General features: G+C 70.8%; 421 protein-coding genes, 4 tRNA genes, 5 pseudogenes and 1 riboswitch (2 of these 431 cut by a window edge). Of the genes and pseudogenes, 263 read left to right on the top strand and 167 right to left on the bottom strand.

Annotated elements, in window-relative coordinates; genetic code table 11:
• A protein-coding gene (locus OG959_RS15235) for a FadD3 family acyl-CoA ligase (RefSeq protein WP_326658720.1) crosses the window boundary here: on the top strand, positions 1–193 show its end. The gene continues 1,367 nt to the left of window position 1, outside the view; the window shows 193 of its 1,560 coding nt (coding positions 1,368–1,560); the start codon falls outside the window, past its left edge; it ends in the stop codon at positions 191–193.
• 5 nt (positions 194–198) lie between these two features.
• Here OG959_RS15235 and OG959_RS15230 read toward each other — a convergent pair whose 3' ends face one another.
• Positions 199–465, bottom strand: a complete 267-nt coding sequence (locus OG959_RS15230; RefSeq protein WP_326658719.1) for a hypothetical protein — start codon at positions 463–465, stop codon at positions 199–201.
• On the opposite strand from OG959_RS15230, the gene OG959_RS15225 reads away from it, so the two are divergent.
• On the top strand, positions 460–627 hold the full coding sequence (locus OG959_RS15225; protein WP_326666857.1) for a hypothetical protein: 168 nt from the start codon (positions 460–462) through the stop codon (positions 625–627). The two genes, OG959_RS15230 and OG959_RS15225, sit on opposite strands and share 6 nt — an antisense overlap.
• Before the next feature lie 144 nt (positions 628–771).
• Here OG959_RS15225 and OG959_RS15220 read toward each other — a convergent pair whose 3' ends face one another.
• Positions 772–945 (bottom strand): hypothetical protein, encoded by a 174-nt coding sequence (locus OG959_RS15220; RefSeq protein WP_326658717.1) that lies wholly within the window; start codon positions 943–945, stop codon positions 772–774.
• A 204-nt stretch (positions 946–1,149) separates the two neighbouring features.
• Positions 1,150–4,116, bottom strand: coding sequence for an AfsR/SARP family transcriptional regulator (locus OG959_RS15215; RefSeq protein WP_326658715.1), 2,967 nt, complete (start codon positions 4,114–4,116; stop codon positions 1,150–1,152).
• A gap of 263 nt (positions 4,117–4,379) precedes the next feature.
• Between OG959_RS15215 and OG959_RS15210 the strand changes: the two genes are divergently transcribed.
• The gene (locus tag OG959_RS15210) at positions 4,380–5,612 is read left to right on the top strand and encodes an amidohydrolase family protein (RefSeq protein WP_326658713.1); all 1,233 of its coding nucleotides are present in this window, start codon (positions 4,380–4,382) and stop codon (positions 5,610–5,612) included.
• A gap of 58 nt (positions 5,613–5,670) precedes the next feature.
• Here the strand turns inward: OG959_RS15210 and OG959_RS15205 are convergent, their stop codons facing one another.
• Positions 5,671–6,498: a MerR family transcriptional regulator gene (locus tag OG959_RS15205; RefSeq protein ID WP_326658711.1), complete on the bottom strand. Its 828-nt coding sequence runs from the start codon at positions 6,496–6,498 to the stop codon at positions 5,671–5,673.
• 228 nt (positions 6,499–6,726) lie between these two features.
• Complete coding sequence (locus OG959_RS15200; RefSeq protein ID WP_003967102.1) at positions 6,727–6,930, bottom strand: cold-shock protein; 204 nt, start codon at positions 6,928–6,930, stop codon at positions 6,727–6,729.
• Between the two features lie 376 nt (positions 6,931–7,306).
• On the opposite strand from OG959_RS15200, the gene OG959_RS15195 reads away from it, so the two are divergent.
• From OG959_RS15195 to OG959_RS15180, 4 genes are all read left to right on the top strand, one after another.
• Entirely contained in the window at positions 7,307–8,185 is an 879-nt protein-coding gene (locus tag OG959_RS15195; RefSeq protein WP_326658709.1) for a menaquinone biosynthetic enzyme MqnA/MqnD family protein, read from the top strand.
• A gap of 288 nt (positions 8,186–8,473) precedes the next feature.
• Positions 8,474–10,279, top strand: a complete 1,806-nt coding sequence (locus OG959_RS15190) for a serine/threonine-protein kinase (RefSeq protein ID WP_326658707.1) — start codon at positions 8,474–8,476, stop codon at positions 10,277–10,279.
• Positions 10,280–10,351: 72 nt separating this feature from the next.
• The gene (gene mqnC / locus OG959_RS15185; RefSeq protein WP_148020145.1) at positions 10,352–11,551 is read left to right on the top strand and encodes a cyclic dehypoxanthinyl futalosine synthase; all 1,200 of its coding nucleotides are present in this window, start codon (positions 10,352–10,354) and stop codon (positions 11,549–11,551) included.
• A gap of 7 nt (positions 11,552–11,558) precedes the next feature.
• Complete coding sequence (locus OG959_RS15180) at positions 11,559–12,203, top strand: imidazolonepropionase-like domain-containing protein (protein WP_326658704.1); 645 nt, start codon at positions 11,559–11,561, stop codon at positions 12,201–12,203.
• Between the two features lie 40 nt (positions 12,204–12,243).
• Here OG959_RS15180 and OG959_RS15175 read toward each other — a convergent pair whose 3' ends face one another.
• The 7 genes from OG959_RS15175 to OG959_RS15150 form a co-directional block, all read right to left on the bottom strand.
• Entirely contained in the window at positions 12,244–12,939 is a 696-nt protein-coding gene (locus OG959_RS15175; protein WP_326658702.1) for a DUF3152 domain-containing protein, read from the bottom strand.
• 115 nt (positions 12,940–13,054) lie between these two features.
• Entirely contained in the window at positions 13,055–13,942 is an 888-nt protein-coding gene (locus OG959_RS15170; RefSeq protein WP_326658700.1) for a DUF3152 domain-containing protein, read from the bottom strand.
• Positions 13,932–14,843 (bottom strand): hypothetical protein, encoded by a 912-nt coding sequence (locus OG959_RS15165; RefSeq protein ID WP_326658698.1) that lies wholly within the window; start codon positions 14,841–14,843, stop codon positions 13,932–13,934. Before OG959_RS15165 ends, OG959_RS15170 begins: the two co-directional genes overlap by 11 nt.
• A gap of 16 nt (positions 14,844–14,859) precedes the next feature.
• Positions 14,860–15,369 (bottom strand): SigE family RNA polymerase sigma factor, encoded by a 510-nt coding sequence (locus tag OG959_RS15160; RefSeq protein ID WP_326658696.1) that lies wholly within the window; start codon positions 15,367–15,369, stop codon positions 14,860–14,862.
• A gap of 125 nt (positions 15,370–15,494) precedes the next feature.
• Complete coding sequence (locus OG959_RS38685; RefSeq protein WP_442805742.1) at positions 15,495–15,809, bottom strand: helix-turn-helix domain-containing protein; 315 nt, start codon at positions 15,807–15,809, stop codon at positions 15,495–15,497.
• 206 nt (positions 15,810–16,015) lie between these two features.
• On the bottom strand, positions 16,016–16,987 hold the full coding sequence (locus OG959_RS15155; RefSeq protein WP_326658694.1) for a hypothetical protein: 972 nt from the start codon (positions 16,985–16,987) through the stop codon (positions 16,016–16,018).
• 112 nt (positions 16,988–17,099) lie between these two features.
• Positions 17,100–17,525: a peptidase inhibitor family I36 protein gene (locus OG959_RS15150; protein WP_326658692.1), complete on the bottom strand. Its 426-nt coding sequence runs from the start codon at positions 17,523–17,525 to the stop codon at positions 17,100–17,102.
• Between the two features lie 266 nt (positions 17,526–17,791).
• Between OG959_RS15150 and OG959_RS15145 the strand changes: the two genes are divergently transcribed.
• The 7 genes and pseudogenes from OG959_RS15145 (at position 17,792) to OG959_RS38680 (ending at position 27,309) form a co-directional block, all read left to right on the top strand.
• Complete coding sequence (locus OG959_RS15145; RefSeq protein ID WP_326658691.1) at positions 17,792–18,307, top strand: hypothetical protein; 516 nt, start codon at positions 17,792–17,794, stop codon at positions 18,305–18,307.
• Between the two features lie 23 nt (positions 18,308–18,330).
• The gene (locus tag OG959_RS15140) at positions 18,331–19,740 is read left to right on the top strand and encodes a peptidoglycan-binding domain-containing protein (protein ID WP_326658689.1); all 1,410 of its coding nucleotides are present in this window, start codon (positions 18,331–18,333) and stop codon (positions 19,738–19,740) included.
• Complete coding sequence (locus OG959_RS15135; protein ID WP_326658688.1) at positions 19,737–20,429, top strand: ABC transporter ATP-binding protein; 693 nt, start codon at positions 19,737–19,739, stop codon at positions 20,427–20,429. Before OG959_RS15140 ends, OG959_RS15135 begins: the two co-directional genes overlap by 4 nt.
• Complete coding sequence (locus OG959_RS15130; protein WP_442805572.1) at positions 20,426–21,685, top strand: ABC transporter permease; 1,260 nt, start codon at positions 20,426–20,428, stop codon at positions 21,683–21,685. The genes OG959_RS15135 and OG959_RS15130 overlap by 4 nt, the downstream gene beginning before the upstream one ends.
• Before the next feature lie 70 nt (positions 21,686–21,755).
• A complete protein-coding gene (locus tag OG959_RS15125) occupies positions 21,756–22,448 on the top strand; it encodes a demethylmenaquinone methyltransferase (RefSeq protein WP_326658686.1) in 693 nt (230 codons plus the stop codon).
• A 200-nt stretch (positions 22,449–22,648) separates the two neighbouring features.
• On the top strand, positions 22,649–24,445 hold the full coding sequence (locus OG959_RS15120) for a zinc-ribbon domain-containing protein (RefSeq protein WP_442805571.1): 1,797 nt from the start codon (positions 22,649–22,651) through the stop codon (positions 24,443–24,445).
• A 155-nt stretch (positions 24,446–24,600) separates the two neighbouring features.
• A pseudogene (locus tag OG959_RS38680) lies at positions 24,601–27,309 on the top strand (Tn3 family transposase).
• Positions 27,310–27,393: 84 nt separating this feature from the next.
• On the opposite strand, the gene OG959_RS15100 reads toward OG959_RS38680, so the two are convergent.
• Entirely contained in the window at positions 27,394–27,948 is a 555-nt protein-coding gene (locus OG959_RS15100) for a TetR/AcrR family transcriptional regulator (protein ID WP_326658682.1), read from the bottom strand.
• Between the two features lie 236 nt (positions 27,949–28,184).
• On the opposite strand from OG959_RS15100, the gene OG959_RS15095 reads away from it, so the two are divergent.
• The gene (locus tag OG959_RS15095) at positions 28,185–29,366 is read left to right on the top strand and encodes a 4-hydroxybenzoate 3-monooxygenase (RefSeq protein WP_326658680.1); all 1,182 of its coding nucleotides are present in this window, start codon (positions 28,185–28,187) and stop codon (positions 29,364–29,366) included.
• Positions 29,367–29,527: 161 nt separating this feature from the next.
• On the opposite strand, the pseudogene OG959_RS15090 reads toward OG959_RS15095, so the two are convergent.
• A pseudogene (locus OG959_RS15090) lies at positions 29,528–30,506 on the bottom strand (tyrosine-type recombinase/integrase).
• A 212-nt stretch (positions 30,507–30,718) separates the two neighbouring features.
• Positions 30,719–31,243, bottom strand: a complete 525-nt coding sequence (locus OG959_RS15085; RefSeq protein ID WP_326658678.1) for a GNAT family N-acetyltransferase — start codon at positions 31,241–31,243, stop codon at positions 30,719–30,721.
• Between the two features lie 97 nt (positions 31,244–31,340).
• On the opposite strand from OG959_RS15085, the gene OG959_RS15080 reads away from it, so the two are divergent.
• A complete protein-coding gene (locus OG959_RS15080) occupies positions 31,341–32,624 on the top strand; it encodes a geranylgeranyl reductase family protein (RefSeq protein WP_326658676.1) in 1,284 nt (427 codons plus the stop codon).
• Between the two features lie 444 nt (positions 32,625–33,068).
• On the opposite strand, the gene OG959_RS15070 is transcribed toward OG959_RS15080, so the two are convergent.
• Complete coding sequence (locus OG959_RS15070; RefSeq protein ID WP_219570607.1) at positions 33,069–33,914, bottom strand: C40 family peptidase; 846 nt, start codon at positions 33,912–33,914, stop codon at positions 33,069–33,071.
• Positions 33,915–34,709: 795 nt separating this feature from the next.
• Between OG959_RS15070 and OG959_RS15065 the strand changes: the two genes are divergently transcribed.
• The 15 genes from OG959_RS15065 (at position 34,710) to recQ (ending at position 52,933) form a co-directional block, all read left to right on the top strand.
• Entirely contained in the window at positions 34,710–35,069 is a 360-nt protein-coding gene (locus tag OG959_RS15065; RefSeq protein WP_136328529.1) for an NADH-quinone oxidoreductase subunit A, read from the top strand.
• Between the two features lie 17 nt (positions 35,070–35,086).
• A complete protein-coding gene (locus tag OG959_RS15060) occupies positions 35,087–35,641 on the top strand; it encodes a NuoB/complex I 20 kDa subunit family protein (RefSeq protein ID WP_030926341.1) in 555 nt (184 codons plus the stop codon).
• Positions 35,638–36,351 (top strand): NADH-quinone oxidoreductase subunit C, encoded by a 714-nt coding sequence (locus tag OG959_RS15055; protein ID WP_326658670.1) that lies wholly within the window; start codon positions 35,638–35,640, stop codon positions 36,349–36,351. The genes OG959_RS15060 and OG959_RS15055 overlap by 4 nt, the downstream gene beginning before the upstream one ends.
• Positions 36,351–37,673, top strand: coding sequence for an NADH-quinone oxidoreductase subunit D (locus OG959_RS15050; RefSeq protein WP_326658668.1), 1,323 nt, complete (start codon positions 36,351–36,353; stop codon positions 37,671–37,673). The genes OG959_RS15055 and OG959_RS15050 overlap by 1 nt, the downstream gene beginning before the upstream one ends.
• 29 nt (positions 37,674–37,702) lie before the next feature.
• Positions 37,703–38,518: an NADH-quinone oxidoreductase subunit NuoE gene (gene nuoE, locus OG959_RS15045; RefSeq protein WP_326666389.1), complete on the top strand. Its 816-nt coding sequence runs from the start codon at positions 37,703–37,705 to the stop codon at positions 38,516–38,518.
• Positions 38,515–39,882 (top strand): NADH-quinone oxidoreductase subunit NuoF, encoded by a 1,368-nt coding sequence (gene nuoF, locus OG959_RS15040; RefSeq protein ID WP_326658666.1) that lies wholly within the window; start codon positions 38,515–38,517, stop codon positions 39,880–39,882. Before nuoE ends, nuoF begins: the two co-directional genes overlap by 4 nt.
• The gene (locus OG959_RS15035) at positions 39,879–42,386 is read left to right on the top strand and encodes an NADH-quinone oxidoreductase subunit G (RefSeq protein WP_326658663.1); all 2,508 of its coding nucleotides are present in this window, start codon (positions 39,879–39,881) and stop codon (positions 42,384–42,386) included. The genes nuoF and OG959_RS15035 overlap by 4 nt, the downstream gene beginning before the upstream one ends.
• Positions 42,383–43,786, top strand: coding sequence for an NADH-quinone oxidoreductase subunit NuoH (gene nuoH / locus OG959_RS15030; RefSeq protein WP_326658662.1), 1,404 nt, complete (start codon positions 42,383–42,385; stop codon positions 43,784–43,786). The genes OG959_RS15035 and nuoH overlap by 4 nt, the downstream gene beginning before the upstream one ends.
• The gene (gene nuoI, locus OG959_RS15025; RefSeq protein ID WP_326658660.1) at positions 43,779–44,489 is read left to right on the top strand and encodes an NADH-quinone oxidoreductase subunit NuoI; all 711 of its coding nucleotides are present in this window, start codon (positions 43,779–43,781) and stop codon (positions 44,487–44,489) included. Before nuoH ends, nuoI begins: the two co-directional genes overlap by 8 nt.
• On the top strand, positions 44,486–45,316 hold the full coding sequence (locus OG959_RS15020; protein ID WP_326658658.1) for an NADH-quinone oxidoreductase subunit J: 831 nt from the start codon (positions 44,486–44,488) through the stop codon (positions 45,314–45,316). The genes nuoI and OG959_RS15020 overlap by 4 nt, the downstream gene beginning before the upstream one ends.
• Positions 45,313–45,612: an NADH-quinone oxidoreductase subunit NuoK gene (gene nuoK, locus OG959_RS15015; RefSeq protein ID WP_018101339.1), complete on the top strand. Its 300-nt coding sequence runs from the start codon at positions 45,313–45,315 to the stop codon at positions 45,610–45,612. Before OG959_RS15020 ends, nuoK (OG959_RS15015) begins: the two co-directional genes overlap by 4 nt.
• A 13-nt stretch (positions 45,613–45,625) precedes the next feature.
• Entirely contained in the window at positions 45,626–47,521 is a 1,896-nt protein-coding gene (nuoL, locus tag OG959_RS15010; RefSeq protein WP_326658655.1) for an NADH-quinone oxidoreductase subunit L, read from the top strand.
• A gap of 4 nt (positions 47,522–47,525) precedes the next feature.
• Entirely contained in the window at positions 47,526–49,097 is a 1,572-nt protein-coding gene (locus OG959_RS15005) for an NADH-quinone oxidoreductase subunit M (protein ID WP_326658654.1), read from the top strand.
• Positions 49,094–50,758, top strand: coding sequence for an NADH-quinone oxidoreductase subunit NuoN (gene nuoN / locus OG959_RS15000; protein WP_326658653.1), 1,665 nt, complete (start codon positions 49,094–49,096; stop codon positions 50,756–50,758). The genes OG959_RS15005 and nuoN overlap by 4 nt, the downstream gene beginning before the upstream one ends.
• A gap of 141 nt (positions 50,759–50,899) precedes the next feature.
• A complete protein-coding gene (gene recQ, locus OG959_RS14995) occupies positions 50,900–52,933 on the top strand; it encodes a DNA helicase RecQ (protein WP_442805741.1) in 2,034 nt (677 codons plus the stop codon).
• A 21-nt stretch (positions 52,934–52,954) separates the two neighbouring features.
• Here the strand turns inward: recQ and OG959_RS14990 are convergent.
• From OG959_RS14990 to OG959_RS14965, 6 genes and pseudogenes are all read right to left on the bottom strand, one after another.
• A pseudogene (locus OG959_RS14990) lies at positions 52,955–53,562 on the bottom strand (Uma2 family endonuclease).
• A gap of 46 nt (positions 53,563–53,608) precedes the next feature.
• A pseudogene (locus tag OG959_RS14985) lies at positions 53,609–54,656 on the bottom strand (RNA-guided endonuclease InsQ/TnpB family protein).
• A gap of 528 nt (positions 54,657–55,184) precedes the next feature.
• Positions 55,185–55,856 carry a GOLPH3/VPS74 family protein gene (locus OG959_RS14980; RefSeq protein WP_326658650.1) on the bottom strand — a complete coding sequence of 224 codons (672 nt, stop codon included), beginning with the start codon at positions 55,854–55,856 and terminating at the stop codon, positions 55,185–55,187.
• Positions 55,853–57,082 carry a fumarylacetoacetase gene (fahA, locus tag OG959_RS14975; protein WP_326658647.1) on the bottom strand — a complete coding sequence of 410 codons (1,230 nt, stop codon included), beginning with the start codon at positions 57,080–57,082 and terminating at the stop codon, positions 55,853–55,855. The genes OG959_RS14980 and fahA overlap by 4 nt, the downstream gene beginning before the upstream one ends.
• A 154-nt stretch (positions 57,083–57,236) precedes the next feature.
• Positions 57,237–59,231: a CocE/NonD family hydrolase gene (locus tag OG959_RS14970; protein WP_326658645.1), complete on the bottom strand. Its 1,995-nt coding sequence runs from the start codon at positions 59,229–59,231 to the stop codon at positions 57,237–57,239.
• 11 nt (positions 59,232–59,242) lie between these two features.
• Entirely contained in the window at positions 59,243–60,742 is a 1,500-nt protein-coding gene (locus OG959_RS14965; RefSeq protein WP_326658644.1) for a peptide MFS transporter, read from the bottom strand.
• A gap of 156 nt (positions 60,743–60,898) precedes the next feature.
• On the opposite strand from OG959_RS14965, the gene OG959_RS14960 reads away from it, so the two are divergent.
• The 6 genes from OG959_RS14960 to OG959_RS14935 all read left to right on the top strand — a co-directional run bounded on the left by OG959_RS14960 (position 60,899) and on the right by OG959_RS14935 (position 66,617).
• Positions 60,899–61,909 (top strand): polyprenyl synthetase family protein, encoded by a 1,011-nt coding sequence (locus tag OG959_RS14960; RefSeq protein ID WP_326658642.1) that lies wholly within the window; start codon positions 60,899–60,901, stop codon positions 61,907–61,909.
• A gap of 217 nt (positions 61,910–62,126) precedes the next feature.
• Positions 62,127–63,365, top strand: a complete 1,239-nt coding sequence (locus OG959_RS14955; RefSeq protein WP_326658640.1) for a LolA family protein — start codon at positions 62,127–62,129, stop codon at positions 63,363–63,365.
• A gap of 93 nt (positions 63,366–63,458) precedes the next feature.
• A complete protein-coding gene (locus tag OG959_RS14950; protein ID WP_326658638.1) occupies positions 63,459–64,412 on the top strand; it encodes an ABC transporter ATP-binding protein in 954 nt (317 codons plus the stop codon).
• The gene (locus OG959_RS14945; RefSeq protein ID WP_326658636.1) at positions 64,399–65,289 is read left to right on the top strand and encodes an ABC transporter permease; all 891 of its coding nucleotides are present in this window, start codon (positions 64,399–64,401) and stop codon (positions 65,287–65,289) included. Before OG959_RS14950 ends, OG959_RS14945 begins: the two co-directional genes overlap by 14 nt.
• 202 nt (positions 65,290–65,491) lie before the next feature.
• Entirely contained in the window at positions 65,492–66,082 is a 591-nt protein-coding gene (locus OG959_RS14940) for a TetR/AcrR family transcriptional regulator (protein WP_326658634.1), read from the top strand.
• Positions 66,083–66,209: 127 nt separating this feature from the next.
• Positions 66,210–66,617 (top strand): hypothetical protein, encoded by a 408-nt coding sequence (locus tag OG959_RS14935; protein ID WP_326658632.1) that lies wholly within the window; start codon positions 66,210–66,212, stop codon positions 66,615–66,617.
• A 614-nt stretch (positions 66,618–67,231) separates the two neighbouring features.
• On the opposite strand, the gene OG959_RS14930 is transcribed toward OG959_RS14935, so the two are convergent.
• A complete protein-coding gene (locus tag OG959_RS14930; protein ID WP_326658630.1) occupies positions 67,232–68,041 on the bottom strand; it encodes an HAD family hydrolase in 810 nt (269 codons plus the stop codon).
• 151 nt (positions 68,042–68,192) lie between these two features.
• Between OG959_RS14930 and OG959_RS14925 the strand changes: the two genes are divergently transcribed.
• Complete coding sequence (locus tag OG959_RS14925) at positions 68,193–68,966, top strand: hypothetical protein (RefSeq protein WP_326658629.1); 774 nt, start codon at positions 68,193–68,195, stop codon at positions 68,964–68,966.
• A gap of 37 nt (positions 68,967–69,003) precedes the next feature.
• Here the strand turns inward: OG959_RS14925 and OG959_RS14920 are convergent, their stop codons facing one another.
• A complete protein-coding gene (locus OG959_RS14920) occupies positions 69,004–69,783 on the bottom strand; it encodes an NAD(P)H-dependent oxidoreductase (protein WP_326658628.1) in 780 nt (259 codons plus the stop codon).
• Positions 69,784–69,921: 138 nt separating this feature from the next.
• Here OG959_RS14920 and OG959_RS14915 point away from each other — a divergent pair, with 138 nt between their 5' ends.
• The gene (locus tag OG959_RS14915; protein ID WP_326658627.1) at positions 69,922–70,806 is read left to right on the top strand and encodes a helix-turn-helix transcriptional regulator; all 885 of its coding nucleotides are present in this window, start codon (positions 69,922–69,924) and stop codon (positions 70,804–70,806) included.
• Positions 70,807–70,822: 16 nt separating this feature from the next.
• On the opposite strand, the gene OG959_RS14910 is transcribed toward OG959_RS14915, so the two are convergent.
• The 6 genes from OG959_RS14910 to OG959_RS14885 form a co-directional block, all read right to left on the bottom strand.
• Positions 70,823–71,281 carry a VOC family protein gene (locus OG959_RS14910; protein WP_326658626.1) on the bottom strand — a complete coding sequence of 153 codons (459 nt, stop codon included), beginning with the start codon at positions 71,279–71,281 and terminating at the stop codon, positions 70,823–70,825.
• Positions 71,262–71,948: a class F sortase gene (locus OG959_RS14905; protein ID WP_326658625.1), complete on the bottom strand. Its 687-nt coding sequence runs from the start codon at positions 71,946–71,948 to the stop codon at positions 71,262–71,264. Before OG959_RS14905 ends, OG959_RS14910 begins: the two co-directional genes overlap by 20 nt.
• A complete protein-coding gene (locus OG959_RS14900) occupies positions 71,945–73,444 on the bottom strand; it encodes a hypothetical protein (RefSeq protein WP_326658624.1) in 1,500 nt (499 codons plus the stop codon). Before OG959_RS14900 ends, OG959_RS14905 begins: the two co-directional genes overlap by 4 nt.
• A 56-nt stretch (positions 73,445–73,500) precedes the next feature.
• Positions 73,501–75,051 carry an FAD-dependent monooxygenase gene (locus tag OG959_RS14895; protein WP_326658623.1) on the bottom strand — a complete coding sequence of 517 codons (1,551 nt, stop codon included), beginning with the start codon at positions 75,049–75,051 and terminating at the stop codon, positions 73,501–73,503.
• A 62-nt stretch (positions 75,052–75,113) separates the two neighbouring features.
• Positions 75,114–76,145 carry an EamA family transporter RarD gene (rarD, locus tag OG959_RS14890; protein WP_326658622.1) on the bottom strand — a complete coding sequence of 344 codons (1,032 nt, stop codon included), beginning with the start codon at positions 76,143–76,145 and terminating at the stop codon, positions 75,114–75,116.
• A 140-nt stretch (positions 76,146–76,285) separates the two neighbouring features.
• Positions 76,286–77,146 carry an SDR family oxidoreductase gene (locus tag OG959_RS14885; protein WP_326658621.1) on the bottom strand — a complete coding sequence of 287 codons (861 nt, stop codon included), beginning with the start codon at positions 77,144–77,146 and terminating at the stop codon, positions 76,286–76,288.
• A gap of 110 nt (positions 77,147–77,256) precedes the next feature.
• Here OG959_RS14885 and OG959_RS14880 point away from each other — a divergent pair, with 110 nt between their 5' ends.
• A complete protein-coding gene (locus tag OG959_RS14880; RefSeq protein ID WP_326658620.1) occupies positions 77,257–77,655 on the top strand; it encodes a winged helix-turn-helix transcriptional regulator in 399 nt (132 codons plus the stop codon).
• Between the two features lie 265 nt (positions 77,656–77,920).
• Here OG959_RS14880 and OG959_RS14875 read toward each other — a convergent pair whose 3' ends face one another.
• The 6 genes from OG959_RS14875 to OG959_RS14850 all read right to left on the bottom strand — a co-directional run bounded on the left by OG959_RS14875 (position 77,921) and on the right by OG959_RS14850 (position 86,010).
• Positions 77,921–78,877: an IS481 family transposase gene (locus OG959_RS14875; RefSeq protein WP_326658619.1), complete on the bottom strand. Its 957-nt coding sequence runs from the start codon at positions 78,875–78,877 to the stop codon at positions 77,921–77,923.
• A gap of 103 nt (positions 78,878–78,980) precedes the next feature.
• Positions 78,981–80,039 carry a 2-oxoacid:ferredoxin oxidoreductase subunit beta gene (locus OG959_RS14870; protein WP_326658618.1) on the bottom strand — a complete coding sequence of 353 codons (1,059 nt, stop codon included), beginning with the start codon at positions 80,037–80,039 and terminating at the stop codon, positions 78,981–78,983.
• Positions 80,032–81,987 carry a 2-oxoacid:acceptor oxidoreductase subunit alpha gene (locus tag OG959_RS14865; RefSeq protein WP_326658617.1) on the bottom strand — a complete coding sequence of 652 codons (1,956 nt, stop codon included), beginning with the start codon at positions 81,985–81,987 and terminating at the stop codon, positions 80,032–80,034. The genes OG959_RS14870 and OG959_RS14865 overlap by 8 nt, the downstream gene beginning before the upstream one ends.
• Positions 81,988–82,335: 348 nt before the next feature.
• Positions 82,336–82,995, bottom strand: coding sequence for a response regulator transcription factor (locus tag OG959_RS14860; protein ID WP_148022109.1), 660 nt, complete (start codon positions 82,993–82,995; stop codon positions 82,336–82,338).
• Between the two features lie 260 nt (positions 82,996–83,255).
• A complete protein-coding gene (locus OG959_RS14855; protein ID WP_326658616.1) occupies positions 83,256–84,611 on the bottom strand; it encodes a sensor histidine kinase in 1,356 nt (451 codons plus the stop codon).
• 196 nt (positions 84,612–84,807) lie between these two features.
• Complete coding sequence (locus OG959_RS14850) at positions 84,808–86,010, bottom strand: sensor histidine kinase (protein ID WP_326658615.1); 1,203 nt, start codon at positions 86,008–86,010, stop codon at positions 84,808–84,810.
• Between the two features lie 217 nt (positions 86,011–86,227).
• On the opposite strand from OG959_RS14850, the gene OG959_RS14845 reads away from it, so the two are divergent.
• From OG959_RS14845 to OG959_RS14780, 14 genes are all read left to right on the top strand, one after another.
• Positions 86,228–86,647 carry an NADH-quinone oxidoreductase subunit A gene (locus tag OG959_RS14845; RefSeq protein WP_442805740.1) on the top strand — a complete coding sequence of 140 codons (420 nt, stop codon included), beginning with the start codon at positions 86,228–86,230 and terminating at the stop codon, positions 86,645–86,647.
• Positions 86,638–87,375, top strand: coding sequence for an NADH-quinone oxidoreductase subunit B (locus OG959_RS14840; RefSeq protein WP_326658614.1), 738 nt, complete (start codon positions 86,638–86,640; stop codon positions 87,373–87,375). The genes OG959_RS14845 and OG959_RS14840 overlap by 10 nt, the downstream gene beginning before the upstream one ends.
• Positions 87,372–88,445 (top strand): NADH-quinone oxidoreductase subunit C, encoded by a 1,074-nt coding sequence (locus tag OG959_RS14835; protein ID WP_326658613.1) that lies wholly within the window; start codon positions 87,372–87,374, stop codon positions 88,443–88,445. The genes OG959_RS14840 and OG959_RS14835 overlap by 4 nt, the downstream gene beginning before the upstream one ends.
• Complete coding sequence (locus OG959_RS14830) at positions 88,442–89,410, top strand: complex I subunit 1/NuoH family protein (protein ID WP_148020193.1); 969 nt, start codon at positions 88,442–88,444, stop codon at positions 89,408–89,410. Before OG959_RS14835 ends, OG959_RS14830 begins: the two co-directional genes overlap by 4 nt.
• Positions 89,410–90,060 (top strand): NuoI/complex I 23 kDa subunit family protein, encoded by a 651-nt coding sequence (locus tag OG959_RS14825; RefSeq protein WP_326658612.1) that lies wholly within the window; start codon positions 89,410–89,412, stop codon positions 90,058–90,060. Before OG959_RS14830 ends, OG959_RS14825 begins: the two co-directional genes overlap by 1 nt.
• Positions 90,060–90,722: an NADH-quinone oxidoreductase subunit J family protein gene (locus OG959_RS14820; RefSeq protein ID WP_326658611.1), complete on the top strand. Its 663-nt coding sequence runs from the start codon at positions 90,060–90,062 to the stop codon at positions 90,720–90,722. The genes OG959_RS14825 and OG959_RS14820 overlap by 1 nt, the downstream gene beginning before the upstream one ends.
• Positions 90,722–91,141, top strand: coding sequence for an NADH-quinone oxidoreductase subunit NuoK (gene nuoK / locus OG959_RS14815; RefSeq protein WP_219567782.1), 420 nt, complete (start codon positions 90,722–90,724; stop codon positions 91,139–91,141). Before OG959_RS14820 ends, nuoK (OG959_RS14815) begins: the two co-directional genes overlap by 1 nt.
• On the top strand, positions 91,138–93,138 hold the full coding sequence (locus OG959_RS14810) for an NADH-quinone oxidoreductase subunit 5 family protein (RefSeq protein ID WP_326658610.1): 2,001 nt from the start codon (positions 91,138–91,140) through the stop codon (positions 93,136–93,138). The genes nuoK (OG959_RS14815) and OG959_RS14810 overlap by 4 nt, the downstream gene beginning before the upstream one ends.
• Positions 93,139–93,165: 27 nt before the next feature.
• Positions 93,166–94,740: a complex I subunit 4 family protein gene (locus tag OG959_RS14805; protein ID WP_326666385.1), complete on the top strand. Its 1,575-nt coding sequence runs from the start codon at positions 93,166–93,168 to the stop codon at positions 94,738–94,740.
• A 71-nt stretch (positions 94,741–94,811) separates the two neighbouring features.
• Complete coding sequence (locus OG959_RS14800; protein ID WP_326666384.1) at positions 94,812–96,332, top strand: NADH-quinone oxidoreductase subunit N; 1,521 nt, start codon at positions 94,812–94,814, stop codon at positions 96,330–96,332.
• Positions 96,333–96,496: 164 nt separating this feature from the next.
• Entirely contained in the window at positions 96,497–96,961 is a 465-nt protein-coding gene (gene mscL, locus OG959_RS14795) for a large conductance mechanosensitive channel protein MscL (RefSeq protein ID WP_326658609.1), read from the top strand.
• A 195-nt stretch (positions 96,962–97,156) separates the two neighbouring features.
• On the top strand, positions 97,157–98,020 hold the full coding sequence (gene htpX / locus OG959_RS14790; RefSeq protein WP_219567780.1) for a zinc metalloprotease HtpX: 864 nt from the start codon (positions 97,157–97,159) through the stop codon (positions 98,018–98,020).
• Positions 98,017–98,409, top strand: coding sequence for a YccF domain-containing protein (locus OG959_RS14785; protein WP_326658608.1), 393 nt, complete (start codon positions 98,017–98,019; stop codon positions 98,407–98,409). Before htpX ends, OG959_RS14785 begins: the two co-directional genes overlap by 4 nt.
• A 132-nt stretch (positions 98,410–98,541) precedes the next feature.
• Positions 98,542–98,817 (top strand): GlsB/YeaQ/YmgE family stress response membrane protein, encoded by a 276-nt coding sequence (locus tag OG959_RS14780; RefSeq protein WP_148020198.1) that lies wholly within the window; start codon positions 98,542–98,544, stop codon positions 98,815–98,817.
• On the opposite strand, the gene OG959_RS14775 is transcribed toward OG959_RS14780, so the two are convergent.
• The 3 genes from OG959_RS14775 to OG959_RS14765 form a co-directional block, all read right to left on the bottom strand.
• A complete protein-coding gene (locus tag OG959_RS14775; RefSeq protein ID WP_326658607.1) occupies positions 98,778–99,494 on the bottom strand; it encodes an alpha-ketoglutarate-dependent dioxygenase AlkB family protein in 717 nt (238 codons plus the stop codon). The two genes, OG959_RS14780 and OG959_RS14775, sit on opposite strands and share 40 nt — an antisense overlap.
• The gene (locus tag OG959_RS14770; RefSeq protein ID WP_326658606.1) at positions 99,494–100,012 is read right to left on the bottom strand and encodes a methylated-DNA--[protein]-cysteine S-methyltransferase; all 519 of its coding nucleotides are present in this window, start codon (positions 100,010–100,012) and stop codon (positions 99,494–99,496) included. Before OG959_RS14770 ends, OG959_RS14775 begins: the two co-directional genes overlap by 1 nt.
• A 149-nt stretch (positions 100,013–100,161) precedes the next feature.
• Positions 100,162–100,650: a YajQ family cyclic di-GMP-binding protein gene (locus OG959_RS14765; RefSeq protein ID WP_148020201.1), complete on the bottom strand. Its 489-nt coding sequence runs from the start codon at positions 100,648–100,650 to the stop codon at positions 100,162–100,164.
• 215 nt (positions 100,651–100,865) lie between these two features.
• On the opposite strand from OG959_RS14765, the gene OG959_RS14760 reads away from it, so the two are divergent.
• A tRNA-Tyr gene (locus OG959_RS14760) sits at positions 100,866–100,947 on the top strand.
• Positions 100,948–101,131: 184 nt separating this feature from the next.
• Here OG959_RS14760 and OG959_RS14750 read toward each other — a convergent pair.
• Together OG959_RS14750 and OG959_RS14745 are read right to left on the bottom strand one after the other, a co-directional pair.
• The gene (locus tag OG959_RS14750; RefSeq protein WP_326658605.1) at positions 101,132–101,788 is read right to left on the bottom strand and encodes an SDR family oxidoreductase; all 657 of its coding nucleotides are present in this window, start codon (positions 101,786–101,788) and stop codon (positions 101,132–101,134) included.
• Positions 101,789–101,822: 34 nt separating this feature from the next.
• Positions 101,823–103,100 (bottom strand): amidohydrolase family protein, encoded by a 1,278-nt coding sequence (locus OG959_RS14745; protein ID WP_326658604.1) that lies wholly within the window; start codon positions 103,098–103,100, stop codon positions 101,823–101,825.
• A gap of 278 nt (positions 103,101–103,378) precedes the next feature.
• On the opposite strand from OG959_RS14745, the gene OG959_RS14740 reads away from it, so the two are divergent.
• From OG959_RS14740 to OG959_RS14715, 6 genes are all read left to right on the top strand, one after another.
• Positions 103,379–103,451: transfer RNA gene (locus OG959_RS14740), tRNA-Thr, on the top strand.
• Positions 103,452–103,497: 46 nt separating this feature from the next.
• A tRNA-Met gene (locus OG959_RS14735) sits at positions 103,498–103,570 on the top strand.
• A 90-nt stretch (positions 103,571–103,660) separates the two neighbouring features.
• Positions 103,661–103,825 (top strand): 50S ribosomal protein L33, encoded by a 165-nt coding sequence (gene rpmG / locus OG959_RS14730; protein ID WP_003956487.1) that lies wholly within the window; start codon positions 103,661–103,663, stop codon positions 103,823–103,825.
• 127 nt (positions 103,826–103,952) lie between these two features.
• Positions 103,953–104,405, top strand: a complete 453-nt coding sequence (locus tag OG959_RS14725; protein ID WP_219567772.1) for a MaoC family dehydratase N-terminal domain-containing protein — start codon at positions 103,953–103,955, stop codon at positions 104,403–104,405.
• Positions 104,405–104,833, top strand: coding sequence for a MaoC family dehydratase (locus OG959_RS14720; protein WP_326658603.1), 429 nt, complete (start codon positions 104,405–104,407; stop codon positions 104,831–104,833). Before OG959_RS14725 ends, OG959_RS14720 begins: the two co-directional genes overlap by 1 nt.
• A 156-nt stretch (positions 104,834–104,989) precedes the next feature.
• On the top strand, positions 104,990–106,045 hold the full coding sequence (locus tag OG959_RS14715) for a UDP-N-acetylmuramate dehydrogenase (RefSeq protein WP_326658602.1): 1,056 nt from the start codon (positions 104,990–104,992) through the stop codon (positions 106,043–106,045).
• 172 nt (positions 106,046–106,217) lie between these two features.
• Here OG959_RS14715 and OG959_RS14710 read toward each other — a convergent pair whose 3' ends face one another.
• A complete protein-coding gene (locus tag OG959_RS14710; protein WP_326658601.1) occupies positions 106,218–106,853 on the bottom strand; it encodes an NAD(P)-dependent oxidoreductase in 636 nt (211 codons plus the stop codon).
• A gap of 87 nt (positions 106,854–106,940) precedes the next feature.
• Between OG959_RS14710 and OG959_RS14705 the strand changes: the two genes are divergently transcribed.
• Positions 106,941–107,546: a TetR/AcrR family transcriptional regulator gene (locus tag OG959_RS14705; protein WP_326658600.1), complete on the top strand. Its 606-nt coding sequence runs from the start codon at positions 106,941–106,943 to the stop codon at positions 107,544–107,546.
• 12 nt (positions 107,547–107,558) lie between these two features.
• Here OG959_RS14705 and OG959_RS14700 read toward each other — a convergent pair whose 3' ends face one another.
• Positions 107,559–108,581: an adenosine deaminase gene (locus tag OG959_RS14700; RefSeq protein ID WP_326658599.1), complete on the bottom strand. Its 1,023-nt coding sequence runs from the start codon at positions 108,579–108,581 to the stop codon at positions 107,559–107,561.
• Positions 108,582–108,831: 250 nt separating this feature from the next.
• Positions 108,832–110,058 (bottom strand): pyridoxal phosphate-dependent aminotransferase, encoded by a 1,227-nt coding sequence (locus OG959_RS14695; RefSeq protein ID WP_326658598.1) that lies wholly within the window; start codon positions 110,056–110,058, stop codon positions 108,832–108,834.
• A gap of 235 nt (positions 110,059–110,293) precedes the next feature.
• On the opposite strand from OG959_RS14695, the gene OG959_RS14690 reads away from it, so the two are divergent.
• The 12 genes from OG959_RS14690 to OG959_RS14635 all read left to right on the top strand — a co-directional run bounded on the left by OG959_RS14690 (position 110,294) and on the right by OG959_RS14635 (position 127,179).
• A tRNA-Trp gene (locus tag OG959_RS14690) sits at positions 110,294–110,366 on the top strand.
• A gap of 106 nt (positions 110,367–110,472) precedes the next feature.
• Positions 110,473–110,760: a preprotein translocase subunit SecE gene (gene secE / locus OG959_RS14685; RefSeq protein ID WP_073732696.1), complete on the top strand. Its 288-nt coding sequence runs from the start codon at positions 110,473–110,475 to the stop codon at positions 110,758–110,760.
• Between the two features lie 75 nt (positions 110,761–110,835).
• Positions 110,836–111,747 (top strand): transcription termination/antitermination protein NusG, encoded by a 912-nt coding sequence (gene nusG, locus OG959_RS14680; protein ID WP_326658597.1) that lies wholly within the window; start codon positions 110,836–110,838, stop codon positions 111,745–111,747.
• A gap of 177 nt (positions 111,748–111,924) precedes the next feature.
• Positions 111,925–112,359 carry a 50S ribosomal protein L11 gene (rplK, locus tag OG959_RS14675; protein WP_073740413.1) on the top strand — a complete coding sequence of 145 codons (435 nt, stop codon included), beginning with the start codon at positions 111,925–111,927 and terminating at the stop codon, positions 112,357–112,359.
• Between the two features lie 78 nt (positions 112,360–112,437).
• Complete coding sequence (rplA, locus tag OG959_RS14670; protein WP_123461041.1) at positions 112,438–113,160, top strand: 50S ribosomal protein L1; 723 nt, start codon at positions 112,438–112,440, stop codon at positions 113,158–113,160.
• Positions 113,161–113,319: 159 nt separating this feature from the next.
• Positions 113,320–114,237 carry an LppX_LprAFG lipoprotein gene (locus tag OG959_RS14665; protein WP_326658596.1) on the top strand — a complete coding sequence of 306 codons (918 nt, stop codon included), beginning with the start codon at positions 113,320–113,322 and terminating at the stop codon, positions 114,235–114,237.
• A gap of 274 nt (positions 114,238–114,511) precedes the next feature.
• Positions 114,512–115,069, top strand: coding sequence for a 50S ribosomal protein L10 (rplJ, locus tag OG959_RS14660; protein ID WP_326658595.1), 558 nt, complete (start codon positions 114,512–114,514; stop codon positions 115,067–115,069).
• Between the two features lie 83 nt (positions 115,070–115,152).
• Positions 115,153–115,530 (top strand): 50S ribosomal protein L7/L12, encoded by a 378-nt coding sequence (gene rplL, locus OG959_RS14655; protein ID WP_326658594.1) that lies wholly within the window; start codon positions 115,153–115,155, stop codon positions 115,528–115,530.
• A 596-nt stretch (positions 115,531–116,126) separates the two neighbouring features.
• Positions 116,127–119,612 carry a DNA-directed RNA polymerase subunit beta gene (gene rpoB, locus OG959_RS14650; RefSeq protein WP_219567760.1) on the top strand — a complete coding sequence of 1,162 codons (3,486 nt, stop codon included), beginning with the start codon at positions 116,127–116,129 and terminating at the stop codon, positions 119,610–119,612.
• A gap of 129 nt (positions 119,613–119,741) precedes the next feature.
• A complete protein-coding gene (locus OG959_RS14645; protein ID WP_148020217.1) occupies positions 119,742–123,641 on the top strand; it encodes a DNA-directed RNA polymerase subunit beta' in 3,900 nt (1,299 codons plus the stop codon).
• 111 nt (positions 123,642–123,752) lie between these two features.
• The gene (locus OG959_RS14640; RefSeq protein WP_326658593.1) at positions 123,753–126,683 is read left to right on the top strand and encodes a protein kinase domain-containing protein; all 2,931 of its coding nucleotides are present in this window, start codon (positions 123,753–123,755) and stop codon (positions 126,681–126,683) included.
• A 46-nt stretch (positions 126,684–126,729) separates the two neighbouring features.
• The gene (locus OG959_RS14635) at positions 126,730–127,179 is read left to right on the top strand and encodes an FHA domain-containing protein (RefSeq protein WP_326658592.1); all 450 of its coding nucleotides are present in this window, start codon (positions 126,730–126,732) and stop codon (positions 127,177–127,179) included.
• Here the strand turns inward: OG959_RS14635 and OG959_RS14630 are convergent.
• Entirely contained in the window at positions 127,111–128,592 is a 1,482-nt protein-coding gene (locus OG959_RS14630; RefSeq protein WP_326658591.1) for a serine/threonine-protein kinase, read from the bottom strand. The genes OG959_RS14635 and OG959_RS14630 overlap by 69 nt on opposite strands.
• Complete coding sequence (locus tag OG959_RS14625; RefSeq protein ID WP_326658590.1) at positions 128,589–129,773, bottom strand: hypothetical protein; 1,185 nt, start codon at positions 129,771–129,773, stop codon at positions 128,589–128,591. The genes OG959_RS14630 and OG959_RS14625 overlap by 4 nt, the downstream gene beginning before the upstream one ends.
• A gap of 357 nt (positions 129,774–130,130) precedes the next feature.
• Between OG959_RS14625 and rpsL the strand changes: the two genes are divergently transcribed.
• The 4 genes from rpsL (at position 130,131) to tuf (ending at position 134,496) form a co-directional block, all read left to right on the top strand.
• Complete coding sequence (rpsL, locus tag OG959_RS14620) at positions 130,131–130,502, top strand: 30S ribosomal protein S12 (RefSeq protein ID WP_003948652.1); 372 nt, start codon at positions 130,131–130,133, stop codon at positions 130,500–130,502.
• A gap of 2 nt (positions 130,503–130,504) precedes the next feature.
• A complete protein-coding gene (gene rpsG, locus OG959_RS14615; RefSeq protein WP_014047773.1) occupies positions 130,505–130,975 on the top strand; it encodes a 30S ribosomal protein S7 in 471 nt (156 codons plus the stop codon).
• Positions 130,976–131,013: 38 nt separating this feature from the next.
• Positions 131,014–133,143, top strand: coding sequence for an elongation factor G (gene fusA, locus OG959_RS14610; protein WP_326658589.1), 2,130 nt, complete (start codon positions 131,014–131,016; stop codon positions 133,141–133,143).
• Between the two features lie 159 nt (positions 133,144–133,302).
• On the top strand, positions 133,303–134,496 hold the full coding sequence (tuf, locus tag OG959_RS14605; RefSeq protein WP_148020219.1) for an elongation factor Tu: 1,194 nt from the start codon (positions 133,303–133,305) through the stop codon (positions 134,494–134,496).
• Positions 134,497–134,590: 94 nt separating this feature from the next.
• Here the strand turns inward: tuf and OG959_RS14600 are convergent, their stop codons facing one another.
• Positions 134,591–135,055 carry a GNAT family N-acetyltransferase gene (locus OG959_RS14600; protein ID WP_326658588.1) on the bottom strand — a complete coding sequence of 155 codons (465 nt, stop codon included), beginning with the start codon at positions 135,053–135,055 and terminating at the stop codon, positions 134,591–134,593.
• A gap of 82 nt (positions 135,056–135,137) precedes the next feature.
• Here OG959_RS14600 and OG959_RS14595 point away from each other — a divergent pair, with 82 nt between their 5' ends.
• Positions 135,138–135,605, top strand: a complete 468-nt coding sequence (locus OG959_RS14595; protein WP_326658587.1) for a hemerythrin domain-containing protein — start codon at positions 135,138–135,140, stop codon at positions 135,603–135,605.
• A 5-nt stretch (positions 135,606–135,610) separates the two neighbouring features.
• Here OG959_RS14595 and OG959_RS14590 read toward each other — a convergent pair whose 3' ends face one another.
• From OG959_RS14590 to OG959_RS14575, 4 genes are all read right to left on the bottom strand, one after another.
• Positions 135,611–137,221, bottom strand: coding sequence for a HEAT repeat domain-containing protein (locus OG959_RS14590; protein WP_326658586.1), 1,611 nt, complete (start codon positions 137,219–137,221; stop codon positions 135,611–135,613).
• Positions 137,222–137,253: 32 nt separating this feature from the next.
• Positions 137,254–137,697 (bottom strand): TY-Chap domain-containing protein, encoded by a 444-nt coding sequence (locus OG959_RS14585; protein ID WP_326658585.1) that lies wholly within the window; start codon positions 137,695–137,697, stop codon positions 137,254–137,256.
• A complete protein-coding gene (locus OG959_RS14580; RefSeq protein WP_442805570.1) occupies positions 137,694–138,197 on the bottom strand; it encodes a DUF6301 family protein in 504 nt (167 codons plus the stop codon). The genes OG959_RS14585 and OG959_RS14580 overlap by 4 nt, the downstream gene beginning before the upstream one ends.
• A gap of 122 nt (positions 138,198–138,319) precedes the next feature.
• Positions 138,320–138,697 (bottom strand): nuclear transport factor 2 family protein, encoded by a 378-nt coding sequence (locus OG959_RS14575; protein WP_326658583.1) that lies wholly within the window; start codon positions 138,695–138,697, stop codon positions 138,320–138,322.
• Between the two features lie 96 nt (positions 138,698–138,793).
• On the opposite strand from OG959_RS14575, the gene OG959_RS14570 reads away from it, so the two are divergent.
• Entirely contained in the window at positions 138,794–140,089 is a 1,296-nt protein-coding gene (locus OG959_RS14570; protein WP_326658582.1) for a GNAT family N-acetyltransferase, read from the top strand.
• Positions 140,090–140,101: 12 nt separating this feature from the next.
• On the opposite strand, the gene OG959_RS14565 is transcribed toward OG959_RS14570, so the two are convergent.
• The 4 genes from OG959_RS14565 to OG959_RS14550 all read right to left on the bottom strand — a co-directional run bounded on the left by OG959_RS14565 (position 140,102) and on the right by OG959_RS14550 (position 143,056).
• Positions 140,102–140,335: a hypothetical protein gene (locus OG959_RS14565; protein WP_326658581.1), complete on the bottom strand. Its 234-nt coding sequence runs from the start codon at positions 140,333–140,335 to the stop codon at positions 140,102–140,104.
• Positions 140,336–140,440: 105 nt separating this feature from the next.
• Complete coding sequence (locus OG959_RS14560; RefSeq protein WP_326658580.1) at positions 140,441–141,364, bottom strand: hypothetical protein; 924 nt, start codon at positions 141,362–141,364, stop codon at positions 140,441–140,443.
• 14 nt (positions 141,365–141,378) lie between these two features.
• Positions 141,379–142,332 carry a helix-turn-helix domain-containing protein gene (locus OG959_RS14555; RefSeq protein ID WP_326658579.1) on the bottom strand — a complete coding sequence of 318 codons (954 nt, stop codon included), beginning with the start codon at positions 142,330–142,332 and terminating at the stop codon, positions 141,379–141,381.
• A 298-nt stretch (positions 142,333–142,630) separates the two neighbouring features.
• Positions 142,631–143,056, bottom strand: coding sequence for an ATP-binding protein (locus tag OG959_RS14550; protein WP_326658578.1), 426 nt, complete (start codon positions 143,054–143,056; stop codon positions 142,631–142,633).
• Between the two features lie 163 nt (positions 143,057–143,219).
• On the opposite strand from OG959_RS14550, the gene OG959_RS14545 reads away from it, so the two are divergent.
• Positions 143,220–144,098: a helix-turn-helix domain-containing protein gene (locus OG959_RS14545; protein WP_326658577.1), complete on the top strand. Its 879-nt coding sequence runs from the start codon at positions 143,220–143,222 to the stop codon at positions 144,096–144,098.
• A complete protein-coding gene (locus tag OG959_RS14540) occupies positions 144,095–144,304 on the top strand; it encodes a DUF397 domain-containing protein (RefSeq protein ID WP_326658576.1) in 210 nt (69 codons plus the stop codon). The genes OG959_RS14545 and OG959_RS14540 overlap by 4 nt, the downstream gene beginning before the upstream one ends.
• Before the next feature lie 16 nt (positions 144,305–144,320).
• On the opposite strand, the gene OG959_RS14535 is transcribed toward OG959_RS14540, so the two are convergent.
• The 3 genes from OG959_RS14535 to OG959_RS14525 form a co-directional block, all read right to left on the bottom strand.
• Positions 144,321–145,247 carry an ornithine cyclodeaminase family protein gene (locus OG959_RS14535; RefSeq protein ID WP_326658575.1) on the bottom strand — a complete coding sequence of 309 codons (927 nt, stop codon included), beginning with the start codon at positions 145,245–145,247 and terminating at the stop codon, positions 144,321–144,323.
• 112 nt (positions 145,248–145,359) lie between these two features.
• Positions 145,360–147,594 (bottom strand): poly(A) polymerase, encoded by a 2,235-nt coding sequence (locus tag OG959_RS14530; protein ID WP_326658574.1) that lies wholly within the window; start codon positions 147,592–147,594, stop codon positions 145,360–145,362.
• Positions 147,594–149,327: an RNA ligase family protein gene (locus OG959_RS14525; protein WP_326658573.1), complete on the bottom strand. Its 1,734-nt coding sequence runs from the start codon at positions 149,325–149,327 to the stop codon at positions 147,594–147,596. The genes OG959_RS14530 and OG959_RS14525 overlap by 1 nt, the downstream gene beginning before the upstream one ends.
• 506 nt (positions 149,328–149,833) lie before the next feature.
• Between OG959_RS14525 and rpsJ the strand changes: the two genes are divergently transcribed.
• The 31 genes from rpsJ to truA all read left to right on the top strand — a co-directional run bounded on the left by rpsJ (position 149,834) and on the right by truA (position 167,405).
• Positions 149,834–150,142 carry a 30S ribosomal protein S10 gene (gene rpsJ, locus OG959_RS14520; RefSeq protein WP_003948644.1) on the top strand — a complete coding sequence of 103 codons (309 nt, stop codon included), beginning with the start codon at positions 149,834–149,836 and terminating at the stop codon, positions 150,140–150,142.
• Between the two features lie 14 nt (positions 150,143–150,156).
• Positions 150,157–150,801: a 50S ribosomal protein L3 gene (gene rplC, locus OG959_RS14515; protein ID WP_136328436.1), complete on the top strand. Its 645-nt coding sequence runs from the start codon at positions 150,157–150,159 to the stop codon at positions 150,799–150,801.
• 4 nt (positions 150,802–150,805) lie between these two features.
• Positions 150,806–151,456: a 50S ribosomal protein L4 gene (gene rplD / locus OG959_RS14510; RefSeq protein WP_326658572.1), complete on the top strand. Its 651-nt coding sequence runs from the start codon at positions 150,806–150,808 to the stop codon at positions 151,454–151,456.
• Positions 151,456–151,779: a 50S ribosomal protein L23 gene (gene rplW, locus OG959_RS14505; RefSeq protein ID WP_014154589.1), complete on the top strand. Its 324-nt coding sequence runs from the start codon at positions 151,456–151,458 to the stop codon at positions 151,777–151,779. The genes rplD and rplW overlap by 1 nt, the downstream gene beginning before the upstream one ends.
• A 39-nt stretch (positions 151,780–151,818) precedes the next feature.
• Entirely contained in the window at positions 151,819–152,655 is an 837-nt protein-coding gene (rplB, locus tag OG959_RS14500; protein WP_024494973.1) for a 50S ribosomal protein L2, read from the top strand.
• A 12-nt stretch (positions 152,656–152,667) separates the two neighbouring features.
• Complete coding sequence (rpsS, locus tag OG959_RS14495) at positions 152,668–152,949, top strand: 30S ribosomal protein S19 (protein WP_023539342.1); 282 nt, start codon at positions 152,668–152,670, stop codon at positions 152,947–152,949.
• A 42-nt stretch (positions 152,950–152,991) separates the two neighbouring features.
• Entirely contained in the window at positions 152,992–153,339 is a 348-nt protein-coding gene (gene rplV / locus OG959_RS14490) for a 50S ribosomal protein L22 (protein WP_026290933.1), read from the top strand.
• On the top strand, positions 153,339–154,175 hold the full coding sequence (rpsC, locus tag OG959_RS14485; RefSeq protein WP_148020233.1) for a 30S ribosomal protein S3: 837 nt from the start codon (positions 153,339–153,341) through the stop codon (positions 154,173–154,175). Before rplV ends, rpsC begins: the two co-directional genes overlap by 1 nt.
• A 5-nt stretch (positions 154,176–154,180) precedes the next feature.
• The gene (gene rplP / locus OG959_RS14480) at positions 154,181–154,600 is read left to right on the top strand and encodes a 50S ribosomal protein L16 (protein WP_003966953.1); all 420 of its coding nucleotides are present in this window, start codon (positions 154,181–154,183) and stop codon (positions 154,598–154,600) included.
• Positions 154,600–154,824 (top strand): 50S ribosomal protein L29, encoded by a 225-nt coding sequence (gene rpmC, locus OG959_RS14475; RefSeq protein ID WP_024494976.1) that lies wholly within the window; start codon positions 154,600–154,602, stop codon positions 154,822–154,824. Before rplP ends, rpmC begins: the two co-directional genes overlap by 1 nt.
• Complete coding sequence (gene rpsQ, locus OG959_RS14470; protein ID WP_073786784.1) at positions 154,824–155,108, top strand: 30S ribosomal protein S17; 285 nt, start codon at positions 154,824–154,826, stop codon at positions 155,106–155,108. The genes rpmC and rpsQ overlap by 1 nt, the downstream gene beginning before the upstream one ends.
• Before the next feature lie 107 nt (positions 155,109–155,215).
• A complete protein-coding gene (rplN, locus tag OG959_RS14465) occupies positions 155,216–155,584 on the top strand; it encodes a 50S ribosomal protein L14 (RefSeq protein WP_003966950.1) in 369 nt (122 codons plus the stop codon).
• Between the two features lie 2 nt (positions 155,585–155,586).
• Positions 155,587–155,910: a 50S ribosomal protein L24 gene (gene rplX / locus OG959_RS14460; protein ID WP_018550616.1), complete on the top strand. Its 324-nt coding sequence runs from the start codon at positions 155,587–155,589 to the stop codon at positions 155,908–155,910.
• Positions 155,910–156,467 (top strand): 50S ribosomal protein L5, encoded by a 558-nt coding sequence (rplE, locus tag OG959_RS14455; protein WP_018550615.1) that lies wholly within the window; start codon positions 155,910–155,912, stop codon positions 156,465–156,467. The genes rplX and rplE overlap by 1 nt, the downstream gene beginning before the upstream one ends.
• A 2-nt stretch (positions 156,468–156,469) precedes the next feature.
• Positions 156,470–156,655, top strand: a complete 186-nt coding sequence (locus tag OG959_RS14450; protein ID WP_003948630.1) for a type Z 30S ribosomal protein S14 — start codon at positions 156,470–156,472, stop codon at positions 156,653–156,655.
• 224 nt (positions 156,656–156,879) lie between these two features.
• On the top strand, positions 156,880–157,278 hold the full coding sequence (rpsH, locus tag OG959_RS14445) for a 30S ribosomal protein S8 (RefSeq protein WP_018519291.1): 399 nt from the start codon (positions 156,880–156,882) through the stop codon (positions 157,276–157,278).
• A gap of 21 nt (positions 157,279–157,299) precedes the next feature.
• On the top strand, positions 157,300–157,839 hold the full coding sequence (gene rplF / locus OG959_RS14440; protein WP_148020235.1) for a 50S ribosomal protein L6: 540 nt from the start codon (positions 157,300–157,302) through the stop codon (positions 157,837–157,839).
• Between the two features lie 2 nt (positions 157,840–157,841).
• Entirely contained in the window at positions 157,842–158,225 is a 384-nt protein-coding gene (gene rplR, locus OG959_RS14435; RefSeq protein WP_018550612.1) for a 50S ribosomal protein L18, read from the top strand.
• Between the two features lie 47 nt (positions 158,226–158,272).
• Positions 158,273–158,878, top strand: coding sequence for a 30S ribosomal protein S5 (rpsE, locus tag OG959_RS14430; protein ID WP_018101216.1), 606 nt, complete (start codon positions 158,273–158,275; stop codon positions 158,876–158,878).
• On the top strand, positions 158,878–159,060 hold the full coding sequence (gene rpmD, locus OG959_RS14425; protein WP_018550611.1) for a 50S ribosomal protein L30: 183 nt from the start codon (positions 158,878–158,880) through the stop codon (positions 159,058–159,060). Before rpsE ends, rpmD begins: the two co-directional genes overlap by 1 nt.
• 1 nt (position 159,061) lies before the next feature.
• A complete protein-coding gene (gene rplO / locus OG959_RS14420) occupies positions 159,062–159,517 on the top strand; it encodes a 50S ribosomal protein L15 (protein WP_018550610.1) in 456 nt (151 codons plus the stop codon).
• Between the two features lie 223 nt (positions 159,518–159,740).
• Positions 159,741–161,060 carry a preprotein translocase subunit SecY gene (gene secY / locus OG959_RS14415; protein ID WP_148020236.1) on the top strand — a complete coding sequence of 440 codons (1,320 nt, stop codon included), beginning with the start codon at positions 159,741–159,743 and terminating at the stop codon, positions 161,058–161,060.
• The gene (locus tag OG959_RS14410) at positions 161,060–161,716 is read left to right on the top strand and encodes an adenylate kinase (RefSeq protein ID WP_326658571.1); all 657 of its coding nucleotides are present in this window, start codon (positions 161,060–161,062) and stop codon (positions 161,714–161,716) included. The genes secY and OG959_RS14410 overlap by 1 nt, the downstream gene beginning before the upstream one ends.
• Positions 161,717–161,835: 119 nt before the next feature.
• Positions 161,836–162,672, top strand: a complete 837-nt coding sequence (gene map / locus OG959_RS14405; protein ID WP_326658570.1) for a type I methionyl aminopeptidase — start codon at positions 161,836–161,838, stop codon at positions 162,670–162,672.
• A gap of 407 nt (positions 162,673–163,079) precedes the next feature.
• Positions 163,080–163,301, top strand: coding sequence for a translation initiation factor IF-1 (infA, locus tag OG959_RS14400; RefSeq protein WP_003956442.1), 222 nt, complete (start codon positions 163,080–163,082; stop codon positions 163,299–163,301).
• A gap of 60 nt (positions 163,302–163,361) precedes the next feature.
• Complete coding sequence (gene rpmJ, locus OG959_RS14395; protein WP_003956441.1) at positions 163,362–163,475, top strand: 50S ribosomal protein L36; 114 nt, start codon at positions 163,362–163,364, stop codon at positions 163,473–163,475.
• Between the two features lie 192 nt (positions 163,476–163,667).
• On the top strand, positions 163,668–164,048 hold the full coding sequence (gene rpsM, locus OG959_RS14390) for a 30S ribosomal protein S13 (protein ID WP_014047799.1): 381 nt from the start codon (positions 163,668–163,670) through the stop codon (positions 164,046–164,048).
• A gap of 105 nt (positions 164,049–164,153) precedes the next feature.
• Positions 164,154–164,558, top strand: coding sequence for a 30S ribosomal protein S11 (gene rpsK / locus OG959_RS14385; RefSeq protein ID WP_003956432.1), 405 nt, complete (start codon positions 164,154–164,156; stop codon positions 164,556–164,558).
• Positions 164,559–164,697: 139 nt separating this feature from the next.
• On the top strand, positions 164,698–165,720 hold the full coding sequence (locus OG959_RS14380; RefSeq protein ID WP_003966937.1) for a DNA-directed RNA polymerase subunit alpha: 1,023 nt from the start codon (positions 164,698–164,700) through the stop codon (positions 165,718–165,720).
• Positions 165,721–165,973: 253 nt separating this feature from the next.
• A complete protein-coding gene (rplQ, locus tag OG959_RS14375) occupies positions 165,974–166,459 on the top strand; it encodes a 50S ribosomal protein L17 (RefSeq protein ID WP_326658569.1) in 486 nt (161 codons plus the stop codon).
• Positions 166,460–166,550: 91 nt separating this feature from the next.
• Positions 166,551–167,405, top strand: coding sequence for a tRNA pseudouridine(38-40) synthase TruA (gene truA / locus OG959_RS14370; RefSeq protein ID WP_326658568.1), 855 nt, complete (start codon positions 166,551–166,553; stop codon positions 167,403–167,405).
• A gap of 7 nt (positions 167,406–167,412) precedes the next feature.
• Here the strand turns inward: truA and OG959_RS14365 are convergent, their stop codons facing one another.
• Together OG959_RS14365 and OG959_RS14360 are read right to left on the bottom strand one after the other, a co-directional pair.
• Entirely contained in the window at positions 167,413–169,284 is a 1,872-nt protein-coding gene (locus OG959_RS14365; RefSeq protein ID WP_326658567.1) for a hypothetical protein, read from the bottom strand.
• Between the two features lie 50 nt (positions 169,285–169,334).
• On the bottom strand, positions 169,335–170,186 hold the full coding sequence (locus OG959_RS14360) for a hypothetical protein (RefSeq protein ID WP_326658566.1): 852 nt from the start codon (positions 170,184–170,186) through the stop codon (positions 169,335–169,337).
• A gap of 67 nt (positions 170,187–170,253) precedes the next feature.
• Between OG959_RS14360 and OG959_RS14355 the strand changes: the two genes are divergently transcribed.
• The 4 genes from OG959_RS14355 (at position 170,254) to glmM (ending at position 174,793) form a co-directional block, all read left to right on the top strand.
• Positions 170,254–171,873, top strand: a complete 1,620-nt coding sequence (locus OG959_RS14355; RefSeq protein WP_326658565.1) for an ABC-F family ATP-binding cassette domain-containing protein — start codon at positions 170,254–170,256, stop codon at positions 171,871–171,873.
• 360 nt (positions 171,874–172,233) lie between these two features.
• Positions 172,234–172,677: a 50S ribosomal protein L13 gene (gene rplM / locus OG959_RS14350; RefSeq protein WP_136328420.1), complete on the top strand. Its 444-nt coding sequence runs from the start codon at positions 172,234–172,236 to the stop codon at positions 172,675–172,677.
• 45 nt (positions 172,678–172,722) lie between these two features.
• Positions 172,723–173,259, top strand: coding sequence for a 30S ribosomal protein S9 (gene rpsI / locus OG959_RS14345; protein WP_399067939.1), 537 nt, complete (start codon positions 172,723–172,725; stop codon positions 173,257–173,259).
• Between the two features lie 175 nt (positions 173,260–173,434).
• Entirely contained in the window at positions 173,435–174,793 is a 1,359-nt protein-coding gene (gene glmM / locus OG959_RS14340; protein ID WP_326658564.1) for a phosphoglucosamine mutase, read from the top strand.
• Positions 174,794–174,823: 30 nt separating this feature from the next.
• Here the strand turns inward: glmM and OG959_RS14335 are convergent, their stop codons facing one another.
• The 4 genes from OG959_RS14335 to OG959_RS14320 all read right to left on the bottom strand — a co-directional run bounded on the left by OG959_RS14335 (position 174,824) and on the right by OG959_RS14320 (position 180,028).
• Positions 174,824–176,389, bottom strand: a complete 1,566-nt coding sequence (locus tag OG959_RS14335) for a PH domain-containing protein (protein WP_326658563.1) — start codon at positions 176,387–176,389, stop codon at positions 174,824–174,826.
• A gap of 101 nt (positions 176,390–176,490) precedes the next feature.
• Positions 176,491–177,456, bottom strand: coding sequence for a DUF389 domain-containing protein (locus OG959_RS14330; protein ID WP_326658562.1), 966 nt, complete (start codon positions 177,454–177,456; stop codon positions 176,491–176,493).
• A gap of 18 nt (positions 177,457–177,474) precedes the next feature.
• Positions 177,475–178,470: a type I pantothenate kinase gene (gene coaA, locus OG959_RS14325; RefSeq protein ID WP_326658561.1), complete on the bottom strand. Its 996-nt coding sequence runs from the start codon at positions 178,468–178,470 to the stop codon at positions 177,475–177,477.
• 94 nt (positions 178,471–178,564) lie between these two features.
• Entirely contained in the window at positions 178,565–180,028 is a 1,464-nt protein-coding gene (locus tag OG959_RS14320) for an MFS transporter (protein WP_326658560.1), read from the bottom strand.
• Between the two features lie 179 nt (positions 180,029–180,207).
• Here OG959_RS14320 and OG959_RS14315 point away from each other — a divergent pair, with 179 nt between their 5' ends.
• Together OG959_RS14315 and OG959_RS14310 are read left to right on the top strand one after the other, a co-directional pair.
• Positions 180,208–180,861: a TetR/AcrR family transcriptional regulator gene (locus OG959_RS14315; RefSeq protein WP_326666380.1), complete on the top strand. Its 654-nt coding sequence runs from the start codon at positions 180,208–180,210 to the stop codon at positions 180,859–180,861.
• Between the two features lie 142 nt (positions 180,862–181,003).
• A complete protein-coding gene (locus OG959_RS14310; protein ID WP_326658559.1) occupies positions 181,004–181,822 on the top strand; it encodes a hypothetical protein in 819 nt (272 codons plus the stop codon).
• 75 nt (positions 181,823–181,897) lie between these two features.
• Here OG959_RS14310 and argG read toward each other — a convergent pair whose 3' ends face one another.
• Positions 181,898–183,343, bottom strand: a complete 1,446-nt coding sequence (argG, locus tag OG959_RS14305) for an argininosuccinate synthase (RefSeq protein ID WP_326658558.1) — start codon at positions 183,341–183,343, stop codon at positions 181,898–181,900.
• Between the two features lie 491 nt (positions 183,344–183,834).
• Here argG and OG959_RS14300 point away from each other — a divergent pair, with 491 nt between their 5' ends.
• Positions 183,835–185,718, top strand: coding sequence for an ATP-binding cassette domain-containing protein (locus tag OG959_RS14300; RefSeq protein WP_442805739.1), 1,884 nt, complete (start codon positions 183,835–183,837; stop codon positions 185,716–185,718).
• A 98-nt stretch (positions 185,719–185,816) separates the two neighbouring features.
• Here the strand turns inward: OG959_RS14300 and OG959_RS14295 are convergent, their stop codons facing one another.
• On the bottom strand, positions 185,817–186,803 hold the full coding sequence (locus OG959_RS14295; protein ID WP_326658556.1) for an Lrp/AsnC family transcriptional regulator: 987 nt from the start codon (positions 186,801–186,803) through the stop codon (positions 185,817–185,819).
• 134 nt (positions 186,804–186,937) lie between these two features.
• On the opposite strand from OG959_RS14295, the gene OG959_RS14290 reads away from it, so the two are divergent.
• The 9 genes from OG959_RS14290 (at position 186,938) to OG959_RS14250 (ending at position 196,185) form a co-directional block, all read left to right on the top strand.
• On the top strand, positions 186,938–188,422 hold the full coding sequence (locus OG959_RS14290; protein WP_326658555.1) for an MFS transporter: 1,485 nt from the start codon (positions 186,938–186,940) through the stop codon (positions 188,420–188,422).
• 91 nt (positions 188,423–188,513) lie between these two features.
• Complete coding sequence (gene glmS, locus OG959_RS14285) at positions 188,514–190,361, top strand: glutamine--fructose-6-phosphate transaminase (isomerizing) (RefSeq protein WP_326658554.1); 1,848 nt, start codon at positions 188,514–188,516, stop codon at positions 190,359–190,361.
• A 28-nt stretch (positions 190,362–190,389) separates the two neighbouring features.
• Positions 190,390–190,758 (top strand): holo-ACP synthase, encoded by a 369-nt coding sequence (locus OG959_RS14280; protein WP_326658553.1) that lies wholly within the window; start codon positions 190,390–190,392, stop codon positions 190,756–190,758.
• Between the two features lie 38 nt (positions 190,759–190,796).
• On the top strand, positions 190,797–192,263 hold the full coding sequence (locus OG959_RS14275) for an NAD(P)H-hydrate dehydratase (protein WP_326658552.1): 1,467 nt from the start codon (positions 190,797–190,799) through the stop codon (positions 192,261–192,263).
• A gap of 32 nt (positions 192,264–192,295) precedes the next feature.
• Positions 192,296–192,682, top strand: coding sequence for a DUF488 domain-containing protein (locus OG959_RS14270; protein WP_326658551.1), 387 nt, complete (start codon positions 192,296–192,298; stop codon positions 192,680–192,682).
• Between the two features lie 82 nt (positions 192,683–192,764).
• Entirely contained in the window at positions 192,765–193,934 is a 1,170-nt protein-coding gene (alr, locus tag OG959_RS14265; protein WP_326658550.1) for an alanine racemase, read from the top strand.
• A 131-nt stretch (positions 193,935–194,065) separates the two neighbouring features.
• On the top strand, positions 194,066–195,274 hold the full coding sequence (locus OG959_RS14260) for an alpha/beta fold hydrolase (RefSeq protein ID WP_326658549.1): 1,209 nt from the start codon (positions 194,066–194,068) through the stop codon (positions 195,272–195,274).
• A 40-nt stretch (positions 195,275–195,314) separates the two neighbouring features.
• Entirely contained in the window at positions 195,315–195,875 is a 561-nt protein-coding gene (gene tsaE / locus OG959_RS14255) for a tRNA (adenosine(37)-N6)-threonylcarbamoyltransferase complex ATPase subunit type 1 TsaE (protein ID WP_326658548.1), read from the top strand.
• Positions 195,876–196,014: 139 nt separating this feature from the next.
• Entirely contained in the window at positions 196,015–196,185 is a 171-nt protein-coding gene (locus OG959_RS14250; RefSeq protein ID WP_326658547.1) for a hypothetical protein, read from the top strand.
• Positions 196,186–196,210: 25 nt separating this feature from the next.
• Here OG959_RS14250 and OG959_RS14245 read toward each other — a convergent pair whose 3' ends face one another.
• Complete coding sequence (locus OG959_RS14245) at positions 196,211–196,771, bottom strand: hypothetical protein (RefSeq protein ID WP_442805569.1); 561 nt, start codon at positions 196,769–196,771, stop codon at positions 196,211–196,213.
• Positions 196,772–196,947: 176 nt separating this feature from the next.
• Here OG959_RS14245 and tsaB point away from each other — a divergent pair, with 176 nt between their 5' ends.
• Genes tsaB through OG959_RS14225 form a run of 4 tightly spaced genes read left to right on the top strand, consistent with a single transcriptional unit; the run spans position 196,948 to position 199,485 of the window.
• On the top strand, positions 196,948–197,595 hold the full coding sequence (gene tsaB / locus OG959_RS14240; RefSeq protein WP_326666375.1) for a tRNA (adenosine(37)-N6)-threonylcarbamoyltransferase complex dimerization subunit type 1 TsaB: 648 nt from the start codon (positions 196,948–196,950) through the stop codon (positions 197,593–197,595).
• Positions 197,592–198,095 carry a ribosomal protein S18-alanine N-acetyltransferase gene (rimI, locus tag OG959_RS14235; protein ID WP_326658546.1) on the top strand — a complete coding sequence of 168 codons (504 nt, stop codon included), beginning with the start codon at positions 197,592–197,594 and terminating at the stop codon, positions 198,093–198,095. Before tsaB ends, rimI begins: the two co-directional genes overlap by 4 nt.
• A complete protein-coding gene (tsaD, locus tag OG959_RS14230; RefSeq protein ID WP_326658545.1) occupies positions 198,095–199,204 on the top strand; it encodes a tRNA (adenosine(37)-N6)-threonylcarbamoyltransferase complex transferase subunit TsaD in 1,110 nt (369 codons plus the stop codon). The genes rimI and tsaD overlap by 1 nt, the downstream gene beginning before the upstream one ends.
• Complete coding sequence (locus OG959_RS14225; RefSeq protein WP_219572922.1) at positions 199,201–199,485, top strand: hypothetical protein; 285 nt, start codon at positions 199,201–199,203, stop codon at positions 199,483–199,485. Before tsaD ends, OG959_RS14225 begins: the two co-directional genes overlap by 4 nt.
• On the opposite strand, the gene OG959_RS14220 is transcribed toward OG959_RS14225, so the two are convergent.
• Entirely contained in the window at positions 199,430–199,594 is a 165-nt protein-coding gene (locus OG959_RS14220) for a hypothetical protein (RefSeq protein WP_326658544.1), read from the bottom strand. The two genes, OG959_RS14225 and OG959_RS14220, sit on opposite strands and share 56 nt — an antisense overlap.
• Before the next feature lie 199 nt (positions 199,595–199,793).
• On the opposite strand from OG959_RS14220, the gene OG959_RS14215 reads away from it, so the two are divergent.
• The 4 genes from OG959_RS14215 to OG959_RS14200 all read left to right on the top strand — a co-directional run bounded on the left by OG959_RS14215 (position 199,794) and on the right by OG959_RS14200 (position 202,711).
• The gene (locus tag OG959_RS14215) at positions 199,794–200,156 is read left to right on the top strand and encodes a YciI family protein (protein WP_326658543.1); all 363 of its coding nucleotides are present in this window, start codon (positions 199,794–199,796) and stop codon (positions 200,154–200,156) included.
• Positions 200,157–200,208: 52 nt separating this feature from the next.
• The gene (locus tag OG959_RS14210) at positions 200,209–201,459 is read left to right on the top strand and encodes an RNA polymerase sigma factor (protein WP_326658542.1); all 1,251 of its coding nucleotides are present in this window, start codon (positions 200,209–200,211) and stop codon (positions 201,457–201,459) included.
• A gap of 63 nt (positions 201,460–201,522) precedes the next feature.
• Positions 201,523–201,993 (top strand): VOC family protein, encoded by a 471-nt coding sequence (locus OG959_RS14205; protein ID WP_326658541.1) that lies wholly within the window; start codon positions 201,523–201,525, stop codon positions 201,991–201,993.
• A 52-nt stretch (positions 201,994–202,045) separates the two neighbouring features.
• Complete coding sequence (locus OG959_RS14200) at positions 202,046–202,711, top strand: hypothetical protein (protein WP_326658540.1); 666 nt, start codon at positions 202,046–202,048, stop codon at positions 202,709–202,711.
• Between the two features lie 17 nt (positions 202,712–202,728).
• On the opposite strand, the gene OG959_RS14195 is transcribed toward OG959_RS14200, so the two are convergent.
• Positions 202,729–203,979, bottom strand: a complete 1,251-nt coding sequence (locus OG959_RS14195) for a class I SAM-dependent methyltransferase (protein WP_326658539.1) — start codon at positions 203,977–203,979, stop codon at positions 202,729–202,731.
• A 129-nt stretch (positions 203,980–204,108) separates the two neighbouring features.
• Between OG959_RS14195 and OG959_RS14190 the strand changes: the two genes are divergently transcribed.
• The 4 genes from OG959_RS14190 (at position 204,109) to groL (ending at position 207,780) form a co-directional block, all read left to right on the top strand.
• On the top strand, positions 204,109–205,095 hold the full coding sequence (locus tag OG959_RS14190; RefSeq protein ID WP_326658538.1) for a polysaccharide deacetylase family protein: 987 nt from the start codon (positions 204,109–204,111) through the stop codon (positions 205,093–205,095).
• The gene (locus tag OG959_RS14185; RefSeq protein WP_326658537.1) at positions 205,092–205,406 is read left to right on the top strand and encodes a hypothetical protein; all 315 of its coding nucleotides are present in this window, start codon (positions 205,092–205,094) and stop codon (positions 205,404–205,406) included. The genes OG959_RS14190 and OG959_RS14185 overlap by 4 nt, the downstream gene beginning before the upstream one ends.
• Positions 205,407–205,747: 341 nt before the next feature.
• The gene (groES, locus tag OG959_RS14180; RefSeq protein WP_024490209.1) at positions 205,748–206,056 is read left to right on the top strand and encodes a co-chaperone GroES; all 309 of its coding nucleotides are present in this window, start codon (positions 205,748–205,750) and stop codon (positions 206,054–206,056) included.
• A 101-nt stretch (positions 206,057–206,157) separates the two neighbouring features.
• Complete coding sequence (groL, locus tag OG959_RS14175; RefSeq protein WP_148020263.1) at positions 206,158–207,780, top strand: chaperonin GroEL; 1,623 nt, start codon at positions 206,158–206,160, stop codon at positions 207,778–207,780.
• Positions 207,781–208,175: 395 nt separating this feature from the next.
• Here the strand turns inward: groL and OG959_RS14170 are convergent, their stop codons facing one another.
• From OG959_RS14170 to OG959_RS14150, 5 genes are all read right to left on the bottom strand, one after another.
• Entirely contained in the window at positions 208,176–209,204 is a 1,029-nt protein-coding gene (locus OG959_RS14170) for a hydroxyacid dehydrogenase (protein ID WP_326658536.1), read from the bottom strand.
• 35 nt (positions 209,205–209,239) lie between these two features.
• The gene (locus OG959_RS14165) at positions 209,240–210,094 is read right to left on the bottom strand and encodes a carbohydrate ABC transporter permease (RefSeq protein WP_326658535.1); all 855 of its coding nucleotides are present in this window, start codon (positions 210,092–210,094) and stop codon (positions 209,240–209,242) included.
• Positions 210,091–210,984 (bottom strand): carbohydrate ABC transporter permease, encoded by an 894-nt coding sequence (locus tag OG959_RS14160; protein WP_148020266.1) that lies wholly within the window; start codon positions 210,982–210,984, stop codon positions 210,091–210,093. The genes OG959_RS14165 and OG959_RS14160 overlap by 4 nt, the downstream gene beginning before the upstream one ends.
• The gene (locus tag OG959_RS14155; protein ID WP_326658534.1) at positions 210,984–212,312 is read right to left on the bottom strand and encodes an ABC transporter substrate-binding protein; all 1,329 of its coding nucleotides are present in this window, start codon (positions 212,310–212,312) and stop codon (positions 210,984–210,986) included. The genes OG959_RS14160 and OG959_RS14155 overlap by 1 nt, the downstream gene beginning before the upstream one ends.
• A 202-nt stretch (positions 212,313–212,514) precedes the next feature.
• Positions 212,515–213,600 (bottom strand): substrate-binding domain-containing protein, encoded by a 1,086-nt coding sequence (locus OG959_RS14150; protein WP_326658533.1) that lies wholly within the window; start codon positions 213,598–213,600, stop codon positions 212,515–212,517.
• 208 nt (positions 213,601–213,808) lie between these two features.
• On the opposite strand from OG959_RS14150, the gene OG959_RS14145 reads away from it, so the two are divergent.
• Entirely contained in the window at positions 213,809–215,338 is a 1,530-nt protein-coding gene (locus tag OG959_RS14145) for a right-handed parallel beta-helix repeat-containing protein (RefSeq protein WP_326658532.1), read from the top strand.
• Positions 215,339–215,346: 8 nt separating this feature from the next.
• Here the strand turns inward: OG959_RS14145 and OG959_RS14140 are convergent, their stop codons facing one another.
• Positions 215,347–216,120 (bottom strand): SDR family NAD(P)-dependent oxidoreductase, encoded by a 774-nt coding sequence (locus OG959_RS14140; RefSeq protein ID WP_326658531.1) that lies wholly within the window; start codon positions 216,118–216,120, stop codon positions 215,347–215,349.
• A 57-nt stretch (positions 216,121–216,177) separates the two neighbouring features.
• A complete protein-coding gene (locus OG959_RS14135; protein ID WP_326658530.1) occupies positions 216,178–216,852 on the bottom strand; it encodes an MOSC domain-containing protein in 675 nt (224 codons plus the stop codon).
• A gap of 81 nt (positions 216,853–216,933) precedes the next feature.
• Here OG959_RS14135 and OG959_RS14130 point away from each other — a divergent pair, with 81 nt between their 5' ends.
• The gene (locus OG959_RS14130) at positions 216,934–217,824 is read left to right on the top strand and encodes a LysR family transcriptional regulator (RefSeq protein ID WP_326658529.1); all 891 of its coding nucleotides are present in this window, start codon (positions 216,934–216,936) and stop codon (positions 217,822–217,824) included.
• An 84-nt stretch (positions 217,825–217,908) separates the two neighbouring features.
• Here the strand turns inward: OG959_RS14130 and OG959_RS14125 are convergent, their stop codons facing one another.
• Complete coding sequence (locus OG959_RS14125) at positions 217,909–218,235, bottom strand: WhiB family transcriptional regulator (protein WP_018550557.1); 327 nt, start codon at positions 218,233–218,235, stop codon at positions 217,909–217,911.
• Between the two features lie 411 nt (positions 218,236–218,646).
• On the opposite strand from OG959_RS14125, the gene OG959_RS14120 reads away from it, so the two are divergent.
• The 4 genes from OG959_RS14120 to OG959_RS14105 all read left to right on the top strand — a co-directional run bounded on the left by OG959_RS14120 (position 218,647) and on the right by OG959_RS14105 (position 223,174).
• The gene (locus OG959_RS14120; protein ID WP_003948568.1) at positions 218,647–219,258 is read left to right on the top strand and encodes a response regulator transcription factor; all 612 of its coding nucleotides are present in this window, start codon (positions 218,647–218,649) and stop codon (positions 219,256–219,258) included.
• Between the two features lie 322 nt (positions 219,259–219,580).
• The gene (locus OG959_RS14115; protein WP_148020273.1) at positions 219,581–220,156 is read left to right on the top strand and encodes a sigma-70 family RNA polymerase sigma factor; all 576 of its coding nucleotides are present in this window, start codon (positions 219,581–219,583) and stop codon (positions 220,154–220,156) included.
• Positions 220,157–220,283: 127 nt separating this feature from the next.
• Positions 220,284–221,786: an IMP dehydrogenase gene (gene guaB / locus OG959_RS14110; RefSeq protein ID WP_326658528.1), complete on the top strand. Its 1,503-nt coding sequence runs from the start codon at positions 220,284–220,286 to the stop codon at positions 221,784–221,786.
• 263 nt (positions 221,787–222,049) lie between these two features.
• Positions 222,050–223,174 carry a GuaB3 family IMP dehydrogenase-related protein gene (locus OG959_RS14105; protein ID WP_007453079.1) on the top strand — a complete coding sequence of 375 codons (1,125 nt, stop codon included), beginning with the start codon at positions 222,050–222,052 and terminating at the stop codon, positions 223,172–223,174.
• 78 nt (positions 223,175–223,252) lie between these two features.
• On the opposite strand, the gene OG959_RS14100 is transcribed toward OG959_RS14105, so the two are convergent.
• Together OG959_RS14100 and OG959_RS14095 are read right to left on the bottom strand one after the other, a co-directional pair.
• Positions 223,253–223,822 carry a hypothetical protein gene (locus OG959_RS14100; protein ID WP_326658527.1) on the bottom strand — a complete coding sequence of 190 codons (570 nt, stop codon included), beginning with the start codon at positions 223,820–223,822 and terminating at the stop codon, positions 223,253–223,255.
• 106 nt (positions 223,823–223,928) lie between these two features.
• Positions 223,929–225,191, bottom strand: coding sequence for a nucleotide sugar dehydrogenase (locus tag OG959_RS14095; protein ID WP_326658526.1), 1,263 nt, complete (start codon positions 225,189–225,191; stop codon positions 223,929–223,931).
• Between the two features lie 242 nt (positions 225,192–225,433).
• Here OG959_RS14095 and OG959_RS14090 point away from each other — a divergent pair, with 242 nt between their 5' ends.
• The 7 genes from OG959_RS14090 to OG959_RS14060 all read left to right on the top strand — a co-directional run bounded on the left by OG959_RS14090 (position 225,434) and on the right by OG959_RS14060 (position 239,993).
• Positions 225,434–227,140, top strand: a complete 1,707-nt coding sequence (locus tag OG959_RS14090; protein ID WP_326658525.1) for a glycerol-3-phosphate dehydrogenase/oxidase — start codon at positions 225,434–225,436, stop codon at positions 227,138–227,140.
• Between the two features lie 438 nt (positions 227,141–227,578).
• Positions 227,579–229,540, top strand: a complete 1,962-nt coding sequence (locus OG959_RS14085) for a serine/threonine-protein kinase (protein WP_326658524.1) — start codon at positions 227,579–227,581, stop codon at positions 229,538–229,540.
• Between the two features lie 179 nt (positions 229,541–229,719).
• Positions 229,720–232,479: a protein kinase gene (locus OG959_RS14080; RefSeq protein ID WP_326658523.1), complete on the top strand. Its 2,760-nt coding sequence runs from the start codon at positions 229,720–229,722 to the stop codon at positions 232,477–232,479.
• Positions 232,480–232,610: 131 nt separating this feature from the next.
• On the top strand, positions 232,611–234,278 hold the full coding sequence (locus tag OG959_RS14075) for a serine/threonine-protein kinase (RefSeq protein ID WP_326658522.1): 1,668 nt from the start codon (positions 232,611–232,613) through the stop codon (positions 234,276–234,278).
• A gap of 186 nt (positions 234,279–234,464) precedes the next feature.
• On the top strand, positions 234,465–236,093 hold the full coding sequence (locus OG959_RS14070) for a succinic semialdehyde dehydrogenase (protein ID WP_326658521.1): 1,629 nt from the start codon (positions 234,465–234,467) through the stop codon (positions 236,091–236,093).
• 47 nt (positions 236,094–236,140) lie between these two features.
• Positions 236,141–238,000, top strand: coding sequence for a GMC family oxidoreductase (locus OG959_RS14065; RefSeq protein WP_326658520.1), 1,860 nt, complete (start codon positions 236,141–236,143; stop codon positions 237,998–238,000).
• Positions 238,001–238,298: 298 nt separating this feature from the next.
• Positions 238,299–239,993 carry a peptidase gene (locus OG959_RS14060; RefSeq protein WP_326658519.1) on the top strand — a complete coding sequence of 565 codons (1,695 nt, stop codon included), beginning with the start codon at positions 238,299–238,301 and terminating at the stop codon, positions 239,991–239,993.
• 384 nt (positions 239,994–240,377) lie between these two features.
• Here OG959_RS14060 and OG959_RS14055 read toward each other — a convergent pair whose 3' ends face one another.
• A complete protein-coding gene (locus OG959_RS14055; RefSeq protein ID WP_326658518.1) occupies positions 240,378–240,683 on the bottom strand; it encodes a chorismate mutase in 306 nt (101 codons plus the stop codon).
• 332 nt (positions 240,684–241,015) lie between these two features.
• On the opposite strand from OG959_RS14055, the gene guaA reads away from it, so the two are divergent.
• The 4 genes from guaA (at position 241,016) to OG959_RS14035 (ending at position 245,597) form a co-directional block, all read left to right on the top strand.
• Positions 241,016–242,602, top strand: coding sequence for a glutamine-hydrolyzing GMP synthase (guaA, locus tag OG959_RS14050; protein ID WP_326658517.1), 1,587 nt, complete (start codon positions 241,016–241,018; stop codon positions 242,600–242,602).
• A gap of 170 nt (positions 242,603–242,772) precedes the next feature.
• Positions 242,773–243,543: a class II aldolase/adducin family protein gene (locus tag OG959_RS14045; RefSeq protein WP_326658516.1), complete on the top strand. Its 771-nt coding sequence runs from the start codon at positions 242,773–242,775 to the stop codon at positions 243,541–243,543.
• Between the two features lie 126 nt (positions 243,544–243,669).
• Positions 243,670–244,935, top strand: coding sequence for a hypothetical protein (locus OG959_RS14040; protein ID WP_326658515.1), 1,266 nt, complete (start codon positions 243,670–243,672; stop codon positions 244,933–244,935).
• A gap of 152 nt (positions 244,936–245,087) precedes the next feature.
• Positions 245,088–245,597 (top strand): DoxX family protein, encoded by a 510-nt coding sequence (locus OG959_RS14035; protein ID WP_326658514.1) that lies wholly within the window; start codon positions 245,088–245,090, stop codon positions 245,595–245,597.
• Positions 245,598–245,753: 156 nt separating this feature from the next.
• Here OG959_RS14035 and OG959_RS14030 read toward each other — a convergent pair whose 3' ends face one another.
• On the bottom strand, positions 245,754–247,070 hold the full coding sequence (locus OG959_RS14030) for a PspC domain-containing protein (protein WP_326658513.1): 1,317 nt from the start codon (positions 247,068–247,070) through the stop codon (positions 245,754–245,756).
• 174 nt (positions 247,071–247,244) lie between these two features.
• Between OG959_RS14030 and OG959_RS14025 the strand changes: the two genes are divergently transcribed.
• On the top strand, positions 247,245–248,543 hold the full coding sequence (locus tag OG959_RS14025) for a PspC domain-containing protein (protein ID WP_326658512.1): 1,299 nt from the start codon (positions 247,245–247,247) through the stop codon (positions 248,541–248,543).
• The gene (locus tag OG959_RS14020) at positions 248,527–249,231 is read left to right on the top strand and encodes a LuxR C-terminal-related transcriptional regulator (protein WP_136327611.1); all 705 of its coding nucleotides are present in this window, start codon (positions 248,527–248,529) and stop codon (positions 249,229–249,231) included. The genes OG959_RS14025 and OG959_RS14020 overlap by 17 nt, the downstream gene beginning before the upstream one ends.
• A gap of 1 nt (position 249,232) precedes the next feature.
• Here OG959_RS14020 and OG959_RS14015 read toward each other — a convergent pair whose 3' ends face one another.
• Both OG959_RS14015 and OG959_RS14010 read right to left on the bottom strand, forming a co-directional pair.
• Complete coding sequence (locus tag OG959_RS14015; RefSeq protein ID WP_326658511.1) at positions 249,233–250,006, bottom strand: GNAT family N-acetyltransferase; 774 nt, start codon at positions 250,004–250,006, stop codon at positions 249,233–249,235.
• A gap of 42 nt (positions 250,007–250,048) precedes the next feature.
• Entirely contained in the window at positions 250,049–251,095 is a 1,047-nt protein-coding gene (locus tag OG959_RS14010; RefSeq protein WP_326658510.1) for a C40 family peptidase, read from the bottom strand.
• Positions 251,096–251,450: 355 nt separating this feature from the next.
• Between OG959_RS14010 and OG959_RS14005 the strand changes: the two genes are divergently transcribed.
• On the top strand, positions 251,451–251,804 hold the full coding sequence (locus OG959_RS14005) for a hypothetical protein (RefSeq protein ID WP_219573938.1): 354 nt from the start codon (positions 251,451–251,453) through the stop codon (positions 251,802–251,804).
• A 104-nt stretch (positions 251,805–251,908) separates the two neighbouring features.
• On the opposite strand, the gene OG959_RS14000 is transcribed toward OG959_RS14005, so the two are convergent.
• The 3 genes from OG959_RS14000 to OG959_RS13990 all read right to left on the bottom strand — a co-directional run bounded on the left by OG959_RS14000 (position 251,909) and on the right by OG959_RS13990 (position 254,451).
• A complete protein-coding gene (locus tag OG959_RS14000; RefSeq protein ID WP_326658509.1) occupies positions 251,909–252,811 on the bottom strand; it encodes a hypothetical protein in 903 nt (300 codons plus the stop codon).
• A gap of 96 nt (positions 252,812–252,907) precedes the next feature.
• A complete protein-coding gene (locus tag OG959_RS13995) occupies positions 252,908–253,189 on the bottom strand; it encodes a hypothetical protein (RefSeq protein WP_326658508.1) in 282 nt (93 codons plus the stop codon).
• Between the two features lie 83 nt (positions 253,190–253,272).
• Complete coding sequence (locus tag OG959_RS13990; RefSeq protein WP_326658507.1) at positions 253,273–254,451, bottom strand: C40 family peptidase; 1,179 nt, start codon at positions 254,449–254,451, stop codon at positions 253,273–253,275.
• A riboswitch (cyclic di-AMP (ydaO/yuaA leader) is annotated at positions 254,450–254,616 on the bottom strand. It overlaps the preceding gene by 2 nt.
• A gap of 259 nt (positions 254,617–254,875) precedes the next feature.
• Here OG959_RS13990 and pcrA point away from each other — a divergent pair.
• Positions 254,876–257,314: a DNA helicase PcrA gene (pcrA, locus tag OG959_RS13985; protein WP_326658506.1), complete on the top strand. Its 2,439-nt coding sequence runs from the start codon at positions 254,876–254,878 to the stop codon at positions 257,312–257,314.
• 107 nt (positions 257,315–257,421) lie between these two features.
• Here the strand turns inward: pcrA and OG959_RS13980 are convergent, their stop codons facing one another.
• The gene (locus OG959_RS13980) at positions 257,422–259,047 is read right to left on the bottom strand and encodes a M23 family metallopeptidase (protein ID WP_326658505.1); all 1,626 of its coding nucleotides are present in this window, start codon (positions 259,045–259,047) and stop codon (positions 257,422–257,424) included.
• Positions 259,048–259,319: 272 nt separating this feature from the next.
• Positions 259,320–260,201, bottom strand: coding sequence for an esterase/lipase family protein (locus OG959_RS13975; RefSeq protein WP_326666374.1), 882 nt, complete (start codon positions 260,199–260,201; stop codon positions 259,320–259,322).
• A gap of 516 nt (positions 260,202–260,717) precedes the next feature.
• Here OG959_RS13975 and OG959_RS13970 point away from each other — a divergent pair.
• Positions 260,718–261,131: a cobalamin B12-binding domain-containing protein gene (locus OG959_RS13970; RefSeq protein ID WP_148020298.1), complete on the top strand. Its 414-nt coding sequence runs from the start codon at positions 260,718–260,720 to the stop codon at positions 261,129–261,131.
• 130 nt (positions 261,132–261,261) lie between these two features.
• Here OG959_RS13970 and OG959_RS13965 read toward each other — a convergent pair whose 3' ends face one another.
• The gene (locus OG959_RS13965) at positions 261,262–262,980 is read right to left on the bottom strand and encodes a DUF5691 domain-containing protein (protein WP_442805568.1); all 1,719 of its coding nucleotides are present in this window, start codon (positions 262,978–262,980) and stop codon (positions 261,262–261,264) included.
• A gap of 16 nt (positions 262,981–262,996) precedes the next feature.
• The gene (locus OG959_RS13960; RefSeq protein WP_326658504.1) at positions 262,997–264,460 is read right to left on the bottom strand and encodes an SWIM zinc finger family protein; all 1,464 of its coding nucleotides are present in this window, start codon (positions 264,458–264,460) and stop codon (positions 262,997–262,999) included.
• Between the two features lie 117 nt (positions 264,461–264,577).
• Here OG959_RS13960 and OG959_RS13955 point away from each other — a divergent pair, with 117 nt between their 5' ends.
• The 7 genes from OG959_RS13955 to sucD all read left to right on the top strand — a co-directional run bounded on the left by OG959_RS13955 (position 264,578) and on the right by sucD (position 274,062).
• Positions 264,578–265,690, top strand: coding sequence for an ATP-binding protein (locus OG959_RS13955; RefSeq protein ID WP_326658503.1), 1,113 nt, complete (start codon positions 264,578–264,580; stop codon positions 265,688–265,690).
• Positions 265,687–268,092, top strand: coding sequence for a DUF5682 family protein (locus OG959_RS13950; RefSeq protein ID WP_326658502.1), 2,406 nt, complete (start codon positions 265,687–265,689; stop codon positions 268,090–268,092). The genes OG959_RS13955 and OG959_RS13950 overlap by 4 nt, the downstream gene beginning before the upstream one ends.
• A 77-nt stretch (positions 268,093–268,169) precedes the next feature.
• On the top strand, positions 268,170–269,378 hold the full coding sequence (locus tag OG959_RS13945; protein ID WP_326666372.1) for a vWA domain-containing protein: 1,209 nt from the start codon (positions 268,170–268,172) through the stop codon (positions 269,376–269,378).
• 103 nt (positions 269,379–269,481) lie between these two features.
• The gene (locus OG959_RS13940; RefSeq protein ID WP_326658501.1) at positions 269,482–270,357 is read left to right on the top strand and encodes a hypothetical protein; all 876 of its coding nucleotides are present in this window, start codon (positions 269,482–269,484) and stop codon (positions 270,355–270,357) included.
• Positions 270,358–270,465: 108 nt separating this feature from the next.
• Entirely contained in the window at positions 270,466–271,632 is a 1,167-nt protein-coding gene (locus tag OG959_RS13935) for a hypothetical protein (protein WP_326658500.1), read from the top strand.
• A 342-nt stretch (positions 271,633–271,974) separates the two neighbouring features.
• Positions 271,975–273,156: an ADP-forming succinate--CoA ligase subunit beta gene (sucC, locus tag OG959_RS13930; protein ID WP_148020303.1), complete on the top strand. Its 1,182-nt coding sequence runs from the start codon at positions 271,975–271,977 to the stop codon at positions 273,154–273,156.
• 21 nt (positions 273,157–273,177) lie between these two features.
• A complete protein-coding gene (gene sucD / locus OG959_RS13925; RefSeq protein WP_148020304.1) occupies positions 273,178–274,062 on the top strand; it encodes a succinate--CoA ligase subunit alpha in 885 nt (294 codons plus the stop codon).
• Between the two features lie 123 nt (positions 274,063–274,185).
• Here sucD and OG959_RS13920 read toward each other — a convergent pair whose 3' ends face one another.
• Entirely contained in the window at positions 274,186–275,619 is a 1,434-nt protein-coding gene (locus OG959_RS13920; RefSeq protein ID WP_326658499.1) for a helix-turn-helix domain-containing protein, read from the bottom strand.
• 125 nt (positions 275,620–275,744) lie between these two features.
• Here OG959_RS13920 and OG959_RS13915 point away from each other — a divergent pair, with 125 nt between their 5' ends.
• Positions 275,745–277,397, top strand: coding sequence for a cell division protein PerM (locus OG959_RS13915; protein WP_326666370.1), 1,653 nt, complete (start codon positions 275,745–275,747; stop codon positions 277,395–277,397).
• On the opposite strand, the gene OG959_RS13910 is transcribed toward OG959_RS13915, so the two are convergent.
• Positions 277,387–278,343, bottom strand: coding sequence for a hypothetical protein (locus OG959_RS13910; protein WP_326658498.1), 957 nt, complete (start codon positions 278,341–278,343; stop codon positions 277,387–277,389). The two genes, OG959_RS13915 and OG959_RS13910, sit on opposite strands and share 11 nt — an antisense overlap.
• Before the next feature lie 365 nt (positions 278,344–278,708).
• Here OG959_RS13910 and purN point away from each other — a divergent pair, with 365 nt between their 5' ends.
• Both purN and purH read left to right on the top strand, forming a co-directional pair.
• Positions 278,709–279,365: a phosphoribosylglycinamide formyltransferase gene (purN, locus tag OG959_RS13905; RefSeq protein WP_326658497.1), complete on the top strand. Its 657-nt coding sequence runs from the start codon at positions 278,709–278,711 to the stop codon at positions 279,363–279,365.
• The gene (gene purH / locus OG959_RS13900) at positions 279,352–280,905 is read left to right on the top strand and encodes a bifunctional phosphoribosylaminoimidazolecarboxamide formyltransferase/IMP cyclohydrolase (RefSeq protein WP_326658496.1); all 1,554 of its coding nucleotides are present in this window, start codon (positions 279,352–279,354) and stop codon (positions 280,903–280,905) included. Before purN ends, purH begins: the two co-directional genes overlap by 14 nt.
• A gap of 73 nt (positions 280,906–280,978) precedes the next feature.
• Here purH and OG959_RS13895 read toward each other — a convergent pair whose 3' ends face one another.
• The gene (locus OG959_RS13895) at positions 280,979–281,590 is read right to left on the bottom strand and encodes an RDD family protein (RefSeq protein ID WP_326658495.1); all 612 of its coding nucleotides are present in this window, start codon (positions 281,588–281,590) and stop codon (positions 280,979–280,981) included.
• Between the two features lie 229 nt (positions 281,591–281,819).
• Between OG959_RS13895 and OG959_RS13890 the strand changes: the two genes are divergently transcribed.
• The 4 genes from OG959_RS13890 to OG959_RS13875 all read left to right on the top strand — a co-directional run bounded on the left by OG959_RS13890 (position 281,820) and on the right by OG959_RS13875 (position 286,057).
• A complete protein-coding gene (locus tag OG959_RS13890) occupies positions 281,820–282,689 on the top strand; it encodes a bifunctional methylenetetrahydrofolate dehydrogenase/methenyltetrahydrofolate cyclohydrolase (RefSeq protein ID WP_219574522.1) in 870 nt (289 codons plus the stop codon).
• Between the two features lie 20 nt (positions 282,690–282,709).
• On the top strand, positions 282,710–283,357 hold the full coding sequence (locus tag OG959_RS13885) for a DUF3017 domain-containing protein (protein ID WP_326658494.1): 648 nt from the start codon (positions 282,710–282,712) through the stop codon (positions 283,355–283,357).
• Positions 283,358–283,802: 445 nt separating this feature from the next.
• Positions 283,803–284,876: a helix-turn-helix domain-containing protein gene (locus OG959_RS13880; RefSeq protein WP_326658493.1), complete on the top strand. Its 1,074-nt coding sequence runs from the start codon at positions 283,803–283,805 to the stop codon at positions 284,874–284,876.
• 191 nt (positions 284,877–285,067) lie between these two features.
• Complete coding sequence (locus OG959_RS13875) at positions 285,068–286,057, top strand: malate dehydrogenase (RefSeq protein WP_219574035.1); 990 nt, start codon at positions 285,068–285,070, stop codon at positions 286,055–286,057.
• Positions 286,058–286,152: 95 nt separating this feature from the next.
• On the opposite strand, the gene OG959_RS13870 is transcribed toward OG959_RS13875, so the two are convergent.
• Together OG959_RS13870 and OG959_RS13865 are read right to left on the bottom strand one after the other, a co-directional pair.
• Positions 286,153–286,881, bottom strand: coding sequence for an isocitrate lyase/PEP mutase family protein (locus OG959_RS13870; protein ID WP_326658492.1), 729 nt, complete (start codon positions 286,879–286,881; stop codon positions 286,153–286,155).
• 43 nt (positions 286,882–286,924) lie between these two features.
• The gene (locus tag OG959_RS13865; protein WP_326658491.1) at positions 286,925–287,431 is read right to left on the bottom strand and encodes a carboxymuconolactone decarboxylase family protein; all 507 of its coding nucleotides are present in this window, start codon (positions 287,429–287,431) and stop codon (positions 286,925–286,927) included.
• Between the two features lie 47 nt (positions 287,432–287,478).
• Here OG959_RS13865 and pdxR point away from each other — a divergent pair, with 47 nt between their 5' ends.
• The gene (pdxR, locus tag OG959_RS13860) at positions 287,479–288,882 is read left to right on the top strand and encodes a MocR-like pyridoxine biosynthesis transcription factor PdxR (RefSeq protein ID WP_326658490.1); all 1,404 of its coding nucleotides are present in this window, start codon (positions 287,479–287,481) and stop codon (positions 288,880–288,882) included.
• A gap of 6 nt (positions 288,883–288,888) precedes the next feature.
• On the opposite strand, the gene OG959_RS13855 is transcribed toward pdxR, so the two are convergent.
• The gene (locus OG959_RS13855; RefSeq protein WP_326666368.1) at positions 288,889–289,746 is read right to left on the bottom strand and encodes a hypothetical protein; all 858 of its coding nucleotides are present in this window, start codon (positions 289,744–289,746) and stop codon (positions 288,889–288,891) included.
• Between the two features lie 53 nt (positions 289,747–289,799).
• Positions 289,800–291,005, bottom strand: coding sequence for an ornithine--oxo-acid transaminase (rocD, locus tag OG959_RS13850; protein ID WP_326658489.1), 1,206 nt, complete (start codon positions 291,003–291,005; stop codon positions 289,800–289,802).
• 215 nt (positions 291,006–291,220) lie between these two features.
• Here rocD and trpS point away from each other — a divergent pair, with 215 nt between their 5' ends.
• Positions 291,221–292,234, top strand: a complete 1,014-nt coding sequence (trpS, locus tag OG959_RS13845; RefSeq protein WP_326658488.1) for a tryptophan--tRNA ligase — start codon at positions 291,221–291,223, stop codon at positions 292,232–292,234.
• Between the two features lie 106 nt (positions 292,235–292,340).
• On the top strand, positions 292,341–292,931 hold the full coding sequence (locus OG959_RS13840) for a 2'-5' RNA ligase family protein (protein WP_326658487.1): 591 nt from the start codon (positions 292,341–292,343) through the stop codon (positions 292,929–292,931).
• Between the two features lie 60 nt (positions 292,932–292,991).
• Here OG959_RS13840 and OG959_RS13835 read toward each other — a convergent pair whose 3' ends face one another.
• Both OG959_RS13835 and OG959_RS13830 read right to left on the bottom strand, forming a co-directional pair.
• A complete protein-coding gene (locus OG959_RS13835) occupies positions 292,992–293,792 on the bottom strand; it encodes a decaprenylphospho-beta-D-erythro-pentofuranosid-2-ulose 2-reductase (RefSeq protein WP_326658486.1) in 801 nt (266 codons plus the stop codon).
• 184 nt (positions 293,793–293,976) lie between these two features.
• Positions 293,977–295,338, bottom strand: a complete 1,362-nt coding sequence (locus OG959_RS13830; protein ID WP_326658485.1) for an FAD-binding oxidoreductase — start codon at positions 295,336–295,338, stop codon at positions 293,977–293,979.
• A gap of 297 nt (positions 295,339–295,635) precedes the next feature.
• Here OG959_RS13830 and OG959_RS13825 point away from each other — a divergent pair, with 297 nt between their 5' ends.
• Both OG959_RS13825 and OG959_RS13820 read left to right on the top strand, forming a co-directional pair.
• Positions 295,636–297,255 (top strand): transposase, encoded by a 1,620-nt coding sequence (locus OG959_RS13825; protein ID WP_326658484.1) that lies wholly within the window; start codon positions 295,636–295,638, stop codon positions 297,253–297,255.
• A gap of 18 nt (positions 297,256–297,273) precedes the next feature.
• Positions 297,274–298,266: a YihY/virulence factor BrkB family protein gene (locus tag OG959_RS13820; RefSeq protein ID WP_326658483.1), complete on the top strand. Its 993-nt coding sequence runs from the start codon at positions 297,274–297,276 to the stop codon at positions 298,264–298,266.
• On the opposite strand, the gene OG959_RS13815 is transcribed toward OG959_RS13820, so the two are convergent.
• Positions 298,214–299,470, bottom strand: coding sequence for a D-alanyl-D-alanine carboxypeptidase family protein (locus OG959_RS13815; RefSeq protein ID WP_326658482.1), 1,257 nt, complete (start codon positions 299,468–299,470; stop codon positions 298,214–298,216). The genes OG959_RS13820 and OG959_RS13815 overlap by 53 nt on opposite strands.
• 121 nt (positions 299,471–299,591) lie before the next feature.
• On the opposite strand from OG959_RS13815, the gene OG959_RS13810 reads away from it, so the two are divergent.
• The 3 genes from OG959_RS13810 (at position 299,592) to OG959_RS13800 (ending at position 302,962) form a co-directional block, all read left to right on the top strand.
• Entirely contained in the window at positions 299,592–299,837 is a 246-nt protein-coding gene (locus OG959_RS13810; protein ID WP_148020323.1) for an SCO4848 family membrane protein, read from the top strand.
• Between the two features lie 65 nt (positions 299,838–299,902).
• The gene (locus OG959_RS13805) at positions 299,903–301,189 is read left to right on the top strand and encodes a metallophosphoesterase (RefSeq protein WP_326658481.1); all 1,287 of its coding nucleotides are present in this window, start codon (positions 299,903–299,905) and stop codon (positions 301,187–301,189) included.
• A gap of 219 nt (positions 301,190–301,408) precedes the next feature.
• A complete protein-coding gene (locus OG959_RS13800) occupies positions 301,409–302,962 on the top strand; it encodes an ABC transporter substrate-binding protein (protein ID WP_326666367.1) in 1,554 nt (517 codons plus the stop codon).
• Between the two features lie 85 nt (positions 302,963–303,047).
• Here OG959_RS13800 and OG959_RS13795 read toward each other — a convergent pair whose 3' ends face one another.
• From OG959_RS13795 to OG959_RS13780, 4 genes are all read right to left on the bottom strand, one after another.
• Complete coding sequence (locus OG959_RS13795; protein WP_326658480.1) at positions 303,048–303,764, bottom strand: TetR/AcrR family transcriptional regulator; 717 nt, start codon at positions 303,762–303,764, stop codon at positions 303,048–303,050.
• 23 nt (positions 303,765–303,787) lie between these two features.
• Positions 303,788–304,237, bottom strand: a complete 450-nt coding sequence (locus OG959_RS13790; RefSeq protein WP_326658479.1) for a thiol-disulfide oxidoreductase DCC family protein — start codon at positions 304,235–304,237, stop codon at positions 303,788–303,790.
• Positions 304,238–304,246: 9 nt separating this feature from the next.
• Positions 304,247–304,672: a hypothetical protein gene (locus OG959_RS13785; RefSeq protein WP_326658478.1), complete on the bottom strand. Its 426-nt coding sequence runs from the start codon at positions 304,670–304,672 to the stop codon at positions 304,247–304,249.
• A gap of 67 nt (positions 304,673–304,739) precedes the next feature.
• Positions 304,740–305,975, bottom strand: coding sequence for an MFS transporter (locus tag OG959_RS13780; protein WP_326658477.1), 1,236 nt, complete (start codon positions 305,973–305,975; stop codon positions 304,740–304,742).
• A gap of 87 nt (positions 305,976–306,062) precedes the next feature.
• On the opposite strand from OG959_RS13780, the gene OG959_RS13775 reads away from it, so the two are divergent.
• Positions 306,063–306,572: a MarR family winged helix-turn-helix transcriptional regulator gene (locus OG959_RS13775; RefSeq protein WP_326658476.1), complete on the top strand. Its 510-nt coding sequence runs from the start codon at positions 306,063–306,065 to the stop codon at positions 306,570–306,572.
• 77 nt (positions 306,573–306,649) lie between these two features.
• Here OG959_RS13775 and OG959_RS13770 read toward each other — a convergent pair whose 3' ends face one another.
• The 5 genes from OG959_RS13770 to OG959_RS13750 all read right to left on the bottom strand — a co-directional run bounded on the left by OG959_RS13770 (position 306,650) and on the right by OG959_RS13750 (position 310,822).
• On the bottom strand, positions 306,650–307,426 hold the full coding sequence (locus tag OG959_RS13770; protein WP_326658475.1) for a succinate dehydrogenase iron-sulfur subunit: 777 nt from the start codon (positions 307,424–307,426) through the stop codon (positions 306,650–306,652).
• Positions 307,426–309,180, bottom strand: coding sequence for a succinate dehydrogenase flavoprotein subunit (sdhA, locus tag OG959_RS13765; RefSeq protein ID WP_326658474.1), 1,755 nt, complete (start codon positions 309,178–309,180; stop codon positions 307,426–307,428). Before sdhA ends, OG959_RS13770 begins: the two co-directional genes overlap by 1 nt.
• 30 nt (positions 309,181–309,210) lie before the next feature.
• Complete coding sequence (locus OG959_RS13760; protein WP_326658473.1) at positions 309,211–309,684, bottom strand: succinate dehydrogenase hydrophobic membrane anchor subunit; 474 nt, start codon at positions 309,682–309,684, stop codon at positions 309,211–309,213.
• A 5-nt stretch (positions 309,685–309,689) separates the two neighbouring features.
• The gene (sdhC, locus tag OG959_RS13755) at positions 309,690–310,070 is read right to left on the bottom strand and encodes a succinate dehydrogenase, cytochrome b556 subunit (RefSeq protein WP_026249405.1); all 381 of its coding nucleotides are present in this window, start codon (positions 310,068–310,070) and stop codon (positions 309,690–309,692) included.
• 242 nt (positions 310,071–310,312) lie between these two features.
• Positions 310,313–310,822 carry a 2-oxo-4-hydroxy-4-carboxy-5-ureidoimidazoline decarboxylase gene (locus OG959_RS13750; protein ID WP_326658472.1) on the bottom strand — a complete coding sequence of 170 codons (510 nt, stop codon included), beginning with the start codon at positions 310,820–310,822 and terminating at the stop codon, positions 310,313–310,315.
• A 345-nt stretch (positions 310,823–311,167) separates the two neighbouring features.
• On the opposite strand from OG959_RS13750, the gene OG959_RS13745 reads away from it, so the two are divergent.
• From OG959_RS13745 to OG959_RS13730, 4 genes are all read left to right on the top strand, one after another.
• On the top strand, positions 311,168–312,769 hold the full coding sequence (locus tag OG959_RS13745; protein WP_326658471.1) for a family 20 glycosylhydrolase: 1,602 nt from the start codon (positions 311,168–311,170) through the stop codon (positions 312,767–312,769).
• A gap of 309 nt (positions 312,770–313,078) precedes the next feature.
• Positions 313,079–313,651, top strand: coding sequence for a hypothetical protein (locus OG959_RS13740; RefSeq protein WP_326658470.1), 573 nt, complete (start codon positions 313,079–313,081; stop codon positions 313,649–313,651).
• Positions 313,652–313,954: 303 nt separating this feature from the next.
• Positions 313,955–314,788 carry an RNA polymerase sigma factor gene (locus OG959_RS13735; protein WP_326666365.1) on the top strand — a complete coding sequence of 278 codons (834 nt, stop codon included), beginning with the start codon at positions 313,955–313,957 and terminating at the stop codon, positions 314,786–314,788.
• Positions 314,788–315,927: a hypothetical protein gene (locus OG959_RS13730; RefSeq protein WP_326658469.1), complete on the top strand. Its 1,140-nt coding sequence runs from the start codon at positions 314,788–314,790 to the stop codon at positions 315,925–315,927. The genes OG959_RS13735 and OG959_RS13730 overlap by 1 nt, the downstream gene beginning before the upstream one ends.
• 195 nt (positions 315,928–316,122) lie before the next feature.
• Here OG959_RS13730 and OG959_RS13725 read toward each other — a convergent pair whose 3' ends face one another.
• Positions 316,123–317,058 carry a L,D-transpeptidase family protein gene (locus OG959_RS13725; RefSeq protein ID WP_326658468.1) on the bottom strand — a complete coding sequence of 312 codons (936 nt, stop codon included), beginning with the start codon at positions 317,056–317,058 and terminating at the stop codon, positions 316,123–316,125.
• 227 nt (positions 317,059–317,285) lie between these two features.
• On the opposite strand from OG959_RS13725, the gene OG959_RS13720 reads away from it, so the two are divergent.
• The 4 genes from OG959_RS13720 to leuE all read left to right on the top strand — a co-directional run bounded on the left by OG959_RS13720 (position 317,286) and on the right by leuE (position 321,729).
• Positions 317,286–318,866 (top strand): acyl-CoA mutase large subunit family protein, encoded by a 1,581-nt coding sequence (locus OG959_RS13720; RefSeq protein ID WP_326658467.1) that lies wholly within the window; start codon positions 317,286–317,288, stop codon positions 318,864–318,866.
• Positions 318,867–319,105: 239 nt separating this feature from the next.
• On the top strand, positions 319,106–320,269 hold the full coding sequence (locus OG959_RS13715; protein WP_326658466.1) for a hypothetical protein: 1,164 nt from the start codon (positions 319,106–319,108) through the stop codon (positions 320,267–320,269).
• A gap of 94 nt (positions 320,270–320,363) precedes the next feature.
• Positions 320,364–320,990 carry a class F sortase gene (locus OG959_RS13710; protein ID WP_326658465.1) on the top strand — a complete coding sequence of 209 codons (627 nt, stop codon included), beginning with the start codon at positions 320,364–320,366 and terminating at the stop codon, positions 320,988–320,990.
• Between the two features lie 70 nt (positions 320,991–321,060).
• Positions 321,061–321,729: a leucine efflux protein LeuE gene (gene leuE / locus OG959_RS13705; RefSeq protein ID WP_326658464.1), complete on the top strand. Its 669-nt coding sequence runs from the start codon at positions 321,061–321,063 to the stop codon at positions 321,727–321,729.
• Between the two features lie 3 nt (positions 321,730–321,732).
• Here the strand turns inward: leuE and OG959_RS13700 are convergent, their stop codons facing one another.
• A complete protein-coding gene (locus OG959_RS13700) occupies positions 321,733–323,166 on the bottom strand; it encodes an FAD-dependent monooxygenase (RefSeq protein WP_326658463.1) in 1,434 nt (477 codons plus the stop codon).
• A gap of 57 nt (positions 323,167–323,223) precedes the next feature.
• Between OG959_RS13700 and OG959_RS13695 the strand changes: the two genes are divergently transcribed.
• Positions 323,224–323,874 carry a TetR/AcrR family transcriptional regulator C-terminal domain-containing protein gene (locus OG959_RS13695; RefSeq protein ID WP_326658462.1) on the top strand — a complete coding sequence of 217 codons (651 nt, stop codon included), beginning with the start codon at positions 323,224–323,226 and terminating at the stop codon, positions 323,872–323,874.
• Positions 323,875–323,928: 54 nt separating this feature from the next.
• Here the strand turns inward: OG959_RS13695 and OG959_RS13690 are convergent, their stop codons facing one another.
• The 4 genes from OG959_RS13690 to OG959_RS13675 form a co-directional block, all read right to left on the bottom strand.
• A complete protein-coding gene (locus OG959_RS13690) occupies positions 323,929–324,855 on the bottom strand; it encodes a class I SAM-dependent methyltransferase (RefSeq protein ID WP_326658461.1) in 927 nt (308 codons plus the stop codon).
• 70 nt (positions 324,856–324,925) lie between these two features.
• Entirely contained in the window at positions 324,926–327,433 is a 2,508-nt protein-coding gene (locus OG959_RS13685) for a YfhO family protein (RefSeq protein WP_326658460.1), read from the bottom strand.
• Positions 327,434–327,552: 119 nt separating this feature from the next.
• Positions 327,553–328,938, bottom strand: a complete 1,386-nt coding sequence (locus tag OG959_RS13680) for a polysialyltransferase family glycosyltransferase (RefSeq protein WP_326658459.1) — start codon at positions 328,936–328,938, stop codon at positions 327,553–327,555.
• Entirely contained in the window at positions 328,938–329,915 is a 978-nt protein-coding gene (locus OG959_RS13675) for a glycosyltransferase family 2 protein (RefSeq protein ID WP_326658458.1), read from the bottom strand. Before OG959_RS13675 ends, OG959_RS13680 begins: the two co-directional genes overlap by 1 nt.
• A gap of 209 nt (positions 329,916–330,124) precedes the next feature.
• On the opposite strand from OG959_RS13675, the gene OG959_RS13670 reads away from it, so the two are divergent.
• Genes OG959_RS13670 through OG959_RS13655 form a run of 4 tightly spaced genes read left to right on the top strand, consistent with a single transcriptional unit; the run spans position 330,125 to position 334,771 of the window.
• The gene (locus OG959_RS13670; protein ID WP_326658457.1) at positions 330,125–331,474 is read left to right on the top strand and encodes a DUF6716 putative glycosyltransferase; all 1,350 of its coding nucleotides are present in this window, start codon (positions 330,125–330,127) and stop codon (positions 331,472–331,474) included.
• Positions 331,475–331,506: 32 nt separating this feature from the next.
• Positions 331,507–332,754 (top strand): acylneuraminate cytidylyltransferase, encoded by a 1,248-nt coding sequence (locus OG959_RS13665; RefSeq protein ID WP_326658456.1) that lies wholly within the window; start codon positions 331,507–331,509, stop codon positions 332,752–332,754.
• An 11-nt stretch (positions 332,755–332,765) separates the two neighbouring features.
• Positions 332,766–333,701: an N-acetylneuraminate synthase family protein gene (locus tag OG959_RS13660; protein ID WP_326658455.1), complete on the top strand. Its 936-nt coding sequence runs from the start codon at positions 332,766–332,768 to the stop codon at positions 333,699–333,701.
• An 11-nt stretch (positions 333,702–333,712) separates the two neighbouring features.
• Complete coding sequence (locus OG959_RS13655; protein WP_326658454.1) at positions 333,713–334,771, top strand: hypothetical protein; 1,059 nt, start codon at positions 333,713–333,715, stop codon at positions 334,769–334,771.
• Positions 334,772–334,795: 24 nt separating this feature from the next.
• Here OG959_RS13655 and OG959_RS13650 read toward each other — a convergent pair whose 3' ends face one another.
• Together OG959_RS13650 and OG959_RS13645 are read right to left on the bottom strand one after the other, a co-directional pair.
• Positions 334,796–335,170, bottom strand: a complete 375-nt coding sequence (locus tag OG959_RS13650; protein ID WP_326658453.1) for a type II toxin-antitoxin system VapC family toxin — start codon at positions 335,168–335,170, stop codon at positions 334,796–334,798.
• Complete coding sequence (locus tag OG959_RS13645; RefSeq protein WP_326658452.1) at positions 335,170–335,412, bottom strand: type II toxin-antitoxin system Phd/YefM family antitoxin; 243 nt, start codon at positions 335,410–335,412, stop codon at positions 335,170–335,172. Before OG959_RS13645 ends, OG959_RS13650 begins: the two co-directional genes overlap by 1 nt.
• Before the next feature lie 235 nt (positions 335,413–335,647).
• Between OG959_RS13645 and OG959_RS13640 the strand changes: the two genes are divergently transcribed.
• From OG959_RS13640 to OG959_RS13575, 13 genes are all read left to right on the top strand, one after another.
• A complete protein-coding gene (locus OG959_RS13640; protein WP_326658451.1) occupies positions 335,648–336,259 on the top strand; it encodes a hypothetical protein in 612 nt (203 codons plus the stop codon).
• A 128-nt stretch (positions 336,260–336,387) separates the two neighbouring features.
• On the top strand, positions 336,388–337,626 hold the full coding sequence (locus OG959_RS13635; protein WP_326658449.1) for an amidohydrolase: 1,239 nt from the start codon (positions 336,388–336,390) through the stop codon (positions 337,624–337,626).
• Positions 337,627–337,764: 138 nt separating this feature from the next.
• On the top strand, positions 337,765–338,817 hold the full coding sequence (locus OG959_RS13630; protein WP_326658448.1) for a BMP family lipoprotein: 1,053 nt from the start codon (positions 337,765–337,767) through the stop codon (positions 338,815–338,817).
• A gap of 362 nt (positions 338,818–339,179) precedes the next feature.
• A complete protein-coding gene (locus OG959_RS13625; RefSeq protein ID WP_326658447.1) occupies positions 339,180–340,712 on the top strand; it encodes an ABC transporter ATP-binding protein in 1,533 nt (510 codons plus the stop codon).
• The gene (locus OG959_RS13620; protein ID WP_326658446.1) at positions 340,712–341,830 is read left to right on the top strand and encodes an ABC transporter permease; all 1,119 of its coding nucleotides are present in this window, start codon (positions 340,712–340,714) and stop codon (positions 341,828–341,830) included. Before OG959_RS13625 ends, OG959_RS13620 begins: the two co-directional genes overlap by 1 nt.
• A complete protein-coding gene (locus tag OG959_RS13615; protein WP_219568749.1) occupies positions 341,827–343,089 on the top strand; it encodes an ABC transporter permease in 1,263 nt (420 codons plus the stop codon). Before OG959_RS13620 ends, OG959_RS13615 begins: the two co-directional genes overlap by 4 nt.
• An 11-nt stretch (positions 343,090–343,100) precedes the next feature.
• Positions 343,101–343,490 carry a cytidine deaminase gene (locus OG959_RS13610; RefSeq protein ID WP_219568781.1) on the top strand — a complete coding sequence of 130 codons (390 nt, stop codon included), beginning with the start codon at positions 343,101–343,103 and terminating at the stop codon, positions 343,488–343,490.
• 117 nt (positions 343,491–343,607) lie between these two features.
• A complete protein-coding gene (locus OG959_RS13605) occupies positions 343,608–344,885 on the top strand; it encodes a thymidine phosphorylase (RefSeq protein ID WP_326666362.1) in 1,278 nt (425 codons plus the stop codon).
• 373 nt (positions 344,886–345,258) lie between these two features.
• Positions 345,259–346,785: an FG-GAP repeat protein gene (locus OG959_RS13600; RefSeq protein WP_326658445.1), complete on the top strand. Its 1,527-nt coding sequence runs from the start codon at positions 345,259–345,261 to the stop codon at positions 346,783–346,785.
• Between the two features lie 113 nt (positions 346,786–346,898).
• Positions 346,899–350,477, top strand: coding sequence for a LamG domain-containing protein (locus tag OG959_RS13595; protein WP_326658444.1), 3,579 nt, complete (start codon positions 346,899–346,901; stop codon positions 350,475–350,477).
• A gap of 92 nt (positions 350,478–350,569) precedes the next feature.
• Entirely contained in the window at positions 350,570–357,415 is a 6,846-nt protein-coding gene (locus OG959_RS13590; RefSeq protein ID WP_442805567.1) for a polymorphic toxin-type HINT domain-containing protein, read from the top strand.
• Positions 357,412–357,840, top strand: coding sequence for a hypothetical protein (locus OG959_RS13585; RefSeq protein WP_326658442.1), 429 nt, complete (start codon positions 357,412–357,414; stop codon positions 357,838–357,840). The genes OG959_RS13590 and OG959_RS13585 overlap by 4 nt, the downstream gene beginning before the upstream one ends.
• 217 nt (positions 357,841–358,057) lie before the next feature.
• Complete coding sequence (locus OG959_RS13575; RefSeq protein ID WP_326658441.1) at positions 358,058–358,366, top strand: STAS domain-containing protein; 309 nt, start codon at positions 358,058–358,060, stop codon at positions 358,364–358,366.
• A gap of 93 nt (positions 358,367–358,459) precedes the next feature.
• Here OG959_RS13575 and OG959_RS13570 read toward each other — a convergent pair whose 3' ends face one another.
• From OG959_RS13570 to OG959_RS13555, 4 genes are all read right to left on the bottom strand, one after another.
• A complete protein-coding gene (locus tag OG959_RS13570; protein WP_326658440.1) occupies positions 358,460–358,918 on the bottom strand; it encodes a hypothetical protein in 459 nt (152 codons plus the stop codon).
• Positions 358,915–359,913: a sigma-70 family RNA polymerase sigma factor gene (locus OG959_RS13565; RefSeq protein WP_326658439.1), complete on the bottom strand. Its 999-nt coding sequence runs from the start codon at positions 359,911–359,913 to the stop codon at positions 358,915–358,917. Before OG959_RS13565 ends, OG959_RS13570 begins: the two co-directional genes overlap by 4 nt.
• A gap of 99 nt (positions 359,914–360,012) precedes the next feature.
• Positions 360,013–360,729: a L,D-transpeptidase family protein gene (locus OG959_RS13560; protein WP_326658438.1), complete on the bottom strand. Its 717-nt coding sequence runs from the start codon at positions 360,727–360,729 to the stop codon at positions 360,013–360,015.
• Between the two features lie 94 nt (positions 360,730–360,823).
• Positions 360,824–362,143 (bottom strand): MFS transporter, encoded by a 1,320-nt coding sequence (locus tag OG959_RS13555; RefSeq protein ID WP_326658437.1) that lies wholly within the window; start codon positions 362,141–362,143, stop codon positions 360,824–360,826.
• Between the two features lie 62 nt (positions 362,144–362,205).
• Here OG959_RS13555 and OG959_RS13550 point away from each other — a divergent pair, with 62 nt between their 5' ends.
• Together OG959_RS13550 and OG959_RS13545 are read left to right on the top strand one after the other, a co-directional pair.
• Positions 362,206–363,159 (top strand): LysR family transcriptional regulator, encoded by a 954-nt coding sequence (locus tag OG959_RS13550; RefSeq protein WP_326658436.1) that lies wholly within the window; start codon positions 362,206–362,208, stop codon positions 363,157–363,159.
• A 144-nt stretch (positions 363,160–363,303) separates the two neighbouring features.
• A complete protein-coding gene (locus tag OG959_RS13545; protein ID WP_326658435.1) occupies positions 363,304–365,013 on the top strand; it encodes a phosphodiester glycosidase family protein in 1,710 nt (569 codons plus the stop codon).
• Positions 365,014–365,184: 171 nt separating this feature from the next.
• Here the strand turns inward: OG959_RS13545 and OG959_RS13540 are convergent, their stop codons facing one another.
• Together OG959_RS13540 and OG959_RS13535 are read right to left on the bottom strand one after the other, a co-directional pair.
• Positions 365,185–365,373, bottom strand: coding sequence for a DUF397 domain-containing protein (locus OG959_RS13540; protein ID WP_326658434.1), 189 nt, complete (start codon positions 365,371–365,373; stop codon positions 365,185–365,187).
• Positions 365,370–366,218, bottom strand: a complete 849-nt coding sequence (locus OG959_RS13535) for a helix-turn-helix domain-containing protein (protein ID WP_326658433.1) — start codon at positions 366,216–366,218, stop codon at positions 365,370–365,372. Before OG959_RS13535 ends, OG959_RS13540 begins: the two co-directional genes overlap by 4 nt.
• 144 nt (positions 366,219–366,362) lie before the next feature.
• Between OG959_RS13535 and OG959_RS13530 the strand changes: the two genes are divergently transcribed.
• Positions 366,363–366,809, top strand: coding sequence for an ATP-binding protein (locus OG959_RS13530; protein WP_326658432.1), 447 nt, complete (start codon positions 366,363–366,365; stop codon positions 366,807–366,809).
• A gap of 24 nt (positions 366,810–366,833) precedes the next feature.
• On the opposite strand, the gene OG959_RS13525 is transcribed toward OG959_RS13530, so the two are convergent.
• Complete coding sequence (locus OG959_RS13525) at positions 366,834–367,154, bottom strand: hypothetical protein (RefSeq protein ID WP_326658431.1); 321 nt, start codon at positions 367,152–367,154, stop codon at positions 366,834–366,836.
• A gap of 69 nt (positions 367,155–367,223) precedes the next feature.
• On the opposite strand from OG959_RS13525, the gene OG959_RS13520 reads away from it, so the two are divergent.
• Positions 367,224–368,120, top strand: coding sequence for a LysR family transcriptional regulator (locus OG959_RS13520; protein ID WP_326658430.1), 897 nt, complete (start codon positions 367,224–367,226; stop codon positions 368,118–368,120).
• Positions 368,121–368,182: 62 nt separating this feature from the next.
• Here OG959_RS13520 and OG959_RS13515 read toward each other — a convergent pair whose 3' ends face one another.
• Positions 368,183–368,590, bottom strand: coding sequence for a hypothetical protein (locus OG959_RS13515; protein ID WP_326658429.1), 408 nt, complete (start codon positions 368,588–368,590; stop codon positions 368,183–368,185).
• A gap of 277 nt (positions 368,591–368,867) precedes the next feature.
• On the opposite strand from OG959_RS13515, the gene OG959_RS13510 reads away from it, so the two are divergent.
• The 3 genes from OG959_RS13510 (at position 368,868) to OG959_RS13500 (ending at position 371,311) form a co-directional block, all read left to right on the top strand.
• Complete coding sequence (locus OG959_RS13510) at positions 368,868–369,326, top strand: hypothetical protein (RefSeq protein WP_326658428.1); 459 nt, start codon at positions 368,868–368,870, stop codon at positions 369,324–369,326.
• A gap of 353 nt (positions 369,327–369,679) precedes the next feature.
• Positions 369,680–370,570: a GNAT family N-acetyltransferase gene (locus OG959_RS13505; RefSeq protein WP_326658427.1), complete on the top strand. Its 891-nt coding sequence runs from the start codon at positions 369,680–369,682 to the stop codon at positions 370,568–370,570.
• A gap of 90 nt (positions 370,571–370,660) precedes the next feature.
• On the top strand, positions 370,661–371,311 hold the full coding sequence (locus OG959_RS13500; protein WP_326658426.1) for an MOSC domain-containing protein: 651 nt from the start codon (positions 370,661–370,663) through the stop codon (positions 371,309–371,311).
• A 210-nt stretch (positions 371,312–371,521) separates the two neighbouring features.
• Here OG959_RS13500 and OG959_RS13495 read toward each other — a convergent pair whose 3' ends face one another.
• Positions 371,522–372,199 (bottom strand): alpha/beta hydrolase, encoded by a 678-nt coding sequence (locus tag OG959_RS13495; protein ID WP_326666361.1) that lies wholly within the window; start codon positions 372,197–372,199, stop codon positions 371,522–371,524.
• A 197-nt stretch (positions 372,200–372,396) separates the two neighbouring features.
• On the opposite strand from OG959_RS13495, the gene OG959_RS13490 reads away from it, so the two are divergent.
• Positions 372,397–373,551 carry an adenosine deaminase gene (locus OG959_RS13490; RefSeq protein WP_326658424.1) on the top strand — a complete coding sequence of 385 codons (1,155 nt, stop codon included), beginning with the start codon at positions 372,397–372,399 and terminating at the stop codon, positions 373,549–373,551.
• A gap of 134 nt (positions 373,552–373,685) precedes the next feature.
• Positions 373,686–374,000 carry a hypothetical protein gene (locus OG959_RS13485; RefSeq protein ID WP_326658423.1) on the top strand — a complete coding sequence of 105 codons (315 nt, stop codon included), beginning with the start codon at positions 373,686–373,688 and terminating at the stop codon, positions 373,998–374,000.
• Positions 374,001–374,071: 71 nt separating this feature from the next.
• Here the strand turns inward: OG959_RS13485 and OG959_RS13480 are convergent, their stop codons facing one another.
• From OG959_RS13480 to afsQ1, 5 genes are all read right to left on the bottom strand, one after another.
• Complete coding sequence (locus OG959_RS13480; RefSeq protein ID WP_326658422.1) at positions 374,072–374,278, bottom strand: PspC domain-containing protein; 207 nt, start codon at positions 374,276–374,278, stop codon at positions 374,072–374,074.
• A gap of 101 nt (positions 374,279–374,379) precedes the next feature.
• Positions 374,380–374,949: a VanZ family protein gene (locus OG959_RS13475; RefSeq protein WP_326658421.1), complete on the bottom strand. Its 570-nt coding sequence runs from the start codon at positions 374,947–374,949 to the stop codon at positions 374,380–374,382.
• 103 nt (positions 374,950–375,052) lie between these two features.
• The gene (locus OG959_RS13470; protein ID WP_326658420.1) at positions 375,053–375,697 is read right to left on the bottom strand and encodes a hypothetical protein; all 645 of its coding nucleotides are present in this window, start codon (positions 375,695–375,697) and stop codon (positions 375,053–375,055) included.
• Positions 375,694–377,232, bottom strand: a complete 1,539-nt coding sequence (locus OG959_RS13465; protein WP_326658419.1) for a HAMP domain-containing sensor histidine kinase — start codon at positions 377,230–377,232, stop codon at positions 375,694–375,696. Before OG959_RS13465 ends, OG959_RS13470 begins: the two co-directional genes overlap by 4 nt.
• Positions 377,229–377,906: a two-component system response regulator AfsQ1 gene (afsQ1, locus tag OG959_RS13460; protein WP_185095372.1), complete on the bottom strand. Its 678-nt coding sequence runs from the start codon at positions 377,904–377,906 to the stop codon at positions 377,229–377,231. The genes OG959_RS13465 and afsQ1 overlap by 4 nt, the downstream gene beginning before the upstream one ends.
• 192 nt (positions 377,907–378,098) lie before the next feature.
• Here afsQ1 and OG959_RS13455 point away from each other — a divergent pair, with 192 nt between their 5' ends.
• Positions 378,099–378,860, top strand: a complete 762-nt coding sequence (locus tag OG959_RS13455) for a SigE family RNA polymerase sigma factor (RefSeq protein WP_326658418.1) — start codon at positions 378,099–378,101, stop codon at positions 378,858–378,860.
• A 253-nt stretch (positions 378,861–379,113) separates the two neighbouring features.
• Here the strand turns inward: OG959_RS13455 and OG959_RS13450 are convergent, their stop codons facing one another.
• Positions 379,114–379,770 (bottom strand): uridine kinase family protein, encoded by a 657-nt coding sequence (locus OG959_RS13450; RefSeq protein WP_326658417.1) that lies wholly within the window; start codon positions 379,768–379,770, stop codon positions 379,114–379,116.
• 141 nt (positions 379,771–379,911) lie between these two features.
• Here OG959_RS13450 and OG959_RS13445 point away from each other — a divergent pair, with 141 nt between their 5' ends.
• Positions 379,912–380,328: a hypothetical protein gene (locus tag OG959_RS13445; protein ID WP_219574105.1), complete on the top strand. Its 417-nt coding sequence runs from the start codon at positions 379,912–379,914 to the stop codon at positions 380,326–380,328.
• A 57-nt stretch (positions 380,329–380,385) separates the two neighbouring features.
• Here the strand turns inward: OG959_RS13445 and OG959_RS13440 are convergent, their stop codons facing one another.
• Genes OG959_RS13440 through deoC form a run of 3 tightly spaced genes read right to left on the bottom strand, consistent with a single transcriptional unit; the run spans position 380,386 to position 383,682 of the window.
• A complete protein-coding gene (locus OG959_RS13440; RefSeq protein ID WP_326658416.1) occupies positions 380,386–381,300 on the bottom strand; it encodes an aldehyde dehydrogenase family protein in 915 nt (304 codons plus the stop codon).
• The gene (locus OG959_RS13435) at positions 381,293–382,729 is read right to left on the bottom strand and encodes an aldehyde dehydrogenase family protein (protein WP_326658415.1); all 1,437 of its coding nucleotides are present in this window, start codon (positions 382,727–382,729) and stop codon (positions 381,293–381,295) included. The genes OG959_RS13440 and OG959_RS13435 overlap by 8 nt, the downstream gene beginning before the upstream one ends.
• 5 nt (positions 382,730–382,734) lie before the next feature.
• Complete coding sequence (gene deoC, locus OG959_RS13430) at positions 382,735–383,682, bottom strand: deoxyribose-phosphate aldolase (protein ID WP_306072311.1); 948 nt, start codon at positions 383,680–383,682, stop codon at positions 382,735–382,737.
• A gap of 180 nt (positions 383,683–383,862) precedes the next feature.
• Between deoC and OG959_RS13425 the strand changes: the two genes are divergently transcribed.
• The 11 genes from OG959_RS13425 to OG959_RS13375 all read left to right on the top strand — a co-directional run bounded on the left by OG959_RS13425 (position 383,863) and on the right by OG959_RS13375 (position 396,972).
• Positions 383,863–384,501, top strand: a complete 639-nt coding sequence (locus OG959_RS13425; protein ID WP_326658414.1) for a PH domain-containing protein — start codon at positions 383,863–383,865, stop codon at positions 384,499–384,501.
• Positions 384,502–384,748: 247 nt separating this feature from the next.
• Positions 384,749–385,120, top strand: a complete 372-nt coding sequence (locus OG959_RS13420) for a hypothetical protein (RefSeq protein ID WP_326658412.1) — start codon at positions 384,749–384,751, stop codon at positions 385,118–385,120.
• Positions 385,121–385,181: 61 nt separating this feature from the next.
• Positions 385,182–386,183 (top strand): phosphate ABC transporter permease subunit PstC, encoded by a 1,002-nt coding sequence (pstC, locus tag OG959_RS13415; RefSeq protein WP_326658411.1) that lies wholly within the window; start codon positions 385,182–385,184, stop codon positions 386,181–386,183.
• 13 nt (positions 386,184–386,196) lie between these two features.
• On the top strand, positions 386,197–387,417 hold the full coding sequence (pstA, locus tag OG959_RS13410; protein ID WP_326658410.1) for a phosphate ABC transporter permease PstA: 1,221 nt from the start codon (positions 386,197–386,199) through the stop codon (positions 387,415–387,417).
• Positions 387,418–387,420: 3 nt separating this feature from the next.
• The gene (gene pstS, locus OG959_RS13405) at positions 387,421–389,118 is read left to right on the top strand and encodes a phosphate ABC transporter substrate-binding protein PstS (protein WP_326658409.1); all 1,698 of its coding nucleotides are present in this window, start codon (positions 387,421–387,423) and stop codon (positions 389,116–389,118) included.
• The gene (locus tag OG959_RS13400) at positions 389,115–391,541 is read left to right on the top strand and encodes a hypothetical protein (protein ID WP_326658408.1); all 2,427 of its coding nucleotides are present in this window, start codon (positions 389,115–389,117) and stop codon (positions 391,539–391,541) included. Before pstS ends, OG959_RS13400 begins: the two co-directional genes overlap by 4 nt.
• Before the next feature lie 398 nt (positions 391,542–391,939).
• Positions 391,940–392,908, top strand: a complete 969-nt coding sequence (locus OG959_RS13395) for a substrate-binding domain-containing protein (RefSeq protein WP_326658407.1) — start codon at positions 391,940–391,942, stop codon at positions 392,906–392,908.
• Between the two features lie 98 nt (positions 392,909–393,006).
• A complete protein-coding gene (locus tag OG959_RS13390; protein WP_326658406.1) occupies positions 393,007–394,398 on the top strand; it encodes an Ig-like domain-containing protein in 1,392 nt (463 codons plus the stop codon).
• 77 nt (positions 394,399–394,475) lie between these two features.
• Positions 394,476–395,429: a sortase gene (locus tag OG959_RS13385; RefSeq protein WP_326658405.1), complete on the top strand. Its 954-nt coding sequence runs from the start codon at positions 394,476–394,478 to the stop codon at positions 395,427–395,429.
• A 23-nt stretch (positions 395,430–395,452) separates the two neighbouring features.
• Positions 395,453–396,280 (top strand): phosphate ABC transporter ATP-binding protein, encoded by an 828-nt coding sequence (locus OG959_RS13380; protein WP_326658404.1) that lies wholly within the window; start codon positions 395,453–395,455, stop codon positions 396,278–396,280.
• Positions 396,277–396,972, top strand: coding sequence for a hypothetical protein (locus OG959_RS13375; RefSeq protein ID WP_326658403.1), 696 nt, complete (start codon positions 396,277–396,279; stop codon positions 396,970–396,972). The genes OG959_RS13380 and OG959_RS13375 overlap by 4 nt, the downstream gene beginning before the upstream one ends.
• Positions 396,973–396,994: 22 nt before the next feature.
• On the opposite strand, the gene OG959_RS13370 is transcribed toward OG959_RS13375, so the two are convergent.
• From OG959_RS13370 to OG959_RS13360, 3 genes are all read right to left on the bottom strand, one after another.
• Entirely contained in the window at positions 396,995–398,638 is a 1,644-nt protein-coding gene (locus OG959_RS13370; protein ID WP_326658402.1) for a phospho-sugar mutase, read from the bottom strand.
• A gap of 303 nt (positions 398,639–398,941) precedes the next feature.
• Positions 398,942–399,766 carry a purine-nucleoside phosphorylase gene (locus tag OG959_RS13365; RefSeq protein WP_326658401.1) on the bottom strand — a complete coding sequence of 275 codons (825 nt, stop codon included), beginning with the start codon at positions 399,764–399,766 and terminating at the stop codon, positions 398,942–398,944.
• A 135-nt stretch (positions 399,767–399,901) separates the two neighbouring features.
• Positions 399,902–400,339, bottom strand: coding sequence for a gamma-glutamylcyclotransferase (locus tag OG959_RS13360; RefSeq protein WP_136327705.1), 438 nt, complete (start codon positions 400,337–400,339; stop codon positions 399,902–399,904).
• A gap of 284 nt (positions 400,340–400,623) precedes the next feature.
• On the opposite strand from OG959_RS13360, the gene OG959_RS13355 reads away from it, so the two are divergent.
• Positions 400,624–402,063 carry an NAD(P)H-quinone dehydrogenase gene (locus tag OG959_RS13355; RefSeq protein WP_326658400.1) on the top strand — a complete coding sequence of 480 codons (1,440 nt, stop codon included), beginning with the start codon at positions 400,624–400,626 and terminating at the stop codon, positions 402,061–402,063.
• 208 nt (positions 402,064–402,271) lie between these two features.
• Positions 402,272–403,222 (top strand): DeoR/GlpR family DNA-binding transcription regulator, encoded by a 951-nt coding sequence (locus OG959_RS13350; protein WP_326658399.1) that lies wholly within the window; start codon positions 402,272–402,274, stop codon positions 403,220–403,222.
• Positions 403,223–403,422: 200 nt separating this feature from the next.
• Here OG959_RS13350 and OG959_RS13345 read toward each other — a convergent pair whose 3' ends face one another.
• Both OG959_RS13345 and OG959_RS13340 read right to left on the bottom strand, forming a co-directional pair.
• Positions 403,423–404,052 carry a TetR/AcrR family transcriptional regulator gene (locus OG959_RS13345; protein ID WP_326658398.1) on the bottom strand — a complete coding sequence of 210 codons (630 nt, stop codon included), beginning with the start codon at positions 404,050–404,052 and terminating at the stop codon, positions 403,423–403,425.
• A 172-nt stretch (positions 404,053–404,224) separates the two neighbouring features.
• A complete protein-coding gene (locus tag OG959_RS13340; RefSeq protein ID WP_326658397.1) occupies positions 404,225–405,979 on the bottom strand; it encodes an acetyl/propionyl/methylcrotonyl-CoA carboxylase subunit alpha in 1,755 nt (584 codons plus the stop codon).
• Positions 405,980–406,371: 392 nt separating this feature from the next.
• On the opposite strand from OG959_RS13340, the gene OG959_RS13335 reads away from it, so the two are divergent.
• Positions 406,372–406,830, top strand: coding sequence for a hypothetical protein (locus OG959_RS13335; protein ID WP_326658396.1), 459 nt, complete (start codon positions 406,372–406,374; stop codon positions 406,828–406,830).
• A gap of 10 nt (positions 406,831–406,840) precedes the next feature.
• Here the strand turns inward: OG959_RS13335 and OG959_RS13330 are convergent, their stop codons facing one another.
• From OG959_RS13330 to OG959_RS13315, 4 genes are all read right to left on the bottom strand, one after another.
• On the bottom strand, positions 406,841–407,458 hold the full coding sequence (locus OG959_RS13330) for a Maf family protein (RefSeq protein ID WP_326658395.1): 618 nt from the start codon (positions 407,456–407,458) through the stop codon (positions 406,841–406,843).
• Between the two features lie 33 nt (positions 407,459–407,491).
• Positions 407,492–407,620 carry a morphogenic membrane protein MmpB gene (mmpB, locus tag OG959_RS13325; RefSeq protein ID WP_326658394.1) on the bottom strand — a complete coding sequence of 43 codons (129 nt, stop codon included), beginning with the start codon at positions 407,618–407,620 and terminating at the stop codon, positions 407,492–407,494.
• A gap of 72 nt (positions 407,621–407,692) precedes the next feature.
• The gene (locus tag OG959_RS13320) at positions 407,693–407,899 is read right to left on the bottom strand and encodes an acyl-CoA carboxylase epsilon subunit (RefSeq protein WP_326658393.1); all 207 of its coding nucleotides are present in this window, start codon (positions 407,897–407,899) and stop codon (positions 407,693–407,695) included.
• 14 nt (positions 407,900–407,913) lie between these two features.
• Positions 407,914–409,497, bottom strand: a complete 1,584-nt coding sequence (locus OG959_RS13315) for an acyl-CoA carboxylase subunit beta (RefSeq protein WP_326658392.1) — start codon at positions 409,495–409,497, stop codon at positions 407,914–407,916.
• A gap of 157 nt (positions 409,498–409,654) precedes the next feature.
• Between OG959_RS13315 and OG959_RS13310 the strand changes: the two genes are divergently transcribed.
• From OG959_RS13310 to hutH, 5 genes are all read left to right on the top strand, one after another.
• On the top strand, positions 409,655–410,557 hold the full coding sequence (locus OG959_RS13310) for a biotin--[acetyl-CoA-carboxylase] ligase (RefSeq protein WP_326658390.1): 903 nt from the start codon (positions 409,655–409,657) through the stop codon (positions 410,555–410,557).
• Positions 410,558–410,696: 139 nt separating this feature from the next.
• Entirely contained in the window at positions 410,697–411,866 is a 1,170-nt protein-coding gene (locus OG959_RS13305; RefSeq protein WP_326658389.1) for an adenylate/guanylate cyclase domain-containing protein, read from the top strand.
• A 76-nt stretch (positions 411,867–411,942) separates the two neighbouring features.
• Positions 411,943–412,755 carry an enoyl-CoA hydratase/isomerase family protein gene (locus OG959_RS13300; RefSeq protein ID WP_326658388.1) on the top strand — a complete coding sequence of 271 codons (813 nt, stop codon included), beginning with the start codon at positions 411,943–411,945 and terminating at the stop codon, positions 412,753–412,755.
• A gap of 97 nt (positions 412,756–412,852) precedes the next feature.
• On the top strand, positions 412,853–414,082 hold the full coding sequence (locus tag OG959_RS13295) for a GGDEF domain-containing protein (RefSeq protein WP_326658386.1): 1,230 nt from the start codon (positions 412,853–412,855) through the stop codon (positions 414,080–414,082).
• Between the two features lie 35 nt (positions 414,083–414,117).
• Complete coding sequence (hutH, locus tag OG959_RS13290; protein ID WP_326658385.1) at positions 414,118–415,668, top strand: histidine ammonia-lyase; 1,551 nt, start codon at positions 414,118–414,120, stop codon at positions 415,666–415,668.
• 63 nt (positions 415,669–415,731) lie between these two features.
• On the opposite strand, the gene OG959_RS13285 is transcribed toward hutH, so the two are convergent.
• Positions 415,732–416,019, bottom strand: a complete 288-nt coding sequence (locus tag OG959_RS13285) for an LPXTG cell wall anchor domain-containing protein (protein WP_326658384.1) — start codon at positions 416,017–416,019, stop codon at positions 415,732–415,734.
• A 183-nt stretch (positions 416,020–416,202) separates the two neighbouring features.
• Between OG959_RS13285 and OG959_RS13280 the strand changes: the two genes are divergently transcribed.
• The 4 genes from OG959_RS13280 to OG959_RS13265 all read left to right on the top strand — a co-directional run bounded on the left by OG959_RS13280 (position 416,203) and on the right by OG959_RS13265 (position 420,595).
• Positions 416,203–416,619 carry a hypothetical protein gene (locus OG959_RS13280; protein WP_326658383.1) on the top strand — a complete coding sequence of 139 codons (417 nt, stop codon included), beginning with the start codon at positions 416,203–416,205 and terminating at the stop codon, positions 416,617–416,619.
• Positions 416,620–416,918: 299 nt separating this feature from the next.
• Entirely contained in the window at positions 416,919–418,175 is a 1,257-nt protein-coding gene (locus tag OG959_RS13275; protein WP_326658382.1) for a L,D-transpeptidase, read from the top strand.
• Between the two features lie 157 nt (positions 418,176–418,332).
• Complete coding sequence (locus OG959_RS13270; protein ID WP_326658381.1) at positions 418,333–419,790, top strand: ABC transporter permease; 1,458 nt, start codon at positions 418,333–418,335, stop codon at positions 419,788–419,790.
• 121 nt (positions 419,791–419,911) lie between these two features.
• Positions 419,912–420,595, top strand: coding sequence for an ABC transporter ATP-binding protein (locus tag OG959_RS13265; protein WP_326658379.1), 684 nt, complete (start codon positions 419,912–419,914; stop codon positions 420,593–420,595).
• A 94-nt stretch (positions 420,596–420,689) separates the two neighbouring features.
• On the opposite strand, the gene OG959_RS13260 is transcribed toward OG959_RS13265, so the two are convergent.
• A complete protein-coding gene (locus OG959_RS13260; RefSeq protein ID WP_326666360.1) occupies positions 420,690–421,151 on the bottom strand; it encodes an RDD family protein in 462 nt (153 codons plus the stop codon).
• A gap of 308 nt (positions 421,152–421,459) precedes the next feature.
• Here OG959_RS13260 and OG959_RS13255 point away from each other — a divergent pair, with 308 nt between their 5' ends.
• Positions 421,460–421,687, top strand: a complete 228-nt coding sequence (locus tag OG959_RS13255; protein ID WP_326658378.1) for a hypothetical protein — start codon at positions 421,460–421,462, stop codon at positions 421,685–421,687.
• Positions 421,688–422,061: 374 nt separating this feature from the next.
• Positions 422,062–423,435 carry an NADP-specific glutamate dehydrogenase gene (gdhA, locus tag OG959_RS13250; protein ID WP_326658377.1) on the top strand — a complete coding sequence of 458 codons (1,374 nt, stop codon included), beginning with the start codon at positions 422,062–422,064 and terminating at the stop codon, positions 423,433–423,435.
• A gap of 231 nt (positions 423,436–423,666) precedes the next feature.
• Here gdhA and OG959_RS13245 read toward each other — a convergent pair whose 3' ends face one another.
• The 4 genes from OG959_RS13245 to OG959_RS13230 form a co-directional block, all read right to left on the bottom strand.
• On the bottom strand, positions 423,667–424,068 hold the full coding sequence (locus OG959_RS13245; protein ID WP_326658376.1) for a YrdB family protein: 402 nt from the start codon (positions 424,066–424,068) through the stop codon (positions 423,667–423,669).
• Between the two features lie 47 nt (positions 424,069–424,115).
• Positions 424,116–424,781 carry a peptide-methionine (S)-S-oxide reductase MsrA gene (gene msrA, locus OG959_RS13240; RefSeq protein WP_326658375.1) on the bottom strand — a complete coding sequence of 222 codons (666 nt, stop codon included), beginning with the start codon at positions 424,779–424,781 and terminating at the stop codon, positions 424,116–424,118.
• Between the two features lie 74 nt (positions 424,782–424,855).
• Positions 424,856–424,978, bottom strand: coding sequence for a hypothetical protein (locus tag OG959_RS13235; protein ID WP_261991681.1), 123 nt, complete (start codon positions 424,976–424,978; stop codon positions 424,856–424,858).
• Between the two features lie 71 nt (positions 424,979–425,049).
• Positions 425,050–426,153: a hypothetical protein gene (locus OG959_RS13230; RefSeq protein WP_326658374.1), complete on the bottom strand. Its 1,104-nt coding sequence runs from the start codon at positions 426,151–426,153 to the stop codon at positions 425,050–425,052.
• Positions 426,154–426,221: 68 nt separating this feature from the next.
• Here OG959_RS13230 and OG959_RS13225 point away from each other — a divergent pair, with 68 nt between their 5' ends.
• On the top strand, positions 426,222–427,367 hold the full coding sequence (locus tag OG959_RS13225; protein ID WP_326658373.1) for a cystathionine gamma-synthase: 1,146 nt from the start codon (positions 426,222–426,224) through the stop codon (positions 427,365–427,367).
• Positions 427,368–427,455: 88 nt separating this feature from the next.
• On the opposite strand, the gene OG959_RS13220 is transcribed toward OG959_RS13225, so the two are convergent.
• The 7 genes and pseudogenes from OG959_RS13220 to OG959_RS13190 form a co-directional block, all read right to left on the bottom strand.
• A complete protein-coding gene (locus tag OG959_RS13220) occupies positions 427,456–427,647 on the bottom strand; it encodes a DUF1059 domain-containing protein (protein WP_326658372.1) in 192 nt (63 codons plus the stop codon).
• A gap of 69 nt (positions 427,648–427,716) precedes the next feature.
• A complete protein-coding gene (locus OG959_RS13215; RefSeq protein ID WP_326658371.1) occupies positions 427,717–428,862 on the bottom strand; it encodes an RNA polymerase sigma factor in 1,146 nt (381 codons plus the stop codon).
• 50 nt (positions 428,863–428,912) lie between these two features.
• Positions 428,913–429,332: a YciI family protein gene (locus OG959_RS13210; RefSeq protein WP_326658370.1), complete on the bottom strand. Its 420-nt coding sequence runs from the start codon at positions 429,330–429,332 to the stop codon at positions 428,913–428,915.
• 174 nt (positions 429,333–429,506) lie between these two features.
• On the bottom strand, positions 429,507–429,719 hold the full coding sequence (locus OG959_RS13205; RefSeq protein WP_326666358.1) for a hypothetical protein: 213 nt from the start codon (positions 429,717–429,719) through the stop codon (positions 429,507–429,509).
• Between the two features lie 35 nt (positions 429,720–429,754).
• Positions 429,755–429,922, bottom strand: a complete 168-nt coding sequence (locus OG959_RS13200; protein ID WP_442805738.1) for a hypothetical protein — start codon at positions 429,920–429,922, stop codon at positions 429,755–429,757.
• 42 nt (positions 429,923–429,964) lie between these two features.
• A pseudogene (locus tag OG959_RS13195) lies at positions 429,965–430,918 on the bottom strand (IS481 family transposase); the annotation flags it as partial.
• Positions 430,919–431,021: 103 nt separating this feature from the next.
• A complete protein-coding gene (locus tag OG959_RS13190) occupies positions 431,022–431,552 on the bottom strand; it encodes a MarR family winged helix-turn-helix transcriptional regulator (protein WP_148020409.1) in 531 nt (176 codons plus the stop codon).
• 156 nt (positions 431,553–431,708) lie between these two features.
• Here OG959_RS13190 and ilvA point away from each other — a divergent pair, with 156 nt between their 5' ends.
• The 3 genes from ilvA to OG959_RS13175 all read left to right on the top strand — a co-directional run bounded on the left by ilvA (position 431,709) and on the right by OG959_RS13175 (position 434,943).
• Positions 431,709–432,938, top strand: coding sequence for a threonine ammonia-lyase (ilvA, locus tag OG959_RS13185; protein ID WP_326658369.1), 1,230 nt, complete (start codon positions 431,709–431,711; stop codon positions 432,936–432,938).
• Between the two features lie 152 nt (positions 432,939–433,090).
• Positions 433,091–434,095 carry an ATP-binding cassette domain-containing protein gene (locus tag OG959_RS13180; RefSeq protein WP_326658368.1) on the top strand — a complete coding sequence of 335 codons (1,005 nt, stop codon included), beginning with the start codon at positions 433,091–433,093 and terminating at the stop codon, positions 434,093–434,095.
• Positions 434,092–434,943 (top strand): ABC transporter permease, encoded by an 852-nt coding sequence (locus OG959_RS13175; RefSeq protein ID WP_326658367.1) that lies wholly within the window; start codon positions 434,092–434,094, stop codon positions 434,941–434,943. The genes OG959_RS13180 and OG959_RS13175 overlap by 4 nt, the downstream gene beginning before the upstream one ends.
• 65 nt (positions 434,944–435,008) lie before the next feature.
• On the opposite strand, the gene greA is transcribed toward OG959_RS13175, so the two are convergent.
• Together greA and OG959_RS13165 are read right to left on the bottom strand one after the other, a co-directional pair.
• Positions 435,009–435,506 (bottom strand): transcription elongation factor GreA, encoded by a 498-nt coding sequence (greA, locus tag OG959_RS13170; RefSeq protein WP_326658366.1) that lies wholly within the window; start codon positions 435,504–435,506, stop codon positions 435,009–435,011.
• Between the two features lie 189 nt (positions 435,507–435,695).
• On the bottom strand, positions 435,696–436,106 hold the full coding sequence (locus tag OG959_RS13165) for a DUF4307 domain-containing protein (protein ID WP_326658365.1): 411 nt from the start codon (positions 436,104–436,106) through the stop codon (positions 435,696–435,698).
• Positions 436,107–436,203: 97 nt separating this feature from the next.
• Here OG959_RS13165 and mca point away from each other — a divergent pair, with 97 nt between their 5' ends.
• Positions 436,204–437,085, top strand: coding sequence for a mycothiol conjugate amidase Mca (gene mca, locus OG959_RS13160; RefSeq protein ID WP_326658364.1), 882 nt, complete (start codon positions 436,204–436,206; stop codon positions 437,083–437,085).
• A 1-nt stretch (position 437,086) separates the two neighbouring features.
• Positions 437,087–437,329 carry a hypothetical protein gene (locus OG959_RS13155; RefSeq protein ID WP_306071466.1) on the top strand — a complete coding sequence of 81 codons (243 nt, stop codon included), beginning with the start codon at positions 437,087–437,089 and terminating at the stop codon, positions 437,327–437,329.
• A 189-nt stretch (positions 437,330–437,518) separates the two neighbouring features.
• Here OG959_RS13155 and OG959_RS13150 read toward each other — a convergent pair whose 3' ends face one another.
• Positions 437,519–440,746 (bottom strand): tetratricopeptide repeat protein, encoded by a 3,228-nt coding sequence (locus tag OG959_RS13150; RefSeq protein WP_326658363.1) that lies wholly within the window; start codon positions 440,744–440,746, stop codon positions 437,519–437,521.
• Between the two features lie 248 nt (positions 440,747–440,994).
• On the opposite strand from OG959_RS13150, the gene OG959_RS13145 reads away from it, so the two are divergent.
• The gene (locus OG959_RS13145) at positions 440,995–443,016 is read left to right on the top strand and encodes a thioredoxin domain-containing protein (protein WP_326658362.1); all 2,022 of its coding nucleotides are present in this window, start codon (positions 440,995–440,997) and stop codon (positions 443,014–443,016) included.
• Between the two features lie 3 nt (positions 443,017–443,019).
• Here the strand turns inward: OG959_RS13145 and OG959_RS13140 are convergent, their stop codons facing one another.
• From OG959_RS13140 to trhA, 3 genes are all read right to left on the bottom strand, one after another.
• Entirely contained in the window at positions 443,020–443,652 is a 633-nt protein-coding gene (locus OG959_RS13140; protein WP_326658361.1) for a TetR/AcrR family transcriptional regulator, read from the bottom strand.
• An 11-nt stretch (positions 443,653–443,663) separates the two neighbouring features.
• Positions 443,664–445,181 carry a DHA2 family efflux MFS transporter permease subunit gene (locus OG959_RS13135; RefSeq protein WP_326658360.1) on the bottom strand — a complete coding sequence of 506 codons (1,518 nt, stop codon included), beginning with the start codon at positions 445,179–445,181 and terminating at the stop codon, positions 443,664–443,666.
• A 147-nt stretch (positions 445,182–445,328) separates the two neighbouring features.
• The gene (trhA, locus tag OG959_RS13130; protein WP_326658359.1) at positions 445,329–446,030 is read right to left on the bottom strand and encodes a PAQR family membrane homeostasis protein TrhA; all 702 of its coding nucleotides are present in this window, start codon (positions 446,028–446,030) and stop codon (positions 445,329–445,331) included.
• A 209-nt stretch (positions 446,031–446,239) separates the two neighbouring features.
• Between trhA and OG959_RS13125 the strand changes: the two genes are divergently transcribed.
• Together OG959_RS13125 and OG959_RS13120 are read left to right on the top strand one after the other, a co-directional pair.
• Positions 446,240–448,066, top strand: coding sequence for a phosphoenolpyruvate carboxykinase (GTP) (locus OG959_RS13125; RefSeq protein WP_326658358.1), 1,827 nt, complete (start codon positions 446,240–446,242; stop codon positions 448,064–448,066).
• A 263-nt stretch (positions 448,067–448,329) separates the two neighbouring features.
• On the top strand, positions 448,330–450,426 hold the full coding sequence (locus tag OG959_RS13120) for a DUF7927 domain-containing protein (protein ID WP_326658357.1): 2,097 nt from the start codon (positions 448,330–448,332) through the stop codon (positions 450,424–450,426).
• Positions 450,427–450,530: 104 nt separating this feature from the next.
• Here OG959_RS13120 and OG959_RS13115 read toward each other — a convergent pair whose 3' ends face one another.
• From OG959_RS13115 to OG959_RS13100, 4 genes are all read right to left on the bottom strand, one after another.
• Positions 450,531–450,950 (bottom strand): SCO4983 family protein, encoded by a 420-nt coding sequence (locus tag OG959_RS13115; protein WP_326658356.1) that lies wholly within the window; start codon positions 450,948–450,950, stop codon positions 450,531–450,533.
• 84 nt (positions 450,951–451,034) lie between these two features.
• Positions 451,035–452,246, bottom strand: a complete 1,212-nt coding sequence (locus OG959_RS13110) for a pyridoxal phosphate-dependent aminotransferase (RefSeq protein WP_326658355.1) — start codon at positions 452,244–452,246, stop codon at positions 451,035–451,037.
• Between the two features lie 235 nt (positions 452,247–452,481).
• Positions 452,482–453,315: an arylamine N-acetyltransferase family protein gene (locus OG959_RS13105; RefSeq protein ID WP_326658354.1), complete on the bottom strand. Its 834-nt coding sequence runs from the start codon at positions 453,313–453,315 to the stop codon at positions 452,482–452,484.
• A gap of 89 nt (positions 453,316–453,404) precedes the next feature.
• Positions 453,405–453,617 carry a DUF4287 domain-containing protein gene (locus OG959_RS13100; protein WP_326658353.1) on the bottom strand — a complete coding sequence of 71 codons (213 nt, stop codon included), beginning with the start codon at positions 453,615–453,617 and terminating at the stop codon, positions 453,405–453,407.
• Between the two features lie 84 nt (positions 453,618–453,701).
• Between OG959_RS13100 and OG959_RS13095 the strand changes: the two genes are divergently transcribed.
• From OG959_RS13095 to OG959_RS13070, 6 genes are all read left to right on the top strand, one after another.
• Positions 453,702–454,382 (top strand): class I SAM-dependent methyltransferase, encoded by a 681-nt coding sequence (locus OG959_RS13095; RefSeq protein WP_326658352.1) that lies wholly within the window; start codon positions 453,702–453,704, stop codon positions 454,380–454,382.
• Entirely contained in the window at positions 454,382–455,293 is a 912-nt protein-coding gene (locus OG959_RS13090) for a DUF3626 domain-containing protein (RefSeq protein ID WP_326658351.1), read from the top strand. Before OG959_RS13095 ends, OG959_RS13090 begins: the two co-directional genes overlap by 1 nt.
• A gap of 30 nt (positions 455,294–455,323) precedes the next feature.
• Positions 455,324–456,193, top strand: coding sequence for an AraC family transcriptional regulator (locus OG959_RS13085; RefSeq protein WP_326658350.1), 870 nt, complete (start codon positions 455,324–455,326; stop codon positions 456,191–456,193).
• A gap of 193 nt (positions 456,194–456,386) precedes the next feature.
• The gene (locus tag OG959_RS13080; RefSeq protein WP_326658348.1) at positions 456,387–457,223 is read left to right on the top strand and encodes a CPBP family intramembrane glutamic endopeptidase; all 837 of its coding nucleotides are present in this window, start codon (positions 456,387–456,389) and stop codon (positions 457,221–457,223) included.
• The gene (locus OG959_RS13075) at positions 457,220–458,374 is read left to right on the top strand and encodes a sensor histidine kinase (protein ID WP_326658347.1); all 1,155 of its coding nucleotides are present in this window, start codon (positions 457,220–457,222) and stop codon (positions 458,372–458,374) included. The genes OG959_RS13080 and OG959_RS13075 overlap by 4 nt, the downstream gene beginning before the upstream one ends.
• Positions 458,371–458,807 carry the 5' portion of a response regulator transcription factor gene (locus OG959_RS13070; RefSeq protein WP_326658346.1) on the top strand. Its footprint extends 223 nt past the window's final position, so the window shows 437 of its 660 coding nt (coding positions 1–437); its start codon is at positions 458,371–458,373; its stop codon lies off the right edge, out of view. The genes OG959_RS13075 and OG959_RS13070 overlap by 4 nt, the downstream gene beginning before the upstream one ends.

The following is a 458,807-nucleotide window of genomic DNA, read 5'->3' as shown; positions in this document are numbered from 1 at the left end:
CCCCCGCCTGGGCGAGGTCGGCAAGGCGTACGCGGTGCGCCGGCCGGGCGCGACGGTGACGGCGGACGACCTGATCGCGTGGTCGCGGCGGGAGATGGCGAACTACAAGGTGCCGAGGACGGTGGAGTTCGTCAGCGAGCTCCCGCGCAATGCGAGCGGCAAGGTGGTGAAGGGGGAGCTGCGGGGACGCTGACGCGCTCAGCCCGCCCCGGGGCACGCGACGGGCAGACCCAGTTCCCGTGCGGACTCGACCAGCCGCTTGTCGTACACGACGAACGAGAGGAGCGCCTTGCCGAGCCCCTGCGCGGCGGCCAGGTGCAGGGCGTCCAGGGAGCGGAGCCGGTTGCCGGGCGACAGCTGTCCCGCGCGGTCGAAGAGGAGCGACGGCATCCGGACGAGCGCGCTCTCGTCGAGCCATGCCTCGGCTTCGGCGGCGACATCGGGCCCGGCGTGCGCGGCGTGCAAGGAATGCTGGACCTCTGTCCGCGTGAGAGCCACAAGTACGCCATCGACGCGGCGCTCGCGGTCATCGCGGGGCGGCAGCGGGGGCGGGTGGTGGTGTTCACCTCGGACGAGGACGACATGGGGAAGCTGTGTGGGGCGGGGGTTCAGGTCCGAGGGCTGTAGGGGACGACAGAGGGGGCGATGGCGGTACCCCTCTGGCGGGAAGCAGTCGAACGTTGACGCGATCGCGTCGACCGGCCCCGGACATGCAGCGGCCGCGACGGCTCCCCCTCCGCGCCGCCGCGGCCGTTCCCCGTGCAGGTTGGACTAGTTGGGCTTCGGCGCCGAGGCGTGGGCGTCGAGGGTGGTGATCTCCTCGCCCGACGCATGCGCGTCCGTCGGCTTGAGGGGCTCGCTGGAGGCGTGCGCGTCCTGCGTGGTGATCTCCTCGTCCGAGGCGTGGGCGTCGGTTGGCTTGATGATGCCGCTGTTGTCAGCCATGAAGGTCAGCTCCTGAAAAGCGTGGACGTGGTGGATGGTGTGCCCGTCCGGCGGTTCCCCCGTGGATCGCCGGACGGGCATTCCAGGGCCGTTCACCTTAGTGGTGAGGCCACACGCCGATCCGTCTGCCCCCCGACGCGACGGATCGATGAGGTAGAGAGTGGCGCGGGGCGATAAACGAATGATGAACGAGGCGCGAGGGCCTCAGAGCACTGAGGTTGGCTGGAGAAGGGCGCGTACGTCGTTTGCCTCGGTTGAACCAAGTTCTTCGAAGACCGTGAGCGCCTCACGCCAGCAGGCCTGCGCGCGATCGGTCTGGCCGAGTGACGTGAGGCTGAGACCCAGCACAGTGAGAATGTTCGCCCGCCGCCACTCCCCACCGATTCCGTGCAGAACAGCGAGGGCCTGCTCCGCCTGTGCGGCGGCCTGAGCATGCTGGTGGTCTGCCAAGTCCACTTCTGACAGCCGGAACAGAGTCATGCCGTGCCAGAACCGCTGCCGACTCTCACGGAACACGGTTAGTGCCTCGGTGAGTACCTGCCGCGCCTCGGATGTCTGCCCCGCGCCGGTGAACGCCAGTCCGAGCGCGTACTTCCCATTGGCCAGCCGGAGCGCTTGCTCCCTGCCGTCCGACTCGTAGAGCGCGATGCCCTGCTGTGCCAGGCTCACCGCGCTCATCTTCCTGTCGGTGGCCAGGTGGACCCTGGACATGTTGCACAGCGCCGACGCTTCGCCCGACTTGTTGTTGTCCGCTCGGAAGGCGCCCAGAGCCTGGGAGAAGTGAGCCTCGGCCTCGGTGTGCCGGTTCTCGTAGAGGGCGATGATGCCGAGTTGGTTGGGTGCCTGACTCGATGAGACCGGATCCCCGGCGGCCAGGCCCAGTTCCAGGGCGCGTCGAGCGTCGCTCTCTGCATCGGCGAACCGGCCGGAGATGCTGTGGACATGAGTCAGCATGGTGCGAGCACGTGCCTCAGCCTGCACATTACCGGCGGTCCGAGCCGCTTCGGAGACCGCTGTCGCAGCCTGGGTGAACTGATGCGAGTTCGCGCCCGACTCACCTAGGTCCACGGCGGCCATGAGGAGATCGGCTGCCTTGCGGAGCGTCCCCTTCGCAGCGGACTGCCGGGCGCACGCAAGCAGCCCGCTGGACTCGCTGAACAGCCAGTCCAGTGCTTCCGTCGGCGCGGTGAAGGACAGGCCGGGGTGGCCGGTGGGCTCGAAGTGATCGAGGACCCGCTCCCCCGGCCGCTCCAACGCATACACCCCCGCCGCAGTAGCCAGATAGAAGTCCAGCAGCCGCGACAACGCCGACTCCCGCTCCTGCGGAGCCTCCTCGTCCCGCTCCGCGCACGAACGCGCGTAGAGGCGCACCAGGTCGTGGTACCGGTAGCGGCCCGGGGCCGCCGACTCCAGAAGGCTCGTGTCGACCAGGGCCTCCAGGAGGTCCTCCGCCGCGTGCACCTCCAGGTTGAGCAGGGCCGCCGCCGCGGCCAGGGAGATGTCCGGGCCGTCCGCGAGGCCCAGGAGGCGGAAGGCGCGGGCCTGGGCGGGTTCCAGCTGGCCGTAGCCGAGTTCGAAGGTGGCCTTCACCGCGAGGTCGCCCGCCTGGAGCTCGTCCAGCCGGCGGCGTTCGTCCGCGAGTTTCGCGGCGAGGACGGAGACCGTCCAGGTGCGGCGGGCCGCCAGGCGGGAGGCCGCGATGCGGATGGCGAGGGGGAGGAATCCGCAGGCGGCCACCACGTCCAGGGCTGCCTCGCGCTCGGAGTTGATGCGCTCCTCGCCGACGATCCGGGTGAAGAGCTGGAGCGCCTCCTCGGGCGACATCACGTCGAGGTCGACGAGGTGCGCGCCCGCCAGGTCGACCATACGGACCCGGCTGGTGACCAGCGCCGCGCAGCCCGCCGTGCCGGGGAGCAGGGGGCGGATCTGGGCCGCGTCGTGGGCGTTGTCCAGGAGGACCAGGATGCGGCGGCCGTCGAGCGTGGAGCGGTAGAGCGCGGCGCGTTCGTCCAGGGAGTCGGGGATCGCGGAGTCCGCCGTGCCGAGGGCGCGCAGGAACGAGCCGAGCACCGTCTCGGGCTCGGCGGCGCGGGCGCCCGCGCCCTGGAGGTCGACGTAGAGCTGGCCGTCCGGGAAGTGCCGACGGGCCTGGTGGGCGACGTGCACGGCGAGGGTCGTCTTGCCGACGCCGCCGATGCCGGCGAGAGCGGAGACGGCCATGACCGAGGCCTCGGCGGTGGCGAGGCGGTCGCCCAGTTCCCGGACGAAGGAGGAGCGGCCGGTGAAGTCCGGGACCGTGGCCGGCAGCTGCGCCGGGCGGACCGGTGCGGCGGCCGGGGTGGGTTCGTCGGCCGGGCGGGCCAGGTCCTCGTCCGCCTGGAGGATGCGCTGCTGGAGCGTGGCGAGTTCGGGGCGTGGGTCGACGCCCAGTTCCTCGGCGAGCAGCCGACGGGTGTCGGCGTAGACGGCAAGGGCCTCCGCCTGACGGCCGCTGCGGTACAGGGCCACCATCAGGAGTTCGCGCAGCCGTTCGCGCAGCGGATGCGCGGCGGTGAGCGCGGTCAGTTCGGAGACCGCCTCCGCGTGGCAGCCGACCTCCAGGTCCAGGTCGAGGCGGGTCTCGGTGAGCTGGAGCCGCCACTCCTCCAGCCGGGAGCGCTGGTACTCCGCGTACGGGCCGGGCACGGAGGCCAGCGCCTCGCCGTCCCAGAGACCGAGCGCCTCGTTCAGCAGGGTCCGGGCCCGGCAGCGGTCGCCCGACGCCCGGGCCTTCTCCGCGTCGGCCGCCCGGTCCTGGGCCACGGTCAGGTCGAGCGCCTCGGGCCCGATCCGCATCGCGTACCCGCCGGAATCGCTCGCCAGGGTCAGCGGCCCCAGGGTCTTGCGGAGGCGCGAGGCGTAGGTGCGTACCGCGGCCAGGGCCTGGGAGGGAGGGTCCTCGCCCCAGATGGCGTCGATGAGTTCGGCGGCCGTCGCGGTGCGGCCACCCCTGAGCAGCAGAGCCGTCAGCAGGGCGCGCTGCTGGGGTGAGCCGGAGGGCAGTGTCTCCTCGCCCCGCCGGGCCCTCACCGGGCCGAGCAGGGAAAAGTGCAGCCCGGCCTCCTCCACCGCCGACCGTTCCGGGGCACGTTGCTCCGGAACGCGTACCCGTGGCCCGTCGTCACGGCCCATTGCTGTCTCCTTGTCCTGCTCTGTGCGCTGCCCGGCACCTGGCATATATCCGGATTCACCTGGACCATCCGGATTGCTCCATACCGTTGGTATCGCCGTCAACAGTCTGCCTTGTGAACGGGGTGCGCGTCAGCAGTGGGTGACTCTCTGCACAAGCCCTCGACAACGATTGTGGAACGGGGCCCCGTCGCAGGGCCCCGTCCGGAGTTTCGGGCGGGCCCTAACAGCTGACGGTTCGTCAGATCAGCGCTACCTTGGTACGCATGGAGACCTTCCCGAAGATCATCTCGGTGGACGACCACACGGTGGAGCCCGCTCATGTCTGGCGGGACCGGCTCCCGTCCAAGTACGCGGACTCGGGGCCACGCATCGTCCGGGCGCCGCTCAAGGAAATGACCTTCATGGGCGGCAAGTTCGCGCCCGTGATGGGTGCGAAAGGGGACGACGGGCCGATCGGCGACTGGTGGGTGTACGAGGACCTGCACCGCCCGCTCACCCGGCTGGACACCGCCGTCGGCTACGACCGGGACGAGATCAAGCTCGAAGTCATCACGTACGAGCAGATGCGCCCCGGTTCGTTCTCGGTGCCCGAGCGGCTCGCCGACATGGACGTCAACCACGTCCAGTCCGCCCTCTGCTTCCCGACCTTCCCCCGCTTCTGCGGCCAGACCTTCACCGAGGCGAAGGACCGCGAACTCGGACTGCTCGGGGTGCGCGCGTACAACGACTGGATGGTCGAGGAGTGGTGCGGGCCCGACGCGCACGGCCGGCTCATCCCGCTCACCCTCGTCCCGCTCTGGGACGCCGGGCTGGCCGCCGACGAGGTCCGGCGCAACGCCGCGCGCGGGGTGCGTGCCGTGGCGTTCTCCGAGATACCGCCGCATCTCGGACTGCCGTCCATCCACACGGACGACTGGGACCCGTTCCTCCGGGCCTGCGACGAGACGGGGACGGTGATCGCCATGCACATCGGCTCGTCCTCGAAGATGCCGTCCACCTCCGCCGACGCCCCGCCGGCCGTCGGCTCCACCATCACCTTCGCCAACTGCTGCTTCTCGATGGTCGACTGGCTGATGAGCGGCAAGTTCGAGCGCTTCCCGAACCTGCGGATCATGTACGCGGAGGGCCAGATCGGCTGGATCCCCTACATCCTGGAACGCGCCGACGTCGTCTGGGAGGAGAACCGTGCCTGGGGCGGAGTGGCCGACAAGGTCCACCGGCCGCCGTCGGAGCTGTTCACCGAGCATGTCTACGGCTGCTTCTTCGACGACGCGTTCGGGCTGAAGAACCTGGACGCGATCGGGGTGGGGAACGTCCTGTACGAGACGGACTACCCGCACTCCGACTCGACGTGGCCCAAGTCCCGCGAGGTCGGTGAGGCGCAGATGGGGCACCTGGACGCCGACGTCGTGGACCGCATCGTGCGCCGCAACGCGATCGACCTGCTCGGGCTGACCGACGACGGGTTGTGGGCGGGGCCCGGCACCGGGGCGTGAGGCGGGGGAGGGGTGGGGCGGACCGGCGCGCGGGCCGCCCCACCCCTCGTCGCGGGCCTCAGGCCCGGGTCACCGGCTCCTGGAGCTCCGTCACCCACTTCTCCCGGTCCTCGGGGCACTCCAGACTGATCTCCCGCGCGTACCCCGTCGAGCGGTAGCCGCTCGCGTCGATCCCCCGGGCCAGGGCCTGCGCCGCCGGCAGGATGCCGTCCATCGAGCCCCGGTGGACGATGGTCGCCGCCTCGAACGGCGGCAGCTCGACCACCGCCACCCCGGTGTCACCCAGCGGCCCGACCGGGGCCGAGACCGTCACCCCGGCATGGACGACGATCGCGCCGCCGCCCTCCGCGGCGTCCGCGTAACGAGCGATACCCGGGCCCGTGGGGCGTACCCCGGCCTCGTCCAGCAGCGGGAACAGCCGCTCGTACAGCGGGCTGATCACCGGCGTGATGTCCTCCGGTCCGTACCCCGCGGCCACGGCGGTCAGCTCCGCGACGCGTACCGCCGGCACGTTCTTGATCACGACATCATCCACGGACATGTGTCCCTCGCTCTCGATCGACCGGAGCCTCGCCTCGACCTGCGCCAGCCGGGCCGCCGCCGCGGCCATCGCCGCCTCCAGTTCCACGCGTCGCAGCCGCAGCATTCCGCGCAGCTCCTCCGGGCCCACCTCCTCGTCGAGGACGGCCCGCACCTGCTGGAGCGTGAAGCCGAGATCCTTGAGGGCGATGATCCGGTTGAGCCGGGCGAGCTGGGCGGCGCCGTAGTAGCGGTAGCCGGTGGCGGGGTCGGTACGGTCGGGGTGCAGCAGCCCGACGGCGTCGTAGTGACGCAGCATCCGGGCCGACACCCGCCCGTACCTGGCGAAGTCTCCGATGGTGAACATGATGTCTCCCAGTGCAAGGCCTCACACGGCGTCAAGGTCAAGCATCGCAGTGGCCCGGCACCGGAGTGATCCAGGTCACGGGACCTCCCTGTCCGCCGCGGACAGGACCTGATGTGGAGCATTCCTTGAGAGCCCGGATACAGGCAGGAGCCCCGCTCCCCCGCCGAGGCGGGGGAGCGGGGCTCCTTGGGTACTGCATTACCGGCCGCGATCGGCCGACCCGGGCAACTAGGCCGGGGTGACGTTCTCAGCCTGCGGACCCTTGGGTCCCTGAGTGACGTCGAAGTTCACGACCTGGTTCTCCTCGAGGGAGCGGAACCCGGACGCGTTGATCGCGGAGTAGTGGACGAAGACATCCGGGCCGCCGCCGTCCTGGGCGATGAAGCCGAAGCCCTTTTCAGCGTTGAACCACTTGACGGTTCCGGTAGCCATAAGCCCTCCTTGGGCCAAAGGGTTGCCCTGCTCCAGAACCTGCAAAGAAGTCTGAAAACTACAAAAGCCTGCGGGTTACATGCTCCGCAGGCTCTGTACTGCAAGGGAAACCAAACTGCAACTTGGCGATGAGCCTAGCACGCAGCATGTGGGGAACGGTAGAGGGAAAGATCACTTCAATCGGATGTTTGGCAGCCGTGCGGATGAGCGCTCGGGAGGCTCCTTCCGGGTGCCTCCCGGCCCCTTCCCGAGAGGCCTTCCGAGACCCTTCTACGGCCCTTCGGCGACCATTCCCGGAGCGCCGGACGAGGGGCCCGGCGCGACGCCGCGCGCCCCCGGTGAGGCCGTCCGCCGGTCGCGGGTCTAGCCTCGCGATGTGGACAATTCAACCGTCTCAACCGTCGCAGGCGACGACCGTCGCAGCAGGCCGCGCGTCGGCCACATCCAGTTCCTCAACTGCCTTCCCCTCTACTGGGGGCTCGCACGGACCGGAACCCTGCTCGATCTGGAGCTCTCGAAGGACACCCCGGAGAAGCTCAGCGAGCAGCTGATCAGAGGCGACCTGGACATCGGTCCCGTCACCCTCGTGGAGTTCCTCCGCAACGCCGACGACCTGGTCGCCTTCCCCGATATCGCGGTCGGGTGCGACGGGCCCGTGATGTCGTGCGTGATCGTGTCGCAGCGTCCTCTGGAGGACCTCGACCGGGCCCGTGTCGCGCTCGGCTCGACCTCCCGCACCTCCGTGCGGCTGGCGCAGTTGCTGCTTGCCGAGCGGTTCGGCGTCACGCCCGACTACTACACCTGCCCGCCCGACCTCGGCCTGATGATGCAGGAGGCGGACGCCGCCGTCCTCATCGGTGACGCCGCGCTGCGCGCCAATCTGCACGACGCCCCCCGGCTCGGGCTCCAGGTCCACGACCTGGGCGCGATGTGGAAGGAATGGACGGGGCTGCCGTTCGTCTTCGCCGTCTGGGCCGCGCGCAAGGACTACCTGGCGGCCGAACCCCTTGCGGTGAAGAAGGTGCACGAGGCGTTCCTGGCCTCGCGGGACGTGTCCCTGGAGGAGGTCACCAAGGTCGCGGAGCAGGCCGCGCGCTGGGAGGCCTTCGACGCGGAGCTCCTGGAGCGCTACTTCACGACCCTCGACTTCCGCTTCGGCCCGGCCCAGCTGGCCGGCGTCACGGAGTTCGCCCGCCGGACCGGCCCGACCACGGGCTTCCCCGCGGATGTGAACGTGGAACTGCTCGGCGGCTGACGGCTGCTTGACGGCTGCCGGATGTGCGGCCCGTGCGGATGTGCGGATACCGATATCGATTCGGGTGAATTCGCAGTGAATGGCCGATTGGCGGGAGGGCTCGGGAGTACGCCTCCGATCCCTCCCGTAATCGAACCGGGGAACGGCACATTCACGCCTTTTGTTGTGGTGAATGGCGCCGTTCGTTCCCTTGGGGACGAAATCGGCGGATGGTTTCCCCTGTGACCCGATGACCTTCGCCCCTAGGCTTCGGTCGGAGGTCCGGCCGGTCCACAAGGGAGTCCTCATATGCAGCCGCTCGAAGCCGGCGAACCGCTGAGCATCGGTGCCTACCGGCTGCTCGGCCGACTCGGGGCCGGCGGAATGGGCCGGGTGTACCTGGGGCGCAGCGCGGGCGGCCGGACCGTCGCGGTCAAGGTCGTACACCCGCACTTCGCGCTCGACGAACAGTTCCGTGCCCGGTTCCGGCTGGAGGTGGACGCGGCGCGGCGGATCGGCGGGCAGTGGACCGCACCCGTCCTGGACGCGGACCCGGACGCCCCCGTGCCGTGGGTGGCCCACGGCTACGTGGCCGGGCCGCCGCTCTCGGAAGCCGTCACCGAGCACGGGCCGCTGCCCGAGCAGGCGGTACGCACCCTGGGCGCCGGGCTCGCCGAGGCGCTGGCCGCCGTCCACGGACAGGGCCTGATCCACCGGGACGTGAAACCGTCCAACGTGCTGCTCGCCCTCGACGGCCCCCGGCTGATCGACTTCGGCATCGCCCGGGCCATCGACGCCACCGCCTCGCTCACCTCCACCGGCGTCTCGGTCGGCTCGCCCGGCTACATGGCGCCGGAGCAGATCCGCGGTCTGGACGTCTCGGGCGCGGCCGACGTGTTCTCGCTGGGCGCGGTGCTGGCGTACGCGGCCACCGGGTCCGCTCCCTTCCTGGGTGACTCCTCCGCCGTACTCCTCTACAAGGTGGTGCACGAGGAGCCCGAACTCGGTGAGATGGAGGGCGGGCTGCGTGACGTCATCGCCTCCTGCCTGGAGAAGGACCCGGCCGGGCGGCCCACCCCGGCGGAGCTCGCCCGGCAGCTGGTGCCCGGCGGTGCGGCGGCCGCGGTGGCGGCGGGCTGGCTGCCCGGTCCGCTGGTGCGCGAGGTCAGCCGGTCGGCGGTCGCGCTGCTCGACCTGGAACCGCAGGAGGGGTCGGTGCAGTCGGGGCCGGTGCCGTTCACCCAGGCGTCGTTCGGGTTCAACGGGGGCGCCGCCCCCGGTGTGTTCGGCCCGCCGGTCGAACCGCACGCCACGCCCGGCCCGTACCCCGCAGCAGGCCCGTACGCCACGCCCGGCCCGTACCCCGCAGCAGGCCCGTACGCCACGCCCGGCCCGACCCCGCCGCCGTATCCGCCCTCCGCCGGGACGGGCGGGGTGCCCGGGCAGCGCACCTCCGATCCCCGGTTCAGCGTCGGCATGAGCACCGAGTCCGGTCCGGGGGAGCGCGGCGGGCGGAGGCTGAGCTGCACCGTCGCCCTCGCGGTGGCCGGCGCGCTCGCCGCGGTGACCGTGGGCAGCGCCTTCCTCTTCGACCTGGTGCCGGGCGGCAGCGGCTCCGACACGGCCGAGCACGGGGGCACCGACACCGGCACGGCCCCCGCCGCCACCCCCTCCGACAAGGAACCCACACCGACACCCAGACCCACGACCTCCGCCACCGGCGGCGCCGGGCAGGTCACCGAAGTCCCCAAGGGCTTCATCGGCACCTGGAAGGGACCGGTCACCGAGAAGACGAGCGGCCAGCCGCACGGCACGCTCACCGCGGTGTTCAAGGAGGGGAGGAAGGGCGTCGACGTCGTCACGATGAACACGACGGTCTCCACCCTCGGCATCGAGGTCAGCTGCAACAGCATCGCCTCCCTCACCTCCGGCAGCGACAAGGAACTGACGCTGCGGGAACGTGCCGATCCGGACCGGCCCAGCACTGCGGGCCTGTGCACGAGCACGGTCTCCGACGTCCACTTCACCCTCACGGCCGACGGAACCCTGCGATACCGGTCGGACGAGCGGGGCGCCGGACTTCCGTACGGCACGCTGACCCGGTCCGGCCAATGACCCGGAGCAGGGCTGGCGTACGCTGAACCGGTCCGTAGATCCGTTGAAAAACCGCCGAAAGGTGACAGCCCGGTGACCGAGAAGGCCGACCTCCAGCCCATCCTCGACCGAGCCGCCGAAGGCGGCCGGATCACTCCGGCGGAGGCCCTCGACCTCTACCGGTCGGCGCCCCTGCACGCCCTGGGCGCGGCCGCGGACGCCGTGCGCAGGCGCCGCTACGCGGGTACGGAGCACATCGCGACGTACATCATCGAGCGCAACATCAACTACACGAACGTGTGCGTCACGGCGTGCAAGTTCTGCGCCTTCTACGCCGCGCCGAAGGACACCGCCAAGGGCTGGTCCCGCGACCTCGACGACATCCTGCGCCGCTGCGCGGAGACGGTCGAGCTCGGCGGCACGCAGATCATGTTCCAGGGCGGACACCACCCGGACTACGGCGTGGAGTACTACGAGGAGCACTTCTCCGCGATCAAGAAGGCGTTCCCGCAGCTGGTCATCCACTCGCTGGGCGCCTCCGAGATCGAGCACATGGCCCGGATCTCCAAGGTCTCCGCCGAGGAGGCCATCAGCCGCATCCACGCCGCCGGGCTCGACTCGTTCGCCGGCGCCGGCGCCGAGCTGCTCCCGGCCCGGCCGCGCACCGCGATCGCCCCGCTCAAGGAGTCCGGCGAGCGCTGGCTGGAGATCATGGAGATCGCCCACGGCCTCGGTGTCGAGTCGACCTCCACCATGCTGATGGGCACCGGCGAGACGAACGCCGAGCGCATCGAGCACCTGAGCATGATTCGCGACGTACAGGACCGGACCGGGGGCTTCCGCGCCTTCATCCCGTACACGTACCAGCCGGAGAACAACAAGCTGAAGGGTCAGACGCAGGCCACGCTCTTCGAGTACCTGCGGATGATCGCCATCGCCCGGATCTTCCTGGACAACGTCGCCCACATCCAGGGCTCCTGGCTCACCACCGGCAAGGAGGTCGGCCAGCTGTCGCTGCACTACGGCGCGGACGACCTCGGCTCGATCATGCTGGAGGAGAACGTCGTCTCCTCCGCCGGTGCCAAGCACCGCTCCAACCGCCTGGAGATCATCGACCTGATCCGTAAGGCGGACCGGGTTCCGGCCCAGCGCGCCACCACGTACGAGCACCTCGTCGTCCATGACGACCCGGCGAACGACCCGGTCGACGAGCGCGTCGTCTCGCACATCTCGTCCACCGCGATCGAGGGCGGCACGGCCCACCCGGAGCTCAAGCTCCTCAACGCCAACTAGAGCCGTCTTGCTGACCATTCACGCCGCCGCCCTGCTCCTGCCGGGCGGCGGCCGTGCACCCGTGCCCGGCGGGGCGGTCGCCGTGCGGGACACGGTCGTCGCGGACTTCGGACCGTACGGGGAACTGGCCGCCGCCCACCCCGCCGCCCGGGTCCGGCGCTGGCCGGGCGTCCTGACCCCGGGGCTCCTGCAACGGGACGCGGCCCGGCTTCTCCAGGAGTCGTACTTCCCCGATCCGCGCGAGGCGGACACCCTGGGCACGGCGCCGCTGACCGGCGAGGCACTCGACGCGCTCGGGCCGGACGACACCTGGCGGGCCGGCAGCGTGCGGCGCGGGCTGCACCGGATGCTCCGGCACGGCACGACCGCGGCGACGGCCGCCCCCACCTCACCGCCCGCCCTGATCACGGCCATGCGCCGGTCCGGGCTGCTGGTCACCGGCGCTCCGGAGCGTCCCGGCGCCGCGCCGCGGCTCGACCCGCTGGCCGGGGCCGGGGCGGTGGCCGACGCGACGGCTGCGCCGCTCGCTGTCGGGGGACGGGCCGATCTCGCGGCCTTCGACGTGGCGGACGAGACCGCACTGCTGGCGGCGGGCGCGGCGAGCTGCGTGGCGACGGTGGCGGCGGGACGACTGGTGTACCGGGGCCGATAGGAACGGGGGCCGGCAGGAGAACCGGGCCCTGCCCCCGGTGTCACGGGACCGAAGGGCCGCCGAGGTACTTCCCGTCGGCCGCGTACGGCCAGGCGTTGGCGACACAGCCCTTGAGGCCGTCGATCTGCTGCATCATCGCGGGGGCGGGGCGGCCCTTGCCCGGGCACGTCTCGTGGCCGTGGCCGAGCCAGTGGCCGACCTCATGGTTGATGATCAGGGCACGGTAGTCGGCGAGCGGACCGTCGAACTCGGGCGAACCCGCCTCCCAGCGCTTGAGGTTCACCATCACGTCGGTCCCGACCCGGCAGTTGACCTCGCCGTGCGTGTCGAGGCCGCCCTTCCCGCAGATTCGGTCGGTGGTCGCGGGGGTGGCGATCCGGATGACCAGTCCGGCCGGGCCCTCGGCGACCTGCCGGAAGGAGTGCTCGCCGTGGTGCGACCAGCCGCGCGGCGCGGCCAGGATGCGGGCGACCTCGGCGGCGGCCCGGTCCGCGTCGAGTCCGGAGCCCTTCTCCACCTCGACCCGGTATGCGTCTCCCGTGCCGGTCTCCGTGACACCTTCGCGGGCGACCGTGAAGGTGGCGGCCGCGGAGGAGGCGCTCGGATCGTGGCCACCGCTCCACCGGATGCCGACGACGGCCGCCGCCACCAGTACCACCGGCACGGCGGCCTTGGCGAACAGCCGGTTCCGGCCGCGTTCCCGCTGCCCTCCCCGGCGCACATCCCCTGCGGACATCCGCGCCCCTCCCCAGTCCTCTGCGGTTTTCCTTCCCCGCTATAAGGACCGGCGCCGGGACCAATTGGTTCAGTCCACAACCATATTGATCGCCGGACACGGGTCCGGCGGACCGTCACGGAACGGAGGGGCCGCCGAGGTACTGCCCTGCGGCGTCGTAGGGCCAGGCGTTGGCGACACAGCCCTTGAGGCCGTAGATCTGCTGCATCATCGCGGGGGCGGGGCGGCCCTTGCCGGGACAGGTCTCGTGGCCGTGGCCGAGCCAGTGGCCGACCTCGTGGTTGATGATCAGGGCGCGGTACTCGTCGAGCGGACCGTGGAACTCGGGCGAACCGGTCTGCCAGCGCTTCAGGTTGACCATCACCTTCTCGCCCACCCGGCAGTTGACCTCGCCATGGGTGTTGAGGCCGTCCGCCCCGCAGATGCGGTCGGTCGTCGCGGGGGTGGCGATACGGACCACCATCCCGGCGGGCCCCTCCGCCACCTGGTGGAACGAGCGTGCCCCGCCGTGCGCCCAGCCGCGCGGCGCGGCCAGCACGTCGGCGATGAGGGCGGCCGCCGTGTCCGGGTCGACGCCGGAACCGTCCTCGACCTCGACCCGGTAGGCGTTCCCGCCGCCCGAGGAGGTCCCCGCGCGGGCGACCGTGAACGTACCGGGTCCGGACGCGGGGATACGGGGAGGCATGGCGGTGACGGAGGGGGAGGGGGAGGGGGACACGGTGGCCGGCTTCGGCTTTCCCTTCGGTTTCGCGGCGGGTGAGGGGGACGTGCGGGCGGGCGCCGGGCCCGGGCGTGCGTCCGAGGGCTCCGGAGCGGCCGCCGCGGCCGACGGGTCGTCCCCGCCCGCCCACCGGGGAGCGGCGATCACGACGACGCCGATCAGCGCCGCCGGGACGAGTACCGCGGCCAGTGCCCGTATCCGGCCGCGCCGCTCCTTCTGCCGGGAGCGCCGCCGCCCCCGGCCACGCGACGACGCCTGGTGACGTCCTCTGTCAGCCGCCACGAACGGTGTGCTCCTTGTCTTCCATGGGATGACTGTCCGCGTACTTCACGAGCTCCAGGAACCTGGAGTCGGAGACAGCGGTGACCAGTTGTTCCGCGTTGACCGGCGCCGACACCATGGTGGAGTCGTCCCCGCCGACCGAGAGCCTGACGGTGCTGTCGCCGTAGCCGAAGCGGAGGTCGACGCTGGTGATGGAATACGACTCCTTCGTGTCTCCTACCGCCGTGACGGAGCGGAAGGCGATGCCGCCGGGCAGCATCGCGGACCGGCACCGGAGACCCTTCGACGGAATGTCACGGCACGGCGGATCGGCGGGGGTGGCTTCTCCCGGCGCGGCCTTGGGGCGTACGGAGAAGATGACGGGGAACGTATTGCCGTCCCGCCCGGCCTGGTACCGGTTGACGGCCAGATCGACCGGCCGGACCGTGCCGAGGCGCCCGGGGAGCAGCTCGTCGAGCAGCGCCGCGGCCTGCTGCTGGAACTGCTCCTGCCGGGCCCGTTCGGCCGGGGGCAGGTCGGCCATGCCCGTCTCGCCGGGGGTCGGCTCGATGTGCACGGGCGTGCGGACGGGCTGGGGGGTCTCGGTCGCGGCCGGGGACGGCGGCGGGCTGACGGTCGTGCTCTGCGAGGCCGCGGACCAGGTCCCCGTCGGCTGCGTACCCCCTTCCGGGCTCCACATCGACACCACCGCGCCGAACACGCCCAGGGCCAGCACACCGGTCACCCCCGCCCCGACGGTCGCACGGGCGCGGTTGCGGCGCCTGCGGCCCTGGACCAGGGCGACGGGCACCAGATCGGGCAGAGCCGGCGCGCCGTCGGCGGCCTGCTCCATGGCCGCCCTGATCAGCAGGTCATCGGCCTCGGGGTCCGGGCCCCGGCCGGGGGAGCGGTCAGTAAACATGTCCACGACGGTCTCCTCAGCTTCGGGTGGTGTAGAGACGTGCGTCGCCCAGACGGGTGCGCAGGGTGGCGAGTGAGCGCGAGCACTGGCTCTTCACGGTGGACGGGCTGCAGCGCAGCAGCTCGGCGACCGTCTCCACGCTCAGGTCCTCCCAGTACCGCAGGACGACCATGGCCCGGGCCCGGGGCGGCAGTTCGGCGAGCGCGGCCAGCAGCGTGACCGTCAGCTCGGGGCCGACCGCGGGCGCGGGCGCGGCGATCGGCGTGTGGGCACGGAAGTCCCGCAGCCGGCGCCGGCGCTCGGCGATGTAGGTACGGGTCAGCACCGTGCGGGCGTAGGCGTCCGGATGGTCGGCCGCGCTCGCCCGGCCCCAGTGCTGGAACAGCTTCGCCAGCGTCGTCTGGGTCAGATCACGGGCGGCGTCGGCGTCCCCGCACAGCAGATACGCGGTGCGGTACAGCCGGCGCTGACCTACGCGGGCGAACTCCTCGAAGCCAGTGGCGTCCGGGCTGCGTCCGGCTGTCATCCGGCCTCCTCTGCGGTCTGTCGGTGGTCACTACGTCTCTTACTGAGTGCCGACGGGCCGGAAAGGTTGAAGCCGGATCGGGATCGGTGCCCGAACGCGGGGCAGGCGTGGCGGGGCAGGTGTGCTCAGGGGCCGGCCTGTCTGCCCGCCAGCTCCTGCGGAACAAGTTCGGGCACGGTGGATTCGGCGCCGGCCGGCCAGGATGTGAACAGGAGCATGCAGGAATCACAGAGAGACAGAAGGCCTCTGTGGTGCAGAGCGGACAAGAGGCAGAGCTGAAGTCTCGACATTCCGCCGAGCTTCGAACGGATATTGGCGATATGAAACTTCGCGGTCCGTGCGGTGACGTGCAGACAGGCCGCGACTTCCTCGTTCGAGGGAGCACGGTGCAGCGTCGCGAAAAGCTGCTCCTCCGTAGGCGTGAGCCGCCGGAGAGACATTGCGGCGAGCTGATCCTCGGACGGGTCTTCGTACGGCCCGTCAAGGATCGGGGCAGCACAGGCAAGGCAATGAACCGTCATGATTCCCCCCCCAGGGTGCTGGTTCAAGAGCGGCAGGAATCTAGCACGAGGGGGCGGATATTCCGGGAGAGGGCCGCGATGCGGACGGATCAGGACGTGCGTCGGCGGCAAATGGTGCAGATTGTTCAGGGTGCCGAAATGAGGGAAGCGGCGAGTTTCAGCCGATCCGTCAGTTGCTTCTTTGCCAGGTCGAGCGTCTCGGCATTCTTGTCGATCAGCCGATTCTGGTAGGCGGACTGGACGGCGAAGTAGATGCCGACGAGATTGACCTCCTTCTTGCACCCGACATCGGCCTTGGCCGCTGTGATGGCGGCGGGGGACGCGAGGGCGTCGTCGGCGATTCCGAGCTCCGTCGTGGCGTTCATGGGGTCCGTCGCGGTGTGGCCGCTGCGCGCCATGCAGTCGGACCAGTGCTTGTTGACGGCCTTCGTACGGGAATCCTCGCGCGCCCGGGACTCCGCCTGGGCCTTGAGGTTGAACACGTACATGGCGTCCACGGCGTTCGGCTCGGGGGCGTACAGCTTGAGGAAGGCCTCACGACCGCAGCCGCCGACGGGCACCGCCTTGCCGTTGATCCGCTCTTTGCCACCGCCGTCCTTCACGGCCTCCGCCTGGCTCTTCGGCATGTCGGGCGGCTTCAGATCCGGTGCGCCGTTCAGCGCGAGTTCCTCTGAAGGGGTGAGGTTCTGCGGAGTGCGCCGGGACGGCTGTGCGTCTTCGGGAGCGCTGTAGCCGTACCGGGCGACCTCGTTCTCGTCCACCACTCCGAAGATCAGGGCGTTCGCCTCCCTCGTAGCGGTGGCGGCGGGTCTCGGCGGGAGACTGTAACGGAAGCCGAAGCGCTCCATGCACCGGGAGATGAGGACGCCCTGGCCCTCCTGGAGCGCGTTGGCTTCCTCCCGGGTGACGTCATAGGTGTCCAGGGGGAGTTCCAGGCCCACGGTGCCGGACATCGGAGGGGTGGCCGAGATCTCGGGTTCCGATGTCTCGTCGCCCTGCCCCGTGTCGGCGGAGGAGGAGCAGGCGGCAAGGAGGACGGCGACGCAGACCGCACCGAGCGAACGGTGGAGGTGGCGGCGGCCGGAGAGCGGGTGCATGCGGATCCTTCGGGGACGGCCTGGTCGTACGATGTGGCAGCCGCTGTTCTGCCCGGCGCTTACGGGCAGAACAGCGGTGCTGGTGTGCGGGTGGGGCAAGCCGCCCCGACGGTCAGAAGGGGTAGGACGACGAGATCTCGTTCTTGTACGTCGCGGAGGCGTTGCCGTAGTAGTTGAGGGGCACGTAACCGTGGATCCCCTTTCGGCCGGCGTCGGTGTACACGTCCCAGGCCGTCACATCGCGATTCCAGTACGAGGCGGTGTTGTCGTTGGTGATCTGCCCCTGGCCGGGGCAGGTCTGGGAGCTCGTCGACGAGATGAAGCGGTTGTCGGCGAAGTTGCCGTCCTCGTTGAGGAGGTCGAAGACGCAGCCGGCGTAGTTGGAGTTGTAGTAGAGACCGAACTCTCCGCTCTCCACGTTTCCGTTCTTGTGGGTCGCGGCCGACGCGGTGCCGGCCGTCGTGAGCGTCAGCCCGGTGACCGCGGTCGCGGCCAGGGCGATGCCAGTCAGGCGCCGTATAGCAGTTGAACGGGGCATCAGGTGCTCCTTCGGGTGCTGGACCGGTGGAATTTTGGCCCGTTGGGGCGTGAGCGCCATCCATCCAATGCGTCGTGCATGGATCTGGCTACTGGCCTCGAGGACAGTTGTCGGCCCTGCGGCAGCTCTGTAGCGTCGTGCTCCCGGGCCCGTCGCGTTCTCTCGAAAGCGCCTGCCGACAGCGAGAGTTGGGCTCTGGCGGGCAGGTAGTACGCCCGACGCCGCGACCGCCTTCCCCTCTGCTGCCCCCCTTCAGGGAGTTCCGTATGCACCGAGTCCCCGCTGTCGCCGGAGCCGCCGCGTCGCTGGTACTGCTCTCGCTGGTGACCGCCGGTTGCTCGGGCTCGGCGAGGTCAGGGGAGGTGAAGTCCAGGACCACGTCGTCACCGGAGACCACCCAGGGGGCGGACGAGGCCGCGTACTACACGTGCCTGAAGGGCGAGGGGATCCCGTTGGAAACGACGGACGGGGGTGCGTTGCGGGTCGAGAAGGGCAAGGGCAACGACGCGGCCATCCTGACGGCGGAGAAGAAGTGCGTGGGTCTTCTTCCCAGCCCGTCGATGGTGCCCGCGTCGAAGGAGGACATGGCGCGGGCCAGAGAGCTGAGCGCGTGCCTGCGGGAGCACGGTGTGAAGGACTACCCGGACCCCGCCCCGAACGGCGACTTCCCGCTCAGCAACGAGCTGTCCTACCAGATGAAGACGAACCCCGACTATCGCGAGGCGCGTCAGATCTGTGATCCCAGGCAGCCCGGGGGCGAAGACCTTTCGGCCGGCGGGTGATGGCCGGGCGGGAGAGTTCCTCGATGAGTGACGACAACAGCGGCACCGACAAGGAGGCCGACGGCGGGTTCGGCCGCCGACGGCGATGGGTCGTCGCCGTCGCCGTGGCGGCCCTGCTCCTCGGCGCCGCGGGCGTCGGCGCGTCGATGGTCATCAAGTCACCCGCGCAGGCGGCTGCGGAGGCCGGCGCACCGGCGGAGGACGTACTGACCGCGGCGGTGGAGCACCGCGTCCTGGTGTCGTCGGTGATCACCCGGGGCCAGGTACGGGCCGGGCAGACGGTGAACGTCTCACCCCAGGTGTCCGCCGGTGAAGAGGGTGCGACCGGGGCGGTCATCACGAAGCTGGCGGTCGGGGCCCACGACGTCCTGCGCAGCGGCCGGCTGCTGATGGAGGTGTCCGGCAGGCCCGTGTTCGTGCTGCGGGGAGGGCTGCCCGTCTACCGGGACCTGCGCCCCGGCAGCGAGGGGGAGGACGTCGAGCAGCTCCAGAAGGCACTCCGGGAACTGGGGCACCCCACCACGTCTGACGCGGACGGCACGTTCGGCGCGGGGACCAAGGCGGCGCTCGGCTCCTTCTACGCGTCGATCGGCTACGACCCGCTGCCGGCCCAGGACGACGACGGCGAGGGGCTCAAGGCCGCCGCGGCCGCGGTGCGTTCGGCAGAGCGGGCGCTGGAGGACGCCAAGGACTCCCGGTCGGCGGCGAAGGACGACGGCGACGTGCCCGGTGATCCGCGCAAGGCCGTGGAACGCGCCACGGAGGACCTGGACGAGGCACGGGCCGTCCACGCCGAGGTTCTGGCGAAGTCGGGCCCGATGCTTCCCGCGGGCGAGGCGGTGTTCCTGAAGAGCTTTCCGGCCCGGGTGAACGCGGTGCAGGGCCTCGTCGGCGGCAAGGTGTCGGGAACGGCCATGACGCTCTCCTCGGGCCGGTTGGTCGTGCAGGCGCACGTCCCCGAGTACCAGAAGGGGCTGCTGCGCGCCGGGCAGGACGTGGAGATCTACTCGGAGGTGTCCGGGGTGTCGGCCGGGGCGAAGGTCTCCCGCGTCGCGGACACGCAGACCGCCCCGGCCGAGGAGAGCGGCGTCGCGGCGGGGGCGGAGGGCGGCGGCGCCCCGGCCACCGGCCCGTCCGGCTACCTGGTGCAGATCACGCCGGACAAGGCGCTCGACGCCCGGCTGAACGGCCAGGACGTCAGGCTCACCATCGAGGCCGCCTCCACCGGCGGCAAGGCCCTCGTGGTTCCGGTCACCGCGATCACGGCGGGTGCGGACGGCCGGACAGTGGTGACCGTACGGGCCGGGTCCGGTGCGCAGAAGCGCGTCGAGATACGTCCGGGGACCTCCGGCGACGGCTTCGTGGCCGTCGCGCCCGTGGTGACGAACGCCCTGCGCGCGGGCGACCGGGTCGTCACCGGGGTACGGAAGTGACCGCGCCCGTCATCGAGTTCCGGCAGGCCGCCCTGACCTACCCGGGACCACCGCCGGTCGCCGCCCTCCGGCCCTGCGACCTGGTGATCCGCCGCGGCGAGTTCGTGACCGTCGTCGGACCGTCCGGATCGGGCAAGTCGACGTTCCTCAACATCGCCGGACTGCTGGACGCGCCCACCTCGGGGACGTACCTCCTCGACGGACTGGACACCGGCGCGCTGAAGGACGGCGACCGCACTGCGCTGCGCGGACGCAGGATCGGCTTCGTCTTCCAGTCCTTCCATCTGCTGCCGCACCGCAGCGCCCTGGAGAACGTCACGCTGGCCATGATCTACAGCGGCGTGCCCCGCAAGGAGCGCCGGCAGCGGGCGCACGCGGCGCTGGTACGGGTCGGACTCGGGCACCGGGTCGCGGCCCTGCCCACCACGCTGTCCGGCGGGGAGCGCCAGCGGGTGGCGATCGCAAGGGCGCTGGTGGCCCGGCCCTCCCTGCTGCTGTGCGACGAGCCGACCGGCAACCTCGACACCGCCAACGCGCAGTCCGTGCTGGCGCTGCTCGCGGAACTGCACGCGGACGGCATGACGGTGCTGGTGATCACGCACGACCCGGAAGTGGCGGGGCGCGGCGCTCGTACGGTCACGATCCGCGACGGGGTCCTGGGCGAGCGCGAAGGGGCGGCGGCCGGATGATCCGCGGCGTGCCCCGTCTGCGCAGCCGGCGGACCGGCCCGGTGGTGCGGCCCTCGGTGTTCTCCTTCGGCGACCTGCTGGGCGAATCACTCGCCGGCATGCTGCAGCGCCCCGCCCGCTCCGCGCTGACGGCTCTCGGCACGGTCCTGGGCGTCGGCACGTTCGTGGCCATCCTGGGGCTGACCGCCACCGCCTCCTCGCAGATCGACGCCCGCTTCGACTCCCTCAGCGCCACGGAGGTGTCGGTCGAGGACACGGCCTCGGAGCAGAACGAGTTCGCCGGGCCCGCCTTCCCGCCCGACGCCGATGCACGGGTGGAGCAGCTGAACGGGGTCCGCAGCGCCGGGGTCTACTGGCCGGTCCGCCTGGCCGACACCGTCACCGTGCGCTCCGCCCCGGTGGGCGGGGCCGTCGGCGGCGGGAGGACGGAGGTGGTCGCCGCGTCCCCCGGCGTACTGGAGGCGGCCGAACCCACGCTCTCCCAGGGGCGGATCTACGACGACCTCATGTCCCGTGACGGGGCGTTCGTCGCGGTCATCGGATCAGGCGTCGCGGCCCGGCTCGGCATCACCACGCTGGAGACCCGGCCCGCCGTCTTCGTCGGGGACCAGCCGTTCACCGTCACCGGGATCATCGAGAACACCGAACGCAAGGCCGACCTGCTGCTGTCGGTGGTCGTCCCGCGCACCACAGCGGAGAAGGTCTGGGGCCCGCCCGAGGGCAGCAGCGCGGCCATGCTGATCTCCACCGACCTGGGCGCCGCCCAACAGGTCGCCCGGCTGGCACCGACCGCGCTGCGGCCCGACCACCCCGAATACCTCAAGGCCGTCCCCCCGCCGGATCCCCGGGTACTGCGCTCCGGGGTCAGCGGGGACCTGAGCCAGCTGTTCCTGCTCCTGGCGGGGATCTGTCTGGTCATCGGGGCCGTCGGGATCGCCAACACCACCCTGGTGTCGGTCCTGGAACGCACCGGAGAGATCGGCCTGCGGCGCGCGCTCGGCGCCCGGGCCAGGCACATCACCCTGCAGTTCCTCGCCGAGTCCGGGGTCCTCGGGGCCCTCGGCGGTCTGATCGGGACCTCGCTGGGCGTGGTCACGGTGGTCGGCGTGGCCCTGGCCCGTGACTGGACCCCGGTCGTGCACCCGGCGACCGCGGCGGCGGCCCCCGCGATCGGCCTCCTCACCGGGGTCCTGGCCGGGCTGTATCCGGCGTGGCGGGCGTCCCGTGTCGAGCCCGCCGAGGCACTGCGCCGCTGATCGGCGGCGCAGAGCTCCCCGGCAGCGGACCCGCCCCGCCGCAGCACGGCCGGGCTGCTTGAATGGGTGGGTGACCCGAGCCTCCCTGGACAAGCAGCCGCACGAAGTCGCCTCGATGTTCGACGACGTGGCGGCGAACTACGACCTCACCAATGACGTGCTCTCGCTCGGCCAGGCCCGGCTGTGGCGCAAGGAGGTCGCCGCCGCGGTGCACGCCCGGCCCGCGGAGAAGGTCCTCGACCTGGCCGCCGGGACGGCGACGTCCTCGCTGCCGTTCGCCGCGACCGGCGCGTACGTCGTGCCGTGCGACTTCTCCATCGGCATGCTGCGCGAGGGCAAGAAGCGAAACTCCTGGCTGCCGTTCACCGCGGGCGACGCCACGAAGCTGCCGTTCCGCGACGAGACGTTCGACGCGGTGACCATCTCCTTCGGGCTGCGCAACGTCCAGGACACGGACGCGGCGCTCCGCGAGCTGTACCGGGTGACCAAGCCGGGCGGCCGGGTGGTCATCTGTGAGTTCTCCCAGCCGGTTTGGGCGCCGTTCCGGACCGTCTACACCGAGTACCTGATGCGGGCGCTGCCCCCGGTCGCGCGTGCGGTGTCGTCCAACCCCGACGCGTACGTCTACCTCGCCGAGTCGATCCGCGCCTGGCCCGACCAGGCCGGGCTGGCGTCCAGGCTCCAGCAGGCCGGCTGGTCGAAGGTCGCCTGGCGCAACCTCAGCGGTGGCATCGTCGCGCTGCACCGGGGCGTTCGCGCCTGACGGCGTCCGGGGGCGCCCGGCGGGGGCCGCCGGGCGAAATCCGGTGCCGGGGATTCGAGTTGACGGGAACGCGGTTGACGGGAACGCGGTTGACGGGAACCGGGTGACGTGGAAGATGTGTCCGTTGATACGGCACGCGTCTTTCCCGTTCCCCTGCGTCACCGTTCCGGCCGTCCCCGTCTCCCCGTTGCGGAGTCCTCATGCCGTCGTACTGTCCCTTCTGCGGATCCCCGGCGCCGGACGAGGCGCGCTTCTGCATGAAGTGCGGACGTGAGCGCCCACCGGTGCCCGCGTCGCCTCCGCAGGCCCCCGCGGCACTTCCGGCGGCGCCGGTCCTGCCCCCGCCGCCCGGTGCGCCGCCCACCGTCGCCGTCCCCTTCGCTCCGGCGGCGGGACCGCCGCCCCCGCCCGGGTACGCCCCGATGCCGGCGGTCCCGGCGGGTCCTTCACCGCTCGGCGCCTTCTTCGGACGGGTGTTCCGGGGTGACTGGGCGGGCTCGGTGAAGGCCGCCGCCTGGCCCACCGGACTGATCGTGGCCCTCGCGGTGGCGCTCTCCATTCCCACGTACGGCCAGGGCGACGACGTCGTCGTCGGCTGGAGCGACCGGCTGCGGATCGCGCTCGCGATGCTGCTCCAGGCGTTCGGCGGCGGCTTCGAGCTGAGTGCCACCGGGCCCGGCCGGCTGAACGGCTCCGACTACGACACCGGTTACGGCTCCGACTACGGCTCCGACTACGGATCCGGCGGATCGGACTTCGGGTCGGACTTCGGCGGCCTGGACCCGGGCACCCAGGGCAGCTACACGCTCGCCATCGTCCCGCTCACCGTCACCGTGCTGTGGATCGGCGCCCTGCTCCTGGGCGCCCGATCGGCCCGCAGACAGGGCGGCGGCCTCGAAGCGGCCGTGCGGATCAGCCTCGTGGCCACCGCCGCCGTCCTGGTCCTCGGGCTCTTCGCGCAGCCCGTGATCGAGGACGTCTCGGTCTCGTCGTCCCCGGTCCTCGCCGCGCTCGGCGCGCTCGTGATGGCGCTGCTCGTCACCGGCGGCGTACTGCAACGCGACGCGGCGGCCCAGTGGCTGGCGCAGCGCCCCGGGACACTGACCCTGGTCCGGGCCGCCGGCACGGCGGTCCGGGCGCTCGGCATCGTGCTGCTGCTGTGCTCGCTGACCGGCATCGTCCTGTACGCCACCGCGGACGACGTCGACGGCGAGGCCCTGCTGGTCGCCCTGCCGTTGCTGCCCAACATCGGACTGCACGTGCTCGGCGTGAGCTGGGGCGCCCACTTCGAGTACGACCTGCGGGGGCAGACGGACCTTTTCGGCTCGGGCACGGAGCACGGCGGCTTCGGACTGTCCGGCCTGGGGGACGCGGTCGGCGGCTGGGCGGTGGCCGGGGCGCTGGCCACCGGCGTCGTCTGCGCGCTCACGATCGGGCTGCTCGCCGCGCGCCGATCGGCGGGCAGGGGCGAACAGGCCGCCGCAGGAGGACTGTTCCTGCTCCTGGTCCTGGTGCTGGCCGCGCTGGGCGGAGTGTCGGCGCAGCTCTCCGGCAGGGTCGACGACGTGGACGGCCGGGGCGCCGTGGAGTTCGCCCTGAGTCTGTCGGAGGTGCTGCTGTTCGGCCTGTTGTGGGTGGGCGGCGCGGTGTTCGTCGCTCCGTACCTGCTGCGGCTGACGGGGCTCGCGGGGGCGGCACCCGGGGCGTACCCGGCGGTGCCGGGGCCGCACGGCGCCTATGCCCCGTACGCCCCGCGGCCCGCGACCGCACCCGCCCCCGAACCGTCCGGCCGAGGGCGGACCGTCGCCCTCTGGTGCGCGACGCTCGCCGCCGCGCTGCTCGTCGGCGGCGGGGCGACCGCCGGTGTCCTGGCCCTGATGGACCGGGACAGCGGCGGCGACGACAAGCCCGCCCCGGTCCGCAGCTCCGAGCCCGCCACGGAACAGTCCGACGCCGGCACGTCCACCGACCAGGTCGACGCCCCCGCTGCCCCCTGACTCCCCACGTCAACGGCCGGCCGTTCACGGGGGCTGAGGAACATCCGTGTCAGATCGTGCGCTAAGGGATCGCTGGGTTGTTTCGTGCTTTGACCTGGGGTGATTGAGCGTCGGAGCCTTCGTGGGTCGTTGTTGTCGATCTTCGGAGAGCTGTTGTGGCGGTCGAGTTCCTGACGGATGAGCAGGCGGCCCGGTATGGGTCGTTCCGCGAGGCGCCTTCGCGGGCGGAGCTGGAGCGGTACTTCTTCCTGGACGACGCGGACCGGGAGGCGGTGCAGGCCAAGCGGCGGTCGCACAACCGGCTCGGGTACGCGGTTCAGCTGACGAGTGTGCGTTTTCTGGGCCGGTTCATGCCGGACCCGCGGCAGGTGCCGGCGGAGGTGGCCCAGTATCTGGCCGGGCAGTTGGAGATCGCGGACGCCTCGTGCCTGAAGCTGTACGGCGAGCGGGACGGCACGGCCCGTACGCACGCCGGGGAGATCCAGGAAGCCGGGGGCTGGCGGGACTTCGCCGAGGTCCGCGAGGAGCTGGCGCCCTGGACGTGTCGGGGATACCGCCGCGGCGCCTGGCGGAGCTGTCCCGGTACGGGGTGGACGGCAGGCGTCGCTGCTGCGCCGGCACTCCGACGCCCGGCGGCTGGCGACGTTGCTGGCCACCGCGGTCTACCTCACGTCGCGGGCGGTGGACGACGCACTGGACCTGCTGGAGGTGCTGATCGCGACGAAGCTGCTGGCCCGGGCGGAGCGGGAGAGCGCGAAGGAGAAGCTGAAGACACTGCCGCGGGTCGAGCGGGCGTCGGTGAAGCTGGCGACCGCCTTCGAGGTCGTGTTCGACACCACGAGCGAGCAGGTCGACACCGACACCGGGGAGATCGCCCCGCCGAAGGGGGCGAGCCTGGACGCGATGTGGGCGGCCATCGAGCAGGTGGTGCCCCGCGACGAGCTGGCGGCGGCGATCGCCGCGTTGTTCGAACTGACCCCGCCGCTGGACTCCGACGCCGACGAAGCATGGCGGGCCATGCTGATCAACCGGTTCGGTACCGTCCGTCCGTTCCTGATGCTGCTGGTCAGCGTGGTGGACTTCGACGCCACCCCGGAGGGTGAGGCCGTGCTGAGCGCGCTGTTGTCGCTGCCGGGGCTGATGGGCCGCAAGAAGGTCGGCCCGGCTGAGATCGACACCGGTCTGCTCACGGCTCCTGGCGGCGTCTGGTCCTGGCCGCGCCCCACCTGGAGCCGGGGACGGTGGACTGGAGGGCGTACACGTTCTGCGTGCTGGAGCACCTGCACCGGATGCTGCGCAGCAAGCAGGTCTTCGCCCGCAACTCCTCCAAGTGGGGCGACCCGCGGGCGAAGCTGCTGGCCGGCGAGGCATGGAAGCAGGCAAGGCCGACCGTGCTGGCCTCGCTTAACCTGCCCGGTGAGGCGGGCGGGCACCTGGCGGCGCGGGCCGCGCTGCTGGAGGGCACCTACCGGGAGGTCGCCGCCCGGGTCCCGGACAACGCGCAGATCGTCTTCGACGGCGACGGCCGTCTGCACTTCGCCGCCCTGGAGCCGGAGCCCGAACCGGCGTCCCTGCTGGACCTGCGGGCCGCGGTAAACGCGATGCTGCCGAGAGTAGACCTGCCCGAGGTGCTGCTGGAGGTGTTCTCCTGGACCGGCGCCGACCAGGCGTTCACCTCGGTCACCGGCGGCGAGGCCCGGTTGAAGGACCTGAGCGTCACGATCGCCGCGCTGCTGGTCGCCCACGGCTGCAACGTCGGCTACACCCCGGTGATGGGCGGCGCGGACGCGCTGAAGTACGGCAGGTTGTCCCACGTCGACCAGACGTACCTGCGGCTGGCAACGTACCGGGCCGCGAACGCGACCCTCATCGAGCACCAGGCGTCCATCGGCCTGGCGCAGGCGTGGGGCGGGGGCCTGGTCGCTTCGGTTGACGGGATGCGGTTCGTCGTTCCCGTGCCCAGCGTGTACGCGCGGCCGAACCCCAAGTACTTCGGGCGCCGGGGCGGCGCGACCTGGCTCAACATGATCAACGACCAGGCGGCCGGGCTCGGTGGGAAGGTCGTGGCTGGCACCCCGCGCGACTCCCTGTACGTGCTGGACGTTCTCTACGACCGCGACGGCGGCAAGCGCCCGGAGATGATCGTCACCGACACCGCTAGCTACAGCGACATCGTGTTCGGCCTTCTCACCCTGGCCGGGTTCGCCTACGCTCCGCAGCTCGCGGACCTGCCGGACCAGAAGATGTGGCGCATCGACCGCACGGCCGACTACGGCGCCTTCCAGGACGCCGCCCGCGGCCGGGGCGACCTCGCCCGCATCGAGCGGCACTGGGAGGACATCCTGCGGATCATCGGCTCCGTCCACACCGGAGCCGTCCGCGCCTACGACGTCATCCGCATGCTGTCCCGCGACGGTCGCCCCACCCCGCTCGGCGACGCGATCGCGCACTACGGGCGGATCGCGAAAACCCTGCACATCCTGCGCCTGGCCGACGAGCCCGGATACCGCCGCCAGATCAAGGTGCAGGCCAACCTCCAGGAAGGCCGCCACGCGCTCGCCCGGAAGATCTTCCACGGCCGGGCAGGGCAGCTCTACCAGCGCTATCAGGACGGCATGGAGGACCAGATCGGCGCGCTGGGCCTCGTCCTCAACGCACTCGTACTGTTCAACACCCGCTATATGGACGCTGCCGTAGCCCAGCTCCGGAGTGACGGTTTCGAGGTCCGGGACGAGGATCTCGCCCGGCTCTCCCCGTTCGTGCGACATCACATCAACGTGCTCGGCCGGTATTCCTTGCAGCTCCCCGATCTGCCCGGTGGCCTGCGGCCCCTGCGCGACAAGACCGCCGTGGACGAGCTGTGACGGGGCAGCGGTGGGGCCGGCGCCGGACGGTGCATCCCTGTGGGGCCGGGCGCGCGGGCCAGGCTGGACGGAAGGGGTCAGGTGTCAGCGCGGTACGCCGAGGCCGTCGAGGACGATGCCCACGGCCCGGTCGAGTGCCTCGCCTTCGCTGAGGTCCGTGGCGTATGCGAGGGCGCGCAGGAGGAGGGAGACGTCGTCGCCGGTGACGTCGGGGCGCGCGGCGCCGGCGGCCTGGGCGCGGTGGAGTGCGCCTTCGAGGGCCGCGCGGAAGGCGTCGGCGGCCTCGGTGACCGGCCGGGACAGGCCCTGGCCGTCGTCGTCGTGCGGGGGCAACAGGTCCAGCAGGGTCATCTTCACCGGCCCGGCCGCCGCGAGGGACCTCATCAGGGAGGCGAAGGCTTTTCCGGCGTCCTGGCTTTCGGCGAGCGCCAGCGCCTGGGCGGTCAGCTTCTCCAGGTAGCGGCACGCGGTGGCCTCGATGAGGTCCTGCTTGGTGGCGAAATTCCGGAAGACGGTGGCGATGCTGACCCCGGCCCGCTGCGCGACCTCATCGGTGGAGGCGGCGGCCCCCTTCTCGGCGAACACATGCTCGGCGGCCAGCAGGACCTTCTCCCTGTTGGCGGCTCCGTCGCGGCGCATAACCGACCCCTTTTGCAAACGTAGTGGACACTACGTATGATGCGTAGTGGAGACTTCGCTTAAGGGTAGGGGGTTTCGCCCCGCTGTGCCAAACGCGCGGGACGCCCCATGTCCGACGAGCGCCCTGAACAGAACGGGCCGATGAGCGCACAGCCCTCCCAACCGCAGGCCCTCAGGGCGCCGGCATGGCAACGGCCCTCCCCACGGGCCAGCAGAAAACACAAGGAGAACCAACCATGTCCGTAACGGACGAGAACACCACTGTCGTGATCGTGGGCTCGGGTGTCGCCGGGCTCGCCCTCGGCAACTTCCTCCTGCGCAGCGGGATCGACTGCGTGGTACTGGAGCGGCACAGCCGCGAATACGTCGAGCAGCGCCAGCGCGCGGGGGTCATCGACCCCAGGGCCGCGCGCATGTTCCGCGAGTGGGGCCTGGAGGACCGGGTCCTCGACGGCGCCCCCTTCGCGCCGGTGCTGAACTTCCGCGTCGACGGCGAGACGCGGCCCTTCCGGTACGTGACCGACGACCACGTCGACGGACGCTTCTGCCCCCAGCAGGTCCTCGTGCGCAACCTCATCGACGTCTTCGTCAGCGACGGCGGCGACCTCCGCTTCGAAGCCGAGGACGTCGAACTGGAGGACCTCACCGGCCCCCGGCCCCAGGTGCGCTACCGCGACAGCACGGGCGTGACGCGGACCATCACCTGCGACTTCATCGCCGGCTGCGACGGAGACCACGGCGTCAGCCGGGCGAGCATCCCCGACAACGTACTCACCCGCCAGTCCCACGAGTACGGGTACGCCTGGCTGACCGTACTGGCCGACGCCCCCGCCAACCACCAGTCCATGATGGCGATCCACGACCGGGGATTCGCCGGCCAGTTCGCCCGCGGCCCCCAGGCCAGCCGCTTCTACCTCCAGTGCCCGCTGGACACCGCCGTCGAGGAGTGGACGGACGACCGGATCTGGGAAGAGATCGAGGCACGCTTCGGCGAACCGGTCACCGCGAAGGGACCCATCACCAGCAAGACGCTGGTGCCGCTGCGCAGCGTGGTCTACGACCCGATGAGCTACGGCCGCCTGTACCTGCTCGGTGACGCCGCGCACATCGTGCCGCCCATGAGCGCCAAGGGCATGAACCTGGCGCTGCACGACGCCGACGTGTTCGCCAAGGCCGTCCTGAAGCAGGTCAAGGAGCAGGACGCGGGCCCGCTGGAGGCGTACTCCGCCACCTGCCTGAAGCACGTGTGGAACTACCAGGCGTACGCCGCATGGTTCACCGACCTCATGCACGACGCGGGAGACGTCTCCTACCACGGCGAGTTCCGGCGCAGCCTCGCACGCGCCGAGTTCGAACGCCTCTACGACTCCGAGACCGCCAACCGGCTCTTCGGCGAGTTCCTCACCGGCTTGAACTGAGCCTCCACCTCCTGGCCGAGTAAGCAGAGTTTGCAGGTCTGAGCAGCCGGGCCTTCAGCCTCTGCCACCAGCACCTGCGGGGGCCGGAACGGGGTTCCCCGTTCCGGCCCCCGCAGGTGCTGGTCATGAACACCGTGCCGTGACGGTTCGGTGGCGCAGCTTCATCCGCTGCTGCCTCCCGGGGCGAGCAGACTGGTCAGTTCCGCGATTGCCTCTGCAGAGGGCTTGAAGTATCGGCGCACGTTCTCCGGCTTCTTGTGCCTCGACTTCGCCATCAGCATCAGCAGCGACGCCCCCTGCTCCCCCAGATGGGTCAGAGCGGAATGGCGGTACTCGTGCAAGTCCCAGCCGGTACCGGGCCCCCGCACAGCCGTGTGCTCATCCAGCAGTGCACGGGCCTGGCCGTAGGAGAGGCGGGCCAGACCGGTGTCCGGGCATGCGTCACGCGGGTTGACGACCTTCCCCGGACCGGGGCGGCGGTGGGTGACGAACACCGGGCCCCGGGACCGGCCGCGCAGCAGGCGGGGCAGAAGCCGGGCTGTACCAGCGTCCCAGTAAACGGTCTCCAGCACGAAGTCCTCACGCGACTGGCCCCGGCGTCGGGCCTTGCTCCGGGCGTCCTTGGCCTTGACCGAACAGCGGCGGCCACCGAGGTCCAGGTCCTCGATGTTCACGCCGAGGACCTCCTCCGTGCGGGCGGCGGTCTCATACAGCATCCGCCACAGCGTCTTCTCCCGCAGGTGGACCTCGCGCCGTCCGATGAGCCGGTCCACGGCCATCTTCGAGCGGGCCGGGGTCTCGGAGTCCGGCACTGCCAGCCGCTTCGTCCAGGCCGGGACCGTCGGGCCGTCGTATCCGTACTCCGCGCACCAGCCCAGCCAGGAGAGCACCGCCGCCCGGCGGACGTTCCAGGTGTTGACCGCCGCGGCGCCCCACAGCAGTTCCAGGGCCTCGCCGATCTCGTCGTCCGCGACCGACCTCAGCGGGCGAGCCTCCCCGATCTGCTCGGCTGTCTTGCCGACGCCGACGCCGACTCCATACTGCGGACGGTATTCGGGTTGCGGAGCGAGCCGAGGAAGGCGTCAGCCGTGCCCGGACGGTCAACGCCTTCCCTGCCGGCAGTTGTACGACAGTGGGCACCGCTTCCCCCTTGCCACGGATAACAGGGCCGCTTCATGTACAGCCCGGCGGACGTCACCGCAGGTAACGAACCAATCTCCCACAGATAATAGGGCGTTATCCGTGGAACGACTTCAGACCGGCCCCACAGCCGATGCTCCGTCAGCCGCCCACCAGGGTCAACGAACGCTTAGCGCACGATCTGACACAGATGTTCCTCAGCCCCCTTCACGTCACCGTCGCAGCTCCAGCCGGAAGCACACCGCCTCCTGGCCCGCCCGTGGCGTCGTGAAGCTCTCCGCCTGCTCCATGCCCAGGCGCCGGGCCACCGCGACCGACCGCTCGTTGAGCGCGTCGATCGTCGCCACCACCCGCTCCACCCCGGCCGCGCGCAGCCGCTCCAGCGTGATGCGCGCGGCCGCGGTCGCGTAGCCGCGGCCCCAGGCCGGACGGGCCAGCCGCCAGCCGATCTCGATCTCGCCCACGGGGCCGTACGCGCTGTGCGGCCACGGCTGCGCGCCCGTGAAGCCCAGTACCCCGCCGTTCCCGTCGAGCACGGTCCACAGGCAGAAGCCCAGCTCCGCGTCATGTCTGCGCTGGCGGGCCGTCCACTCCTCGTACATGGACAGTTCGGAAGGACGGCCGCCGAAGAACTCCATGACGTCCGGGTCGTCGAAGACGCGGTGCCAGGCCACCGCGTCCTCGTCGGTCGGGACACGCAGCTGTACGACGGGGAGCGCGGGAGGTGCGAGCGACATCGGGGAGCCCTTCGGAGGGTTGATCTACAGGCCCCCATAGACTGCACGGGACATGTGCCGCGCGGCACGCGATTTCGAGTCTTCGGGAGATCCGACCGTGACCGAGCCCCTGTCCGAACACAGCGCGGACGTGATCGTCGTCGGGGCAGGCCCAGCCGGCTCCACCACCGCGTACTACCTCGCCAAGGCCGGACTCGACGTCCTCCTCCTGGAGAAGACCGCCTTCCCGCGCGAGAAGGTCTGCGGCGACGGCCTCACGCCGCGCGCCACCAAGCAGCTCGTCTCCATGGGCATCGACATCTCCGAAGAGGCCGGCTGGCTGCGCAACAAGGGCCTGCGCATCATCGGCGGCGGTGTCCGGCTCCAGCTGGACTGGCCGGATCTCGCCTCGTACCCGGACTACGGACTGGTCCGCAAGCGCGACGACTTCGACGAGCAGCTGGCCCGCCAGGCACAGAAGGCCGGCGCGCGGCTGTACGAGCGCTGCAACGTCGGCGCCCCCGTCAAGGACGAGCGCACCGGCCGGATCATCGGCGTGGAGGCGAAGCTCGGCGAGGAGAAGACCCCGGTCACCTTCCACGCCCCCCTCGTCGTCGCAGCCGACGGCAACTCGACCCGGCTCTCCGTCGCGATGGGTCTGCACCGCCGCGAGGACCGTCCGATGGGGGTCGCGGTCCGTACGTACTTCACCTCTCCGCGCCACGACGACGACTACCTGGAGTCCTGGCTGGAGCTCTGGGACCGGCGCGGGGCCGAGGACCGGCTGCTGCCCGGCTACGGGTGGATCTTCGGCATGGGCGACGGCACCTCCAACGTCGGCCTCGGCATCCTCAACTCCTCCGCCGCTTTCAAGGAGCTGGACTGGCGCGAGGTCCTCAAGGCGTGGTGCGCCTCCATGCCCGAGGACTGGGGCTACACCCCCGAGAACATGACGATGCCGATCCGGGGCGCCGCCCTCCCGATGGCGTTCAACCGTCAGCCGCACTACACCAAGGGCCTGCTGCTCGTCGGTGACGCGGGCGGCATGGTCAACCCGTTCAACGGCGAAGGCATCGCGTACGCCATGGAGTCGGGGCAGATCGCCGCGGACGTCATCGTCCAGGCCCACGCCCGCGCCACCCCGGCCCAGCGCGAACTGGCCCTGAGCAACTACCCGAAGGTGCTCAAGGAGACCTACGGCGGCTACTACACGATGGGCCGCGCCTTCGTGAAGCTGATCGGCAACCCGAAGGTCATGAAGGTCGCCACCCAGCGCGGCCTCACCCACCCGCTGCTGATGAAGTTCACCCTGAAGATGCTCGCCAACCTCACCGACCCGACGGGCGGCGACGCGATGGACCGCATCATCAACGGCCTGACGAAGGTCGCGCCCCGGGCCTAGACCTCAGGGCACCGCCTCGTCCGTACGAAGTGGACCGGGGCCGCGAGCACCACGAGAAGCGCTGTCGCGGCTCCGGGCCACATCACCGCGTGGAGCGAGGCGTGGTCGACGACGTGGCCGCCCGCCGCCAGTGCGCCTGCGGCGATCGTCGCCTGGAACGACGCGGTGAACAGGACCGAGGCCGCCTCGGGGGCGCGGGGGACGCGGCGTCGGTGCGGGGGGCGGTCGTGGTGGACATGGCGGGCCGTCCGGTGTTCGGTGACGCGGGAGCTGTTCGCTCCAGTTCACAAGCTCCCGCGTACGGAGTCCGGCAGGTTACCGACCTCATCCGTGGCCGCTGGGGGTGAGGCCGGAGGCCTGCCGGGAACGCCGAAGGGCCGCGGCTCCCGAGCGGGGGAGCCGCGGCCCTTCGATGTGCGCCGAGGCGCTTGTGAATCCGTGAACTCAGAGGACGCGGACCGCGCCCGACGGCGGGTCGTAGTCCAGGGACTTCTGCACCACACCGGTGGAGGAGTTCTGCGCGCCGACGAACTGGCCGCCGCCCACGTAGATGCCGACGTGGTACGCGCTGCCCGCGCCGCCCCAGTACAGGATGTCGCCCGGCTGGAGGTTGCTCAGCGAGACCTGGGTGCCCGCGGTCGACTGGCTCTGCGAGACGCGCGGGAGGTCGACGCCCACCGTGCGGAACGCGGCCTGGACGAGGCCGGAGCAGTCCCAGGAGTTGGGGCCGGTGCCGCCGGACACGTACGCGTCGCCGATCTGCGCCTGCGCGAACGCGACGACGGAGGCGGCGGTGCCCGTGGCGGTGGAGGAGTACGACGTCGTGGCGGTCGACGAGGAGCCGGACGAGGACGAGCCGGAGGACGTGCTCAGCGTCGTGCGCTCGGCGGAGCGGGAGGCGCGCTCGGCGGCCTCTGCCTTGGCCTCGGCTTCGGCCTTCGCCTTGGCTTCGGCCTTCTTCTTGGCCTCGGCCTTGCGGACCGCCTCGGCCTTGGCCTTCTTGGCGTCCTTGGCGGCGGTGGTGGCCGCTGCCTCCTCGTGGGCCTGCGTCTCCAGGTCCAGGGCGACCTGCTGCGTGGCCTCGGCGGACGCCGCGACGGTGGTGGAGACCCCGGCCGTGATGGTCGGCATCTCGATCGTCTGGGTCACCGGCTCGGCCTGGGCCGGACCGGCAGCGCCTGCGACCGCGATGGTGCTGAGGACGCCACCGGCAACTCCGGCCCGCAGCGCCGTCTTCGAGGCGTTTCGGCGGGGCTTCCGGTGGCTGGGTATGAGAGCGGTGTGGGACATGGGTACTAGCGCTATCAGGGCCTCAGGGGTCCCATCAAGAAACGTGTGTTGCGACACAGTTACGTCCGGAATCTGTGAATCCGCTTTCTGAGGGCCCTTATTGACGCCGTAACGGGCAAATCGGGCAGGCGCGATCACCGCTGTGATCACGGGTTTTCAGTAATACGCCCGAATTGCCCGTCACTTACCATCCGTTCACACCGTTGGCCAAGCCCGCTTCTCCGGCGCCCTCGTGCGAGTGACGCAGGTCACAGCATGGTCTCCGCGTGACGGGCATACGAGGGGCTCGCGCGAGGCGTGCCTCACCGGCGGACATCCGGGGTGGGGAACCGGCCGCGCGCCGCGAGCGATTAGCCCGATAGGGGATGGATGCCGGGATCCGTCCACTTCGTTCCCTCGGGCCCCCCGCGCGGGTGACGCGGCCCTGAACCCAGAGTGGGGCAGATCCCTTTATCACCCGATCGCGTCCATCGCCAATTTGGCACCCGGCGCTGTCCCTTGATAGAGCGGCACCCCTTTGACCAGCGGTAACAGCAGGAGATGTCACGTCTCGTGATCACTCGGCCGCTTCGTGTATGAAGATCACCGCTCATCCGACTTCATGATCGTTCGTCAGGTGGTGGAGATCACAAAGGCGTTGTCGTACCCCGTGTCGCAGATCACAGGACGGCAGGCATAGGATGCGGGGCAGTCGGGCTTGTGAACTGCCTCACATGTGCACGATCTTGGTGAGGTGGCGAGCCAGGTCGCCCGATGCGGTCCAACGGTCAAGGACGACTGGAAGGAGCGAGGAGCGTGAATGCCTACGCGCCCATCCTCGTGCTCGGCGCCCTCGGGGCAGGCTTTGCGATCTTCTCCGTGGTCAGTGCCACGCTTATCGGTCCCAAGCGGTACAACCGGGCGAAGCTCGAAGCGTACGAGTGCGGTATTGAACCCACCCCGACTCCAGCCGGAGGCGGCCGTTTTCCCATCAAGTACTACCTGACGGCGATGCTCTTCATCGTCTTCGACATCGAGATCGTCTTCCTCTATCCCTGGGCGGTCACCTTCGACGCCCTCGGGATCTTCGGGCTCGTCGAGATGCTGATCTTCGTGCTCACCGTCTTCGTCGCCTATGCGTATGTATGGCGTCGCGGCGGCCTGGAATGGGACTGAGGGGCTGAGGGGCACACATGGGACTCGAAGAGAAGCTGCCCAGCGGCTTCGTGCTGACCACCGTCGAGCAGGCCGCCGGCTGGGTACGGAAGTCCTCCGTATTCCCGGCCACCTTCGGCCTCGCCTGCTGCGCCATCGAGATGATGACGACCGGGGCCGGGCGCTACGACCTGGCCCGGTTCGGCATGGAGGTCTTCCGCGGATCGCCGCGGCAGGCGGACCTGATGATCGTGGCGGGACGGGTCAGTCAGAAGATGGCGCCCGTCCTGCGGCAGGTCTACGACCAGATGCCGAACCCCAAGTGGGTCATCTCCATGGGCGTTTGCGCGTCATCGGGCGGAATGTTCAACAATTACGCCATTGTTCAAGGTGTTGATCATATTGTCCCGGTTGATATCTATTTGCCGGGCTGCCCGCCGCGGCCCGAGATGCTGATGGACGCGATCCTCAAGCTCCACCAGAAGATCCAGGGCTCCAAGCTCGGGGTCAACGCCGAGGAGGCCGCCCGCGAGGCGGAGGACGCGGCCCTCAAGGCACTGCCCCTGATCGAGATGAAGGGGCTGCTGCGATGAGCGACCAGGAGTCCGGCGCGAGCGGCGTACCCGCCCCGCGCGACGAGCACGGCGAGGTCATCGGCGTACGCAAGGGCATGTTCGGCGCCGACAACGGCGGCGACACCTCGGGCTACGGCGGCCTCGTCCGTACCGTCGCCCTGCCGGGCGCCACCTCGCGCCCGTACGGCGGCTGGTTCGACGAGGTGGCCGACGAGCTCGAAGGGGCCCTGGAGGAACAGGGTCTGCTTCCCGAGAACGCCATCGAGAAGACGGTCGTCGACCGCGACGAGCTCACCTTCCACATCGCCCGCGAGCACCTGCCGACCGTCGCCAGGACCCTGCGCGACGACCCGGCACTGCGCTTCGAGCTCTGTACGGGGGTGAGCGGCGTCCACTTCCCCGGAGACAAGGGACGTGAGCTGCACGCGGTCTACCACCTGCGCTCGATCACCCACGGCCGGCTCATCCGGCTGGAGGTCTCCGCACCGGACGACGACCGGCACGTCCCGTCCCTCGTCGCGGTCTACCCGACCAACGACTGGCACGAGCGCGAGACCTACGACTTCTTCGGGCTCGTCTTCGACGGGCACCCCGCCCTCACCCGGATCATGATGCCGGACGACTGGCAGGGCTTCCCGCAGCGCAAGGACTACCCGCTCGGCGGCATCGCCATCGAGTACAAGGGCGCCCAGATCCCGGCTCCGGACCAGCGGAGGTCGTACTCCTGATGACCACTCCCCACGCGACTCCCCGCGCCACGACCGAGGGGACTGTATATACAGTCACCGGCGGCGACTGGGACGAGGTCGTCGAATCGGCCGTCAAGTCCGACGACGAGCGCATCATCGTCAACATGGGTCCCCAGCACCCGTCCACGCACGGCGTGCTCCGGCTGATCCTGGAGATCGACGGCGAGACCGTCACCGAGGCCCGCTGCGGCATCGGCTACCTCCACACCGGCATCGAGAAGAACCTCGAATTCCGGAACTGGACGCAGGGCACCACCTTCGTCACGCGCATGGACTACCTGACGCCGTTCTTCAACGAGACGGCGTACTGCCTGGGGGTCGAGAAGCTCCTCGGCATCGAGGACCAGATCCCCGACCGGGCCACCGTCCTGCGCGTGCTCCTGATGGAGCTCAACCGGATCTCCTCGCACCTGGTGTGCATCGCCACCGGCGGCATGGAGCTCGGCGCCACGACGATCATGATCTACGGCTTCCGCGATCGTGAACTCGTTCTCGATCTCTTCGAGCTGATCACCGGCCTGCGGATGAACCACGCGTTCGTCCGCCCCGGCGGCCTCGCCCAGGACCTGCCCCCGGGTGCGGTCGACCAACTGCGCGAGTTCGTGAAGACCATGAAGAGGAACCTGCCGGAGTACGACAAGCTCGCCACCGGCAACCCCATCTTCAAGGCCCGCATGCAGGACGTCGGCTACCTCGACCTCACCGGCTGCATGGCGCTCGGCGCCACCGGCCCGGTCCTGCGCTCCGCCGGACTCCCGCACGACCTGCGCAAGACCGATCCCTACTGCGGGTACGAGAACTACGAGTTCGACGTCCCCACGGCGGACAGCTGCGACTCCTACGGACGCTTCCTCATCCGGCTGGAGGAGATGCGCCAGTCGCTGCGCATCGTCGAGCAGTGCATCGACCGGCTCGTGCCGGGACCGGTCATGGTCGCCGACAAGAAGATCGCCTGGCCCGCGCAGCTCGCGCTCGGACCGGACGGACTCGGCAACTCGCTCGACCACATCAAGAAGATCATGGGCACCTCCATGGAGGCCCTGATCCACCACTTCAAGCTGGTGACCGAGGGCTTCCGGGTCCCGGCCGGGCAGGCGTACACCGCGGTCGAGTCGCCCAAGGGCGAACTCGGCGTGCACGTCGTCTCGGACGGCGGCACCCGCCCCTACCGGGTCCACTTCCGCGACCCGTCGTTCACCAACCTCCAGGCCATGGCAGCGATGTGCGAGGGCGGCCAGGTCGCCGACGTCATCGTCGCCGTCGCATCCATCGACCCCGTGATGGGAGGCGTCGACCGGTGACCGAAGCACGTAGCGAAGTCAGTCTGGGGATGCCGCAGCTCCCCGCCCCCGCCTACCCGGCCGAGGTGCGCGCCAGGCTCGAAGCGGATGCGAAGGAGGTGATCGCCCGCTACCCCGGCAGCCGCTCCGCGCTGCTGCCGCTGCTGCACCTCGTGCAGTCGGAGGAGGGGTACGTCTCGCGTACGGGCATGGCGTTCTGCGCCGAACTGCTCGACCTCACCACCGCCGAGGTCACCGCGGTCGCCACCTTCTACACGATGTACCGGCGCAAGGCCGGCGGCGACTACCAGGTCGGCGTCTGCACCAACACGCTCTGCGCGGTGATGGGCGGCGACGCGATCTTCGACCGGCTCAAGGACCACCTCGGCGTCGGCAACGACGAGACGACCGAGGACGGCAAGGTCACCCTCGAACACATCGAGTGCAACGCGGCCTGCGACTTCGCGCCCGTCGTGATGGTCAACTGGGAGTTCTTCGACAACCAGACGCCCGAGAGCGCGACGCGGCTCGTCGACGACCTGATCGCCGGCCGCACCGTCGAGCCGACCCGAGGCGCCCCGCTGTGCTCGTACAAGGAGACGGCCCGGATCCTGGCCGGCTTCCCCGACGAGCGCCCCGGCGCCGTCGCTGCGTCCGGCGGCGCCGGTCCCGCCTCGCTCATCGGCCTGAAGCTGGCCAAGGGCGAGGCCGCGCCGCAGCCCCGCGTGGTGGGACCGCGAGGCGAGGCCCCGCGCGACGAACCGCAGAAGGGCGCCGAACACCTCAGCTCCCATGACGCACCACAGCAGACCTCGGCCTCCGACCCGGACCACCCGGCCGGTCCCGCCGCCGAGGAGGGGGAGTGATGACGTTGGCCGCCGAAATCGACAAGAACGGGACCAGTCCCGAGAAGCTTCTCGCGCCTGTCCTGTCCGCCTTCTGGGACCAGCCGGAATCCTGGACCCTGGACACCTACCGCCGCCACGAGGGGTACGAAGGGCTGCGCAAGGCCCTCACCATGTCCCCTGACGACCTCATCGCGTACGTCAAGGACTCCGGTCTGCGCGGCCGCGGCGGCGCCGGCTTCCCCACCGGGATGAAGTGGCAGTTCATCCCGCAGGGCGACGGCAAGCCGCACTACCTGGTGGTCAACGCCGACGAGTCGGAGCCCGGGACTTGCAAGGACATCCCGCTCCTCTTCGCCAACCCGCACAGCCTGATCGAAGGCATCGTGATCGCCTGCTACGCGATCCGCTCCTCGCACGCCTTCATCTATCTGCGCGGCGAAGTCGTCCCCGTACTGCGGCGCTTGCACGAGGCCGTACGCGAGGCGTACGAGGCGGGCTATCTCGGTACGAACATCATGGGCTCCGGACTCGATCTGGAACTCACCGTGCACGCGGGTGCCGGTGCGTACATCTGCGGTGAGGAGACCGCGCTGCTCGACTCGCTCGAAGGACGCCGCGGCCAGCCCCGGCTGCGCCCGCCCTTCCCCGCGGTCGCCGGTCTGTACGCCTGCCCCACTGTGGTGAACAACGTCGAGTCCATCGCCTCGGTTCCCGCGATCCTGAACAAGGGCAAGGACTGGTTCAAGTCCATGGGCAGCGAGAAGTCCCCGGGCTTCACGCTGTACTCGCTCAGCGGACACGTCTCGGGACCCGGCCAGTACGAGGCACCGCTCGGCATCACGCTGCGCCAGCTCCTCGACATGAGCGGCGGAATGCGCCCCGGCCACCGGCTGAAGTTCTGGACCCCGGGCGGCTCCTCCACCCCCATGTTCACCGAGGAGCACCTCGACGTGCCCCTCGACTACGAGGGCGTCGGCGCCGCCGGATCCATGCTCGGCACCAAGGCACTCCAGTGCTTCGACGAGACCACCTGCGTCGTGCGGGCCGTCACCCGCTGGACCGAGTTCTACGCCCACGAGTCCTGCGGCAAGTGCACGCCATGCCGTGAGGGCACGTACTGGCTGGTCCAGTTGCTCCGCGACATCGAGGCCGGCAAGGGACAGATGTCCGACCTCGACAAGCTGAACGACATCGCCGACAACATCAACGGCAAGTCGTTCTGCGCCCTCGGTGACGGTGCCGCCTCGCCGATCTTCTCGTCGCTGAAGTACTTCCGCGACGAGTACGAGCAGCACATCACCGGCAAGGGCTGCCCCTTCGATCCCGCCAGGTCGACCGTCTGGGCCGACGACAAGAACGCATCCCAGGGGGTGAACGCATGACAGTCACCACGAGTGCGCCCTCCGGGGGCGGCGAGGCGGCGCTCCCGCCCGAGGACCTGGTCACGCTGACCATCGACGGCATCGAGATCAGCGTGCCGAAGGGCACCCTGGTCATCCGGGCCGCCGAACTCCTCGGCATCGAGATCCCGCGCTTCTGCGACCACCCGCTCCTCGACCCGGCCGGCGCCTGCCGCCAGTGCATCGTCGAGGTCGAGGGCCAGCGCAAGCCGATGGCGTCCTGCACCATCACCTGCACCGACGGCATGGTCGTCAAGTCGCAGATCACCTCGCCGGTCGCCGACAAGGCGCAGCGCGGCGTGATGGAGCTGCTGCTCATCAACCACCCGCTGGACTGTCCGGTCTGCGACAAGGGCGGCGAGTGCCCGCTGCAGAACCAGGCGATGTCGCACGGCGACGCGACCTCCCGCTTCGACGGGAAGAAGCGGACGTACGAGAAGCCCGTCCCGATCTCCACCCAGGTGCTGCTGGACCGTGAGCGGTGCGTGCTCTGCGCGCGCTGCACCCGGTTCTCCAACCAGGTGGCGGGCGACCCGATGATCGAGCTGATCGAGCGCGGCGCGCTCCAGCAGGTCGGCACCGGCGAGGGCGACCCGTTCGAGTCGTACTTCTCCGGCAACACCATCCAGATCTGCCCGGTCGGGGCGCTGACCTCGGCGGCGTACCGGTTCCGCTCCCGCCCCTTCGACCTGGTGTCGACGCCCTCGGTGTGCGAGCACTGCGCGGGCGGCTGCGCCACCCGCACCGACCACCGGCGCGGCAAGGTCATGCGGCGCCTGGCCTCCAACGACCCCGAGGTCAACGAGGAATGGCTCTGCGACAAGGGCCGCTTCGGCTTCCGCTACGCCCAGCAGCGCGACCGGCTCACCACCCCGCTGGTCCGTAACGAGGCGGGCGAGCTGGAGCCGGCGAGCTGGCCCGAGGCGCTGGCCGCCGCGGCCGCCGGTCTCTCCGCCGCACGCGGCAGGACCGGTGTCCTCACGGGTGGCCGGCTGACCGTCGAGGACGCGTACGCGTACAGCAAGTTCGCCCGGGTCGCCCTGGACACCAACGACATCGACTTCCGGGCCCGGGTGCACAGCGACGAGGAGGCCGACTTCCTGGCCGCCCGTGTCGCGGGACGCGGCCGTGACCTGGACGGCAACGGAGTCACGTACACCTCGCTGGAAAAGGCCCCGACCGTGCTGCTGGTCGGGTTCGAGTCCGAGGAGGAGGCGCCCGGCGTCTTCCTGCGGCTGCGCAAGGCGAACCGCAAGCACGGACAGCGCACCTTCTCCGTCGCCTCGCACGCCACGCGCGGCCTCACGAAGGCGGGCGGCACGCTGCTGCCCGCCGCACCCGGCACCGAGACCGAGTGGCTGGACGCCATCGCGGGCGGGGTCGGACTGGACGGCGACGGTGCCGTCGCCGCCGAGGCGCTGCGCGGCGCGGGCGCCCTGATCGTGGTCGGTGAGCGGCTGGCCGGAGTGCCCGGCGGGCTGACCGCCGCGGTACGGGCGGCGACCGCGACCGGAGCCACCCTGGTGTGGATCCCGCGCCGGGCCGGCGAGCGCGGTGCGGTGGAGGCGGGCGCGCTCCCGTCGCTGCTGCCCGGCGGCCGCCCGGCCACCGACCCGCGGGCCCGGGAGGAGGTGGCGTCCGTCTGGGGCGTCGCCGAACTCCCGTCCCGCTTCGGCCGCGACACCGGCCAGATCGTCGAGGCTGCGGCCTCCGGTGAACTGGGCGCGCTGCTCGTCGCCGGTGTCGAGGCCGACGACCTTCCCGATCCGGCACGGGCCCTGGAGGCCCTGGACCAGGTGGGCTTCCTGGTCTCCCTGGAGCTCCGGCCCAGCGAGGTCACCGACCGCGCCGACGTGGTGTTCCCGGTGGCCGCCGTCGCGGAGAAGTCCGGCACCTTCCTCAACTGGGAGGGCAGGGCGCGGATGTTCGAGGCCGCGCTGAAGCCCGAGCAGATGACGCGGAACCTCGCGCCGGGCGACGCCCGGGTGCTGCACATGCTGGCCGACGCGCTGGACGTCCACTTCGCGCTGCCGGACCTGAAGTCCGTACGCCGCGAGCTGGACCGGCTGGGCGGCTGGACCGGTACGCACGCGGACGACCCGCGCGTCTCCGCCCAGCCGCTGCCCCGGCCGGCCGACGGCGAGGCCATCCTCGCGGGCCACCGGATGCTGCTCGACCTGGGCCGGCTCCAGGTGGGCGACGAGGCGCTGGCCGGGACGCGGCACGCCGCGGTCGCCCGGCTCTCCGCCGCCACCGCCGCCGAGACCGGCGTCAAGGACGGCGACCTGCTGGCCGTCTCCGGCCCGGCGGGCAGCGTACAACTGCCGCTCCAGGTAACCGAGATGCCGGACCGGGTGGTCTGGGTGCCACTGAACTCCGTCGGGCGCGGTGTCCCGGGCGACACCGGTGTCCAGCCCGGCGGCCCGGTCCGGATCGGTCCGGCCGCACCCGGCATTTCCGACGTCACACCGGAGGTGGGGGCGTGAGTGCCTTCGCTCAACTGGCCACGGCCCCGCACGGCGCCGTGCTCGCCGCCGAGGACCTGTCGATGTTCGGCACCGACCCGTGGTGGCTCGTCGTCATCAAGGCGGTCTTCTGCTTCGCGTTCCTGATGGTGACGGTGCTCTTCTCCATCGTGTGGGAGCGCAAGGTCGTCGCCTGGATGCAGCTGCGCATCGGCCCCAACCGGCACGGTCCCTGGGGCATGCTCCAGTCGCTCGCCGACGGCATCAAGCTGATGCTGAAGGAAGACGTCATCGTCAAGCGGGCGGACAAGGTCGTCTACGTCCTCGCCCCGATCATCGCGGCGATCCCGGCGTTCATGGCGATCGCGGTCATCCCGTTCGGACCGTCCGGCAACGAGGTCTCGATCTTCGGGCACCGTACGGCGATGCAGCTCACCGACCTGCCGATCGCGATGCTCTACATCCTCGCGGTCGCCTCGGTCGGGATCTACGGCATCGTGCTGGCGGGCTGGTCCTCCGGATCGACGTACCCGCTGCTCGGCGGGCTCCGCTCCTGCGCGCAGATGATCTCGTACGAGATCGCGATGGGCGCCGCGTTCGCCTCGGTCTTCCTCTACTCCGGGTCGATGTCGACCTCGAAGATCGTGGAGGCGCAGGAGGACCGCTGGTTCATCATCCTGCTGCCGGTCTCCTTCATCATCTACATCATCACGATGGTCGGTGAGACCAACCGCGCCCCGTTCGACATGCCGGAGTCCGAGGGCGACCTGGTCGGCGGCTTCAACACCGAGTACTCGTCGATCAAGTTCGCGATGTTCATGCTCGCCGAGTACGTCAACATGGTCACCGTCTCCGCGGTCTCCGTGACCCTGTTCCTGGGCGGCTGGCGGGCCCCGTGGCCGATCAGCACCTTCTGGGAGGGCGCGAACCACGGCTGGTGGCCGATGCTCTGGTTCGTCCTCAAGGTCCAGCTGCTGCTGTTCTTCTTCATCTGGCTGCGCGGCACGCTGCCCCGGGTCCGTTACGACCAGCTGATGAAGCTGGGCTGGAAGGTCCTGATCCCGGTCTCCGTCGTCTGGCTGATGATGGTCGCGACCGTACGGGCGCTGCGCAACGAGGGCTACGACTTCTCGAGGATCCTGCTCTACGTGGCCGGGGCCGTGATCGCGGTCCTGCTGATCTCCTTCGTCGTCGACATCTTCCGCGACAGGAAGGGCCGGGAAGCCGAGGCCCACGCGGAACCGGAGCCGGCGTTCGACCCGATGGCGGGCGGATTCCCGGTGCCGCCGCTGCCCGGACAGACCCTGCCGCCCGTGCCCCGGCGCAGGCCGCGCCGCGAGCGGGAGCTCGTTGTCAGTGGCGGCATGGATACTCAGAGTGACGGAAATCCGAGTGACGGAAAGGAGGCCGGCGGTGTCTGAACTGTCTGAGTCGCCAGGGTCCAAGAGGCCGGCGAAGTCCACGCAGGCTTCCGGTTCCTCGGAGTCCCCGGGATCTTCGCGGTCCTCGGATTCTTCGGAGGACAAGTTCCAGAATCCGGTGGCCGGCTTCGGCGTGACCTTCAAGGCCATGTTCAAGAAGCGGCTGACCGAGCAGTATCCGGAGACGCCGAAGGTCACGGCGCCGCGCTTCCACGGCCGGCACCAGCTCAACCGTCACCCGGACGGGCTGGAGAAGTGCGTCGGCTGCGAGCTGTGCGCCTGGGCCTGCCCGGCGGACGCGATCTACGTCGAGGGCGCGGACAACACCGAAGAGGAGCGCTACTCCCCGGGGGAGCGCTACGGCCGCGTCTACCAGATCAACTACGCGCGCTGCATTCTCTGCGGACTGTGCATCGAGGCCTGCCCGACCCGGGCGCTGACGATGACCAATGAGTTCGAGCTCGCCAACACCACCCGCGAGAGCCTCATCTACACCAAGGACGAGCTGCTCGCGGGCCTGGAGGAAGGCATGGTCGACAGCCCGCACGCGATCTTCCCCGGCACGGACGAACAGGACTACTACCGGGGCCTGGTGACCGAGGCCGCCCCCGGTACGGAGCGTCAGCTCGCCGTCTCCAAGGGCGAGAAGCCGGACGACGGGGACAACGAGAGCAACGGCGCCACGCAGGAGGTGGACGCATGACCGGCCTGGCCGCAGCGGCCTCCCAGACCTCGACCGGTGAGGCCTTCCAGTTCTGGGTGCTCGGCACGGTCGCCGTGATCGGCGCCCTGGCCACCGTGCTCATGAGGCGGGCGGTGCACAGCGCGCTGAGCCTCGCCGGAACCATGATCATCCTGGCGGTCTTCTACCTCGCCAACGGTGCCTACTTCCTGGGCATCGTCCAGGTCGTCGTCTACACCGGCGCGATCATGATGCTGTTCCTCTTCGTGGTCATGCTCGTCGGAGTCACGGCGGCGGACTCGCTGAAGGAGACCCTCAAGGGCCAGCGCTGGCTGGCCGCGGGATGCGGGCTCGGCTTCGGTGTCCTCCTGGTCGCCGGAATCGGCAACGCCTCGCTGAACAGCTTCAACGGGCTCGGCGCCGCCAACGCCGCGCACGGCGGAAACGTGGAGGGGCTCGCCAGCCTCATCTTCACCAAGTACGTCTTCGCCTTCGAGATCACCGGCGCCCTGCTGATCACCGCCACGGTCGGCGCGATGGTGCTCACGCACCGCGAGCGCACCGAACGGGCCAAGAACCAGCGGGAGATGTCCGAGGACCGCGTGCGCAGCAACCACCTGCCGCCGCTGCCCGCACCCGGCGTCTACGCCCGGCACAACGCCGTGGACATCGCCGGACTCCTCCCGGACGGCACACCGTCCGAACTCACCGTCATGCAGACGCTGCGCAAGCGCGGCCAGATGCGCGACGTGTCCCACGAGTCGCTGGCCGGCCTCAAGGCACTGGAGCAGCGCTCCGGTGAGCGGCTCGGCCGGGACACCGCAGAAGAAGAGGAGGTCGCCAAGTGAATCCGGTCAACTACCTCTATCTCGCCGCTCTGCTGTTCACCATCGGCGCGGCCGGGGTGCTGATCAGGCGGAACGCGATCGTGGTGTTCATGTGCGTGGAGCTGATGCTCAACGCCTGCAACCTCGCGTTCGTCACCTTCTCCCGGATGCACGGCAATCTCGACGGCCAGATCATCGCCTTCTTCACGATGGTCGTCGCCGCCGCGGAGGTCGTGGTCGGGCTCGCGATCATCGTGTCGCTGTTCCGTTCCCGCCACTCGGCCTCGGTCGACGACGCCAGCCTGATGAAGCTGTAAGGGGCGCTTGACCGTGGAGAATCTCATTGCGCTGCTCGTCGCGGCGCCCCTGCTCGGAGCGGTGGTGCTGCTCTGCGGCGGCCGACGCCTCGACCGCGTGGGCCACTGGCTGGGCACCGCCCTCGCCGGCGCCTCCTTCGCCGTCGCCGTGGTGCTCTTCACCGACATGCTCGGGAAGGGCGCCGAGGACCGCGCGCTGCACCAGAAGCTGTTCAGCTGGATTCCGGTCGAGGGCTTCCAGGCCGATGTGGCCTTCCAGCTCGACCAACTGTCGATGACCTTCGTCCTGCTGATCACCGGTGTGGGCACGCTGATCCACATCTACTCGATCGGCTACATGGAGCACGACGAGCGCCGGCGCCGCTTCTTCGGCTATCTGAACCTGTTCCTCGCGGCGATGCTGATCCTGGTCATCGCCGACAACTACCTGCTGCTGTACGTCGGGTGGGAGGGCGTCGGTCTGGCGTCGTACCTGCTCATCGGCTTCTGGCAGCACAAGCCCAGCGCGGCCACCGCCGCGAAGAAGGCGTTCCTGGTCAACCGGGTCGGCGACATGGGCCTGTCGATCGCGATCATGCTGATGTTCACCACCTTCGGCACCTTCGCCTTCGGCCCCGTCCTCGAAGCGACCGGGGAGACGAGCGAGGGCAAGCTGACGGCGATCGGCCTGATGCTGCTCCTCGCCGCCTGCGGCAAGTCCGCCCAGGTGCCGCTGCAGTCCTGGCTCGGTGACGCGATGGAGGGCCCGACCCCGGTCTCGGCCCTGATCCACGCGGCCACCATGGTCACCGCCGGTGTCTACCTCATCGTCCGCTCCGGCGCGATCTTCAACGGCGCCCCGGACGCCCAGCTGGTCGTCGTGGTCGTCGGAGCGGTCACGCTGCTCTTCGGTGCGATCGTCGGTTGCGCGAAGGACGACATCAAGAAGGCCCTCGCCGGGTCGACGATGTCGCAGATCGGCTACATGATCCTGGCCGCCGGGCTCGGCCCGATCGGCTACGTCTTCGCGATCATGCACCTGGTCACGCACGGCTTCTTCAAGGCCGGGCTCTTCCTCGGCGCCGGTTCGGTCATGCACGGCATGAACGACGAGGTGGACATGCGGAGGTACGGCGGCCTGCGGAAGTACATGCCGGTCACCTTCGTCACCTTCGGCCTCGGCTACCTCGCGATCATCGGCTTCCCCGGTCTGTCCGGCTTCTTCTCCAAGGACAAGATCATCGAGGCGGCCTTCGCCAAGGGCGGCACCGAGGGCTGGATCCTCGGCGCGGTCACGCTGCTGGGTGCCGCGATCACCGCGTTCTACATGACGCGCGTGATGCTGATGACGTTCTTCGGCGAGAAGCGCTGGCAGCCCGACACGGAGGGCCACGACCCGCATCCGCACGAGTCCCCGAAGTCCATGACCATCCCCATGATCGTCCTGGCGTTCGGCTCGGTCTTCGCCGGAGGGTTCTTCTCCATCGGTGACCGCTTCCTGCACTGGCTGGAGCCCGTCACCGGCCACAGCCACGGGGACGCTCCGGTCAGCGCGACCACCGTCACGGCCGCCACCATGGTGGTGCTCGTCATCGGGGTCGCCATCGCCTGGGCGATGTACGGACGCAAGGCCGTGCCCGCGGTCGCCCCGCGCGGCTCGCTGCTCACCCGGGCGGCCCGCCGCGATCTCCTCCAGGACGACTTCAACCACGTGGTCCTGGTCCGCGGCGGCGAGCACCTCACCCGCTCCCTGGTCTACGTCGACCACTCCCTGGTCGACGGCGTCGTCAACGGCACGGCCGCCTCCATGGGCGGGCTCTCCGGCCGGCTGCGCAAACTGCAGAACGGCTACGCCCGCACCTATGCGGTCTCGATGTTCGGCGGTACGGCGGTCGTCATCGCCGCGACCCTGCTGATGAGGGCGGTCTGATCACATGTCCTTTCCCCTCCTGACAGCGACGGCGGCGCTCCCGGCGATCGGCGCGGTCGCCACCGCCGCCGTCCCGGCAGCCCGGCGCACCGCCGCCAAATGGCTGGCGCTCGCCTTCTCGCTGGGCACCCTCGTGCTGGCGGGCATCGCGCTCGCCCGCTTCGAGCCCGGCGGCAGCCGCTACCAGCTCACCGAATCGCACGCCTGGATCAAGGACTTCGGCGTGCGGTACGAGCTGGGGGTGGACGGCATCGGGCTGGCGCTCATGGCGCTCACCGCCCTGCTGATCCCGTTCGTCATCCTGGCCGGCTGGCACGACGCCGACCCCCTGGAGACGAACTCCTCCCGCTGGCGCCCCACCCAGGGATTCTTCGCCCTGATCCTGATGGTGGAAGCGATGGTGGTCCTCTCCTTCGTGGCCACCGACGTCTTCCTCTTCTACATCCTGTTCGAAGCCATGCTCATCCCGATGTACTTCCTCATCGGCGGCTTCGGGGACCGGGCCCACTCCGGGAGCGACGAGAACGCGGCGGCCCAACGTTCGTACGCCGCCGTCAAGTTCCTCCTCTACAACCTGGTCGGCGGTCTCATCATGCTGGCCGCGGTGATCGGGCTCTACGTGGTCACGGGGACGTTCTCGCTCTCCGAGATCGCCGCGGCCCGGTCCGACGGCTCGCTCTCCATGGCGACGAGCACCGAACGCTGGCTCTTCCTCGGGTTCTTCTTCGCCTTCGCGGTGAAGGCCCCGCTGTGGCCGCTGCACACCTGGCTGCCCAACGCCATGGGTGAGGCGACCACCCCGGTCGCCGTGCTGATCACCGCGGTCGTCGACAAGGTCGGCACCTTCGCGATGCTGCGCTTCTGCCTCCAGCTCTTCCCGGAGGCCAGCAAGTGGGCCACCCCGGTGGTCCTGGTACTGGCGCTGATCAGCATCGTCTACGGGGCGCTGCTCGCCGTCGGTCAGCGCGACATCAAGCGGCTCATCGCCTACGCGTCGATCTCGCACTTCGGCTTCATCATCCTGGGCATCTTCGCGATGACCAGCCAGGGCCAGTCGGGCGCGACGCTCTACATGGTCAACCACGGCATCTCGACCGCCGCGCTGATGCTGGTGGCGGGCTTCCTGATCACCCGGCGCGGCTCGCGGCTCATCGCCGACTACGGCGGAGTGCAGAAGGTGGCGCCGGTCCTGGCCGGCACCTTCCTGATCGGCGGTCTGGCCACGCTGTCGCTGCCGGGGCTCGCCCCGTTCGTCAGCGAGTTCCTCGTCCTGGTCGGCGCGTTCGCCGCGTATCCGGCGGTCGGCATCATCGCCACCACCGGGATCGTGCTCGCCGCGATCTACGTCCTCGTCCTCTACCAGCGGACGATGACGGGACCGGTCAAGGCCGAGGTCCAGGGCATGGCGGACCTCAAGGTCCGTGAGCTGGTGGTGGTCGTCCCGCTGATCGCTCTGCTGATCTTCCTGGGCGTCTACCCGAAGCCGCTGACGGAGATCGTCAACCCGGCGGTGCAGCACACCATGTCGGACGTACAGAAGAAGGACCCCCAGCCCGAGGTGGAGGCCGCCAAGTGAGCGCAACAGCTGTCCACAGCCTGTGGACAATGGCGGGCGGGGTGACATCGGCCGCCCCGGACGAGAAGTTCAAGGCCCCCGTCATCGAGTACACCCAGCTGACGCCGGTCCTGATCGTCATCGGAGTCGCCGTCCTGGGCGTGCTCGTCGAGGCCTTCGTGCCGCGCCGGGCCCGCTACTACACGCAAGTGTTCCTGACCGTCGCCGCCCTGGTCGCCGCGTTCGCCGCGGTGATCGGCCTGGCCGCCGCCGGATACGGCACGACCAAGGCACACATCGCGGCGATGGGCGCCATCGCCGTCGACGGACCCGCCCTGTTCCTCCAGGGCACCATCCTGCTGACGTCGCTGGTCGCCGTCTTCACCTTCGCCGAGCGGCGCCTCGATCCCGAGTCGCACGGCAGCCGCGTCGACTCGTTCGCCGCACAGGCCGCGTCGGTCCCCGGCAGCGACAGCGAGAAGGCCGCGGTCAAGGCCGGGTTCACCACCACCGAGGTCTTCCCGCTGCTCCTCTTCGCGGTGGCGGGCATGCTGGTCTTCCCGGCGGCCAACGACCTGCTGACGCTCTTCGTGGCCCTGGAAGTCTTCTCGCTCCCGCTCTACCTCCTGTGCGCCGTCGCCCGCCGCAAGCGGCTGATGTCGCAGGAGGCCGCGGTGAAGTACTTCCTGCTCGGCGCCTTCTCCTCGGCGTTCCTGCTCTTCGGGATCGCCCTGCTCTACGGATACGCGGGCTCCGTCTCGTACGCGCAGATCGCCACCGTCGTCGACGGGTCCATCCAGCAGATCGACCCGGCGCTCGCCGACACCATGGGCAACGACGTGCTGCTGCTGATCGGCGGCGCGATGCTCCTGACCGGTCTGCTCTTCAAGGTCGGCGCCGTCCCGTTCCACATGTGGACCCCGGACGTCTACCAGGGCGCCCCGACCCCGGTCACCGGCTTCATGGCCGCTGCCACGAAGGTCGCCGCGTTCGGTGCGCTGCTGCGCCTGCTGTACGTGGTGCTGCCGGGCCTCACCTGGGACCTGCGCCCGGTCATGTGGGGCATCGCGATCGTCACGATGGTGGGGGGCGCGGTCGTCGCCATCACCCAGACCGACATCAAGCGCCTGCTGGCCTACTCCTCGATCGCGCACGCCGGATTCATCCTCGCCGGTGTCATCGCGGCCACCCCGCAGGGCATCTCCTCGGTGCTCTTCTACCTGGCCACGTACTCCTTCGTGACGGTCGGTGCCTTCGCCGTCGTCACCCTGGTGCGCGACGCGGGCGGCGAGGCGACGCACCTGTCGAAGTGGGCCGGGCTCGGCCGGCGCTCCCCGCTGGTCGCCGCGGTCTTCGCGGTGTTCCTGCTGGCGTTCGCCGGTATCCCGCTCACCTCGGGCTTCTCCGGAAAGTTCGCGGTGTTCAAGGCCGCGGCCGAGGGTGGTGCGAGCGGACTCGTCGTCGTCGGTGTGATCTCCTCGGCGATCGCCGCGTTCTTCTACATCCGCGTCATCGTGCTGATGTTCTTCAGCGAGCCGAAGGCGGACGGCCCCACGGTCGCCGTCCCGTCCCCGCTGACGATGACGACGATCGCGGTCGGCGTCGCGGTCACCCTGGTGCTGGGCCTGGCCCCGCAGTACTTCCTGGACCTGGCGAGCCAGGCGGGAGTGTTCGTGAGGTAGCCGGACGGCACCACTGCTGGACCAGCGCCGGACGGGCTTGGAAGTCAAGCCCGTCCGGCGCTGTCGTAGGCGGCGCCTATCGTGGCAGGGGAGAGCACAGGGACAGAACGGGATAGCCGTCGGGGGAACAGAGCAATGAGCATGACGGGCGGGACAGGCGTGACGGACATGACCACGGACGTGAGCACGGACGTGACCGAGAGCGATGCGCGGCAGACGCTCCACCGGGTCTTCGGGTACGAGACGTTCCGCGGCGAGCAGGAAGCCGTCGTCGACCACGTGGTGGCCGGTGGGGACGCCGTCGTGCTCATGCCGACCGGCGGCGGCAAGTCCCTCTGCTACCAGATCCCGTCCCTGGTCAGACGGGGTACGGGGATCGTCATCTCGCCGCTGATCGCCCTGATGCAGGACCAGGTCGACGCGCTGCGGGCACTCGGTGTGCGGGCCGGGTTCATCAACTCCACGCAGGACTTCGACGAGCGCCGCTCGATGGAGGCCCAGTTCATCGCCGGTGAGCTCGACCTGCTGTATCTCGCCCCCGAGCGGCTCCGCCTGGACTCCACCCTCGGCCTGCTCTCCCGCGGCGAGATCTCCGTCTTCGCGATCGACGAGGCGCACTGCGTCGCCCAGTGGGGCCACGACTTCCGGCCCGACTACCTGGCCCTGTCCGTGCTGGGCGAGCGCTGGCCCGACGTCCCGCGCATCGCCCTGACGGCCACGGCGACGGGCGCCACGCACCGCGAGATCACCCAGCGCCTGGGCATGCCCGACGCCAAGCACTTCGTGGCCAGCTTCGACCGGCCCAACATCCAGTACCGCATCGTGGGGAAGTCGGACCCGAAGAAGCAGCTGCTCTCCTTCCTGAAGGAGGAGCACGCGGGCGACGCGGGCATCGTCTACTGCCTCTCGCGCAACTCGACCGAGAAGACCGCCGAGTACCTCTGCCGCAACGGCATCGAAGCCGTTCCGTACCACGCGGGCCTGGACGCCGGGACCCGTGCGACCCACCAGTCCCGCTTCCTGCGCGAGGAGGGCCTCGTCGTCGTCGCGACGATCGCCTTCGGGATGGGCATCGACAAGCCGGACGTCCGCTTCGTCGCCCACCTCGACCTGCCGAAGTCCGTCGAGGGGTACTACCAGGAGACCGGCCGGGCCGGCCGTGACGGAGCCCCGTCGACGGCGTGGATGGCGTACGGACTCCAGGACGTCGTCCAGCAGCGCAAGCTCATCCAGGGCGGGGAGGGCGACGAGGCCTTCCGCCGCCGGGCCGCCGCGCACCTGGACTCCATGCTGGCGCTCTGCGAGACCGTCCAGTGCCGCCGGGCCCAGCTGCTCACCTACTTCGGCCAGGACCCCACCGCGTCCTCCTGCGGCAACTGCGACACCTGCCTGAACCCGCCCGAGACCTGGGACGGCACGGTGGTCTCCCAGAAGCTGCTGTCCACGGTGGTCCGGCTGAAGCGGGAACGCGGACAGAAGTTCGGGGCCGGCCAGATCATCGACATCCTGCTGGGCCGCAAGACGGCGAAGGTCATCCAGTTCGACCACGACCAGCTCTCGGTGTTCGGCATCGGCGAGGAACTGGCCGAGGCGGAATGGCGCGGCGTGGTCCGCCAGCTGCTGGCCCAGGGCCTGATCGCCGTCGAGGGCGAGTACGGCACGCTCGTGCTCACGGAGGAGAGCGGCACGGTGCTCGGCCGGGAGCGCGAGGTGCTGCTGCGCAAGGAGGCCCCGAAGCCCGCCTCCCGCTCCTCCTCGTCGAAGGGAGAGCGGAAGGCGAAGTCCTCGGCGGCCGCGGCCGAGCTCCCGGCGGAGGCCCTCCCGGTCTTCGAGGCCCTGCGTGCCTGGCGCGGCGCCCAGGCCAAGGAGCTGGGCCTCCCGGCGTACGTGATCTTCCACGACGCCACGCTGCGCGAGATCGCGACCCTGCGTCCGTCGTCGCTCGGCGAACTGGGCGGGATCAGCGGCCTGGGCGAGAAGAAGCTGGCGACGTACGGAGAGGGGGTGCTGGAGGTCCTGGCCGGTCTCCCGGGCGATGCGGGGGCACCCGCGACCCCTGCGGAGGCGGCACCCGCAGTTGCGAGCCCGGCTCCGGCTCGGGCGGCGGCCCGGGTGGCCGACCCTGCCCCCGACCTGGAGTTCGGCTGGGACGAGGAGCCGCCGGAGTACGAGTGAGGCGGGCCGGGCGGGACGGATCTACTGCGGGTCCGCCCCCCGGCGCCGCGGCATGATCGCGGTGAGGTCCAGATCGACCGGGAAGGGTACGGACACCTTCATGCGGTCGTGGAAGATCCCGGTGGAGGTGTAGGCGCCGGTCGCGGGCTCCAGCTCGAAGACGTACACGACCGTGCGCCCGTCCTGGTCCTCCACCCGCCAGTAGTGCGGGATCTTCGCCCGTGCGTACTTCACGGGTTTGGTCTCCCGGTCGCGGGTGACGGAATCGTCCGACACGACCTCGATCGCCAGCAACACGTGCTCCGCAGGGAATCGCGTCTGCTGGAGACTCTCGACCGCGTCCGCGAGGACGACGACCACATCGGGCTCGGGCCGGTTCGACCGGTCGATATCAATCGTGAAACGGGCCACGGACTCCAGACCGGGCGGCGCCGAGGACAACAGTTGTCCACTGAAGAGGCTGACGGCCCGGGAATGGAAAGCGGTCTGAGGGCACGCGAACACCAGACTGCTGTCGATCAGCTCCGTGTGCGGAGGCAGATTCGGCAGCGTGTCTAGGTCATCGGCGGTCCAGCCGCCCTCGGGCGGAACGCCCACTGCGGCTCGGATGCCTCGTGTTCCACGCTCATCAGTGCTCCCGTGACTCCTCCGCGCCCTGAGGGGCGCGGCTTCTCGCTATGCCGTGTTGGCGTGGCGACGGGCCAGCCCGGCCCGTAGGACGTTGAGTGCTCCGACCTCGTCGGCGTGGGCCTGGTGGCCGCAGTCGACGCAGTGGAACTTCTCCTGTGTGGGCCGGTTCACCTTGGCGGTGTGCCCGCATTTTTTCGGGGTTGGGCTTCGGAGCGGGGGCTTTGCTCATGTTGCGGATCTTGAGGTCTTCGTGCGCGATGAAGTCGTGCTCACGGACCAGGGTGAGTGCGGTCTTGTGTGCGTGGTCGAGCCGCCGTCTGCGCACTTTGCCGTGCAGGGCTGCGACCTTCTCAACCGCCCGCTGGTGGTTACGGGTGCGGTCTTTGGCCCTGCAGCGTGGGAACCGGGACAGGGCCCGCTGCGCGGTCTCAAGTTTGCAGGCGGCTTTGCGGGCGTGGCGGGGGTTGGGGATGTGGGTGCCGTTGGAGTCGGTGAGGAACGAGGCGATCCCGAGGTCGATGCCGATGCTGGAGCCGGTCGGGGGCAGTGGTTCGGGCAGGGGCTGGTCCGTGGTGATCACGACGAACCATTTACGGCCTTCGCGTTTCACGCTGACGGTCTTGACCGTGCCGAGCACCGGGCGGTGCTGGTTGACTCTGACGTGTCCGACGCCCTGGAAGCGGACCCGGGTGCCCGGGGCGTGCGGGGTGGAGTTCCAGCGGCAGCCGTCGCCGTCCCGGGGATAGTCCACCGTGTCGAACCAGTTCACCCCGCGAAAGCGGGGGTAGCCGGGCTTGTCCCCGGCCTTGACCCGGCGGAAGAACGCGCCGAACGCCCTATCGAGTTGCCGCAGCGTGGCCTGCTGGGAGCTGAACGACCAGCGGCCCTGACGCTCGGGGTCGAAGGCCCGGATGTCCTTGAGCTGCCCCGACTGCATCCCGTACTTGATACTCGTCTTCGAGGGGTGGCCGTAGGCGTCACGGCGTTCCTGCAACGCACCGTTGTAGAGCGAGCAGTGATCGCGCAGCATTTCACCGAGCGCGATCGCCTGACCCACGGTGGGCCGCAACAGAAACTTGTACGCACGGATCAACCAGCCCACCCCCTCCAACCAGCTCCTGGGAACCAACGTACCGTCGGCGAACATCAACACGACCGGAAACAACGCCGTCTCACTCGCAGGAGTGACCACGTCAGCCAGTACTTCGAGGCGGAGCTGCGCGAGTGCAATGGCGAGGACGACCACACCCCGCCTAAGGTGCACTACCCATCAGTGGGTCCAGCTGTCGTCTTCTTCCGGCGCCTGTGCCACGAGTTCCCGGACTCACCAACCGAGTGATGTTGCAGGGCCGGTTCTGGCCCGTCATATTTTGCAGTGACCTGTGGCAGAAGCCTCGTTGCGGAAGGTCAAGCAGAACGAAGATCAGTGAAATCGACTGCTCTGACCCTTGTGTCAGAGCAGCCACAAGATCGCGTTCCTGCGCGGCCTGAAGTCAGGATTCAAAGGGAAGAGAGGGATTCGGCCGGAGTCTGGCGGGTTCGTCCAGTGCATCCGCGAGGAACTGGCTCAGGCCTGACGAAACGTGTCAACGCGTCAAGCGCCAATGCTGTCGCCCCGGCGTCACGCCCCGCCCGCCCCATCGTGAACCGGTCGGCCGGCCCCGGACCGCTCCGACGCGTCCCGGCGGACGTTGCGGTACACCGCGTAGGCGGGCCACCGCTCGTGGATCAGTGACCGCATCGCCGAACGGGACGCCAGTCCGGCGCCGGGCACATGCCGGTCGAGGCCGGCCGCCGCCACGAGCGAGGCCAGCGCACGGCTGCGGTGGTCCGGCAGCCCGGCTTGCCCGGCCGCCGCGAACCGCTCCCGGACATGCACCGCGTAGCTCTGCGGCCCCGCCGGGTGGCGGTGGTAGGGCACCAGGCCGAGGAAGCGCCGGGTCTCCCGGACCAGCACACCGCGCTGCACCGCGGCCTCCAGATACATGCCCCCGGCCGGCTGTCCGGCGCGCCGGACCCAGCCCTGGGCCGGGACGCCCGAGCGGCCCTTGCCCGGAGCGGGCAGGCTGCGCATCAGCGCGGCCAGGAGCGGGTCCGGCGGCTCCAGCGGGTTGACCACCTGGATCTCGCCGCGCTGTCCGGTGACCCGCCCCTGCAGCTCCAGCTCCGCCAGGGCCGCCCCGGCCAGCGCGTATTCGAGGATCCGATTGCGGCAGTACGGTGTGCCGCGCAGGGGGTCCAACGCGAGCAGCAGCAGTTCCTCGGGCAGCGTGGGTCCGGGGGGCCGGTTCATGCCGTGGGCACGATGCGTCCGGTGACCTCGCCCAGGCCGACGCGGGTGCCGTCCGGGCCCGGGGCCCAGGCCGTCAGCGTCACCGTGTCGCCGTCCTCCAGGAACGTCCGCTTGCCCTCCGGGAGTTCCAGCGGGTCGCGGCCGTTCCAGGTGAGTTCGAGCAGCGAGCCGCGCTGGGCCGGCTCGGCGCCGCTGATGGTGCCGGAGCCGTACAGGTCACCGCTGCGCAGCGAGGCGCCGTTGACCGTCATCTGCGCCAACTGCTGGGCCGCCGTCCAGTACATGGTGGAGAACGGCGGCTCCGAGACGACCTGGCCGTTGATCGCGACGGAGAGCCGCAGGTCGAAGCCGCCGGGCTCCTCCTCGTCCGCGTCGTCGAGGTAGGGCAGCAGCGGGAGGTCACGGGTGGGCGGGGCGATGCGGGCGGCGTCCAGGGCCTCCAGCGGTGTCACCCAGGCGGCCACGGAGGTGGCGAAGGACTTGCCGAGGAACGGGCCCAGCGGGACGTACTCCCAGGCCTGGATGTCCCGCGCCGACCAGTCGTTGAGCAGCGACAGGCCGAAGACGTGGTCGCGGAAGTCGGCCAGCGGCACCGGCCGTCCCTGCTCCGATCCGACGCCGACGACGAATCCGACCTCGGCCTCGATGTCCAGCTTGACGGACGGGCCGAAGACGGGAGCCGGGTCGGCGGGGGCCTTGCGCTGTCCCGACGGGCGCACCACGTCCGTACCGGAGACCACGACCGTGCCCGCCCTGCCGTGGTAACCGATCGGCAGGTGCTTCCAGTTCGGGGTGAGCGCGTCGCCGTCCGGGCGGAAGATCCGGCCGACGTTGGTGGCGTGGTGCTCGCTGGCGTAGAAGTCCACGTAGTCCGCGACCCGGTAGGGCAGATGGAGCGTCACGGAGTCGACGGGGTGCAGCAGCGGCTCGATGTCCGCGCGGTGGGCCGGCACCGTCACCCAGGCGGTCAGGGCCCGGCGCACATCGCTCCAGGCGGTGCGGCCGGCCGCGAACAGGGCCATCAGGTCGGGCTGGGCCAGCAGTTGCGCGTAGGGCGAACCCAGCGCGTGCGCGGCCGCCCCGGCGTCCAGCACGTGGCCGCCGATGCGGACGCCGACCCGCCGCTCGCCGGGCCGGTCGGTGGTGGAGAAGACACCGTACGGAAGGTGGTGCGGACCGAAGGGATCGCCCTCGGCCACGTCGAGCGGGCTGCTCTGCTCGGGCATCTGTTGCTGCCTCGCTTTCCAGGTCGCTGTGGGGGACACGTTACGTGGGGGACATCCCCCAGCGGCAGTGCCTCAATCATCCCCAATGCCCGGAAAGTGGCGCCGTATCCTCGTATTCCCGTATCGCGCGAACACGAGGACACGGCGGCGGGGTTCACCCGGCCGTGCGCGGAATCCGCTTCTCCCAGGTCCGGTGGAAGACGACCTCGCCGCCCTCCTTGCAGACCACCTCGTTGGAGGTGATGAAGTCGCCCGCGTCGGCGGAGATCTCGGAGCGCGTCTCGACCAGCACGTCCCAGGACATCTCCGGCCGGTGCAGCCGGATCGTCCAGTCGGAGCGGGTACGCGCGGAGAGCGGATCGTTCTCCTGGATCGTGTACGTCTCCACCGCGTCCTCGGTGAACTCCAGACCGTCCGGGTAGACGCGCGTGCCGCCGTACCGGGGGTCGACCTCCATCCGCCACTCGCCCTTGGCGACGTCACGGACCACCAGCCGCTCGGGGCGCTGTTCGTCGAGTGTGACGGGGTAGACGACGCCGAGCGGCTCGGACTGCTCGGGTTCCTCGAAGCGGATCGACGGGTCCTCGGTGTGCCGGCGCACCGGGAGCTCGACGAAGCTGCCGTCGGCGTCCAGGGTGAAGCCCCTGGAGCCGGCCTGCGGCCAGATCCAGGGCCAGTACGACGAGGAGACCGCGAGCCTGATCCGGTGGCCGGGCGGGAAGGTGTGCCCGATGCCGTTCAGGTCGAAGGTGACGTCCTCGGTCTCGCCGACGGGCCAGTCCTCGGCGCGGTCCCTGCCGTCGCGGGCGGCGAGGTTGAGGACTCCGCGGGTGACGAGGGTGGAGGAGCCGTCGGGTGCGACGTCGCAGAGCCGGGCGACGGCCTGGCCGCGCGGGACGTCCATCCGGATCCGCAGCTTCACCCGGGGGCGGCCGAGGATCTCGATCGGGGCGGCCTCCACGGGGAACTCGAAGCAGACCGACTTGGCGTCCTCGTCACGCTGGTCGGGCGGCAGGTCGGCGTCGTTGCCGAACGGGAAGAACCGCCCGGCGTCCAGCCCGGTCTGCTGCGGCGAGTCGACGATCTGCGGCCCGCCCTGGAGGGCGTACGCGACCGGCGCCACGTTCTCCGAGGGCCAACTGGTGTCCCCGACCCAGCGGCCGGGCAGCGTCTCGTAGACCGTGGCCGGCCGGTGCGACTCGCTGATCCAGGACCGCAGCAGCGGCTCGGACATGACGCCGGTGTCCTTGTCCTTCAGGTGCTGGTCCCACCAGCGCAGCGTCTCCTGGAGGAAGCCGATGCCGGGCCCGGGCGGCAGTCCGCGGTCGGGGTACTGGTGCGACCAGGGCCCGATCAGCCCGCGGACCTTCGCCGGGTCCAGGTGCTCGACGAGCCGGAGCACGGTGTCGCGGTACGGGTCGTGCCAGCCGCCGACCGCGAGGACGTTCGCCTCGATGGCGGAGTAGTCCTCGCAGACGCTGCCGTGCTTCCAGTAGTCGTCGCGCGTCTGATGGGACAGCCAGGTGTGGATGAAGGGGTCCACGGCTTCGAGCCGGTCCAGCCACATCTGCCGCCAGTCGTCGCCGACGTCCGCCGGGTCCGGCGGCCGGCAGACGAAGGCCAGCATGGTCGCCGCCCAGGCGTGCATGTCCACGGCGAGGACGGAGCCGCCCATGTAGTGGACGTCGTTGTCGTAGCGGTCGTCTGCCGAGCACACCGTGACGATGGCCTTGAGCGGCTCGGGGGCGAGCGCGGCGATCTGGAGCGAGTTGAAGCCGCCCCACGAGATGCCGAACATGCCGACCCGGCCCGAACACCACTCCTGCTGCGCCAGCCAGTGGATGACGGCGACCCCGTCCGCGAGCTCCGTCGCGTCGTACTCGTCGCCCGGCATGCCCTCGCTGTTGCCGTGCCCGCGGACGTCGACCCGGACCGAGGCGTAGCCGTGGCCCGCGTACCAGGGGTGGCGCTGCCAGTCCCGCGGCGCGGTCCAGTCGCTCAGCCGGTACGGCAGGTACTCCAGCAGCGCGGGCACGGGTTCGTCGGTCACCGGCCGCCAGATCCGGGCGTACAGCTGGGTGCCGTCCGGCAGCGGGACGTAGATGTCCTCGCGGGTCGTCTCGTACGGGAAGGAGGTCTGGATGTGCATGGGGGGCTACCTCAGTGGACGGGGTGCATGGTGCGCTTGAGCCAGGGTGCGGCGGCGATGACGGCCACACCGGCGGCCACCGCGATAGCGCCATTGACACCGAAGTAGGCGGGGTTGGAGACCTCGCCGTACAGCTTCACGATCTGTGCCTGGATGCCGTTGGCGAGAGCCAGGGAGAGGAACCAGAGCGCCATCGTCTGGCTGGCGAACGCCTTCGGGGCGAGCTTCGTGGTCGCGGACATGCCGGAGGTCTCCAGCAGGATGTCGCCGAGCCCGAGCAGCAGGTACGAGCCGACGATCCACCAGGCGGCCATCTTGTACGTGTCCGAGGAGTGCCCGGAGGTGGGCAGGACCATCAGCAGGAACGAGAGCCCGCCGAGGATCACCCCGATCGCGATCTTGTTGGACGCGTGCGGCTGGCGCGGTCCCATCTTCGCCCAGACGGCCGCGACCACCGGAGCGAGTGCCACCTCGAAGGCGCCCAGTGCGGAGGCGTACCAGCTGGCCGGGAAGTGGAAGCCGAAGATCTCCGTGCGGGCGTTGGTCGACGCGAGCAGCATCATCGTCGAGTACGCCTGGAAGAGGATGAAGTTGAACACGACGGAGGCCAGGAACAGCACCACGTACGGGCGCAGCCTGCCGCGCTCCTCCGCGGTGACCCGGGGGCTCCTGAACATCACCGCGAAGTACACGACCGGTGCGATCACGGAGACGAGGGTGAGCAGGTCGACGAAGCGGTCCATCGTCAGCCAGCCCGCCAGGGCCAGTGCGGTCGCGACGGCGGCGACCACGACGACACCGATGACGATGAGCCGGACGGCCCGGCGCATGGGTCCGGGGGCCAGCGCGAATTCGGCGGTGTTCTTACGCCCGGCCAGGTGACGGCGGCCCAGCACGTACTGGATCAGGCCGAGCGTCATACCGAACGCGGCGGCCGAGAACCCCCAGTGCCAGCTCGCGTGGTCACCCAGCCAGCCGGTGATCAGCGGGCCGAGGAACGCGCCGATGTTGATGCCCATGTAGTAGAGGGCGAAGCCGGCGTCGCGGCGCTCGTCGTCGGTGCGGTAGAGCTTGCCGACCATGGTGGCGACATTGGGCTTGAGCAGGCCCGTTCCGGCACTGATCAGGCCCAGGCCGACCCAGGTCATGACATCGGTGGGCACCGCCATGGCGTAGTGCCCGCAGGCGATGAGGATGCCGCCGTACAGGACGGCGCGGTACGAGCCGAGGATCCGGTCCGCCAGCCAGCCGCCTGCCACGGAGACCAGGTAGACGAGGGTGCCGTAGGCGGCGGAGACGGAGGCGGCGGTGCCGGCCTCCATCCCCATGCCGCCGTTGCTGACGGCGTCGGCGAAGTAGAGGACCAGGATCGCCTGCATGCCGAGGAACGAGAACCGCTCCCAGACCTCCAGGCCCGACAGGGTCATCAGGCCCCGTGGCTGGCCGAAAAAGGCGTGGTCGTCGCCCGGCGGGGGCTGGGCGGCTTCGGTGTCTGCGGCGGTGTGGGACAAAGGGACAACTCCTGATCGTATGAGCTGATCCCGAACATACCGGCGGTGGCGGGAAGGCGCCCACGGTGATCCAAACAGGACCGGATACGCTGACTTGAGTGATGACAGCGACACATCGACATTCCGTGTGATCGTCAGCAGACAGGAGATCCCCTCGTGACCGTCGTCGGGCCGTTCGGACTGAGCGTGCGGGACCAGGCTCTTGAGGCCGGTGTCCAGGCCGGTTTGGCTGCTGTCGAGTCGGGGCTGCTCGATGCCACCAAGAGCGAGGTGCCCTTCATCACGGAGGCCGCGCAGCACCTGGTGCGCGCGGGCGGCAAGCGGTTCCGGCCCCTGCTGGCGATGCTCGCCGCCCAGTTCGGTGACGCCGACGCCCCGGGCGTGGTGCCCGCCGCCGTGGTCGTCGAGCTGACCCACCTCGCGACGCTGTACCACGACGACGTGATGGACGAGGCCGACGTACGCCGCGGAGTCGACAGCGCCAATTCCCGCTGGGGCAACTCGGTGGCCGTGCTGACCGGCGACTTTCTCTTCGCGCGCGCGTCGCACATCCTGGCCGACCTCGGCCCCGAGGCCGTCCGCATCCAGGCCGAGGCGTTCGAGCGCCTGGTCACCGGCCAGATCCTGGAGACCGCCGGCCCGCGCGACGGGCGCGACCCCGTCGATCACTACCTCGACGTGATGCGCGGCAAGACCGGCTCGCTGATCGCCGTGGCCTGCCGCTTCGGCGCGATGATGTCCGGCGCCGACGAGTCGACGACCGACATCCTCACCCAGTACGGCGAGCGCCTCGGCGTCGCCTTCCAGCTCGCCGACGACGTCCTCGACATCGCGTCCGACTCCCACGAGTCCGGCAAGACCCCCGGCACGGACCTCCTCGAAGGAATTCCGACCCTGCCGGTACTCCACCTGAGGGCGCAGGCCGCGGCCGACGGCAAGCCGGACGACCTGGAGCTCGTCGAACTGCTGAACGGCGACCTGAACGAGCCCGGCAGGCTCGACGAGGCGCTGCGCCGGCTGCGCGCCCACCCGGCGCTCGACCAGGCACGACGCGACACGGTCCGGTACGCGCAGGAGGCGCGGGCCACCCTGACGCCGTTGCCCTCGTGCTACGCCAAGGACGCGCTGGAAGAGATGTGCGACGCCGTGGTGCACCGCGCGGGCTGAGCATCTGCCGCCGGAACCCCTACGGGGCGGCGGAGGAACCGCCCCTCGGTGTCATCCCGAAGAGGTAGGCGGAGTTGCTCCCGCGGGCTGACGCCTGAAGCCGCCCGATTTGGTCAGATGGAGAACAACCACTCCTGACCGGAACGGGCGAGAATGGCGGCACGGAGTGGACGAGTGCATCCGGACGGAAGCCGCCGACCACGGAGGTAGGGCACACATGGCACCGAACGACAGCGCAGACACCAACGGCTCGGCAGCGCAGGGCAGCACGGGCGCCGGCGCGGGCCGCCGGAAGGCGGTGCGCTATATCGTCCCCGTAGCGGTGGCGGGGGTGGCGGCCGCGACGATCGGGCTGGTCCCGGCGCTCGCGAGCTCGGGAGACCCCGATCTGCCGAAGATCACCGCGCAGGAACTCATCGAGAAGATCGCCGCCTCGGACACGCAGCAGCTCTCCGGCACGGTGAAGATCAGCACCGACCTCGGGATCCCGTCGATGGGCGGCCTGGCCGGCTCCTTCGCCCCCGACGGCGCGGGCGACCAGGGCTCGGCGAGCGCCGACCCGCAGCAGAAGCTCACGGAACTGGCCTCGGGCACCCACACCCTCCGGGTGGCCGCCGACGGCCCCGACAGGCAGCGCCTGTCCATCCTGGACGACGCGTCCGAGTACAGCCTGATCCACAACGGCGACCAGGTCTGGGCGTACGACAGCAAGTCCAACGCGGTCTACCACGCAGAGAACGCCGCGAACGCACACGACAAGGCCGGCCGGGGCAAGGAGCAGACCGCCCCCGACGGCGTACCCACCACCCCGAAGGCCCTGGCCGAGCAGGCACTGAAGGCCGCCGACGGCACGACGTCCGTCACGGTCGACGGCACCGCGCAGGTCGCCGGGCGCGACGCTTACCGGCTCGTCATCAAGCCCGAGCAGAGCGGCTCCACGATCGGCTCGATCACCGTCGCGGTGGACGCGGAGAACGGCGTACCGCTCAAGTTCACCCTGCGGCCCAGCAGCGGCGGCAAGGCGGCGGTCGACGCCGGGTTCACCACGGTCGACTTCGGCAAGCCCGACGCGTCCTCGTTCTCCTTCACCCCGCCCAAGGGCGCCGAGGTGACCGAGGCGGACGAGGCGGAGGGCCACGGGAAGGCCGAGGCCGAGAAGGCGAAGGGCGACCTGAGCGCCTTCGAGGGCATGAACGTGATCGGCAAGGGCTGGAACACCGTCGCCGAGATCAAGACCCCCGGCGGGGCGGCCCTCCCGTCGGCGGAATCGGGCGAGGTACCGGCCGGGGCACAGCAGTTCCTCGACGCCCTCGGCGACAAGGTCACCGGGAAGTTCGGCTCGGGCACGGTCTTCAAGACCCGCCTGGTCAACGCCCTGATGACGGACGACGGCCGTGTCTACGTCGGCGCGGTCACCAAGGACGCGCTGGTGAACGCGGCGAACCAGGCCGGCTGACAGCACGTCGTACGCCGTTTCGCACCGGCGCCGCCCCGTCCCGCCGTAGCCTCCGTACGGTGGGACGGGGCGGACGCGACCTGGGGAGCACACATGACTGAGGCCGGCACCGTGCCCGTGATCGAGACCCGGGGTCTCACCAAGCGCTACCGGGGCGGCCAGCTCGCCGTCGACGGGCTCGACCTCGCCGTCCCGGGCGGCAGCGTCTTCGGCTTCCTCGGGCCCAACGGCTCCGGGAAGACCACCACGATCCGGATGCTGATGGGCCTGATCGATCCGACGTCCGGCACCGCGAGCGTCCTGGGGCGCCCCATGCCGGACGCGGCCCGCACCGTACTGCCCCAGGTCGGGGCGCTGATCGAGGGCCCCGCGCTGTACGGGTACCTGAGCGGCCGGGACAACCTCGTGCGCTTCGACTGCGCCGACCCCACCGCCGATCCGCGCACCCGCGGCGCCCGCGTCGGCGAGGCCCTGGAGCGGGTCGGGCTGGCCGCCGCGGCCGGCAAGAAGGCCCGGGCCTACTCGCTCGGCATGAAGCAGCGGCTCGGCCTCGCCGCCGCTCTGCTCCGGCCCCGCCGGCTGCTCGTCCTGGACGAGCCGACCAACGGCCTGGACCCGCAGGGCATGCGGGAGATCCGCGCCCTGATCCGGGAACTGGCCGCCGAGGGCACCACGGTGTTCCTCTCCTCCCACCTCCTCGACGAGATCGAGCAGGTCTGCACGCATGCCGCGGTCATGGCCCGGGGCCGGCTGATCACCCAGGGACCCGTCGCCGACCTCGCCGCGGGCTCCCTCGGCCGGCTCGCCGTCACCACACCGGACCCGTCCGACGCCGCCCGCGTCCTGAAGGAGCACGGCATCACCGGCATCACCCTCGACGGAGACCGGGTCCGGGCCGACGCCCCGGCCGGCACCGTCGAACTCGCGGACCTGAACGCGGCCCTGGTCCACGCCGGCATCCGGGTCCGTTCCTTCGGTGTCGAACGGGCCTCGCTGGAGGACGCGTTCGTCGCACTCACCGGAGAGGGGTTCGATGTCGCAGGCTGAACTCGCACCGGCCGGGACCACCACGGACCGCCGCAACCCGCTGTGGACGCTCGGCATCCTGCGCTCCGAACTGACCACCACGCTGCGCCGCTGGCGCACCCTCGCCCTGCTCGGTGTGCTGGCCGCCGTCCCCGTACTGATCGGGATCGCGGTCCGCATCGAGACGGCCGACGGTTCACCGGCCGGTCCCGGCGGGGGCGGCGCGGGCCCCGCGTTCCTCTCCCAGGTCACCAACAACGGCCTCTTCCTGGTCTTCGCCTCCCTCGCCGCGGTCCTCCCGGTCTTCCTCCCGATGGCGGTGGGCGTCATCGCGGGCGACTCGGTAGCGGGCGAGGCCGGCGCGGGGACGCTGCGCTACCTCCTGGTCGCACCGGCCGGCCGTACCCGGCTGCTGCTCGCCAAGTACGCCTCCACCCTGGTCTTCTGCCTGATCGCGACCCTCGTCGTCGCCGCCTCCGCGCTGGCCGTGGGAGCGCTGCTCTTCCCCGTGGACGACCTCAATACGATCTCCGGGACCCGGATCAGCTTCGGCGAGGGGATGCTCCGGGCTTGCCTCGTCGCGGTGGCGGTCGCGGCGTCACTGATCGGCTTCGCGGCCCTCGGGCTCTTCGTGTCGACCCTCACCAACAGCGGGATCGCGGCCATGGCGGCGACGGTCGGGGTGCTGATCACCGTGCAGATCCTGGACGCGATCCCGCAGCTGAGCGGGATCGCCCCCTACCTCTTCCCGCACTACTGGCTGTCCTTCTCGGACCTGCTGCGCGAGCCGTTCTACTGGGACGAGGTGCTGAAGAACCTGGAGCTGCAGGCGCTGTACGCGGCGGTGTTCGGCTCGGCGGCCTGGGCCCGGTTCACCGCGAAGGACATCACCGCCTGAGGGAACCGGCCCGGCTCCGGCACCCGTACCGTCGGCCGGCGAGCCGTCCCCCGATCGGCTCGTCGCGGCACGAACGGCACGAACGGTGCGAAAGGTAAGGAACGAGCCGACACGGTACGTTCCGTTTCCCGCTAGGGCATTGTTCGACTTCTGGCGACGGACTGTCAACAAGGATTGGCTCGATCGGACCTATGCTCACCGAATGATCACATCGCCGAGTTCGCTGCGCCGGAGCGAGAGCTCACGCAGGGCGACGCTGGAGGCCGCCCTCGACCTCTGCACGGAGAAGGGGTACGGCCGCGTCACGGTCGAGGCCATCGCGGCCCGGGCGGGCGTCAGCAAGAAGACGATCTACCGCTGGTGGCCGTCGAAGAGCGCGGTGCTGCTGGAGGCGTTCACGGAGGCCCTGGTCACCGCCACCCCGTTCGCCGACACCGGCGACATCGCCACGGACCTGCGCACCCATGTGACGGGCGCGGTGAGATTCCTCGCCGAACCGCCCTTCGGTCCCGCGTACGCCGGCATACTCTCCGAGCTTCACCATGACGACGCCTTGGCCGAAACGGTCCGCACCCAACTGATCGACCCCCGCTTCGAAGCGGCGGTCGACCGCCTGCGCGGCGCCCAGCAGCAGGGCCAGATCCCGCCGGGCGCCGATCTGCGCCTGGCGGTGGAGATGCTCTACGGCCCGGTCTACTACCGCCACGTCCTGCGCAAGCCGATGCAGGACGCGGAGACGGTGGCATCCCTGGTCGGGCACGTGCTGCGGTCGCTGGGGGCGGGGAACAGCTGACGGGCGACGCCCTCGGTGCGGTCGCTTCGCTTCCTGTGCTTGAGCACAGCCATGCCTGGAACACCCTTGTGTGCAAACGATGTTTGCTCTAGCTTTTGCATGCGCGTTTGCAAATTTCACCTGGGGGGTGCTGCAGCTGCTGCTGCTCACCTGGCCGGTGCGCACGGTGCGCCGGCTGACGGTGTTCCTGGCCTTCGGGGTGGGGGTGTACGGCTGTGGCGTGGCGTCGATGCTGGTGGAGCTGGTGACCGCACGGCAGTTGGCTGCCTCACGGCACGAGTCCGTCAGCGCCGTGCTGGACACCGTGTCGTGGGCGACGGCCCCGGTCGCGGAGGAGCTGATCAAGATCACCCCGTTGCTGCTGGCGGGGTGGGCGCTGCGTGGCCGTGTGCAGTGGGGGCTTGCTGACTTCGCGGTGCTGGGCGGAGCTCTGGGGCGGGCTTCAGCCTGCTGGAAGAGCTGCTGGTGTATGCCGGGTCGGGAGCGAAGGCGGTGCCCCGGGAATCCGGCGGCTGGCAGATTCCAGCGAGTCTGATGTCCCAAATTTATGTCCCGGGCCCGGGCGACGTGCTGGGGTACTGGTTCCCGGCGCCGACCGGAGTGGCAGAGACCGGCGGCCTGGTGGTGCGGATGCCGTACGACATGCACGTCTTCGCCAGCGTGCTGGCGGGTGCCGGGGTGGGGCTGCTGCTGTGCGGGGCGAGCCGGCTGGTGCGGGCCTGCGCCGTGCTCCCGGTCGCCGGCGCGGTGGCCGTTCACTGGGTGCACAACTACGCGGCCGTCTTCCCGGACAACGAGACGGCAGGGGAGTGGCGGGAACGTCTCACCGGATCGTGGGGCCTGTGGATCATCCTGGGGTGCCTGGCGCTCGCCTGGGGGTGGAGCGTCCGAGCCGTCCGGCTCGATGGGGAGCAGCAGGGCCGCGGCAGCGCGCAGGTGCTGTTCGCCCTCGCTCTGCTGAAGCCCCCGGCGACCTGGCTCATCGCGCTGGGGTACGCACGGCAGCGTCGCGCCCTGCTGTATGCGGGTGTCCGAACTGCTGAGCAAGTTGAACGGCTCCGGCCGCCCTCGGTGATCCGAACAGGTGCCTACCCGTCAGGTTCGTGCCAGACCGGAGGGCTTCCTGCCGGGGTGGACCGACCGTGGCCGTCAGTGGCCGAAGACGCGCTCCAGGACCACCGCGACTCCGTCCTCCTCGTGCGACAGCGTCACCTCGTCCGCCGCCGCCCGCAGGAGCGGATGGGCGTTCGCCATCGCGACGCCGTACCCGCAACTGCGGAACATCGGCAGGTCGTTGGGCATGTCGCCGAAGGCGATCGCGGTCCTCGGGTCCAGGCCCAGGTGCTCGGCGGCCGCCGCGATGCCGGCGCCCTTGTCGATCCCGTACGGCTGGAGCTCGACCGTCCCCGGACCGGACAGTGTGACAGTGGCCAGATCGCCGACGGCCGCATGGGCGGCGGCCGCCAGTGTGTCGTCGTCCAGGTCCGGGTGCCGGATCAGCACCTTGATGACCGGGGCAGCCCACAACTCGTCCCGGTGGAGGGCCCGGTGGGCCGGCAGTGCGGGGTGCGGCATCAGGTAGCCGGGTTCGATCAGGGTCCGGCCGTCGGCCCCGTCCTGATCCACCGCGGCGAAGACCTGCCCCACCTGCGCCTCTATCTTGCCGAGCGCGGCATCGGCCAACTCCCGGTCCAGGGTGACCGTGTGGACGATGCGGGCCGCCCCGGCGTCGTACAGCTGTGTGCCCTGACCGCAGACCGCGAGGCCCGTGTAGTCCAGAGCCGCGAGGAGTTCCCGTACCCCCGGCACCGGCCGACCGGTGACCACGAGGTGCCGGGCGCCGGCCGCTGCGGCGAGGTCGAGTGCGGCGCGGGAGCGAGGGCTCACGGTGTCGTCGCGGCGCAGCAGGGTGCCGTCCAGGTCCGTGGCGACGAGGGCATGTGCGGGCGGGAGGGGCATGGGGCAAGCCTAGGGAGATCCGATTCCCGCTGTGCGGCGCTGACCTGCGGCGATGGTCCATGGTGGGGACGCCGTCCGCAGGGTGTGGGTGCGTACCGGGAGGAAACGTACCGGCAGGCGGGGCAATCCGGGCGAGGCCTAGAGTGCGGCCATGCCTCCGTCCGACGTTCCAAGGAAGCTCACCCTCAAGGAAGAGATCTCGTTGCTGAGGGAGCGGCGGCGCTCGCGTCGGCGTCGGTTCTCCACGGCCGCCGGAGCCGGTCTCGCCGTGATCGCCGGAGGCTTATGGCCTCTTCTGGGTACCGGGCCGCAGCCGGGTGACCATGCGCCCCTGCCCGTATGCGCAGCCGACAGCGCCACCCTGCGCGCCGACGTGGACGCGGACGGGCACCTGGACGAGATCCGTGACCAGAACCGCAATGCGTCCGGTTCGGTGGTCTTCCGGAGAGACGAACACCCCACCACGGTCGGTGTGGGCGATGCCCGCGGGTTCTGGAAGAAGCTGCGAGGTGCGCTGAAGGAGGACATGGTGACACGGGGAGCCTTCGGCGACTTCGACGGCGACGGGTACCTCGATCTCGCCCTCTTCTACAGTCAGCGCGACGAGGGCGACAGCCCGCGCGACAGCATGCTGGTGCACGAGGTGCGCTACGGGCCTCTCGCCCGAGACCTGGGCAGTGACCGGACCGGCACCATCCGTACAGGCAGCCCGGCGTTCGTGTCCGGGGTGTGGGTCACGGACACCGACCGCGACGGCCGCTCCGAGCTCCAGGTCCTCCAGTCGGGCGGGGACGGCATGATCGCGCGCCATACCGGCCGGCAGGACGACGGTGGGATCTCTGTGGGGGGTGAGGAGTTCCACGGGCCGGATCGGCCCGGGACGGAGCTCGGGCGGCTCGCTTTCCCCGCCTGCGCGGCTTCCTGACGCATGACCCCGCAGGGTGGGCGGGGCGCGATGGCGGTCAGCCGCGTACGTGGAGGCCGAAGCCCGTGCGGCCCGCCGGCTCCAGGCCGTCCTTCAGGTGCAGGGACGGGATCTCGTAGTCGCCGAAGTTCTGGCGCCGGAACGCGATCGGTTCGGTCGACTCCAGGGTGAGCAGGCGCTGTTCCCAGGCCTTGGCGGCGTCCGGGAAGTCCGCGCCGGTCATCCGGTCGGTGCCGTAGAGCACGAACGGGGGCAGCACCTCGATGCCCGGGTAGTAGAGGATGCCGTGCTGGATCGGGAACAGCAGGTCGTCGATGGGGCCGTTGATGCCGCGGGCGGTGTAGTGGGACTCCTGGCCGCCGACCGTCACCGACAGCAGGGCCCTGCGGCCGGCGAGCGTGCCCTCGCCGAAGCGCTCCCCGTACTTGGTGTCGTTGTGCTCGCCGACGCCGTACGCGAAGTGGAAGGTGAACACCCTGTCCACCCAGCCCTTGAGGATCGCGGGCATCGAGTACCACCACAGCGGGAACTGGAAGATGATCGTGTCGGCCCACAGCAGCTTCTCCTGCTCGGCGCGGACGTCCGGGGTGAGCGTGCCGGCGTCGAAGGCCCGGCCCGAGTCCCGGGCGACCCGCAGGGGGCTGGAGGCGTCGGGGCCGTAGTCCGAGGCGTCCACGACCGGCTTCCAGTTCATCGCGTACAGATCACTCACCCGCACCTCGTGCCCGGCGGCTTCCAAGGTGGACACCGCGAGGTCCTTCAGCGAGCTGTTGAGCGACTTCGGCTCCGGGTGGGCATGGACGATCAGCGTCTTCATGGGAACTCCTTCGGATGGGTGTCCTTCGATTGAAGACGCCCGGACGCCCTTCGTTCAGGGGCGCCTCTTCCGTCGGACCGGACTTCCTGGGACTGGCAGGGCCACCCTCGCGGGCCGTGGCGCGGCGATACTGGAGGCATGGACGATCTCGATCTCGCGGGCTTCCTGCGGACCCGGCGCTCCCGGGTCGACCCGGCGGACGTCGGCATCCCGACCGATAGCCGCCGCCGGGTCGAGGGGCTGCGCCGGGAAGAGGTCGCCCACCTGTCCGGAGTCAGCGTCGACTACTACGTACGCCTGGAGCAGGGCCGGGCCACCCAGCCCTCCGAGCAGGTCCTCGACGCGCTCGCCCGCGTCCTCGGCCTCGACGAGACCGAACGCGAGCACCTCCATCGCCTCGCCCGGCAGCGGCGGCGGCGAGCGAAGGCGCCGGGCGGGCGGGTGCGGCCGGAGGTGCTGCGGGTACTGCACCTGGTCGTCGACGCACCCGCGCTGATCATGGACCACCGCCTGGACGTCCTCGCCGGGAACCGTCTCGCGGGGCTGCTGTACGGCCGGCCGATGCCGGGGCTGAACACCGCCCGGCATCTCTTCCTGGAGGAGACCGAGCGAGGCCTCTACGCGGACTGGGAGACCTGCACGCTCGACGCGGTCGGGCACCTGCGCCTGGCCGCCGGCAGATATCCCGAGGACCCCCGTCTGGCCTCGCTCATCGGCGAGCTGGCGATGGGCAGCGAGCGCTTCCGCCGTCTCTGGGCCCGCGCGGACGTGCGCGCCCGGACCCACGGCCGCAAGGCGTACCGGCATCCGCTGGTCGGACTGCTGGAACTGCACCAGGAGAACTTCGCGCTGCCGGACGACTCCGGCATGGAGCTGCTGGTGCTGTCGGCGGCCCCCGGCAGCCCCGCCGAGGACGGGCTGCGCCTGCTCGCGAGGCTCGGCGCGGATGGCGCCGATGGCTCGGGCAGCTCGGACGGCGGTGGCGCGCGGGCCTCGGTGGACGCGCGTCAGGTCCGCGAATAGGACCGGGAGGCCCTGGTTACTGCACGCAGAACTCGTTGCCCTCCGGGTCGCTCAGCACCGTCCACGTCCCGCCCTGCTCCGCCACCTTGCGGAGCACCTTCGCGCCCAGCTTCTCCAGCCGGGCCACTTCCGCGTCCCGGCGCTCGGGGCCGGCGTGCAGGTCGAGGTGGAGGCGGTTCTTCACCGTCTTGGGCTCCGGTACGCGCTGGAACAGCAGCCGCCGCCCGAGCCCCGTCCCGCTCTCCGGCTCGAAGGGGTCGTCCGGGTGCCGCACCGCCGCCAGGTCGAGCCAGGCCCGTCGTCCGTGTGCGGTCGTCGTGATCGCCTCCGGTACGGCTCCGAGGCCCAGGAGGCGTTCGACCAGGGGGCTGTTGTCCTCGATCTCGTAGCCGAGGGCCGCGGACCAGAAGCCGGCCTGGGCGTGCGGGTCCGCGGCGTCGACGACGACTTTCCACTCAAGAGTCATGCGGGTCATTGTTGCCCGGAAGGGCTGATTCCGGTGGGTGAATCGCCACCAGGCGGGCGAAGGCGACCACGTTCGACCGGTAGCCGCCCGCGGCCGGGTCGTAGGTGCCGCCGCAGGTGAGCAGGCGGAGTTGGGCGTCCTTCGCCGGGCCGTAGACGCGGGCGCTGGGGAAGTCGCTCTTCTCGAACTCCTCGATCGCGTAGACGCGGAACGCCGCGACCGTCCCGTCCGCCCGGCGCACGTCGACCGTCGCGCCGGGGCGCAGCGTGTCGAGCCCGGCGAAGGCGGCCGGGCCGGTCGGGGTGTCGACGTGGGCGACCACGATCGCGGTGCCGGGGGAGCCGGGGGTCACCCCGTCCCGGTACCAGCCGGCGAGATTGCGCTCCGCCGGGTCGGGCACGCCGAGCTTGCCCCGGCTGTCCAGGGTCAGGTCCACCAAGGGCGCGCTGACGTGGAGGGCGGGGATGCCGACGCGGAGAGGGCGGGGGGCGGACGGGGGCGCCGTCGTCGTGGACGCGGCGCCCGACCGGGGGGCGGCAGGGGCGCCGGGTTCCGTCAGGGGCGAACCCAGGAGCAGGACGAGTGCCGCCGCGGCGGCCGGGACCAGCCCGGCCGCCGCGATCAGGCGCGGGAACGGCCGCCGTGAGGGCCGTTCCCGCGGGGTGCGCGCGCTCAACCGCGCCGGCGCCGGACGGTGCGGAGTCCGCCGAGGGCGGCGCCCGCCGCTGCCAGCAGTCCGGCCGCGCCGGCCGCCAGGGCCGTACCGGAGAGGCCGGTGGAGCCGCTGCCGGTCAGGGCGGTGGAGCCGTCACCCGCGTCGACCGGGCCGTTGGGCATGGGGCCGTTCCCGTGGCCTCCGCCGTTGCCACCGCTCCCGTTGCCACCGTTCCCGTTTCCGTTCCCGTGGCCGCCGCCCCAGTGGCCGTCGCCGTGGCCGCCGGACGGCTTCGGCTTGGGGTGGTGGGTGCGGGTGGGGCTGGGCGACGGGCTGGGCTCCACGTCCTGGGCGGTGATCAGAGTGCGGTCCGTGGCGCTGACGCCGGTGCGCTGCGGGCCGTCGACTCCGGCGATGGTGACGGTCAGTTCGGTCGTCACGTCGAGCGGGCCCGTGGGCGCGCCCTCGGCGGCGGCGAGCGTGAAGGCGGCGCCCGCCTTCCCGCCGGGCTCCAGCGTGCCGCCCGCCCGGAGGTTGGTCCGCAGTGCGCCGGTGAGCGTCCCGTCCGTCCCCTGGGTCAGGGGGACTTCGGAGCCCTCGGACATGACGGTGAGCTGGTCCGCCCGGAGGCCGGCCGGTCCCTTGAGGGTGAGACGGGTGCCGATGCCCGGGTACTGCGGGCCGTCCTCCGGGTCGGTGTAGGAGGCGTCGGCCGGGCGGGGACCGTCCCCCGCCTCGATCTCCTCGGGCACGGTGAGCGCGGCCGTCGCCCTGCCGGTGACGGCGAAGTCCCAGGCGGTGCCGTCGGCGGTGATGTTGTCGACGTAGGTGTTGAGTGTGCCGTTCGGGTCGCCGAGCCGGCCGATGTTGGCGATCACTCCGTACGCTCCCTCGCACTCCGCGATGAAGTGCGACAGCGGGGCGCCCCCGCCCGCCGGGATGCCCGCCACGGCACGCGAGGTCCGCATCACCGAGTCGGCGGTGAAGCGGAACTTCTGCCAGGTGTCCGGCTTCAGTGCCTCGCCCTGGGCATCGGTATTGCTGCCCGGCTCGAACGACAGGGTGGTGAATCCGCCGCAGGAGGCCGGGAGCTGGAGGTTGGCGCCGATGTTGGTGGCGCTGGAGCCCTCGGTCGCCGTGTATGCCCAGTACGAGATGCCCGCGTCCAGCAGCGGCTGCATCGGCTCGGGGGTCCACGTCGAGTTGAAGTAGTGGGCGGCCTGGGCCTGTTCGCCCGCGCCGATGGCCAGGCGCAGGCTGCCGTTCAGATGGACCGGGTCGGGCTTCGGGGAGACTTCCTGGATGCCGGGTTCCCGGTCGGGCGTCGTTTCCTGGAGCCGGAACCAGGGGCCCGCCGGGCCGAGGCCCGACGGGTTGACGGTCTGCACCGTGTCCTCCGCGCCCGCGGTGGGGGCGATCCCGCAGGCGAGGAGTGTGAGGGCGGACAGGGCGGCGGTGGTGGTCGCGGTGCGCAGGAGCGTGCGTGACGTCCCGGAGGTGCGCAGGGGTCGGGTCATAAGTGTGAGGAAAATATAAACTGTGCGTCAGGGATGTATTACCCACCGTGACGCGCTCAGGCTCGCTCCAATGCCGCAGCGTTGAGGTACTCCCCGACCGCCCGCAGCTCTCCGGCCGGGACGATCAGTCCGACGTGGTTGTCCGGGCGGATCAGGACCAGGATGTCCTCGCCCGGCGCGATGCCGTATGCCGAGCGGGCATGGCCGCCGTCATCGGCCAGTCCGCCCGCGCCGTCCGCGTCCACTCCGTACGCCCGCAGCGCGTCCTCGTACGCCACCGACGCCTCCCGCAGCTCGGGTGCCGTGCCCGCGCCGAAGCCGAGCAGGGTGAAGTGCGGTCCGGTGAAGGCCTCGAACAGCCGGAGGGGGTTTCCGGTCGCCAGGTCGCGGCAGGGCGCGTCCGGGGCGCGGTCGCCCGCGCGCAGCCGAGACGTGGCGCCGAGGCGGGCCAGTGAGCTCCAGGGGTAGGCGGACCCCGGGCCGTGGGGCAGCGCGGTGTTCGCCGAGTCGAGCCCGCCGCCCGGCTTCTTGATCGCTTCCAGCGTGGCCCGCAGCCGCTCCGCGCTGAGATCCAGGACGTCGGCCGCGACGGGCAGCCGCTCCTCCTCGTACGTGTCGAGCAGGGCCGGGTCCGCCTGGCCGGAGGCGACCCGGGCAAGCTTCCAGCCGAGGTTGTACGCGTCCTGGATGCCGGTGTTCATGCCCAGCCCGCCCGCGATCGAGTGCACGTGCGCGGCGTCGCCGGCCAGGAGCACCCGGCCCGCCCGGTAGCGGTCCGCCATGCGCTCGTTGACCCGGTAGGTGGAGAGCAGCGTGGCCTGTGACAGCAGGGTGCCCGGCAGCCCCGTGTGCTTGGCGAACAGCCGCTGGAAGCTGTCCAGTGACGGGGGTACGGGAGTGCCGGAGGCGTCGGTCTCCGGACTGGCCTGGAACCACCAGCCCGACCGGGTGCCGGGGATCGGGCAGAGCATCACGGCGCCGTCCTCGTCGAACCACTGGTGCCAGACTCCGCGGTCCGGCCCCTCGGCCTCGACATCGCCGCAGACCATCATCTGCGTCTCGTCCGTCTTCCCCTCGAAGGAGATGCCGAGCAGTTTGCGCACCGCGCTGTGGCCGCCGTCGCAGCCGACGACGTACCGGGCCTCGATCTCGCGGCCGTCGGCCAGGGTGGCCGTCGCGGAGGTGTCGCCCTGGGCCAGTCCCACCAGTTCGGCGCCGAGCCCGACCCGTACGCCGTACGTCGCGAGCCGGTCCCGCAGGACCTCCTCCAGCCGCCACTGGGCGACCGTCCGGGGCAGGGCGTACGGGGAGTCCGGTGTCGGGCGCACGTCCGCGAAGGGCGCGGCGTCGGAGATCGCCACCCCGCCCCGGTACTTGCGCATCGGCAGTGGCGCGGCCCCGGCGGCCAGGACCTCCTCGACGACGCCGAGGTCCTCCAGGACCTCCAGCGAGCGCGAGTTGGGGCCCTTGGCACGGGAGCTGCGCGGGAACTGTGCGGCCTTGTCGATGATCGTCACGTCGACGGCCCGCCGGGCGAGATCGATGGCCAGGGTCAGTCCGGTCGGCCCGGAGCCGACGATCAGGACGGTGGTCGTGGAGGTGGGCATGCGTACTCCTCGGGTGCGTGTCCGTTGACATCAAGGGAAACGCAACCGAGTTAAAAAAGCAACTAGGTAATGGGTTGGGGGGAGGTAGAAGCCTCGGGTGCCTCCGGTGCCTCTGGTTCTGCCGGTGTCTCCCGTGTCTCCGGGGAATCCGGTGCCGCCGTGGCGGCCTGCTTGGCCGCGGCCAGCCGTGCGGCCTGCGCCTGTGCCCGCGTACGCCGGGACGTCCGCAGCGCATCCCAGGTCAGCAGGGTGAGAGCCAGCCAGACCAGACCGAAGCCCGCCCACCGCTCCGGGGGCATCGCCTCGTGGAAGTACAGGATTCCGAGGACGAACTGGAAGACCGGTGCCAGGTACTGCAGCAGGCCCAGCGTGGACAGCGGTACGCGAATCGCGGCCGCCCCGAACAGGATCAGCGGAACGGCGGTCACGAGACCGGTGGCGGCGAGCAGCGCCGTGTGGCCGGCGCCCTCGGAGGCGAAGGTCGACTCGCCCTGCGTGCCCAGCCACACCAGATAGCCGAGCGCGGGCACGAACAGCACCGCGGTCTCGGCGGTGAGCGACTCCAGGCCGCCCATGTTGACCTTCTTCTTCACCAGGCCGTACGTCGCGAACGAGAAGGCCAGGACCAGTGAGATCCACGGCGGCTGCCCGTAGCCGATCGCCAGCACGAGCACCGCCGCGACGCCCGTGCCGACCGCCACCCACTGCGCGGGGCGCAGCCGTTCGCCGAGGAGCAGGACGCCCATGGCGATGGTCACCAGTGGATTGATGAAGTAGCCGAGGGAGGCCTCGACGACGTGCCCGTTGTTGACGGACCAGATGTACAGGCCCCAGTTGACGGTGATCACGGCCGCGGCGACGGTGATCAGCCCCAGCTTCCTCGGCTGCCGGAGCAGTTCGCCGATCCAGGCCCAGCGGCGCAGGGCGAGCAGGGCGATGCCGACGACGCCGAGGGACCAGACCATGCGGTGGGCGAGGATCTCGACCGCGCCGGACGGCTTCAGCAGCGGCCAGAAGAGCGGGACGATCCCCCATAGCCCGTAGGCCGCCACACCGGACAGGAGCCCGGCCCGCTGTTCGTTCTTTCCCTTCACGGGCCCCTCCTGGCAGGTGTCCGTCGACGGCTTCGTCAACCTGACGAAGGTAGCGCCGACGCGGCCCGGTGTCATTGCCGTATCGCCAGACGGTCATGACACCGGGCACAGGCCCCGTGGTGTGCGGTGGGGCCGCGTGCCTACTGGGCCGCGACCGCAGCGGTGACGGTCTCCGCGAGCGGCGTCGTCGGGCGGCCGATCAGCCGGGCCAGGTCGCCACTGGTGCCGGCCAGCAGCCCGCGCCGGATGCCCTCGTCCACGTCGGTGAGGATCGCCGCGAAGACCTCGGGCACACCGGCGCCGACCAGGATCTCCTGGTGGACGGCGGCCGGGACGTTCTTGTAGACGATCTCCTGGCCGGAGGCCTTGGCGATCTCGGCGGCGTACTCCGCGAGCGACCAGGCGACGTCCCCGCTCAGCTCGTAGGCCTTTCCGAGGTGGTCCTCACCGGTCAGGACGGCCGCGGCCGCGGCCGCGTAGTCGGCGCGGGTGGCGGAGGCGATCCTGCCTTCGCCCGCGTTGGCCACGACGGCGCCGTGGGCCAGGACCGGGGCCAGGTTCGCGGTGTAGTTCTCCGTGTACCAGCCGTTGCGCAGGAACGTGTACGGCAGGCCGGAGTCGAGGATCAGCTGCTCGGTCACCTTGTGCTCGTCGGCCAGCCGGATGTCCGCGTCCGGGCCGCCGAGGACGCCGGTGTACGCGAGCTGCGCCACGCCCGCCGCCTTCGCCGCCTCGATGACCGCGGTGTGCTGGGCGACGCGGCTGCCGACCTCGCTGCCGGAGATGAGCAGCACCCGGTCCCCGGCCCGGAAGGCGCCGGCCAGCGTCTCGGGGCGGTTGTAGTCGGCGATCCGGAGCTCCACGCCGCGGGCGGCGAGGCCGGCGGCCTTCTCCTTGTCGCGGACGACGGCGGCGATGCCGCTCGCGGGGACGGTGGTCAGCAACTGCTCGACGACGAGTCGGCCGAGCTCTCCGGTGGCTCCGGTGACGACGATGCTCATGGGGGGTTTCTCCTCTTCAGGTGCTCATGTTCCTGTTCGTGTGTTCTGGTACTCACCTTAGGGAGTGCACTAACCAAACGAAAGTACCCACTTTGAAGTAAGGTACTGGCATGAGCGTAAGCAACCTGGAGCGCCGGCCCGATGTGCGGGAGCCGATGTGCCCCTCCCGGCTGGTCCTCGAACACGTCACCAGTCGCTGGGGCGTCCTGGTCCTCGCCGCCCTGCTGGAGCGCTCGTACCGCTTCAGCGAGCTGCGCCGCGAGGTCGGCGGTGTCAGCGAGAAGATGCTGGCGCAGACCCTCCAGACCCTGGAGCGCGACGGCTTCGTCGACCGGGACGCCAAGCCGGTGATCCCGCCGCGGGTGGACTACGCCCTCACGGACCTGGGCCGGGAGGCCGCCGAGCAGGTGTGGGCCCTGGCGCGCTGGTCGGAACGGAGTCTGGACGCGGTGGACGCGGCGCGCACGGCGTACGACGCGCGCAAGAAGGCGCGCGAACCGGCGGCGTAGGAGCGTGAGAAGGCGGGGACGCGAAAGACGAAGCGCCTGCTTCCCCCCCCTGTGACCACGGGAGGAGCAGGCGCTTCGGGGTCGCCCCGCGGGGCAGTACGTCTAGAGCCTCTCGTTTGGATCGTGCCGGGGCTCGCGGGCCCCGGCACGCACATCTGCCGCGTTGTCGTCGGTCGCCAATGCTCCGCAGTGGCTTCCTCCTCCGCCTTGCAGCTGCACGAACCGGACCCCGCTCCCTGATCCGGCCTGATCCAAACGAAAGGCCCTAGCTGTATTGACCCGCAGCGTTGTTGACACGGCTGATGGGCGGGTGTCCGTCGATTGCGGTGTGGCAGCGGTGGTGGTTGTAGGTGTGGAGGAAGTCTGCCAGGGCCTCGGTCCGTTCGGTGTTCGAGGTGTAGGGCCGGATGTAGGCCCATTCGTCGAGCAGTGTGCGGTTGAAGCGTTCGACCTTGCCGTTGGTCTGGGGCCGGTAGGGGCGGGTGAGCTTGCCGGTCGCGCCGAGGTCGGCCAGGGCTGTCTTCCAGGCCAGGCCCTTGCGGTAGGCCCATGCGTTGTCGGTCAGGACCCGTTCGATGCGGGTGATGCCGTGGGCGTGGAAGAAGGCGGCCGCACGGGTCAGGAAGCCCGCGCAGGTCGCGACCCTCTCATCGGGGTGGATCTCGCTGTAGGCGAGGCGGGAGTGGTCGTCGACGGCGGAGTGGACGTAGTCGAATCCCATCTGGCTGCGGGTGGCCCGGCCGGCCTGGCGGCCCAATGTCCTGTGGCCGCCGCCGTCGGGGATCCGGCCGAGTTTCTTCACGTCGACGTGGATCAGCTCGCCGGGCCGTTCACGTTCGTAGCGGCGGATCACGGTGCCGGTCGGCCGGTCGATCCACGCGAGCCGGTTCAGCCCGTGGCGGGTCAGGATCCGGTGCACCGTTGAGGCGGGCAGGCCCAGGACCGGGCCGATCCTTGCCGGTCCCAGTTTGCGGGACCGCCGCAGGTCGCAGACCTTTGCCTCGGTGCCGGCCGGGGTCCGGTGCGGCGTCGTACGCGGCCGGCTGGAGCGGTCGTGCAGGCCGGCCTCGCCTTCGGCCCGCCACCGCCGCATCCACTTGTGGGCGGTGGCCCGGGATATGCCCATCTCGGCTGCGACGTGGGCGACCGGGCGGCCCGACCGGACCCGTTCGACCAACAGGCGCCTACCGAAAACTGTCAGCCGAGCATTACGGTGGGACACGAAGACCTCCGTGCGGTGAGTTCCTAGACAGCTCCCACCACACCGGAGGTCTTCGTCATGTTCAAGACCTGCCGAGTGTCAACAACGCTCGTGATCAATACACCTAGCCCGCGACCGTCCAGTTGTCGTTGCCCGCGAGCAGGGCGCCGAGATCACCCTTGCCCTGCTGTTCGACGGCCGTGTCGAGCTGGTCGGCCATGAGGGTGTCGTAGACCGGCCGTTCGACGTCGCGCAGCACTCCGATCGGGGTGTGGTGCAGGGTGTCCGGATCGGCCAACCGCGACAGCGCGAACGCCGTGGTCGGGCTGGGAGCGTGCGCGTCGTGGACGAGGATCTGCGAACGGTTCTCCTCGGTGACGGCGACCACGTGCAGGTCACCCGTCAGAGAGTCCCGTACGACGCCCTTGGAGTCGTCCGTGCCGAAGAGGATCGGCCGGCCGTGCTCCAGCCGGATCACCGCCTCCTGGGCCTGGTCCTTGTCCTTCATGACCTCGAACGCGCCATCGTTGAAGATGTTGCAGTTCTGGTAGATCTCCACCAGCGCCGTACCGGGGTGGTCGGCCGCCGCGCGCAGCACGCTCGTGAGGTGCTTGCGGTCGGAGTCGACGGTACGGGCGACGAACGAGGCCTCCGCGCCGATGGCCAGGGACACCGGGTTGAAGGGGGCGTCGAGCGAACCCATCGGCGTCGACTTGGTGATCTTGCCGACCTCGGAGGTGGGGGAGTACTGGCCCTTGGTGAGCCCGTAGATCCGGTTGTTGAACAGCAGGATCTTCAGGTTCACATTGCGGCGCAGGGCGTGGATGAGGTGGTTGCCGCCGATGGACAGCGCGTCGCCGTCGCCCGTGACCACCCAGACGCTCAGGTCCCGCCGGGAGGAGGCGAGTCCGGTGGCGATCGCCGGGGCGCGGCCGTGGATCGAGTGCATCCCGTACGTGTTCATGTAGTACGGGAAACGGGAGGAACAGCCGATGCCGGAGACGAAGACGATGTTCTCCTTCGCCAGCCCGAGCTCGGGCATGAAGCCCTGCACGGCGGCGAGGACCGCGTAGTCACCGCAGCCGGGGCACCAGCGCACTTCCTGGTCGGACTTGAAGTCCTTCATGGACTGCTTGGCCTCGGCCTTCGGCACCAGCTGGAGCAGTTCGTTGGTCTCAGGCATCGATGGCCTCCTGAAGGGCCGTCGCAAGCTGCTCGGCCTTGAACGGCATGCCGTTGACCTGGTTGTAACTGTGCGCGTCCACCAGGTACTTGGCCCGGATGAGCATGGCCAGCTGCCCGAGGTTCATCTCGGGGACGACCACCTTGTCGTAACGCTTCAGCACCTCGCCGAGATTCCGCGGGAACGGATTGAGGTGGCGCAGATGGGCCTGCGCGATCGGCTGTCCGGCGGCGCGCAGCCGGCGGACGGCGGCGGTGATGGGGCCGTAGGTCGATCCCCAGCCGAGCACCAGCGTCTTGGCCTCCGCCGGGTCGTCGACCTCCAGGTCCGGGACCTCGATGCCGTCCACCTTGGCCTGGCGGGTGCGGACCATGAAGTCGTGGTTGGCGGGGTCGTACGAGATGTTCCCGGTGCCGTCCTGCTTCTCGATGCCGCCGATGCGGTGTTCGAGGCCGGGCGTGCCCGGGACGGCCCAGGGGCGGGCCAGGGTCTGCGGGTCGCGCTTGTAGGGCCAGAACACCTCGGTGCCGTCGGCCAGCTCGTGGTTCGGGCCCTGGGTGAACTGGACGCGCAGGTCGGGGAGTTCGTCGACCTCCGGGATGCGCCACGGCTCGGAGCCGTTGGCCAGGTAGCCGTCGGAGAGCAGGAAGACCGGGGTGCGGTAGGTCAGGGCGATCCGGGCGGCATCGAGTGCCGCGTCGAAGCAGTCCGCCGGGGTCTTCGGGGCCACGATCGGCACCGGGGCCTCGCCGTTGCGCCCGTACATCGCCTGGAGGAGGTCGGCCTGCTCCGTCTTGGTGGGCAGGCCGGTGGACGGGCCGCCGCGCTGGATGTCGATGATGAGCAGGGGGAGTTCGAGGGACACGGCCAGGCCGATCGTCTCGGACTTGAGAGCCACGCCCGGGCCGGAGGTGGTCGTGACCGCGAGGCTGCCGCCGAAGGCCGCGCCGAGCGCGGCGCCGATGCCGGCGATCTCGTCCTCGGCCTGGAAGGTGCGTACGCCGAAGTTCTTGTGCCGGGACAGTTCGTGCAGGATGTCCGAGGCCGGGGTGATCGGGTACGAGCCCAGGTACAGCGGCAGGTCCGCCTGCCGGCCCGCGGCGATCAGACCGTAGGACAGTGCGAGGTTCCCCGAGATGTTGCGGTACGTGCCGGTGGGGAAGGCGTGGGACGCGGGGGCCACCTCGTAGCTGACCGCGAAGTCCTCCGTGGTCTCCCCGAAGTTCCACCCGGCCCGGAACGCCGCCACGTTCGCCTCGGCGATCTGCGGCTTCTTGGCGAACTTGGCCCGCAGGAACTTCTCCGTGTTCTCGGTGGGCCGGTGGTACATCCACGACAGCAGGCCCAGCGCGAACATGTTCTTGGAGCGCTCGGCCTCCTTGCGGGAGAGCCCGAACTCCTTCAGCGCCTCGATGGTGAGCGTGGTCAGCGGCACCGGATGGACGTGGTACGCCTCCAGCGAGCCGTCCTCCAGCGGACTGGTCTCGTAACCCACCTTCGCCATCGGCCGCTTGGTGAACTCGTCGGTGTTGACGATGATGTCAGCACCACGCGGAACATCGGTGATGTTGGCCTTGAGTGCGGCCGGGTTCATCGCGACCAGTACGTTCGGGGCGTCGCCCGGGGTGAGGATGTCGTGGTCGGCGAAGTGGAGCTGGAACGAGGACACACCCGGCAGGGTTCCTGCGGGGGCACGGATCTCGGCGGGGAAGTTCGGCAGCGTGGAGAGGTCGTTCCCGAAGGAAGCGGTCTCCGAGGTGAACCGGTCACCCGTGAGCTGCATGCCGTCTCCGGAGTCACCCGCGAAGCGGATGATCACCCGGTCCAGGCGGCGGATCTCTTTCCCGCCGGCGCCTGCTGTTGCGGACTGGGGGGCGCGCTGTCCCCCTACGAGTGCCTCATTGGCCTCATCGGCCTGTTCGGCTGGGCTACTGACCTGGCTGGTCACTTACTGGACCTCCCTCGGCGCGGCGGCTCGGAACCATCCGGCCCGCCGGCGGTCCCCAGCCCCACCCTACGTCTGTAAGGGTCGCCTTCCTTTGGCCGATCACATGGTGGACGGCGTTTTGAGACGCTTTTCGGTGCTGTTCCGTCATGATTCATCAGCCGCGCGGTTCCTCGTCGGACCTTTGGTGGAGTCAGCGTGGAGCGAGTCGCAGGTTGCCTGGTCGGAGCGGTGCGAGGAGTGCCTCCAAAGATATCTGACAGGATGTCAGATATCGCGGTGCGGCATCAGGAGTTCAGGAGTTCGGGCAGGGTTCGGGAGTTCGGACAGGGGTCAGGAGTTCAGCCGGGGTCAGGAGTTCAGATAGGTCAGCACGGCCAGGACGCGCCGGTGGTCACCGTCGCTGGGGGACAGCCCCAGCTTCAGGAAGATGTTGCTGACGTGCTTCTCCACCGCGCCGTCGCTCACCACGAGCTGCCTGGCCACCGCCGAGTTCGTCCGCCCCTCCGCCATCAGACCGAGCACCTCGCGCTCACGCGGCGTCAGCCCGGCCAGCACGTCCTGCTTACGGCTCCGGCCCAGCAGCTGCGCCACCACCTCCGGGTCCAGCGCCGTGCCGCCCTGAGCCACCCGGACCACCGCGTCGACGAACTCGCGGACCTCGGCGACCCGGTCCTTCAGCAGATAGCCCACACCCCGGCTGGACCCGGCCAGCAACTCGGTGGCGTACTGCTCCTCGACGTACTGCGACAGGACCAGCACACCGATCCCCGGATACTCCTTGCGCAGCCGCACCGCGGCCCGCACGCCCTCGTCGGTGTGCGTCGGCGGCATCCGCACGTCGGCGACCACCACATCGGGCAGCGCGTCCTGCCCGGCGAGGTCGCCCACCGTCTTGATCAGCGCCTCCGCGTCACCGACGCCCGCCACGACGTCATGCCCGAGATCGGTCAGCAGCCGGGTGAGTCCTTCCCGGAGCAGTACCGAATCCTCGGCGATGACTACACGCACCCTGTCCTCCACCACGACGCTGAATCCCCCACTGTTCGGTTGTCCGCTTGTTCACAGGCCCGCTGGTCCGCTGTCCTGCCCGTACGCCGTCCAGCATCCCAGTACCGGCAGTGACGCCGCGAGCCTTCGCGGAGTTGCGTCGTGGCGGGCCGGGATCGGGGCCGGGCGAGGGCCGGTCCCGGGCGGTGGGAAACGGCCGGTCGCCGGGCGGCCCGTGTACGGGTCCGCCCGGCGACCGGGTACGGCAGGGAGCCGGCGGCTCAGCCGCGCCAGGGCAGTTCGGCCGTGACCTTCGTCGGGCCGCCCGCCGGGGACTCGACGACGAGGATCCCGTCCACCGCGTCCAGCCGCTCGGTCAGACCGGCCAGGCCGCTGCCCGACGTCAGGTCGGCGCCGCCGCGCCCGTTGTCGGTGACCTGGAGCATCAGGCGGTCGGCCGACCGCCACACGTCGACGGAGGCGCGGGTGGCGCGGGCGTGCTTGCTGACGTTCTGCAGCAGCTCGGACACGGTGAAGTAGGCGATGCCTTCTATGGCCTGCGCGGGCCGGGACGCCAGGTCGACCTCGACGGTCACGGGGACGGTGCAGCGGGAGGCGATGGCGGAGAGCGCGGCGTCGAGGCCGCGGTCGGTGAGGACGGCGGGGTGGATGCCGCGGGCCAGGTCGCGGAGTTCCTGGAGGGCGACCTTCACCTCGCCGTGGGCCTCGTCGACCATCTTGGCGGCGGCCTCCGGGTCGTCCGTCAGCTTCTCCTTCGCCAGTCCCAGGTCCATGGCGAGGGCGACGAGGCGGGCCTGGGCCCCGTCGTGGAGGTCGCGTTCGATGCGGCGGAGGTCGGCGGCGGCCGTGTCCACGACCACACCGCGGTCCGACTCCAGCTCCGTGACCCGCGTCGCCAGCCGCGACGGGCCCAGCAGTCCGGACACCATCAGCCGGTCCACCGCGGCCAGACCGCGGATGACCCACGCCGTGCCCATGACGACCACCAGCCCGACGGCACTGGTCAGCGCGAGTTCGAACGGCGAGTCGAGGTAGACGTTGTGCGTGCCGTCGCCGTACAGCTGCACCCCGTCGATGCCCGCGTAGGCGGGGAAGACCCAGGCGTACACCGGGTACGTCAGGGCAGCCCAGCCCCACGTCCACAGACTCAGCGAGACGCAGAAGGCGAACACCGCCCACGGGAAGTGCAGCAGCGTGTAGAGCAGGTGCCGCCAGGAAACCCCGCTCTTCAGGACCGCCCCGACCCAGGACATCGGACCGCCGGTCCGGCCCCGCACCGGGGCGGGCTCGGCCACGTCCAGCTTGAGCAGGGCGCGGGCGCGGGCCCGCTCCAGCGTGCCGAGGCCGCGGCACGCGGCCAGGCCGACGGCCAGGAGCGGGATTCCCAGGAACGTGATGAGCAGCCCGGCGCTCAGGGAGGTCATGGTGACCGCGAAGCAGAACAGCACGGTGCTGATCGGGAAGCTCAGCATGAGATAGACGAACTCACGCCAGGTCCTGGCCTCGACCGGGGCCCGCAGAGCAGCCGGCAGGAAGTGCTTCACCGCGAGGCGGCTCTCCGTACCGCCACCCGACCGCTGGGGGTCCCGTGTGTCCGGTCCGTATGCCGTGGCCATGGGGTTCCGTCCGTTTCTTCTGTGTCCGCTGGGTGTACTGCTCTTGCGTCTGGCGGGGGGCTGCGACTGCGTGCCGTGTGTGTCTACTGAGAAGAGTGCTGGCCCGTACGCCTGCGCACCATGAGGGCGGTCTCCCTCTTCGACCGGGGGTTTTCCCCACCCCGGCCCGCGGGCTGTCGCCCGTCCCCGGCAGGGGTCAGGCGGTACGGGTCCCGGCCGCGCTCTTCTCGCTCTCGCGATCGCGCCAGGGCAGTTCGGCGGTGACGGTCGTCGGTCCGCCGGCCGGGGAGTCGAGGACGAACAGCCCGTCGACCGCGTCCAGCCGCTCGGCGAGTCCCGACATCCCCGTACCGCCGTCCATCGAGGCTCCGCCCCGTCCGTCGTCGGTGACCTGGATCAGCAGCCGGTCCGCCGTACGCCACACGTCGACGGACGCCGCACGCGCCCCGCTGTGCTTGCTGACGTTCTGCAGCAGCTCGGACACGGTGAAGTAGGCGATGCCCTCGATGGCCTGGGCCGGGCGTCCCGGCAGATCCACCCCCACCGTGACGGGGACGGTGCAGCGGGAGGCGATGGCGGAGAGCGCGGCGTCGAGGCCGCGGTCGGTGAGAACGGCGGGGTGGATGCCGCGGGCCAGGTCGCGGAGTTCCTGGAGGGCGACCTTCACCTCGCCGTGGGCCTCGTCGACCATCTTGGCGGCGGCCTCGGGATCGTCCGTCAGCTTCTCCTTCGCCAGCCCGAGCCCCATGGCGAGGGCGACGAGGCGGGCCTGGGCCCCGTCGTGGAGGTCGCGTTCGATGCGGCGGAGGTCGGCGGCGGCCGTGTCCACGACCACACCGCGGTCCGACTCCAGCTCGGCGATCCGGCGTTCCAGCTCGTCGGAGGGGGAGAGCAGCCCGCGCACCATCCCGCGGTCGGCGTTGGTCAGGAACCGAGCGATATAGGGGAGTACCGGCCACAGGACGAAGAGACCCACGAGCGTCACCGCGAAGGTGACCACGCCCCACGGCAGCCGTATGAACGAGTACAGCACCGAGCGCCAGCCGACCGGATCCTTCAGGCTCGACCACAGCCAGGCGAAGAACCCCTCCTCCCGGCGGACCCGGGCCATCGGGCTCGGCTCCTCGATCCGTACACCGAGCAGCCCCCGCGCCCGGCCCCGCTCGGCCCGCCCCAGCAGCCGGGCGCCCTGGAGCCCCAGCGCCAGCAACGGCAGACCGATCACCGTGACCGCCAGCCCCACACCGATGGAGACCATCAGCACGGTGTAGACGAATCCGGCGATCGCCATCGGGAGATTGGCGAGGAGATGCGCGATCTCCTTCCACGTCCACCGGTCGAAGGCGAAGCGGACGGGAGGCGGCCCGTCGTGGTCGGGCACCTGGGGGCTCATGGTCATACGACCAGCCTGCCGGGCCCGGCCCCCGGACGCCATGGGGCTCGTGGGTGGGGGCGAAGTAGGGATATCCCTACCAGTTGCCCGACGCAACTGCTTACCGTTCCTTTACAGGGCCTAGACTCCCGTGCGTACAGATCGGCGAACAGGTTCTGAGGGGGCGGACGTGACGGACGTGGCGGAACTGCCGGACGTGACGGGCCTGCCGGACGTGACGGACGTGACAGCTCTGCCGGACGTGACGAGTCCGTCGGGATCGGCCGTTCTCGCGTCGGACTACTTCCACAGCTACTCGGTGATCGGACTGCTCGCGGTGATCGGCGTGCTGTTCGTCGCCGTCGCCTTCGGAGCCGGCCGGCTGCTGCGTCCCGTGGTGCCGACGCCGGAGAAGCTCCTCACGTACGAATGCGGCGTGGACCCCGTGGGGGAGGGCTGGGCGCACACCCAGGTCCGCTACTACGTCTACGCCTTCCTGTACGTGATCTTCGCCGTCGACTCGATCTTCCTGTTCCCCTGGGCAACCGTCTTCGCCGCGCCCGGATACGGCGCGACGACGCTGGTGGAAATGTTCATCTTCCTCGGTTTCCTGGCCGTGGGACTGCTCTACGCATGGAAGAAGGGCGTCCTCGAATGGACGTGACGAGCCCGTCGTCCTCCGAGTCGGGTGCCGAACTCGCCCCCGCACCCACGTTCCTCCCGGAACCGAAGCGCCTGGGGGTGCTCTCCCGGCTGGCGCCCGAGCCGATGAAGGTGGTTCTCAACTGGGGCCGCCGCTACAGCCTCTGGGTCTTCAACTTCGGACTCGCCTGCTGTGCCATCGAGTTCATCGCCGCCTCCATGGCCCGCCACGACTTCATCCGGCTCGGCGTGATCCCCTTCGCCCCGGGGCCCCGCCAGGCCGACCTCATGATCGTCTCGGGCACGGTGACGGACAAGATGGCGCCCGCGGTGAAGCGGCTGTACGAGCAGATGCCCGAGCCCAAGTACGTCATCTCCTTCGGCGCCTGTTCCAACTGCGGCGGCCCGTACTGGGACTCGTACTCCGTGACGAAGGGCGTCGACCAGATCATTCCGGTCGACGTCTACGTACCCGGCTGCCCGCCCCGGCCGGAGGCCCTGCTCCAGGGCATTCTCAAGCTCCAGGAGAAGATCGCGCGCGAGTCGCTCGGTGAGCGCTACGCGACCGGCGCCGGCAGCCGCCCCTCGACCGCCGCGCTCCGCAGCGGCCTGGTGGCCGCACCGCCGACACCGGGCACGCCGAACTCGGCGGATGCGTCTGCTCCATCCGACCCGTCCGTCCCATCCGCCTCGTCGGACCCGTCGGACCCGTCGGACCCGTCGGACCCGTCGGAGGAGGAGGGGAAGTGACCGCCGCCGAAAGCTACGGCCGGCTCCCGGACGCCGTCACCGAGATCTTCGGCGAGGACGCCACGGCGGAGCAGGCGTACGAACTGCTGACCGTCGACGTGCCGCCCGCGTCCTGGACCGCCGCCCTCGAAACGGCGCGCGACCGGCTCGGCTGCACCTACTTCGACTGGCTGAGCGCGGTGGACGAACCGGGCACCGGCTTCCGGGTCTGCGCCCATGTCGCCGCGCTGCCGGACGCGGGCGGCGGCGTCCGCCGGCTGCTGGTCCGTACGACGGTTCCGCACGAGGCGGCCGTGCTGCCCACCGCGATCGGCGTGTACGCCGGCGCCGACTGGCACGAGCGCGAGACCCACGAGATGTTCGGGATCGGCTTCGACGGCCACCCGCACCTGGTCCCCCTGCTGCTGCCCGAGGGCTTCGAGGGCCACCCCCTGCGCAAGGACTTCGTCCTGGCGGCCCGGGTCGCGAAGGCGTGGCCGGGAGCCAAGGAGCCGGGCGAGTCGGAGCACGGCGGCCCGAAGCGCCGCACGATGCTGCCGCCCGGCGTTCCCGACCCGAACGAGTGGGGCCCCCTGAAGGGCCAGCTCCCACCGGCCCCCGCCCGCTCGGCCCGCGCCACAGGCGACCGCCCGCCCCGCCGCACCCGCAGCGCGAGCGACGCCACACCTGCCGCCCCGGCCACGGATCCGGCGCCCCCGCGCCGTAACCGCAGCGCATCCCAGGGCTCGGCCGGCCAGCAGCCACCGACGCCCCCCGGGACAGCACCCCAGGACGCGGCGTCGGCCCCGGCCGCACCCCCGGCCGCACCCCCGGCCGCACCCCCGGCCGCACCCCCGGCCGCACCTCCGGCTGCGACCCCGGCCGCACCGTGGCACGACGCCCGCCCGGCGTTCGACGAGCCGTCGGGCGGATCCGGTGACGCCCGCGGGTCCGGCGAGCCGGGTGACGCCCGCGGGTCCGGCGAACCCGGTGATTCCCAACCGGCCCCCGAACCCCCCACCGAGCAGCCCCTCAAGGCCCCCGAGGACCAAGGGCCCCCCAACACCCCCGCCGGAGGCGACCCCGAGTGAACGACGTACTGGACGTCGCCCTCCGCCTGGTCATCGTCTTCGCCGTGTTCATGGTCGTCCCCCTCGTCGTGGGTCAGGCCGAGCACAAGGTGATGGCCCACATGCAGGGCCGCCTCGGCCCCATGTACGCAGGCGGCTTCCACGGCTGGGCCCAGCTCGTCGCGGACGGCGTGAAGTTCGCGCAGAAGGAAGACATCGTCCCGGCCGAGGCCGACCGCAGGGTCTTCCAGCTCGCGCCGGCCGTCGCGCTGCTTCCGTACCTCCTCGTCCTCGTCGCGATCCCGATCGGCCCCGGTGAGGGCGCGGTCGGCCAGGTCGTCGACGCGGGCATCTTCTTCGTGCTCGCCGTGATGGGCGTCGGCGTGCTCGGCTCCCTCATGGCGGGCTGGGCGTCCGCCAACAAGTTCTCCCTGCTCGGCGGCCTCCGTACCGCCGCGCAACTGCTCGCGTACGAGCTGCCGATGCTGCTCGCCGCCGCCTCCGTGGCGATGGCGGCCGGTACCGTCTCGCTCCCCGGCATCCTCGATGCCTTCGAGTGGTGGTGGCTGCCCTGGCAGATCGTCGGTGCCCTGGTCTTCTTCGTGGCCGGACTCGCCGAACTCCAGCGCCCCCCGTTCGACATGCCCGTCGCCGACTCCGAGATCATCTTCGGCGCGTACACCGAGTACACCGGCCTCCGCTTCGCGCTCTTCCTGCTCGCCGAGTACGCGGGCATCGTCGTGCTGTGCGGGCTCACCACCGTCCTCTTCCTCGGCGGCTGGCACGGCCCGCTGGGCGCCGACGGACTCGGCTGGGTCTGGACGCTGCTGAAGGTCGGGATCCTCGCCTTCGTCGTCATCTGGCTGCGCGTGAGCTATCCGCGGCTGCGCGAGGACCAGCTCCAGAAGCTCGCCTGGACCACACTCATCCCGCTCGCCCTCGCGCAGATCGCGCTCACCGGCATCGTGAAGGTGGCGATCAACTAGTGCCTCCGATCCCCGGCTCAGGTCTGGCCAAGGGCCTCGCCGTCACCCTGCGGACGATGACGAAGAAGACCGTCACCGCGCAGTACCCGGACGTGCAGCCCGACCTCCCGCCCCGCTCCCGCGGCGTCATCGCGCTGTTCGAGGAGAACTGCACCGTCTGCATGCTCTGCGCGCGCGAGTGCCCGGACTGGTGCATCTACATCGACTCCCACAAGGAGACCGTGCCCGCGGCGGTCCCCGGCGGCCGCGAGCGCAGCCGCAACGTGCTGGACCGCTTCGCGATCGACTTCTCGCTCTGCATGTACTGCGGTATCTGCATCGAGGTGTGCCCGTTCGACGCGCTGTTCTGGTCACCGGAGTTCGAGTACGCGGAGACGGACATCCTCGAACTCACCCATGAGCGCGACAAGCTGCGCGACTGGATGTGGACGGTTCCCGAGCCGCCGGCCCTCGATCCGGCCGCCGAGGAACCGAAGGAGATCGCCGCCGCCCGCAAGACGGCGGACAAACTCCGCACGCAGCGCGAACAGGAAGCGGCGGCAGAGCAGGAAGCGGCAGAGCGGGCGGCGGCAGCCCGGAAGGCAGCAGGACAGGAAGCGGAAGGACCGGAAGCGCCAGACGGCGAAGGCACCCAGGAGGGACAGGAGTGATGATCGCCACCGGAGTCGCCTCCACCCTCGACCCCGCCCTCGCCGCAGCCGCGAGCCACCCCGGCTTCCTCTCCCCGACCGGGGTCGAGATCGCCTTCGTCCTCGTCGGCCTCGCCACCCTCGGCGCAGCCCTCGTCACCGTCACGACCAGACAGCTGGTGCACGCCGCCCTCTGGCTGATCGTGGCGCTCGGCGGTCTCGCGGTCGAGTACCTCCTGCTCACCGCGGAGTTCATCGCCTGGGTGCAGGTACTGATCTACGTCGGATCCGTGGTCGTCCTCCTTCTCTTCGGCCTGATGCTCACCAGGGCCCCCATCGGACGCTCCCCGGACGCCGATTCGGAGAACCGATGGGCCGCCCTCGCGGTGGCCGTCGCCGCGGCCGGCACCCTCGTCTGGGTCGTCGTCGACGCCTTCCGCACCACCTGGATCGAACTGGACGGACCGGCCCAGGGCTCCACCGAGGCGACCGGCTCCTTCCTCTTCCGGCACTGGGTGCTGCCCTTCGAAGCGCTCTCCGTCCTCCTGCTCGCCGCCCTCGTCGGCGCGATCGTCCTGTCCCGCAAGGGCCGGGAGACCGCACCCGGAGCAAACGCACCCGGAGCAAACGCACCCGGAGCCACCGCGCCCCGGGCGAACGCACCCCGAGAGGACAAGCGCTGATGCACCTCGCCTATCCCGCCGTGCTCGCCGCCCTCCTCTTCTGCACCGGGCTGTACGGAGTCCTCGCCCGGCGCAACGCGATCCTCGTCCTGATGTCCGTCGAGCTGATGCTCAACGCCGTCAACCTCAACCTCGTCGCCTTCGACGTCTGGCTCCGCGACGCCCTGCACTCCGGCCAGGCCCTCACCCTGTTCACCATCGCCATCGCGGCGGCGGAGATCGGCATCGGCCTGGCGATCGTCCTCGCCGTCTACCGCAACCGGGCCAGTTCGGACATCGACCGCCTCCGCGACACCGCCGAGACCGACGAAGCCGAAGAACTCCCGGACGACCCGGACGACGAGAGCGACGCCGAAGCCCCCGAAGACCAGGCCACTGCTCCGGCAGGGAAGGCAAAGAAGGCTGAGGCCACCGCGTGACCACCACGACCCTCGCCGTGCTCGTCCCCCTTCTCCCGTTCCTGGGCGCGGCGGCCGGCCTCCTCCTCGGCCGCAGCGCACCGGGCTTCGTCCGGCCGCTCGCCGTCCTGCCCTCCCTCGCCTCCCTCGTCATCGCGGCCGTCGTCGCCGCACGCCAGGGCGGCGGGCCGGCCATCGACGCCGCGACCCAGCTCACCCCCACCGGCTCGGTCCCGATCGACCTCGCGCTGCACCTCGACGGCTTCGCCGTTCTCGTCGCCGTCCTGGTCGGCCTCGTCGCGAGCTGCGTGCAGATCTACTCGACCGCCTACCTGCGCGACGACCCCCGCTATCCCTCGTACGCGGCCCTGGTCTCCCTCTTCACCTCCGCGATGCTGCTCGTCGTCTACTCCGGCGACCTGATGGTGCTCCTGGTCGGCTGGGAGATCATGGGCATCTGCTCGTACTTCCTGGTCGGCCACTACTGGGAGACGCCCGAGGCCCGTGCCGCCTCCCTCAAGGCCTTCCTGGTCACCAAACTCGGCGACGTCCCCTTCCTCATCGGTCTGTTCGCCCTCGCCGCCGACACCGGCACGTTCCGCATCACCGGCATCCTCGGCTCCGTCGCCCACGGCGGTCTCGACCACCCCACGCTGATCGCCCTGCTCCTCCTCGCCGGTGTGGCGGGCAAGTCCGCGCAGTTCCCGCTGCACACCTGGCTGCCCGACGCGATGGCCGGCCCCACGCCCGTCTCCGCGCTCATCCACGCGGCGACGATGGTCGCCGCCGGCATCTACTTCGTGGCCCGGCTCCTCCCCGTCTTCGCCGAATCCGGCGCAGCCCTCGTCGTCCTCGCGGTCATGGCCGCCGTCACGATGATCGGCTCCGGACTCGCCGCCCTCGCGCAGGACGACATCAAGCGCGTCCTCGCGTACTCGACCATCGGACAGCTCGGATACATGTCCGGGGCCCTGGCCGTCGGGGACCGCGGCGCCGCCGTCTTCCACCTCATCTCGCACGGTGCGTTCAAAGCGGTCCTCTTCCTCGCCGCGGGCGTCGTCATCCACGCCGCCGGCACCAACTCGCTGGCCGCCATGTCCCGTATGGGAGGCCTGACCAAGCGCGTCCCCGACGCCTACTGGACGATGACGGTCGCCCTCCTCGCGCTGGCCGCCATCCCGCCGTTCGCCGGCTTCTTCTCCAAGGAAGCCGTCCTCGTCGCCGCCGAGCACACCGCCCTCGGCGACCGGCACGTCGCCCCGGCCGCAGCGGGCTGGACCGTCCTCGTCGCCGGCCTCCTGGCCGCCGTGCTCACCGCCGCGTACGCCACCCGCCTCTGGCTCCTCGCCTTCCGCGGCCGCGGTGCCGAAGCCCCCGACCACGGCAGGCAGCCCGTCGCCATGACCTCGGTCCTGTGGGTACTGGCCGTCCCCACCATGGCCTTCGGACTCACCGTGGGCGTGATCACCGACTGGTTCGACGGCCACAGCCTCACCCCGTCGCTGACGACCGCCGTGCTGTCGACCGGCGTCGGACTCGTCGGCGGACTCGTCACCTACGGAGCCTGGCGCCACACCACGGCCCTCGCCGCCCGCACCCCCATGGGTTCGGTCGTCGCCCACCCGGACGCGGAACCGGCCCTCGTGGAGATCGAGGCCCTGGAGAGCCACACCGCCGCCTACGGCACCGCCGGTGACGCCCCCGACCCGGCCGACCCCGGCCGCCTGCTGCTCGGCCCCCTCCACCGCCACGCCGCCACCGGCTTCCACCTGGACGCCCTGTACGCGGCCCTGTTCGTCCGCCCCGTCCAGGCCGCGGCGAGCCTCGTCCGCTTCCTGGACCGCGAGGTCGTCGAGACCTACGTACGCGGCTCCGCCACCGGCGCACGCTGGCTCGGCACCGCTGTCCGCCGCGCGCAGACCGGCAACGTGCAGACCTACCTCAGCGCACTGCTCGCCGGTTCGCTGGTCCTGGCGGTCGCCGCCGTCGTCTTCGCCAACGTCAACGCCGGGTCGTGAGCCGTGATCGATATCAGCGCATCCGTGATGCAGTTCCTTCTGGCGTTCATCGTCGTCGCCCCGCTCCTCGGAGCCGTGGCGGCTCTGCTCCCGGCACCGCCCGGGCTGAAGGGCAGGAACCCGGACCAGGCCGTGCTCCGCCACGGTGTGACCGTCACCGGCGTGATCCTCGTCGCCGCCATCGTCCTGGCCCTGGGCTTCGACCACGACCACCCGTCGAAGATGCAGGCCACCACCGACATCAGCTGGATCCCGGCGCTCGACGTCCGCATCCATCTCGGCATCGACGGCATCTCGCTCCCCCTCCTCGTACTGACCGCGCTGCTGACCTTCCTCTGCGCGCTCTACAGCTACTTCAAAATGCAGCATGAGCGGCTGACGCCGCAGGCGGACGCCCCCTCCCCGAAGGCCTTCGTCGCACTGATCCTCGTCCTGGAGTCCGGCACCCTCGCGACCTTCGCCGTCCTCGATCTGCTGCTGTTCTTCCTGGCGTTCGAGATGGTGCTCATCCCGATGTACTTCCTCATCGCCCGCTGGGGCGGTGCGCGGAAGCAGGCAGCCGCCTGGAAGTTCATCCTCTACACACTGCTCGGCTCGGTCGTCATGCTGCTGGGCCTGCTCCTCATCGGACTGAAGAGCGGCACGTTCGACATGGTGGCACTCGCCACTGACAACGGCCGCGGCCTCACCTCGTCCGTGCAGGTCATCGCCGTTCTCGCGATCGGTGTCGGGCTCGCGGTGAAGACCCCGATGTGGCCGCTGCACAGCTGGCTCCCCGACGCCCACACCGCCGCCCCGACGGTCGGCTCGGTCCTCCTCGCCGGCGTCATGCTGAAGATGGGCACGTACGGATTCGTCCGCATCCTGCTCCCGATCGCCCCCGACGGCATGCACACCTTCGCGCCCTACCTAGCGGCCTTCGCGGTCGTGGGCATCATCTACGGGTCGCTCGCCTGCCTGGCGCTCGCCCGGCCCGGTGCCAAGGGCGACCTGAAGCGGCTGATCGCGTACTCCTCCGTCGGCCACATGGGCTTCGTCCTCCTCGGCATCGCGAGCATGACCCCCACCGGCGTCAACGGCGCACTCTTCGCCAACATCGCCCACGGCCTCATCACCGGCCTGCTGTTCTTCCTGGTCGGCGCGGTCAAGGACCGGTACGGCACCGCCGACCTCGACACCCTCGCCGGAGCAACCGGCGCCGCGCTCTACGGCCGCGCACCCCGCCTGGGCGGCCTCCTCGCGTTCGCCGCGGTCGCCTCCCTCGGCCTGCCCGGCCTCGCCGGCTTCTGGGGCGAGATGCTCGCGCTGTTCGGTGCCTTCGACCCCGCCGAGGGCCTGAACCGCGCCGCGTTCCTGACCTTCATGTCCATCGCCGCGTTCGGCACCCTGCTCACCGCCGCGTACCTGCTCATCGTGGTCCGCCGCGTCTGCATGGGCGCCAAGCGCGAGGAACCGCACCCGATCGCCGACGTCCAGAGCTACGAGTTCGCCGCCTGGACACCCCTCGCGGCCCTCACCGTCCTCGCCGGCCTGTGGCCCGCCGTCCTCCTCGGCCTGACCGACCCGGCCGTGCAGAAGCTCCTCGCAGGAGGCAAGTCGTGATCGTGGCAGCCGAAAGCGCCCCCGGCGCACTGCACCTCGTCCGGTCAGCGGCCGGGAGCAGCAGCACGGGCCTGGTCCGGTCAGCGGCCGAGAGCACCACGAGCCTCGTCCAGTCCGTCGACTGGCTCGCGATCGCGCCCCCGGTCGTCGTCGCGGCCGTCGCCCTCGCCGTCCTGGTCGCCGACCTCTTCGTCCCCGCGGCCCACAAGCCGCTCCTCGGCTACGGGGCCGTAGCCGGTCTCGTGGCCGCGCTCGCCCTCCTCGTTCCGCTGCACGACGGCGACCGCTCCACCTTCTGCCTCACCACCGGCACCCGCGCCTGCAGCTACACCGCCGACCACTTCACCCTGGTCATCCAGGGTCTCGTCCTCGGCGGCGCCCTGCTCACCGCGCTGCTCTCCATCGGCGACACCCGCAAGCTGCCGGCCGGCGAGTTCTGGTTCCTGCTGCTGTCCTCCGCCGCGGGCGCCGCCCTCCTGCCCGCCGCCCGCGACCTCGCCACCCTCGTCGTCGCCCTGGAAGTCGCCTCGCTGCCCGCCTTCGCCCTCGTCGGCATCAAGCGCGGCGACCGGCGCTCCTCCGAGGCGGCGCTGAAGTTCTTCCTCTCCTCCGTCGTCGCGACCGCCGTGATGCTCCTCGGCGTCAGCTTCGTGTACGCGGCGACCGGTACCCTCCACCTCACGGAGATCGCCGCCCGCCTCGACGACGTCCCCGGTCAGCTCTCCACCCTGGCCCAGGCGGGAGTCGCTCTCACTCTCGTCGGCTTCGCCTTCAAGACGGCCGCCGCGCCCTTCCACTTCTGGGTCCCCGACACCTACGTCGGCGCCCCCCTGCCGATCGCCGCCTACCTCTCGGTCGTCGGCAAGGCGGTCGGCTTCTCCGGCCTCATCCTCGTCACCGTGGTCGCCTTCCCGTCGTACGCGGACGTCTGGGGCCCCGCCCTCGCCGTCCTCGCCGCACTCACCATGACCGTCGGCAACGTCGCCGCGCTGCGCCAGAGCGCCACCCGCGCCCGCAGCGCCGTACGCCTGCTCGCCTGGTCGTCCGTCGCCCAGGCCGGCTACCTCCTGGTCCCGATCGCCGCCGCCGCGTATGCCGGAGACCGGCAGATCGGCTCCACCGTCGCGTACGCCCTGATGTACGCCGTCGTGAACCTCGGCGCCTTCGCGGTGGCCGCCCTGGTCGCCCGTACCCACCCCGGCAATCGCATCGCCGACTACCGGGGGCTGTACGCCACGCGCCCGCTCGCCGCACTCGCGATGGGCTTCTTCCTGCTCTGCCTGGCCGGACTGCCGCCGGGCATCATCGGACTCTTCGCCAAGGTCACGGTCTTCTCCTCGGCCGTCGACGCCGGACTCGGCTGGCTCGCCGTCGTCATGGCGGTGAACGTCGTGATCGCGCTCTACTACTACCTTCAGTGGACCGCTGCCCTGTTCCGCGGCCCCGCCGAGGACGCCACGGAGCAGCCCGTCACCCGCCGCCGCACCCCGGTACCGCTCACCGTCGCGATCGTCCTCACCGCCGTCGCCGGTATCGCCCTGTCCGGAGCTCCGCAGACCGTCCTCGGATTCGCCGGCATCAACCTGTTCTGACGACCTCTGCGGCGGCCTCGTCCGGCGGCCTCGTCCGGTGGTCCCTCCGACGGTCCCCTTCGGCGACCTCAAGATCGGTTTGCCCCCGGCAGCCCGCACAGGGCAGGGTCATGCCCGCGCATGGCGCATACAGCCGTCACATCACGACAGAGGAGCCGGAAGCAGTGCTGAACGGGTTCAAGGACTTCATCCTTCGCGGCAATGTCATCTCCATGGCGATCGGCCTCGCCGTCGGAGCGGCGTTCACCGCGGTCGTCACCGGGTTCAGCAACGCGTTCATCGTGCCGCTGATCGGCATCATCACCCGCGGAACGGGCGACTTCAGCAAGGCGCACTTCAAGTTCGACGGCGTGACGTTCCCCTACGGCCTCTTCGTCAGCGCCGCGATCGCCTTCCTCATCACCGCCGCGGTCCTCTACTTCTGCGTCGTCGTGCCCATGTCCAAGGTCCAGGACCGCTTCACCGCCAAGAAGGACCAGGAGCAGGTCGACATCAAGGCCGCCCTGCGCGACTGCCCCCGCTGCTTCACGGCGATCCCTGCCGTCGCCTCCCGCTGCGCCCACTGCACCAGCGAGGTCGAGCCCGACCCCGAGGCCCTGGCGCTCGCGAAACTGCCCGTCCAGCGCTGAGCCCGCGGCACCCCTCCACCCGTACGGCCTACGGCCCGCTCCGGCGCGAACGCCCGGAGCGGGCCGGGCCCCGCGGCCGTGAGCACAAGGGAACTAGCTTTCCCCGCCTGGCGTTGACCAGTACGGGAGGCTCCACTGGGGAGTGGAGCACCACCAAGCAAGGGTTCCCCTGCTGCACCATTTGGAGGGCGTACCGTGCACCGCCGGCACAACGGGCTGAGAACCGCCGTACTCCTCGGGGGCCTGTCCGCACTCATCATCGTCATCGGCAGCTTCTTCGGACGCACGGGCCTGATCGTCGCGCTCCTCGTAGCCGTCGGCACCAACGCCTACGCGTACTGGAACAGCGACAAGCTGGCCCTGCGCGCCATGCGTGCCCGCCCGGTGAGCGAGTTCGAGGCGCCCCAGCTCTACCGCATGGTCCGTGAGCTCTCCACCGCGGCCCGCCAGCCCATGCCGCGGCTCTACATCTCCCCGACCCAGGCCCCCAACGCTTTCGCGACCGGCCGCAACCCGCGCAACGCCGCGGTCTGCTGCACCGAGGGCATCCTCCAGATCCTGGACGAACGGGAGCTGCGCGGCGTCCTCGGTCACGAGCTCAGCCATGTCTACAACCGCGACATCCTGATCTCGTCCGTCGCCGGGGCGCTCGCCTCCGTCGTCATGTTCCTGGTCAACTTCGCCTGGCTGATCCCGATCGGCCGCTCCAACGACGACGACGGCCCCGGCATCCTCGGTATGCTCCTGATCATGATCCTGGGCCCGCTCGCCGCGTCCGTGATCCAACTGGCCGTCAGCCGCTCCCGGGAGTACGAGGCGGACGCCTCGGGCGCCCAGCTGACCGGCGACCCGCTGGCCCTGGCCAGTGCCCTGCGGAAGCTGGACGCCGGCACCAAACAGCTTCCACTGCCCCCCGAGCCCCGGATCGAGACCGCGAGCCACATGATGATCGCGAACCCGTTCCGCCCCGGGCAGGGCATGTCCAAGATGTTCTCGACCCACCCGCCGATGGCGGAGCGCATCGCCCGACTCGAGCAGATGGCAGGTCATCGTCCGTGAAGACAATTCTGAACGTCATTTGGCTGGTCCTGTGCGGCTTCTGGATGTTCCTCGGATACATCCTCGCGGGACTCCTGCTGTGCATCACGATCATCGGCATCCCGTTCGGCCTGGCGGCCTTCCGCATCGGCCTCTACGCCCTGTGGCCCTTCGGCCACCGCGTCGTCGACCGCCGGGACGCGGGCGCGCCCTCCTGCGTCGGCAACGTGCTCTGGCTGGTCCTCGCCGGCTGGTGGCTGGCGCTCGGCCACATCACCACGGGCATCGCCCTGTGCCTCACGATCATCGGCATCCCTCTGGGCATCGCGAACTTCAAGCTGATCCCGGTCTCGCTGTTCCCCTTCGGCAAGGAGATCGTCAGCACCGACGACCAGTTCGCCGGCTGGTAGTCCCCCCGCACGCCGAGCGGAGCACAGGCGGTTCACAGCAGTCCGCAGCAGTTCACAGCCGTTGTCCGCAACCGGCCGACCTGTCACGAACGTCTTGGATTCCAGGACCGAGTGACGGGTAGGTTGACGCGCATGACCATCATTGGCTGGATCATTCTCGGACTTGTCGCGGGCGTCATCGCCAAGATCCTGCTGCCGGGTCGCGACCCCGGCGGCCTCGTGGGGACCACCCTCATCGGGATCGTCGGCGCCTTCCTGGGCGGCTGGATAGCGACGCGCTTCCTGGACCGCACGATCGACAACGAGGACTTCTTCGACCCGGCGACCTGGGTCTCGGCCATAGGCGGTTCGCTCGTCCTGCTGATCGGCTACCGGCTGCTGTTCGGGAACTCCCGCGAACGCCGCTGACGCGCTTCGTCGGGCCCCGGGGCTCCGAGGCCCGTCTCGCGCAGCGTCAGATTGAGCCGGCCACCGCTCATCCCGGTTTCCGGACCCGCCGTGCCCGGACGGATCCTCGGAACTCCGTGGAACGCGTGACGGGACGGCCCGCCGAAGACGAACAGGTCCCCGGAAGCCAACTCCACGTCCGTGTAGGGCCGCCCACGGTCCTCCGTGTTGCCGAAGCGGAAGACGCAGGTGTCGCCGATGCTGAGCGAGACGACGGGGGCACCGGACCGTTCCTCCTTGTCCTGGTGCATGCCCATCCGCGCGGCGTCGTCATAGAAGTTGATCAGCGCGGCGTCGGGCGCGTACGTCCGTACCGGACTCTCCGTCCCGTACGCCTCTGCCACCGCCGCCCGCCCCAGCTCTGCCAGCCACTGCGGGAACGGGGCGACCGGCGCGCCGTTCACGTCGTCCGCCGTGCGGGTGTACCGGTACGGCTGCCAGTGCCACCCCAGGCACACGGTCCGCACGGACATCACCCCACCACCCGGCAGCGCCGTGTGCCGCAGCGGAACGGGCCCGCGCGCCCATGTGCGGCACGCCGCCACCAACTCCCGCTGCTGCTCGGCCGACAGCCACTCCGGTACGTGTACGGCGCCCGGCGCGACCACGGCCCGCGGCCGCGGGAAGAGCCCCGTCATCAGCTCACCGCCAGGGCGCCCTCGAGCCCCAGGAGCTGCTCCTTGCGCTCCAGGCCGCCCGCGTAGCCGCGCAGCGCCCCGTCCGCGCCGATGACCCGGTGGCACGGCCGCACCACCAGCAGCGGATTGCGCCCGATCGCCGTCCCCACGGCCCGGACCCCCGCCCCGGCGGAACCGACCCGCTCGGCGATCTGCCCGTACGACACCGTCTCCCCGTACGGAACGGCGTCCAGCGCGGCCCAGACCCGTCGCTGGAAGTCGGTGCCCCGCCCGTCCGCGTACCGGACGTCGAAGCGGGTCCGCCGCCCCTCGAAGTACTCCCGCAACTGGGTGGCGATTTCTCCGAACGCCGCGGGATCGTGCCGCCAGCCGTCCTGGACGACCGCCGCGCCCTTCTGCCCGGGCAACGAGAGCGAGACGAGCGCGACCCCCGCCGCGGTCCCGGCAGGGCCCGCGGCCTCCTCGCCGACCAGCAGCAGCTCGCCCAGCGGGCTGTCGACCGTCGCGTACATGGTCATGACTCGTCCCTCTCCTCGTCCGTCGGCCGCCGGATCGCCGGCCGGCACGGACCAGTCTGCGTCGCCCGGACCACCGCGACCGGCGGTATTCGGACATGCAGTCCGGGTGCGGAGCAGTGCGTTCCGCCCCGCTCCCGGACCGCCGCGTCCTACCGGTAGTTCGCGAACTGGACGTCGAACTCGAAGTCCTGGCCCTTCAGCAGCGCCTGCACGGCCTGCAGGTCGTCCCGGCTCTTCGAGCTGACCCGCAGCTCGTCGCCCTGGACCTGGGCCTTGACGCCCTTGGGGCCCTCGTCGCGAATGATCTTCGCGACCTTCTTGGCGTTCTCCTGGGAGATGCCTTCCTCGATCGTGCAGAACAGCTTGTACTCCTTGCCGGACAGCTGCGGCTCGCCCGCGTCCAGCGACTTCAGGGAGATGCCGCGCTTGATCAGCTTGGACTGGAAGATGTCGAGGATCGCCTTGACGCGCTCCTCGCCGTTCGCCTCCATCAGGATCTTCTCGCCGGACCAGGAGATCGACGCCCCGGTGCCCTTGAAGTCGTAGCGCTGGGAGATCTCCTTGGCGGCCTGGTTGAGGGCGTTGTCGACCTCCTGCCGCTCGACCTTCGAGACGATGTCGAAACTGGAGTCGGCCATGACGTGTGGCTCCTTGTATCGGGGTGCTGGAAAGGAAGTGCTTACAGGGGCGGTCGCGGCGCCCTCGGGCACCACGCCGCCCACAAAGCCTAGCCACCCGCGCCCGTCCCGGCCGCTGATCAATCCAGTGGCGTAGCACCCCCGGGCATCAGGTATCGTTTACGTCGTTGCCACAGAGCGCCGCCGCAAGGCGGGGCCCCACGGCAGCATCCCTTGGCGGTGTGCCCGAGTGGCCAAAGGGAGCAGACTGTAAATCTGCCGGCTCAGCCTACCCAGGTTCGAACCCTGGCGCCGCCACATAGCAAGGCCCCCGTCCTTCGGACGGGGGCCTTCTCTGTTGGGCGCCGTCTATGACGGCACGTTCGCCGGCGAGCTGCGCGAGGGCGACGGGGTCACCGCCGCCCTGTTGGAGCGGCACGGCATCGCCGTCCGCCCCGCGACCGGCGACTGACCGGGCCCACGACCTCCTTGCGCCCTGGGGTCAGTTCCCCGCGATGTCCTTCACGGCGACCGACACCGGGACGTTGCCCGAGATCAGTTCCAGCGTCAGCCCCGCCGCCGCCGGGGTGTCCAGCAGCTCCGCGAGCGCCGCCGCCACATCGTCGCGCGGCACCGGGCCGCGCCCGGTCGACGCGGCGAGCAGGACCTGTCCGGTGCCCGCGTCGTTGGTCAGCATCCCGGGGCGCAGGATCGTCCAGTCGAGGGCCGTCTGCGCGCGCACGTACGCGTCCGCCGCCCCCTTGGCCCGCAGGTAGACGTCGAACACCTCGTCGCCCGGATGGTCCGGGTCGGCGCCCATGGACGACACCACGACGTAACGCCGCACCCCGGCCCGCTGCGCCGCGTCCGCGAAGAGGACCGCGGCTCCCCGGTCCACCGTGTCCTTGCGGTCCGTGCCGCTGTTCGGGCCCGCTCCGGCCGCGAAGACCGCCGCGTCGGCGCCGCGCAGTACCTCGGCGGCTTCCTCCACGGTGGCCGACTCGAGGTCCAGGACCACGGGTTCGGCTCCTGCGGCCCGGAGGTCGTCGCTCTGCTGCGGGTTGCGGATGATGCCCGCCGCCTCGTCCCCGCGCGCAGCGAGCAGCCGCTCCAGCCGCAGCGCGATCTGACCATGTCCACCTGCGATGACAATGCGCATGAAGTCGACGGTACGCCGCGGAGCGCCGCCGCGCTCAAGGCCCGCCGCCCGTCCCGGAATCCGGCCGCGCCTGGCGTGGCAGTCCGAACGAGCCGCCCGTCTCGGAGTCGCAGTACTCGCGCACCGCGCTGGTCCGGGCGACCACCCGGCCGCGGTGCACCACCACGCGGCTGTACGCCAGCGAGAGCACCCCGGCCAGTTGCTCCCCGCGCACGGCGAGGAGCTCCGCGGGGAAGCCCGCCTCGACCCGGACCTCGGGCAGCCCCATGGCGCGCCGGGCCTCCGTGGAGACGGCCTCGTAGGCGTGCTCGGGCCGCAGTCCGCTCTGCGACGCCAGCAGGAAGGCGGCCTCCAGCGGGTCGCCGCGCCCCACCGGGTTGGCGAGGTCGCGCAACGCCCCGCTGCCCGCCGCGACCCGCACACCGGCCGCGCGCAGCAGCCGTACGGGAGCGGTGCCCCGCCGCTCGGCTCCGCAGCAGCCGCCCTGGGGAAGGCAGATGACCGTCACACCGGCTGCGGCGAGCTGGTCGGCGGCGCGGGCGGCAGCCTCCTCATGGAGCCGGGAGAGGCCGGCGCACGGGCCGATGGAGACCCCTTGCCGCATTCCGCCCGCCATCGCCGCGAACCGGGCCAGCCGGGCCGGATCGTCACTGTCCGTGTGCAGGTCGACGGGGCAGCCGTGCTCGGCCGCGACCTCCAGGACGGCCTCCGTGTACCCGGCCGGGTCGGGGTCCAGGTCGGGGCAGCCGCCGACCGCGCCGGCCCCCATCTTCAGAGCGTCGCGCAGCATCGCCAGGTTGCCGGCGCCCGCGACGCCGGTGAGCAGCCGGGGCACGGCGACGGCGGTCAGATCGGCGAGCCCGCGCAGCGAGCGACGGGCCTGCAGGACGGCTTCGAGGGCGCCCAGGCCCTGTATGTCGCCGATCCGCACGTGCGAGCGCAGGGCGGTCGCACCGTGGCCGAGTTGCAGCAACGCGGCCTCGGTGGCGCGCCGCTGGACGTCGTCGGGGTGCTGCGAGGCCGGTCCTGGGGTGCCGGATCCGGCGCCGTCCGCCGTGAGCGCGGTGTCGCTGTGGGCGTGGGGTTCGGCGGGGGCGGGGAGCAGCAGGTGGCCGCCGAGGTCCAGGCGGGCGCCGGGCGCGACGAGGCTCCCGGCGGTGCCGACGGCCTCGATGCGGCCGCCGCCGAGCCGTACGTCCACGATGCGGCCGTCGGTGAGACGGGCGCCGCAGAGCGTCAGCGCGGAGCTCGCCGGGCTGCCGGTGGCGTCGGTCGTGTGGTCGTCCGGCTGCCGCGGCTGACTGTCGGACATCGCGGCTCCTGGAAGGGGGTCAGGATCACTCAGAGTGAGACGAGCCTAGGGGTGTGCCCGGCCCGGTTCGAGGAGGAGCGAAATAGTCGTACCGGCGCGGTTCCGTGGTGCGTGGGGGGCCGGGGCCCACGTGAGGGGCCAGGGGTGGAGGAGTGGCTGATCAAGGGCCCGGAGCGGGGCCGGCCGGGGCCGTGGAGCGGTGCTGATCAAGGGCTCGGGATGGGGCTTCGAAACGGATTTGGGCGAAGGCGGCCGACCGTGTAATGTCTTCATCGCTCGCCCCAATAGCTCAGTCGGTAGAGCGTCTCCATGGTAAGGAGAAGGTCTGCGGTTCGATTCCGCATTGGGGCTCTGGTGATCGGGAAACCCCGCTTCGGCGGGGGGACTCAGTCATCAAAGCGGTGTAGCTCAGTCGGTAGAGCAAGCGGCTCATAATCGCTGTGTCACCGGTTCAAGTCCGGTCACCGCTACTAACAGTAGCCGATTGTGGGGTCGGTCCTCCGATCGGCTACTCTTTTTTTTGCGTTCATCCGTCCATCGTCCGTCCAAGGAGCACTCACGTGGCTGCCACCGACGTCCGCCCGAAGATCACGCTGGCCTGCGTGGAGTGCAAGGAGCGGAACTACATCACCAAGAAGAACCGGCGTAACAACCCGGACCGTCTTGAGATGAAGAAGCATTGCCCGCGCTGCAACTCGCACACTGCGCACCGCGAAACGCGCTGAATCAGGCTCGTACACGAGGCCGTCCCCATTGGGGGCGGCCTCGTGTCGTTTGTACTGGGCTGTACCTGTAGGCGTGGCTGTAGCTGTGCTGCGGCCCCTTCATCTTTCATCAGGAGGTTGCGAGCTCATGGCGCTCGACCAGTCCTTCGTGGGGCGGACCTATCCGCCCACCCCGGCGTACGAGGTCGGCCGGGAGAAGATCCGAGAGTTCGCCGAGGCGGTGGGCGACGCCAATCCGGCGTACGTCGACCCCGAAGCGGCCAGGGCGCTCGGTCACAGCGATGTCATCGCGCCGCCGACGTTCGTGTTCTCGATCACCTTCAAGGCCGCCGGTCAGGTCGTCCAGGACCCGCTGCTGGGCCTGGACTACAGCCGGGTCGTGCACGGTGACCAGAAGTTCGTCTATGCGCGTCCGGTGCGGGCGGGGGACCGGCTGACGGTCACCTCGACGATCGAGGCGATCAAGTCCCTCGCGGGAAACGACATCGTGGACATCCGTGGCGAGGTCCACGACGAGTCCGGTGAGCATGTCGTGACGGCGTGGACGAAGCTGGTGGCGCGCGCCGCCGAGGAGGCGTGATGACGGCGAAGGTGAGTTACGACTCGGTCGAGGTCGGTACGGAGCTGCCGCCGCGGTCCTTCCCGGTCACCCGCGCGACGCTCGTGCAGTACGCGGGCGCCTCGGGCGACTTCAACCCGATCCACTGGAACGAGAAGTTCGCGCGCGAGGTCGGGCTGGAGGACGTGATCGCCCACGGCATGTTCACCATGGCCGAGGCGATCCGCGTGGTCACGGACTGGGCCGGTGACCCGGGTGCGGTCGTCGAGTACGGGGTGCGGTTCACCCGGCAGGTCGTCGTCCCCAACGACGACAAGGGCGCGCTGATCGAGGTCAGCGCCAAGGTGGGCGCGCTGCTGGACGACAAGCGGGTGCGGGTCGACCTGACGGCGACGAGCGGCGACAAGAAGGTGCTGGGCATGTCCCGCGCCGTGGTGCAGCTCGGCTGACACCGTCGTGACGTGCTGACGTAAGGGGCGCGGCCTATGGGGCCGTGCCCCTTACGCATGGAGTCGTCACCGCCGGACCTGCCCGTTGCGCGGGGGAGCGCGGCCCAGGGGGCCGAGGTGCCCGGTCCCCGGAACGCGGACCGTAGTCTTGTCCCCGTGCAGGAACTCCACGACGCGCCCCTCGCCCCCCTGACCACCTTCCGGCTCGGCGGCCCCGCCACCCGGCTCCTCACCGCGACGACCGACGCCGAAGTGGTCGAGGCCGTGGGCGAGGCCGACGACAGCGGCACCCCGCTCCTGGTCATCGGCGGCGGCAGCAACCTGGTCATCGGTGACAAGGGCTTCGAAGGCACCGCCCTGCGCATCGCGACCAAGGGCTTCGTGCTGGACGGGCCCACGCTCGAACTGGCCGCCGGAGAGGTCTGGACGGACGCCGTCGCCCGCAGCGTGGAGGCGGGACTGGCGGGCCTCGAGTGCCTGGCCGGCATCCCCGGTTCGGCGGGGGCCACCCCGATCCAGAACGTCGGGGCGTACGGGCAGGAGGTGTCGTCCACCATCACGGAGGTCGTCGCCTACGACCGGCGCACCCGGGAAACGGTCACGATCCCGAACTCCGAGTGCGCCTTCGCGTACCGGCACAGCCGCTTCAAGGCCGAACCCGACCGGTTCGTGGTGCTGCGTGTCCGCTTCGGGCTGGAAGAGGCGGGCGGCCTGTCCGCACCCCTCAAGTACCCCGAGACGGCACGTGCCATGGGTGTGGCGGAGGGGGAGCGCGTCCCCGCCGCAGCCGCCCGTGAAACCGTGCTCCGGCTCCGTGCCGGCAAGGGCATGGTGCTCGACCCCGAGGACCACGACACCTGGTCGGCCGGGTCCTTCTTCACCAACCCGATCCTGGACCCGGAGCAGTTCGAGGCCTTCCTCGCCCGGGCGGCGCAGCACCTCGGACCGGATGTCACGCCCCCCGCCTTCCCCGCGGGCGAGGGACGCACCAAGACCTCGGCGGCCTGGCTCATCGACCGGGCCGGATTCACCAAGGGATACGGCTCCGGCCCGGCCCGCATCTCCACCAAGCACACCCTGGCCCTCACGAACCGCGGCGCGGCGAGCACCGAGGACCTGCTGGCCCTGGCGCGCGAGGTCGTCGCCGGGGTCCACGACGTCTTCGGCGTCACGCTCGTCAACGAACCGGTGACCGTCGGCGTGAGCCTGTAGGGCCTCTCGTTTGGATCATGCCGGGCTCGCGGGGTCCGGCACGCGCATCTGCGGCGTTGTCGTCGGTCGCCCATGCTCCGCAGTGACTCCCTCCTCCGCCTTGCAGCTGCACGCACCGGACCCCGCTCCCTGATCCGACCCGACGCAAACGAAAGACCCTTGGCGCTGGGCGTCAGTACGCCACGCCCACCCCCTGCTTCACCGACGCCGGGTCGTCGGTCAGCGCCAGCATCGCGTGCGCCACGTCGGCCCGGGAGATGGACCGGCCGCTGCGCGGGTTGCTGCCGATGACGGTCCGGTAATGGCCCGTCAGCGGCCCGTTGGTGAGCTTCGGGGGACGCACCGACGTCCAGTCCGTGGCGGAGGCCGCCAGCGCGGCCTCCATGGCGGTGAGGTCCGCGTAGACCTCCTTCAGGATCGCGCCGATCGCCGCGAGCATCATGCGGTCGAGCAGCGGGTCGTCCGCGGGCTTCGGGGCGACGGGGGCCGCGCTCACCACGAGCAGCCGCCGGGTTCCCTCCGCCTCCATGGCCGTCAGCACGCTGCGGGTCAGCCGTTCCGCGATCCCGTCGGCCTTCCGGCCCCGGGCGCCGAGGCCGGAGAGCACCGCGTCGCGACCCGCGACCGCCTCGCGCAGCGCCTCCGGGTCGTCGATCCGGGCCGCGGTGCGGACCGTGGGGCCGGAGAGCGGCACCGGCAGCCGCGCGGGATCGCGGACCACCGCCGTCACCTCGTGCCCCGCCGCCACCGCCTGGCGGACGATCTCCTGCCCGATGCCGCCTGTCGCGCCGAACACTGTGAGCTTCATGGCACACCCTCCCAAGGTGGGTAAGTATTCACTCACCCCTAGGGTGAGTGGATACTCACTCACTCGTCAAGCTTCGTTGGAGAGCACATGGAGCAGAAGCCGGCCCGCGCCCGCATCATCGACGCCGCCCACCGGCTGATGCTCACCATCGGCCTGGCCCGGGCCACCACCAAGGAGATCGCCCGGGCCGCCGGCTGCTCCGAGGCGGCGCTCTACAAGCACTTCCCGAGCAAGGAGGAGCTGTTCGTGGTGGTGCTGAAGGAGCGTCTGCCCAAGGTCGACGGGGTTCTGAAGCGGCTCATCGCCGACCCGGGAGAGGGGGAACGGACCGTGGAGCGGAATCTCGCCGAGATCGCCCGCGAGGCCGCCCTCTTCTACGAGCAGAGCTTCCCGATCGCCGCGTCCCTGTACGCCGAGCCGAGGCTCAAGGCGCGCCACAACGCGGCCATGCGCGAGCTGGGAACCGGCCCCCACATCCCCATCCGCGGGCTCGACGCGTATCTGCGCGCCGAACAGGCGGCGGGCCGGGTCCGCGCCGACGCCGACACGTACACGGCCGCCTCCCTGCTGATGGGGGCCTGCGCCCAGCGGGCCTTCGCCTACGACGCGACGGAGACCGGTGAGCCGCCGCAGCCGCTCGACGCCTTCGCCGCCTCGGTCGCCCGGATGGTCCTGAGCGGGCTCACGGGGTAGGGCACGGGGGCGTCAGCCCGCCGGCTTGGCCAGCCATGCGTCGACGCCCGCCAGAAGCTCCGTACGGACCGCTTCGGGCGCCGCCGAACCCCGTACCGACTGGCGCGCCAGCTCGGCCAGCTCCTCGTCCGTGAACGCGTGATGGCGTCGTACGAGGTCGTACTGTGCGGCCAGACGGGACCCGAAGAGCAGCGGGTCGTCCGCACCGAGCGCCATCGGCACCCCCGCCTCGAACAGAGTGCGCAGGGGTACGTCGGACGGCTTCTCGTAGACGCCGAGCGCCACGTTCGACGCCGGGCACACCTCGCAGGTCACCCCGCGCTCCGCCAGCCTGCGCAGCAGTCGCGGATCCTCGGCGGCCCGGACTCCGTGCCCGACCCGTGCCGCGTCGAGGTCGTCCAGGCAGTCGCGGACGCTGGAGGGGCCCGACAGCTCACCGCCGTGCGGGGCCGCCAGCAGGCCGCCCTCCCTGGCGATGGCGAAGGCCCGGTCGAAGTCACGGGCCATGCCGCGCCGCTCGTCGTTGGAGAGCCCGAACCCGACGACGCCCCGGTCCGCGTACCGCACCGCGAGCCGCGCCAGCGTCCTGGCGTCCAGCGGGTGCTTCATCCGGTTCGCCGCGATCACCACCCGGATCGGCAGCCCGGTATCGCGCGAGGCGCTGTCGACCGCGTCCAGGATGATCTCGATCGCGGGGATGAGCCCGCCGAGCAGGGGGGCGTACGAGGTGGGGTCGACCTGGATCTCCAGCCAGCCGGAGCCGTCCGCCACGTCCTCCTGGGCGGCCTCGCGCACCAGCCGCTGGATGTCGTCGGGGGTCCGCAGGCAGGACCGGGCGATGTCGTAGAGCCGCTGGAAACGGAACCAGCCGCGCTCGTCCGTCGCCCGCAGGCTCGGGGGCTCGCCGCCGGTCAGCGCCTCGGGCAGCCGCACGCCGTACTTGTCGGCGAGTTCGAGCAGCGTCGTGGGCCGCATCGACCCGGTGAAATGCAGGTGCAGGTGGGCCTTGGGCAACAGCCGTACGTCACGCTCCATGACCGAACCACCTTCTGTAGCTGTCTTACGCTCCGCTCTGTGCCGAAAGGCGTTGGGCAGGGCTTGTCCGTCATGCGGCCGATGATCGGCCAATTTGAGAAGCCCCCTGGCAACAGGGGGAGGAGTCACTCAAGGATCTTGCCGCAACAGGATCGGTCCAGGCAGCCGGATTCATCGAACGGGCGCTTGCCTGAACGCATAAGCGGGTCCCCGGCTTGGCCGGGGACCCGCTTATGCGCAGTACGGAGCGTCAGGCCTTGGCCTCGCCCAGCAGCTTCTGGAGCCGGGAGACGCCCTCGACCAGGTCGTCGTCACCCAGCGCGTAGGAAAGACGCAGGTAGCCCGGGGTGCCGAAGGCCTCGCCCGGAACGACCGCGACCTCGGCCTCGTCCAGGATCAGCGCCGCCAGCTCGACCGACGTGGCCGGACGCTTGCCGCGGATCTCCTTGCCGAGCAGCTCCTTCACCGACGGGTACGCGTAGAACGCGCCCTCGGGCTCGGGGCACAGGACGCCGTCGATCTCGTTGAGCATCCGCACGATGGTCTGCCGTCGTCGGTCGAAGGCGGTGCGCATCTCGGCGACCGCGTCCAGGTTCCCGGAGACGGCTGCCAGCGCGGCGATCTGGGCGACGTTGGAGACGTTGGAGGTGGCGTGCGACTGCAGGTTCGTCGCCGCCTTCACCACGTCCTTGGGGCCGACGATCCAGCCCACGCGCCAGCCGGTCATCGCGTACGTCTTGGCGACACCGTTGACCACGATGCACTTGTCACGCAGCTCGGGCACGATCGCCGGCAGCGAGGTGAACTTCGCGTCGCCGTAGACGAGGTGCTCGTAGATCTCGTCGGTCAGCACCCACAGACCGTGCTCGACGGCCCACTTGCCGATCGCCTCGGCCTCCGCCTCGCTGTAGACCGCACCGGTCGGGTTCGACGGGGAGACGAACAGGACGACCTTCGTACGCTCCGTGCGCGCGGCCTCCAGCTGCTCCACCGAGACCCGGTACCCGGTGGTCTCGTCGGCGACGACATCCACCGGTACGCCGCCGGCGAGGCGGATCGACTCGGGGTAGGTGGTCCAGTACGGCGCCGGGACGATGACCTCGTCGCCCGGGTCGAGGATCGCGGCGAAGGCCTCGTAGATGGCCTGCTTGCCGCCGTTGGTCACCAGGATCTGGGAGGCGTCGACCTGGTAGCCGGAGTCGCGCAGCGTCTTCTCGGCGATGGCGGCCTTGAGCTCGGGGAGCCCGCCCGCCGGGGTGTAGCGGTGGTACTTCGGGTTGCGGCAGGCCTCGACCGCGGCGTCGACGATGTAGCCGGGGGTCGGGAAGTCGGGCTCGCCCGCGCCGAAGCCGATCACCGGACGGCCGGCGGCCTTGAGGGCCTTGGCCTTGGCGTCGACGGCGAGGGTGGCGGACTCGGAGATGGCACCGATGCGGGCGGAGACCCGGCGCTCGGAGGGAGAAGTAGCAGCGCTCATGCCCCCATGCTCGCAGACCGTATTCCCCGTCGGCACAGGGGTTTCAGGGACCGGACAGCAGCCGGACACCATGTGGACGGACGACCGGACAGCATCGGACAGGAACGGTCGGGAGCTATCTGTTCGACGCCGGGCCGCTGAGCACGTACACTCACCTGTCGTTGGCCTTCACCAGCCGCACCGTTCCTGCACTCGGAGCATCCGGGGACATGCGGTAGGTTGGTGGAAACCACAAAGGGTCGTAGCTCAATTGGTAGAGCACTGGTCTCCAAAACCAGCGGTTGGGGGTTCAAGTCCCTCCGGCCCTGCTACACACTCCTTCGCCAGGATGTGTGCGCATGTACGTACTTCAATGCACTGCCGTGCGGCTTCACCGGGCGCGGCACGGCCATGACCCGGAATCAGGTGAGAAGCGTGACGGACGCCGTGGGCTCCATCGACATGCCTGATGCCGAGGATGAAGTCCCCGAGTCGAAGAAGAAGACCCGGAAGGGCGGCAAGCGCGGCAAGAAGGGCCCTCTGGGCCGTCTCGCGCTCTTCTACCGCCAGATCGTCGCCGAGCTCCGCAAGGTTGTCTGGCCGACTCGCAACCAGCTGACGACATACACCTCCGTGGTGATTGTGTTCGTAGTCGTCATGATTGGTCTTGTTACCGTGATTGACTTCGGTTTCCAGCGGGTCATCAAGTACGTCTTCGGCTGATCCCGCGGAGGGCGCCTCATGGGGGCGCCCCTTTCGCATGTTCCACCCATTTGTATCCAGGAAGAAGCAGCCACCGTGTCTGACCCGAACCTGAACGACGCCGTCGAGCCGACGGCGGGCGCCTTCGAGTCCGCCGAGGACGAGCTCGACATCGTCGAGGCGGCGGACGCTGAGGAGCCGGACCAGGCTGAAGCTGCCGACGCCGCCGCGGGTGAGCCCGCGGAGCAGGCCGCCGTGCACGTCGAGGACGCCGCCGAAGCCGACGACGAGGCCCCTGCGGCCGAAGCCGGTGACGACGAGGACGAGAGCCCCGAGGTCGAGGAAGCCGCCGACGAGGCCGACGAGGAAGAGGCCGAGCCGGCCGAGCCCGTCGACGCCGTCACCGCCCTGCGCGAGGAGCTCCGCACCCTTCCGGGCGAGTGGTACGTCATTCACACGTACGCCGGTTACGAGAAGCGTGTGAAGGCCAACCTGGAGCAGCGCGCCGTCTCGCTGAACGTGGAGGAGTTCGTCTATCAGGCCGAGGTGCCTGAGGAGGAAATCGTCCAGATCAAGAACGGCGAGCGCAAGAACGTCCGGCAGAACAAGCTCCCGGGCTACGTCCTGGTGCGCATGGACCTGACGAACGAGTCCTGGGGCGTCGTCCGTAACACGCCCGGCGTGACCGGCTTCGTGGGCAACGCCTACGACCCGTACCCGCTGACCCTGGACGAGATCGTCAAGATGCTCGCCCCGGAGGCCGAGGAGAAGGCAGCCCGCGAGGCAGCCGAGGCCGAGGGCAAGCCGGCTCCGTCCCGCAAGGTCGAGGTCCAGGTGCTGGACTTCGAGGTGGGCGACTCGGTCACCGTCACCGACGGCCCCTTCGCGACTCTGCAGGCGACGATCAACGAGATCAACGCCGACTCCAAGAAGGTCAAGGGTCTCGTGGAGATCTTCGGCCGGGAGACTCCGGTCGAGCTCAGCTTCGACCAGATCCAGAAGAACTAGCGGTTATTCGCCAGCTTCTGGACACATGCCTACCGAGCAGGTCAGACCGGCTGTCACAGCAGGTCTGACCTGCTCGGTTTTTGGTCGCGCAGCTATACCCGTTATCGTTGTGCGGTATGCCTGCATCCGGATGACCGGATGACGGCGAAAACTCTCACTAGGACCCGGAGAGAGCACATGCCTCCCAAGAAGAAGAAGATCACGGGGCTTATCAAGCTCCAGATCAACGCCGGTGCGGCCAACCCGGCCCCGCCGGTCGGCCCCGCACTGGGCCAGCACGGCGTCAACATCATGGAGTTCTGCAAGGCCTACAACGCCGCGACCGAGTCGCAGCGTGGCATGGTCGTGCCGGTGGAGATCACGGTCTACGACGACCGTTCCTTCACCTTCATCACCAAGACTCCGCCGGCCGCCAAGCTGATCCTCAAGGCCGCGGGTGTGGACAAGGGCTCCGGCGAGCCGCACAAGACCAAGGTCGCCAAGCTGACGGCCGCCCAGGTCCGCGAGATCGCCACGACGAAGCTTCCCGACCTGAACGCCAATGACCTCGACGCCGCGTCGAAGATCATTGCCGGCACCGCCCGTTCCATGGGCATCACGGTCGAAGGCTGATTCAGCCCCACCCCCCAGTGGTAGGACCAAGCGCCGGTCCGCACCACGACTCCACATTCTGAAACCACAGGAGTAGAAGTGAAGCGCAGCAAGAACCTCCGCGCTGCGGACGCCAAGATCGACCGGGCGCGTAACTACGCCCCGCTCGAGGCCGTCCGTATCGCCAAGGACACCGCCTCCACGAAGTTCGACAGCACCGTCGAGGTCGCGTTTGCCCTGGGTGTTGACCCGCGCAAGGCCGACCAGATGGTCCGTGGCACCGTGAACCTCCCGCACGGCACCGGCAAGACCGCCCGGGTCCTGGTCTTCGCGACCGGTGACCGTGCTGCGGCCGCGGAAGCCGCGGGCGCCGACATCGTCGGCGCCGACGAGCTCATCGACGAGGTGGCGAAGGGCCGTCTGGACTTCGACGCCGTCGTCGCGACCCCGGACCTCATGGGCAAGGTCGGCCGCCTCGGCCGCGTGCTCGGTCCGCGTGGTCTGATGCCGAACCCGAAGACCGGCACCGTCACCCCCGACGTCGTGAAGGCTGTCAACGACATCAAGGGCGGCAAGATCGAGTTCCGCGTCGACAAGCACTCGAACCTGCACTTCATCATCGGCAAGACCTCGTTCGACGAGACCAAGCTGGTGGAGAACTACGCAGCGGCGCTGGACGAGATCCTCCGTCTGAAGCCGTCCGCCGCCAAGGGCCGCTACATCAAGAAGGCCACGCTGGCCACCACGATGGGCCCCGGCATCCCGCTGGACTCCAACCGCACCCGTAACCTCCTCGTCGAGGAGGACCCGGCCTCCGTCTGAGCCACCGCGCTCGTACGACCGCCGTGTCACGTGTGACATTGACGGGCCCCGCAACCTTTCGAGGTGCGGGGCCCGTCCTCGTATGTACGTACCAGTGGCTGTCGGTGCCGTGCGTTAGCGTGCGGGGGACCGAGAGCCGAACGAGGGGTGGAAGCGGACATGAGGACCAGTACCGTACGGCGCGTTGGCCTGGCCGTGGCTGTGGCGGCGGCGCTGACGTCGGTCGGGGCCTGTGGCGGATCGGACGGCGGCTCCACGAGCAAGGGCAAGGACGCGAGCAGCGGCAGCGGGGTGGTGAAGACCGACGCGATCGCCGCGCTGCTCGACGTGCAGAAGAAGACCGGCGCCGCCAGCTCGGCGAAGGTCGAGGGCACCATGACCGTGGGCAGTGCCATGTCCATGAAGCAGTCCGGAGCGCTCGACTGGAGCGACGGTGTCAGCGGCAGCATGGAGATCACGTACACCGGCGGCGCCATGGCCGACACCCTGAAGAAGTCCGGCGGCAACGGCACGATGCAGGCCCGCTACTTCAAGGACGGCTACGCGGCGGACATGGGCGCGGCGATGGCCCGGCAGACCGGTGGCAAGCGCTGGATCAGCTACTCCTACGAGGACCTCGCCGAGCTCGGGGGCGCCTCCGGGGCGGCGATGCAGGACCAGATGCAGAACACCACTCCCGACCAGGGAGTGAAGTCGCTGCTGGCCTCCGGTGATGTGAAGGAGGTCGGCAAGGAGCAGGTCCGGGGTGTCGCCACCACGCACTACTCCGGCACGGTCGACGTCGCCGAGCTGACCGCCAAGACGTCGAAGCTGGACGCCGACCAGCTGACCGCCCTCAAGAAGCAGCTCAACGACGCCGGGATCACCACGGAGACGGTCGACATCTGGGTCGACGAGAACGACCTGCTGGTGAAGAAGAGCGAGCGCGGGCAGATGAAGACCGGCGAGCTCAACACGACCATGTTCTACAGCGACTACGGGACCAAGGTCTCCGTCGAGCGGCCCCCGGCCGGCGAGACCATCGGGTTCAAGGAACTGCTCCAGCAGCAGCAGGGCGCGACCGCGGGAGCGTCCTAAACCTTCCGGACCACCCGAACCGGGACGGATTTGCCCGGCGCGACCCCTGTCGCGTACTCTTCTGCAGAAGCCAAAGACCGCTGGTCGTTGCTGAAGCCCGCAAGGGTGACGGCAACCGAAGGATCCGTTGAATGCGGACGACCTGCGCAGGTGACTGTGGAAAAGCTCCCGTACTTTGTTCGGTCGAGCTTCGCCCTGGCGCCTGCGCCGGGGCGTTTCGTCTTTTCCGGGCCCTTTTGAGCGGTCCTCATCACCCGGAAGGAGGCCGACGCTCATGGCAAGGCCCGACAAGGCTGCAGCGGTAGCCGAGCTCGCGGACCAGTTCCGCAGCTCGAACGCCGCCGTGCTGACCGAGTACCGGGGTCTCACCGTGGCACAGCTCAAGCAGCTGCGCCGTTCGCTCGGTGAGAACGCCCAGTACGCCGTGGTGAAGAACACGCTGACCAAGATTGCGGCCAACGAGGCCGGGATCGACACGCTGGACGACCTGTTCGCAGGTCCGACGGCGGTTGCCTTCGTCACCGGTGACCCGGTGGAGTCGGCGAAGGGTCTTCGTGACTTCGCCAAGGACAACCCCAACCTCATCATCAAGGGCGGTGTCCTTGACGGTAAGGCGCTGTCCGCCGATGAGATCAAGAAGCTCGCGGACCTCGAGTCCCGCGAGGTTCTGCTCGCCAAGCTGGCCGGCGCCATGAAGGGCAAGCAGACGCAGACTGCGCAGCTCTTCCAGGCTCTGCCGTCGAAGTTCGTCCGCACCGCGGAAGCTCTTCGTGCCAAGCGGGAAGAGCAGGGCGGTGCCGGTACTCCGGCTCCCGCCGAGGCTGCCGAGTAATTTCGCTCAGCGGTCCAGCGGGCTCCACGTACGCCCGCCGACATATACATCCGGCACCTGCCGAATAGTGGAAGGACGCCATCATGGCGAAGCTCAGCCAGGAAGACCTGCTCGCTCAGTTCGAGGAGCTCACCCTCATCGAGCTCTCCGAGTTCGTTAAGGCCTTCGAGGAGAAGTTCGACGTCACCGCCGCCGCGGCCGTCGCCGCCGCTCCGGTCGCTGCCGCCCCGGCCGAGGCCGCTGCCGAGCAGGACGAGTTCGACGTCATCCTCACCGCCGCCGGTGACAAGAAGATCCAGGTCATCAAGGTCGTGCGTGAGCTGACCTCCCTCGGCCTGAAGGAGGCCAAGGACCTCGTCGACGGCGCCCCGAAGCCCGTCGTCGAGAAGGTCGCCAAGGAGGCCGCCGAGAAGGCTGCCGAGTCCCTCAAGGCCGCCGGCGCCTCCGTCGAGGTCAAGTGACCCAGCGAGTCTTCTGACTCCTTAGGACCCCCGTGCCGTGAGGCGTGGGCGTCACTTCGCGAAAGGCGATCACCCGTATGGGTGGTCGCCTTTCGGCGTACCCGCGGTGGGTGCCTTGCTCTTCGCGCGGTGACGAGTATGGTGATCTTCGCCGTGCGCCTCTCGTGGGGAGCACGGGTGGCGCCGAGAGGCGGCGGGACGCGGGTCTCGGGGCCCGTACCGGCTGGGGGGCCTTGACGAACCGCACGAGGCGCGCAATTCTCAAGGCGCGTCGTCACATCGATCCGAATCCGAGGCATGGATCGATGGCGAAGAGGGCAGTAAAGAAGAGCGCACCCCGCGCAGGGCTAGACATAGGTGTTGAGAACAGCTGTTGAGAGCAACGTGGGTCTCTGAGAACCCCGACTGGACATCAGTGTGCCGCTTGGCTACACTGACCCTTTGCGCTGCCTGTTAGCTGCCTCCTGCCCGTCACCAGGGGCATACCCATCTTGTGCACCGTGGACCGTTCGTCCCTCACCTGGGATATCTGTCCACCTGTCCAGTTTGGGACCGGTACGCGCGTAGTGAGTCCGAGCCCTCGGAAGGACCCCCTCTTGGCCGCCTCGCGCAACGCCTCGACCGCGAATACGAACAACGGTGCCAGCACCGCCCCGCTGCGCATCTCCTTTGCAAAGATCAAGGAGCCCCTCGAGGTTCCGAACCTCCTCGCGCTGCAGACCGAGAGCTTTGACTGGCTCCTCGGTAACGCCGCCTGGAAGGCTCGCGTCGAGGCTGCTCTGGACAGTGGACAAGACGTCCCCACCAAGTCCGGCCTGGAGGAGATCTTCGAGGAGATCTCACCGATCGAGGACTTCTCCGGGTCGATGTCGCTTACGTTCCGCGACCACCGCTTCGAGCCCCCCAAGAACTCGATCGACGAGTGCAAGGAGCGCGACTTCACGTTCGCCGCCCCGCTCTTCGTCACGGCCGAGTTCACCAACAACGAGACCGGCGAGATCAAGTCCCAGACGGTCTTCATGGGCGATTTCCCGCTCATGACCAACAAGGGCACCTTCGTCATCAACGGCACCGAGCGTGTCGTTGTGTCGCAGCTGGTCCGCTCGCCGGGTGTCTACTTCGACTCCTCGATCGACAAGACGTCCGACAAGGACATCTTCTCCGCCAAGATCATCCCTTCCCGGGGTGCCTGGCTGGAGATGGAGATCGACAAGCGCGACATGGTCGGTGTCCGCATCGACCGCAAGCGCAAGCAGTCCGTCACCGTTCTCCTGAAGGCTCTCGGCTGGACCACCGAGCAGATCCTCGAGGAGTTCGGCGAGTACGAGTCCATGCGCGCCACCCTGGAGAAGGACCACACCCAGGGCCAGGACGACGCGCTGCTCGACATCTACCGCAAGTTGCGTCCGGGCGAGCCGCCGACGCGCGAGGCCGCTCAGACGCTGCTCGAGAACCTCTACTTCAACCCGAAGCGCTACGACCTCGCGAAGGTCGGCCGCTACAAGGTGAACAAGAAGCTCGGCGCGGATGAGCCGCTCGACGCCGGTGTCCTCACCAGCGACGACATCATCGCGACCATCAAGTACCTGGTGAAGCTGCACGCCGGGGAGACCGAGACGACCGGCGAGTCCGGCCGGGAGATCGTCGTCGAGACCGACGACATCGACCACTTCGGCAACCGTCGTCTGCGTAACGTCGGCGAGCTCATCCAGAACCAGGTCCGTACGGGTCTGGCCCGGATGGAGCGCGTCGTGCGTGAGCGCATGACGACTCAGGACGTCGAGGCCATCACGCCGCAGACCCTGATCAACATCCGGCCGGTCGTCGCCTCCATCAAGGAGTTCTTCGGCACCAGCCAGCTGTCGCAGTTCATGGACCAGAACAACCCGCTGTCGGGTCTCACCCACAAGCGCCGCCTGTCGGCTCTTGGCCCGGGTGGTCTGTCCCGTGAGCGGGCCGGCTTCGAGGTCCGTGACGTGCACCCGTCCCACTACGGACGCATGTGCCCGATCGAGACCCCTGAAGGCCCGAACATCGGTCTGATCGGTTCGCTCGCCTCGTACGGCCGCGTCAACGCGTTCGGCTTCATCGAGACGCCGTACCGCAAGGTCGTCGACGGCCAGGTCACCGACGAGGTCGACTACGTCACGGCCGACGAGGAAGACCGTTACGTCATCGCCCAGGCGAACGCGACGCTCTCCGACGAGCTGCGCTTCACCGAGCCCCGCGTCCTGGTCCGCCGTCGTGGCGGAGAGGTCGACTACGTGCCTGGCACCGAAGTCGACTACATGGACGTCTCGCCGCGCCAGATGGTGTCCGTCGCCACCGCGATGATCCCGTTCCTGGAGCACGACGACGCCAACCGTGCCCTCATGGGCGCGAACATGATGCGGCAGGCGGTGCCGCTGATCAAGTCGGAGGCCCCGCTCGTCGGCACCGGCATGGAGTACCGCTGCGCCACCGACGCCGGTGACGTACTGAAGGCCGAGAAGGACGGTGTGGTCCAGGAGGTCTCCGCGGACTACATCACCGTGACCAACGACGACGGCACGTACACCACGTACCGGATCGCGAAGTTCATGCGCTCCAACCAGGGCACCTCGGTCAACCAGAAGGTCGTCGTCTCCGAAGGCGACCGGGTGGTCGCCGAGCAGGTGCTCGCCGACGGTCCGGCCACCGAGAACGGTGAGATGGCCCTCGGTAAGAACCTGCTCGTGGCGTTCATGCCGTGGGAGGGTCACAACTACGAGGACGCGATCATCCTGTCGCAGCGCCTCGTGCAGGACGACGTCCTCTCCTCGATTCACATCGAGGAGCACGAGGTCGACGCCCGTGACACCAAGCTCGGTCCGGAGGAGATCACCCGGGACATCCCGAACGTCTCCGAAGAGGTCCTCGCGGACCTCGACGAGCGCGGCATCATCCGTATCGGTGCCGAGGTCACGGCCGGTGACATCCTCGTCGGCAAGGTCACGCCCAAGGGCGAGACCGAACTGACCCCCGAGGAGCGCCTGCTCCGCGCGATCTTCGGTGAGAAGGCGCGCGAGGTGCGCGACACCTCGCTGAAGGTGCCGCACGGCGAGATCGGCAAGATCATCGGCGTCCGCGTCTTCGACCGCGAAGAGGGCGACGAGCTGCCGCCGGGCGTGAACCAGCTGGTCCGCGTCTACGTGGCGCAGAAGCGCAAGATCACCGATGGTGACAAGCTCGCCGGCCGTCACGGCAACAAGGGCGTCATCTCGAAGATCCTCCCGATCGAGGACATGCCGTTCCTGGAGGACGGCACCCCGGTCGACATCATCCTCAACCCGCTGGGTGTCCCGTCCCGAATGAACCCGGGACAGGTCCTGGAGATCCACCTCGGCTGGCTCGCCAGCCGCGGCTGGGACGTCTCCGGCCTCGGTGACGAGTGGGCCAAGCGCCTGCAGCTCATCGGCGCCGACCAGGTAGCCCCCGGCACCAACGTCGCCACGCCCGTCTTCGACGGTGCGCGCGAGGACGAGATCACCGGCCTCTTCCAGGCCACGATCCCGAACCGCGACGGCGACCGGCTGGTCCAGCCCTCGGGCAAGGCCAACCTGTTCGACGGCCGCTCCGGCGAGCCGTTCCCGGAGCCGGTCTCGGTCGGCTACATGTACATCCTCAAGCTCCACCACCTCGTCGACGACAAGCTGCACGCTCGTTCGACGGGTCCGTACTCCATGATCACCCAGCAGCCGCTGGGTGGTAAGGCTCAGTTCGGTGGACAGCGCTTCGGTGAAATGGAGGTGTGGGCCCTTGAAGCTTATGGCGCCGCTTACGCCCTCCAGGAGCTGCTGACGATCAAGTCCGACGACGTGACCGGCCGCGTGAAGGTCTACGAGGCCATCGTCAAGGGCGAGAACATCCCCGAGCCCGGCATTCCCGAGTCCTTCAAGGTGCTCATCAAGGAAATGCAGTCGCTCTGCCTCAACGTGGAGGTGCTGTCCTCGGACGGCATGTCCATCGAGATGCGCGACACGGACGAGGACGTCTTCCGCGCGGCGGAGGAGCTCGGTATCGACCTGTCCCGGCGCGAGCCGAGCAGCGTCGAAGAGGTCTGACGGGTTGGCCGGCCGGATCCCCGTGATCCGGCCGGCTCTCCCCGGACCCGTTCAGACCATTGCTGAAGTGCCCCGATTTCTCGCGTGAAGCGAGGGGGCTCGAACCCCCGAAAGAGGGATTGACGACAAGTGCTCGACGTCAACTTCTTCGACGAGCTGCGGATCGGCCTTGCCACCGCGGACGACATCCGGACCTGGTCCCACGGCGAAGTGAAGAAGCCGGAGACCATCAACTACCGCACGCTCAAGCCCGAAAAGGACGGACTCTTCTGCGAGAAGATCTTCGGTCCGACCCGGGACTGGGAGTGCTACTGCGGCAAGTACAAGCGTGTCCGCTTCAAGGGCATCATCTGTGAGCGCTGTGGCGTCGAGGTCACTCGCGCCAAGGTGCGCCGTGAGCGCATGGGCCACATCGAGCTTGCCGCTCCCGTCACCCACATCTGGTACTTCAAGGGCGTCCCGTCGCGCCTGGGCTACCTGCTGGACCTCGCGCCGAAGGACCTCGAGAAGGTCATCTACTTCGCCGCGTACATGATCACGTTCGTCGACGAGGAGCGCCGCACCCGCGACCTCCCGTCGCTGGAGGCTCACGTCTCCGTCGAGCGCCAGCAGGTCGAGAACCGTCGCGACTCGGACCTCGAGAACCGCGCCAAGAAGCTCGAGACCGACCTCGGCGAGCTCGAGGCCGAGGGCGCCAAGGCCGACGTGCGCCGCAAGGTGCGCGAAGGTGCCGAGCGTGAGATGAAGCAGCTGCGCGACCGTGCGCAGCGCGAGATCGACCGTCTCGACGAGGTGTGGAGCCGCTTCAAGAACCTCAAGGTCCAGGACCTCGAGGGCGACGAGCTGCTCTACCGCGAGCTGCGTGACCGCTTCGGCACGTACTTCGACGGCTGCATGGGTGCCGCTGCTCTGCAGAAGCGCCTGGAGTCGTTCGACCTCGACGAGGAGGCCGAGCGCCTCCGCGAGATCATCCGTACCGGCAAGGGCCAGAAGAAGACCCGTGCGCTCAAGCGCCTCAAGGTCGTCTCCGCGTTCCTGCAGACCAGCAACAAGCCCAAGGGCATGGTGCTCGACTGCGTGCCGGTCATCCCGCCGGACCTGCGTCCGATGGTGCAGCTGGACGGTGGCCGCTTCGCGACCTCCGACCTGAACGACCTGTACCGCCGCGTGATCAACCGCAACAACCGCCTCAAGCGTCTCCTTGACCTCGGTGCCCCCGAGATCATCGTGAACAACGAGAAGCGGATGCTGCAGGAGGCCGTCGACGCGCTGTTCGACAACGGCCGCCGCGGTCGCCCGGTCACCGGTCCCGGTAACCGCCCGCTCAAGTCCCTCAGCGACATGCTGAAGGGCAAGCAGGGCCGATTCCGTCAGAACCTTCTCGGTAAGCGTGTGGACTACTCCGCGCGTTCCGTGATCGTCGTCGGCCCGCAGCTGAAGCTGCACCAGTGCGGTCTGCCCAAGGCCATGGCGCTGGAGCTCTTCAAGCCGTTCGTGATGAAGCGCCTGGTGGACCTGAACCACGCGCAGAACATCAAGTCGGCCAAGCGCATGGTCGAGCGCGGCCGCACGGTCGTGTACGACGTCCTGGAAGAGGTCATCGCCGAGCACCCGGTTCTCCTGAACCGTGCGCCGACGCTGCACCGTCTCGGCATCCAGGCCTTCGAGCCGCAGCTGGTCGAGGGCAAGGCCATCCAGATCCACCCGCTCGTCTGCACCGCGTTCAACGCGGACTTCGACGGTGACCAGATGGCCGTGCACCTGCCGCTCTCCGCGGAGGCGCAGGCCGAGGCCCGCATCCTGATGCTGTCCTCGAACAACATCCTGAAGCCGGCCGACGGTCGTCCCGTCACCATGCCTACGCAGGACATGGTGCTGGGTCTGTTCTTCCTGACCACCGACGGTGAGCTCCGTGACACCAAGGGCGAGGGCCGCGCGTTCGGCTCCACGGCCGAGGCGATCATGGCGTTCGACGCCGGCGAGCTGGCGCTCCAGTCGTCCGTCGACATCCGCTTCCCGGTGGGCACCATCCCGCCGCGTGGCTGGGTGCCGCCGGTCGCCGAGGAGGGCGAGCCCGAGTACCAGCCGGGTGACACCTTCCGGCTGCGCACCAGCCTGGGCCGCGCGCTCTTCAACGAGCTGCTGCCCGAGGACTACCCGTTCGTCGACTACTCGGTCGGCAAGAAGCAGCTCTCCGAGATCGTCAACGACCTCGCCGAGCGCTACCCCAAGGTCATCGTGGCGGCGACGCTCGACAACCTGAAGGCGGCGGGCTTCCACTGGGCGACCCGTTCCGGGGTCACCGTCTCCGTTGCCGACATCGTCGTGCCCGAGGCCAAGAAGGCCATCGTCAAGGGCTACGAGGACCAGGACGAGAAGGTCCAGAAGCAGTACGAGCGCGGTCTGATCACCAAGGACGAGCGCACGCAGGAGCTCATCGCGATCTGGACCAAGGCGACCAACGAGGTTGCCGAGGCGATGAACGCGAACTTCCCCAAGACGAACCCCATCTTCATGATGGTTGACTCGGGTGCCCGAGGAAACATGATGCAGATGCGTCAGATCGCCGGTATGCGTGGTCTGGTGTCCAACGCCAAGAACGAGACGATTCCTCGTCCCATCAAGGCGTCCTTCCGTGAGGGCCTCACCGTTCTGGAGTACTTCATCTCCACGCACGGTGCCCGTAAGGGTCTGGCGGACACCGCCCTGCGTACCGCCGACTCGGGTTACCTGACCCGTCGTCTGGTGGACGTCTCGCAGGACGTGATCATTCGCGAGGAGGACTGCGGCACCGACCGTGGCCTCAAGCTGAAGATCGCGGTCAAGGGTGCCGACGGCGTCCTCCGCAAGACGGACGACGTCGAGACCTCGGTGTACGCCCGCATGCTCGCCGAGGACGTCGTCGTCGACGGCAAGGTCATCGCGCCTGCCAACGTCGACCTCGGTGACGTCCTGATCGACGCCCTGGTGGGCGCCGGCGTCGAGGAGGTCAAGACCCGCTCGGTCCTGACCTGTGAGTCCGCGGTCGGCACCTGTGCCTTCTGCTACGGACGCTCGCTCGCCACCGGCAAGCTGGTCGACATCGGTGAGGCGGTCGGCATCATCGCCGCCCAGTCCATCGGTGAGCCCGGTACCCAGCTGACGATGCGTACCTTCCACACCGGCGGTGTGGCCGGTGACGACATCACCCAGGGTCTGCCCCGAGTCGTCGAGCTCTTCGAAGCCCGTACGCCGAAGGGTGTCGCCCCGATCTCGGAGTCCGCAGGCCGGGTCCGGATCGAGGAGACGGAGAAGACCAAGAAGCTCGTGGTCACGCCGGACGACGGCAGCGAGGAGATTCCTTTCCCGATCTCCAAGCGCGCCCGTCTGCTGGTGGGCGAGGGCGACCACGTCGAGGTGGGCCAGAAGCTCACCGTGGGTGCCACCAACCCGCACGACGTGCTGCGGATCCTCGGTCAGCGTGCGGTCCAGGTCCACCTGGTCGGCGAAGTCCAGAAGGTCTACAACTCGCAGGGTGTGTCGATCCACGACAAGCACATCGAGATCATCATCCGGCAGATGCTCCGCCGCGTGACGATCATCGAGTCCGGCGACGCGGAACTGCTGCCGGGCGAGCTCGTCGAGCGCTCGAAGTTCGAGACCGAGAACCGTCGTGTGGTCCAGGAGAGCGGTCACCCCGCCTCCGGCCGACCGCAGCTGATGGGTATCACCAAGGCCTCGCTGGCGACGGAGTCGTGGCTGTCCGCGGCTTCCTTCCAGGAGACGACCAGGGTCCTGACGGACGCGGCGATCAACGCCAAGTCCGACTCCCTGATCGGCCTCAAGGAGAACGTCATCATCGGTAAGCTCATCCCGGCCGGTACGGGTCTGTCCCGCTACCGCAACATCCGGGTCGAGCCGACCGAGGAGGCCAAGGCCGCGATGTACTCGGCCGTCGGCTACGACGACATCGACTACTCGCCGTTCGGCACGGGCTCCGGCCAGGCCGTTCCGCTGGAGGACTACGACTACGGTCCGTACAACCAGTAAGGGCGTAAGTCACTGATCGGGCGGTTACCCCTTGTGGGTAGCCGCCCGTTCGGCGTTTGATGGGGTCCAGGGGATCCGAGGGGGCAGCGGTATGCGGCGGGGTGAGGGCTGATGCTGCTGCCGTCGCCGCTGGATGCGAGCTATCAGTGCGTACGACCGCTTCATGCGGTGAGTGGGCAGGCCGATCTGTTCGAGGTGCGTGACCGGGCGCAGCGGCCGCGCGTGGTGAAGATCTACCGCTTCGGGACGCGCGCCGATCGGCAGGTGTGGGACCGCCTGAAATACCTCGACCACCCGGCGCTGATGCGGATTCTGGACAAGGGCACCCTCGCCGACGGGCGCGACTACGAGGTGATGCCGTACATGGCCGGCGGCACCGGTGAGGACCGGCCGGCGATGGCGGCCGATGACCTGTCGGGCCTGTTACGACGGCTTTCCAGCGGCATCAATCAGCTCCATCTCTCCGAGATCGTCCACCGCGACATCAAGCCCGCTAACCTCCTCTTCACCGACCGCGCCGGTACGGATGCGGTGCTGGCCGACTACGGCATCAGCAGGGTTCTGGACGGGGGGCACCACACCCGGTGGATGACGCACGGCTTCGCCCCGCCGGAGGCCTACGAGGGAGGGCCGGCGACTCCGGCGTACGACTGGTGGTCGCTCGGCATGACCGTACTGCGGATGGCCACCGGTGCCGGCCCCTACGACGGACTGACCGACGCGCAGATCATCGACCGGGTCAGGATGCAGGACGTGCCGCTGGGGTCGCTGGAGCGGCGGCTGGTGCCGCTGTGTCAGGGGCTGCTGAACCGGGATCCGTTGCTCCGCTGGGGGCGGGACCGGGTGGTGGACTGGCTGGACGGGACGTCGGTGCGGGGGACCCCGACGCCGACCAGGCGCGAGGAGCCCGTGCGAGCGGCAGGCCCGGCGCCACAGGCAGCGGCGCCCCGGAACGCAACGCAGGCCGTACCGGTCGAGGCCCCGAGGGCCGGGGCGGTGCCGGAACTCGTCGTCGGCGAGCACACGTTCCGTTCCCGGGAGGCAGTGGCTGCGTGGATCCGCAGGGCCCCGGGCACGGCGACGGGCGAGCTGTTCGCGGACGGCGGCGGGCTTTCCGCTCAGGGGCGGCGGCTGACCGATTGGCTGAAGACGCTCGAGGTACGGGACGACCGGGACGCCGCCGCGCGGGAGAGGCTGACCGAAAGGGTGCTGCCGGGGAGCGGCGCCCTGTCGGTCAAGGTCGTCTGTCTGCTGCGGTGGCTGGATCCGGACGGCCTGCCGGTGGTGGCGGGCGGGCTGATGGACGTGGCTCGGCTGGTGCGGCTTTGCGAGGACGCGGCGACGAAGCCGGGCGGGGCGGCATTCGCCGTGGTGCGGGAGTGGTACGACACCCGGTTGTTTACCGAGATCGCCGCCTTCACCCCGCTGAGAGGGCTTGAGGGGGTCCGGCGGGCCTGGGGGGAGAGACTCGGAGTGTGGACCTCCGAGGGCGGTGCGTGCGGGGCGCCCGAGGAGTTGTTCCCGGCGAAGGAACGTGCCGCGCTGCCGTTGTTGCTGCTGTCCGTACTGCCGTACCCGGAGGCGGAGACGGCACTGGCGGTGCGGGCGCTCACGGTATCCGCACCGGCGGAGGCGTCGATGCCGTGGTACGACGCGATGCTGTCGGGGATGGGCGGGGACGGGACACCGGGGGGCTTGGTCGTACGGGCGCTGGGCGGGCGGCTCGCCCTGGCGGAGCAGACGCGCAGGGAACGCGCCCGGCTGGCTCAGAAGGAGCAGGAGCGGGCTCGGCAAGCGCGTGAGCAGCAGGAGCAGGAGCGCGAGCGGCAGGAAAAGGCTCGTAAGAAGCGTGAGCAGCACGAACGGGCACTCCAGGCGCAGCGAGTGACGGCTCAGGCGCGCGAGGTGGAAGAGGCGCTCCGGACGCAGGCCAGGAGCGAGGAGATCGCCAGGGCCAGAGCCCAGGAATCGTCCCGGGCGCAGGCGGCGGAGAAGGCGTGTGCCGCCGGACGGAAGGTCTTCCTGTTCGCCGGGACCTCCCACCGCACCACCACAGCACTGGCCGACACTGTACGGAAGAACTGGAAGGAGGCGACCAGGCAACTTCTCCCCGGCCGACCGGGCGCGACCCCGCCGAAGCTGTGGCTTCCCCTCTGCGAGTGGGCGAGGCAACTGACGAACCTGACGGTTGCTCAGCGCGAGACCCTGCACTTCTTCTTCGGGTCCCGGCTGCCGGATGCTTCGTCCCCGGAGGTGAAACTGCTGCGACTGCTGCACTGGCTCGATCCGAGCGGGCCTCCCGTGGTGAAGGGGCGGCTCATCGAACTGCCCGGGTTGATCGCGGCCTGTGCGGCGGTGGTGCGTGGAGGAACCAAGCCCGGCAGCGGACACAGACAGGCTGTCAACCAGGTCATGGCCGAGGGCGTGCTGACCGCACTGAGCGTCTTCTATTCGTTCCGGGGCTTGGCCGGGGCCGAGGGGCGCCTGCAGCGCCTGGAGGGCGTACGGGCACTGGCCAGGGGCGAGCTGGCGAGGATCGCACCCTCGGCGACGGGGGTCCCTCAGTTCCGCGCGGCGGCGCTGCTGGCTGCCATCGACGACGAGCGGGCACGAACGGCCCTGAAGAGTGCGGCATGGCGCATCGCTCCGCGTCAGGGGAGCCCGGGCGAGTCGTTCGAGCGACTGGTGGAGCGGCTGGGGCCTGACGGGCTCGTGATCCGCGCGGCCTATGCCGACAAGGTGCCGGGGACGCCGGTGCGGAGGATTGCGGGAAATGGGCCGAAGCCGCAGCCCAAGAAGGCCGCCGCGAAGAAGGCCACGACGAAGAAGGCCACCACGGAGAAGAGCACACCGGCCAAGAAGGCCGCTACGAAGAAGAGCACACAGGCGAAGAAGACCAAGAACAAGACCGGCGGCCAGCCCCGGGCCCAGGCGCAGCATCCGCAGGTGCCGCCGAGGCCCCGGCACGCCCCGCAGTCGTCCACCGGGTCTGCGTTTCTGCGCAAGCTGGCACGGTGGCGGGACTTTCTGAGCGACACGTAGGGGACGAGCGGTGGGAGTAAGGGCATTGCGTTGTCTGTGTGGCGAAGTGGCCGTGGCCAGTGAGCAGTTGGTGTGCCGCAGTTGCTTTGTGCCGTACGGCCTGGTGGGTGTTCGGGAGCGTGGGCCCGGCCCCGGGGCCACGCGCCGGGAGGCCGGCATCGCTGCGGCGTCTCCACAGGGGATCCGGCTGGAGTTCGACGGGGGGACGGTCGAGGTCGTGGCGGGGGAGCAGGTCGTGCTCGGCCGGGGAGCGGGTGATGATCCTCGCCTGGAGTTCCTGTCCGACGAGACGCGGTTCGACCACCTTTCCTGGACGCACGCCACGGTGCGGGTGGACCCCGAGGGCGCCGCCTGGGTGCGCGACGAGAACTCCATGAACCACACCTACCTGGGGGAGCGCGCACTCGCCCCGGGGCAGTGGCAGCCGCTACGTGTCGGAGACCCTCTGCGCCTCGCCTCCGACGTGCGGGTCCGGGTCCGGGGCCTGCGCGCGTAGCGCCGGCGGCGTCAGGACGGTCTGCCCCACGGCCACCGCGAGCGGGTGCTCCACCCCCAGCCGCAGCGGAACCTGCTCCCGCAGCCGGGCCAGCCGCCGGGCGGCTGCGGCGGTCCGTCCCCGCGCGTGCAGGGCACGTGCCCGGCCGAGTTGGGCGGCGTACATGGCCGGGTGGCAGTGTTCGCCCAGCGCGTCCAGTGGAGCGGTCACCGTCTTGAACCCCTCGTCGGCCTCATCGGGACGCCCGGCGCGGAGCAGGGCCTCGGCGGCCTCCAGCCTGCGCCACAGGGTCTCCGGGGTGAGCTGCTCGGGTGGGTGAGGTGGCTGTGCGTGCTGACTCGTTTCCGCGTTCTGACCGGTCTCGTCGGCGATGCCGGTCCGGGCGGCCAGCGCTTCCGCCTCCCCGTATGAGCCGGGCGTGCCCTCTGCGGGGCGTGCGCCGTCCTGGCCGTCCGGGCCGAGCATGCCGCCCGGCCGTTCCCCGACGGCCTGCGCGTGGCCCGGCGTCCGCTCGGCCGGTCCGGTGGGGCTGTACGGGAGATGTCGTCCCGCCGCCGCGTTCAGCCGGTCCAGCTCGGTCGTCAGCCGCAGTTGCACGGACTTGGCGCTCGGCCGGTCGAGCGGGGACTTCGCCAGCATCCGGCCGAGCAGGGCGGCCAGAGCCTGAGGGGCCTCCCGGCAGTAGTCGGTAACCGGCCGCGGACGTGTCTCGCGTGCGCGGGCGAGCGCTTCCTCCGGGTGCGGCGAGTGGAAAGGGGAGCCGCCCGCCAGCAACGCGTACAACGTCACTCCCAGCGAGAAGACATCCGATGGCCGGCCCACCTCCTGGCCCGCGGTCGCTTGCTCGGGCGAGGCGAATCCGGGTGTGCAATGACTTTCCCGGTAGGGGGCGGTCAGTGGCGAGGCATTGGGCATCCACCCGTTGACCAGGCCGAAGTCGCAGATCAGTGCGGTGCCGTTGTGGGCAACCAGCACATTCGCCGGCTTGATGTCCCGGTGGGCGATCATCCGTTCGTGCGCTCCCGCGAGGCCGTCCGCTATCTGCGCGCCCAGCTCCAGGACCCGGCGCAGCGGGAGGCGTCCTGTCCGGGCGTGCAGGGTGGCCAGGCTCTCGCCCTCGACCAGTTCGAGGACCGCATAGGGGATGCCCCGGTGTTCTCCACCGTCGTACACGGCGACAATGTGCGGATGGCGGAGTGCGGCCAGCGTGCGCATCTCCCGGGCGAAGCGCGCGAGAGCCTCGGCCCCCTGGGCCGCGGAGACCTTCACCGCCACTTCGCGGTGCAGCCTGGTGTCGTACGCGGCGAAGACCGCACCCTGCGCGCCGGTTCCGAGGCGCTGCCGCAACTCGTACCGACTGTCCAGCGACTCGCCCACGTCCAGAGAGGGCCGGGAACCCCGGTCGAGGGTCAACGCCGGCCCCCCTTCCCCCGTCGCCGGCGTTTCGCATCGCGGGAGGGTGGCCGGATCAGAGTCGGCGCCACGTCCTGCGGGCCCGGCAGCGGAGCCGGTCCCGGCTGCTCGGCAGGCTCGACGAAGGGGAACTTCCGGCCGCTGATTTGCACTTCCACCCCTGTGTGCAGCCGCACGCTATGGCCCCGCCGCAGGGCCCACTCCTGATGGTTGCGCAGTTCCACCGGGTCGCCGCCGGGGCGTTGGACGACGCTGCCGTGCATGCTGGTGTCCCGGACCCGTACCGCGCCGTCGCGTACGTCCACCGTGAGGTGGCGACGGCTGACCTGTCTGCGGCCGACGTCGTCGAGCCACGGCCAGAGGTCGATCCCGTCCTCCTCTCCGGTGGCCCGCCCGACCGTGCGCGGGGTGCCGGCGATCACTGTGAAGCGGCTTCTGACGGTCCCGCCGACGATCGCCTTCAGCTGGGCGCGCTCCGGCGCTGGCCCGATGTCCGTCATGGCCGTCAGGTGCTCGGGGCAGCGGATCGCTCCGTTGCGGTATCTGGGGTACGGCTGTGCCGCCCCTGCCTTCCCACCGAACAGCCGGCACTTTGGCTCGGAGCACCGCCAGCGCCGGCTGAGCGCTTCCCTGCGTACTCCACCGCCCCTGCGGTCGTACATCCCCGCGCGCTTCAGTTCGGACTCCTCCAGCTTGCGGGAGACCTGCCACCGTGCGGGTACCGGCATGATCCGGGGGACCACGTCCACCCCGGTGCCGTCGGCATCCGGCACGGGCAGCAGGAAGGTGTCCGTGTTGCCGGCGACCCAGGGGAAGTCGTCGTGGAAGTCGTAGAAGTTGTCGCCGGAGACGACGGGCATGTCCAGGGCGTGGGCGAGCTCCAGGATGCGTCCGTCCGGCGAGGGAAGGACTTCGAGCAGGCCTTGTGCGGCCCAGGCACCGAGACTCTCGCGTTCCGCTCGTGACAGCCCCTTGTCGTACAAGAGTGACTCGTCGGCCATCGCGTAGATCTGCACGGACGGGTCACGGGCGAGTCCGGCCAAGGCTTCGCAGAGGAGGGCCAGCCGGGAGAGGTCGGCAGGTCTGCCGTCGGTGAGGCTGTCCTCGCGTACGACATTCGCCACATCTATGATGAAGTCGGCACCGGATGCGTCCAGCGAAAGATATTCCCCCGTATCCATGTCGGCACTGTAGGTGGCGCGCCGGAGTTTGCCCATGCGGAGCGGGCCGGTCCGGGGCGGTGCGATTCCGGGATTCCGGGCCGTCCGCCGCCCCGCGCGCGGGGGGCGGCGGGTCCGGTGCAGGGGCATTTGTTTTGACCCAGCTCGATGAGGTAGGTACGCTCAGACCTTGTGCCTGGGGTGTGCCTGGGCTCGTGTGCGTGTCCTCAACCGCACGGCGAGTCCGTCTTTGGCCACCGCGATCTGTGCTTCCACTGCTCCAGGGGAGTGGCCCGCAGCATCCGACACACCCGACCGCGTGGGTCGGGGAGTGTTCCAGGTTAGTTTCACCGACGGCACACAGAAACCGGAGAAGTAGTGCCTACGATTCAGCAGCTGGTCCGGAAGGGCCGGCAGGACAAGGTCGAGAAGAACAAGACGCCCGCGCTCGAGGGTTCGCCCCAGCGCCGCGGCGTCTGCACGCGTGTGTTCACGACCACCCCGAAGAAGCCGAACTCCGCGCTCCGGAAGGTCGCACGTGTGCGTCTGACCTCCGGCATCGAGGTCACGGCCTACATCCCGGGTGAGGGACACAACCTGCAGGAGCACTCCATCGTGCTCGTGCGTGGTGGCCGTGTGAAGGACCTGCCGGGTGTTCGTTACAAGATCATCCGCGGCTCCCTTGACACCCAGGGTGTCAAGAACCGCAAGCAGGCCCGCAGCCGCTACGGCGCCAAGAAGGAGAAGTAAGAATGCCTCGTAAGGGCCCCGCCCCGAAGCGCCCGGTCATCATTGACCCGGTCTATGGTTCTCCTCTTGTCACCTCGCTGATCAACAAGATCCTGCTCAACGGCAAGCGCTCCACCGCCGAGCGGATCGTGTACGGCGCCATGGAAGGCCTCCGCGAGAAGACCGGCGCTGACCCGGTCATCACGCTGAAGCGCGCGCTTGAGAACGTCAAGCCCTCGCTCGAGGTCAAGTCCCGCCGTGTCGGTGGCGCCACCTACCAGGTGCCGATCGAGGTCAAGCCCGGTCGCGCCGCCACTCTCGCGCTGCGCTGGGTCGTCGGTTACTCCCGCGCCCGTCGCGAGAAGACGATGACCGAGCGGCTCATGAACGAGCTGCTCGACGCCTCCAACGGTCTTGGCGCTGCCGTCAAGAAGCGCGAGGACACCCACAAGATGGCCGAGTCGAACAAGGCCTTCGCGCACTACCGCTGGTAGTCGCTTACCCCATCGAGACCGAGAGAAGATTGAGCCTTATGGCCACCACTTCGCTTGACCTGGCCAAGGTCCGCAACATTGGGATCATGGCCCACATCGACGCGGGCAAGACGACCACCACTGAGCGGATCCTGTTCTACACCGGCGTCTCGTACAAGATCGGTGAAGTCCACGACGGCGCTGCCACGATGGACTGGATGGAGCAGGAGCAGGAGCGCGGCATCACGATCACGTCCGCCGCGACGACCTGTCACTGGCCGCTCAATGATGTTGACCACACCATCAACATCATCGACACCCCGGGTCACGTCGACTTCACCGTCGAGGTGGAGCGTTCGCTCCGCGTCCTCGACGGTGCCGTCACCGTGTTCGACGGTGTGGCCGGCGTCGAGCCGCAGTCCGAGACCGTGTGGCGTCAGGCGGACCGCTACGGCGTGCCGCGTATCTGCTTCGTCAACAAGCTCGACCGCACCGGTGCCGAGTTCCACCGCTGTGTCGACATGATCGTCGACCGCCTGGGCGCCGTCCCGCTCGTCATGCAGCTCCCCATCGGCGCAGAGGCCGACTTCAAGGGCGTCGTCGACCTCGTGTCGATGAAGGCCTTCGTGTGGCCCGAAGAGGCCGCCAAGGGCGAGATGTACGACACGATCGAGATCCCGGACACCCACAAGGAAGCCGCCGAGGAATGGCGCGGCAAGCTCCTTGAGGCCGTCTCGGAGAACGACGACGCCATGATGGAGCTGTACCTGGAGGGCGAGGAGCCCACCGAGGAGCAGCTGCACGAGGCGATCCGTCGGATCACCCTCGCGTCGAAGGGCAGTGCCGACTCGGTCACCGTCACCCCGGTGTTCTGTGGCACCGCGTTCAAGAACAAGGGCGTTCAGCCCCTGCTCGACGCGGTCGTCCGCTACCTGCCTTCCCCCCTGGACGTCGAGGCCATCGAAGGCCACGACGTCAAGGACCCGGAGAAGGTCATCCAGCGGAAGCCCTCGGACGACGAGCCGTTCTCCGGCCTGGCGTTCAAGATCGCGAGCGACCCGCACCTCGGCAAGCTCACCTTCGTCCGGATCTACTCCGGTCGCCTCGAGGCCGGCACCGCGGTGCTGAACTCGGTCAAGGGCAAGAAGGAGCGCATCGGCAAGATCTACCGCATGCACGCGAACAAGCGTGAGGAGATCGCGTCGGTGGGCGCCGGTGACATCATCGCCGTCATGGGCCTGAAGCAGACCACCACCGGTGAGACGCTGTGTGACGACAAGAACCCGGTCATCCTGGAGTCCATGGACTTCCCGGCGCCGGTCATTCAGGTCGCCATCGAGCCCAAGTCCAAGGGTGACCAGGAGAAGCTGGGTGTCGCCATCCAGCGCCTCTCCGAGGAGGACCCGTCCTTCCAGGTGCACTCCGACGAGGAGACCGGCCAGACCATCATCGGTGGTATGGGCGAGCTTCACCTCGAGGTGCTCGTCGACCGCATGAAGCGCGAGTTCCGCGTCGAGGCGAACGTCGGCAAGCCGCAGGTCGCGTACCGCGAGACGATCCGTAAGGCCGTCGAGCGCATCGACTACACGCACAAGAAGCAGACTGGTGGTACCGGCCAGTTCGCGAAGGTGCAGATCGCCATCGAGCCCATCGAGGGTGGCGACGCGTCCTACGAGTTCGTCAACAAGGTCACCGGTGGCCGCATCCCCCGTGAGTACATTCCCTCGGTGGACGCGGGTGCTCAGGAAGCCATGCAGTTCGGCATCCTGGCCGGTTACGAGATGGTCGGCGTCCGCGTCACCCTTCTCGACGGTGGTTACCACGAGGTCGACTCCTCGGAGCTCGCCTTCAAGATCGCCGGTTCGCAGGCGTTCAAGGAGGGTGCCCGCAAGGCGTCCCCCGTGCTCCTTGAGCCGATGATGGCCGTCGAGGTCACCACGCCCGAGGACTACATGGGCGATGTCATCGGCGACCTCAACTCCCGCCGTGGCCAGATCCAGGCCATGGAGGAGCGCAGCGGCGCTCGCGTCGTGAAGGGCCTCGTGCCCCTCTCGGAGATGTTCGGCTACGTCGGAGACCTCCGCAGCAAGACCTCGGGTCGCGCAAGCTACTCGATGCAGTTCGACTCCTACGCCGAGGTTCCGCGGAACGTCGCCGAGGAGATCATCGCGAAGGCCAAGGGCGAGTAACTCCCCGAGTTGACGCTTTAGGCTTATCACCGGAGCCTGGTGGGGCATTTGACACGGCGCGCAAGCAATGTGTCGAATGCCCCCGGCCCCGGCATCCCAGCAAAGATCACCTGGCGCCGATGAAGCAAGGCGTACAGAACCACTCCGCAGGAGGACCCAGTGGCGAAGGCAAAGTTCGAGCGGACTAAGCCGCACGTCAACATCGGCACCATCGGTCACATCGACCACGGTAAGACGACCCTCACGGCCGCCATTACCAAGGTGCTGCACGACGCGTACCCGGACCTGAACGAGGCCTCGGCCTTCGACCAGATCGACAAGGCTCCCGAAGAGCGCCAGCGCGGTATCACCATCTCGATCGCGCACGTCGAGTACCAGACGGAGTCGCGTCACTACGCGCACGTCGACTGCCCGGGTCACGCCGACTACATCAAGAACATGATCACGGGTGCCGCGCAGATGGACGGCGCCATCCTCGTGGTCGCCGCCACCGACGGCCCGATGCCGCAGACCAAGGAGCACGTCCTCCTGGCCCGCCAGGTCGGCGTCCCCTACATCGTCGTCGCGCTGAACAAGGCCGACATGGTGGACGACGAGGAGATCCTGGAGCTCGTCGAGCTCGAGGTCCGTGAGCTCCTCTCCGAGTACGAGTTCCCGGGCGACGACCTTCCGGTCGTCAAGGTCTCGGCGCTCAAGGCTCTTGAGGGTGACAAGGAGTGGGGCCAGACCGTCCTCGACCTGATGAAGGCCGTCGACGAGTCCATCCCGCAGCCCGAGCGTGACGTCGAGAAGCCGTTCCTGATGCCGATCGAGGACGTCTTCACGATCACCGGTCGTGGCACCGTCGTCACCGGTCGTATCGAGCGTGGTGTCCTCAAGGTCAACGAGACCGTCGACATCGTCGGTATCAAGACCGAGAAGACCACCACCACGGTCACCGGCATCGAGATGTTCCGCAAGCTGCTCGACGAGGGCCAGGCCGGTGAGAACGTCGGTCTGCTCCTCCGTGGCATCAAGCGCGAGGACGTCGAGCGCGGCCAGGTCATCATCAAGCCGGGTTCGGTTACGCCGCACACCGACTTCCAGGCCCAGGCCTACATCCTGTCGAAGGACGAGGGTGGCCGTCACACCCCCTTCTTCAACAACTACCGCCCGCAGTTCTACTTCCGTACCACGGACGTGACGGGCGTTGTGACCCTTCCCGAGGGCACCGAGATGGTCATGCCGGGTGACAACACCCTCATGGACGTCGCGCTGATCCAGCCGGTCGCCATGGAAGAGGGCCTGAAGTTCGCCATCCGTGAGGGTGGCCGGACCGTGGGCGCCGGCCAGGTCACCAAGATCCTCAAGTAAGTACTTGAGAGTCTGACCTGGTAGCTCCGCACAAGAGCACCGGGAAGGGCCCCGTCCCGCCGCGCAAGCGGTGGGACGGGGCCCTTCTTTTTTCCTACGACGGGTGTGCGGGCCGCCGCACCATGAACACGTCGACGGCGTCCTCGCGCTCCGGGACGAACCCGTGCCGCTCGTACAGCCGCCGGGCCGGGCTGCCCTGGAGCACGTCGAGGCGGACCGGCACGCCTTCGGCGTCCGTACGGGCCAGCAGCTCGCCCAGCACGGCCGAGCCGATTCCTCGCCCCTGGACCTTCTCGTCGACGAAGAAGCTCTCCAGGCAGTGCCCGTCCTGGTGGGGGCGGAGGGTGACGCTGCCGGCGAAGCGGCCTTCGACGACGATCACCGAGGTGTGCTCGGGCACGTAGGACTCCCGCATCCGCCGGCGTACCCGGTCCTCGTCGAAGCGGCCGAGGCGGACCAGGTCCGGGCGCATCACGACGGCCCGGAGCTCGACTATGGCTTCGAGGTCCTCGGGGGTGGCGGGGCGCAGGGCCCATTGGTGGGTGGTGCGTACATGCATGGTGGGAGTCTGGCAGAGGGCGGGCGGGGGATGCGCGGCAGGCGGTGTCTGGAAATACCGCATAGCTGTCTAAAGTGGGCGCATGTGCCACTACTGCGGCTGTCGTGAGATCCCGCTGATCAAGGAGTTCATCGCGGAGCACGAGTCCGTCACCGACGCGGCGGGCGGCGCCCTGCGTGCCCTGGACTCCGGTGACCGGGGCCTTGCCGCGGAGCTGGTGGCCCGGATGGAGCGGGAGCTGCGGGCCCACTGGCAGGGGGAGGAGCAGGGGCTCTTCGCGGTGATGAGCGGCGACGCGGAGTACGCCGGGTACATCGACGCGCTGGTGGCGGAGCACCGCGAACTCGCCGCGTTCCTCGGCCGCGTCGATCTGGAGCGCGCCGAGGACGTCGTACGGCTGCGCGAGGCGGTCGACGAGTTGTACCGGCACATCGCCAAGGAGGAGGACGGCCTGTTCCCGGCCTCGCTCACCGCGCTGTCCGGGGACGAGTGGGACCTCTCGATGGCCGCCTGGCGGACGGCGCATCCGGACGCGCGCGGCGGCCTCTGACGGGATCAGCCGGCGTCCAGGACGGCGCGGGCCGCCGCACACAGGGCCTCGTCGTCGCGGACGGAACACCAGTCGTCGTGGCGTACGGGGCGTTCGTCGGCGTCGAGGAGGGCGAGCAGGTGCGGTACGACCTGCCGGGGGTCCGAGGGGAGCCGACACAGGCCCCGGAGGGTGGCCATCGCGTCGACGCGGTGGTCGTGCGCGATCCGTTCGCCCGCCGCCGGCTCTCCGGGCAGTGGGGCGAGGAGTACGTCGCGGTGCGCGGCGAAGGGGGCGAGCGCCTCGGCGAGGCCGAGGTCGCTGCGGTTCCAGCGACGGTCGACCGAACCCGTGGGGCGGTGGGTGAAATCGCCGCGGGTGCGGAGCAGCTCGAGGAGGTGCGGTACGCAGCGGTCGTCGCCCATCCGGCTCAGCGCCCACGCGGCGTGCTCCCGCGTGAGCTCGTCGGGTTCGCCGGCCGGGGTGAGACGCGTGGCGACGAGGTCGGCCCATGGTCGTGCGGCGGCTCCGCACATGGCGAGGACGCGCAGAGCGAAGACACGGTTCTCCGGACGTGCATCGCCTATGAGTTCGGCCACGGCCGGCAGGAGCGCGGGTACGGCGGAGCGCCATCGGGACATCAGGGTCGCGGCGATCCTGAGGCCACCCGCGCGCTCGTCGGTGCCGTCGTGGCGCAGCAGTGCGTGCGCGAGGGCGAGCCGTCCGGGCAGGTCGGCTCCGAGCCGCCGGTCGGCCTCGGCGATGACGTCGTCATGCGAGGAGAAGCACTCCGAGGGCGGACCGCCCGTCGCGGCCGGGGAGGCGAGCAGTGCGGCGGTGGTGACGGGGGCGTAGAGCGGATCGGCGTGCCCGGGCAGGGCGCGGCACAGGGCCTCCACGGCCTGGAGCCGGACGTCGTGGCTGATCTCCTCGTCCCACGCGATCCAGGCGTCGACGTCCTCGTTGATGTCGGGTTCCTCGCCCTTCCCCTCGACGGTCATGCGGTGCCGCAGCCACGCGAGGGCCTCGCCGTGTCGCCCGGTGGCGTGGCGGGCGAGCTCGCCGACGCCCAGCACGAGGCACCCGGCAGACCAGAGGTCCGGCTCGTCGTCGAAGCGTGCGCGGAAGTCGGCGATCAGGGGGTCAGCGTGGGCCGCGGACTGCGCGAGTGCACGGACTGCCCCGGCCCGGATGGCGTGGTCGCCGTCGTCGAGCAGCGGCAGCAGCTCCTCGGCGGCTCGCTCCCAGGCGGCCGGCCACTCCGCGTCCACGGTGGGCCGCCACCTGCCTTCGAGGATCCGGTCGACTTTCGCGGTCGGGGCGGTGTTGCCCGTGCCGGCGATGTCGGCGATCGTCTGCAGGATCTCGAAGCGCACCGTCACGTCCGGATCCCGCGCCGCCTCGATGAGGAACGGCAGTATCTCGGCGGCGGCCCCGCTCACCGAGCTGCCGTCGCCGATGGCCGCGAAGCGCAGATCCATACAGGTTCTGCCGGCCGTGACGCGGTCGGTCGCCCAGAGACCAGTCAGTACCTCGGGGCCGTACCGCTCGCCGGTGTAGAGATCGGCCACCTTCGACCAGTCGACCTGCGCGGCGAGCCGCGCCAGCCGCTGTGCTTGCGCGTCCTGTGCGGTCATGCCGACGCCCGCCGCCCCTCGTCAGGTTTTCGTCAGCTTTTCGGGTCGAGGCCCAGGAGCGGCAGGACGAGGTCGCGATTGCCTCTGCGCCCGTCCCACGCCTCGTACAGCAGAGCCTCCGGGCCGGTGATGCGCAGGCCGTCGCGCAGTCCGGTCACCGTCATCCCCGCCAGCTTCCGGTACGCGTCCGAAGACGACGGCCAGGGCAGCTCGGCCCACCAGTTGTGGCCGTAGACGGTGTCCTGGGGCGGCTTCCAGCCTGCCTCGACGATCAGCCGGGAACCCGCCTCTCCCGCACGCAGCGCCGGGTCGAGACCGTGATCACCGACCAGTTCGGCCTCCACCCCTTCGTCGCTCTGCAGGAACTGCGCGTACCGGCCCGTCCCTCCGCCCTCGCGGATGATCAGTACCGATCCGGCGCTCAGCGTGCTCAGCTGCTCGGCGAGCCTCTCCCCGAACCCGTCCCAGCCCGTCACAGCAGTCCTTCCTCGTCCATCCGCAGAAGTTCCTCGTCGAGGGACAGCCGCTTGTTGGTCACCAGTTCCAAGTACACCGAGTCTCCCGTGTGTTCGAGAACCAGGGTGGTATCGGGACCGGCCGCCCAGTGAATCGCCGCAGTGCTGCCCGGCCTGCGGTCCGTCGGCGCACCCAACGACGTGTGCAGTGCGGCGGCCATCCTTGCGAACGCGTCCTGGGACAGGGCCCATTCAGCCCCGTAGTCGGTCAGACGCAGCCGCACGCGTTCGACCATTCCCTCGTCCTGCGCCCGTCTGGTGCGGGACGAGCCACGCCCGGGCCGCCTGAACCCGGTGTCGAGGAGTTCCCAACGCGGCCGGATCATCAGCGCCTGACGCGTGAACTGTGCGGACCGTCTGGAGCTCGGCGTGGCCCCCAGCTCCCACGTACATTCCAACGACCGCAGCCGTGCCGCAAGTTCGACAACCTCGGTATCACTCAACGCACGCCATTGCGTCATACGCCCCCGGAGGCGCGGCACCACCCTCACGGGCCCGCCCCCGTCCTCCTCACCCTCGTGCGGCTGACATTTCGCCGATCATGGCACGCCGTTGTTCCCCCGTGACCGGCACGAGCCGAGCCTCACATGGGCTCGGTCAGGGGCTCCCGCCACTCCGGGCGCGGGTCGGCACCCAGACTCGTCCAGTACTCCCGGCCCCGTACGATCCGTCCCCGCTCGACGGTCCAGAACGAAGCCACCCGGAACACGCCGAACGCGTCGTGCGGTACCTCGACTTCGGAGACCACCTCGCTGCCGGCGGCCACGATCCGCAGCACCCGAATCGACCAGCCCTCCGGGTATTCGCGGTTCACCGCGACGAAGTTCTTGTTGCCGACGATGCGCTCGGCGCTGACCGGCCACTCCACCACGACGTCCTCTGCGACCAGATCGGCGACACCTGACCAGTCGCGCGCCTGGATCCGATCCCACAATTCCTCGACCACGCCCGAAGGGTTCATGAGAGCAACCCTCGCACGGGCCACTGACACTCACATGGACGTGGCCCACGGATATGCGGTTGCCCGCCTGCGCGGCTGAGGGATGCAATATCCGGCATGGTGACTGAAGTCCGCCCGCCGCGACGCGACGAGATGGCCGCGTACTACCGGACCTTGCCGTTCGCGAACGGCATGCCGAGTTGGGAGCCCGCGGACGCCGCGTGGCACGGCGGCCCCGAGCCCTGGCCTCCACAACGCGCGCCCGCCGGCGCCGATCAGCTGGAGGAAATGGCTGCGGCCGACAGTGCGGACGCGTCCTTCCACCCGATCGCGGCGTTCGCCGACGGCAGATGCGTCGGTGCGTCGGGGGCCATCTCCTTCGAGGTGACGGTGCCCGGCGGAGGGACGGTCAGGATGGCCGGCGTCACTTCCACCGGGGTGATCGCGACGCATCGTCGGCGCGGCTGCCTGCGGCAGATGATGCAGGCCATGTTCGAGGCGGCTCTGGAGCGGGGCGAGCCGTTGGCGATGCTCAGCGCGAGCGAGGGCAGCATCTACGGGCGGTTCGGCTTCTCGCCCGCGACCTACCGCACCCGCTGGGAGCTGGCGCGCCACGAAGCGGCCCTCCTTCCGGCAGCACCGGATCCCGGGTCGCTCGAGCTGGTCGCCGCTGCGGACGCGAGAGAGGCCTGGCCCCGGGTGCATGCGCACGTGCGTGCGCGGCGCGTCGGGGAACTCAGCCCGCTCCCCGGGCGGTGGGACGGGCTGTCCGACGAAGCGGATGGTACGAACGGACCGCTGCGCTACCTCGTCCACCGCGACCGGCACGGCGATGTGGACGGGATCGCTCACTTCCGGCTGCCGTGGTCCCCGACCGCGGACCGGGCGGGAACGCTCGTGGTGGAGGCCCTGGAGGCGATGAACCCGGCGGCCTACCGCGCGCTGTGGGGACTGCTCATCGACTTCGACCTCACCAAGACCGTCGTGGCGCCCGCCCGTCCGCGCGACGAACCCCTGCGATGGATGCTGACGAACCCGCGGGCGATGCGCGTCACCCGCCAGACGGACAACCTCTGGGCGCGCCTTCTCGACGTCCCACGCGCCCTGACGCAACGCGCGTACCTCACACCCGCCACGCTGCGATTCACCATCGACGACGACCGGATGTGTCCGGGGAACAACGGGACCTGGAAGCTCCGAGCAGACGATGCCGCGGTGACGTGCGTGCCGACCGACGAGCCGGCGGACCTGACCCTCGCGCTCTCGGCGCTCAGCGCGCTCTACTTCGGCGGCATGTCGGCGCACGACCTCGCGTACGCGGGCCACCTCACGCAGCACACCGACGGCGCGACCGGCCGGCTCGGCCGGATGTTCCGGGCCGACCCCGAACCGCACAACACGTTCGGCTTCTGATGGCCTGGCCGCTCAGTGACCCTGGGGGTCCTCGGGATCCTCGGCGAAGACTTCTTCGGCGGTGGTGGCGGTGGCGGCGCGTACGAGCCACTGGTGGAGGAGTTGAGTGTCGGTGCAGGCAGTGATCTTCTTGCGGGCCGCTTCGGTGAGCGCGATGCCGCGCACGTCCAGGACCAGCAGGAGGCTGTCGGCTTGGCCTTGGGCCCGGCCTTGGGCTCGGCCTTCGTCCCTGATTTCTTCGGACATGAAGGATGTGTAGAGATCCAAGGCCCCAGGCCCCTCGTCGTCGTGCCTCTGGGCGGTGGCTGTCGCTGTCCTGTGCGGGCAGCGACGCCTCCGGCTGGGCGGGGGCTATTGCCCGGTGAAGACTTCCTCGGCCGTGGTAGCAGTGGCAGCGCGCTGGAGCCACTGGTTCAGCAGGTGGGAGTCGGCGCAGCTCGTGATCTTCTGTCGGAGCTCGTCGGTGAGGGCGATACCGCGTGCTTCGAGGATCAACAGGAGACTCCCTGCCTGGCCCTTTGCCTGACCTTCGGCTTGGCCTTGGGCTTGGCCTTGGGCTCGGCCTTCGGCTCGGCCTTCGTCTCGGATTTCTTCGGACATGAAGGATGTGTAGAAAGACGTGTCCACGGCCACCAGGTTCCTCCATTGTTGTGCGGCCGGGCGGTTGCCCAGGCCCTGTGCGGTGAGTTCGACGATGGGGTCGGCGAGGGTTTCGGGTGTGTCGCGCAGTGCGGCGGAGAGCGTTTTCAGTATGGCATCGACGTCCGGATTGTCGGCGTGTGTGATGGCGGCGAGGGTGGCGAGTGCGAGGTCTTTGCGGGCTTCGGCGACGTTGGTGATGACGGGCATGTTGTGGGGTCCGGCGACGAGTGGGTTGAGGGTGAGGGTGGGCCATTGGGGGAGGCCGATGGTGATGGGCGTGGCGGCCCACTGGGCGGTGGTGTGGTCCTGGCAGACGACCAGGAGCAGGACGGGGAGGGCGCCGTATCGGTTGTGGAGGTAGCTGACGTAGTAGGGCCAGCTGGTGGTCTTGCGGGGGTCCTTCTTGCCTTGGGCTTCGACGGCGAGGAGGAAGGGGCCGTCGTCTTGCGTCTCGATGCGCAGGAGGGTGTCTACGCGGCGTTCGACGGGGCTGTTCTCGGTGAGGTCGTTCGGCAGGACGGTCGCGGAGGTGGGCGGCGGGATGTCGATGCCGAGTACTTCGGAGACGCGGGAGAAGAGGCCGGGGTACTCCTGGAAGATGCGGTGCATCGCTTCGTGGGGTGAGCTGACCATGCGTGCGGGTCCGTTCAGAGGGCGTAGGTGGCTGCGTGTGTGTTGCTTTGGCAGTCGCGGCAGTGGCCGGGGTGGGTGGCGCGGAAGGCGCGGTCGCAGGTGTCGCAGTTCTGGAGCGGGATGGTGAGGGGTTTGGGGCGGGGCGGTGGGGTGAGGTCTGCGGTGCCGGGGAGTGGGGGTGGCAGGAGGGCGGTGATGCGGCTGCGGACGAACTTCGCGGGGTGTTTGACGGGGATGGGGAGTTGGTCGGTGAGGGCGTGGCGGATGGTGTCGGGGTGAACGTCGCGTTCGAGCCAGGCGGCGATGCCGGGGACGAGGGCGGGGATGTCTTCTTCCTTGAGGGTGAGTTGGGGTGTGTGGCGGCGGAGGTCGGTGAGGACGGCTTCGGCGGTTCGGAGTAGTTCCGGGGTGGGTGTGTGGGGTTGGGGGAGTGGCGGGGGCTGCTTCCTGGGGGCTGTGGGGGCCGGTACGTAGACGGGTGCGGGGAGCGGCGGTGCGGAGGGTTCCGCGGCCGAGGGAGGGGGTGGTGCGGGTGCGGTGGGCGCCTGCCGTCGGGGTTCTCGTTGTTCTCGTTGTGGAGTGGGGGCGGTGGCTCCGGGCTTGTTGTAGGAGATGGTGCGGGTGGTGACGCGGCCGTTGGGGAGGCGTACGCGGCTGCGGTGGATGTAGCCCTCGGCTTCGAGTTCGTGGAGGGCGGCGGTGATGCGGGCTTCGCTTTCGGGGAAGCGGTCGGTGAGGACCTTGATGCCGACTTTGGCTCCGGCGGGCAGTGACTGGATGTGGACGGCGAGGCCGATCGCGATGAGGGAGAGCTTGTGGTGCTGGGCGAGGTGGTTGCCGATGATCACGAAGCCGGAGCTGTGGCGGGTGTTGACGTGGATGACGCCGGATGTCGGCGTGACGTCGGGAAGGGTGCCGGGGGAGCCGGGCTGGGCGCACGGGGGCGCGATAACCTGCGGGGTATCCATCGGGAAGCTACTTCTTCCTCGTGGTCAGGCCCCCGGTTGAGATTTGCTGTCTCGGCGGGGGCCGTCTCGTTCTGTGGTTGTCGCGGCGAGCATATGCCGACCAACCAGCCTCGAATCCAGCCCAGTTGTCATTGTTCACTCGCGCGGGTGATGCAGGTCAGGGCGGGGGTGGGGTTGGGTTTGGTTGGGTTATTTCCCCAAGTTCTTTAAAAGCCTTTAGACGTCGTGGGCAGCCGCGTCGTGGTCCACCGGGTCGTGGCCGCGTAGGTCGTGGGCATCCGCGACCCGGTGGAGCCGGTCACGGTACGAGGTCGAGTTCCGCCCACACCGTCTTGCGCGGGACCGGGCCCGGAGTGATGCCCCAGCGGGTGGCGAGCGCCTCGACGACGATCAGGCCGCGCCCGCTCTCCGCGAGCGGGTCGGGGGCCGTGGCGACGGGCAGGCGGTCGCCACGGGTGTCGGTGACCTCGATCCGCAGCCGGCCGTCATCGTGGGCGGCGAGGCGCAGCTGAAAGTCCCGGCCCGTCACCCGGCCGTGGACCGTGGCGTTGGTGGCGAGCTCGGCGACGATGTGCGCGGCCGACTCGGAGGGCAGTCCCCAGAGGTCGAGATGGGCCACGGCGAGGAGCCGGGCGAGCCGGGCGCCCCGGCGGGTGGGGGAGAGCAGCACGGTGAACGTGCGTGCGGTGGTGGGGTGTTGGGGGGTGGCGGTTTGTTGGTTCACGTCACTCAGCGTGGCTGCGTCTGCGTACCGTGCCCAGTGGCACAGCCCTTGCGTACGGTGATTGTCCCGGGCTTGTCCAGCGCTGTCCCAGCTGTCCGGAGTGACGTGCGGGGAACAGAAGCGGTTGAGCAGGAATGGCACGCACGTCGGAAGTGGGGCACGGATGAGCGCGGACGGGGTCGGTACGGAGCAGGGCGGCGGCGGGGCGGACGAGCCCGGTTGGGATGTCGATCCCGATGACGAGTCGGGCGTTGCGGTGGTCGCTGCCGTGGGGCGCCAGATCAGGGCCTGGCGGGAGGCGGCCGGGATGCGGGCCTGCGAGTTCGGTGCCGCGATCGGGTACGGGGAGGACCTGGTCCGCAAGGTGGAGGGCGGGCGGCGGATTCCTCGGCCGGAGTTCCTGGACAGGTCCGACGACGTGCTCGGCGCGGGCGGCAAGATCGCCGCGATGAAGCGGGATGTGGCGGCGGTTCGGTACCCGAAGAAGGTGCGGGACTTGGCCGGCGTCGAGGCGAAGGCTGTGGAGATTGCGGCCTATGTGGCGCACGGCCTGCATGGGCTGTTGCAGACCCCGGGCCATGCTCGGGCGCTGTTCGAGGCCCGGCAGCCCCCGTACTCGCAGGACGAGGTGCAACGGATGGTTGCCGCGCGCATGGCGCGGCAGTCGATCTACGGGCGGTCGCCTGCGCCCGCTCTCAGCTTCGTTCAGGAGGAGTCGGCACTCAGGCGCCCCATTGGAGGCACGCTGGAGTGGCGACGCCAGCTCGAACGGCTGCTGGAGATCGGGAAGTTGCGCAATGTGACCCTCCAGGTGATGCCTACGCATCGAGAGGCACATCCTGGGATGGACGGTGACATCAGGGCGATGAAGTTCGAAGATGGTTCGGCAGTGGGATGGTCGAATGGGGCATTCAACGGGCGCCGGGTGAGTGAGCCGAGACAGCTCCGTATTCTTGAACTGCGGTATGGCACCATCCGGGCCGAAGCCCTCACACCCCGCGACACTCTGGCCCTCATCGAACGAATGCTGGGAGAGACATGAACCGCAGAGCTTCTGTGCAAGGCGTTTCCGGCTTGGTCTGGTTCAAGAGCAGCTACAGCAGCGACGGCAACGAAGGCGATTGCGTCGAGACCGCGACCGCCCCCGGCGCCATGCACGTCCGCGACTCGAAGAACCTGTCCGGCCCACAGCTCACCTTTGGTGAGACCGCATGGGCGGGCTTCGTCCCGTACGTTGCCGGGCGCTGATCAGCAGCATCCTCGATCAGGGCCGCAGCCGCCTCGCGTGGTGATGCGCCGCCTCCCCCAGCGCGGCCGCGACAGCGACCTCGGTGCCTGCGAGGCCGACGGAGCAGAAGACGGTGATCTGCTCCGGGCTCGTCCGGCCCGTCGCCGTACCGGACAGGATGGCGCCCAGAGCGATCATCCGGTCGACGGGGAGGATGTGCGGCTCGCTGTAGGCGGTGGCCTGGGCCGGTGAGTCGGTGAAGAGCACGTCGGCCCGGTCTGCCAACGCCTCGGGCACTTCGTGGCGCGAGATCGTCTTCGGCCCGAGCGTCGTCACATGCGTCCCCGGCGCGATCCAGTCGGCGTCGAGGACGGGCACCGGGCTGTTCGTGGCGACGACCAGGACGTCGTGATCGCGTACCGCCTCCTCCGCCGTACGCACCGCCCGTACCGTGACACCCAGTTCCTCGTCAGCCCGCCGGGCGAACGCTTCCGCGCGTTCCGGTCTGCGGGCCGCCACCGTGGCCTCCCTCACCTGTCGCACCGAGCTGATGGCCCACAGCTGTGTCCAGGCGTGCGTGCCTGCTCCCACCAGCCCGAGTCGTACCGGTCCCGGGTTTGCCGCCGCGTCCACCGCTACGGCACCGATGGCGCCGGTCCGTCGGGCGCCCAGCTCATCGCCGTGCACGACGGCCCGGAGCCGCCCGCCCTCGGTGTCCCACACGGCCACCAGCTGCTCCGCTCCGACGAGGGTGTCGTAGGCACGGAAGCCGAACAGTTTCTCCGCGCGCAGATGGCCTGCCGTGAACACCAGCTGACCGCCCCCGAGGTCGGCACGGACCCGTGGCGGCGCGTGGAGACCGCCTTCATTCGCGGCCAGGAGAGCGTTCCGTACGGCGCGGACGGCCGTGGGAGCGTCGAGATGAGCACGCACGTCGTCGTCATTCAGCAGCAGCACGGACATCGCGCACTTCCTTCGCGTGAGCAGTAGTGGGGTAGCGGCAGAGATCACCCTGCCGGATCGGCCCCGCGCGGTCATCCGTCCTCGGACCCAGACAGGAAGTCAGCCGCTCGGCCTACGCCGGGCTGAGGAGGTCCGCGAACGCCGCGTCCCCGCTCGACCGCAGCGCGGGCAGCCCCACCGGGGCCAACGACGCGTCCCGGATCCCCCGCAGCACCTCCGCCCCGATCTCCGCCAGCCGGTGAGCCGGTGGTGGCGTCGCACCGAGCCCGATCGCGTACCCCGTGCGGCCGCCGGCCGTGAGCGGGCGCGGCCAGATGCGGCAGTCGGCGGCGCCCGTCTCGGCGAGGGCGGCGGCCAGGGCCAGGAGCCGCCCGCGTAGCCGCCCCTCGTCGGGCCCGCCCGGGGGCACCGATGCCAGCGCCCAGGACGGGTGCAGGTCGGACAGGCGCGGCGGCGCACACAGCAGCGCACGCGGGTCGGCGCCGTCCTCCGCCGCCTCCAGGATCTCCCACGCCCGGTACAGCTCGGCGGCCAGGAGATCGCGGCCCGCGACGGAGACCTGCGTGGTGCAGGAACGCACCGGAGCCGTCGGGGTCAGCACCGTCACCGGGTCACCGGTCGCCCCGGCCCCGCCCACCGCCTCGTCCCAGTCCCACGCCGCCCAGGTCGCGAAGAAGTGCCGGAGCAGCGCGAGCGGCGGCGGGTCGCCGGCCTCGCGAGCGGTACGGGCGGCGAGGACGGCCCAGGCGAGGCCCGGCAGCCCGCCGCAGGGCGCGGAGTCGAGGCCCCTCGCGCCCGCCCACGCCTTGACGTCCCGGGCGAGAGCGGCGAAGGCCTCCCGGTACGGATCCGCCGCCATGAGCACCGCTTCGGCGTCGGTCACCGCGCTCAGCGCGACCGCCGCCGCGTCGCCCAGCTCGGAGCGGCGGGCGACCGCCTCGTCGGGGGACAGGGGTCCGGTCGCCACGGTGACCAGGTCGACCCGGAGGCCGTCGAGCCGCCAGCGCAGGCCGGGCACCCGGGCGCCCGCCACCTCATACAGGTCCCGCGCCTCCGGGAACGCAGCCGTCAGCAGCGACCGCACCCCCGCCGGCTCGACGGCGCCGGGCAGGGCCGCGACCAGGTCCAGGTCCGCGCCGGGCAGCGCGCAGCCCATGCGGCGGGAACCGACGACGTGGACGCGGGCGCCGGGGAGGGCGGCGGCGACCCGTTCCGTCACGCCGTCATCCCCTTCGGCCGGCGGAAGGGGCGGGCCCAGCTCCACCCGTACCCCGTAGTGATCGGAGACGTACAGCCCCTCCGGGCCGGGCGTCTCTCCGGTCAGGACCGCCGACCGGGCGTGCAGCCTTTCCGTACGCAGCAGGACCCTGTCCAGCCGGGAGACGCGGCCGGAGAGGGAGGAGACGGCGGCGAGAGGGTTCACCGACGGGTCGAAGGTGGGAGTGGTGTCGGCGGGGCCGTGCACCTCGGTCCACGCGTCCGTCATCGCCAGGCGGGTCTGCGGGTGGTCGCCGCCGTCGTTGAAGTCGCCGACGAGGAGGAGCTCGCCCTCGATGCCCGCCAACCCCGTTGCCAGGTCGGCCAGTTCGGTGTCGCGGCGAGTGGCGCCGTCGGGGGAGTGGTCACTGCTGAGGTGGGTCACGGCCACCGTGACGGGGCCCTCGGTCGTCTCGACGACGGCTGCGGCCACCGCCTTGTGCGGGCCGAGCACGTGCAGAGCCGCCTCGCTCACGGGCAGCCGGCTGAGCAGCAGCAGCCCGCAGTCCGGTACGTCACGGCCCGCCGGGTCGGTGGCGAGGACGTATCCGTCCCGAATCCAGTCGCAGGCCAGCAGCAGCTCCAGCAGCGCGGGCTCCGCCTCCTGGAGTGCGATGACGTCCGCTTCCGCCGCGCGCAGGGCGTCGAGGAGGAGCGGGCGGCGGCGGGCCGTGTCGATGCGGTCGCTGTCGTAGCGGTCCCAGAGGGTGTTCCAGGTGAGCACCGTCAGCGGACCGGACGGGCCGGCCGGGGGCCGGGCGGGCGACGGTTCCCAGGTGCCCGTAGTAGGGGAGAAGGCGTGCGGGACGCGGGAGGTGAAGTAAGGGGAGGGGAGCCGGCGCGGGCTGCGCACCCGGCCCGCGTCCGTCTCGTCGATGCGGTCCGCCCCCGAGGACCGGTCCCACACCACCTCGCCGTCCGCCTCGAAGAACAGCACCCGGTGCCAGGGGATGTCCCCGCCGGGCGTGAACCGTTCCAGCGGCACCCGCTTGGGGTCCCGGCCGCGCTGGGCGACGCCCAGGACGAAGCGCGCCGGGTCGAAGCGGGCGTCCCAGCGGACCCGGTGGTAGATCTCCTCGCTCGTACGCATCAGGTCCGGTCCTCCACGGTTCCGCTCGTGCCGATGTACCAGGTGCGGTGGGCCTGGCCGGGATACGGGGGTGCGAAGCGGCGCAGCTGGGAGGCCAGGACCTCCGGGGGGACGGGGTGGCTGCGCCGGGTGTTGCGGGTGGTGAGTTCGTCTGCGCCGACCCAGGCCACGGCGTGGGTGAGCAGGGCGTCCCTGCGGTGGGCGACCGCGTGGACCAGGGAGCGCTGGTGCGGGTTGAGCGAGGTGGCGTCCCAGACCACGGTGGCGCCGGGGACGAGAGCGGCGTCGAGGCGGTCCAGCCCTTCGCGCAGGACGTCCGCGTTGGCGCTCTGGTCGGCGCGGGAGCCCCGGGACTCGCGCAGGTCGTCGAGGGAGAGGTACGTGGCGACGCCCGGCAGGCCGCGGCCGAAGGTGCTCTTGCCGCTGCCGGAGGGGCCGGCCAAGTGGATGAGGGAGGGGAAGTCACCGGACCGCCACCGCCAGGTCGCAGCGACCGCCTCCTCCGCGGTGCCGATGCGGCCCAGCGCGTACGCCTCACGGGCCTGCGCCAGGCAGCGGGCGGCAGCGTCCGGCTCCAGGCCCGCGAAGGACTCCCGCAGCCCGGACGGTTCCGCCACCTCCGCCGCGTGCAGCGCCGACCACTCCACCTGCTCGCGGGCCTCGGGCGTCTCGGCCAGTGCTCCGGCCAGCGCGTGCAGGACCGGCAGGTCGGCGGCGAGCGCCATCCTGGCCAGGCCCGCGTGGCGCTCGTCGTCCGGGTAAGGGCGGTGCAGTGCGGGGTACAGGCCGACCAGGTCCGCGGTCCGCCGGGCGAGCGGCATCCCGAGCGGTCCGGCGAGCAGCGGGGCGAGTGCGGCGCGGGGGATGCGGTGGAGCAGGGCGGCGAGCACCCCGGCCAGCCGGTCGTCGCCGGTGCGGCCCCGTGCGTCCAGGGCGTCGGCCGTCGCGAGGGCGGCCGGTGCGTCGCCGGGGACGAGGCCCGTGGCGACGGCGAGCGCCGCCGGGTGTGTCGGTGCGCCCGGAGCCTCACCCGCCCTGGTGCCGACCGCCACAGCGAGCGCCGCCGGGTCCACCGGGGCGCCCGAGCGTACGGCCCACAGGGCGGCGGCCGGGCCCAGCCCGTTCTCCACCACCTCCGCGTGCATCCAGTGCGTGTCCGTCGTCACGTGGCCCGGCCGCACCCACTTCGCCACGCGCCGCCTGAACGCCGCGGCCGGGAAGCTCTCGGCGGGGCGGACGACGTAACCCTCCTGGCGCAGCGTGTCCGGCTTCAGCGCGCGCAGCGCCTTCTCGGCCCGGGCGTCGAAGACCCCGCGCCACAGCACCCGCGGCGTCGGGATGCCCAGGTCCCGCAGGAAGTCCACGGTCGGGTCCCAGGCCAGGCAGCGGTCTCCGTCCCAGACGGAGAAGCCGTAGAAGTGGCTCGCGAGGTCCTCGTACGGGATGGAGTGGCGGGCGAACATGTTCTCGCCGCAGATCCGCCACCCCGCCGGGATGCGCGGGCCGATGCGGCCCTGGAGCGCCTTGACCCAGCCGCGGGAGGGGTGGTGCGCCGAGTCGAGGGAGCGGGCGTGCAGCCCGTCCGCGTACAGCGTGGTGTTCTCGCCGTCCAGCTTCTCGGTGACCACGACCTCGGAGCCGGTCAGCCCGGCGAGGTCGGCCAGGCGCACGTCGTCCGAGGTGGCCCCGGGTGACCAGGGCAGATGCGGGGTCCGTGGATAGTGCGTACGCATGTTCTGTGCCCCCGGTGAGTCGCCGTCCCGGCCGGTCACACTAGGGGCGGGGGAGTGCGGCCCTCGACCGAATATCGGGGCGGGGCGAACGGGCCGGCCGCCGCGGTTCGTGCCCGCGTTTGACCATGGCGGCGCGGGGGGTAAGATCCTCCGCCCGATTGGCCAGGCTCGTGCCCCGTATGGCACACTGACCAGGTTGCTCGGTTGAGTGTCAATGCTGCGCGCCTCCCGCCGGGAGGACCGGAAGCGAGTCCCACAGTACTCGTCGGCCCTGTAAGGGCCGGACGTACGGGAATCTTTCGGGAAGCGTATGTGTGGCACCGGCCAGGCGCCCGGTGGGGTTCCTCCCCCGGCAGCGCGGTCTCAGGCCCGCACCCCCTTGGTTGGGATCTTCTTCGGGAGATTTTCGTAGAGGGGATGCGACACGCCCGACCGCGTGGGTCGGAGGCGGAGTTACCAGAACCTCGGGTTCCAGAGCGTTACGAGAGACAGGACTACTAGTAGCCATGGCGGGACAGAAGATCCGCATCCGGCTCAAGGCCTACGACCACGAGGTCATCGACTCCTCGGCGAAGAAGATCGTCGAGACGGTGACCCGCACTGGTGCGTCGGTCGCGGGCCCGGTGCCGCTGCCCACTGAGAAGAACGTGTACTGCGTCATCAAGTCGCCGCACAAGTACAAGGACTCTCGCGAGCACTTCGAGATGCGCACGCACAAGCGCCTCATCGACATTCTCGACCCCACGCCGAAGACGGTTGACTCGCTGATGCGCCTCGACCTGCCGGCTGGCGTCGACATCGAGATCAAGCTCTGAGGGGACGGGCCGAGATGAGCAAGAACATCAAGGGCGTCCTGGGCGAGAAGCTCGGTATGACCCAGGTCTGGGACGAGAACAACCGGGTTGTCCCGGTGACCGTCGTCAAGGCCGGTCCGTGCGTCGTGACGCAGGTGCGTACGAACGACAGCGACGGCTACGAGTCGGTCCAGATCGCCTTCGGCGAGATTGACCCGCGCAAGGTGAACAAGCCCCTCAAGGGTCACTTCGCCAAGGCCGACGTGACTCCGCGCCGCCACCTGGTGGAGCTCCGCACCCCTGACGCCAGCGAGTACACGCTGGGCCAGGAGATCACTGCCCAGGTGTTCGAGTCCGGCGTCAAGGTTGACGTCACGGGCAAGAGCAAGGGCAAGGGCTTCGCCGGTGTCATGAAGCGTCACAACTTCAAGGGCCTCGGCGCCGGTCACGGCGTCCAGCGCAAGCACCGTTCCCCCGGTTCGATCGGTGGCTGTGCCACCCCTGGGCGTGTCTTCAAGGGCATGCGCATGGCCGGTCGGATGGGTAACGAGCGCGTCACCACCCAGAACCTGACCATCCACGCGGTTGACGCGGAGAAGGGTCTGCTCCTCATCAAGGGCGCAGTCCCCGGTCCGAACGGCGGCCTCGTCCTGGTCCGTACCGCGGCCAAGGGGGCTTGAGGTAATGAGCACCATTGACATCCTTTCGCCGGCAGGCGACAAGGCCGGTACCGTCGAGCTCCCCGCGGAGATCTTCGACGCGAAGACCAGCGTTCCGCTGATCCACCAGGTCGTTGTCGCACAGCTGGCAGCTGCCCGTCAGGGCACGCACAAGACCAAGCGTCGCGGCGAAGTCCGTGGTGGTGGGCGCAAGCCTTACCGCCAGAAGGGCACCGGCCGCGCCCGCCAGGGTTCGACCCGCGCACCGCAGTTCGTCGGCGGTGGCGTCGTCCACGGCCCGCAGCCGCGTGACTACTCGCAGCGCACCCCCAAGAAGATGAAGGCCGCCGCCCTGCGCGGTGCCCTCTCCGACCGGGCGCGTCACTCCCGCATCCACGTCGTCACCGGCGTGGTCGAGGGTGGAGTCTCCACGAAGGCCGCCAAGTCGCTGCTCGGCAAGATCTCGGAGCGCAACAACGTGCTCCTGGTCGTCGACCGCAACGACGAGGCCGCGTGGCTCTCCGCACGCAACCTGCCCCAGGTGCACATCCTGGACCCGGGCCAGCTGAACACGTACGACGTGATCGTCTCTGACGACGTGGTCTTCACCCAGGCCGCTTTCGAGTCCTTCGTGTCTGGCCCCCAGACCGCTGAGACCGAAGGGAGCGACGCCTGATGAGCGAGGCGACCGTTACCAGCAAGACCTACTCCGACCCGCGTGACGTTCTCGTCAAGCCGGTTGTTTCGGAGAAGAGCTACGCGCTGCTCGACGAGAACAAGTACACGTTCATCGTCGCGCCCGGCTCCAACAAGACCCAGATCAAGCAGGCCGTCGAAGCGGTCTTCTCGGTCAAGGTCACCGGGGTCAACACGATCAACCGTCAGGGTAAGCGCAAGCGCACCAAGACCGGTTTCGGCAAGCGCGCTGACACCAAGCGCGCCATCGTGACCCTCGCTGAGGGCGACCGAATCGACATCTTCGGCGGCCCGACCTCCTAACGGAGGTCGAGTCGTCCGGAATCGGACGAGGACTGAGAAATGGGTATCCGCAAGTACAAGCCGACGACCCCGGGCCGTCGTGGCTCCAGCGTCGCCGACTTTGTCGAGATCACGCGGTCCACGCCGGAGAAGTCGCTGGTCCGCCCCCTGCACAGCAAGGGCGGCCGTAACAACACCGGTCGTGTGACCGTTCGCCACCAGGGTGGTGGCCACAAGCGCGCCTACCGCGTGATCGACTTCCGTCGTCACGACAAGGACGGCGTGCCGGCCAAGGTCGCGCACATCGAGTACGACCCGAACCGCACCGCGCGCATCGCGCTCCTGCACTACGCGGACGGCGAGAAGCGCTACATCATCGCGCCGCGTGGCCTGGGTCAGGGCGACCGTGTCGAGAACGGCCCGGCCGCCGACATCAAGCCCGGTAACAACCTGGCGCTGCGCAACATCCCGGTCGGTACGACCATCCACGCCATCGAGCTGCGGCCCGGCGGCGGCGCGAAGTTCGCCCGTTCCGCGGGTGCCTCCGTGCAGCTGCTGGCGAAGGAGGGCACCATGGCCCACCTTCGTATGCCGTCGGGTGAGATCCGCCTGGTCGACGCCCGCTGCCGCGCCACCATCGGTGAGGTCGGCAACGCCGAGCAGTCGAACATCAACTGGGGCAAGGCCGGCCGCATGCGCTGGAAGGGCGTTCGCCCGTCCGTCCGCGGTGTCGCGATGAACCCGGTTGACCACCCGCACGGTGGTGGTGAAGGCAAGACCTCCGGTGGACGTCACCCGGTCTCGCCGTGGGGTCAGAAGGAGGGTCGTACTCGCTCGCCGAAGAAGGCATCGAGCAAGTACATCGTCCGCCGCCGCAAGACGAACAAGAAGCGCTAGGAGCGGGTTTAGATGCCGCGCAGTCTCAAGAAGGGGCCCTTCGTCGACGGCCACCTCATCAAGAAGGTGGACGTACAGAACGAGGCAGGCACCAAGAACGTCATCAAGACCTGGTCCCGTCGCTCGATGATCATCCCGGCCATGCTGGGTCACACCATCGCGGTGCACAACGGCAAGATTCACGTCCCGGTGTTCGTCACCGAGTCGATGGTCGGCCACAAGCTCGGCGAGTTCTCGCCGACTCGCACCTTCCGCGGCCACGTCAAGGACGACCGGAAGTCGAAGCGCCGCTAGCGCGGGGTGGAAACGACTATGACTCACACCGAAGGGACAACCATGGAAGCCAGGGCCCAGGCGCGGTACATCCGCGTCACGCCCATGAAGGCCCGCCGAGTGGTGGACCTCATCCGTGGCATGGATGCCACGGAGGCTCAGGCGGTCCTGCGTTTCGCCCCGCAGGCCGCGAGCGTGCCGGTTGGCAAGGTGCTTGACAGCGCCATTGCCAACGCTGCACACAACTACGACCACCCTGACGCCTCTTCGCTGGTCATCAGCGAGGCGTACGTGGACGAGGGCCCGACCCTGAAGCGGTTCCGTCCGCGTGCTCAGGGCCGTGCCTACCGGATCCGTAAGCGGACCAGCCACATCACCGTGGTCGTCAGCAGCAAGGAAGGAACCCGGTAATGGGCCAGAAGGTAAACCCGCACGGGTTCCGGCTCGGCATTACCACGGACTTCAAGTCCCGTTGGTACGCCGACAAGCTGTACAAGGACTACGTCAAGGAAGACGTTGCCATTCGTCGCATGATGACGAAGGGCATGGAGCGAGCCGGCATCTCGAAGGTTGAGATCGAGCGCACCCGCGACCGCGTCCGCGTTGACATCCACACCGCCCGCCCGGGCATCGTCATCGGCCGCCGCGGCGCCGAGGCCGACCGCATCCGTGGCGAGCTGGAGAAGCTGACCGGCAAGCAGGTCCAGCTGAACATCCTCGAGGTCAAGAACCCCGAGGTGGACGCTCAGCTGGTGGCCCAGGCCGTCGCCGAGCAGCTCTCCTCCCGCGTCTCCTTCCGTCGCGCCATGCGTAAGAGCATGCAGAGCTCGATGAAGGCCGGCGCCAAGGGCATCAAGATCCAGTGCGGCGGTCGCCTCGGCGGCGCCGAGATGTCCCGCTCGGAGTTCTACCGCGAGGGCCGCGTGCCCCTGCACACCCTCCGTGCGAACGTCGACTACGGCTTCTTCGAGGCCAAGACGACCTTCGGCCGCATCGGCGTGAAGGTCTGGATCTACAAGGGCGACGTCAAGAACATCGCCGAGGTCCGCGCCGAGAACGCTGCTGCCCGTGCGGGCAACCGCCCGGCCCGTGGCGGCGCTGACCGTCCGGCCGGCCGCGGTGGCCGTGGTGGCGAGCGTGGCGGTCGCGGCCGCAAGCCGCAGCAGTCGGCTCCGGCCGCCGAGGCCCCCAAGGCCGAGGCGTCCGCCGCTGCTCCGGCGGCTGAGAGCACCGGAACGGAGGCCTGACCGAAATGCTGATCCCCCGTAGGGTCAAGCACCGCAAGCAGCACCACCCGAAGCGCAGCGGTATGTCCAAGGGTGGCACGCAGGTTGCGTTCGGCGAGTACGGCATCCAGGCGCTGACCCCGGCGTACGTGACGAACCGTCAGATCGAGTCCGCTCGTATCGCGATGACCCGTCACATCAAGCGTGGCGGCAAGGTCTGGATCAACATCTACCCGGACCGTCCCCTGACGAAGAAGCCTGCCGAGACCCGCATGGGTTCCGGTAAGGGTTCTCCCGAGTGGTGGATCGCGAACGTCAAGCCGGGTCGGGTGATGTTCGAGCTGTCCTACCCGAACGAGAAGATTGCTCGTGAGGCGCTCACCCGCGCTGCTCACAAGCTTCCGATGAAGTGCCGGATTGTTCGGCGCGAGGCAGGTGAGTCGTGATGTCGGCCGGTACCAAGACGTCCGAGCTGCGCGAGCTGGGCAACGAGGAGCTCCTCAACAAGCTCCGCGAGGCCAAGGAAGAGCTGTTCAACCTCCGCTTCCAGGCGGCGACCGGACAGCTCGAGAACCACGGCCGGCTCAAGTCCGTCCGTAAGGACATCGCCCGGATCTACACCCTGATGCGTGAGCGCGAGCTCGGCATCGAGACGGTGGAGAGCGTCTGATGAGCGAGAAGACTGTGACTGAGACGAACACCGACCGCGGTTTCCGCAAGACCCGTGAGGGTCTGGTCGTCAGCGACAAGATGGACAAGACCGTCGTCGTCGCTGTCGAGGACCGCGTCAAGCACGCGCTGTACGGCAAGGTCATCCGCCGTACGAACAAGCTCAAGGCTCACGACGAGCAGAACGCCGCCGGCGTCGGCGACCGTGTCCTCCTCATGGAGACCCGGCCGCTGTCCGCCACGAAGCGGTGGCGCATCGTCGAGATCCTCGAGAAGGCCAAGTAATTCCTGAGGGGTTTCCCCTTCAGGCAGGTTCCGCCAGGCTCGGCGGGGGTCCGTTCCGGTAACGGAGCGGCCCCCGCCGGGAACCGGCAGACGATCAGGAGATAGACGTGATCCAGCAGGAGTCGCGACTGCGCGTCGCCGACAACACGGGTGCGAAGGAAATTCTCACCATCCGTGTTCTCGGTGGCTCGGGTCGCCGCTACGCGGGCATCGGTGACGTCATCGTCGCCACCGTCAAGGACGCGATCCCCGGTGGCAACGTGAAGAAGGGTGACGTCGTCAAGGCCGTCATCGTTCGCACCGTCAAGGAGCGTCGTCGTCAGGATGGCTCGTACATCCGCTTCGACGAGAACGCCGCCGTCATTCTGAAGAACGACGGCGATCCCCGCGGCACCCGTATCTTCGGCCCGGTGGGCCGTGAGCTGCGCGAGAAGAAGTTCATGAAGATCATCTCGCTCGCGCCGGAGGTGCTGTAAGCATGAAGATCAAGAAGGGCGACCTGGTTCAGGTCATCACCGGTAAGGACAAGGGCAAGCAGGGCAAGGTCATCGTTGCCTACCCTGCTCAGGACCGCGTCCTCGTCGAGGGTGTCAACCGGGTCAAGAAGCACACCAAGGCCGGTCAGACCGCTCGCGGTTCGCAGACCGGTGGCATTGTGACGACCGAGGCACCCGTCCACGTCAGCAACGTGCAGCTGGTTGTTGAGAAGGACGGCAACAAGGTCGTTACTCGCGTCGGCTACCGCTTTGACGACGAGGGCAACAAGATCCGCGTTGCCAAGCGCACCGGTGAGGACATCTGATGACTACCACCACTGCGCCGCGTCTCAAGACGCGCTACCGCGAGGAAATCGCCGGCAAGCTGCGTGAGGAGTTCTCCTACGAGAACGTCATGCAGATTCCCGGTCTGGTCAAGATCGTGGTCAACATGGGTGTGGGCGACGCCGCCCGCGACTCCAAGCTGATCGATGGCGCCGTGCGCGACCTCACCACGATCACCGGTCAGAAGCCGGCCGTCACCAAGGCCCGCAAGTCGATCGCGCAGTTCAAGCTGCGCGAGGGGCAGCCGATCGGCTGCCACGTCACCCTCCGTGGTGACCGCATGTGGGAGTTCCTGGACCGTACGCTGTCGCTCGCGCTTCCGCGTATCCGTGACTTCCGTGGCCTGTCGCCGAAGCAGTTCGACGGCCGTGGCAACTACACCTTCGGTCTCACGGAGCAGGTCATGTTCCACGAGATCGACCAGGACAAGATCGACCGGGTCCGGGGCATGGACATCACCGTGGTCACCACGGCGACCAATGACGACGAGGGTCGTGCCCTCCTTCGTCACCTCGGCTTCCCGTTCAAGGAGAACTGACCGTGGCGAAGAAGGCTCTGATCGCTAAGGCCGCCCGTAAGCCGAAGTTCGGCGTTCGCGGGTACACCCGCTGCCAGCGCTGCGGCCGGCCCCACTCCGTCTACCGCAAGTTCGGCCTGTGCCGCGTGTGCCTTCGTGAGATGGCTCACCGTGGCGAGCTGCCGGGCGTGACCAAGAGCTCCTGGTAAATCTCCTTCGCCCTTTGGGCGTTGGGATTACCCGGAGACTCTCGGTAAGCATCTGGTCGGCAGGAGCCCGGCCTCACATGCCGTAGGCTTGTGGGGTTGGGCGCCTGCCGCCCAAGACCGACTTACTACGCCGTAGGTCCCCGCACCGCACCCGTCCTGCCTCTGAGTAGGGAGAGGGATGGCGCATACAGGAAACCCCGGCGAGAGAGGCCGAAGGCCAACTCATGACCATGACTGATCCCATCGCAGACATGCTCACGCGTCTGCGTAACGCGAACTCGGCGTATCACGACGACGTCACGATGCCGCACAGCAAGATCAAGTCGCACATCGCGGAGATCCTCCAGCAGGAGGGCTTCATCACGGGCTGGAAGGTCGAGGACGCCGAGGTTGGCAAGAACCTCGTCCTCGAGCTGAAGTTCGGCCCGAACCGCGAGCGCTCGATCGCCGGCATCAAGCGAATCTCGAAGCCGGGTCTGCGTGTATACGCAAAGTCCACCAATCTGCCGAAGGTTCTCGGCGGCCTGGGCGTGGCGATCATCTCCACGTCCCACGGTCTCCTGACCGGCCAGCAGGCCAGCAAGAAGGGCGTAGGTGGGGAAGTCCTCGCCTACGTCTGGTAGTCGGGAACGGAGGAATAGCTCATGTCGCGAATCGGCAAGCTCCCCATCCAGGTTCCCGCCGGTGTGGACGTCACCATCGATGGCCGCACGGTCGCGGTGAAGGGCCCCAAGGGCACCCTCTCGCACACCGTTGCGTCGCCGATCGAGGTCACCAAGGGTGAGGACGGCGTCCTGAACGTCGCCCGCCCGAACGACGAGCGTCAGAACAAGGCCCTTCACGGCCTGTCCCGCACGCTGGTGGCGAACATGATCACCGGCGTGACCACGGGATACATCAAGGCGCTCGAGATCAGTGGTGTCGGTTACCGCGTCCAGGCGAAGGGCTCCAACCTGGAGTTCGCCCTGGGCTACAGCCACCCGATCCTGATCGAGGCCCCGGAGGGCATCACCTTCAAGGTGGAGTCCCCCACGAAGTTCACCGTCGAGGGCATCGACAAGCAGAAGGTCGGCGAGACCGCGGCCAAGATCCGCAAGCTGCGGAAGCCTGACCCGTACAAGGCCAAGGGCGTCAAGTACGCCGGCGAGGTCATCCGCCGCAAGGTCGGAAAGGCTGGTAAGTAGCGATGGCATACGGCGTAAAGATCGCCAAGGGCGACGCGTACAAGCGTGCAGCCCTCAAGCGTCGCCACATCCGCGTCCGCAAGCACATCTCCGGTTCGCCGGAGCGTCCGCGCTTGGTTGTGACGCGTTCCAACCGCCACATGGTGGCTCAGGTCATCGACGACATCGCGGGCCACACGCTCGCGTCGGCGTCGACCCTGGACGTCTCCATCCGTGGTGGCGAGGGCGACAAGAGCAGCCAGGCCAAGCAGGTCGGCGCCCTGGTCGCCGAGCGTGCCAAGGCCGCAGGCGTCGAGGCCGTCGTGTTTGACCGCGGTGGTAACCAGTACGCCGGGCGGATTGCCGCTCTGGCTGACGCCGCCCGTGAAGCCGGGCTGAAGTTCTAAGCCCCGGTTCCTACGCACAGCGGACGTAACAGAGAGAGGTAAATCCAATGGCTGGACCCCAGCGCCGCGGAAGCGGTGCCGGTGGCGGCGAGCGGCGGGACCGGAAGGGCCGTGACGGCGGCGCAGCTGCCGCCGAGAAGACCGCGTACGTCGAGCGCGTCGTCGCGATCAACCGTGTCGCCAAGGTTGTGAAGGGTGGTCGTCGCTTCAGCTTCACCGCGCTGGTCGTGGTGGGCGATGGTGACGGCACCGTCGGTGTCGGTTACGGCAAGGCCAAGGAAGTTCCCGCGGCCATTGCCAAGGGCGTGGAAGAAGCCAAGAAGAACTTCTTCAAGGTTCCGCGTATCCAGGGCACCATCCCTCACCCGATCCAGGGCGAGAAGGCTGCGGGCGTCGTTCTGCTCAAGCCTGCTTCCCCCGGTACCGGTGTTATCGCCGGTGGCCCGGTGCGCGCCGTTCTGGAGTGCGCCGGCGTTCACGACATCCTGTCGAAGTCGCTCGGTTCTTCGAACCCGATCAACATCGTGCACGCGACCGTGGCGGCCCTCCAGGGCCTGCAGCGTCCCGAGGAGATCGCGGCTCGCCGTGGTCTGCCCCTCGAGGACGTCGCCCCCGCGGCTCTGCTTCGTGCTCGTGCGGGAGCGGGTGCGTAATGGCCCGTCTCAAGATCACGCAGACGAAGTCGTACATCGGCAGCAAGCAGAACCACCGCGACACCCTTCGTTCGCTCGGGCTGAAGCGCCTGCACGACGTGGTTGTCAAGGAGGACCGCCCCGAGTTCCGCGGAATGGTTCACACCGTCCGCCACCTCGTGACGGTTGAGGAGGTCGACTGACATGGCGGAGAACAAGCCGCTGAAGGCGCATGACCTCCGGCCTGCCCCGGGTGCCAAGACCGCCAAGACCCGTGTGGGTCGTGGTGAGGCATCCAAGGGTAAGACCGCTGGTCGTGGTACCAAGGGCACCAAGGCCCGTTACCAGGTTCCGGAGCGCTTCGAGGGTGGCCAGATGCCCCTCCACATGCGTCTCCCGAAGCTCAAGGGCTTCAAGAACCCGTTCCGCACCGAGTACCAGGTCGTGAACCTGGACAAGCTCGCGACGCTCTACCCCGAGGGTGGAGAGGTCACGGTGGCCGACCTGGTCGCCAAGGGCGCTGTGCGTAACAACCACCTCGTCAAGGTCCTCGGACAGGGCGAGATCTCCGTGGCACTGCAGGTTTCGGTTGACGCCGTCTCCGGCTCCGCCAAGGAGAAGATTGCCGCTGCCGGCGGCACTGTCACCGAGCTCGTCTGAGACAACTCGGACCATTCGGTGGCCTGAACATCCGACCGGGGATGCCTCTCATATGGGGCATCCCCGGTTGGTCGTTCCTAGGGGGGCATGTACGCCGGTAAGGTGGCCTCCGTTGCTGTGGTAAGCCCTGGGCGCAAGCGCCTTGGGCCCTTTGGCTATCACTTATTCATCGAACCTCAAGACCGTCACCTCTACGCATTGCGCGGGGGTCGCAGGAGGCACCGTGCTCACCGCGTTCGCCCGGGCGTTCAAGACGCCCGACCTGCGCAAGAAGCTGTTCTTCACGCTCGGCATCATCGTGCTCTACCGGCTCGGGGCGCACATCCCGGTACCGGGAGTGAGCTACGAGAACGTCCAGACCTGTGTTGATCAGGCAAGTAAGGGCAACAACAGCCTCTTCGGCCTGGTGAACATGTTCAGCGGTGGTGCACTGCTGCAGATCACGATCTTCGCGCTCGGCATCATGCCGTACATCACGGCCAGCATCATTCTTCAGCTGCTGACCGTGGTGATCCCCCGACTCGAGGCGCTCAAGAAGGAAGGGCAGTCCGGCCAGGCCAAGATCACGCAGTACACGCGTTATCTGACCGTCGCGCTCGCCATCCTCCAGGGCACCGGCCTGGTGGCCACCGCACGCAGCGGTGCGCTCTTCAGCGGCTGCCCGGTCGCCGACCAGATCGTCCCGAACCAGTCGATGTTCACGACGGTCGTCATGGTCATCACGATGACCGCCGGTACGGCCGCCGTCATGTGGCTCGGTGAGCTCATCACCGACCGCGGTATCGGCAACGGCATGTCGATCCTGATGTTCATCTCGATCGCCGCCAGCTTCCCCGGCGCCATCTGGGCCATCAAGACGAGCGGCAAGCTCGCGGACGGCTGGATCGAGTTCGCCACCGTCATCCTGATCGGCTTCGTGATGGTGGGGCTCGTCGTCTTCGTCGAGCAGGCCCAGCGCCGGATCCCGGTGCAGTACGCGAAGCGCATGATCGGGCGCCGGTCGTACGGCGGTACGTCCACGTACATCCCGCTGAAGGTGAACCAGGCGGGTGTGATCCCCGTCATCTTCGCTTCTTCGCTGCTCTACATCCCGGCCCTGATCGTCCAGTTCTCCAACTCCACCGCGGGCTGGGCGACCTGGATCCAGGACCACTTCGTCAAGGGCGACCACCCGTACTACATCGCGACGTACTTCCTGTTGATCGTGTTCTTCGCCTTCTTCTACGTGGCGATCTCGTTCAACCCCGAGGAAGTCGCCGACAACATGAAGAAGTATGGTGGCTTCATCCCGGGTATCCGGGCAGGTCGACCTACTGCCGAGTACCTGAGCTACGTGCTCAACAGGATCACTTGGCCGGGCTCGCTGTATCTGGGTCTGATCGCTCTTGTGCCGACGATGGCGTTGGCAGGCTTCGGTGGAGCCAACCAGAACTTCCCGTTCGGCGGGACGAGCATCCTCATCATCGTGGGTGTGGGTCTGGAAACCGTGAAGCAGATCGAGAGTCAGCTCCAGCAGCGCAATTACGAAGGGTTCCTCCGCTGATGCGAATCGTCCTCGTCGGCCCGCCGGGTGCCGGCAAGGGAACGCAGGCTGCGTACCTTGCCAAGAACCTGTCGATTCCGCACATCTCCACGGGCGACCTCTTCCGCGCCAACATCAGCCAGGGCACTGACCTTGGCAAGCAGGCCCGCGCCTACATGGACGCGGGGCAGCTGGTGCCGGACGAGGTCACGATCGGGATGGCCAAGGACCGCATGTCCCAGCCGGACGCGGTCAACGGCTTCCTGCTCGACGGCTTCCCGCGCAACGTGGGTCAGGCCGAGGCTCTCGATGTGATGCTCAAGGACGAGGGCGTAAAGCTGGACGCGGTACTCGACCTCGAAGTCCCCGAGGACGAGGTCGTGAAGCGCATCGCGGGCCGCCGGGTCTGCCGCAACGAGAGCGCGCACGTGTTCCACGTGACGTACAACCCGCCGAAGACCGAGGGTGTCTGCGACACCTGTGGCGGCGAGCTGTACCAGCGCGACGACGACAGCGAAGAGACGGTCCGTACCCGGCTCGAGGTCTACCACACGCAGACCGAGCCGATCATCGACTACTACAGGGCGCAGAACCTGGTGGTCACCATCTCCGCGCTCGGCAAGGTCACCGATGTGACCGAGCGGGCCATGGAGGCTCTGAAGTCCGACGAGGGCTGAGAGAACACCCCGTAGTACATGCAGTGCAGTCGGCCGCGGCGTCCTTGGGCGCCGCGGCCGACTGTTTGCGGCCGTATCGTTGAACACCCGTCCCCGCTGATGCAGAAAGGCGCCGCGCAATGGTGCAGATCAAGACCCCCGAGCAGATCGCGAAGATGCGTGAGGCAGGGCTGGTGGTCGCCGCCATTCACGCAGCCACCCGCGAGGCGGCGGTGCCCGGCGCCACCACGCAGGACCTGGACCAGGTCGCCCGCAAGGTGATCGCCGACCACGGTGCGAAGTCGAACTTCCTCGGGTACGGCGGGTTCCCCGCGACGATCTGCACCTCGGTGAACGAGGTCGTCGTCCATGGCATCCCGGATGACAGGACCGTCCTCAAGGACGGCGACATCATCTCCATCGACGCCGGCGCGATCATCGACGGCTGGCACGGCGACGCGGCCTACACGGCCTTCGTCGGCACCGGTCACGCGCCGGAGCTCATCGAGCTCTCCCGGGTGACCGAGGAGTCGATGTGGGCCGGCATCGCCGCGATGAAGGTGAACAACCGCCTGGTCGACATCTCGAAGGCGATCGAGTCCTACATCCGCCGCCAGCCCCGTCCGGCGACGGGCAAGTACGGGATCATCGAGGACTACGGCGGGCACGGCATCGGCACCGAGATGCACATGGACCCGCACCTGCTGAACTACGTCGCCCGCAAGCGCGGCAAGGGCATCAAGCTGGTCCCGGGCCTCTGCCTGGCCATCGAGCCGATGGTCTCCCTCGGCACGGCCCGCACCGAGGTGCTGGAGGACGAGTGGACGGTCATCACCACCGACGGCACCTGGTCCTCCCACTGGGAGCACTCCATCGCCCTCACGGAGCAGGGCCCCCTGGTCCTGACCGCTCCGGACTGCGGCCGCGAGAAGCTGGCCCAGTACGGGGTGGAGGCGGCGCCCGACCCCTTGGGGTGAGTGCCTGTCGGGCGGAGCCCGGCGCAGCGGTCCGAAGCCTGTGAGGCGCTCCGGCGCCGAGTTCGCGAGGGCTGCGTGGGGGAGGGGCCGGGGTGGAGGCGGCGCCCGACCCCTTGGGGTGAGTGCCTGTCGGGCGGAGCCCGGCGCAGCGGTCCGAAGCCTGTGAGGCGCTCCGGCGCCGAGTTCGCGAGGGCTGCGTGGGGGAGGGGCCGGGGCGGAGGCTCCGCCCGCCCCCTGGGCTGATTGACAGCCATCGTGAGGTCTAAGGATCTCCCACGGTGGGCAAACTTGACGGATTCGTCTTTTGGAGTCCGCTGACGTAGACTGACTCGTCGGCTCTCGTGCATCCGTGTGTCCGCATACGAGTGACCGAAGTCGATCAAGGTAGCCGATTCGAAAGGCGAAGCGTGGCCAAGAAGCAAGGTGCCATCGAAATTGAGGGCACCGTGATCGAGTCCCTCCCGAACGCCATGTTCAAGGTGGAACTCCAGAACGGTCACAAGGTCCTCGCGCACATCTCCGGCAAGATGCGGATGCACTACATCCGTATCCTCCCGGACGACCGGGTCGTGGTGGAGCTCTCCCCGTACGACCTGACGCGTGGCCGGATCGTCTACCGCTACAAGTAGATCTTGCCCGCATCTCGCTTCGGCGGGGTGATGGCACTGACCCGGAGAACCTGACATCCCATGAAGGTCAAGCCGAGCGTCAAGAAGATCTGCGACAAGTGCAAGGTGATCCGCCGTCACGGTCGGGTCATGGTCATCTGCGACAACCTGCGCCACAAGCAGCGCCAGGGCTGACGCACGACCCCCTCGCATCTCGCAGTACTTCGCGCGACGCACGTAAACGTACATACGCAGTGCCCGTCCAAGCCACGGCTGACGACACCTCCGGCGGGGGCCGGGGACCCGGGCGTACCACCTCTCACCGAGAGGTCGGCGGTCGGGAGTGGCGCTGCGGAAGACCCCCGAAATAACAACTGGAGCCATTGAATGGCACGCGTTTCAGGTGTTGACATCCCGCGCGAAAAGCGCGTGGAGGTTGCCCTCACCTACGTCTTCGGTATCGGGCGCACCCGGTCCAAGGAGATCCTCGCCACCACCGGCGTGAACCCGAACACCCGCGTTCGTGACCTGGCCGAAGAGGACCTGGTCAAGATCCGCGAGTACGTGGACGCCAACCTCCGCACCGAGGGTGACCTTCGCCGCGAGATCCAGGGCGACATCCGCCGCAAGATCGAGATCGGCTGCTACCAGGGCATCCGCCACCGTCGCGGTCTGCCGGTCCACGGCCAGCGCACCAGCACGAACGCCCGTACCCGCAAGGGTCCGCGTCGCGCGATCGCCGGTAAGAAGAAGCCGGGCAAGAAGTAGTCCTCAGCGGACGCACTGCGAGCGTCCGGGCCTCCGGACATCCGCAGCATCCAGCGGTCTTCGCTGTAGGACCGATCACCTCCCCTCTCCATCTGGAGTCAAGACATGCCCCCCAAGGGTCGTCAGGGCGCAGCCAAGAAGGTGCGTCGCAAGGAAAAGAAGAACGTCGCTCACGGGCACGCCCACATCAAGAGCACGTTCAACAACACCATCGTCTCGATCACGGACCCCTCGGGCAACGTGATCTCCTGGGCCTCCGCCGGCCACGTCGGCTTCAAGGGCTCGCGCAAGTCCACCCCCTTCGCCGCGCAGATGGCCGCCGAGTCGGCCGCCCGCCGCGCGCAGGAGCACGGCATGCGCAAGGTTGACGTCTTCGTCAAGGGTCCGGGCTCCGGCCGCGAGACCGCGATCCGCTCCCTCCAGGCCACGGGCCTGGAGGTCGGTTCGATCCAGGACGTCACCCCGACGCCGCACAACGGCTGCCGTCCGCCGAAGCGTCGCCGCGTCTGATCCGCAACGGCCGGTAACGGCCGTGCATGATCAATAGCGTGGATTCGGGCGGTATGCCCCTTCGGGGGTGTGCCGCCCGTATCCTTGTTTCATCTGTCGGGCGTCAAATAGTGGGCGCCCACGACTGAAGGATTCACACATGCTTATCGCTCAGCGTCCGTCGCTGACCGAAGAGGTCGTTGACGAGTTCCGCTCGCGGTTCGTCATCGAGCCGCTGGAGCCGGGCTTCGGCTACACGCTCGGCAACTCCCTGCGTCGCACGCTCCTCTCCTCGATCCCGGGTGCCGCTGTCACCAGCATCCGTATCGACGGTGTCCTGCACGAGTTCACCACCGTGCCGGGCGTCAAGGAGGACGTGACCGACCTCATCCTCAACATCAAGCAGCTGGTCGTCTCCTCGGAGCACGACGAGCCGGTCGTGATGTACCTGCGCAAGCAGGGCCCCGGCCTGGTCACCGCTGCCGACATCGCCCCGCCGGCCGGTGTCGAGGTCCACAACCCGGACCTCGTCCTGGCCACGCTGAACGGCAAGGGCAAGCTGGAGATGGAGCTGACCGTCGAGCGCGGTCGCGGCTACGTCTCCGCCGTCCAGAACAAGCAGGTGGGCCAGGAGATCGGCCGGATCCCGGTCGACTCCATCTACTCGCCGGTGCTCAAGGTCACGTACAAGGTCGAGGCGACCCGTGTCGAGCAGCGCACCGACTTCGACAAGCTGATCGTCGACGTCGAGACCAAGCAGGCCATGCGTCCCCGTGACGCCATGGCGTCGGCCGGTAAGACCCTGGTCGAGCTGTTCGGTCTGGCGCGCGAGCTCAACATCGACGCCGAGGGCATCGACATGGGCCCCTCGCCCACGGACGCCGCGCTCGCCGCCGATCTGGCGCTGCCGATCGAGGAGCTGGAGCTCACGGTCCGCTCGTACAACTGCCTCAAGCGCGAGGGCATCCACTCGGTGGGCGAGCTCGTGGCCCGCTCCGAGGCGGACCTGCTCGACATCCGCAACTTCGGTGCGAAGTCGATCGACGAGGTCAAGGCGAAGCTGGCCGGTATGGGCCTGGCGCTGAAGGACTCGCCTCCCGGCTTCGACCCGACCGCCGCGGCCGACGCGTTCGGTGCGGACGACGACGCGGATGCCGGTTTCGTGGAGACCGAGCAGTACTGAGTCGCCTCCGGCTGGGGTGCCCGTCTTTTGATGGGATCCCCGGACCGGGCGAGGCTTTGTCCTCAAACGCCGGACGGGCTTGATTTCGGCTCGTACGCGAGGGCTTTGTCCTCAATCGCCGGACGGGCTTGGATTTCGGGCTGCGGCTCGATGTCAGGTGCGGACGGCGTACGCGAACTTCCGTGTGGCGACCGCCTCACGGGAACTGACACCGGTACCTGATACGGCCGGTGCAGCACACAAGGAGAAAACCATGCCTCAGCCCGCCAAGGGTGCCCGTCTGGGCGGCAGCGCTGCGCACGAGAAGCTTCTTCTCAACAACCTCGCGAAGTCGCTGTTCGAGCACGGCCGCATCACCACGACCGAGGCCAAGGCCCGCCGCCTGCGTCCGGTCGCCGAGCGCTTCATCACCAAGGCGAAGAAGGGCGACATCCACAACCGTCGCCTGGTGCTGCAGTCGATCACGGACAAGGGCATCGTGCACACGCTCTTCACCGAGATCGCCCCGCGGTACGAGAACCGCCCCGGTGGTTACACCCGCATCACCAAGATCGGCAACCGTCGTGGCGACAACGCCCCGATGGCCGTCATCGAGCTGGTCGAGGCCCTGACCGTGGCGCAGGCTGCCACCGGTGAGGCCGAGGCCGCCACGAAGCGTGCGGTCAAGGAAGACGCCCTCAAGAAGGACGAGACCCCGGTCGAGTCCGTCGAGGCCGACGAGGAGTCCAAGGACGCCTGAGCGTTCTGAGACCTCTGGGACGGGCCCGCATCACCCTTCGGGGCGGTGCGGGCCCGTTTCGCTGTGTACGGATCTTGAGAGGATCGCTGGTGTGAGTGACGTGGTGGAGCCCGGCTTCGTACGGGTGCGGCTGGACCTGGCCTACGACGGCAAGGACTTCTCGGGCTGGGCGAAGCAGACCGGCCGACGGACCGTTCAGGGGGAGATCGAGGATGCGCTGCGGACCGTGACCCGCTCCTCGCGTACCTACGACCTGACCGTGGCCGGGCGTACCGACGCCGGTGTGCACGCCCGGGGCCAGGTCGCGCACGTGGACCTGCCGGACGGGGTGTGGGCCGAGCACGCGTCGATGCTGCTGCGGCGGATGGCCGGCCGGATGGCGCCCGATGTGCGGATCCGTCGGATCGCGGAGGCGCCCGCCGGGTTCAACGCCCGCTTCTCGGCCCTGTGGCGCCGGTACGCGTACCGGGTGTCGGACGCGCCCGGCGGTGTCGATCCGCTGGTGCGGGGTCATGTGCTGTGGCACGACCGGGAGTTGGACCTCGACGCGATGAACGCGGCGGCGGCGCGCATGACGGGGGAGCACGACTTCGCCGCGTACTGCAAGAAGCGCGAGGGTGCGACGACCATCAGGACGCTGCAGCAGCTGAGTTGGGTACGTGACGAGGCGTCCGGGATCATCACCGGGACCGTGCAGGCCGATGCCTTCTGCCACAACATGGTGCGGGCATTGGTCGGCGCGATGCTGTTCGTGGGGGACGGCCGCCGACCGTATCCGTGGCCGGCCGAAGTCCTCGCCGCCCGGGTGCGCGACCCAGGGGTGCACGTGGTGCGGCCGCACGGGCTGACGCTGGAGGAAGTCGCCTACCCGGTCGACGATTTGCTCGCCGCCAGGGCGGTGGAGGCACGGAACGTGCGGACCCTTCCGGGGGCCGGCTGCTGCTGACGGCCGCTCAGGACGCCGTGCGTCTGCGCCGGCGCAGCGCGGAGGCGAGGGAGCCCGCCAGGTACAGGGCCGCGCCGCTCAGCAGCGAGGCGCGGAACCAGCCGATCCGCGGGCTCCCCCAGGCGAGGACCGCGCCCGTGCCCACGAGCGCCAGTGCTGCGGTACGCGTCAGCCACCAGCGGGCCGTCCGCGGGGCTCCGTCACCGGGCGCGGGCGGGTGGCTGCCCGTGCTCGTCGTCATCGTGTCGCGCATCCCCGCCAGGATGGAGCGGCGCACCTGGACGCGGGCGCCCGGGATCGCGCCGAGGATCTCGGTGTCGCCGCCGAAGCCGGGCGGGACGGGCGGCAGTCCGAGCGCGGTCACCAGATCGGCCTGGTGGCGGACCGGGTCGCCGGTGGCGCGCAGGATGTGGGCCAGCGGGCGCGGGTCCGCCACCCGGTACAGATGGGCGAGGTCTCCGGCGGTGTCCTGCACATCGGCGTGGTCGGGGGCGGGGGACTCGGCGTCCCAGGTGTGCGTCGCGATCCGCCGGCCCTGGTGGAGGGCGGTGACGGTGCAGCGCTCGGGAGTGCGGTGCAGCACCAGGGCCGGCCAGGTCTCACCCGTCGTGAAGGTCTCCGCCGCCGCGGTCAGCGGCTCCTCCGGGAGCAGCGCGGCCCGTCGTCCGCGGGTGGCCTCGGGGACCACCTCGACATAGCTGTAGCCCTCGCCCGCCGGGGCCGTACGCAGGGAGAAGCCGCAGATCAGAGCCGCCTGGGCGACAGCGGCCGGGGGCGCGGGGACGATCGCGACCGCACGCGGGGTGAGGGCCGCCCAGTCGGGGGCCACGGCGGGCGGTTCGGGCGGGCGGCCGAAGAACGGGATCTGTGCGGCGAGGTCCAGCCGGACGTCGGACCGGGCTTCGAGGAATTCGGAGCGGGGGTCGCCGAGCCGGTTCCACGGGTACTCGGTGGCGTGGACGCCGATGGCCCGGAACACGTCGAGGGCCTCGGCCGGACGGTCCGACAGGATCAGGAGCAGAGCCAGTTCGTTGCGGAATCCGGCGGCCTCGCGGTCGCCCGCCCCGTCGTAGGTGTCGGAGAGGGCCAGGGCGCGGGTCAGGGCCGCGTCGACCTTCGGTCCGTACGGGTCGGGGCCCTCGGGCTCGTCCGCCTCGGACAGCCGGTACTCCAGCGCCGCCTGGAGCGGAAGCGCGTGCAGCCTGGAACCGGGCGGGGCGGAGGCGGCCACCCGTTCCGCGTAGCGGAACATCTCCTCGTGCGAGCCGTACCACTTGGCGCACAGGTACTGGAGCGCCTGCGCGTGGCAGCCGAAGTGATGCGGGTCGCGGGCCTCCGCCTCGGCGAGATACGCGTCGAAGACCTCGCGCGGGGCCTGCGTGCCGCGGGCGTGGGTGAGCGCGATGCGCCAGGGGACCGGGTCCGCGGGGTTGAACTCGGCCGCGGCGCCGATCACCGGCACGGCGTCCTCGAGCAGTGCGAAGAAGGCCTGGAACTGGTCCCGTTCGACGTCCTTCGCGCGGGCGCCCGTCCGCACCTTCCATGCCTGGTGGAGGTGGAAGTCGGCGACGACGAGGAGTGCGTCGGGATCCTCGGGGGACTCCGCGAGCCAGGCGTCCAGCCAGCCGTCGTGGTGCAGTGCGGTCCGGGCCAGCCGGCTCACGTACGCGTCCCTGCGCTCCCACTGGGCGTGCGCCCGGGTCGAGGCGAGGAGCTCCCGCGCCGGGACGTGGTCGCCGGCCGTCGCCGCGGTGAGGGCGGCGCGCAGCGTGGCGTCCGGCGGGTCCAGGACCACCGCCTCGTCGGGCGCCAGGTCGACACCGATGGCGTCGCGGTGGCGCAGGATGCGCAGGAACGAGACCAGGAAGACGAGACGCACAGCAGCGGTTCTCCGCATCCGGGAGGGTGACTGAACCGAAGGACGGGCGGTCAGGGGGCGGCGGTGGCGGCGGCCGAGGCCTGGACCTCACCGCGGTGCCGGATCTGGCGGAACGTGAAGTCCGTCAGGTCGTCGCCGACGGCGAACACGTTCTTGTCGCCCTTGGTGACGTTCTTGCCGCTGGTGAAGCCGCCCACCGTGAAGTAGGCGTACCGGCCGTAGGAGTTGGCCGTGCGACGGCAGACGGCGCCGCCGCGGCAGAACGTCGGCACCCCCGCCCCGCTCAGCGACGCCAGGCCCCCGCTGGCCTGCTGGGCGGCCTTCTTGGCCTGGGCCTCGGTCTCGAAGACCGCGAGGCCGATGGTCACGGCCACGCCGCTGCGGCTGTACGTGGCCCGGACGACCTGGTCGCAGCCGTTGTTCGTGAGGATCGTGCCGAGTGCGCCCTGGGTGGTCGTGGCGCACTTCGTGGTGCGATGCGTCGCGCCCTTGGTGTAGACGCGGTCGCCCATCGTCAGCTTCTTGCCGGGGAAGAAGGCGTCCACGGTGACGGGCGCCCGGTCCTTCCGCACGTCGGATATGTAGTCCTTCGGATCCGGCGGAGGTGCCGGGGCCACCGACGAGAACGACGGTTCCGGCTGCGTCGACTGGCTGGGCAGATCGGTCGCCGACGGCAGTTCGCTCGCGTTCTTGCCGGACGAGCCGCCGGAGTCGTCCTTGTTGGTCGAGATGACCGCGGTCGCCACGATCGCGGCGACCGCGGCGGTGGCCAGCGCACCCCCGCCGATCATCAGCCACCTCTTGCGCCTGGTGCGTGCGGCCGACGCCTCGGCCAGTGCCGCCCAGTCCGGTGTACCCGTGCCCCCGGGCCCCCAGGAGGGCCCCCCTTGCCCAAAGCTCATGGGCCGAATCCTAGGCCCTGGGTAATCCGGTTGGGCCAGGGCTTCGCTGCCCGTGACAATGCTGTGCATGGGACATCTTGAAGCAGGCCATCTCGAGTACTACCTACCGGACGGGCGGGTACTGCTCGGCGATGCCTCGTTCCGTGTCGCGGACGGTGCCGTCGTCGCCCTCGTCGGGGCGAACGGCGCCGGGAAGACCACGCTGCTGCGGCTGCTCGCCGGGGAGCTCCAGCCGCACGGCGGCTCGGTCTCGGTGAGCGGCGGTCTCGGCGTGATGCAGCAGTTCGTCGGCTCGGTGCGCGACGAGCGCACGGTGCGGGACCTGCTGGTGTCCGTCGCCCAGCCCCGGATCCGTGAGGCCGCGCAGGCGGTGGACCGGGCCGAGGAGCTGATCCTCACCACCGACGACGAGGCCGCGCAGATGACGTACGCGCAGGCACTGAGCGACTGGGCGGAGGCGCGCGGGTACGAGTCCGAGACGGTCTGGGACATGTGCACCATGGCCGCGCTCGGCGTCCCGTACGAGAAGGCGCAGTGGCGCGAGGTGCGCACCCTGTCCGGGGGTGAGCAGAAGCGGCTGGTGCTGGAGGCGCTGCTGCGCGGGCCCGACGAGGTGCTGCTGCTCGACGAACCGGACAACTATCTGGACGTCCCCGGCAAGCGCTGGCTGGAGGAGAAGCTGAAGGAGACCCGTAAGACGGTCCTCTTCGTCTCCCACGACCGGGAGCTGCTCTCCCGCGCGGCCGAGAAGATCGTCAGCGTGGAGCCCAGCCCGGCCGGCAGCGACGTCTGGGTGCACGGCGGCGGCTTCGCCACGTACCACCAGGCCCGCAAGGAGCGCTTCGCGCGCTTCGAGGAACTGCTGCGCCGCTGGGAGGAGGAGCACGCCCGGCTGAAGGCGCTCGTCCTGCGGATGCGGCAGCAGGCGGCGAACAGCCCCGACATGGCGAACCGCTACCACGCGATGCAGACCCGCTTCAAGAAGTTCGAGGAGGCCGGCCCGCCGCCGGAGCCGCCGCGCGAGCAGGACATCAAGATGCGGCTGCGCGGCGGCCGGACCGGGGTACGGGCGGTGACCTGCACCAACCTGGAGCTGACCGGCCTGATGAAGCCGTTCGACCTGGAGATCTACTACGGCGAGCGGGTCGCCGTCCTGGGCTCCAACGGGTCGGGCAAGTCGCACTTCCTGCGGCTGCTGGCGGGCGAGCCGGTGGCGCACACGGGGGAGTGGAAGCTCGGGGCGAGGGTGGTGCCCGGACACTTCGCGCAGACCCACGCCCATCCGGAGCTGCTGGGCAAGACGCTCGTCGAGATCCTGTGGACGGAGCAGGCCAAGGACCGGGGCGGCGCCATGTCCGTACTCCGGCGGTACGAGCTGGAGCGGCAGGGGGACCAGCCGTTCGAGAAGCTGTCCGGCGGTCAGCAGGCCCGCTTCCAGATCCTGCTCCTGGAACTGGCCGGCACGACGGCTCTGCTCCTGGACGAGCCGACCGACAACCTGGACCTGGAGTCGGCGGAGGCCCTTCAGGACGGCCTCGAGGTGTACGACGGCACGGTGATGGCGGTCACGCACGACCGGTGGTTCGCGAAGTCCTTCGACCGGTACCTCGTGTTCGGCTCGGACGGGGTCGTACGGGAGACGACGGAGCCGGTGTGGGACGAGCGGCGCGTGCAGCGCGCACGGTGACGTGCGGGGCCGCGGGGTGCGGGTGCTCCGCGGGGCGCGGGGTTCCGTCCTCAATCGCCGGACGGACTCGATGTGGCGCGGGTGCCCCCGGCGGAACCGCTGCCGCACGGCCGCGCCACATCGCCCCGCGCCCGAGGGACCCGTTTTGACCCGTCCGGGGCGGGGCGGGTACTGTCGGGGATTGTTATACGTATTGGCTTCGTCGTTCTCACGCGAAGGGCCCTTACGTAGGTTCTCTGGAGCAGTTACCAGTGGCTCGCATACGGGCAGCGTCCCCGGCATTGTGAGCCCCAGCTGCATGATCGCTTCAGAGGTGCCATGTGTCTGGACCCCATCCACTGAAGAAGCGAAGGCTACGAAGTGCGTACGTACAGCCCCAAGCCCGGCGATGTCACTCGCCAGTGGCACATCATTGACGCTGAGGACATCGTCCTCGGCCGTCTGGCCACCACGGCTGCGAACCTCCTCCGAGGCAAGCACAAGGCGATCTACGCCCCCCACATGGACATGGGCGACTTCGTCATCATCATCAACGCCGACAAGGTTCACTTGTCGGGCAACAAGAAGACCCAGAAGATGGCGTACCGCCACTCCGGCTTCCCGGGCGGTCTTCGCTCCGTTCGTTACGACGAGCTCCTCGCGAAGAACCCCGAGAAGGCCGTCGAGAAGGCCATCAAGGGCATGATCCCCAAGAACACCCTGGGCCGTCAGATGATCTCGAAGCTGAAGGTCTACGCGGGCGACCAGCACCCGCACGCTGCGCAGCAGCCGGTCCCGTTCGAGATCACCCAGGTCGCGCAGTAGTTCCGGCCTCCCCCCAAAGACGTAAAGAAAGATCTGAGGAGCATCGTGGCCGAGACCACTGTTGAGACAACCACCGACGAGGCTGTGGGCACCGAGGGCGAGGAGACCTTCGCCGAGGTGACCACCTTCGAGTCCGAGGTTCCCGTCGAGGGTGAGTACACCTCCGAGTCGCTCGCGGGCCGCTTCGGCGACCCGCAGCCCGCGGCCGGCCTTGGCCGTCGCAAGAACGCCATCGCCCGCGTCCGGATCGTTCCGGGCACCGGCAAGTGGAAGATCAACGGTCGCACCCTTGAGGACTACTTCCCCAACAAGGTGCACCAGCAGGAAGTCAACGAGCCCTTCAAGATTCTCGAGCTCGACGGTCGCTACGACGTCGTGGCCCGCATCTCGGGTGGCGGTGTCTCCGGTCAGGCCGGTGCCCTGCGCCTCGGTGTGGCCCGCTCGCTGAACGAGGCGGACGTGGACAACAACCGCGCCACGCTGAAGAAGGCCGGCTTCCTCTCCCGCGACGACCGTGCGGTCGAGCGCAAGAAGGCCGGTCTCAAGAAGGCCCGTAAGGCCCCGCAGTACAGCAAGCGCTAAACCGCCTGCTCAACCGCGTTACACGTTCGCCCCGGCGGCACTCTTCGTGCTGCCGGGGCGTTCGTTTATTGACAACCTCGGGCATATAACGGCATAAGGCGTTTATAGGCTTGATGTGCTTGTTGCTTACGTAGTCTGATTTTTTTGCGTTTCGGAGCACCTTCGGAGGACACCAGTGGGACGACTCTTCGGCACGGACGGCGTGCGCGGTGTCGCCAATGCGGATCTGACGGCCGAGCTCGCGCTCGGTCTCTCGGTCGCGGCGGCACACGTACTGGCCGAGGCAGGCACCTTCGAGGGCCATCGGCCGACGGCCGTGGTCGGCCGCGACCCGCGCGCCTCCGGAGAGTTCCTGGAGGCTGCCGTGGTGGCCGGGCTGGCCAGCGCGGGCGTCGACGTCCTGCGCGTCGGCGTGCTGCCGACCCCGGCCGTGGCCTATCTCACCGGCGCTCTGGGCGCGGATATCGGCGTGATGCTCTCCGCCAGCCACAACGCCATGCCGGACAACGGTGTCAAGTTCTTCGCCCGCGGCGGCCACAAGCTCGCCGACGAGCTGGAGGACCGCATCGAGACGGTCTACGAGCAGCACCGCACCGGCGAGCCGTGGGCCCGTCCCACCGGCGCCGGAGTGGGCCGCATCAGCGACTACGCCGAGGGCTTCGACCGGTACGTCGCCCACCTCATCGGGGTGCTCCCCAACCGCCTCGACGGCCTGAAGGTCGTCCTGGACGAGGCGCACGGCGCCGCCGCCCACGTCTCGCCCGAGGCGTTCGCACGGGCCGGTGCCGAGGTCGTCACGATCGGCGCCGAGCCGGACGGCCTGAACATCAACGACGGCTGCGGCTCCACGCACCTGTCGCTGCTCCGCGCCGCCGTCGTCGAGCACGGGGCCGACCTCGGCATCGCGCACGACGGCGACGCCGACCGCTGCCTGGCCGTGGACGGTGCGGGCGAGGAGATCGACGGCGACCAGATCCTCGCCGTGCTGGCCCTCGCCATGCGCGAGGCCGGGCAGCTGCGCAAGGGCACCGTGGTCGGCACCGTGATGTCGAACCTCGGCTTCAAGATCGCCATGGAGCGCGAGGGCATCCAGCTCGTCCAGACCGCCGTCGGCGACCGGTACGTCCTGGAGTCGATGAAGGCCGAGGGCTACGCCCTGGGCGGCGAGCAGTCCGGCCACGTCATCGTCCTGGACCACGCCACGACCGGCGACGGCACGCTGACCGGCCTGATGCTGGCGGCCCGCGTCGCCGCCACCGGCCGCTCGCTCGCCGACCTCGCCGGAGTGATGGAGCGCCTGCCGCAGGTCCTCGTCAACGTCCCGGACGTCGACAAGTCCCGTGTGTCCACCTCCCCTGAGCTGGCCACGGCCGTCGCCGAGGCCGAACGCGAGCTGGGCGCCACCGGCCGGGTGCTGCTGCGCCAGTCGGGTACGGAACCGCTGGTACGGGTCATGGTCGAGGCGGCCGACATCGAGCAGGCACGCGCGGTGGCCGGCCGGCTGGCCGACGTCGTGAAGTCCGCGCTGGGCTGACCCGCGCTCGACTCCCGGAAGGGCCCGGCCTCACGGCCGGGCCCTTCCGGCGTTCTGCGGCAGCCGGCCGCACCCCAGCGCGTCGAGGAGGCGGGTCAGGTCGGCCGGCGCGGCCGCGAGGCGGACCGGCTCGCCCGCGTCGTCCATTTCGGCGATGTGCCAGCTCCGGGGAACGGTGTCACCGTCGCTGCCCCGGACGCGCCGCACGTTCGTGAGGGTGAGCCGCTCCACCGGGATCGGCCTGGCGGCGAACCGGCCCGGGCCGGGGTGGGGCGTGACCGCGGGCGGACCCTCCCCGACGACGACGTGGGTGCCGAAGCCGTGCGGGTTGTAGGCGGTGTGCTCAAGGAAACGGGCCGCGAGGAAGAGCTCCTGGGAAGGCCCGGTCCCGGTCCTGGTCCCGGTTCCGTCCCCGGTTCCGGTCACCGGGGCGTCGCCGGGGGTGTGGACGCGGGTGGCCCGCCAGGCACGGGCGAACATCACCGCGGTCGCCGCCGCGCCCGAGGCCGCCCAGACGACGGTTCCGGGCGAGCCCAGCGGGTCCGTGGGGTGGCGGTAGCAGAGCGGCAGCAGCCATGCGGCCGTACCGGCGAGTGCGGCCGCGAACGGCAGCGCGGAGGGAAGGACCTCGTCGTCCGGCAGCCGGCGCCCGCGCCGCCGCAGCAGCAGACGGGCACCCGGATAGCCCGCGGCAAGGGCGCACCCGGCCGCGACGAGGGCCACCTCTCCGGCGCCGGTGAAGTGCGCGCGCCACACGTACCGCTCTCCCGCGACCTCCCTCACCCGGTGACGCCAGACGGTCAGCTCGACGCTGTCACCGGGGCGGAACGTGCCGGCGGCCTCCCGGGAGACGCCGAGCCGTTCCAGCGGCCGTCCGTCGGCGAAGTACAGCCGGCTGCCGGCCTCCCCCTTGCTCACCTTTGTCCGTGCGATCTCCGCCTGCCGGGTGCTCAGGCACTCGCCGCGCTCCGCGGCAGGCACGGCGGCGGTGCACGGCACGGCCGCCTGCCACACCCGGTTCTCCGACGCCAGGCCCGGTACGTACCACGCGGCCAGGCCCGCGCCCGCGAGGAGGAGCACGCACACGGCCCACGACACGGCCGCTCCGCGCCCGGCGGCGCGGTACGAGATGACCGGGATGTGGCCCGACGCGGGGTCTCCGTACCGGCGGTGCAGTGCGCGGAGCGCGTCCAGCTTCGCGTCGAACTCCGGGCGGTCGACGGAGGACGCGCTCATCGGCACCGGCAGCCGCCGTGTGTGCCCGTCGCGCAGCAGCACGCTGACGCGATGGATCTCCTGGTTCCGCCCGTACTGGATGTACGTGCGCAGGTCGGCGATGCCGGACCACGGCAGGTTCCTGCGGCGCAGCAGCGTCCGGGAGCGCAGACCGTACGCGTCCGCGCTCACCCGGGCGGTGGCCGCGTACAGGCAGGCGAGGGCCACGAGCGCGAGCAGCAGGGCCACGGCTGCCACGAGCCCGCCCACGTACACGGCGAGCACAGCGGCCGGGCCCGTCCCGGCCGCGCAGACCGCGGCGCACCACCACAGGGCACGCCTCGCGGCGGGACGGTAGATGACTTCTCCGGCGTCGGGCATGCCTGAGATCGTGTCAGCGGTACGGCGGGCACCGCTTGTGCGGTGTACGGCAGTTTCGGGAGGTGCGACATTGCCGGGCCTCGCCCGTGGGCCCGACCGCCCTACGCGTCAGCCGCCGCCGACGGCTTCGGGTGGGCCGCGTACCACCGCAGGGCCGCCATCCACAGGGCCTTCTGGGCCAGCAGCGTCAGGGTTCCCGCCAGGACGATCCCGCCCAGGTTCGCCAGCAGCTGCTGGATGGACCCCGTCATCTGGTTGTAGTCGCTGTAGCTGAACGCCACCGCCGCGTTGGCGGCGGCCGGCACGGTCGTCACCGAGATCGCGACCCCGATGAGGGCGCCGGACTTCGCCGAGGTGAGCGAGAGCGTTCCGGCGATGCCCGCGAGAAGGGCCACCACGAAGGACATCCAGTCCGGCTGCCAGACGAACGCCGTGTTCGGGCGGGGTGCCTCGATCATCGCCTCGTCGAACAGCCCGAAGGCGTCCATCAGCCAGGCGAAGCCGGCCGTCAGCACCATGGCCGCGGCGAATCCGCCGACCAGGGCCCACAGCGACCGCCACACCAGGCGCGGGGCGCGCTGCACCAGCGCCGTGGAGATCCCGGCGAGCGGCCCGAACTCCGGGCCCACCGCCATCGCGCCCACGATCAGGATCGCGTTGTCGAGCATCACACCGCAGGCGGCGAGCATCGTCGCGACCGCGAGGAACGACACATAGGTGATGCTGAACGTCGACTCCTCGTGGGTGATGTCCGTCAGTTCCTCCCACACCACCGCGTCCGCACCCTCGCCCGGCGCCTCCTCCTTGGCCCGGTCGGCGCCGGCGGAGAGGGTCAGGTCCATGTTCTCGACGGTGATCGCCCCGTACTCGGCGACCCCGAGCTTCCGCAGCGCCCCGATCAGCTCGTCGCCCGCCTCGCGCGCCACGTCGCACAGCACCACGTCACCGACCGGGTCGCGCGCGACCCCCGGCAGCACCGCGAGGTGGGCGGTGCCGACGCTCTCCTCCAGCAGGTCCGTCACCTCGCCCGTCCGGTCGGCCGGGACGATCAGACGTAGATGCAGCACGGTGCACCCTTTCCGGGATCAGAGCTTGCGCAGGGACAGCCGCTGGACCTTGTGGTCGGGGCCCTTGCGGAGCACCAGCGTGGCACGGCCGCGGGTCGGCGCCACGTTCTCCACCAGATTGGGTCTGTTGATGGTCCGCCACATCGTCGCCGCGTACTCCATCGCCTCCGCCTCGGAGACCTGGGTGTACTTGCGGAAGTACGAGGACGGGTCCTGGAACGCCGTGGCGCGCAGCTTGCGGAAGCGGTTGAGGTACCAGGTCTCGATGTCCTCGGGCCGTGCGTCCACGTACACGCTGAAGTCGAAGTAGTCCGCGAGCCCGACCCTGGTCCGGCCGTCCTTGCCGGGCAGGGCGGGCTGCAGCACGTTCAGCCCCTCGACGATGAGGATGTCCGGGCGCCGCACGGTGAGCCGCTCGCCCGGCACGATGTCGTAGATCAGGTGCGAGTAGACGGGGGCGGTCACCTCGTCCTTGCCCGCCTTGATGTCGGCGACGAATCGGGTCAGTGCGCGCCGGTCGTAGGACTCCGGGAAGCCCTTGCGCGACATCAGGCCGCGCGCGTGGAGCTCCTTCATCGGCAGCAGGAACCCGTCCGTGGTCACCAGTTCCACCCGCGGGTGCTCCGGCCAGCGGGCCAGCAGCGCCTGGAGGATACGTGCGCTGGTGGACTTGCCCACCGCGACGCTGCCCGCGACCCCTATGACGAACGGCGTGCCGCGCTGCTCCCCGTGACCGTTGCCCGCGTCCCCGAGGAAGGTGTTCAGCGCGCCGCGCAGGCCGGACGTGGCCTGGACGTACAGGTTGAGGAGGCGTGAGAGCGGCAGGTAGACGTCCCGCACCTCGTCGAGGTCGATGACGTCCCCGAGCCCGCGCAGCCGCTCCACCTCGTCGGCGGTCAGCGGCAGCGGCGTCTTGTCGCGCAGCGCGCTCCACTCCGCCCGGGAGAGGTCGACGTACGGCGTCGCGGCGGGCTCGGCGCGTCGGTTCGTGCTCCGTGTCGGCGAAGTGATCACGGGTTCATTGTTGCGGGAGTTCGACAGGAGTTCGAACGGGGTGGGGGGTGGGCTCGGTCACGTGGCGGACGGAGCCCACCGGCCTCCGCACCGTCTACACGTGTTCTTCGGTGGCGTGCGAGTCGGTGAGGGTCAGGGCGCCGCCCGCCGTGACCAGTCCGACCACGACCGCCAGTACGGCGTAGGTGATCCGCTCGCCGTGGAAGAACGACGCCACCAGACTGTCGCTCCAGGTGCCCGCGGGCAGGTGTGTGGTGACCAGTACGGCGATCAGCGTGCCGACCACCGCGGTGCCGATACTGGTTCCGACCTCCTGGGCGGTGTCGTTGAGCGCCGTGCCGATCGAGGTGCGGTTCTCCGGCATCGCGCCGACGAGCGCGATGGCGCAGATCGTCATGACGGTGCGCAGGCCGACGGTCATCAGGACCATGCAGGCCGCGATGACGCCGTACCCGCGGTCGACGCCCCAGGACAGGCCGGCCAGCGAACCGGCCAGACAGGCCGCGCCGACCAGGCAGGCGATGCGGTGGCCGAACCGCTTCGCGAGCCACTCGGACAGCGGGGTCGCGGCGATCATGGTCACGATGAGCGGCAGGTTCGCCAGGCCGGCCCGGACGGGGCTCCACCCGTAGGCGTACTGGAAGTGGAGGATCAGCCCGAACATCACGGCGGCCATCGCGATGGCCGTGCCGATCTGCGCGATGGCGGCGCCGCGGACGGTGCCGCTGGAGAAGAGGCGGAGGTCCAGCATGGGCGAGGGGCTGCGGCGCTCGTGCAGGACGAACGCGATGCCCGCGACGATGGCGCCGAGGACGGAGCCGAGCGTGGTCGCGGAGAGCCAGCCGTGCTCGACGCCGCTGGTCAGCGCGTAGCAGGCGAGACCGATGGTGGCGACGCTCAGGGCGGCGCCCGGCAGATCGAGCTTGTCGCGGGTCAGGTCCTGAGGGCGGTCGGCCGGTACTCCGAGACGGACGCCGATGGCCGCGATCAGGGCGATCGGGGCGTTGACGATCAGGAGCCACTGCCACGACACGTGGGCGAGGGCGGTGCCGCCCAGCAGCGGGCCGAGGATGAAGCCGGACATGCCGACGATGATCATCAGGGTCATCGCGCGCATCCGCAGCGCCTGGTCGTCGAACAGCCGGAAGACCAGCGAGTTGGTGATGGGGGCCATCGCGGCCGCGGCTATGCCGAGGCCGGCCCGCAAGGTGATGAGCTCGCCTGCGGTGCTGACGGCGACGACGCCCAGGCTCAGCAGGCCGAACACCGCCAGGCCGACCAGCAGCACGCGCCGGCGCCCCAGCCGGTCGGCCATCGATCCTGCCGTCAGCAGCAGCCCGCCGAACGTCAGTGAGTACGCGCCGGTGACCCACTGCAGCGAGGTCGTGCTGCTGTCGAGGTCCCGGCCGATCGTGGGCAGCGCGATCGAGAGCAGGGTGTTGTCCACCATCTCGACGAAGAAGGCCAGGCAGAGCGCGGCCAGGGGAATCCATGCGGCGCGCAGGGACGGATAGGTACGCGATGCGGCGGGCTCGGTGGAAGACGTGGTCGTGGTCATGGCGGGCCTCCTCTCGGGACGTTGCCGAACATAGAACGACGTTCGACAATGGAACATGGTTCGACCATAGAACATGGTTCGATGATGAGGCAAGCTGTGATTGGATGAGTGCCATGACAGGCCCGCGCCCACGACCCGCCGATCGCCCTTCCCGGGGGCGTCAACGTGCCTCGCACTCCATCGAGGCCGTGCTCACCGCGGCGGTGGCCCTGCTAGACGAGGAGGGTGCGTCGGCGCTGACCCTCCGCGCCCTCGCGGCCCGGCTCGGTACCGGCGTCGGCAGCATCTACTGGTACGTCTCGGGCAAGGACGAACTGCTCGACCGCGCCATCGACCATGTGCTCGGCGGGGTGCTGGCCGCCGTCGAGGGCCAGGCCAGGAGCGACGACCCGATCGATGACCTGCGCGTGATGGCCGTCACGCTGTTCGACGCGATCGTGGACCGGCCGTGGCTGGGCGCGCACTTCATGCGCAACATCGCCGAGCGGGGCAACTCTTTGCGGCTGTACGAGCGGTTGGGGCAGCAGACGCTGCGGCTCGACCTCACTCCCCGGCAGCGGTTCCACGCGGTGTCGGCGGTCGTCGGCGTGGTGGTCGGCAGCGCCATCGACCTGGGGCAGGAGCCGCCGCAGGAGGTGCTCGACGGCTCGGTGGGCCGCGACGAGTTCCTCGGCCGTTACGCAGAGATGTGGCGTGAGCTCGATGCCGGCGAGTTTCCGTTCATGCGCGACATCGCCGACGAGTTCGACGGGCACGACGACAAGGAACAGTTCCTCGCCGGGCTGGAACTGACGCTGACGGGCCTGCGCCTCCAGGTCGGGACCGGGGCCTGAACCCGCCCCGTAGCGCGGGCAGTCGAATGATCACCCGGCCTTCGGTGTGCGCCCGGGCTGTTGGTACTCTGCCGCCCCGCCGACCGGCCGCCGAGGTCCGGGACGGCGGACTCACCTTTCCTTACGCAGCAATGAGGCGCGCATGAAAGCAGCAGGCAGAACCGGCGCCGTGATCACCCTCGCGGGGGCCCTGGCCCTCGTGCCGATCACGGCGCCGACGGCGCAGGCCGCGGACACCGGCATCACGGTGTCCCGGATCGTCGTCAACGGCGGCAAGCCCGTCGTGGTGGGAACGCACGACGTGCGGGAACCGTCGCTCACCTTCCGGATCACCCTCCCGTCCGGATACAGCACCGCCAACCCCTTCGCGTACAGCGCGGAGCCGTTCCTCTACCACGACACCACTCCCTCGAAGGGGGGTGGGGGCAGCGGCGGTCTCTACGCGGGCGGCTACACCTGTTACGAGACGAGCTCGCGGATCGCGGACTGCAAGGGCACCGTGCGCATCGACCCGTACTACCGCCTGGACTCCAACAACGACGCGACGACCTGGAAGGTCGGCGTCGTCGCGCGGCTCTGGAAGACGAACGGGCAGCTCAAGGCCGAGGAGTACACGGCCACGTCCGGCCGCGTCCAGATCAAGCGCTGGGCCAAGGCCACGGTCAACGCCTCGCCGGAACCGGTGAAGAAGGGCGGGACGCTCACCGTGACCGGCAGCCTCACGCGGGCCGACTGGGTGAAGCACAAGTACACCGGTGTGGCGGCGGGGCTCGCCAGGCTGCAGTTCTGCAAGAAGGGCAGCACCGTCTACACGAACGTGAAGTCCGTACGGTCGAGCTCCACGGGTGCGCTGAAGACGACCGTCAAGGCGTCCGTCGACGGTTACTGGCGCTGGACCTTCGGCGGGTGGGACACCACCGGGAGCGCCACGTCGTCCGGCGACTACATCGACGTGCGCTGAGCCGGTAGCGGGTACCGCACGACGAAAAGGCCGGTCCGGCGCACAGGGCGCCGGGCCGGCCTTCCGCCGCCGTGCCTAGTCCGTGCCGGACTCCATCGCGGCGCGGTCCAGCATCTCGTCGGCCTCGGAGACCTCGCCGCGGGAGGCGATGGCCTGGGCGCCGCCCTCGGGCAGGGAGCCGATCAGGCCGGTCGCCGCGGCCTGGGCCGCGCCGATGGCCGGGTTGGCGGTGCCGATCAGGCCGAGGCCCGCGTACTGCTCCAGCTTGGCGCGGGAGTCGGCGATGTCGAGGTTGCGCATCGTGAGCTGGCCGATCCGGTCGACCGGGCCGAACGCGGAGTCCTCGGTGCGCTCCATGGACAGCTTGTCCGGGTGGTAGCTGAACGCCGGGCCCGTGGTGTCGAGGATCGAGTAGTCCTCGCCGCGCCGCAGTCGCAGTGTGACCTCGCCGGTGACGGCGGTGCCGACCCAGCGCTGGATCGACTCACGGACCATGAGTGCCTGCGGGTCCAGCCAGCGGCCCTCGTACATCAGACGGCCCAGGCGCCGGCCCTCGTTGTGGTACTGGGCGAGGGTGTCCTCGTTGTGGATCGCGTTGACCAGGCGCTCGTACGCGGCGTGCAGCAGGGCCATGCCGGGGGCCTCGTAGATACCGCGGCTCTTGGCCTCGATGATCCGGTTCTCGATCTGGTCCGACATGCCCATGCCGTGGCGGCCACCGATGGTGTTGGCCTTCATCACGAGGTCGACGGCGGAGTCGAACTTCTCTCCGTTGATCGTCACCGGGCGGCCCTGGTCGAAGCCGATCGTGACGTCCTCGGTCTCGATCTCGACCGACGGGTCCCAGAACTTGACGCCCATGATCGGGTCGACGGTCTCCACACCGGTGTTCAGGTGCTCCAGGGTCTTGGCCTCGTGGGTGGCGCCCCAGATGTTGGCGTCGGTGGAGTACGCCTTCTCCGTGCTGTCGCGGTAGGGCAGGTCATGCGCGACCAGCCACTCCGACATCTCCTTGCGGCCGCCGAGCTCGGTCACGAAGTCCGCGTCGAGCCAGGGCTTGTAGATCCGCAGGTGCGGGTTGGCGAGGAGGCCGTAGCGGTAGAACCGCTCGATGTCGTTGCCCTTGTACGTGGAGCCGTCGCCCCAGATCTGTACGTTGTCCTCAAGCATCGCCCGCACCAGGAGCGTGCCGGTGACGGCGCGGCCGAGCGGCGTGGTGTTGAAGTACGCCCGCCCGCCCGAGCGGATGTGGAACGCGCCGCAGGTGAGCGCGGCCAGCCCCTCCTCGACGAGCGCCGCACGGCAGTCGACCAGCCGCGCGAGCTCGGCGCCGTAGGCCTTGGCGCGGCCGGGCACGGAGGCGATGTCGGGCTCGTCGTACTGGCCGATGTCGGCGGTGTAGGTGCACGGGACAGCGCCCTTGTCGCGCATCCACGCGACCGCGACCGAGGTGTCGAGGCCGCCCGAGAAGGCGATGCCGACGCGCTCGCCGGTGGGCAGGGAGGTGAGGACCTTAGACATAGGAAGATTATGCATCATCTCGCATGATCATGCAACGCGGGTCGCTGGGAGGATGGTCTCGGCGCGGGGCGGGGCCGAGGGCGGCGCGGCGGCCTCGCGCGTTCCTGGCGCGGTCGCCGACGCGCCGGTAGCGGCTCTCAACTGCTGACCATGCCCGCCGTGCGGGCGGCAGCCCTGGTGCCGGGGTGGGTCCGGGCCGGCTGCTCGCCGGGCGGATGTCGACGGCGTCGGTGACGCCGCGGGTCGTTTTCGGGCGACCGGTCCCGCCCGAAAACCCACCCGCCCCAGGCGTTTCAGGCGTCGGCGATTCGGCCATAACCCGCTGCTCCACGGCTGCTCCGGCGCACGGGCAGGACCCGCGAACCCTTGCCGTTGCTGAGGCCGCACGCGTCCGGAATCGAGTGCGTTCGATTCCCCGTGGGCGTCGTTATGCCGTGCACCGCCGAGCCATCCAGGTGCGGCACCGAGTCCCAGGAGGGACGCAGGTGACTGTGACTGACGCCTTGACCGCACACTCGGACACCCCGCCGCCACCGCCCCCGGCCGTCCTCGACTTCCAGGGCAAGCACGGCAAGAACCCGCTGGCCGAAGCCGGTTTCCGCACCATGTGCGGGCGCCTTCCCGCCGTCCTGAAGCACACGGTCCGACTCGCCTGGGCGGTGGACCGGACCGCCGTCCTGGTTCTTCTGCTCTGCCAGCTCCTCACCGGCACCGCAGCGGCCCTCACGCTCGCCTTCACCGCGAGGGCGATGACGTACCTGCTCGCCACGGGCCCCGTCTCCGAACGTCTGCACGGCGCCCTGCCCGCGCTTGTCGTGGTGACCGTCGCCGCCGGTGCGGGCCGCATCGCCATGGCGCTCGCGTCCTACGCCGAACGTCGCGTCACGCCGCTGCTGATGACCGAGGCCGACGTGGCGCTGGTCGCCGCCGTGTGCCGGGTCGAGGTGGCGGCGTACGGCGAGGACGGGTTCGCCGACCGGCAGGAAGCCGCCGAAGTGGGCGTCACCCGCACCACGACCCTGGTCAACGACGCACAGCGGTTCATGGCCTCCGGCGTCCGGATGGCCGCCGCGGGCGGCGTCATCACCGTCCTGCACTGGGCCATGCTTCCCGCCCTGCTGCTCGCCGTGCTCCCGGCCGGGATCGGCGCGATCCTGCGGGCCCGGGTGGACTACGAGACCCACTACCTCAACGTCGGCGACCGCAACGTGCGCGGCATGACGCGCTGGTGGGCCACCTCCGCCCGGTACGGCGACGAGGTCCGCGCCAACGGCATGACCGGCTACATCCTTTACTGGTACCGGGCGCTGTCCGAGCGCATCGACCGGCGCACCCTGGCCGCCGCCCCACGACAGCTGCGCATCGACGTGTCCACCAGCGCTGTCAGCGGTGTCTTCCTGACGGGCACCTGGGCCCTTCTCGCCTGGCTCGCCACCACGGGCGCCGTCCCGCTGCCGGTCGCCGCGACCGCCGTCCTCGCCGTCCAGACCACCCTCGCCGCGCTCTCCCAGCTCGTGGTCCAGGGCGCCGCGCTGTTCCACACCTCGCTCTATCTCGCCGACATGCGCGCGTTCCTCGACATGGCCGACGCGCGCGCCCCGAAGCGCGGCGAGCTGACGATTCCGGAGCAGGTGGACGAGATCCGGCTCGACGAGGTGGTCTACCGGTATCCGGGGAAGGAACAGCCCGCCGTGAACGGCGTCTCCCTCAGCCTGCGCCGGGGCGAGATCCTGGCCGTGGTCGGCGAGAACGGCTCCGGCAAGTCCACGCTCACCAAGCTCATCACCGGGCTCCTCCTCGCCGACAAGGGCCGTGTGCTGTGGGACGGCGCCGACCTGGCGCAGGCCGACGCCGAAGCCGTCTGGAAGCGGACCGCGCTCGTGCCGCAGAACTTCGCCACCTGGCCGCTGCGCGCCCGCGAGAACATCACGCTCGGCCAGCCCAAGTCGTGGGACGACGAGCTGGTGTGGAAGGCCGTCGACGCCGTCGGCATGCGCGAGGCCGTCGAAGAACTGCCGAACCGGCTCGACACCCTGCTGGCCCGTGAACTGTTCGGCGGTGCGGAACTCTCCGGCGGGCAATGGCAGCGGCTCGCGTGCGGCCGGGCGCTGTACCGGCGGACTCCGCTGCTGATCCTGGACGAGCCGACCTCACAGATGGACGCCCGTGGGGAGCACCAGATCTTTGTGGAGATCAAGCGGCTGGCCGCCGACTGCATGACGATCGTCGTGACGCATCAACTGGAGAACACGCGGCTGGCCGACCGGATCATCGTCATGGAGCACGGCCGGGTGATCGAGGACGGTGCGTACGACGACCTGATCCACGCCGGGGGTCTGTTCGCCGAACTCGTCGCCCTGGCCAAGGACCGGTGACGGTCGGCCCGGTCCGCTGACGGAGCCGGAGCGAGCCCCGAGGGCCTGCCGCGCCTATCCGCGCCGCAGGTCCTCGGCGGGTGGCGGGCCAGGACCGCTCAGTGTCCCCGGAACGGCCGGTACGTCAGCTGCTTCACGCGCCGCAGGAACGGCATCGATTCCACGTGCTCGACGCCCTCCAGTCCGCCCAGGCGCTCGCTCAGGTAGCGGTACAGATGGCCCGTGTCACGGGTGATCACCACCGCCACCAGGTTGGACGGCCCGGTGGTCGCCGCCGCGTAGGCGACCTCCGGGTGGGTGGCCAGCGCCTCGCCCACCGCGTTCAGGGCGCGGGGCGCGGCGGTGATGCACAGCATCGTCGGGTGGCGGAAGCCGAAGGGGTCGGCGTCGAACTCGACGTCCACGTACAGCGCGCCCGAGGCCACGAGCTGCGCCATGCGGCGCTTGACCGCCGACTCGGAGCGGCCCGTCGCCTTCTGGAGCTCGGGGTACGTGGCCCGGCCGTCCGCTTCCAACGCGGCGACCAGGGGTTCGTCCTCGGCGGTGATGACGGCCGGGCCCGGGTGGTCCGGAAGGGGGGCGGGGGCGAGGGCGGCGGACTGTTCGGGGGACAGGGCGCCGCTCTTGTGGAGCCAGCCGGACGGGCCGCCGTAGAAGCGGTGCAGCAGCTGGTGGGCGCGGATGTCGACGATGTGCGGGGTACGCGGCAGCTTGCCGAGGAGCAGGTCGTCGGCGTCGTCCCGGGAGCGGACGTTCGCCGTGCACGTCACCTCCGTACCGCCCGAAGTGAGGCCGATCCACGCCGTGTCCGGGCGCTTGGCCAGGGCTTCGGCGATGGCCGTCGCGCCCTCGGGCGCGCAGCGCACGCGCAGCAGCCAGTGGTCGAGCGAGTCCTCCGCGGCGGCGCAGCGGACCCCGACGACCCGGAGCCCCGCCGGGGACCGGAGCCTGCGGAAGCGGCGCGCCACGGTCTGGTCGGAGACCCCGAGCACGGTCGCGATCCGGCTGAACGGGGCCCGGGCGTCCAGCTCCAGCGCATGCAGGATCTGCAGATCGAGGGCGTCGCCCACTGCGTTGGATTCCATGGGTGAAGGCCCCTCCAATGTCGAATTCCGGCGGTTACAGGTCTTCGGCCGGTGGTTTCTGTCGCTCTTCTTCGATCGTACGGGTGTGGTCGCCGGCCACACCGAAGCCGTAAGAGCCGTACAGGGAGAAACACATGCGCAAGTGGGGGCCGCTCACCGCGGTCTGTCTGGGGACGTTCATGCTGCTGCTGGACGTCACGATCGTCATCGTGGCGCTGCCCGACATGGCACGGGTGCTGGACGCGTCGCTCTCCGACCTGCAATGGGTCATCGACGGATACGCGCTGGCGCTCGCCGCGCTGCTGCTCGGCATCGGGGCCGCCGCCGACCTGCTCGGGCGGCGCCGGGTCCATGTCGCGGGCGTCGTGCTCTTCGCCGTCGCCTCGCTGGGCTGCGGACTCGCCTCGTCGCCGGCGGTGCTGGTGGCCGCGCGCGGGATCCAGGGAGTGGGAGCGGCCGCGATGTTCGCGACCACGCTGCCGTTGCTCGCCTCCGTCTACCGGGGCAAGGACCGGTCCGTCGCACTCGGGCTGTGGGGTGCGGTGAGCGGGGGCGCCGCCGCGATCGGGCCGGTCATCGGCGGACTGCTGACCGAGGGGCCCGGGTGGCGGTGGATCTTCTTCGTGAACCTCCCGGTCAGCGTCGCCGCCATCTGGCTGACCGTCCGCACGGTGCCCGAGTCGCACGGGGCGCGGGGCCGGCGCATCGACTGGGCGGGGACCGTGAGCTTCGCGGTGTTCGCGGCGGCGGCCACGTACGCCGTCGTACGGGCGGGGAGCCTGGGCTGGGCCTCGGGGCGCACGCTCGCCACGTTCGGGACCGCCGCGCTCGCCCTGCTCTGCTTCGTGCTCGTCGAGCGGCGCGTCGCGCACCCGCTGCTGGAACTGTCGCTGTTCCGGAAGTCCGCGTTCACCGGTGTGATGGCCGGGGCACTCGCGTACAACCTGGCGGCCTTCGCCGTCCTGCCGTACACCTCGATCTGGCTGCAGACCGTGCTCGGGCTCAGTCCCGTCCAGGGCGGCCTGGCGCTCCTCCCGCTGGCCGCGACGGCGTTCGTGGTGGCGGCCGTCGGAGGGAAGCTGCTGCACGGGGTGCAGCCGAGGCTGGCCATCGGCGTCGGCCTCGCCCTGATCGGCGTCGGCACGCTCGGCCAGGCCGTCCTCGGCGCGGGCTCCTCGTGGCCGGCGCTGCTGCCCGGGCTGATCGTCGCGGGCATCGGCACCGGCCTGGTGTCCCCGGCCCTCGCCGGCGCCGCGCTCGCCGCCGTACCGCCGGAGCGGGCGGGCATGGCGGGCGGCGCGGTCAACACCTTCCGGCAGCTCGGATACGCCTTCGGGGTGGCCGCGCTCGGAACGGTGCTGACCTCGCGGATCGGCGAGACGCTGGGCGAGGAGCAGTCCCATGCGCTGGCGGGCGGCGGTGCTTCGGGGCTGCGCTCGGCGGGGGTGCCCGAGCACGCGCTGCGGGCGGCGTTCGCCTCGGGGCTGAACACGGCAGCCGTGGTGGCCGGAGCGGTGGGGGTCGTCGCCGGCGTGGCGGTGCTCCTGCTGGTGAGGGAGGAGCGGAAGGCGCCGGAGGCCGCGGGGGGTGCGGTGCCGGAGGTAGTGCGCGCACGGTAGGTGCGGCGGCGCTGTGTCCTCAATCGCCGGACGAGCTTGTTTTTCTGCGACTATGCGAAGAACAGGGGCTGGTGATCAGGAAAGGACCACTATGTGCGGAATCGTGGGTTACGTCGGTGGGCAGTCGGCGCAGGACGTCGTCGTCGCCGGTCTCAAGCGGCTGGAGTACCGGGGGTACGACTCCGCGGGGATCGCGATCCTGGCCGACGGGGGACTGGCCGCCGCCAAGAAGGCCGGGAAGCTCGTCAACCTGGAGAAGGTACTGGTCGAGCAGCCGCTTCCGGCCGGGAGCGCCGGGATCGGGCACACCCGGTGGGCCACCCACGGCGGGCCCACCGACACCAACGCCCACCCGCACCTCGACAACGCCGGACGCGTCGCCGTCGTCCACAACGGGATCATCGAGAACTTCGCCGCACTCCGCGCCGAACTGGGCGGGCGCGGCCACGACCTCCTCTCCGAGACCGACACCGAGGTCGTCGCCCACCTCCTCGCCGAGGCGTTCTCGCAGAGCGCGGACCCGGCGGAGGCGATGCGGCAGGTCTGCCGGCGCCTCGAAGGGGCCTTCACCCTCGTCGCCGTGTTCGCGGACGCGCCCGACGTGGTGGTCGGGGCCCGGCGGAACTCGCCGCTCGTCGTCGGGGTGGGCGACGGCGAGGCCTTCCTCGCCTCCGACGTCGCCGCGTTCATCGCCCACACCCGCTCCGCGGTCGAGCTCGGCCAGGACCAGGTGGTCGAGCTGCGGCGGGAGGGCGTCGTGGTCACCGGGTTCGACGGGGAGCCCGCCGAGGTGCGGGCGTACCACGTGGACTGGGACGCCTCCGCCGCCGAGAAGGGCGGGTACGCCTCCTTCATGCTCAAGGAGATCGCCGAGCAGCCCAAGGCCGTCACCGACACCCTCCTCGGCCGGATCGACCCGGAGGGCACCCTCCACCTCGACGAGGTGCGGATCACGCGGGGCGAACTGCGCGAGGTCGACAAGGTGGTGATCGTCGCCTGCGGGACCGCGTTCCACGCCGGGATGATCGCCAAGTACGCCATCGAGCACTGGACCCGGATCCCGTGCGAGACCGAACTCGCCAGCGAGTTCCGCTACCGCGACCCGATCCTGGACCCGCACACCCTCGTCATCGCCATCTCGCAGTCCGGCGAGACGATGGACACCCTGATGGCGCTCCGGCACGCCCGTGAGCAGGGCGCGAAGGTCCTCGCCATCTGCAACACCAACGGCTCGACGATCCCGCGCGAGTCCGACGCCGTGCTCTACACGCACGCGGGTCCCGAGGTCGCCGTCGCGTCCACCAAGGCGTTCCTGACCCAGCTCGTCGCCTGCTACCTGGTGGCGCTCTACCTCGGCCAGGTCCGCGGGACCAAGTGGGGCGACGAGATCCGTACCGTCATCCGCCAGCTCTCCGAGATCTCCGGATCCGTCGACCGGGTCCTGGCGACCATGGAGCCGGTCCGTGCGCTGGCCCGGTCGCTGGCCTCGCACGACACCGTGCTCTTCCTCGGCCGGCACGTCGGCTACCCCGTCGCCCTGGAAGGCGCGTTGAAGCTCAAGGAACTCGCGTACATGCACGCCGAGGGGTTCGCCGCGGGGGAGCTCAAGCACGGGCCGATCGCGCTCATCGAGGACGGGCTGCCCGTGGTCGTGGTCGTCCCGTCGCCGGCCGGGCGCTCCGTGCTGCACGGCAAGATCGTGTCGAACATCCAGGAGATCCGGGCCCGCGGCGCCCTCACCGTCGTCATCGCGGAGGAGGGCGACGAGGAGGTCGTCCCGTACGCCGACCACCTCATCCGGATCCCCGCAACGCCTACGCTGCTTCAGCCACTGGTCGCCACCGTGCCGTTGCAGGTCTTCGCCTGCGAGCTGGCGACGGCCCGCGGCAACGAGGTGGACCAGCCGCGCAACCTGGCGAAGTCCGTCACCGTGGAGTGAGCCATCAGCCAACAGTGAGGGTGCGTACGTGATCATCGGGGTCGGGATCGATGTGGCGGAGATCGAGCGGTTCGACGCGGCGCTGGAACGTACGCCGAATCTCGCACAACGCCTTTTCATCGAGAGCGAGTTGATGCTTCCCGGTGGTGAGCGGCGCGGAATCGCCTCGCTGGCCGCCCGGTTCGCCGCCAAGGAGGCTCTCGCGAAGGCGCTCGGCGCGCCCGCCGGGCTGCTGTGGACGGACGCCGAGGTGTACGTGGAGGAGAGCGGGCAGCCCCGGCTGCGGGTCCGGGGCACCGTCGCCGCACGCGCGGCCGAGCTCGGTGTGCGGCAGTGGCACGTCTCGCTCAGCCATGACGCGGGGGTGGCCTCCGCGGTGGTGATCGCGGAGGGGTAGGAGGGGTAGGAGGGCGGATCCTTGCGTACGTTGGAGCCATGCGAACCGCTTACAGCGTCTCGACCGTACGGGCCGCCGAACAGGCCCTGATGGCACGGCTTCCGGAGGGCACGCTGATGCAGCGCGCCGCCGCCGGGCTCGCCGCCGCCTGCGCCGATCTGCTGCGGCGCGGCGGCCGCGTCTACGGCTCCCGCGTCGTCCTCCTCGTCGGCAGCGGCGACAACGGCGGCGACGCGCTGTACGCGGGGGCCAGGCTGGCGCGGCGCGGCGCGGGCGTCGTCGCCGTGCGGGTGTCACCCGGCCGGGCCCACGAGGGCGGGACGGCGGCCCTGCTGGCTGCGGGCGGACGGGTGATGGACGCCGGTGAGGTCAGCCCGCACCGCGACTGGGGCGGCCACATCGACCTCGTCGTCGACGGCATCACCGGCATCGGCGGGCGCGGCGGACTGCGGCCCGACGCCGCCGCCGTGGTGGAGCACTACGCGGCCCACGGGGTGCCCGTCGTCGCCGTCGATCTGCCGAGCGGTGTCGAGGCCGACAGCGGTGAGGTGCGGGGGGCCGCCGTGCGCGCCGACGTCACCGTCACCTTCGGCGCGTACAAACCGGGGCTGCTCGTCGACCCGGCCGCCGAACGGGCCGGCGCCCTGCACCTCGTCGACATCGGGCTCGGCGCCGAACTGCCGGAGGCACCCGATCTGGAGGCGCTCCAGTACGCGGACGTCGCCGCGCTGCTGCCCGTGCCCGCCGCGGAGAGCGACAAGTACCGGCGCGGCGTCGTCGGCATCGTCGCCGGATCGGCGCGCTACCCGGGGGCCGCGGTGCTCGCCGTCTCCGGGGCGCTGCGCGGCGGGGCGGGGGCCGTGCGCTACGTCGGGCCGGGGGGTGACGCGGTGATCGCGCGGCATCCGGAGACCCTGGTCCACGCGGGCCCGCCGTCGAAGGCCGGACGCGTCCAGGCCTGGGTGGTCGGTCCGGGGCTCGGCGACGGCACGGACGCCGTCGGGGCGGTCTCGGACGTGCTGGCCACGGACGTACCGGTGCTCGTCGACGCGGACGGGCTGCGGCTGCTGGACGCCGACGTCGTACGGGCGCGCACCGCGCCCACCGTCCTCACCCCGCACGCCGGGGAGGCCGCGGCGCTGCTCGGCGTACCGCGCGAGGAGGTGGAGGCGGGGCGGCTCGCCGCCGTACGGGAACTCGCCTCCCGGTTCCGCGCCACGGTCCTGCTCAAGGGGTCGACCACCCTGATCGCCACCGACGCCCCGCACACGCCCGTGCGGGTCAACCCGACCGGCACCTCCTGGCTGGCCACGGCGGGCAGCGGCGACGTGCTCTCCGGGCTGACCGGCTCGCTGCTCGCCGCGGGCCTCGCCCCGCGCGACGCCGCCTCCGTCGGCGCCCACCTCCACGGCCTCGCCGCCCGGCACGCGTCGGACGGCTCCCCGGTCGCCGCGCAGGACGTCGCGGAGGCCATCGCGGCGGCCTGGCGGGACGTACGGGCCTGAGTGATGCTGGGAGCGGCGAGAGGGGAGTGCCGGTGAGCGCCGACAGCGGACTGCGCGTACGCAGGGTGTACGACCCCGAGGAGGACGGCGACGGCATCCGCGTCCTCGTCGACCGGCTGTGGCCGCGCGGCGTCTCCAAGGACCGGGCCGCGATCGACAAGTGGCTCAAGGACGTCACTCCGTCGGACGAACTGCGCTCCTGGTACCACGAGGACCGTTCGGAGAACCGGTACGACACCTTCGTGGACCGCTACCGCGCCGAGCTCGCCGACCCCGTGCACACGGCGGCCGTGGCCGAGCTGACGGCGCTGGTCCGCGCGGGCGGCCCGGTGACGCTCGTCACGGCGGTCAAGGACGTCCCGCACAGCCATGTGCCGGTCCTCGTCGACCATGTGGAACACGAGCTGCACCGCGGCTGACGTGCGCGTCCACCGGCGCGCCGCGCCCTGCCGCGGCCGACGCCCGGGGGTCCTGCGGTGCGCCAGTGAGACACTGGGCGCGATGAACGAGACAGCGTCCTTGAGAGCCCGTGCCGAGATCGACCTCGCCGCACTCCGCGCCAACGTGCGCGTTCTGCGTGCCCGGGCGGCCGGGGCGCAGCTCATGGCCGTGGTCAAGTCCGACGCCTACGGGCACGGGGCGGAGCGCTGCGCGCGTGCCGCGCTCGAAGCCGGTGCCACCTGGCTGGGCACCGCCACCCCGCACGAGGCGCTCGCCCTGCGCGCGGCCGGTCTCGGCGGCCGGGTGATGTGCTGGCTCTGGACGCCGGGCGGGCCCTGGCGCGAGGCGATCGAGGCCGACATCGACGTGTCGGTGAGCGGCATGTGGGCGCTGGACGAGGTCACCGCCGCGGCGGTCGAGGCGGGCCGGCCCGCCCGTATCCAGCTCAAGGCCGACACGGGCCTCGGCCGCAACGGCTGCCAGCCCGCCGACTGGGCCGAACTGGTCGCCGCCGCCCGCACGGCGGAGCAGGCCGGCACCGTCCGTATCACCGGCCTCTGGTCCCACTTCGCCTGTGCCGACGAGCCCGGGCACCCCTCGATCACCGCCCAGCTGGACACCTTCCGCGACATGGTGGCGTACGCGGAGAAGGCCGGTGTCGAGCCCGAGGTGCGGCACATCGCGAACTCCCCGGCGACGCTGACGGTCCCCGAGTCGCACTTCGACCTGGTGCGGACCGGGATCGCCATGTACGGCATCTCGCCCAGCCCCGAGCTGGGCACCCCGGCCGACTTCGGACTGCGCCCCGTGATGACGCTGGCCGCGTCGATCGCCCTGGTCAAGCGGGTCCCGGCCGGCCACGGCATCAGCTACGGGCACCACTACACGACGTCCGCGGAGACCACGCTCGGCCTGGTGCCGCTCGGGTACGCGGACGGTGTTCCACGCCACGCGTCGGGCCGTGGCCCGGTGCTGGTCGGCGGTGTCCGGCGGACGGTCGCGGGCCGGGTGGCCATGGACCAGTTCGTCGTCGACCTCGAAGGGGACGAGCCGGCGGTGGGCAGCGACGCCGTGCTGTTCGGCCCGGGGGACCGGGGCGAGCCGAGCGCCGAGGACTGGGCGCGGGCGGCGGACACGATCGCGTACGAGATCGTCACCCGGATCGGCGGCCGGGTGCCGCGCGTCTACCGGGACGACGAAACGCCAAAGGGCCCCTCGGCCGGGTCCTGACCGGATCAGCACCCCTGACCAGGCACGATCTGAGAAGGTCCCGGGCCGGCCGGACGAGATCGCAGGAGACCGGGCCGGCCCTTCGACCCTGACCCGACGGACACGACACGACCGACGAGGAGCGCGGCACGGTGAGCGAGATCAGCGCGGGGGACGCGGTGGCGACGGCCGCTTCGGCGGCCGGCTGGCGCCGGGCGGGGATCGCCGGGGCCGCCATAGGTGTGATCGCCGCAGGCGCGGCGGCCGGGGTCGCGGTCGAGCGGCTGACGGTCGGCCGCGGCATGCGCAAGCGGGCCAGGCTGGCGCTGGACGCCACCGGACCGTACGGCTCGCTGCGCGGGCTGCCGGGCCGGGCGACGGCCGACGACGGCACCGAGCTCTACTACGAGATCGACGAGGTCGACCCGGGCAACGGCAAGGGAACGGGCGGTACGCCCCCCGGCCCGCGCCGGCGCCGTCTCTTCGGGCACAAGGCACCCGCCCCGGTGACGGTCGTCTTCAGTCACGGCTACTGCCTCAGCCAGGACTCCTGGCACTTCCAGCGGGCGGCCCTGCGCGGCCTCGTGCGTACCGTCCACTGGGACCAGCGCAGCCACGGCCGCTCCGAGCGCGGCCGGGCGCAGGCGCAGGGCGTGCACCTCCGCTTCGACCAGCTGGGCCGCGACCTCAAGGCCGTGATCGACGCGGCCGCCCCCGAAGGGCCCCTGGTGCTGGTCGGGCACTCCATGGGCGGCATGACGATCATGGAGTTCGCCGACCAGTACCCGGCGCTCATGCGCGACCGGGTCGCCGCCGTCGCCTTCGTCGGCACGTCGAGCGGGAAGCTCGGCGAGGTCAGCTTCGGGCTGCCGGTGGCGGGCGTGAACGCGGTGCGGCGGGTGCTGCCCGGCGTGCTGAAGGCGCTCGGCACGCAGGCGGAGCTGGTGGAGCGGGGGAGGCGGGCGACGGCGGATCTGTTCGCCGGGCTGATCAAGCGGTACTCGTTCGGCTCGCGGGACGTGGACCCGGCGGTCGAGCGGTTCGCCGAGCGGCTCATCGAGTCCACGCCGATCGATGTCGTCGCGGAGTTCTACCCCGCCTTCATCGCGCACGACAAGAGCAAGGCGCTGCCGCTGTTCCGGGACCTCCCGGTGCTGATCCTGGCGGGCGACAAGGACCTGGTGACGCCCAGCTCGCACAGCGAGGCGATCGCGGACCGGCTGCCCGACGCGGAGCTGGTCATCGTCCCGGACGCCGGACACCTGGTGATGCTGGAGCACCCGGAGACGGTCACGGACCGGCTGGCGGACCTGCTGGTGCGGGCCGGCGCCGTACCGGAGTCGTCCGAGGCGCGCGGATGAGGGCCGGGGACGTACCGGAAGTCCTCTAACGTTGGCGGGCATGGAAGCACCGCACAGCAGCCCGGCGGCCGAGCCCGCCGCAGGCGCCCCGCACGACACCGTCACCGTGACGCTCGCCGTCGAGTCCCCCGAACAGATGCAGGCCCTGGGCCGCCGGATCTCCGGTGTGCTGCGCCCCGGCGACCTGGTGATGCTCACCGGCGAGCTTGGCGCGGGCAAGACGACCCTGACCCGGGGGCTCGGCGAGGGCCTGGGCGTCCGTGGCGCCGTCACGTCACCCACCTTCGTGATCGCCCGCGTCCACCCCCCGCTCGGCGGCGGCCCGGCGCTGGTCCACGTCGACGCGTACCGCCTGGGCGGCGGGCTCGACGAGATGGAGGACCTGGACCTCGACGTGTCGCTGCCGGATTCGGTGGTCGTCGTCGAGTGGGGCGACGGCAAGGTCGAGGAGCTCTCCGACGACCGGCTCCAGGTGCTCATCGACCGCGCGGTCGGCGACACGGACGACGAGCGGCGCGCGGTGACGCTGGTGGGCTTCGGCGCACGCTGGGCGGGGCTGCGGACGGAGTCCTGGGCCCCGTGGGGCACGGCGGGACTCTGAGGAGCGGCCGCCTCCGGGCCCGTTTCCGACATGGTGTCGGCAAATTGTTGCGCGGGGTGGTGCGGGCGTGGTGACATGGAGGGCGAGAGCAGGTTAGGTCTGCCTAACGTGCCTTCCACCGGAGCCCCAGGAGGCGTTCATGCCGACATCGGAGCGAGAAGTGCAGCCACCGCCGCGGGCGGTGTCGATGAGAGACCTGCTCGCCGCCGGAGCGGCGGCCACCGCCGTCTCCACCCCGCCCGGCCCACGCCCGCACGGCACGGCACGGCCGCCGCGCGAGGGCGCGGGGGCGCACCCGAAGCGCTGCTGAGCCCCACGGACGGGCCCGGCGGCCCCTACGAGACGACGTTGACCTTCACGCCCACCGTCGCGAACGTCCACACCGCGTTGCCGTCCGCGCGGGACATCCGTACGCCACCCGCCTTCAGCGTCGGGTCCGGGCTCTCCATGGAGCCGTCCTGCGCGGCGCTGAAGCCGATGGCCACGTCGTTGTTGGTCGCGAACCGCACCACGTGCTCGATCGGCACCCCGTCGGAGCCCGTGACCCGGCCGGAGCGCGAGGTCACCCGGTAGACGCCGGGCCTGGCCTGCACCGCGCTCGGCATCACCCTGAAGGTCCGGGTCGCCTTGTTCTTCGCGTCCACCAGCCACACCCGGCGGTCGCCCAGCGCGTACACCACGCGCATGCCCGTGCCGGACGCGGCGGGAACGGCGAGGGGGTCCTTCTTCGGCTTCGGCTTGGCGTTGCCGGCCGTGGCCGGCGAACTGCTGGAGGCCTTCGGCTTGGCGCCCAGGTTGTCGGGGACGTTCGCCGATGCCTGGTAGGCCAGGAAGCCGACCGCGGCGACGGCCGCCGCGGTGAGCGCGGCCACGATTCCCGAGCTGCCCCTAGCCACCGTGCGCCTCTTTCGCCGTCGTATGCCGTAGACCGTCGTATGTCGTACAAGCGTTTACACGTACTCCGCGTATACCCGGTGACGGTAGCACCGGAGCACCCCCGCACCGGGACGCCGTACGGGGCGCCGTATCGCCCGCGGCGGAGCCGTAGGCTGTTTGCGTGCTCTTGCTCGCTATGGATACCGCCACCCCCGCCGTCACCGTCGCCCTGCACGACGGGACCCGCGTCGTCGCCGAGTCCGGTCAGGTCGACGCCCGAAGGCACGGGGAGCTGCTGCTGCCCGCCGTCGACCGGGTCCTCGCCGAGGCCGGCGTGAAACTCGACGCCGTGACGGAGGTGGTCGTGGGCGTCGGTCCCGGCCCGTACACCGGACTGCGGGTCGGCCTGGTGACGGCCGCGACCTTCGGCTCGGCGCTGTCCGTGCCCGTGCACGGGATCTGCACCCTGGACGCCCTCGCGTACGCCGCGGGGCAGGCCGGGGTGGCTGGCCCGTTCGCCGTCGCGACGGACGCCCGGCGCAAGGAGGTCTACTGGGCGCGGTACGAGGACCCCGTCACCCGGACCGGTGAACCCGCCGTCGACCGGCCCGCCGACATCGCGGAGCAGCTCGCGGGCCTCCCCGTCGCCGGGGCGGGCGCGGTGCTCTACCCCGACGCGTTCCCGGACGCGCGCGGCCCCGAGCACGTCGCCGCCGGTGCGATGGCGGCCCTCGCCGCCGAACGCCTCGCCGCGGGGGACGCGCTGCTGCCGCCGCAGCCGCTCTACCTGCGCAGGCCCGACGCGCAGGTCCCGAAGAACTACAAGGTGGTCACCCCCAAGTGACCGCCACGACCGCAGTGCTGCGCGAGATGCGCTGGTGGGACATCGATCCGGTGCTCGACCTGGAACACGAGCTGTTCCCGGACGACGCCTGGTCGGCCGGCATGTTCTGGTCCGAGCTGGCGCACGCCCGCGGACCGGGGGCCACCCGCCGCTATGTGGTCGCCGAGGACCCGGTCTCCGGCCGGATCGTCGGATACGCGGGCCTCGCGGCCGCCGGTGACCTCGCCGACGTACAGACGATCGGCGTCACCCGCGGCCACTGGGGCGGCGGGCTCGGCTCCGAGCTCCTGACCGACCTGCTGAAGCACGCCACGGCCTTCGAGTGCGCCGAGGTGCTGCTGGAGGTCCGTGTCGACAACACCCGGGCGCAGAAGCTGTACGAACGCTTCGGCTTCGAACCGATCGGTTTCCGCCGCGGCTACTACCAGCCGGGCAACATCGACGCACTCGTCATGCGCCTCCACGTACAAGAGCACGTACCAGAAAACGAGACTGACTGATGGCTGACGAACCGCTCGTACTCGGCATCGAGACCTCCTGCGACGAGACCGGCGTGGGCATCGTCCGCGGGACGACGCTGCTCGCCGACGCCGTCGCGTCCAGCGTCGACACGCACGCCCGCTTCGGCGGCGTCGTCCCCGAGATCGCCTCCCGCGCGCATCTGGAGGCGATGGTCCCCACGATCGAGCGCGCCCTGAAGGAGGCCGGGGTCACCGGTCGCGACCTCGACGGCATCTCCGTCACCGCCGGGCCCGGACTCGCCGGCGCCCTGCTCGTCGGCGTCTCGGCGGCCAAGGCGTACGCGTACGCGCTGAACAAGCCGCTGTACGGGGTGAACCACCTGGCCTCGCACATCTGCGTCGACCAGCTGGAACACGGCCCGCTGCCCGAACCGACGATGGCGCTCCTGGTCAGCGGCGGGCACTCCTCGCTGCTGCTCGCCCCCGACATCACCAACGACGTGCGGCCGCTCGGCGCGACCATCGACGACGCGGCGGGCGAGGCCTTCGACAAGATCGCCCGGGTGCTGCAGCTCGGCTTCCCCGGCGGCCCGGTCATCGACCGGCTCGCGAAGGAGGGCGACCCGAAGGCCATCGCGTTCCCGCGCGGTCTGAGCGGCTCGCGCGACCCCGCGTACGACTTCTCCTTCTCCGGTCTGAAGACCTCCGTCGCCCGCTGGATCGAGGCGAAGCGCGCCGCCGGCGAGGACGTGCCGGTACGGGACGTGGCGGCGTCCTTCCAGGAGGCCGTGGTGGACGTGCTCACCCGGAAGGCCGTCCGGGCCTGCAAGGACGAGGGCGTCGACCACCTGATGATCGGCGGCGGGGTCGCGGCCAACTCGCGGCTGCGGGCGCTCGCCCAGGAGCGGTGCGAACGGGCCGGAATCCGGCTGCGCGTGCCCCGCCCCGGACTGTGCACCGACAACGGGGCCATGGTCGCCGCACTGGGCGCGGAGATGGTGGCCCGCAACCGGCCCGCCTCCGACCTGGAGCTTTCGGCAGACTCCTCGCTGCCGGTCACCGAGACCCACGTACCGGGCGCCGGGCACGGCCACGGCCACACGCACGACCATGTGCACGAGATCAGCAAGGACAACCTGTACTCATGAGCGGGAACGGCACCACCGTCGCGCTGATGTGGGAGGCCCGGGCCACCGAGGGCAGGGGCGCGGAACTGCTGGAGTGGGCCCGCGCCCGCGCCGGCGAGCTGGCGCGCCCCCCGCTGCGCAGCGAGCTGCTGCGCGCCCCGCAGGACCGGGTCCTGGTCATCACCTGGTGGGAGGGCGCCTACGGCGACGACCTGCCGGAGCTGCCCGAGCCGGACGCGGCGGCCATCACCCGGCCGGTGCACCGCTGGCGGTTCGAGTCCCTCGGGCCAGCAGACCGGTGATGATCGCGTCGAGCTCCTCCGCCACCTCGTAGTCGGCGGCGTACGCCCGCCAGTCGTCCCTGATCGCGGTGAGGCGGGGCAGCAGGGCCGCGTCGTCCGCGGTGACCATCTCGGGGAAGTACCGGGTGGACGGCGGGTGCCCGGCGCCCGCGCGACCGGGGCAGCTGTCACTTCCGGAACGGGCCCGGTGGCCGATCCGGAAAATTCTCAGAAGAATTCGGGAGGGAGTGTCGATCCGGCTGTCCCCCGTTCGACGCAGGGGTGAGAGACGGGGAAGAGGTCCCCGCCCTCCCGACCGAGGAGTCACCATGCCGCGCTTCATGTCACTCATCCGCATCGACGAGCAGGCCGCCGCCGGGTTTGAGCCCGACCCCGACTTCGAGAAGCGCATGGGCGCCCTGTTCGAGGAGATCAACAAGGCGGGCGTGATGCTGGAGACGGCCGGCCTCACCCCGACCGCCCAGGGCACCCGGGTCCACTGGTCCGGCGGAAAGCTCAGCTACACCGACGGGCCCTTCACCGAGACCAAGGAGGTCGTCGGCGGGTACGCCATCCTCCAGTGCAAGGACAAGGACGAAGCGCTGGAGTGGACCAAGCGGTTCCTGCTGTGCCACCCGGAGAGCTGGAGCGTCACCTCCGAGGTCCGGGCCATCGACGAAGCGACCGGCTGACCTGGCCGGCCGCGCTTGCCCGCGTCCCGCACGGCTGCTCTGATGGGTGGCCGTGACAGCAGCGAGCGCGGTTGAGGCGGTATTCAGGATCGAGTCCGCGCGGATCATCGCCGGTGTCGCCCGGATCGTCCGGGACGTGGGCATCGCCGAGGAACTGGCGCAGGACGCCCTGGTCGCCGCGCTGGAGCAGTGGCCGGAGTCGGGCGTCCCGGACAACCCGGGAGCCTGGCTCATGGCCACCGCCAAGCACCGCGCCATCGACCTCGTACGCCGCCGCGAGACGTACGCCCGCAAGCTTGCCGAGATGGGCCACGCCCTGGACACCGTCCCCGGCGAACCGGACCCGGCTGCCGCGGACCCGGACCGGATCGACGACGACCTGCTGCGGCTGATCTTCACCTCGTGCCACCCGGTGCTCTCCACCGACGCCCGGATCGCCCTCACCCTGCGTCTCCTCGGCGGCCTCACCACCGAGGAGATCGCCCGCGCCTTCCTCACCACCGAACCGGCCGTCGCCCAGAGGATCGTCCGCGCCAAACGGGCACTCGGCCGGGCCGGCGTCCCCTTCGAGGTGCCGTACGGCCCCGAGCGCGCGGCCCGGCTCGGATCGGTGCTCGAAGTCATCTACCTGGTCTTCAACGAGGGCTACGCCGCGACCGCCGGCGACGACTGGCTGCGCCCCGGCCTCTGCGAGGACGCACTGAGGCTGGCCCGGGTGCTCGCCGGGCTGATGCCGGGCGAGGCCGAGGTGCACGGACTGGCCGCCCTGCTGGAGCTCCAGGCCTCGCGCACCGCCGCCAGGACCGGGCCGGACGGCGCCCCGGTGCTGCTCGCCGGCCAGAACCGGGCCCGCTGGGACCGGCTGCTGATCCGCCGCGGCTACGCGGCCCTGCTCCGGGCGAGCGAGACGGCCGCGGAGGCGGGGCAGGCCCTGGGCCCGTACGCCCTCCAGGCGGCCATCGCCGCCTGCCATGCCCGGGCGGCGCGCTACGAGGACACCGACTGGGCCGCCATCGCCGCGCTGTACGACCGGCTCGCCGCCCTGACCCCGTCCCCCGTCGTCGAGCTCAACCGCGCCGTCGCCGTCTCCATGGCCGAGGGCCCGGCCGCCGCGCTCGCCCTGGTCGACGCGCTGGCCGCCGACCCCGCGCTCAAGGGGTACCACTTGCTGCCGAGCGTCCGCGGGGATCTTCTGGAACGGATGGGGCGTACGGACGAGGCTCGTGCCGAGTTCGTACGGGCGGCGGAGCTCACCCGCAACGAGCGGGAGCGGGCGCTGCTCCTGGACCGGGCCGGCCGATGAGTTCCGGGCCCGCCACCGGTCTACCTTGCACGGCAACCGGCACCACCGCGTGAGGAGAAGACCATGCAGAAGGTCACCACGTTCCTGTGGTTCGACAAAAACCAGGCCGAGGAGGCGGCGGACCACTACATCTCCGTCATCGGCGGCGACTCGCGCGTCCTGGACGTGACCCGCTGGACGGCCGCGTCGCCGGGCGAGGAGGGAGCGGTGATGACGGTCCGCTTCCAGCTGGACGGCGCCGAGTACATCGCGTTCGACGGCGGTCCCGAGTTCCCCTTCAACGAGGCGGTCTCCCTCTCCGTGGAGTGCGATTCGCAGGAGGAGGCGGACCGGCTGTGGGACAGGCTCACCGCGGACGGCGGCCAGGAGAGCCAGTGCGGCTGGCTCAAGGACAGGTTCGGCGTCTCCTGGCAGATCATCCCGCCCGGTCTCGGTGACGCCCTGACCGACCCCGACCCGGAGAAGGCGGCCCGCGCCATGAAGGCGATGCTCGGCATGAAGCGCCTCGACATCGAGGCCATGCGCAACGCCTGACGCGCGATCACCCGGAGGCGGGGCGGCACCGGCGCTCGATAGGGTCTGGCCCATGTCCGCTCGCCCCGCGCTGCCGCCGCCCCCTCCACCCGTGGAGATACGCACCTGGCCCGACCGGGGAGCACTGCTCGCCGACCGGGCCCACATCCTGGGCGCGCTGGTGAAGATGCACCTCGGCCCCGGCCGGCTCGGACTGCTGTGGATGTGGGGAGCGGTCGGCGCGCTCGGCTGGGCGCTGGTCGGCACCGCCTTCATCACCTTCGAGCAGTCGTACGACGTCTTCAGCGCCTTCTTCGGCGTCATCATGCTGGGCCTGGGCGCCTGTTGCCTGGTGCCGGCCGTCGTCCTCGTCGTCATCGGCCTGCGCCGGGACCGGCAGCTGCGCCGACTCCTCGTGCAGTGGGGCGCCCTGGACCGTGATCCCGCGAGTGATGCCGCGTACCGGCTGCCGGGGGTGAGCCTGGCGTGGGTCCTCGGCTCTTTCGTGCTCTGCGCGTGCGGGCTGTACGCCTGCTTCGCGGTGCCGGCCGGAGCCGTACGGGGCGATGACACCTACGGCCTGATGGCCCTGGTGATGGGCCTCGGGTTCATCGGCTGGATCATCGGCCTCATCGGCATCACCAAGGCGTTCTGGCACCGGCGTTGGGTTCTGCGCACGGTGCTCGGCGCGGTCGCCCCCGAGCCGCTGGTCTCCGTGCGGGGCGGCACCCACCGCTGAAGCAGGCCGAGCCGCCGTCAGCGCAGGGCGGCCTCGGGGCCGGTCACGGGACGGCCGATCAGCATCGTCGGTACGTTGGCGACCCGGGTCAGGAAGACCGTGGCCGCGTTCGGGCCCTGGAGCTTCATCTTCCGCCGCAGTTCCTCCGGTTCGACCCCCGAACCACGCTTCTTGACGGTGAGGACGCCGACCTTCCGCTCCCGCAGGAGCGCCTTCAGCCGCTTCGTGTTGAAGGGCAGCTGATCGGTGATCTCGTAGCCCGCGGTGTACGGGGAGTCGTACAGCTCGTCGCTCGTGACGTACGCGATCATGTCGTCGAACAGCCGGCCGTGGCACCGCTCCACGATCCCGGCCACCAGATGTGCGCGGATCACCGCGCCGTCCGGCTCGTACAGATAGCGCCCCACCGGGCCGACCGGCGGGGCGGGCAGCACGGCCGGGGCGGACAGGGTGGCGCCCGACGGAAGCAGCGTCGCGCGGAAGGACCCTGCCTCGAAGCCCTCACCGAACCAGAGCACCGCCTCCTTCACGTCGCCGCCGTCCGAGATCCACTCGGCCTCCGCCTGCGGCCCGATCGCCTCGTGCGGCACCCCCGGGGCGATCTTCAACGCGGCCCTGGGCGCCTTCAGCGCCGCCTCGGTCGCCCAGGACAGGGGCGGCGAGTAGGCCTCCGGGTCGAAGATGCGGCCGCGTCCGCCGCGGCGGGCCGGGTCGACGAAGACCGCGTCGTAGGGCGAGGTGTCGATCTCCGTGACGTCGGCGCACCGCACCTCGATCAGCGCGTCCAGGCCGAGCGCGGCGGCGTTGGCCCGGGCCACCTCGGCGGTCAGCGGGTCGCGGTCCACGGCGAGGACGGAGATTCCGGCCCGGGCCAGGGCGATCGCGTCGCCGCCGATCCCGCAGCAGAGGTCGGCGACGCTGCGCACCCCGGTGTCCGCGAACCGGCGTGCGCGGTAGCCGGCCACCGAGGTGCGGGTCGCCTGCTCGACCCCGTTCGGCGTGAAGAACATCCGGTGCGCGTCCTCGGCGCCGAACTTCGCCACCGCCCGCTGCCGCAGCCTGGCCTGGCCCAGGGCCGCCGAGACGAGGGCGGCCGGGTGGGTGCGGCGCAGCCGGGTGGCGGTGGCCAGTTCGGTGGCGGGGTCGTACGAGCGCAGCCCGGCCAGCAGCTCGGCGCCTTCGGGGGCACGCAGGGCCCGGAAGTCGGCGAGGGGGTCGGGGGTGTCGTCGGACGGGCCGGTCGGGGCGAGAGCGTTCACCCGCCCCATTGTGGGCCAGTCGGCTGCGCGCCAGCCGGGGGACCGTGCGGGGCCGGCGCTGTGTCGGCCCGGATGCCCCGTCCCGGGCTGGCAGGATGCGGCGCCATGCAGCCAGTACGACAAAAGGAAGAATTCGACATGAAGAGGCGCAGACCGGGTGCGGAGTCGTGCGGACAGGGGCGGACGAGGCGCGGGCGCGGACACCTGCGACGCCGGCCGGGCTACGCGGTCCTCGCCGCGCTGCTGGTCGCCGCGGCCGGCTCGGGCTGTGCCGCCGAGACCGGCGGCAGCGCACCGGCCGACCCCGGCCGTGTCGCCGCGGCGCGGGCCGGACAGCCGGGCGGCCCCCCGGCCGCCGGGGCGGCGGGTTCCGTCGCGGCGCAGGCCGAGAAGGCGCGCCGCGCCCAGGCCGCACGGGCCGTGGCCGCCAAGAAGTGGGGCCTGGCGAGCACCCCGCTGACTCCGCCGGCGCCTCCCGCCGTCAAGCCGCACCTCACCACCCGCAAGGGCTTCGAGGTCGAGGGCGGTGACGCCTCGCTGCCGCCGGTCTTCACGACGGTCCCCACCGACAAGAAGATCGTCTTTCTGACGATGGACGACGGGGACGACAAGGACCCCGAGCTCCTGAAGATGATGGCGGACCTGAACATCCCGTACAGCGCCTTCCTCAGCGACTACCTGGTGCGCGACGACTACGCGTACTTCAAGGAGGCGCAGGCCCGCGGTGTCGTCCTCGGCAACCACACGCTGAACCACCGCTACATGCCCGGTCTCTCCCACGACGAGCAGAAGCGGGAGATCTGCGACCAGCAGGACATCATCGAGCAGCAGTACGGCGAGCGCCCCCGGCTCTTCCGGCCGCCGTACGGCAACTACAACGGCGACACCCTGCGGATCGCCAAGTCCTGCGGCATCACGGCCGTGCCGCTGTGGGCGGCGGAGGCCTTCCCCGACCACATGGAGTGGCGGGAGGAGGACCAGGACCTGCATCCCGGCGACATCATCCTCACGCACTTCCGGGGCAAGAAGGACTGGAAGGGCAGCATGCCCGACATGATCCGGAACGTCATGAAGGTCATCACGGACAAGGGTTACGCCGTGGCCCGCCTGGAGGACTACGTATGAGAAGGGCGCGCCGGCCGCTGGCCGGACTGCTGACCGCCGGTGCGCTCCTGGCCGCCACCGCGGGCTGCGCGCAGTCGGTGGACCCGATCGAGCGGCTGGGCCGGAAGGCCGCGCAGCACGTGAACCCGTCGCCGGACGAGCAGGCGCGGCCGGCGGCGGTGCGCGGTGACCACGGGGCGCCGGGGGCGATGGTCGTCGTCGCCTGCGGCCGCCCGGCGGCGGCCGGGGGCTCCGGGTTGCGCCCGCCGGTCCACTGGTGGCCGGACCGGTCCGGCGAAGAGGCCGCGGACGCGGGGTGCGCGAGCCGCTAGCCGCTGTGCCACGCCGGGTCCCCGGTCCGGCGCGGCGGGTGAGTACGAGGTCATCGCCGTACGGAACGGAGCGGACGGTCCCCGCGTTGTCCCTACGGTGACCGGAACGTTCTGCGGACGCGGTCGTACGCGGAGGAGGTCCCGGACGCCACGAGGGGCGTGAATTGGCACTCCGCTTGACCGAGTGCTAATCGCGGTCATAGTCTCAGTGCTGGCACTCCCCACTGGAGAGTGCCAGCAGTTCTGTGCGACCGGCAGGTCCGGCACCCGCGACGACGGGCCCACCTGGTCGCCACCCCAAAGACTGATAACCCCGTGAGATCTCCGAAGGGGGAGACCGGATCGTGTCGACCAGCACCAAGGTTGCGATCAAGCCGCTCGAGGACCGCATTGTGGTCCAGCCGCTCGACGCCGAGCAGACCACGGCCTCCGGCCTGGTCATTCCGGACACTGCCAAGGAGAAGCCCCAGGAGGGCGTCGTCCTGGCCGTGGGCCCGGGCCGCTTCGAGAACGGCGAGCGCCTTCCGCTCGACGTCAAGACCGGCGATGTCGTGCTGTACAGCAAGTACGGCGGCACCGAGGTGAAGTACAACGGCGAGGAGTACCTCGTCCTCTCGGCTCGCGACGTGCTCGCGATCATCGAGAAGTAATTCACCCACGTTTGCTTCTGTTCTGCGCCCCTGGCCCCCTGCGAAATAACTAGCCGGGCGGCAGGGGCGCAGTTCTTGTTTTGAGAGGACAGTTCAGCTCCATGGCGAAGATCCTGAAGTTCGACGAGGACGCCCGTCGCGCCCTCGAGCGCGGCGTCAACAAGCTTGCCGACACGGTGAAGGTGACGATCGGTCCCAAGGGCCGCAACGTCGTCATCGACAAGAAGTTCGGTGCGCCCACCATCACCAACGACGGTGTCACCATCGCGCGCGAGGTCGAGCTGGACGACCCGTACGAGAACCTCGGTGCCCAGCTGGTGAAGGAGGTCGCGACCAAGACCAACGACGTAGCCGGTGACGGTACGACCACCGCCACCGTCCTGGCCCAGGCGCTCGTCCGCGAGGGCCTGCGCAACGTGGCCGCGGGTGCGTCCCCGGCCGCCCTGAAGAAGGGCATCGACGCCGCGGTCAAGGCCGTGTCCGAGGAGCTCCTCGCGACCGCCCGTCCGATCGAGGACAAGTCCGACATCGCCGCCGTGGCCGCGCTCTCCGCGCAGGACACCCAGGTCGGCGAGCTCATCGCGGACGCGATGGACAAGGTCGGCAAGGACGGTGTCATCACCGTCGAGGAGTCCAACACCTTCGGTCTGGACCTCGACTTCACCGAGGGCATGGCCTTCGACAAGGGCTACCTGTCCCCGTACATGGTGACCGACCAGGAGCGTATGGAGGCCGTCCTCGACGACCCGTACATCCTGATCCACCAGGGCAAGATCGGCTCGATCCAGGAGCTGCTGCCGCTCCTGGAGAAGGTCATCCAGGCCGGTGCCTCCAAGCCGCTGCTGATCATCGCCGAGGACGTCGAGGGCGAGGCCCTGTCGACCCTGGTCGTCAACAAGATCCGTGGCACCTTCAACGCCGTCGCGGTGAAGGCCCCGGGCTTCGGTGACCGCCGCAAGGCCATGCTCGGCGACATCGCCACCCTCACCGGTGCGACCGTCATCGCCGAGGAGGTCGGCCTCAAGCTCGACCAGGCCGGTCTGGACGTGCTGGGCACCGCCCGCCGCGTGACCGTCTCCAAGGACGACACCACCATCGTCGACGGTGGCGGCAAGTCCGACGAGGTCGCCGGCCGCGTCAACCAGATCAAGGCCGAGATCGAGTCCACGGACTCCGACTGGGACCGCGAGAAGCTCCAGGAGCGCCTGGCGAAGCTGGCCGGCGGTGTCTGCGTGATCCGCGTCGGCGCTGCCACCGAGGTCGAGCTCAAGGAGAAGAAGCACCGTCTGGAGGACGCCATCTCCGCGACCCGCGCCGCGGTCGAGGAGGGCATCGTCTCCGGTGGTGGCTCCGCTCTGGTCCACGCCGTCAAGGTCCTCGAGGGCAACCTCGGCAAGACCGGCGACGAGGCCACCGGTGTCGCGGTCGTGCGCCGCGCCGCCGTCGAGCCGCTCCGCTGGATCGCGGAGAACGCGGGCCTCGAGGGCTACGTCATCACCTCGAAGGTCTCCGAGCTCGACAAGGGCCAGGGCTTCAACGCCGCGACCGGCGAGTACGGCGACCTGGTGAAGGCCGGCGTCATCGACCCGGTCAAGGTCACCCGCTCCGCGCTGGAGAACGCCGCGTCCATCGCGTCGCTGCTGCTCACGACCGAGACCCTGGTCGTCGAGAAGCCGGCCGAGGAAGAGGCCGAGGCCGGTCACGGCCACGGTCACTCGCACTAGCGTGTAGCTGCCCCGCGCAAGCGGTGAGGCCCGGTACCCCGCGAGGGGTACCGGGCCTTTCGCGTGTCCGGCCGCGCCGGCCCGTTCCTGCCCGGCATTCACGCTCGCCGGCCAACTCCGCCCCCTCGGCGAGTGGGGCCCGGCCGACTCCAGCCTTTCCGGCGAGTGAGGGGGCTCGGCCAACCCCAGCCCCTCCGGCGATTGAGGAGCGGGGTCCGGGGCGGAGCCCCGGGGCGCTGCCCCCGTACCCCGGCTCCTCAATCGCCGGAGGGGCTGGAATGGCCGGCCGGTCCCGACGGACGACGGGCCGCCGGACGGGCCGAAGGGGCAGGACGGGCAGGACGGGCAGGACGGGCGGGATGGGCCGGCGGGGCGAGACGGGCCCGAGGGCCGGACTACGCCGAGCGCGACAGCGCGTCTCCGTGGACCGGGTCCGCGAACGGGCGGCCGGACGCGAAGCGTTCCAGTTCGTCCAGCGCCTGGTCCGCCATCCGGTGCAGCTCGTTGCCCAGCGATCCGGCGATGTGCGGCGTGAGCAGCACGTTCGGCAGGTCGTAGAGCGGCGAGGCCGCCCGGGGCAGGTCCGGGTCCGTCACGTCCAGGACCGCGTGCAGCCGCCCGCTCGTCAGCTCGGGCAGCAGCGCGTCCTCGTCGACCAGCGAACCCCGGGCCGTGTTGATCAGCGTCGCGCCCGACGGCATCGCCGCCAGCTGGGCGGTGCCGATCAGATGCCGCGTCTCCGGAAGCTGCGGAGCGTGCACCGAGACCACCGAACTGCTCGCGCACAGCTCGTCGAGAGCCGCGAGGCGGGTACCCAGCCGGGCTGCCTCGTCCGCCCCGACGTACGGGTCGTACAGCAGGACGTCCAGATCGAAGGGGCGCAGCAGCTCGATCACGCGCCGGCCGATGCGGGAGGCGCCGACGATGCCCACCGTACGGCGGTAGTTGCCGCTGCCGTCCAGCTCGTCGAGCCAGTCGTGGCCGGTGCGCAGTTCCCCGTATCGCCGTGCCGAGCGCAGGACCTGCTTGCCCGCGAAGAGGATCGCGGCCACGGTGAACTCGGCGACCGGCAGCGCGTTGGCCCCGGCCGCGGAGGTGACGGCGATGCCCCGTTCCCAGCAGGCGTCGGTGATGTGGTGCTTGACGGACCCGGCCGCGTGCACCACCGCACGCAGCCGCGGGGCGGCTGCCAGCACCGGCCCGGTGAGCGGCGTCGCGCCCCAGCAGGTGAAGAGCACCTCGGCCTCGGCGAGCGCGGCCGCCACCTCGGGTGACGGGTCGGCCAGATCGTGGGCGACGAGCCGGGTGTCCGTACGGGTCAGGGCGGCCAGCCGGGTGTGGTGGCGTTCGGCGAGGAGGCGCCCGGCGATGCCGGGGCCCATCGCGAGCAGCGCCCGGGGCCGGTTGTCAGTGGGGTGCGGCATGGTGGAACTCGTACTCCTCGGGCTCGCGTGGACGGTCACTTGACGCTTCCGGCGGTCAGGCCCGCCTTCCAGTGCCGCTGCAGGGAGACGAAGGCGACGATCAGCGGGATGACGGCGAGCAGGGAGCCGGTGACGACGAGGGGGTAGAAGCTCGGTTCGCCATGGGTGTTGGTGTTCCACGAGTACAGACCGAGGCTCAGGGGGAAGAGCTTGCGGTCCGAGAGCATCACGAGGGGGAGGAAGAAGTTGTTCCAGATCGCGGTGAACTGGAAGAGGAAGACGGTCACGAAGCCCGGCATGACCATGGGCAGACCGACGGACCAGAAGATGCGCAGCTCGCCCGCCCCGTCGATACGGGCGGCCTCCAGGGCCTCGTTCGGTATGTAGCCGGTGCTGAACACGCGGGCCAGATACACGCCGAACGGGTTGACGAGCACCGGGATCAGCACCGACCAGTAGGTGTTCACCAGGCCGACCTTGGACGCCAGCAGGTACATCGGCAGAGCCAGCGCGGTGGTGGGGACGAGCACGCCCATCAGCACCAGGCCGAACAGCTGGTCCTTGCCCCGGAAGGCGTACTTGTCGAAGGCGTACCCGGCGGCGACGCAGATCAGCGAGCAGGCGATGGCCCCGATGCCCGCGTACAGAAGGCTGTTGAGGTACCAGCGGAAGTAGATGCCGTCCCCGTAGGACGCCAGGTTCGACAGGTTCTCGCCGAGGTTGAAGCCGTCGAAGGAGAACGCGTTGCCGGCGAGCAGGCCGCCGGTGTCCTTGGTGGCGGCGGTGACCAGCCAGACGAGCGGGAAGAGCATGTAGACGACGGCGAGCAGCAGGAAGCCGTTGACCGCGGTCTTCGACATCCAGCGGCCGTGGGAGGCGGGGGAACTCATGCTTTCTTGCCCTTCCGGCCGGTGAAGCGGGTGACGACGAAGGACAGCAGCGCGGCGGTGAGTGCCAGCAGGATGGAGGCGGCCGCGGCGAGGCCGTAGTCGTTGCGTTCGAAGGCCGCGGTGTACGCGTACATGTTCGGCGTCCAGGTGGAGGAGACGGCGGAGCCGGTCCCCTTGTTGAGGATCAGAGGCTCGGTGAACAGCTGGAGCGAGCCGATGACGGTGAACAGCGCGACCATCACGACGGACGCGCGGATCAGCGGGACCTTGATGCCGATCGCGATCCGCCAGGCCCCGGCCCCGTCGACCGTGGCGGCTTCGAGCACGGAGCGGTCGATGGCCTGCAACGCGGCATAGAAGATCACCATGTTGTAGCCGAGCCACTCCCACAGCGCGATGTTGACGACCGAGGGCAGGGCGCCGTCGGGGGAGAAGAAGTCGAAGCCGATGCCGCCGGACTCCATGGCACTGACCACCGGGCTGAGCTGCGGGGTGTAGAGGTACACCCAGATCAGCGCGGCGATGATGCCGGGCACGGCGTGCGGCAGGAACAGCGCGAGCTGGAAGAACCGGCGGGCGCGGGCCAGCGTGGAGTCCAGCAGCAGGGCGAGGGCGAGGGCTCCGACGAGCAGGAGCGGAATGTAGAACAGGCAGTATCCGAGGAGTACGCCGAAGCCCTCGCGGAACGCCCGGTCGCCCAGGGCCGCCGTGTAGTTGTCGAGTCCGCTGAACACGGTCTCGGTGCCGCCGAAGCCCAGGCCGGACTGCTTCTCGGTGAACAGGCTGAGCCAGACCGCGTAGCCGATCGGCAGCACCATCGCCAGCGTGAACAGTACGAAGAAGGGCCCCAGCAGGATGGCGGCGGCTCTGGTCGTCCGGGCGCGCTTCATCAGCCTGCGTCCTCGACCTTCAGACCGCGCTTCTTCAGCTCGGCGACCGTGGCGTCGTGCCCGGCCTTCACGGCCTCCTCGACCGTGGTGCCGCCGCTGGCGACCTTGCCGAACTGGTCCTTCATCGTGGTGTTCGTGGTGCCGGTCGTCGGGCCCCAGCTCCAGTCCGGGCCGATGGACGTCGCGGCCTCCTCGAACACCTGGTAGATGTCCTCGCCGCCGTAGAAGTCCGCGTCGAAGGCCTTCTTCGCGACCGGCCGCAGGGCCGCCGCGGCCGGGAAGGCGCTCGATGTGCCGGACTCGATGCGGGCCTTGATGCCTTCCTCCGTGGTCGACATCCAGGTGGCGAACTCGACCGCGGCCCCGGCCTTCTTGCTGTCCTTCGTCACCGCGAAGGTGGAGCCGCCGAGCATGCCGCTGGCCGGCTTCCCGTCCCAGCTGGGCATCGGGGCGACGGCCCACTTGCCGCTCTGCTCGGGCAGGGTGCCCTTGAGGACGCCCGCGCCCCAGGCCGCGCCGAGATAGCCGACGGTGCCGCCGTTCTTGAGGGAGTTGGTCCACTCGGGGCTGAAGGAGGCGTTGGCGCGGATCAGGTCGTCGTCGAGCAGACCCTGCCAGTAGTCGGCGACCTTGTTGGTGGCGGCGTCGGTGGTGTTCACCTTCCAGGTGTCGCCCTCGGGCTTGTACCACTGGGCGCCGGCCTGCCAGGCCATCGCCTGGAACGTGGTCGGGTCGTCGGGGAAGAAGGTGCCGATGCGGGCCTTCTTGTCCGCCTTCCTGACCTTCTCGGCGGCCTTGCGGAAGTCGTCCCAGGTCTTGGGGACCTCGACGCCGTACTTCTCGAACAGGTCCTTGCGGTAGTAGAACGACTGCGGCGAGGCGTCGAAGGGGACGGCCCAGTTCTTGCCGCCGAGCGTCGTCAGTTCCACCGCCTGGGGCAGCAGCTTCTTCCTGATGTCCTCGGTGAAGTACTGGCCGATGTCCTGGAGCGCACCTTGGCTGACGTACTCCGGGAGCTGCGGGTACTCGATGGAGACGAGGTCGGGGGCGTTGCCCGCCTTCACGGCGTTGGAGATCTTGGCGTAGCCGCCCGCGTTGCCGGACGGGATCTCCTCGTACACCACCTTGATGTTCGTGTGGGAGGCGTTGAACGCGTCAACGACCTCCTTGGACCCCTTGGCCCAGCCCCAGAAGGTGATGCTGACGGGCTTGCCGTCGCTTCCGGCGGCGGACGTGTCGTCACCGCTGCCGCCACAGGCCGTGAGAACGGCGAGGGCGGTGGCGGCGCCGACTACGGCGAGGGACGTTCTGCTCGAACTGCGGCTCACAGCGAGGCTCCTGAACAGGCGGCGACATTGGCGTTGGCCGTGATCCTTGGACCAGCCGTGACCGAAGTCAAGAGCGAAAGATCGATTGATCGAAAAAAGATCAGAAGAGTTGCGTACGGAGTGTGCGCGGAAGTCGCTGGAGCGACCCTGGGGGCGGCCCTGGGAACGACCTGGGAGCGCCCCGCGAACGGCCGGGCAACGCCTACGGAAGCGGCGCTCCGCACGAGTCCCTGACCCGCAGCTGGGGGAGCAGGGTCAGGTGCCGGCGCGGTGTGTCGGTGCCGCCCTGCCCCAGTCGTTCCACCAGCAGTTCCGTCGCATGACGGCCCACCTCGCGCTTGGGCGGGGCCACGGCGGTGAGGGGGGTGTCCGCGAGCGCCGCCACCTCGTCGTCGTACGCGATCAGCGCGAGGTCCTCCGGCACCCGCACGCCCAGCTCCGCGAGGCGCTGCACCACCTGGATCGCGTCCACGTCGTTATGGATCAGGGCCGCCGTCGCCACCCCCGAGTGGACCGCCTCGCGCAGGGCCTGCACGGCCTCCTCGAACGCCTCGGGGGCCAGTTCGGCCGGTACGGAATCGATCACGTCCTGCGGTGTGCGCAGCCCGAGCACGGTCAGCGCCTCCGCGTATCCGGAGCGCACCGCGAGGGCGGTCGGGGAGTCCGCGCGGGCCATCAGCAGCGGTGCTCCGTGCCCGAGACCCACCAGGTGGCGCACGGCCAGCAGCACCCCGTGCGCGTGGTCCGAGCAGACGCGGTCCAGGCCGTCCAGGGGGGACCCGGCGGTGGGCCTGCGCTCCAGCAGGACGGTCGGCACGGGCAGCGAGCTGATCCAGTCACCGAAGGCGGAGGGGTCGCCCGGATGCTGCCAGCCGGGCGCGACGAGCAGCCCCTCGGCGCCCGCGGACAGCAGCCCCTCGGTGCGGGCCTGGTCCTCCTGCGGACGGTAGTCGGAGATCCGCAGGATCAGCCGGGCACCCGCCCGGGCGGCCGCCTCGTGAGCGCCCCGGATGACCTCGGCGAAGTAGTAGGTCGCCGAGGGCGCGAGCATGCCGAGCACCAGGCCGTTGCCGGCGGCGGGCCCAGTCGCGGGGGTGGCGTCCTGGGGCCAGGACACCGAACCGTGGACCCGGTCGAGCAGTCCGCGGCCGGCCAGGTCCTCGACGTCCCGGCGCACCGTGACGGGCGAGACCCCCAACTGCGAGGCCAGGTCCGAGACCCGGGCCGAGCCCCGGTCGCGTACCAGCCCGAGCAGGCGGTCATGACGTTCAGCAGCACTTTCGCGCACGGTGGCAGTCCCCTCGCAGTGTGTGGTCCGGCCCCGGGCCCGGCCGGTTCCGGAGCCGGTGTCCGACCCTAGACCAACGTGATCGAACGATGGGAGTTTCGATCATTCAAACGTAATCCATTGACGTTCGATCAATCCAAGTCCAGGATTCCCGGCGATGCCGATCCGGCCGTTCCCGGCACGCCCCGACTGTTCGTACGGAGGAATTGTGAGACATCGCGTCACCGCAGCGGCGCTCGCGGCCCTGACCGCTGCCGCCGGACTGACCGTCGCAGGCCCGAACACCGCGCAGGCGGTACCCGCCGGCCGCACCTTTCACGTCGACTGCTCGGCCGCCCCGGACGGGGCCACCGGCAGCAGGCAGCACCCCTGGACCACGCTTGCCGAGGCCAACGCGCACCCCTACGGGCCGGGCGACCGGCTTCTGTTCAAGCGCGGTGCCACCTGCACCGGCACCCTCGCCCCCAGGGGAACCGGCTCCGCCCGCGCGCCGTTCACCATCGCCGACTACGGCAGCGGCCCGGACCGTGCCCGGCTCGACGGCGCCGGCGCCCACGACACCGTTCTGCTCTCCAACACGCAGTACGTGCACCTCAGGAACCTGGAGATCACCAACGCCGACAACCCGGGCAGCGAGCGCAACGGCGTCCGGCTGCGCCTGACCGACTTCGGCGTCGCCCGCGGATTCGACATCAGCGGCCTCTACATCCACGACGTGCGCGGCGGCGACTACAAGACCGTGTCCGGCTCCAGCGCCATCCACATCGCCGTCGAGGGCACGGCGAAGGCCAGCTGGTACGACGGTCTGGACATCGGCCACAACCGCATCGAGGACGTCGACCGCGAGGGCGTCTACTTCAAGTCGACCTTCTCCAAGCGTGATCTGGTCGGCGGGCAGCAGGACCCGAACGTCTACCCGGGGGAGTGGACCCCCAGCACCGGTGTGCGCATCCACCACAACACGCTCAAGTCCCTGGCCGGCGACGGCATGAAGCTCGACACCACGAGCGGCGCCCGCGTCGACCACAACCGGGTCGACGGCTTCCAGCTCCGCTCGCCCTCCGCCAACGCGGGCATCTGGACCTTCAACACCGACGACACGACCGTCGAGTACAACGAGGTCTCGGGCGGCGGCAACACCCACGACGGCATGTCCTTCGACGCCGACGGCGCCTCGCAGAACACCGTCTTCCAGTACAACTACAGCCACGACAACAAGGGCGGCTTCCTGCTGATCTGCCCGTACAGCGGGGCGAAGACCCTCGGCACGGTCGCCCGCTACAACGTCAGCCGCGACGACGGCGCCCGCCTGATCCAGAACTGCTGGGGCCCGATCCTGGGCACCGAGATCTACAACAACACGTTCCACAACAAGGAGCAGATCCCCGGCTACCTCGTCCAGGACGACGCCGGGAGCCCCGCCACCACCCAGCACGAACTGTCCATCCGCAACAACGTCTTCGTCAGCGAGGGCACCGGCGGCTACGCCTTCAAGAACCCGACCCCCGGGCTCTCGTTCGACCACAACGCCTTCTACGGCATCGACATGACGCGCCCGGACCCCGGCGGCATCACGGCCGACCCGGAACTCCGGGACGACTTCCGGCTCGGCGCGGGGTCGCCCGCCCTCGCCGCCGGAGCCGTCATCGAGGACAACGGCGGCAAGGACTACTTCGGCAGCCGCCTGAAGCCCGGCGCCCCCAACATCGGCGCCTACGCGGGCCGCGGCCTGCGGTAACCCACCGCTCACTGAGGTCCGTACTTGCGGCCTGTCTTGGAGGTGACCCCTCCGAGCAGGCCGCGCGGCGTGACCTTCACCAGCCCCATCAACGCCTTGTACCGCGCGTCGGGGATCGAGAGCGACTTGCCGCGCGCCAGGTCCGCCAGCGCCGTCGCCACCAGCTTGTCGGCGTCGAGCCACATCCAGCCCGGGATGTTGCCGGTGCCCATCCCGGCCCGCTCATGGAACTCCGTCCGCACGAAGCCGGGGCACAGGGCCATCATCCGCACGCCCGAACCGGCCAGGTCCTTCGCGACGCCCTGGGTGAACTGCACGACCCACGCCTTGGACGCCCCGTACGTACCGCGCGGCACGAACGCGGCGACGGAGGCCACGTTCACGATGCCGCCCCTGCCCCGCTCGCTCATGCCGGCCGCGGCCGCCGACGTCAGCCGCAGGACCGCCTCGCAGTGCACCTTCAGCATCGCCAGTTCGTCGGCCATCGGGACATCGAGAAAATGCCCCTTGTTGCCGAACCCGGCGTTGTTGACCAGCAGATCGACCGGCTGCTTACGGTCCGTCAGCCTGCTCTCGACCGCGGCGATCCCGTCGTCCGCGGACAGGTCCGCCGTCAGCACCTCGGCCTCGATGCCGTGCCGGTCGTGCAGTTCGGTGGCCTGTTCCCGCAGCCGGTCGGTGTCGCGGGCCACCAGCACGAGGTTGTGCCCCTCGGCCGCGAGCCGCCGCGCGAAGGCGGCGCCGATGCCCGCGGTCGCGCCCGTAATCAGTGCAGTCGTCATACGCGGCACGTTAGTGCCCCGTGCGGACCTGGCGACGACCCGCCCACCGCTCCCCGCTCAGCCCTGACGGGGCGCGTACGCGCGGGCGCTCCGCAGCGCCTCGGGGTGCAGTGCCTCGCCGGCCGGAAGCAGCAGCGGCAGCAGTTCGCGCTGCGTCGTCACGGCCCGGAACTGCAGTTCCACCGTCACCTCGTGGTCCGGCCGGTGCACGATCTCGACCGGGTCGCCGGCCCGGATGCTCCCCGGCGTGATCACCCGGAGGTACGCCCCCGGGGCCGCCGCCTGCGTGAACCGCTTGACCCAGCGCGCCTCGTCGAGGTGGCCCGCGAACGTACGGCACGGAATCCGGCCGGAGGTGACCTCCAGGACCAGCTCCGCGCCGATCCGCCAGCGCTCGCCGATCAGCGCACCGCCGACCTCCAGCCCGCCCGTGGTCAGGTTCTCGCCGAACGAGCCGTTGGCCAGCGGGCGCCCCAGTTCCCGCTCCCACCCGTCGAGATCCTCGCGGGCGAAGGCGTACACGGCCTGGTGCGAGCCGCCGTGGTGGCGCAGGTCGCAGATCGTGTCCCCGGCCAGACCGCTGCCGCCCTCACCCTTGGGGCCGGGGTCGCAGACCCGTATGAGCCCCTCGACGGGGTGCTTGTCGATCCCGGTCATGCCGCCCGGGGCGTCGGTGTAGGGCGCCGCCGTGGGACGGCCCGCGTTCACGGTCAGCACAGTCTTCGCAGTCATGTCCCGAACGTTAGCGAGTCCTGGCTCAAAGCTGTAAGCGAATAATTCGCAGTAGACCCAAGAGTCCCTTATGTTGGAAGGGTGATCGAAGCCCGTCATCTCCGAGTCCTGCGCGCCGTGGCCGGCACCGGCTCCTTCTCCGCCGCCGCCCGTGAGCTCGGCTGCACCCAGCCCGCCGTCAGCCAGCAGATGAAGGCGCTGGAGTCCTCGGCGGGTACCACGCTGCTCATCCGCACCGGGCGGGAGATGCGGCTGACGCAGGCCGGTGAGGCGCTCGTACGCCATGCCTCCGGCATCCTCGCCGGGCTCACCGCCGCCGAGGAGGAGGTCGCCGCGATTGCCGGGCTGCGAGCCGGCCGGGTCCGGCTGGTCTCCTTCCCCAGCGGCAGCTCCACTCTGGTCCCGGGCGCCCTCGCGGCGCTCCGGGCCGCCCATCCCGGCACCCGGGTCTCCCTGGTCGAGGCCGAGCCGCCGCGCTCGGTGGAGATGCTGCGCGACGGCGACTGCGACATCGCGCTGGCCTTCCGGTACGGCGCGCAGGGCGCGGAGTGGGACGACCTGGTGGTGCGGCCCCTGCTCACCGACCGGCTGATCGGTCTCGTCCCCGAAGGACACCCTTTCGCGGGCCGGGACGAGGTGGGTATCGGTGAACTCGCCGGGGAGCCGTGGATCGCCGGCTGCCCGCGCTGCCGCCGGCAGCTGGTGGAGGTCTGCGAGGCGTCCGGCTTCACCCCGCGGATCGACTTCGCCACCGACGACTACCCGGCGGTGATCGGCCTGGTCGGCGCGGGCCTCGGGGTGGCCGTCCTGCCGGCGCTGGCGATCGAGTCGGTACGCCCCAGGGGGGCCAGGACCGTGACGGTGGAGCCCGCCATCGAGCGCGAGATCGTCGCGCTGACCCTGCCCGACCTGGCCCAGGTCCCGGCCGTGGCGGCCACCCTGGACCAGCTCTCGCTGGCGGCCGCCCGCTGAGCGGTCCGCCGCGCCGGCCTCTGCGTGCCCGTAGCCCCGGTCGTGAGTGAAGAAACGTTTCTGCCTTGATGGGGCGCGGCGGGGTCAGCCGTGCCCGGGCGGGGACGAGGGAGCGGCCGCACTGATCAGCCTGTTGCGGGCCCGGCCCATGAGCTCCTCGCGCTCGTCCTCGGTCAGTCCTCCCCACACCCCGTAGGGCTCGCGTACCGCCAGCGCGTGGGCGGCGCACTCGGCGCGCACCGGGCAGCGCATGCAGACCTCTTTGGCGGAGGTCTCGCGGGCGCTCCGGGCGGCTCCGCGTTCCCCCTCGGGGTGGAAGAACAGAGAGCTGTCGACCCCTCGGCAGGCCGCCAGCAGCTGCCAGTCCCACAGATCGGCGTTGGGTCCGGGAAGGCGGGAGAAATCTGCCATTGCTTGTCCCCTCGAAACCATGCTGAGTCGGAAACGTCGTGGTCGTCCGTCGTACCGTGCCCATGACCGTACATCTACGGTGTTAGTAGATGTAAATATGACTGATTGCGAATCTAGCCACAGACACCAGCAAAAGGGAAGAAAACCCGCTAAATGGGGCATAAGTTCATGGAAAGTTTTCGGTTGACGGCTGGACGACCCGTGGCGCTCTCCTCCGTGCTCGGTCCCTCACGTAGAGTGCCGAACCCGGTTGTCCGACCCGTAACTCTTTCGAGTGACCATCGTTGAGAGGGCGGAGGCGGTTGACGGAGAAAGCGATCGGGCAGATGTCCGAGAGTGTCAACCGCACAGGTGACGACTTGTAACAGCCTGGAGGCACAAGGTGACGCGCATCAGCTGCGGAGGGCGGTCATGACATCCGTTCTCGTCTGCGACGATTCCCCGCTTGCCCGAGAAGCGCTCCGTCGCGCGGTCGCGACCGTGCCCGGCGTCGAGCGTGTGACGACGGCGGCCAACGGGGAGGAAGTTCTCCGGCGCTGGGGTGCCGACCGTTCGGATCTGATTCTCATGGACGTACGCATGCCCGGTCTGGGAGGTGTGGAGACCGTCCGTCGACTGCTCTCCGCCGATCCCGGGGCGCGGATCATCATGCTGACCGTCGCCGAGGACCTGGACGGGGTCGCGCTCGCGGTCGCCGCCGGGGCCCGCGGGTATCTGCACAAGGACGCATCCCGGGCGGAGCTCCGGGCGACCGTCACCCAGGCCCTGGCCGATCCGACGTGGCGGCTCGCCCCGCGCCGGCTGCGCTCGGCCGAGATGGGTGCGGCGCCCACGCTCACGGCGCGTGAGATCCAGGTACTCGAAGGGATGAGTCACGGCCGCTCCAACGCGGAGATCGGCCGTGAGCTGTTCCTCTCCGAGGACACGGTGAAGACGCACGCCAGGCGTCTGTTCAAGAAGCTCGGTGCCTCGGACCGGGCGCACGCGGTGGCGCTCGGTTTCCGCTGGGGGCTGGTCCGCTGAGGGCCGGCCGTGACCGGCCGCCGAACCCATCCCCGTCCGCTCGCGGGCGGACGGGGCCACCCCGCGCAAGCGGTGCGGAGCCGGGTCGTGTCCGTGGACGCGACCCGCTCGTACGCCGCCCGTGCAGCCCGCCGCCCCCGCGGCATGTGACGCTTCCCGGCCGATGACGCATCCTTGAGACGTGGAGTTCCTCGGGAACGATTCGGTCGAGCGGAAGGGGAGGGCGCAGGACATGACTTCCGGCGCACCCGCTCATAACGCTTCAGTGCACAACTACGGACGCGGTGCCGCGGATGACGCGGCGCCGGGGCACCATGGTTCGATGCGCGAGGACGGAACGACGGTGATCGGTGCCCTGGTGCATCGCGCCGTCGAGGGCGACGCGCAGGCCACCCATGATCTGCTGGCCCACGTCCACCCCCTCGCGCTGCGCTACTGCAGGTCCCGGCTGAACCGGCTGCCCGGTGATGCCCGTCACTTCGTGGAGGACCTGGCGCAGGAGGTCTGCGTCGCGGTGCTGATGGCACTGCCTCGGTACAAGGACACCGGCAGGCCCTTCGAAGCCTTTGTCTTCGCCATCGCCGGCCACAAGGTGGCCGACCTCCAGCGGGCCGCGATGCGGCACCCGGGGTCGACCGCGGTGCCCTCCGACGAGATGCCGGAGCGGCCGGACGACTCGCTCGGGCCCGAGGAGCGGGCGCTCCTCAGCAGCGATGCCGCCTGGGCCAAGAAGCTCCTCGCCAATCTTCCGGAGAACCAGCGCGAGCTGCTGGTCCTGCGGGTCGCCGTCGGGCTCACCGCCGAGGAGACCGGACAGATGCTCGGCATGTCGCCGGGTGCCGTCCGGGTCGCCCAGCACCGTGCGCTCAGCCGGCTGCGGGCCCTCGCGGAACAGTGAACGGGACGCCGGTCCGTGCCGTAGGAAGCTACAGAACCTCCAGGTGATCTTGCCCGTGGAATGAGACACCCCCGGAGGCCGTTAGCATGGACATCCGCACCGATCAAGGCCATTTGGGGAAGGTGTCATGACTGCAAACGTCGACGGAGTGCCCGAGAAATTCGCGACGCTCGGGCTGACATACGACGACGTGCTGCTGCTGCCGGGCGCATCCGAGGTGCTGCCCAACGCGGTCGACACCTCGACGCTCATCTCACGGAACGTACGCGTGAACATCCCGCTGCTGTCCGCCGCGATGGACAAGGTGACCGAGGCCCGGATGGCCATCGCCATGGCCCGTCAGGGCGGCGTCGGCGTGCTCCACCGCAACCTCTCGGTCGAGGACCAGGTCAACCAGGTCGACCTGGTGAAGCGGTCCGAGTCCGGCATGGTCACCGACCCGATCACGGTCGGCCCGGACGCCACGCTCGGCGACGCCGACGCGCTCTGCGCCAAGTTCCGCATCAGCGGCGTCCCGGTCACCGACCCGGCGGGCAAGCTGCTCGGCATCGTCACCAACCGCGACATGGCCTTCGAGTCGGACCGCTCGCGCCAGGTGCGCGAGGTCATGACGCCGATGCCGCTGGTCACCGGCCGGGTCGGCATCTCCGGCGTGGACGCCATGGAGCTGCTGCGCCGCCACAAGATCGAGAAGCTTCCGCTGGTCGACGAGGCGGGCATCCTCAAGGGCCTCATCACGGTCAAGGACTTCAAGAAGGCCGAGCAGTACCCGAACGCGGCCAAGGACGCCGAGGGCCGGCTGCTCGTCGGCGCGGCCGTCGGTGCCAGCCCGGAGGCGCTGGACCGCGCCCAGGCGCTGGCCGGGGCCGGGGTGGACTTCCTGATCGTCGACACCTCGCACGGCCACAACAGCAACGCCCTCAACTGGATGGCGAAGATCAAGTCGGCCGTGAACGTGGACGTCATCGGCGGCAACGTCGCGACCCGTGACGGCGCCCAGGCCCTGGTCGACGCCGGTGTGGACGGCGTCAAGGTCGGCGTCGGACCCGGTTCGATCTGCACCACCCGCGTGGTCGCCGGCATCGGCGTCCCGCAGGTCACCGCGATCTACGAGGCCGCGCTGGCCGCCCGTGCGGCGGGCGTCCCGGTCATCGGTGACGGCGGCCTCCAGTACTCCGGCGACATCGGCAAGGCGCTGGCCGCCGGTGCCGACAGCGTGATGCTGGGCTCCCTCCTCGCGGGCTGCGAGGAGTCGCCGGGCGAGCTCCTCTTCATCAACGGCAAGCAGTTCAAGTCGTACCGCGGCATGGGTTCGCTGGGCGCGATGCAGTCCCGCGGACAGGGCCGCTCGTACTCCAAGGACCGCTACTTCCAGGCCGAGGTGGCCTCCGACGACAAGCTCGTCCCCGAGGGCATCGAGGGCCAGGTGCCCTACCGCGGCCCGCTGGCCAACGTGCTGCACCAGCTCGTCGGCGGCCTCCGCCAGACGATGGGCTACGTGGGCGCTGCCTCCGTCGACGAGATGGAGAGCAAGGGCCGCTTCGTACGGATCACGTCCGCGGGTCTCAAGGAGAGCCACCCGCACGACATCCAGATGACGGTCGAAGCACCGAACTACAGCAGGAAGTAACGCGACAGCGCAGGTGAGGGGCGGACCCGGGTTCCCGGGACCGCCCCCAGCCCGGCCGTCACATGGGGGGCGGCGTCGCGGGGCTGGGCACGCGCATCTGCGGCGTTGTCGTCAATCAACAACGCTCCGCGTTGCCTCAATCCTCCGCCTTGCAGCTGCACGCACCCAGCCCCGCTCCTTCACCCACCCCCCATGTGACGGCCGGGCCCGCGCGTGTCGGGGATACTGGACAGCGCAGACGTAGAGGGAAAGGCCACACCATCGTGACTGAGATCGAGATCGGGCGCGGCAAGCGCGGCCGCCGGGCATACGCATTCGACGACATCGCCGTCGTCCCGAGCCGCCGGACCCGCGACCCGAAGGAGGTCTCGATCGCCTGGCAGATCGATGCCTACCGCTTCGAGCTGCCGTTCCTGGCCGCTCCCATGGACTCCGTGGTCTCCCCGCAGCACGCCATCCGCATCGGCGAGCTCGGCGGCCTCGGGGTGCTCAACCTGGAAGGCCTGTGGACCCGGCACGCCGACCCGCAGCCGCTCCTCGACGAGATCGCCGAGATGCCGGTCGAGTCCGCGACCCGCCGGCTCCAGGAGATCTACTCCGCCCCCATCCAGGAGGAGCTGATCGGCCAGCGCATCAAGGAGGTGCGCGACTCCGGTGTCGTCACCGCCGCCGCGCTCTCCCCGCAGCGCACCGCCCAGTTCTCCAAGGCCGTCGTCGACGCGGGTGTGGACATCTTCGTCATCCGCGGTACGACGGTCTCCGCCGAGCACGTCTCGGGTGCGGCCGAGCCGCTCAACCTGAAGCAGTTCATCTACGAGCTGGATGTCCCGGTGATCGTCGGCGGCTGCGCCACGTACACCGCGGCCCTGCACCTGATGCGCACGGGCGCGGCCGGTGTCCTCGTCGGCTTCGGCGGCGGCGCCGCGCACACCACGCGCAACGTCTTCGGCATCCAGGTCCCGATGGCGACCGCGGTCGCCGATGTGGCCGGTGCCCGCCGCGACTACATGGACGAGTCCGGCGGCCGGTACGTGCACGTGATCGCGGACGGTGGCGTCGGCTGGTCCGGCGACCTGCCGAAGGCCATCGCCTGCGGTGCGGACGCCGTGATGATGGGCTCCCCGCTCGCCCGTGCGACGGACGCGCCGGGCCGCGGCCGCCACTGGGGGATGGAGGCCGTCCACGAGGACGTGCCGCGCGGCAAGCTGGTCGACCTCGGCTCCGTCGGGACGACCGAGGAGGTCCTCACCGGTCCTTCGCACACCCCCGACGGTTCGATGAACATCTTCGGCGCCCTGCGCCGGGCGATGGCGACGACGGGGTACAGCGACCTCAAGGAGTTCCAGCGCGTCGAGGTGACGGTGGCGGACTCGCAGCACCGCCGCTGAGTCCCCGCAGCATGCCGGGAGGGCCCGGACCGCGATCGCGGTCCGGGCCCTCCCGTGTGTCCTGCGTGCGGTCCGCGACTAGTCGGACGTCTTGCGGGCCGTGGAGAACGCGACCACGGCGGCGACGGCGAAGAAGACGAAGCTGATCGCGTCGGAGTCTTCCTTCCACACCGTGTTCAGGTCGCTGAAGTGGTCGAAGAAGATCTCGGTGACCGAGAGCGGGAGCTGCTTGCTGATGATGATCGCTTCACCGAGCAGCTGGCCGAAGTAGACGCCGACCAGGGCGAGGGCGCCACTGATGACGGGCAGGGCGGGGTTGCGGCCGCCGAGCTTGCCGGCGGCGAAGCCGACGATGGCGCCGACACCCACGGCCGCGTAGCCGATCTCGTGCTTCGTGGCGCCGATGATCGCACCGTAGATGCCCGCCGCGACGAGCGCCGCGATGAACGCGACGAGGATGCCCAGGCCCACGTTGTTGCGCGCCGGTGCCACCGGGGCGAACGGTGCACCGCCGCCGAACGGGGCGCCGACGGGCTGCTGACCCGCGAACGGGTTGCCGGTCGGGGCACCGGGCTGCGCGGCGTAGGGGTTGCCGGGCTGCGGCTGGCCGTCGTACGGCTGGTTCGGCGGTGGTACGGGCGTGCTCATGGTGGGTTCCCCCTGGGACTGTGGCGCACGGTTGTGCGAGGAGTGACGCCGCAGGCTAGCAGTCGGTTCCGACATTGACCCACCGGAATCCTTGGGGGGACTGCGATCAGAGGCGGTGCGCGGCCCCCGCCGGGGTGGCGCCACGGGTGTCGAGAAGGAGCTGCGCCTTCACCGCGAGGCCCTGGAGGTCGTAGGTGCGGTGGTGCTGGAGCAGCACCGTCAGATCGGCGCTCGACGCGGCCTCGTACAGCGAATCGGCGCGGGGGACCGGGAGTTCGCGGACGCGCCAGTCCAGGACGTGCGGATCGTGGTAGCCGATCTGGGCGCCCATGTCCATCAGCCGGGTGGCGATCTCGCGGGCGGGGGAGGCCTCCTGGTCGGCGAGGTCGGGCTTGTAGGTGACGCCCAGCAGGAGGATCCGGGCGCCGCGGGCGGACTTCCCGTGCTCGTTGAGGAGGGTGGCGCAGCGCTGGATCACGTACTGCGGCATCCGGTCGTTGATCTCCTGGGCGAGCGAGACCATCCGCAGCGGGTGTCCGGGGGTGCGGCTGTTGTACGGGAGGTAGCCCGGGTCGACCGGGGCGCCGTGGCCGCCGACGCCGGGGCCGGGGCGGAAGGGCTGGAAGCCGAAGGGCTTGGTCTCGGCGCACCGGATGACGTCCCAGAGGTCGACGCCGAGGTCGTGGCAGAGCACGGCCATCTCGTTGACCAGCGCGATGTTGACGTGCCGGAAGTTGGTCTCCAGGACCTTCGTCATCTCGGCCTCGCGCGGGCCGCGGGCGCGGACGACCTTGTCGGTGAGCCGGCCGTAGAAGGCGGCGGCCGACTCCGTGCAGGCGGGGGTCAGGCCGCCGATGACCTTGGGGGTGTTGGTGTAGACGTGGGTCCGGTTGCCGGGGTCGAGGCGGCTGGGGGAGTGGGCGAGGTGGAAGTCGCGCCCGCCGCGCAGTCCGGAGCCTTCTTCGAGGAGGGGGAGCAGGAAGTTCTCCGTGGTGCCGGGGTGGACGGCCGATTCCAGGAGCACGGTGGTGTGCGGGCGCAGCCGGGCGGCCAGGGCGCGGGCCGCGTCGCCGACGGCGGTGAGGTCGAGGGTGCGGTCGGGGCCGAGGGGGGTGGGGGCGCAGATCACGGCGGTACGGACCCGGCCCAGCTCGGCCTGGTTGGTGGTGGGGCGGAATCCGCCGGACAGCATCCGGCGGATGTCGGACGCGGTGAGCGATCCCTCGACCGGGGTACGGCCCGCGGAGAGCTCGGCGAAGGCCCGGGGGTCGGTGTCGTAGCCGATGGTCTGGATACCGGCCGATACGGCGGCTTGGGCGAGGGGCAGGCCGAGGTGACCGAGTCCGATGACGGCGAGGTCTGCAGGCACGTGGGTGGCCGTCCTTCCCTAAGAACCGAGAAAGCGCAACTGCTGGGGACAGTGCAATGTCAGACTAGGCGTAAATATGACCTATATGTCGCATTGTGTGGCCGTCGTCGTCCGGGTGTTGTCCACAGGCGGTGGCTGAAGTCGCGGAGCGCGGACAGAATCGAGAGGTGGGCACGGGCACCCGACCCCGCGGTCGGACCGCATCCCCGTGCCGGACCACCCCGATCTACCGGGAGGCAGCAGTGAGGACAGCGACACTGGGACCCGCGGAGCGTGCGGCAGCGCTCGCCGCGATGGCCGAGCGCGAACTGGACGTGCTGGTCGTGGGGGCGGGCGTGGTCGGCGCCGGGACGGCGCTCGACGCGGTGACGAGAGGGCTCTCGACCGGACTGGTCGAGGCGCGCGACTGGGCGTCCGGCACGTCGAGCAGGTCGAGCAAGCTGATCCACGGCGGGCTGCGCTATCTGGAGATGCTCGACTTCGCGCTCGTCCGCGAGGCGCTGAAGGAGCGCGGGCTGCTGCTGGAGCGCCTCGCCCCCCACCTGGTGAAGCCGGTGCCGTTCCTCTACCCGTTGCAGCACAAGGGCTGGGAGCGGCTGTACGCCGGTTCCGGCGTCGCGCTGTACGACGCGATGTCGGTGTCGTCCGGGCACGGCCGCGGTCTGCCCGTGCACCGCCACCTCTCCCGCCGCCAGGCCCTGCGGGTCGCGCCGGCGCTCAAGCGGGACGCCCTGGTGGGGGCCCTGCAGTACTACGACGCCCAGATGGACGACGCCCGCTATGTCGCGACGCTGGTGCGCACCGCCGCCGGGTACGGCGCGCAGGTGGCGAACCAGGCACGGGTGGTCGGCTTCCTCCGGGAGGGCGAACGGGTCGTCGGCGCCCGGGTGGCGGACGTCGAGGCGGGCGACGAGTACGAGGTCAGGGCCAAACAGGTGGTCAACGCCACCGGCGTCTGGACGGATGACACCCAGGCGCTGATCGGTGAGCGCGGCCAGTTCCACGTGCGGGCCTCCAAGGGCATCCATCTGGTCGTCCCCAAGGACCGCATCCACTCCTCCACGGGCCTGATCCTGCGGACCGAGAAGTCCGTGCTCTTCGTCATCCCGTGGGGACGGCACTGGATCGTCGGGACGACGGACACCGACTGGGACCTGGACAAGGCCCATCCGGCCGCCTCCAGCGCGGACATCGACTATCTGCTCGAACACGTCAACTCGGTCCTGGCCACGCCGCTGACCAGGGACGACGTCCAGGGCGTCTACGCGGGGCTACGGCCGTTGCTGGCCGGCGAGTCGGACGCGACCAGCAAGCTGTCGCGCGAGCACACGGTGGCGCACCCGCTGCCGGGCCTCGTCGTCGTCGCGGGAGGCAAGTACACGACGTACCGGGTGATGGCGAAGGACGCCGTGGACGAGGCGGTGCACGGCCTCGACCAGCGGGTCGCGGAGTGCGTCACCGAGGACATCCCGCTGCTGGGCGCCGAGGGCTACCGCGCCCTGTGGAACGCCCGGGCCAGGATCGCCGCCCGCACCGGCCTCCACGTCGCCCGGGTGGAGCATCTGCTGAACCGGTACGGCTCCATGACCGAGGAGATCCTGGAGCTGATCGTCGCCGACCCGGTGATGGGTGAACCGCTGCCGGCCGCCGACGACTACCTGAAGGCCGAGATCGTCTACGCGGCCTCGCACGAGGGGGCCCGCCACCTCGACGACGTACTGACCCGGCGCACCCGGATCTCCATCGAGACCTTCGACCGCGGCACACGCTCCGCGCGGTTGTGTGCGGAGCTGATGGCGCGGGTGCTCGGCTGGGACAAGGGCCGGATCGAGCGTGAGGTCGCCCACTACGAGAAGCGGGTGGAGGCGGAACGGGAGTCGCAGCGCCAGCCCGACGACCTGACGGCGGACGCGGCGCGGCTGGGGGCACCGGACATCGTGCCCATCTAGGACGGCGTCCCGGCCCGCCGCCCTGCCCGCCGCCCCGCCCACCGGCCGTTCTCCACCGGGCGGGGCGGTGGCACGAGGGCGCGGCGGAACTCCGGCGTGCCCGGCGCGGGTTCGCGTGGGGCGGCGGGGCAGGGGGCGCACCCGTGGGGGCGGTGCGTCAGTCCGGCCCGGGAATACGGCGGTTCGGAGCGTCGCTCCTGACGACGGGCCGTGGTAGGCAGGAGGGTGCCCGCGGCGGGATGTGGTTCGCTGGGCGGAGCAGAGGCGGAGCAGGGCAGGGGTCCGCGGTCGTGGCGGGGCAGCGCCGCGCGTACGGGCCCGGCCGGAAATCCCTTCCGTCGGCCACTTATGACGGTCCCCGGACCCGGCACCAGGACCGGTCCCGGGGTGAGGGACAATGAACGCTCTGCCAGGGCGGGTTGATCGCAGAGGGGACGCATGTCGGAGGCGGAGCAGGCACGGGAGCCCCAACGGGACAAGGACGGACGTCTTCTCGCGGGGCGGTACCGGCTCGGAGAGGTGCTCGGCCGGGGTGGAATGGGCACGGTCTGGCGCGCCGTCGACGAGACGCTGGGCCGCACGGTCGCGGTCAAGGAACTGCGGTTCCCGTCGGCCATCGACGACGACGAGAAGCGGCGGCTCATCACGCGCACCCTGCGTGAGGCGAAGGCGATCGCCCGGATCCGCAACAACGGCGCGGTCACCGTCTACGACGTGGTCGACGAGGACGACCGGCCGTGGATCGTCATGGAACTCATCGAGGGCAAGTCACTGGCCGAGGCGGTCCGCGAGGACGGCGTCCTGACGCCGAGGCGCGCGGCCGAGGTCGGCCTCGCCATCCTCGACGTGCTGCGCTCGGCGCACCGCGAGGGCATTCTGCACCGCGACGTGAAGCCGTCCAACGTGCTGATCGCCGAGGACGGCCGGGTCGTGCTGACCGACTTCGGCATCGCCCAGGTCGAGGGCGACCCGTCGGTCACCTCCACCGGCATGCTCGTCGGCGCCCCCTCGTACATCTCGCCGGAGCGGGCCCGCGGCCACAAGCCCGGCCCGCCCGCCGACCTCTGGTCGCTCGGCGGACTGCTGTACGCGAGCGTCGAGGGCTGCCCGCCGTACGACAAGGGGTCCGCGATCGCGACCCTGACCGCCGTGATGACCGAGCCGCTCGACCCGCCGAAGAACGCGGGCCCGCTGGAGGAGGTCATCTACGGGCTCCTCGCCCGGGACCCCGAGCAGCGCCTCGACGACGCCGGCGCGCGCGCCCTGCTCAACGACGTGATCGACGCCCCGGAGCAGCCGGAGGTTCCGGTTCCGCCGCCGGCCGACGCCACCCAGGTGATGGCGCTCCCCAAGAACGTGGCCGACGCCCCGCCCAGGGCGGCGCAGAAGTCCGGTGAGCCGGGTGAGGGCGCCAGGGACCGGCTGCGCGGCGCGTTGCGCTCCGCGCGGAACGCGAAGGCGGCACCCGCGGCGGGCGCCGGTGCCGTGGCCTCCGTTCCGGCCCGGCCGGCCAAGGCCCCCACGACCGCCACGGCCTCGCCTTCCGGAGCCGTACCGCCGCCGCGTCCGGCCACCTCGCCGGTCACCCCGCCCCGCGCGTCCCTGACGGACGTGGTGCCGCGCCGCACGCTGGCGATCATCGCGGCCGTCATCGCGCTCGCCGTGCTCGGCACGGTCCTCGCGCTCACGCTCGGCGGCGACGACGAGGACTCCGGCAACGCGGGCAAGGTCAAGGACGGCACGTCCGCCTCGGCCGGATCCTCCGCGGGCAGCGGCTCCGGCGGCTCCGGCAGTTCGGCAGACACCGAGCAGGGCGGCGGCAAGGAGCAGGGCAAGGACGAGCAGGGCAAGGGCGAGCAGGGTACGGACGGCGGCCAGGGCGAGAGCGACGACTCGGGCAAGGGGTCGGACGACGGGCAGGGCGACCAGCAGGACGACGCCGTGCCCACCGGCTTCAAGACGGTGCAGAACAAGGAGTTCCACTTCTCCCTGGCGATGCCGGAGGACTTCCGCTTCGACAAGAAGTCGGGCGCCAACGCCGGTGCCATATACAACGTCAGCGGCGGTTTCCCCCGGGTCCAGGTCGACTACACAGGCTCGCCCGGCGGGGACGCCGCCGCGGCCTGGAGGGCAGCCAGGGCCGCCGTCGCGGCCACCAGCAACGGCTACCACCACCTCGGCATAAACGAGGTCCAGTACAAGGGCTACCCGACGGTCGCCGACTGGCAGTTCGAGCGCACGCAGCAGGGCCAGCGGGTCCGGGTGATCAACCGGGGCTTCAAGGTCGACGGCGGCCACGGGTACGCGATCATGATCAGCTGCAAGGCCGACGAGTGGGACGGCGCGGAGTGCCGGACGCTGCGCAAGACGGCGTTCGACACCTTCGCGCCGGTCGACTGACGGAAGCCGTCCGGCCGGGTTGGGCCGACCCTGCCGCGCGGCGGCCTCTTGCCACGTATTGTGAGAGCTCGAAGACCGTACGCAGCCGAAACCACAAGTCAATTGCACAGCAAGTGACCGCAATTGACGGTTTCGTGCGGTCTACGTGACCGGGGGACAGCGCGCTCTGGGGAGGCGTCGTGGACGACTATGCGGGTCGGGTACTTGCCGACCGCTACCGCCTTCCGCTGCCTCCGTCCGACGAGTACGAACTGGTCGAGACCCGGGCGTTCGACACCTACAGCGGCCAGGAGGTGCTGGTCCGTCAGGTGCCGCTGCCGGAGGTCGTGGACGCCGAGGTGCTCGACGCGGACGGGCTGCCCACGGCGGCGCGACGCGCCGGCGGGCGCACCGTGCGGCGGTCCACCGACCCCGCGGTCCGGCGCGCCATCGAGGCCGCCCAGGCGGCGGCCCAGGTGCCCGACCACCCGCGCCTGGACCAGGTCTTCGACGTGTTCGCCGAGGCGGGGTCGCTCTGGATCGTGAGCGAACTGGTCGCGGCCAGGCCGCTGGCGGCGCTGCTCGCGGAGCGCCCGCTCAATCCGTACCGGGCCGCCGAGATCGGCTCCGACGTCCTCACCGCGCTGCGCGTCCTGCACGCGCACGGCTGGACCCACCGCAACATCACCGTGCGCACGGTGCTCATCTGCGACGACGGACGCGTCGTGCTGACCGGCCTGGCGGCCGGGGCGGCCGAGGAGGCGCTCTGCGGCTACGTGCCGGTGCCGCGCGCCGACGACGACGGCGAGGAAGGCTACGGCGGTCCCGCGGTCGAGTCGGGGCCCACGGGCCCGTACGCACCGCCCGCGGTCGAGCCGGCGGACACCGATCCGTACGCCCTGCCGGCAGCCGGTCCGGGCGGCTACGACCCGTACGGCCCGCCCGCCGTCGAGCCCGGGCGCGCCGATCCGTACGACCGCCCCGACGTGCCCGGCTCCCGTGGGCCCGCGGCCATCGAGGCGGGGGCCGGGGATGGTCCCGCGCAGCCTTACGGAGCCGGCGAGCTGGAGTCCGTGCGCCGGCCGTCGCCGCCCGTACCGCCCGCCACCGTGCCCGTTCCAGCCGCCGAGGCCGGCAGCGCGCAGGCGCGGGCCGCGCGGGCGGGGGCCATCGCCGCGTACCGCGCGGGCGCCCGCGCGGCCGCCCGCGTCGGCGAGGAGGAGCGCCGGGCCGGTCGGGACGACGCCCGGGACACCGGCACCCTTCCGGTCCAGCGGCCGGCCCAGCCGCTGCAGCCCCTCGGCCGGCCCGCCGCCCCGGACGCGTACGACGAGGACCTGTACGACGACGAGGACGCGTTCGACGACGAGGGCGACGACGGCCCGCCGCCCCGGCGGCTCCATCTGACCGGTTCCTGGGACGACGGCCCAGGCCGCGGTCGCCCGGTGCCCGCCGGAGGCTCCAGCGAGGACGCCCTGCGCGCCGACTCCCGGCGTCAGGGCGCCACCCCGGCCGTCCGCCCGCAGCTGCCGGCCGCCACCCGGGAGACCGCCCCCGAGACCGCCCCGGGCCGCTGGGACGAGATCGTCGCCGGCAGCCGTGACACCTCCGCCTACCGCGGCCCCGCCACCACCCTCGCCGCCGAGCGCGCCCGGCAGGCCCGGATCGCCGTCGTCGGCGCGGTCACCGAGCGCTGGGCGCCCGAGCAGGCCGGACCGGTCCACGAGAACTGGCAGCTGGCACCGCCCATCGGCCCCTCCACCGACCTCTGGGCGCTGGGCGCGCTGCTCTACCGTGCCGTGCAGGGCCATGCCCCGTACCCGGAGGAGAACGCCGCCGAACTCGTCCAGATGGTCTGCGGCGAACCGCCCGCCTTCGCCGAGGAGTGCGGCCCGCTGCGCCCCGTCGTCGAGTCGCTGCTGCGCCAGGACCCCACCGAGCGCCCGGACTTCGAGGAACTGCGCGGCTGGCTGCGCTCCCTCGTGCGGTCGGCGCCCGAGCCGGAGGCCGGTCTCGACGTCGTGACGCTGCCCTCCCCGGACGCCACCCGGCTGCCCGTCGTACGCCGCCGCGGCGAACTCGTCCGCAAGCGCCGAGGCCGCCGGGGCGGGTCGGCGCACGGTCGGCACCGCCACACCGGGGAACGGCCGGAACCGGCGGAGCGGGCCCCGCTCCAGCCGCGCGAGCCCAGAAACCCCAGGCCGCCCCGCGAGCCCAAGGGCCCCAAGGCGCTCCGCACCCCGTCCCGCCCGCAGCAGGGCGGCGCGCGCGCACCGCGCCGGCTCGGGCGGCTGCTGCTCGTCCTGATCCTGCTGCTCCTGGCCGCGGCGGTCGCGTACGCGGTGATGTTCATGCCCAAGTCCGGTACGGAGTCCGGAGCGGGCGCCGCTCCTTCCCGTACGGAGTCCGGAGCACCCGAGCCGGGCGGCCAGGACTCCGACGACCCGTCCGCCCCGGCCTCCTCCGGCGCGCAGCAGCCGCAGACCAGCCGCTCCGCCGTCGCGTTGGCCCCCGGCTACTCGCTGCGCAAGGACCCCGAGGGCTTCGAGGTCGGGGCGCCCAAGGGCTGGCAGCGCAGCCCCGCCAACGCGGACCGTCAGATCCGTTACGGGAGCGACGGATTCAGCCTCCTCGTCGTCCCCGGGCGCGACACCGTGAAGGCGAACGGCGCGGACCCGCTCGACTACCAGCGGAACAAGGAGCCGGAGTTGAAGCAGTTCCGCGACTCCAGCTGGGCGTCGGCGAGTGGGCTGCGCCGGATCGACGTCGGACAGCAGGCCATGGCGGAGGGCCAGTTCACCTGGCAGGAGGCCGACGGCCGCGAGGTGTACGTCCGCAACCTGGTGATCGTCGTCAAGGGCAAATACCACATTCTCCAGGTCATGGGCCCGGAGAGCCAGCGCGACAAGGTGAGCGACATCTACCAACAGGCCAGTGCCTCCTACCGCGTGACACAGTGAACGGAAGCGGTTCGACGGAGTGCGGGCCCGGGGGCGACATGCATCACAGTGCGATCTCGTGAGCGGTGCGAGGTTCCGTGGCCGTACTTCCCCTCCGTAACCTGGCATCCGAAGGAACGGGGCGGGGACACGTGGAACGATCGCAGGGCACGGAAGCGGGACTGCTGCTGGCCGGGAGGTACCGGCTCGGAGAGGTCCTGGGACGCGGCGGCATGGGCAAGGTCTGGCGCGCCCACGACGAGGTGCTGCACCGCACCGTCGCCGTCAAGGAGCTGACCGCCGGGCTGTACGTCGCCGAGGCGGACCGGGTCGTGCTGCACGCGCGTACCCAGAAGGAGGCCCGCGCCGCGGCCCGCATCACGCATCCCGGCGTGGTCACCGTCCATGACGTGATCGAGTACGACAACCGGCCGTGGATCGTCATGCAGTACGTCGACGGGCCGTCACTTGCCGACCAGGCCAAGGAATCCGGTGAGGTCGAGCCCCGCGAGGCGGCCAGGATCGGGCTCCATGTGCTGGGCGCCCTGCGCGCCGCGCACGACGCCGGGGTGCTGCACCGCGATGTGAAGCCGGGCAACGTCCTGCTCGCCCGCGACGGACGGGTGCTGCTCACCGACTTCGGGATCGCGGCGATAGAGGGCGACTCGACCATCACCAGGACCGGTGAACTGGTGGGCTCCATCGACTACCTGGCACCCGAGCGGGTCCGCGGCGGCGATCCCGGCCCCGCGTCCGACCTCTGGTCGCTGGGCGCCACGCTGTACACCGCGGTCGAGGGACGCTCGCCGTTCCGCCGCACCTCACCGATCTCCACGATGCAGGCCGTCGTCACCGAGGAACCGCCGGTGCCCGAGCGGGCCGGGGCGCTGGGCCACGTCATCACCGCGCTGCTCCGCAAGGAACCCGAGGACCGGCCCTCGGCCGCCGAGGCCGAGCGGATGCTGCTGGAGGCCATGGAGGGGCGCGCGCCCCGGTCGGCCCAGGCGTACGTCCCCACCCAGCGGGTGCCCGAGGAGGTCCTGCACGCGATGGGCCCCGACGGGGCCTCCGGCGGCGGGATACCCGGCGGCGGCACTGCCCGGCTGCCCTACCCCGGGCCCGGTCCGGCCCCCGGCACCGCACCCGTGGCCCGGCGCAGCCGCTGGCGCACCACGGTCGTGGTCATCGCGCTGGCGGCCCTGGTGGGCGGCGGTGCGGGCGTCGCCGCGTTGATGTACGCGAACCGCACGGACGCGGATCCCGGGACCGGGGGCACGGCGTCGCACGGCACCCGGTCGCCGGGGCCGGTCACCGCCAGTCCCACCCCCACCCCCACGCCGAAGCCGGACCCGGCGAAGGAAGGTGTCCCGGACGGCTGGCGGCGCGTGGAGGACCCGGCCGGGTTCAGCATCCTCATGCCGGTGGGCTGGGAGCGCCAGGTGAACGGCACCAACATCGACTACACCCCGGACGACGGAGTGCACTACTTCCGCTTCAGCGCGGACCCGGCACCGGACTTCGACCACCCGTACACGCACATGCAGGACCTGGAGACGCGGCTGCGCGAGCGGCTGCCGGGCTACCGGAGCCTGGAGATGAACTCCAACGTCTACCGGGACCAGCCCGGGTCCATCTGGGAGTTCACCTGGAACGAGAAGCCCGGCGAGCCGCGCCATGCCATCGACCAGATGTACTACGCGAAGGAGGGCGGCCCGGAGTACGCGCTGTACATGACGGGGCCGGAGGAGGACTGGGACGTCACCCGGGACCGGTTCAACACGATGCTGCGCAGCTGGCGCGCGCCGGCCGATTCCGACTGACCCCGCAGGACTCCTGCGGCGCCTCCTCAGTCGGCAACGCCGGGGAAGATACCCCCTGATCAGCGGTTATTCAGCCAGTGATCACTGGCTTGGTTGACGGGTGGCCGCGGAGGGCTGTTGTGGGGAGTGTGAAAAGCTGTTACCCACGGGTACCCAAAGGCTCCGGCTGGACGTACTCTCGCCCTCATGACGGACTCGCAGGCCTCCACGCCCACCACCGCCGCGGTTGCCGGCACCAACCCGGTGGCCGCCGCGCCCGCGGGCGTGCGCACGGCCGCCGATGTCGTGACGCCCGAGGTGATCGCCCAGCTGACCCGCGGCGTCGCCGGCTCCGGCCGCACGGCCAACCACACGCCCTTCACCGGCGAGAAGCTGGCCGACCTGCCCGAGTCCACCCCCGAGGACGTGGCGGACGCCTTCGAGCGCGCCCGTGCCGCCCAGCCCGCCTGGGCCGCACTGTCCGTCCGTGCCAGGGCCGCCGTGCTGCTGCGCTTCCACGACCTCGTCCTGGAACGCCAGTCGGAGGTCCTCGACCTCATCCAGCTGGAGACCGGCAAGGCCCGGCTGCACGCCCACGAAGAGGTGCTGGCCGTCTCCGTCGCCGCCCGGCACTACGGCCGCAGGGCGAGCGCCTACCTGAAGCCGAAGCGGCACACCGGGGTCGTGCCGACCCTCACCAAGGTCACCGAGCTGCGCCAGCCGCGCGGCGTCATCGGCCAGATCGCGCCGTGGAACTACCCCCTGGAACTGTCGGTCGGCGACGCGCTGCCCGCGTTCGTCTCCGGGAACGCCGTGGTGATGAAGCCCGACACGGAGACCGCGCTGACCGCGCTGTGGGCCCGTGACCTCCTCATCGAGGCCGGTCTGCCGGCCGAGGTGTTCCAGGTCGTCCTCGGGGACGGACCCGTCGTCGGCCCCGAGGTCGTCAAGCACGCTGACTACGTCTCGTTCACCGGCTCCACGCGCACCGGCCGCGAGGTCGCCCAGGGCGCCGCGGCCCGGCTCGTCGGCGTCTCGCTGGAGCTCGGCGGCAAGAACGCGATGCTGGTCCTGAAGGACGCCGACGTGGAGAAGGCCGCAGCCGGCGCCGTCCGCGCCTGCTTCTCCTCCGCCGGCCAGCTCTGCATCTCCATCGAGCGGCTGTACGTCCACGAGTCCGTCGCCGACGACTTCGTGGCCCGGTTCGCCGCCCGCACGAAGGCGATGCGGCTCGGCACCTCCCTCGCGTACGGCGCCGACATGGGCTCGCTCGTCGGCGAGCGCCAGCTGGAGACCGTCAGCCGGCACGTCGCGGAGGCCGTCGAGAAGGGCGCCACGCTCGTCGCGGGCGGCGTCGCCCGCCCCGACGTCGGCCCGCTGTTCTACGAGCCGACGATCCTCGACGGCGTCGAGGCCCCGATGGCCGTCTGCAACGAGGAGACCTTCGGCCCGGTGGTCTCCATCTACCGGTTCAGCGACGAGGACGAGGTCATCGCGCTGGCCAACGCGACCCCGTACGGTCTGAACTCCAGCGTCTGGACCAAGGACGGCAAGCGCGGTCACCGGGTCGCCGCCCGGCTGCGGACCGGCACGGTCAACATCAACGAGGGGTACGCCCCCGCGTACGGCAGCGTGCAGTCCCCGATGGGCGGCATGAAGGACTCCGGCCTCGGCCGCCGCCACGGCTCCGAGGGCATCCTCAAGTACACCGAGGCCCAGACCGTCGCCCAGCAGCGCCTGATCCCACTCGCCCCGTCCTTCGGGATGGACGACGCGAAGTACGCGGCGTTCATGAGCCGCAGCCTCAAGGCCATGAAGGCCTTCCGCCTGCGCTGACCCCCGCACCACGCAGCATTCCTGTCCTTTTCGTACCGAGGAGAGCCATGTCCCAGGACAGCCCTGCCCAGAATCAGGCCGGACCGGCCGGCTCGGCCGACGACGACGCGTACGACTACGACGTCCTGATCGTCGGTTCGGGCTTCGGCGGCGCGGTCTCGGCGCTGCGGCTGACCGAGAAGGGGTACCGGGTCGGCGTCCTGGAAGCGGGCCGCCGCTTCACGCCCGGCACGCTGCCCAAGAACTCCTGGGACCTGAAGAACTACCTCTGGGCCCCCGCGCTGGGCCTCTTCGGCATCCAGCGCGTGCATCTGCTCGGCAAGGTCATGGTGCTGGCCGGTGCGGGCGTCGGCGGCGGCTCGCTGAACTACGCCAACACGCTGTACGTGCCCCCGGCGCCGTTCTTCGAGGACCGGCAGTGGGCACACATCACCGACTGGCAGGACGAGCTCACTCCGTACTACGAGCAGGCCAAGCGGATGCTCGGGGTCAGGCTCAACCCGACGATGACGCCGTCCGACGTCCATCTGAAGGCGACCGCCGAGGTCATGGGCGTCGGCGACACCTTCCATCTCGCCCCGGTCGGCGTCTTCTTCGGCGACGGCAAGGACGCGGACGGCACGGCGAAGGCGAAGCCCGGCGGCACCGTCGCCGACCCGTACTTTGGCGGCGCGGGCCCGGCCCGCAAGGCATGCACCGAATGCGGCGAATGCATGACCGGCTGCCGGCACGGCGCGAAGAACACCCTCAACGAGAACTACCTCCACCTCGCCGAGAAGGCCGGAGCGGTCATCCACCCGATGACGTCCGTCGTCGCGGTCACGGACGACCCGGCCGGCGGCTACCACGTCTCCACCGTGCCGACCGACCGCCGGAAGAAGGCGAAGCCCACCCTGCTGCGCGCCCGCAAGGTGGTCGTGGCGGCGGGCACGTACGGCACGCAGACCCTGTTGCACACCATGAAGGACCGGGGGCTGCTGCCCCGGCTCTCGGACCGGCTCGGCGAGCTGACCCGGACCAACTCCGAGGGCCTCGTCGGCGCCCAGACCTCCGACCGCCGCTACCGCAAGCGGCACGGTACGAAGCCCGACTTCACCAAGGGCGTCGCCATCACCTCCTCGATCCACCCCGACGAGAACACGCACATCGAACCCGTCCGCTACGGCAAGGGATCCAACGCGATGGGCGGGATGACCGTCCTCCAGGTCCCGTACAGCACCCACCGGGTGCTGTCCTGGTTCGGCAGCATCGCCAAGCACCCGACGCTCGCCGTGCGTTCGCTCTCCAACCGGCGCTGGTCGGAGCGGACCATCATCGGGCTCGTCATGCAGTCGCTGGACAACTCCCTGACCGCGTACCGCAAGCCCCGCGGCATCGGAAAGGGACTGCTCACCGCCCGCCAGGGACACGGAGCGCCCAACCCGACGCAGATCGCCGAGGCGACGCAGAGCGCGACCCTGCTCGCCGAGGAGATCAACGGCTTCCCGGGCTCCAACATCGGCGAGCTCATGGGCACCCCGCTCACCGCGCACTTCCTCGGCGGCTGCCCGATCGGCGCGAGCGCCGAGGAGGGGGTCATCGACCCGTACCACCGGCTGTTCGGCCACCCGGGCATCTCGGTCGTCGACGGTTCCGCGGTCTCCGCCAACCTCGGCGTCAACCCGTCGCTGACGATCACCGCGCAGGCGGAGCGGGCCATGTCCTTCTGGCCCAACAAGGGCGAGCAGGACCTCCGCCCGGCACAGGGCCTGGAGTACGAGCGGCTGGCGGCGGTCGAGCCGCAGGCGCCCGCCGTCCCGAAGGAGGCGTTCGGCGCGCTGCGGCTGCCGTTCCTGGGGATGCCGGCGGTGCCGCCGAAAGCCACGAAGACGGAATCCACGAAAGCGGAGTCCACGAAAACGGAGTAGGGGCAGCAGAAGGGGCTGCACCCCCCTCCGAGTGCAGCCCCTCACGCTCTACCGGTGAAGCCGCGTTACGGATGTGACCGGTGGTTCCGCATGCATGACCTGCAAGGCGCCCCGATGGTTGTCCCCGGACTCACATATTCCTTATGTGACGCCGCTCACGTTCCGTCCCGGCGCTCGCCCCGACGTGCTCAATCCGTGACCTGGACCCGCGCAACTCTTCGTACGGGCCCGGGGTCGAACTCGTATCGCTGCCCACGGCAGCCGCACAGTTCCCACCGACCCCCCAGAAGGTCCCGCGATGAGAAGCACGACTCCGAGAGCCGCCCTGCGCCGCGTCGCGGGCACTCTCGCCGCCGCCGGCCTGCTGGCAGCCGGGTCGCTCGTCCTGAGCGCCCCGGCCCGCGCCGCGGGTCCGGTCCTGGGCTTCGGCGGCCCGGCCGAGACCGCGCTGCACCCGTACCCGGCGAGCGGCGGCCCGCAGCGGACCTCCGTCGCGATCACGGTCGACAACCCGTCCCGGGACGAGGAGCACGGCCGCTTCGAGGGCGCGTACACCGTGACCTTCGACCTCGGCGGGATCGCGGGCGTCGCCGACGCCGTGTTCGGCACGGAGAGCGGCGCGGACTGCGAGACCACCGGCACGACCGGTGTCTGCCACGGCACGGGCCTCGCGCCCGGGGCGAACCCGCTGCCCGAACTCCGCGTCGGCGCCGCGGCGGGCAGCCGGGAGGGGGACTCCGGCACGATCCGGGTGACCGGCACGGCGGACGGCGCGGCCTTCACCCCGTTCACCACCCGGATCGTGATCGGCGGTCCCGACCTGGTGATGGAGCGGGCCCCGCTGGAGCAGCAGCTCGAGCCCGGCCGAACCCAGCCCTTCCCGCTCGCCTTCGCCAACCACGGCACCCGCGCCGCCCACGGTGTCGTGCTCACCCTCATGTACACCCGTGGCATCGAGTTCACCGAGCGGTACGAGAACTGCGTGTACCGCGAGGACGACGCGGGGCAGGGCTTTGCCGTACGGACGACCGCGCTCTGCTCGGTCGAGGGCAGTTACGAGGTGGGCGCCGTCTACGAACTGGCTGAGCCCCTGCTGCTCCGGGCCACGCAGCGCGCCTACCGGGACACGCTGGTCTACCGGATCGACGAGGCCGGCCCGTCGGTGCGCGGCGCCGGGCGGGCGGCCCCGGGCGCCAAGGGCAACGTCCTCGCGCTCCAGGAGGCCCCGGCCGTCCGCTCCAGCGACCTGGACCCGGGCGACAACCAGCAGGAGGCCGACTTCAGCACCGCGAACACCGCCGACTTCGCCGCGTACGGGGACACGGCGTCCGGCCCGCCGGGCAGCACGGTCGGGGCCGACATCGGCTTCCGCAACGAGGGGCCGGCCTGGATCGGCAACCTCCGGTCCGGCGAGCCGGTCGCCACGGTCGACTTCACCGTCCCCGAGGGCGCCTCGGTCAGCGCGTGGCCCGGCACCTGCCGGGGCGTGACGGCCGACGGGCAGTACCGCGAGCAGCAGGCCGGCGCACCGCGCTACGTGTGCGACACGGCGATGACCGTCCGCGAGGACGGCGGCTCCGCGCTGCACTTCGACCTGAAGGTCGCCGAGGCCGTCACGGGGGCGTCCGGGACGGTCGAGGTGCGCGGCACGCGGACGAGGGATCCGCGGCTGCCGTTCGACCCCGACCGGGGCAACAACACCGCCGCCCTCGTGCTGAACGCGGACGGGGCGGGGGACTCCGGCGCCACCGCGGGCGGGTCCACCTCGGGCTCGTCGGGCGGCGGCGGTCCGACGGACGGCGCGCCGGCGCCTGCGGTCTCCGCGTCGGCCGACGCCACGGGCACCGCCGCCCCGGCCGGTTCGAGGACCGGCACCGGAGGCCGGCTCGCCGCCACCGGAACCGATGCCGCGACGGCCGCGGGCGCGGCGGCGGCCGCGCTGCTGGCGGGAGGTGCGCTGTACATGGCGGCCGGACGGCGGCGCGGTCACTGACCGGGAACCCACCGGGCTCCGTGGACCCGAGGAACCGACCGGGAACGCACAAGGGCCCGTGGACCGGAAGACCGGTTCACGGACCCTTGGACACGGCAGGCTTCGAGCGTCCTCGAAGCCTGCCGTTCTGAGGTGACCGGGCTGCTGTCCCCTGCCGACCGGTCACGCACGCCGGTGCGCGGTCCCACGGCGTACATGCAGTACGCCACACGCTCCGGCGGAGCCACGCGTGGTTTCTTACGAAGCCGCCCCTGGCTGGCACGGACACCGGGACCAACGAAGCCGTGCGGTGCCCGGTCACGCGCCGTACGGGTGAGAGTCCGCCCGAACTGGGATACGCCCGTACAGCCCTGCCGCCCCTTGCGGTGCCCGACCTGCGGCGGGTCACACGCGGCCGCGGCACAGCTCCAGCAGCGTCATCGCGAGGGACGTGCCCGGCTTTCCCAGCGCGTCCCGGTACTGGCCGAGGATCTCCATCTCGCGGGAGAGGTTGACCCGGCGGCCCCCGGAGGTCATCCGGGCCTCCTGGATGACGGTGGAGACGGCCATCCGTTCCTGGATGAGGCCGATGATCCGGTCGTCGAGGGAGTCGATGCGTGTCCGGGCGTCCGCGATCAGGGACGCGGCCTCGTCGGTGTGTGCGCCGGTCACGTCGGCGGCGGTCCTGGTGGCGGTGGTGGTGCTGCTCATGGCTGGTCTCCCTGGGGTGCGTGAGGCTCCCGAGGGCCGACCGGGCCCGGAACGCCAGAACGCCCCGGGCCTGTCGGCCCGGGGCGCCTGGAACGTTGCTTGTCAGTTGCTCAAGCAGCACGACCATGGCAGCCGGCGGGCCGGGTGCCATAGGTAAAGACGAAGGTCGTGTGCTGAAGCATGGGCACAGTATGGACCCATCGGAGGCCCCGGCCCAACGCCCGGCCCGGATGGTGAGACGGCCGGGGCTCTCCCCGCGCGACGAGGTACGCCCCCGGCCGCCGGTAGAATCGGAAGAACCGACCCCCTCTCCACCGCCGGAAGGCCGCCCCGTGCCAGCAGCACCCCCCGCCGCCCCCGACACCACCACCGACGTGGTCCTCGTTGTCGACTTCGGCGCGCAGTACGCCCAGCTCATCGCCCGACGCGTCCGTGAGGCCCGGGTCTACAGCGAGATCGTGCCGTCCACGATGCCGGTGGCCGAGATGCTGGCCAAGAACCCCCGGGCGATCATCCTGTCCGGCGGCCCCTCCTCCGTGTACGCGGAGGGCGCGCCCTCGCTCGACCGTGCGCTGTTCGAGGCCGGGGTCCCCGTCTTCGGCATGTGCTACGGCTTCCAGCTGATGGCCACCACGCTCGGCGGCACCGTCGACGACAACGGTGCCCGTGAGTACGGCCGTACCGCGCTCTCCGTCTCCAAGTCCGGCTCCACCCTCTTCGAGGGCACCCCGGCCGAGCAGTCGGTGTGGATGTCGCACGGCGACGCCTGCTCGGCCGCCCCCGAGGGCTTCACCGTGACCGCGTCCACGGACGTCGTCCCGGTCGCCGCCTTCGAGAACGACGAGAAGAAGCTCTACGGCGTCCAGTACCACCCGGAGGTCCTGCACTCCACGCACGGGCAGCAGGTCCTGGAGCACTTCCTCTACCGCGGCGCGGGCATCGAGCCGAACTGGACGACGACCAACGTCGTCGAGGAGCAGATCGCCGCGATCCGCGCCCAGGTCGGCGACAAGCGCGCCATCTGCGGCCTGTCCGGAGGTGTGGACTCCGCGGTCGCCGCGGCCCTCGTGCAGAAGGCCGTCGGCTCCCAGCTGACCTGCGTGTACGTCGACCACGGTCTGATGCGCAAGGGCGAGACCGAGCAGGTCGAGAAGGACTTCGTCGCCGCGACCGGGGCGAAGCTGAAGGTCGTCGACGCGGAGAAGCGCTTCCTCGACGCCCTGGCCGGCGTGTCCGACCCGGAGCAGAAGCGGAAGATCATCGGCCGCGAGTTCATCCGCGTGTTCGAGCAGGCCCAGCTGGAGATCCTCCAGGAGGACGGCCCCGAGGTCGCCTTCCTCGTCCAGGGCACGCTCTACCCGGACGTCGTCGAGTCCGGCGGCGGCACCGGCACCGCCAACATCAAGTCGCACCACAACGTGGGCGGCCTCCCCGACGACATCGAGTTCGAGCTCGTCGAGCCGCTGCGCCAGCTGTTCAAGGACGAGGTCCGGATGGTCGGCCAGGAGCTCGGCCTGCCGGAGGAGATCGTCCAGCGCCAGCCCTTCCCGGGCCCCGGCCTCGGTATCCGGATCGTCGGCGAGGTCACCAAGGAGCGGCTCGACCTGCTCCGCGAGGCCGACGCCATCGCCCGCGAGGAGCTGACCGCGGCCGGCCTCGACCGTGACATCTGGCAGTGCCCCGTGGTCCTGCTCGCGGACGTCCGCAGCGTCGGCGTCCAGGGCGACGGCCGCACCTACGGTCACCCGATCGTGCTGCGCCCGGTCTCCTCCGAGGACGCCATGACGGCGGACTGGTCGCGACTGCCCTACGAGACCCTCGCCAAGATCTCCACCCGCATCACCAACGAGGTCGCCGACGTGAACCGCGTCGTGCTCGACGTCACGAGCAAGCCCCCGGGCACCATCGAGTGGGAGTAACCACTCCCCTGTGCTCACGCCGATGCCGCCGTCCGTTCCCACGGGCGGCGGCATCGCCGCGTTCCCGGCCCGAATCGATGGCCGATGCCTCTGGTCACCTGGGGCGACCGGCGGTAACTTCCGATCCCGTACGCCTGATCCCGTACGCCCGGGAGTACCGAGGAGTCGCCATGCCCGAGCCCACACCCGTACCCGTGGACCAGCTCCACTTCGCCATGCCGCCCGTCCACACCTCCGTGGAGGAGGAGCGCGCCCACCGCAAGGAACGTCTGGCGGGGGCGCTGCGCCTGTTCGGCGAGTACGGGTACGAGGACGGCGTCTCCGGACACATCACGGCAAGGGACCCGGAGTTCAGCGACTGCTACTGGGTCAACCCCTTCGGTGCGCCGTTCGACGGGCTGCGGCCCGACGAGCTGATCCTCGTCAACGGTGAGGGCCAGGTCGTCGAGGGGAGCCGGCACGTCAACCAGGCCGCGTTCGCCGTCCACGCGCAGGTGCACCGGGCCCGCCCGGACGTCGTCGCCGTCGCGCACACCCACTCCGTGCACGGCAGGGCGCTGGCCGCGCTGGGGGAGCTCGTGGAGCCGATCACCCAGGAGTCCTGCGCCTTCTACGAGGACCACGCGCTCTACGACGCGTACACCGGGGTCGTCGTGGACGAGGACGAGGGCCGCCGGATCGCGGCCGCGCTCGGGCCCCGCAAGGCCATCGTGCTGCGCAACCACGGGCTGCTGACCGTGGGCGACTCCGTGGACGCGGCCGCCTGGTGGTTCCTCGCGCTGGAGCGGTCCTGCCAGGTCCAGCTGGCCGCGCGGGCCGCCGGGAAGCCCGTGCTGATCGAGCACCGGGACGCGGTCACCACCCGCGAACAGCTCGGCAGCGACCTGGTCGCCTGGATCAACTACCAGCCGCTGTGGAGCCGGATCTCTCGAACGTTCTGACGATCCCGCCCGTCCGGTGTGCCCCGATGCGGGAACCTCCCGCCCCGTACGGCACAATTCGCAGCAATCACAGCCGAGTTGGGTTGATCAACGGCTGTACCGGGGCGGGAAGGGGCGGAGTTCTCCGTGGCGTTGGACGAGGCGAGACAGGGCACGCACGGCGGTGGCTGCACGTGCGGCGACTGCCCGCACGGAGCACGCCAGGGGCACCGGCGCGCGGTGGCCGCCTTCCTGGCCAAGCGCGACGAACTCGCCGCAGGCCAGGGGCTGCCCACCGGGGTCGCCCAGTCCGCCTCCGCGACCCGGCAGTGGGTCTCGGACGAGCTGACCCAGTCCGCGCAGGCCGTCGCCGAACGCGGCCGGGAAGCCGGTGACGCCTGGCTGTACCGGGTGTGGCAGCGCACCCTGGTCATCGTCTGGGGCGCCGTCGCCGTACTGGCCGTCGCCGAGGCCGCCACCGCCATCGGGGCCGGCTGGACCCACGCCCGTACCGCCGGGCTGATCGCCGGACTCGTCACCGCCGGGCTGCTCACCGCGGCCGCCCATATCCACCGGGCACGCGGCGGCCTCCTCGCCCCGCTGATCGGCGAGGACAACCGGCTCTCCACCTCCCGTGCGGTCGCCGCGTCCTGGGTGCTGCTCGCCGTCTTCTCCGTCCTCGTCCTCGCCCTCCAGCTGGCGGGCGCCTCCGGCCACGCACAGCGCGACGCGCTGATCGAGGGCCTGGACCTGGCGCGCGGCGCCGGTGTGGTGACCGTGCTGGCGCTGGTGTGCGCCATCGCGGTGGTCGTGCGGCGGGTGGTGAGCGTACGGGTGCTGTCCGGGCGGCTTCAGAAGCTGCGGGCGGACCGGCCGCGCGCCGCGGATCTGCTCACCGACGACTCGGGGCGCGGCGGGTTCACCGATGTGCAGTACGTGCTCGTGTCCACCGTCGCCGTGGTGTTCGCCGCCGTCCGGCTCGCCCGCCGGCCCGAGCAGCTGCCCGACCTGCCGTGGGGGCTCGCCCTGCTGGTGGCCGTCTCGGCGGCCACCTACTTCGCCGGGAAGTACACCGAGGGCGGCCGGCCCGTGGTGCTGTCGGTGGTCCGGGCCCGTGAGGCCGGCGACCTGGACGCGCCGATCCGTACCGGCGACGACATCGAGATCCGCGGCGCGGGATTCGTGCCGCCCGGCGCCGGGGCCCCGGACCGGCTGGCCCGCATGGTCGTGCGGATCGGCCCCGTCCACGTACACGTTCCGATGGTCCCGGTCACCGGCGGCTTCGCCAACCCGACCGACACCGTGCTGACCGTGCCGGTGCCGGTGGAGGTGGAGCCCGGGGTGGTCGAGGTGCAGGTGGTGACGGCGTCCGGGGCGGAGTCCAACCGGGTCGCGATCGACGTGACGGACTGAGACGCCGCGGGAAACCCGGCCGGACACCTGGTGAGCCGCGCGCGCGGGGCGTACGTATGGTCTGGTGACGGATCGAACGGTCCGGCGAGGGTCGAACGGCTCTGTTGGCGGACCCGGTGGTCCGGCGGCGGGCCGCGGAAGGCGGGAGAGCCATGCACGGGTACGGCACGAACGGGCGCGGTCTGGGCGAGGCCAGGAGCCTGGGGGAACTGGCGCGGGAACATGCCCTGCTGCCCCTGCGCATCTTCCTCGGGGTCACCTTCATCTACGCCGCGCTCGACAAACTGACCGACAGCGCCTTCTTCCACGCCACCGGACCGGGCTCGATCGGCGAGCAGATGACGGCCGTCCGCGACTCCGCCGCGATTCCGGCGCTCGTGGACCTCGCGCTGAAGAGCCCGTCCGGCTTCGGATACGCCATCGCCTTCGGTGAGCTCGCCGTCGGCATCGGCACGCTGCTGGGCCTGTGGACGCGGATCGCGGCACTCGGCGGGGCGCTGATCTCGCTCAGCCTGTGGCTGACCGTCAGCTGGCAGGTCTCGCCGTACTACCTCGGCAACGACCTGATCTATCTCATGGCCTGGCTGCCGCTGCTGCTCGGCGGAGCGGCGACGCTCTCCGTGGACGCCTTCCTCGCGACGCGGCGGCGACGGATCCGGTAGGCCACCCAGGTCACCGTGGCGGCCAGCCACAGACCGCCCGAGAAGACCGCGACGAAGAAGGCCCACGGGGCCTCCCACATGCCCGCCGCGTCGGCCGCGTAACCGCCCGCCAGCGTCAGCATCACCAGACCCGCGACACCCCGCCCGGGCCGGAACTCACGACTTGGCACGGATGACCTCCACCTGTCCGAGGCCCACTTCCAGATCGAGCTCGACCGTGCCGGCCGGCTTGACGCCCGCGGCCGGCGGCAGCGTCCGGTGCTCGTTCTGCGAGGGGCGGATGTCCACGTCGTTCTGGCGCCGGTCGCCCGGCAGGGTGATGTCGCCGAGACCGGCCCGTGCGTCCACCTTCACCGTGGCCGTCTTCGGTACGTGCACGACGACCCGGCCCGCGCCGACCTCCACCTCGGTCCTCACCGTGTCCCCCTCGGGCACGGTGACCCGGGTGAGATCCAGCTTCGCCTGCCCGGAACCCAGTTCGTAGCGCGGCTGCACCGCGGCGACCGACGCCGGCCGCCACTCCTCGCGCACCCAGTGCGTGGTGATGTCCTTGGGCAGCGCGGACGCTCCCGCGAGCAGACCGGCCGTCATCATCGCCATCAGGAGCGTGCCGAATCCGGTCCGGCCGACGAAGGCGCTGATCAGCATTCCGGCCCCGAACACCGCGAGCGCGGCGGCCAGTCCGATCTGCAGACTCGTACCGAGCGGCTGGGAGTCCCAGCTCAGGCCCGTGCCCAGGCCGCCCGCGATCATCGCGTTGACGAAGACGGCACCGCCGATGGACCGCGGCCCCCGGATCTGCCGTGACCGCTGCGGCGGCAGGAACGGGGCATCGGCCGTCGCCCGGCGCGCGCCCTCGGCCCGGCCGTCGAGCACGGTGTCCGGCGGCCCCCACAGATAGCCCGCCCCGACCGGCCCCGTGGTCCCGTCCTTGATGATCGGATCACGCCACCAGGACGGCCCGGACGGCTTCGGCGGCGCCTTCACCTCGGGCGGCGCGTCCGACACCGCCCGGTCGGCCGCCGGATGCGCCCGCTCCTGCGGATCGGCCGTCCTGCGGTGCTGCGTCCAGACGGTGAAGCCGATGACCGCGACCGAGAGCATCGCGGAGAACGCCAGCGTGCCGCTGTTGCCCAGCATGGACAGGAACAGCCCGCAGCCGATCAGCGCGCACAGCACCGCGATCAGCGACGACCCCTCGACCCGGCCCGACAGCAGCCGGCGCGCCTCGTTCTCCTCCTCGCCCTCCAGCGGGATCAGGAGCCACGCGAAGCCGTAGAAGATCAGCCCGAGACCACCGGTCACCGAGAGCACGCCGAGGACGATCCGGAAGATCACCGGATCGACGTTGCAGTACCGGCCGAGCCCGCCGCAGACCCCGGCCACCACCTTCTGCCGCGAGCTGCGGTGCAGCTGCGGTACGGGCCCGGGGGGCGGCACGGCGCCCGGCGGCGCATCCTGGTGAACGGTCATGGCTCCATGGTGACGGGCGCCGGCCCCTTCCGGCACCCGCCCCGACCCTGGCCGGTCCCTGATATTGGCCGGGCCGGACCCTGAGGGGGCACTCTCGCCGTCCGTCGCTTCTCAGGGTCGATGTGGGGGCCGACCCTGATGCCACCGCCCCTGCGGACGTGTGACGATCGGGTCATGCCAGCCGCCACGCCCCGAGCCGCAAGCTCCCTCGCTCCCGACCCGGAGGAGCAGCCCCAGCGCAAGCTGTACCGCAGCGCCGACGGACGGCTGCTCGGCGGCGTCGCACGCGGTCTCGCCGGCCACCTCGGGCTGCCGGTGGCCTGGGTGCGCTTCGTCTTCCTCGGGCTGTTCCTCGCGGACGGCCTCGGCGCGCTCCTGTACGCGGTGTTCTGGATCGTCGTCCCGCTCGGCGTCGGCGGCGTGGACGGCCCGCGCTCCCTCTTCGAGACCGCCCCCGACGGCACCCGCAGACTCCGCAAACCCGACAAGGGCCAGGTCTTCGCCCTCATCGCGCTGTTCGTCGGCGCCCTGATCTTCGTCGGCAACGTCGACATGGGCGGCAAGGCCGACCGCTACATCTGGCCCACCCTGCTGATCGGCGCCGGCTCCGTCCTCGTGTGGCGCCAGGCCGACAACGCCCGCCGCGCCCGCTGGATGGAGGCCGGCAGCCGCCGCCGGGTCCTGCACCTGGCCCGCGGTCTCGCCGGGGTCGCCCTGGTGGGCCTCGGCCTCGCCGGATTCATGGTCGTACGCGGCTCCGCCGCCCAGCTGGGCAACGTCATCACCGCGGCCATCGCCGTGCTCACCGGCATCGCCCTGCTGGCCGGCCCCTGGCTCGTCCGCATGACCCAGGACCTCTCCGAGGAACGCCTGATGCGCATCAGGGCCCAGGAACGCGCCGAGGTCGCCGCCCACGTCCACGACTCGGTGCTGCACACCCTCACCCTGATCCAGCGCAACGCCGAGGACGCGGGCGAGGTCCGCAGACTCGCCCGCGCCCAGGAACGCGAACTGCGCAACTGGCTCTACAACCCCGAAGGCACCGGCAAGGACGAGGACGACGAACCCGAGAACCTGGCCGACGCCGTCAAACGCGCCGCGGCCGAGGTCGAGGACAAGCACGGCGTCCCGCTGGAGGTCGTCGTCGTCGGCGACTGCCCGCTCGACGAGAAGCTGACCGCACAGATGCAGGCCGCACGCGAGGCGATGGTCAACGCCGCCAAGTACGGTGGCGAGGGCGGCGCGGTCCAGGTCTACGCGGAGGTCGAGGGCCGCACGGTCTTCGTCTCGGTCCGCGACCGGGGTCCGGGATTCGACCTGGATTCCGTACCGGGGGACAGAATGGGCGTACGAGAGTCGATCATCGGCCGGATGCAGCGCAACGGCGGTACCGCACGGCTGCGTTCGGTGCCCGGTGGGGGCACGGAAGTCGAGCTGGAGATGGAGAGGACGAGCGATGAACGGGACCACTGAGGCGACCGGGGGCCACGAGGGCCCGGAGCGCCGGGTACGAGTCGTGCTCGTCGACGACCACCGGATGTTCCGCACCGGCGTACAGGCCGAGATCGGCCGCACTGAGGAGACCGGTGTCGAGGTCGTCGGCGAGGCCGCCGACGTCGACCAGGCGGTCACCGTCATCACGGCGACCCGCCCCGAGGTCGTCCTCCTCGACGTCCACCTCCCGGGCGGCGGCGGCGTCGAGGTGCTGCGCCGCTGCGCGCCCTTCATGGGCGCGGTCGAGAACCCGGTGCGCTTCCTGGCGCTGTCCGTCTCGGACGCCGCCGAGGACGTCATCGGCGTCATCCGGGGCGGCGCCCGCGGCTACGTCACCAAGACCATCACCGGCGCCGACCTGGTCGACTCCGTCTTCCGGGTCCAGGACGGCGACGCGGTGTTCTCGCCGCGGCTGGCCGGCTTCGTCCTCGACGCCTTCGCCTCGACGGACGCCCCGCCGGTCGACGAGGACCTCGACCGGCTGACGCAGCGCGAGCGCGAGGTGCTGCGGCTGATCGCCCGCGGATACGCGTACAAGGAGATCGCCAAGCAGCTGTTCATCTCGGTGAAGACGGTCGAGTCGCACGTCTCGGCGGTGCTGCGCAAGCTCCAGCTCTCCAACCGTCACGAACTGACGCGCTGGGCGACGGCCCGGCGACTGGTCTGAGTCAGGCGCCTTCGCGTTCGGGGTCGAGCGAGATGTTCAGCTTCTCGCCGACCCGGTGGTAGCCGATGGACACGTAGATCCGCTCCACGTCGGCGTCGCCCGGCTCCAGCCACACCACCCGGCAGCCGCGCGCGAAGGCCGTCTCCGTGAGGTGGGCGGAGAGGGCGGCCCCGATGCCCCGGCGGCGGAAGTCCGCCGCGACGGCGAGCCCGGCCAGCTCGCTGAGGCCGTCGACCGGCACCGAGCAGCCGCCCGCGCCCGCGGGCGTGCCGTCGACCGTGGCGAGGGCGGCGACCCCGCCGTCCGAGGCGGCGGTGCGCAGCCACTGGGCCGTACCGGCCTCGGGCTCGCCCGTCCCGCCGTAGCCCAGGTGCTGGACGAGGGCAGCCGCGTCGAACTCCGCGTCCGTGGCGGGCTCGGCCATCACCAGGCCGTCGACCGGCTTCGGCGGCAGCAGACCGCCGGGGGCGCAGGCCAGGAGCGGTGCGCGGTTCTCCACGGTGAACCCGGCCGCCAGCAGGGCGGGTTCGACCGCGGGTGCCCAGGTGGGGAGGAACTCCAGGCGTGGCATCCGGTCCAGCTCGCGGAAGGCCGCGATCAGGGCGTCGAGTTCGCCGGGTGCCGGTTCCGCGCCCTGGTCGGGGATCGCGTAATTGGCGTACTTGAGGGACCAGTCCGGGTTGTAGCGGATCACGAACGGTCCCACCCGGACATGGTCCGGGGAGCGGAGGGTGAGCGTACGGGCATGGGTCTGGACGTCGACGTCCATGGGCATGGGTGAGTGTCCTTCGGCCGTTCCGGATCGGAGGGCGGGAGCCTATGCGACCCGGGTCGCTCCGGCGAAGGGCATCTGGTCGATCGGGGCGATGCGGACCGGGGCGCCCGGGCGCGGGGCGTGGATCATCTGGCCGTTGCCGATGTACAGGCCGACGTGGGTGATACCCGAGTAGAAGAACACCAGGTCCCCGGGGGCGAGTTCGGAGCGCGATACGCGTGAGCCCGCGTTGATCTGCGTGTACGTGGTCCGGGGGAGGGAGACACCCGCGGAGCGATAGGCGGCCTGGGTCAGGCCGGAGCAGTCGAACGAGGAGGGGCCGGTGGCGCCCCAGACATACGGTTTGCCCAGGGCCGTGTACGCGAAGGCGACCGCTTCGGCGGCGCGGGCGTTGGGTGCCTGAGCCGTGGAGCGCGGGGCGCCGCGGTCGGCGTGGGCGTCGCCGCGACCGCCCTCCGAGGCGTCGTAGGCGGCGCGATCGGCGGGGGAGAGGCGGGCCAGCAGCTGCCGGGCCTCGGCGAGCTTGGTGCGGACCGTCGCCTTGTGCTTCTTCAGGGCGGCCTGGCGGCTCGCGAGTTCGGTCAGCTCGCCGGCGGCCTCGGCGCGGACCTGGGCCACGTCCGCGACCTGGCGCCGCACGGTGCGTACCTCGGTGGCCCGCCGCTCGCCGGCCCGCTCCACGTACGAGGCGCGCCGCAGGTACTGGTCGGGGTCCGAGGAGAGCGCCAGCTGCACGGCGGGGTCGATGCCGCCGGAGCGGTACTGCGCGGCGGCGTACGAACCCAGCGCCTCGCGTGCCGTGTTGAGCCGCTCGGTCCTGCGGGCCGCCTCGTCGCGCAGGGCGTCGACGGACTTCGCGGTGGCGGCGGCCTTCTCCTTGGCGCCGTTGTACTGCTCGGTGGCGGCCTCCGCCTCCCGGTACAGCCGGTCGACCTGGGCCTTCACCTGGGCGGGGGTGGGCGCCGGATCGGCGTGCGCGGATCCCGGCAACGCTGCGGCGGTCGCGGCCCCGGCGAAGGCGAGCGTCGCCGCTGTGCGGGCAGCAGAGCCGGTGTACGGGCGCTGCTTGGGTTTCCGGTGCGCTGCCACGAGGGCGGGCGTCCTTCCTTTCGACGGCCCGCCGGGGTCTACCGACGGGCCCGCCCGGCCCGGCGGCGGGCTGCCAACAGGGGGAGCGGCCCGCCGCCGGAACCTCGGCGGGGTGACCGGGAACGCCACCCGGGTACGGATCGGCGCTGTGCCGGTCACCTGGCAGGGACGCTAAACCCGGGACACGGGAAAGAGTTGTAATGACGCTTATTGTGTGAATTTGGCGTTGCGTTGTCGCCGGATGATCGGAAAAATTGCATCAGAGTCAGGCAATTGGTGCATCTCGCGGTCAAGTAGCCGCTAAGGCCCACCTGGCTGCGAAGTGCTGATATGGCCGGGGCTAGGCTGCGGAGCCATGCGTGTACTCATCGATGTCTTCGTCGCCCTGCACATCATCGGCATCGCTTCCCTGCTGGGCGGTTTCCTCACCCAGATGAAGGCGATGGGAGCGGGCACGGCGCGGTTCGTCCCGGCCATGCTGCACGGAGCGCTGACCATGCTGGTCACCGGAGTCGCGCTGGTCGGCCTCGACCAGGCCGACGACCACCCCGTGAACAACGTCAAGATCGGCATCAAACTGCTGATCCTGGTCGTGATCCTCGCCCTCGTCTACGTCAAGCGCGACGAGGAGAAGGTCGACAAGGGCCTGTTCGCGGCGGTCGGCGGACTCACGATCGTCAACATCTTCATCGCCACGCTCTGGACCTGAGCCGCCGGCGCGGGCCGGCGGCGGGCCTCATGGCGCGGGCCGGCCGGGTGGCCCTGTGACGCGGGTCGGCCGGGCGGTTTTGCGGCGCGGTCGGCCGGGCGGCCTTATGGCGCGGTACCCCAGTCGACCTGCCGGCCCTCCCGCCGCAACGCCTCCTCGACGCCGGCCCAGTCCTCGACCCACTCGCCCACGCACTCCCGCGTCATCGCCGGGTCGGCCGCCACGAGGATGTCCACCCCCGCCGCCCCGGCCCGCTCCTCGGGCGTCGCCGCCAGGTCGGCCGGCCGGTCGACGCGGAGGTAGAACCCCGCGTCGGAGCCCGCCGTGATCCGCCCGACCACCCCGTAGCGGGCGCGCTGCTCGGCCGCCGCCACATCGCCGCGGCCGACGGTGGCCGTCACCGCGATCCGGTCCGGACCGGCCCCGTCGGGCGCCCCGGCGCCGAGGCCGAAGCGGTCCTGCGCCGCGGTCAGCCGCTCGCGCCCCGTCTCCGCCGCCGACGCGCGCAGCCCGTGGACGTGCAGCGCCTGCTCCTCGGGGCTCCACGACATGATCCGCTCGACGTCCCGGTCCTGGATCACGTCCTCCTCGGCAGCCGTCGCGCCGCCCCCGCCGTCCAGTGCCCGGGCAAGCGCCCGAGCCGCTTCGGAGGGCGCGACCGCACCGTCCGGGCCCTGGTCGATGAGCATCGCCACTCCGGAGAACAGGGCCCTGAGCCCGAGCGCCGCCGCCGCGACGACCCCGTCCGGCCGGAGTTCCGGATCGAGCTCGGGGAGCACGCTCAGCCGGCGGTGCATGGCGGCCGCCGCGCTCTCGTCCGGCGGCGCGGTGTCCCACAGCAGCTCCAGGGCGGCCACGCAGCTGTCCTGGTCCTCCGGGCGCCCCTCGTCGGCGAGATACCGCAAAAGCACTCCCGCGGTGCGCTCGGCGCAGGCCGCCGAGAACAGCCTCGCCCGGGCGAAGGTCCCGAGGAAGGCCATGCCCCGGACGCTCTCCAAGATCTTCACGGTCGCTCGCTCGCTCGCTCGTGCTCGTGCTCGTCCTGTACGCCGATGCCCGTCCGGTGCCGGACACCTTCCGCACGGTACCCGGCGCCCGCCCGGTCACGGCCACCAGAACGTCTTGTACCTCCGTCCGCCCCGCCCGGTCACATTGCCGCTGACCGCACCCTCGGAGCCCTTGATGAGCGGTCCGCAGATGTCCTGGCAGACCTCGCGCGACGCCCCGCCTGCGATGGGCTTGCCGCCCGGCTTGTCGATCTCCGGCAAGGCGTTCCGCTCGGCGTGCGTGGCGCCCTGGACGTTGACGCGGACCGGGACGTCACCGCGTGTGGCGATGGCGCTCAGCTGCGCCGGGGACAGACCCTGGCCGCTGCTGGAGACCACGTTGCGCCAACGGGCCGACGGGGGGCGGGTCCTGGGCCCGTGGACCCAAAGCGCGCCCCCGCGTGGCAGTCCCGACGGGCCCGTCAGCCCGGCCGTACGCTCCCGTAGATCGGCATGTAGTAGATCGACTCCTCGCGCACGTTCGCCCCCGGCTTCGGCGCGTGGATCATCATGCCGTCGCCCTTGTAGATGCCGACGTGGCTGATGTCGTCGTAGAAGAACACCAGGTCCCCGGGCTGCAGATCCTCCGTGGCGATCCGGGTGCCCACGTTCACCTGGTCCCAGGTGGTCCGCGGAATGTCGACACCGGCCGCCTTCCACGCCGCCTGGGTGAGCCCCGAGCAGTCGTACGAGGCCGGGCCGGTCGCCCCCCAGACGTACGGCTTGCCGAGCTGTGCCCTGGCGAACGCCATGACCTTCTCGGCCTTGGTCGAGGCATCGGTGTCCGAACCCGAACCCGAACCCGTCCCGGTTCCGGTGCCCGTACCCGTACCGCTGCCGGCCTCCTTGGCGGCCTCCTCGGCCGCCGCGGCCTTGCGGTCGGCCTCGGCCTTCGCGGCGGCCTGCTTCTTCGCCAGCTCCGCCGCCTTGCGCTTGGCCTCCGCCTCCTTCTTCCGCTCCAGCTCGGCCAGGCGTGCCTTCTCCTCGGCGGTCAGCTTCGACAGCAGGCCGCGGGCCTCGGACAGCTTCGTCTGGACGTTCTGCTTGCTGGTGCGCAGCGTCGCCTGGGACTCGGTGAGCGTCTCCAGGCTCGCCACGGCCTCGGCCCGCTGCTTGGACGCCTTGACCTGCTGCGTACGGAAGTCCGACACCGCCCGCGTCTGGCGCTCGGTCATCCGGTCCATGAGGTGGGTCTGGTCGAAGAACGACTGCGGGTCGTCGGCCAGGAAGAAGGTGGCGGTCGGGGCGAGGGTGCCACCGCGGTACTGGGCGGCGGCGTACGTGCCGAGCGTCCGGCGGGCCTCGTTCAGCTTCTCGGTGCGCTTGGCGACGTCGTCGAGGAGGGTGTCCACCTTGGAGCGCTGCGCGGTGGTCGCTTCCTTCGCCTGGTTGTACTGCTGGGTCGCGGTGCCCGCCTGCCGGTAGAGGTCGTCGACCTTCTTCTGCACATCCTCGATGCTGGGCTTGGGGGCCGGGGCGGCGAGTGCGCTCTGCGTGGACAGCAGGGTCACCGACGCCAGTGCGGCCGTCGTGATCCCGACGGCCGGGCCGGTATTGCGCACGCGGGTGCGCGGTTTGCGATGCGACGCCAAGGCCGGCATCTCCTTCCGTGGACCGCCTACCGGGTTAGCTGTCGGGTTCGGGCGGAACGGAAGGCTGCCCTACGGTCCTGGTGGGGGATGCGGACCGATTCACCCCGGTGATGCGTGTGGGTCCCCGGTTCCGGACTCCCGTGACGGGCAGCCCGGATTCGGCGTGGACGCCCGCTCGGCGTGGATCGCCTCTGGGGGTACGGGCCGCCCGAACGAGCACGCTAGCCAACTCATGGTGCCGCTGTGAAGGTTGATGTTCGATATGCCCGATACATTTTCGTGACCTCACCGGATCGGGGCGCTGCGGGGCAGGTGGAGCCCGGGGTTGCCGCACACAGTGATGCTTCCCGCTCGCTCTGTGTGCCCGGTCGGGGGTGCGTGGTTGGTCACTCGGGCCCGGAGTGTCAGTGCGCACGCCTAGACTCGGGAGGCGATGAGCAGCCTCTTTGACGACAGTTTCCTGGCCGGCCTCCAGCACACGGAGGAAGGGCCCCCGCCGCCCCCCGAGGACTCCGCACCCGAAGCGGTGCCGGAGGACCTCTTCGCGGGCGTTTTCGACGGCCCCCCGCCGCCCCGCGAGGCGTACTACCGCGACGGGGCCCACCGCCCGGTCATCGACGCGGCCGCGCTGCTGGACGGGCTGAACACCGAGCAGCGCGCAGCCGTCGTGCACGCCGGATCCCCGCTGCTCATCGTCGCCGGTGCCGGTTCGGGCAAGACCCGCGTACTGACCCACCGCATCGCCCATCTGCTGGCCGAGCGCGGCGTGCACCCCGGCCAGATCCTGGCGATCACCTTCACCAACAAGGCCGCCGGCGAGATGAAGGAGCGCGTCGAGCAGCTCGTCGGACCGCGGGCCAACGCCATGTGGGTCATGACCTTCCACAGCGCGTGCGTACGGATCCTGCGCCGCGAGTCGAAGCGGCTCGGCTTCACCTCCTCGTTCTCGATCTACGACGCCGCCGACTCCAAGCGCCTCATGGCCCTGGTCTGCCGCGATCTCGACCTCGACCCGAAGCGCTACCCGCCGAAGTCGTTCACGGCGAAGGTCTCGAACCTGAAGAACGAGCTGATCGACGAGGAGACCTTCGCCGGACAGGCCACGGACGGCTTCGAGAAGACACTCGCCCAGGCCTACGCGCTCTACCAGTCCCGGCTGCGCGAGGCGAACGCGCTGGACTTCGACGACATCATCATGACGACGGTGCACCTGCTCCAGGCGTTCCCCGACGTCGCGGAGCACTACCGCCGCCGCTTCCGCCACGTCCTCGTCGACGAGTACCAGGACACCAACCACGCCCAGTACACGCTCGTACGGGAACTGGTCGGCCCGGCCGGTCCGGAGGACGCCTCCGCCGAGCTGTGCGTCGTGGGTGACGCGGACCAGTCGATCTACGCCTTCCGCGGCGCGACCATCCGCAACATCCTCCAGTTCGAGGAGGACTACCCGAACGCGACGACGATCATGCTGGAGCAGAACTACCGCTCCACGCAGACGATCCTGTCCGCGGCCAACGCGGTCATCGAGCGCAACGAGAGCCGCCGCCCGAAGAACCTCTGGACGAACGCGGGCGCCGGCACCCGGATCACCGGCTATGTCGCCGACACCGAGCACGACGAGGCGCAGTTCGTCGCCGACGAGATCGACCGGCTGACCGACGCGGGCGACGCCAAGGCCGGCGACGTGGCGATCTTCTACCGGACGAACGCGCAGTCACGTGTCTTCGAGGAGATCTTCATCCGCGTCGGCCTGCCCTACAAGGTGGTCGGCGGCGTGCGCTTCTACGAGCGCAAGGAGGTCAGGGACGTCCTGGCCTACCTCCGTGTCCTCTCCAACCCGGAGGACACCGTCCCGCTGCGACGCATCCTGAACGTGCCCAAGCGGGGCATCGGCGACCGGGCCGAGGCCATGATCGACGCCCTGTCGATGCGCGAGAAGATCTCGTTCCCGCAGGCGCTGCGCCGTGTCGACGAGGCGTACGGCATGGCCGCCCGTTCGTCGAACGCGGTGAAGCGGTTCAACACGCTGATGGAGGAGCTCCGCACGATCGTGGAGTCCGGCGCGGGACCGGCGGTCGTGGTGGAGGCCGTCATGGAGCGGACCGGCTATCTCGCCGAGCTCCAGGCGTCCACCGACCCACAGGACGAGACTCGGATCGAGAACCTCCAGGAACTCGCCTCCGTCGCCCTTGAGTTCGAGCAGGAGCGGGCCGAGGACGAAGGCGCGGGCACGCTCGCCGAGTTCCTGGAGAAGGTCGCGCTCGTCGCCGACGCGGACCAGATCCCCGACGAGGACGAGGACGGCTCCGGTGTCGTCACGCTGATGACGCTGCACACCGCCAAGGGCCTCGAATTCCCGGTGGTCTTCCTGACCGGCATGGAGGACGGCGTCTTCCCGCACATGCGGGCGCTCGGCCAGGTCAAGGAGCTGGAGGAGGAGCGCCGGCTGGCGTACGTCGGCATCACCCGCGCCCGGGAGCGGCTCTACCTCACCCGCGCGGCGATGCGCAGCGCCTGGGGCCAGCCCTCGTACAACCCGCCGTCGCGGTTCCTGGAGGAGATCCCGGACCAGCACCTGGAGTGGAAGCGCAAGGGCCCCATGGCGGCGCCGGCCGGGCCGACGTCGGGGATCACCTCGTCGCTCTCCGCGTCCCGTGCGCGCTCCGGCCCCTCGGGCTTCGCGACCCGGCGGACCTCGGACAAGCCGACGATCACGCTGGTGGCCGGTGACCGGGTCACTCACGACCAGTTCGGTCTGGGCACGGTGACGGCGGTCGAGGGCATCGGGGACCAGGCGAAGGCCACGGTCGACTTCGGGGACGAGCGGCCGAAGAAGCTGCTGCTGCGGTACGCCCCGGTCGAGAAGCTGTAGAGCCGCTCGGGCGCTTCGGCGGGCGGACCCTGCGGGGCCGCCTCTTCGGCGGGCGGTCTCTTGTCGGGGGCGGCCTTTTCGGCGGGCGGCTGCGGGCCGCCCGCCGGTCAGTTCGGGTTGACGTTGTGGCTGCGCAGCCAGGGCAGCGGGTCGATCGCCGCGCCGCCGCCGGGCCGGACCTCGAAGTGCAGGTGCGGGCCGGTCGAGTTGCCGGAGTCGCCGGAGTGCGCGATCACATCACCGGCCTTGACCGAGCCCGAGCGGATCCGGGTGCTGCTGAGGTGGCAGTACCAGGTCTCGGTGCCGTCGGCCGCGGTGACGATGGCCATGTTCCCGTAGGCGGTGTTGAACTGCGTGCGCACCGTGCCGTCGGTCGCCGCCATCACCGGAGTGCCGTAGTCGACGGGGAAGTCGATACCGGTGTGCACGGACATCCAGTTGACGCCCGCCTGGCCGAAGTACGCGCTGAGCTGGTGATCCTTGACCGGCATGACGAACTTGGGGCGCAGTGCCTCCTTGCGGGCGGCCTCCTCCGCGCGTTTCTTCTTCTCGGCGGCCTGCCGCGCCTTCAGGTCGATGCGCTCCTGGGTGCGGCTGGCACGGTCGGCGAAGTTCTCCGCGTCGGCACTGAGGTTGGCCAGCTGGGTGTCCAGTTCGTTGTTGGCCGCGACGGGCTTGACCGTGCCGGGGTCGGCGGCCGCCATCGTCGTGGTCTCGTCCTTCTTCTCCTCGCCACCGCCCATCCCGCCCACGGAGGCTGCGGCGATACCCGCCACGCTCATCACGCAGGCGGACGGAACGGCGACGGTGAGGAGTGCGGAACGCTTCGCGGGGGAGCGCCTGCGGCTGCGGCTTGCGCCACCACTGCGGGTGACGGGGCGGCCCGCGGGGCGGTGACCGGTGGCCGGGGCGGAGTCGGCGTCCGGGGCGGAGCCGGGTGCGGCGGAGTCGTGGTCGCGGACGTGCTCGTGAGGGCGGTCGTCCGGCTCGGACGCGGTGCCGTCGGTGGCCGCTGTGTCGAGGTCCGTCTGCGCGAGGCTGAACTCGGCGGTCCGGTAGGGCTCGTACGGGTCGTACGGATCGAAGGGCGCCTGCGGATCGAAGGGCGTCTCGTACGGCGTCTCGTGGGAACTCTGCCGCTCGTACGTCTCGTCGGTCGCGTACGGATACTGGGCCGTTTGTTCGGCTGCGTCGGGCGCTGCCGCGGTGTGCGCGGATTGCTGTGCGTACTCGGGCGTGGCGCCGGTGTTCCAGGCGGTGGCGTCGTAGGCGCCGGTGTCGTAACCCGTCGTGTCCGTGCCGGTCCACTGGCCGGTCTGCTGCCAGGTGGTGGTGTCCCACTGGCCGGAGGTGTCCGGGGCGCCGTGCTGGGCCGGGACGGTGTGGCCGTAACCGCCGTCCGCCGGGATCCAGGTCGCGCCGGTGTCGTACTGCGGGCCGGGGTCGTACGGGTGTTGCTGGGGCTCCTGCTGGGGCTGCGCGGTGTAGGCCGTGTAATCGGCGGCATGGCCGTACTCGGCCGTCGGGTGCGCGCCCGTGTCCCACGAGGAGGCGTCGTACGTACCGCTGTGCTCGGCCGTGTTGCTGCCGTACGGGGCGGCGTAGCCCGTCGTGGTGTCGTACGACCCGTCGTAACCGCCGGGGAGGGAGCCGAAGAGCGGGTCGCTGTCGAAGCCGCCCGTGGAGTGGCCGTCGTATCCGGCGTACCCGGCGTGGGGGTGCTGGTCGTTCACCAACGTCTCTCTCGCCTCGGCAGCAGGACCAGGGTGTCCGGGGTCCGGTGGGGGACTCCGGGGAAAGCAGTGGCCGCGACTGTACCCGGCGGTATGCGACGCCGACAATCTTCGACGGCCTCCGGCGGCTCAGGAAACGGGCAATCGGCCGTCTTTCGACGGGCTGCTCACACAGCCTTGGCTCTATGTTCGAAACTCGTTCTATTTGTGGGCAGGACGGAGCGTTGACGGAAGGGTGCGCGGCTGCCGGATTCCGGCAGATTCGGTCGTTCTCAGGCCACGGAGGCGGCGCCAGCGGGCCCCTGGGCCGACGCGTGGGCGTCGAGCGCCTGACGGATGCCGGCGGCCACGGCGGGGTGCACGGGCAGGGCGAGATGGCCGACGCCGGTCACGCGCACGTTGACCACGTCCAGGTCCGGGTGGTCGACGCAGGCCGCCTCGACCGGGACGATCACCTGGTCCAGTTCGCTCCAGAAGCTGACGAACCGGGTGCGGCAGCCGGGCGCGGGGAGCCGCAGCTCCTCGATCGGCACCGAGCCGCTGCGCATCTGGCGCACGATGGGGTGGGCGCCGGCCAGCGGGGCGACGGCGGTGCCGCCGTGCGGTGTGCCGAGGGTGACGAGGGTACGGACCCGCCGGTCACCGCCCAGCCGCTGGACGTAGTAGCGCGCTATGAGGCCGCCCAGGCTGTGGCCGACGATGTCGACCTCGCGGTGGCCGGTGCGGGCGCAGATCTCCTCGATGTGCCGGCCGAGCAGTTCGGCGGCCGTACGGATGTCGCAGGTCAGCGGGGAGTAGTTGAGCGACTCCAGGTGGTGCCAGCCATGCCGGGCCAGCGAGCGGCGCAGCAGGACGAAGACGGAACGGTTGTCGACGAAGCCGTGCAGGAGCACGACGGGCGGCCGGTCGGGGTGCCCGGTGGGCAGCGCGGTGGTCCCTGCGGGAGTGGATACGGGAGCCGGGCCGGGGTGGCCTGCCGTTCCGGTCGTTGTTGTTCCCGTTCCCGTTCTGGTTCCCGTTCCCGTCGCCGTATCGGCCGCGGGGTGCCGCTCGCCGGTGATGCCGGTGGGATACAGAAGGGCGTGCCCCGCGAGCACCACCAGTTCGAGCGCCGTCGCCCTCAGCAGGGCCGCGGACAGCCGGGTGGACGGCATCCGGACGGACGGCAGCCAGGTGGCGTCCGTACACAGCCGGCGCAGCACCAGGGGAAGAAGGGGCAGGATCGGGGCTCGCGCGGTCTTGGGGGTGTGCGGGGTCCTCATGGTCGAACCTCCTGCTCCGGCACCCGGGGAGGAGCGGCTCGCTGCCCCGTCTGCCCTCATGGGGCGCCCTCTCGGAGGTCCGGGCCGGCCGGTCGCCGTCCGGGACTCGCCGCCCGCCGTGTCCTTTGGACCACCATCGGTGACCGGCGGACGGGCGGGTGGTGAGCCGTACCACCGTGCCGTGCGGCTGACGGCACGGTGGTACGACGACCTCGTTGCGGCTCCCCCGGCGGCCGGTCCCGCACGGCAGGACTGCCGTGTGCTGCGGGAACGGTGCCCGGTGAACATGTCCCACGTGTGATTTCCCCCTCCCCGCCCACCGCGAAACTGCGGCTTGCGGGATGCTGGGGATAACGTTCGTTCACATTCCCTGGCCTTCAGGCACGGGAGACGCATGTGGAGGCAGTGATGGGTGTGACCGGTCCGATCCGTGTGGTGGTGGCCAAGCCGGGCCTCGACGGCCATGACCGCGGGGCCAAGGTGATCGCGCGGGCACTGCGCGATGCCGGCATGGAGGTCATCTACACGGGGCTCCACCAGACGCCCGAGCAGATCGTGGACACCGCGATCCAGGAGGACGCCGACGCCATCGGCCTCTCGATCCTCTCCGGCGCGCACAACACGCTCTTCGCGAAGGTGATCGAGCTGCTGAAGGAGCGCGACGCGGCCGACATCAAGGTCTTCGGCGGCGGCATCATCCCGGAGGCGGACATCGCCCCGCTGAAGGAGCAGGGCGTCGCGGAGATCTTCACGCCGGGCGCGACGACGGTCGCGATCGTCGAATGGGTCAACGCGAACGTCCGCCAGCCGGCGGAGGCCTAAGGGCCTCTCGTCCGGATCATGCCGGGCTCGCGGGGGTCCGGCACGCGCGTCTGCGGCGTTGGTTCCGTGTGCCCGGCGGGACGCGGCGCCCCGGGCCGGGCACCGCGCGCCGTATCCGCCGGCCGCTGCCTCAGCGGGCCGGTATCAGCTCCCGGTCCATCGCCGCGCGCAGCCGCAACGTGGAGACCAGCCGCTGGAACGCCTCCGACCAGTAGCCGTTCGCACCCGGTGAGGCGTCCGCGGGTTCGTCGGGCGTCGTGGTGAGGACCTCCAGCCGGTCCGCCTCGGCCGGGTTCAGGCAGCGTTCGGCGAGGCCCATCACCCCGCTGAAGCTCCAGGGGTAACTGCCCGCGTCCCGGGCGATGTCGAGGGCGTCCACCACGGAACGCCCCAGCGGCTCCGCCCACGGCGTCGGGCAGACCCCCAGCAGCTGGAACGCCTCCGACAGGCCGTGGGCCGCGATGAAACCTGCCACCCAGTCGGCCCGTTCGGCGGTGGGGAGAACGGCCAGCAGCTTCGAACGCTCGGCGAGCGACGCCGTACCGGGGCCGTTCGACGGCGGTGCGGAGGGGGCGCCGAGCAGCGCCCGCGCCCACTCCGCGTCCCGTTGCCGCACCGCCGCCCGGCACCAGGCCGCGTGCAGTTCCTCGCCCCAGCCGTCGGCCACGGGCAGCGCGACGATCTCCCGCGCACCACGACCGCCGAACCGCGCCCCCCAGACGGACAGCGGGGACGACTCCACCAACTGGCCCAGCCACCACGACCGTTCGCCCCGCCCGGACGGTGGGAGCGCCACCACCCCGTCCCGCTGCATCGCCGCGTCGCATTCGTGGGGGGCCTCCACGGCTACGGACGGCCCGGTGCCGGTGAGTCCCGGGCTCACGCAGGACAGGGCCCGCGCCGCCATCCGGTGGGCCAGCGCCGATCCGGGCAGTGCGGACAGCAACTCGGCGGCCGTGGCACGTACATTGCGGCTGCGGTCGGCGAGGGCCTGCTCCAGGAACTCCTCGTCGGCCCCGGACAGCCCGGTGCGCAGCGAGTCGATGAACATCAGCCGGTCCTCGGCCCGCTCCGTGGACCAGGTGGTGGCCAGCAGGGCGAGGGCGGCGTCCGCCTCATGCGCCCGTACGGCGGACAGCAGGGCCACACGTTCGGCGAACAGGCCTTCCTCCCACAGGCGGCGCACCGCCTCGCGGTCCGTCACTTCGGGCAGCAGCGCGCTGCCGGACGCGCCCCGCAGCGCGAACTTCCAGTCGGGGTTCAGCCCGGCCAGCCACAGCCCGCGCGGCCCGGCGAACGTCAGGGCCTGGGGCCGCAGATCCGTACGCGCCCGGGCCGCGTCCAGCAGGGGCGGCAACGCGGCGTCCGGGGCCCGGTAGCCGTGCAGGTTGGCGGTGGCGAGCCACTGCGGGATCAGTTCCGTGAGGTCGGGCGCCGTGCCGCGCCTGCCACCGGAGCTGCCCGGAGCCGCCCGGTCCGCGAGCAGTTGTGCCAGCCGGCTCCGGGCCGTCTCCGGCAGCGCCGGCCGTGGGTCGGCGGGCGCGGGACCGGGCCTGGGCGCGGCGGGGGCGGGCAGCAGACCTGCCCGGCGGCGCACGGTGTGCAGCGCGGCGGCGTCCAGCAGTGCGGCCGCGGCGGCGTCGGGACCGGTGCCGGCGGCCGCCCCGGATGGGCGTCGGTCCGTGCCGAGCAGCGCCGCGGTGACGAGCTCCTCCCACGGCGGGGACACCGGCCCCCCGGTGGGTGCGTCGGACGACGAATCGGTCGGGGGCACAGGCCCGGTCGTGGTCATGAGACCGGTCGTGGTCGTGTGCCCGGTCGTGGGCGCGGGCGGGGTGGTACGAGGCATCGCTCCTCCTCCAGGATCAGATGAGCGGCACGGTCTCGGCGGCAGAGACGGCGGAGACGGCGGAGACGGCGGCGGCGTCCGGCCGCTTGTGCGACGACGGAGCCGCCGACGCGGAGCCGCCACCGTCCTCGCGTCCGTCCTCGCTTCCGGGGGACCACGCCGCGAGCGGGTCGAAGCCGCGGTGGCCGCACTCCCCGAAGACGGTGACCGGGCCACCGCCGGAGAGTGCGACGAGCTTCCACAGCGCCGGACGGGACAGCGCGGCAGCGGCGACGGGCAGGGCGTCATCGCCCTCCGCGTCCACCAGTTGCCAGCCGTCCGCGGACGGCACGGGTATGACATCGCTCAGCGTCACCGGCCAGGACTCCAGCCACGGGTCGTCGCCCAGCGCCCTGCCGTACGCGGCGATCGCCCCGCCGACCGTGACGCCCGGGGGCGGCGGCCCGGTCGGCACGGGAGGGCCGAACTGCTCGCCCAGCTCCGCCCGTAGCTGTCCGGACCCGGGAAAGTGCGTGACTCCGGCGTCGAGCGTCACGCCCACCGGCAGGGCGAGCGCGGGGGAGCGGCCGGCGGCCCCGAAGGACAGCAGCAGCGCGGTGCGGCCCGATTCCCTGCCGTACAGCCAGACCCGACGCGTGACGATCTTGCCCTCGGGTGTGTCGTACTGCGCGAGGACCAGCCAGTGGTCACGGACCTGCGGTCCCTCCGCGGCGGATGTCAGACCGACGCGGGTACGGACCGTCGCCGCCAGCGGCTGCGGAAGCCGGTCGATGCCCAGCCACGCCGTGTCCAGCAGATGGAGCAGCGCGCACTCCTCCAGCAGCCGCACCGGCCAGCCGGGACCGGAGGCCGGGATGGCGCCCAGCTCCCGCACCCGGCCCGCCAGACCGGGCGCCTGCGCGTCGACCATGCGGGCGGCCGTCTCCTCCCACAGCCCGTACCCCGACTGCTCGGCCGCGGCCAGCCCGCCGCGCAGCAGGTCGGTCAGGCGCTGCTCCAGCTCCTGCGCACCGCCGCCGATCCGTTCCGCCCTGCGCTCGGCGCGGCGCCGGGCGGCCTCGGGATCGGCCGGGCCGCCGCCCGGAGCCTCTTCCTTGGCCCGGGCGCGACGGCCCGTCAGCCATTCCTCCGCCCAGTCGGGCGGAGTGCCGGCGGGCACCGCCGGTCCGCCGGACGCCAGGAGCAGCAGCAGGCCCAGCGCGTGCTTGCACGGGAACTTGCGGCTGGGGCAACTGCACTTGTACGCCGGGCCGGTGGTGTCGATCACCGTCCGGTAGGGCTTGCTCCCGCTGCCCCGGCACAGCCCCCACACCGCGCCCGAACCATCCCCTCCGGTGTCCGACCACGGACCGGCCGAACCCAGCTTGTTCCCCGCCTTGCGCGAGGCGTCGTCAGGAGCCAGGGCCAGGACCTGCTCCACCGTCCAGCGCGCCGCCGGAGCAGCGGCGCCCAAGGGTTCTCCCCCGTCAGTCAGCAGCATGGGAACGACGTTAGGCCGCACCACTGACAACTGCCCCTGACCTGCGGGAAGGTCGATTGTCAGTGCCATGGTGCACGGTGGGAACCACACCAGGCCAACCGATCTGGAGGGGGATCCATGACCGTGTCCGAAACCACCGCAGCCACCGGCGCCGAAGTCCTGCGCCCGCATGCCGAGGACGCCTTCGCCGACGAGCTGAAGGCACTCGCCGCCGCCGACGACCGCCCGCGGCCCGAGCGTTGGCGCCTGTCGCCGTGGGCCGTCGCCACGTACCTGCTCGGCGGCGCCCTGCCCGACGGCACGGTGATCACGCCCAAGTACGTGGGCCCCCGCCGCCTCGTCGAAGTCGCTGTCACCACACTCGCCACCGACCGCGCGCTGCTGCTCCTCGGGGTGCCCGGCACCGCCAAGACCTGGGTGTCCGAGCACCTCGCGGCCGCCGTCAGCGGTGACTCGACCCTCCTCGTCCAGGGCACGGCGGGCACACCCGAGGAAGCCGTCCGCTACGGATGGAACTACGCGCAGCTGCTCGCGCACGGCCCCAGCCGTGACGCGCTGGTGCCCAGCCCGCTGATGCGGGCCATGTCCGAGGGCATGACCGCCCGCATCGAGGAACTCACCCGTATCCCCGCCGATGTGCAGGACTCACTGATCACGATCCTGTCGGAGAAGACCCTGCCGCTGCCCGAGCTGGGCCAGGAGGTCCAGGCGGTCCGCGGATTCAACGTCATCGCCACGGCCAACGACCGCGACCGCGGGGTCAACGAGCTGTCCAGTGCGCTGCGCCGCCGCTTCAACACCGTGGTGCTGCCGCTGCCCGCCACCCCCGAGGCGGAGGTCGACATCGTCTCGCGCCGCGTCGACCAGGTCGGGCGCTCGCTCGACCTGCCGCCCGCGCCCGACGGCCTCGCGGAGATCCGCCGCGTGGTCACGGTCTTCCGCGAACTGCGCGACGGGGTCACGACCGACGGCCGGACCAAGCTCAAGTCCCCCTCGGGGACACTGTCCACGGCCGAGGCCATCTCCGTCGTCACCAACGGACTGGCTCTCGCCGCCCACTTCGGCGACGGCGTGCTGCGGCCCGGGGACGTCGCCGCCGGCATCCTCGGCGCGGTCGTCCGCGACCCGGCGGCCGACCGTGTGGTCTGGCAGGAGTACCTGGAGACCGTGGTCCGCGAGCGGGACGGCTGGAAGGACTTCTACCGCGCCTGCCGTGAGGTCTCCGTATGACCACCGCGCGCCCGGCGGGGCCGCTGCTGCTCGGGGTGCGGCACCACGGCCCGGGGTCCGCCCGCGCCGTCCGTGCCGCCCTGGACGCGGCCCGTCCGCAGGCGGTGCTCATCGAGGGCCCGCCCGAGGGCGACGCGCTGCTGCCGCTCGCCGCCGACGAGCAGATGCGGCCGCCCGTCGCCCTGCTCGCCCATGCGGTGGACGACCCGGGCCGGGCGGCGTTCTGGCCGCTCGCCGCGTTCTCGCCCGAATGGGTCGCGATCCGCTGGGCCCTGGCGCACGGTGTCCCGGTCCGCTTCATCGACCTGCCCGCGGCCCACTCCCTGGCCATGGCGGAGGACGTCGAGCGGGAGCGCCGCCCCGGACAGGACGACGAGCCCAGGCCCGAACGGGAGGCCGAGCCACGGCCGGTTCCCGTCGATCCGATCCGGGTGCTGGCCGAGACGGCGGGGTACGACGACCCCGAGCGCTGGTGGGAAGACGTCGTGGAGCACCGCGTCCCCGGCCTGCCGGGCGCCGCGGCCACCGACCCGCTGGCCGCCTTCGCCGCGCTCGGCGAGGCGATGACCGCCCTGCGCGAGGTGTACGGGGACGGCGGCCATCCCCGGGATGCGGTCCGGGAGGCATACATGCGCGTCCAGCTCCGCGCCGCGCGCAAGGAGTTCGGCGGCGCCTTCGCCGTGGTCTGCGGTGCCTGGCATGTCCCCGCGCTCGAAGCCAGGACGACGCAGACCGCCGACCGGGCGCTCCTCAAGGGCCTCCCCAAGGTCAAGGCGGAGCTGACCTGGGTGCCCTGGACCCACCAGCGGCTCGCCCGGCACAGCGGATACGGCGCGGGTATCGATTCGCCCGGCTGGTACGAGCACCTCTTCGCCTCCCCGGACCGCCCCGTCGAGCGCTGGATGACCAAGGTCGCCGGACTCCTGCGTGACGAGGACCGGTTCGTGTCCTCCGCCCATGTCATCGAGGCGGTCCGGCTCGCCGACACCCTCGCCGCCATGCGGGGCCGGCCGCTCGCCGGACTGAGCGAGACCACCGACGCCGTGCGGGCCGTGATGTGCGAAGGCTCCGACGTGCCGCTCGCCCTCGTCCGGGACCGCCTGGTCGTCGGCGTGACACTCGGCGAGGTGCCGGACACCGCCCCCGCCGTGCCCCTGCAGCGCGACCTCAGCCGTCAGCAGCGCACCCTCCGCCTCAAACCGGAAGCCTCCGAAAGGGAGCTGGAGCTCGACCTCCGCAAGGACACCGACGCGGCGCGCAGCCGGCTCCTGCACCGGCTGCGCCTCCTCGGCATCGGCTGGGGCGAACCCGCCGCGGGCCGGGGGAGCACCGGCACGTTCCGGGAGAGCTGGCGGCTTCACTGGGAACCCGAGCTGTACGTACGGGTCGCGGAGGCGGGTGTCTGGGGCACCACCGTGCTCTCCGCGGCCACGGCGCGGGCGGAGTCGGACGCACTGGCGGCCACCGCGCTCGCCGAGGTCACCGCCCTGGCGGAGCGGTGCCTGCTCGCGGGACTGACGGAGGCGCTCCCCGTCGTGATGCGGGTCCTCGCCGACCGGGCCGCGCTCGACGCCGATGTCGGCCACCTCGCGGACGCCTTGCCGGCCCTGGCCCGCACCCTGCGCTACGGAGACGTCCGCTCCACGGACACCGCCGCGCTGGGGGAGGTCGCGGCCGGGCTCGCGGAGCGGATCTGCGTCGGACTGCCGCCCGCCTGCACCGGGCTCGACGCGGACGGGGCCGCCGCCCTGCGCCGCCAGGTGGACGGCGTCCATACGGCGATCGGGCTGCTCGCCGGTGCCGTACCGGCCGACGCGGACGGGCTGCGCGCACGCTGGAGGTCGGTGCTGCACCGGCTCACCGCCCGGGACACGGTCGCCGGAGTGATCCGCGGCCGGGCCGCCCGGCTCCTGCTCGACGACGGGCGCCTCGCACAGGACGAGGCCGCCCGGCTGATGGGCCTCGCCCTCTCGCCCGGCACACCGCCTGCCGACGCCGCCGCATGGATCGAGGGCTTCGTCGGCGGCGCGGCCGGCGGCGGCATGCTCCTGGTCCACGACGAACGACTGCTCGCCCTGGTCGACTCCTGGCTCACCGGGGTCCCGGCCGGCACCTTCACCGACGTACTGCCCCTGCTGCGCCGCACCTTCTCGGCGTACGAGCCGGGCGTGCGGCGCACGTTGGGTGAACTCGTCCGGCGCGGCCCGGCCGCCGGCACGGACCCGGGCACCGGAGCGGTTCCGGGCCGCGAGTCCACGGCACCCGGATTCGGACCCGTCCTCGACGCGGCACGCGCGGACGCGGTGGTGCCGGTGCTGCGCCTGCTGCTGGGCCTGGATGCCGCAACGACGGCGGCGGAGACATCCGCACACCAAGAGGAACGGCTGGGGGCGACGGGATGACGACGGCGAACGGCACGGGCGCGACGGGCGGCGCAGTGGACGGCGCGATGCATGGCCCGGTGGACGGCCCCGTGGACATGGCAGCGACGACAACGGCAACGCCGCAGGCCGCCACCGGCCACGAGGAACGGCTGCGGCGGTGGCGCATGGTGCTGGGCGCGGACAGCGCCGAGAGCACCGGATGCACCCTCACCGGCCGCGACGCCGCGATGGACGGCGCGCTGACGGCGCTCTACGAGGGCGGCAGGTCCGGTGGCCGGGGCGGCAGCGGGCGGTCGGCCGGACTCGGTGCCTCGGCCCCGTCCGTGGCCCGCTGGCTCGGCGACATCCGTACGTACTTCCCCACGTCCGTCGTCCAGGTCATGCAGCGTGATGCCATCGACCGTCTCGGCCTCTCCGCGCTTCTCCTGGAACCGGAGATGCTGGAGGCCGTCGAGGCGGACGTCCATCTCGTCGGCACGCTGCTCTCGCTCAACAAGGCCATGCCCGAGACGACGAAGGAGACGGCAAGGGCCGTCGTGCGCAAGGTCGTCGAGAAGCTGGAGAAGCAGCTCTCCACCCGGACCCGGGCCACGCTGACCGGCGCACTGGACCGTTCCGCGAAGGTCACGCGCCCCCGGCACCACGACATCGACTGGGACCGCACCATCCGGGCCAACCTCAAGAACTACCTCACCCTCCCCGGCGAGGACGGGGCCGGCACGATCGTCCCCGAACGCCTCATCGGCTACGGGCGGGCCGCGCAGTCCGTGAAGAAGGACGTCATCCTCTGTATCGACCAGTCGGGTTCGATGGCGGCGTCCGTCGTGTACGCGTCGGTCTTCGGCGCCGTTCTCGCCTCGATGCGCGCGCTGCAGACCAGACTCGTCGTCTTCGACACGGCGGTCGTCGACCTCACCGACCAGCTCGACGACCCCGTCGACGTGCTCTTCGGCACCCAGCTCGGCGGAGGCACGGACATCAACCGGGCACTCGCGTACTGCCAGTCCAGGATCACCCGCCCCGCCGACACCGTCGTCGTGCTCATCAGCGACCTCTACGAGGGCGGCATCCGCAACGAGATGCTGAAGCGGGTCGCCGCGATGAAGGCGTCCGGAGTGCAGTTCGTGACCCTGCTCGCCCTCTCCGACGAGGGCGCGCCCGCCTACGACCGTGACCACGCGGCGGCCCTCTCCGCCCTGGGTGCTCCCGCCTTCGCCTGTACGCCGGACCTCTTCCCGGACGTGATGGCGGCCGCGATCGAGAAGCGGCCCCTGCCCATACCGGACAAGGAGACCCATCGGTAACAGGGGACTTGCGTCACCCCGGGCGGCTCGTGCAAGCATCGTCCCGACGTCCGCGGAGGATCGCATTCCGCGGTCCATCCCGTCCTGAGAGGCTCGCTCCCACGTGACCACCGCAGTTGCCGCTCCCGCGGCCGCCCCGTGCCCCCGGCGCGGCGCGGCCGGCCGGCGCGCGCTGCAGGTGGTGCTGTTCCTCGGCGGTCTGCTGGCTCTGGGGCTGTTCTTCGGCTCCCGTGCGCAGGCGGACCAGCAACCGGACCTGCGACCTGACCTGCGACCGGAGCGCCAAACGGTCCAGAGACTGCTTCCACAGCCGGTCAAGGAACAGCGGCCGGTCCGGACGGTGACGGAACCGGCGGCACAGGCAGCTCAGGCAGCACATGCGGTGGCACCGGAGGCCGCCGCACCACCCGCGCCCACACCCCGGGACGTCGCCCGCGCCGTACTGAGTCCGGTCACCGGGCCCGTACGGGACACCGTCCGGCAGGTGACCCGGCCCGTCGGTGCGGCCGTCGAGAGCACGGTGGGCACGGCCGTCTCCGGGCTCCGCGACATCACGGTGGTCCTCCCGCCCGAGGCCGAACGGCCGCTGCCGGTACCGTCGTTGCCGGTCACCCCGGAGCAGCCGCAGACCGGTCCCGCGCCGGACGCGCCCGACGATGCCGCACCGGACCTTCCGGCCGCGCCTCGCCCGGGGAGCGTCACCGGTACCGGCGTCGCACCGGACGGGACAGCGGCGGCGGCCCCTCACCGGGAGGCCGCAGCGGACCACCGTCCGGCACCCCGGGGACCCTTCGGGCCCGACGGCGGGCAGCAGGGCCATTCCGCGTCCGCCGAGATCCACCCGCCCCGCGGCGGTGACCAGCACGCGGTTCCGTCGGCGGACGGCACCTCCTTCGGACTCGTTCGCGGCGCCGGTCTTCCGGCGACCGCCGCGCCCGTCCGTGACAGATCCGGCGACATCCTCGAATTCCCCGGCTAGGGCAGGCCTTTCCCCCGCCTCGACCTGCCGCGCGGGGGCGGAACAGGTCTGCCCGCCGTCCGGACGTACTCCGGGCCGCCGAACCCATTCGAAGGATCTGACACACACATGCACAAGAACATCCGCCGTTCCATAGCCGTCGCTGCCACGGCCACCGGTATGTGGGCGCTCGGCACCGCAGCCGCAAGCGCGGACGAACTTCCCGTCTCCTTCCCGCTGTCCACCCCCGACCACGCGGCCGATGTGGCCGACGCGGCCGACGTGAGCGACGTGACGGACGGCATCAACGGCATCGACGGCGCGGACGCGGTCACCAAGGCCGCGGGTCTCCAGGACACCGCCCGCGCGAAGGCCGCCGACGTAGCGTCCGACGCCCGTGCCAAGGCGTCCGCCGCGCAGAACACCGCCACATCCACCGCACGGGACACCGCTGCGTCCGCACCACAGAACGCCGCGGCCGGGACCATCGGCGCGCCTGCCCCCGAAGCGCCCGTCGACTACCTCTTCGGCCCGATCGAGCAGCTCCCCGGCTACGGACAGAACACCGGACAGAACACCGGTCAGAACACCGGTCAGAACATCGGTCAGAACACCGGTGAGCACCTCGGCCGCGGCATCGGCCAGGACTATGTGCGGACCGCGGCTCCCCACGCGCTCGACACCGCGGGGAACACCGCCCAAGGCGCCCTCGCCCAGGCCGCACCGGTCGTCGGACAGACATCCGACGCCGTGCTGCCGCCCCTGGTCGCCGATGCGGTCTCCTCGGTGCTCCCGGTCGTCGGACAGGCGCTCGGAGACGTGTCCACCCTCGTCCAGGGCGTCACCGGTGAGGTCACGCCGTTCGCCGACGGAGTGGTGACGCAGGCCGCCCTGCCCTTCGTGCAGGGGGTGACGACCGAGGTCCAGCCCCTGGCGTACGGAGTGACCGGCGCGGTCCAGCCGTTCGCCGAGGGTGTCGTCTCCGAGGTCCGGCCGCTGGCCCAGGGCCTGACCGGCGACGCCGTCGCGCCGTTCGCCCAGGGGGTCACCGGACAGGTGATGCCGCTGGCCCAGGGCGTCGGCTCCCGGGTCCGTCCGCTCGCGGGCGGTCTCGTGTCCACGGTCGGTGACGACGCCCGTCCGGCCGTGGAGCACGCCGCGTACGGCTCCCAGGGGCTGACGTCCGTCACACCCGCCTACGTCTCCGACGCCGTGTCGTCGGCCTCGGAGACCGTCTCGTCGCTGAACCCGGAGCAGTCCGTCACCACTCCGGCGTACCCGCTCCAGGGGATCTGAGAGTGCCGGGCGGTCTCCCGTACGGTCCGGACCCCGCATGGTCCGGACCGGCGGGGGACCGCCCGGTCCGCGGGGAGCCGCCCCGCTGTCACGCCGCCCGCCGTCCCATGTCGATTTGTCCACTGCGGCCCGGCCACCAGCGTGATCTGTGACCGTAATCACCGCCCAGGTGTGATCTGCGATTTAGGGTCCTGCGGGGCGCGGGGATAACCTGCGAGACGGACATGCCGCGTATTCGGTCACCGTGTGCGCCTTCCTTGTGACAGAGCAGTCACGTTGCCCCTCGCGGCACGCCCACGCAGAAAACCAACCGCGAGACCATTTGATAAGGGACGGACGCGCGTGGACCTGTTCGAGTACCAGGCGAGGGACCTCTTCGCCAAGCACGGTGTACCGGTGCTGGCCGGTGAAGTGATCGAGACGCCTGAGGCAGCCCGCGAGGCGACCGAGCGGCTGGGCGGCAAGTCCGTCGTCAAGGCGCAGGTGAAGGTCGGTGGCCGCGGCAAGGCCGGTGGCGTGAAGCTGGCCGCCGACCCCGACGAGGCGGTCGCCCGGGCGACCGACATCCTCGGCATGGACATCAAGGGCCACACGGTCCACAAGGTGATGATCGCCGAGCTGTCCCCGGAGATCGAGGCGGAGTACTACGTCTCGTACCTCCTCGACCGCACCAACCGCACCTTCCTGGCCATGGCCTCGGTGCAGGGCGGCATGGACATCGAGGAGGTCGCGGAGAAGACCCCCGAGGCCCTCGCGAAGGTCCCGGTCAACGCCGTTGACGGCGTGGACATCGTCAAGGCCCGCGAGATCGTGGCCCAGGCGAAGTTCCCGGCCGACGTGGCCGAGGGTGTCGCCGAGGCCCTGGTGACCCTGTGGGACACCTTCGTCGCCGAGGACGCCCTCCTCGTCGAGGTCAACCCGCTGGTCAAGACCAAGGACGGCCGGATCCTGGCCCTGGACGGAAAGGTGTCTCTCGACGAGAACGCCGACTTCCGTCAGCCGGGTCACGAGGCGCTCGAGGACAAGGCCGCAGCCAACCCGCTCGAGGCTGCCGCCAAGGCCAAGAACCTCAACTACGTCAAGCTCGACGGCGAGGTCGGCATCATCGGTAACGGTGCCGGTCTGGTCATGTCGACCCTGGACGTCGTCGCGTACGCCGGTGAGAACCACGGCAACGTGAAGCCCGCCAACTTCCTCGACATCGGTGGCGGCGCCTCCGCAGAGGTCATGGCGAACGGCCTGGAGATCATCCTCGGCGACCCGGACGTCAAGTCCGTGTTCGTCAACGTCTTCGGTGGCATCACCGCCTGCGACGAGGTCGCCAACGGCATCGTCCAGGCGCTGGAGCTGCTCAAGACCAAGGGCGAAGCGGTCACCAAGCCGCTCGTCGTGCGCCTTGACGGCAACAACGCGGAGCTGGGTCGCAAGATCCTTTCCGACGCCAACCACCCGCTCGTTCAGCGCGTGGACACCATGGACGGCGCGGCCGACAAGGCCGCCGAGCTCGCCGCGGCTGCGAAGTAAGGAAGAGGGACTCAGACCACCATGGCTATCTTCCTCACCAAGGACAGCAAGGTCATCGTCCAGGGGATGACCGGCTCGACGGGCATGAAGCACACCAAGCTCATGCTCGCCGACGGCACCAACATCGTCGGCGGCGTGAACCCGCGCAAGGCCGGCACGACCGTCGACTTCGACGGCACCGAGGTACCGGTCTTCGGCTCCGTCGCCGAGGCGATGGAGAAGACCGGCGCGAACGTGTCCGTCCTCTTCGTGCCGCCGGCCTTCTCGAAGGCCGCCGTCATCGAGGCGATCGACGCCGAGATCCCCCTCGCCGTCGTGATCACCGAGGGCATCGCCGTCCACGACTCGGCCGCCTTCTGGGCGTACGCCGGCGCGAAGGGCAACAAGACCCGGATCATCGGCCCGAACTGCCCGGGTCTCATCACCCCCGGCCAGTCCAACGCCGGCATCATCCCGGGCGACATCACCAAGCCCGGCCGCATCGGTCTCGTGTCGAAGTCCGGCACGCTGACCTACCAGATGATGTACGAGCTCCGTGACATCGGCTTCTCGTCCGCCGTCGGCATCGGTGGCGACCCGGTCATCGGTACGACGCACATCGACGCCCTCGCGGCGTTCGAGGCCGACCCCGACACCGACCTGATCGTCATGATCGGCGAGATCGGCGGCGACGCCGAGGAGCGTGCGGCGGACTTCATCGCGAAGAACGTCACCAAGCCGGTCGTCGGTTACGTCGCGGGCTTCACCGCCCCCGAGGGCAAGACCATGGGCCACGCCGGCGCCATCGTCTCCGGCTCCTCCGGCACCGCCGCGGCGAAGAAGGAGGCCCTCGAGGCCGCCGGCGTCAAGGTCGGCAAGACGCCGACCGAGACCGCCAAGCTGGCACGCGAGATCCTCGGCGCCTGACGCCTCACCGCGTCGGAGCACCACCGCAGGAACGCGTCACCGCACCAGGACGCGGGCCCGTACCCCGATCAGGGGGTACGGGCCCGCGTCTTTCCGTGCCCGGTCCGCTGAAGGCGTGCCGGATCAGCCGGCCCGGGGGACCAGTCGGCCCGGACCGCGCACCAGCTCACCGCCGAGCTTCTTCTGGAGCTTCTTGTCCTGCGGCGTCAGCTTCTGCGGACCACCGAGCGGCGGCACCCCCTCCACCCTCTGCGGGGGTGACTCGGGCGTCTCGTACCGGGTCGGGGCCGTCGCCAGGGTGATCAGCGTCAGACCGATCAGCAGCACGGTGAAGGCGATGGCCGCCCGGGTCCAGAGCTGCGCCTTGCGCTCGCTGCCCGTCCGGATCAGATCCGGAACCGGGAGCGAGGACGCCGGCTGGGCGAGGGCCAGCGCGCCGAGGTGTTCGTGCAGCAGCGCGGACTGCTCGGCAGGGGTCGGCGGCTCCGCGAGCTCGGGCAGCTGCTCGGCGACGGCGGCCCGGGCGTTCACCAGCCGCCCCGCCGCCGCCGGAGTGCTGGCCTCCGTCTCCGCCGCGGTCTCCGGCAGCCCCAGACCGACACCGTCGTGCAGCAGTAGCGTGCGGCGGTACGAGGGCGGCAGGGCGAGCAGTGCGTCGAGCAGGGCGCGCGGGCCGGGCGCCTCGGGCGGCGGGTCCGGGTGGCGGTGCTCGCGGCGCAGCCGGTGCCACGGTGACATCGCGTACTCGTAGGCGGCCGCCCGCACCCAGCCCACCGGGTCGCGGTCCACGGCGACCTCCGGCCAGCGCTGCCAGGCCTGCTCGAAGGCCTTGCCGACGGCCTCCCGGGAGAGGGCGCGGCGGCCCGTCAGCAGGTAGGTCTGCCGGTAGAGCGCGGCGGCGGTGTGCCGGTACAGCGAGTCGAAGGCCTCGGCGGGGGAGAGCCCGGCGGCTTCGGTCGCTTCGGCCGATTCGACCGCATCGGATCCGTCCGATCCGTCCGCGTCCGCTCCGTCCGCCGCACCGGCCTCGACGGTGTCGGCCGTGCGCGCGGCCTCGGCGGGCGCGGGCGGCGCCTGCGCCGGTGCGGCTGCGGCTGCGGCTGCGGTGGTGCCGGGCTCGGTCGGGTCCATGGCGTCGCTCCCGATGGCTTCGACGGGGGTCGGCGGAAGAGGGTCGGTCAAGGGCGTCGCGGACGGCTCGGCGGCCCCCACCGCGTCGGGCGCACCGGCGGCCCCGGACCCCGCCGGCGCGGATTCCGCCGGCCTGGTCCGGCTTGCGGCGGCTCTCGGCGGGTTGTTCGGGGTGGCCGGCTTGACGGGGGAGGGGCGTGAAGTGGACCGCGTACCGCCGGTCCCGATCAGTCGCGCGTACACCTCGCGCTTGCGTCCGCGCGGGCTGGTGCGGCCCGTCTCCCAGGCCCGGACCGTGGCCCGGGTGACGCCCACGGCCGCCGCGACCTGCGCCTCACTCAGCGACTTCGCCTCCCGCAGCCTGCGCCGCTCCTTGGGCGAGGGGAGCGGAGGGGAGGAGGATGTGCCGGCGGTGCTCTGGGTCATGAGGGCTCCCCGACCGGCCTGCACCGGGTGAAAAAGTACATAAACGTATATTGAGCGACACAACGGCCGTTCGCCCGTTACACGGAATAGGCGCGTGTCGTTGGGAGCATGACGGCGTGACCCAAATGACCGAACGCGGCCCGTCGTTGTCGGCAGAGCACGGACGGTCCGCCGTGCAGGCCCGGGCGCTGCTGCGCGGGGCGCTCGCGGCAGGGCTGAGTCTGGGCTCCGTCGCCGTGCTCGTGGTGGTGCTGTGGATCAGCTCCCCGGACCCCGACAGCAGCCCGGGCGAGGCCTTCCACGCCGCGGCCGGGCTCTGGCTGCTCGCCCACGGCGCCGAACTGATCAGGACCGACACCCTGACGGGGGCCCCGGCCCCCGTCGGCGTCGTTCCGCTGCTGCTCACCGCCCTGCCGGTCTGGCTGGTGCGCCGGGCGGCCAGGGACGTGCTGGAACCCGAGGAAGGGCACGGCGCTCCCTCGGCCCAAGGCGCCTTCGCCCTGGTGACCGGGGGATACCTGCTGGTCGGGACGGCTGTGGCACTCTACGCCCGGGGGTCCTCGCTGTCCGCCCGGCCGCTGTCCCTGCTGTTCCCGGCGGCCCTCGTGGTGGCGGGCGCGGCCGCGGCCGGGGTGTGGACGGCCTCGGGGCGCCCGCTCGGACCGCCGCCCGCCTGGGCGCCGGTGCGGCTGCACGAGGCGATGGCCCGCTCCCGGTTCGCGCGGCGCGCGGAGGCGGTGGGCCGGTCCGCTGCGGCCGGGGTCGCGGTCCTGCTGGGCGGCGGCGCGCTGGTGGCCGCGGCGGCGCTGGTGTTCCACGCGGAACCGGTCCAGGAGTCCTTCCTGCGGCTCTCCGGCGACTGGGCCGGGCGGTGGGCGGTGCTCCTGCTGGCGCTGGCTCTGGTGCCGAACGCGGCGGTGTGGGGTGCGGCGTACGGGCTCGGCCCCGGTCTCGCGCTCGGTACGGCGTCCACGGCCACCCCGCTCGCCATCACGGGAGCCCCGTCGCTGCCCGACTTCCCGCTGCTGGCCGCACTGCCGGCACAGGGGTCCGGGACGCCCCTGAACTGGGCGGCCGCGGCGGTCCCGGTCGTGGCGGCGGTGACGGTGGCCTGGTTCACCGTGCGGAGGGCGGCGCCCGCCCACGGTGAACGTGAGGAGGCGTGGAGCCCGCGGGAGACGGTCCTCACCACCGTGCTGGCGGCGGCCGGCTGCGGTATGGGCGCGGCCCTGCTGGCAGCGGCGGCGGGCGGGCCGCTCGGGACCCACGCACTGGCACGGTTCGGTCCCGTGTGGTGGCTCACCGGAGCGGCGGCCCTCGTGTGGACGGGGGCGCTCGCCGTCCCGGTGGCGCTCGTGCTGAGGGCCTGGCGGCTGCGGGGCGGTACACCGGCCGAGGCGGAGGTGGCCGAGGCGCAGGACGTGGCACCGGGCGGTACGGACAAGGCGCGGAAGCCCGGGGACGCCGCGGAGGGCGAGCGGCGGAAGGCCCGGCGCACGTGGTGGCCGGGGCGCGGCGCCCGGCCGGAGGAACCCGGGGCGGAAGCGGCCCCCGTCTCCGTGCCCCGCCCGGCCGGTCCGCGTCCGGCCGATGTGGAGGACGAGTTCGAGGCGTACGACTTCCTGCCGACCGATCCCTGGCACGCGAAGGCGCCGGTCGCACCGGCCACACCGACCGCGTCAGCCGCACCGCCTGCCGACTCCGACCCCGCACCGGCCACGGACCCCGCACCGGCCGCGCCGCTCGGCCCGGCCGGTCCGCAGGAGGCTAGTTCTTGACGCCGAAGAGGGGTTCCAGCGGCTTCGGGAGCAGGTCGTTGCAGGTCAGCTGGCCCGACTTGGTGAGCGCGTCGTTCACGCAGGTGTAGTAGTCGCGGTAGACCAGCTGCACCGTGAACGACGTCGCGACGATCAACAGGGCGATCAGTCCCGTCACCAGACCACTGACCGCGGCCGTCGTCTGCTGGCGGCTGCCGCGCTGGAGGTAGTTCGTGCCCTGCGGAGCCGCCGCGGCCGTGGACCCGGTGGCGGGCGCCGGTGCGGACGGGGCGTCGTGGCCCTGCGCCGCGGCGGCCGTGCAGGGAGCCCCGGCCGGACCGGCCGCCTCGCCCGGAGCCGCCGGTTCCTTCGGCTTGGCCCGGAGCGCGCTGATCGACCAGTAGGTCGCGAGCGCGCCGAGCAGCAGCGCGATCTCCGGGAAGTCGAAGAGCGCGAAGAAGAAGGCCCACATACCGGAGAGGAGTGAGTAACGGGCCCGGCGCTGGACCGGGTCCGTCGGGTCCCAGCGCAGGCCGCCGCGGGGGCCCTCGGGGCCGCCCTGGCCGTTGGGTCCGCCGGGTCCGGTGGGCCGGCCGCCGAAGGTGCCGTTCTGGCGCCCCGGCTGATGGCTGCTCCACTGGCTGCCCCAGACGGGCCGGTTGTCGGAGGACCCGCCCTCCGGCGCGTTCCCGGACTCGCCGTCGCCCTCGCCGTTCGTACCGCCGTTGGCCGGATGGCGCGGCTGCCACGGCTGGTCGGGGCGGTCCTCGGGCGGCGGGGCGAACGGGTTGTCGTCCTGCGGACCGGAGGATCCGGCCGGCGAGGAGGAGGACGAGGGGGAAGAGGACGACGGAGAGGAAGAGGACGAGGAGGAGCCCGGCGTGGGCGACTGGCGCTCCCGCATCAGCAGTGAGGACCGCTCGGGCAGCGGATGGCGGAAGGCGGTGCGGCGGCGTCGGTCCGGCATATGGTGAACGTCTTCCCCATCTCGTCATTTCCGCCCGTTGGACGGTTCGCTGTCCCCTGACGCTACCCTCCGGCGAGGAGGGGCCGAAAGCTGGGCGTACAGGCGCGGTGGCCGAGAGCTGTCATCCGGACCGCCCGCCCCTGCCGGGCCTGCGGCCACCGGCCCCCCACCCCCGTCAGACGAGGCCCTCCCGAGGTGCCGGTATCGTTGCTGACGGTCGGCTCGTTCGTAGAGTTCCCCGTATCGGGGAGCGCGATTCTTTCGTACGACCGCACAAACAGCATGGCCGTCGTGCCGCCGGTCCCGCAATGCGGCGGGTGGTGCGGCCGTTTCGAACTGCTCCACACGCGAGAAAGGGCCCAGCCGTGGCCTCCCCGCTCTCCTCCGCCGGACCGGCCCGCCTGGTCGTCCTGGTCTCCGGCTCCGGTACGAACCTCCAAGCCCTGCTCGACGCGATCGGCGACGACCCCGAGGGGTACGGTGCCCGGATCGTCGCGGTCGGTGCGGACCGCGACCACATCGCCGGGCTGGAGCGGGCCGAGCGGGCCGGGCTGCCCACCTTCGTGTGCCGGGTCAAGGACTACGGGGCGCGCGCGGAGTGGGACGCGGCGCTCGCCGCTGCCACCGCGGAGCACCGCCCGGACCTCGTCGTCTCCGCGGGCTTCATGAAGATCGTGGGCAAGGAGTTCCTCGCCGGGTTCGGCGGCCGGTTCATCAACACCCACCCCGCCCTGCTCCCCAGCTTTCCCGGGGCCCACGGTGTGCGCGACGCGCTCGCGTACGGCGTGAAGGTCACCGGGTGCACCGTCCACTTCGTCGACGACGGTGTCGACACCGGTCCGATCATCGCGCAGGGCGTGGTCGAGGTGACCGAAGAGGACACCCCGGAGGGCGAAGCGGCCCTCCATGAACGCATCAAGGAAGTCGAGCGCAAGCTGCTCGTCGAGGCCGTGGGGCGGCTCGCCCGTGACGGCTATCGCATTGAGGGACGAAAGGTTCATCTCGGTCATGTCGGTGAATAAGCCCATCCGCCGCGCCCTGGTCAGTGTCTACGACAAGACGGGGCTCGAAGACCTCGCCCGCGGTCTGCACGAGGCGGGTGTCGAGCTGGTCTCCACCGGCTCCACCGCCGGGAAGATCGCCGCCGCCGGAGTACCGGTCACCAAGGTCGAGGAGCTCACCGGCTTCCCCGAGTGCCTCGACGGCCGCGTCAAGACGCTGCACCCGCGCGTCCACGCCGGCATCCTGGCCGACCTGCGCCTGGACGCCCACCGCGAGCAGCTCGCCGAGCTCGGTGTGGAGCCGTTCGACCTGGTGGTCGTCAACCTCTACCCGTTCAAGGCGACGGTCGCCTCCGGCGCCTCCGACGACGAGTGCGTGGAGCAGATCGACATCGGCGGCCCGTCGATGGTCCGCGCCGCCGCCAAGAACCACCCGTCGGTCGCCGTCGTCACCAGCCCCGAGCGGTACGCCGACGTTCTCGCCGCGGTCAAGGCGGGCGGCTTCGACCTGACCGCCCGCAAGCGGCTCGCCGCCGAGGCGTTCCAGCACACCGCCGCGTACGACGTGGCCGTCGCCGCCTGGTTCGCCGCCGACTACGCCGCCGCGGACGACTCGGGCTTCCCCGACTTCTTCGGTACGACGTACGAGCGCGAGAACGTCCTTCGCTACGGCGAGAACCCGCACCAGCCCGCCGCGCTCTACACCTCCGGCGCCGGCGGTCTCGCCGAGGCGGAGCAGTTGCACGGCAAGGAGATGTCGTACAACAACTACACGGACACCGACGCCGCGCGCCGGGCCGCGTACGACCACGCCGAGCCGTGCGTCGCGATCATCAAGCACGCCAACCCGTGCGGCATCGCGATCGCCGACGACATCGCCGAGGCACACCGCAACGCCCACGCCTGTGACCCGCTGTCGGCGTACGGCGGCGTCATCGCCGTCAACCGCCCGGTGACGGTCGCCATGGCCGAGCAGGTCGCCGAGATCTTCACCGAGGTCATCGTCGCCCCGGCGTACGAGGACGGCGCGGTCGAGGTCCTCACCCGCAAGAAGAACATCCGCGTGCTGCGCTGCCCCGAGGCCCCGTCCGCCGAGGTCGAGGTCAAGCCGATCGACGGCGGCGCGCTGCTCCAGGTCACCGACCGCCTCCAGGCCGAGGGCGACGACCCGGCCAACTGGACGCTGGCCGCGGGCGATGCGCTCTCCGCCGACGAGCTCCGGGAGCTCTCCTTCGCGTGGAAGGCGTGCCGCGCGGTCAAGTCCAACGCGATCCTGCTCGCCAAGGACGGCGCCTCGGTCGGCGTCGGCATGGGCCAGGTCAACCGCGTCGACTCCGCGAAGCTCGCGGTCGAGCGCGCGGGCGAGGAGCGGGCGCGGGGCGCGTACGCGGCCTCCGACGCCTTCTTCCCCTTCCCCGACGGGCTGGAGATCCTGACCGCGGCCGGCGTCAAGGCCGTGGCCCAGCCGGGCGGTTCGGTCCGCGACGAGCTGGTGGTCGAGGCCGCGAAGAAGGCGGGCGTGACGATGTACTTCACAGGGACCCGGCACTTCTTCCACTGACCTCATGACGAAGGGCCGTAACCCGACGCGATGCGCGTCGGGTTACGGCCCTTCGTGTGTGTCCGGGTCCGGATCAGCCGGACTTGACGACCACGCTGGAGCAGATCTTGTCCGCGAACGTCTGCTTCTTCGCGTCCCAGATGGGCCACAGCCAGCCGAGGTAGCAGGCGAGGCTGTCCAGGAAGTGGGCGATGTAGCGGACGAACGCCATGCCGAAGCCGAGCGGCTGGCCGTCGGCCTCGCGCAGCACGCGGATGTTCACGGCCTTCTTGCCGATGAACTGACCGGTCGTGCCTTCCTTGTACAGCTTGAAGAGGCCGAGCCCGAGGGCGACGAGGGCGCCGAGGAGGATGAGCGCGGTGCCCGCGCCGCCGCCCACGCCGCCGCCGATGCCGATGAGCAGGCCGTACGGAACGCCGATCACGATGGCGTCGATCAGCATGGCCGCGACCCGGCTCCACCAGCCGGCGAAGGCGGGCATGCCGCCGTAGCCGGGCTGCGGGTAGCCGCCACCCTGGCCGTAGGGCTGGACCGGCGGGGCCTGCGGGTAGCCGTAACCCGGCTGACCCTGCGGCGGGACGCCCTGGGGGGCCTGCTGCGGGTAGCCGTAACCGGGCTGGCCCTGCGGCGGCTGGCCGGGCTGCTGCCCGTAGGGGTTGTTCGGGTTCGGGTCGCCGAAGCTCATCTGGGGCGTTCCTCCAACGGGACGTACGGGGACGAATGCGGCCGCGCGGAGGAAGAAAACATCAGCGGTCCGCCCCCCGGGTACTTCTGCGGCACTGCGGTCTTCATCGTTATAAGCGGGAAGTAAGTTTGTCCAGTCGCTGCCCGAGAAGTTGTCCAAGTGCAACCTTGTGTCCACGCGCGGTATCTGCAATTGGTCCCTGGGCGGGGTCATCCGCGAGTATGGGGACATGACTGCCCAGATTCTCGATGGCAAGGCCACCGCAGCCGCGATCAAGTCCGATCTCACCGTCCGCGTGGCGGCCCTCAAGGCCCGGGGTATCACCCCCGGCCTGGGAACCCTGCTCGTCGGGGACGACCCGGGCAGCAGGTGGTACGTGAACGGCAAGCACAAGGACTGCGCCCAGGTCGGTATCGGCTCCATCCAGCGCGAACTCCCCGACACCGCCACGCAGGAGGAGATCGAGGACGTCGTCCGCGAACTCAACGCCGACCCCGCGTGCACCGGTTACATCGTGCAGCTGCCCCTGCCCAAGGGCATCGACACCAACCGTGTCCTGGAACTCATGGATCCGGCCAAGGACGCAGACGGCCTGCACCCGATGAGCCTGGGCCGGCTCGTGCTCAACGAGCAGGGCCCGCTGCCCTGCACCCCGCAGGGCGTCGTGCAGCTGCTCCGCCACCACGGGGTCGAGATCAACGGCGCGCACGTCGTGGTCGTCGGACGCGGTGTCACGATCGGCCGGTCGATCCCGCTGCTGCTGACCCGCAAGTCCGAGAACGCCACGGTGACCCAGTGCCACACCGGTACCCGTGACCTCTCCTCCCACCTCCGTCGGGCGGACATCATCGTCGCCGCCGCGGGTGTGCCGCACATCATCAAGCCCGAGGACGTGAAGCCGGGTGCGGCCGTGCTCGACGTCGGCGTCAGCCGCGACGAGAACGGCAAGATCGTCGGCGACGTCCACCCCGGCGTGGCCGAGGTCGCCGCCTGGATCTCGCCGAACCCGGGCGGTGTCGGCCCGATGACCCGCGCGCAGTTGCTCGTCAACGTGGTCGAGGCGGCCGAGCACGCCGCCGACGCCGCAGACGCCGTCTGATCCGATCCGGAAGGAACCCCATGGGTGCTGGTACGAGTCCGGCCGACCGGGCCGCCTCGGCGACCGGGCCGGCCGACGGGCAGGCCGAGGGCGCGGCCGAAGCCGCGGCCGACGCCGCGGCCGAAGCGCCCGCGCCGGATGCGGGCGACGGCCCCGCGGCAGCCGCGGCCGACGCCTCGGTGGCCGAAGCGGCCGACGGCGCCGCGGAGGCTCCGGACGTCCGCACCGGCAGCCACCCGGAGCCCGGCCCCGCCGCGACCCCCGCGGCGCGCCGGTCGCGGCGCTTTCCGTCGTTCACCCGGGACACCGCGCGTCCCGAGGGCGGCGGCCGGGCGGCGGGCGGGGACGCCCCCGCGCCCGCCCGTCAGTGGCCGCTGCTCGCCGTGCTCTGCACGGCCGGGGCCGGTCTGCTGATCGTGGCCGCCGACCCCTTCGACCAGGCCTTCCGGATCGGCACGATCCTGATCGGCGTGGCGCTCGTCGGGGGCGCGGTCCTGCGTCTGGTGGTCCCTTCGGTGGGCATGCTCGCGGTGCGTTCCCGCTTCACCGACCTGGTGACGTACGGACTGCTGGGCGTCCTCATCGTGATGCTGTCGCTCATGGCGCAGCCCAAGCCGTGGCTGGACATCCCGGTCCTGGAGGACGCGGTCCACTTCGCGATCCGCTGAGGTGGTGTCCGTTGGACGGTGTCCGTTGGGCGGTGTCCGTCCCCTCCCCCGAGAAGGGACGGACACCGTGGACGAGGCGCACCGGGGCGAAACGCTCCGGAAAGTGGCGAGTTGAGCGGCCTTGCCCCGTCCTGACTCCAGCCTTGTCGACGGGGATCAAGGGTTCAAGGGATGGCTGTGGCCTGTGGCACGGAAGTGACCATTCCGCCACGGTGTGATCGCTCGGCAACGGTGGCAGACTGACCCGGTCGCCACGGGCGGGGGCGTGCGAGGGTGCGCCCGGACGCCTGAGTGCCACCGTGCGCTCCCTTCCCAGGAACTGGCAGTCCGCGTTTGCGCATCTACCTGGGTAGTCCGGAACGGAAGACCACCGGTTCCGGACAGGGGGGCAGACCGTGCGCGGCGCAGCGGAAGCCCGTAGGCAAGTGGGGGAAGTGGGGAAGTAATGCCTCGTTGGAAGGCACTGCCGGAGGAGCTCGACCCGCAGATCCGGGAGTTCACCGGCCAGCTGCGCAGACTCGTCGACCGCAGTGGCCTGAGCATCGCGGCGGTGGCCGACCGCACGGGCTACAGCAAGACGTCGTGGGAGCGGTATCTGAACGGCCGGCTGCTCGCCCCTCGCGGGGCGATCGTCGCGCTCGGCGAGGTGACCGGGACCAACCAGGCCCATCTGAACACCATGTGGGAGCTGGCGGAACGGGCCTGGAGCCGTGCCGAGATGCGCCACGACATGACGATGGAGGCCATCCGGATCACCCAGGCGCGGGCCGCGCTCGACGAGGCCGGGGGCCCGCGCGGCCACGGCCGGAGCCGTCCCTCCGGAGCCGTCGGTACGGCCGGACCGGCCGCCGGCGGGGGCGGCTCGCCGTCCGTACCGGCTCAGCGCGGGTCCCTGCCGCGGGTGCCGCAGCAGCCGCAGGCCGGGCCGGGCGCCGCCCCGGGGCACGGCCTGCCGCCCGCCGTGGCCTTCGCCGCGGGCCTCGGCGGACACCAGCCGCCACCCACGCGCCGCGACGGCGGCGGCCGCAGGACGGCCGTGATCGCGGCGGTCGTCGTGGGCGTCCTGCTCGCGGTCACCGGTGCGGTGCTGCTGATCGGCCGGGACGGCGACTCCGAGGGTGCCGAGGCCGCGAACACGCCTTCCCCGACGCCGACGACCAGCGCCCCGGTGCTGCCGGCCGGGGTCGAGTGCAGCGGTTCCACGTGCGCGGGCCAGGACCCCGAGGACATGGGCTGCGGCGGGGAGCACGTCCGTACGCTCTCCAGCGCCACCGTCGGGACGAGCGTCATAGAGGTGCGCTACAGCGAGACCTGCGCGGCGGCGTGGGCCCGGATCACCAAGGCGGCCCCCGGCGACGTCGTGGAGATCACCGCGGGTGACGCGGGACAGAACGGAACGGCGGACGCGACCGCGGCGGCGTACACGCCGATGGTCGCGGTGAAGCGGACCGCGGACGTCCGGGCGTGCGCCACGCTCGCCTCCGGTACGCAGGGGTGTACGGCCGAAGCGTCCGAGTAGGCGGGGGCACGGCCGAAGCAGCCGCGTGAGCGCGGAGTGACCGGTTGTGTGCGGTGCCACAGGGGGGCGGGCGGCCGCGGGGTTCCGGGTCGGATAGCCTGATCGCCGGATATCTCTTCACATCAAGATTCAGGGATGTCCAGCACCCGGGGCCAGGAGCCCCCACCGCCAGCTGTCTAACGGAGATCGCCATGACCCGCACTCCCGTGAATGTCACCGTGACCGGCGCAGCCGGCCAGATCGGCTACGCGCTGCTCTTCCGCATCGCCTCCGGCCACCTGCTCGGCCCGGACGTGCCGGTCAACCTGCGTCTCCTGGAGATCCCGCAGGGGCTGAAGGCCGCCGAGGGCACCGCGATGGAGCTCGACGACTGCGCCTTCCCGCTGCTGCGCAACATCGAGATCACCGACGACGCCAACGTCGGCTTCGCCGGCGCGAACGTCGCCCTGCTCGTCGGCGCCCGCCCGCGCACCAAGGGCATGGAGCGCGGCGACCTGCTCTCCGCCAACGGCGGCATCTTCAAGCCGCAGGGCAAGGCGATCAACGACAACGCCGCGGACGACATCAAGGTCCTCGTCGTCGGCAACCCGGCCAACACCAACGCGCTCATCGCGCAGGCCGCCGCCCCGGACGTACCGGCGGACCGCTTCACCGCGATGACCCGTCTGGACCACAACCGCGCGATCTCGCAGCTGGCCGCCAAGACCGGTGCAGCCGTCTCCGACATCAAGAAGCTGACGATCTGGGGCAACCACTCGGCCACCCAGTACCCGGACATCTTCCACGCGGAGGTCGGCGGGAAGAACGCCGCCGAGCTCGTCAACGACGAGGCGTGGCTGGCCGACACCTTCATCCCGACCGTCGCCAAGCGCGGCGCCGCGATCATCGAGGCCCGTGGCGCGTCCTCGGCCGCCTCGGCCGCGAACGCCGCCATCGACCACGTGCACACCTGGGTCAACGGCACCGCCGCGGGCGACTGGACCTCCATGGGCATCCCGTCGGACGGCTCCTACGGCGTCCCCGAGGGCATCATCTCGTCCTTCCCCGTCACCACGGAGAACGGCACGTACAAGATCGTCCAGGGCCTGGACATCAACGAGTTCTCCCGTGCGCGCATCGACGCGTCGGTGAAGGAGCTCACCGAGGAGCGCGACGCGGTCCGCGAGCTCGGCCTGATCTGATCCGTACGTCCCCCAGGGACACGCGGACGCCACCGCCCCCGGCAGCAGTGAGTCGCTGCCGGGGGCGGTGGCGTTTTCGGTACGGGGGCGGGCCCTCAGGCCGTGCGGAGCCCGTCGGCGAACTCGCCCAGCGCCGCCATGGCCCGGCGCTGCAGACCGGGACCGAACGTGACCCGGGCCGCGCCCAGTTCGCCCAGGCGCCGCGGACCCGGACCGTCCGGCCGGACGAGCGCGTTCAGCGGCACCGGAACGGCGGCGGACAGACGGGGGAGCGCCTCGGGCGGCGCCATGATCGGGTAGACGCCGTCGGCGCCCGCCGCCACGTACAGCAGCGCACGGCGCACGGTCTCGGCCTCCTGGTCCACGCCCTCCGGAACGCCGGTGACATACGTGTCCACCCGCGCGTTGACGAACAGCTCGTCCCCGGCGGCCGCCCGCACCCCGGCCAGCCGGTCCGCCTGCCATCCGGCGTCCACGAGGACCCCGTCCACCGTGTCCTCCAGGTTGCAGCCGACGGCCCCGGCGGTGAGCAGCCGCTCCACCAGCTCCCGGGGCGCCAGCCCGTACCCGGCCTCGATGTCGGCCGACACGGGTACGGAGACGGCGCGGGCGATCCGCGCCACCGCCGCGAACATCTCGGCGGCGGGCGTGGCCCCGTCCTCGTACCCGAGCGAGGCCGCGACCCCCGCGCTCGGGGTGGCCAGGGCGGGGAACCCCGCGTCGGCGAGGACGCGGGCGCTCGCGGCGTCCCACGGGCCGGGGAGGACCAGCGGATCGCCGGGAGTGCGGCTGAGGTGCAGCGCGCGGAGGTCGGACGCGGTCATCGCGGAGGGCTCCTGAGGTCGGTGGTGCGGGTGGGCGCCTGGATCAGTGATCGCCGGGCGTGTAGTGGCCCGGGACCATGCGCGTGGTCACGGCGAACCGATTCCAGGCGTTGATCGCGATGATCGCGGAGATGAGGTGGGCGAGCTCGGTCTCGTCGAAGTGCTTGGCGGCCTTCGCGTACACCTCGTCGGGTACGAAACCGTCGGTCAGGACGGTGACCGCCTCGGTCAGCTCGATCGCCGCGATCTCCTTCGGAGTGTAGAAGTGCTGCGACTCCTCCCAGGCGCTGAGCTGCACGATCCGCTGCACGGACTCACCCGCGGCGAGTGCGTCCTTGGTGTGCATGTCGAGGCAGAACGCGCAGTGGTTGAGCTGCGAGGACCGGATCTTCACGAGCTCGGCCACGACCGGGTCGAGCCCCTTGGCGGCCGCGCCGTCCATGCGGGCCATCGCCTTGTAGACGTCGGGGGCGTGCTGGGTCCACTGCATGCGCGGGGTGTGCTCGGCGGTGTACTCGGAGGTCGCGGGGCTGTTCTCGTTCGTCGTCATGGATATGACGCTACGCGGTCAGTGGCGCACCTGTATGGTCCATTTCCATGACGGATCCCTGGGCCACTTTCGGCGCCGACCTGCACCTCGACCTGACCGGATCGAGCGGGCTGCGGACCGGTCTCATGGACGCCCTGCGGGAGGCGGCCCGGACCGGCCGGCTGGCGCCCGGCACCCGGCTGCCCTCGTCCAGGACCCTCGCCGCCGACCTCGGCATCGCCCGCAACACCGTCGCCGACGCCTACGCGGAACTGGTCGCCGAGGGCTGGCTCACCGCCCGGCAGGGCTCCGGCACCCGGGTGGCGCAGCGGTCCGAGCCCCGCCCGTCCGCCACCAGGACACCGCGTACCCGGCCGCCCCGCAGCACTCCCGCGTACAGCCTGATGCCGGGCTCGCCCGACCTGGCCACCTTCCCGCGCGCCGAATGGCTGAAGGCGGCCCGCCGCGCCGTCACCCGCGCACCCAACGACGCCTTCGGATACGGCGACCCGCGCGGCCGCGTCGAGCTGCGCACCGTGCTCGCCGACTATCTGGCACGGGCCCGCGGTGTGTACGCGGATCCCGAACGCATCGTGGTCTGCGCCGGCTTCGTGCACGGGCTGAGGATGATGGGCGCGGTGCTGCGCGAGCGCCGGGTGCGTGAGGTCGCCGTCGAGTCGTACGGACTGGACCTGCACACGGGCCTGCTCACCGGTGCCGGTCTGCGCACCCCCTGCCTGCCGCTCGACGGACTCGGCTCCCGGACCGGCGCACTGCACGGGATACGGGGCGCGGGCGCCGTGCTCCTGACACCCGCTCACCAGTTCCCGACCGGGGTGCCGCTCCACCCCGACCGGCGCGCCGCGGCCGTCGACTGGGCGCGCAGCACCGGCGGGCTGATCCTGGAGGACGACTACGACGGGGAGTTCCGCTACGACCGGCAGCCGGTCGGCGCGCTCCAGGGCCTGGACCCCGAGCGCGTCGTGTACCTGGGGACGGCCAGCAAGTCGCTGGCGCCGGGGCTGCGGATGGGGTGGATGGTGGTGCCGCAGTCGCTGGTGGGGGAGGTGACCGCGGCCAAGGGCTGGAGCGACTGGGCGTCGAGCGCGCTGGACCAGCTGACCCTGGCGGAGTTCATCGCCTCCGGCGCGTACGACCGGCATGTGCGCTCCATGCGGCTGCGCTACCGCAACCGCCGCGACCAGCTGGTCGCGGCGCTGGCCGAGCGGGCCCCGTCCATCGAGGTCAGCGGGATCGCCGCCGGGCTGCACGCCGTGCTCGAACTCCCGGAGGGCAGCGAGGCCGGGGTGGTCCGGGCGGCGGCCTGGCAGGGACTCGCGGTGCAGGGGCTGTCCTTCTTCCGGCACCCGGACGCCGAGGTGCGGCGCGAGGCGCTGGTCATCGGGTACGGAACGCCGACCGACAGCTCCTGGGCGGGCGCCCTGGACGCCCTGTGCCGGATCCTGCCGTGAGCGACGTCAGCCCGGCGCGCCCGGGACCGCGGGCTCCCGGACGTCCGCCGGGGCCTCGCCGAACCGGGCCAGGGCCAGCGCTCCCGCCACGGCCACCGCGAAGCCGGTGACCGCCAGCCAGCCGAGACCGTCGCGCGTACGGTCCCCGAGCCAGACGACACCCACCAGCGCGGGCCCGATCGTCTCGCCCAGCACCATCCCGGCCGTGGCCGTCGTCACCGAACCCCGCTGCAGCGCCGACGTCAGCAGCAGGAACGCCGAGCCGCCGCCCACCAGCAGCGCGTACACGGCGGGGTTGGTGAGCAGCGCGGACGGTGACACGTCGTCGATCAGCCGGACGGCGACCTCCACCACCCCGAAACCACAGCCCGCACCGAGTCCCAGGACCAGCGCGCGCGCCCGCTCGGGCAGCCGGCCCGCCGCCGTCCCGATCAGCGGGATCCCGACGGCGATCCCGAGCATCCACCAGCGCAGCGCGTCCGATCCGGCCGCGTGCCCCTCCTCGCCGGAGGAGAGCCCCAGCATGCCGAGGCCCGCGCAGACCACGGCGACGGCCGTCCACTCGGTGCCGCTCAGCCGCACCCCGAGCAGCCGGGCGGCGACGACGGCCGTCACGGCGAGACTCGCGGCCAGGGCCGCGCCCACCGCGTAGATGGGCAGGGAGCGCAGAGCGATGATCTGGAAGACGAAGCCGAGGCCGTCGAGCGCGAGCCCGGCCACGTAACGCCACTGCCGCAGTGCCCGCAGCAGCAGCGCCGGGTCCACCCCCGCCCCGGCCCCCGGCTCGGCGGCGGCCCGCGCGGCGACGGCCTGAAGGACGGAGGCCGTGCCGAAGCAGACCGCGGAACCGAGCGCACAGATCATCCCCAGGAGCACACGGGGACTCTACTGGCGGGGCGCGCGCGACCCCTCGGGGATCAGCCCCGCAACACCTCGCGCAGCTGCTCCAGACCCCAGTCCAGGTCCTCCTTGCTGATCACCAGCGGTGGCGCGATCCGGATCGTCGAGCCATGGGTGTCCTTCACCAGCACCCGCCGGTCCATCAGCCTCTCGGAGATCTCCCGTCCCGTGCCGCGCCCCGGATCGATGTCGACGCCCGCCCACAGCCCGCGGCCCCGCACCGCCTCCACCGCGCCGCCGCCCACCAGCAGGCCCAGCTCCTGATGGAGGTGCTCGCCCAGCTCGGCGGCCCGCTGCTGGTACTCGCCGGTGCGCAGCATCGCGACGACCTCCAGCGCGACCGCGCACGCCAGCGGATTGCCGCCGAACGTCGAGCCGTGCTCCCCGGGCCGGTAGATCCCCAGCACCGCGGCGGACGAGACCACCGCCGACACCGGCACCACACCCCCGCCCAGTGCCTTGCCGAGCACGTACATGTCGGGCACGACACCCTCGTGCTCACAGGCGAAGGTCTTCCCGGTCCGGCCGAGGCCCGACTGGATCTCGTCCGCGACGAACAGCACGTTCCGCTCGCGGGTCAGCTCCCGGACCCCGGGGAGATAGCCGGGCGGCGGCACCAGCACCCCGGCCTCGCCCTGGATCGGCTCCAGCAGCACCGCCACGGTGTTCTCGGTCATCGCCTCCCGCAGCGCGGTCAGGTCCCCGTACGGCACGATCTCGAACCCCGGGGTGTACGGGCCGAAGTCCGCGCGTGCCTCGTGGTCCGTGGAGAAGCTGACGATCGTCGTCGTCCGGCCGTGGAAGTTGTCGGAGGCGACGATGATCTTCGCCATCCCGTCCGGGACGCCCTTGACCCGGTAGCCCCACTTGCGGGCGGTCTTCACCGCGGTCTCCACGGCCTCCGCCCCGGTGTTCATCGGCAGGACCATCTCCATGCCGCACAGCTCGGCGAGCCGCGTACAGAAGTCGGCGAACCGGTCGTGATGGAAGGCCCGTGAGGTGAGGGTCACCCGCTCCAGCTGGGCCCTGGCCGCGTCGATCAGCCGGCGGTTGCCATGGCCGAAATTGAGTGCCGAGTAGCCGGCGAGCATGTCGAGGTAGCGCCGGCCCTCGACATCGGTCATCCAGGCGCCGTCCGCCGTCGCGACGACGACGGGCAGCGGATGGTAGTTGTGCGCGCTGTGCGCCTCGGCGGAGGCGATGGCGGTTTCCGTGGTCGACACGGGATCTCCGTTCGTCGTGCGGCCCGGGCTGGGATGGTGCCCACTTTGTATCGTCGGTCGGATCCCGCACGAGGAAACCTTCACCGCGCGGCGCGCCCGCGATTTCGGCGGCGGTGAGGAGTTCCGGCCTGTCCGCAGGACCCCCCCCGGGCGTCCTCACGCCTTTCTTACACCGGCTGCCCGAGATCGCTTCCGTACCTGAGACAATGACTTCCATGGCCTCTGAACGTCCCCGTGTGCTCTCCGGAATCCAGCCCACCGCAGGCTCGTTCCACCTCGGCAACTACCTCGGCGCGGTCCGCCAGTGGGTGGCCCTGCAGGATTCCCACGACGCCTTCTACATGGTGGTCGACCTGCACGCGATCACCGTCCCGCAGGACCCCGCGGAGCTGCGTGCCAACACCAGGCTCGCCGTCGCGCAGCTGCTCGCCGCCGGGGTGGACCCGGAGCGCTGCACGCTCTTCGTCCAGAGCCATGTCCCCGAGCACGCCCAGCTCGGGTGGGTCATGAACTGCCTGGCCGGATTCGGTGAGGCGTCCCGGATGACGCAGTTCAAGGACAAGTCGGCCAAGCAGGGCAGTGACCGCACCACGGTGGGGCTCTTCACCTACCCGCTGCTGATGGTCGCCGACATCCTGCTCTACCAGGCCGACCAGGTTCCGGTGGGCGAGGACCAGCGCCAGCACCTGGAGCTGACCCGCAACCTCGCCGAGCGGTTCAACGGCACCTACGGGGACACCTTCACCGTGCCGGACCCGTACATCCTCAAGGAGACGGCGAAGATCTACGACCTTCAGGACCCGTCCGCGAAGATGAGCAAGTCGGCGGCGACCACCAAGGGTCTGATCAACCTCCTCGACGAGCCGAAGGCGACCGCCAAGAAGGTGAAGAGCGCCGTCACCGACACGGACAGCGTGATCCGTTTCGACCAGGTCGAGAAGCCGGGGGTCAGCAATCTGCTGTCCATCTACTCGACGCTCACCGACACGTCCGTCGCCGACCTGGAGCAGAAGTACGAGGGCAAGGGCTACGGTGCGCTGAAGACCGATCTTGCCGAGGTCATGGTCGACTTCGTCACACCGTTCCGTACCCGCACCCAGGAATATCTCGACGACACCGAGACGCTGGACTCCATCCTGGCCAAGGGAGCGGAGAAGGCACGGGCCGTCGCCGCCGAGACCCTGGCGCGGACCTACGACCGCATGGGCCTTCTGCCGGTCAAGCACTGAGTCCAAGGACCCTGGCGCCAGGGTCCCCACAGGCGGCACACTGGCGGCGTAAAGCATGCGGCCGTCAGTGGCTGAAAACAGATGCTCGAGGATTGAGGAGAACGACGTGGGGACCGTAACGCTCGGCGTTTCGATCGCGGTCCCGGAGCCCTACGGCAGCCTGCTCCAGGAGCGGCGCGCGAGCTTCGGGGACCCTGCCGCACACGGCATTCCCACCCACGTCACCCTCCTGCCGCCGACCGAGGCGGAGGCGGCCGACCTGCCCGCGATCGAGGCGCACCTCGCCGCCATCGCGACCGGCGGCCGCCCCTTCCCGATGCGGCTCTCCGGTACGGGCACCTTCCGCCCGCTCTCACCGGTCGTCTTCGTCCAGGTCGTCGAGGGCGCCTCGGCCTGCTCCTGGCTCCAGAAGCGGGTCCGGGACGCCTCCGGGCCCCTGGTGCGCGAGCTCCAGTTCCCGTACCACCCGCACGTGACCGTGGCGCACGGCATCTCCGAAGCGTCGATGGACCGGGCCTACGCCGAGCTCGGCGACTACGAGGCGTCCTGGACCTGCGGTTCCTTCGCGCTGTACGAGCAGGGCGTGGACAGCGTCTGGCGCAAGGTCAACGAGTTCCCGTTCGGAGCGGGCGGCGGCAGCCCCGCCGTGCCCGCGCAGAGCGGCAGCTCCGTGGACGCGCCCTCGCTCCACACCTGAGCGGATGCGGGCAGGGCGGCCCCGCCGTCCTTTCGGACCGGCGGGGTGGCCCCCGCCCCCTCAGACCGGCAGACGCCGGAAGAGCGGTCGCGGCACATGCCGCAGCGCCGACATCACCGCCCGCAGCGCCCCCGGCACCCACACCGTCTCCGAACGTCGCCGCAGGCCCGTCACGATCGCGTCCGCGACCGCGTCCGGAGTGGTCACCAGCGGGGTGCGGGTGAACGGGATCATCGCGAGCGGGGCTCCGGACGCCGCGGCGCCGGACCCGGGCGGCGCGGTCGCCGGCCGGACGAGGCCGGGGCGTACGACCATCACGTGCACCCCCGTCCCGTGCAGGGCGTCACCGAGCCCCTGCGCGAACGCGTCCAGGCCCGCCTTGCTCGACCCGTAGATGAAGTCCGCGCGCCGGGCGCGTTCCCCCGCCACCGAGGAGAGCACCACCAGCGAGCCGTGCCCCTGCGCCTGGAGTGCGCCGGCGCACACCAGGCCGGCGGAGACGGCGCCCGTGTAGTTCGTCTGGGCGACCCGGACCGCCGACAGGGGCTCCTCCTCGTCGCGCTCCTGGTCGCCGGGGATACCGAAGGCCAGGAGCACCATGTCGATGTCGCCCTCGGTGAAGATCTTGCCGAGGCCGGTCTCGTGGGACTCGGTGTCCAGCGCGTCGAAGTCGACGGTACGGACGTAGGCCCCCCGCCCGCGCAGTTCGGCCGCGGCCGACTCCAGGGCGGGGGAGGGGCGGCCGGCCAGCCAGACCGTGCGGGTGCGGCGGGAGATCAGGCGGCGTGCGGTCGCGAGCCCGATCTCCGATGTGCCGCCGAGGACGAGCAGGGACTGCGGGGCACCGAAGGCATCCTTCACGGGAACGCTCCTTGAGGCGGGGATGGAAAGCGGATGAGAAGGCGTGGGGCGTGGCCTGCGGCTGCTGCGCCGACAGAGGGAGAGCCGGGCACGGGGCGAGCGGGGCATGGGCGAGCCGGTCAGAGAGCGGGCCGGTCAGAGAGCGGGCCGGTCAGAGGGGCGGGCCGGTCAGAGAGCGGGCTGGTCAGAGGGCGAGCCGGCGCGAGAGATCCGACCGGAACGCCCCGTTCGGGTCCAGCTCGGCCCGTAGCTGCCGGAATTCGTCCAGCCGGGGGTACATCGCGGCCAGCGTGTCGGGGCGCAGCCGGGAGTCCGCCGTCAGGCAGACGCGGCCACCCGCCGTCGCCACCTCCTCGTCCAGGCGGTCGAGGAAGCGGGGCAGTCCCGGCAGGGCCGCGGGCAGGTCGAGGGCGAGGCTCCAGCCCGGTTCCGGGAACGACAGCCAGCCGGGGTCGCCCGGGCCGAACCGCCCGAGCGCGGCGGTGAACGACGGGCAGCGCCGCTGTGAGATCCGTCCGACGATCCGGCGCAGCGTCTCGGCCCGCCTGTCCCCGACGGTGAACTCGTAGCGCACGAGGCCGCCCCGGCCGTGGATCCGGTAGCCGTGCGCGGTGGTGTCCAGCGGGTGGAAGAAGGCGGAGATCTGCTGGAGTTCACCCGTGCGGGACCGGGGCGCACGGCGGTACCGCACCTCGTTGAACGCGGCGGCGGACATCCGGCCCAGCAGCCCTCCGGACACGACGTCCGGCACGGCGAGGTGGGTGGCGGGCGCCTCGGCCGACCGGAAGGCGAGCGGTGTGCGCCGGGCGTGCGCCGGGAGCACGTGGAGGGGCGCGTGCTCCCCCCGGGTCAGGACGCCGCGTCCCGTCGACCGGCCTCGGGCGGTCAGGTCGACCCAGGCGGACGCATAGTGGTGGCGGCGGCTGCCGGCGGCGAGCCTCGTCATCAGGTCGTCGAGATCCAGGGCCCGTTCGGTGTCGACCGACATCAGGGACGTCGCGACGGGATGGAACCGCAGCGTGGCCGAGAGGATCACCCCGGTCAGGCCCAGGCCGCCCGCGGTCGCGTCGAAGAGCGGCGTGCCGGGGAGGACCGTATGGATCCGGCCGTCCGCGGTGAGTAGGTCGAACGCGACGACGTGGCGCGAGAAGGAGCCTGCGGTGCGGTGGTTGTGACCGTGGACGTCTGACCCGATCGCCCCGCCCACCGTGCTGTACCGGCTGCCGGGCAGCACCGGCAGGAACCAGCCGAGCGGCAGCAGCACCGCCAGCAGCCGGTGCAGGCTCACCCCCGCGTCGCACACCACGAGCCCGGCCCCGGCGTCGATGGTGCGGATCCGGTCCAGCCCCGTCATGTCGAGGACGGAACCCCCGGCGTTCTGCGCCGCGTCGCCGTGCGCCCGGCCCAGGCCGCGGGCGATCGAGCCGCGCGGCCCGCAGCCGCGCACCGCGGCGACCGCCTCCTCGTGACTACGGGGGTGGAAGCGCAGGGCGGCCGTCGGGGCGGTGCGGCCCCAGCCGGTCAGGGACACGGTGTCGACAGACATGAGGGTGACCGTATCGCCCGAGAAAACACCTTTGAGGGATTTGTTACAGCACTCACCGAAATAGGTGATTGCGGGGGCGTCATCACTCCCGCGGCCCACCGGAGGTCGGTTCTCGGCGCCGGGGAGGGTGCGAGCTGCTGCCTTCGACGTGTGTACGAGTGAGTGGTAGCGCCTGCGAGTGGGCCAAGTAGTGCGGTCAGTGAGGGTGGGAACGGAAGTTTCAAGACCGAATGGGTGACCTTGGCGATGGTGGCTCGTTGTGCCTAATGGCGGGTTGCTCGGCGATCTCGGGGCGGTGTGGGTGTGGTGCGGAAGTCGGCGGCGCCGTTCGTGGCCCCGGGCCCTTCTGGGGTGGCGGTCCGGGACCGTCTCAAGCACCTCACCGCACAGGACGAGCACGTGCTGCGGGCGGTCGGCGCGCATCAAGGCACTCTCGCTTCCCGCGATCTGAAGGCCCGGTGCGCGGACGGCCCCAACCACAGCGCCGAATCCTGGGCCGGGCGGAAGCGGGAGCTGACGAGAGTGTCGTCGTCGCGGATTGCCGGGGCGATCACGAAGGCCAGCCATGATCAGTGGGCGCTCGCCCGGCGCTGCCAGGCCGCACACATCCGCAGCCTTGAGGCCGGGATCAGGACGCTCAAGCACCGCCTGTCGCTCCCGATCGGGGCGAAGGGTACGAAACGTGCCCCGGGCGGTTACCGGTCCAGGAGTGAGTGGTTCCGCAAGTCCCGCCGCCTCCGAACCCTGGAACACCGGCGCGCTGCCGCGGTGGCGGACTGGCAGGCGGGGCGGGTCCGGGTCGTACGGGGCGGGAAACGGCTGTTCGACACCCGCCACCACCTCGCCGAGGCAGGGCTGACCGAAGGCGAGTGGCGTCAGCGGTGGGAGGCGGAACGGTGGTTCCTGGCGGCGGACGGTGAGTCGGGTAAGCGGTTCGGGAACGAGACGATCCGCGTCACCCCGGACGGCCAGGTGTCCATCAAGCTGCCCGCCCCACTGGCCCACCTCGCCAACAGCCCACACGGCCGCTACACCCTCACCTCCACCACGGTGGCGTTCGCACACCGGGGTGTGGAGTGGGCCGACCGCATCGAGGCGAACCGGGCGGTCGCCTACCGCATCCACTACGACACCACCCGGGACCGCTGGTATCTGACCGCGTCCTGGCAACGCCCCACCATCCAGACCATTTCCATGGAAGCAGCCCGGGCCAAGGGCGTGATCGGTGTCGACACCAACGCCGACCACTTCGCCGCCTACCACCTCGACTCCCACGGCAACCCCCACCGCTTCACCTACGACCTGACCGGCACCACCCATCACCGCGACGCGCAGCTCCGCCACGCCCTGACCCAACTCCTGCACTGGGCGCGGCGGACCGGTGTGGGTGCGATCGCCATCGAGGACCTCGACTTCGGTGCGGAGAAGACCCGGGAGAAGCACGGGCGCAGGAAGAGCTTCCGGCAGCTGATCTCCGGGATTCCTACCGGGAAGCTCAAGGCCCGGCTGGTCTCCATGGCCGCGGAGCAGGGCTTGGCGGTTGTCGCGGTCGATCCGGCCTATACCTCGATGTGGGGTGGTCAGCACTGGCAGAAGCCGCTGACCACCCCGCACCGGAAGATGTCCCGTCACGATGCCGCCGGTATCGCGATCGGGCGACGCGCCCTCGGACACCCGATCCGGCGTCGGACGGCACCGCCCCCACACGACCGGAGTGATCGTGTGGGGCATCGGACCGTCCAGGCCGATCACGGTGCACGAGGACGTGAGGGAACCCGCCCACCCGCAACGGACCACGCCCCTGGAGGCATGTCACCGAGCGGGACGCGAAAGCGGCGACCCAGCGCACCCAAAACCGTTCGGGATGTGCCCAGAACACATCAGTGGGTACAGGACTCACTCATGCACACTGGCTAGGAATGGTAGTCGTACGACATGGACTGGCTGAAAAGACTCCCCGTCATCGGGCCGCTCGTCTCCCGGCTGATGGAGACGCACGCCTGGCGCAGCTACGAGACGCTGGAACGGGTCCACTGGGCGAGGCTCGCCGCAGCGATCACGTTCATCAGCTTCCTGGCGCTCTTCCCGCTGATCGCGGTCGCCGCGGCGATCGGTGCGGCGCTGCTCTCGGACAAGCAGCTGGACAAGATCGAGGACAAGGTCGCCGACCAGGTGCCCGGCATCTCCGACCAGCTCGGCATCGACAACCTGGTGGCACACGCGGGGACGGTCGGGCTGGTGGCCGGTGCGCTGCTGCTCTTCACCGGCATCGGCTGGATCGGCTCGATGCGGGACTGCCTGCGCGCCGTCTGGGGCATGGACGACGTGGACCAGGGCAACCCCGTCCTGCGCAAACTCAAGGACGCCGGAGTGCTGTTCGGGCTGGGCGGGGCGGCCCTGGTGACGCTCGCGATCTCCTCGGTCGGCTCCGTGGCCGTCGGCCGGGTCGCCGACCTGCTGGGCATCCCGGAGGACGGCGCGGGCGGTGTGCTGCTGCGCATCGCGGCCCTGCTGGTGGCGGTGGTCGCCGACTTCCTGCTGCTGCTCTACCTGCTGACCCTGCTGCCCGGCGTGGAACCGCCGCGGCGTCGGCTCATGGTGGCCGCGCTGATCGGTGCGGTCGGCTTCGAACTGCTCAAGCTGCTGCTCGGCAGCTACATGAGGGGCGTCGCCTCGAAGAGCATGTACGGGGCCTTCGGCGTCCCGATCGCGCTGCTGCTGTGGATCAACTTCACGGCGAAGCTGCTGCTGTTCTGCGCCGCCTGGACGGCCACGCGGAGCAAGGACGAGGCCGGCCCGGCGGTGGACGCGGAGCAGGACTCCGCGTCCGCCGCCGGAGACGAAGCCGCCGGAAAGGAAGCCGGCGGCAGCACCCTCAGCGGCGGGGAAGGCGGCGCACCAGGTCCGGCAGCGGCCAGCGCCGGTTGACCAGGAACGCCGCCCCGGCCACCAGGACGAGCGCTCCGCCGGCGATCCCCAGGGCGATCCCCACCCCGCCGGAGCTGCCGGTGGCCGCGGCGGCCTTCGTGGTCCCGGGGCCGTTGCCGCCCTTGTTCACGGCAGGCTTGTCCGCCTGGGCGCCCTTGCCCGTGCCCGTGTCGGCGGACCTCGGCGGAACGAGCTCGCCGACCGGGGTGACCTTGCCACTGGCCGCGAAGCCCCAGTCGAGCAGGCTCGCCGCTTCCTTGTAGACGGCGTGCGTCTCGTCGGACGACGGGTTCATGACGGTGACGAGCAGCACCTTGCCGTTGCGCTCGGCGACACCGGTGAAGGTGTTGCCGGCGTGCGTCGTGTAGCCGTTCTTCACGCCCGCGATGCCCTTGTACGCGGTCACCCCGTCGGCCCCGGTGAGCAGCCGGTTGGTGTTCTGGATGCCGAAGCTCTCGCGCTCCTTGCCCTTCTTCTGCTCACCGGGGAACTGCGCCGTCGCGGTCGCGCAGTACTCGCGGAAGTCCGCCTTCTGCATCCCGCTGCGGGCGAACAGCGTCAGGTCGTACGCGCTGGACACCTGGTTGGGGGCGTCGTACCCGTCGGGCGAGACCACGGTGGTGTCCAGGGCCTGGAGCTCCTCCGCGTGCGCCTGCATGTCGGTGACGGTCTTGGGGACGCCCCCGTACATCGAGGCCAGCACGTGCACCGCGTCGTTGCCCGAACGCAGGAAGACCCCGAGCCACAGGTCGTGCACCGTGTAGGGGAGGTCCTCCTTGACGCCGACCAGGCTGCTGCCCTCGCCGAGGTCGGCCAGGTCCGCGTCCTGCACCGTGTACTCACGGGTCTTCGGCTGGAGCGCCGGCGCCTCCATCACGGTGTCGGCGAAGAGCATCTTCAGCGTGGAGGCCGGAGGCAGTCGCCAGTGCGGATTGTGGGAGGCGAGCACGTCGCCCGTCTCCGCGTCCGAGACCATCCAGGACCTGCCGGTCAGTTTCTTCGGCAGGACCGGGGCGCCGGCGCCGAGATTGACCTGGGTCCCGCTCCGGCCGAGCTGTGCGCCACCGACCTGCGACATGCCGGTGGGCGGCTTCGGCTCGTCGTCCGTGGTGTCCTGGCTGACCGCCGACGCGGGACCGACAAGGAAAACGGACAGCAAAGCGGCAGAGGTGACCGACAGAGCGGCCTTCTTGAGAGCTGGCACGGTCGAAAACGTACATGCAGTTGATCTGAATATGGACACCGGAGGGATGACCCGCCGTGCGCACCGCCGGGACAGCCCACCCCGGGCGAGGCGGCGGGAGCGTGACGGAGATACTGATTCCATGAAGCTCAGCCGCCCCGTCTCCTGGTTCCTGCTCGCCTTCGGGGTGTGGAGCTGGTTCATCTGGGTCACTTTCGTCAAAAACCTGTGGAAGGACGGCAGTGGTCTCGCCTTCGACGACGCCGGTGACCCGACCGCCTACTTCTGGGTTCATCTGCTGCTCGCCATCACGTCCTTTCTCCTGGGGACGGCAGTGGGAGTGATCGGGTTCCGTGGCGTCAGGGCCCTGCGCGCCCAAGGCGCGTAGCGCGTCGGCTTCCGGCCTCGGCCGAATGCGGTACAAACAGGAACGAACTGGGCGGGGGAGTACGCATGGCGGTCCTGGGTTTCGCTCTGCTGGCGGCCGCGGTGCTCGCGCTGCTGGTCCTCGTCCACCGCTATGTGTGGCGCCGCCTCGTCGGTGACACCACGACAGCGGGCAGCTTTCCGCGCAGGGCCGGCACGGTCGCGGCGTACGTCCTGCCGCTGCTGAGCGTCGGCGCCCTGGTCTCCGGGCGTACGGGTACGCCCTTCTGGCTGCAGCAGGTGCTGGCCTGGCCCGGCTATCTGTGGCTGGCCGCCCTGCTCTATCTGACGCTCGCCCTGCTGGCCGGGGAACTCCTGCGCCCGCTGCTGAGCCGGCTGCTCGCCCGCCGGGCAGCGGACGCGCCGGAGGAGGAGGCGGCGGCGGAGACCGTTTCCGCCGAACCGGTCACCGCCGCACACGGGTCCACCGTCACGACCGCGGCCCCGCCGGCCTCCGCGCCCCTCGCGGCCACCCCGGCCCCGGCTGCCCCCTCGCGCCGTCTCTTGGTCGCGCGGGCCGTCGGGGGCGCCGCCGCCGTGGCGGGGCTCGGCACGACCGGCTACGGCGCCTACGGGGTGCTGCGCGGCCCCCGCGTCAAGCGCGTCGCGGTCCCGCTGGCCCGGCTGCCCCGGTCCGCCCACGGCTTCCGGATCGCCGTGGTGAGCGACATCCACCTGGGCCCGGTCCTGGGCCGCGCGCACACCCGGCGGATCGTGGACGCGGTCAACCGGACCCAGCCCGATCTGATCGCGGTCGTCGGGGACCTGGTCGACGGATCGGTCGAGGATCTGGGCCCGGCCGCCGAACCGCTCGCCGGGCTCCGCTCCCGGCACGGCGCCTTCTTCGTGACCGGCAATCACGAGTACTACTCGGGTGCCGCCGAATGGGTCGACCACGTAAGGGAATTGGGCCTGCATCCGCTGGAGAACGCCCGGGTCGAGATCGACGGCTTCGATCTCGCGGGGGTCAATGACATCGCGGGCGAGAGCGAAGGGCAGGGCCCGGATTTCGGCCGGGCGCTCGGCGACCGGGACCGTACCCGTGCCGCCGTTCTCATGGCCCATCAGCCTGTCGTCATCGACGAGGCCGTCGAGCACGGCGTGGACCTCCAGCTGTCCGGACACACCCACGGCGGCCAGCTCTGGCCGGGCAACTACATCGCGGAACTGTCCAACCCCACGGTCGCGGGGCTCGAACGCTACGGCGACACCCAGCTGTACGTCACGCGCGGCGCGGGCGCCTGGGGTCCGCCCGTGCGGGTCGGCGCCCCCTCCGACATCACCGTCGTCGAGCTCGCGTCCCGCCAGGCGTAATCACCGTCGGACGACGCGGGATAGGCGATCGGGTGACTGGTGATGAACCCTCTGTATTCGGCGTATCGGCCCAAGGTTTCAACTAACGAACAAAAGCCTATGAGGCTCTGATTTCCTCTTCCAGATGTGAAAATCGTGTGATTGGCTGAGCGCGAACGTGCGGTGATCTGCGTATCTGAGCGCGACGCCGAGGTGGGGCTGGTAAGGGAGAGCACGGCAATGCGGTCGATCCGGCTACGGATTCTCGCGATTTTCGCGGTTTTGGTCATCGCAGGCGTGGTCGCCTGGCAGTTGCTTCCCTCGGACGAGGGGAATAGTGATCCGGTCACGGTCGGCACGACCGACGAGGTGACCTCGCTCGACCCGGCGGGCGCGTACGACGCGGGTTCGTGGGCGATGTACAGCAACATCTACCAGTCGCTCATGACGTTCAAGTCCGGGGCGATCGTCCCCGAGCCGGATGCCGCGGAGAGCTGTGGGTTCATCGGTGGGAAGCTGCAGACGTACCAGTGCAAGCTCCGTGACGACCTGACCTTCTCCGACGGCAAGGACATCACGGCGGAGGACGTCAAGTTCTCCTTCGACCGGATGATGGAGATCAAGACGGACGTCGGTCCTTCGGTTCTCTTCCCCAGCCTGAAGAACGTGGTGACCGAGGGCCGGACCATCACGTTCAACCTCTCCTCGCGTGACGCGACCTTCCCGCAGAAGCTCGCCACCGGAGCGGGTTCCATCGTCGAGAAGGACGCCTACGCCGAGCACAAGCTCCGCAACGACGGGCGCGTGACCGGTTCGGGGCCGTACGTACTGAAGTCGTACGAGGCGGGTGCCACCGCCGAGCTCGTGCCGAACACGAAGTACAAGGGCGCGCTGAAGAGCACCGGTGGTCCGGTCACCGTGCGCTACTACAAGCAGTCGGACGATCTGCTGGCGGCCTGGAAGTCCGGCCAGGTCGATGTCACGCACCGTCAGCTGCCGTCGTCCACGCTCGCCGAGCTGGACCCGGGCGCCGTCGACCAGCACGTGACGGAGGCCGACAGCGCCGAGATCCGCAACCTGGTCTTCAACGTCCGCTCCGGTTCGCCGCTCGCCGACAAGAAGGTCCGCCAGGCCATCGCGGCGCTCATCGACCGCGCGCCGCTGGTGACCGACATCTACAAGGGCACCGTCGAACCGCTCTACTCGCTGATCCCGCAGGGCTACATCGGGCACAGCACCCCGTTCTTCGACGCCTACCCGTCGCCGAGCGCCAAGCGGGCCAAGGAACTGATGCAGGAGGCCGGCGTACAGCTGCCGCTGCCCGTCACCTTCGCCTACCGCGACGACGACGAGTACAAGAAGGAGACGGCGGAGATCAGCCGCCAGCTGGAGGCGGACGGGCTGTTCAAGGTCACGGTGAAGGCCGTCGAGTGGCAGACCTTCCAGAAGGAGTACGCGGCCGGTAAGTACGACATGTACACCGTCGGCTGGCTCCCCGACTACCCGGACCCCGACACCTTCAGCCAGCCGCTCGTCGGCCGTGAGAACAGCCTTCACAACGGCTACACCAGCAAGAAGATGGACCAGCTGATCAACTCCACGCTGGAGTACAGCGACCGCAGCCGCACCTCGGCCGACTTCAAGGAACTCCAGAAGCTGGTCGGCGAGGACGTGCCGCTGGTGCCGCTGTGGCAGAAGAAGGACTACGTCGTCGCCAAGCCCGACGTCTCCGGATCGCAGTACCTCTCCGACGGCACCGGCATCTGGCGGCTGTGGGAACTGGGCCGGATCTGATCCGGCACCACAGCACGGGCGTCACCGCGACAACGAGCGGCCGCCCCGGGAAGGATCCCGGGGCGGCCGCTCGGCCGTTCCCGCGTCACTTGGCCGGCGCCCGGCCCGCCGCTCCCGGCAGGAACTCCTCCAGCACCTCGTAGACCTGACGCACCAGCGGCCGCAGCACCCGGAACCGGGACAGGGCGATGGTCCGGGCGACGATCGGGGCGGTGCGCTCGACGAGGCGGCGGCTGCGCTCGGCATCGTCCGTGCGGTCGTAGACCCAGTACAGCACCAGTCCCATCTGGTTCAGCCACATCAGCTGGGGCAGCAGGTCGGCCAGTTCGGGGTCGACCTTGGTGCCGGAGCCCTCCAGGCAGCGCTCGTGGATGGAGATCGCCGCCTCCCGCGCGGAGACCGAGTCACGCGAGAAGGGGCTGAGCGGGCTTTCGGGGTCGGCGGCGTTCTTGAAGAACTGGGCGGCGAAGCGGTGGTACGGCTCCGCCACGTCCAGCCAGCAGAGCAGGACCCCGCGGATACGTTCCGCGAGGTCCTTGTCGCCGGCCAGCACCGGCTGTACCGCTGCCTCGTGCTCGGCGGCGATCCGGTCGTAGAAGCCCTGGACCAGGTGTTCCTTGGACGAGAAGTAGTAGTACGCGTTCCCTACGGAGACGCCGGCCTCCTGGGCGATGGCCCGCATCGTCGTCTTGTCGTATCCGCGTTCCTGGAAGAGCCGGAGCGCGGTCTCGAGGATGAGTGTGCGGGTCTGCTCGCTCTTGGGAGCCTTGACTTCCTTCACGTCGTTCTCTTCCTTCACCACGGTTCCGAGGGTATCCGGACCGGCTACGTCGCCGGGCCGGGGCCCTGGACCCGGCAAGCGCCGTCCCCGCCGCCGCCTCCGTCCGCGCGGCACGGCTCGGCCGTCAGCGAGCGGTACTTCGCGGCGGCGAGGACGGTCGCCCGGGCGAACGGGCGGCCGGCCGGGGTGGTCAGCCAGTGGGCCTTCGGCCGGTGCTCGGCCAGCGCCCAGAGGCAGACGATCCACGCGGAGGTGGAGCGGTAGATCTGCCCCCGGTCACCGATCACCGTGATCTCCTCCAGGGTCCCGGCGTGGTCGAGACCGGGGAAGCGGCGGTGTGCCTCGGCCGAGTCCGCCGGTACGAGGTCGAGCGGGACCAGTTGACGCTGGTTCATCAGCCACTGGCGCAGATGGACGCAGAGCGAGCACTGTGCGTCGTAGAGCACGGTGAGCCGTTCGACGGACCACCGCCCGCCACCTGTGCGGTGCCTCATGACCGGCCCTCACGCCCTGGGGGCGGGCGCGGCCCACGGTCCCGGTCCTGTCCAGCCCTGCGGGGCGACGGGCGGGGTCTGCTCGCGCTCCATCAGGCCGCGGCGACGGATCTTGTTGAGGACGTAGACGTTGCCGAGGTGCATGACTCCGAGGACGAGCAGGACGACGCCGACCTTGACCGACAGCGCCTCGAAGAGCTCCCGGGCGTCAGCGACGCCGTCGGAGTTCTTCAGGTAGAGCGTCACGAACCCCAGGTTGACCAGATAGAAGCCCACCACCAGCAGGTGGTTGACCGCGTCGGCGAGCTTCTCGTTCCCGTGCAGCACATCGGCGAGGAACACCTTGCCGTTGCGGCTCAGCGTGCGGGCGACCCAGATGGTGAGCGCCACGCTGATGAGCAGGTAGATGACGTACGCGACAACAGTGAGGTCCATGCCCCACCCTCCCTTGAACGCGTTCAAATGCTGTTGTCATGGACTGTAGACCCCTCTTTGAACATGTTCAAGCGGGGGTCCCGGTGGTCCGCGTCACCACCTCGGCGGGCGTGGCGGGCGCCTTGAAACGCCGTACGCCCGGTACGGCCGCCGTGGCCAGGCAGGCCGAGCCGACCAGCAACCCGGCGACGGCGAGCGGGACTTCGGGACCCCACGCGGAGGCGGCGAGCGGTGCCAGGGTGTACCCCAGCGGCATCGCGCCGAGCGAGAGCAGCCAGTCGTACGAGGTCACCCGGGCGAGCGCGTGCGCGGGGACGGCGGACTGGACCGCGGTCTCCCAGACCGGGTTGAGGAAGCCCAGCCCGGCCATGGCGGTCCCGTACGCGCCGACGGCCACGCCGACGGGCGCGTGTGCGGCCAGCAGGCAGAGCGGGAGGGCGTACAGCGCGCCCCCCAGGTTGGCGGTCAGGACCGGGCGGCGCGGCCGGGCCCGGCCGGCCACCAGCGAGCCGATCAGCAGCCCCACGGCGCCGGTCTGGAGGAAGACGAGCCAGACGCCCTTGCCGCCCAGGTCGCGGAGGAAGAGCGCCGGGCCCAGCGTCATCAGGACGGCGGCCGCCCCGTTCCACGCGGCGTGGGCGATCAGGCTGGTCCAGTACCAGTCGCGGCTCCGGACCTCGCCCCAGCCCTCCTTGAGGTCGCTGATCAGTGAACGCCGCGGGATGGGGACATGCCGTACCTCGATGGCGGCGAGCAGCGCGGCGCTCACCGCGAACGTCGTGCCGTCCAGGACGAAGGCCCAGCCGGGCCCCGCGGTGAACACCAGAGCCCCGGCGACGGCCGGGCCGCCGATCCGGGCCGCGCTGCTGACCACGGCCATCAGGGCGTTGGCGCGCAGCAGCCCGGACTCGGCCACGGTGCCGCGGATCAGCGGCGAGACGGTCGGCATGGAGAAGGCGCCGGCGGCTCCGCCGATCGCCTCGGCCACCGCGATCTGCCACAACGCCGGTGTGCCGGAGAGCAGTTCGGCGCCGACGAAGAGCTGGGTGACGCACCGTACGAGATCGGTGGTCAGCGCCACCGTACGGGCGTTGAAGCGGTCGCCGACCACGCCGCCGAGGGGTAGCAGGAGCAGCTTGGGCACCATCGCGCAGGCGAGCACCAGCGCGAGGTCTCCGGTCGAGCCGGTCGCCAGGTAGACGGCGAGGGTGAGCGCGGCGGGAATCGCGGCGTCGCCGAGCAGCGAGAGGCTGCGTCCGACGAAGAGCAGGCGGAAGGAACGGGTGCGTAAGGGGTGAGGCATGAGCGAGAATCTATTTCGTTACCGAACTATTCGTCAACGAAATATAAGGTTCCGAAGTGTGTAGGTGCCCGGCGTAGGCTGTGGCCCATGCAGCAACGCGACTGGACCGACGGCCACGTGGAGCGGTGGAAGCCGGTACTTCCGGAACTCGACCCCGATGTCGAGGGCGCGGTGACCCGGATGAAGAAGCTCGGCGTCCATCTGCGCCGGGTGCGGGAGCAGTCCCTGGTCGACTTCGACCTGGACCGGCAGGAGTTCGACACCCTGCACAAGCTGGCCGGCCGCGGCGGCAAGGCGGCCCCCTCGGAGCTCGCCGCCGACCTCGACCTCGCGCCCGCCTCCGTCACCGGCCGGCTGGACGCACTGGAGCGCCGCGGGTTCGTCCGCCGCAGGACCTCCACCACGGACCGGCGCCGCGTCGACGTGGAGCTGACCGAGGAGGGCCGCTCGACCTGGACCGGTGCGATGGAGTTCCTCGGTCACGAGGAGGAACGTCTCCTGGGCGTCCTGGCCAAGGACGAACGCGTCCTGCTCAACGACATGCTGCGACGCATCATGGTGGTCGCGGAGCACAAGGGCGGCGCGGGCTGGGACTGAACCGCCCCGGCACGGCAAGAGGCCCCGTCCTCCGCAGTGTTCCTGCGGAGGACGGGGCCTCTTGCCGTGACAGGCGGTCAGAAGCGACGCGTGATCAGCGCGCGCTTGACCTCCTGGATCGCCTTCGTGACCTCGATGCCACGCGGGCAGGCGTCCGTGCAGTTGAAGGTGGTGCGGCAACGCCACACACCGTCTCGGTCGTTGAGGATCTCCAGGCGCTGCTCGCCGCCCTCGTCGCGCGAGTCGAAGATGAAGCGGTGCGCGTTGACGATCGCCGCCGGGCCGAAGTACTGGCCGTCGTTCCAGAACACCGGGCACGAGGACGTGCACGCGGCGCACAGGATGCACTTGGTGGTGTCGTCGAAGCGCTCGCGGTCCTCGGGGGACTGCAGACGCTCGCGGGTCGGCTCGTTCCCCTTGGTGATGAGGAAGGGCATGACGTCGCGGTAGGCCTGGAAGAACGGGTCCATGTCGACCACGAGGTCCTTGAGGACCGTGAGGCCCTTGATGGCCTCGACCGTGATCGGCTTCTCCGGGTTCAGGTCCTTGATCAGCGTCTTGCAGGCGAGCCGGTTCTTGCCGTTGATCCGCATCGCGTCGGAACCGCAGATGCCGTGCGCGCACGAGCGGCGGAACGTCAGCGTGCCGTCGGTCTCCCACTTGATCTTGTGAAGGGCGTCGAGGACACGCTCCTTCGGGTCGATCTCGATCTGGAAGTCCTGCCACTGGGCCTCGTCGGAGACCTCAGGGTTGAACCGGCGGATCCGGAAGGTCGCCGTGATGTACGGCGAGTCGGCGAAACCGGCCTCGGGCTCGGGAGCCTTGTCGGCCTTTTCCAAGGTGGGGGTAGCCATCAGTACTTACGCTCCATCGGCTGGTAGCGGGTCTGGACGACCGGCTTGTAGTCCAGCCGGATCGACTCGGTGCCGTCGTCGGCGACCTCGCGGTACGCCATGGTGTGGCGCATGAAGTTGACGTCGTCGCGGGTCGGGTAGTCCTCGCGGTAGTGACCGCCGCGGGACTCCTTGCGCGCCAGCGCCGAAGTCGCCATGACCTCGGCGAGGTCGAGCAGGTTGCCCAGCTCGACGGCCTCCAGCAGGTCCGTGTTGAACCGCTTGCCCTTGTCCTGGATCGACACGTCGAGGTAGCGCTTGCGCAGCTCGGCGATCTTGTCGACCGCGGTCTTGATCGTCTGCTCGGTGCGGAACACCATCACGTTGGCGTCCATGCACTCCTGCAGCTCCAGGCGGATCGCCGAGACGCGCTCGGTGCCCGTGGAGTTGCGCAGCCGCTCGACCTGGTCGACGACCAGCTGCGCCGGGTTCTCGGGAAGCTCGACGAGGTCGTTCTTCGCGGCGTACTCGGCGGCGGCGATGCCCGACCGGCGTCCGAAGACGTTGATGTCGAGCAGCGAGTTCGTACCGAGGCGGTTGGCGCCGTGCACGGAGACGCAGGCGACCTCGCCGGCGGCGTACAGGCCCGGGACGACGGTGGTGTTGTCGGCCAGCACCTCGCCCTCGACGTTGGTCGGGATGCCGCCCATGGCGTAGTGCGCGGTCGGCTGGATCGGGATCGGGTCCGTGTAGGGCTCGATGCCGAGGTACGTACGCGCGAACTCCGTGATGTCCGGGAGCTTGGCGTCCAGCTGCTCCGGCGGGAGGTGCGTGAGGTCGAGGTAGACGTGGTCGCCCTCGGGTCCGCAGCCGCGGCCCTCACGGATCTCCGTGTAGATGGAGCGGGACACGACGTCACGGGACGCGAGGTCCTTCATGACGGGCGCGTACTTCTCCATGAAGCGCTCGCCGTCCTTGTTGCGGAGGATGCCGCCCTCACCGCGGGCGCCCTCCGTCAGCAGGATGCCCATGCGCCAGATGCCCGTCGGGTGGAACTGGAAGAACTCCATGTCCTCCAGCGGCAGACCCCGGCGGTAGCAGGCGGCCTGGCCGTCACCGGTCAGGGTGTGCGCGTTCGACGTCACCTTGAAGAACTTGCCGGTGCCGCCCGAGGCGTAGATGACCGACTTCGCGCGGAAGACGTGGATCTCGCCGGTGGCCAGCTCGTAGGCGACGACGCCGGCGGACTTCTTGACGCCGTCCTCCTCGACGACCAGCTGGTCCAGGACGTAGAACTCGTTGAAGAACTCCACGCCCTCCTTGACGCAGTTCTGGTACAGCGTCTGGAGGATCATGTGGCCGGTGCGGTCGCCCGAGTAGCAGGCGCGGCGGACCGGGGCCTCACCGTGGTTACGGGAGTGACCGCCGAAGCGGCGCTGGTCGATCTTGCCCTCGGGCGTACGGCCGAAGGGCAGGCCCATCTTCTCCAGGTCGAGGACGGCGTCGATGGCCTCCTTCGCCAGGATCTCGGCGGCGTCCTGGTCGACCAGGTAGTCGCCGCCCTTGATCGTGTCGAAGGTGTGCCACTCCCAGTTGTCCTCCTCCACGTTGGCCAGCGCGGCGGCCATGCCGCCCTGCGCGGCGCCCGTGTGGGAGCGGGTGGGGTAGAGCTTGGTCAGCACGGCGGTGCGGCTGCGCTTGGTCGACTCGATGGCCGCGCGCATGCCGGCGCCGCCGGCGCCGACGATGACGGTGTCGTACGTGTGGATCTGCATGGTTTACCTCTGGTCCTTCGGGCCCGGCGCCTAGCGGATGTTCGGGTCGAAGGTGAAGATCACCAGCGTGCCCAGCAGGACGGTGAACACCGTGGCGGTGTACAGCAGCATCTTCAGCCAGAAGCGGGTGTTGTCCCGTTCGGCGTAGTCGTTGATGACCGTACGGAGACCGTTGGCGCCGTGCAGCATGGCGAGCCACAGCATCGCCAGGTCCCATACCTGCCAGAACGGCGAGGCCCAGCGGCCCGCCACGAAGGCGAAGCCGATCTTGGAGACACCGCCGTCCAGCACCAGCTGGATCAGCAGGTGGCCCAGGACCAGGACGACCAGCACGATGCCCGACAGGCGCATGAAGAGCCAGGCGTACATCTCGAAGTTGGTGCGCGAACCCTTGGGGGTCTTGCCGGTCCGCTTGCGCGGCGGCTCGATGACGGGCGCGGGGTTGTCGACGTCGTAGAGGGCGGAGCCTTCGACGTCGCCGATTGCGGAAGTCTCGGTGGACATTGGCCTCAGCTCCCGAATACTTCGCGTACGGCGTGGCCGAGTACGGGGTACAGGGCCCCGACCATCAGCACGATCCAGATACCCAGCACGGCCCAGAGCATCTGCTTCTGAACGCGCGGGCCCTTGGCCCAGAAGTCCACGGCGACGATGCGCAGACCGTTCAGCGCGTGGAAGAGAATCGCGGCCACCAGGCCGTATTCGAGGAGCGCGACGATCGGCGTCTTGTACGTGGACACGACGTCGTCGTATGCCTCGGGGGAGACGCGGACGAGGGCGGTGTCCAGGACATGTACGAACAGGAAGAAGAAAATGAGGACACCGGTGACTCGATGAGCCACCCAGGACCACATGCCTTCCCGGCCGCGGTACAGCGTTCCAGCCGGCACGGAAGAACCCTCCGGGAGCGGGGATTGGGGTCGGCCGGCTTGACTGTCGGTCTGACCCGGCCGGGTACGGTCCACCGGCCCCGGCCATCGTAGCGACGGTTTGTCGGTTCGATCGCGCGGGGGCCTCTGGTGTGATCAAAGTGGCAATGAATCAGGCACGGACGGGCTATGGACAGGCTCCAACTGGCCCGTTTACCCGCCTGTGACGGGGAATCCGCCCATTGAGGCACGCCGCCAACCCGTTACTGACTCGATACCAGCTCGATGATGCGGCCCCGGGCGAGTCGCCGCATCTCGTCCGCCGTCACCACCCGCTCCTGCTCGGGGTCGTGTCCCAGCCGGGCCCGGATGCCGGCCAGCACCTGATCGGGGTGCTCGGCGGGCCGGAAGTCGTCCAGGCAGATCACGAACACATGACCGAACCTGCACTCGTACGCGGCGTGCGCGGCGGCCAGCGCGAGATGGGCGGAGCGCGGCGCGTCCGGGTGCAGCCCGGGGGCGACCTCGGCGGCCAGCGCCTCGGCGCGGTCGGTGGGGGAGAGGTCGTAACAGGCCTCGTCGGCGGCGGCGAGCAGCGCGTCCAGGTCCGGGTACGGGCGGTGGTCCGCCAGCCGCTTGGCCCAGCGGCGGCTGCCGAAACACTCCAGCAGCGCGGCCTCGGCCCCGGCGGTGGACGCGGCGTTGAACCCCGCGAGGCCACTGGGGCCGGACGGGGCCCGGCCGGGCGCGGATCCGCAGCTCTGTACGGGCACGGCGGTCCGCCGGGCGGACGGGGGCGGCTGCGCGGGGAGGCCGGCGTGGGACTCGCTGGACCTGGACAGCGTGGACTCCTGGAATCAGCGGCATCTGTGAACCTGGAGTGGGGAGGGACCGGAGAGACCAGGTGGATGCAGGGTGAAGGGAGAGACGAATGTGCCTCAAAGCTAGCGACGCGGGGCAACGGCCGTCCGACGGATGCGCGAATTTCACCCGGACGGGAGGGTTTCGCGATGCCTGAGGGACGAATGAGCGAGGAGAATGCCCGGCTATCTCACCCATCTGCCACCTTTTCTCTCCCTTCTGCTCTCTTGCCCCCTGAAACCGGAGGTTTCTGACCGATGGCACCCTCACGCGGCGCCCTCATGGCCGTGACGGCGGTGGCCGCGGCGACCGTCACCGTCGCCGCCTGCGACAGCTCCGGCACCGAGCACCGCAACGGCTCCGGGACGTCCCCCTCGTCGTCGTCACCGTCCGCGTCCCCCAAGCCGTCCCCGACCCGGAGCTACCCGCTCTCGAAGACGCCCCGCACCATCCCCGCCGTACGGGAGCACACCCCGGCCCGCGGCCCCGGCTGGCGGCCCGGGAAGAGCAGCGGCGTGGTGATCGACCAGGGCGACAAGGGGCTGGCCGACGAAGGGAGGCTGCTCGCCGGGGAGCTGAGGATCCGCTACCGGGGCGAGGTCCCGGCCCGTGCGGGGGACGTGGAACTGGCCCTGGACCCGAAGGCCGGCGGCGGGCCGGAGTCGTACACCCTGCGGACCCACGACGGACGCGTCACGATCAGCGGCCCGGCGGAGGCGGGGGTCTTCTACGGGACCCGCACCCTCAAACAGTCCGTGCGCGCCGACGGCACCATGCCCGAGGGCGAGGTGCGCGACCGCCCCGACCGACCGCAGCGCGGCCTCAACCTGGACATCGCGCGCAAGCACTACAGCGCCGGCTGGATCGAGGACCGGCTGCGCGGCATGGCCGACCTCAAGCTCAACCAGCTCGGCCTGCACTTCTCCGACGACCAGGCCTTCCGGATCGAGTCCGACACCCACCCCGAGGTGGTGTCGCCCGAGCACCTGACCAAGGCCGAGGTGCGACGCATCGTCGCCCTCGCCGGGCGGCTGCACATCGAGGTCGTCCCCGAGATCGACTCCCCGGGCCACCTCGGCGCGGTCCTGAGCGCCCACCCCGACCTCCAGCTGCTCAACGTCTCGGGCGTGCCGTCGAAGGGGTCGCTCGACATCTCGAAACCGGGCGCGGCGAAGCTCGTCGACGAGCTCCTCGGCGAGTACACCGAACTGTTCGGCGGTGCGTACTGGCACCTGGGCGCCGACGAGTACCAGGCACTCACGGTGACCGATCCCGCCGCCTCGTATCCGCAGCTCCAGCGCGCGGCCGTGAAGAAGTACGGGGCGCAGGCCGGCATCGAGGACCTCGCCACCGGCTGGCTCAACGACCGTGCGGCAGTGGTCCGGCCGCACGGCATGAAGCCCAAGGCGTGGAACGACGGCCTCTTCCGCGACAGCAGCGTCCGGGCCGACAAGGACATCGAGATCGAGTACTGGACGGGCAAGGAGTACGGCGCCCGGCCGCCGGAGCAGTACCTCCGTGAGGGGTACAAGATGCTGAACCTCAACGACGAGTTCCTCTATTACGTGCTCGGCCAGCCCAACGCCTTCGTCTACCCCACGGGCAAGCGCATCTACGAACAGTGGACGCCTCTCGTGCTGCGCGGCACGAGCCCCGTCCCGGCGAAGTACTCGGACCAGATTCTCGGCGGCCGGTTCGCGGTGTGGGGCGACTTCCCGAACGCCCAGACCGCGGCGCAGGTGGCCGAGGGCATCCGGATGCCGCTGCGGGCCACCTCCCAGAAGCTGTGGGATCCGGGCAAACCGGAACTGAGCTGGGACGGGTTCAAGGCGCTGGCGAAGGAGATCGACCAGGGCTGAGGAGGGCCTGACCTGCCGGAACCGTGGACAGCGGGGCAAGCGGGGGGCTACGTTCCGCTGGCCGCGTGGTCCGGGGAGGGACGCGCGCTCCATGCGCAGACGTCCGAATCCTGGGGGGTTCCCTTTCCATGCTCTGCTCACTCTGCGGTACGAGACCTGCCGGCACGGCCGACGGGCGGTGCACCCCGGCGGCGATATTTGGACGGCTGGAGTGACGCTTTTCGGCCATTCGGCGCTGTACGCGATAAGACGACGCGCTACGTCCCCGTGCGTCCGATCCGGGTACGGGGAGGCCGACGGGAGACGCCGATGAGCCTGCTCGAACTGATCGCCGCCGCTGACGCCCGGGGGCTCGCCGTGAGCGGGACCGCCTGCCTCGACCGGTGCCTGCCGCAGCGGCCCGCCGGGGCGGCCGAGTCGGATCCGCTGCGACCGCTCTGGGCGGGCTGCGCCGACCCGCGGGACTGGCCGGACCGGCTGGCCGATGCGCGCACGGCGCTGGACGCCCTGCCCGATCCGCCGGAGAGCGTCCGGCGCATCGCGAAGCTCCTCGGCGAGGCCCCCGCGGCCCGGTCGGGCGAGGCACTGCGCACCTGGGCGGACGCCTGCTCGGTGCTGGCCCTGGACCTCCACCGCGGGCACGACGCCCCCCGCGCCGACGCCACGGAGCTGGTCGCCCGCTGCCGGGCCGGCGATCCGGACGGGGCGGGACCGCTGCTGTCGGGGGAGGCCGCCCGGCAGGTCCGCATCCTGGAGATGCTTGCCGAGATCGGGGACGGCGCGCCCACGGGAGCCGGGCTGCGCCAGGTGATGGACGTCTCGACCGAGGGCCGGCGGGTGCTGAGGGCGGCGGCCTCGCGACGGGCCCGGGTGCGGGGCTGAGCCGGCGCGGCCCCGTACGTTCGCGCCACGACCCGCGTCGGAGCGGGAAATGGAACGACGACCGGGGCCGCCACCCCCCACAGGAGAGGCCCCGGTCGTCTTCCGCGGGGCCGCAGGACGACCCCGTACTCATCTCAGCGCCGCGACTGCGTTTTCTGTCACACCGCACGGTGTCCGAAGAATGTTGCGGGTTGTACAAGTCATGGACGCGACGCCCGCCGAGGACGTAGCGTGCTGAGTCGCGCAGGGTGGCGCGGCAGTGGTGACCAGCTGCGATTCGGGACAGCAGGGCAGGTTGAGGGAGTGCTGGGGGACGACGCGGGGCTTACTGCCGCGGTGCTCGCGGCGCAGGACGGGGACGAGGACGCCTTCCGTACTGTGTACCGCGCTGTGCAGCCGCGGCTGCTGGGCTACATACGGACGCTCGTGGGGGACCCGGACGCCGAGGACGTGGCGTCCGAGGCGTGGCTGCAGATAGCCAGGGACCTCGACCGCTTCAGCGGTGACGCCGACCGCTTCCGGGGCTGGGCGGCGCGGATAGCGCGCAACCGGGCCCTGGACCATCTGCGGATGCGGGGCAGGCGGCCCGCCATCGGCGGCGACGAGACGGAACTGTCGGGGAAGCCGGCCGGGTCCGACACGGCCGACGAGGCGATCGAGGCGCTGGCCACCGGCCGCACCATGTCGCTCATCGCCCAGCTGCCGCAGGACCAGGCCGAGGCCGTGGTGCTGCGTGTGGTGGTCGGTCTCGACGCCAAGAGCGCGGCGCAGACGCTGGGCAAGCGGCCCGGCGCGGTCCGCACCGCCGCGCACCGCGGGCTGAAACGGCTCGCCGAGCTGCTGCGGGCGGACGACGCGGACCGTGCGGGCGGTGCGGGGAACCCGGGCGGCGAGGGCGGTCTGCCGACGGCCGGTCCTGCGGAAGGAAGCCGTCCGCGCGGCGACGGAGCGGCCGGCGGAGTCGGCGCGCCCAGGGGGCCGGGCGGTGGCACGAACCCCGCGCAGTCCCCGCAGAACAACGGGGCGGGCCGGACGGTGGAACTCGGCGCCCTCCCCGCGCAGCGCCCCTCCCGCACCGGCCTGGTGGCGCCCGCCGGTGTGACGCATTCGCGTCTGTGGACGCAGAAGGACATGTGATGGCCGACGAGCAGCACGAATGGCTTGACAAGGAAGCGGCGGAGAAGATGCTCCGCCGCGCACCGGTCGACCCTTCCGACGGCCCGCCCCGGAACGAGGCCGAGAGGCTCGCGGCCGCCCTGGACGCCGTGGCCCGCACCGCCCGCCCCGCCGCCGGTGAGCTGCCCGGCGAGGCCGCGGCCCTGGCCGCCTTCCGCGCCGTCCGCCGCACCGCCGCCGGCACCGCACCGGCGGATCCTGACCGTGCCGCGGGCGCGGACGTCTCCGCCGAGTCCGGCATGCTCGCCCCCGTACACATACGCCCGGCCGGTTCCGGTACGGCGTCGGGGGCCGCGGGATTCCGTGGCCCCCGTCCCATGCGCTGGAGCCGGCCCATCCGTTTCGGTCTGGTCGCCTCCCTCGCGTGCTGTGCGATCGGCGGGGTGGCCGTGGCCGCCGGGACCGGGATGCTGCCCGGCCCCTTCAGCCGGCACACGCCGACACCGGCCACCTCGGTGTCTGCCGCGGCGTCCCCCGAGGAACTGGGCTCCGACCTCACCACCGACGACGAGACATCGGCGCCGCCGCCCGGATCGCCGGGCGGGGAATCCGCGTCACCGGACGCGTCCAGGACCGGCGGGCCCGAGAGCGGCCGCCCCGACGTCGGCGGCCCCACCCCCGGCCCGAACCGTGAGAGCGACGGCGGGGACGGCGGCGACAGCCGGTCCGGCGGGGCCGAGGACAAGCCGTCCGCCGGCACCGGCGCGACGCCGAGCCCGGGCGGCCAGGACGGCGACGGGACCTCCGGCGGCAGCGGCGACCAGGCGTCCTGGTACGCCAAGACCCTGAAGGCGTGCCGCGACTACCGCGACGGCAAGCTCGACGACGAGCGCAGACGCCGCCTCGAAGCGCTGGCCAAGGGGGCCCGCAACCTCGACCGGTTCTGCGACCGGATGCTCGACCAGGCCGACGGGAAGAACGACGACGGTGCGGGTCAGAGCGACAACGGCAACGACGAACCCGCCGGAAGCGACGGCTCGTCCGGCGGCTCGGGCACCCTGCCGTCGATCGGCTTCTCCACCGCGACCCCGGAGCCCGCGGCGACCGCCGAGTCCTCCGGCTCCTCGCGCTCCTCGTCGCCCTCGCTCGCGGCGCGCTGAGCCCACTCCGCCCCGCCCCGCCACCACGGGGTGTGACGTTTTTCGGCCGGTGGGCGCAGTAACAAGTGAGCCGACTGGTCATCGGCAGCGCCCGGAGCCGGGGTTCCCCCCGTACCTACGGCTCGGCGCAATGGCGCGGGCGGGACACGTTCCCCCGGTCCCGCCCGCGCCCCTCATCCCTCGCCCCACATCGCCTCACTTGTAGACGACGACCTTGTCGCCGTTGCGGACCTGGGCGAACAGCGAGGCGATCTTCCCCTCGTCCCGGACGTTGACGCAGCCGTGCGAGGCGCCGTTGTAGCCGCGGGCCGCGAAGTCCGAGGAGTAGTGCACCGCCTGGCCGCCGCTGAAGAACATCGCGTACGGCATGGCCGTGTGGTAGATCGACGACACGTGGTGCCGGGACTTCCAGTAGACGGAGAAGGTGCCTTCGCGGGTCGGCGTGTACTGCGAGCCGAACCGCACGTCCATCGACGAGACGACCCTGCCGTCGATCATCCAGGACAGTGACCGGCTGTTCTTGCTGATGCAGATCACCCGGCCCGTCATACAGCGCTTGTCCGGCTTCGCGGCCGGCCGGGTGGTCGGCGGGTTCAGCTCCGCGGCCGTCGGCGCGTGCGTCATGCCGAGCAGCTTCTGCCAGGTGACGGTGTCCGTCCTCCCCGTGCGGGACAGCCCGCGCTTGCCCTGGAACGACTGCACGGCGGTGACCGTGACGGAGCCGTAGTAGCCCGTGGGGCTGCGGTCGAAGTGGCCGATCTGACGCAGCCGGGCCTGGAGCTCGCGGACCTGCTTGCCCTGCGAGCCGGTCGCCATCAGCACCTTGGCCTGCGGATCGGCCGACGGCGTGGCTTTCGGGCTGGACTTCGGTGTGGCCTTCGGCGTCGAGCTCGGCTTCGCGCTCGTGGACGGCGTCGTCGGCTCCGTCCTGTCCGTGCCGGGCTTCGCGTCCTCGGTGGGTGAGCTGCTCGCCGGCGGCGCCGACGGAGCGGCCGGCGCGCTGCCGGCGGGCTCCGCCTTGCATCCGGCGGTCACGGCGACCAGTGCCAGTACGGCGACGGCGGACGCCGCGCCCGCCCCCCGGCCTCCTCCGTACGCGTGGCCGCGCCCGGTCCTGCTGCTGCGTATCATCTCGGCCCCCTGAATCTGCGGTATCTCATGGGACGGATTCCCGCTCTGCCCGGTTGCCGAATCCTGCGCATGATGGGGAAAGCGGCACAGAGGACCGGAGGATGTCAGGCATCGGGGCGGTGAGCAAGGTCCCGGCCCGGCCCCCTCCACCGCTTCAGGGCCCGCCGCTACAGTCCGTCGCGAAAGCCATGGGCACCAGTGAGCAGCTTCAGCGGGAGGCACAGCAGATGACGCGCGAGTCGGAATCGGGACTGCCGATCGAGCCGGTCTACGGGCCGGACACGCTCGACGGATGGGACCCCGCCGCGAAGCTCGGCGAGCCGGGCGCCTACCCCTTCACGCGCGGCGTGTACCCGTCGATGTACACCGGACGCCCGTGGACGATGCGCCAGTACGCCGGCTTCGGCACGGCCACCGAGTCCAACGCCCGCTACAAGCAGCTCATCGCCAACGGCACGACGGGACTCTCCGTCGCCTTCGACCTGCCCACCCAGATGGGACACGACTCCGACGCGGAGATCGCGTCCGGTGAGGTCGGCAAGGTCGGGGTGGCGATCGACTCGATCGACGACATGCGGGTGCTGTTCGACGGGATCCCGGTGGGCGACGTCTCCACGTCCATGACGATCAACGCCCCGGCCGCGCTGTTGCTGCTGATGTACCAGCTCGTCGCCGAGGAGCAGGACGTCCCGGCGCAGCAGCTCACCGGCACCATCCAGAACGACGTGCTCAAGGAGTACATCGCCCGGGGCACGTACATCTTCCCGCCGGGGCCCTCCCTGCGGCTGATCGCCGACATCTTCAGGTACTGCCGGGCCGAGATCCCGAAGTGGAACACCATCTCGATCTCCGGCTACCACATGGCGGAGGCCGGGGCCTCGCCCGCGCAGGAGATCGCCTTCACGCTCGCGGACGGCATCGAGTACGTCCGTACCGCCGTCGCGGCCGGCATGGACGTCGACGACTTCGCCCCGCGGCTCTCCTTCTTCTTCGTCGCGCGTACGACGATCCTGGAGGAGGTCGCCAAGTTCCGGGCCGCCCGGCGGATCTGGGCGAAGGTGATGAAGGAGGAGTTCGGCGCCAGGAACCCCAAGTCGCTGATGCTCCGCTTCCACACCCAGACCGCCGGTGTGCAGCTCACCGCCCAGCAGCCCGAGGTCAACCTGGTGCGCGTCGCGGTGCAGGGACTGGCCGCGGTCCTGGGCGGCACGCAGTCCCTGCACACCAACTCCTTCGACGAGGCGATCGCGCTGCCGACCGACAAGTCCGCCCGCCTCGCCCTGCGTACGCAGCAGGTCCTCGCGTACGAGACGGACGTGACGGCCACCGTCGACCCGTTCGCGGGCAGTTACGTCGTCGAGAGGATGACCGACGACGTCGAGGCCGCGGCCGTGGAACTGATGCTCAGGATCGAAGACATGGGCGGCGCCGTCAGCGCGATCGAGCAGGGCTTCCAGAAGAACGAGATCGAGCGCAGCGCCTACCGCGTCGCCCTGGAGACGGACAGCGCCGAGCGGGTCGTCGTCGGCGTCAACCGCTTCCAGCTCGACGAGGAGGAGCCGTACGAGCCGCTCCGCGTCGACCCGGCGATCGAGGCCCAGCAGGCGGCCCGGCTGGCGAAGCTCCGCGCCGAACGCGACCGGGGCGCGGTGGACACGGCCCTGGCGGCTCTGCGCAAGGCGGCCGAGGGCACGGACAACGTGCTCTACCCGATGAAGGACGCCCTGCGGGCCCGCGCCACGGTGGGCGAGGTCTGCAACGCGCTGCGGGAGGTCTGGGGGACGTACGTGCCGTCGGACGCCTTCTGAGGCGCGTGGCGAGATGGGGGCGGAGGGCAGCAACGCGCCTCCCCGCACCAACAGTTGTGAGGTGAGGAACGCGGCTGCCTGTCACGCGTCTGTGACACGGAACGGATGGATCCGCTGTACGGCACACCTAGATTCGTTGATGCAGCCCGCCCCACCTCACGGCCCCACACTTCGAGGAAGCGGCATGCGACTCTCCCAGCCTTCCGAGCCCGCAAGGGCCATTCCTCACGGAGTCGATCATGTCTTTCCGTCCCTCGTACCGTCGTGTCTCCCTCCGCACCGCCGTCGCCGCGGCCGCACTGGGAGGCGCCGTCCTCGTCCCGGCCACCGTGGCCTTCGCCGACACCGTCCCGGCCACGCCGGCCGGTCAGGGGCAGCAGGCCACCGACGACGGCACACCGGTCCACACCGACGATCTCAAGGGGGGTCTCACCGCCAAGGTGTACAAGCACGGTGATCAGCACGTCTATTACACGGCTGAGGTGCTCGACGGTGCGAAGGTGCTGGGGGTTCTGACCGCGGGTGGTGGTTACGCCCCGGAGGAGAGCAGGGTCTTCGGTAACGGGATCAAGGTGACGCTGGACTTCACGGGTGCGGTGACGTCCGTCGTGGACGCGGGCAGCGACGGCCAGGGCCCCGTCACCCCGGCGGGCGTGCTGGTCCACACCGACGATCTCAAGGGGGGTCTCACCGCCAAGGTGTACAAGCACGGTGATCAGCACGTCTATTACACGGCCGAGGTGCTCGACGGTGCGAAGGTGCTGGGGGTTCTGACCGCGGGTGGTGGTTACGCCCCGGAGGAGAGCAGGGTCTTCGGTAACGGGATCAAGGTGACGCTGGACTTCACGGGTGCGGTGACGTCCGTCGTGGACGCGGGCAGCGACGGCCAGGGCCCCGTCACCCCCGTCGAGTGCGTCGCCACGGTGACGAAGAGCGTCGGGGCCGGCACCCTGGCCGAGTTGAGCATCAGCCCGTCGGGCCCGTCCGTCGTCTTCCAGGGCGACGACGGCAAGGTGCTCGGCCAGCTCTCCCGGCTCCACCCCGAGCTTCCGGCGAGTGCCGGCTTCCTCGGCGAGATCATCAACCCGAGCAGCGCCGCGCCGCAGCTGCGCACCAACATGGAGGGCGGCGGCCACCCGGCGTCCGTCACGGACTTCCCGAAGCTGCCCGAGGGGTGCAGCTTCACTTACGCCACGACCTCGGGCAACAGCACCTCGGGCACCGGCACCCAGACGCAGACCACGCAGACGTCCGTCGTCCCGAAGGGCAGCGTCGCCGCCGGTGCCGAGTTCGAGCAGAACGGCAGCCCGGTACTGATCGCCGTCGGCGGTGCGGCAGCGGTGGGCGCGGCGGGCCTCGGGTTCGTCCTCCTGCGGCGCCGCGCGGCGGTGTCCGGCCGCTGACCGGCCGGGCCGCTCGTCCCGTCGTCCCACGTCAGGGGAGGGGCCGTCGCACCGTGCGGCGGCCCCTCCCGGTTCCACCTGCCGGGAGTCCCGTATGCGCATCCCCCTCGCCCGTCGCCTGCTGGCGGGCCCGCTCGTCGCTCTCGTCTCCGCCGCCGCACTGACCGGCTGCGCCTCGGGCGACGGTGCCCCTGCCACCCCGCCCGCGCGCGTCGCGGCCCCGGCCGGCGCGCCGGCCACACCCGCGCCGGCCACGTCCGCCGCCCCGCTGCCCGCCTCCGAGCCGGTCCGGGTCCGCATCCCGTCGGCGGGCGTCGACACCGGCCCGGTCCTAAAGCTGGGTCTGGCTTCCGACGGCACCGTCGAGGTCCCGTCCGTGGCGCAGGCGGACCGGATCGGCTGGTACACCAAGGGCGTCACCCCCGGAGAGACCGGACCCGCCGTCCTCATCGGGCACTTCGACACCTCCGAGGGTCCCGCCGTCCTGAAGAACGTCTCGAAGATCGTCGCCGGTGACCGCATCACCGTCACCAGGGCGGACGGGTCCGATGCGGTGTTCGCCGTGCGACGGCTCCAGCAGGTCGACAAGGGCGCCTTCCCGACCGACGAGGTCTACGGCGACACCACCGGCCCCGAGCTGCGGCTGATCACCTGCGGCGGCGAGCTGAGAGGCGGCCACCGGCCGGACAACATCATCGTCTTCGCGGAGCTGGTGAGCTGAGACCCCGGGGCCCCGCGGCAAGCGGAACCCCCGTCTCCGGAGTGTCGTACCCCCGTGCGAGACTCCGTCCATGCTGGGTGTCACCGACCTTCCGACCTATCTCGCCGGCCTCGTGCTCATCGTTCTGCTGCCGGGGCCGAATTCGCTGTACGTCCTGTCCGTCGCCGCCCGGCGCGGGGTACGGACCGGCTATGTCGCAGCCGCCGGGGTGTGGACCGGGGACACCGTGCTGATGACGCTGTCCGCGCTCGGGGCCTCGTCCCTGTTGCAGACGACGCCGGTGCTCTTCACCCTCGTGAAGTTCGCCGGTGCGGGCTATCTGACCTGGCTGGCGATCGGGATGCTGCGGGCCGCGGTGTCGATGTGGCGCGAGCGGCATCGCCGGGTGGCCGAGCTCACCGGCGAGGGAGCGGAGGCGCCCGGGACCCCGGCCACGATGGAGCGTCCGTACCGGCGGGCGCTGGTGGTCAGCCTGTTCAACCCGAAGGCGATCCTGTTCCTGATCTCCTTCTTCGTGCAGTTCGTCGACCCGGGCTACGCCTATCCGGCGCTCTCCTTCCTGGTGCTGGGCACCCTGCTCCAGATCGCCAGCTTCCTGTACCTGTCGATGCTGATATTCGGCGGCACCCGGCTGTCCGCCGCGTTCCGCCGCCGCAAGCGGCTGTCGGCGGGGGCCACCTCGGCCGCCGGCGTGCTGTTCCTCGGCTTCGCGGCGAAGCTCTCGCTCAGCAGCGTCTGACGCTCAGCCGGTTTTGAGGCCGAGGCCAAGCGGCGCGACGTACTCAGCGAGACCGGCCGTGTCCTCGCCCGCCCAGCCGACGTAGCCGTCCGGCCGCACCAGGAACAGCCCCTTGCCGTACGCCTCGTAGGCGTCCATGCGGTGCACCCTGACCTGTGAGCCGGCGAACTCCGGCAGTTCCGCGTCGGTGCCGACCGCCAGCAGCGTGAAGTGCGGGCCCCGGAAGACGTCGAACAGCCGCCGCTCGCCCGTCGGCCCGTCGGGGGCCCGGTCGCCCGCTTCCAGGACGCCCGCGCGGCCCGCCGACAGCGGCCCCTCGCGGTAGCCGAGGCCCAGCTGCTGCGCGGCCGCGCCCCGCTCCTGCTCACCGCGGTGGATCCGGGTGGACAGGCCGAGCATCTCCGCGGCGATCGGGCGGCGCTCCTCCTCGTAGCTGTCGAGCAGGGCGGCGGGCGCCCCGTGGCCCAGCACCTGGCCGAGCTTCCAGCCCAGGTTGTACGCGTCCTGCACGCTGGTGTTGAGCCCCTGGCCGCCCGCGGGGGAGTGGACGTGGGCGGCGTCCCCGGCCAGGAAGACCCGCCCGTCGCGGAACCGGTCGGCGAGTGCGGCGCGCGGGCGGAAGTCGGAGGCCCACAGCACCTCGGTGACGTCCCGCGCCTCCAGATGGGTGCGCTCCGCGACGACGGCCCGGACCCCCTCCGGGGAGATGTCCGGCTCGCCCTCCTTGAACTGCGCGACGAGCTGGAAGTCCGCCGTGCCGGGCAGCGGGCACAGCGTGATGAACCCCGCGTCGGTGCTCATCATGTGCCAGTTGAGCCGGTCGAGCGCGTCCTCGGCGACCCGGACGTCGGCCACCAGCATCGGGGCCGGGTCCACCGTCTCCCCGGTCATCGCGATGCGCAGAGCCCGCCGCACGGTGGAGCGCCCGCCGTCCGCCGCGATCAGGTAGGAGGCGCGGACCGGGCCGGTGGACAGGTGCGCGGTGACCCCGTCCGCGTCCTGGGCGAGCCCGGTCAGCGCGGCCGAGAACACCACGTCGCCGCCCAGTTCGCGCAGCCGGGCCAGCAGGATCTCCTGGGTGCGCCACTGCGGCATCATCCAGGGCTCCCCGTACGGCTCCGCGTCCGTCGGCGCCGCCACCCGGAACATGTGGTGCTCACCCATCCGCTCACCGGCCTGCCAGGCCATCCCGACCGGCGCGGGGCCCCCGTGCTCGCGGACGGCCGCGCCGACCCCGAGGTCGTCGAGGACCTCCCGGGTGCGGGGCTGGATGCCCTTGCCGCGCGAGCCGGGGAAGAGGGCGGGCGCCTGCTCGACGAGGAGCGCGGGGACGCCGCGCCGGGCCAGGTCACACGCCAGGGCGAGGCCGCAGGGGCCCGCGCCGACGATGAGGACCGAGGTCTCCGTGAATGCTTCCTTAACGCTGTTAAGTTCCATGCGTCGCAGTGTGTCCTTAACGTTGTAAAGCTGTCAAGGGCGGGCTGTTAACTTGGCATGGTGGGTACGACGAAGATCGACCGGTCCCGAGTGGCCGACACGGCACTGCGGCTGCTGAACGAGGTGGGCCTCGACGGCCTCAGTCTGCGCGCCATCGCCAGGGAGCTGGACGTCAAGGCGCCCGCCCTCTACTGGCACTTCAAGGACAAGCAGGCGCTGCTCGACGAGATGGCCACGGTGATGTACCGCCGGATGCTCGACGAGGGCCTGCCGGGTCCGACCCCGGACAGCTGGCAGGACCAGCTCGTCGCGTACAACAGCGGGCTGCGTGCCGCGCTGCTGCGCTACCGCGACGGGGCCAAGGTCTACGGGGGTGCGAAGTTCACCGGCACCGACCACGCCGACGGGCTCGAAAGCCATCTGCGGACCATGGTCGACGCGGGCTTCGAGCTGTGGCAGGCCGTCCGGGCGGGCACCACCGCGTACGCGTACACGATGGGCTTCGTCAGCGAGGAGCAGGGCGTCCGCCCGATGCCGGACCAGCAGCGCGAAGGCTTCGACATCGGTGAACGCGCGGAACGCATGGCCCGCTACCCGCTGGCCGCCGCGGCCGGGGCGGAGATCTTCGCCCACTACGACGAACGGTTCGAGGACGGCCTGCGGCTGATCGTCGCGGGCATCGAGGCGCGGTACGGGGGAGGGGCGTGACGGGGCGGGTGTGAACGCGCAGGCGTAAGGAGGCGGGGGCGAAGGGGTGGTACGTCACTCCGCCCGCAGGTACGCCGACGTCGAGACCCGCCCCAGCATCCGCAGCCGCGAGGATCCGCCCGCCAGGTGCTTGTCCAGGGCCTCCTGGACGCCAGGCCACGACGCGTCGCCGTAGTCGTCCAGCACCACGATGCCGCCCGGGGCGACGATCTCCTCGACCCACTCCAGGTCGGCGGCCACGCCCTCCATGGAGTGGTCGCCGTCCACGACGATCACCCCGTACTCCCGGTCGGCGACCTCGGCACGCACCTCCGGATCGGAGGAGAAGCCCTGCCGGATGCGGGGGTGATGCGTCGAACCCGCCCCGGTCAGCGCCAGGTTGGCCCGTACGACGTCCTCGCGCACGGGTGTCCCCGTGGGGTCGGCGGGCTGGGACGTGCCCGGCTGGAGCTGCGACCCGGCCAGCGGGTCGACGATGGTCAGGTCCGGCTGGATGCCCGCCCGGTGCACCATCCGGGTCAGCGCCGCGGCGAACAGCCCGTACAGCGTGCCGATTTCGAGAATGGCGCCGTTCGGCGGAGCGAGCAGCGGCACCGTAGCCAGCTTGCCGCACACATTGGACGTGGACCCCGCCAGCCGCCCCACACCGAGCGCCTCCAGCGCCACCACGGTCCGGTAGGCGGTGACGACGCTGCGCCGGGCCTTCGCCTCGTCACCGTTCAACGCGGCGATCTGGCGCACCAGTTGGTCGATCTCCCGGGCGGGCGGGATCCGGTGCGCGCCCCGGCCTGTCCCGTCGAGCAGCAGTCCCAGCGCGTACTGGCCCCGCCGCATCTCCTCGGTGTCCCGCCGCAGTGCGGCGAGCTCGCTCCGGAGCGGTTCGGCGGCACGCTCCGTCCGCAGCCGGATGCGGCGGTCGACCAGGGTGAGGGCGGGGCGCAGGGCGCGTTTCGTCAGACGGTTCTTCAGGAGGGAGGGCATGGGTGGGAACGTACGCGCGCGGAGCGGCTCCTTCCCACCACGCCCAGATGAAGTCTCGGTGTCGTCACGGCTACCGGGGCAACCGAACGGCCCGCCCGCGCATCCGCGCCCGGGGGATCAGGACCGTCGCCAGCAGTGCCGCCAGGGCACCCGCCCCCGCGAGGCTCCCGGCCCGCAGCCCCGGCGGCCGGAACGTGCAGTCCACCGTCGTCCGGTCGCCGTTCACCGGCGTGGCGACCAGGCCGAGGTAGGAGTCGGCCGGATGCCCGTCGCAGCTCCAGCCCGCGATCCGGGGCGCGGCCAGCACGGCCAACCCGTTGGTGCCCGGCTGGAGTTCGGCTCGCACGCCGCTGCCGGTGACGTCGACGCGTGTCGCGCCGGTCCGCTTCAGCCCGGCCACGGCGGCGTCCAGGCGCCCCCGGTCCAGGCAGCCGAGAGCCTCGTGCGGAACGGTTCCGGCCCTGGCGACCCGCAGCGGTACCGCGAGCTGCCCGCCACCCGTCCCCAGCATCCGCATCCCGGCCCGCCGCCCCGGCAACTCGCCCCGGAAGTCGGCCTGTTCGCCCGAAGTGCCGAGCTGGGCCCGGCCGAACAGGTCCGGGGCCCACAGATACACCTCGCTGTTCGCGGGGCAGTTCGCGGTCAGGCTGTACGCGCCCGGCCGCACCCGGTAGTCGTACGCGCCCTCATCCGTGGCGGCCGTCCCGTCCGCGGCGCGCAGCGTGGTTGCGGGCACCGTGTACACGGCCGCACCCAGCAGCCTCTCCTGGTTGCGGAACGGCGAACGGCCCAGCCGCGCAACGGCGTCGGCGGCCGGCCGCAGCGTCACCAGCGGGGGCGCGTCCTGCCGGGTGACGGTGACCGGGCGGCCGTCCGGACGGTTGAAGCCCTGATGCGGATCGCGTGGCATGCGGACCCGGGCGCCGACCGAGAACACCGCGTCGGTCACCGGGTTGTCCAGGCTGTGCAGGGCGCGGCCGTTCGACGTCCAGCCGGCACCCAGCGCGAGGAACGTGCGGGTCAGCACATCCGGTGTGTGACTGCTGTAGTAGGCGCCGCCCTGCCCGCCGACGAGCAGCGGGTCGTTGGCGGTGGACTGCTCCAGGCCCGGGTCGGTGCGGTAGCGCGGCCAGCCGTCGGCGCCGGCCACCGCAGCGGCCTGGAGGGTCTGGCGTTCACCCCAGGGGGCGTAGTCGTCGAGCCGGTTCAGCCGCTGCCGGTCGGCGTACGCGGTCGTCGCGGCGGCCTGACCGGCCTGCGCCCCGATGAGCAGCAGGGCCGCGAGCACGGCGAACCTGCCGCTGCGGGCCAGGACGAGCGCACCGGTCACGGCCAGCAGGCCCGCCGCGAACAGCGGATACGTCCAGCCGGTGATCAGGGTGCTGGACGCGGCGCCGGCCGCGATCAGCACCAGGACCCCCGCGCCGCCCAGCAGGGTCCGCCGGTCAGGCCAGGCGGTGGCGACCGAGAACCAGGCGGCGATCACGACGAGTCCGGACAGGACGAACGTCTGCCGGAACGGGCTCCCGTTCGGTGTCGCGAAGGCATGCCACAGCAGATGTGTGGGCCCCCACTGCAACGACAGCGCGACCGCGGCCACCAGCCCCGCCCACACGAACCGTTCGGTGCGCGGCACGGCACGGTGGAAGGCCAGCGCGCAGGCCAGCAGCAGGGCGCCGGTCCCGAGGAACAGCGCCGGACTGAAGAAGCTGTACGTGGCCGGCAGCAGCCTCGCGGCGACATCGGGCCAGGCGGCCGGGGCGAACGTCCGGTTCCAGCCCGGGTAGGCGTGCCGGGTGCCGAGGAACACCGGCACCAGGACCGGCGCGGCCAGTCCGATGCCGATGAGCACCGTGCGTGCCGCCCGCACCAGGCCCCGGATCCGCTCCCGCGACGTCCCGTCCTCCAGCAGGAGGCGTGCCACCAGCACCAGGGCGGCCCCGAGCGTGGCCATGTACGCGGTGTAGAAGTTCGACACCCAGGCGAGCGTCACCAGGAGCGTGCCGAGCACCGGACGCCGTCCGGTGCGCGCCCACTCACCGGCCAGGCACAGCAGCGGGAACGCGATGAGCCCGTCCAGCCACATCGGGTTGTAGGCGGCCTCGACGACCGACCAGCCGCACAGGGCGTACGAGGCGCCGAGCACGGCCGCCGCCCACTCCCGGCCGCGGCCCCGGCGCAACGCGGTGAGCAGCCAGGTCATGGCCGCCGCCGCCACGCCCGTCTTCACCAGCGTGACCGCGTACACCGCCAGGTCGATCCGGTCCCGGGGGAAGACCCCGACGAGCAGGGCGAACGGGCTGCTCAGATACGTACCGAAGTCCGGCAGGAAGCTGCTTCCGAAGCCGGACTGCCAGTTCAGCAGCAGCCCGCCGTCCGCCCGCCCGTGCAGCAGGTCCCAGAGCCGGGTGTGGAACGGGACGAACTGATTGCCCAGGTCGTTCACGCTGCGGGTGTGCGGGCCGAACGGGTAGCTGCGGGCCACCGCGTCCCCGGCACAGACGGTCGCGACGGTGAGCAGGGCGGCCAGAGCGGCGCCCCGGCCGCGCGGCGATCGGATAATCGACGGAGTCCTCATGATGAGTCGAATATGTCATCGAACATCGTGAAATCGCGGGCAGCGAAAGGCGGTTCACCTGATGGACGGCCAGGCTTCACGCAGCTGTCCCCGACCGGACGGGCAACGCCCCGGGCGGATCAGCCCGCCGCCGCCCGCTTCAGGGTGCGGGCCTTGCGGGCGAGGCGGCGGACCGTCGCGTTGCGCGGGATGAACGCCAGCTGTGCGGGAACGGCCCCCGGCAGCCCGAGCGCGGTCAGCCGGCGCCGTTTGAAGTACCGCCAGAGGGTGTCGCGGTGCCGGTCGAGATAGCGCTCGGCCTCGGGGCGCAGGGCGGCCTGGATCTGCGGCTGCATGGCGTATCCGACCGCGGCGAGCAGGCCGGTGGGCTCGCCCCGGACCTCCTCGGCGGACGGCAGCGACCAGCCGGCGACCGCGGACGGGTCCTCCAGATCGGGCAGCAGCGCGTCCACGATCGTCAGCGGGACCCGGTTGCTGTTCTGGTACGGGGTGAGCTGCTCCAGCAGCGGACCGGTGCCGACGCGGGCGACCGGGAGCCCGTAGAACGACGCGGCGGTCAGCAGCGCGGTGGAGAAGCAGCCGACGACCAGGGCGGGACGCATCGTGTCGAACAGCGTCTCCGCGAGGACCGGGCTGTCGAGCACGGTGAGGTCCGCACCGAGCCGCTCCGCCTCCTGCTCCAGCGAGCGGGCCCAGTGGGCCGGGGCGCTGGGGTGCGGCTTGAAGACGATCCGGGTGTGGCCGAGCGCGACGGCGCCGCGGAGCATCCGGGCGTGCTGCTCCTCCTCCTGCTGGGGTGTGAGGATGCCCAGAGTGGCGAGGTACTGGCCGAGCAGCAGCGCCGGGCCGGGGCCCCCGTCGTCGTCAGGCAGGTCCGCGGGGCCCGGCAGTTCGCCCAGCACCTTCAGGAAGACGTCCGTCGGCACGATCTCCGGCTCCACGCCGAACTCGGTGAGCAGCAGCGGCCGCAGGCCCGGCACCAGGTCGAGGTGGAGCAGCCGGCGGATGCGGGTGCCGACCAGCTGGTCGAGCTTGCTGCGGGTCGGGCCGTAACTCATCAGCCCGTCGGCGTAGATGTGCACCGGGCTGTCGCCGAAGATCACGGTGAGGGCCTGGGCGGGATTGGCCTGGATGGACTCGCAGGCGATCTCGACGGGACCGTCGCCGATCTCCCACGCGGCACGCACGGCCCGTTCCCACAGCGAGGCGTCCTGGTCCCTGGGCGACCAGCCCGCCGGATGGAACGGGCGGATGAAGTCGTTCCACGACCGCACCGCGTCGAACTCGGCCGCCAGCGCCTCGAATCCGGGCCGGAGGTGGAGCGGGGTGCCGAGTTCGGGGGAGGGCGAGGTGTCGCTCACGACGAGGATGCGCCGGTGTTCCGAGCGCGGGCCGAACTGGCCCGCGCGCAGGGCGGCGACCAGGGTGGCGGCGGCGTACTGCGTGCACGCGGAGAAGATCTGGGTGGTGGACCGGCCGACCGGCGCGGTGTACGTGCCGGGCATCAGGCCGCGACCTCCCGGGAGACGGAGCGGCGGCGGACCCGTCGCAGCTGGCCCGCCCGGCGGTCGCCCAGCGAATTCAGCGTATCGGCGAGAACTTCCTGAGGCATACGCCGCAGGGAAGCCGCGCTCATGGAGCGCAATTTCCGTGCCACTGCCGGTTCGAACCTTTCGATGGATTCCAGGTGATGCGCCATGACCGCGCAATAGGTGCGCACTGCCTTCGGCAGGAGCCGGTCCGCCTCCGGATCCCGGGACGTTTCCTCCAGAACCTGATCGAAGGCCCGGATGAAGTCGAGTTGGCGTACATCACCGATCTGGGTGAGCGAGGAAGCGACTCCGCGCCGGTAGAAGACCCCCGGCAGCCCGACCACCGCGAACGACTCCGCCTCACGGTGCAGCCGCCAGATCCAGGGCCGGTCCTCGGCGGTGCGCAGCCCGTCCCGGAACCGGAGCAGCCCCGAGTCCGCGAGCCGCCGGTGATAGGCACCGGCCCAGGCGTACGCGTAGTCGACCGGCGTCGACCGGTCGGACGGCAGGATCACGTCGCGCGGACGCAGGACGGTGTCGCGCAGACCGTGCGGGACCCGGTGCACGGTGCGCACCCGGTCCGTGAACTGCACATGGTCCGTACGGACGAAGTCGCACCCCAGCCCCGAGATGGCGGCCAGCAGCCGCTCGTAGTGGCCGGGGACGACCCAGTCGTCGCCGTCGAGGAACGTGAGGTACTCGCCGCGCGCCGCGTCGATACCCGTATTGCGTGCGGTGGCCAGGCCTCCGTTCTTCTCGTGCACGACCAGGACGGCACCCGGGATCTCGCGCTCGGCGCGCTGGAGGATCTCCAGAGTCCCATCGGTCGAACAGTCGTCGACGAAGATGAATTCGAAATCATCACGGGCATTGGCCCGGAGACTTCGCAAGGTATCGGGGGCATAGGCCCGTACGTTGTAGAACGGCACGATGACGGAGAGCTTAACCACGCGTCACACGCTAGGCGGAGGTCCGGCATTTACCCTGGCCCTGATGGGGACATCAGGTGAACGACGAATGTCGAAGTGATGAACCGGGTCCATTCCTCACCAGGGGTGGGGCATTTGTGAGGGTGATTCGCCAAGCGTCGGCGGGCTGTTAACCCGCTGTTGCCGCCACGTTGGGCTGCGAATCGAAATGCCTTCCTAGGTTTTGGGACGTGCCCCCACGTACCGAAAAGACGAGCGCCCTCCGGGTCGCCGTCCTCGCCGACTCCGACACCCGATGGAAGTGGGGCGCGCTCACCGCGCGCCGCCTGACCACGGGCGACGGCGGCGCGCCCACGCCCCCCGCGCAGATCAGCGGACTGCTGCTCCGCGGCCGGGCGACCCCGACACCCCGCCAGCTCGCCGAGGTTGGCGACGTCGGTATCGACACCGACCGGGTGCGCGAGGTGACGGCCGTCGAGTTCCTGCACACCGTGCGCGACGAGGGATACGACCTCGTCGTCCTCGCCCTCGTCGGCGGCGCCGTCCAGGCGATGCTGCACGGCCTCGCCGCGCTCAAGCTGCCCGCCCGGCCCGTCGTCGTCACCGGCTACGTCGGCGTCGTCTACGAGAAGCTCGCCGACGGACTGCTGCTGCGGCACGGCGCCGACGTCGTCCTCGCCAACTCCCGCCACGACGCGGAGCGTTTCCGCGCGGTGTACGAGGGAGTGGGCGCCGACGCCTCGGCCGTCACGGAGGCCGCCCTGCCCTTCCTCGGCGGCGCCCCGCACACCCGCGAACAGGGCCGCGACACCGTCGTGTTCGCCGCCCAGCCCTCCGTACCGGCCTCCCGCGCCGACCGCACGTACCTGCTGCGCCGGCTCGTCGAGCACGCCAGGCTGCACCCGCGGCGCGAGGTGCTCCTCAAGCTGCGCTCCAAGCCCGGCGAGCACACCACGCACATCGAGGAACTCCCGTACCAGCGCCTCGCCGAGAGGCTGCCCGGCGGACTCCCGCCCAACTTCCGCCTCGTGTACGGGCACATGGGCGAGGTCCTGGACCGCACCGATCTACTGGTCACGGTCTCCTCGACCGCCGCCCTGGAGTCCCTGCACCGGCGCATCCCCACCGCCGTCCTCACCGACCTCGGGGTCCGCGAGACCCTCGGCAACCACCACTTCATCGGCTCGGGCCTGCTCACCTCCTGGGACCACCTCGACGGCGGCGCCCACCCGGAGCCCGACCAGGAGTGGCTGGCCGGCCAGGGCGTCGCCGCCGACGGCACCTACGCCACGGCCTACGACACCGCCCGGGCCGGGGTCACCGCCCTGCTCGCCCAGGACCGGCTGCCGGACCTGGCGCCCTACTACACCCCCGCCACCGCCCCGGGCTACCTCCCCGGCATCCTCGCCCGCCACCACCTCGCCCCCGACGGCCACCCGCTCCCGGGCGCCGCCGGGCCCCGGGAGACCGGCCGGGTCAGGGGAGCGGTGCGCGAGGCGGTCCGCGACGCGGCCCGGGGCGCGTACCGCCACGGCGTCCAGCGGGTCGCCCCCGTCATCCGACGGATGGGCGAGCTGTGAACACCACCACCAAGTCACTCACTGGAGCAGCGATGACGCAGCCCACCGAGCAGCCCACCGTGCTCGCCGTGATCCCCGCCCGCGGCGGATCCAAGGGCGTACCCGCCAAGAACCTCGCCCAGGTCGGCGGCGTCCCGCTCGTCGTCCGCGCGGTCCGCGCCTGCCTCGCGTCGAGCGAGGTGACGGACGTCGTCGTGACGACCGACGCCCCCGCCGTCGCCGAGACCGCCCGGGCCGCGGCCGAAGCCCTCGGTGAATCGGCCCGGCTGCACTGCGTCCAGCGGCCCGAAGCCATCGCGGGCGACACCGCGACCAGCGAGGCCGCCGTCCTGCACGCCCTGGACACGTACGAGGCGGAGCACGGCAAGGCCGTGGACGTGGTGCTGCTCGTCCAGTGCACCAGCCCCTTCATCGCCCGCGAGGACATCGACGGCGTCGCCGCCGCGGTCGCCCGGGAAGGGGCCGACACGGCCGTCACCGTCGCCCCGTTCCACGGCTTCCTGTGGCGCGACGGCAGCGCGGTCGAGGACCACAACTACGGCGTCAACCACGACAAGAAGGTCCGCCCCCGCCGCCAGGACCGCCCCGAGGACCTCCTCGAAACGGGCGCCGCCTACGCGATGGACGCGGCCGGATTCCGTACCCACCGCCACCGCTTCTTCGGCCACACCGCCTTGGTGCGCACTGACCCCGCCCGCGTCCTGGAGATCGACGACCCGCACGACCTGGCCCGGGCCCGCGCGCTCGCCCCGCTGCTGGACCCGGCCCCGCTGCCCACCCGCGAGGACATCGACGCGGTCGTCCTCGACTTCGACGGCACCCAGACCGACGACCGGGTCCTCGTCGACTCCGACGGCCGCGAGACCGTCGCCGTCCACCGCGGCGACGGACTCGGCATCGCCGCCCTGCGCAAGGCGGGCGTCCCCCTCCTGATCCTCTCCACGGAACAGAACCCGGTCGTCGCCGCCCGCGCCCACAAGCTCCGCGTCCCCGTCCTGCACGGCATCGACCGCAAGGACCTCGCGCTCAAGCAGTGGTGCGACGAGCAGTCCATCGCCCCCGAACGCGTCCTGTACGTCGGCAACGACGTCAACGACCTCCCCTGCTTCGCACTCGCCGGCTGGCCCGTGGCCGTCGCGAGCGCGCACGACTCGGTACGCGCCGCGGCGCGCGCCGTGACGACCACCCCCGGCGGCTTCGGCGCCATCCGCGAGATCGCGGCCTGGCTCCTCGGCCCCACCCTGACCGCTCCTTCCGCCCACACCCCCCTCCCCAAGTAAGGAAACGCACCATGAGCACCTCCCGACTGCGCACCCTCGGCGACCGCACCGCCGGCCCCGGCCACCCCGTCTACGTCACCGGCGAGATCGGCATCAACCACAACGGCGACCTCGACAACGCCATCAAGCTGATCGACGTGGCCGCCGAAGCCGGCTGCGACGCCGTCAAGTTCCAGAAGCGCACCCCCGAGATCTGCACCCCGCGCGACCAGTGGGACATCGAGCGCGACACCCCCTGGGGCCGCATGACCTACATCGACTACCGCCACCGCGTCGAGTTCGGCGAGACCGAGTACCGGGCCATCTCCGAGCACTGCGCCGAGCGCGGCATCGACTGGTTCGCCTCCCCGTGGGACACCGAGGCCGTCGCCTTCCTGGAGAAGTTCGACGTCCCCGCCCACAAGGTCGCCTCCGCCTCCCTCACCGACGACGAGCTGCTGCGCTCCCTGCGCGCCACCGGCCGCACGGTGATCCTCTCCACCGGCATGTCGACCCCGCGCCAGATCCGCCACGCGGTCGAGGTCCTCGGCTCGGACAACATCCTGCTCTGCCACGCCACGTCGACGTACCCGGCCAAGGCCGAGGAGCTGAACCTCCGCGTCATCAACACCCTCCAGCAGGAGTACCCCAACGTCCCGATCGGCTACAGCGGCCACGAGACGGGCCTGCAGACCACCCTCGCGGCCGTCGCGCTCGGCGCCGCGTTCGTCGAGCGCCACATCACCCTCGACCGCGCCATGTGGGGCTCCGACCAGGCCGCGTCCGTCGAGCCGCAGGGCCTGACCCGCCTGGTCCGCGACATCCGCACCATCGAGGCGTCCCTCGGTGACGGCGTCAAGAAGGTGTACGAGTCGGAGCTCGGCCCGATGAAGAAGCTCCGCCGGGTCCCGGGCGTCGTGGCAGAGAGCGGCGAGACGGCCCAGGCCGCCGAGCCGGTCGCGGTCTGACGGGCAGACCGGTGAACCTCGCCTTCGTCGAGAGCCCGGTCCAGCTCCTGAACGTCCTGGAGTGGGCCTACACAGAGGGAGGCGGCGGCCGGGTCGTCGCGGACGTCACCGTCGTCGTCCTCCCTCCGGTCGACCCGATGTCGCGCGGTCAGCTGCGCCGGATGGCGGAGCTGGCCCGCGACGAGGGCATCACCGTGCGCTGGCAGGAGGCGCGCGGCGACTCGGGGACGCCCCTGAAGTCGCTGCGCGCCCTGACCCGGCTCGTACGCAACGCCGACCACATCGTCATCGGGGACCCGTTCTCCCGTTACGTCCAGCTCCTGCTCTCCCTGGTCCGCCCCCGCCGGCTCACCGTCGTCGACGACGGCACCGCCACCATGGAGTTCGTCGCCCTGCTGACCCGCGGCGAGCGCCTGGTGCGCTGGCACCGCCGCGGCGGCTCCGGCCCCCGCGACCTGGCTCTGGCCCCGGTCTCCGCGACCGCCCGCCGCCGGTTCACCCCGTCCGCGGTGCGCGAGGTCGAGCTCTTCACCGCGATGCCGGTGATCCCGCCGCCCGGCATCACCCTCATCCCCAACACCTTCTCCTGGACCCGCTCCCGCTTCGGGCCGCCGCTGCTCACCAAGGGCGCGGACCTGGTCGGCACCTCCCTGGTCGAGACGGGTGTGGTGGACCGCGCCCCGTACCTGGAGGCGGTCGCGGCCCTGGCCCGTACACACGGCGCCACCCGCTACTTCGCCCACCGCCGCGAGTCCACCGAGAAGCTCCACGCCCTGGAGGCGGTCACCGGCCTGGAGATCGTCCGCCCCGACCTCCCCCTGGAACTCATCGCCCGCCGCGGCCCGATCGGCCGCACGGTCCTGAGCTTCCCCTCCACAGTGGTCCACACCCTCCCGCTGGCCCTGGCCGGCACCGAGGTGAAGGTCGCGGTCTGCGACATCGCCCCGGAATGGCTCCGCGAAACGGCGTCCCCGAGGGCGCAGGGCTTCCTGGCCGGGGTCACGGAGACGGCCCGGGACGTCCAGCGGCTGGCGCCGTGGCGGGCTACGGCGGTGACCACGGAGGCGTGAACCGGCCGGGGAGGCCCGTCACGGTCAGACGGGCATGACCTGCACGTCGTAGGAGGGAATCCACTTGTCCCGGGTCAGGACGGTCATCCCCTCGGTCTGGGCCTGAGCGATCAGTATCCGGTCGAAGGGATCCCGGTGGTGCCCGGGCAGCCGACCCGCGCGTACGCCGTGTCCGGAGGTGATGGGCAGCGACAGGAACTGGCTGTCCCGTACCCGTTCCGCCAGGTCAGCCGGCCCTTCCAGCTTTCCGAGGGACTGCTTGATCGCGATCTCCCACGGTGTCACCGCGCTGACGAAGACCGACGGTTCCGTGTCCAGCAGGTGTTTGACCTCGTCGTTGAGCTCGGCGGAGTCGTCGAGCCACCACAGGACGACGTGCGTGTCGAGCAGGAGCTTCATCAGCGCATCCCGAAGGCGTCGGCGATGTCGTCCGGCAGTTCGTCGAAGTCATCGTTGATGCGGATCTGCCCCTGCAGCGAGCCGCGCCCGGTCCGCTTCACGCGGGCGCGCAGCGGCACTACCTTGGCCACCGGCTCTCCTGCTTTGGAGATCACTACCTCCTCACCGGTGGCCACCTGCTCCAGGATGCGCGAGAGGTGGGTCTTGGCCTCATGCACGTTGTACTGACGAGGTGCTTCCACGGCTGCCTCACAGGGAGCGGGTACGGGAGTGGACTAACCAGTGGACTAAGCGTACTCCGCGACTCGCCGCCCCGCTCGACTCCCACGTCAGCGGCTGGTGCGGACGCGGACGAAGGGCAGCCGCACCCTGGCAGGTCTCCCCCTTCCGTCCCCGGGTTTCGCGGGGGCCGCGTCAGGGGCGCCCCAGGGGCATCCCCGATAGCCGCCGGTGGTGCCGGGAATCGATCATCAAGGCATGCAGACACGGGAACTGACCAAGCCTCAGCACAGCTCCTCCGCCACGACGGCGTTCCTCGCGGGCCCGGCCCTGATGGCCGGATACGGCGTGGTGCGGCTGATCGGACGGGCGGCCGGTGACTACGGGCCCGGGGCGTGGTGGTCGTTGGCGCACGCGCTGTTCCTGGCCGGGGTGCTCGCCTTCGTTCCGGTGTTCCTGAGCCTGCGGACGCCGGTCGGGGTGCGGGGCGGCAGACGGGCCGGCGTCCGGCTGGCCGCGGGAGCCGGGCTGCTGGGGGTGGCCGCGGTGGCGGTGCAGGCGGTGATCGACCTGGTGGTCGGGTTCCTCGCGGCGGACGAGGAGGCCATGAGTGACCTGTTCGAGAAGGTGCAGGACGTGCCCGGGGTGATGCCCGCCGTCTACACGGTGGTGCCGATGCTCTTCTGGGTCGGGCTGCTGGCCCTCGTCACGCTGCTCGCGCTGTTCCGACGGGGCGAGGTCCCGGGCCGGTCTCCGCTGCTGGTGCTCGCAGGGACCGTCATGATGGCCATGAGCCTGGACCTGCTGGCGGTCGGAGCCGTGTGTGTCGGGCTGGCGCTGTACCCGATGCGCCGGGGGCTGCAGGGCTGACGGAACGTAAGACCTTACCCAACGTGTCAGAGCCTTACACGCCGTGACCCAGTCATTTATTCGTCTATGTGGCTGAACTTTTCTTGTTTCATGGTCAGTTGGAGGGGGAAGCGCCTTACCCTTCACCAGTGAACCACTCGACGCCCCGCGATTGTGAAGCCCGGCCGCTCACGGCAGAGGCCCTGCCCGGCACGCTGTCCGAAGCGCTGCGCGCCGAGCTCATCGCCTTCCGCCGTGATCTGCACATGCACCCCGAGCTCGGCAACCAGGAGTTCCGCACCACCGCGGCCATCAAGGCCCGGCTGGAGCAGGCGGGCCTCCAACCGCGGGTGCTCGCCTCGGGGACCGGGCTCATGTGCGACGTGGGGACGCGGGGCGAGGGGACGCGGCCCATGCTGGCGCTGCGGGCGGACATCGACGCGCTGCCGATCCCGGACACCAAGGCGGGCGTCCCGTACCGCTCCACCGTGCCCGACCGGGCGCACGCCTGCGGGCACGACGTGCACACCACCACCGTCCTCGGCGCCGGCCTCGTGCTCGCCGGGCTCGACCGGCAGGGGCTGCTGCCCAACCCGGTGCGGCTGATCTTCCAGCCGGCCGAGGAGGTACTGCCGGGCGGGGCACCCGACGCGATCGAGTCGGGGGTGCTGGAGGGCGTCGGCCGGATCATCGGGGTGCACTGCGACCCGAAGGTCGACGCCGGCCGGATCGGGCTGCGGGTCGGAGCCATCACCTCCGCCTGCGACCGCCTGGAGCTGTCCCTGGACGGCCCCGGCGGCCACACCGCCCGCCCGCACCTGACCACGGACCTGGTCACCGCCGCCGCCAAGGTCGCCACCGAAGTACCCGCGCTGCTGGCTCGCCGGGTCGACGCCCGGGCCGGGCTCGCCGTGACCTGGGGACGGCTGGAGACCGGGCACGCGTGCAACGTGATCCCGCAACACGCCGAGATGTCCGGCACGGTTCGCTGCCTTGATCTGGCGGCCTGGCGCGACGCCCCGGACCTGGTGCACGCGGCCATCGACGAGGTGGCCGGAATGTACGGCGCCAAGACGGTGATCAACTACATCAGGGGCGTCCCGCCCGTGGTCAACGACGCGGCCGCGATCGATCTGCTCGGCGGCGCGATGACCGCCCGCCGCGGTTCGTATGCGATCGAGGACACCGAACAGAGCCTGGGCGGGGAGGACTTCTCCTGGTACCTGGAGCACGTTCCGGGAGCGATGGCGCGCCTCGGAGTGCGTACGCCCGGCGACACGCGCGGGCTCGACCTGCACCGGGGCAACTTCGACGCGGACGAGGAGGCGATCACCGTCGGGGTGGAGCTCTTCACCGCTTCGGCTCTGCTCCACGGCAACCATCCGTAACCGGACAGGTCGCCCCCGGTTCACGACGATCCGATAACGGCTGCCGTACAGGTCATTATCTGACATCTACGCGCGTTACGATCGCGGCGAAACCAGCGCCGGAAGAGGCGCTTCGGTCAGGTTTGAAGGAGCCTTCCCTTGCGCCGGATCACTAGGATTGCCGCTGCGGGCGTCATGTCCGCGGCACTCGCACTCAGCGTTACCGCGTGTGGCGACTCGTCCTCCTCGTCGAGCAGCAGCTCGGACTCGAAGGACAAGAAGACCGCCCTCGCGTACGACATCGGCGGCCGCGGCGACCAGTCGTTCAACGACGCCGCGTACGCGGGTCTGGCCAAGGCCGAGAAGGAACTCGGGGTCAAGGGCACCGAGGCCGAGCCCTCGGACGGCGAGTCGGACGCGGACAAGGTCCAGCGCCTCACGTCCCTGGCCCGTGCCGGGAACAACCCGGTCATCGGTGTCGGCTTCGCCTACGCGCCCGCCATCAAGAAGGTCGCGCCGAAGTTCCCGAAGATCACCTTCGGCATCATCGACGACGCCTCGGTGACCGGCCCCAACATCGCGAACATCGTCTTCAACGAGGAGCAGGGCTCCTACCTCGCGGGTGTCGCCGCCGCCAAGGTCACCAAGACCAAGACGGTCGGCTTCATCGGTGGTGTCGAGACCCCGCTGATCAAGAAGTTCGAGGCCGGCTTCACGCAGGGCGTCAAGGACACCGACTCCGCGGTGAAGGTGATCCCCCAGTACCTGACCCAGCCCCCGAACTTCGACGGCTTCTCCAAGCCCGACCTCGGCAAGGCCGCGGCCCAGGGCCAGCTCGACAAGGGTGCCGACGTGGTCTACTCGGCGGCCGGTCTGGCCGGTTCGGGTGCGATCGAGGCCGTCTCCAAGGCCGGCAAGTGGAACATCGGCGTCGACTCCGACCAGTACAACCAGAAGGGTCTCGCCGCCTACAAGGAGTCCATCCTGACCTCGGTCACGAAGGACGTCGAGGACTCGGTCTTCAACCTGATCAAGTCCGTGGTGGACGGCAAGCCGCAGACCGGTGAGATCCGCTACGGCCTCGACAAGGACGGCGTCGGCCTGGCCATGTCGAACCCGAAGTTCACCGCGATGACCGAGGTCATCGCCGCCGTGGACAAGGCCAAGAAGGAAATCATCGACGGCACGATCACCGTCAAGACCACCCCGTAACGACCCCCCGGTCGTACGGCTGGTTTCCCGTGGGCCCGGAGCGCGCAGCGTCGCTGCTCCGGGCCCGTGGGGTACTCCTCCAGAAGTTCCGCCCGTCGCAGTGCACTCTCGGACAGGCCTCGAAACCCCGGCGTTCCGGCCCTGCCGCGCGCATGCGTTTGACGATTCGGCAACGCTACGCGTGTAGACAGCCCTCGGGCGCGATAACTTCACCCCGCCCCCCAGGGGCTGTCCGACCATCCCGCGTGGGCAACCCGCCCGCTGATCCACGTGGAACAGTCAGTCATCCCCTGCCCCTCCGCCTCCCGCTCCTGTCCGGCCAAGGAGAGTGCGTCATCAACGCGTCCAGCAGCCCCCCTGCCGTGGAACTGCACGGCATCACCAAGCGTTTTCCCGGCGTCGTCGCCAACCACGACATCGGCATCACCGTCCGCAAGGGCACGGTCCACGCCCTCGTCGGCGAGAACGGTGCCGGCAAGTCCACCCTGATGAAGATCCTCTACGGCATGCAGAAGCCGGACGAGGGCACCATCGCGGTGGACGGCGAGCAGGTCTCGTTCGGCAACCCGGGTGACGCCATCGCGCGCGGCATCGGCATGGTGCACCAGCACTTCATGCTCGCCGACAACTTCACCGTCCTGGAGAACGTCGTCCTCGGCGGCGAGAAGCTGTACGGCATCGGCTCCGCCGCGCGGAAGAAGATCAAGGAGATCTCCGACGCGTACGGCCTGGGAGTCCGGCCCGACGCGCTCGTCGAGAACCTCGGGGTCGCCGACCGGCAGCGCGTGGAGATCCTCAAGGTCCTCTACCGCGGCGCCCGCATCCTCATCCTGGACGAGCCGACCGCGGTGCTCGTCCCGCAGGAGGTGGACGCGCTCTTCGCGAACCTCCGCGAGCTCAAGGCCGAGGGCCTCACCGTCATCTTCATCTCCCACAAGCTCGGCGAGGTCCTCTCGGTCGCCGACGACATCACGGTGATCCGCCGCGGTACGACGGTGGGCACCGCCGACCCGGCGCACACCACGACCAAGCAGCTCGCCGAGCTCATGGTCGGCAGCGAACTGCCGTCGCCCGAGACCCGTGAGTCCACGGTGACGGATGAGCCGATGCTCCGCGTCGAGGGTCTCTCCCTCAGCATGACGGACCCGGACGGCGTCGTCCGCGACGTCCTCTCCGACGTCGGCTTCACCATCCACAAGGGCGAGATCCTCGGCATCGCGGGCGTCGAGGGCAACGGGCAGACCGAGCTGATCGACGCGCTCATCGGGATGAAGTCCGCGGACAGCGGAGTGATCACCCTGGGCGACCAGGACATCTCCCGCGTGCCCACCCGCAAGCGGCGCGAGAGCGGCATCGGCTACATCCCCGAGGACCGGCACCGGCACGGAGTCCTGCTGGACGCCCCGCTCTGGGAGAACCGCATCCTCGGCCACGTCACCGAGAAGCCCAACAGCCGCGGCTTCCTGCTCGACCCGAAGGCCGCCCGCCACGACACCGTGCGGATCGTGCGCGAGTACGACGTCCGCACCCCCGGCATCGAGGTCACGGCGGCCTCCCTCTCCGGCGGCAACCAGCAGAAGCTGATCGTCGGCCGCGAGATGAGCCACGCGCCGAAGCTCCTGATCGCCGCCCACCCCACCCGCGGCGTGGACGTCGGCGCACAGGCGCAGATCTGGGACCAGATCCGCGACGCCCGCCGCGAAGGACTCGCCGTCCTGCTCATCTCGGCGGACCTGGACGAGCTCATCGGGCTCTCCGACACCCTGCGCGTCATGTACCGCGGACAGCTCGTCGCGGACGCCGACCCCGCCACCATCACCCCCGAGGAACTGGGCTCGGCCATGACCGGTGCCGCCGCAGGTCACCTCGAAGCAGCACCGGAGGACGAGGCCTGATGAAGAAACTCGACAAGGACCGGCTGATCCTCGGCTTCGCCGGGCCGGCACTCGCCCTGGTCGTCGCCTTCGCGCTCAGCACCCTGGTGCTGCTCGTGTCGAACCGCGACCCCTTCGAGCTGTACCGGCTGCTGTTCGAGCAGGCGTCGTACTCCGACGTACAGGTACTGATCATCAACCAGGCCGGTACGTACTACCTCGCCGCTCTCGCGGTCGCGGTCGGCTTCCGGATGAACCTCTTCAACATCGGCGTCGACGGCCAGTACCGCCTCGCGGCGATGATGGCCGCCCTCGTCGGCGCGAGCGTCGACCTTCCGGGACCGTTCCAGATCGCCCTGATCGTCGTCGTGGCGATGCTGGTGGGCGCGTTCTGGGCAGGCATCGCGGGCATCCTCAAGACGACCCGGGGAGTGAGCGAGGTCGTCTCGACGATCATGCTCAACTCCATCGCGACATCGCTGATCGCCTGGCTGATCCTGCCGAAGAACTTCGGTGACCAGGCAGCCGGATCCAACAACCTCACGACGGGCGACATCGCCGAGTCCGGCTGGTTCCCGGGACTGTCCCTGGGCCCCGAGTCCGGAGAGATCTACGGCTTCACGTTCGTCGCCGCCGGCTGCGGCCTCGTGTACTGGTTCGTCCTCAACCGCACCCGCTTCGGCTTCGACCTGCGGGCCACCGGAGCAAGCGAGAGCGCCGCCCAGGCCTCCGGCGTGGACGCCAAGAAGATGATCCTCACCTCCATGCTGATCTCCGGCGCGGTCGCCGGTCTGGCGGGCATGCCGACGCTGCTCGGCGACACCCACACGTACAGCCTCGACTTCCCGGTCGGCATCGGCTTCACCGGCATCACGATCGCCCTGCTCGGCCGGAACCACCCCGTGGGCATCGCGCTCAGCTCCCTGCTGATCGCGTTCCTGGACAAGGCGTCCTCCCCGCTCGACCAGTTCGGGTTCGAGAAGGAGATCGCCACGATCATGCAGGGCCTGATCGTGATCTCCGTCGTCATCAGCTACGAACTGGTCCGCCGTTACGGGACCCGCCGTCAGCAGCAGAAGGTCGGCGAAGAGCTCGCCGCCGGCCACGCCCTCACGACCGAGAAGGAGGCGGCCCTGTGAGCACCAGCAAAGTCTCCGCCGCACGCGTCGCCCCCAAGAAGGGCGGCGGCCGCAAGCTCTCCCTGCCCGTCGTCCTGCTGATCATCGCCGGCGCCCTTGCCCTCGTCTCGCTGGTCCGGCTGATCAGTGGCGCGAACGACATCACCTCCGTGGGCCAGGTCGCGGGCGCCCTCGAACTGGCCGTTCCCATCGGCCTCGCCGGCCTCGGCGGTCTGTGGGCCGAGCGGGCCGGCGTCGTCAACATCGGGCTCGAGGGCATGATGATCCTCGGCACCTGGTTCGGTGCCTGGGCCGGATTCCAGTGGGGCCCGTGGGTGGGTGTCCTGTTCGGCATCATCGGCGGCGCACTCGGCGGTCTGCTGCACGCGGTCATGACGGTCACCTTCGGCGTGAACCACATCGTCTCCGGTGTGGCGATCAACATCCTCGCCGTCGGAGTCACCCGCTACCTCTCGAACTTCACCTTCGCCGACGAGCCCGGCGGCTCCTCCAAGCAGTCCCCGCGCCTGGATGAGATCGACAAGATCACGATCCCAGGACTCTCCGACTGGTTGCAGGACCTCCAGCAACACCACTGGTTCTTCGTCTCCGACCTCGCCGGCATCATCGGCGGGCTCGTGACCGGACTGTCCCTGCTGACCGTCGTCGCCCTGCTGCTGATCCCCGTCACCTGGTGGGTGCTGTGGCGCACGGCGTTCGGCCTGCGGCTGCGCTCCTGCGGCGAGAGCCCGGTGGCCGCCGAGACCCTCGGCGTGAACGTCTACAAGTACAAGTACATCGCCGTCGTCATCTCCGGCGGACTGGCCGGTCTCGGCGGTGCCTTCCTCTCCATCGTCGCGACCAGCATCTACCAGGAGGGCCAGACCGGCGGGCGCGGATACATCGGTCTCGCCGCGATGATCTTCGGTAACTGGATGCCGGGCGGCATGGCCCTGGGCGCCGGACTCTTCGGCTTCACCGACAGCCTCAAGCTGCGCGGCGGCGCGGAGAACGTGCACGCGATGCTGCTGCTCCTGGCGATCCTGCTGGTGATCGCCGCCTTCTGGCAGCTGTACCGGAAGAAGTACGTGGCCGCGGTGGTCTCGGCCGCCTGCTCCGCGCTCCTGTTCACCTGGTACGCGCTGACCGACCAGGTCCCGAGCCAGTTCGTCGACGCCGCCCCGTACGTCACCACGCTGCTCGTGCTGGCCCTGTCGTCCCAGCGGCTGCGGATGCCCAAGGCGGACGGCGTGCCGTACCGCAAGGGCGAGGGCAAGTGACCGCGGGCGTCATGGCCCCGGCCGGCTGGGAGGCGCTGCGTACGGCCGCCCGGGACGCGATGTCCCGGGCGTACGCCCCGTACTCGGGCTACCCGGTCGGCGCGGCCGCCCTGGTCGACGACGGCCGCACCGTCGTCGGCTGCAACGTCGAGAACGCCTCGTACGGCATCGGGCTGTGCGCCGAATGCGGACTGGTCTCCCAGTTGCACGCCACCGGCGGCGGCCGGCTGACCCACTTCACCTGCGTGGACGGCTCGGGCGAGATCCTGGTGCCGTGCGGCAGGTGCCGGCAGCTGCTGTACGAGTTCGGCGGACCGGAACTCGTCCTGGAGACCCCGGACGGCCTCCGCACGCTCGACGAGATGCTGCCGCAGGCCTTCGGGCCCGCGCACCTCGGCTAAGGGCGCCGGACGGGCCCGCACACGCGGGCCCGTCCGGCCTCTCTCTTCTCCTCTATGCGCGTAGAGTCAACGGGACTCATGCGTACGCACACGTACCGGCCGGAAGGACTCCAGGACATGGACGCCATCTCCGTCATCCGCACCAAGCGGGACCGAGGCGAGCTGACCCCCGAGCAGATCGACTGGGTCATCGACGCGTACACCCGCGGCGAGGTCGCCGACGAGCAGATGTCCGCACTGGCCATGGCGATCCTGCTGAACGGCATGAACCGCACGGAGATCGCCCGCTGGACCGCCGCCATGATCGCCTCCGGCGAGCGGATGAACTTCGACGCGCTCTCCCGGCCCACCACCGACAAGCACTCCACCGGCGGCGTCGGCGACAAGATCACCCTGCCGCTCGCCCCGCTGGTCGCCGCCTGCGGCGCCGCCGTACCGCAGCTCAGCGGCCGCGGCCTCGGCCACACCGGCGGCACGCTCGACAAGCTGGAGTCCATCCCCGGCTGGCGCGCCCACCTCTCGAACGCCGAGATGCTGGACGTCCTCGACACCACCGGCGCCGTCATCTGCGCGGCCGGTGACGGCCTGGCCCCCGCCGACAAGAAGCTGTACGCGCTCCGCGACGTCACCGGCACCGTCGAGGCCATCCCGCTCATCGCCAGCTCGATCATGTCCAAGAAGATCGCCGAAGGCACCGGCGCACTCGTCCTGGACGTCAAGGTCGGCTCCGGCGCCTTCATGAAGACCATCGAGGACGCCCGCGAACTGGCCTCCACCATGGTCGCGCTGGGCACCGACAGCGGAGTGCGCACGGTCGCCCTCCTCACCGACATGTCCACCCCCCTCGGCCTCACCGCGGGCAACGCCCTGGAGGTCCGCGAATCGGTGGACGTCCTGGCCGGCGGCGGCCCGCAGGACGTCATCGACCTCACCCTGGCCCTCGCCCGCGAGATGCTCGACGCGGCCGGACTCAAGGACGCCGACCCGGAGAAGGCCCTCGCGGACGGCTCCGCGATGGACGTCTGGCGCCGGATGATCTCCGCCCAGGGCGGCGACCCGGACGCGGCCCTCCCCGTCGCCCGCGAACAGCACGTCGTCACGGCCACCGCCTCCGGCGTCCTGACCCGCCTCGACGCGTACGACATCGGCGTGGCCGCCTGGCGCCTCGGCGCGGGCCGCGCCCGCAAGGAGGACCCGGTCCAGGCCGGCGCCGGCATCGAACTCCACGCCAAGCCGGGCGACGAGGTGACGGTCGGCCAGCCGCTGCTGACGCTGCACACGGACACCCCGGAGAAGTTCGACTACGCCCTGAAGGCCCTCCCCGACGCGTACGACATCGCCCCGGCGGGCACGGAGTTCACGGCCACCCCGGTGGTGCGGGAGCGCATCGCCTGACCTGGTGAACCATGGACACGGCTGAACGGGACCGGCGGATCACCGCCGGTCCCGTTCGCATGTGAGGCGCCGGACGGGTGCGGAAATACCGCCCCATTTCTTCTCCGGCCCGGCGGCGCCGGAAATGGGAGAGGCGGGCCATTTCGGTGCGCCGTACATAGGCCGAGATGCGGCCTTTCATTGTCGACATCACAATAACCAGCCCTTTAGTGAATGTATCGGTCACCTTATTGACAGGCCGGGCGAGATCGTTATTGCATTCGCTCGGCTGTGCGTAGCCACGTGATCACGCATCGGGGGGTGCGGGCCGCACAGGTTTCTCTCAAGGGGTGGGGTAGTGAAACTGAAAATCGGCATGTCCGGAATTGCCGCCATGGCTGGATTGCTCATGGTGGCTTCCGGAACAACCGTGGTGACCGCCGGGCCCGCGGAAGCGGCGGCCTGCGCGGGTGTCCACCCGGACTACAACGGTGACGGCAGCATCGACAACGTCGTCACGGATCCGCTGGCGACGGTGGACGGGGTCACGGAAGCCGGCCTGATCCGGGTGATCTACGCGGGTGGCACGCCCCCCACGGAGATCTCCCAGGCATCGCCGAACATGGGAGGCGTGACCCCGGAGCGGGGCGACCATTTCGGCGCCGCCATCTCCTGGGCCGACTTCAACGGCGACGGCTGCACGGACCTCGTGGTCGGGTCCCCGGGCGAGGACACCGGGGCGGACGGCACCGCCATCAAGGACTCCGGCATCGTCCACATCATCTACGGCTCGCCCGCCGGCCTCGGTGCCGGCACGGCGGCGAACCTCTACGGCCAGGCCTCCCTCGGGGGCGGGACCGGCGAGGCGGGCGACCACCTCGGCTACGCCGTGCAAGCCGGCACCGCCGCCTCGGGGCAGCCGTACCTCATCGTCGGGGCTCCCGGCGAGGGCGTCTCCGTGGACGGCGTCACCATGCCGAACGCCGGAGCCATCAACTACATGCAGGGCAGCACCAAGCTGATGCTCACCCAGGAGAGCCCCGGCGTGCCCGGCGTCGCCGAGCCCGGTGACCAGTTCGGGGCGGCCCTGGCGGGCACCAACCGGTACTTCACCGTGGGCGTGCCCGGCGAGACCATCGGAGCCGACGCCGTGGCCGCCGGGACCGCGGCCATCTTCAGCCAGACGCTGGCCAACGGCGCGCCCACTCCTCTCACCGGGGTCGACCAGGCGGGCGACGGCGAGGGAATGATCGGCGTCGCCGAGCCCGGGGACAGGCTCGGCGCCTCCCTGTCGATGACCAACTACCGCCCCGCGGGCGCGACGTACAACACCGACGCCCTGATCGCCATCGGCACCCCCGGGGAATCGATCGGGACGGTTCCGGGCGCGGGCAGCGTGGCCGTCCTGCGCATCGAACCCTCGGGCAATTACACCCAGCTGAAGGCGCTGGACACCGGAATGGCGACCGTGGAGGGCGAACCGGGCGCCGGGGACTTCTTCGGGCAGGACGTCGCCCTCACCAACACCGACACCGAGGTCGTCACCACCACGTCCACCGTCAGGCTGGCCGTCGGGGTTCCCGGCCGGGACGTCGACGGCGCGGCCGACGCCGGGGTCATCCAGATCTTCAACCCGCTCGACGCCGACGCCGGGAGCGCGGACAAGATCATCACGCGCGGTACCGCGCTCCTGCCCGGTACGCCGACCGCACGCGACTTCACGGGGATCTCCCTGCGCTCGGGATCCAAGCTCCTCTACGTGGGGGTCCCGTACAGCAAGGAGGCCGCGACCTCCAAGGGCGTGCTGTACACGGTCCCGTGGACCGATATCGACGGGACCACCCAGGGCGGGACCAAGACGTTCCAGCCCGGCGCCGGGGGCCTCTCGGACATCGGCACGGCCTTCGGAACCGTCGGATGACCGGCACGGAGCACAGACGGCGTCATGACGGTGCGCGCGGGAGAGAGCTGAAGGCACACGTGAGAAGACAGACGGCAGCAACGCGCGGACGAGGGCGCGGCGCGCTCACCGCGGTGACCCTGACCGCCCTTCTGGCCGCGGGGCTGGGCATCCCCCCGCTGTCGGGCGGCCTCCCGACGGCCGCCGCGGCGCCCGTGGACGGCGGTACGGCGCTCGGGGTCGAGGCCGCGCAGCAGGCGGCGGCGGAGAAGGACGCACCCGTCGAGGTGCTGAACCTGCGCGACGAGCGCAGTACGACGAAGGCCAACCCCGACGGCACCTTCACGACCACGACGGCCGTGCAGCCCGTGCGCACCCGGAAGAACGGGGCGTGGACGGACATCGACACCACCCTCGTGAAGCAGGCGGACGGTTCGTACGCGCCGAAGGCCGCCGTGACCGCGATGTCCTTCTCCGGCGGCGGTGGCACCACGTTCGGCACCATGCGCAAGGACGGCCGCACGCTGTCGCTGGACTGGCCCGGGAAGCTCCCGGAACCCGAGGTCGACGGTTCGACGGCGACCTACGCCGAGGTGCTGCCGGGTGTCGATCTGAAGGTGACCGCGAGCGCCGAGGGCTTCTCGCACCTGATCGTCGTCAAGAACGCCGAGGCGGCGGACAACCCGGAACTGGCCCGGCTGGAGCTGCCCGTCAGCACCACCGGACTCGGCGTCCAGGAGTCCGCCGACGGCGGACTGACCGCGACCGACGCGACCGGTGGAACGGTCTTCGAGGCGCCCGCCCCGCTGATGTGGGACAGCCGCGCAAGCGGTACGGCCGGTACGGCCGGAGCGGAGAAGTCCCTGGCCAGGTCCGCCCGGTCGTCCGGTGACGGCCTCGCCGAGACCCCGCCCGACGGCACGCAGGTCGCCGATGTGGACGTCCAGGTGGATCAGGACGCTATGACCCTGACCCCGGACCGCTCGCTGCTCACGGGCAGCGACACGGTGTACCCCGTCTTCATCGACCCGGTGTTCAAGACGGCGAGCCGCACCGGCTGGACGATGGTGTCCTCGTACTACCCCTCGGCGGAGTTCTGGAAGTTCAAGGACCACGAGGGCGTGGGCCGCTGTCCCGCCGACGTGTCGTACCTGTGCGCGAGCTCGAACGACACCAAGCGGCAGTTCTTCGCCATCCCGACCGCGTCCTTCGAGGGCAAGGACATCATCAAGGCCGAGTTCGCGGTGACGATGGTGCACACGTACAGCTCCGCGGCCAAGAGCGTGAAGCTCATCCGGGTCAACTCCAGCGGGGCGAGCGCGATCAGCTCGTCCACGAACTGGAGCAACCAGCCGTCCAAGAAGGGGGACGTCGACACCAAGGAGCCGACCAACCCGGCCGGTTCGTGCACCACGTCCAACCAGAACGTGCGCTTCGACGCCAAGACCACCGTCCAGATGGCGGCCGACAAGGGCTGGGACACCACGACCTTCAGTCTGCGGTCCGGCGTCGAGGGGGACTACGCGTACTGGAAGCGCTTCTGCGGGAACGCCCAGCTCGAAGTGACGTACAACCGTCCCCCGCTGGCCCCGGCCACGCGCGATCTCACCATGTCGCCCGGCGGCACGTGCGAATACCAGCACGCCGAGGACCACTACGTGTCCGAGGCCCCGGTTCTCAACGCGGTCGTCAAGGACTACGACCACAACGACATCGCGGGCAGGACCGAGAGCCTCAAGGCCCAGTTCCACGTGTTCTGGACGAACGGCTCGACCCAGGTCAATCATTACGCGACGACCGCGAGCCATGCGACGACCGGTACCGGTCAGACGGGCTCGGCGTCGTTCAAGTACAAGGTCGGCTCCGATCTGAGCACGGACTCCGACGCCGGATTCACCATCCCGTCCAACGTCGTCATCGGCTGGGAGGTACGGGGTTCGGACGGAACCGCGTGGGGCCCGTGGAGCACGTCGGGCGATCCCAAGCGATGCGAGTTCATCTACGACGCCACCGCGCCCAAGGCGCCGGTGATCACCTCCGCGCAGTATCCGGACGACGACGTCTGGCACCCGGGCGTCGGTGACTACGGGAGCTTCACCTTCGACTCGCCGTCCACGGACGTCGCGAAGTACCTGTACCGGTTCAAGGGCGACAGCGGCTGGTCGAGCGTGAGCACGGCGACGTCCGGCGGCCCCGCGACGGTGAAGTTCATGCCGACGAGCGAAGGCCCGTGGTCCGTCGAGGCCAAGGCGGTCGACGGGGCCGGCAACGCGCAGAAGACGGCCATGGGCTACCAGTTCCTCGTGTCCAAGGGCCGCGCCTCCAAGGGCGGCTGGACCCTGGGCGACGTCAAGGGCTCCTCCACGGCGGCCGGCACCGGCTCCTCGCCCGCCGCCGCACCCGGCTCGGGCGTCGCCTTCGGCGCCAAGCCCGGCCCGCTGGGCGCGGCCGACACCTACGCCGCGCTCGACGGAACGGAGAACGCCTACCTGGACGCCGGGCAGCACCTCGTGGACACCGACGCGGCGTTCTCGGTGAGCGCCTGGGTCAATCTCCCCGAGGTCCCGAACCGGGACCAGACGGTGATCAGCCAGGACGGCACCGGGCTGCCGGGCTTCGACCTGGGCTACGACGGCGACACCCGCAGCTGGGTGTTCCGCATGCCGTTCAACGACATGGAGTCCGTCGCCGACTGGCAGGTGACCGGAGGCCGCGTGGTCCCGGGCACCTGGACGCACCTCATCGGCACCTACGACGCCGTCACGGGAGCCATGCGGCTGTACGTGAACGGCGTGGCCGTCACCACCACCGTGAAGCGGACCACTCCGTGGAACGCGGCCGGCACCCTGCAGATCGGGCGCAGGCTGGCCCTGGACGGCTACACCGGCCACCTCAAGGGCGGTATCGCGGACGTCCAGGTCTACGACCGCGTGGTCACCGGCACCGAGAGCGCGGACCTCGGCGGCATCGTCGCCCAGCAGCTCGCGTACTGGGACGTCGACACGGCTCCGGACAACGTGGCCCCCGAGGCGGGCGGCGGCACCGGACTCACCCTCGGAGGAGGCGCGTCCATCTACGTGCCCGCGCCGGGCTGCAGTCCGGAGGAGGACCCCGGCTGTGTGGAGACCGCGCCCGAGGACCCCATGTGGGGCGACGGCCACCTGGTGCTGAACGGCACGGACGCCTACGCGTCGCGTGGCGCGGGGCTGCTGTCCAAGCAGGACGGCTTCGCGGTGACCGCGCGCGTCCGGCTCTCCTCCGTCTCGCCCGCCGACCAGACGGTGATGTCGCTCTCCGGGACCCGGGGCAGCGCGCTCGCCGTGGGCTACTCCGCGGCGGACAGCCGATGGACGATCACGGCCACCGACGCGGATTCCGCCACCCCGGTCACCACCACCGCCCAGGCCACGGGCTTCCTGCCCAGCACCGGACTCAAGGGCGACCATCTGGCCCTCGTCTACTCGGCGGTCTTCGGTGACGTGGTGCTGTACATCAACGGGGTGGAGAGCGCCCGGGTGCCCTGGGACAACACCTGGGACTTCACCACCGCCTCGGTCCAGGTGGGGCGCACGCTCGACGGGGCCACGGCCGGATCCTTCCTCTCCGGTGCGGTCGACGAAGTGCGCGTGTTCCAGGGAGCGCTGGACGCCAGCCTGGTCAACCTCGTCAGCGGTCTCGCGGACGACGAGAGCGTCGAGGCGACCATCACCTGATTCGAACAGAGCGGCCGGGACCGGACGACGGAGTCCGGTCCCGGCCGCGTCCCGTTCTCACCGCACCGATTCCCTTTCCCGACGGAGTTCTCATGCGAGCATCGCCTCTCGGAAGACGCTATTTCCGCTTGCCACCACGCTCGGTACGCGTAGGTGTACTGACGGCAACCATCGCCCTGTCGCTCGGCCTGCTGCCCCAGTACGCCCCCGAGGCCTCCGCGCGGGACGGCGTGACCAGGCCCGACACCCAGACCAGCCTCGACGATCCGGTCACCGGCCGGAACGGGACGGTCCGCAAGCCGAAGGCCGACCAGGCGTCCCGCGCACGGGTCACGAAGGCCGCGGTCACCCGCTGGCCCGCGGCGACCTCCGACGACGTCGTCGTCGGCGCGAAGGGCACCAAGGGTGCGCAGGCCCACGGACTGCCGCTGAAGGCCGCGGCGACCGGAGCGAACAGCCCCCGGTCCGTCCGCCTGTCCGTGCTGGACCGCAAGAAGGCCGTGGCGGCGGGCGTCGACGGCCCCCTGATGACGGTGGCCCGCACCGACGGTTCGACCGGGAGCGGACCGGTCCGGGTCTCGCTCGACTACGGCGACTTCGCCCAGGCGTACGGCGGCGGCTACGGCTCCCGGCTCCGTCTGGTGACCTATCCCGAGTGCGTGCTCACCACGCCCGAGCGCCCCGAGTGCGCCACGGCGACGCCTCTGGCGACCACCAACGACACCGGCACCACCACGCTGACCGCGAAGGTGAGCGCCACCCCGGCAGCGGTGGCCGGCACCGGCTCGGCCGCCCCGGTGACGGTGCTGGCGGCCACGGCCGAGGCCTCGGGCGACCAGGGCGACTTCGGCGCCAGCTCACTCAAGCCCTCCTCGCAGTGGAGCGTCTCCAACTCCTCCGGCGTCTTCAACTGGTCCTACCCGATCAGCGCGCCACCGGTCCCCGGCGGGATGGCCCCCGAGGTCTCCCTCGCCTACAACTCCCAGTCCGTGGACGGGCAGACGGCCACCACGAACAACCAGGGATCCTGGATCGGCGAGGGCTTCGGCTACGAACCGGGCTTCATCGAGCGCCGCTACAAGCCCTGCGCCGACGACGGCCACGCCGACACCAACGGCGACCAGTGCTGGGGCTTCGACAACGCGACCCTCTCCCTGGCCGGCGGCACCTCGGGTGAGCTGATCAAGGACGACACCACGGGCGAGTGGCACGTCGGCTCCGACGACTTCGCCAAGGTGGAGAAGCTCACCGGCGCCACGAACAACGACAACGACGGCGAGTACTGGAAGGTCACGACCGCCGACGGCACCCAGTACTTCTTCGGCCGCAACCGCCTCCCCGGCTTCGCCTCCGGCAACGAGACCACCAACTCGGCCTGGACGGTGCCGGTCTACGGCGACGACTCCGGCGAGCCCTGCTACAAGGCCACCCTCGCGGACGCGTTCTGCGACCAGGCCTGGCGCTGGAACCTCGACTACGTGGTGGACCCGCACGGGAACACCATGGCGTACTTCTACGGCACCGAGACGAACTACTACACCCAGGGCCTCAAGACCACGGAGAACGGCAAGGCCTACATCCGCGGCGGGTACCTCAAGCGCATCGACTACGGTCAGCGCGAGGGCACGATGTACTCGACGAAGGCCCCGGCGCGCGTGGTGTTCGACACCGATGAGCGCTGTGTCGGCGACCTCACCGACTGCTCCGCCGCGGCCCTGAAGGACGAGACGGCCGCGGACTGGCCCGATGTCCCGTGGGACCGCAACTGCAAGGCCGGCTCCAAGTGCCCCGGCCAGAACTCGCCGACCTTCTGGACCCGCAAGAAGCTCACCACGATCACCACCCAGGTCCGCAACGGCGAGACGACCTACGAGGACGTCGACCGCTGGAAGCTCGACCACTCCTACGTGGACAACGGCGACGGGTCGAAGTCCCTCTGGCTGAAGACCATCGACCACAGCGGTCTGGTGGGGACCGACATATCCGTCCCCTCGGTCCGGCTGTACGGCCTCCAGCTCCCCAACCGCGTCGATGTGCCGAACGACAACATCCAGGCGTTCAACCGCTTCCGGCTGAGCGGGGTGGAGAGCGAGTCCGGCAGCGTCCTGACGGCCAACTACTCGTCCCCGCAGTGCACCTCGTCCAACCTGCCGACCCCCGGCAAGTCGACGGTCCGCTGCTATCCGGTCAAGTGGAACCCGCCCGGGGTGACCGACCCGATCACCGACTGGTTCAACAAGTACGTGGTCACCTCGGTGATCGAGACCGATCTGGTCGCCGAGAGCCCCGACCAGATGACGACGTACACCTATCTCGGTGACGCCGGCTGGCGGAAGGGCAAGCCCGACGGCCTCTCCAAGACCGACAACCTCACCTGGAGCGACTGGCGGGGTTACGGCAAGGTCCGGGTCGAGACGTCCGACGGCAGTAACAGCCCCTCCAACACCAAGACCGAGCACGTGTTCTTCCGCGGTCTGGACGGGGACGTCGACCCCGACGGCGGCACCCGGTCGGTCAGCCTGACCGCCACCAACGGCACCTCGTACCCGGACTCCGACTGGAAGTCCGGCACCGAGCTCGAAACGACGACGTACGACGGCGACACGGTCGTCTCCAAGTCCGTCAACACGCCCTGGACCAAGGTCACCGCGACCCGCGTGAAGGACTGGGGCACCTCGTACGCCCGGTTCGTGCGGGCGGGCCGGTCCGACACGTACGAGGCGCTCGGCAGCGGAACCTGGCGGCAGACTGCCTCGACCACCTCCTACGACGCCAAGGGCCGCCCGACCCAGGTCGCGGACTACGGCGAGCTGGACGTGGCCGACAACCAGTGCACCCGGACCGAGTACGCCGACAACGCGTCCAAGCACCTCTACAGCTACGTCTCACGGGTCGAGACCCTCTCCGTCGACTGCGCGACCACCGACCCGGACCGCTCCAAGGACGTCATCTCGGACGAGCTGACCTACTACGACGGATCGACGACGCTCGGCGCGGCGCCCAGCAAGGGCGAGCCCACGCTCGTCAAACGGCTCGCCTCGCACAACGGGACGACCGCCACGTACCAGGACGTGTCCACCTCCACCTTCGACGCCTATGGCCGGCCGCTGGTCGTCACGGACGCGGCGAAGACGGCGACGACGACGTCCTACAAGGAGAACGCCTACGGCCTCGCCGCGTCCAAGACCGAGACGAACGCCCTCGGCTGGACCACGGTCACCGAGTACGCGCCCGAGTGGGGCACGCTCTCGTCCCAGACCGACATGAACGGCAAGCGCACCGACCTCGCGTACGACGCCCTCGGCCGGGTCGTCTCGGTCTGGATGCCCGACCGGGCCAAGGCCGACCACACCCCGTCCGTCAGGTACGAGTACGGCATCCGGACCAACGGTCCGAGCTATCTGCACACGCAGAAGATCGAGAAGGACGGCGCCTCCTACGGGCACGAGTACACCCTGTACGACGGTCTGCTCCGGCCCCGCCAGGTCCAGACCGAGGGACAGGGCGGCGGACGCCTGCTGGCCGACACCTACTACGACGGCTCCGGCCGCGTGGTGAAGACCAACGACACCTACTACGCCACCGGCGCCCCGTCGTCCACGCTGTTCGTCCCGAGGAACGAGGACATCGACGCGCAGACGGTGTCCGAGTTCGACGGAGCGGGCCGCACCACGGCGTCCGTCCTCAAGGTCGCCGGCATCGAGAAGAACCGCACGACCTACACCTACGGTGGTGACCGGGTCACCGTCGACCCGCCGAACGGCCAGACCCCCACGACCACGATCTCGGACGCCCGCGACCGCACGGTCGAGCTGCGCCAGTACAAGGGCGACCAGCCGGTCCTGCCGGGCACCGCGAACGACTACGTCGCGACCCGGTACGCCTACACCCCGGCCGGCCAGCTGTCGAAGGTCACCGACAACAAGAACAACGTCTGGTCGTACACGTACGACCAGCGGGGCCGCAAGCACACGGCGACCGATCCCGACACCGGATCCTCGACCTTCGCGTACGACGACCTGGACCGGCTGGTCTCGACGACGGACTCCCTCACCAACACCACCACCTCGGTCTACGACAGGATCGGCCGCGTCAAGGAGACGTGGCAGGGGGCCGCGGGCACCGGGACGAAGCTGACCGAGGCCGTGTACGACACGGTGGCCAAGGGCGAGCTGTACGGCTCGTACACCTACCGGAACGGGGCCGTCCTCTCGTCGGTGACCTACCCGGCGCTGGACGACGACCTGGAACCGACCACCACCAAGTACTTCCTGTCGAAGACGGCCGAGCCCGAACTCGGCGGCACGTACGTGTTCGGCACCGAGTACAACAAGGACGGCACGGTCCGGACGCAGAACACCCCGGCCGCGGGCGGCCTCTCCGCCGAGACCCTCTCCTACCAGTACGACGACCTCCAGCGCCCCGTCGCGCTGGACACCTCGCTCGGCGGGATGAGCTACGTCTCCGAGGTGGCGTACTCGCCGACCAACAAGGTCGAGCAGCTGGAACTGACCACGGGCGACACCGGGGCCAAGAAGACCTGGCTGTCCTACTCCTACGAGCAGGGCACCTCCCGCCTCGTCAACGCCCGGGTCGACGTGGAGGACGCCACTTCGGTGGCGTACGACGCCCGCTACACCTACGACGACGGCGGCAACGTCCGCTCCATCGCGGACACGCCCACCGGCGGCACCGCGGACGTGCAGTGCTTCCGTTACGACGGCCTGCGGCAGATGACGGACGCCTGGACGTCGAAGGCCACCTCCGACAAGGCGGTCGGCACCGGCACGAACGACGCCGCGTGCGCCTCCGCGCCGTCCGGGACGACGGTCGGCGGGGCGGCCCCGTACTGGTCGACGTACGGATTCGACACCCTCGGCAACCGGACCTCGGCGACCGACCACGGCCTGAACGGCGGGGCGACGTCGACGAAGGCGTACACCTACGGCGAGAACGGCGAGGGCCCGCACCAGCTGACCACCGAGACCGTGGACACCACGGCCACCTCGACCACCCCCGCGGTCAAGCTGTCCAACACCTACTCCTACGACAACACCGGCAACACCGAGCAGCGCGTCCTCAACGGCGACACCCAGAAGTTCACCTGGGACAAGCAGGGCGAACTGACCAAGGTCACCAACGCGGACGGAGCCACCACCGACTACGTCTACGACGGGGCCGGCAGCCGGCTGCTCAGCAAGACGGCCGAGGAGACCACGTTCTACCTCCCCGGCATGGAACTGCACCTGAAGAAGTCCACCGGCGCGGTCACCGCCGCCCGCTACTACTCCCTCGCCGGCCAGACCGTGGCCGTCCGGGACAACACCGGCGTCACCTTCCTCGCCTCCGACCACCACGGCACCGCCCAGCTCACCGTCGACGCCATCACCGGCGCCACCCAGCGCCGCCGCATGGACCCCTTCGGAGCGGCCCGCGAGGGCTCCCCGGCGGACTGGGTCGATGACAAGGGCTTCGTCGGCGGCACCGTCCAGGAGGTCTCCGGCCTCACCACCCTCGGAGCACGCGAGTACGACAGCTCCACGGGCCGGTTCATCTCCGCCGACCCGATCATCGACTACACCGACCCGCAGCAGATCAACGGCTACGCCTACAGCCTCAACAACCCGGTCACCTTCTCCGACCCGGACGGCCTGAAGCCCGACGACTGCATCATGGTCGGCGTCACCTGCAAGCCGACCGGCAACGGCGGCTGGACCGTCAAGCCCACCAAGCAGTACTACACCTACTACGGCGTCCAGGCCCCCAAGGAGACCACCGCTTCCTACAACGCCCGCAAGGCCCAGACGGCCGCCGACATCGCCAAACAGCGCGCCATCGCCGCCGCCAAGGAACTCGCCAAGATCGCCGCCGACGAACTCGGCATCACCGACGCCCTCGACTGCTTCACCACCGGAGCCCTGGGCGCCTGCGGCGCGACCGCCGTCAACATCATCTCCAGCGCCGTCGGCGGCATCGTCGGCAAGATCGCCAAGAAATACGGCCTCCCCTGGAAGTGGAAGAAGGCCGCCGAACTGGGCAAGCGGCTCTGGAAGCTCGGCGAGAAGCTGATCGGCGGGGTCAAGAACTGGCTCAGCAAGTCGAAGCTCGCGAAGAGGTTCAGTAGCTGCAACAGTTTCGTTCCGGGCACGAGAGTTCTGATGGCCGACGGAACCTCGAAACCGATCGAAAGAGTCAAGATCGGTGACAAGGTCCTCGCGACAGATCCCGAAACCGGGAAGAGCGAGATCCGCGAGGTCACGGCAGAGATCAAGGGGCAGGGCCTCAAGCACCTCGTCAAGGTCACCATCGACGTCGACGGTGGCAAGGGCAATCGCACTGCTGCGGTCACCGCAACCGATGGTCATCCGTTCTGGGTGCCCGAACTGCGTGCGTGGATCGATGCGAACGACCTCAAGCCGGGCGAACGGCTCCGCACGAGCGCAGGCCGGCAGGTAGGTGTCGACTCGGTCGAGCGTTGGACGGAACCTGCGGCGACGGTTCACAACCTCACTGTGAGCGACCTTCACACCTACTATGTACTCGCAGGTGCTGCGCCGGTACTCGTACACAACGACGGTTCCCCTGATGTCCTGAGGGGATGTGACATTTCTGTTCAAACGCGGATGGTCACAAACTCGGCCGGAGAGGAAGTGGCGCGTCATACTGTGGAGAGCGAGGATGATCTCCTGGGGATCGCCGATCATTTCGCCGGTGGAAGTCTCGACAATTTCGCGAACAGGAAGCCGGATTTCTGGCGCGGCACTCTTCCTGATGGTACGCATCGTGACATCGAGTTCAATCTCGAAGGGCACCGCAATCCGCCGGAAGGGCCCCACGTCAAACTTTCGGAGCTGGAAGACAATTCCCGTGGTGTATCCAAGGGCAATAAGTGGAATGTCGTGTTCAAGGTGTTCATCAGGGGACGGGAGACTCGATGACCGCAGTGAAGAAGCATGTCAACTGGGAATTCGCTGAATCGGTGTTGAGCGAAGTGCTTCCCGGGTCTACTGCTTATCATCCGGACAGAATCCCCGGCATTCCGCTGGAGGGGTGGAAACCTTTTGATCTCGAAGGGCGGGATCCAGATGTCGTCGAGGACGACTTCCTGACGTACTGCGGTGACCTCGAAGGTCCCCTCATCGTGGTCAACAGCACGAGCTTCGACGAGGATCAGGGCCCCTTCTTCGTCGATGCCTCCCGGCTCACCGATTTCGTCAAGACGTTCCACGACTGCGTCCGGGACTACTTCATGTACGCCGACGTGTTTGTCGTCTCGCCGGTCACCGGCTGGGTGGTCGTTGTGCAGGACGACGGATACATCGTCAGGGTGCGTGGAACTGCCGTATGGGGGAACGGCGCCTGACCTCGGGTTTTCTCGTACGGGTGAACGGGATCAGTGGACTGCCATCGGTCCCGTTCGCCATGCTGCACGTACCGGGTGCTGGACTCCGTCGAGTACGGAGGGACGCTGAAGCTGCCCGAGCCCTTCGGGGCGGACCTCGACACCGGGATCTTTCCGGCCGGCTGAGAGGCATGGCGGCGCCGCGATGAGTTTTGCCCGCGGCGACGGTCTCCTTGGCATGGATCTCATGCCGCCGACGGCACTCGTCGTCACGGGCCGCATCACCCGGGCCGGGGTGCCGGGCCTCTGTGCACGTCTTGAGGCGATACTCGCCGCCACCGACGCGACGGTCGTGGACTGCGACGTGGGCGGCATCGAGCACCCGGATCTGACCTCGGTGGAGGCGGTCGCGCGGCTGTCGCTGGTCGCCCGCAGGGCGGGTGGGCGGCGGCTGCGGCTGGTCGGGGCTCCGCCCGCACTGCGGCTGCTGCTCGATCTGGTGGGGATCGAGGACGTGGTGGGGCTGGTGGGGGAGGACGGGAGCTGAGAGGGGGACCGTCCCGAGGCCCGTCGGCCGGCCCCGGCCCGGCCGGGTGCCGGACCCGACCCCCGCCCCGCCGTCAGCTCCGCGTCCCTGCCCCTACTCCTCGGCCTCCGTCGTGAACTCCGCCGTATCGCAGATCACTTGAACGAGCCGGGCGGTCGTCCGGTCGTCCGGCGGGACGTACTTCTCCGAGGGAGGGGTCGGCCCGGCGGAGGGATCCGCCGAGTTCCACGGGTCCGGCGGATCCGAGATGGGGGTCACGCGAAGCGGCGGGGAGGGAACGGCGGATGGGCTGGTCGCCTCCGGAGAGGACTCCGGGACCGCCGGCGGCCGCTTCACCGTCTCCGTGCCCCCCGGCGACCGCTTCGCGGACGCCGTCAGCTCCTCGCAGTCGTACTCCGGCTGGGGGCCGGGTTCGGCGGCGGAGGACGGCGGGGTGACGGGGGCGGGGCCGGAGGTCGCGGTGGGTTCGCCGAGCCACTGGGCCGTGGTCCAGCCGGCGGCGGCGAGGACCACCCAGCCGGCGACCAGGGCCCGGGTCGTGCCGCGCCTCACGCGGCATCGGCCGCCAGGCGGTCGGCGAAGCCGAAGAGGGGGAACCAGCGCGGGGTGTCGAGGAAGCAGTGCATCCCGGTGATGGCGCCGTCCTTGATGTCGATGACCTGGACCGCCCAGGGGATGAAGCCCTCGCCCTCGGGGTCCGGCTTGTAGTGCGCGAACGCCGGGGTGCCGTTGGCGTACGTCGCGATCAGGCGGGAACCGGCGCAGCTCGCGCCGATCGACGTCATGAACCCCGCGATGTCGTCGTGCCCTTGGAGCCAGAGGTCGAACGGCGGCATGGTCATCACGGCGTCCTCGTGGAGGAGCGCGGTCAGGGCCTTCATGTCGTAGCCCTCGAACGCCGCCACGTACCGCTCCAGGAGCTTGCGCTGCTCCTCGTCGAGCGGGTCCGCCGCATCGGCGGTCGCGGCATCCCCCTGGTGATCGGTCAGCGTGGCCCGCGCCCGCTGCAGGGCGCTGTTGACCGAGGCGACCGACGTGTCCAGCAGCTCGGCGACCTCGGCCGCCTTCCATGCCAGCACCTCGCGCAGGATCAGCACGGCACGCTGCTTCGGCGGCAGGTGCTGGAGCGCGGCGACGAACGCGAGCCGTACCGACTCACGCGCCACGGCGGCCTCCGCCGGGTCCGCGACCGACGGCAGGATCCGCCCGTCCGGCATCGGCTCCAGCCAGGTGTTCTCCGGCAGCGGGTTGAGCGCGGCCTGCGCGAGCGGCGTCGGGCCGGACAGATCGACCGGCCTGGCCCGCTTGTTGCCCGCGTTGAGCATGTCGAGGCAGACGTTCGTCGCGATGCGGTAGAGCCAGGACCGCAGCGACGAACGTCCCTCGAACTTCTCGATGTTGCGCCACGCGCGCACCAGCGTGTCCTGGACCGCGTCCTCCGCCTCGAAGGCCGAGCCGAGCATCCGGTAGCAGTATCCGGTCAGCTCGACCCGGTGTCCCTCCAGACGACTGTCGATATCGGTCGTCGTCGCCGTCAGATCACTCATCGCTCTCGCTCACCCCTGTTGCGCTGTGACACCGCTCACTTCAGCACTTCGGAAGCTACCGCAGGGCACTGACAACGGGGGCGGGAAGAGCAGAAGCGGTCACGTTCCGGGCTTGCGCCCGTACACGTACACGTCGTCGCCGTTCTTCAACAGGTTCCAGTATGACTTCGCGTCGGCGGTGCGCATGTTGACGCAGCCGTGCGACCCCGGCGGGTTCCACATCTTCACGCCGACCGCGTGGAACGCCTGCCCGCCGTCGAAGAACTGCGAGTACGGCATCGCCACGTGGTAGAGCGACGAGACGTGGTTCTTGTGCTTCCAGTAGATCTTCTTCGCGCCGGTCCGGGTCTCGTACCCGTCCCGCCCGGTCCGCACCGGCACCGGCCCGAACTTCAGCTTGCTGCCGTCCTGGATCCAGGTGATCTGCCGGGTCAGGTCCACGCACGCGATGCGCCCCTTGTTCGTGGGGCACTTCTTCGCCTTGTTCGGGGTCTTCCCGGCCGCCTTCTGGGCGGCGAGCGTCTGCATGGTGCGCCAGGTGACCGGCCCGGCGTAACCGATGGTGGGCGTGACCCCGTACGTGCTCTGGAACGAGCGGATCGCCTTGCAGTCGGCCGCCGACTGCTTGCCGTCCACCTTCAGGTGCAGGTACTTCTCGACCTGCTTCTGGTACGGCCCCCTGGACGTCGTGCACGACGCCGCCTGGGCCGTGCCACCGGTGCCGAGCACGAACGCCGGTACCGCCGTCAGACCGGCGACGGCCAGCGCGAGCCCGCGCCGCGTCCGTACGCCCTTTATGTTCCGTATGTTCCCCATGACTCCCATAACCGCCAACTCCCCTTCGCGCACAGTGCGGTGATTCCGCCTGCTAGACGCGCGTCGGGGAGTGGATGGTTGTGCGTCGAATGTCTCAGTTCTGTACGGAGGCGAGTCCGGCCGGCCGCATCCGCTCTGCGCGGGCCGCCCGCGTCCCGTACAGCGTGATCGAGACGACACCGAGGACCGCGACCAGTCCCAGCGCGACCGTGCCCGCCCAGCCCCCGGCGTGAAAGGCGACCGCGCCGAGCGTGCCGCCCGCGCTGGAGCCCAGGTAGTACGCCGACTGGTAGAGCGCCGACGCCTGGGCGCGGCCCGTGGTGGCGGTGCGGCTCACCGAGGACGAGGCGACCGCGTGCCCGGCGAAGAAGCCGGCCGTGATGAGGACCAGGCCGAGGAGCACGGCCACCAGCTGGTCGGCCAGCGAGAGCAGCAGACCGGCGGCCGTGGTGGAGACGGCGAGGTAGAGCGCGCCCCGGCGCCCCAGCCGGGCGACGAGCTTCCCCGCGGCCGCGGAGGAGACCGTACCGACCAGATAGACGAGGAAGATCGACCCGACCACACCCTGCGGGAGGCTGAACGGCGCCTCGACGAGCCGGTAGCCGATCACCGTGTAGACCGCGCCGAACACCGTCATGAACAGCGCGCCGATCGCGTACAGCCGGCGCAGCAGCGGATCGGCGAGGTGTCCGCCGACTGTCTTGGCGAGGGCCTTCGGGTTCAGCGAACCGGGGGTGAAGTTCCGGGCCCTGGGGATCATGAAGTGGAAGACGACGGCGCAGGCCACGGCCAGCAGCCCGACCGCGCCGAGCGCCGCCCGCCAGCCCCACGCCTGGGCGACCCAGCCGGTGAGGATCCGGCCGCTCATCCCGCCGATGCTGTTACCGGCCACGAACAGCCCGATCGCGGCGACGAGCGCCTTCGGCCGGACCTCTTCCGCGAGATACGCCATCGCGGACGCGGGCAGACCGGCGAGCGCGGCCCCCTGCACGGCACGGAGTGCGATCAGCCACCCGAGCGAGGGCGCGAAGGGTACGAACAGCCCCACGGTCACCGCGACCACCAGCGAGGCGGTCATCATCTGCCGCCGCCCGAACCGCTCGGACAGCGCACTCATCGGCAGCACACACAGCGCCAGCGCACCCGTCGCGGCGGACACCGTCCAGCTCGCCTGCCCGGCCGTGGCGCCGAAGGACGCGGAGACGGCGGGCAGCAGGGCCTGGGTGGAGTAGAGGAGCGCGAAGGTCGCGACACCGGCGGCGAAGAGCGCGAAGCTCATCCGGCGATAACCGGGGCGACCGGGTTCGAGCCGGTCCGCGGTGGCGGACGCGACGGGAACGGCTGCGGCGACGGGGGACGACTGGGTCGAGGCGGCCACGATGAGGGTGGACGCCCCGGTACTGGCAGGAGGCATGCCACGAACGTATGCCGCCGCCTTTCATGCGTCCAATGCACAAACACGCGATAATCAATCCCATGGCGCATCAGCACAGCTCACAGCCTCGGCTGTCACCAAGCGGTTACGAAGATGACATCCGTGCGGTCCTCGCGCCGCGCCTGGCGTACTTCGAGGCCGTCGCCCGCCACGAACACGTCACCCGTGCCGCGCACGAGCTCGGCGTCCCGCAGTCCACGCTCTCGCGGGCCATGGTCCGCCTGGAACAGGACCTGGGCGTGGCCCTGTTCTCCCGCAAGGGCCGCACGGTCTCCCTCACCCCCGCGGGCCGCACCTTCCTCGGCTCGGCGGAACGGGCGCTCGCGGAGGTGGAGAAGGCCGCCGACTCGGTACGGGCCGACGCCGACCCCACCGCCGGCAAGGTCGCCTTCGGCTTCCTCCACACGATGGGCTCGGAAACCGTCCCCGCCCTGATCCGCGCCTTCCGCGTCGACCATCCCCGGGTCCGCTTCCAGCTCGTCCAGAACTATGGCGAAGCCATGATCGAACGCCTCCGCGCGGGCGGCCTCGACCTCTGCCTCACCTCACCCGTCCCGGACGCCCCCGACCTCGTGACCCGCCGACTGGACGAACAGCGCCTGCGCCTGGTCGTCCCCGAGGACCACCGCCTGGCCACCCGCCGCCGCATCCGCCTGGCGGAGGCCGCCGACGAAACCTTCGTCACCCTGGAACCCGGCTACGGCCTGCGCCGCATCACGGACGACCTCTGCACGGAGGCGGGCTTCGTCCCCCGCGTCGCCTTCGAGGGCGAGGAGGCGGAGACCCTGCGCGGCCTGGTCGCGGCCGGCCTGGGCGTGGCGCTGCTCCCGCCTCCGGCGGTGGCCCGCCCGGGGGTCGTGGAGCTGACGGTGACGGCACCGCGGGCCGCTCGGGAGATCGGCGTGGCCTGGCTGGACGGGCACCCGGACACCCCGCCGGTGGCGGCGTTCAAGAAGTTCCTGCTGTCGCGACGGGGGAACCTGCTGCCGGACTGAGGGGTGGTGGGTCAGGAGGCGGGGGAGTCTGTCCAACGACGCCAGGGGCCTGGCCGAGGACGCAGTTCGTCAGTGCGGCGTCGGCGGCACCGATCCCCGCTGACGAGCTGGACATATCCGCACGGAAGCGCGAATCTGCCGAGCATGATCACCTCACCCTTGAGACCCGGCCGGGCGGCGGCGAGCCTTGCCGCCGCCATGCTCCTGGCCTCCCTGCTCATGGCGTCCGCCGAAGCATCCGAGGCAGACGGCCCGGCCGCGGTACCCGACTACCCGCCCGTCGGCCCGGTCTTCCCGCTCGGGGACGGTTCGGCACCGAGGAGCGGGGTTACGCAGCTGAGTTCCGGGATCACCTATCGGGTGTATTCCCAAGGGACAGCGGCAAGCGACGGATGGGCCGTGTGGGTGCGGTTCCCCGACGGGCAGGAGATGACCACCGTCGCTGCCACCGCGGCGGCGTACGCGCAGGGCCTGCAGGACGCCGGATTTCCCGCTGAGGCGGTACCGCTGGACTCGCCGGCCACGACAGACACGTACGCCATGACCCTCTACGGCGTGCACGTCGGTCCGTACGGTACTGCTGCCGAGGCGGCGAACAGCCGTACCCGGCTGAAAGAGGCGGGTTACCCCAGCACCCGTACGTTCTTCACAGCCGAGACGAACCCCGGCAGCCGGGGCCCCTGGCAGATCCGTGTGGTCACCGTGGCGCCCGGTGCCCAGGTCGACGTGCGCACCGAGCACGGTACGGACGTCTCCACCTCCCAGACGGTGAAGCAGATGGCGAACGCCTCGGGTGCGCTGGCAGCCGTCAACGGCACCGAGTTCGATATCGCGTCGCCCAACAACGCGGACTTCATGGGGTATGAGGGTGTTCCGCAGGGCTTGTACGTACGCAACAACGTCCTGCTCGGCGCACCCAACAACGGTCGCACCGCACTCCTGCTCAACGCTGCCGGGGGTGGCAGCCGCATTACGGAGATCACCTCCCGCACGTGGGTTTCGGTCCCGGGCAAGGGTGAGCGGGACGTGGACGGTGTGAACCGGGTGGCCGGCCAGGTACTTGGCTGTGGCGGCGTCGGCGGTGACTTCCGGGAGTCCACCAACGGCCCGCAGCCCTGGACGACCCCTGTGCGCAACGGCACCTGCTACGACGCGGACGAGATCGTGGTTTTCCGCCCGGAGTGGGGAGCCTCCACACCCGAGCCCGCTCCGAAATGGGCCGGCACCCCGGTCACCGAAGCGGTACTGAACGGAAATTGGGAGGTCCTGTCCGTACGGAACGCGCCGGGCTCCGTGCCGGCAGGCGGGCGGGTGCTGCAGGGCATCGGCCGAGGCGGCGCGTGGCTCGGCTCCCTCACGCCCGGTGACAGGGTCACCCCGCGCACCACGATCACCGATCCCGATGGCGCCTCGGTGACCTCGCCCGCCTTCTCCGCCGTGGCAGGCGGGACTCCCGCCCTGCTGCGGGACGGCCAGATCATGCTCAATCCAGCCGCCAACGGGATGGCCCACGCCTCCTGCGTCCTGCCGGCACCGGCGAGTGGATGCAGGCCCAGTGGGGTGCTGACCTCACGGCACGCCCGCACCTTGGCCGGCCTCTCGGCGGATGGTCACCTGATGCTCGTCACCATCGACGGCCGCAACCCCGGCTTCAGCGTGGGTGTGACCCTGCCGGAGGCCGCGCGGGTAATGCGCTGGCTCGGCGCCCGCGACGCTGTGGGGCTCGGCAGCGGTGGTGACACGACCCTGGTCGTGGGCGGCAGCCTCTACAACCGGCCGTGGGACGAGTGGGAGGACACGGCCCTTCGCGAACGCCGGATGAGCAACGCAGTGGTCGTCGTGCCGCGTTCCTAGCGGGCAACCACCGAACCCGCACCCCTCCTCTTCGGCCCCGTATCCGGTCTCAGGGGTGCGGGGCCGGAAACGGACCTGGTTGGGCGGCCACCCGGATACGCAATCGGTGGCAGCGTTGGAGAAGTTCCTGCTGTCGCGACGGGGGAACCTGCTGCCGGTGACGCCGGTTGATCAGGATGCGACGACGGACGCGTACGCGGTGAAGTCCGACCACGCGGCGGTGGAGACGGTGAACGGGCGGCGGTCGGTGTCCTTGGAGTCGCGGACGTGGACGGCGTGGGGGCGCAGGGCGACCTCTACGCAGTTGTCGCCGCCGCTGCCGCTGTAGCTGCTCTTGAACCAGGCCAGTTCGGTACTCATAGCGCTCCTAGCATCTGCTTCAGCAGGCCCGCCGAGGCCTCGTGGCTCAGCGCCTGTGAGCGCATCTTGCCATAGCGCTGGAGCATGGCACTGACCACTTTCGGGTCAGTGAGGAGGGTGCTGCTGTCATGGCCTTCGACGTAGCCGAACCAACTGTGCGAGGGGGTCTCGGCGAGGTACATCTGCCCGTCGATGCCGGAGTGATCCGGCTGCCTGAGCGGCATGACGAGAACCTCGACGTTGCGACGGCCGCCCTGCGTCAGAAGGTTGTCGATGAGCGCGGACGTGACCTGCGTACCCCCTAACCGGCGCTCAAGGACGGCCTGTTCGATGAGGAACGAGAAGGACGTGTTGGGGCGCCCGGGCAGGAGATCCTGCCGCGCCAGACGTGCGGCCACCTGTTGCTGGAAAGCGTCCTCCGCGAGCGGCGGGAGGCGCCGCTCGAAGACGGCCCGGATGTATTCCTCTGTCTGGAGCAGCCCAGGGACACCCCGGCACTCGTACGCGTACAGCGTGATCGCCTCCTCCTCGATCCCCGCCCACTGCTGGAACCAGGAGGCGAGTCCGGCCCTCCTGCGCAGGCTTCGCGCGGCGGCGCCGAGGACCTTGCCCGCGACCGCGCCCAGGGCGTCCGCCGCCCGCTCCGGCAGGTTCTCCGGCGGGAACCGCTTGCCCTGCTCGATCTTGGCGATGTAGGCGGGCGAGTACTGCACGCGGGGCGCGAAGTCCTCCTGGGTCAGGCCGGCGGCTTCGCGCAGGGCTTTGAGGACGGCCCCGAACGTCCGCAGGCTGTCCGACAGTTCGGGCTCGCCGCCCGACGCGGTGCCTTCGTGATCTGTAGTCATCGCCGCCCTGTCCTCCGCGCATCGATCAACGCGACAATGATCACGGACGGTTACCCACCCCGTCCAGAGCGTCAACCCATACAGGTGGAACTGTATGGGCGTCGTTCCTGCTGGAAGCAAGGGTCGGGGCGGAACGCTTGGCGCATGACAGCACTGCAAGCCCAACCGCCCGTAACCGTAAGTGTGTTCGTCCAGAGGTGTTCCGCCACACGTCTGGGCGCGACCCTCGCGCGGCGCCTGGCCGTATGGAAGCTCGACGTCTGGGGGATTCCGTACGGATCGGGACTCTCCGACACCGTCGCCCTGCTCGTCGCGGAGCTCGCGGCGAACTCGGTGCTGCACGGGCGGGTTCCGGGGCGCGATTTCGAGCTGCGGCTCTCGTACGCGTACGGGACCGGAGTCGTACGTGTCGAGATCTCCGACACCCACGAGGCCCGTCCGGGCCCCGCCGCCGTGCCCCGGCCCGACCCGGAGGCCGACGGGGGCAGGGGCCTCCTCATCGTGGAGGCACTCGCCGCCCGCTGGGGCGTGAGCGATCGGCTCGGGCCGGGCAAGACGGTATGGGCGGAGGCGGGGCCTCTGGCCCGCTGAGGACCGAAAGCGTGCCGGGCCCCGTCAGGAGGACAGCGGCTCGTGGTTGGCCCAGATGACCTTGTACGGGTGGCGGGACTGCCAGTGCCGGATGACTTCCTCGAGTCCGGGGGCGGCGAACGAGGCGTTGAGGGCGTCGAGGTCGCCGAGGGCGATCTGCACGATCGCGGTGGCAGTGGGCACGGGGCTGTGGTCCTCGGCGGGTACGCGGATGTGGCGTGAGGCGGCGAACGTCTGGATCTGCTCCGAGTCGCGCATGACCTGTTCGATGTCCTTGAGGAACTGATCCAGCTCGGCTTCCTGAATGGATTCGGCGAAGGAGACGATCATTGTGTGGTGAATCATGGGTCAATCGAACCTCGCCTCGCGAGCCAAGTCCAAGGCCGATTGATTCTTCAGCGATAACCTGGAGGAATGAGTGATCTGGAGACGCGTGAGCTGGAGTACTTCGTCGCGGTAGCCGAGGAACTGCACTTCGGCCATGCCGCCGCGCGCCTTTCCATCGCGCAGCCGGCGCTCTCGAAGGCGATTCAGCGTGTCGAGTCGCGGCTCGGCGTCCAGCTGCTCGTGCGCTCCAGCCGCCGCGTCTCACTGACGCCGGCCGGGGAGGCGTTGCTGCACCACGGCCGCCACGCGCTCAACGCGGTGAGCGCCGCGGCCCGGAGTGCGCGCCGGGCCGGCGACGTCCAGGCGCAGTTGCGGCTGGTGATCAAGCCCGGTGGCGATGCCAACCTGTTGTCCGGGATCCTCGCGGCGTATGCCGGGCAGCCCGATGCGCGCAGGGTGGATGTCCTGTTCGGCGGCGCCACCGACCGTGCGGACTACCTGCGTGACGGGAGAGCCGATGTGGCGCTGCTGTACGCGCCGTTCGACGACCTCACGGGACTGGAGTCCGAGACGCTGTTCGTCGAGGGGCGCGTGGCGATCCTGCCGCTGGGCCACCGGCTGGCCTCGCGCGGCGAGCTGCGCATGAGCGACCTGGAGCACGAGACGCTGCCGCGCTGGAAGGGAGTGCCCGACGGCGGGACCGGGCCGGAGATCGTGGACGTGGCACAGATGACGCAGATGATCATGCTCGGCCGGACGATCGCGATCCTGCCGCGGTCGTCCGTCGAACCCGTTCACCCGGGGCTGGTCTACAAAGCGGTGGTCGACGCGCCGCCCAGCCGACTGGTCGTCGCGTGGTCGCGGCTCGACCAACGGCCCCTCGTCGCCTCGTTCGTCGCCGCAGCGGTTGCCGCGAGCCGGTCGCAGCCGGAGTCGGCGTCGAGTCGGGAGGGCGAGCCTTCCCCGGGACGTGAGGTCGGATAGTCGCCGGGACCGCGGGCACAGGTGCCCCGCCCAGTTGCGGTTGGAACGGGGGGTTCAGCCGGTCAGAGCCCCCGCTGGACTCCCCCCGGTGACCGGGCGGAGCGCAGGCGTGCCGTGCGGGCGACGCGGAAGTCGAGGTAGGCCAGCGCCATGACGATGACGGGAGCGAGGGTGCACATCAGCACGAGTCGCAGCTGTCCGTCGGTCAGGGTGGCGATCAGGACGATCGCGACCGCACCTCCGAAGAAGCCGAAGAGCTGCCGGTAGGAGCGAAAGGCCCCGAATGCCGCTGAGACCTTCGGCTCTTCCGGTTCCTCATCGGTGAAGGCGGAGCGGACGGGGTGTTCGGCACCTTCGTCGCGTGCCTGGCGCCAGGCCAGGACCAGCCGGGTGAGCGCGTAGACGGAGAACGCGCCGAGGTAGATCCACCACTCGGTCGCGCTGTCGGGTAAGGAGCGGGCCAGGGTCATGACGCATCGCGTACCCCGGCTCCGTGAGAACAGGCGGTGCCGCACGTCCGATGCGCCCCAGGCATCGCCGGCGGTCCGTCGTCGGACCTGCCTGGATCCTGGTCCTGTGACACGCGAGAGCCGAGTCCAACGGCCACGAGCCGCGGGTGGCCGTGGCGGAGCCGGTGACGCCGGCCGACGGGAACCGCTGCACCGGCTGGGCGCTCCCCGCGGTACCGGGTGATCTCCGGCGAGACTCGGCAGGAACATCCCGAGCCGAGTGGACGGGGAGCCCGATGTGGGTATCCTGCTGCGGCAGTTGAGTGGTCAGGGCACGTACACGCGGTGGCAATCGGGGGACGACATGGTGCGCTTGATCAGGACGCTCGTTCCGGTGCTCGCTCTGGTCGCCGTGACAGCCGGGTGTTCCTCCGACGACGGCAAGAGCGAAGCGCGGCTGACCGAGCAGCGCGAGAGCTACTGCACGCAGCTCGGGGCGTGGCAGGACGCGCGGGCGGAGGAGGCGGACGCCGAGAGGGAGGGCGCGGAAGCGGATGGGGCGTCGGGGTACGACATGGTCGGGGCCGTCGCCGATGATGTCTTCCTCGCGATGGACCCGCTGCGGGACGAGCCCGTCGGAGGCGGGCGCACCCTGGCGGAGGCCACGGTGGCGGCGCTGAAGAGCAGTGATCGCGGGGCAGGCGGGCTCATCGTGCAGTACTGCCAGGACAACGGCTTCGAGGCCCAGGTCGGTTGAGCCGCTGACGACCTGAGGCGGCGTGCCGCGCTGTCACGGAACCGGTCCGACGCGCAGCACAGCCGGAGCCGAAGTCCCCCGGAACGAACCGCCCTTGGAGACTCCGCCTGAGCCTGCATGGCAGGCAGCTCCTCTTCGGACGCCCGGGTCGTCCGCCGGCACTCACGGCATGGCGCGGTATATGCCCCATGGCCCAGGTCGGCGAAGGAGCCGCGCGATGGGGCGCATGCCAGGAATCCCCGGCCAGGGGCATCCGGCGGATTACGCCCTGGACCGGGAGATCGGCCTGCGGCTAGGGTCCGATGATGCCTTCGACAGCCCCGTCATTGCCTCCCGGCTACCGCTCGCGGCCTGTGAACGCCCACGACATACCGGCGATCCACGCGCTGGTCGCGGCCTGCGAACGGGAGGTGCGCGGACGGGTGCAGAGCGACGCCGGTGCCATCGCCGCCGATCTCTCGCGGCCGGGTCTGGTGCTGGAGTCGGACACCGTGCTCGTCCTCGACCAGGCCGGGAGTCCGGCCGCCTGGGCCTGGGTGGACCGGCGCTCCGAGGTCGACGTGCACCCCGGGCACCGAGACCGAGGGCTGGGCGCGGCGCTCCTCGGCTGGGTGGAGTCGCGGGCGCGGGAGGCCGGCAGCGACGGCATCGTGCAGACCGTGCCTGAAGCGGATACCGCTGCCGTCGCGCTGCTGCGCTCCCGCGGGTACAGGCCGCTGGCGACGGCCTGGCAGCTGGAGTTCCCCATGCCGGTCGAACCCGCGGTGCCCGAGCCGCCGACGGGCGTGACAGTGCGGCCGTTTCGCGTCGGCGACGGCCCTGCCGCACACGCCCTCGTGCAGGACGCGTTCGATGAGTGGCAGCAACGGCGACAGGCGTACGAGGAGTGGGCCACCCACACCATCGACCGGCCCGCGTTCGCCCCGACGCAATCGACCCTGGCCTTCTCCGGTGGCCAACTGGTGGGTGCCGCACTGGCTTTGGATGTGCCTGGATCGGGTGAGGGCTACGTCGAGCAGGTCGCCGTGCGCGTCGATCACCGAGGCCGCGGCCTCGCCAGGCTGCTGCTGTGCCACACGTTTCGCGCCTTCCATCGGGCGAGCCGAAGCTCCTGCGTCCTGTGGACCCACTCGGACACCGGCGCGCTCGACTTGTATCTGCGGGTGGGCATGACGGTCCGGCAAAGTTCTATGGTCCTCCGCAGAGATCTCCATGCCCGGAGCGGCCGAGGACATGCGCGATGAGGTGTGAGGGCCCGGGAGTGGTGATCAACCCCAAGGGCGTGGAAGGGAATTGAGTCGCCGCAGCGGGCAAAGGACCGTACCCTCGCGCGCATGAAGCTGCTCTCCGTCAATGTCGGCAAGCCCCGGCCCAACCCATGGAAGGGCCTCAGCGCGACAGGAATCGACAAGCGGCCCGTTGCCGGGCCGGTCGCCGTGATCGCTCCTGGCCCGAAGGGCACCGGTGAGGTCGGTCTGGGGGGTGACCGCGTCTACGACGTGAGGCATCACGGCGGCACCGACCAGGCCGTCTACGCCTATGCCCGCGAGGATCTCGACGGGTGGGAGGCCGAGCTGGGCAGGCCACTTGCCAACGGTGTCTTCGGGGAGAACCTCACGACGCTCGGCCTCGACGTCAACGGCGCCCGCATCGGGGAGCGTTGGCGCGTCGGTCCGGACGTGGTCCTGGAGGTGTCGTGCGCGCGGATCCCCTGCGCGACCTTCCAGGGATGGCTGGAGCGAGAGGGCTGGATCAAGCGGTTCACCCAGGCAGCGGTGCCCGGCGCCTATCTGCGCGTGATCGAGCCGGGAGACATCCGGGTCTCCGACCCGGTCGAGATCGTGCACCGGCCCGACCACGACGTGACCGTCGCGCTCGCCTTCCGGGCGATGACGCTCGAACCGGACCTGCTGCCACGGCTGCTGGCCGCTGACGCGCTGCCGCAGGAGGACAGGGAGCGGGTCGGTCGGCGCAGGACCGCGTAGACGGGCGACAGGCACGCCGTACGGAGTGCGGGCCAGGTGCATCGCCGGCCGGCTCAACGATCACGCCGGCCGGCCGGTCATGAGAGCGGTGTCGTGGGCCGGACCGCTCCTGCATGCCGAGGTGCGGTCGCGGAGCCGCAATGACATGGCCCTCCTGTCACGGTTGCCGATGCTCCACCGCGTGAGCCGGTCCGGGCCCACCCCTCCGTCTCACCCGCGCAACGACTTCCCGAACCCCGCAGCAAGCGGCATCCGCAGACCCAGCGGCGGCGGAGCCGCCAGGGCGTCCGCGACCGGGCGGGCGTAGCTGCGGCCGAAGAGCGAGCCGCGGACGAAGTCGGCCGCCAGGGCGGCTACTTCGGTGTGGTGCTGGCGGAGCGCGTGGCCGTCCGAATGGACCTCGAAGCGGCAGGTGTCGCGGTTGGACTTCTTCGCGCGCTCGGCCAGGCGGAAGGAGAGCTCCGGGTCCGAGCGCGCGTCGTTCGTGCCGTGGACCAGCAGGACCTGGCGGCCGACCAGGTGCTTGACCGGTTCCGGTTCGGCGTCCGGGTCGCCCGGGAGCCAGGGGGCCATGGAGAGGACCGAGGTGACGGCCGGGTGGCCGCCCGCGCGGAGGGCCGCGCGGCCGCCCATGCCGTGGCCGGCCAGGCAGACCGGGACGTCGCCGTAGCGGCGTACGACCTCGTCCACCGCCCATTCGGCGTCCGCCGCGAGGTGGGCTTCCGTCGTGTTCCAGCCGCGGCAGCGGTAGTGGACGACGTGGGCTGCGAGGCCGTCGGTGCCGCCGGCGCGGGCCAGGGACCGGGCAAGGGGGAGCTGGAGGGCGTAGGTGAGAGGGGAGGGGCGGCGGTGCGAGTAGGGCTCGCCGTCCGGGAGCAGCAGGACCACGCCGCTGACCGTGGTGGATTCTCCGGCCGTCCTGACGGCCCGTCCCAGCCTTGCAGCAGGCAGGGGGAGTGCGCGCTGTGCCATGACGTAACAGTGTCAGAAGGGCAGGTGTACGCCACCCGTATTCGCGGTCTCTGTTACGTATCGGCGAGCGGCGTCCAGCGGCGCTCTACGCGCGTAGGCGCTAGAGTGCGTGGATGATGAGCCCGACCCTCCATGTGCCCGGCCAGGATCAGATCCGGCGTGCCCCCAAGGTCCTTCTCCACGACCACCTCGACGGCGGCCTGCGCCCCGGGACGATCGTCGAACTCGCGGCGGCGGGCGGCTACGAAGGCCTCCCGGAGACCGATGCCGACAAGCTCGGCATCTGGTTCCGGGAAGCCGCCGACTCCGGCTCGCTGGAGCGCTATCTGGAGACGTTCGCCCATACGTGTGCCGTCATGCAGACCCGTGAGGCGCTGGTCCGGGTCGCCGCCGAGTGCGCGGAGGACCTGGCCGCCGACGGTGTCGTCTACGCCGAGGTGCGGTACGCCCCCGAGCAGCACCTGGAAGCCGGCCTGAGCCTCGAAGAGGTCGTCGAGGCCGTCAACGAGGGCTTCCGTGAGGGAGAGCGCAGGGCGCGGAAGGACGGGAACCGGATCCGGGTGGGCGCGCTGCTCACCGCGATGCGGCACGCCGCGCGTTCGCTGGAGATCGCCGAACTGGCCAACCGCTACCGCGAACAGGGCGTCGTCGGTTTCGACATCGCCGGCGCCGAGGCGGGCTTCCCGCCCACCCGGCACCTCGACGCCTTCGAGTACCTCAAGCGCGAGAACAACCACTTCACCATCCACGCCGGCGAGGCCTTCGGCCTGCCGTCGATCTGGCAGGCCATCCAGTGGTGCGGTGCCGACCGGCTCGGCCACGGTGTCCGCATCATCGACGACATCGAGGTCGCCGAGGACGGCAGCGTGAAGCTCGGCCGCCTCGCCTCGTACGTACGGGACAAGCGCATCCCGCTGGAGCTCTGCCCGACCTCCAACCTGCAGACCGGTGCCGCGGCCTCGTACGCCGAGCACCCCATCGGGCTGCTGCGCCGGCTCCACTTCCGGGCCACCGTGAACACGGACAACCGGCTGATGAGCGGGACGAGCATGAGCCGGGAATTCGAGAAGCTGACCGAGACCTTCGGATACACGCTCGAAGACATGCAGTGGTTCACCGTCAATGCGATGAAATCAGCATTCATTCCTTTCGATGAACGTCTGGCGATGATCAGCGACGTCATCAAGCCCGGATACGCCGAGCTGAAGTCCGAATGGCTCTTCGAGCAGACCGCTGCGACCAGCGTGTCTACCTCGGTCGCCGGCTGAACGGACGTCTTCGGGGAACGGCCGGGAATCACTTTCCCGGCCGTTTTCCGTGTTTTTCGATGTTTGCGGGACGGGCAGAGGGCTGACTACGTTGCAGAGCCGCTCACATCCCCTTCCCCAAGGATGAATTTCACATGAAGCAGTCTGCTGCCAGGACTCTCGGCGTCGCCGCTCTCGGTGCCGCTTTCGCCGCTGCCGCCGCCGGTACCGCCTCCGCATCCGCGCTGCCGCTGGAGGCCGCGACCAGCGCCCTGCCCGTCGCCGGCGCGCTGGCGAACGCCACGTCGACCCTGCCGGTCCAGGACACCGCCACCGAGCTCCTCGGCACCAGCCAGACGAAGGTCCTCGGCGACGTCGCCGCCCCGGCCAAGGGCCTCCTCGGCGGCATGCCCGCCGGTGGTCTGACGACCAGCGGTCTGTCGGCCAACGGGCTGCCCCTCGGCCGCTGAGGCCCGCTCCACACACGCCTGTGGGCGGACCCCCGGATCCGGGGGTCCGCCCACAGGCGTGTGTACGGGGACTACCAGGCGGTCGCGGCGGACGACGGCTGCTCCTGGGGGAGCAGCAGCCACAGCGCCAGGTAGAGCAGGAACTGCGGGCCCGGCAGCAGGCACGACACGACGAAGATGATGCGCATGGTCCTCGCGGAGGTGCCGAAGCGCCGTGCCAGCGCTGCGCACACTCCGCCGAGCATGCGTCCGTCACGGGGGCGGGCAAGTGCGGCCATGGTGGGCTCCTTCGCGAACCGTTGCTGAAACCGAGGAGGGAGCGGTTCGTGCGCTCCCGGTGTATCCAGGATGGCTCGGACAGCGGGGGCAAAGCGTCGCTCTACGGGGCGATACCGACCCTGGAAATCGTCGGGGTCGACCCCTGAGAGGCCGACAGCGACGAGGGCTGGGCCGCGCGCGCGGCCCGGGGCAGCAGACGGCCCCTCTCCTCCTCGCGGCGGCGCAGCCGCGCCCGCCAGGCCGGAACGATCAGGACGTGCGCGAGAGCCACGCCGACGGTGTTCAGGAGCAGCGAGTCGACGTCGACGACCTGGCCGGGCACTCCGGTCTGGCCCAGTTCGATGACCAGCGAGATCAGCGCCCCGGCCGCGACCGTACGGGTCAGTGAGGCCCACGGGGAGACGAGGAGCCGGCCTCCCGCCAGCGGCAGCAGTACGCCCAGCGGGGCCAGCAGCAGGAGTTCCTTGCCGATGCGGCGGGCGGCGGCGACCGGGCCCAGGGACAGGTCGGCCTTGATGCCGGCGAACGGCTGGAGGTTGGCGGCGGTCATCCACGGCACGTCCAGGGGGCGCAGAGTCAGCCACCCGACGAGCAGCAGATGCGCGAGGAGCAGTGACACTCCGACCGCGCGGAAGCGGATGACGGCTTGGCCGCCCGAACCTTGACGCACGCCAGCCAAGACGCGGGCGGCGGCAGGATCGGTTCCGCTCCGGCGGGGGAGACCTGGCTCACCCCGTTCCGGCACCCGCCCTCAGGGGCGCGCACGGGCCGGCTCAGGGCAGTTGGGCCGTGTCCGCAGTCGGTACGGCCTCCGGGCTGGCCTTCGTCTCCGTCGTGCACAGGTAGGCGCGCGGTGCGTAGTCGCCCGGGCCGCCGAGCGTCACCGACTCGTCGGGGACGAGCGACTCGCTCTCGGCGAACGTGCAGACGATCTGGGCCAGTGCATCGGACGGCAGGTCCTCCGGCTGCTCGCTCAGACGCAGCGTGCCCTTCGGGTCGCCCGCGTGGGGGCCGTCGACCCGGAGCGTCCCGGGGACGTGCGTGGAGAACCCCGCCTGCTCCTCCGTGCTCGGCGGCTCCAGGCGCAGTTCGTCCAGGAGGGCCCGGGCGATCCGGAGCCGCTCCGATGCCGTCTCCCGGACCTGCACCGCGCGGTCCACGGTGACCAGTTCCGAGGCGCAGACCAGATAGATCTGCACGGGGATGCCCTGCTGGGCCTGGGTGGTGATGTCCTCCGCCGGCATCGCGCACGGCACCCGGGAGGGGGCCGGTCCCGCGTCGACGGGGACCGAGGTCGTCCTGATCCCGCAGCCCGTGGCCAGTACGGCGCAGAGCGCGGCGGCGGCGAGGGCCGCGGCGGGGCGGCGGCCCGGGCGTGGCGCGGCGGGGCGGCTGCCCCGGCGTCCGGTGGGTGTCACGTGGCGTCGTCCTCCTGGTCGGGGATCTCCGCGCCGTGGCCCTCGGTGGTGCGGTTCAGCGCCTCCGCGTCGCGCGGCAGGCGCAGGACGAATATCGCGCCGTCGCCGTCCGGCGAGTTGGCGGCGGTGATGTCGCCGCCGTGGATGTGCGCGTTCTCCATGGCGATCGAGAGCCCCAGGCCGCTGCCCTCGGAGCGGGGGCGGGAGGCGCTGGCCTTGTAGAAGCGGTCGAAGACGTGCGGCAGCACGTCCTCGGGGATGCCGGGGCCGTGGTCGCGTACCTCGATGACGAGGTCGTCGCCCTCGGTCCGCACCGTGACCCGCACGGGCGAACCGCCGTGCTTCAGCGCGTTGCCGATCAGATTGGCCAGGATCACGTCGAGCCGGCGCGGATCGAGGCGGACCATCATGCCGCGCTCGGCGTCCAGGTCCACCGCGTCCAGCCAGGCGCGGACGTCGATGCAGGCGGTCACCTGGTCGGCGACGTCGACGGTGTCGAGGACGAGACGGGCCGTGCCCGCGTCGAAGCGGGTGACCTCCATCAGGTTCTCCACCAGGTCGTTGAGGCGCCGGGTCTCGCTGACCACCAGGTGCACGGCGGGCGCGATCATCGGATCGAGGCTGTCGGCCTCGTCCTCCAGCACCTCCGCGACCGCGGTGATCGCGGTGAGCGGGGTGCGCAGTTCGTGCGACATGTCGGCGACGAAGCGGCGGCTGGACTCCTCCCGCGCGCTCATGTCCGCGACCTTCTTCTCCAGGGAGCTCGCCGTTCTGTTGAACGTCCTGGAGAGATCGGCCAGTTCATCGGTTCCGGACACGGTGAGCCGGGTGTCGAGCTTGCCCTCGCCGAGCTTGCGCGCCGCGTCGCCGAGCCGCTGCACGGGACGCAGCACCGTCGTCGCCGCGGCCTGGGCCAGCAGGGCGGAGCCGACGAGGGCCAGGGCGGTGGCGATCCCCAGTGACCAGGCGAGGGAGTTGAGATCCTGCCGTTCCTGGTCGAGCGACTTGAGCATGTAGCCGGTCGGACCGCCGCCGATGATCTTCGTACCGGCGACGAGATACGGCGTGCCGCGGATCGAGGTCCGCTGCCAGAACAGGTGGTACTCGTACTTGTTGCCCGCTTTGACCGGCTGCTTCCTGTCGACCTGCTGCTGCAGCGACACCGGCACGTTGTCGCGGGTGAAGGTGTCCAGGTCGGAGTTGCCGACGATCGGCTTGCCGGGATCGCGCTCGTCGATCAGCAGCACGCTGTACCCGGGGCTGCTGCTCGCCATCTGCACGGCGGCGGTCTGCAGGTCCTCCTTGGTGGGGCTCAGCGGCAGCGAGGCCGCGCGGCCCTGCATCTCCTGCCGGAAGTCCCCGAGCGCGGAGTCCTGCGTACGGGTCAGCACCGCCTCGCGGTTCAGCCAGTACGCGATCCCGGACGCGGACACCGCGGCGGTCAGCGCGACCAGCGCGAACACGACGACGAGCCGCAGCCGCAGGCTGGTCCAGCGGAGCCCGGCCAGCAGGCTCCGCCGCACAGCCGTGCTCACTGCGGAGAGTCCAGCCGGTATCCCACGCCCCGCACGGTACGGATCAGGGTCGGCGAGGACGGTACGTCCTCCACCTTCGCGCGCAGCCGCTGGACGCAGGCGTCCACCAGACGGGAGTCACCGAGGTAGTCGTGCTCCCACACGAGGCGCAGCAGCTGCTGCCGCGACAGGGCCTGGCCCGGCCGGCGGCTCAGCTCCAGGAGGAGACGCAGCTCGGTCGGCGTGAGCTGCAGGTCCTCCCCGTTCTTCGTCACGGTCATGGCGGACCTGTCGATCACCACGCTGCCGAAGGTGGCGGAATCCGTGGACTCGCGCTCACCGCGGCGCAGCACCGCGCGGATCCGGGCGTCGAGCACCCGGCCCTGCACGGGTTTCACCACATAGTCGTCGGCACCGGACTCCAGACCGACCACGACGTCGATGTCGTCGCTCCGTGCGGTCAGCAGGATGATCGGCAGTTGGTCGGTGCGCCGGATGCGCCGGCACACCTCGAAACCGTCGATCCCGGGCAGCATCACATCCAGCACGACCAGGTCGGGTCGCTGCTCGCGCAGCAGGTTGAGGCCGTCCTCTCCCGTCGCCGCGGTGGCCACACGGTGGCCCTGGCGAGACAGCGAGAGTTCGAGGGCCGTGCGGATGGCGTCGTCGTCCTCGATCAGCAACAGGAAAGGCACGTTGGTCATTCTGACCCATGGGGGTGCCCTAGTTCGACAGTTGGTCCCCTCTCATGCATCCGGCAGCCCCGAATCACGTCCGCGCCGGGCCCTGTGACAGGTCTGTGACAGTCGGCGGACAGGGCCATGAAATCGCCCCGGCAAGCTCGTTGACACAAGGAACGGACGGACTCCACCGACGGGGGGCGCGAGATGAACACAACGCACAGCATCACCACGAGCGCAGTTGTCACGCGTCTCCACGACGTCGGGCGGAGCACCGAGAAGTCCGGCGCCGCAGTGAACGGACGGGGGTGCGTTCGAGGCGCCGGGCGTCAGCACCCGTCATACATGACGGTGGTCGACGCGCCTGCCGCCACGGGGGCGGGCAACGGGGGAAGCGCGTACGGGGAGGTCACGGGGGAGCGGAGGGCCCCGGCGCAGACCGAGGACGCCGAAGTGGCGTTCACGGCCTACGTCCGGGAGCGCCGCGCCTCCCTGTACGCCACCGCCTACCACCTGACCGGCGACCGGTTCGAGGCCGAGGACCTGCTGCAGAGCGCCCTCTTCTCGACGTACCGGGCATGGGACCGGATCAGCGACAAGGCGGCGGTCGGCGGTTATCTGCGCCGCACCATGACCAACCTGCACATCAGCGCCTGGCGCAGGCGCAAGCTGAACGAATACCCGACCGAGGAGCTGCCGGAGACGGCGGGCGACACGGACGCGATGCGCGGTACGGAGCTGCGCGCCGTGCTCTGGCAGGCGCTGGCGCGACTGCCAGAGACACAGCGCACGATGCTGGTCCTGCGCTACTACGAGGGCCGTACGGACCCGGAGATCGCGTCCATCCTCGACATCAGTGTCGGCACGGTGAAGTCCAGCATCTGGCGGTCGCTCCGCCGGCTGCGTGAGGACGAGGTCCTCAGCTTCGGCCGTGACGAGGAGGAGTCCTTCGGCGAGCTGGTGGCCTGAGGCAGCGGGGGGAACGGGGGCGTCGCTTCGGGGGAGGCGGCGCTGTCACGGGGGAGCGGGGCCGCTGCTTCGGGGGAGGCGGCGGTGTACGGGGGTACGGGGTACGGGGAAGCTGAGGGGTCGGACGGGCCGGGGGGTCCTGTCCGGCCCCTCGGCGTTTGTGCGGGTTCTGCGGGGCGCGGGCTTTGCGGGGGCGCTGCCCCCGGACCCCCGCTCCTCAATCGCCGGAGGGGCTTGAGCGCGCCCCCGCTCCTCAATCGCCGGAGGGGCTGATTCTTACCGGCGTCGGTGCCGGTGTGCGGCAGCGGCCCGCAGCGGCTGCGGCCAGGCGGCCCAGGGCCTCGGCCTTGCCGCAGGGATGCGCTCCCAGCTCCGCCTGGCGCGCCACGATGCGGCGTTCGGCGCGCATCAGCCGCCAGCCCCGGCGCAGCAGGAACGGCACGGACTTGCGGCCTTCGCGCAGGTCCCGCAGCAGTCGGCGGCGGAACGTGGTCGACGGGCGGCCGCGCAGGCACAGGGCGTCCGCCAGCAGGCCCAGGGACTGGCACCGCTCCACGATGTCCGCTGCGAAGATGCCCTCGGCCACGAAGAGCGGCGTGCGCTCGATGTGGAAGCCCTCGTGGCCCGTACGGGAACTGGTCGCGATGTCGTACACCGGGACGTCGGTCCGTCCGGTGCGGCACAGTTCCGTGATCGCGGCGACCGCCGCGTCGGCGTCCCAGGACAGGGCGGAGTCCCAGTCGATGTCCGTGCTGCCGGTGACGAGCGGCAGCGTGGGGTCGCCTGCCTCCTTGTAGAAGTCGTCCAGCCGCAGCACCGGAAGACCGGTACGGGCGGCCAGGGATGACTTGCCGGAGCCGGAGGGGCCCGCCAGCAGGACGACGCGGGTCGAAATCGCTTGGGAACTCACAGAACACAAGTGTGAGGCATTGACCCGCACAGGGGATCCCCGGAGGTCCTGTTGGTATCCGGCATCACACCTCAACTACTCTGTGCACTCAACCGATTACTCGATTGATGGTTCGAATCGGCCCGATCAGGTGGGAACTTCATGGCACGTCACGCACTTTCCAAGTCCCGGCGCCGCACGCTGCTGCGGGCAGGTCTGACCGTCACCGCGGTGGGTGCCGCGCTCGGTGCGGGGGGTGCGGCGGCCCAGGCGGCCCCGCTGCCCCTCGTGCAGGCGTCGGGTACGGACACCAGCCTCGGCGAGGCGAGCGAGGCGGCCGGTGGTGCGGTCACCGGCGCGCTCGGCCACTCGCTGGGCAGCGGCATCGCGCCCGTCACGCATCTGCAGCTCGACCCGCTGGCCGGTACGGGCGTCGACCCGCTGGACAACGCGGTGGGGACGCAGGTCGCCGACTTCAAGCCGGTCTCCACCGCACTGGTCACCGACCCGGTGACCAGTGGCGGCGCGCTGAAGGACCTGCCCGTGGTGGGGCAGGTCACGGGCCTGCTGCACGGCTGACGCGGAGCGGCCCGCGCCCGGATTCGTTCCGGGGCGCGGGCCGCTGCCGTGTCTGCGTCAGTACGAGGAGCCCGACACGCCCAGTGCGCCCGTCGGGTGCCAGACCGTCTTGGTCTCCAGGAACGCCGTCAGGCGGCGGGTGCCCGGGTCGGCCGACCAGTCGTCGCCGTCGGCGTCACCGTCCACAGCCTGTGGACGGGAGACCCGCTTCAGGTTGTCGGCCGCCGCGATCTCCAGCTCCTTCGCCAGATCCGCGTCCGCCCCCGTCAGGTCGATGCCGTTCACGTCCTGGTGGGAGGCGAGCGGGGCGGCGATCTCCGCCGTCCTCCCCGACAGGATGTTGACCACGCCGCCCGGCAGGTCCGAGGTGGCCAGCACCTCGCCGAGCGACAGCGCGGGCAGCGGGGACGCGGCCGAGGCCACGACGACCGCCGTGTTGCCGGCCGCGATCACCGGGGCGAGCACCGAGACCAGGCCCAGGAACGACGACTTCTGCGGGGCCAGGACGGTCACGACCCCGGTGGGTTCCGGCGTCGAGAGGTTGAAGAACGGGCCCGCGACCGGGTTCGCCCCGCCCACGACCTGGGCGATCTTGTCCGTCCAGCCCGCGTACCAGACCCAGCGGTCGACCGCCGCGTCCACGACGGCCGCGGCCTTGGACTTCGAAAGCCCCTCGGCCTCCGCCACCTCCCGGACGAACTGGTCCCGGCGGCCCTCCAGCATCTCCGCGATGCGGTAGAGGATCTGGCCGCGGTTGTACGCGGTCGCGCCCGACCAGCCGCCGAACGCCTTGCGGGCGGCCACGACGGCGTCCCGCGCGTCCTTGCGGGAGGACTGGGGCGCGTTCGCCAGCCACTTGCCCTTCGAGTCCGTCACCTCGTACACCCGGCCGCTCTCGGAGCGGGGGAACTTGCCCCCGACGTACAGCTTGTAGGTCTTGAAGACGCTCAGTCGGTCACTGCGCTCAGACATCGAGGTAACCCTCCAGGCCGTGACGGCCGCCTTCGCGGCCGAAGCCCGACTCCTTGTATCCGCCGAACGGCGAGGTCGGGTCGAACTTGTTGAACGTGTTGGCCCAGACGACGCCCGCCCGGAGCTTGTTCGCCACCGCGAGGATGCGGGAGCCCTTCTCGGTCCAGATGCCGGCCGAGAGGCCGTACTGGCTGTTATTGGCCTTGGCGACCGCCTCGTCCGGTGTACGGAACGACAGCACGGACAGGACCGGGCCGAAGATCTCGTCGCGGGCGACGGTGTGCGCCTGGGTGACGCCGGTGAACAGCGTCGGCGCGAACCAGTAGCCGGCGGAGGGCAGCTCGCAGGGGGCCGACCAGCGGTCCGCGCCCTCGGCCTCGCCCGTCTCGACGAGCGCGGTGATCCGGGAGAGCTGCTCCTCGGAGTTGATCGCGCCGATGTCGGTGTTCTTGTCCAGCGGGTCGCCGAGTCGCAGCGTGGACAGCCGGCGCTTGAGGGAGTCCAGCAGTTCGTCCTCGACGGACTCCTGGACCAGGAGTCGCGAGCCCGCGCAGCAGACCTGGCCCTGGTTGAAGAAGATGCCGGTGACGATGCCCTCGACGGCCTGGTCGATGGGGGCGTCGTCGAAGACGATGTTGGCGCCCTTGCCGCCCAGCTCCAGCGTGGCCTTCTTGCCGGTGCCGGCGATCTGGCGGGCGATGGCCTTGCCGACCGCGGTCGATCCGGTGAAGGCGATCTTGTTGACGTCCTCGTGCTCGACGAGGGCCGAGCCCGCGTCCCCGTAGCCCGTCAGGATGTTGACGACGCCCTTGGGCAGGCCCGCCTGGCGGCAGATGTCGGCGAAGAAGAGGGCGGAGAGCGGGGTCGTCTCGGCCGGCTTCAGCACCACCGTGTTGCCGGTGGCGAGCGCCGGGGCGATCTTCCACGCGAGCATCAGCAGCGGGAAGTTCCACGGGATGATCTGGCCCGCGACGCCGAGCGGACGCGGGTTCGCCCCGTACCCGGCGTGGTCCAGCTTGTCGGCCCAGCCCGCGTAGTAGAAGAAGTGCGCGGCGACCAGCGGGAGGTCCGCGTCGCGGGTCTCCCTGATCGGCTTCCCGTTGTCGAGGGTTTCGAGAACGGCGAGCTCGCGGCTGCGCTCCTGGATGATCCGGGCGATCCGGAACAGGTACTTGGCGCGTTCGGAGCCGGGCAGCGCCGACCACTTCTCGAACGCGCGGCGGGCCGCCTTCACGGCCCGGTCCACGTCCGCGGAGCCTGCCCGCGCGACCTCGGAGAGCACCTCCTCGGACGACGGGCTGACCGTCTTGAAGACCTGGCCGTCGGCGGCGTCGGTGAACTCGCCGTCGATGAACAGGCCGTACGAGGGGGCGATGTCGACGACGGAACGGGATTCCGGCGCCGGTGCGTACTCGAATGCAGATGCCATGGGAATCAGTCCACCGTCACGTAATCGGGGCCGGAGTAACGGCCGGTGCTGAGCTTCTGGCGCTGCATCAGCAGGTCGTTCAGCAGGCTGGAGGCGCCGAAGCGGAACCAGTGGCTGTCCAGCCAGTCCTCGCCCGCCGTCTCGTTCACCAGCACCAGGAACTTGATGGCGTCCTTGGAGGTGCGGATGCCGCCGGCCGGCTTCACGCCGATCTGGATGCCGGTCTGCGCGCGGAAGTCGCGCACCGCCTCCAGCATCAGCAGGGTGTTCGCGGGCGTGGCGTTGACGCCGACCTTGCCGGTCGACGTCTTGATGAAGTCCGCGCCCGCCAGCATCCCGAGCCAGGAGGCCCGCCGGATGTTGTCGTACGTGGACAGCTCGCCGGTCTCGAAGATCACCTTCAGCCGTGCGCGGCCGCACTCGGCCTTCACGGCGAGGATCTCCTCGTACACCTTCAGATAGCGGCCGGAGAGGAAGGCGCCGCGGTCGATCACCATGTCGATCTCGTCGGCCCCGGCCGCCACGGCGTCCCGGACGTCCGCGAGCTTCACGTCGAGCGCGGCGCGCCCGGCGGGGAAGGCCGTCGCGACGGACGCCACCTTCACGCCGGAACCGGCCAGGGCGGCCACCGCGGTCGCCGCCATGTCGGGATAGACGCAGACCGCCGCGGTGTGCGGGGTCGTGCGGTCGGTGGGATCGGGATGGACGGCCTTGGCGGCGAGCGCGCGGACCTTGCCCGGGGTGTCCGAGCCTTCCAGCGTCGTCAGGTCGATCATCGAAATGGCGAGGTCGATGGCGTACGCCTTGGCCGTCGTCTTGATCGAACGGGTTCCGAGCGAGGCGGCGCGCGCTTCGAGGCCGACGGCGTCGACGCCGGGCAGCCCGTGCAGGAAGCGGCGCAGCGCACTGTCGGACGCCGTCGCGTCGGCGAATGCGGGAGCAGTGGTGGGCATGGTCACCACATGAGCATATCTACGCGCGTAGCGGCCTGTACAGGGGCCCAGGTCGGACGCGTATCGCGCGGCGGCGCGGCGGAGGCGAACGCGCGTCCGGGGCCGGTCCCGCCCGGCTCCGTACGCGTGTCCGGGCGGCCGCCCCCGCGTCCGCCGCGCACGTCAGGCAGAATCGGGCTCATGACGAGCCCCACACCGCCCTCCGAGCCCACCTACGCCGACCGGACGTTCCGGTCGCCCGCCGGGCTGATCGGAGGTGTCCTGCTGCTCGTGCTCGTCGGCTGGATCGGCGTGGACGCCGTCATCCAGGGCGAGGGCAGCGTGCCGTGGCTGGCGCTGGCCGCTCTGCTGACCGTGGTGCCGCTGGTGGTCGCGTTCACCCTGCGGCCGGTGGTGTCCGCCAGCGAACAGCGCATCCGGATCCGTAACCCGTTCCGGACGATCACGCTGCCGTGGACCGACGTCAAGGACGTCCGAGCCGGGTACTCGAGCGAGATCTTCACCCACGACGGCAGGAAGTACCAGCTCTGGGCGATCCCCGTGTCGCTGCGGCAGCGCAAGAAGGTCGCCCGCCACCAGTCCCGGCAGGCGGTCGACGACCCGCACGGCCGGACGTCCGTCACCGCCGACGTACGCGACACGAAGGCGCGGGCTGCGGTCGCCGACCAGACGATGCACGACCTGCGGCAGCTGGCCGAGCACGCGGGCGACAAGCCCGCCGCCGAGGGCGTCGTCGCGTCGGTCCGCTGGGCGTACGAGGTGATCGCACCGGCCGTCGTCGGCGCCGTGCTGCTGGCGGTGCTGCTCATCGTCGGCTGACGGCAGCCGAGCGAACAGCTCACGGTTGCCGCGCGAAACAGCGGTGAGAGGCGCCCCCGGCCGGGTGGAGTACCGGCCGGGGGCGCCCGCATGTATGCCGGGCGGCCTACGGGCAACTTCCTTGTGAAAGCCGACCGGTTCGCCTGTTTCCGGGCCCGGCGGTCACGCCCGTCTCCATACATTGCGCCTGCCGCCCCGGCGTCCGACCGGGCGGCGGGGGGTGGGGCGTGATGACGGGTGGGACCGGATGACGGACGACGGGAGAACCGGGGCCGGCGGGGCGCGGTGCCGGATCGATGTCGGGGTGGACGGCGGATACGAATGGCGGATGGTGGCGCAGAACGGGCGCGTCGTCGCCGTGTCCGCCGGTTCGCACGCCGAGTACGGCGCCTGCCTGGCCGACTTCGGTGAGGTGTGCGCCCGCGCCGGTGAGCTGACGGGCGGAGTGCAGCACACGCCCGGGGGCAACGGCTGGATGTGGGTGCTGCGGGACGCCGAAGGGCGGACCGCCGTCGTCTCGGCGCGCGCCTACGAGCGGCACTCGACCTGCCGGGCCGCGTACGACCGATTCCGCGCGCTGCTGGGCGAGTTGGGGGGTGTCACCGGAAGTTGCCCGTAGGGCACACCTCATTCACGTTTCAGTGCGCGCATGTCAATGACGCCGGGCGAGCGTCGACCGCGTGACAAGAGATACGAGTGGGACCGAGGCCGAGGTGCCCCGGCGGCTGTACGCGGATCCGGGACTGCCCGACCGTGTCTTCCGCGGGGTGGCCCGCAGCGGTGGCGGCCTGGTGCTCGCGGTGATGCTGCTGGTCGGCGGGTTCCTGCTGTACCGGGCCTGGCAGGCGCTGTCGCGGGCGGGCTGGTCGTTCCTGACGACGGAGACCTGGGAGCCGGACGCGGGACGGTTCGGGATCGCCGCGGTGCTGGTCGGGACGGTGCTGATCGCGCTGGTCGCGATCGCCGTCGCCGTACCGCTGGCGGTCGGCGGGGCGCTGTACATCTCCGAGTACGCGCCGCCCCGGCTGCGCCGCACGCTGATCAGTGTCGTCGACCTGATGGCCGCCGTGCCGTCCGTCGTCTACGGGCTGTGGGGGCTCTTCTTTTTCGAGGGGAAGATCCTGCCCACGGCCCGCTGGATCGCCACCTACCTGGACTGGATCCCGTTCTTCCACGTGAAGGGTGCCGATCCGTCCGATCCGCTCGCGCCGGAGACCGTCTACACCTCGTCGACCTTCGTCGCCGGTGTCGTCGTGGCACTGATGGTCGCCCCGATCGCCTGCTCGGTCATGCGCGAGGTGTTCTCGCAGGCCCCGGTCGGTGAGCGCGAGGGCGCGTTCGCGCTGGGCGCGACCCGGTGGGGCATGATCCGCAGTGTCGTCCTGCCGTTCGGCAAGGGCGGCATGATCGGCGGCACCATGCTCGGGCTCGGCCGGGCGCTCGGCGAGACCATCGGCGTGTACCTGATCATCTCGCCGGTCTTCGAGATCCAGTGGCACGTGCTGCAGAGCGGGACCAGTTCCGTCGCCGCGCTGATCGCCCTGCGCTACGGCGAGGCCAGCGAGTTCGGCATGTCGGCCCTGATGGCCGCGGGCCTCGCGCTCTTCCTGATGACCCTCGTCGTCAACTTCGCCGCGTCGTCGATCGTCGCCCGCAGCCGTTCCGGCGCGGCGAGTGAATAGGGGCCCCGACCACATGACCATCGCACCCGAGAAGCCCGCCGCGACCGCGGAGCGGCCGACGTCCGTGGGGGAGCGGCGCCGGTCCCTGAACCTGCTGCGCGCCACCGACGTGTACGCGCTGCTGGGCGCCGCGGCCGCGTCCCTGGCCCTCACCGGGCTGCTGTTCACCCGGCTGCTGCCGTTCAGCGGAACCGTCGGCTTCCTGGTCGTCGCGTACGTCCTCTTCCTCGCCCTCTACGGGTTCCTCGTCTCGTTCGACGAGGACGGTCCCGCCGTACGGGACCGGCTGGCGGCCGTCGTCGTGCAGAGCCTCGGCCTGGTCATGGTTGTCGCGCTCGGCTTCGTCATCGTGTACACGCTGTGGGAGGGCCGCAAGGCGCTGCCGCACCTGAACTTCTTCACCGAGGACATGGCGAAGGCGGGCCCGCTCGACCCGCTCTCGGCCGGCGGCATCCTGCACGCCATTCTCGGCACGCTGGAGCAGATCACCATCGCGCTGGCCCTGACCGTGCCGAGCGGCATGGTCTGCGCGGTCTTCCTCAACGAGGTCCCCGGCCGCTTCGCCCGCTTCGTGCGCACGGTCGTCGAGGCGATGACCGCGCTGCCGTCCGTCGTCGCGGGCCTGTTCATCTACGCGACAGTGATCCTGGCCCTCGGCTTCGACCGCTCCGGACTCGCCGCGGCCCTCGCGCTCGCCGTGATGATGCTGCCGATCATCATCAGGGCCGCGGACGTGGTGATCCGGCTGGTCCCGGGGACCCTGCGGGAGGCCTCGTACGCACTCGGTACGTCACGCTGGCGCACCGTCTGGCACGTGGTGCTGCCCACCGCGAGGTCCGGGCTGACGACCTCCGTCATCCTCGGCACCGCCCGCGGCGTCGGCGAGACCTCGCCCGTGCTGCTCACCGCCGGATTCACCGCCGAGATCAACGGGGACCCGCTCTCCGGGCCCCAGGTCTCCCTGCCGCTCGCCACCTTCGAGTTCGTCAAGTCCCCCGAGCCCACGATGATCGCCCGCGGCTTCGGCACGGCGGCCGTCCTGATGGGCCTCGTGCTCGTCCTGTTCGTCATCGCGCGCGTCATCGGAGGCCGCGGACCGGGGCAGCTGACCCGGCGTCAGGAGCACCGCAGGGTGCAGGCGTCGCGGCGGGACGCGGAGCGGTTCGCGGCCCGCGCCGCCCGGTCCGGGAAGCCCGCACCCCTGGAAGTATCCCCGCCCACGAGGAGTGAGTGACCAGTGAGACCGGCAACCGTCTCCCGACTGACCCTGGCGGTGGCGGCACTGGTGTGCGCGCTGCTCGCCCTGCACCCGGCGGCCGCACACGCGGCCACGTACACGAAGATCAGCGGCGCCGGCTCCACCTGGAGCTCCAACGCCCTCGACCAGTGGCGCCGCAACGTGTCCGCCAACAGCGGGATGACCGTCAACTACGCGGCGGTCGGCTCCTCGGTCGGCCGTGAACAGTTCAAGAACGGCACCGCGGACTTCGCCGTCTCCGAGATCCCCTACGGGCTCACCGAGGCCGGCATGCGCGACGCCCCGCCGAAGCGGGGATACGCGTACATGCCGATCGTCGCCGGTGGCACGGCGTTCATGTACAACCTGAAGATCGGTGGCAAGAAGGTCACCAATCTGCGGCTCTCCGGCGAAGTCATCACCAAGATCTTCACCGGCACCCTCACGATGTGGAACGCCCCGGAGATCCGGGCGGACAACCCGGGACTCACCCTCCCCGCCCGCCGCATCATCCCGGTGGTGCGGTCCGACGGATCCGGCACGACCGCCCAGCTGACCACCTGGCTGGCGAAGGAGCACGCCGGCCTGTGGGACGCCTACTGCAAGCGCGCCGGGCGCTCCGCCCCCTGCGGGATGACGTCGTACTACCCGGTCGTGCCCGGTTCCTCGACCATCGCCAAGTCCGGTTCGCTGGGCGTCTCCGGCTACACGAAGCAGGGCCATGCCGAGGGGGCCATCACCTACGTCGAGTACTCCTACGCGATCAAGACCGGGTTCCCGGTGGCCAAGATGCTCAACTCCTCGGGCTACTACGTCGAGCCGACCGCCTCCAGCGTCGCCGTGGCGCTGATGGAGGCCCGGATCAACGAGGACAGGAACGCGGACAACTACCTCACCCAGATCCTCGACGGCGTCTACCGGTCCGCCGACCGGCGCACGTACCCGCTGTCCAGCTACAGCTACATGATCGTGCCCACCGAGGCGGAGTCCCCCTTCACCACGGCCAAGGGCGGGACGCTCGGTACGTTCGCCAACTACTTCCTCTGCGAGGGCCAGCAACAGGCCGAGGAGCTCGGCTACTCGCCGCTGCCCAAGAACCTCGTCCAGGCGGGCTTCAACCAGGTGCGCCGGATCCCCGGCGCACCCGCGTCGAGCGTCGACATCACCAAGTGCCGCAACCCCACGTTCTCCTCGGACGGCTCCAACACCCTCGCGAAGAACGCCCCTTACCCCAAGGCCTGCGACAAACGCGGCACCACGCAGTGCGCCGACGGCACGGCGGGAGCCAAGCAGCAGACGCGGGTCAACTCCGGTGCGAACGGGGGAGGTTCGGGCGGTGGTTCCACCGGTGGCGGTTCCGGTTCCGGCTCCGGCGGCGGTACGGGCGGCTCCGCCGCCGGGGGAGCGGCGGGCGGTTCCGCCGCACCCGACGCGACCGCAGCCGCGTCCGGCGGTGCGGCGGGCGGTTCGGCCGGCGGCGCCGTCGACCCCGAAACCGGCGAGGTGATCGGTACCGACGAGACGGGTGACTCCTCCGTCGTCGGCAATCCGCTCACCCTCGCGTCCGACGACTCGCCCGGCCTGCGCGGGGCGCTGATGGCGCTCTCCGCGGTGCTGCTCCTCGGAGTGGTCGTCGGCCCACCGATCACCGCACGGGCCCTGTCCGCCCGCAGCCGACGCAAGGAAGGCCTCCGATGAACCGCAGACGCGTCACGGCCGGCATCGTCGCCCTGCTCGCCGCCCTGGTGGTGGCGCTCCTTCCGCTGCCCCCTCTCACCCAGCCCGCGCGCGCCGCGACCGGCTCGGCGGTGACGGTGACCGGCAAGAAGGGCGAGTTCAACGACTTCTCCGGACTGAAAGTGACGGTGGACCAGACGAAGGACCTGCGGGCCCAGGGGGTACGGATCAGCTGGACCGGAGCCAGGCCGACGCAGACCGGCTTCAGAGGCGACTACCTCCAGCTCATGCAGTGCTGGGGGGACGCGTCGGCCGGCCCCACCCGCGAGCAGTGCCAGTTCGGTGCGGCGCAGAGTCCGAGCGCCTCCTCCGGCTTCACGAACCTGCGCCAACTCTCGGTCGCCGATCCCGCCGAGACGCAGTACGTCGACAACGGCACCTTCGAGTCCTACGTACCGTTCCGCCCCGCGGACGGCGGGAAGCCGACCACCGGATCGAAGGACTGGACCTACTTCAGCTCCCTGGACACCAACGAGGAGCCGTACGCCGTCACCCACGAGGACGGCACCGGAGAGTTCACCTTCGCGCTGCAGACCCGGCAGGAGGCGTCACAGCTCGGCTGCGGGGAGCCGGTGACGAAGAACGGCAGGGTCACCGGGCGGTCCTGCTGGCTGGTGATCGTGCCGCGCGGCAGCACGGACGTCGACGGCGTGCCCAGTACGACGACGGAGCTGCGGTCCTCCCCGCTGAGCACCTCCAACTGGGCGACCCGCATGGTGGTCCCGCTGGACTTCCTCCCGGTCGGCAACACCTGCCCCGCCGACCGGGCCGAGCGACGGGTGATCGGATCGGAACTGATCACCGACGCCATGAGCTCCTGGCAGCCCGCGGTCTGCTCGGCGGCCGGCGGGGCGAAGTTCGCCTTCACCCAGGGCGGCGAGGCCTACGCCAGGGAAACGATCGCCCAGCCGCGCACCGGAGCGCCCGGACTGGCGTTCACCGTCGCACCGGCCGAGAGCGGGGGAACGGCGGGGACTCCCGTACACGCCCCGCTGGCCGCCGCCGGGCTGACCATCGGCTTCTTCGTCGAGATGCCGGGCAGCGGACAGCTCGCCACCATGAAACTCACCCCCCGCCTCGTCGCGAAAATGCTCACGTCCTCCTACCAGAAGGATGTGAGCCGAGCCCGGAAGACGATTCCCGAACACCTCGCGAACAATCCGCTCAGCCTTTTCCACGACCCGGAATTCCAGCAACTGAATCCCTTGTTCGCGAACTGGAAAGCGACGTCGCCCGCGCCCATGAGTCTCATGGTGCAGCTGGAGAGTTCCGACACCTCCGCAATGGTCTGGGACTGGCTCAGATCGGACCGTGAGGCCAGGGGATTCCTGGCCGGCACGCCGGATCCATGGGGCACGAAGATCAATCCGTACTTCGGGGAGCTGGGTCTCGCCACGGACAGCGCCGTGTCCGACTTCCCCAAGGCGGACCCGACCCGCACCTCGCTGACGATCGGAACGGAGGAGCTCGAGTACGGGACCACGGAGGTCGCGCCGTACGTCCAGGACATGCACGAAGGCGCCCTGCGCACCCGGCGCGGCAACAACGGGGCCACGACGACCGCCGCCCTGGGCGGCAACGGCACCCCCGCCAAGCTCGTGAACACCCCGCCGCTGGCCGGCCAGCGGATGGTCCTCGCGATCGTCGACCTCGCCTCCGCCGCGCGCTACGGACTGCAGACGGCGGCCCTGCGCAACGCCGACGGCCACTTCGTGACGCCCACGACCGCGTCCGTGCTCGCGGGCGTCGCGGCGATGAAGGACTCCGCCGTGCCGGGCGTCCTCGCCCCGGCGCCCGGTGCCGCAAAGGGGGCGGCCTACCCGCTCGCCACGGTGGCCTACGCTGCCGCCTACCCGACCCTCCCGGCGGCCGACCGCAAGGACTACGCCGGGCTCATCCGGTACGCGGCGGGGGCGGGCCAGACCCCGGGCCTGTCGCCCGGCCAGCTCCCACCGGGCTACGCCCCGCTGCCCGCCGCCCTCCGCGCCCAGGCACTTGCCGCCGCAGACCGGCTGCAGGACCCGAAGACCGCGGACGGAGGTTCGGGCGCGGGCGGATCGTCGGGGGCCGGGAGCACCGGCAGCTCCGCAGGTTCCCCTGGCGGCGGATCCGGGGCAGCGGGCGGCGGATCGGGCGGGACCGGCGGAGCTGCGGGCGCGGGCGGGGGAGAGGCGAACCCGGACGCGGCCGGCACACCGGCCAAGGCGGCCGGCCCCGCCGACCCCAAGCAGAACGTCGCCCAGTCCGGCGGACTCACCCCCTCCACCGTCCTCGGAATCATCCGCTGGGTCCTCCTCGGCGTGCTGGTCACGGGTGGTGCGGCGGCCCTTTCCGGACCGGTCCTGCTGCGCCTTTCGGTGCGGAAATCCGTCCGGGCGGGCTGAGACCGACCGGCAGTTGGGGGCGGCGTCGCGGGGCTGGGCACGCACATCTGCGGCGTTGTCGTCAATCAACAACTCCCCCATAGCCCTAAAGGCATGGGGGGACCCGCTTCGCGTTGCCTCAATCCTCCGCCTTGCAGCTGCACGCACCCGGCCCCGCTCCTTCACCCACCCCGCAATTGCCGGTCGGTCCAAGTTCTCCAGGAGTCACCTCGTACAGGAATCCGTAACCTGATCAACCGTCGCCGTTGGTGGCCGCCGATATCCGGATGCGGAAAGGTAATCGGTGGCCGGCCGACGGGTCGGCGGCACAAGGATTCGAAATTCTGCAGATATCCGAATCCTGCTTGAGCGTCCATTCCTTCCATTCCTCATATCCGTAAGCACGGAGGAGAACAGAAGTGAACGTCAAGTCCCGCGCACGCATCGGTGCCGTTGTCGGCGCCGCAGCCCTCGCCCTCGGCGCCATGGCCGCCCCCGCCTCGGCGGACCCGGCCACCGGCGACTACCGGGTCCTCGCCGGCGTCGGCTCCGACACCACGCAGGACGTCGTGAACGGCCTGGGCACCGCGATCGACAGCGGTGATCTGATCGCCTCGTACAACGCGCTCGGATCGGCGACGATCAAGACCCGCGCCACCGGTTGCGAGATCGCCCGGCCCAACGGCTCCTCGGCCGGCATCAACGCGCTGCGCAACGCCGTCGACAACAACACCGGATGTCTGGACTTCGCGCGCTCCTCGCGCGGCGTCGCGAACACGTCTTCGAACGACCTGACCTGGATCCCGTTCGGCAAGGACGCGGTCACCTTCGCGGTCCGCTCCGACAGCGCCCTGCCCCAGGCGCTCACGACGGCGCAGCTGGTCTCGATCTACACCTGCGACACGACCACCCTCAACGGCGTGGCGCTCACCCCGCTGCTGCCCCAGTCCGGCTCCGGCACGCGGTCCTTCTTCCTGGCCCAGCTCGGCCTCACCGAGGACACGTTCGGCCCGTGTGTCGACGACACCGTCCAGGAGCACAACGGCGAGGCGCTGGACAGTGCCGGTGACATCGCCCCGTACTCCGTGGCGCAGTACATCGCCCAGGGCAACGAGATCGACGGCGTCGTCGACCGTCGCGGCGACGCCGTGCTCGGTTCGGTCAACGGGGTCCAGCCCCAGCTGACCGACGGCACGCTCAACACCGCGTTCCCCTTCAACCGTGACGTCTACCACGTCGTCCCGACCGCCGAGCTCGGCGACGCGACGATCGCCGCCGCGTTCGTCGGCTCCACCTCCAAGGTCTGCGCGCAGACCGCAGTGATCAACACCTACGGCTTCGGCACCCTCACCAACTGCGGCGCCACCAGCCTCAAGGGTGAGAGCTGAGCACCACCCCGTCACCGCGCAACGGCCGGGCACCCCACGGGTGCCCGGCCCCGCGGCGTATCCGCCACCACCGCATCCCATTGGGGGGACCGATCACCATGAGACACCTCGCACCACCGCGAACGGCCGCTGCCCTGCTGCTGTGCTGCTCGCTCCTGCTCGCCGCCTCGGCGGCCGTCCTCGGGCTCGCACCGTCCGCCCGCGCCGAGGACTCGCTGGGGAAGCTGACCTTCCCCGTCACCTCCGGGAAGACCGCCGACAATCCCGGCTTCCCCGAGGTGACGACGGACGGCCCCTGCCCGTCCACCAACGCCCAGCAGGTGTCCCTCGTCGTGGCCAATCCCAGCGGCGGCACGATCACGCTGGGCAAGACGACGGTCGGAGCACCCTTTGACCAGGGGCCGTTCACCGCCGGAATCCTCGCCGGCAAGTCGCTGGAGTCCGTGCTGAGGGGCTGGACGCCGACCGGCTCACTGGACGGCGCATACGACATCCGGCTCATGTGCCGCACCGCCGCCAACGTGGGCGGGAAGTACTTCGCCGCGAAGGTCCAGGTCACCGGCGACTCCTGGACCCTGGAGGCACCCGTCGCCGCCGGGACCACCACCGCCCTCACCGCCGCCCCGGCCGCCACCGCCCCTGTCGGCGCCGAAGTCACCCTGACCGCCGCCGTCACGCCCGCAGCCGCGGCCGGCAAGGTCACCTTCCTGGACGGGGCCACCGCGCTCGGCACCGTCGACGCCGCCTCCGGCACCGCCGTGCTCAGGACGACCGCGCTCGCCCAGGGCGCGCACACCCTGACCGCGTCCTTCGCCCCGGCCGACACGGCCGCGTACGCCGCATCGGTCTCCACGGCCGCCGCGTACACCGTCACCGCCGCCGGCTCGCCCTCGCCGGACCCGAGCGACACCGGCAGCCCCACGCCGACCGCACCCACCGACCTCGACGCCACCGACGCGGACGGCACCGCCCTGGACGTCAACCCGACGCTCACCGCAGGCCAGAAGGTCCTCCTCACCGCGCGCGGCTACACCAAGGACGCCAAGGTGAAGGTCGCCCTCGCCGACAGCGAGGCCACCTTCCCCGACGCCACCGCGGACGCCCAAGGGGCGGTCACCGCCTACGCGTTCACTGTCCCCGCCGACAGCGAGGACGGCTCGTACACGCTCAGCCTCACCGAGGACAAGGCCGACGGCCACAGCGTCGAGTTCATGTACAGCATCGGGGACGCCCCGGGCCCGGACCCCGACCCGAGCGACTCCGCCACCGCCGACGACGGCGGTACGACGGACGGGACGGACGGCGGGGACTCCGGCGCGGCCGACACCGGAGGCGGCGACGGCTCCACGGGCGGCGGCGAGACCGCCACCGGGCCGCTCGCCTCCACCGGCACCAGCGCCCTCGCGCTCGGCGCCGCCGCCCTCGCGCTCTGCGGGCTCGGCACGGCGTTCGTGATGCACGCCCGCCGCAAGGGCCTGCTCCAGTTCTGAAACCCGGGGGGCGGGGCATTGCCCCGCCCCCGAGCCCCTTCCGACCCCGTGCCCGCCCTGCGAGGAGCGCCTTCGCCGTGACCACCGTGCTGACCCCGCCGCCCCCACCGGTGACCCCCGCACCACCCCCGCCGACACCTCCCGCGACGGGACCCGACTCTCCGTCCGGCCCCTCCGCGCCGCCCGCCCGCCCCGGTCTCGCCCTGACCGGAGCGGTGTTGTGCGTTCTCGCCGCCGTGCTCCTCGGCTTCGCCGCCAACCTCACGGTCGTCGGCCACCTCCAGCACGCCCGCGACCAGCAGGCCGGCTACGACGAACTGCGCAGGCAACTCGCCCTCGGCACCGCCCCGGTCGGCCAGCGCACCTTCGACGACAAGCCACTCGCGATGGGCGCGCCCGTCGCCCTGCTGCGCATCCCCACGCTCGGCCTGCGCGAGGTCGTCGGCGAGGGCACCACCTCCGGTGTCCTGATGTCCGGGCCCGGCCACCGACGCGACACCCCGCTGCCCGGCCAGGCCGGCACCAGCGTCGTCATGGGCCGGCAGTGGGGCTACGGCAGCCCCTTCCACGCCCTCGACAGGCTTCCCGTCGGGGCGAGGATCGAGGTGACGACCGGGCAGGGCAAGGCCGTGTACCGCGTGCTGGGCGTCCGGCGTTCGGGCGACAAGCTCCTCGGGCCCGCCGGGACCGGGGGCCGGCTCACCCTGATGACCGCGTCCGGCAGCCCGTACACCCCGGCCGGAGTGCTGTACGTCGACGCCGAGCTCAACACGCCCGTGCAGCCCAGCCCGCCCCGCCACCTCCGCCTCGGCTGGACCGGGCCCGCCGAGGCGGCCCTCGGCGGCGAGAGCGGCGCCTGGCTCGCGGTCTTCCTCTGGTCACAGGCGCTCCTGATCGCCGCGCTGCTCGCCGTCTGGCTGCACCGGGTCTGGGGCACCTGGCAGACCTGGATCACCGCCGGACCCGTACTGGCCGCACTCGGCCTCGCCGTCTCCGGCGCCGCCACCCGCCTCCTCCCCAACCTGCTCTGACCCAACAGGAGTTGACGACCGTCATGACCACCGACACGATCCGGCTGCCCGCCGTGGCCCGTACCGTCACCGCGGCGCCCGCCACCCTTGAGGCCGAGGCGGTCTCCGCCTGGTTCGGCGACCACAAGGTCCTGGACCGGGTCTCGCTCGCCATGCCCGCCCGCGAGGTCACCGCCCTCATCGGCCCGTCCGGCTGCGGCAAGTCGACCTTCCTGCGCATCCTCAACCGGATGCACGAACTGATCGGCTCCGCCTCCCTCGCCGGCCGGGTGCTGCTCGACGGCGACGACATCTACGACCGGGGCCGCCGCATCACCCGGGCCCGCCGCGAGATCGGCATGGTCTTCCAGAAGCCCAACCCGTTCCCCGCCATGTCCCTGTACGACAACGTCCTGGCCGGCCTGAAACTCAACGGCATCAAGGCCGCGAAGGGAGGCCGGGACGACCTCGTCGAGGAGTGCCTGACCAAGGCGGGGCTGTGGCGCGAGGTCAAGGACCGGCTCCGCCAGCCCGGCGGCGCGCTCTCCGGCGGCCAGCAGCAACGCCTGTGCATCGCGCGGTCGTTGGCGGTACGGCCCCGGGTGCTGCTGATGGACGAACCCTGCTCGGCCCTCGACCCGACGTCCACCCGCCGCATCGAGGAGACCATCGCCGACCTCAAGGAGGAGGTGACCATCGTCATCGTCACGCACAACATGCAGCAGGCGGCCCGAGTCTCCGACCACTGCGCGTTCTTCCTCGCCGCGCAGGGCACCCCGGGTGTCATCGTCGAACACGGCCTGACCGACGACATGTTCCACCGCCCGCAGGACGAGCGGACCGCCGACTACGTGAACGGCCGCTTCGGATGACCCGACGCGGGCCGGGCGTGCTCGCGCTGCTGTGTGCCGCGCTGGTGGTGGGGTGCGGGGCGGGGCCTGCGGTCCGGGAGGCGCCGGTGGCCGTACGGGCGACGGTTCCCGCGCCGCTGTCCGCGTCGCAGGAGGAGTCCGGGTCCGCGAGCCCGTCCCCGGCCCCCGTGTCCCGGCCGTCCACGCCCGTTCCTGTACGGACGACGGCTCCGGCGCCCCGCGCCTCCGCCGTACCGGGCCCCGACCTCTCCCTTCGCACGCCGGCCGCCACATCGGCCGCGACCCCGTCGCGCCCCGCCGCGACCGGCGCCACGCCCGCCCGCGCCCCGGGGACCGTGCTGCGGATCGGCGACTGGTCGGCCCGGATCGTGCGCGGCGGCCAGGAGGAGATCGACGCGTGCCGGGAGGCGGTCCAGTGGTCCGGGCCCGACTTCGGCCGGGAGGACGCGTACAAGATGCGTACGGCCGTGGTCGTCGGCCACGACTACTGCGGCTTCAGCCGGTTCGCGACGCTCCCCGTCGGCACCCGGGTCACCGTCGAGACGCCGCGCGAGACCCTGGCCTACCGGGTGTACGCCCACTACCTCACGCCCGGCCGCGGCGCCCCCGCGCACGGGCTGTTCTGGGGCGACCTGACGCTCCAGTCCTGCGTGGGCCCGGACACCGGCTTCACGTACCTGATGCGTACCTGAGCCGGTGTGCGGCAGGGGACCGTCAGATACCGGCCGCGGCCGCCAAGTCCCGCTTGATGCCGGCCAGCAGCTCCGCGCCCTTCGCGCGGGCCGCGGGCAGTTCGTCGGCCGAGCCGACCGGCACCACGACCTCCAGATAGCACTTGAGCTTCGGCTCGGTGCCGCTCGGGCGGACGATCACCCGGGCGCCCTCCAGCTGATAGCGAAGCCCGTCGGTCGGCGGAAGCAGTTCCGTACCGTGCGACAGATCCTCGGCCGAGGTGACGGCGAGGCCCGCGAGCGCGGTCGGCGGCTGCTCGCGCAGACGGCGCATGGCGTCCGCGATGACGGACAGGTCCTCGACCCGGACCGACAACTGGTCGGTGGCGTGCAGCCCGTGCTCCAGGGCGAGGTCGTCCAGCAGGTCGAGCAGCGTACGGCCCTGCTCCTTGAGTACGGAGGCGAGTTCGGCGACCAGCAGCGCGGCCGTGATGCCGTCCTTGTCGCGGACGCCGTCCGGGTCGACGCAGTAGCCGAGCGCCTCCTCGTAGCCGTACCGCAGACCTTCCACACGGGCGATCCACTTGAAGCCGGTCAGCGTCTCCTCGTAACCGAGACCCGCCTTCTCCGCGATCCGGCCGAGGAGGGACGACGACACGATCGACTCGGCGAACACGCCGCTGACACCGCGGCGGACCAGATGGGCGGCGAGCAGCGCGCCGACCTCGTCGCCCCGCAGCATCCGCCAGCCGCCGTCCACGGCCGGGTCCGGGACGGCGACGGCGCAGCGGTCCGCGTCCGGATCGTTGGCGATGACGAGGTCCGGGTTCGAGCGGCGCGCGGTGGCGAACGCGAGGTCCATCGCGCCGGGCTCCTCCGGATTGGGGAACGCGACGGTGGGGAACTCGGGGTCGGGCTCGGCCTGCTCGGCGACGAGGACCGGGGCGGGGAAGCCGGCGCGGTCGAAGGCGGCGGTGAGCACGGAGGTACCGACGCCGTGCATCGCCGTGTACACGACGCGGGCCGTGCGCGGCGATCCGGAGTCCAGTACGGCGTCCGTACGGGCCAGATAGGCGTCCAGGACCTCGTCGCCGAGGGTCTCCCAGCCGCTGTCGGGGCGGGGCACGGTGTCGAGCGGGCCGACCGCGGCGATGGCGGCGGCGATCTCGCCGTCGGCCGGCGGCACGATCTGCGAGCCGTCGCCGAGGTAGACCTTGTAGCCGTTGTCGCGCGGCGGGTTGTGGCTGGCGGTGACCTCGACGCCCGCGACGGCCCCCAGATGCCTTATGGCGTACGCCAGGACGGGGGTGGGGAGCGGGCGGGGGAGTACGGCTGCCCGCAGACCGGCGCCGGTCATCACGGCCGCGGTGTCCCGGGCGAAGTCGGTGGACTTGTAGCGGGCGTCGTAGCCGATGACGACGAGGCCGCCGTCCTGTCCCTGGTCCTTCAGATACGCGGCGAGTCCGGCGGCGGCGCGGATGACGACGGCGCGGTTCATCCGCATGGGCCCGGCGCCGATCTCACCGCGGAGTCCGGCGGTGCCGAACTGGAGCGTGCCGGCGAAGCGTGCGCCGAGCTCGTCGAGGTCCTCGGCGTCGATGAGCTTCGCGAGCTCGTCGCGGGTCTCGGGGTCGGGGTCCTCGGCGAGCCAGGTGCTGGCCCGGGCGATGAGGTTCTGCTCCTGCACGGTGTCCGCCTTCCTTGTGGTCTGGGTGGGGGGTTGCGGGTGGGCGCCTGCGGCGGGCCTTGTCCCCTCCCCGCCCCTTCCCGTAACCGGGGGCGCTGCCCCGGGCCCCCGCGCCTCAAACGCCGGCGAGGCTGAGGTGCGGGGCTCCGCCCCGGGCCCCCGCGCCTCAAACGCCGGCGAGGCTGGGATTCACGTCCAGCGGGGGCACAATCAAGCCCCTGGGGGTCCCCCGGACGAAGTCTGGGGGAGATTGAGGAGCGGGGGTACGGGGGCAGCGCCCCCCGAAACGGCGCGCCCCCGCCGTCAGATCCGGTCCAGGACCCTCGCCAGCAGCGACCCCATCCGGGTCGCCGAGTCGCGCCCCGCCTGGAGCACCTCTTCGTGGTTCAGCGGCTCCCCGCTCAGCCCCGCCGCCAGGTTCGTCACCAGGGAGATGCCCAGCACCTCGGCACCCGCCTCGCGGGCCGCGATGGCCTCCAGCACGGTGGACATGCCGACGAGGTCGCCGCCCATCACACGGACCATGTTGATCTCGGCCGGGGTCTCGTAGTGCGGGCCGGGGAACTGCACGTACACGCCCTCTTCGAGGGTCTCGTCGATCTCCTTGCACAGCGCCCGCAGCCGCGGCGAGTACAGGTCGGTCAGATCGACGAAGTTGGCGCCGATGATCGGCGACGCCGCCGTGAGGTTGATGTGGTCGCTGATCAGGACCGGCTGTCCGGGGCGCATGCCCTCGCGCAGACCGCCGCAGCCGTTCGTCAGCACGATGGTCTTGCAGCCCGCGGCGACGGCGGTACGCACCCCGTGCGACACGGCGGCGACGCCGCGGCCCTCGTAGAAGTGCGTGCGGCCCAGGAAGACCAGGACGCGCTTCTCGCCGATGCGGTACGAGCGGATCGTGCCGCCGTGGCCCTCGACCGCGGGGGCGGGGAAGCCGGGCAGGTCCGTCACCGGGAACTCGGCCTCCGGAGTGCCGAGCGCATCGCCGGCCGGCGCCCAGCCGGAACCCATCACGAGGGCGACGTCGTGGGTCTCGGCACCGGTCAGCTCGCGCAGGCGGGCAGCGGCGTCGGCGGCGGCGGCGTGCGGGTCGCCCTGGATGTGGTCCGGAATAACTGATGCGTTCACGCGGATGAGCGTAACCGCTGAATCCCTACGCGCGTAGATGCTCCTGTACAGAGTCTTGGCGCGTTCGTTTGTGTGTTCCCACAGCGAGCCGCGGGTGAGGCGGGGAAAAGCCAGATCAGAGCGGGTTTCCGGCGGTCAGCAGGGGCGCTTGCGGAGTTCCATCACATAGTCGTGCGGCGCGCCCGCGGAATCGGCCGCGTCGGCCACCTCGCCCAGGTAGCGGGCCGACGGCAGCCCGCCCTCGTACCCGTTCAGCACATACATCCAGGCCGGCTCCTCGCCGTCCAGGGTGTGCACCCGGACCCGCATGCGGCGGTAGATGTCCAGGCCGACGCCCTCCCAGCGGTCCATGGAGTCCTCGTCCATGGGCGCCAGGTCGTAGAGCGCGACAAACACCTGGGAGCGCGGCGCCTCGACCACCGTGGCCAGCGCGCCCTCCCAGCCCATCTGCTCGCCGCCGAACGTCAGCCGCCAGCCGTTCAGCCAGCCGGTGCCGCGCAGCGGGGAGTGCGGTGCGCGGCGCGTCATCAGCCGCGCGTCGAGGTTGCCGGCGTACGCGGCGTAGAGCGACATGGGATCGAGGGTACGGGAGGTGACACCGGGAGCGTCGATTCCTGGGAGGAACCACCCTGCCCGGGGATCCGGATTCCGGGCCGGCCGCCCCCGCGCGCCGGCCGGTCCGACCGGCCGGCGCCCGTGCCCGGGGCGCCCCGGCGCACGTATGGAGGGCCCCGGGGCGAAGCACCTTGGCGCGTGCGGGACAATGAAGTACGTACTGCATTCCCCCGGGGCGGCCCCCCGGACCCCGGCCGGGACAGCAGACGGCCGCGGGACGAGAAACGCGAGGCGGACTTTTCGTGACCCGGATCGTGATCATCGGCGGCGGACCCGGCGGGTACGAGGCGGCATTGGTGGGCGCCCAGCTCGGCGCGGAGGTGACCGTCGTCGACTGTGACGGCCTCGGCGGCGCGTCCGTGCTCACCGACTGCGTGCCCTCGAAGACCCTGATCGCGACGGCAGAGGTGATGACCACCTTCGACTCCTCGTACGAGGAGCTCGGCATCATCGTCGCGGACGACACGCCGCACATAGAGCAGGCGGCGCGGGTGGTCGGCGTCGACCTGGGCAAGGTCAACCGACGGGTGAAGCGCCTCGCGCTCGCCCAGTCCCACGACATCACCGCCTCCGTCACCCGTGCCGGCGCACGGGTGATGCGCGGGCGCGGCCGTCTGGAGGGCCTCCAGGCCGCCGACGGCTCCCGCCAGGTCGTCGTCACGGCGGCCGACGGTACGGAGGAGACGCTCACCGCGGACGCCGTGCTGATCGCCACCGGCGGTCACCCCCGGGAGATCCCGGACGCGCTCCCCGACGGCGAGCGGATCCTGAACTGGACCCAGGTCTACGACCTCGACGAGCTCCCCGAGGAGCTCATCGTCGTCGGCTCCGGTGTCACCGGCGCCGAGTTCGCCGGTGCCTACCAGGCCCTCGGATCCCGCGTCACCCTCGTCTCCTCCCGCGACCGGGTGCTGCCGGGCGAGGACCCGGACGCCGCGGCCGTCCTGGAGGACGTCTTCCGGCGCCGCGGCATGAACGTGATGGCCCGCTCCCGCGCCCAGTCCGCCAAGCGGGTCGGCGACCGGGTCGAGGTGACCCTCGCCGACGGCCGGGTCATCACCGGCTCGCACTGCCTGATGGCGGTCGGCGCGATCCCGAACAGCGCGGGCATGGGTCTGGAGGATGCCGGGGTCCGGCTCAAGGACTCGGGCCACATCTGGACCGACAAGGTCTCCCGCACCAGCGCGCCGGGCGTCTACGCGGCCGGTGACGTCACCGGGATCTTCGCGCTCGCCTCGGTCGCCGCCATGCAGGGCCGGATCGCGATGTACCACTTCCTCGGCGACGCGGTGGCGCCGCTGAACCTGAAGACGGTCTCCTCGAACGTCTTCACCGACCCCGAGATCGCCACGGTCGGCTACACCCAGGCCGACGTCGACGGCGGCAAGATCGACGCCCGCGTCGTCAAGCTTCCGCTGCTGCGCAACCCGCGCGCCAAGATGCAGGGCATCCGGGACGGCTTCGTCAAGATCTTCTGCCGGCCCGGCACCGGCATCGTGGTCGGCGGTTGTGTCGTCGCGCCTAAGGCGAGCGAGCTGATCCATCCCATCTCGATCGCGGTCGACAACAATCTGACCGTGGAACAGATCGCAAACGCCTTCACTGTGTATCCGTCCCTGTCGGGATCGATCGCGGAAGTGGCCCGGCAGTTGCACACCCGGAAGCAGGCGGGCGAGGCGTAACCACCTCGCGGGAAGCCCCTGGGAGCCCCGGGGAAACCGGCATTCCCCGGCAACCCCCGGCAACTCAGGCGGTCGCGGACCGCCGTTCGATCAGTACGGAACAACAACGGGGCCGCCTATACCACTTGGCGGCCCCTTGTATGTACAACTTCTGTTATTCGGCGCAAACAGCTGAAAACGCTCGGGCGGTCACGTTACTGTCAGTTTTGTGTTCGCTGCAGAACGTCGTCAGTTGATCCTCGAAATGGTGCGTGCCAACGGGGCGGTATCGCTCCGTGAGCTCGCCCGCGTCGTCCAGACCTCCGAAGTGACCGTACGGCGGGACGTGCGGGCACTGGAGGCAGAAGGACTCCTCGACCGCCGGCACGGCGGTGCGGTTTTGCCGGGCGGTTTTACGCGGGAGTCCGGCTTTCCGCAGAAATCCCATCTCGCCACCGCGGAGAAAACGGCCATCGCCGACCTGGCCGCCGGTCTCGTCGAAGAGGGCGAGGCCATCGTGGTCGGCGCCGGTACGACCACGCAGGAGCTGGCCCGCCGGCTCGCGCGGGTCCCCGGTCTGACCGTGGTCACCAACTCGCTGCTCGTCGCCCAGGCGTTGGCCCATGCCAACCGGGTGGAAGTGGTGATGACCGGGGGCACCCTGCGCGGTTCCAACTACGCCCTGGTGGGCAGTGGGGCCGAGCAGTCGCTCCAGGGGCTGCGGGTCTCGCGCGCCTTCCTGTCCGGGAGCGGGCTCACCGCCGAGCGCGGACTCTCCACGTCCAACATGCTCTCCGCGAGCGTGGACCGGGCGCTGGTGCAGGCCGCGGGGGAGGTGGTGGTCCTCGCCGACCACACCAAGCTCGGTTCCGACACCATGTTCCAGACCGTGCCGACGGATCTCATCACCCGTCTGGTGACGGACGAACCGGCCGCGCACGACGACCGGGCAGCCGCGGAGTTGCAGGCCCTGGCCGATCAGGGCGTGCAGATCGCGGTGGCGGGCGCCGCGGGGGGAGCGTCCTCCGCGGACTCCGGTCCGCCCGGCCGGTCCGCCCGTCGCGACATGCCCCTGCCGGGGCAGCGGCGCACGCATGCGCAGCAGTTGCGGGGGGCGTCGGTGCTGGCGGAACAGGGGCAGGGGGACCGGGCGCGCGTCGCGGACCTGCGCCGCCGGTAGCGGGTTTCGGGGGCTCCGCCCCCGGACCCCCGCTCCTCAATCGCCGGAGGGGCTTGATTTGCCCCGGACCGTCGCTGTTCGGTCGCCGGAGGGGATTTGCCCCGGACCCCCGCTCCTCGATCGCCGGAGGGGCTTCGTTTGGCCCGGACCGTCGCTCCTCGATCGCCGGAGGGGCTTGATTTGCCCCGGACCGGTGCTCCTCAACCGCCGGAAGGGCTGGGAGGCTCGGAGGAGCCGGAGCTGCTCAGGCCTCGCAGGGTCAGCGTCAGCAATCGCTTCGCCAGCTCCGGATCGTCCGGTGACTGCTCGGCGGCCAGGGCGATCGCGTTCGTCAGCTGCATCAGGTCGTCGATGGACACCTCGGCCCGTACCGCCCCGCTCGACTGCGCCCGGGCCAGCAGCACCGAACCCGCCTCGCGCAACGGCACGTTGCACGGTGACAGGGCCGAGGTCTCGTCCCGGCACGTCGACATGAGTGCCTGGGCCAGCCCCCGGTACTCACCCGCATGAGTGATGAGCGCGCCCAGCCACTCCACCAGGCCGGTGCACGGCTGCTCCGCCCCGGCCAGTTCGCGGGAGCGGGCGATCAGGGCGGCCACGGCCTCCTGGAAGACCGCGCTCATCAGCACGTGCCGGGTCGGGAAGTGCCGGTACAGGGTGCCGATGCCCACGCCCGCCCGGCGTGCGACGTCCTCCAGGGAGGCGTCCGTGCCGTGCTCGGCGAAGGAGTTGCGGGCCTCCGTGAGCAGCCGGTCGTAGTTGCGGCGCGCGTCGGCGCGCATGGGCCGGTCCGGCGTGCGGACCGGTGTCCCTGCCGTACTGATCGCCATTGCGCAGTCCTCCCTGTGTCCGCCCCGGGGTCCAGGATGCCACCGGGTAACCGGAGGTGCCCTCCGTAACGCTGAACGGGCGGCTCGCTCCCCGCAATGACCGGCGCCCCGGTCACGTCCGATGACATGAGCGGGGCGCCGGTGGAACAGGTGGGAACGGATGCCGTGCGGGTCAGTCCTTGATCTCGCAGATGACGGCGCCGGAGGAGACCGAGCTGCCGACCTCTGCGGCCAGGCTCTTGATGGTGCCGGCGCGGTGTGCGTTGAGGGGCTGTTCCATCTTCATGGCTTCCAGGACGACGATCAGGTCGCCTTCCTTGACCTCCTGGCCCTCTTCCACCGCGATCTTCACGATGGTGCCCTGCATCGGGGAGGCGAGGGTGTCGCCGGAGACGGCGGAGCCGGACTTCTTGGCCGCGCGGCGCTTGGGCTTGGCGCCCGCCGCGAGTCCCGTGCGGGCCAGGCTCATGCCGAGCGAGGAGGGCAGGGAGACCTCGAGGCGCTTGCCGCCGACCTCGACGACGACCGTCTCGCGGCCGGACTCCTCGTCCGCCTCCGTGTCGGCCGGTGCGGCGAACGGCTTGATCTCGTTGACGAACTCCGTCTCGATCCAGCGGGTGTGGATGCGGAACGGGTCGGACGTGAACGCGGGGTCGACGACGACCGCGCGGTGGAAGGGGATGGCGGTGGCCATGCCCTCGACGTTGAACTCGGCCAGGGCGCGGGCCGCGCGCTGGAGCGCCTGCTCGCGGGTCGCGCCGGTCACGATCAGCTTGGCGAGCAGGGAGTCCCAGGCCGGGCCGATGACCGAGCCGGACTCCACGCCCGCGTCGAGGCGGACGCCGGGGCCGCTCGGCGGTGCGAAGACGGTGACAGTGCCGGGGGCGGGCAGGAAGCCGCGGCCCGGGTCCTCGCCGTTGATGCGGAACTCGAAGGAGTGGCCGCGCATCTGCGGGTCGTCGTAGCCGAGTTCCTCGCCGTCGGCGATGCGGAACATCTCGCGTACGAGGTCGATTCCGGTGACCTCCTCGGTGACCGGGTGCTCGACCTGGAGGCGGGTGTTGACCTCCAGGAAGGAGATCGTGCCGTCGGTGCCGACGAGGAACTCGACCGTGCCGGCGCCGACGTAGCCGGCCTCCTTCAGGATCGCCTTGGACGCCGCGTACAGCTCAGCGTTCTGCGCCTCGGACAGGAAGGGGGCCGGGGCCTCCTCGACGAGCTTCTGGTGGCGGCGCTGGAGCGAGCAGTCACGGGTGGAGACGACGACCACGTTGCCGTGGGTGTCGGCCAGGCACTGGGTCTCCACGTGCCGCGGCTTGTCGAGGTAGCGCTCCACGAAGCACTCCCCGCGCCCGAACGCGGCGACGGCCTCACGGACCGCGGAGTCGTACAGCTCCGGGATCTCCTCCAGCGTGCGCGCGACCTTCAGTCCGCGTCCGCCACCGCCGAACGCGGCCTTGATCGCGATCGGCAGCCCGTGCTCCTTGGCGAAGGCGACGACCTCGGCGGAACCCTCGACCGGGTCCGGGGTGCCCGCGACGAGCGGGGCGCCGGCGCGCTGGGCGATGTGGCGGGCGGCGACCTTGTCACCGAGGTCCCGGATCGCCTGGGGCGGCGGGCCGATCCACGTGAGGCCGGCGTCGAGCACGGCCTGGGCGAACTCGGCGTTCTCCGAGAGGAAGCCGTAACCCGGGTGGATCGCGTCCGCCCCGGAGTCCTTGGCCGCCTGGAGCACCTTGGCCATGTCCAGGTAGCTGGCGGCCGGGGTGTCACCGCCCAGCGCGAATGCCTCGTCGGCCGCACGCACATGCAGAGCGTCGCGGTCCGGGTCTGCGTAGACGGCCACGCTCCCGATTCCCGCGTCCCGGCAAGCACGGGCAACACGGACAGCAATTTCGCCACGGTTGGCGATGAGCACCTTGCGCACGATGGCTCCCTCCTTGAAACAAGCTGAGTTTAGGGACAACCGACACGGTCCTACGACCCGTCCCCATTGGTGAGCTTGCCCACACGGAGTGTGATTCGAGGCTTGCTCGAGTCGCGAAATCCCTTGTGGCACCACGGTACGCCGGGAACCATGACCGCACAGTAGCCACGAGGTGTGGTCCAGGTCTCTGTCGGCACGGGCACCGACTCCCACCTTTTCTTTGTGGACTTCCTACTAAGCGACGCGTGATTCTTTGCCCGACGCACTTGGGCGTGGACAAGGGGGCGCGCAGCCGGGGCGTACGGGTGCAGGAAGGGGGCGCCGAACCCCTTGTCCGGAGGATTACCCGTTAGTAGGGTCCGCGCTATCGCACGTACTGCAGGTAACAGGGGGTGAGCGCCGTGGTGCGCAGGCCGGTGGCTTTCATAGCCGCGCTCGTGCTGTTCGCGGAAGCCGTGGGCATCGTGATCATCAACGTCGTCCTGGGAACGGTCGTGAAGAACCAGGACATGTCCCTGGCCGGCACCGATCCCGGTGTCATGTCCAAGGGGACCTGGGTGCTGGGAGGCGTCTCGGGACTGTTCCTGGTGCTCTGCGGAGTGCTGCTCCTGGTGGCCGGCATCCGTGACCGGGCCCCGGGCCGTGCCGCCCGGATCGCGCTCATCGGCTGCGCCGTCGTCCACGGCGTGCTGGGCGCGCTGACGGTCGGTCTGGTGGGCTGGGCGGCGTTCGCCCTCATGATGGTGGTGCTCGGACTGATCGTGCTGACCCTGGTGGCGTACGGCCCCGCCGACGGCGAACCGGCCGCCGGGGCCGAGCCCGAACAGCCGGCGGCGCCGGCCCCGGCCTGAACCGGGCCGCTCAGACCCAGAGGTCGGTGACCTGGAGTCCCAGCTCGCCCAGCAGCCGGCGCAGCAGCGGCAGCGAAAGACCGATGACATTGCCCGGGTCGCCGTCGATCGAGTCCACGAACGGTGCCGAGCGCCCGTCGAGGGTGAAGGCGCCCGCGACGTGCAGCGGTTCGCCGGAGGCCACGTAGGCGGCGATCTCGGCGTCCGAGGGCTCACCGAAGCGGACCGTCGTGGACGCGGTCGCGGAGGCGGTGCGCCCGCTCGCGGTGTCGGTCAGGCAGTGGCCCGTCTGCAGGACCCCGGAGCGCCCCCGCATGGACTTCCAGCGGGCCGTTGCCTCCTCGGCGTCGGCCGGCTTGCCGAGCGCCTGACCGTCCAGTTCGAGCACCGAGTCGCACCCGATGACCAGGGCCCCGGCGGCCTGCGGCAGCCCGGCCACCACCCCGGCCTTGGCCTCGGCCAGGACGAGCGCGAGCTCCGCCGGGGTCGGGGCGCTCAGCGCGTCCTCGTCGACCCCGCTGACGATCACCTCGGGCGCGAACCCGGCCTGCCGCAGCAGGGCGAGACGGGCGGGCGAGGCGGAGGCGAGTACGAGGCGGCGGGGTGCGGGATCAGTCATGCGGGCCATCGTACAAATGAGCCGTACCCGCTGGAGACGGTGTCAGCGGGCGCCCAGGACGAACATCGCGACCACCATGGCCAGCGCGAGCACGAGGCCCGCGCGCCGGAGCATGTCCTGGGCGTCGCGCAGTTCCTTCGGCGGCTTGTTCTCGGGATCGGACCACAGCATGATCCGATCCTGCGGTGCGAACCGTGGCGGCGCCTGAGTACGCGTACTCAACCGCCGCCACACGCGCCACGCCTACCCGGGCCAGTACGTACGCGCCCAGGCGCGCGGTCCCGGCAGGTGGCGGCCGCGCCGGGCCAGTCGGCCCGGGTCGGACCACTGTGCGGGCAGTTCCGGCACGCCGGACGACACGGCGGACGCCGCCGCGGCGCGCGCCTGCACCACCGCCACGGCGGCGGCCAGCTCCTCCGGGGTCGGGTTGCCCCGTACGACCTTGATCATGGCCAGGACCCTTTCTAGAGGGGGATGTTGCCGTGCTTCTTCGGGGGCAGCGACTCCCGCTTGGTGCGCAGCTGCCGCAGGCCCTTGACCACCTGGGCGCGGGTCTCGTGCGGCATGATCACCGCGTCGACGTAGCCGCGCTCGGCCGCCACGTACGGGTTGAGGAGCGCGTCCTCGTAGTCCGCCATCAGCTCGGCACGGGTCGCGTCCTGATCCTCGGCGGCGGCGATGGTGCGGCGGTGCAGGATGTTGACGGCGCCCTGCGCGCCCATGACGGCGATCTGCGCGGTGGGCCAGGCGACGTTGATGTCGGCGCCCAGGTGCTTGGAGCCCATGACGTCGTACGCGCCGCCGAACGCCTTGCGGGTGATCACCGTGATCAGCGGGACGGTCGCCTCCGCGTACGCGTAGATCAGCTTGGCGCCGCGGCGGATGATGCCGCCGTACTCCTGGTCGACACCCGGCAGGAAGCCCGGGACGTCGACGAAGGTCAGCACGGGCACGTTGAACGCGTCGCACGTGCGGACGAACCGGGCCGCCTTCTCGCTGGCGTTGATGTCCAGGCAGCCGGCGAACTGCATCGGCTGGTTGGCGACGATGCCGACCGGGTAACCCTCCACGCGGCCGAAGCCGGTGAGGATGTTCGGCGCGAACAGGGCCTGGGTCTCCAGGAATTCGCCGTCGTCCAGCACGTGCTCGATCGCGGTGTGCATGTCGTACGGCTGGTTCGCCGAGTCCGGGATGAGCGTGTCGAGTTCGCGGTCCTCGTCCGTGGTCTCCAGGTCCGCCTCCTCCGGGAAGGCCGGGGCCTCGGAGAGGTTGTTCGAGGGCAGGTAGGACAGCAGCGACTTGACGTACTCGATGGCGTCCTTCTCGTCGCCCGCCATGTGGTGCGCCACACCGGAGGTGGTGTTGTGCGTACGGGCGCCGCCGAGTTCCTCGAAGCCGACGTCCTCGCCGGTGACGGTCTTGATGACGTCGGGCCCGGTGATGAACATGTGCGAGGTCTGGTCGACCATGACCGTGAAGTCGGTGATCGCGGGGGAGTAGACCGCGCCGCCCGCGCACGGTCCGACGATCAGCGAGATCTGCGGGATCACACCCGAGGCGTGCACGTTGCGGCGGAAGATCTCCGCGAAGAGGCCCAGCGCCGCGACACCCTCCTGGATGCGGGCGCCGCCGCCGTCGTTGATGCCGATGACCGGACAGCCGGTCTTCAGCGCGAAGTCCATCACCTTGACGATCTTCTCACCGTAGACCTCGCCGAGCGAGCCGCCGAAGATGGTGAAGTCCTGCGAGTACACGCAGACGGGGCGGCCGTCGACCGTGCCGTAGCCGGTGACGACACCGTCCCCGTACGGCCGGTTCTTCTCGATGCCGAAGTTCGTCGAGCGGTGCCGGGCGAATTCGTCGAGCTCCACGAAGGAACCCTCGTCGAGCAGGAGATCGACGCGCTCACGCGCGGTCAACTTGCCCTTCGCGTGCTGCTTTTCCACCGCGCGCGCGGAACCCGCGTGGGTCGCCTCGTCGATACGGCGCTGCAGGTCCGCGAGCTTGCCCGCGGTGGTGTGGATGTCGATCTCTTCCGGCTCGGACATCGGGTGGCGGCTCCCTGCCTGGTCACGGGGACGACGGTGCTGCTGATCAGCGGATGAACGGCTGACGGCCCGCAGCGCTGTACGGCTACTGATCCGTAGCGTATCGGCGCGGATACCGTTCGGCAGTGCGTCGTTTGACACACCTAGGGTGGCTTGCATGACACCCTCGGATGCGCCACAGAGCCGTTGGTCGGACCTGGACCGGCCGCCCCTGAACGTTCCCGCGCTGCGCCGCGGACTGCTGCGGCCGGACGGGCTGTGGACCTCCCTCGACGTCGTCGACAGCACCGGTTCGACCAACTCCGACCTCGCGGGGCGCGCGGCCTCCCTGACCGAGGGCGCCGTCCTGGTCGCCGAGGAGCAGACCGCCGGACGCGGCCGTCTGGACCGCACCTGGACCGCCCCGGCCCGCTCCGGCCTGTTCTTCTCGGTCTACCTGGCGCCGGCGCCCGTGCCGGTGCAGCGATGGGGCTGGCTGCCGCTGCTGGCGGGGGTCGCCGCGGCGACCGGCCTGGCGCGGTCGGCCGGTGTCGACACGGCACTGAAATGGCCCAACGACCTCCTGGTCACCATCCCCGAGGACTCCGACAAGCTCCGTCCGGGGGAGACCCCGTTCGGCGAGGAGCGCAAGACGGGCGGCATCCTCGCCGAGCGGGCCGGCGACGGCGTCGTCATCGGCATCGGCCTCAACGTCTCCCTGCGCACCGACGAGCTGCCCGCCCCCACCGCCGCCTCGCTCGCTCTCGCGGGAGCGGTCTCCACCGACCGGGAAACCCTGCTGCGGGGCGTGCTGCGCTCCCTGGAGCAGTGGTACGGGCAGTGGCGCGCGGCCGACGGCGACGCGGCGGCGAGCGGCCTCCAGGAGGCCTACGCGGCGGGCTGCGCCACGCTCGGCCGGACGGTACGGGCCCAGCTGCCCGGCGACCGCACGCTCACCGGCGAGGCGGTGGCGATCGACGGGGACGGCCGGCTTGTCCTGTCCTCGGAGGACGGCCTGCGCGAACCGGTCTCGGCGGGCGACATCGTGCACCTGCGCGGCGCGGAGGGTGGACTGACCTGAGGCAGCCCGGGGCCACACGCCCCGACCCGCGTCGGGTAACGCCTCGACGACGTGAGGTAGGGCACACCTGCCGTATCGTTGAGGCGATCCACCGACAGATCGGCAGGGCAGTGCGCAGGGAACGGGCAGGAGGCGGCTGGTGACCGTCGGCGACACGACCTCCGGCGCGGGCGCGGAGCCCCCGTCGGACTCCTCGGTCCACGCGACACCGCATCACGACGTCGACCACACGGCCGAACCGACCGACGATCCGCTGGCGATCCGGCTGGAACAGCTGATCCTGGGCGCCGACCGGCGCTACACCCCGTTCCAGGCCGCCCGGACCGCGGGCGTCTCCATGGACCTGGCGTCCCGGTTCTGGCGGGCCATGGGGTTCGCCGACATCGGCCAGGCCAAGGCGCTGACCGAGGCCGACGTCCTGGCGCTGCGGCGGCTGTCCGGTCTCGTCGAGGCGGGGCTGCTCAGCGAGCCGATGGCGATCCAGGTGGCCCGGTCGACCGGGCAGACCACCGCCCGGCTGGCGGAATGGCAGATCGATTCGTTCCTGGAGGGCCTCACCGAGCCGCCCGAGCCCGGAATGACCCGCACCGAGGTCACGTACCCCCTGATCGAACTGCTCCTGCCGGAGCTGGAGGAGTTCCTGGTGTACGTGTGGCGGCGCCAGCTCGCCGCCGCCACCGGCCGGGTCGTGCAGGCCGCGGACGACGAGGAGATGGTCGACCGGCGGCTGGCCGTCGGCTTCGCCGACCTCGTCGGGTTCACCCGGCTGACCCGCCGGCTGGAGGAGGAGGAGCTCGGCGAGCTCGTCGAGTCCTTCGAGACCACCTGTGCCGACCTCGTGGCCGCGCACGGCGGCCGGCTCATCAAGACCCTCGGCGACGAGGTGCTCTTCGCCGCCGACGACGCGGGCACGGCCTCCGAGATCGCGCTGCGTCTCATCGAGGCGATGACCCTGGACGAGACGATGCCGGCGCTGCGCGTCGGCATCGCGTTCGGCACCGTCACCACCCGGATGGGCGATGTCTTCGGTACCACGGTGAACCTCGCCAGCCGGCTGACGTCGATAGCGCCGAAGGACGCCGTCCTGGTGGACGGGGCGTTCGCCGAGGAGCTGACCCGGACCGGCGACGCTCCGGTCTCCGAGGCCCGGGCCGCGGAGGAGGCGGCCGCCGCGAAGGAGAGCGCGGACGGCGAGGAGCCGGCTCCCGTACCGAAGTACCGCTACGGGCTGCAGCCGATGTGGCAGCGCCCGGTGCGTGGCCTCGGCATCGTCGAACCGTGGCTGCTGGCCCGTCGCGGCACCTCCTGACGGCCCCCTGACCTCCTGCCCGGGGAGAGCTCTAGGATCCCTCCGGTAACGCTCGTTAACCGACAGGGGTGCAGTCATGACCGTCACGTCCGAGCAGCGGTTCGGGGAGTTCGTCGTCGTACGGGGTCACGAGGGGCTGGAGCATGTCGCCGAGCTGGTCCTCGACCGGCCCAAGGCCATGAACGCGGTGTCCACGGACATGGCCCGCTCGATCGCCGCCGCCTGTGCCGCGCTCGCCGCCGACCCGGACGTCCGGGTCACCGTCCTCACCTCCAGCCATGAGCGGGCCTTCTGCGTCGGCGCGGACCTCAAGGAGCGCAACTCCTTCACGGACGCCGACCTGGTGCGCCAGCGGCCCACCGCGCGCGCCGCCTACACCGGGGTGCTGGAACTGCCGATGCCGGCGATCGCCGCGGTGCACGGCTTCGCGCTGGGCGGCGGGTTCGAGCTGGCCCTGTCCTGCGATCTGATCGTCGCCGATCCGACCGCACTGGTCGGTCTGCCCGAGGTGTCGGTCGGCGTCATCCCGGGAGGCGGCGGCACCCAGCTGCTGCCGCGCAGGATCGGGGCGGCGCGCGCCGCGGAGCTGATCTTCACCGCCCGCCGGGTGGAGGCGGCCGAGGCGCGGGAGCTGGGGCTGGTCGACGAGCTGGTCGCGGACGGTCAGGACCGGACCGAGGCGCTGGCGCTCGCCGGCCGGATCGCGGCGAACTCCCCGGTGGGGCTGCGAGCGGCCAAGCGGGCACTGCGGCTCGGCCACGGGCTGGATCTGCGGGCCGGTCTGGAGGTCGAGGACTCGGCCTGGCGTTCGGTGGCCTTCTCCGGCGACCGGGCGGAGGGCGTGGCCGCGTTCAACGAGAAGCGGAAGCCGAACTGGCCCGGGGAGTGACCCGCGGGGTGACTTCATGTGTGCGTACCGCGACGCACCGTGCCTGATCCAGGTCGCAAACTGATCAAATCATCGCAAATCTACATAAGCTGGTGCGATGGGTGGTGACGATGCGCGGCTGCGGGCCGTGGTTTCGCTTGCGCAGGCGATGGCGGCGGCGCACACCCCTCGGGGGTGCTGGCGGGCGGCGGCGCTGGGGGCGTGCGAGGCGCTGGGCGGCAGTTTCGCCGCGTTGTCGGTCTGGGAGCGCGGACGCGGACGGCTGCGGGTCCTGGTCAACGCGGGCGAGCGGGCGGACGGGGAGGAGGAGTTCCCCGACGAGGAGACGTACCCCGTGCACCAGTTCCCGGAGATCACCGAGTTCCTGCACGAGCGGTGGGCCGGGGGCGGTGAGCCGGACGCCTGGGTGGAGACCGCAGACGGTCCGGTGGATCCGGAGCCCGGGGACGCCGGCGCGGGGGGTGCGGACGTGTCGGGTGCGCATGGTTACCGGCGTGGCTACTGCCATCAGCGGGTGGCCGCGCTGCGCCGGCGCGGGCGTGGCTGCTGCGTCGTCGCGCCGATCGTGCTGCACGGGCGGGCCTGGGGCGAGCTCTATGTGGCGCGGCCGTCGGGGGAGCCGGTGTTCGACCGCCGGGACGCGGACTTCGCCACGGTGCTGGCCGCCGTCGTGGCCGCCGGGATCTCCCAGACGGAGCGCCTGGAGGAGGTGCGCAAGCTCGCCTTCACCGATCCGCTGACCGGCCTCGCCAACCGGCGGGCCGTGGACATGCGGCTGGACGAGGCGGTGGAGCGGCACCGGGAGGACGGCTCGGTGGTGAGCCTGGTCGTCTGCGATCTCAACGGTCTCAAGTGGGTCAACGACACGCACGGGCACGCCGTCGGCGACCGTCTGCTGGAACGTTTCGGCTCCGTGTTGTCCCGGTGCGGGGCCATGCTGCCCGGAGCGCTCGCGGCCCGGCTCGGCGGGGACGAGTTCTGTCTGCTGGCCCTGGGCCCCGGTGCGGACGAGGTGATCGCGGTGGCCACGGAGCTCTGCGAGCGGGCCGCCGAGCTGGAGTTCGGCAACGGGGTCGCCTGCGGGATCGCGTCCACCGGGGACCCCATCGGCCCGGTGGTCTCCGCCCGGCGGCTCTTCCGGCTCGCGGACGCCGCCCAGTACCGGGCGAAGGCGGCCCGCTCACGGAGGCCCGTGGTGGCGGGGCGTGACGGCGAGGTCATCCGGCTGGCCGACTCCCCGCCGAAGTCCGCCCATGACCGTCGCCGGCTGCGGGGAGCGGTCCCCGAGCCGACGGACGAGGTAAGGGGTCACCCCGAGGACCACTAGTGACATGAAGGGTTTCAATCCGTACGCTTCTGAATATGGATATGCATACAGTCGTGGTGGGGACGTCCGGTACCACCGCTCAGGACGTCATCGCCGTGGCCCGCGGCAACGCCCGTGTCGAGCTCTCCGCCGCCGCGGTGAGCGCCCTGGCCGCCGCCCGCGACATCGTGGACGCGCTCGCCGCCAAGCCCGAGCCGGTCTACGGCGTCTCCACCGGATTCGGCGCCCTGGCCAGCCGCCACATCAGCCCGGAGCTCCGTGCCCAGCTCCAGCGCAACATCGTCCGCTCGCACGCCGCCGGCATGGGCCCGCGGGTCGAGCGCGAGGTCGTCAGGGCGCTGATGTTCCTGCGGCTGAAGACGGTCGCCTCCGGTCACACGGGCGTGCGGCCCGAGGTCGCGCAGACCATGGCTGACGTACTCAACGCCGAGATCACACCCGTCGTTCACGAGTACGGTTCCCTCGGCTGCTCCGGCGATCTGGCGCCGCTCTCGCACTGCGCCCTGACCCTGATGGGTGAAGGTGACGCGGAGGGCCCCGACGGGACGGTCCGCCCGGCAGGCGAGCTCCTCGCCGCCCACGGCATCACCCCGGTCGAGCTGCGCGAGAAGGAGGGCCTCGCCCTCCTCAACGGCACCGACGGCATGCTCGGCATGCTCGTGATGGCCCTCGCCGACCTGCGCAGCCTCTACACCTCGGCCGACATCACCGCGGCCCTCTCCCTGGAGGCGCTGCTCGGCACGGACAAGGTCCTGGCCCCCGAGCTGCACGCCATCCGCCCGCACCCCGGCCAGGGCGCCAGCGCCGACAACATGCTGCGGGTGCTCGCCGGTTCGGGTCTGACCGGCCATCACCAGGACGACGCGCCGCGCGTCCAGGACGCCTACTCCGTGCGCTGTGCGCCCCAGGTCAACGGCGCGGGCCGCGACACCCTCGCGTACGCCGCGACCGTCGCCGACCGCGAGCTGGCCTCCTCCGTCGACAACCCGGTGGTGCTTCCCGACGGCCGGGTCGAGTCCAACGGCAACTTCCACGGGGCGCCGGTCGCGTACGTCCTGGACTTCCTGGCGATCGTCGCGGCGGACCTCGGTTCGATCGCCGAGCGCCGCACCGACCGGCTGCTGGACAAGAACCGTTCGCACGGCCTGCCGCCGTTCCTCGCCGACGACCCAGGTGTCGACTCCGGCCTGATGATCGCCCAGTACACGCAGGCCGCCCTGGTCAGCGAGATGAAGCGGCTCGCCGTCCCCGCCTCCGCGGACTCGATCCCGTCCTCCGCGATGCAGGAGGACCACGTCTCCATGGGCTGGTCGGCCGCGCGCAAGCTCCGTACCGCCGTCGACAACCTCGCCCGGATCGTGGCCGTCGAGCTGTACGCGGCGACCCGCGCCGTCGAACTGCGCGCCGCGCAGGGGCTGACCCCGGCCCCGGCCTCGCTCGCCGCCATCGAGGCGCTGCGGGCGGCGGGCGTCGAGGGCCCGGGACCGGACCGGTTCCTGTCGCCGGACCTGGCCGCGGCGGACGCCTTCGTCCGGGCGGGCAAGCTCGTCGCGGCGGTCGAGCCTGTCACGGGGCCGCTGGCCTGACCGTATGACCTGCGCGGAAGCGGCCACCGGGCGCGGACCCGGTGGCCGCCGGGTGCGGCCCGGTCACACGGCCGGCTGCGGACCTCCGCGACGGCCCGAGTAGGTCACGAAGCCCGCTCCGATCCCCAGGAACGCCATTCCGCCGATGAGGTACGGCGTCGTGTCGATGCCGGTCCCGGTGTCGGCGAGCGAGCCGGTGTCCGTCTCCGGACCGGCGACGGCGGCGCTGTGACCGGCCGGGCCCGCGGCCGTGGCCGCATCGCCCGCGTTGGCGGACGGGACGAACCACAGGGCGCAGAGCAGCGTTCCCGCAGCGGTGGCGGTCAGGAGCGGGCGGCGGGTGATGGCCACGGAATCGATCCCCCTCGGGGCAGCCGTACGTACGAGGGCTTCCCGAATGCCGGGTCCCCTCAGGCATGTTGCACCGATGCTAATGAACGCAGCGGGTCGCGGGAAAGCCATGGCGGCAGGCGGCTTACGCTCCGCCTCATGAGTACTTCTGAGTCATCACGATTCGTTCGCCTTCGTGTCGAAATGGTGTTGGAGATCACGGACGCCGAAGCCCTGAGCGGAACCGCCCTGGAAAGCCTCGCCGCGGAGTACGGCGAGCCCGGCGGCGAGTCCGCCGAAGAACGCACGCATGCCGAGACCGCGGTACGGGAAGACGGTGCGGAGGCCCTTGCCTCGCTGATCGACCCGTTCGACCTGGTCAGTGAGGTTCCCGGGGTCGAGCTGACCCAGGCCTCCTGGAGCAGCGAGACCATCGACTACGACCCGGAGGACCCGGACGGATGGGACCTCGATGACGGCCGGGACGAGGACGGGGACGGGGACGGTGACGACTACGCCGACGAGGGCGAGGAAGAGGGTGACGGCGACGGGAGCACTTCCGGCGTCCCGCACAATGGGGAGAAGGACGACAAGCACGGCAGCACGCAGCGGCGGGCCTAGCGGGTGGGAACACCGGCCCCGGCCCGCTTCGGCGGGCCGGGGCCGGTGCGCGTGAGCGGCCGGTGGATCCGGATCGCGGACATGCGGTACAACCGGGTCGTGCACCGGCTGGTACATAGGTGATGAACAGCGGGAACCACGGCTGTCACCACCGCGTCGATGAGTGGTGTTCCCCACATCTGGGACAGATATGGAACGGGGCACCCGGCCAGGGTGTTCTTGGAACATTGACGGGGTTTCGCCGACCGACGGGTCGGCACGGGGTTTTCGGGGATTCGGCAACGATGGAGAAGCGTGTGATGACGGACAGCAAACGGCGCAAGGGCCTCATGGCCGCGTCCGCACTGCTCGGCGGCGTGCTGGTGCTTTCGGCCTGCAGCGACGGCGGCGACAAGGGCGGCCCCAGCCCCGACAGCTCGAAGAAGTCACAGGCGGCCGAGGTCGACAAGGCGGCGGCCGAGGAGGCCTCCGAGGCGCAGATAGCGATCTCGCCGAAGAACGGCGCGACCAACGCGAGCATCAACAACGCCGCCAAGGTCACGGTCACCAAGGGCAAGCTGACCGTCGTCACGATGACCACGGCGGCCGGCGAGAGCGTCAAGGGCACCCTTTCCGCCGACGGCACCAGCTGGAAGCCGGACGCGCAGCTGGAGCGTTCGACCACTTACAAGATCAACGCGACGGCGCAGGACTCGAAGGGCCGCGAGGCGCACGAGAACTCCTCCTTCACCACCGTGTCGCCCGCCAACAGCTTCATCGGGAACTTCACCCCCGAGGACGGCTCCACCGTCGGCGTCGGCATGCCCGTCTCGATCAACTTCAACAAGCCGATCACGGACCAGAAGGCCGTCCAGGCCGGCATCACCGTGACGTCCAGCAGCGGCCAGCAGGTCGCCGGCCACTGGTTCAACTCCCAGCGCCTGGACCTGCGCCCCGAGGACTACTGGACGGGCGGCTCCACCGTCACGCTGAAGCTGGCGCTGGACGGCGTCGAGGGCGCGGACGGCGTCTACGGCGTGCAGCAGAAGACGGTCACCTTCAAGATCGGCCGCAACCAGGTGTCGACCGTGGACGCCAAGACGCACACGATGACCGTCACCCAGAACGGCAAGACGATCAAGACCATCCCGATCTCGGCCGGTTCGTCGGACAACCCGACGTACAACGGCCAGATGGTGATCTCCGAGAAGTTCAAGGAGACCCGGATGGACGGTTCGACGGTCGGCTTCACCGACGACGACGGCAAGGGCGAGTACGACATCAAGGACGTGCCGCACGCCATGCGGCTGTCCACGTCGGGCACCTTCATCCACGGCAACTACTGGGGCGCCAAGTCGATCTTCGGCAGCGCCAACACCAGCCACGGCTGCGTCGGTCTCGCCGACGCCAAGGGTGCCGGTGACGCCAACCAGCCCGCCGCCTGGTTCTACAACAACTCCATGATCGGCGACGTGGTCATCGTCAAGAACTCCCCGGACGCGACCATCAAGGCCGACAACGGCCTCAACGGCTGGAACCTCAGCTGGGCCGAGTGGACGGCGGGCTCCCAGGCCTGAGCCTGCCGAGCCTGCCCCCCGCTCCGTACGCCGCAGGCGGCGGCTCCGCGATCCCCACGGATCCCGGAGCCGCCGCCTGCGGCGTTTCCGGGCTGTTCTCATCCCGCTCTCATCGTGGCCTTAACCCACCATCACAAGCGGTCCCTAGCCTCACGCCATGTTCTTCACCTACCTCCGGCGCGAGCTGCGCCGCCGCAGAAAGGCGGCGCTCGTCGTCGCCTCGGGGCTCGCCCTCGGCATTGCGCTCGTCATCATCGTCAGCTCGGTCTCCTCGGGCATGAGCAAGGCCCAGGACAAGGTCCTGGAATCGCTGTACGGCCTCGGCACGGACATGACCGTCACCAAGGCCGCGGCAGCTCCGGGCTCCGGCACGGAGCGCCCCAGGTTCGAGTTCGACGCCAAGGACGGCGACGACGACGCGACGCAGAGCACCGACCGGGTCATGGTCCAGGGCTTCCAGAGCCTGGCCGCCACCACGGTCGACAAGGTGGGCAAGCAGACCGGCGTCGCCGACGCCGTCGGCGGGCTGAGCCTGACCGTCATGAAGGTGGACGGCCAGTTCAAGCGCGGCGAGTTCAAGCAGGACGAGAGCGCCACGACCGGGGGCGGCGGCCGCGGCGGCCCCGGCGGCGGCACCGGCCAGCCGCAGGGCGAGGTCCAGGGCGGCGGAGCCTCCTTCGACGTCAACTCCTACACCGTGTACGGCACCGACGTCACCAAGCAGGACCTCGGCCCGCTCACCTCGTCGAAGATCACCACCGGACGTACGTTCAAGGCGACCGAGACCAACGCGAAGGTGGCCGTCGTCGACGCCGCGTACGCGAAGGAGAAGGAACTCTCGACCGGCAAGACGGTGACGATCCACGGCACCAAGTTCTCGATCGTCGGCGTCTCGACGGCCGAGAGCGGCGACGCTGCCGCGAACCTGTACATCCCGCTCCAGCAGGCGCAGACCCTCGCCGACTCGAAGGACAAGGTCACCACGGTCTACGTCAAGGCCGCCGACTCGCAGCAGATCGACAGCGTCAAGGCCACGATCCAGAAGAACATCACGGGCACCACGGTCACCACCTCCGCCGACCTCGCGGACACCGTGTCCGGCTCCCTGTCCACCGCGTCCGACCTGGCCTCCAGCGTCGGCAAGTGGCTCTCCATCGCCGTGCTCATCGCCGCCTTCCTGGTGGCCGGGCTCCTCACCTCCTCCGCGGTCAGCCGCCGCGTACGGGAGTTCGGCACGCTCAAGGCACTCGGCTGGAAGAGCGGCCGGGTCACCCGCCAGGTCATCGGCGAGGCACTCGTCAACGGCCTCATGGGCGGCGTCCTCGGCATCGCGGTCGGCCTCGCCGGCGCCTACGCCGTCACCGCCGTCAGCCCCACCCTCACCGCCCAGCTCGGCTCCACGGGCGGCGGCGCGGGACGCGGCGGCGGCATGGGCGGCCCCGGCCGGCAGACCGCGTCCAAGGCGCTCGACATCGCGCTGACCGCACCCGTCTCCCTCTCCGTCATCCTGATGGCCGTCGGCCTGGCCGTGGCGGGCGGGCTGATCGCGGGCGCCTTCGGCGGCTGGCGCGCGTCCCGGCTGCGCCCCGCCGACGCACTGCGCCGCGTCGAGTAGCCCGCACGGGATGACCGGCGACCCGGCATCCCGAACCCCGTCCCCCGCGATCCCCGGTCCACGGGCGACCCCCGAGGCGGTCGCCCGGGATCCGCGATCACCGCCCAGCAGGAGCTGACCCATGTACACGCTTCAAGGCGTCACCAAGCAGTACACACGCGGCAAGTCCACCGTCCACGCGCTCGCCGGCGTCGACCTGACCATCGAGGACGGCGGCCGCCTGGTCATCCAGGGCCCCACCGGCGGCGGCAAGTCCACGCTGCTGCAGATGCTCGGCGGCCTGGACCGCCCCACCGCCGGCAGCGTCGAGCTCGACGGGGTGGACCTCGCGAAGCTCAGCGAGGCCAAGCTCACCAAGGTGCGCGCCGAGAACATCGGCTTCGTCTTCCAGAGCTTCAACCTCATCCCCACGCTCACCGCCCAGGAGAACGTCGAGACCGCCCTCGTCCCGCTCGGCGTCAAGGCGTCCGAGCGCCGCAGAAGAGCCGCCGAGGCACTCGACTCGGTCGGGCTCGGCGAACGCCTCGCCCACCTCCCCAGCGAGATGTCCGGCGGCCAGCAGCAGCGCGTCGCGATCGCCAGGGCCCTGGTCAAGCAGCCCAAGGTGCTGCTCGCCGACGAGCCCACCGGCAACCTCGACGAGTCCATGCGCGACGAGATCATGGAGGTGCTGGAGACCCTGTGGAAGGAGCACGGGCTCACGTTCATCATGGTCACCCACGACAGCGCCATCGCCCGCAGGGCCCCGCGCCTGGCGACCATCCGCAAGGGCAAGGTCACCATCACGGAGAACGCCGCGGCCTGACCCGGCGACACTCAAGCCCGCCCGGCCGGCGGACCCGAACCGACCCGTACGACGGATCCGCCGGCCCAGCGGCTCCCAGGCCACCCGGCAGCCGCTACGCCGCTCGGCCGGTCCGCCCGGCCACGGCCCGGCGGTGCGCCACCAGATCGGTGCGGCGGACCTGGCGCAGGCCGGCCGGGTCGCTGTGCGCGGCGCCTTCCTCGCAGGCCGTTCGCGGAACGGGACCGCCCCCGGCCAGCCGGACGCGCAGCCCGTACCAGGGCTGCAGCGGCAGCCAGCACAGCCCGTACAGCCAGCGCCGCACCAGCCGTACGGGGCCCGGGCGCCCCACGTCCGGCAGGCTCACCACCCGTATCCCCATGATCAGCTTTCCCGCTCCGGCACCCGCGACCGCGGTGAGCACCACCTGGTTGAGGAACGAGAGGACGAGCACCGGCCCGATCAGCAGCCCGACGACCTGGGGAACGGCCGCCGAGTCCGCGTACGGCCGGACGAGTAAGCCGCCGGTGACCAGGCAGAGGTAGCAGTCCAGCCCCACGGCGAGATACCGACGCATCTCGCCGGCCCGGGGCGGCGTCCCCGGCGCGGGCCGCTCCGCCCGCCCGGGGACGTACGGGGGGCCCGGCTGTCCATAACCGAGCAGTGGCCCTGCGGCCAACGGCGGTTTCCTGTAAGGAGTATGGGGATCGCGGCCCTTGCGGTTCCCCCGTGATGTCGTCATGACGGCATCATGTCTGATAGCCCGTCACCGCGGGCCCGGACCGCACACCTGCGGGCATCGCGGCCGACGCCGCCGTGGTGTAGCCCGCTACACCACCGGTCCGGGAGTCCGGCCCCTCGTACCCGGCTGTGCCCGCCGGAAGGATGGAGGACACAGCCGGGCACGGGCCCGGCACCGCCGCCTACCTCCTGGAGGAATCCGTGAAGCCGCTGCTCCGGACCGTGCTCCTCGTCGCACTCGTCGCGAACCTCTCGTTGAACTTCCTGGTGGAACAGGAGGCGCTGCACATCGCCCTGAGCGTCGTCTCGGGCGTGGTCCTGCTCGCGTCGGCGGCAGGCCTGTGGGTGCTGCGCGGACCACGCGAGAACTGAGGCGGATGGACGCCGTACGGCCGCGCGCGAAACGACGGCCGACCTCACAACCACCCGCGCGCCGTTGTGAGGTTCACCACTTCGGATGATGCGCAGGCCTGCCGCAACCCGGCGGATTCTCCCCGGAACCGGCCCGGGTCCGGGCCGCGGCGGCCTTCCCGCGCACGGCGCGAAGGGATCATCATGTGGATGCCCGTGGAGCATCCCACCGCCCCACTGGGACACTCGATACGCCACAACGGTCCTGTACGTCGCTTTCGTGAGCACGGTATGCGTGATGTCGGGCGACGCCCTCAACGGCGAGGGGGGACCTGGTGCCCCTCGGGACGGGGGCGCCTTCGCGCATGAGCCGACCCATGGAAGGTCTTGATCAGATGACGGCCACCCCTGACTCCGCAACGCCGCCCGCCGCCCACCGCGTCATCGAGCCGCTGTACGCGGAGATCCTCCGCCGCAACCAGGGCGAGAAGGAGTTCCACCAGGCCGTACGCGAGGTCCTGGAGACGCTCGGCCCGGTGCTGACCCAGCGGCCGGAGTTCGTGGACGCCCGGATCATCGAGCGCATATGCGAGCCGGAGCGCCAGCTCATCTTCCGGGTGCCGTGGTCGGACGACTCCGGCGACATCCACGTCAACCGCGGATTCCGGGTGGAGTTCTCCAGCTCGCTGGGCCCGTACAAGGGCGGGCTGCGCTTCCACCCCTCGGTCAACCTCGGCATCGTGAAGTTCCTCGGCTTCGAGCAGATCTTCAAGAACGCCCTCACCGGCATGCCCATCGGCGGCGGCAAGGGCGGCTCCGACTTCGACCCGAAGGGCCGCTCGGACGCCGAGATCATGCGGTTCTGCCAGTCGTTCATGACGGAGCTCCACCGCCACCTCGGCGAGTACACCGACGTGCCCGCCGGTGACATCGGCGTGGGCGGCCGCGAGATCGGCTACCTCTTCGGCCAGTACAAGCGGATCACCAACCGCTACGAGTCCGGCGTCCTCACCGGAAAGGGCCTCGGCTGGGGCGGCGCCCTGGTGCGTACGGAGGCGACCGGCTACGGCTGTGTCCTGTTCACCGCCGAGATGCTCCGCAGCCAGGGCGACAGCCTCGACGGCCGGCGCATCGCCGTCTCCGGCTCGGGCAACGTCGCGATCTACGCGATCGAGAAGGCCCAGCAGCTCGGCGCCACGGTGGTGACCTGCTCCGACTCCGACGGCTACGTCGTGGACGAGAAGGGCATCGACCTCGCCCTGCTCAAGGAGATCAAGGAGGCCGGCCGCGGCCGCGTCTCCGAGTACGCCGAACGCCGGCCCGAGGCCGTCTTCGTACCCGGCACCGGCGTCTGGAACGTGCCCTGCGACGTGGCGCTGCCCTGCGCCACACAGAACGAACTCCACGAGGCCGACGCGCTGACCCTCGTACGCAACGGCGTGAAGGCGGTCGCCGAGGGCGCCAACATGCCCACCACCCCCGAGGCCGTCCGCGTCTTCCAGGAGGCCGGCGTGGCCTTCGCCCCCGGCAAGGCGGCCAACGCGGGCGGCGTGGCCACCAGCGCCCTGGAGATGCAGCAGAACGCCTCGCGCGACTCCTGGACCTTCGCCCACACGGAGGAGCGGCTCGCGGAGATCATGCGCCACATCCACGACTCCTGCTACACCACGGCGGAGCGCTACGGCAGCCCCGGCAACTACGTGGTCGGCGCGAACATCGCCGGCTTCGAGCTGGTGGCGGACGCGATGCTGGCACAGGGCCTGATCTGACCGGGACCCCCGGCGTACTAGGGTCTTTCGTCAAACTGCCGTCTGACGCGCGACGCCATGCACGCACTCTCGCCGCACCGGCCCCAGGCCCCGGTACGTCCGTACAGGGACCTGGAGCCGGCACGCCGAGAGCACGCAGCTGACGCCGCGCTGCCGCCCTTCGGGCGACGACGGCAGTTTGACGACAGGCCCTAGCACCGGCCCGGGACGCGGACGCGTCCCGGGCCGGTGTCACTCCGCGGCCGCGGGCCTGCGACGGAACGTCTCCGCCAGTCCCGTGTTCACCACCACCACGACGGCCATGACCGCGGCCGCCACCGGATGCCCCACCTCGTACAGCGCGAAGGCGCCGCCGCCGAGCACCACCGCCTTGACGGCGAGTACGCCGGCCAGCGGCAGGCGGACCCGGGCGCGGGGTGCGGCGAACAGCGCCCACAGGGTGATGGCGAGGGCCAGCAGCGCTGTTCCCAGCAGGAGTTGGACGGCCAGGGCGTCGCCGAGTGTGCACCCCCACCAGAACAGGCAGGCCAGCGCCGCCAGTTCGACGAGGAACGCCAGAACCTCGTTGGCGGTCCACCAGGGGTGGCCGTTCAGCGAAGGGATCGCCGGTCCGTCCGTACCGTTTTCGTGCATGGTGCCCCCCACCCTCGACGTTCACGTCCGGGGTGAGGGTAACCGGCTCAGCTTCCGGCCGGGGCCACACCGATCGGGCAGGAGACACCCGTGCCGCCGATCCCGCAGTAGCCCGCCGGGTTCTTGTCGAGGTACTGCTGGTGCGCGGGCTCGGCGGGCCAGAAGGTGCGGCCCTCGGCGGGAAGGATCTCCGTGCTGATCTCGCCGTATCCGGAGCCCGTGAGGACCTTCTGGTACGCCTCGCGGGAGGCGGCCACGGCCGCCGCCTGCTCGGGGGAGTGGGTGTAGACGGCGGAGCGGTACTGAGTGCCCACGTCGTTGCCCTGGCGGAAGCCCTGGGTCGGGTCGTGGGACTCCCAGAAGACCTTCAGAAGCTGGGCGTACGTGACGGTCTTCGGGTCGTGGACCACGCGGACCGCCTCGGTGTGCCCGGTCAGGCCCGAGCAGACCTCCTCGTACGCGGGATTCTCCGTGTAGCCGCCCTGGTAGCCGACGAGCGTCGTCCAGACCCCTTCGGTCTCCCAGAACTTCCGCTCGGCGCCCCAGAAACAGCCCATCGCGAAGTCCGCGACCTCCAGGCCCTCCGGGTACGGGCCCAGCAGGGCGTTGCCCAGGACCGTGTGCCGGGACGGGACGGTGAATTCCGGGGTGGCGCGGCCGCGCAGGGCCTCCTCCGGGGTGGGGAGCTGCGGGGTGCGGCGGTGCAGGAACATGCGGGGGCTCCTCCTGGGTCGGTGTGCTGTCCGTACAACGTCCCGGGACCGCCGCGGATTCCGGGCGCCCCCGGTCAGCGCCGGGGCGTGCCGTCCTCGGACTCGAAGGTCTCGGCGTAGTCGACGGCCCGCTTGCGGGCCCTGAGCCAGAAGTACACGCCGAGGCCGATCAGGATCAGGGGTATCAGTCGGGCCACGGGAACACCGGTCCTTGTCGTGGGGGCGGCCGCTGCTTCGCGGTATCGGTGCCTCCACGGTCGCACACCGGCTACCGCGGCAGCGTCGCCGGGCTGCCGCCGTTCGCCTCGTAACCGGCCACCGCCAGGGCCCGGTACACGGTGTACTCGGCGGCCGGGTCGGAGTTCTCCGTCCACGGCAGCGCGCCCACGTGCCCGTCGATGCGGACCAGCTGGTTCATCGCCTCGGACCAGCGCTCCATCCGGACCAGGAACAGCACCAGGAGATGGCGGACGTGCGCGAGCATCGGGTCGTCGGCGCGGGCCGCGTGGACCGCGAACATCGCACCCTCGACCGCCCTGGTCACCACCTGGCTCCGGTAGAACCCCTGCACCAGATTGACCTCGGGCAGGTGCTCGTACACCGCGAACAGCGGCAGCGCCGCCAGCAGCGAGCCCTGCGGGGCGCGGGCGGCCGCCGCGGTCGCGAAGCGGTCCGCCTCCTCGCGGGATCCGTGCCACTTCTCGCACCAGAAGTGCAGCGCCGCGATGTGCGCGCCCATGTGGGCCGGCGCCCGGTCGATGATCTTCGCCCAGAGCTGGTCGAACTCCTCGTGGGAGTAGCCCAGTCCACGGGCCACGGCCAGCTCCACGAGATACGGCACCGGGTCGCCCGGCGCCAGCAGGGCCGCCTCGCCGACCACCGTACGGGCCTCCTCCAGGATGATCCGGAAGTCGTCCGTACCGGCTGTCGACGAACGCCACGCCTGCTGGACCAGGAACTCCGCGTGCACGGCCGCACCGCCCGCGTCCTTCGGCGCCTCGGCCCGCCACTTGCGCAGCCACGCCCCGCCGATGCCCGGCCGCTGCATCAGCTCCAGCGAGGCGGCCCCGGCGAAGGCCTGCACCCGCTGCCACCGCACCTCGCCGTCCTTCGGCGTACCGGACAACAGCTGGGACGCCGCCCGCCACTCCTGGGTGTGCTGGACGACATCGAGCACGTCGAGGAGATCCTGGTCGGGGCCCGGCATCCGGATGTCCAGCTCCTCCTGACGCACGAAGCCGTAGGTGTCCGGGTCGGCGGCGTCCGGGGAACCGGGCGCCACCTGACGGATACCACCGCGACGGCGCAGCACAAAGGGGCCGATGACCGCGGCGAGCATGCACAGCGCGAGCAGGAACCACAGAATCTCCATGCCCCCATTGTCACCGGACGGCCCGGTGCTCCGTGAGCGGCCTCGGCGGCGGACTACGCTCGGGGCCCATGAGCGACCAGCACAGCTTCGAGACTCTCGCGATCCACGCGGGAAACACCGCCGATCCCCTCACCGGCGCCGTTGTTCCGCCCATTTACCAGGTGTCCACGTACAAGCAGGACGGCGTGGGCGGGCTGCGCGGCGGCTACGAGTACAGCCGCAGCGCCAACCCGACCCGCACCGCGCTGGAGGAGAACCTCGCGGCCCTGGAGGGCGGCCGCCGGGGACTCGCCTTCGCGTCCGGCCTCGCCGCCGAGGACTGCCTGCTCCGTACGCTGCTGACCCCCGGCGACCACGTGGTCATCCCGAACGACGCCTACGGCGGCACGTTCCGGCTGTTCGCGAAGGTCGCCTCGCGCTGGGGCGTGGAGTTCTCGGTCGCCGACACCTCGGACGTGGCAGCGGTACGGGCCGCGATCACCCCGCGCACCAAGGCGATCTGGGTGGAGACCCCGTCCAACCCGCTGCTCGGCATCACCGACATCGCGGCCGTCGCCGGCGTCGCCCGTGCCGCCGGCGCACGGCTGGTCGTCGACAACACCTTCGCCAGCCCCTACCTCCAGCAGCCCCTCGCCCTCGGCGCCGATGTCGTGGTTCACTCCACCACCAAGTACATGGGCGGCCACTCGGACGTCGTCGGCGGCGCGCTGATCGTCAACGACCCCGACCTGTCCGCGGAGTTGGCGTACCACCAGAACGCGATGGGCGCCGTCGCCGGGCCGTTCGACGCCTGGCTGGTGCTGCGCGGCATCAAGACCCTCGCCGTCCGGATGGACCGGCACAGCGAGAACGCCACCAAGGTCGCGGACCTGCTGACCCGCCACCCCAAGGTCACCCAGGTCCTGTACCCGGGACTGCCCGAGCACCAGGGCCACGAGATCGCCGCCAAGCAGATGAAGGCGTTCGGCGGGATGGTGTCCTTCCGCGTCGAGGGCGGCGAGGAGGCCGCCGTCGAGGTCTGCAACCGCGCGAAGCTCTTCACGCTCGGTGAGTCGCTCGGCGGCGTCGAGTCCCTGCTGGAGCACCCGGGCCGGATGACGCACGCCTCCGCCGCCGGGTCCCCGCTGGAGGTCCCGGCCGATCTGGTGCGGCTCTCCGTCGGCATCGAGAACGGCGACGACCTGCTGGCCGACCTGACACAGGCGCTCGGCTAGTCCGTCAGCCAGTCAGTCAGTCCGTGTACAACCGTGGGCGGGGCCGGTTCCGCCGGTTCCGCCCACGGTGCTTTTGGCCCTCCCGGCCTCAGGCCGGGACCTTCTCGTCCTCCAGCGAGGCCCTGACCTGCTCCCGCAGCTCGGGACCGTCGGTGTGCTCATGGACCGAGATCGCGTGCTCGGTCGCGGCCCGCACGACTTCCTCCTCCTCGCCGGAGATGGTCAGCGAGCAGTTCGACACGCTCGGATACTTGCGGCAGTCGGCGATCTTCCTGGTCATCACAGCCTCCTCGGCCGATCCCCTCCAGGATAGATCGGGCAGCACCGTGCGACCTCGGGAGTGACCGCGTCAGCGATCCCGGCGGGCGTTGAGCCGGGCGGCCCGGCGGGTCAGGTGGTCGCGCTCCGCGAGGTTCGGGGCCCGGTGGGCCGCCTCCGCGTACAGCCGGGCCGCCTTAGTCAGGTCACCGTCGCGCTCGTGGAGGTACGCCGCCACCGCGGTGTGGCGGGGAAGCGAGGCGTCCAGCGCCGCGAGCGCCGCCAGACCGGCGCGCGGCCCGTCGGCCTCCCCGACCGCGACCGCGCGGTTGAGCCGGACGACCGGGCTGTCGGTCAGGCGCGCCAGCTCGTCGTACCACTCGACGATCTGCACCCAGTCGGTCTCCTCGGCGGCGGGCGCGTCCGCATGGAGCGCCGCGATGGCGGCCTGGGCCTGGAACTCGCCCAGCCGGTCGCGGGCGAGGGCCGCCTGAAGGATCCCGACGCCCTCGGCGATCGATGCCGTGTCCCACCGGCCGCGGTCCTGCTCGGCCAGCGGGACCAGGCTGCCGTCGGACGCGGTCCGGGCGGCACGCCGGGCGTGGTGGAGCAGCATGAGGGCGAGCAGCCCCGCCACCTCGGGGTGGTCGACGGAGGCCGCGACCTGCCGGGTGAGGCGGATGGCCTCGGCGGCCAGGTCGACATCGCCGGAGTAGCCCTCGTTGAAGACCAGGTACAGGACGCGCAGCACGGTGGCGACGTCGCCCGGCCGGTCGAACCGCACACCGGAGACGGTGCGCTTGGCCCGGCTGATGCGCTGCGCCATGGTCGCCTCGGGCACCAGGTAGGCCGCGGCGATCTGGCGGGTGGTGAGCCCGCCGACCGCACGCAGCGTGAGCGCGACCGCAGATGCCGGGGTCAGCGACGGGTGGGCGCACAGGAAGTACAACTGGAGCGTGTCGTCCCCCGCGGGGGCCGGCCCGGGCACCGGCTCCTCCTCGACCCGGTCCTCACGCCGGCGGCGCGCGGTGTCGGCGCGCGTCGCGTCGAGGAACTTGCGCCAGGCCACGGTGATCAGCCAGCCCTTGGCATCCCGGGGAGGGTCGGCATCCCAGACCCGGAGCGCCTCGACCAGCGCGTCCTGCACCGCGTCCTCGGCCGCCGCGAAGTCGGCTCCGCGGCGGACGAGGACGGTCAGCACGCCCGGGGTGAGGCTCCTGAGCAAGACCTCGTTCATCCGATTCATCTCAGTCTTCCGAGCCTTCCAAGGCCTCCTGGTCAGCCGAGTCAGTCGAGATGGCACTCCGAGATGGTGGGTGGCTCGGCCAGGAACGGGCGCAGCTCCAGCCACTCGTGGATGGGCTTGCCGCCCGCGCCGGGGGCGGCCGACAGTTCGCCGGTCAGCTCGACGGCGCGCTCGTAGCTGTCGACGTCGATGATCATCCAGCCGGCGATGAGGTCCTTGGTCTCGGCGAACGGTCCGTCGGTGACCGGCGGGCGCCCCTCCCCGTCGTAGCGCACCCACGCCCCCTCCGGGGCGAGCGCCTGACCGTCGACGTACTCGCCGGACTTCTCCAGCCGGGCCGCGAAGTCGTGCATGTACTGCATGTGGGCCGAGATCTCCTCCGGCGTCCACTGGTCCATGGACACGTCGTTGACCGGTGCCGGGGCGCCGCGGTAGTGCTTCAGGAGCAGGTACTTCGCCATGACGGTTCTCCTTGGTGCTCGTGCGGCCCTTGTGGTCGCGCTCACCCCCGGGACGGAGCCGGTCGCGGGTTCTCGACATGGCCGCCCGGATTTTTCCGAGATGATTTCCGAGAAGTTTTCCGACTGCGCGGACGAGCGTAGAGGAGCCGTCCCGCGATGTCCGGATCCGCCGCTCTACCAGCCGTCCAGCGGCGGTGTCGTCCCGGCGGGCGGAGCCTGCCAGGGCTGGACCATCACCGCCCACACGGTGAACGCCACGAACACCGCTCCCGCCGCCACCAGCCACAGCCGGCGCAGCAACCGCCGGCGGCGCAACAGCCGGGCGCCGCGCCGGGCCGCCCGCGCCGGCAGGTCCGTGGGCACCCGCGGAGGGGAGGTCTCCAGCATCCGCCGGACCTCGTCCTCGTTGCGCCGGACACCGTTCACGGCGCGGCCCGCGACCGCCGGGTGCGACCCCACCGCGCCGTCGGGCTCCGGGTGCCGCGCATCGTGGCCACCGAGCGGTCGCAGACCGTACGGATCCGCTCCACCGCGATCCCGAGCAGCGCCGACGCCTGCTCCTCCGGGACACCTTCGTACAGACGCAGCACCAGAACCAGCCGCTCCTGCGGGGTCAGCCGGTCCAGCAGACCGCTGTATTGACCCGCAGCGTTGTTGACACGGCTGATGGGCGGGTGTCCGTCGATTGCGGTGTGGCAGCGGTGGTGGTTGTAGGTGTGGAGGAAGTCTGCCAGGGCCTCGGTCCGTTCGGTGTTCGAGGTGTAGGGCCGGATGTAGGCCCATTCGTCGAGCAGTGTGCGGTTGAAGCGTTCGACCTTGCCGTTGGTCTGGGGCCGGTAGGGGCGGGTGAGCTTGCCGGTCGCGCCGAGGTCGGCCAGGGCTGTCTTCCAGGCCAGGCCCTTGCGGTAGGCCCATGCGTTGTCGGTCAGGACCCGTTCGATGCGGGTGATGCCGTGGGCGTGGAAGAAGGCGGCCGCACGGGTCAGGAAGCCCGCGCAGGTCGCGACCCTCTCATCGGGGTGGATCTCGCTGTAGGCGAGGCGGGAGTGGTCGTCGACGGCGGAGTGGACGTAGTCGAATCCCATCTGGCTGCGGGTGGCCCGGCCGGCCTGGCGGCCCAATGTCCTGTGGCCGCCGCCGTCGGGGATCCGGCCGAGTTTCTTCACGTCGACGTGGATCAGCTCGCCGGGCCGTTCACGTTCGTAGCGGCGGATCACGGTGCCGGTCGGCCGGTCGATCCACGCGAGCCGGTTCAGCCCGTGGCGGGTCAGGATCCGGTGCACCGTTGAGGCGGGCAGGCCCAGGACCGGGCCGATCCTTGCCGGTCCCAGTTTGCGGGACCGCCGCAGGTCGCAGACCTTTGCCTCGGTGCCGGCCGGGGTCCGGTGCGGCGTCGTACGCGGGCGGCTGGAGCGGTCGTGCAGGCCGGCCTCGCCTTCGGCCCGCCACCGCCGCATCCACTTGTGGGCGGTGGCCCGGGATATACCCATCTCGGCTGCGACGTGGGCGACCGGGCGGCCCGACCGGACCCGTTCGACCAACAGGCGCCTACCGAAAACTGTCAGCCGAGCATTACGGTGGAACACGAAGACCTCCGTGCGGTGAGTTCCTAGACAGCTCCCACCACACCGGAGGTCTTCGTCATGTTCAAGACCTGCCGAGTGTCAACAACGCTCGTGATCAATACACCTAGCCCGCAGGCGGGGCCTGGTGCGCTGCCTGCCGCGCGGCCAGGGCCGCGTTGAAGCGCGTGAGGAGTGCGCAGAACGTGTCCCGTTCGTCCTCGGACCACTCGTCCGTCACCTGCGACATCAGCTCGCGCCGCGAGGAACGCACCTCGTCCAGCCGGGCCTGCCCGCGCGGGGACAGCTGGAGCACGACCGCACGGCCGTCCTCCGGGTGCGAAGTGCGCTTGACCAGACCGGTGTCCACGAGCGGTGCGACCTGCCGGGTCACGGTCGAGGAGTCGATCCCCATCCCGGCGGCCAGCGCCTTGACACCCATGGGGCCTTCCCGGTCCAGCCGGTTGAGCAGCAGATACGCGGCGCGGTCCATGGAGTTGCGCACCTGTCCGACGCCGCCGAGGCGGGTCTGCTCGGCGCGCCGGGCGAAGACCGCCACCTGGTGCTGCAGAGCGTCGAGAAGGTGGTCGTGACCCGGGTTCTCCGGGGTGGCGCCCCCGGAAGGAGACGCGGCAGTCGTCATGTCCTGAGGGGGCATGGCCGGGGGCTCTCTTCGTGCGGTGTCGGATGGGTGGGGGACAGAGTACGCGGCCCCGGGGCAACGCGTACCAGTGCCGCACAAACCTGCGGACATCGGCGCATGAGGGGGCCGTCGGCAGCGGCCGCGAGCCTTTTCACCTGCAAGACTTGCGGTATGAACTTCCCGCCGCCCGGTCGATTTCCCCCGCTGATCCTCGATGACGTGCGGGGTGCGCAGAAGATGCTCTCCGGCGTCTCCCGGGTCACCCCGCTCGAGGGAAGCCGCCATCTGTCCGCGCTGGTGGGCTCGCCCGTCCAGTTCAAGTGCGAGAACCTGCAACGGACCGGCTCGTTCAAACTGCGGGGCGCGTACGTACGGATCTCGGGTCTCTCCCCCGTCGAACGGGCCGCCGGTGTCGTCGCCGCGAGTGCCGGAAACCATGCGCAGGGTGTAGCGCTCGCGTCTGCGCTGCTCGGCGTACGGTCAACGGTCTTCATGCCGGTCGGTGCACCACTGCCCAAGATCGCCGCGACCCGTGAGTACGGAGCGCGGGTACGGCTGCACGGTCATGTCGTCGACGAGACGCTCGCCGCGGCGCAGGAGTACGCACAGGAGACGGGCGCGGTCTTCATCCACCCCTTCGACCACCCGGACATCATCGCGGGCCAGGGCACGGTGGGCCTGGAGATCCTGGAGCAGTGCCCCGAGGTGCGCACGATCGTCGTCGGCATCGGCGGCGGCGGTCTCGCGGCGGGCATCGCCGTGGCGGTGAAGGCGATCCGGCCCGACGTGCGGATCGTCGGTGTGCAGGCGGCCGGCGCGGCCTGCTACCCGCCGTCGCTGGCCGCCGGCCACCCCGTGTCGATCGGCTCGCTCCAGACGATGGCGGACGGCATCAAGGTGGGACGCCCCGGCGACGTGCCGTTCGGCCTGGTCCAGGAGCTGGTCGACGAAGTCCGTACGGTCTCCGAGGACGAGCTGTCCAGCGCCCTGCTGCTCTGCCTGGAGCGGGCGAAGATGGTGGTGGAACCGGCCGGCGCGAGCCCGGTGGCCGCGCTGCTCAGCGACCCGAAGTCGTTCCGCGGGCCGGTGGTGGCGCTGCTGTCCGGCGGCAACGTGGACCCACTGCTGATGCAGCGCATCCTGACCCACGGCATGTCGGCGGCCGGCCGCTATCTGAGCCTGCGGCTGCGCCTGACGGACCGCCCCGGCGCGCTGGCCACGATGCTGGGCGTGCTCACGGTGGCCGACGCCAACGTCCTGGACGTCAGCCATGTGCGGACCGACCCCCGGCTCGGTCTCACCGAGGCCGAGGTGGAACTGCACCTGGAGACCAAGGGGCCCGAGCACTGCGAAGAGGTCGCGGCGGCGCTGCGCGGGGCGGGCTATCTCGTGATCGGCTGAAATCGCTTGTCGGTCGCGATGTATCGCGTTACTGTGCCTGCGCCCGGCCTGTTGACGTGCGCGCGTTCGTCTCGTGTGTTCTCCGGGCGCGGCAACCCGGGCAAATCTAGGATCTGTGAGGAAGTCACCCAAACGCACTGGGGGAATCCCGTATGCCAGGCGCGATCTACGCCGAAGGTCTGGTGAAGACCTTCGGCGACGTCACCGCACTCGGCGGCGTCGACCTCGACGTGCCGCAAGGCACCGTCCTCGGACTTCTCGGCCCCAACGGGGCCGGCAAGACGACCGCCGTACGCGTCCTCACGACGCTGCTCAGGCCCGACAGCGGCAGCGCCTTCGTCGCGGGCATCGACGTACTGAAGAATCCCAACGAGGTGCGGCGCTCGATCGGGCTCTCCGGCCAGTTCGCCGCCGTCGACGAGTACCTGACCGGCCGCGAGAACCTGCACATGGTCGGCCAGCTCTACCAGATGTCCTCACGCGCGGCGAAGGCCCGGGCCGGGGAGCTGCTGGAACGCTTCAACCTCGCCGACGCGGCCGACCGTACCGCCAAGACCTACTCCGGCGGTATGCGGCGCCGGCTCGACCTCGCGGCGGCGCTCGTCGTCTCCCCGCCGGTCATGTTCATGGACGAGCCGACCACCGGACTCGACCCGCGCAACCGGCAGCAGCTCTGGGAGGTCATCGAGGAGCTCGTCGCCGGCGGTACGACGCTGCTGCTGACCACGCAGTACCTGGAGGAGGCGGACCGCCTCGCCCACGACATCTGCGTGATCGACCACGGTCTCGTCATCGCCCGCGGCACCTCCGACCAGCTCAAGGCCCGCACCGGCGGCGAACGCGTCGAGGTCGTCGTCCAGCAGCCCGACCAGATCGACCCGGCCCGCGAAGTCCTCGCCCACCTGGGGAAGGGCGAGGTCGCCGTCGTCCCGCACATGCGCAAACTGACCGTCCCGGTCGACGGCGGCGCCAAACTTCTGGCCGAGGTCATCCGCGACCTCGACGCCCGCGGCGTGGAGATCGACGACATCGGGATGCGCCGCCCCACCCTCGACGACGTGTTCATCTCCCTCACCGGCCACGCCGCCGAACAGGAGAAGAGCGACGAGAACGGGACGGATGCCCCGGACGCCGCCCGGACGGAGGCAGAGAAGTGAGTGCCGTTACCGAAGCGACCGCAGGTCGCGCACCCCGAGGCGCCGGTGGAATCGGTCAGTCCGTCCGCGACTCACTGGTCATGGCCCGTCGGAATCTGATTCGTATGACCCGGATTCCTGAAGTGGTACTTTTCGGGCTTATTCAGCCGATCATGTTCGTGGTGCTGTTCAGTTACGTGTTCGGCGGGTCCATGAACATCGGCGGGTCGACGGACCCCGTCGTCTATCGGAACTTCCTGATGGCCGGCATCTTCGCGCAGACCGTCACCTTCGCCACGGCCGGGGCGGGCGCAGGGATCGCCGACGACATGCACAAGGGGCTGGTCGACCGGTTCCGCTCGCTGCCCATGGCGCGTGGCGCGGTCCTCACCGGCCGCACGCTGGCCGACCTCGTCCAGACCATGTTCACCGTGCTGGTGCTCACGATCGTCGCGCTGCTCGTCGGCTGGCGCATCCATGAGGGCGTTCCCAAGGCACTGGGCGCCTTCGGGCTGCTCCTTCTGCTCGGATACGCCTTCTCCTGGATCGGCGCACTGATCGGCCTGTCCGTCCGCACCCCGGAGGCGGCCACGTCGGGCGGGCTGATCTGGCTGTTCCCGGTGACGTTCATCTCCAACGCTTTCGTGGACTCCAGCCAGATGGCGGGCTGGCTCCAGCCCATCGCCGACTGGAACCCCTTCAGCGCGACCGTCCAGGCGTGCCGGGTGCTCTTCGGCAACCCGGGTGTCTCGACCTCCGATGCCTGGCCGATGCAGCACCCCGTCTGGGCCTCGCTGATCTGGTCCGTAGTGATCATCGTGGTGTTCCGGACCCTCGCGGTCCGCAAGTACCGCTCGGTCGCCGTCTGAGCACAGCAGGAAGCCCCGGCCGTCTCATCGGGCCGGGGCTTCCTGCTGCGTGCGGGGTGTGCGGATCAGCCGGAGTACGGCTTCGCCGAAAGGATCTTCACCGTGGCGGTCTTGCCGTTCGGCAGCTCGTACTCGGCGCTCTCACCCATCCGCTTGCCGTTCACGCCCACACCGAGCGGGGACTGCGGGGAGTACGTCTCGATGGCCGAGCTCGCGTACTCGCGGGAGGCGAGAAGGAAGGTCGTCGTGTCGTCGTCGTCGCCGTCGAAGGCGATCGTCACGACCATGCCGGGCTCGACCACGCCGTCGTCGGCCGGTGCCTCGCCGACCTTCGCGTGCTCCAGGAGCTGGGTCAGCTGGCGCACCCGGAGCTCCATCTTGCCCTGCTCCTCCTTGGCCGCGTGGTACCCGCCGTTCTCGCGCAGGTCGCCCTCCTCACGGGCCGCCGCGATCTTGACGGCGATCTCCGTGCGCGCGGGACCAGACAGGTACTCCAGCTCGGCCTTGAGCTGGTTGTACGCCTCCGGCGTGAGCCAGGTGACGTTTTCGCTGGTCTGGGTCACAGGGTGCTCCTCGTCGGTACTGGGAATACAAAGCATCGCCCTACCCCGAAGCATGCGCTTCCACGGGTGGGCGAAACCACGAGCCTAACAATTCGGCGGGGAAAGGGGGAGGAGGTAAACGGCTGAGAGTGTCGAACCGCAGGTCAGGCGTGCCGAGAGTCGCTCAGGTCACCCGTGCGGCGGTCAACGCTACGCCCCGCCGTCATCCGTACACCCCAGGAGCTCGACGGCGGTCGCCCGGGACGTCGTACGCAGGGTGAGGACCTGGTCGATCCGGTCGGTGTCCGCGTCGAAGCGGAAGTCCTTGCGGGCGACCTCCATGCCGTCCTCGCTCAGCGAGCGGAGCGTGCAGTAGCCCTTGGCGTCCCGGTCCTTGCGGACTTCCAGATGCACCTCGACGTGGTCGTCCGAGGCGACCTTGAACTTGATCATCTCGGCGCTGAGGCCCTGGCCGCCCACGTAGTCGTAACCGATCCAGCCGACCACACCCAGGAGCGCGACGCCGAGGACGGAGCCGATGATCTTGAGCTTGCGGTCCGCGCGCTGGTCCGCGGAGCGGCCGTAGCGGTTCTCGGGAAGCGCCTCGCGCACCGCCGTCATGATCGTTCCTCCCGTACCGGGTATCGAGGAATTTTCCACCCCCCGGTTCGGTCACTATAGAAGTTGCACTTCGCGACCAATCACTGAGGATCGAGTCTTGACTGAGCAGCTTCGACTGATGGCCGTACACGCCCACCCCGACGACGAGTCGAGCAAGGGCGCGGCCACCATGGCCAAGTATGTGTCCGAGGGGGTGGACGTGCTGGTCGTGACCTGCACGGGAGGCGAGCGCGGCTCCATCCTCAACCCGAAACTCCAGGGGGACGCGTACATCGAGGAGCACATCCACGAGGTACGCAAGAAGGAGATGGACGAGGCCCGGGAGATCCTGGGCGTCAAGCAGGAGTGGCTCGGCTTCGTCGACTCGGGCCTGCCCGAGGGCGACCCGCTGCCGCCGCTGCCCGACGGCTGCTTCGCGCTGGAGGACGAGACCGTGGCGGCGGGGCGCCTCGTCGCGAAGATCCGCGCCTTCCGGCCGCAGGTCATCACCACGTACGACGAGAACGGGGGCTACCCGCACCCCGACCACATCATGACCCACACCATCTCGATGATCGCCTTCGAGGGAGCGGCGGACACCGAGAAGTTCCCCGAGGCGGAGTTCGGTCCCGCCTGGACGCCGCAGAAGCTCTACTACAACCAGGGCTTCAACAAGCCGCGCACGGTCGCACTGCACGAGGCACTGCTGGCGCGGGGCCTGGAGTCGCCGTACGGCGACTGGCTGGAGCGCTGGAAGGAGTTCGAGCGTGCCGAACGCACGCTGACCACGCACGTTCCGTGCGCGGACTTCTATGAGATCCGCGACAAGGCGCTGATCGCGCACGCGACGCAGATCGACCCGGACGGTGGCTGGTTCCGCGTTCCGATGGACATCCAGCGGGAGGTCTGGCCGACCGAGGAGTACGAGCTGGCGAAGTCTCTCGTCGATACCTCCCTCCCCGAGAGCGACCTCTTCGCGGGCATCCGCGACAATGCCTGATATGTACGCGACTCAGGCACTGACGCACCTCGTCCCGCTCGCCGAGGAACTGGACAAGAACAAGGTGACCCCCGGGGTCCTCGGCTTCATCGTCTTCGCAGCGCTCGCCGTGGGCGTGTGGCTGCTGATGAAGTCCATGAACCGGCACATGGGGAAGGTCGACTTCGAGGAAGCGCCCGACCCGGCCGGTGCGGAGGGTGTGGCGGAGCCCGCGGGCTCCGCGGGTTCCGCGAAGCGGAAGTAGGGCGGTGGCGGGGCGGGGCGGAACCGGGGTGACCGGTGGCTCCCCGCCCCTGCGGGCGGCCGGGTTCGTCCTCAAGCGCCGGACGGGTTGGAAAGACGCCCTCAAGCGCCGGGCGGGCTTGATGGGGCCGGACGGGCTGACAGACGCCCTCAATCGCCGGGCGGGCTTGATAGGGCTGGACGGGCTTGATCAGGGAGTGGCCGCGATTGCCACGCCCATGATCTCGCGGGCATGGCGGGTCGGGATCAGGCCCAGGCGCCAGGCCTGCCAGCCGTCCTCCAGGTCCACGCCCCGGTTCAGGACCACCCGGTACGCCTCCGCGCAGTCCTCCAGCTTCGTGTCCCGGGTGGGATGGCCGGCCTCGGTCAGGTCGGCCAGTTCCTGCTGGGCCACCACCGTGCCCACCTCGATGCCGCCCGGTGAGGCGTACGGCAGCAGCGTGCAGCGCAGGAAGCGGGCCCAGTCCGCGCCCCGCGCGTCGCCGTACGAGTCGAAGAGCGCGGCCGCCTCGCCGCACAGCTCCAGGGCCTGCGGCGCGCGCTGGTTTCCCGCGTCGATCAGGGCCAGCTCCAGAGCCGTCCAGGCCTCCCCGTGGGCGACCCCGATGCGGCGGAAGTCGGCCCGCGCGTCCACCAGCAGCTGGCGGGCGAACCCCGAATTGCGCAGGTTGCCCGTCTGGGCGGCCCGCTGGTCGCGGGTGACGCGCCCCGAGTGGTGGCGGGCGCACGCCAGCCCGTACACGTCGCGCATCCGGGAGAACATCGTGCGGGCCCGCTCCAGCTGCCGTACCGCCTGATCGGTGTCGCCGGCCTCCTCCAGGGCCTGGCCCAGGTAGTAGAGCGTCCACGCCTCGCCGCGGGCGTCCTCGCTGTCGCGGTGCCGGGCCAGGGCCGCGTTCAGCTGCTCGACCGCGGGGGCCGGATCGCCGTCCATCAGCCGGGCCCGGGCCAGCTGGGTCAGCGCCCATGCCTCGCCCCGCTCGTCCCGCGTCCGCCCGTACAGATCCAGGGCCGTACGCAGCGCCGCCTCGGCCCGCTCCACCTCGCCCGTCCGCAGCCGCACCTGGCCCAGCTGGAACTGCGTCCACGCCTCCCCGTGCAGCGACTCGCCCTCGCGGTGCAGGACCAGCGCGGTGTCCAGGAGCTCCAGCGCCTCGGCCAGGTGGGCCCGGTCGCGCTCCACCGCGGCCAGCGCGTGCAGCGACCAGGCCCGGTCCTCCGCCTGGGCCGCGGACGACTGCAGCTCGATCGCCTCGCGCAGCCGCGCCGCCGCCTCCGTCAGGTTGCCCTGGTGGTGCAGCGTGATGCCGAGCGAGCACAGCGCCAGCGCCGTACCCGAGTCGTTCTGCGCCTCGCGGTACAGGCCGACGACGGACGACAGCGTGGTGCGGGCCTTGTCCAGCTCACCGAGCTGACGGGCCGCGATCCCGGTCCGCCACTGCACCGAACGCTCCAGCAGCCCCTGGTCGACGGCCTGCGTCAACTCGCTGATCTCGCCCAGCCGGTAGAGGTCGCCGCGCAGCAGGCAGTAGTCGCACAGCGCGCCCAGGAGGTCGAGTACCGCGCCCTGGTCGACGCCCTCGCTGTGCCGCAGCGCGGACGTGATGAAGCTCGACTCGTCGTCCAGCCAGCGCAGCGCCGCGTCGAGGGAGCCGAACCCGTGCGGTCCGAACTGCCCGGCCCTGGTGGACATCTTGCCGTCGACCATCCGGATGACCGCGCCCGCCAGCTCGGCGTAGTTCGCGATGAGCCGCTCCTGCGCGGCCGTCCGGTCCGCGGCCTCCTCCTCGTCGTTCAGCCGGGCCAGGGCGAAGCCCCTTACGAGGTCGTGCAGCCGGTAGCGCGAGCCCCGCACATGGTCCAGCAGCCCGGCCTCGGACAGGGCGGTCAGCAGCCGTCCGGCCTCCTGCTCGTCGGCCGACAGCAGCGCGGCGGCAGCCGCGGCGCCGAGGCTGGCACGACCGGCCAGCGCGAGCCGGCGCAGCAGCCGCCGCGCCTGCTCGGACTGGTCGGTGTAGCGCAGCCACAGGGCCCGCTCGACCGGCGCGACCGGTCCGTACGCGGCCAGGTCGGCCGCCAGAGTGCTCGGGGTACGCGCCCCGAGCGAGGAGCCCGCGACCCGCAGCGCCAGCGGCAGCCCGCCGCACAGCTCGGTGATCGCCTCGCCGGCCGGGTAGTCGTACGGCCCCTCCCCGTCCTCCTGGGACACCTCCCGCAGCAGTTCCTCCGCACCCGCCGGGTCCAGCGCCCCGACCTCCAGCTGATGGACCCGGGCCGGCAGGGACTCCGGCAGGCCGAGGGGTTCACGGGCGGTGACCAGGACGAGGCTGTCCGAGCGTTCCGGTATCAGGGTGCGGACCTGCTCGGCATCGCTCGCGTCGTCGAGCACGACCGTCACCGGGGTGCCGGTCAGGTGCTGGTGGTACAGCTCGCTGAGCCGGCGCACCTGCTGGTCGGCGGAGGAGCTGTCGCGGAACAGCAACTGCTCGCGGGGGGCGCCGAGCCGGTTCAGCAGATGCAGCAGCGCGTCCCGCGTCGGCAGCGGCGGCTCGTCGTCGGCGCCGCCGCGCAGATCGACCACGCACGCGCCCCGGAACTGGTCCTTCAGGCTGTGCGCCGCGCGTACGGCCAGGGCGGTGCGCCCGGACCCCGGCGGTCCGTGCAGGACGACGACGGTCGGCTTCGTCTCCGTCGAGGCGCGGGCCGCGTGCACCCACTGGGCGATCTGCGCCAGTTCGGTCCGGCGGCCCGCGAACCCGCCCTCGGAGGCGGGCAGATGACTGAACGACTGATCGAGGAGCGCACGCATGCGGGCGGCGGCGCTCCGGTCCCCGCCGCGCAGTTGGGGCGCGGTCCGTTCCGCCGCGGCCTTCTTCTTCGCCGGGGTGCGGGACGAGGCGGTCAGCATCCGCTGCTGGTCGATGAACGGACGGATGCCCCGTACCTCCAGCGCCGTCAGCCACTGCAGCCGCAGCTGTTCCGTCCCGCCGGGCTGCCCGAGGGCTCCGGCGCGGCGGTGCGCGGCCGGCCAGTGCGAGGCGGTGACCTTGGCGACGGTGGCGGTGGCGCCGGCGACCGCGACGACGGCGCCCGCGCCGAGCGCCAGGCCCGACGCCGTACCGAGCGCCACATCCGCGCCGAAAGCAGCGGCGGCGGCAACTCCCGTGACCAGTAACGGCGTTCCGAGTGTCGCCCGGCTGAACCGTTGCGCCAGCGGCTGCTGCCCGGCCGCCTCGACGTCGAGCGCCTGGGTGTACGTGACGTACTCCTCGCCCGCCCCGGCCGCCAGCGAGTCGAGCGCGGCGCGGCCGCGTGCCGTCAGCGTGCCGGGGTCGGTCCGGCCGCCGGAGCGGCGCACCTCTTCCTCCACGGCCCGTGCCAACAGCCGTTCGGCTTCCGCCCGGTGGCTGTCCCGCATCCGCATAAGTCCCCCTCGGTCCCTGCCCTTTCGGCCGGTCCGGCGTCCGGCCGCCTGAGGTACCAGTCTCGCGCCTGGGACCGGTGTGCGACAGGGAGTCCGCGAGACTGCGCCGCCGGTCCCGTGGAGGAGGCGGCGTGCCAGGTGGGCGTCGGGAGGGCGGCAGAGGCCGGGCCGGCCCTTACCCCGTTCGGGCGCCGCCCCGTGGCGCATGCGCGGGGTGGAGGCGGGTGCGCAAGGATGGGGGCATGCCCAACCGACTCGCGCAGGCCACGTCCCCGTACCTCCTCCAGCACGCGGAGAACCCCGTCGACTGGTGGCCATGGGAGCCGGAGGCCTTCGAAGAAGCACGGCGGCGCGACGTTCCCGTCCTGCTGTCGGTCGGCTACTCCGCATGCCACTGGTGTCATGTGATGGCGCACGAGTCGTTCGAGGACGCCGAACTCGCGGAGTACCTGAACGCGCACTTCGTGCCGGTCAAGGTCGACCGCGAGGAGCGCCCCGACGTCGACGCCGTGTACATGGAGGCGGTGCAGGCCGCGACGGGGCAGGGCGGCTGGCCGATGACCGTGTTCCTCACCGCCGACGCCGAACCGTTCTACTTCGGGACGTACTTCCCGCCCGAGTCCCGGCACGGCCTGCCGTCGTTCCGGCAGGTGCTCGAAGGGGTGACGGCGGCCTGGACCGACCGCCGGGACGAGGTCGGCGAGGTCGCCGCGCGCATCGTCCACGACCTGTCCGAGCGCACCCTCGACCACGGCGGCGAGGGGCTGCCCGGTGAGGCGGAGCTCGCGCAGGCGCTGCTCGGACTGACCCGGGAGTACGACGAGAAGCACGGCGGCTTCGGCGGCGCGCCCAAGTTCCCGCCGTCGATGGCCGTCGAGTTCCTGCTGCGCCACCACGCCCGCACCGGGGCGGACGGCGCACTCCAGATGGCGGCCGACACCTGCGAGGCGATGGCCAGGGGCGGGATCTACGACCAGCTCGGCGGCGGCTTCGCCCGCTACGCGGTGGACCGCGAGTGGGTCGTCCCGCACTTCGAGAAGATGCTCTATGACAACGCGCTGCTCTGCCGTGTGTACGCCCATCTGTGGCGCTCCACCGGATCGGAGTCCGCCCGCCGGATCGCCCTGGAGACCGCCGACTTCATGGTCCGTGAACTGCGCACGGCCGAGGGCGGATTCGCTTCCGCGCTGGACGCCGACAGCGAGGACGCGGACGGGAAGCACGTCGAGGGCGCCTACTACGTCTGGACGCCCGCGCAACTGCGTGAGGTGCTGGGCGAGGAGGACGCCGTGTTCGCCGCGGAGCTCTTCGGCGTGACCGAGGAGGGCACCTTCGAGGAGGGCTCCTCGGTGCTCCAGCTCCCGCACAGGGACGCGACCGACGAGGTCCGCGCCGCCGATGTGCGGGCCCGGCTGCTCGCTGCCCGGGAGCTGCGTGCGCGGCCGGGCCGGGACGACAAGGTCGTCGCGGCGTGGAACGGGCTGGCGATCGCCGCGCTCGCCGAGACCGGGGCCTACTTCGACCGGCCCGACCTGATCGAGCGCGCCACCGAGGCGGCGGACCTGCTGGTGCGGCTCCACATGGGGCCGGTCGCCCGGCTGGTCCGTACCTCGAAGGACGGGCGCGCCGGTACGCACGCCGGAGTGCTGGAGGACTACGGCGATGTCGCGGAGGGCTTCCTGGCCCTGGCCGCCGTCACCGGCGAGGGGACCTGGCTGGAGTTCGCGGGCTTCCTGACCGACATCGTGCTCCAGCACTTCGCCGGTGAGGGCGGGCAGCTGTACGACACGGCGGACGACGCCGAGCAGCTGATCCGCCGCCCGCAGGACCCCACCGACAGCGCGACCCCGGCAGGCTGGACCGCGGCGGCCGGTGCGCTGCTCTCGTACGCCGCCTACACCGGATCGGAACCCCACCGCAGCGCCGCGGAAGGGGCGTTGGGCGTCGTGAAGGCGCTGGGCCCGCGGGCTCCGCGGTTCACCGGCTGGGGGCTCGCGGTGGCCGAGGCGCTGCTCGACGGGCCGCGTGAGGTGGCGGTCGCCGGGCCGGTGGGCGGCGCGCTGCACCGTACGGCCCTGCTGGGGCAGGCGCCCGGCGCGGTCGTCGCGGCAGGGGAGACGGCGGGGTCGGAGTTCCCGCTGCTGGCGGAACGGCCGATGCTGGGCGGTGCGCCGACGGCGTACGTGTGCAGGCACTTCGTCTGCGACGCGCCGACGACGGACCCGGAGGTGCTGGCACAGGCGCTCAGGGGCGCCGGCGGCTGAGGCTCACAGCCGCAGGCCGCCCTCCAGCGCGATCAGCGCCTCGTCGACCATCGTGATCAGGTCGCCCTCCTGGCCGTGCTCGCCCCAGTACAGGGTGACCTCGCGCAGCGCACCCAGCACCGCCGCGATGAAGACCCGGATCCGCAGGTCGTCCGCGCTGCGGCCGGTGCGGTCGGCGAGCACCTGGGAGAGCACCTTCGCCGTGTCCGACATGGTCTCCGTCATCCGAGAGCGGATGGCGGGGATCTCCACCATCAGCCGGGTGCGCTGGCGCAGTTCCTCGTCCTCCGCGGTGGCGAACGACGTCAGCGCCTCGCGCATCATCAGCCGCAGGGACTCCAGCGGAGGTTCGTCCAGCGGGCGGCTGCGGAGCACGGCCTCCATGACCGGGTCGTACTCGTCGGTGAGGACGATGTCCTCCTTGGTCGCGAAGTACCGGAAGACCGTGCTCTGAGACACCTCGGCCGCCTCCGCGATCTGCTCGATGGTCGTCGCCTCGTAGCCCTGCTCCTGGATGAGGCGGTACGTCGCCTGCCGGATCGCGACCCGGGTCTTGAGCTTCTTGCGCTCGCGCAGCCCCATCGGGGGCTGTGACTCGGGTACGGCGAAGGAGGGGGGACGGGAGGTGGCGGCCATGGTTGCCATTGTCAGGCATCGACGGGGGCGGCGGCCACGTCCGCGGGTTCCTCCCGCTCCGCGTCGGCGGCCGGCAGGAACGCCCCGACGAGCAGCGCGCTGATCAGCGCGGTGGCGCCGACGACCAGCAGCACCAGGCTCATGCCGTGGACGTACGCGGCGTCGGCGGACTCCGCGAGCCGCTGCGCCCCGAGGCGTGCCGCGACGGCGTGGGCGGCGACGACGGAGTCCCCGGCCGTGTCCGCGGCGGCGGCCGGCAGTCCCGAGGTGTCCAGCCGGCCGCTGTAGGCGCCGGCGAGCAGGCTGCCCAGCAGGGCGATCCCGAGGGCGCTGCCCGTCTGGCGCACGGTCATCAGCAGCCCCGATCCGCTTCCCGCACGGTCCGGGGGCAGGGCGCCGAGGGCGGCGTTCATGGCGGGAACGACGGCGAAGCCGAAGCCGGCGCCGGCGATGGTGAGCCAGAGGGCGGTGAACCCGTAGCCGCTGTCGACCGTCGTACGGCTGCCGAGCAGTGCGGCGAAGGCGAGCACGACGAGTCCGGCCGACATCGTGGCGCGGGCCCCGAAGCGCGCGTTGACCGGGCCGCCCGCCCTGGTGGCGACGATCAGCCCGCCCATCATGGGCAGCATCCGCACGCCGGTGCCGAAGGCGTCGTGGCCCAGTACGGCCTGGAGGTATCCGGGCAGGATGAACATCAGCCCGGCCAGCGCGAACATGACGAGCGTCGAGGCGAGCGTGCTCAGCAGGAAGGTCCGCTGCCGCAGCAGGGCCATGTCGAGCATCGGGCGGGCGGACCTGCGTTCACGCAGGACGAGCGCGCCGATCAGGATCACGCCCGCGGCCAGTGCGGCCAGGACCAGCGGGTCGCCCCAGCCGCGGCCCGGCGCCTCGATGACCCCGTAGATCAGGGCGCCCAGGCCGGTCGCGGACAGGGCGGTGGAGACCATGTCGACCGCGGGGGCCGCGGGGTCACGGGTCTCGGGGAGCAGGAACACGCAGGCGGCGATGCCGATGCCGACCATCGGGATGTTGACGAGGAAGACCGAGCCCCACCAGAAGTGGTCGAGCAGCCAGCCGCCCAGAATCGGGCCGAGCGGCATGCCGAGCGCGGAGGCGGCCGAGACGATGCCGACGGCCTTGATCCGGTCCTTGGGCTCACCGAACAGCGAGGGCAGTACGGCCAGGGCGAGCGGCATCACGAGCGCGCCGCCGACGCCCATCACACAGCGGGCGGCGATCACGGTGGGCACGTCGTCGGCGAGGGTGCCGATGACCGAGCCGACGAGGAAGACGCCGAGGCCGGCGATGAGCATCCGGCGGCGTCCGAAGCGGTCGCCGAGCAGGCCCGCCGGAAGCATCAGCGCGGCGAACACGACGACGTATCCGTCGGCCATCCACTGCTGTTCGCCCGTGGTGGCGCCGAGCTCACCGGCCATGGTCGGCAGCGCCACGTTGAGGATCGTCATGTCGAATCCGAGGACGAGCATGCTCGCCACCAGGGCCCCCAGGGCCCACCAGCGCCGGTCCATGTCCCACTCCTTTGATAGTTGCAGTCAAGTGACAGTAACTCCCAAAAGATGGTGAGTGTCAATATAGGCCCCCGCTGTCCGCGCCCGGACATGCGAAAGGGCCGCGGCTCGAAAGCCGCGGCCCTTCTTGTGGGGGGGTGAGGGTGCTCAGTTGTGGTTGTAGGCCACCAGTGAGATGCCGACATAGTGAACGACGAAGGCCGCGAGGGTCAGCGAGTGGAAGACCTCGTGGAACCCGAAGAAGCGCGGTGACGGGTTCGGCCGCTTGATGCCGTAGATGACGCCCCCGGCGCTGTAGAGCAGCCCGCCGACCACGACGAGCACCAGTACCGCGATGCCGCCGGTCCGCATGAAGTCCGGCAGGAAGAAGACAGCCGCCCAGCCCATCGCGATGTAGCAGGGCGTGTAGAGCCAGCGCGGGGCGCCGACCCAGAAGACCCGGAAGGCGATGCCGGCGACCGCCGCCGCCCAGACCGCCCACAGGAGCGGGGTCCCGGTGGACTCGGGCAGCAGGAGAAGGGTCAGCGGGGTGTAGGTGCCCGCGATGATCAGGAAGATGTTCGCGTGGTCGAGCCTGCGCAGCACGGCCTCGCCGCGCGGCCCCCACGTACCGCGGTGGTAGACAGCGCTCACGCCGAAGAGCAGGCACGCCGTCAGGATGTAGATCCCGCAGGCGATCCGGCCGCGGGTGCTGTCCGCCAGTGCGATGAGCACGATGCCCGCGATCAGGACGGCCGGGAACATCCCGGCGTGCAGCCAGCCGCGCATGCGTGGCTTCAGCTCGACGTCGACGGTTCCGGCTGGTTCCAGCCCGGTGGGTTCGGGCGCGGCGGCGGCGGCAGCAGTCATTCCCGCATCGTACCTACGCCTCCGTAGGTATCGGATATGAGTGGCGATGCTCACGTGGGCGGCCCTCTGGACATATGGGCGGAACGGTCGGATGATCAAATGAGTGCGGTCGGCACCGGATGAGCGCCAGGGAATTCGAAGGGGTAGAAGCATCCGGGTCGCAGCCCCCACGGGGCCTACCAAACAGACACCCTCATCAAGGAGCGATCGTGGCGCGCGACATCGCGGCTCCCCTCACTGTTCCCACCAACCACCAGGAGCTCGTCTCCTGGGTCGACGAGATCGCAGCCCTCACCGAACCGGACCGCGTGGTGTGGTGCGACGGCTCCGAGGCCGAGTACGAGCGCCTGTGCGGGGAGCTCGTCGCCAAGGGCACGTTCACCAGGCTCGACGAGATCAAGCGCCCGAACTCCTACTACGCCGCCTCCGACCCGAGCGATGTCGCGCGTGTCGAGACCCGGACGTTCATCTGCTCCGCGAAGGAGGAGGACGCCGGTCCGACGAACCACTGGAAGGACCCCGCCGAGATGCGGGAGATCTTCGTGGGGGACAAGGGCGTCTTCCGCGGCTCCATGCGCGGCCGCACCATGTACGTCGTGCCCTTCTGTATGGGCCCCGTCGGCTCGCCGCTCTCCGCCATCGGCGTCGAGATCACCGACTCCGCCTACGTCGCCGTCTCGATGCGCACCATGACGCGCATGGGCCAGGCCGTCCTCGACGAGCTCGGCTCCGACGGTTTCTTCGTCAAGGCCGTCCACACGCTCGGCGCACCCCTGGAGGAGGGCCAGGAGGACGTCCCGTGGCCCTGCAACTCCACCAAGTACATCTCGCACTTCCCCGAGGACCGCGAGATCTGGTCGTACGGGTCCGGCTACGGCGGCAACGCCCTGCTCGGCAAGAAGTGCTACGCGCTGCGCATCGCGTCCGTCATGGCGCGCGACGAGGGCTGGCTCGCCGAGCACATGCTGATCCTCAAGCTCACGCCGCCGCGCGGTGAGTCGAAGTACGTGGCGGCCGCGTTCCCCTCCGCCTGCGGCAAGACCAACCTCGCCATGCTGGAGCCCACGATCTCCGGCTGGACCGTCGAGACCATCGGCGACGACATCGCCTGGATGCGGTTCGGCGAGGACGGCCGCCTCTACGCGATCAACCCCGAGGCCGGTTTCTTCGGCGTCGCGCCCGGCACCGGCGAGCACACCAACGCCAACGCCATGAAGACGATGTGGGGCAACTCCGTCTTCACCAACGTCGCGCTCACCGACGACGGCGACGTCTGGTGGGAGGGCATGACCGAGGAGCTCCCGAAGCACCTCACGGACTGGAAGGGCAACGACTGGACGCCCGAGTCCGGTACGCCCGCCGCCCACCCCAACGCCCGCTTCACCGTCCCGGCCGGCCAGTGCCCGATCATCGCGCCCGAGTGGGAGGACCCGAAGGGCGTGCCGATCTCGGCCATCCTCTTCGGCGGCCGCCGCGCCTCGGCCGTCCCGCTGGTCACCGAGTCCTTCAACTGGCAGCACGGAGTCTTCCTCGGAGCCAACGTCGCCTCCGAGAAGACCGCCGCCGCCGAGGGCAAGGTCGGCGAGCTGCGCCGCGACCCGTTCGCCATGCTGCCGTTCTGCGGCTACAACATGGGCGACTACATGAACCACTGGCTGAAGGTCGGCGCGGACAAGCCGGACCAGTCGAAGCTCCCGAAGATCTACTACGTGAACTGGTTCCGCAAGAACGAGGCGGGCAAGTTCGTCTGGCCCGGCTTCGGCGAGAACAGCCGCGTCCTCAAGTGGATCGTCGAGCGCCTGGAGGGCAAGGCCGAGGGCGTCGAGACCCCGATCGGCATCCTGCCGGCCAAGGGCTCGATCGACACCGAGGGCCTGGACCTCTCCGAGTCCGACCTGGACTTCCTGCTCAAGGTGGACAAGGAGGTCTGGCGCGAGGAAGCGGCGCTGGTCCCCGAGCACCTCAACACCTTCGGTGACCACACGCCGAAGGAGCTGTGGGACGAGTACCGGGCCCTGGTCCAGCGCCTGGGCTGACCGCCCCCTTCGAACTCCGCGGTCGGCTCCCGACATCCGCCCTGACCTGTGGGGTCAACGGCCCGCCGCGGTAGGGACGTGCACGAACACGGCCCTGGCCCCCGGGACCGGCATGCGGTTCCGGGGGCCGCTCCCGTTTCCGGCCGCGAACTGTTCGTAGTCGACCCTGAGGCGGGCACTCGGGGGCCGCCATTCGGCCGCCGCTGCGGCGTGTCGGCGGCGTGCGCACCCGGGCTCCTGTGCGCCATTTTTACCGTGATGTCATGAAAAGATATGAACGTCTGCGGCGCGCTCCGGTGCTCGCTGCCACGGCGTCCGCCGGAACGGCCCTGGGCCTGCTCCTGACCGCGGCGCCGACCGCCGCAGCACCCCCTGCTCCGCGGGTGGGCGAGTCGGTGCTGCTCGACGAGACCTTCACCGGCACCTCGGTGTCCGACCCCGGCTTCGTACCCCTGGACAACGCCTGTCTGACCGGCGCCTCGGCGGAACCGGCGGCCGGCGAGTCGCAGGTCGGACCGTGTGACGACCCCGACACCCAGACGACCCCGCCCGTGCCCACCCCGGGCGAGACGCCCGGCTGGCTCCAGCTCACCGACCACGACTACTACCGGGTCGGCGGGATGCTCTACAACCGGCCGCTGCCGGGCAACGGTGGCCTCGACGTCACCTTCGAGCAGTACCAGTACGGCACCAACGACTCCGGTGCCGATGGCATCGGCTTCTTCCTGGTGGACGGGTCGGTGGACCTGACCGAGGCGGGTGCGGACGGCGGCTCGCTCGGCTACGCCCAGCGCAATCTGGATCCGGGAGTCGACGGCGGGTACCTCGGCGTCGGTCTCGACGCCTACGGCAACTTCGCCAACGACGCGGAACTTCGCGGCAACGGCTGCCCCGACTCCCAGCAGTCACCGGTCACCAGCGAACTCCCGGTGACGAACACCGTCACCCTGCGCGGCCCGGGGCAGGGCGACGACGGCTACTGCTACCTCGACTCCACCATCGCGCCCGACGACACACAGGGCTCGGGCTTCGTCTCCACGCTGCCCGGCAGCCTCCGGTACCAGGGCACCGACCCGCTGCCGGCCAAGCGCACCGTGCACATCACGGTCAGCCCGGACACCCGGCCGACCGTGGCCGTCGAGATCGACTTCGACGACGGCGCCGGTTTCCGGCCCGTGCTGTCGACGCAGATGACGGCCGACGCGCCGGCCACGTACAAGTTCGGCTTCTCCGGATCCACCGGAGGAAGCATCGACACCCACCTGATCCGGGCGCTCCAGGCGAGCTCCGTCACCACCCTTGACCAGCTGAACCTGGTCAAGACGGTCGCGCCCCCGGACAACGCGGCGACTGAGCCGTTCGAGGTCGGCGACACGGTGCACTACGAGTTCCTGGTCACCAACACCGGGACATCGGAGCTCACCGACGTCGAAGTCGTCGATCCGTCCGTGACCGATGTGACCTGCCCGCGCGACACCCTCGGGCCGATGGGGTCGAGCACCTCGTCCATGGTGTGCGAGGGCACCCATGTCCTGACCGAGGCCGACGTCACCGATGACACCTTCACCAACACGGCCACGGCCCAGGGCGAACACGACGGCGACGACGTGACCTCGAACGAGTCCTCCGCCTCCGTGCCCGTCAAGGAGATGGACCAGTCGCTGGAGATCTCCAAGAGCGCGGATCCGCAGACCGCCGAACAGGGCGACACGGTCACCTACACCGTCACCGCCACCAACACGGGTGAGACCACGTTGAGCCCGGCCCACCTCACCGACGACCTGTCCGGCGTGCTCGACGACGCCGCGCTCACCGCCGGCCCGACCGCGGACACCGGCACGGCGGAGGTCACGGGCAACACGCTCGACTGGTCCGGGGAGCTGGCACCCGGCGACACCGCGACGATCACCTACACCGTCACGGTCGACGACCCCGACACCGGCGACGCGACGCTGCGCAACGCCGTGACCTCGGACACCCCGGGTGCGCGCTGTGCGACGGAGGACGCGCCGGAGCTTCCCTGCGAGGTGGAGGTGCCGGTCACCATCCCGAGCCCGAGCCCCACACCGACGCCGACGTGGACGCATTCGCCGCGTCCGACGCCGACGTGGACGCATTCGCCGCGTCCGACGCCGACGTGGACGCACTCGCCCCGTCCGACCCCGACTCCCACCCGGACGCACTCCGACGGTCCGACCTGGAGTCCGGGACCGCACCCCACGCACGACGGGACTCACGGCGGGCCGGGTGACCTCGCCGATACCGGCAGTACCACCGTGGGGATCGGCATCGCGGCAGCGCTGTTGCTGCTGGCCGGCTTCGCCATGGTCCGCTTCAGGACCACGCGCGGCAGGCACTGACATACGGATATACGCGCGCGGCCGGTCCCGCATCACCTGCGGAACCGGCCGTGCACGGAGTGGCACCCGGTCCACGCGCCTCTACGGCACGTGGACCGGGGCCGTCAGAGGGCGCCGACCAGCCGCGACGGGGTGGCGGGGGATTCGGCGGGGGCAGCGGCCCGGATCGCTGCGGTGTGGGCGTCCATACGTTCGGCCGAGAGGATCGCGACCACCGTGTCGGCGCGGGACGCCGCCACCACCAGGGCCCGGCCCGCGAGGGCGTGGGCGCGGCGGTGGAGGGTGGTCGCGGACGCGTCGCTCAGCCCGGCGTGCCGGGCCGGCGGTGCGCCGCGCAAGCGGGCGACCTGTTCGGCGATGCGGTCGCCCGCTTCGCCCAGCCCCAGCTCGTCGGTGACCGCGAGCAGGGCGGCCAGGTGTCCGGCGAGCTGGATGTCCAGCTCCTCCTCGCGGGTGCGGTGCGGGAAGTCGTCGGCATGGTCGGCCGGTGTGTGGACCGATTTGGTGCGGATCGGTTCGTACATGGATGGCCTCCTGGTGGTGCTGTGGGGACCATCCTAGCTTGGATTCAGTCTAAAGTTGTCCATGTTCGATTGACTGTTCGCGGGTCACACCTGCCCGTATCCGTCCAGGAAGCGGGCGATCCGGCCGATCGCGTCCGTCAGGTCCTTCGTCGACGGCAGCGTCACGACCCGGAAGTGATCCGGATCGGGCCAGTTGAACCCCGTCCCCTGTACCACCATGATCTTCTCGGCCCGCAGCAGGTCGAGGACCATCTGCCGGTCGTCCTTGATCTTGTAGACCTTGGGGTCGAGCCGGGGGAAGAGATACAGAGCCCCCTTCGGCTTTACGCAGGTCACGCCCGGAATCTGCGTCAGCAGGTCGTACGCCACGTCCCGCTGCTCCAGGATCCGGCCGCCCGGCAGCACCAGTTCGTTGATCGACTGCCGGCCGCCGAGCGCGGTGGCCACGGCGTGCTGCGAGGGCATGTTGGCGCACAGCCGCATGTTGGCCAGGATCGTCAGCCCCTCGATGTACGAGGAGGCGTGCGCCTTCGGCCCGCACACCGCCATCCAGCCGGAGCGGTAACCGGCCACGCGGTAGTTCTTGGACAGCCCGTTGAAGGTGAGCACCATCAGATCGGGCGCGATCGCCGCCGTCGGCGTGTGCGTCGCGCCGTCGTACAGGATCCGGTCGTAGATCTCGTCGGAGCAGACCACCAGATTGTGCCGCCGGGCGATCTCCGTCAGCCCGCGCAGCATCTCGTCGTCGTAGACGGCGCCCGTCGGGTTGTTCGGATTGATGATCACCATCGCCTTGGTGCGGTCGGTGATCTTCCGTTCGATGTCGGCCAGGTCCGGCATCCAGTCCGACTGCTCGTCGCACCGGTAGTGCACGGCCGTGCCGCCCGCCAGCGAGACGGACGCGGTCCACAGCGGATAGTCCGGTGCCGGTACGAGCACCTCGTCGCCGTCGTCGAGCAGCGCCTGCATCGACATCTGGATCAGCTCGGAGACGCCGTTGCCCAGATAGACGTCCTCGACGTCGAGGTCGATCCCCTTGGTCTGGTAGTGCTGCATCACCGCGCGCCGCGCGGACAGCAGCCCCTTCGCGTCGCCGTAGCCGTGCGCCCCGGACAGGTTGCGCAGGATGTCTTCGAGGATCTCGGGCGGGCACTCGAAACCGAACGCGGCGGGGTTGCCGGTGTTCAGCTTGAGGATGCGGTGACCTGCTGCTTCCAGCCGCATCGCCTCTTCGAGCACGGGGCCCCGGATTTCGTAACAGACGTTGGCGAGCTTCGTGGACTGGATGACCTGCATGTCTGCGAGCTTACGACTGTGTTTCGCGGGCTGCCCGGCCTTTCCCCGCCCATTGACCCACCCGGGTCCGTCCACCCGCCGCCCCGGCTTCCATCGCCATGTGCCCGCGCCCGCGGGCCGTGGAACCCCGGGCGCGGGCCGGGCCGGGGCTTGGAATGGGGTGGAACGGGGACGTGACGGACCGGGCCGGGTGACATGCGCCACGGCGCGCCGCGGTCGGTCTCCGCCGCCCGGGTCACTCCGGCAGCCGGGCGCCCTCCGGCAACCGGATCCCGAACGTGTCCGCGAGGACGCGCACCGCCTCCGCGGTGCCGGCCAGCTCCCGCTCCTCACGCCTGCCGTCGGCGGCGGTCACCACGAGCGTGCGGCCGGTGAGCGACAGGTGGGCTTCGGGAGTGGTGCGCTGCACGTACAGCAGGTGCTCGAAGGGGGAGCGCGGGTTGGTCGCGATGTGCCAGTTGATGACCTCGAAGTCAGGCGCCTCGAACGGCTCCACCGTGAAGGCGTACTGCCCCTGCCACGCCCCTTCGGCCGTCTCCGTCCGGAGCTCCCACAGCTCCAGCGGCCCGTCGTGCGGGGTGCGGACGAGCCGGTGGTGGCGCGGGGTGTCGTACAGCTCGGCTCCGGCGACCAGGGGGATCGGCTCCAGCAGCGAGCCCGCGGCCCCGAAGCCGACATCGGCGAGATAGGGCGTCGCCTCACCCGGCACCCCGACCCGCATCAGCATGTGCGTCCGCGGCCGGACGTCACCGGGGCCGGCGCCCAGCAGGACGCGGGCGCACAGCAACGTGACCTCGAAGCCGAGGGCCCTCAGGGCGGCGGCGAGCAGTGTGTTCTGCTCGTAGCAGTAGCCGCCGCGCTCACTGTGTACGAGCTTCGCCTCCAGGTCGGCGAGCGCGAGCGAGGGCACGGTACCGAGGACGGGGTCCAGGTTCTCGAACGGGATGTTCAGCGCGTGCGCACGGTGCACGGAGCGCAGCACGGCGAGGGTGGGCCCGCGCTCCCCGCTCCAGCCGATGCGCGCGAGGTAGGCGTCGAGATCGAGAGCGGGGGCGTGGTCGGAAGTCATGCTCCGACGGTACGCAGCCGGGGCGGCCGGACGCCTCCTTCTGAAGCCGGGACGTCCTGGTCCTCAGGTCCTGGTCCCGTAGGCCGCGTCTACTTGTCCTTGTCCTCGGCGAGGGTGTGGGCGACCAGGGCGTTGGCATGGCCGTGCCCCATCCCGTGCTCGGACTTGAGCCAGCCCACGATCTCCATGTGCTTGGTCAGCGGCGAGGCGCGGATGAGCTCCTTCCACTCCGCGACCGGACGGCCGTACTTCTGCTCGATCGACGGGAAATAGCTCGCGGGGCCCTGCACTGCATCGGTCATGACGGAAGTCTTGCAGCCTGGTCTGACAACCGCTCCCTGTAACTCGCATGACGGGCCGGACGCCCCCGTCGTAGGGTCCCGGCCATGGACTGGCAGGTGTGGCACGACGCGTACGATTCCCCCGATTCATGGCTGGCACGGCGGCTGCGCGCCGTCCAGGACCGGATCCAGTACGCCCTGGACACCGCGCCGCCCGGCCCGCTGCGGGCGGTCAGCGTGTGCGCAGGTCAGGGGCGCGACCTCGTCGAGGTGCTGGCGAACCACCCCCGGCGCGACGACGTCCGGGCCCGGCTGGTGGAACTCGACCCCGGAAACGCGTCATACGCACGGGAGTCGGCCGACCGGGCAGGTCTGTCGCAGGTGGAGGTGGTGACGGGCGACGCCTCCCTCACCGACCACTACCTCGACCTGGCACCGGCCGATCTCGTGCTGCTCTGCGGCGTGTTCGGCAATGTCGTCGACGCCGACATCGAGCGCACCGTCGACACCTGCACCCGGTTGTGCCGGACCGGCGGCACGGTCGTCTGGACGCGTAACCGCCACGCACCCGACCGGGTGCCGCTGGTCTGCGACTGGTTCGAGGGGCGCGGCTTCGAGCGGCTGTGGCTGTCGGAGCCGGACGCGGGCTTCGGCGTCGGCGCGCACCGCTTCACGGGCGGGACGGGCGAGGAAGGCGAACTGCGCGCTGGGCAGCGGATGTTCGACTTCGTCGGCTACGACGTACTCAAGACGGCGAAGGCGCACCGCCGGTCCACGGGGTCCTGATGCCGCGCACCGGCCCGGCCCCGTCTCCACGGGCGCGGGCCGTGAGCCATGTCGCCTCCCTGTCGTCGGGAAGGCCGCTCGACACCGCTCTGCGGCTGACGCTGAACCTCCACCCCGACCGTGAGACGGCGGGACGGCCGGTTCTGGACGCGCTGGCGCGGGACGGCGTCTACCGCTCGCAGTTCGTGACGGGCACCAGCAACGGTGGCCTCACGGCTCATCCGGGCGGCGACCGGTGGCGCTGGGAGAGCCGGATCTTCAACGGCGCCTACGACGGGGTGCCGGGCGAACAGCGCCCGGTTTACGGGGCGTTGAACTTCCGGGGCTCCGGCGTCGGGGCAGCACCCAGATTCGGCTCGGCGCACCTCAGGCTCACCGCCGAGGCCCTGCCGCGCACCACCTTCTGCTACCCGGACAGTGCCGCCGAGCCGACCGACTTCGGCGTCGCGGCCGGGATGCACCTGATCGAACTGGCCGAGTCCGATGACCGGGACGCGCTGGACGACTACGTCGAGGCCCAGATCCACGGCCCGGTCCTGCTCGACCGGCACGTCGAGGCTCTCGTTCTCGACCCCTGCTACCGGGGCACCCCGGTGGAGGCGGCGGCCCGCGCCCTGCCGTTCCGTACCGAATGGCACGCCGGATTCCGGCTGACCGTCGAGGAGCTGCGCCGGCACGGCGACTACCGGGGCGAGGAGTTCGTCGTCCTCGGGGCGGCCATCGCCCAGGACGGCGTTCTCGACCCGCGGATCATCGGTGACGCGGCCCGCACCGGCCGCCACGACCTCCAGTCCCTGAAGAGGGTCTGGCACTGTCTGGCACGCTTCGGCGCCCCGGCGGACCCGCCCCGCCGACGCACCCGACAGGACCGGGCACAGGATGTCGGGTGGGGCAGGGTGGTCCTTTCCTAGCGTGGTGGACGTCAAAGGAAGGAGGCCCGGGTGCTGGAGCGGCTGAACGAGGCCATGGAGTACGTCGAGCACCGCCTCGACGGCCACATCGACGTCGCCGAGGCGGCCAGGATCGCGATGACCTCGGAGTACCACCTGCGGCGGATGTTCTCCGCGCTCGCCGGGATACCGCTGTCGGAGTACATCCGGCGCAGGCGGCTCACGGTCGCGGGCGCCGAGGTGCTGGCCGGGGACCGGACGCTGCTGGATGTCGCGGTGCGGTACGGCTACGCCTCGGGTGAGGCGTTCGCCCGGGCGTTCCGGGCCGTGCACGGTGTCGGTCCGGGTGAGGCCAGGCGTACCGGAGCCGCGCTGCGGTCCCAGCCCCGGATGTCCTTCCGCCTCGTCGTCGAAGGGACCAGCAGCATGCGATACCGGATCGTGGAGAAGGAGGAGTTCCGTGTGGTGGGCAGGAAGGCACGCGTCCCGCTGGTGCACGAGGGGGTGAATCCGGCCATCGCCACCTTCATCCGGAGCCTCGCCAAGGAGACCGTGGAACGCATCAAGAGCCTGTCCGACCAGGAGCCGGAGGGCATCGTCCAGGTCAGCGACGATCTCGCCGACAGCCGGGCGGAGGGCACCGAACTGGACTACTACCACGGGGTGGTGAGCTCGGCGCCCGTCCCCGAGGACATGGACGCGCTTCCCGTGGCGGCGGGCACCTGGGCCGTCTTCGACAGCTCGGGCGCCTTCCCTCAGGCGCTCCAGTACCTGTGGCGCGACGTCTTCACGGAGTGGTTCCCGTCCAATCCGTACCGCAGCCGTCCCGGGCCGGAGATCCTGCGTGTGCACGTCTCGCCCGACGGGGCGCGGGCGGACGCGCAGCTGTGGATTCCGGTGGAGCGGGTCACGGCGGCCTGAGGGGCCCGGTGCCGGTGACGTCGGCCGAACGGCCTGCGGTTCGGGTGGTGTTGGCCGCGCCCCGGGCCGCAGGCCGTCCCCCGTGCGAGCTACACGCAGGTGTCCACCGTGCGGTGACGACTCCCGTGCCCCGGATCCGTAGCGTCGAAGCGAAGCCGCGGCGCACCGTCCGCGGGTCCCCTGAGGAGTTCTCATGAGAGTGGTATGGCAGCTTGGCGCCGTCGCCGCGGTCGCGATGATCGGCGGTCAGTGCGTTGCCGCGGTGGACGGAAATCCGTGGCTCACGCTGGTTCTCGGCCTTCTGACGGCGGTGCTCGCCGTACCCGTCTACCGGTGGGTGGTGGGCCGGACCGAGCGCCGCCCGGTCACCGAGCTGTCCCGGGAGGGCGCGGGGGCGGGTGTCGGCCGTGGCGTGCTGATCGGCGTCGCGCTGTTCGGGGCCGTCATCGCGAACATCGCCCTCCTCGGCCACTACGAGGTCGACGGACTGGGCACCGTACCGGGTGCGATCGGACTGATCGGCTTCATGGCCGCCGCCGCCGTGACGGAGGAACTGCTGTTCCGCGGCGTGCTGTTCCGGCTCGTCGAGGAGCGCGCGGGCACCTGGATCGCGTTGGCGCTGACGGGTGCGCTGTTCGGCCTGGCACACCTGTTCAACCCGGATGCCGACCTCTGGGGCGCCGTCGCCATCGCGATCGAGGCCGGCGGCATGCTCGCCGCCGCGTACGCGGCCACCCGCACGTTGTGGCTGCCCATCGGTGTGCACTTCGGGTGGAACTTCGCCGCGTCCGGCATCTTCAGTACGGAGGTCTCGGGCAACGACACCCAGCAGGGGCTGCTGGACGCCGTGACCTCGGGCCCGAAACTGATCACCGGCGGCGCCTTCGGTCCCGAAGGCAGCGTGTACTCGGTGGTGTTCGGCATGGTGATGACCGCCGCGTTCATGTGGCTGGCCCACCGGCGCGGCCATGTGGTCCCCCGTCGCCGGCGGGCCGTCCGGAGCGGGAACACCACTACAGTTCCCCGGTGACCAGTCCTTGGCGCCTTCCCGAGCAGTGGCGCCGGCTCGACGTCGCCCTGCGCGATCTCCCGCTCGGGCTGCTTTTCCTCGTGGCGTCGCTCGTGCCGGTGCTCCACAGCCGCGGGACGCAGTTCGGCGGGATGCCGACGCACTCCTTCGACGGTCCGGCCGTAGTGGTCCTGGCCCTCGAATGCCTCCCGCTCGCCGTGCGGCGCCGGTGGCCGGTGGTCTGTGTCGCGCTGGTGTCACTCGGCTTCGCCGCGGACCAGGTCCGCGGCTACCACCTGGTCGCGGGCGCCGCGCTGCCCATCGCCCTGCTGAGTGCGGGATCGTATCTGGAACGGCACCGGCGGGCCGTCGTGCTTCTGCTCTCCGCGGCGTACGTACCGCTGTCGCTCGTGCTCCTCAGGTTCGGGCCGGGCGAACCGCCCATCGAGTTCGTGACGTTCTACCTGATGCTGGCCTTCGCCTGGGGTGCCGGGGCCTGGCTGCGATCCACCCGCAGGGCGGAGGCCGAACGCCGCAGCCGCGTCGCCGAGGACACGCGCGCCGCCGAGCGCACCCGCATCGCCCGGGAGCTCCACGACGTCGTGACCCATCACGTCACGGCGATGGTCGTACAGGCCGAGGCGGCCCGCTATCTGACCGCCGCGCCCGAACGCCTCGACCAGACCCTGGCCACCGTCACCGACACCGGCCGGCGGGCCATCACCGACCTGCGGCATCTGCTGGACCTCCTCAACCCCGATCACAGCGCCGAGGCCAGAAAACCGACCGTCGGCCGGCTGCTCCCGCTGGTGGAACAGACCCGCCGGGCCGGGCAGACCGTGGAGTTCACCGAGGAGGGCACCCCGGCGGAGTCGACGGGAAGCGCCGACCTCGTGGCGTACCGGGTCGTGCAGGAGTCACTGACGAACGCCCTCAAATACGCTCAGGGAAGCCTCACTTCGGTCCATGTGCGGCACAGCGAAAGGGAGATATCCGTGGAGGTCAGCACCGACGGTCCGGGCGCGCGGGCCCGGGTCCCGGGCGGCAGCGGGCGGGGCCTCGCCGGCCTGCGCGAGCGGGTCGACCTCCTGGGCGGCGAGTTCAGCGCCGGCCCGCGGACGGGCGGCGGCTTCGTCGTACGGGCCCGCATACCCGCGGGGAGCTCCGCATGAGCGCGCCGATCCGGGTCCTGGTCTGCGACGACCAGATCCTGGTCCGCACCGGGCTGGCCACGATCATCGACGCCCAGCCCGACCTCGAAGTGGCGGGCGAGTGCGGGGACGGGCGGACCGCGGTCGAGCTGGCCGGCCGGCTGCGCCCGGACGTCGTGGTGATGGACATCCGGATGCCCGTGCTCGACGGCATCGAGGCCACCCGGCTGCTGGCCGGTGCCGGGGTGCCGCATCCCGCCAAGGTGCTCGTGGTGACCACCTTCAACCTGGACGAGTACGTCTACGAGGCACTGCGCGCCGGGGCGAGCGGCTTTCTGCTCAAGGACGCGCCGCCGGCCCACCTGCTGCACGGAATCCGCACCGTGCAGTCGGGCGCCGCCCTGCTGGACCCGGAGGTGACACGCCGGCTCGTGGGCCGGTACGCCGCCCGGAT

This window comes from Streptomyces sp. NBC_00385 (assembly GCF_035917155.1).
GTDB lineage: Bacteria > Actinomycetota > Actinomycetes > Streptomycetales > Streptomycetaceae > Streptomyces > Streptomyces poriferorum.
The sequence above is the reverse complement of the archived record's forward strand: the minus strand, read 5'-3'. Positions and strand labels throughout refer to the sequence as shown.

Coding starts and splice junctions, on each gene's coding strand:
- OG959_RS15220 (WP_326658717.1), bottom strand. CDS start 945: ATGGCTGACAACAGCGGCATCATCAAGCCAACCGACGCCCACGCCTCG.
- OG959_RS15215 (WP_326658715.1), bottom strand. CDS start 4,116: ATGGGCCGTGACGACGGGCCACGGGTACGCGTTCCGGAGCAACGTGCC.
- OG959_RS15210 (WP_326658713.1), top strand. CDS start 4,380: ATGGAGACCTTCCCGAAGATCATCTCGGTGGACGACCACACGGTGGAG.
- OG959_RS15205 (WP_326658711.1), bottom strand. CDS start 6,498: ATGTTCACCATCGGAGACTTCGCCAGGTACGGGCGGGTGTCGGCCCGG.
- OG959_RS15200 (WP_003967102.1), bottom strand. CDS start 6,930: ATGGCTACCGGAACCGTCAAGTGGTTCAACGCTGAAAAGGGCTTCGGC.
- OG959_RS15190 (WP_326658707.1), top strand. CDS start 8,474: ATGCAGCCGCTCGAAGCCGGCGAACCGCTGAGCATCGGTGCCTACCGG.
- OG959_RS15175 (WP_326658702.1), bottom strand. CDS start 12,939: ATGTCCGCAGGGGATGTGCGCCGGGGAGGGCAGCGGGAACGCGGCCGG.
- OG959_RS15165 (WP_326658698.1), bottom strand. CDS start 14,843: ATGTTTACTGACCGCTCCCCCGGCCGGGGCCCGGACCCCGAGGCCGAT.
- OG959_RS15160 (WP_326658696.1), bottom strand. CDS start 15,369: ATGACAGCCGGACGCAGCCCGGACGCCACTGGCTTCGAGGAGTTCGCC.
- OG959_RS38685 (WP_442805742.1), bottom strand. CDS start 15,809: ATGTCTCTCCGGCGGCTCACGCCTACGGAGGAGCAGCTTTTCGCGACG.
- OG959_RS15155 (WP_326658694.1), bottom strand. CDS start 16,987: ATGCACCCGCTCTCCGGCCGCCGCCACCTCCACCGTTCGCTCGGTGCG.
- OG959_RS15150 (WP_326658692.1), bottom strand. CDS start 17,525: ATGCCCCGTTCAACTGCTATACGGCGCCTGACTGGCATCGCCCTGGCC.
- OG959_RS15145 (WP_326658691.1), top strand. CDS start 17,792: ATGCACCGAGTCCCCGCTGTCGCCGGAGCCGCCGCGTCGCTGGTACTG.
- OG959_RS15140 (WP_326658689.1), top strand. CDS start 18,331: ATGAGTGACGACAACAGCGGCACCGACAAGGAGGCCGACGGCGGGTTC.
- OG959_RS15130 (WP_442805572.1), top strand. CDS start 20,426: ATGATCCGCGGCGTGCCCCGTCTGCGCAGCCGGCGGACCGGCCCGGTG.
- OG959_RS15120 (WP_442805571.1), top strand. CDS start 22,649: ATGCCGTCGTACTGTCCCTTCTGCGGATCCCCGGCGCCGGACGAGGCG.
- OG959_RS15100 (WP_326658682.1), bottom strand. CDS start 27,948: ATGCGCCGCGACGGAGCCGCCAACAGGGAGAAGGTCCTGCTGGCCGCC.
- OG959_RS15095 (WP_326658680.1), top strand. CDS start 28,185: ATGTCCGTAACGGACGAGAACACCACTGTCGTGATCGTGGGCTCGGGT.
- OG959_RS15085 (WP_326658678.1), bottom strand. CDS start 31,243: ATGTCGCTCGCACCTCCCGCGCTCCCCGTCGTACAGCTGCGTGTCCCG.
- OG959_RS15070 (WP_219570607.1), bottom strand. CDS start 33,914: ATGTCCCACACCGCTCTCATACCCAGCCACCGGAAGCCCCGCCGAAAC.
- OG959_RS15060 (WP_030926341.1), top strand. CDS start 35,087: ATGGGACTCGAAGAGAAGCTGCCCAGCGGCTTCGTGCTGACCACCGTC.
- OG959_RS15055 (WP_326658670.1), top strand. CDS start 35,638: ATGAGCGACCAGGAGTCCGGCGCGAGCGGCGTACCCGCCCCGCGCGAC.
- OG959_RS15050 (WP_326658668.1), top strand. CDS start 36,351: ATGACCACTCCCCACGCGACTCCCCGCGCCACGACCGAGGGGACTGTA.
- nuoE (WP_326666389.1), top strand. CDS start 37,703: ATGCCGCAGCTCCCCGCCCCCGCCTACCCGGCCGAGGTGCGCGCCAGG.
- OG959_RS15035 (WP_326658663.1), top strand. CDS start 39,879: ATGACAGTCACCACGAGTGCGCCCTCCGGGGGCGGCGAGGCGGCGCTC.
- OG959_RS15020 (WP_326658658.1), top strand. CDS start 44,486: ATGACCGGCCTGGCCGCAGCGGCCTCCCAGACCTCGACCGGTGAGGCC.
- OG959_RS15005 (WP_326658654.1), top strand. CDS start 47,526: ATGTCCTTTCCCCTCCTGACAGCGACGGCGGCGCTCCCGGCGATCGGC.
- recQ (WP_442805741.1), top strand. CDS start 50,900: ATGACGGGCGGGACAGGCGTGACGGACATGACCACGGACGTGAGCACG.
- OG959_RS14980 (WP_326658650.1), bottom strand. CDS start 55,856: ATGAACCGGCCCCCCGGACCCACGCTGCCCGAGGAACTGCTGCTGCTC.
- fahA (WP_326658647.1), bottom strand. CDS start 57,082: ATGCCCGAGCAGAGCAGCCCGCTCGACGTGGCCGAGGGCGATCCCTTC.
- OG959_RS14970 (WP_326658645.1), bottom strand. CDS start 59,231: ATGCACATCCAGACCTCCTTCCCGTACGAGACGACCCGCGAGGACATC.
- OG959_RS14955 (WP_326658640.1), top strand. CDS start 62,127: ATGGCACCGAACGACAGCGCAGACACCAACGGCTCGGCAGCGCAGGGC.
- OG959_RS14950 (WP_326658638.1), top strand. CDS start 63,459: ATGACTGAGGCCGGCACCGTGCCCGTGATCGAGACCCGGGGTCTCACC.
- OG959_RS14945 (WP_326658636.1), top strand. CDS start 64,399: ATGTCGCAGGCTGAACTCGCACCGGCCGGGACCACCACGGACCGCCGC.
- OG959_RS14940 (WP_326658634.1), top strand. CDS start 65,492: ATGATCACATCGCCGAGTTCGCTGCGCCGGAGCGAGAGCTCACGCAGG.
- OG959_RS14930 (WP_326658630.1), bottom strand. CDS start 68,041: ATGCCCCTCCCGCCCGCACATGCCCTCGTCGCCACGGACCTGGACGGC.
- OG959_RS14925 (WP_326658629.1), top strand. CDS start 68,193: ATGCCTCCGTCCGACGTTCCAAGGAAGCTCACCCTCAAGGAAGAGATC.
- OG959_RS14920 (WP_326658628.1), bottom strand. CDS start 69,783: ATGAAGACGCTGATCGTCCATGCCCACCCGGAGCCGAAGTCGCTCAAC.
- OG959_RS14915 (WP_326658627.1), top strand. CDS start 69,922: ATGGACGATCTCGATCTCGCGGGCTTCCTGCGGACCCGGCGCTCCCGG.
- OG959_RS14910 (WP_326658626.1), bottom strand. CDS start 71,281: ATGACCCGCATGACTCTTGAGTGGAAAGTCGTCGTCGACGCCGCGGAC.
- OG959_RS14900 (WP_326658624.1), bottom strand. CDS start 73,444: ATGACCCGACCCCTGCGCACCTCCGGGACGTCACGCACGCTCCTGCGC.
- OG959_RS14895 (WP_326658623.1), bottom strand. CDS start 75,051: ATGCCCACCTCCACGACCACCGTCCTGATCGTCGGCTCCGGGCCGACC.
- OG959_RS14885 (WP_326658621.1), bottom strand. CDS start 77,146: ATGAGCATCGTCGTCACCGGAGCCACCGGAGAGCTCGGCCGACTCGTC.
- OG959_RS14880 (WP_326658620.1), top strand. CDS start 77,257: ATGAGCGTAAGCAACCTGGAGCGCCGGCCCGATGTGCGGGAGCCGATG.
- OG959_RS14870 (WP_326658618.1), bottom strand. CDS start 80,039: ATGCCTGAGACCAACGAACTGCTCCAGCTGGTGCCGAAGGCCGAGGCC.
- OG959_RS14855 (WP_326658616.1), bottom strand. CDS start 84,611: ATGGCCACGGCATACGGACCGGACACACGGGACCCCCAGCGGTCGGGT.
- OG959_RS14850 (WP_326658615.1), bottom strand. CDS start 86,010: ATGACCATGAGCCCCCAGGTGCCCGACCACGACGGGCCGCCTCCCGTC.
- OG959_RS14840 (WP_326658614.1), top strand. CDS start 86,638: ATGGACGTGACGAGCCCGTCGTCCTCCGAGTCGGGTGCCGAACTCGCC.
- OG959_RS14820 (WP_326658611.1), top strand. CDS start 90,060: ATGATCGCCACCGGAGTCGCCTCCACCCTCGACCCCGCCCTCGCCGCA.
- nuoK (WP_219567782.1), top strand. CDS start 90,722: ATGCACCTCGCCTATCCCGCCGTGCTCGCCGCCCTCCTCTTCTGCACC.
- OG959_RS14805 (WP_326666385.1), top strand. CDS start 93,166: ATGCAGTTCCTTCTGGCGTTCATCGTCGTCGCCCCGCTCCTCGGAGCC.
- OG959_RS14780 (WP_148020198.1), top strand. CDS start 98,542: ATGACCATCATTGGCTGGATCATTCTCGGACTTGTCGCGGGCGTCATC.
- OG959_RS14775 (WP_326658607.1), bottom strand. CDS start 99,494: ATGACGGGGCTCTTCCCGCGGCCGCGGGCCGTGGTCGCGCCGGGCGCC.
- OG959_RS14770 (WP_326658606.1), bottom strand. CDS start 100,012: ATGACCATGTACGCGACGGTCGACAGCCCGCTGGGCGAGCTGCTGCTG.
- OG959_RS14765 (WP_148020201.1), bottom strand. CDS start 100,650: ATGGCCGACTCCAGTTTCGACATCGTCTCGAAGGTCGAGCGGCAGGAG.
- OG959_RS14750 (WP_326658605.1), bottom strand. CDS start 101,788: ATGCGCATTGTCATCGCAGGTGGACATGGTCAGATCGCGCTGCGGCTG.
- OG959_RS14745 (WP_326658604.1), bottom strand. CDS start 103,100: ATGTCCGACAGTCAGCCGCGGCAGCCGGACGACCACACGACCGACGCC.
- OG959_RS14725 (WP_219567772.1), top strand. CDS start 103,953: ATGGCGCTCGACCAGTCCTTCGTGGGGCGGACCTATCCGCCCACCCCG.
- OG959_RS14720 (WP_326658603.1), top strand. CDS start 104,405: ATGACGGCGAAGGTGAGTTACGACTCGGTCGAGGTCGGTACGGAGCTG.
- OG959_RS14710 (WP_326658601.1), bottom strand. CDS start 106,853: ATGAAGCTCACAGTGTTCGGCGCGACAGGCGGCATCGGGCAGGAGATC.
- OG959_RS14705 (WP_326658600.1), top strand. CDS start 106,941: ATGGAGCAGAAGCCGGCCCGCGCCCGCATCATCGACGCCGCCCACCGG.
- OG959_RS14700 (WP_326658599.1), bottom strand. CDS start 108,581: ATGGAGCGTGACGTACGGCTGTTGCCCAAGGCCCACCTGCACCTGCAT.
- OG959_RS14695 (WP_326658598.1), bottom strand. CDS start 110,058: ATGAGCGCTGCTACTTCTCCCTCCGAGCGCCGGGTCTCCGCCCGCATC.
- rplK (WP_073740413.1), top strand. CDS start 111,925: ATGCCTCCCAAGAAGAAGAAGATCACGGGGCTTATCAAGCTCCAGATC.
- OG959_RS14665 (WP_326658596.1), top strand. CDS start 113,320: ATGAGGACCAGTACCGTACGGCGCGTTGGCCTGGCCGTGGCTGTGGCG.
- rplJ (WP_326658595.1), top strand. CDS start 114,512: ATGGCAAGGCCCGACAAGGCTGCAGCGGTAGCCGAGCTCGCGGACCAG.
- rplL (WP_326658594.1), top strand. CDS start 115,153: ATGGCGAAGCTCAGCCAGGAAGACCTGCTCGCTCAGTTCGAGGAGCTC.
- OG959_RS14640 (WP_326658593.1), top strand. CDS start 123,753: ATGCTGCTGCCGTCGCCGCTGGATGCGAGCTATCAGTGCGTACGACCG.
- OG959_RS14625 (WP_326658590.1), bottom strand. CDS start 129,773: ATGGATACGGGGGAATATCTTTCGCTGGACGCATCCGGTGCCGACTTC.
- rpsG (WP_014047773.1), top strand. CDS start 130,505: ATGCCTCGTAAGGGCCCCGCCCCGAAGCGCCCGGTCATCATTGACCCG.
- fusA (WP_326658589.1), top strand. CDS start 131,014: ATGGCCACCACTTCGCTTGACCTGGCCAAGGTCCGCAACATTGGGATC.
- OG959_RS14600 (WP_326658588.1), bottom strand. CDS start 135,055: ATGCATGTACGCACCACCCACCAATGGGCCCTGCGCCCCGCCACCCCC.
- OG959_RS14595 (WP_326658587.1), top strand. CDS start 135,138: ATGTGCCACTACTGCGGCTGTCGTGAGATCCCGCTGATCAAGGAGTTC.
- OG959_RS14590 (WP_326658586.1), bottom strand. CDS start 137,221: ATGACCGCACAGGACGCGCAAGCACAGCGGCTGGCGCGGCTCGCCGCG.
- OG959_RS14580 (WP_442805570.1), bottom strand. CDS start 138,197: ATGACGCAATGGCGTGCGTTGAGTGATACCGAGGTTGTCGAACTTGCG.
- OG959_RS14575 (WP_326658583.1), bottom strand. CDS start 138,697: ATGAACCCTTCGGGCGTGGTCGAGGAATTGTGGGATCGGATCCAGGCG.
- OG959_RS14570 (WP_326658582.1), top strand. CDS start 138,794: ATGGTGACTGAAGTCCGCCCGCCGCGACGCGACGAGATGGCCGCGTAC.
- OG959_RS14565 (WP_326658581.1), bottom strand. CDS start 140,335: ATGTCCGAAGAAATCAGGGACGAAGGCCGAGCCCAAGGCCGGGCCCAA.
- OG959_RS14560 (WP_326658580.1), bottom strand. CDS start 141,364: ATGGTCAGCTCACCCCACGAAGCGATGCACCGCATCTTCCAGGAGTAC.
- OG959_RS14555 (WP_326658579.1), bottom strand. CDS start 142,332: ATGGATACCCCGCAGGTTATCGCGCCCCCGTGCGCCCAGCCCGGCTCC.
- OG959_RS14545 (WP_326658577.1), top strand. CDS start 143,220: ATGAGCGCGGACGGGGTCGGTACGGAGCAGGGCGGCGGCGGGGCGGAC.
- OG959_RS14540 (WP_326658576.1), top strand. CDS start 144,095: ATGAACCGCAGAGCTTCTGTGCAAGGCGTTTCCGGCTTGGTCTGGTTC.
- OG959_RS14535 (WP_326658575.1), bottom strand. CDS start 145,247: ATGTCCGTGCTGCTGCTGAATGACGACGACGTGCGTGCTCATCTCGAC.
- OG959_RS14530 (WP_326658574.1), bottom strand. CDS start 147,594: ATGCGTACGAGCGAGGAGATCTACCACCGGGTCCGCTGGGACGCCCGC.
- OG959_RS14525 (WP_326658573.1), bottom strand. CDS start 149,327: ATGCGTACGCACTATCCACGGACCCCGCATCTGCCCTGGTCACCCGGG.
- rpsJ (WP_003948644.1), top strand. CDS start 149,834: ATGGCGGGACAGAAGATCCGCATCCGGCTCAAGGCCTACGACCACGAG.
- rplC (WP_136328436.1), top strand. CDS start 150,157: ATGAGCAAGAACATCAAGGGCGTCCTGGGCGAGAAGCTCGGTATGACC.
- rplD (WP_326658572.1), top strand. CDS start 150,806: ATGAGCACCATTGACATCCTTTCGCCGGCAGGCGACAAGGCCGGTACC.
- rplW (WP_014154589.1), top strand. CDS start 151,456: ATGAGCGAGGCGACCGTTACCAGCAAGACCTACTCCGACCCGCGTGAC.
- rplB (WP_024494973.1), top strand. CDS start 151,819: ATGGGTATCCGCAAGTACAAGCCGACGACCCCGGGCCGTCGTGGCTCC.
- rpsS (WP_023539342.1), top strand. CDS start 152,668: ATGCCGCGCAGTCTCAAGAAGGGGCCCTTCGTCGACGGCCACCTCATC.
- rplV (WP_026290933.1), top strand. CDS start 152,992: ATGGAAGCCAGGGCCCAGGCGCGGTACATCCGCGTCACGCCCATGAAG.
- rpsC (WP_148020233.1), top strand. CDS start 153,339: ATGGGCCAGAAGGTAAACCCGCACGGGTTCCGGCTCGGCATTACCACG.
- rplP (WP_003966953.1), top strand. CDS start 154,181: ATGCTGATCCCCCGTAGGGTCAAGCACCGCAAGCAGCACCACCCGAAG.
- rpmC (WP_024494976.1), top strand. CDS start 154,600: ATGTCGGCCGGTACCAAGACGTCCGAGCTGCGCGAGCTGGGCAACGAG.
- rpsQ (WP_073786784.1), top strand. CDS start 154,824: ATGAGCGAGAAGACTGTGACTGAGACGAACACCGACCGCGGTTTCCGC.
- rplX (WP_018550616.1), top strand. CDS start 155,587: ATGAAGATCAAGAAGGGCGACCTGGTTCAGGTCATCACCGGTAAGGAC.
- rplE (WP_018550615.1), top strand. CDS start 155,910: ATGACTACCACCACTGCGCCGCGTCTCAAGACGCGCTACCGCGAGGAA.
- rpsH (WP_018519291.1), top strand. CDS start 156,880: ATGACCATGACTGATCCCATCGCAGACATGCTCACGCGTCTGCGTAAC.
- rplF (WP_148020235.1), top strand. CDS start 157,300: ATGTCGCGAATCGGCAAGCTCCCCATCCAGGTTCCCGCCGGTGTGGAC.
- rplR (WP_018550612.1), top strand. CDS start 157,842: ATGGCATACGGCGTAAAGATCGCCAAGGGCGACGCGTACAAGCGTGCA.
- rpsE (WP_018101216.1), top strand. CDS start 158,273: ATGGCTGGACCCCAGCGCCGCGGAAGCGGTGCCGGTGGCGGCGAGCGG.
- rpmD (WP_018550611.1), top strand. CDS start 158,878: ATGGCCCGTCTCAAGATCACGCAGACGAAGTCGTACATCGGCAGCAAG.
- rplO (WP_018550610.1), top strand. CDS start 159,062: ATGGCGGAGAACAAGCCGCTGAAGGCGCATGACCTCCGGCCTGCCCCG.
- OG959_RS14410 (WP_326658571.1), top strand. CDS start 161,060: ATGCGAATCGTCCTCGTCGGCCCGCCGGGTGCCGGCAAGGGAACGCAG.
- map (WP_326658570.1), top strand. CDS start 161,836: ATGGTGCAGATCAAGACCCCCGAGCAGATCGCGAAGATGCGTGAGGCA.
- rpmJ (WP_003956441.1), top strand. CDS start 163,362: ATGAAGGTCAAGCCGAGCGTCAAGAAGATCTGCGACAAGTGCAAGGTG.
- rpsM (WP_014047799.1), top strand. CDS start 163,668: ATGGCACGCGTTTCAGGTGTTGACATCCCGCGCGAAAAGCGCGTGGAG.
- rpsK (WP_003956432.1), top strand. CDS start 164,154: ATGCCCCCCAAGGGTCGTCAGGGCGCAGCCAAGAAGGTGCGTCGCAAG.
- OG959_RS14380 (WP_003966937.1), top strand. CDS start 164,698: ATGCTTATCGCTCAGCGTCCGTCGCTGACCGAAGAGGTCGTTGACGAG.
- rplQ (WP_326658569.1), top strand. CDS start 165,974: ATGCCTCAGCCCGCCAAGGGTGCCCGTCTGGGCGGCAGCGCTGCGCAC.
- OG959_RS14360 (WP_326658566.1), bottom strand. CDS start 170,186: ATGAGCTTTGGGCAAGGGGGGCCCTCCTGGGGGCCCGGGGGCACGGGT.
- OG959_RS14355 (WP_326658565.1), top strand. CDS start 170,254: ATGGGACATCTTGAAGCAGGCCATCTCGAGTACTACCTACCGGACGGG.
- OG959_RS14335 (WP_326658563.1), bottom strand. CDS start 176,389: ATGCCCGACGCCGGAGAAGTCATCTACCGTCCCGCCGCGAGGCGTGCC.
- OG959_RS14320 (WP_326658560.1), bottom strand. CDS start 180,028: ATGACCACGACCACGTCTTCCACCGAGCCCGCCGCATCGCGTACCTAT.
- OG959_RS14310 (WP_326658559.1), top strand. CDS start 181,004: ATGAAAGCAGCAGGCAGAACCGGCGCCGTGATCACCCTCGCGGGGGCC.
- argG (WP_326658558.1), bottom strand. CDS start 183,343: ATGTCTAAGGTCCTCACCTCCCTGCCCACCGGCGAGCGCGTCGGCATC.
- OG959_RS14295 (WP_326658556.1), bottom strand. CDS start 186,803: ATGGAATCCAACGCAGTGGGCGACGCCCTCGATCTGCAGATCCTGCAT.
- OG959_RS14290 (WP_326658555.1), top strand. CDS start 186,938: ATGCGCAAGTGGGGGCCGCTCACCGCGGTCTGTCTGGGGACGTTCATG.
- glmS (WP_326658554.1), top strand. CDS start 188,514: ATGTGCGGAATCGTGGGTTACGTCGGTGGGCAGTCGGCGCAGGACGTC.
- OG959_RS14275 (WP_326658552.1), top strand. CDS start 190,797: ATGCGAACCGCTTACAGCGTCTCGACCGTACGGGCCGCCGAACAGGCC.
- alr (WP_326658550.1), top strand. CDS start 192,765: ATGAACGAGACAGCGTCCTTGAGAGCCCGTGCCGAGATCGACCTCGCC.
- tsaE (WP_326658548.1), top strand. CDS start 195,315: ATGGAAGCACCGCACAGCAGCCCGGCGGCCGAGCCCGCCGCAGGCGCC.
- OG959_RS14250 (WP_326658547.1), top strand. CDS start 196,015: ATGCCGACATCGGAGCGAGAAGTGCAGCCACCGCCGCGGGCGGTGTCG.
- tsaB (WP_326666375.1), top strand. CDS start 196,948: ATGGATACCGCCACCCCCGCCGTCACCGTCGCCCTGCACGACGGGACC.
- tsaD (WP_326658545.1), top strand. CDS start 198,095: ATGGCTGACGAACCGCTCGTACTCGGCATCGAGACCTCCTGCGACGAG.
- OG959_RS14225 (WP_219572922.1), top strand. CDS start 199,201: ATGAGCGGGAACGGCACCACCGTCGCGCTGATGTGGGAGGCCCGGGCC.
- OG959_RS14220 (WP_326658544.1), bottom strand. CDS start 199,594: ATGGTCACCGCGGACGACGCGGCCCTGCTGCCCCGCCTCACCGCGATC.
- OG959_RS14215 (WP_326658543.1), top strand. CDS start 199,794: ATGCCGCGCTTCATGTCACTCATCCGCATCGACGAGCAGGCCGCCGCC.
- OG959_RS14205 (WP_326658541.1), top strand. CDS start 201,523: ATGCAGAAGGTCACCACGTTCCTGTGGTTCGACAAAAACCAGGCCGAG.
- OG959_RS14200 (WP_326658540.1), top strand. CDS start 202,046: ATGTCCGCTCGCCCCGCGCTGCCGCCGCCCCCTCCACCCGTGGAGATA.
- OG959_RS14195 (WP_326658539.1), bottom strand. CDS start 203,979: ATGGGGCGGGTGAACGCTCTCGCCCCGACCGGCCCGTCCGACGACACC.
- OG959_RS14190 (WP_326658538.1), top strand. CDS start 204,109: ATGAAGAGGCGCAGACCGGGTGCGGAGTCGTGCGGACAGGGGCGGACG.
- OG959_RS14185 (WP_326658537.1), top strand. CDS start 205,092: ATGAGAAGGGCGCGCCGGCCGCTGGCCGGACTGCTGACCGCCGGTGCG.
- groL (WP_148020263.1), top strand. CDS start 206,158: ATGGCGAAGATCCTGAAGTTCGACGAGGACGCCCGTCGCGCCCTCGAG.
- OG959_RS14170 (WP_326658536.1), bottom strand. CDS start 209,204: ATGCCGCACCCCACTGACAACCGGCCCCGGGCGCTGCTCGCGATGGGC.
- OG959_RS14165 (WP_326658535.1), bottom strand. CDS start 210,094: ATGAGTTCCCCCGCCTCCCACGGCCGCTGGATGTCGAAGACCGCGGTC.
- OG959_RS14160 (WP_148020266.1), bottom strand. CDS start 210,984: ATGAAGCGCGCCCGGACGACCAGAGCCGCCGCCATCCTGCTGGGGCCC.
- OG959_RS14140 (WP_326658531.1), bottom strand. CDS start 216,120: ATGACGACTGCACTGATTACGGGCGCGACCGCGGGCATCGGCGCCGCC.
- OG959_RS14135 (WP_326658530.1), bottom strand. CDS start 216,852: ATGACTGCGAAGACTGTGCTGACCGTGAACGCGGGCCGTCCCACGGCG.
- OG959_RS14125 (WP_018550557.1), bottom strand. CDS start 218,235: ATGGCAGATTTCTCCCGCCTTCCCGGACCCAACGCCGATCTGTGGGAC.
- OG959_RS14120 (WP_003948568.1), top strand. CDS start 218,647: ATGACATCCGTTCTCGTCTGCGACGATTCCCCGCTTGCCCGAGAAGCG.
- OG959_RS14115 (WP_148020273.1), top strand. CDS start 219,581: ATGCGCGAGGACGGAACGACGGTGATCGGTGCCCTGGTGCATCGCGCC.
- guaB (WP_326658528.1), top strand. CDS start 220,284: ATGACTGCAAACGTCGACGGAGTGCCCGAGAAATTCGCGACGCTCGGG.
- OG959_RS14100 (WP_326658527.1), bottom strand. CDS start 223,822: ATGAGCACGCCCGTACCACCGCCGAACCAGCCGTACGACGGCCAGCCG.
- OG959_RS14085 (WP_326658524.1), top strand. CDS start 227,579: ATGTCGGAGGCGGAGCAGGCACGGGAGCCCCAACGGGACAAGGACGGA.
- OG959_RS14070 (WP_326658521.1), top strand. CDS start 234,465: ATGACGGACTCGCAGGCCTCCACGCCCACCACCGCCGCGGTTGCCGGC.
- OG959_RS14065 (WP_326658520.1), top strand. CDS start 236,141: ATGTCCCAGGACAGCCCTGCCCAGAATCAGGCCGGACCGGCCGGCTCG.
- OG959_RS14060 (WP_326658519.1), top strand. CDS start 238,299: ATGAGAAGCACGACTCCGAGAGCCGCCCTGCGCCGCGTCGCGGGCACT.
- OG959_RS14055 (WP_326658518.1), bottom strand. CDS start 240,683: ATGAGCAGCACCACCACCGCCACCAGGACCGCCGCCGACGTGACCGGC.
- OG959_RS14045 (WP_326658516.1), top strand. CDS start 242,773: ATGCCCGAGCCCACACCCGTACCCGTGGACCAGCTCCACTTCGCCATG.
- OG959_RS14035 (WP_326658514.1), top strand. CDS start 245,088: ATGCACGGGTACGGCACGAACGGGCGCGGTCTGGGCGAGGCCAGGAGC.
- OG959_RS14030 (WP_326658513.1), bottom strand. CDS start 247,070: ATGACCGTTCACCAGGATGCGCCGCCGGGCGCCGTGCCGCCCCCCGGG.
- OG959_RS14025 (WP_326658512.1), top strand. CDS start 247,245: ATGCCAGCCGCCACGCCCCGAGCCGCAAGCTCCCTCGCTCCCGACCCG.
- OG959_RS14020 (WP_136327611.1), top strand. CDS start 248,527: ATGAACGGGACCACTGAGGCGACCGGGGGCCACGAGGGCCCGGAGCGC.
- OG959_RS14015 (WP_326658511.1), bottom strand. CDS start 250,006: ATGCCCATGGACGTCGACGTCCAGACCCATGCCCGTACGCTCACCCTC.
- OG959_RS14005 (WP_219573938.1), top strand. CDS start 251,451: ATGCGTGTACTCATCGATGTCTTCGTCGCCCTGCACATCATCGGCATC.
- OG959_RS13990 (WP_326658507.1), bottom strand. CDS start 254,451: ATGCCGGCCTTGGCGTCGCATCGCAAACCGCGCACCCGCGTGCGCAAT.
- pcrA (WP_326658506.1), top strand. CDS start 254,876: ATGAGCAGCCTCTTTGACGACAGTTTCCTGGCCGGCCTCCAGCACACG.
- OG959_RS13975 (WP_326666374.1), bottom strand. CDS start 260,201: ATGCCGTCCACCCGGCTGTCCGCGGCCCTGCTGAGGGCGACGGCGCTC.
- OG959_RS13970 (WP_148020298.1), top strand. CDS start 260,718: ATGGGTGTGACCGGTCCGATCCGTGTGGTGGTGGCCAAGCCGGGCCTC.
- OG959_RS13965 (WP_442805568.1), bottom strand. CDS start 262,980: ATGCCTCGTACCACCCCGCCCGCGCCCACGACCGGGCACACGACCACG.
- OG959_RS13960 (WP_326658504.1), bottom strand. CDS start 264,460: ATGCTGCTGACTGACGGGGGAGAACCCTTGGGCGCCGCTGCTCCGGCG.
- OG959_RS13955 (WP_326658503.1), top strand. CDS start 264,578: ATGACCGTGTCCGAAACCACCGCAGCCACCGGCGCCGAAGTCCTGCGC.
- OG959_RS13950 (WP_326658502.1), top strand. CDS start 265,687: ATGACCACCGCGCGCCCGGCGGGGCCGCTGCTGCTCGGGGTGCGGCAC.
- OG959_RS13945 (WP_326666372.1), top strand. CDS start 268,170: ATGGCAGCGACGACAACGGCAACGCCGCAGGCCGCCACCGGCCACGAG.
- OG959_RS13935 (WP_326658500.1), top strand. CDS start 270,466: ATGCACAAGAACATCCGCCGTTCCATAGCCGTCGCTGCCACGGCCACC.
- sucD (WP_148020304.1), top strand. CDS start 273,178: ATGGCTATCTTCCTCACCAAGGACAGCAAGGTCATCGTCCAGGGGATG.
- OG959_RS13920 (WP_326658499.1), bottom strand. CDS start 275,619: ATGACCCAGAGCACCGCCGGCACATCCTCCTCCCCTCCGCTCCCCTCG.
- OG959_RS13915 (WP_326666370.1), top strand. CDS start 275,745: ATGACCGAACGCGGCCCGTCGTTGTCGGCAGAGCACGGACGGTCCGCC.
- OG959_RS13910 (WP_326658498.1), bottom strand. CDS start 278,343: ATGCCGGACCGACGCCGCCGCACCGCCTTCCGCCATCCGCTGCCCGAG.
- purH (WP_326658496.1), top strand. CDS start 279,352: ATGTCGGTGAATAAGCCCATCCGCCGCGCCCTGGTCAGTGTCTACGAC.
- OG959_RS13895 (WP_326658495.1), bottom strand. CDS start 281,590: ATGAGCTTCGGCGACCCGAACCCGAACAACCCCTACGGGCAGCAGCCC.
- OG959_RS13890 (WP_219574522.1), top strand. CDS start 281,820: ATGACTGCCCAGATTCTCGATGGCAAGGCCACCGCAGCCGCGATCAAG.
- OG959_RS13885 (WP_326658494.1), top strand. CDS start 282,710: ATGGGTGCTGGTACGAGTCCGGCCGACCGGGCCGCCTCGGCGACCGGG.
- OG959_RS13880 (WP_326658493.1), top strand. CDS start 283,803: ATGCCTCGTTGGAAGGCACTGCCGGAGGAGCTCGACCCGCAGATCCGG.
- OG959_RS13875 (WP_219574035.1), top strand. CDS start 285,068: ATGACCCGCACTCCCGTGAATGTCACCGTGACCGGCGCAGCCGGCCAG.
- OG959_RS13870 (WP_326658492.1), bottom strand. CDS start 286,881: ATGACCGCGTCCGACCTCCGCGCGCTGCACCTCAGCCGCACTCCCGGC.
- OG959_RS13865 (WP_326658491.1), bottom strand. CDS start 287,431: ATGACGACGAACGAGAACAGCCCCGCGACCTCCGAGTACACCGCCGAG.
- pdxR (WP_326658490.1), top strand. CDS start 287,479: ATGACGGATCCCTGGGCCACTTTCGGCGCCGACCTGCACCTCGACCTG.
- OG959_RS13855 (WP_326666368.1), bottom strand. CDS start 289,746: ATGATCTGTGCGCTCGGTTCCGCGGTCTGCTTCGGCACGGCCTCCGTC.
- trpS (WP_326658488.1), top strand. CDS start 291,221: ATGGCCTCTGAACGTCCCCGTGTGCTCTCCGGAATCCAGCCCACCGCA.
- OG959_RS13830 (WP_326658485.1), bottom strand. CDS start 295,338: ATGTCTGTCGACACCGTGTCCCTGACCGGCTGGGGCCGCACCGCCCCG.
- OG959_RS13820 (WP_326658483.1), top strand. CDS start 297,274: ATGGACTGGCTGAAAAGACTCCCCGTCATCGGGCCGCTCGTCTCCCGG.
- OG959_RS13810 (WP_148020323.1), top strand. CDS start 299,592: ATGAAGCTCAGCCGCCCCGTCTCCTGGTTCCTGCTCGCCTTCGGGGTG.
- OG959_RS13805 (WP_326658481.1), top strand. CDS start 299,903: ATGGCGGTCCTGGGTTTCGCTCTGCTGGCGGCCGCGGTGCTCGCGCTG.
- OG959_RS13800 (WP_326666367.1), top strand. CDS start 301,409: ATGCGGTCGATCCGGCTACGGATTCTCGCGATTTTCGCGGTTTTGGTC.
- OG959_RS13790 (WP_326658479.1), bottom strand. CDS start 304,237: ATGAGGCACCGCACAGGTGGCGGGCGGTGGTCCGTCGAACGGCTCACC.
- OG959_RS13785 (WP_326658478.1), bottom strand. CDS start 304,672: ATGGACCTCACTGTTGTCGCGTACGTCATCTACCTGCTCATCAGCGTG.
- OG959_RS13780 (WP_326658477.1), bottom strand. CDS start 305,975: ATGCCTCACCCCTTACGCACCCGTTCCTTCCGCCTGCTCTTCGTCGGA.
- OG959_RS13775 (WP_326658476.1), top strand. CDS start 306,063: ATGCAGCAACGCGACTGGACCGACGGCCACGTGGAGCGGTGGAAGCCG.
- OG959_RS13770 (WP_326658475.1), bottom strand. CDS start 307,426: ATGGCTACCCCCACCTTGGAAAAGGCCGACAAGGCTCCCGAGCCCGAG.
- sdhA (WP_326658474.1), bottom strand. CDS start 309,180: ATGCAGATCCACACGTACGACACCGTCATCGTCGGCGCCGGCGGCGCC.
- OG959_RS13760 (WP_326658473.1), bottom strand. CDS start 309,684: ATGTCCACCGAGACTTCCGCAATCGGCGACGTCGAAGGCTCCGCCCTC.
- OG959_RS13745 (WP_326658471.1), top strand. CDS start 311,168: ATGGCACCCTCACGCGGCGCCCTCATGGCCGTGACGGCGGTGGCCGCG.
- OG959_RS13740 (WP_326658470.1), top strand. CDS start 313,079: ATGAGCCTGCTCGAACTGATCGCCGCCGCTGACGCCCGGGGGCTCGCC.
- OG959_RS13730 (WP_326658469.1), top strand. CDS start 314,788: ATGGCCGACGAGCAGCACGAATGGCTTGACAAGGAAGCGGCGGAGAAG.
- OG959_RS13725 (WP_326658468.1), bottom strand. CDS start 317,058: ATGATACGCAGCAGCAGGACCGGGCGCGGCCACGCGTACGGAGGAGGC.
- OG959_RS13720 (WP_326658467.1), top strand. CDS start 317,286: ATGACGCGCGAGTCGGAATCGGGACTGCCGATCGAGCCGGTCTACGGG.
- OG959_RS13715 (WP_326658466.1), top strand. CDS start 319,106: ATGTCTTTCCGTCCCTCGTACCGTCGTGTCTCCCTCCGCACCGCCGTC.
- OG959_RS13710 (WP_326658465.1), top strand. CDS start 320,364: ATGCGCATCCCCCTCGCCCGTCGCCTGCTGGCGGGCCCGCTCGTCGCT.
- leuE (WP_326658464.1), top strand. CDS start 321,061: ATGCTGGGTGTCACCGACCTTCCGACCTATCTCGCCGGCCTCGTGCTC.
- OG959_RS13700 (WP_326658463.1), bottom strand. CDS start 323,166: ATGGAACTTAACAGCGTTAAGGAAGCATTCACGGAGACCTCGGTCCTC.
- OG959_RS13695 (WP_326658462.1), top strand. CDS start 323,224: ATGGTGGGTACGACGAAGATCGACCGGTCCCGAGTGGCCGACACGGCA.
- OG959_RS13690 (WP_326658461.1), bottom strand. CDS start 324,855: ATGCCCTCCCTCCTGAAGAACCGTCTGACGAAACGCGCCCTGCGCCCC.
- OG959_RS13685 (WP_326658460.1), bottom strand. CDS start 327,433: ATGAGGACTCCGTCGATTATCCGATCGCCGCGCGGCCGGGGCGCCGCT.
- OG959_RS13680 (WP_326658459.1), bottom strand. CDS start 328,938: ATGCCCGGCACGTACACCGCGCCGGTCGGCCGGTCCACCACCCAGATC.
- OG959_RS13665 (WP_326658456.1), top strand. CDS start 331,507: ATGACGCAGCCCACCGAGCAGCCCACCGTGCTCGCCGTGATCCCCGCC.
- OG959_RS13660 (WP_326658455.1), top strand. CDS start 332,766: ATGAGCACCTCCCGACTGCGCACCCTCGGCGACCGCACCGCCGGCCCC.
- OG959_RS13650 (WP_326658453.1), bottom strand. CDS start 335,170: ATGAAGCTCCTGCTCGACACGCACGTCGTCCTGTGGTGGCTCGACGAC.
- OG959_RS13640 (WP_326658451.1), top strand. CDS start 335,648: ATGCAGACACGGGAACTGACCAAGCCTCAGCACAGCTCCTCCGCCACG.
- OG959_RS13620 (WP_326658446.1), top strand. CDS start 340,712: ATGAAGAAACTCGACAAGGACCGGCTGATCCTCGGCTTCGCCGGGCCG.
- OG959_RS13610 (WP_219568781.1), top strand. CDS start 343,101: ATGGCCCCGGCCGGCTGGGAGGCGCTGCGTACGGCCGCCCGGGACGCG.
- OG959_RS13605 (WP_326666362.1), top strand. CDS start 343,608: ATGGACGCCATCTCCGTCATCCGCACCAAGCGGGACCGAGGCGAGCTG.
- OG959_RS13600 (WP_326658445.1), top strand. CDS start 345,259: ATGGCTGGATTGCTCATGGTGGCTTCCGGAACAACCGTGGTGACCGCC.
- OG959_RS13590 (WP_442805567.1), top strand. CDS start 350,570: ATGCGAGCATCGCCTCTCGGAAGACGCTATTTCCGCTTGCCACCACGC.
- OG959_RS13585 (WP_326658442.1), top strand. CDS start 357,412: ATGACCGCAGTGAAGAAGCATGTCAACTGGGAATTCGCTGAATCGGTG.
- OG959_RS13575 (WP_326658441.1), top strand. CDS start 358,058: ATGGATCTCATGCCGCCGACGGCACTCGTCGTCACGGGCCGCATCACC.
- OG959_RS13565 (WP_326658439.1), bottom strand. CDS start 359,913: ATGAGTGATCTGACGGCGACGACGACCGATATCGACAGTCGTCTGGAG.
- OG959_RS13560 (WP_326658438.1), bottom strand. CDS start 360,729: ATGGGGAACATACGGAACATAAAGGGCGTACGGACGCGGCGCGGGCTC.
- OG959_RS13555 (WP_326658437.1), bottom strand. CDS start 362,143: ATGCCTCCTGCCAGTACCGGGGCGTCCACCCTCATCGTGGCCGCCTCG.
- OG959_RS13550 (WP_326658436.1), top strand. CDS start 362,206: ATGGCGCATCAGCACAGCTCACAGCCTCGGCTGTCACCAAGCGGTTAC.
- OG959_RS13545 (WP_326658435.1), top strand. CDS start 363,304: ATGATCACCTCACCCTTGAGACCCGGCCGGGCGGCGGCGAGCCTTGCC.
- OG959_RS13540 (WP_326658434.1), bottom strand. CDS start 365,373: ATGAGTACCGAACTGGCCTGGTTCAAGAGCAGCTACAGCGGCAGCGGC.
- OG959_RS13535 (WP_326658433.1), bottom strand. CDS start 366,218: ATGACTACAGATCACGAAGGCACCGCGTCGGGCGGCGAGCCCGAACTG.
- OG959_RS13530 (WP_326658432.1), top strand. CDS start 366,363: ATGACAGCACTGCAAGCCCAACCGCCCGTAACCGTAAGTGTGTTCGTC.
- OG959_RS13525 (WP_326658431.1), bottom strand. CDS start 367,154: ATGATTCACCACACAATGATCGTCTCCTTCGCCGAATCCATTCAGGAA.
- OG959_RS13520 (WP_326658430.1), top strand. CDS start 367,224: ATGAGTGATCTGGAGACGCGTGAGCTGGAGTACTTCGTCGCGGTAGCC.
- OG959_RS13515 (WP_326658429.1), bottom strand. CDS start 368,590: ATGACCCTGGCCCGCTCCTTACCCGACAGCGCGACCGAGTGGTGGATC.
- OG959_RS13500 (WP_326658426.1), top strand. CDS start 370,661: ATGAAGCTGCTCTCCGTCAATGTCGGCAAGCCCCGGCCCAACCCATGG.
- OG959_RS13490 (WP_326658424.1), top strand. CDS start 372,397: ATGATGAGCCCGACCCTCCATGTGCCCGGCCAGGATCAGATCCGGCGT.
- OG959_RS13485 (WP_326658423.1), top strand. CDS start 373,686: ATGAAGCAGTCTGCTGCCAGGACTCTCGGCGTCGCCGCTCTCGGTGCC.
- OG959_RS13480 (WP_326658422.1), bottom strand. CDS start 374,278: ATGGCCGCACTTGCCCGCCCCCGTGACGGACGCATGCTCGGCGGAGTG.
- OG959_RS13455 (WP_326658418.1), top strand. CDS start 378,099: ATGAACACAACGCACAGCATCACCACGAGCGCAGTTGTCACGCGTCTC.
- OG959_RS13445 (WP_219574105.1), top strand. CDS start 379,912: ATGGCACGTCACGCACTTTCCAAGTCCCGGCGCCGCACGCTGCTGCGG.
- OG959_RS13440 (WP_326658416.1), bottom strand. CDS start 381,300: ATGTCTGAGCGCAGTGACCGACTGAGCGTCTTCAAGACCTACAAGCTG.
- OG959_RS13435 (WP_326658415.1), bottom strand. CDS start 382,729: ATGGCATCTGCATTCGAGTACGCACCGGCGCCGGAATCCCGTTCCGTC.
- deoC (WP_306072311.1), bottom strand. CDS start 383,682: ATGCCCACCACTGCTCCCGCATTCGCCGACGCGACGGCGTCCGACAGT.
- OG959_RS13425 (WP_326658414.1), top strand. CDS start 383,863: ATGACGAGCCCCACACCGCCCTCCGAGCCCACCTACGCCGACCGGACG.
- OG959_RS13420 (WP_326658412.1), top strand. CDS start 384,749: ATGACGGACGACGGGAGAACCGGGGCCGGCGGGGCGCGGTGCCGGATC.
- pstA (WP_326658410.1), top strand. CDS start 386,197: ATGACCATCGCACCCGAGAAGCCCGCCGCGACCGCGGAGCGGCCGACG.
- OG959_RS13400 (WP_326658408.1), top strand. CDS start 389,115: ATGAACCGCAGACGCGTCACGGCCGGCATCGTCGCCCTGCTCGCCGCC.
- OG959_RS13390 (WP_326658406.1), top strand. CDS start 393,007: ATGAGACACCTCGCACCACCGCGAACGGCCGCTGCCCTGCTGCTGTGC.
- OG959_RS13380 (WP_326658404.1), top strand. CDS start 395,453: ATGACCACCGACACGATCCGGCTGCCCGCCGTGGCCCGTACCGTCACC.
- OG959_RS13375 (WP_326658403.1), top strand. CDS start 396,277: ATGACCCGACGCGGGCCGGGCGTGCTCGCGCTGCTGTGTGCCGCGCTG.
- OG959_RS13360 (WP_136327705.1), bottom strand. CDS start 400,339: ATGTCGCTCTACGCCGCGTACGCCGGCAACCTCGACGCGCGGCTGATG.
- OG959_RS13345 (WP_326658398.1), bottom strand. CDS start 404,052: ATGGCGATCAGTACGGCAGGGACACCGGTCCGCACGCCGGACCGGCCC.
- OG959_RS13330 (WP_326658395.1), bottom strand. CDS start 407,458: ATGGCCCGCATGACTGATCCCGCACCCCGCCGCCTCGTACTCGCCTCC.
- mmpB (WP_326658394.1), bottom strand. CDS start 407,620: ATGCTGTGGTCCGATCCCGAGAACAAGCCGCCGAAGGAACTGCGCGAC.
- OG959_RS13320 (WP_326658393.1), bottom strand. CDS start 407,899: ATGATCAAGGTCGTACGGGGCAACCCGACCCCGGAGGAGCTGGCCGCC.
- OG959_RS13315 (WP_326658392.1), bottom strand. CDS start 409,497: ATGTCCGAGCCGGAAGAGATCGACATCCACACCACCGCGGGCAAGCTC.
- OG959_RS13310 (WP_326658390.1), top strand. CDS start 409,655: ATGACACCCTCGGATGCGCCACAGAGCCGTTGGTCGGACCTGGACCGG.
- OG959_RS13300 (WP_326658388.1), top strand. CDS start 411,943: ATGACCGTCACGTCCGAGCAGCGGTTCGGGGAGTTCGTCGTCGTACGG.
- OG959_RS13295 (WP_326658386.1), top strand. CDS start 412,853: ATGGGTGGTGACGATGCGCGGCTGCGGGCCGTGGTTTCGCTTGCGCAG.
- hutH (WP_326658385.1), top strand. CDS start 414,118: ATGGATATGCATACAGTCGTGGTGGGGACGTCCGGTACCACCGCTCAG.
- OG959_RS13280 (WP_326658383.1), top strand. CDS start 416,203: ATGGTGTTGGAGATCACGGACGCCGAAGCCCTGAGCGGAACCGCCCTG.
- OG959_RS13275 (WP_326658382.1), top strand. CDS start 416,919: ATGACGGACAGCAAACGGCGCAAGGGCCTCATGGCCGCGTCCGCACTG.
- OG959_RS13270 (WP_326658381.1), top strand. CDS start 418,333: ATGTTCTTCACCTACCTCCGGCGCGAGCTGCGCCGCCGCAGAAAGGCG.
- OG959_RS13265 (WP_326658379.1), top strand. CDS start 419,912: ATGTACACGCTTCAAGGCGTCACCAAGCAGTACACACGCGGCAAGTCC.
- OG959_RS13260 (WP_326666360.1), bottom strand. CDS start 421,151: ATGCGTCGGTATCTCGCCGTGGGGCTGGACTGCTACCTCTGCCTGGTC.
- OG959_RS13255 (WP_326658378.1), top strand. CDS start 421,460: ATGGAGGACACAGCCGGGCACGGGCCCGGCACCGCCGCCTACCTCCTG.
- gdhA (WP_326658377.1), top strand. CDS start 422,062: ATGACGGCCACCCCTGACTCCGCAACGCCGCCCGCCGCCCACCGCGTC.
- OG959_RS13245 (WP_326658376.1), bottom strand. CDS start 424,068: ATGCACGAAAACGGTACGGACGGACCGGCGATCCCTTCGCTGAACGGC.
- msrA (WP_326658375.1), bottom strand. CDS start 424,781: ATGTTCCTGCACCGCCGCACCCCGCAGCTCCCCACCCCGGAGGAGGCC.
- OG959_RS13230 (WP_326658374.1), bottom strand. CDS start 426,153: ATGGAGATTCTGTGGTTCCTGCTCGCGCTGTGCATGCTCGCCGCGGTC.
- OG959_RS13225 (WP_326658373.1), top strand. CDS start 426,222: ATGAGCGACCAGCACAGCTTCGAGACTCTCGCGATCCACGCGGGAAAC.
- OG959_RS13220 (WP_326658372.1), bottom strand. CDS start 427,647: ATGACCAGGAAGATCGCCGACTGCCGCAAGTATCCGAGCGTGTCGAAC.
- OG959_RS13215 (WP_326658371.1), bottom strand. CDS start 428,862: ATGAACGAGGTCTTGCTCAGGAGCCTCACCCCGGGCGTGCTGACCGTC.
- OG959_RS13210 (WP_326658370.1), bottom strand. CDS start 429,332: ATGGCGAAGTACCTGCTCCTGAAGCACTACCGCGGCGCCCCGGCACCG.
- OG959_RS13205 (WP_326666358.1), bottom strand. CDS start 429,719: ATGCTGGAGACCTCCCCTCCGCGGGTGCCCACGGACCTGCCGGCGCGG.
- OG959_RS13190 (WP_148020409.1), bottom strand. CDS start 431,552: ATGCCCCCTCAGGACATGACGACTGCCGCGTCTCCTTCCGGGGGCGCC.
- ilvA (WP_326658369.1), top strand. CDS start 431,709: ATGAACTTCCCGCCGCCCGGTCGATTTCCCCCGCTGATCCTCGATGAC.
- OG959_RS13180 (WP_326658368.1), top strand. CDS start 433,091: ATGCCAGGCGCGATCTACGCCGAAGGTCTGGTGAAGACCTTCGGCGAC.
- OG959_RS13165 (WP_326658365.1), bottom strand. CDS start 436,106: ATGACGGCGGTGCGCGAGGCGCTTCCCGAGAACCGCTACGGCCGCTCC.
- OG959_RS13155 (WP_306071466.1), top strand. CDS start 437,087: ATGTACGCGACTCAGGCACTGACGCACCTCGTCCCGCTCGCCGAGGAA.
- OG959_RS13150 (WP_326658363.1), bottom strand. CDS start 440,746: ATGCGGGACAGCCACCGGGCGGAAGCCGAACGGCTGTTGGCACGGGCC.
- OG959_RS13145 (WP_326658362.1), top strand. CDS start 440,995: ATGCCCAACCGACTCGCGCAGGCCACGTCCCCGTACCTCCTCCAGCAC.
- OG959_RS13140 (WP_326658361.1), bottom strand. CDS start 443,652: ATGGCCGCCACCTCCCGTCCCCCCTCCTTCGCCGTACCCGAGTCACAG.
- OG959_RS13135 (WP_326658360.1), bottom strand. CDS start 445,181: ATGGACCGGCGCTGGTGGGCCCTGGGGGCCCTGGTGGCGAGCATGCTC.
- trhA (WP_326658359.1), bottom strand. CDS start 446,030: ATGACTGCTGCCGCCGCCGCCGCGCCCGAACCCACCGGGCTGGAACCA.
- OG959_RS13120 (WP_326658357.1), top strand. CDS start 448,330: ATGAAAAGATATGAACGTCTGCGGCGCGCTCCGGTGCTCGCTGCCACG.
- OG959_RS13115 (WP_326658356.1), bottom strand. CDS start 450,950: ATGTACGAACCGATCCGCACCAAATCGGTCCACACACCGGCCGACCAT.
- OG959_RS13110 (WP_326658355.1), bottom strand. CDS start 452,246: ATGCAGGTCATCCAGTCCACGAAGCTCGCCAACGTCTGTTACGAAATC.
- OG959_RS13105 (WP_326658354.1), bottom strand. CDS start 453,315: ATGACTTCCGACCACGCCCCCGCTCTCGATCTCGACGCCTACCTCGCG.
- OG959_RS13100 (WP_326658353.1), bottom strand. CDS start 453,617: ATGACCGATGCAGTGCAGGGCCCCGCGAGCTATTTCCCGTCGATCGAG.
- OG959_RS13095 (WP_326658352.1), top strand. CDS start 453,702: ATGGACTGGCAGGTGTGGCACGACGCGTACGATTCCCCCGATTCATGG.
- OG959_RS13090 (WP_326658351.1), top strand. CDS start 454,382: ATGCCGCGCACCGGCCCGGCCCCGTCTCCACGGGCGCGGGCCGTGAGC.
- OG959_RS13080 (WP_326658348.1), top strand. CDS start 456,387: ATGAGAGTGGTATGGCAGCTTGGCGCCGTCGCCGCGGTCGCGATGATC.